Source organism: Pelomonas sp. CA6 (assembly GCF_022549225.1).
Lineage (GTDB): Bacteria > Pseudomonadota > Gammaproteobacteria > Burkholderiales > Burkholderiaceae_C > Roseateles.
Map to the genome: position 1 here is coordinate 57,348 of NZ_JAKZFD010000003.1, position 415,948 is coordinate 473,295.

A 415,948-nucleotide genomic window follows, 5' to 3' on the forward strand; every position below is an offset into this window, starting at 1 on the left:
CCACCGGACGGCCCATGGCCTGCCTGACCAACAAGCCGGCGGCCTTCGCGCGCGAGCTGCTGCGCGTGAAGGGGCTGGACGGCTATTTCGACCGCGTCTTCGGCGGCGACGATTTCGAGCGCAAGAAACCCGATCCGCTGCCCATCGTGAAGACCTGCGAGGCGCTGGGCGTGGCACCGGCGCAGGCCTGGATGATTGGCGATTCAAGCAACGACGCGCGTGCCGCGCGTGCGGCCGGCGCCGCCGTGCTGCTGGTGCGCTATGGCTACAACCACGGCCAGCCGGTGGACGCGGTTGGCGCCGACCGGCTGCTGGACAGCCTGGACGACTTGCGCGCGCTGCTGCCGGCCTGACGCCGCGCCAGGGCCCGTCGTCAGCGCTTGGACTGGCCGAGCAGCGCGTCCTTGAGCTGATGGTCGGCGGGCGACTTGCCCAGCCAGATCTTCAGCAGCACGGTGTAGAACTCGGGCTCCTTGATCGCGTCGCCCGGGACCTGCTTGCCGTTGACCAGCACCACGGTGCCGGTGCCCGGGATGTAGTCCACCGTGAAGTTCTCGCCGCTGCTCAGCTTCTTCTTCTGGGCAAAGATGTCGGCGATGCGCAGCACGCCATTGATGGCCTTGCCGAACTCGTCGCGGCTGGCGTTGTCCTCCATGCCCTTGGTGAACAGCTTGCCGAGCTCGTTGCCGTCGATCTCGCGCAGCATCTGGATGTGCAGGCGCTTGGGGCCGCTGGCGCCCAGCGCCGCATCGGCGCTGCCGGCACGGCTGCCCAGATAGAGGCCGGCGGTGTACACCTTGAAGATGGCCTTGTAGCGGATGCCGGCTCCATTGAGCTGCAGCTTCTGCCCCGCGACCTCGGCCACGGGCTCGTACTTCACACCGGCCACCTCCACGCCCTGAGGCGGCGCCGACGGGGCCACCTGTCCGGAGGTCTGAGCCTGGGCGGCGAAAGCCATGAGACCGGACATCAACAGTCCGACCAGCAACGTGCGACGCATTGTCTCGCTCCATCTGGGACCGGCTCGACATGGCCGGCTGACCCGGAGTATGCGTCAGCGCCCTGCAAGCTTGGGATAGGGGCAAGCCTGCTACACTGATCCGCATCATGTTCATCACGCGCAAGCACATCAAGGGGTCGAACGACCGGGGAGCCTGGCCCTGGCGACGCCTGCCCGACTTCGCCTGAAGCCGCTTGTTGTTGCTTGCTGCCCGTCATCGCGCGGGCACACCCTGGCGTCACCATGCCTGTTCTGGGGCAGGTCCAACAAGCGACCTGATACCGTGTGGCTGCGCGCTTGCGCGGCCGCACTCCCGACAGGGTTGACGACGTGATCACCGAACTTGAATTCCAGAGCCTGGCCGCCGAAGGCTACAACCGCATTCCGTTGATCAGCGAGGCCTTCGCCGATCTCGAAACCCCGCTGTCCCTCTACCTCAAGCTCTGTGCCGGCTCCGGCCAGGGCCGCCACAGCTTCTTGCTGGAATCGGTGGTGGGCGGCGAGCGCTTCGGCCGCTATTCCTTCATCGGGCTGCCGGCGCGCACCGTGCTCAAGAGCGAAGGCCAGACCACCCGCGTGCTGCGCGATGGCGAGCTGGTCGAAACCCACGAGGGCGATCCGCTCGCCTTCATCGAGGCCTACCAGCAACGCTTCAAGGTGGCGCTGCGCCCGGGCATGCCGCGCTTTTGCGGCGGCCTGGCCGGCTACTTTGGCTACGACGCGGTGCGCTACATCGAGCCACGCCTGGCCGACAGCACGCCGCCGGGCGGGCTGCCGACGCCGGACGTGATGCTGCTGCAGTGCGAGGAACTGGCCGTCATCGACAACCTGAGCGGCAAGCTCTACCTGATCGTCTATGCCGACCCGGGCCAGCCCGAGGCCTTTTTCCGCGCCAAGAAGCGCCTGACCGAGCTGCGCGACAAGCTCGCCTATAGCGTCAGCGCACCGCAGGTGCGGCGTGGCCAGGCCCATCCGGTGGAGCGCGAGTTCGCGAAGGCGGACTTCCTCGCCGCGGTCGACCGTGCCAAGGCCTACATCGCCGCGGGCGACTGCATGCAGATCGTCTTCGGCCAGCGGCTCAAGAAGCGCTACACCGAGTCGCCGCTGAGCCTGTACCGCGCGCTGCGTTCGCTCAACCCCAGCCCCTACATGTACTTCTACGACATGGGGGACTTTCAAATCGTCGGCGCCTCGCCGGAGATCCTGGTACGCCAGGAGTCCACGCCGGAGGGGCGCAAGGTCACGATACGGCCGCTGGCCGGCACCCGCCCGCGTGGCGGCACGCCCGAGCAGGACCAGCAGCTGGAGGTCGAGCTGAAGGCCGACCCCAAGGAGCGTGCCGAGCACCTGATGTTGATCGACCTGGCGCGCAATGACGTCGGCCGCATCGCCCGCACCGGCAGCGTCAAGGTGACCGACGCCTTCGCGGTGGAGCGCTACTCGCATGTGATGCACATCGTCAGCAACGTCGAGGGGCTGCTGAAGGAGGGCGTGGGCAACATGGACGTGTTCCGCGCCAGCTTCCCGGCCGGCACGCTGTCCGGCGCGCCCAAGATCCGCGCGATGGAGATCGTCGACGAGCTGGAGCCGGTCAAGCGTGGCATCTACGGCGGCGCCTGCGGCTATCTGAGCTTTGGCGGCGACATGGACCTGGCGATCGCCATCCGTACCGGCGTGGTGATGGACCAGATGCTCTATGTGCAGGCCGCCGCCGGCATCGTCGCCGACTCGGTGCCCGAGCTGGAATGGAAGGAGACCGAGGCCAAGGCGCGCGCACTGCTGCGTGCGGCCGAGCTGGTGGAAGAAGGCTTTTGAAGGAGTGCCCAGATGCTGCTGATGATCGACAACTACGACAGCTTCACCTTCAACCTGGTGCAGTACTTCGCCGAGCTCGGTGCCGAGGTCCAAACGGTGCGCAACGACCAGATCACGCTGGACGAGATCGCGGCGCTGAAGCCCAGCCACCTGGTGCTCTCGCCGGGGCCCTGCACGCCCAACGAGGCCGGCATCTGCGTGCCCGCGGTGCAGCGCTTCAAGGGGCAGTTGCCCATCCTGGGCGTCTGCCTGGGACACCAGAGCATGGGCGCCGCGCTGGGCGGAGCCATCGTCCGCGCCCGGACGCAGATGCATGGCAAGGCCAGCACCATCACGACCGACCGCAAGGGCGTGTTCAAGGGGCTGCCCGAGCAGTTCAGTGTGATCCGTTATCACTCGCTGGTGATCGATGAGGCCACGCTGCCGCCGGAGCTGGAGGTCAGCGCGCGCAGCGAGGACGGCGAAATCATGGGCGTGCGCCACCGGCAGCTGGCCGGCAGCGCGACGCCGCTGGAAGGCGTGCAGTTCCACCCCGAGTCCATCCTGTCCGAACACGGGCACGCGATGCTGAAGAACTTCCTCGAGCTCGCGCTCTGACCCCCGGGAGGCCCCGATGAGCATCGTGGATTTGCGCAGCGACACCGTCACCCAGCCCAGCGCCGCGATGCGCGAGGCCATGATGGCGGCGCCCCTGGGCGACGACGTGTTTGGCGATGATCCCAGCGTCAACACGCTGCAGGCCGAGCTGGCCGAGCGGCTGGGCTTCGAGGCCGCGCTGTTCATGCCCACCGGCACGCAGAGCAACCTCTGCGCGCTGATGAGCCATTGCCAGCGCGGCGACGAATACCTGGTCGGCCAGTACGCGCACACCTACCGTTGGGAGGGCGGCGGCGCGGCGGTGCTGGGTTCCATCCAGCCGCAGCCCATCGCGCATGCGCCCGATGGCAGCCTGCCGCTGGACGAGATCGAGGCACAGATCAAGCCCGACGACGCGCACTTCGCCCGCACCCGGCTGCTCGCGCTGGAGAACACCATCGGCGGCAAGGTGCTGCCCATGGGCTACCTGGCCGCCGCGTCGGCGCTGGCGCAGCGCCGCGGCCTGGCGCGCCACCTGGATGGCGCGCGGCTGTTCAACGCCGCGGTCGCCGTGGCGCAGCGCGGCGAGGCGGCCGACGCCCATGCGGCGGCGCGCGCGATCTGTGGCCATTTCGACAGCGTCTCGGTCTGTTTTTCCAAGGGCCTGGGCGCGCCGGTGGGCTCGGTGCTGTGCGGCTCGCGCGAGTTCATCACCCGCGCGCACCGCTGGCGCAAGATGACGGGCGGCGGCCTGCGCCAGGCCGGGTTGCTGGCCGCGGCGGCGCGTTACGCGCTGCACCACCATGTGGAGCGCCTGGCGCAGGACCATGCGCTGGCGCAGCGCCTGGCCGATGGCCTGGCCGCGGTGCCAGGTCTTGCCGTCGAGGCGCCGCAGACCAACATCGTGTTCGCCGACGTCAGCGCGCCCGGCAAGGCCCAGGGCCTGCTGCCCTTCCTGAAGTCGCGCGGCGTGCTGGCCACGGGGCTGTACCGGCTGCGCTTCGTCACCCATCTCGATGTCGATGCCGCGGGCGTCGACCGCGCCATCGCCGCGACGCGCGAGTACTTTGCCGCCTGAGAGAGGATCCGTCATGCCGATCACCGACCATGAAGCCCTGACCCGTGTCATCGAGCACCGGGAGATCTTCCACGACGAGATGCTGGCGCTGATGCGCCGCATCATGAGCGGCGAGGTGTCGCCGGTCACCGCGGCCGCGCTGCTGATCGGGTTGCGCGTCAAGAAGGAGACCATCGGCGAGATCACCGCCGCGGCGCAGGTGATGCGCGAGTTCTCCGTCAAGGTGCCGCTGCCGGCGCTGCCGCATCTGGTCGACGTGGTCGGCACCGGCGGCGACGGCGCGCACACCTTCAACATCTCCACCTGCTCGATGTTCGTGGCCGCCGCGGCGGGCGCGCAGGTTGCCAAGCATGGCAACCGCAGCGTCTCCAGCAAGACCGGCAGCGCCGATGTGATCGAGGCGCTGGGCGCGCGTCTGGACCTGACGCCGCCGCAGGTGGCGCACTGCGTCACGGAAAGCGGCATCGGCTTCATGTTCGCGCCCAACCACCATCCGGCGATGAAGAACATCGCGCCGGTGCGCCGCGAGCTGGGCGTGCGCACCATCTTCAACATCCTGGGCCCGCTGACCAACCCGGCGGGCGCGCCCAACATCCTGATGGGCGTCTTTCACCCCGACCTGGTGGGCATCCAGGTGCGCGTGATGCAGCGCCTGGGCGCTGAGCATGCGCTGGTGGTCTATGGCAAGGACGGCATGGACGAGATCTCGCTGGGCGCGGCCACGCTGGTCGGCGAGCTGAGGAACGGCGAGATCCGCGAGTACGAGATCCATCCCGAGGACTTTGGCCTGCCCATGGCCTCCAACCGCAGCCTCAAGGTCGAAGGCCCGGCGCAGAGCAAGGCCATGCTGCTGGGCGTGCTCGGCGGCGAGACCGGCCCGGCGCGCGACATCGTGCTGCTCAACGCCGGCGCCACGCTGTACGCGGCGAATGTCGCGGCCAGCATCGCCGAAGGCATAGACCGGGCGCGCAGCGCGCTGGACAGCGGCGCCGCGCGCGCCAAGCTGGACCAGTTCGTCGCGGCGTCCCAGGGGAGCTGACGATGTCCGACATCCTGCATCGCATCAACGCGGTCAAGCGCGAGGAGGTGGCCGCCGCGATGGCCCGGCGGCCGCTGGCCGCGCTGCGTGCCGAGGCCGAATCCCGCGGCGAGGCGCCGCGCGGCTTCGAGCGCGCGCTGCGCGCCGCGATCGCGGCCGGGCAGCCCGCGGTGATCGCCGAGATCAAAAAGGCCAGCCCCAGCAAGGGCGTGCTGCGCGAGGACTTCCGTCCCGCCGAGATCGCGCAGAGCTATGCGCGCCATGGCGCGGCCTGCCTCAGCGTGCTGACCGACCAGCCCTTCTTCCAGGGCAGCGTGGCCTATCTGCAGCAGGCGCGCGCCGCCTGCGCGCTGCCGGTGCTGCGCAAGGACTTCATGGTCGACCCCTACCAGGTCTACGAGGCGCGGGCGATGGGCGCGGACTGCATCCTGCTGATCGCCGCCAGCCTGGACGACGGCCCGATGGCCGAGCTGGAGGACTGCGCGCGTGGCCTGGGCCTGGATGTGCTGGTCGAGGTCCATGATGGCGACGAGCTGGAGCGCGCGCTGCGCTTGAAGACCCCGCTGCTGGGCATCAACAACCGCAATCTCAAGACCTTCGAGGTCACGCTGGACACGACGCTGGCGCTGCTGCCGCAGGTGCCGGCGGACCGGCTGCTGGTGACCGAGTCCGGCATCCTGGCGGCCGACGATGTGCGCCGCATGCGCGACGCGCAGGTGAACGCCTTCCTGGTCGGCGAGGCCTTCATGCGCGCGCCCGATCCCGGCGCCGCGCTGGCGCAGCTGTTCGGCACCACGGCCCGCTGATGCAGATCGATTGGACGGTGGAGGCCGGCTGGCAGCCGGTGCTCGATGCCTGGCGCGACGGGCCCGAGGGTGCGCGCATCCAGGCGCTGCTGCGCGAGCGCCTGGCGGCCGGCGCGACGATCTACCCGCCCGAGCCGCTGCGCGCGCTGCGGCTGACCCCGCGCGCCGCGGTCCATGCCGTGATCCTGGGCCAGGATCCCTACCACGGGCCCGGTCAGGCCGAGGGGCTGGCCTTCTCCGTGGCCGAGGGGCAGAAGTTCCCGCCTTCGCTGCGCAACATCTTCAAGGAACTGCAGCGCGACCTGGGCCAGCGGCCGCCGATGTCCGGCAGCCTGGTGCCCTGGGCCCAGCGCGGCGTGCTGCTGCTCAACACCAGCCTGACGGTGGAAGACGGCCAGCCGGCCAGCCATGCAAAAAAGGGCTGGGAATCGCTGACCGACGCGCTGATCGCCACCACCGCGCGCGACCCCGCGCCCAAGGCCTATCTGCTGTGGGGCGCGCATGCGCAGGCCAAGGCCGCGCTGATCGAGGCCGCCGGCCAGGGCCACCTGGTGCTGCAGGCCAACCACCCCTCGCCGCTGTCGGCCAACCGCCCGCCGCTACCCTTCCTGGGCTGTGGCCACTTCGGACAGGCGCAGCGCTGGCTGGCCGAGCGCGGCGTGGCGCTGGATTGGCAGCTCTAGGCGGGCGCGACTCAGGGCATCTCGCAGCGCAGCCAGCGTCGGCTGGCATCGACCCAGTCAATGTCCTGGAAGCCGGCCTCCCGGGCGAGTTGGCGCAGCGCGGGTTCGTCCAGCGGCTGGATGCGAAAGTAGTGCGTCCATTGCCGTCCATCGGCCCGCGCATAGCGCAGCGTCATGGCCACCTGGCCCTGGGTGCGCTCCACATGGTAGACCCACAGGACCAGGTCCTTGTCGTCGCCTTCGTCTCCGGTGACGCGGCCCGGCGTGACCCGTGCCAGCCAGTCGGCGTCATGAACCTGGACCAGCCACAGTCCTCCGGGTCGCAGATGGCGGGCGGCGCAGGCGGCAAAGGCATGTCGGGTTTCGGCGGCCGGCATGTGAATCAGCCCGGCCGCCAGCAGCACCACGTCGAAACGCTCTGCCAGGGTCAGCGTCTCAATGCCCGCATGCATGGCCTGCGCCCGCAATGGAAGATGAGTCAGCATCTCCGCCGAGTTGTCGACCGCGACCACGGAACAGCCCTGCGCCAACAGGGGGCGAGTGAGGCGGCCGGGGCCGCAGCCCAGTTCCAGGACTCGGGTGCCGGCGCCCAGCCAGGGGCTTAGCGCCTGCAGTTCTCCGCGATAGGGCAGGTCACGGTACAGCTCCACTGAGCAGCCGTCGGCGGTCTGTGGGCCGGGGCCGCTGCCGGAAAACAGCGGCTCGGTGGTCGTCGGCTTCATGCGGACTCCTGGGCGGGCCTGTGCGCGGATTGTGCGGGTCCGGAGGTGCGCGCGCCGTTTGTTGCGTGATCCGTCCTCGGGCAGACCCCGGTTGGCGCCGCGACAATGACTGGTATCGTGGTGGTCGCGCCAGCGGGTGCTTGGCTGGTGCCCAGCCTGATCGAGGCATAACCCAGACGGCAAGGGGCATGAGTCCCCGTTCTGACTCGATCGGACCTGCCCCGGAAAGTCCTTCGCACCGTGCGAAGCGAGTCCAGTGAAGTACCAATTGACGTTTTCAAATTTTTGGTACTAAACTGGTATTAACATGACTCGTTTCTCCCAGGCCTTGTTGCTGGCCGCTCCTCTCAAACCCGCGTTGGCCGGGCTGCGCTTTCTACTTGGCGTGGATGGCGGCGGCACGGGGACGCGTGTGCGTTTGACCGATCTGCAGGGGCGGGTGCTGGGTCAGGGCGAGGCCGGGCCGTCGGCGCTGGGGCAGGGCGTGGCCCAGGCCTGGCGCCATGTGCAGCAGGCCGCGCAGGCGGCCGCGCAGCAGGCCGGGCTGAGCGAGCTGCCCCTGGAGCAGACCGCGATCGGCCTGGGGCTGTCCGGTGCCGGCGTGCCGGCGCAGGCGCGCGATTTCCTCGACCGGCAGCCGGGCTATGCCCAGGTGGCGCTGGACAACGATGGCTTCACCACCGTGCTGGGCGCCCATGGCGGCGAGCCCGGCGGCGTGATCGCATCCGGCACCGGTTCGGTGGGCGAGGCCTTGCGCGGCGATGGCTCGCGGGTGCTGGTCGGCGGCTGGGGCTGGATCGGCGGCGACGAGGGCAGCGGCGCCTGGCTGGGCCTGGCGGCGATGCGCCAGGCGCAGAAGGCCCAGGATGGGCGCGCGGCCGAGGGGCCGCTGGCGCACGCCGTGTGGCAGGCCTGCGGGGCGCTGGACGCCCAGGGCCGGCCCGACCGCGACGCGCTCTCCGCCTGGGTGGCGCAGGCGCGCCAGCACGCCTATGCGCAGCTCGCGCCGCTGGTGTTCGAACATGCCGCGGCGGACCCCGCGGCCGCGGCCCTGGTGCGGGACGCGGTGGCCGAGCTGGCATCCGTGGCGCTGGCGTTGGATCCGACGCAGCAACTGCCGCTGGCACTGTGCGGCAGCATCGCGCTGCGTCTGCGTGACGGTTTCTCAGGCAACATTCGGGCCCGCTGCGTGCAGCCCCGGGGCGATTCCGCCGACGGCGCCCTGCTGCTGGTGCGCAGCGCCATCACAGAAAGCGCCTCATGAGCCACAAGCTGCCCTTCCAGTTCAAGCCCGATTCCGAAGCCGCCTCGCCGCTGTACATGCAGCTGGCGCACAAGCTGGCGCAAGCGATACGCGAAGGCCATTACCAGGCCGACGAGGCGCTGCCGTCGGAGCGCGTGCTGTCGGAATCGCTGGACCTGTCGCGCGTGACCGCGCGCAAGGCGATCGACCGGCTGGTGGAGCAGGGCCTGATCGTGCGCAAGCGTGGCTCGGGCAACTACATCGCGCCCAAGCTGGAGCAGCCGCTGTCGCGCCTGACCAGCTTCTCCGAGGAGCTGCACCAGCGCGGCTTCAAGCCCAGCAGCCGCTGGCTCACGCGCGGCTTTGCGATGGCGGCGCCGGATGAGCAGCTGGCGCTGGGCCTGACCACCGGGCAGCGCGTGGCGCGTCTGGAGCGCCTGCGCCTGGCCGACCAGGTCGTGATGGCCTATGAGCTGAGCGTGCTGCCAGAGGCGCAGCTGCCCGACCCGCAGAAGGTCGGCTCCTCGCTGTACGAATACCTGGCCCAGGCGGGCCGCGCGCCGGTGCGGGCGCTGCAACACATTCGAGCCATCAACGCGGATTCGCGCCTGGCCGGCCTGCTGGAGGTTCCGGTGGGTCAGGCGGTGCTGTTCATCACGCGGGTGGGTTATCTGGAATCGGGTCAGGCAGTGGAGCTGACCCATTCGTATTGCCGCAGCGATTACTACGACTTCGTCGCGGAGATGAGGCGCGACGGATGACGGACGCACAGCACATCGAGGGCTACATACTGACACCGGCCGGCTTTGTCCGCGGTGTGCTGGAACACAGCGAGGGGCGCATCACCGCGGTACGCGGCGAGCCCGTCGCGGAGTACGAGGTGCGCCACGGTGCCCCGTCCCTGCCGCTGGTGCTGCCGGGCTTCATCGACGTCCACGTCCATGGCGGCGGCGGCCACGACACCATGGAAGGCGGCCAGGCCGCCGAGCAGATCGCGCGGCTGCATGTGCGCCACGGCACGACCGCGCTGCTGGCCACGACCATGACCGCGCCGCTGGAGGAGATCCAGTCCGCGCTGGTCGCGCTGGCGCCGCAATGCCGCGAGCGCGCGCCGGGCAGCGCCCGCGTGCTGGGCGTGCATCTGGAGGGGCCCTACATCAACCCCGGCAAGCTGGGCGCGCAGCCCGACTTCGCGAAGAAGGCCAGCCTGGACGAGGTGCGCGCGCTGGACGCGATCGCGCCGATCCGCCTGATCACGTTGGCGCCCGAGCTGCCGGGCAATCTGGAGCTGGTCGAGCAGTTGCGCGCCGCGGGCTTCCAGGTGCAGATCGGCCACTCGCTGGGCAGCTATGAAGACGGCGTGGCCGCGCTGCAGCGCGGTGCCGGCGGCTTCACCCATCTGTTCAACGCGATGACCGGGCTGCACCACCGCGAGCCCGGCATGGTGGGCGCGGCGCTGGCCCATGCGCGCTATGCCGAGATCATCCCCGACCTGCTGCATGTGCATCCCGGCGCGATCCGCGTCGCGCTGCGCAGCATCCCCTGCCTGTTCTGCGTGACCGATTCGACCGCGGCGGCCGGTATGCCCGATGGCGAGTACAGCCTGGGCCGCCACCGCGTCACCAAGTGCATGGGCGGCGTGCGCCTGCCCGACGGCACGCTGGCCGGGTCGACGCTGACCATGGACCAGGCGCTGCGCAACCTGGTGCTGCAGCTGGGGCTGGAGATCGCCGAGGCCTCGCTGCGCGTCTCCACCCATGCCGCCGATTACCTGGGGCTGGAGGACCGCGGCCGGCTGGCCGCCGGCGCCTGGGCCGATTTCGTCGTGATGGACCGTGACTTGCAACTGCAACGCGTGGTCGTGGAAGGAGAAGAGTGTGACCTCGCGAATGCTTGAGGAGGCGCTGAGCGCGCCGCAGGTGGTGGCCCGTCAGCTGGCGGCCGACCAGGACGCCTATGCCCGGTTGGGGCAGGCCCTGCGCGACAAACCGCCCACCGGGCTGCTGACCATCGCGCGCGGCAGCTCCGACCATGCCGCCCACTACATGGCCTATCTGGTGATGGCGCGCCTGGGCCGGCTGGTGACCTCGCTGCCGATGTCGCTGATCACGCTGTACCACAGCCAGATCGAGTCGCGCGGGCTGGTGTCGCTGGCCTTCTCGCAGTCGGGCCAGAGCCCGGACCTGGTCTCGCCGACGCGCTATTTCCGCGAGGCCGGCGCGCGCACCGTGGCCTTCGTCAACGCGGCCGGGTCGCCGCTGGCGGACGCGGCCGAGCATGTGTTCGCGCTGCATGCCGGCCCCGAGCAGAGCGTGGCCGCGACCAAGAGCTACATCGCCCAGCTGCTGGCCGGTGCCCGCGTGGTCGCCGCCTGGCAGGGCGATGAGGACCTGGCCGCGGCGCTGCAGCAGCTGCCGCAGGCGATGGAGCGCGCCGCCGCGCTGCGCTGGGATGCGGCGGTGGATGCGCTGGTCGGCGCCGACAAGCTGTTCGTGATCGGCCGTGGCACCTCGCTGCCCATCGCGCTGGAGGCGGCGCTGAAGTTCAAGGAAACCTGCGGCATCCAGGCCGAGGCCTTCTCGGGCGCCGAGGTCAAGCACGGGCCGATGGCGCTGGTGGAGGAGGGCTATCCGCTGCTGGTGTTCGCGCCGCGCGGACCGGCCCAGGCCGGCCTGCTGGCACTGGCCGAGGAGATGCGCGGCCGTGGCGCGCGGGTGCTGCTGGCGGCCCCCGAAGGCACGCCCGGCGCCGAGCTGCAACTCGCCTGCACCGGCAACGAGGACCTGGATCCGATCGCCGCGGTGCAGAGCTTCTATCCCATGGTGGAGGCGCTGGCCCGTGCGCGCGGCCTGAATCCCGACCAGCCGCGCCACCTGGCCAAGGTGACGAAGACGCATTGAGCGATGTCCCCGTCCGGGGCGGTCCCTGGCCGCCTCGGGCCTCTTCCGGCCCATGCCGGGCTTGCAGGCAGAACAGAACACGATGAGCAACGAAGCAATTCATCCCGGCCGCCTGGTGATGGTGGACATCCAGGGCAAGCAGCTGGACGCGGCGACCGCGGACTTCCTGCGCGAGCACCGCATCCGCGCGGTCTGCCTGTTCCGCAAGAACCTGGGCACGGAGGAAGAGGTGCGCCGGCTCACCCGCGAGCTGCGCGAGGTGATGGGGCCGGACGCGCTGATCGGCCTGGACCAGGAGGGCGGCTCGGTGGTGCGCGCCACCTTCCTGCCGCAGCCGCCGTCGGCCATGGCCCTGGGCGCCTCGGGCGACGCGGCGCTGGCGCGCGAGGTGGGTGCGGCGGTGGCGCGCGGGCTGCGTGGCATTGGCATCAACTGGAACTTCGCGCCGGTCGCGGACATCAACAACAACCCCGCCAACCCGGTCATCGCCGAGCGCAGCTTCTCCGAGAGCGCCGACGAGGTCACGCGTCTGGCGGGGGCCTGGATGCGCGGCTCGCTGGACGAGGGCGTGGCCTGCTGCATCAAGCATTTCCCCGGCCATGGCGATACCCATGTGGATTCGCACCTGGACCTGCCGACGGTGGAGAAGTCGCGCGCCGAGCTGGATGCGCTGGAGCTGCGCCCCTTCAAGGCCCTGTGCACGCCGGACGCCACGGGCCGGGTGGCCGCACCGTCGGTGATGACGGCCCACATCGTCTACCCGCTCATCGATCCCGATCATCCGGCCACGCTGTCGGCGCGCATCCTGGGCGGCATCCTGCGCGAGGAATGGGGCTATGACGGCGTGGTGATCACCGACGCGCTGATGATGAAGGCCATCGCCGACCGCTATGGCTATGCCCGCGCGGCCGAGCTGGCGATCAACGCCGGCGCCGACCTGATCCTGGCCCAGGGCTCGCTGGCCGAGCAGGCGCAGTCGCTGCGCGCGCTGCACGATGCGCTGGCGCGCGGTGTGCTGAGCGAGGCGCGCGTGGCGCAGGCCGCGGCGCGCATCGACGCGCTGGCGCGCGCCTATCCGGTGGACCATGCCGACTACGCCGCGGCACAGCGCGCCGCCGACGACGCGCTGATGCGCCGCGCCTGGGCCGCCGGCCTGACGGCGCTGCGCGGCGCGCAGGCGCCCGCGCTGGACGCGCCGCTGCGCGTGCTGGTACAGGACGAGGTGCCCACCGATGGCGTGTCCGAAGCGGGGCCCACCGGCGCCCAGGTGCGCGCGCTCTTCGCCGCGCACCGCGACGTGGAGGTCGTCGCGCTGGCCGACATCTCCGCGCTGGACTGGATGCAGCTGCCGCGCGACGGCCGCTTCACCGTGCTCGCCTCCACCCACCGCGCTCGCTACGGCGCCGAGGCGGCGGGCTGGCGGCCGGACCTGCATCTGGTGCTGTGGAACCCCTTCCAGGCGCTGGACGTGAGCGCGCCGACGCTGGTGAGCTGGGGTTATGCCGACGGCGCTCTGGCGGCCATCGAAGCCTGGCTGCAGGGTCGTTCGGCCGCGGCCGGCCATGCGCCGGTGGCACTGGGTTGACGCAGCCCTGAACACTCCCCCTCAACCCTCGGATCGGCCGACCATGAGCTCTTCTCCGCTGCGCTGGGTCCCCAGCCTGTACTTCGTGCAAGGCATGCAGTTCTTCGTGGTCATGCTGATCGCGGGGCTGATGTACAAGAACATGGGCGTGGCCAACGACCAGATCGCGCGCTGGACCGGCGTGCTGGGCCTGGCCTGGGCCTTCAAGCCGCTGTGGAGTCCCTTCCTGGAGCTGGCGCGCAGCAAGAAGCTGATCGTCGTGGCGATGCAGTTCACCGGCGCGGCCGGTCTGGCGCTGATGGCGCTGGCGCTGCAGCTGCCGTTCTGGTTTGCCGCCAGCCTGGGCGTGCTCTTTGTGCTGGCCTATGCCTCGGCCACGCACGACATCGCCTGCGATGGCCTCTACATGGCCTCGCTGGACGCGCGCCAGCAGGCGGCCTATGCCGGCTGGCAGGGGGCTTTCTTCAACGCCTCCAAGTTCCTCACGCTGGGCGGGCTGCTGGTGCTGGCGGGGTCGCTGGAGCGCAGCATGGGCGTGATGAACGCCTGGTCGGTGATCTTCGCGCTGCTGGCCGTGCTGCTGGCGCTGCTGGCGGCCTACAACGCCTATGCGCTGCCCGGCGTGCTGAACACCGCGCATGGCGAGCTCACCGCGGCCAGCGTGTGGCGCACGCTACGCGAGGTGATCGCGGATTTCCTGCTCAAGCCCGGCATCTGGACGGCCATTCTGTTCATCGTGCTGTTCCGCTTCGCCGAAGGCCAGGTGCAGACCATCGGTCCGCTGTTCCTGATCGAGGCGCGCGCCAAGGGCGGCCTGGGGCTGAGCACCGAGCAGGTCGGCGCCGTCTACGGCACGGTGGGGACGGCGGCCTTTCTGGTCGGCAGCATCCTGGGTGGCTACTTCACGTCCTGGCTGAGTCTGAAGCGCGCGATGCCGGTGCTGATCATCGCGATGGCCGTGCCCAACGTGACCTTCTACTACCTCTCGGTCACGCTGCCGCAGGACATGCTGCACATCAGCGTCGCGGTGGCGGTGGAGATGCTGGGCTATGGCTTCGGCTTCGTCGGCATGATCCTCTACATCATGCAGGCGGTGGCGCCGGGCCGCTTCTCGACCGCCCACTACGCGCTGGGATCGGGCGTGATGCAGCTGGGCTTCATTCTCTCCAAGTCGATCAGCGGTGACATCCAGGTGGCCATGGGCTACGAGCGCTTCTTCCTCTGGACCATCGTCTGCGGCGCTCCGGCGCTGCTGATGCTGCTCTTCGTGCGCCTGCCCGCGACGCGCGCGGCGCCGCCGCAAGGCGCGGCGGATCCGGCTTGAGGCGCGCGTCATGCAAGCCTGGCACGACATGGCGGCGGTGTGGCCGCGGGGCTGGCTGCTGACGGCGCTGCTGGCGCTGGCCGCGGCGGCGCAGGCGGCGCCCGAGCGGGCGCCGGCGCGCTGGTTCTTCGACGACTTCGGCTATGCCTCGGTGGAGGCGCTGGAGCAGCAGGGCGGCTGGCAGCGGCGCAGCGCGGCGGGCCATCCCGGGGTTCCCGGCGCGCGCTGGGCGCCGGAAGGCGTCTCGCTGCTGAACGACCCGGACAGGCCTGGGCGAGGGCTGCTGCGCCTGCGCGCGCAGACCGACGGTACGCCGGCCGGCACCCAGCAGGTGCAGCTGTGCCACCAGCGCAAGCTGTTGCGCGGTACCTATGCCGCGCGCGTGCGCTTCAGCGACGAACCGGTCGGCGGCGTGGACGGCGACCCGGTGGTGCAGACCTTTTACGCCGTGGCGCCGTTGCGCCACGACTTCGACCCCGAGTTCAGCGAGCTGGACTGGGAATACCTGCCCAATGGCGGCTGGGGCAGCGAGAAGACGCGGCTGTACGGCATCAGCTGGCACACCGTGCGCCTCGATCCCTGGCTGGCCTTCAACCAGTCGCACGAGGAGTTCGGTTCGATGGGCGGCTGGCATGTGCTGGTGACCCAGGTGGAGACGGCGCGCGTGCGCTGGTGGCTGGATGGTCGGCTGCTCGCCGAGCATGGCGGGCGCAACGTTCCCGCGGTGCCCATGGCGATCAGCTTCAACCAGTGGTTCTCGCCGGCCGGGCTGCTGCCGGCAGGCGGCGCGCCGCGCGTCTATGAGCAGGACGTGGATTGGGTGGCCCATGTCCAGGACCGCATCCTGAGCCCGCAACAGATGCTGGACCAGGTGAACCGCTTCCGGCGCCAGGGCGTGGCGCGCCTGGACCAAGTGCCGCCGGCCGATCCGCCGCTGCAAAGCCGCTGCGATTTCTGATCCCCTTTCGCATGAACACCTCTGTGCGCCTCACCTCGGTCGACGTGCTGCGCGGCCTGGCCGTCGCGGCCATGCTGCTGGTCAACAACGCCGGCGACTGGAACCATGTCTATGCGCCGCTCGAGCATGCGGCCTGGGATGGCTTCACGCCGACCGACCTGATCTTTCCACTGTTCCTGTTCATCGTTGGCGCGTCCATCTCGTTGAGCCTGGGCGCGCGGCGTGAAGCCGGCACGCCGGCTGCGGTGCTGGCCGGCCCGATGTTCCGACGCGGGCTGCGCATCCTGCTGCTGGGGCTGGCGCTGCATGCGCTGCCCTGGCTGCTGCGCGACGACGCGGTGCTGCGCTGGATGGGCGTGCTGCAGCGCATTGCGCTGTGCTTCATCGGCGTCGGCGCGGTCGCGCTGTGGCTGGACTCGCTGCGTGCGCAATGGACCTTGCTGGCGGCGTTGCTGCTGGGTTATGGCCTGCTGCTGGCGCTGGGCGGGCCGCTGGACAAGGCCGGCAACATCGCGTCGCGGCTGGACGGCTGGCTGCTGGGCGCGCATGCCTATGAGTGGAACGCCGCGACCGGGCAGGGCCATGAGCCCGAAGGACTGCTGAGCACGCTGGGCGCGCTGGCCAGCTGCCTGCTGGGGCTGATCGCCGGGCGTGCGCTGCGCCATGGGCAGGCGTCGTCGCTGGCCGGATGGGGCTTGGTTGCGCTGCTGCTGGGTGGGGCGCTGGATGCGCTGCAGCCCATCAACAAGCAGCTCTGGACGCCGGCCTATGTGCTGTGGAGTGGCGGTCTGTCGCTGCTGGCGCTGTGGGCCGTCCATCAGCTGGTGGACCTGCGCGGCTGGCCTGCGCTGGGGCGCAGCTTCGGCGTCAATGCGATCGCCGCCTATGCCGGCGCCTGGGTGATGGCGGTGCTGCTGGAGCACTTCGGCTGGCAGCAGCGCCTGGTGCAGGGCCCCCTGGCGCCTATCGGCCAATGGCTGGGTCCCGAGGCGCAATCGCTGGCCTTCGCGCTGGGCTTCGTGCTCGTCTGGGCGGTGGTGGTGCGGGTGCTGGATCGGCGCCGCATCTACATCAAGGTGTGATCTTGGGCGCCAGGGCCGGGCGATCATGGGGAGATGAAATGAACGATCCGTATGCCCTGCGCATGCCCCCGGACATCCAGTCGGTGCAGGTGGGCGAGCACCAGGTGGTCTTCATCGACGACTTCCTTGAAAACCCCGAGGCCCTGGTCGAGGCCGCCTGCCGCAGCGAATTCCAGCCCTATCCGGGTGTCGCCGAGCGCAAGGGCTATCCGGGCCTGCGCGCCGCGGTGCCGGAGGACTATTCCCTCAATCTCACGGCGCTGATGGATCCGCTGATCCGGCTCAACTTCCAGGTGCCCGAGGCCCTGCCGCTGCGCAAGAGCGAGTGTGCCTTCTCGCTGACCACGACGCCGCCGCAGGCCCTGGGCCCATTGCAGCGCACGCCCCATTTCGACGCCAGCACGCCGCACCACATGGCCGTGCTGCTGTACCTGTGCGACGAGACGCATGGCGGCACGGGCTTCTACCGGCACCGGGCCACCGGGCTGCAGCAGGTGACCGCGGACAACCGCGAGCACTATCTGGACGTCTACTACGAGGAAATCAATGCACGTCCGCCACGGCCGCGCTACTTCGACGTCTCCGACGAGCAATTCGAATTCCTCGGCCGCATCCCGGCGCGCTTCAACCGACTGGTGGCCTACCGGGGCAGCCTGCTGCACAGTGCCTGCATCAACCCCCTGAACAGCCTGTCCAGCGACCCGCGCCATGGTCGGCTGACCGTCAACACCTTCTACGATTTCTAGCGAGCCGGTCCGCTGCCCGCGGCAATCGCCGCCGGGCTGGCGACGACGCCGTTGCTGGCATGAAAAAAAGCCCGGCATCTGCCGGGCTTTTGCATGCGGCCGCGAGGCCGATCAGAACTTGGCGCTCAGTCCCAGGCGATAGGTGGTCTCGCCCATGAAGGACCAGGCCGGATAGCCCACCTGCAGCGGTGCCTTCACCGTCGTCGTCGTGGCGGCGGCACCGTACTGCTTGTCGTCCTGCTTGAGCAGGTTGGCGGCCTCGAACGACAGGCGGATGTTCTTGGTGACGTTCCAGCCCAGGCTCAGGTCCAGCGTGCCGTAGGCGTCATGCATGCGGTTGCCGTACCAGCCGGTCTCGCGAATCATGTACTTCGAACGCCAGTTGTAGGCCAGGCGGGCGGAGTAGTCCGCGTTCTCCCAGAAGCCCACCAGGTTCACGTTGTGCTTGGACGCCAGCGTGAACATGTTCAGCTCGTCCTGGTAGCTGGTGGACGGCGCCTTGGCGTCGGAGTAGGTGTAGTTGGCCACCACGCCGAAACCGTTCGCGAACGAATGGTTGATCTGGGCTTCGATGCCGTTGATCTTGCCGCCACCGGCGTTGACGTACTGGTTGACCGTCCAGCTGTCCTTGCCGCTCTTGGGATCGACCACGCCGATCTTCTGGTCCACCTTGGTCAGCGCGGTGATGAAGTTGTCGATCGACTTGTGGAAGTAGGCCACCGAAACCATGTTGCCGCGGCCGTAGTAGTACTCGATGCCCAGGTCGAACTGCTTGGACTTCATCGGCTTCAGGGCTACCGTGCCGTAGGTCAGCGTTTCGTTGCCGGCGCGGTCGTCGTTGTAGCCTTCCTGTTTGGTCAGGAACATGTTCTCGAAGTTCGGGCGCGTCATGGTCTTGGCGGCCGCGAACCGGAGGATGGTGTTCTTGTCCAGGTTGTAGGCCACGTTCAAGCTGGGCAGGAAGTCGTGGTACTTCGAGGTCTGGGTGGCCTTGACCGTGCTCCAGCCGGTGTTGTGGCTCACGTCGCCATCGGCGAGCGGCGTGCCGTCGAACTTGTAGCCCGAGCCCAGCACATTGGTCTGGATGTAGCGCACGCCGAAGTTGCCGTGCAGCTCATCCTTGTCGAACTCGAACATGCCATAGGCCGACTTGTTCTTCTCCTCCAGCAGCACGTAGTTGGCGCGCTGTTCGATCCACTTGGCGATGTTCTGGTTGGTCAGCGCCACCATCGCGCCGATGTCCGGCTTGGGGAAGTTCCAGCCCGGCGTGCCCATGGCCATGCTGCCGTTGTACAGGCTGGAGGTGGGCGCGGTGATGGGGTTGGTGTCGAAGTCGGCCTTGAACACCGCCCGGTCGGCGTACTGCGAGAAGGTGTGCTTGGTCGCGCGCAGACCGGTCTTGAAGCTGGAGATCACGCCCCAGTTCAGGTCCATGGTCAGGTCGGCCTGGACGAAGGTTTCCTTGTCCGAGTTGGGCGCGCGCAGCGAGGTGGCCCAGCCGGTCGGCGCCATCTTGGCCGGCAGGTTGGCCAGCGTGACGTCCTGGTTGGACGCGGGCGTGATCTCGATCTGCTTGCCGGTGGCATCGATGCTGCCGGTCCACTTGGGCAGGGCCGCGCCGCCATCGCCGAAGTTGATGGTCTGCGAAGTACCACCCTTGGCCTTGGTCGTGCCGCCGACCACGTCCAGCTTGTAGGCGTCGGCCTTGTAGCTGCCGTTCAGCACCAGGCTGTCCGAGGTCATCTTGCCGGTGCGCGCCCAGGTCTGGACGAAGGCGGTCGTGGCGTTCGCCGCGGTCGTGTTGCTCTTGATGCACAGGCCCGCGGCATTGGTCAGCTGGCAGTTCTGCGCGTTCTGGCCCGGGAACAGGTAGTGGCTGGTGTTGGAGTTGTCGCCGGTCAGCTCCAGCTTGATGTAGTTCAGCCCGAGGTCGAAGCCGGCGGCCGGACGGGCCTGCAGGTTCACATTGATCGCGGTGCGCTTGCGGTCCTGCACGAAGGTGGTCGGCGCCACGTCACCGGACCAGCGGGCGTCCGACTCGATGCCGCGGCGCATGTACTCGCCGTTCTCGATGGCACCCGCCACCAGCACGCCGAACATCTGCCGCGAGTCCTTCCAGCTGAAGAGGCCGGAGACCTCCTTGTTCAGGTCCTTGCTGACCGTGCCCTTGCCCAGCTTCACGCCGACGAAGGCCGAGCCCGCGGGCAGGTCCAGCGGCTTGCGGGTCTTGACGATCACGGTGCCGCCGATGCCGCCTTCGGTCAGGTCGGCCTGCGAGGACTTGTAGACCTCCATGCCGCCGATCAGCTCAGGCGGCAGCAGCGAATAGTTGAAGGAGCGGTCCACCGTCTGCTGGTCATACCAGCCGGTCGACGCGACGGTTTGGCCGTTCAGCGTCGTGTAGGTCATCTGCGGGTCGGAGCCGCGCACCGACACCGACGCGCCCTGGCCGAAGGCCCGGCCCACGGACACGCCGGGAATGCGCCCCAGCGACTGACCGACGTCGGAGTCGGGCAGCTTGCCGATGTCTTCCGCCGACACCGCGTCCACCACGGCGTTGGCATTCTTCTTGATGTTCACGGCGGTCTGCAGCGAGGCACGGATGCCCGTCACGACCACTTGTTCGAGCTGACTGGGCTCGGCCTTCTTGTCGGTCTGGTTTTCAGCCTGCTGGGCGTGCGCCAGCGTGGCACTCAACAGCGTGATCGTCACGGCTGCCGCGATAGGGGTCTGTCTGACCTTCATGAACTGCTCCTCAAGGTGGCCTGTGGATTTGTAGTGGCCTGTTAAGAAGACTCGGCGCCCGCAGCACGCTCTCTGTGACGAGAGGATGAACGGTGCCCCCGATACACCTGAATACAACCAATGCGATGCCACTATAACGGTCGGTAGTGCCACTTTGCTACCAGTTTATGGGCCGTGTTTCCCCTGATGTGGCGCGTCGGATACCGCGGATTTCGGTGCAAACCGGGGGGCTTCTATCAAGGGAGGGGCATTGATTGGAATCGATGCGCACAAGTGGTACTTGATTGGTTTTCTTGGACTGGTGCCTACCAGTCATGAGTGCGGGTGATGGGTGTCCTGCGGCATCCTGCACCGGAGCTTGGTGGTTGCTATGAGGAGAAGGTGGGTGTCGTGGGTGGATTGGTGGGTACGGCGTGGGGAGCCGGGCGGCGGCTCGGGCGCACAGCGATCGGGCCAACAAAAAATGTTTGCATCGAAAAATAGTCGTGCTATAGTCTATGGCTTGCCTCGGAGGGGTGCCCGAGTGGCTAAAGGGGGCAGACTGTAAATCTGTTGGCTTACGCCTACGCTGGTTCGAATCCAGCCTCCTCCACCAAAGGCAAATGCTTGGAACTGACGCGTGCAGCCCGGCGTCCTGTCACGGACTCGTGATGGGATGGGTGTGTGGCGACGGGGAAGGGCGACGACTCCCGGGCGGGAGTAGTTCAATGGTAGAACCTTAGCCTTCCAAGCTAATGACGCGGGTTCGATTCCCGTCTCCCGCTCCACGGAAGGTTCGAGGTTGTGGTGTCGTGAATGTCGGCACTGGTTTGATGGTCGTGGTCGTCAAACCTGTGTCGATGCCCATGTGGCTCAGTGGTAGAGCACTCCCTTGGTAAGGGAGAGGTCGGCAGTTCGATCCTGCCCATGGGCACCACCTCTCATCCGTTTCTCTCTTCTGAATTCCCCAGATCTCTGATCGCCAGGAGCGCAAGATGGCAAAAGGTAAGTTTGAACGTACCAAGCCGCACGTGAACGTGGGCACGATTGGTCACGTGGACCATGGCAAGACGACGCTGACGGCTGCGATCGCGACGGTGCTGGCTGCGAAGTTCGGCGGCGAGGCGAAGAAGTACGACGAAATCGACGCGGCGCCGGAAGAGAAGGCGCGCGGCATCACGATCAACACCGCGCACGTGGAATACGAGACGGCCAACCGCCACTACGCCCACGTGGACTGCCCGGGCCACGCTGACTACGTGAAGAACATGATCACGGGTGCGGCGCAAATGGACGGCGCGATCCTGGTGTGCTCGGCCGCTGACGGCCCGATGCCCCAGACTCGCGAGCACATCCTGCTGGCGCGTCAGGTGGGCGTGAAGTACATCATCGTGTTCCTGAACAAGTGCGACATGGTGGACGACGCCGAGCTGCTGGAGCTGGTGGAAATGGAAGTCCGCGAGCTGCTGAGCAAGTACGACTTCCCGGGCGACGACACGCCGATCATCAAGGGTTCGGCCAAGCTGGCGCTGGAAGGCGACCAGGGCGAGCTGGGCGAGGCGTCGATCCTGCGTCTGGCCGAAGCGCTGGACACCTACATCCCGACGCCGGAGCGTGCCGTGGACGGCGCCTTCCTGCTGCCGGTGGAAGACGTGTTCTCGATCTCGGGCCGCGGTACCGTGGTGACGGGTCGTGTGGAGCGTGGCATCGTCAAGGTCGGTGAAGAAGTGGAAATCGTGGGTATCCGCGATCTGCAGAAGACCACCGTGACGGGCGTGGAAATGTTCCGCAAGCTGCTGGACCAGGGCCAGGCGGGCGACAACGTGGGTATCCTGCTGCGCGGCACGAAGCGCGAAGAAGTCGAGCGTGGCCAAGTGCTGGCGAAGCCGGGTTCGATCAAGCCGCACACGCACTTCACCGCTGAGGTGTACGTGCTGTCCAAGGAAGAAGGTGGCCGTCACACGCCGTTCTTCAACAACTACCGTCCGCAGTTCTACTTCCGTACCACGGACGTGACCGGCGCGGTGGAGCTGCCCAAGGACAAGGAAATGGTCATGCCCGGCGACAACGTCGGCATCACCGTGAAGCTGATCGCTCCGATCGCCATGGAGCAGGGTCTGCGCTTCGCCATCCGTGAAGGCGGTCGTACCGTCGGCTCGGGCGTCGTGGCCACCATCATCGAGTAAAGTCTGAGAAGGACCACAGGGGCATAGCTCAATTGGCAGAGCGTCGGTCTCCAAAACCGAAGGTTGGGGGTTCGAGACCCTCTGCCCCTGCCAGCAATCGACGATAATCGAACGCTGGTTTCAGTGGTCAAGCCAAGCCCGCGGGAGTTGATCCCGGCGGGCTTTGCTGCTGGTGGGTCTGCGAGCTTTGGAGGCTTTGCGGATCGTGGGTCTGGCGCAAGCCCGGCCGGGAAGTGAGTTCAATGTCCAATCCTCAAGTCGAAACGGTGACCACGGGCGCCGACAAGGCCAAGCTGGCCGGCGCCGTGCTGCTGTTGGTGGCGGCCTTGGTGGCGTTCTACCTGTTGAGCAAGCAGGGTGCCCTGGTGCAGTGGGGGGCTCTGATCGTGTTGCTGCTGGCAGCGGCCGGGTCGTTCTTCACCTCCGAGTCGGGCAAGTCGCTGATCGCCTACGGCCAGGACTCCATGCGCGAGGTGCGCAAGGTCGTCTGGCCGACTCGCAAGGAGGCGATGCAGATGACGGGCTATGTGTTCGCCTTCGTGGTCGTGATGGCGCTGTTCCTCTGGCTGACCGACAAGACGCTGGAGTGGGTGCTGTATGACCTGATCCTGGGCTGGAGGCGCTGAAGGCGCCGCCCGGACGACTAGATAGGACCGAGATGAGCGAAGAGCAAAACATCGCCGCGAACGAGCCGGCCGTGCCGGCGGGCCCGCCCAAGCGCTGGTATGTGGTGCATGCCTATTCGGGCATGGAGAAGGCCGTCGAGCGCAATCTGCGCGAGCGCATCGACCGCGCCGGCATGCAGGACAAGTTCGGCCGCATCCTGGTGCCCACCGAGGAAGTGGTGGAACTGAAGAACGGCAAGAAGTCCGTCACCGAGCGTCGTTTCTTCCCTGGCTATGTGCTGGTGGAAATGGTGATGGAAGACGACACCTGGCACCTGGTCAAGCACACCTCCAAGGTCACCGGCTTCGTCGGCGGCGCGAAGAACCGCCCGGCGCCGATCTCGGAAGCCGAGGTCATGAAGATCGTCAACCAGATGCAAGAGGGCGTGGACAAGCCGCGTCCCAAGGTCGAGTGGACGGTGGGCGAGATCGTGCGTGTCAAGGAAGGTCCGTTCACCGACTTCAACGGCAGCATCGAGGAAGTCAACTACGACAAGTCCAAGCTGCGCGTGTCGGTCACGATCTTCGGTCGTGCCACCCCGGTGGAGCTGGACTTTGCGCAGGTGGAGAAGGTCTGAGGGCGCTTGCCCTCCTGGACGCCTCCCGAGGTTTAGGGCCTGGTAGCTGCCCCAAAGCTGCCCGTAGCCAGTCTGCGACGTGATGCGGACACGAGGAGCCAGGGTGTGGGCGCAAGCCTGAGTCCCTGGCGCTAGCACTCAGGCAGTGCGGCGAGGCCGCCGTGCTGCTGTCAGGAGAAATCATGGCCAAGAAGATTGTCGGCTTCATCAAGCTGCAAATCCCGGCCGGCAAGGCGAACCCGTCGCCTCCCGTCGGTCCCGCGCTGGGTCAGCGTGGTCTGAACATCATGGAATTCTGCAAGGCGTTCAACGCCCAAACGCAGAGCTATGAGCCGGGCCTCAAGCTGCCCGTCGTGATCACCGCGTTCGCGGACAAGAGCTTCACCTTCGTGATCAAGTCGCCGCCGGCGACCGTGCTGCTGAAGAAGGCGGCCAAGATCGAGAAGGGTTCGCAGCGTCCTCACCTGGACAAGGTCGGCAAGCTGACCCGCGCCCAGCTGGAAGAGATCGCCAAGACCAAGCAAAAGGACCTGACGGCTGCCGACATGGACGCCGCGGTTCGCACCATCGCCGGCTCGGCCCGCTCGATGGGCATCATCGTGGAGGGTGTCTGACATGGCCAAGCTGACCAAGCGTCAACAAGCCCTGCAGGGCAAGGTCGAGACGACCAAGCTGTATCCCCTGACCGATGCGCTGAATCTGGTCAAGGCCTGCGCCACCGCCAAGTTTGACGAAGCCATCGACGTGGCCGTGCAGCTGGGCGTGGACGCGAAGAAGTCGGACCAGGTGGTCCGCGGCGCCGTCGTGATGCCCAACGGCATCGGCAAGACCAAGCGTGTCGCCGTGTTCGCGCAAGGCGCCAAGGCTGAAGAAGCCAAGGCTGCCGGCGCCGATGTGGTCGGCATGGAAGACCTGGCCGAGCGCGTGAAGGCGGGCGACATGCCCTTCGACGTCGTCATCGCTTCGCCCGACACGATGCGCGTCGTCGGTACCCTGGGTCAGATCCTGGGTCCGCGCGGCCTGATGCCCAACCCCAAGGTCGGCACCGTGACCCCGGACGTCGCCACGGCCGTGAAGAACGCCAAGGCGGGTCAGGTCCAGTTCCGCGTCGACAAGGCCGGCATCATCCACGCCACCATCGGCCGTCGTTCGTTCGACACCGACAAGCTGGAAGGCAACCTGCGCGCGCTGGTCGAGGCCCTGAACAAGGCCAAGCCGGCGTCGAGCAAGGGCATCTACCTGCGCAAGGTGGCCGTGTCCTCCACGATGGGCGTCGGCGCCCGCGTGGAAGTGGGCTCGATCAACGCTTCGACCGCCGTCTAAGCGTTTGCTTCAGATGAGGTGTGGCGCGAGTCTGGCGCCGCACTGATGAATTGGTGGGGCGCCGTGGGTCTCTGGATCCGCGGCGCGTCATCCAAGACCGCTGGCGCGAAGCCCCGCAGTCCCGGGGGTGACGCTTAATCGCAGGCCCCAGGCCTTCGGCCAGCGCAGATGGCGGTCCCGCTGAAAGGAAAGGTTCTCGACCTGTCGAGATGGTTTCCTGACAGAAGGTCGCTAAATCCCGGTGTGCCCGTCGTCGCAAGGCGCGGGCGCGTAATGTGAGGAGTAGACCTTGAGTCTCAATCGCAACGAGAAAGCAGCCGTTGTGTCGGAAGTGGCAGCGCAAGCCGCCAAGGCCCAGACGCTGGCGCTGGCTGAGTATCGTGGCCTCACCGTGGAAGCTCTGAACAAGCTGCGCGTCACCGCGCGTGCCCAAGGCGTGTACCTTCATGTGCTGAAGAACACCCTGGCGCGTCGTGCGGTCGCCGGCACTTCGTTCGAAGCGGCCTCGGATGCCATGGTCGGCCCGCTGATCTACGGCTTTTCGGAAGACGCTGTCGCCGCGGCCAAAGTCATCGCTGACTTTGCCAAGGGCAACGACAAGCTCGTCATCAAGGGTGGTGCGTACGGTGGCAAGGCTCTGGACGTCAACGGCGTGAAGGCGCTGGCGGCGGTTCCGAGCAAGGAAGTGCTGCTGTCGCAGATCGCCGGCCTGCTCAAGTCGCCGGTGCAGCGCACCGCGGCCGTGCTGGCTGCCCTGGCTCAGCAAAAGGGTGGCGGCGCCGAAGCCGAAGCCCCGGCTGCGGCCTGATCGACCCCCGCAATCAATCTCTGTTATTTAGGAAACTATCATGGCATTCGATAAAGACGCCTTCCTGGCTGCCCTGGACAGCATGACCGTTCTGGAACTGAACGACCTGGTCAAGGCCATTGAAGAGAAGTTCGGCGTGTCCGCCGCTTCCATGGCCGCTCCGGCCGCTGGCGGCGCTGCCGCTGGTGGCGCTGCCGCCGCCGAAGAGAAGACCGAGTTCACCGTGGTGCTGGCCGAAGCCGGTTCCAACAAGGTGGGCGTGATCAAGGCCGTGCGCGAAATCACCGGCCTGGGTCTGAAGGAAGCCAAGGACCTGGTCGACGGCGCTCCGAAGCCCGTCAAGGAAGGCGTGTCCAAGGCCGACGCCGACGCCGCCAAGAAGAAGCTGGAAGAAGCCGGCGCCAAGGTCGAGCTCAAGTAAGACCTTGGGGAGTGCGGGTGGCCTGGCTGCCCGGCTCCACCGCGAAAGGGGTGGTCCTCTGGGCCTCCCCTTTCGTCGTTTCAGGGTTTTTCCCTGTTGCCTTTGGGATCATCAAGAGCAGTTGAAAGGCTCGTGCGTTATCATGCGCGGTTCTTTCAAGTGTTCTCTGATCCGACTGCAGAGAACGGGTTTGGTCGGGCCTTGGTGCAACGCCTAGGTTGTCCGCCAGCGGTTGGTAGTGGCCAACCACCAAGCTTCGGTCCGTCCGCGAGGGATGAGGACCGAAAAGCCAGTCGCCGACGAAGTCCGTGCCACGGCCAGGCGCGGTCTCTCGACACGGAGTGTTTATGGCGCAAGCAACCCCCTACAGCTACACCGAGCGCAAGCGCATTCGCAAGAGCTTCGGCAAGCGCGTGAGCGTGCTCAACGTCCCGTACTTGCTGACGATGCAGAAGGACTCATATGTCGCCTTCCTGCAGAAGGACACCGCCCCGCTGAAGCGCAAACCCGAAGGCCTGCAGGCGGCCTTCCTGTCCACGTTCCCCATCGTGTCGCACAACGGGTTCGTGGAAATGAAGTTCCTCGAATTCAACATCGCCAAGCCGCCGTTCGACGTTCGCGAATGCCAGCAGCGTGGCCTGACCTTCGCCGCCGCCGTGCGCGCGAAGCTGCAGATGATCATCTATGACCGGGAGAGCCCGCAGCCCAAGACGGTCAAGGAGATCAAGGAGCAGGAGGTCTACATGGGCGAAGTGCCCCTGATGACCGACTACGGCTCCTTCATCATCAACGGCACCGAGCGCGTCATCGTCAGCCAGCTGCACCGCTCGCCCGGCGTGTTCTTCGAGCACGACAAGGGCAAGACCCACTCGTCCGGCAAGCTGCTGTTCTCGGCCCGCATCATTCCCTATCGCGGCTCCTGGCTGGACTTCGAGTTCGACCCGAAGGACATCCTGTACTTCCGCGTCGACCGCCGCCGCAAGATGCCGGTCACGATCCTGCTCAAGGCCATCGGCCTGAACCCCGAGCAGATCCTGGCGCACTTCTTCGTCTTCGACAATTTCCGCCTGATGGACTCGGGCGCGCAGATGGAGTTCGTCGCCGAGCGCCTGAAGGGCGAGGTCGCGCGCTTCGACATCACCGACAAGAGCGGTGCCGTCATCGTCGAGAAGGACAAGCGCATCACCGCCCGCCATGTGCGCCAACTGGAGCAATCCGGCACGCAGCACATCACCGTGCCCGAGGACTTCCTGGTCGGCCGCGTGCTGGCCAAGAACATGGTCGATCCGGACACCGGCGAGATCATTGCCAAGGCCAACGACGAGCTGACCGACTCGCTGCTGAAGAAGCTGCGCCAGGCCGGTATCAAGGACATCCAGTGCCTGTTCACGAACGAGCTGGATGAAGGCGCCTACATCAGCCAGACCCTGGCCTCGGACGAGACCGCCGACCAGCTGGCCGCGCGCGTGGCCATCTATCGCATGATGCGCCCCGGCGAGCCGCCGACGGAAGACGCGGTCGAGGCCCTGTTCAATCGCCTGTTCTACAGCGAGGACACCTACGACCTGTCGCGCGTCGGCCGCATGAAGTTCAACGCCCGCGTGGGCCGCGACATTCCCGAAGGCGCGATGACCCTGTCCAACGAGGACATCCTGGACGTGGTCAAGATCCTCGTGGAACTGCGCAACGGCCGCGGCGAGGTGGACGACATCGATCACCTGGGCAACCGTCGTGTGCGCTGCGTCGGCGAACTGGCCGAGAACCAGTACCGTTCGGGCCTGGCGCGCATCGAGAAGGCCGTGAAGGAGCGTCTGGGTCAGGCCGAGACCGAAGCCCTGATGCCGCATGACCTGATCAACTCCAAGCCGATCTCCGCGGCGCTGAAGGAGTTCTTCGGGGCCTCGCAGCTGTCGCAGTTCATGGACCAGACCAACCCGCTGTCCGAGATCACGCACAAGCGTCGCGTCTCGGCCCTGGGCCCGGGCGGTCTGACCCGCGAGCGCGCCGGCTTCGAAGTCCGTGACGTGCACCCCACCCACTATGGCCGCGTCTGCCCGATCGAAACGCCGGAAGGCCCGAACATCGGTCTGATCAACTCGCTGGCTCTGTACGCGCAGCTGAACGAATACGGCTTCCTGGAGACGCCGTATCGTCGCGTCGTGGATGGCAAGGTCACCGACCAGATCGACTACCTGTCGGCCATCGAGGAAGGCAAGTACGTGATCGCGCAGGCGAACGCGACGCTGAACGAGCAGGGCCAACTGGTGGACGAGCTGGTGTCCGCGCGTGAGAACGGCGAATCGGTGCTGACCTCGCCCGAGCGCATCCAGTACATGGACGTGGCGCCGACCCAGATCGTGTCCGTCGCGGCCTCGCTGGTGCCCTTCCTGGAGCACGACGATGCGAACCGCGCGCTGATGGGCGCGAACATGCAGCGTCAGGCCGTGCCCACGCTGCGCCCCGAGAAGGCCCTGGTCGGTACCGGCGTCGAGCGCGTCGCGGCCAAGGACTCCGGCACGGTCGTGGCGGCGCGCCGCGGCGGCGTGGTCGACTATGTGGACACGAACCGCATCGTGATCCGCGTGAACGACAACGAGACCGTGGCTGGCGAGGTGGGTGTCGACATCTACAACCTCATCAAGTACCAGCGTTCCAACCAGAACACCAACATCCACCAGCGCCCCATCGTGAAGCGTGGTGACCGCGTGGCGGCCGAGGACATCATCGCCGACGGCGCCTCGACCGACATTGGTGAACTGGCGCTGGGCCAGAACATGCTGGTCGCGTTCATGCCCTGGAACGGCTACAACTTCGAAGACTCGATCCTGATCTCCGAACGCGTGGTCGCCGAGGACCGCTACACCTCGATCCACATCGAGGAGCTGGTGGTGAACGCCCGCGACACCAAGCTGGGCTCTGAGGAAATCACCCGCGACATTCCGAACCTGTCCGAGCAGCAACTGGCGCGCCTGGACGAGTCCGGCATCGTCTACATCGGCGCGGAAGTCGGCCCCGGCGACGTGCTGGTGGGCAAGGTCACGCCCAAGGGCGAGACCACGCTGACCCCGGAAGAGAAGCTGCTGCGCGCGATCTTCGGCGAGAAGGCCTCCGACGTGAAGGACACCTCGCTGCGCGTGGATCAGGGCACCTCCGGCACCGTGATCGACGTGCAGGTCTTCACCCGTGAAGGCATCCAGCGCGACAAGCGCGCCCAGCAGATCATCGACGACGAGCTGAAGCGCTTCCGCCTGGACCTGAACGACCAGCTGCGCATCGTCGAGGCCGACGCCTTCGACCGTATCGAGAAGCTGCTGATCGGCAAGGTCGCCAACGGCGGTCCGAAGAAGATCGCCAAGGGCACGGTCATCAGCAAGGACTACCTGGCCGAGGTCGAGAAGTTCCACTGGTTCGACATCCGTCCCGCTGAGGACGACATCGCCAACCAGCTGGAGTCGATCAAGAACTCGCTGGAGCAGACCCGCCACAGCTTCGACCTCGCCTTCGAAGAGAAGCGCAAGAAGCTGACCCAGGGCGACGAGCTGCCCGCCGGCGTGCTGAAGATGGTCAAGGTCTACCTGGCCGTCAAGCGCCGCCTGCAGCCCGGCGACAAGATGGCCGGCCGTCACGGCAACAAGGGTGTGGTGTCCAAGATCGTGCCGATCGAGGACATGCCCTACATGGCCGACGGCACGCCTGCCGACATCGTGCTGAACCCGCTGGGCGTCCCGTCGCGGATGAACGTGGGTCAGGTGCTGGAAGTGCACCTGGGCTGGGCCGGCAAGGGCATCGGCCAGCGCCTTGGCGACATGCTGCAGCGCGAGGCCCGCGTGGCCGAGTTGCGCCAGTTCATGGACCAGCTCTACAACCAGAGCGGCGGCAAGAGCGAAAACCTGGACGAGCTCTCCGACGCCGAGGTGCTGGAGATGGCCAAGAACCTGTCCAGCGGCGTGACCTTCGCGACCCCGGTGTTCGACGGCGCCAAGGAAGAAGAGATCCGCGCGATGCTGCAACTCGCCTACCCGGACGACATTGCGCAGCGCAAGGGCCTTACCGCCACCCGTACGCAGGCTTACCTGTATGACGGCCGTACCGGCGAGCGCTTCGAGCGCCCGACCACGGTGGGCTACATGCACGTGCTGAAGCTGCACCACCTGGTGGACGACAAGATGCACGCCCGTTCGACCGGCCCGTACTCGCTGGTGACGCAGCAACCGCTGGGCGGCAAGGCCCAGTTCGGCGGCCAGCGCTTCGGCGAGATGGAAGTGTGGGCCCTGGAAGCCTACGGCGCGTCCTACGTGCTGCAGGAAATGCTGACCGTGAAGTCCGACGACGTGAACGGCCGCACCAAGGTCTACGAGAACATCGTCAAGGGCGAGCACTCGATCGATGCCGGCATGCCGGAGTCGTTCAACGTGCTGGTGAAGGAAATCCGTTCGCTCGGTATCGACATGGAACTCGAGCGCAACTAAGAGACGGAACAGGAGAGACACATGAAAGGTTTGCTGGACCTGTTCAAGCAATTCACGCCCGACGAGCACTTCGACGCGATCAAGATCGGGCTGGCTTCGCCCGAGAAGATCCGTTCGTGGTCCTTCGGCGAGGTGAAGAAGCCCGAGACCATCAACTACCGCACCTTCAAGCCGGAGCGGGATGGTCTGTTCTGCGCCAAGATCTTCGGCCCGATCAAGGACTACGAGTGCCTGTGCGGCAAGTACAAGCGCCTGAAGCACCGTGGCGTGATCTGCGAGAAGTGCGGCGTCGAAGTCACCCAGACCAAGGTGCGCCGCGATCGCATGGGTCACATCGACCTGGCTGCGCCCTGCGCCCACATCTGGTTCCTGAAGTCGCTGCCGTCGCGTCTGGGCCTGGTGCTGGACATGACGCTGCGCGACATCGAGCGCGTGCTGTACTTCGAAGCCTATGTGGTCGTGGACCCCGGCATGACCCCGCTGAAGAAGTTCAGCATCATGTCCGAGGACGACTACGATGCGAAGCGCACCGAGTACGGTGACGAGTTCATCGCGCTGATGGGCGCCGAGGGCATCAAGAAGCTGCTGGAGGAAATGGATCTCGACATCGAGATCGACAAGCTCCGCAACGACATGACCGGCTCCGAGCTGAAGGTCAAGAAGAACTCCAAGCGCCTCAAGGTGATGGAGGCCTTCAAGCGTTCCGGTATCAAGCCGCACTGGATGATCATGGACGTGCTGCCGGTGCTGCCGCCGGACCTGCGTCCGCTGGTGCCGCTGGACGGTGGCCGCTTCGCGACCTCGGACCTGAACGACCTCTATCGTCGCGTCATCAACCGCAACAACCGTCTGGCCCGCCTGCTGGAGCTCAAGGCCCCCGAGATCATCGTGCGCAACGAAAAGCGCATGCTGCAGGAAGCCGTGGATTCGCTGCTGGACAACGGTCGTCGCGGCAAGGCCATGACCGGCGCGAACAAGCGCGCGCTGAAGTCCCTGGCCGACATGATCAAGGGCAAGAGCGGTCGCTTCCGTCAGAACCTGCTGGGCAAGCGTGTCGACTACTCCGGCCGTTCGGTCATTACCGTGGGCCCGACGCTCAAGCTGCATCAGTGCGGTCTGCCCAAGCTGATGGCGCTGGAGCTGTTCAAGCCCTTCATCTTCAGCCGACTGGAGGCGATGGGCATCGCCACCACGATCAAGGCCGCGAAGAAGGAAGTCGAATCCGGCACGCCGGTGGTCTGGGACATCCTGGAAGAGGTCATCAAGGAGCATCCGGTTCTGCTGAACCGCGCGCCGACGCTGCACCGCCTGGGTATCCAGGCCTTCGAGCCCGTGCTGATCGAAGGCAAGGCGATCCAGCTGCACCCGCTGGTCTGCGCGGCATTCAACGCCGACTTCGACGGTGACCAGATGGCCGTCCACGTGCCGCTGTCCATCGAAGCGCAGATGGAAGCCCGCGTGCTGATGCTGGCCTCCAACAACGTGCTGTTCCCGGCGTCGGGCGAGCCCTCCATCGTGCCGTCGCAGGACGTGGTGCTGGGCCTGTACTACGCCACGCGTGAGCGCACCAACGGCAAGGGCGAAGGCATGGTCTTCTCCGACATTGCCGAGGTGCTACGCGCGCTGGACAACGGCGTGGTGGAGATCACCGCCAAGATCAGCGTCCGCCTCACCGAGTACACGAAGAACAAGGACACCGGCGAATGGGTCCCCGAGACCAAGCTGGTGGACACGACCGTGGGTCGCGCGCTGCTGTCGGAGATCCTGCCCAAGGGCCTGCCCTTCAGCAACATCAACAAGGCGCTGAAGAAGAAGGAAATCTCGCGCCTGATCAACACCTCCTTCCGCAAGTGCGGTCTGAAGGAAACCGTGGTGCTGGCCGACAAGCTGCTGCAGTCCGGTTTCCGTCTGGCCACGCGCGCCGGTATCTCGATCGCGATCGACGACATGCTGGTGCCCAAGCAGAAGTACGAGCTGATCGACCGCGCCGAGAAGGAAGTCAAGGAGATCGAGCAGCAGTACGTCTCGGGCCTGGTGACCGCTGGCGAGCGCTACAACAAGGTCGTGGACATCTGGGGCAAGACCGGCGACGAGGTCGGCAAGGTCATGATGTCGCAGCTGTCCAAGGAAAAGACCCTGGACCGCAACGGCAAGGAAGTCGACCAGGAGTCCTTCAACTCCATTTACATGATGGCCGACTCCGGTGCGCGCGGTAGCGCGGCGCAGATCCGCCAGCTGGCCGGCATGCGCGGCCTGATGGCCAAGCCCGATGGCTCGATCATCGAGACGCCCATCACCGCGAACTTCCGCGAAGGCCTGAACGTTCTGCAGTACTTCATCTCCACCCACGGTGCCCGTAAGGGTCTCGCGGACACGGCGCTGAAGACCGCGAACTCCGGCTACCTGACGCGTCGTCTGGTCGACGTGACGCAGGACTTGGTCGTGACCGAGTCCGATTGCGGCACCGACAACGGCATCAACATGCGCGCCCTGGTGGAAGGTGGTGAGGTCATCGAAAGCCTGCGCGACCGCATCCTCGGCCGCGTCGCGGCGATCGACGTCGTGCACCCCGAGACGCAGTCCGTGCTGCTGTCCGCCGGCAACATGCTGGACGAGGACACGCTGGACGTGCTGGAGCAGGCCGGCGTGGACGAGGTCAAGGTGCGTACGCCGCTGACCTGCGGCACGCGCTTCGGCCTGTGCGCCAAGTGCTATGGCCGCGACCTGGGCCGTGGCGGCATGGTCAATACCGGCGAAGCCGTCGGCGTGATCGCCGCCCAGTCCATCGGCGAGCCGGGCACCCAGCTGACCATGCGGACCTTCCACATCGGTGGCGCGGCTTCGCGTGCCGCGGTGGCCTCCAGCGTGGACGCCAAGTCCGACGGCATCATCGGCTTCAATGCCACGATGCGCTACGTGACCAACGGCAAGGGCGAACTGGTGGTGATTTCCCGTTCCGGCGAGATCGTCATCACCGACCCGCACGGCCGTGAGCGCGAGCGCCACAAGGTGCCTTACGGCGCGACGCTGAACGTCAAGGCCGACCAGACCATCAAGGCTGGCACGGTGCTGGCGAACTGGGACCCGCTGACCCGCCCGATCATCACGGAATTCGCCGGTCAGGCGAAGTTCGAGAACGTCGAGGAAGGCGTCACCGTGGCCAAGCAGGTCGACGAGGTGACCGGCCTGTCCACGCTGGTGGTGATCGACCCGAAGCGCCGCGGCGCCGCCAAGGTGGTGCGCCCGCAGGTCAAGCTGCTGGATGCCAACGGCCAGGAAGTGAAGATCCCGGGCACCGACCACTCGGTGACCATCGGCTTCCAGGTCGGCGCGCTGATCCAGGTGCGCGACGGTCAGGACCTGGCTCCTGGCGAGGTGCTGGCGCGTATCCCGGTGGAAGGTCAGAAGACCCGCGACATTACCGGCGGTCTGCCCCGCGTGGCCGAGCTGTTCGAAGCCCGTTCGCCCAAGGACAAGGGCGTGCTGGCCGAGCAGACCGGCACCGTGTCCTTCGGCAAGGAGACCAAAGGCAAGGTTCGCCTGCAGATCACCGATCCGGACGGCAAGGTCTGGGAAGAGCTCGTGCCCAAGGAAAAGAACATCCTGGTGCACGAAGGCCAGGTGGTCAACAAGGGTGAAGGCATCGTCGACGGCCCCGCGGATCCGCAGGACATCCTGCGCTTGCTGGGCATCGAGGAGCTGGCGCGCTACATCGTCGACGAAGTGCAGGACGTCTACCGTCTGCAGGGCGTGAAGATCAACGACAAGCACATCGAGGTGATCGTTCGCCAGATGCTGCGCCGCGTGCAGATCGTCAACCCGGGCGACTCGTCCTACATCGCCGGCGAACAGGTCGAGCGCTCCGAGCTGTTGGACACCAACGACCGCCTGCGCAGCGAGGGCAAGCTGATCGCCACGCACGCCGACGTGCTGCTGGGCATCACCAAGGCTTCGTTGTCCACCGATTCCTTCATCTCGGCGGCCTCCTTCCAGGAGACCACCCGCGTGCTGACCGAGGCTGCCATCATGGGCAAGCGCGACGAGCTGCGAGGCCTGAAGGAAAACGTGATCGTCGGCCGTCTGATTCCCGCCGGTACCGGCATGGCCTTCCACCAGGCCCGCCGTGCCAAGGAGGAAATGGACGACGCCGAGCGCCGCGCGATCGCGATGCAGGAAGCCGAGGAACTGGCGGCCGTGCAACTGGCCGCGGTCGACGAGCAGCCCAGCGAAGGCTCCGCCGAGTAAGGGCCTGCGATGGGGTGCCGCCCCATCGCGCCGCTCCGGTCGGCCACATAGCCGCCGCACCCGCAAGGGGCGGCGGTTTTTTCATGCCTGTGCCGGAACCTGGGGGACGCCGGTCAGTTCGCGCGGGCTTGCCAGAGCGCGCACCAGGGCTCGGGCGTCAGAATCTGCGGCCCCAGGCGTGCGACGCGCTTGCGCAGGGCCAGCACGGCCTTGTCGCGTGAAATCAGCCAGTCCACCCGCTCCGCGATGGCGAGATCGACGAACTTCTGATCGTCCGGATCCGTGCAGCGCGGCCGGCCGTGCCCCAGCGTCGGCAGTGGCCTCATTCGGCAGTGGCGCGCGAAGACCGCCTCGATGTGGGCGAGGTCGGGAGACCAGCGTGCCGCGACGCCGCGTCCGAGCACATGCTTCAGCTCATCCAGCATGCTCGGTGTGCCGATCCATTCGACCGTGCCCAGTTCCAGTGCATTGATCAAGGCGCCCATGCCCTGGTAGCCGAAGACCAGCCAGTCCATCACCACCTGGGTGTCCAGGATCAGCACAGGGGGGGGGCTGGCGGCGGGGGCGAGTGTCTCCATTGGACGGCGAGCATACCCTGCCATGGACGTGGCTTGTGCATAACTGGGGACCTGCACTACAATCACGGGCTCTTCCGGCTGGTCTTGCCGTGCTTGCGCTCGTCTTTGAGTGCCTCTGGGTTTCCTGAAGGCAGATGAAGCGAGTCAGACGGGCGCGGCGGTGAACAAGGGCGCGGCTTCGCAATGGACTGCGGGCTGCGCTGTTGTCGTTGTCTCTGGTGATGAGGCCGAGGCCGGAGGTTGTGACTTCAAACGGGAACAAGTTACTTATGCCAACCATCAATCAACTCGTGCGCCAAGGTCGTGAGACCGAGGTGACGAAATCCAAGTCGCCGGCCATGCAGGCCTGCCCCCAGCGTCGTGGCGTGTGCACCCGCGTGTACACCACGACCCCCAAGAAGCCGAACTCCGCGCTGCGTAAGGTGGCCAAGGTTCGCCTGACCAATGGGTTCGAGGTCATCTCGTACATCGGCGGTGAAGGCCACAACCTGCAAGAGCACAGCGTTGTGCTGGTGCGCGGTGGTCGTGTGAAGGATCTGCCCGGTGTGCGTTACCACATCGTGCGCGGCTCGCTGGACCTGCAGGGCGTGAAGGATCGCAAGCAGTCGCGTTCCAAGTACGGCGCGAAGCGTCCGAAGAAGGCCTAATCAAGCCAAGGTTTTGGCGGTTTGCGGGGCTAGCCCGGAGGTCGTCAAGTTGTTGCGGACCCGGTGCCAACATTGAAAGAGGCGCCAGAGGCCGAGTAAGTGGGTCCCCCCAGAAGTTGGTGGAGATCCGCGGTGCGGGGCAAGAGCCCTGGCCAACTGAAGCATTGAAGGAAGAATCCCATGCCACGTCGTCGCGAAGTTCCCAAGCGCGAGATCCTGCCCGATCCCAAGTTCGGCAATGTCGACCTGTCCAAGTTCATGAACGTCATCATGGAATCGGGCAAGAAGGCGGTCGCCGAGCGCATCATCTACGGTGCTCTCGACCAGATCGAGAAGAAGGCCGGCAAGGATCCGCTGGAAGTGTTCATCACCGCGCTGAACAACGTGAAGCCCATGGTCGAAGTGAAGTCCCGCCGCGTGGGCGGTGCGAACTACCAAGTTCCCGTGGAAGTTCGTCCCGTCCGCCGGATGGCTCTCGCCATGCGCTGGCTGAAGGAATCCGCGCGCAAGCGCGGCGAGAAGTCGATGGCTCAGCGCCTCGCCAATGAGCTGATGGAAGCCTCGGAAGGCCGTGGCGGCGCGATGAAGAAGCGCGATGAAGTTCACCGCATGGCCGAAGCGAACCGCGCGTTCTCGCACTTCCGCTTCTAAAAACTGACCTCTTCGGCCGCCTCGGGTTTTTACTAACCCGTTGGCGGCTCACTGCATCTGGAGTGACACCATGTCCCGCAAGACCCCCATCGAGCGCTACCGCAATATCGGTATCTCGGCGCATATCGATGCCGGCAAGACAACCACGACCGAGCGCATCCTGTTCTACACCGGTGTGAACCACAAGATCGGTGAAGTGCATGATGGCGCGGCCACCATGGACTGGATGGAGCAGGAACAGGAGCGCGGCATCACCATCACGTCGGCCGCGACGACCTGCTTCTGGAAGGGCATGGACCTGTCCTATCCGGAGCACCGCTTCAACATCATCGACACCCCGGGCCACGTGGACTTCACCATCGAGGTGGAGCGTTCCATGCGCGTGCTGGATGGCGCCTGCATGGTGTACTGCGCCGTGGGTGGCGTGCAGCCCCAGTCGGAAACCGTCTGGCGCCAGGCCAACAAGTACAAGGTGCCGCGTCTGGCCTTCGTGAACAAGATGGACCGTACCGGTGCCAACTTCTTCAAGGTCGTGGACCAGATGAAGACGCGCCTGAAGGCCAATCCGGTGCCCATCGTGATCCCCATCGGTGCCGAAGATAACTTCAAGGGCGTCGTGGACCTGCTCAAGATGAAGGCCATCATCTGGGACGAGGCGTCCCAGGGCATGAAGTTTGAGTACCAGGACATCCCGGCCGATCTGGCGGATACCGCCAATGAGTGGCGCGAGAAGATGGTCGAGGCCGCGGCCGAAGCCAGCGAAGAGCTGATGAACAAGTACCTCGAGTCAGGTGAACTGACCGAGGAAGAGATCAAGCTCGCCCTGCGTCAGCGCACCATCGCGACCGAAATCCAGCCCATGCTGTGCGGCACCGCGTTCAAGAACAAGGGCGTGCAGCGCATGCTGGACGCCGTGATCGATTTCCTGCCCTCTCCGGTGGACATTCCCCCGGTGGCCGGCACGGACGAGGACGACAAGGAAGTCACCCGCAAGGCCGACGACAACGAGAAGTTCGCCGCGCTGGCCTTCAAGCTGATGACCGACCCCTTCGTCGGCCAGCTGACCTTTGTGCGCGTGTACTCGGGCGTGCTGAACTCCGGCTCGACCGTGTACAACCCGATCAAGGGCAAGAAGGAGCGTATCGGCCGTATCCTGCAGATGCACGCCAACCAGCGTGAGGAAATCAAGGAAATTCTGGCTGGTGACATCGCTGCCTGCGTGGGTCTGAAGGAAGTGACCACGGGCGAAACCCTGTGCGATCCGGATGCTGTGATCACGCTGGAAAAGATGGTCTTCCCCGAGCCTGTGATCTCGCAGGCCGTGGAACCCAAGACCAAGGCCGACCAGGAGAAGATGGGTATCGCGCTGGGTCGTCTGGCTGCGGAAGATCCGTCGTTCCGCGTGCGCACCGACGAAGAATCCGGCCAGACCATCATCTCCGGCATGGGCGAGCTGCACCTGGAAATCATCGTCGACCGCATGAAGCGCGAGTTCGGCGTGGAAGCCAACGTCGGCAAGCCGCAGGTGGCCTACCGCGAAACCATCCGCAAGACCGCGACCGACGTCGAAGGCAAGTTCGTTCGCCAGTCCGGTGGTAAGGGTCAGTATGGTCACGTGGTGCTGACCGTCGAGCCGCAGGAAGCCGGCAAGGGCTTCGAGTTCGTCGACGCCATCAAGGGCGGCGTGGTGCCGCGCGAGTACATCCCGGCGGTCGAGAAGGGTGTTATCGACACCCTGCCGAACGGCGTGCTGGCGGGCTATCCGGTGGTGGACGTGAAGGTCACGCTGACCTTCGGTTCGTACCACGATGTGGACTCGAACGAAAACGCGTTCAAGATGGCTGCGTCGATGGGCTTCAAGGAAGCTTGCCGTCGTGCCAATCCGGTGATCCTGGAGCCGATGATGGCCGTGGAAGTCGAGACCCCGGAAGACTACGCCGGCACGGTGATGGGCGATCTGTCCAGCCGTCGCGGCATGGTCCAGGGCATGGACGACATGGTCGGCGGTGGCAAGATCATCAAGGCGGAGGTGCCTCTGTCCGAGATGTTCGGCTACTCGACCTCGCTGCGCTCGGCGACCCAGGGTCGCGCCACGTACACGATGGAGTTCAAGCACTACAGCGAAGCTCCGAAGAACGTGGCCGACGCCATCATCACGGCGCGCGCTAAATAAGAGGCTCCAGGCCGGCCCTCTTCGGAGGCCGGCCTTCGAATCGTCTTCATCGCGCTTCTCCCGGTTACCAGTCGCCGGGGTCAGAGAATGCGGTGGAAACGCTAAACCAACAGACTGGCGGAATGCTCTTTTTGGAGAATAGAAATGGCAAAGGGTAAGTTTGAACGTACCAAGCCGCACGTGAACGTGGGCACGATTGGTCACGTGGACCATGGCAAGACGACGCTGACGGCTGCGATCGCGACGGTGCTGGCTGCGAAGTTCGGCGGCGAGGCGAAGAAGTACGACGAAATCGACGCGGCGCCGGAAGAGAAGGCGCGCGGCATCACGATCAACACCGCGCACGTGGAATACGAGACGGCCAACCGCCACTACGCCCACGTGGACTGCCCGGGCCACGCTGACTACGTGAAGAACATGATCACGGGTGCGGCGCAAATGGACGGCGCGATCCTGGTGTGCTCGGCCGCTGACGGCCCGATGCCCCAGACTCGCGAGCACATCCTGCTGGCGCGTCAGGTGGGCGTGAAGTACATCATCGTGTTCCTGAACAAGTGCGACATGGTGGACGACGCCGAGCTGCTGGAGCTGGTGGAAATGGAAGTCCGCGAGCTGCTGAGCAAGTACGACTTCCCGGGCGACGACACGCCGATCATCAAGGGTTCGGCCAAGCTGGCGCTGGAAGGCGACCAGGGCGAGCTGGGCGAGGCGTCGATCCTGCGTCTGGCCGAAGCGCTGGACACCTACATCCCGACGCCGGAGCGTGCCGTGGACGGCGCCTTCCTGCTGCCGGTGGAAGACGTGTTCTCGATCTCGGGCCGCGGTACCGTGGTGACGGGTCGTGTGGAGCGTGGCATCGTCAAGGTCGGTGAAGAAGTGGAAATCGTGGGTATCCGCGATCTGCAGAAGACCACCGTGACGGGCGTGGAAATGTTCCGCAAGCTGCTGGACCAGGGCCAGGCGGGCGACAACGTGGGTATCCTGCTGCGCGGCACGAAGCGCGAAGAAGTCGAGCGTGGCCAAGTGCTGGCGAAGCCGGGTTCGATCAAGCCGCACACGCACTTCACCGCTGAGGTGTACGTGCTGTCCAAGGAAGAAGGTGGCCGTCACACGCCGTTCTTCAACAACTACCGTCCGCAGTTCTACTTCCGTACCACGGACGTGACCGGCGCGGTGGAGCTGCCCAAGGACAAGGAAATGGTCATGCCCGGCGACAACGTCGGCATCACCGTGAAGCTGATCGCTCCGATCGCCATGGAGCAGGGTCTGCGCTTCGCCATCCGTGAAGGCGGTCGTACCGTCGGCTCGGGCGTCGTGGCGACCATCATCGAGTAAATCTTTTGCGTGACCGGCCGGCCTGCCACCTGCGGGCCGGTCCAATCACCTCACACGCGGCGCGAGCCGCACGCTCTTTGAAGGAATAGTCATGCAAAAGCAAAAGATCCGCATCCGTCTGAAGGCCTTCGATTACAAGCTGATCGACCAATCGGCTCTGGAAATCGTCGACACGGCCAAGCGTACCGGCGCGATCGTCAAGGGCCCCGTGCCCCTGCCGACCCGTCTGGAGCGTTTCGACATCCTGCGCTCGCCGCACGTCAACAAGACCTCGCGCGACCAGTTCGAAATCCGTACGCACCAGCGTCTGATGGACATCGTCGACCCCACCGACAAGACCGTGGACGCGCTGATGAAGCTCGACCTGCCGGCTGGCGTGGACGTTGAGATCAAGCTGCAGTAATCGGCGGCAACCCGGGTGTCCCGGGATCTGAAAGAGGCGATCGCGAGATCGCCTTTTTTCTTGTGCTGCCGGGGCTTGCGCTTGCTCGCAAACCCTCACGCTGCTACACTCGCAAGCTTTTCCGCGCAGGCCTTGGTCGTGCGCGGTTTCGTCGCATCGCATCCTCTGGGGCTTTCGGGTTTCTTGGGTGGGTTCATCAGGCGTTCGGGGCCTTTACTCCTGAGGTCTGAGGTCCTGGCGGTGCATTTTGGTCAGCCCGGCCAATCGATGTCGGGTGTGTGAAACGGCTTTCGGGCCCGGCTGCTGGTGTCTCCAGTGGGCGTGTTCGGGGGTCTGGAGAAAAACATGAGTCTTAGCAATCGCCTCGGATTGCTGGGCCGCAAGGTGGGCATGATGCGCATCTTCACGGACGACGGCGACGCCGTGCCCGTGACCGTGCTGGATGTGTCCAACAACCGCGTGACCCAGGTCAAGACCGAAGAGACCGACGGCTACAGCGCCATCCAAGTGGCGTTCGGTACGCGCAAAGCTTCGCGCGTGTCCAAGCCGGAAGCTGGCCACCTCGCGAAGGCGGGCGTGGAAGCCGGTGAAATCATGAAGGAATTCCGCGTGGCCGCTGATGTGGCTGCCGAGTACAAGGCCGGTGCCCAGCTGCCCGTGACCCTGTTCGCGGCGGGCCAGAAGGTGGACGTGCAGGGCACCTCCATTGGTAAGGGCTTCGCAGGCACCATCAAGCGCCACAACTTCGGTTCGCAGCGCGCCTCTCACGGTAACAGCCGCTCGCACAATGTGCCCGGCTCGATCTCGATGGCGCAGGACCCGGGTCGTGTGTTCCCCGGCAAGAAGATGTCGGGCCACCTCGGCGATGAAACCGTGACGACGCAGAACCTGGACATCGTGCGCGTTGACGAAGCTCGTCAACTGCTGCTGGTCCGTGGTGCGGTGCCTGGCGCGAAGAACGGCCACGTGGTCGTGCGCCCGGCCGTCAAGGCCAAGAAAGGAGCCATCTGATGCAACTCGAGCTCCTGAACGAGCAGGGCCAAGCCACCTCCAAGGTGGATGCGCCTGACACGCTGTTTGCCCGCGAGTACAACGAAGCCCTGGTGCACCAGGTGGTCGTGGCCTATCAGGCCAACGCCCGTCAAGGTACCCGTGCCCAGCTGACCCGCGCCGAGGTTCATCACTCGACCAAGAAGCCTTTCCGCCAGAAGGGCACCGGCCGCGCTCGCGCCGGTATGACTTCCTCGCCGCTGTGGCGTGGGGGTGGTCGCATCTTCCCGAACAAGCCGGACGAGAACTTCTCGCACAAGCTGAACAAGAAGATGTACCGCGCCGGCATGGCTGCGATCCTGTCGCAGCTGGCTCGCGAAGGCCGTCTGGCCGTGGTGGACTCGATCGCCATCGAGGCGCCCAAGACCAAGCTGCTGGCTGCCAAGCTGAAGGCCATGGGTCTGGATCATGTGATGGTGATCTCCGACCAGGTCGACGACAACCTGCTGCTGGCCTCGCGCAACCTGGCTAACGTGCTGGTGGTCGAGCCGCGCTACGCCGATCCGCTGTCGCTGGTCTTCTACAAGAAGGTGCTGGTGACCAAGGCTGCGATCGAGCAACTGAAGGAGATGCTGGCATGACCGCTCCCAAGTTTGCCGAAGGCCGTCTGGCCAAGGTGCTGCTGGCGCCCATCGTGTCCGAAAAGGCCACCATGGTTGCCGAGAAGCACAACCAAGTGTTGTTCAAGGTCCTGCGTGACGCCACCAAGCCCGAGATCAAGGCTGCCGTTGAACTGATGTTCAAGGTTGAAGTCGAATCCGTGAGCGTGGTGAACACCAAGGGCAAGGTCAAGCGCTTTGGCGGCCGTCTGGGCCGTCGCGACCACGTCAAGAAGGCGTATGTGTCCCTGAAGGCTGGCCAAGAGCTCAACTTCTCCGGGGAGGCTGCGTAATGGCCGTCGTTAAAGTCAAACCGACCTCGCCTGGCCGTCGTGGCGTGGTGAAGGTGGTGCACAAGCACCTGCACAAGGGCGCTCCCGAGGCTTCGCTGCTGGAGCCGCAGAAGCAGAACGCTGGCCGTAACAACAACGGTCACATCACGATGCGCCACAAGGGCGGTGGTCACAAGCACCACTACCGCGTGGTGGACTTCCGTCGCAACAAGGATGGCATTCCCGCGAAGGTCGAGCGCATCGAGTACGACCCGAACCGTACGGCTCACATCGCGCTGGTGTGCTATGCCGATGGCGAGCGTCGCTACATCATCGCTCCGCGCAACCTGGAAGTGGGCTCCACGCTGCTGAGCGGCGCCGAAGCCCCCATCAAGGTGGGCAACACGCTGCCGATCCGCAACATCCCCATCGGCTCGACCATTCACTGCGTCGAAATGCTGCCTGGCAAGGGTGCCCAGATCGCACGTTCGGCCGGCACTTCGGTGGTGCTGATGGCCCGTGACGGCGTCTACGCTCAGCTGCGTCTGCGCTCCGGTGAAGTGCGTCGTGTCCACATCGACTGCCGCGCCACGATCGGCGAGGTCAGCAACGAAGAGCACAGCCTGCGCCAGTACGGCAAGGCCGGTGCGATCCGTTGGAAGGGTATCCGTCCGACCGTCCGCGGCGTGGCGATGAACCCGGTGGATCACCCGCACGGTGGTGGTGAAGGCCGTACCGGCGAGGGTCAGGCCCCTGTGTCTCCGTGGAACACCCTGACGAAGGGCTACCGCACTCGTAACAACAAGCGCACGCAGACCTTCATCGTCTCGCGTCGCAAGAAGTAAGGGGTAGGCCATGACTCGTTCGCTGAAGAAGGGCCCGTTCGTTGACCATCACCTGATGGCCAAGGTCGACAAGGCCGTCGCCAACAAGGACAAGAAGCCCATCAAGACCTGGTCGCGTCGCTCGACGATCCTGCCCGAGTTCATCGGTCTGACGATCGCCGTGCACAACGGCAAGCAGCACGTGCCGGTCTATGTGTCCGACCAGATGGTGGGCCACAAGCTGGGTGAGTTCGCGCTGACCCGGACCTTCAAGGGTCACCCCGGTGACAAGAAGGCCAAGAAATAAGGACTGAGACGATGGAAACCCGTGCAATCGTTCGCGGTGTTCGCCTGTCGGCCGACAAGGGCCGTCTGGTGGCGGACCTGATCCGCGGCAAGAAGGTGGACCAGGCGCTCAACATCCTGGAATTCACCCAGAAGAAGGCGGCTCTCATCATCAAGAAGGCGCTGGAAAGCGCCATCGCCAACGCCGAACACAATGACGGCGCTGACATTGATGAGCTGAAGGTGACCTCGATCTATGTGGAGCAGGGCACCACGCTGAAGCGTTTCTCGGCTCGCGCCAAGGGCCGTGGCAACCGCATCAGCAAGCCCACGTGCCACATCTTCGTGTCGGTCGGCAACTGAGGGCTGAAGGAAGACTATGGGACAGAAAATTCATCCGGTCGGCTTCCGCCTGCCTGTGACCCGTAACTGGGCTTCTCGTTGGTACGCGAACAACCAGAACTTCGCCAGCATGCTGGCCGAAGATCTGCAGGTTCGTGACTTCCTGAAGGCCCGCCTGAAGAATGCCGCGGTGTCGCGCATCCTGATCGAGCGTCCGGCCAAGAACGCCCGCATCACGATCTTCTCGGCTCGTCCGGGTGTCGTGATCGGCAAGAAGGGCGAGGACATCGAGAACCTGAAGGCCGAACTGACCAAGCGTCTGGGCGTGCCGGTGGCCGTGAACATCGAAGAAGTGCGCAAGCCCGAAGTCGATGCTCAGCTGATCGCCGACTCGATCACCCAGCAGCTGGAAAAGCGCATCATGTTCCGCCGCGCGATGAAGCGCGCGATGCAGAATGCGATGCGTCTGGGTGCTCAGGGCATCAAGATCATGTCCGCCGGCCGTCTGAACGGTATCGAAATTGCTCGTACCGAGTGGTATCGCGAAGGTCGTGTGCCCCTGCACACCCTGAAGGCCGACATCGACTACGGTTTCTCGGAAGCCAAGACCACCTATGGCGTCATCGGCGTCAAGGTGTGGGTGTACCGCGGTGACCGTCTGGCCAATGGCGAGGCTCCCGTGATCAACACCCCGGCTGGTGCCGAGGATGACCGTCGTCCGCGCCGTAACGCCCGTCCGGGCGCCCCGGGTGGCCGTGGTCGTGGCGACAAGCCCGCCGAAGGTGGCGACAAGCCTGCAGCCAAGCGTGTGGTGCGCAAGCCCGCCGCGGCTGGTGAGGCCAAAGGAGAATAAACATGCTGCAACCTGCTCGTCGCAAATACCGCAAAGAGCAAAAGGGTCGTAACACCGGCGTGGCGACCCGCGGCGCCACCGTGGCTTTCGGCGAATTTGGTCTGAAGGCTACCGAGCGTGGCCGCATCACGGCTCGCCAGATCGAAGCGGCTCGTCGTGCGATCTCCCGCCACATCAAGCGCGGTGGTCGCATCTTCATCCGCATCTTCCCGGACAAGCCGATCTCGCAGAAGCCTGCCGAAGTCCGTATGGGTAACGGCAAGGGCAACCCGGAGTACTACGTGGCTGAGATCCAGCCCGGCAAGGTGCTCTACGAGATCAACGGTGTGCCGGAAGCCCTGGCGCGCGAAGCGTTCACGCTGGCCGCTGCCAAGCTGCCCCTGCGCTGCACCTTCGTTGCCCGCCAGCTCGGCGCCTGATTGGAGAACACCATGAAAGCATCTGAACTGCGTGGCAAGGACGTGGCTGCCCTGGAGAAGGAAGTCACCGACCTGCTGAAGGCCCACTTCGGTCTGCGCATGCAAAAGGCGACGCAACAGCTGACCAACACCTCGGTGCTGGGCAACACGCGCCGCGACATCGCTCGCGCCAAGACCATCCTGGCCGAGAAGAAGAAGGGAGCCGCGAAATGACGCAAGCTCAAGAGAAGAACACCCGCACCCTGATCGGTCGCGTGGTCAGCGACAAGCGCGCCAAGACCGTGACCGTGCTGGTGGAGCGTCGTGCCAAGCACGAGCTGTACGGCAAGATCGTGGCTCGCTCCCGCAAGTACCACGCCCATGACGAAAAGGGCGAGTACAAGATGGGCGACGTGGTCGAGATCGCGGAGGGTCGCCCTCTGTCCAAGACCAAGAGCTGGGTTGTGACCCGTCTGATCGAGAAGGCCCAACTGGTCTGATCGATCACGCCAATCCCGGTGACGGTTGCGGTCTTTGACCGCGGCGTCATCCGATGGCCGGAACGCTGGAATACTGGCGTCCGGCCATTTTCATTTCGGGGCGTCGTTGTGCCCCACAGTCAGGAGCATCACATGCTGAAAGTCGGAGACAAGCTGCCCGCGGGCATCTTGCAGGAGTTCATCGAGGTCGAGGGCAATGGCTGCTCGCTGGGGCCTAATAGCTTCGAGGTCGAGCGCCTGGTCGCCGGCAAGACCATCGCCATCTTCGCGCTGCCTGGCGCGTTCACGCCGACCTGCTCCGCGCAGCATCTGCCGGGCTATGTGGCGCAGGCCGACGCGTTGCATGCCGCCGGCGTGGACGAGATCTGGTGTCTGTCCGTGAACGACGCGTTCGTGATGGGGGCCTGGGGGCGTGAGCAGAAGACGGCGGGCAAGGTGCGCATGATGGCCGATGGCAGCGCTGTCTTCACGCAGGCGACTGGCCTGACGCTGGATTTGACGTCCAAGGGCATGGGTCTGCGTTCGCAGCGCTATTCGATGCTGGTCGTCGATGGTGTGGTCAAGACACTGAATATCGAGGCACCTGCCAAGTTCGAGGTCAGCGATGCCGGCACGCTGCTGGCACAGGCCAAGGCCCTCTGACGGCGCGGTTCGCGGCCGCCCCGAAGGCGGCCGGCCCTGTGGATAAATCGCCCTGGGGTGCTTGACATCCGGGTTTGCCTCAGGGCACAATCCAATGCTTCGCCGAGCGTCTATGCGTGTCGTTCGATACGTGCGGTGCTCGGTTCTCGGTTTCTCGCCCTCAAGGGCCAGGCGCGCGTCGCCATAGCAAGGTTCGTTCTAGGTCAAACACTTGGGACGGGCTGCGGCTCCAGCGACAGTGCATGGCTTACGGGCCCAAGACTGACCGCTTGGTCGCTGCGATGGTCGCAGTGGTCGTTGCGGGACAAGTTGGGGACAGACATGATCCAAATGCAATCGCGACTCGACGTCGCGGACAACACTGGCGCCAAGTCCGTCATGTGCATCAAGGTGCTGGGTGGTTCCAAGCGCCGTTATGCCCATATTGGCGACATCATCAAGGTCAGCATCAAGGAAGCTGCGCCGCGTGGCCGCGTCAAGAAGGGCGAGGTCTATAACGCGGTCGTCGTGCGTACCGCCAAGGGCGTGCGCCGTCAGGACGGCTCCCTGGTGAAGTTCGACGGCAACGCCGCCGTTCTGCTGAACGCCAAGCTGGAGCCCATCGGCACCCGCATCTTCGGCCCGGTCACGCGTGAACTGCGTACCGAGCGTTTCATGAAGATCGTGTCGCTGGCGCCTGAGGTGCTCTAAGCCTCGCCTGAGAACAAAGGTATTGCCATGAACAAGATTCGCAAAGGCGACGAGGTCATCGTTCTGACCGGCCGCGACAAGGGTAAGCGCGGCACCGTGACGCTGCGCGTGGACGCCGACCATGTGGTGGTCGATGGCGTCAACATCGTCAAGAAGCACGTGAAGCCGAACCCCATGAAGGGCACCACCGGCGGCATCGTGGACAAGGCGATGCCCATCCATCAATCCAACGTGGCGATTTTCAACGCCGCTTCCGGCAAGGCCGATCGCGTGGGCATCAAGCTGCTCGCCGATGGCAAGCGGGTGCGCGTGTTCAAGTCGACCGGCGAAGAGATCAAGGCTTAAGAGGTTAGACATGGCTCGTTTGCAAGCGTTTTATCGCGAAAAGGTCGTGCCCAGCCTGACCGAGAAGTTCGGCTACAAGTCCGTGATGGAAGTGCCGCGCATCACCAAGATCACGCTGAACATGGGCGTGAGCGAGGCGGTCGCCGACAAGAAGGTCATGGAGCACGCCGTGGGCGACCTGACCAAGATCGCCGGCCAGAAGCCTGTGGTCACCAAGTCGAAAAAGGCCATCGCCGGCTTCAAGATCCGTGACGGTGTGCCCATCGGCTGCATGGTCACCCTGCGTGGCGCCCAGATGTATGAATTCCTGGACCGCTTCGTGACCGTGGCTCTGCCGCGCGTGCGCGACTTCCGTGGTATCTCGGGTCGTTCCTTCGATGGCCGTGGCAACTACAACATCGGCGTCAAGGAACAGATCATCTTCCCGGAAATCGAGTACGACAAGGTGGATGCTCTGCGTGGTCTGAACATCAGCATCACCACCACCGCCAAGACGGACGACGAAGCCAAGGCTCTGCTGGCTGCGTTCAAGTTCCCGTTCAAGAACTGAGGTGACCTGTGGCAAAACTCTCGATCAAGCAACGTGAGCTGAAGCGCGCCCAACTGGTCGCCAAGTACGCAAAGAAGTACGCGGAACTGAAGGCCATCATCGACGACGCCAAGAAGTCCGATGAAGAGCGCTATGCCGCTCGCCTGGAGCTGCAGAAGCTGCCCCGCAATGCCAACCCGACCCGCCAGCGCAACCGCTGCGAACTGACCGGCCGTCCCCGCGGCACCTTCCGTAAGTTCGGTCTGGCCCGTAACAAGATTCGTGAGCTGGCCTTCAAGGGCGACATCCCCGGTGTCGTCAAGGCCAGCTGGTAATCGGCAGGTTTAGGAGATTTCGTATGAGCATGAGTGATCCTATCGCCGATATGCTGACTCGCATTCGCAACGCCCAAAGCGTTGAGAAGGCCAGCGTCGTGATGCCTTCGTCCAAGCTGAAGGTTGCGATCGCCAAGGTCCTGAAGGATGAAGGCTATATCGACGGTTTCGTGGTGCGCGGCGACGCTGCCCGCCCCGAGCTCGAAATCGCGCTGAAGTACTACGCCGGCCGCCCGGTGATCGAGCGCATCGAGCGCGTGAGCCGTCCTGGCCTGCGCATCTACAAGGGCCGCCACGATATTCCCCAGGTCATGAACGGCCTGGGCGTGGCGATCGTCACGACCCCCAAGGGCGTGATGACGGACCGCAAGGCCCGCCAAGCCGGTGTCGGCGGCGAAGTGCTTTGCTACGTCGCCTAAGCGCAAGGAGAGACAGACAATGTCCCGCGTTGGAAAAATGCCGGTCGTCGTCCCGCAAGGCGTGGAAGTGACGATCTCCGCTGAGCAGATCAGCGTCAAGGGTGCTCAGGGCACGCTGGTTCGCGCCGCGAATCCCCTGGTCACGATCAAGAACGAAGGCGGCAAGCTGAGCTTCGCGCCGGTCAACGAGTCGGCCGAAGCTGATGCGCTGAGCGGCACCTTCCGCGCGCTGGTGGCCAATATGGTCAATGGCGTCAGCAAGGGTTTCGAAAAGAAGCTGAACCTGGTCGGCGTGGGTTTCCGCGCCCAGGCTCAAGGCCAGAAGCTGAACCTGCAAGTGGGCTTCTCTCACCCCGTGGTGAAGGACATGCCGGCTGGCATCAAGGTTGAGTGCCCGACCCAGACCGAAATCCTCATCAAGGGTGCCGACCGCCAGGTCGTGGGCCAGATCGCCGCCGAAGTGCGCGCCATCCGCCCGCCCGAGCCCTACAAGGGCAAGGGCATCCGCTACGCCGATGAGAAGGTCTCCCTCAAAGAGACCAAGAAGAAGTAAGGAGCAGCGCCATGTTGAACAAGAAGGAACAGCGCATCCGCCGTTCGCGTCAAACGCGTGCTCGCATCGCCCTGCAGCGCGTCGCCCGCCTGACGGTGTTTCGCTCCAATCTGCACATCTACGCCAGCGTGATTTCCGAAGACGGCACCCGCGTGCTGGCCAGCGCCTCCACGGCCGAGAAGGAAGTGCGCGCCCAGCTGGGCGCTGGTGGCAAGGGTGGCAATGTGGCCGCCGCGGCGCTGATCGGCAAGCGTATTGCCGAGAAGGCCAAGGCTGCCGGCGTCGAAAAGGTCGCCTTCGACCGTGCGGGCTTCGCCTACCACGGCCGTGTCAAGGCTCTGGCCGAAGCGGCTCGCGAAGCCGGCCTGCAGTTCTGACGCAATAAGGATTACGAAATGGCAAAGTTTCAACCTCGCGCTCAGACCGAAGGCAACGACGACGGCCTGAAGGAAAAGATGATTGCGGTGAACCGCGTCACCAAGGTGGTGAAGGGTGGCCGTACGCTGAGCTTCGCAGCTCTGACCGTGGTCGGTGACGGCGATGGCCGCATCGGCATGGGCAAGGGCAAGGCCAAGGAAGTGCCCGTCGCCGTGCAAAAGGCGATGGAATCGGCCCGTCGCAACATGGTCAAGATCGCTCTGAAGAACGGCACCATCCAGCACAACGTGGTGGGTGAGCACGGTGCTTCGCGCGTCATGATGGCCCCGGCCCCGGCCGGTACCGGCGTGATCGCCGGTGGCCCGATGCGCGCCGTCTTCGAAGTGATGGGTGTGACCGACATCGTGACCAAGAGCCACGGTTCGACCAACCCCTACAACATGGTCCGTGCCACGCTGGACGCGCTGAAGCGCTGCTCCACGCCCGCCGAAGTGGCGGCCAAGCGCGGCAAGACGGTTGAAGAGATCTTCAACTGATCGCCGCCTGGAGAGTCATATGTCCGACAAGAAAACTCTGACGGTCAAGCTGGTTCGCAGCCCCATCGGCTGCCGTGCCTCGCACCGTGCCACCGTGGCCGGTCTGGGCCTGCGCAAGCTCAACAGCGAGCGCACGCTGGAAGACACCCCGGCGGTCCGCGGCATGATCAACAAGATCGCCTATCTGGTGAAGGTGCTGTAAGCGCCGCGCCGAAGAGGAACACAAGATGCAACTCAATACCATCAAGCCCGCCGCTGGTGCCAAGCATGCCAAGCGTCGCGTGGGCCGTGGCATCGGCTCCGGTCTGGGCAAGACCGCTGGTCGTGGTCACAAGGGTCAGAAGTCGCGCGCCGGTGGCTTCCACAAGGTGGGCTTCGAAGGCGGCCAGATGCCGCTGCAGCGTCGCCTGCCCAAGCGTGGCTTCAAGTCGCTGGCCCGTCCCTTCGTCGCGGAAGTGACGCTGGACGAGCTGCAGAAGCTGGGCAGCGAAGAGGTCGACCTGCTGACGCTCAAGGCCGTGGGCCTGGTGTCCGAGCTGGCCAAGACCGTGAAGGTCATCAAGTCCGGCGAAATCAGCCGCAAGCTGACCGTCAAGGGTCTGGGCGTGACCGCTGGTGCGAAGGCTGCCATTGAGGCGGCCGGCGGCACCGTCGTCGCTTGATCGCTGGCAAACAGGGCTAGGCAACAGTGGCTACCAACGCAAACCAGCTGGCCAAGAGCGGCAAGTTCGGCGACCTGCGTCGCCGGCTTGTGTTCCTGCTTCTTGCGCTGGTCGTCTACCGCATCGGGGCGCATATCCCCGTGCCCGGTATCGACCCGGCGCAGTTGCAGCAGCTCTTCAAGGGCCAGCAGGGTGGCATCCTGAGCCTGTTCAACATGTTCTCGGGCGGTGCGCTGTCGCGCTTCACCGTCTTCGCGCTGGGCATCATGCCCTACATCTCGGCTTCCATCGTCATGCAACTCATGACCTATGTGGTGCCGAGCCTGGAGGCGCTGAAGAAGGAAGGCGAGTCGGGGCGTCGCAAGATCACGCAGTACACGCGCTACGGTACGCTGGGTTTGGCGATCTTCCAGTCGCTGTCCATCGCCCTGGCGTTGGAAAGCTCGCCGGGTCTGGTCATTGCGCCGGGTCTGGGTTTCCGCGTCACGACCGTGACCAGCCTGGTGGCTGGCACCATGTTCCTGATGTGGCTGGGCGAGCAGATCACCGAGCGCGGCCTGGGCAATGGCATCTCGATCCTGATCTTCGGCGGTATCGCTGCGGGTCTGCCGGGCGCCATCGGTGGCCTGCTGGAACTGGTGCGCACCGGTGCCATGGGCATTCCGACGCTGCTGCTGATCTCGCTCATCGTGGTCGGTGTGACCTATCTGGTGGTGTTCGTGGAGCGTGGCCAGCGCAAGATCCTGGTCAACTACGCCAAGCGCCAGGTCGGGAACAAGGTCTACGGTGGCCAGAGCTCGCATCTGCCGCTGAAGCTGAACATGTCGGGCGTGATCCCGCCGATCTTCGCGTCGTCGATCATCCTGCTGCCGACCACGCTGGTCAGCTGGTTCGCCACCGGCGACAGCATGCGCTGGCTGAAGGACATCGCTGGAGCGCTGAGCCCGGGGCAGCCGATCTACGTGTTGCTGTACTCGGCAGCGATCGTGTTCTTCTGCTTCTTCTACACGGCGCTGGTGTTCAACAGCCGTGAGACCGCGGACAACCTGAAAAAGAGCGGCGCCTTCATTCCCGGGATTCGTCCTGGCGAGCAGACGGCCAAGCACATCGACAAGATCCTCTCCCGGCTGACGCTGGCGGGCGCGATCTACATCACCGGTGTGTGTCTGCTGCCCGAGTTCCTGACCTTGAAGTACTCGGTGCCGTTCTACTTCGGTGGCACGTCGCTGTTGATCATCGTGGTCGTCACGATGGACTTCTGGGCCCAGGTGCAGTCCTATGTGATGAGTCAACAGTACGAGTCGCTGCTGAAGAAGGCGAGTTTTAAGGCTGGTTGAGGCCGGTCCTGTTTTTAACCATCAACTGATCCAACGAGACGACAAGAGGCATGGCGAAAGACGACGTCATTCAGATGCAGGGTGAGATTGTCGAGAACCTCCCCAACGCCACCTTTCGCGTCAAATTGGAGAACGGGCACGTCGTTCTCGGTCACATCTCCGGCAAGATGCGCATGCACTACATCCGCATTCTCCCTGGCGACAAGGTGACCGTTGAACTGACGCCTTACGATTTGAGTCGTGCTCGCATCGTGTTCCGGGCGAAGTGAGCTGCAGGGCAACCCCCGGAACCGCTGATTGAGCGATAAAGAGTAGGTCAAGGAGCAGACCATGAAAGTTTCGGCATCCGTCAAAAAGATGTGCCGCAATTGCAAGATCATCCGTCGCAATGGCGTGGTGCGTGTGATCTGTACCGATCCGCGCCACAAGCAGCGCCAGGGCTGATGGCGGCACGACTGCAAGCGAATTAGAGGACGCACATGGCACGTATTGCTGGTATCAACATTCCGCCGCACAAGCACACCGAGATCGGTCTGACTGCGATCTACGGCATTGGCCGTACCACCGCACAGAAGATCTGCACGACCTGCGGCATTCCGTTTGACAAGAAGGTCAAGGACCTGAACGACAGCGACCTGGAAAAGCTCCGGGAAGAAGTCGGCAAGCTGACCATCGAAGGCGATCTGCGCCGCGAGATGTCCATCAACATCAAGCGCCTGATGGACCTGGGTTGCTATCGCGGCTTCCGTCATCGCCGCGGCCTGCCCGTGCGTGGCCAGCGCACCCGCACGAATGCTCGCACCCGCAAGGGTCCGCGCAAGTCCGCGGCGACCGGCAAGAAGTAATTCTCCGCGGCAACCTGAAGAAAGCTCACCATGGCAAAAGCACCCAATAATTCGGCTGCCCAGCGCGTTCGCAAGAAGGTTCGCAAGAACGTTGCCGACGGCATCGCCCACGTTCACGCGTCGTTCAACAACACCATCATCACGATCACTGATCGTCAGGGTGGCGCTCTGTCCTGGGCCTCTTCCGGTGGTCAGGGCTTCAAGGGCTCGCGCAAGTCGACCCCCTTCGCGGCCCAGGTGGCTGCTGAAGTGGCCGGCCGCGCCGCTCAAGAGCAGGGCATCAAGAACCTGGACGTGAAGATCAAGGGCCCGGGCCCTGGCCGCGAGTCGTCCGTGCGCGCACTGGCCGCACTGGGCATCCGCATCACGTCGATCTCCGACGTGACCCCGGTGCCGCACAACGGCTGCCGTCCGCAGAAGCGTCGCCGCATCTAAGGCCTGTGCCTTTTTTGCAGGACGTGTGATAATTGCGGACTGATTTTCTCCGCGCCGGCGGGCACGAAAGTGCCGCGCCGGCTGTTTCGTTGAGTCGTCTCGCTTCGCGCGAGTCGGCTCGTTGTGGAGGCCGGAAGGCTTCCTCTTAAGCCCACCGTCTGGTCGCCCAACAACATTGGCCAGACTCGCGCAGGGTACCTTTCCGGGGCCTGCGTCAGATTGAAAAGGATAAGCAAGTGGCACGCTATCTCGGCCCCAAGGCCAAACTGTCCCGCCGCGAAGGCACCGACCTGTTCCTGAAGAGCGCCCGTCGCGCCATCAGCGACAAGGCCAAGTTCGACACCAAGCCGGGTCAGCACGGCCGCACCTCCGGTTCGCGCACCTCCGACTTCGGTCTGCAACTGCGTGAAAAGCAGAAGGTCAAGCGCATGTACGGCGTGCTGGAGCGCCAGTTCCGCCGCTATTTCGCCGAAGCCGAGCGCCGCAAGGGCTCGACCGGCGTGAACCTGCTGCAACTGCTGGAATCGCGTCTGGACAACGTCGTCTACCGCATGGGCTTTGGCTCCACCCGTGCCGAGGCCCGTCAGCTGGTCTCGCACAAGAGCATCACCGTGAACGGCGGCGTGGTGAACATCGCTTCCTACATGGTCAAGGCCGGTGACATCGTGGCGGTGCGCGAGAAGGCCAAGAAGCAGCTGCGCATCCAGGATTCGCTGAAGCTGGCGGAATCGATCGGCCTGCCTGCCTGGGTCCAGGTGGACGCGTCGAAGATGGAAGGCGTGTTCAAGAAGACGCCGGATCGCGATGAGTTCGGCGCCGAGATCAACGAGTCCTTGATCGTTGAACTGTACTCGCGCTAATTCTCCCGTCTGAGCCGGGCTGCCCCTTCAGGGGCCGCTCGGCTGTTCCTCGTCCGGGCTTTGCGCCAAGGGCCGGCCCGGTTGGTCCCTCAGCCTTATCGGTGTAACGAACCGAGGGTATTGAAAGAAAGACCTCATGCAAACCAATCTGCTCAAACCCAAGTCCATCACTGTGGAGCCCCTGGGCGGTCATCGCGCCAAGGTGATCCTGGAGCCTTTCGAGCGCGGTTACGGTCATACCCTGGGCAACGCCCTGCGCCGTGTGCTGCTGTCGTCGATGGTGGGTTATGCGCCGACGGAAGTGACCATTGCCGGGGTGCTGCACGAGTACTCGGCGATCGATGGCGTGCAGGAAGACGTGGTTCACATCATGCTGAACCTGAAGGGCGTGGTCTTCCGCCTGCACAACCGTGAGGAAGTGACCCTGGTGCTGCGCAAGGAAGGCGAAGGTCCTGTCACCGCCGCCGACATCCAGACGCCGCACGACGTCGAGATCATCAACCCCGGCCATGTCATCGCCCACCTGTCGCAAGGCGGCAAGCTGGACATGCAGATCAAGGTCGAGAAGGGCCGCGGCTATGTGCCCGGCAACATGCGCCGCTATGGCGACGAGCCGACCAAGTCCATCGGTCGCATTGTCCTGGACGCGTCTTTCTCCCCGGTCAAGCGCGTCAGCTATGCGGTGGAGAACGCCCGCGTCGAGCAGCGTACCGACCTGGACAAGCTGGTGATGGAGATCGAGACCAACGGCGCCATTTCGCCGGAGGAAGCGATCCGTGCCTCGGCCAAGATTCTGGTTGAGCAACTGGCCGTGTTCGCACAACTGCAGGGCACCGACCTGGTCGACGCCTTCGACCAAGCGCCGGCCGCTCGCTCCAGCAGCTTCGACCCGATCCTGCTGCGTCCTGTGGACGAGCTGGAACTGACTGTGCGCTCGGCCAACTGCCTGAAGGCCGAGAACATCTACTACATCGGCGACCTGATCCAGCGTACCGAGACCGAGCTGCTGAAGACCCCCAACCTGGGTCGCAAGTCGCTCAACGAAATCAAGGAAGTGCTGGCCTCGCGCGGCCTGACCCTGGGTTCGCGTCTCGAGAACTGGCCTCCCCAAGGTCTGGACAAGCGTTAATTTTTGAAGGTGGGTGGGCTCCTTGCCCACCCGGTGCCCCGGCAGTACCTGATACGGCTGCCGGTATTACACAGTAGGAAAGGAAAGCACCATGCGCCACCGTAACGGCCTCCGCAAGCTCAACCGCACCAGCGAACATCGCGCCGCGATGTTCCGCAACATGGCGGTCTCGCTGCTCCAGCACGAAGCCATCAAGACCACCCTGCCCAAGGCCAAGGAACTGCGCCGCATCGTCGAGCCGCTGATCACGCTGGCCAAGGAGCCCACGCTGGCGAACCGCCGCCTGGCCTTCGATCGTCTGCGCGACCGCGACATCGTGACCAAGCTGTTCAACGAACTGGGCCCGCGCTTCAAGGCGCGTCCGGGCGGCTACACCCGCATTCTGAAGATGGGCTTCCGCGTCGGCGACAACGCGCCGATGGCCTATGTCGAGCTGGTGGACCGTGCCGAAGAGGCTGCCCCGGCCGAAGCCGCTGCTGAGTAAGCTCTTCGCTTGCCCCGAAGCCGGTCCGCCCGGCTTCCATCCACCCTGCCAGCGCGAGCTGCCAGGGTGTTTTTCTTGGTGCGTTCGGCACGGACCGCGCCTCGACGTCACCGGCGCCGCATGAGCTCATGCGCCGACTGCGGGCGAGGCGCCGCGCACCGCACTGCGCCGGCCCTGACGGACGGCCGGGTTGATGGAATCGCGCTAAGCTCCCGCCCTGGCCGCGACCGGCGGCACTTGCTACCCCGACAATGACCGCACTGATGACTAGAGGGATGCGCGCCTTTGCCGCGCTCATGCTGCTGGGGCTGCTTGCCCTGATCGGCCGCCCGGCGCTCGCCGACGATTTCCTGGATCCCGAGCAGGCCTTCAAGCTGGCTGCCACCGTGCAGGACGACAAGAGCCTGCGCCTGGATTTCGAGATCGCACCGGGCTACTACATGTACAAGGACCAGTTCAAATTCGAACTGGCCCAGGGGCGGATCACCGGCCCCGCCTGGCCCGAAGCCAAGCGCAAGTTCGACGAGACCTTTCAGAAGGAGGTCGAGACTTACCGCGAACGCCTAAGCCTGGTGCTGAGCATCGACGAGGCGCCGCAGGGGAATGTGAAGCTGCGCATCACGGGGCAAGGCTGTGCCGACAAGGGCCTGTGCTACCCGCCCATGACCAGCGAACTGAGCGTGCCGCTGAAGGCCTACGGCGGTGTGGAACCCCTGAAGATCGCGGCGGCCACCGATGCGATGAGCGGCTTCGGGCGCTCGGAAGGAAGCCAGGCGGTCTCGTCGGGCGCGGCGACCCCGTCGGCTGAAGCACCCGCGCCAGCGGCAAGCAGCGGCGGCGACGGTGCCCTGGATGGCGTGTTGCGCTCCGGGCGCCTGTGGCTGGTCCTGGGAGCCTTCTTCGCGGCGGGGCTGCTGTTGTCCTTCACGCCCTGTGTGCTGCCGATGTTGCCCATCCTGTCGTCCATCATCGTGGGCCAGGGGGCGCAAGGCTCGCGCCTGCGCGGTTTCCTGCTGGCTTGCAGTTATTCGTTGGGCATGGCGCTGGTCTACACGCTGCTCGGCGTGGCCGCCGGCCTGGCGGGCGAGGGGCTCGCCGCCTATCTGCAGAAGCCCTGGGTGCTGGCGCTGTTCGCGCTGTTGCTGGTGGGCTTCTCACTGTCCATGTTCGGTGTGTACGAGCTTCAGCTGCCACATCGCTTCACCGGTGGCGTGAACCAGGCGACTCAGAAGCTGCCGGCGGGGCGGGTGTTCAGTGTGTTCGCGATGGGGGGACTGTCAGCGCTGATCGTAAGCCCCTGTGTGGCCGCGCCGCTTGCGGGGGCGCTGCTCTATTTGAGCCAGACGCGCGATGTGTGGCTGGGTGGTGCGGCCTTGTTCGCGCTGGCCGCTGGCATGAGCGTGCCGCTGCTGGTGCTGGGTCTGTCGGCGGGCACGCTGCTGCCCAAGGCCGGCCCGTGGATGGAGAGTGTCAAGTACTTCTTCGGTCTGCTGCTGCTTGCGGTTGCGTTGTGGACCGTGCAACCGGTGCTGGCGCCTGTGGTGGCGCAGGCCCTGTGGGGCGCTTTGCTGGTCGGGCTGGCGGCCTTGCTGGGTCTGTTTCATGGCGCCGAGCCGCATGCGCCGCGGACCTGGCTGCGCAAGAGCGCGGCGCTGGCGGCTGTGGTATTCGGCCTGGCCCAGTTCATCGGGGCCGCCGCAGGTGGCACGGACCCGCTGAAGCCCCTCGGCGGCTTGGTCGCCGGTCGCAATGCCGCCGCCGAAGCGCTGCCTGGCGCCGTTGGCGGGGTGCAGTTCCGCAAGGTAGCCAGTGTCGAGGAACTGGATGGCCTGCTGCGCAGTGCGGGCAAGCCCGTGATGCTGGATTTCTACGCGGACTGGTGCGTCTCCTGCAAGGAGATGGAGCGCTACACCTTCAGCGACGCGCGCGTCCAGGCGCGGCTGGCCGGTGCGCTGCTGCTGAAGGCGGACGTGACCGCCAACAGCGCCGCTGATCGCGAGCTGCTGAAGCGCTTCAAGCTCTTCGGGCCGCCTGGCACCATCTTCTTCAATGCCCAGGGCGAGGAGCAGACCGGTGTGCGCGTGATCGGTTACCAGGACGCGGCACGTTTCCTCCAGTCGCTCGATGCGGCAGGAATTTGATCGACATATCCATTTCGTGCTACACTCACAGCTTCAGTCGCGGGGTGGAGCAGTCTGGTAGCTCGTTGGGCTCATAACCCAAAGGTCGCAGGTTCAAATCCTGTCCCCGCAACCAGAACATCGTTGGGTGGTTCGAAGCAATTGTGGCGAGAACGACCTGGCGCGCCGCCGAAATCGGGCGGCTTTTTATTTCCCCCGCATCGAGGGCATCCGGCTCTCTGTGTGGCGGGCGCGAAGATCAGTCGCGGGGTGGAGCAGTCTGGTAGCTCGTTGGGCTCATAACCCAAAGGTCGTAGGTTCAAATCCTGCCCCCGCAACCACATGCATGCAGCATGCAAAAGGCCCTCGTCGAGGGCCTTTTTGCTTTGCAAGCCCGAACGTCAGTCAGGCAGGCTGACGCGCTCAGCTCAGCACCAGTCGCTTTTCGTCCGCGGGCTCGAGCCTCATCTCGCCGATGACGGCGGCCTCGGCAAACCCCTGGCTTCTGAAGATGGCGAGCACCTGCTCCACGGTGTCCGGCGCGCAGCTGACCAGCAGGCCGCCGCTGGTCTGCGGGTCACTGAGCAGTGCCTGGGCCTGGGCGTCGATGCCCGCGGGCAGGCTGATGTCCTGCCCGTAGGCGCTCCAGTTGCGCCCCGAGGCTCCCGTCACCAGTCCTTGTTCGGCGAGTTCGCGCACCCCCGCCAGCAAGGGTACCGCCGCCCAATCCACGCGAGCCTGCAAGCCAGAGCCTCGGGCGACTTCGAGCGCGTGGCCTGCCAGGCCGAAGCCGGTCACGTCGGTGATCGCATGCACGCCATCCAGCGCCGCGAGTGCCGGGCCCGGGGTGTTCAGCCGGGTGGTGCTGTCTATCATTTGGCGATAGCCGGCCTCGTTCAGCCGGCCCTTCTTCAGCGCCGCCGACATCACGCCCACGCCCAGGGGCTTGCCCAGCACCAGCTTGTCGCCGGCCCGTGCGTCGGCATTGCGGCGCACCCGCTTGGGATGGACCAGTCCCAACGCCACCAGCCCATAAATGGGTTCCACCGAGTCGATGGTGTGTCCGCCGGCGATGGGGATGCCGGCGCTGCGGCACACGGACGCGCCGCCTTCGAGCACGCGCGCGATGGTTTGTGGACTCAGCACATTGATGGGCATGCCGACCAGCGCCAGCGCCATGATGGGCGTGCCGCCCATGGCATAGACGTCGCTGATCGCGTTCGTCGCGGCGATGCGGCCGAAGTCGTAGGGATCGTCGACGATGGGCATGAAGAAGTCGGTGGTCGCGACCAGCGCCTGCTCGTCATTGAGCTGGTAGACGGCGGCATCGTCGGAGGTCTCGATGCCCACCAGCAGCTGGGGCGGCACAGGCAGGGCGCTGCAGCCCTGGAGGATCTGGGATAACAGTCCAGGTGCGATCTTGCAGCCGCAGCCGCCGCCATGGGACAGGGAACTCAGGCGCGGTTCAGTTGCGATGGGGGCGGTCATGGGTGGCATCTCCTCGAAGACCAGCGGGGGGCCGGCCATTCAATCAATCGGATGGGAGCATAGCGGGCTCCGGCCAGCCCGCCTTCTGGTGCGTGCGCATGAAGTCTTCCAGGACCTGGTGTAGGGGTGCGTAACGCTCGGGATCAGACTCCAGCTGCTCCAGCGCCAGCATGCCGGCCTCCAGCGTGCTGAGCTGGTGCGCGGCATGAGCGCGGCGGATCCGGTAACGCGCGGTGTGCCCCTTCAGATCCAGCGATAAGCGGGGTAGCGCACCCAGCCAGGGGTTGAGGTGCATCAGCTTGCGGCTATGGCGCCAGGTGCCATCAAGCACGATCAGCGCATCCACCGGCGCCCCCGGTTCCAGTCGAGCTGCACTCGGTGTGTGCGGATACAGCAGGGCCAGGCGACCGCCGGGTGGTGGAGGCGCATGCCGCTCCCCCGTCAGCAGGCTGCAGCGCGCCAGGCAGCGCCGCAGCAGCGCCGCCGTGCCCTTGGGGTGATCACGCTCGCTCGGGTGCTGCAGGATGAGCACTGGCGTGCGGTTGTCAACGTGCTTCACGCAGCCGCACCAGCAGGCCCGCAGGGGCCGCCGGCAGCCGTCGCAGCACGCACGCATGCCGGACGCGCGCGGATCAGCGACCGCGACGGGGGGGAGCCGACGCCTTGTGCTCCCGCCGCGGACCTTGCGGACGGCCCTGGGGGCGGCCAGGCTCGTGCCGAGGCGGGCGATCCGGACGCGCGGGCATGTCCTGGGCCTCCTGACGGGCCTGGGCCAGCAGCGGCTCCAGTTGCTCGGGGGCGATGCCCTTGAGCGCGCAGAAATTGGCCGGCGTCAGCGTCGTGCGCTCAAAGTCACGCAGCAGCTGGGCGCGATTGCGCCGCTCGGATTCCTCCTGGGCGCGCCGGCCCTCGGTGACCAGGCGACGACGCGCCAATTCCTGCCGAGCCGCCTCACGGTGCTCCTCGCTGAGCTCACCTGCGGGCTGGCCGTCCAGGTCGAAGCGATGCTGGGCTTTGGTGAGGGCGATCAGATAGCCGGTGCCGCCGGTATAGCGGCGCAGAAAGGCGGACAGCTGCTGCTTGCTGAACTGGCCCGGTGCGCGCTCCTGGATGTCGGCCTGGATGCGGAGCTTGATGGGCTTGGCCGGGCCGGCAAACAAGGCCGGGAACAGGCGCTTGAGTTCGGCCGCGCATTGCTGGGGATCGGCCTTCTCGGCGGGGCGGGCCGTGGGTTCCTGGCCGGGCTCGATCGGGGTCTCGGCGGCCGGAAGGCTGGCCTGCGGTTCGGTGGACGACATGAAAACGGTCGGCAAGCGACGTGAAGAAGCAAAGAGCGGCATTGTGCCCACAGCGTCCAAGCGCTGGCAAATGCCGTCTGGCTAGCCTGGCAAGGGAGTTGCCAGGCCTCAAATCTTCAGGTCTTGGGGGCGCAGGAGGGTTTGCAGACCAGTTCGCTGCGGCCCAGGACGCGCAAGGCTTGCAGGCTGCTGGTGGGGCGGTGTCGTCCGCATTTGAAGCAGGAACGGGTTTGGCCGCTGCCCTGAAAGGGGGAGCCTCCGACCTTGGAGGCATATCGGAGTCCGTCTTCACGCACGGCGGTGCAGGTGTCTTTGCTCATGATCTCCTTATCAAGGCCCGGCCGGGCCCGATGCTGGTGAATATCGGCGATCCTGTCTTCCTTCATCCTAGGCTTCTGTTGTGACGGGCGCTACAGCGCTTGCCCGGGGTGGCTCAGGCCACAGCGTCACTTGTGCGATGGACAGTGCGGCATCGGCGATGATTCGGCATGGCCAAGCTTTTCTTCCGCTACGCCGCGATGAACGCGGGCAAGTCGACCGCGCTGCTGCAGGTGGCGCACAACTACGAGGAGCGCGGTCACCGAGTGCGCATCTTCACTGCCGGTATGGACGACCGCTACGGCCGCGGCTATGTGACGTCCCGGCTGGGCCCGCAGCGGGTGGCCGAGCTGTTCGATGCGACGACGGACTTCCTGAGCCTGATTCCGGTGCAGCCGGACATCGCCTGCTTGCTGGTGGACGAGGCGCAGTTCTTGAGCGCCGACCAAGTCTGGGCGCTGCATGAGCTGGCGCACATGCGCAATCTGCCGGCGATCTGCTACGGCCTGCGCACGGATTTCCGCGGTCAGCTATTTCCGGGTTCGGCGGCCTTGCTGGGGTTGGCGGACGAGATGGACGAGATGAAGACCATTTGCGACTGTGGTCGCAAGGCCACGATGAACATGCGCGTGGACGGCAGCATGCGGCGTGTCACCGAAGGCGCACAGGTGGAAATTGGCGGCAATGCGCGCTACCGGGCCGTCTGCGGGCGCTGTTTTCGCGCTGCCTGACGGAAAGAAGCCGGCCCAGGACGGGCCGGCTAGGGTTCACTTCTTGACGGCGAGCTGCTCTTCCAGCTCCTTGCAGGACGGCGCGCAGACCGGCTGTGACTTGCCCAGCAGCTTGCGCGACTTCAGCATGGCCCGTGGGCGATGCTTGCCGCAAAGAAAGCAGGACATGGTCGCTGCGCCGAATGAAGAGGTCGCCGCGAACGGCGAACCGGGGGCTTTTGAACGGTATCGGAGACCATCGGCTTCGATAGTCGTCTTGGTCGTTTCCTTGGCCACGCTGATCCTGATAGTGATAAAAGTGTGAAGCGTCCTATGGCGCGCGCCCGAGTCCCTCGCCTGTGGGCTGCGCCGACGAAACCCGTATTTTCCTATAACCGGGCGTATTCCCGCATCGGGCCTACGCTAATGAGCGCAGGCGTCTGGCCTTTGGTCTCGGCGATGGCTTGGTAAATCTAGGGTAAACACCTAGAATCGAGGGTTCGCCCTAGGGAGGGCAAGTCAAACCAGGGAGCGGCATGTCGATCGGCCGAATGGAGGGGTTGTACGCGGAGTTGCGTGCGGCCATGCCGCTGGAGGTGGCGGCGCCGGGGCGAGAGTTGCGCTATGCGCAGGCATTGGGGCGGTTGCTCTGCGAAACGCTGGCATGCGATCACGCGAGCCTTTGGCGGCTGGTGGGGCTGCCCGGTCACTATCGACTCCAGGGCGTGGGCGGCCATGAACCGGGGCGAGAGTCATCCGTGCAGCTTGAGGCCTGCGACCAGTCCCGTTGGCCAGGTTACTTCGCATCCCTGCTGGAGGCCGGGGTCTTCGCCTGCAGCGACAGGTGGACGGACGCGCGGCTTGGCCACTTTGCAGAGGACGCCACGCGGTCGGACTGTCGCTGGCGGGCCATGTTGGACGTTGCGGTGCAGGTCAATGGTCGCATCGTCGGCGTGGTGTCCGTGGCGCAGAGGGAGGGCATCCGCCAGTGGAGCCCTGCCGAGGAACTGGCGCTGCGCCGGGTCGCCGTCCGCGCTGGCCTGGATCTCTACCCTGAGCTGGAGCTGGCGGACACGATCTCCGTCTGAATCCTTCCGCCCTCGCGCAACGGCTCAGCAGCCTTGGAAGCGCGGTGCGCGCTTCTCCATCCAGGCTTGAACGCCTTCCTGAAGATCCTGCGAAGCATTGGCGGCGGCGAGATCTTTCGCCAGCGCGTCGACATCCAGCCGGCCATTGGCAATGGCGTTCAGGTGTTTCTTCATGCCACTCATCGCCAGCGGCGCCTGGGCGCATAACTGGTCGCAGAAGTGCGAGACCGCTGCGCGCAAGGCTTCGGCGTCGGGTAGCAGTCGGTCCAGGAAGCCGCAGTCGCGCATCGCGACGGCGTCCAGCGTCTCTCCGCCCAGCAGGACCCGCTTGGCCATGCCCAGACCCAGCCGGTTGACGTAGCGCTCCATGCCACCGCGGTAGAAGTGCAGCCCCAGTCGCGCGGCCGGCACAAACATCTCGCAGGAAGCCACGCCGAGCCTGAAGTCGCAGGCCAACGCCAGGTCCGTGGCCCCGCCGAACACGCCGCCCTGGATGGCCGCCACCGTGACCGGTCGGGCCTGTTCCCAGGCATCGGTCAGCGCCTCGAACAGCGCTCCCGCATCCACGCCCGGCACCGCGCCGATGTTGAAGCCGCTACAGAAATGCCGGCCTTCGGCCTGCAGCAGCAGCACGCGCGCGTCGCGCCTGGCGTTGACCTCCTTGAGTTGGTCCTGCAGGCATTGCAGATCGGCGATTTCCAGCCGGTTGGCCACCTGCGGGCGGCGCAGCGTGATGCGGGCCAGATGGCCGTGGAATTCGAGCAAAGGGGGCGCGGAAGACATCGGCGCAGTCTAAGCCCAGGTTCGGCCTGCGCCCGTGCTGCGTGCGGCTGGCGCCGCATGTCCCCCGGCTGCAGTCGGGCAAATGCGCTGCCGACGGCGCGGAAGCCGGGCGGAGTCCTCCTGGGGGCGTGTCAGCGGCCTGTCAGTCTGTGCGCCAGGCCGCACCAGTGCTGGCTTTGCGGGGGTTGTGATATTTCGACCGACCGGTCGGCTGATTATTTGAGCTTTGTCAATGCGGCATCGCACCAAGCATGCCGCAAGGGTTTTTCGCTAGAGTGATTTGACAAAGCGGCAACAGCCGTAGCTGTACCCGAGGAGACAAGGTGGACGGGACAATCGCAAGCATCCTGATGCTGGATGGGGTTACGAACGGCGCGATCTACGCGTTGTTGGCGCTGGCCCTTGTGCTGGTTTTTGCGGTCACGCGGGTGGTGTTCATCCCGCAGGGCGAGTATGTGGCCTTCGGCGCGCTGACGCTGGCCGGGCTGCAGCTGGGCAAGACGCCGCTGACCATTCATTTTCTGATCGCGATGGCGCTGCTGGCGGCGCTGCTGGATCTGGTCGAGGCCTGGCGCGAGAAGAAGCCGCTGGCCCAGGCCCTGCCGCGCATCCTGCGCGATGCCGCCCCGGGACTGCTGATCGGCCTGTTTGCGCTGTGGGCGGCCACATTGCAACTGCCGCTGGTGCTGCAGGCGCTGCTGACGCTGGCCATCGTCACGCCCATGGGCGCGTTGTTGTACCGGTTGGCCTACCAGTCGCTGGCCGACGCGTCGGTGCTGGTGCTGCTCATCGTGTCGGTGGGCGTGCATTTCGCGCTGACCGGCCTGGGCCTGGTCTTCTTTGGTGCCGAGGGGTCGCGCAACCCGAGCTTCTGGGACGCGAGCTTCACGGCCGGGCCGCTGATGCTGTCCGGTCAGACCCTGATCATCGTGGGTGCCTCGATCGCGCTGATCCTGGCGCTGTGGCTGTTCTTTGAGAAGAGCCTTTACGGCAAGGCGCTGCGCGCCACCGCGGTGAACCGGCTGGGCGCGCGGCTGATGGGCATTTCCAGCGTGTCGGCAGGTCGGCTGTCCTTCACGCTGGCGGCCTTCATCGGCGCATTGTCGGGGCTGCTGATCAGCCCGACGACGACGATCTTCTATGACAGCGGCTTCCTGATCGGCCTCAAGGGCTTCGTCGCGGCGGTGTTCGCGGGGCTGTCCAGCTATCCCGGTGCGGCCATCGGCGCGCTGGCCGTGGGGCTGATCGAATCCTTCAGCTCTTTCTGGGCGAGCGCCTTCAAGGAGGTGATCGTGTTCACCACCATCCTGCCGGTGCTCTTGTGGCGCAGCTGGCGCGATCCTCATCACGAAGAGCATTGAACGCGGCAGGACGCTAGAACCATGAAATCCAACAAGCTGTTCCCCGCGCTGGGCCTGATGCTGCTGGCATTGCTGCCGGTGCTGCCGGTGCCGGAGTTCTGGATCACTCAGGCCAACTACATCGGGATGTTCGCGCTGGTGGCCCTGGGCCTGGTGCTGCTGACCGGGGTCGGCGGCCTGACCTCCTTCGGCCAGGCCGCGTTCGTCGGTGTCGGCGCCTATGCGAGCGCGCTGCTGTCCACCCGCTATGGCCTGTCGCCCTGGTTGGGTCTGGTGGCGGGGCTGGCGGTCACTCTGGTGGTGGCGCTGGTGCTGGCCTGGATCACGCTGCGCATGTCCGGTCACTACCTGCCGCTGGCCACCATCGCCTGGGCGCTGAGCCTGAACTACTGCATCGCCAACATGGACTTCCTGGGCAAGTACGACGGCCTGCTGGGCGTGCCGGCGCTGGAGCTGTTCGGCTTCAGCCTCGCGGACGGGCGGGCGATGTATTACCTGATCTGGATCTGCGCCATCCTTGGCGCGCTGGCGGTGCGCAACCTGCTCGACTCGCGGCCGGGGCGGGCGATCCGGGCCCTGGGTGGCGCAACGGTGATGGCCGAGGCCATGGGCGTCTCGACCTTCCGCTACAAAGTCATCGTCTTCGTGATCGCGGCGCTGCTGGCGTCGGTCTCGGGCTGGCTGTTCGCCCATGTGCAGCGGACCGTCAACCCCAGCCCCTTTGCCCTGAAGATGGGCATCGAGTACCTCTTCATGGCGGTGGTCGGCGGCGTGTCCTCGGTCTGGGGCGCTTTTGTCGGCGCGGGCGTCTTCAAGATCATCGAGGACCAGCTCAAGGAGCTGCTGCCGCAACTGCTGGGCAGCAATGGCAATTTCGAGATCATCGTGCTGGGCATCGTGCTGGTGCTGATGCTCAAGTACGCGCCCAAGGGCCTCTGGCCTTCGGTGCAGGGGTTGCTTGCGCGCTGGTTCCCGGCGCGCGCCCGGGTGCGCGACTGGGAGGGGGCGGCGGCGCTGGCGTCGCGGCCCAAGCCGCAGCCGGGTGAGCTGCTGCTGCAGGTGGACAAGCTGCGCAAGCAGTTCGGCGGCCTGGTGGCGGTCAACGACGTCAGCTTCACCATCAAGGCGGGCGAGATCATCGGCCTGATCGGTCCCAACGGTGCGGGCAAGTCCACCACCTTCAACCTGATTTCCGGCGTGCTGTCGGCGACCAGCGGCCAGGTGCGCTTCCTGGGGCAGAGCATCGCCCGTCTGCCCTCGCGTGAGATCGCGCGGCGCGGCATGTCGCGCACCTTCCAGCACGTCAAGATGATCGCGGACATGACGGTGCTGGAGAACGTCGCGCTGGGCGGCTATCTGCGCTCGTCCAATGGCACGGCGCGCGCCATGCTGCGCCTGGACCGCGAGGAGGAGCGGCGCCTCTTCGCCGAGGCCGAGGCGCAGCTCAAGCGCATCGGCATGGAGGCCCAGATGAACGAGCTCGCCGGCAACCTGGCGCTCGGCCCTCAGCGCCTGATGGAGATCGCCCGCGCGCTGTGCTCGGACCCCGCGCTGCTGCTGCTGGACGAGCCGGCCGCCGGTCTGCGCCACAAGGAGAAGCAGGCGCTGGCCGCGGTGCTGCGCCAGCTCAAGGCCGAGGGCATGAGCATCTTGCTGGTGGAACACGACATGGACTTCGTGATGGGCCTGACCGACCGCATCGTCGTGATGGAGTTCGGCACCAAGCTGATCGAGGGCACGCCGGCCGAGGTGCAGGCCAGCCCCGAGGTGCGCGCCGCCTATCTGGGAACCGAGCACTGAGGTGGTGTGATGAGCGAATTGCTGAACGTCAAGAATCTGCAGGCCGGCTATGGCCGTGCCGAAGTGCTGACCGGGCTGAACCTACGTCTGCGCCAGGGTGAGGTGGTCACCGTGATCGGGCCCAACGGCGCGGGCAAGAGCACCACGCTGAACGCGCTGATGGGCGTGCTGCCCAGCAAGGGGCAGATCTTCTTCGACGGCGAGGAGCTGTCCTCGCTGGGGCTGGAAGAGCGCGTGATGAAGGGCCTGGCCCTGGTGCCCGAGAAGCGCGAGCTGTTCACGACCATGAGCGTGGAAGACAACCTGGTCCTGGGCGGCTTCCGGCCCATGCGCCTGGGGCAAAGCGACTGGCGCGACGGCCTGGAGCGCGTCTACGAACTCTTCCCGCGCCTGCGCGAGCGGCGCGCCCAGCTCTCCGGCACGCTGTCCGGCGGCGAGCGGCAGATGCTGGCCGTGGGCCGTGCGCTGATGGCGCGCCCCAAGCTGCTGATGCTGGACGAGCCCAGCCTGGGTCTGGCACCGCTGATCGTCAAGGAGGTGTTCCGCATCGTCGAGCGGCTGCGCGAGGCGGGCGTGTCCATCTTGCTGATCGAGCAGAACGCGCGCGCCGCGCTGGAGGTGGCCGACTACGGCTATGTGCTGGAGACGGGCGAGATCGCACTGGAAGGCAAGGCCTCCGACCTGGCGCGCGATCCGCGCGTGGTCGAGACTTATCTGGGCGCAGCCAAGAAGGGCTGAGCGGCGCATCCGCGCGCATCACGGCCTGTGCCGTCGATCGCGCGGTCCGTCGCTTCGTGCAGGGCGCCTCGCGGCGTCCGGCCTACATTGGGACCGTCGTCATTCCCACGCAGGCCCCATGTCCACCACTCTGTCTCGCCTCTCTCGCGTGCTGTCTCGCGGTCTGCCGATCGGTGCCTGCGTACTGGCGCTGAGTGCCTGCGCCGCACCACCGGCCCAGCCCGCGGCCTCCACCCCCGGCCTCGGCGCCGGGGTGGTGGTCAGTCCGCAGGCGAGCAGCGCGGACCTCGGCTTGCCCCTCTATCCAGGCGCGCAGGCCTACCGCGAACACAAAGACGACCAACCGGCCGTGAACTTCGGGCTGTGGGGCGGGCAGCTTGGTTTCAAGCTGGTGATTGCCAAGTACGAGTCCGCGGATTCGCCCGAGCGCGTCGCGCGCTTCTATCGCGAGGCGCTGGACGCCTACGGGCCGGTGCTGGACTGCGGCGATCCCAAGGCGCCGCGCACCAAGCAGAAAGGCCAGCTCAGCTGCGAGCAAGACCGCCCCGCGTCCGGCGGCAGGCTCTACAAGGCCGGCCGGCCTGGCAACGTGCGCATCGTCGGGATCGAGCCGCACGGCAGCGGTACGCGCTTTCACCTGATCCGTCTCGAGGGGCCCTGAATGTCCGCCTGAGCTGCTCTGGCTCAGTATCGGCGGGGAGAGGGCTGCCGTAGGATGGGGTCAGGTCTTGCGCATCGCCGCGAGTCGCGACGCGGGAGGCCCTGGAGCGCCCCATGATCCCGCCGGTATCCCTCTTTCTCCTCGTCCTGCTTCTGGCCTGGGCCGTGAGCCTGCCCCTGATGCCGGCTGCGGTGACCAGCCTGCTGCCCTGGCCGATCTATCTGCAAGGGCTGTGGCTGAGTGGCGCGCTGGCGATCGCCTGTTTTTCCGCCGCAATGCTGCTGGCCTTGCGCTGGCCCGTGCTCTCGCGGCCGCTGGGCGGGCTGGACCGCGCCTATCGCATCCACCGCCGCCTGGCGCTGTGGGGAACCGGCCTGGCTTGGCTGCATTACGGGCTCAGGCTGGCGGTGAAGTCGGCGCGTCGCGCCGGGCTCATCGTCAAGCCCGAAGGCTTCCCCAGCCAAGCGCTGGACCTCTTCGACGCCTGGCACCACAGCGCGAAGGAATGGGCCGAGTGGGCCTTGTTCATCGCGCTGGGGTTGGTGCTGCTGGCGCTGTGGCGGCGCGTGCCCTACCGGCTCTTTGCGCGTCTGCACCGGCTGATGCCGCTGGTCTATCTGGCCTGGGTCTACCACGCGCTGGTGTTCATGCCCGCCGCCTGGTGGCGGGCGCCCATGGGCGTGCTGCTGGCGCTGCTGATGCTGGCCGGTGCCGCGGCGGCCTTGCTGTCATTGGCCGGGCTGATCGGTCGCCGCCGTCGCGTGGCCGCGACCGTCAATGGATTGCGCGACCGCGGTGACGGCGTGCTGGAGCTGAGCCTGGATGTGCCGGCGGGATGGCCTGGGCATCGCAGCGGGCAATTCGCGCTGTTATGCCTGGACGCCCGCGAAGGCGCCCATCCCTTCACCATTGCCTCGGCCTGGGCGCCGCGGCCCGATGGCGGCGGGGAGCTGCGCTTTGGCATCAAGGCGCTGGGCGATTTCACCCGCGGGCTGGCGCGTCGCATCGCGGCCGGCGACGCGGCCTGGGTCGAAGGCCCCTACGGCCTTTTCGTGTTCGACGACCGCCGGCCGCGCCAGATCTGGATCGGCGCCGGTATCGGCATGACGCCGTTCCTCGCGCGCATGCGTGCGTTGGCTCAGCAGGGCGGCACGCGCCAGCCCGTCAGCCTCTACTACTGCACGGCGACGCTGGAGCCCAACTGGCTGGAGGACTTTCTCTCGCTGGCCCATGCCGCCGGCGTCGAACTGCATGTGGTGCGCAGCGCCTGGGGTCAGCGGCTGGACGCTGTCCAGCTGATGCGCGAGCAGCCCGACTGGCGCCATGCCGGCATCTGGTTCTGCGGTCCGGCGCGCTTTGGCGAAAGCCTGAAGGCCGAGCTGGTGCATGCGGGCCTGGACCCGCAGGACTTCCACCAGGAAGCCTTCGAATTCCGCTGAGTCCGGGGCAGGGCGCTCAGAAGCCCCAGGCGAAGGGATCGGTCGGGTCCAGCACCAGCGTGGCGTCCAGATTCACATGGGCACGGCCAGTGAGCGTGACGACGACGGCGCCTTCCGGCGCGTCGGCATTGGCTGGGCGGTAGCTGGCCTCGAACACGCTGCCTATGCTGCTTTCCTGCCGCCACGGCTGGCCGGGTGCCAGCTTGCCATCGGCGGCCAGGCAGGCGAGCTTGGCGCTGGTGCCGGTGCCGCAGGGACTGCGGTCATAGGCCTTGCCGGGGCAGAGTACGAAGTTGCGGCCCTGGTTGTCCGCCGATTGCGGCGGGCCCAGCAGCTCGATGTGGTCAATCTCGGCGCCGTCGGCGCCGCACAGGCCCTGGGCCCGCAGCGCCTGGCGCAGGGCCCAGGCGGTCTCGGTGAGATGTTCCGCATGGGCCTTGTCCAGCGTCAACCCATGGTCCTCGCAGAGGAAGAACCAGTTGCCGCCCCAGGCGATGTCGCCGTGCAGCGTGCGCTCGCCCAACCGCACGGGCACCCGCCGCGCCAGCCGGTAGGCCGGCACGTTGGTGATGCTGACGCGGCCGTCGGCGTGCAGCTCGGCGCTGATGCGGCCCACCGGCGTCTCGATGCGATGCCAGCCCGGCGCGATGCGCCCCAGGTGGGCCAGGGTTGCGACCAGGCCGATGCTGCCGTGGCCGCACATGCCCAGATAGCCGACGTTGTTGAAGAAGATCACGCCAGCGCTGCTGTCCGGCTCGGCCGGCTCGCACAGCAGCGCGCCGACGACGACGTCCGAGCCGCGCGGCTCGTTGACCAGCGCGCGGCGCCAGGCGTCGTGGTCGCGCTTCAGCCGCTCCAGGCGCTCGGCCATGGAGCCTGCGCCCAGGTCGGGGCCGCCGCTGATGAGGATGCGGGTGGGTTCGCCCCCGGTGTGGGAGTCGATGATGCGGGCAGGGGTGTTCATTCGATGACCTTCAGCACGAAGCGGCGCAGTTCGTCCAGCAGCTCATGGGCTCGCTGCTGGGCCACGACTGGATCGCCGGCGACGATGGCGGCGGCCAGGGCCTGGTGCAACGCGGCGCCGCGCCCCATGTCGCCGTGATGCTGGTGCGCATACCAGAAGCGGCGGCACTGGATGACCATGGGCAGGATGGCGGCCGTGGCGAAGCGGTTGCGGCTGGCGGCATGGATCTGGCGGTCCAGCGCCTGGTCGGCGGCCATGTAGGCATCCAGGTCGTCGGCCTGTGCGGCGTCGGCCATGCGCTGGGCGCAGGCCAGCATCGCCTCGCGCTGTGGCGGCGTGGCGCGCCGGGCCGCAGCGCCGGCGATCACGCATTCCAGCGCGCGCCGCGCCTCCAGCAGATCCAGCTGCTCGTCAAGCCGGATCTCGCTGACCAGCATGCCGCGCCGCGGCAGCTGCACGATCAGCCCGGCGGCGACGAGGCGCATCAGCGCCTCGCGCGTCGGCGTGCGCCCCAGGCCCACCGACTCGATCACCTCCGCTTCGACGATGGGCGCGCCGGGGCGCAGCTTCAGCGTGGCGATCTGGGTCTCGATCGCGTCATGGGCCTGGTCCGCCAGGCGTCGGCCGTGGGACAAGGCGTCCCGGCCAACGGGCTCGGGCAAGGCTGCAGGCATGGATAAATATATTTATCGAATATTTGCCCACTCTATGGATTGAAATTCCGCCCGTCAACCCCATATACGGCGGGCTTGGTCCTCGGGGAGCGTCGCATGGCACAAGCGGCGGGCCTGGGGCCGGGCCTTACAATCAAAAGTTCGTTCGTCCGCGGTCCGGAGGCACCGGATGCGGCAAATTGCAGAGGACTCCATGTTTATTTCCAACGCTTACGCACAGGCCGCCGCGCCTGCGGCCGATTCCGGGCTGCTCGGCATGCTGCCGCTGGTGCTGATGTTCGTGGTGCTGTACTTCGTGATGATCCGGCCCCAGATGAAGCGCCAGAAGGAGCACAAGGCCATGATCGAAGCCCTGGGCAAGGGCGATGAGGTCGTGACCGCCGGCGGCCTGCTGGGCAAGGTCAGCAAGATGGGCGAGAGCTACCTGAGCCTGGAGATCGCCAATGGCGTGGAGATCCAGGTGCAGCGTTCCGCCGTGGTCCAGGTGCTGCCCAAGGGCAGCATCAAGTAAAGAACCCGACTCCGGCGCATGGCGCCGGAGTCGCCTGCACCCGGTCGTGGCGAACATGGCCGGGTGATTTTTCAGGTGACCGGCTTCCCGGGGTGGTCGACGAGGCCGCTGCCGGGGGCTCCGACGGGAGGTCGCCGCCATCGGCGCGATCGTCGTCTGGGCCGGCACCGTCCCGAGGTTTCCCGAGGATGCCTTCATGAACCGTTATCCGCTGTGGAAGTACGCGCTGCTGCTGGTCGCGCTGCTGGTCGGATTCATCTATACCCTGCCCAACCTGTTCGGCGAGGCGCCTGCGGTGCAGGTGTCCAGCGCCAAGGTCACCGTCAAGATCGACGCGGCGCTGCGCGAGCGCGTGCAGAAGACGCTCAGCGACGGCGGCATCCAGGCGGACTTCGTCCAGCTCGAGACCAATTCGGTCCGCGCACGTTTTCAGGATACCGACACCCAGATCCGCGCCAAGGACCTGATCAGCAAGACGCTGAACCCCGATCCGAGCGAGCCGACCTATATCGTCGCGCTGAACCTGGTGTCGCGTTCGCCGCAATGGCTGGCCTCGCTGCATGCCTTCCCGATGTATCTGGGTCTGGACCTGCGCGGCGGCGTGCATTTCCTGATGCAGGTGGACATGAAGGCGGCGCTGACCAAGAAGGCGGATGCGCTGGTCGGCGATGTGCGCACCATGCTGCGCGACAAGAACCTGCGCCATGCCGGCATCAGCCGTGATGGCAACAACGTGGTCGTCGCCTTCCGCGAGGCGGACACGCGCCAGAAAGCCCAGGCCGTGCTGCGCGACCAACTGCCCGATGTCGTGTGGACGCCGGTCGGCGACGGCGCGGAGCTGCGCCTGATCGGCGCGCTGAAGCCGCAATCGCTGGTCGCGGTGCAGGAAGCGGCGCTGAAGCAGAACATCACCACGCTGCACAACCGCGTCAACGAGCTGGGCGTGGCCGAGCCGGTGATCCAGCAGCAGGGCCTGGACCGCGTGGTCGTGCAGCTGCCTGGCGTGCAGGACACGGCCAAGGCCAAGGACATCATCGGCCGCACCGCGACGCTGGAACTGCGCATGGTGGACGAGAGCACCGAGGCGCAGGCCGCGCTGACCGGCCAGGGGCCGGTGCCCTTCGGCTCCGAGCGTTACAGCGAGAAGAACGGCGCCCCCATCATCGTCAAGCGCCAGGTCGTGCTGACCGGCGACAGCCTGAACGACGCCCAGCCCGGCTTCGACGACAACCACAACCCGGCCGTGCACCTGACCGTCGACGCCAAGGGCGCGCGGATCATGAAGGATGTCTCGCGCGAGAACATCGGCAAGCGCATGGCCATCATCCTGTTCGAAAAGGGCAAGGGCGAGGTGGTCACCGCGCCCAGCATCCGCGGCGAGCTGGGCAACCGCTTCCAGATCTCCGGCGCGATGAGCACGCAGGAGGCCAGTGACACCGCACTGCTGCTGCGCGCCGGCTCGCTGGCGGCGCCGATGGAGATCATCGAGGAGCGCACCATCGGCCCCAGCCTGGGCGCCGAGAACATCGACAAGGGCATCGCGTCGGTGAAGTGGGGCTTCATCGCGGTGGCCGTGTTCATGTGCCTGTACTACATGCTCTTCGGCCTGTTCTCCGCGCTCGCCCTGGGCTTCAACCTGCTGCTGCTGATCGCGGTGCTGTCCATGCTGCAAGCCACGCTGACGCTGCCGGGCATCGCGGCGATTGCGCTGGTGCTGGGCATGGCGATCGACGCCAACGTGCTGATCAACGAGCGCATCCGCGAGGAACTGCGCGCCGGGCTGTCGCCGCAGCAGGCCATCCACGCCGGCTACGAGCGTGCCTTTGCCACCATCCTGGACTCCAACGTCACCACGCTGACCGCCGGCGTGGCGTTGCTGGCCTTCGGTTCGGGCCCGGTGAAGGCGTTCGCCGTCGTGCACTGCCTGGGCATCCTGACCTCCATGCTGTCGTCGGTGATGTTCTCGCGCGCGCTGGCCAACCTCTGGTACGGCCGCCGCAAGCGCCTCAAGAGCCTGTCCATCGGCACCGTCTGGAAGCCCGCCCCCGAGGCCGGTCAGGCGCCTGAAGCCCAGTAAGACCAGAGCAGAAACACATCATGGAATTCTTCCGAATCAAACGGGACTACCCGTTCATGAAGTACGCGTTGGTCTTCAACGTGGTGTCCTTCCTCACCTTCGCTGTGGCCGTGTTCTTCCTCGTCACGCGAGGGCTGCATTTCTCGATCGAGTTCACCGGCGGCACGGTGATCGAGGTCGAGTACGCGCAGACCGCCGACATCGAGAAGACCCGCCACACCGTCGAGAAGATGGGCTTTGGCGAGGTGCTGGTGCAGAACTTCGGCACCTCGCGCGACGTGATGGTGCGGCTGCCGCTGCGTGGCGAGGTCAAGCAGGCCGAGGTGGTGGATGGCGTGTTCGCCGCGCTGTGCAAGGCCGAGAACGGCCAGGTTTCGCAGCGTCAGATGGTCAGCGACAAGGGCGAGGCCATCAGCAAGCAGGTCTGCCTCGCCGGCGAGGCCGAGCCGGTCAAGCTCTCGCGCAGCGAGTTCGTCGGCCCCTCGGTGGGCGCCGAGCTGGCGCGCGACGCGGCCTGGGCCCTGGGGTTCACCGTGATCGGCATCATGATCTACCTGGCTTTCCGCTTCGAGTGGAAGTTCGCGGTGGCCGGCATCATCGCCAACCTGCATGACGTGGTCATCATCCTGGGCTTCTTCGCCTTCTTCCAGTGGGAGTTCTCGCTGGCGGTGCTGGCGGCGGTGCTGGCGGTGCTGGGCTATTCGGTGAACGAGTCGGTGGTGATCTTTGATCGCGTGCGCGAGGCCTTCCGCAAGTACCGCAAGCTGGACACGCCGCAGGTGATCGACCATGCGATCACCTCGACGATGAGCCGCACCATCATCACCCACGGTTCGACGCAGATGATGGTGCTGTCCATGCTGCTGTTCGGCGGCCAGACCCTGCATTACTTCGCGGTGGCGCTGACCATCGGCATCCTGTTCGGCATCTACTCCTCGGTCTTCGTGGCCGCGGCGATCGCGATGTGGCTGGGCGTCAAGCGCGAAGACCTGGTCAAGCAGTCCGTCAAGCGCGAGGACCCCGACGATCCCAACGCCGGCGCGGTGGTTTAATCGGTCCATCACTTGCTCTGCCGCAGCGCTGATCGCCGACGCCGGACGCCCTGACCATGCCTGCCGACGCCCGCTCCCTCGTCCTGGCCTCGCAGGCCAGGCGCGTCTATGTCGAAGCCCTGTCCCGGGGCCTGCCCGTGATGGTGCACAACCTCGGGCTGGCGGTGCGCGCGCTGGCGGATGCGCCGGCCGAGTACGCGCTGCAGGTGGCGCGGCGCGATGCGATGAGCGCCTGGCTGCGCTGCGGCACCCTCTGGCAGGAGCAGCTGGAGCGCTCGTTGCGCCAAGCCTTGCTGCCGGGCGGCGCGCTGGAGCCCGCACGCCCTCTGCCCGACCGCGGCGCCGAAGGCCTGAGCCTGGTCGACGACGACACCATCGAGCGCGAGATCACCGCCTCCCGGCTGGTGCTGGCGATGATGGACAAGGCCAGCTGGGAGTTCAGCGACCTGCGCAGCCGCATGCAGCGCCTGGAGGACACGCAGGATGTGGCCCCTCAGGATCTGCTGCGCGCCCAGGTGCTGGCCCGCCATGTGCTGGAGGCCTGGCGCGGCGCCGGCCTCGGCGATGCCGAATGGAAGATGCTCCAGGCGCAGCTCAACCATGAGCTGGCGCTGCTGCTGGGCGAGGCCTATCACGAGACCAACCGCTGGCTGATCGCCAAGGGCGTGATGCCCGAGGTGGATCTGCGGCCCTTCATTCGCCGGGCCACCTCGGCGGCCGCGCCGGCCCCCGCGGGCACCGCCGCCGGCACGCTGAGCGGGGTCCCCATTGGCGCCACGGTGTCCGCCGCGCTGCATGGTGCGATGGGCGCTGCCAGCGCCGCCCTGCCCGCCGGCTCGGGCGCCAGCCGCGCGGCCGACCAGGTGATGGCGCAGCTCCAGCGGGTGCTGTCTCGCCAGGTGCCGGAGATGGTGCCGGCGCGCCGCGCCAGCGACGCCGGACGCGGTGGCCATGGCGGTGGCGGCACGGGATCGGGCACTGGCCAGGGCCATCCGCTCAGCGGGCATGGCGGCCACACCACCGCGTCGCCACGCCTGCAGGCGGCGATCGGTCATGTGCAAGAGGCGCTGCAGCGCCAGTCCGAACAGATCAGCCAGCGCCCGGCCCACACCGCGCCGCAGGCGCTGGACGAGATCCGCGTCCGCAACCAGGCGCTCAAGCAGGTCCTCAAGCAGGCCGCCGACAGTCCGGCGGAACGCGCCACGATCGAGATCGTCGCGCTGCTGTTCCAGAGCATCCTGACCGAGGAGCGCATCCCCCCGTCGGTGCGTGTCTGGTTCGCGCGGCTGCAGATGCCGGTGCTGCGCGTCGCGATCACCGAGCCCGATTTCTTCGCCAGCGCTGACCATCCGGCGCGGCGTCTGATCGACCGCATGGGCGCCTGCGTGATGGGCTTCAGCTCGGGCGCCAGCGAGATGGGGGACGCGCTGGAGCGCGAGATCAAGCGCGTGGTCCAAGTCGTGGAGGCCTACCCGGACACCGGCCGGCGCGTGTTCCAGACCGTGCTGACCGAATTCGAGAAGTTTCTGGACCACTACTTCCAGCAGGAGAACCAGGCCTCGCGCAAGGGCGTGTCGCTGGCGCAGCAGATCGAGCAGCGCGAGACCCTCGCCATCCAGTACACCATCGAGCTGCGCAAGATGCTGGCCGAGGTGCCGGTGCAGGACGGCGTGCGCGACTTCCTGTTCCAGGTTTGGGCCGATGTGCTGGCGGTCACGGCGGTGCGCAGTGGCGTGCAGTCCGAGTCAACCAAGACCATGCGCCGAGCCGCCGCGGACCTCATCTGGTCGGCCAGCGCCAAGGTCTCGCGCGAGGACCGCGCCGAGGTCATACGCCGGCTCCCGCCGCTGCTCAAGACCCTGCGTGACGGCATGGGGCAGGCCGGGCTCAGCGTCGAGCGCCAGGACGAACACATCCGTGCGCTCAACAACGCGCTGGCCGCCGCCTTCACCGCCAAGGCCGCGGTGATCCCGCGCGAGCGCCTGGACGAACTGATGGGCCAGCTCGAAACCCTGGAGGCCATGCTGCCCAGCACCGAGAGCGGCGAGCTCAGCGAGGCCCTGGTGCGCGACCTCTCCAGCCACGAATGTGAGGATCTTGAGGTGGTGGCCGAGGGTGGCACGCCGCCGACGCCGGCCATGCTGGCCTGGGCGCGCGAGCTGCAGGTGGGCGGCTGGTACATGTTGGACTACCGGGGCCGTGCCGAGCCCATGCAGCTGGCCTGGCGCGGCATGCGCCACCAGCTGACGTTGTTCGTGTCGCCGCAGGGGCGCGGGGTGCTGTTCCAGCTCAGCCGTCTGGCGGCCTTCCTGCAGGCGGGGCTGCTGCTGCCGGCGCAGGAAGAGGCGCTGACGGTGAAGGCCACGCGCAATGCGCTGGCCAAGCTGGAAGTCGATCCCAGCCGTCTGTTGAATTGAGACCAGGGCGGGCGCGGTGCCCGCTTCAAGCTCAGTGGATCAGCCGCTCCTCGGGTGCGACGAACAGCTCGTCCAGAATGAGCGCGTCGGGCTCCTCGCCCAGGCTCCAGAACACCATCAGCACGATGATCTTCAGGTCTTCCAGGTCCATCGGGCCGCCGGAGATGGCCATGGCCCGGTCCACCACCATCTCGCGCATCGCGGGCGGCAGCACGCCGGCCGATTCGAGGAAGCTGATGAAGCCCACCGAGGCCTCGCCCAGATGGTCCAGTTCGTTGCGCGAATAAATGCGCAGGCTCTTCTCGCCCTGCGAGCCGTGATAGGACTGCGCCGACGAGGCCAGTCCGTCCAGCCAGGAGAGGGCCTCCTGGATCTCGTCGCTCTCGAAACCCACGGCCGACAGCTTGCGGGTCAGCTGGGCATGGTCTGGGCAGGCATCGGGCCGCCAGTAGGTTTCGTACAAGTAGACGAGCACGTCGAACATGAGGGCATGATAACCCACCCCCCAAACGGAGTGCCTGCCGGGCATGGGCCGCAATGCGGGCGAATGCCGGACCTGTTCCCTGCCTCGCCTTCAGGCCCGTGTCAGCGTGGCAAAGCGCGCGCCCGGCTGGCGCTCCACCCATCCGTCCAGCTCCAGATCCAGCAGCAGCGCACTGAGCCGGTCGGTGGGCCAGCCGCTGCGTGCCTGTAACTCGTCCAGTGTCAGGGCCTCGAGGCTCAGGTGCTGCAGCAAGGCCTGCTGGTCCGCGCCCAGCGCGACCGCTGCCTTGTCGTCGCGCGCGGAGCGGTGCTCGGCGTCGGCGCGGGCCAGGGGCCTCAGCTCGGCCAGCACCTCGTCCGGGTCCTGCACCAAACAGGCGCCTTGGCGTATCAGCTCATGGCAGCCGCGGGCCAGCTCGGATTGGATGGGGCCGGGGATGGCGAAGACCTCTCGCCCGGCTTCGCTGGCCAGCCGCGCGGTGATCAGGGAGCCGGAGCGCAGGGCGGCCTCCACCACCAGACAGCCTTCGCTGAGGCCGGCGATGATGCGGTTGCGGCGCGGGAAATGGGCCGGCAGCGGCGGCGTGCCCAGCCCGTACTCACTGAGCAGCAGGCCGTGTCGGCCGATCTCGGCGCGCAGCGCTCGGTGCGTGGGCGGGTAGTCCTGGTCTGCTCCACAGCCTAGCACGGCGATGGTGCCGCCCGCGGTGTCCAGCGCGCCGCGGTGGGCCGCGCCGTCGATGCCCGGCGCCAGGCCCGAGACGATGCACAGGCCGGCGTCTCCCAGCGCGCGGGCGAAGCGCTCGGCATGGAGCCGCCCCTGGCCGCTGGGCTTGCGGCTGCCGACGATGGCCAGGCTGCGCCGAGCCAGCAGCTCCAGTCGGCCTTCCCAGTAGAGCAGCAGTGGCGGATCGGCCGTCTGCAGCAGGGCGGCGGGATAGCGGAGGTCGTCCAGGCTCAGCAGGCCGCGCGGGCGCTCAGGGCTGGCGTCGTCCAGCCAGCGCCGGGTCCGCTGCAACGCGTCTTCGCCGAGGGTGTGCGCGCGCGCCAGCGTCGCGCATTGCGTGGCATCCAGCAGCCCGGCGCCACCGGCCGCGCCCGCGTCCAGCACCGTCTGCGGCGAGCCATGGCGGGCGAGCAGGCGGCGCAGCGCCGCGCCGCCCAGGCCGGGCAGTTCGGTCAGTCGTATCCAGGCGGCGGCGTTGTCGTCCATGGCCGCCAGACTGGTGGGGTGCGCCGTGCCCGGTTCAGGGCTGGCTGAACCGGTCGCCGGGCGACACCGGCTCCTTCACCGACAGGATCAGCGCATAGGCCACGCGCTGGTAGACCTGGAACACGAACAGCGTGCCATGCTGCTCGTCAGGCAGGCGCACCGACTCGCGTTTGCCGTTGGTGTTGTCGCGCACGGTCCGGCCGGCGCGCCACAGCGCCAGGACGTGGCCGCGCTCCAGGCCGTCCTTGCGACCGCGGTTGAGCGCGACGATCTGGTTCTGGCCGCCGGTCAGCGCCTCGCCATAAATGGAGATGATCTGGCCGCTGAGGGGGGCGCTGGGTGGATGGGGGATGTAGCGGGTGAAGCCGCGCTCCTCCACTTCCGCCAGGCGATCACCGACGCCGATCTCCTGGCGCACCGCGTTGACCCGCAGCGTGGCCGGAACGACGTTCTTCTCGTTCTCGCTGCCGGCGCGCAGCAACTCGGCGGTGCCCATGTAGGCGGCCTCGTAGCCGAGGATCTCTTTGGTGGTGGGATCGCGCAGCGGCTGGGCCTTGCGGAAGATGCGGAATTCGGTGGCGCGGCCCAGGTTGCCGCGGGCATAGGCCAGGTCGCCCTGGGTCATCATCACGCGGCTTTCCGGGGCGGCGATGATGCGCGGGGCACGCTCCAGCTGGTCGGTGTCGAAGACCACGGCCTCGGTCAGGAAGGGCTGGATCAGGTGCTGCGGGATGGCCTCGATCGCGCTGCTGCCCACATCGCTGCGGCGCACGCGCGGGCTCAGCTTGATGGTGTCGCTGCCGGCCGCGCCGCCGGACGCCGCCGCGCCGCCGGCGTTGCGCGCCAACTGCAGCATCGCGCGACCGTCCTTGCGCACCAGCATCAGCACCTGTTCGGGATAAATCAAGTGGGGGTTGCGGATCTGCTCCTTGTTCATGCCCCACAGCTCGGGCCAGCGCCACGGGCTCTTCAGGAACAGCGAGGAGATGGCCCACAGCGTGTCGCCGCTCTTCACGGTGTAGGTGTCGGGTGCGTCGGGGGCCAGCTCCGACAGCGGAACGCCGGCCTGCGCAACCTGCTCGGCGGTCTGGCGCTGCTCGGCGGTGACCGGATAGCCGGTGGCCTGGGCCGCAAGGCTCAGGCCGCCGAGCACCAGGCCGAGCAGGGTCGCCAGCGCGGGGAGGCGGGGAGCAAGAGGGCGCGTCGGACGCTGCCTGTTCTTCGTCATGAGGGATTCTCCGGCGCCGTCTGCGGGCCGGATAGCCTCGGGGCGCTGCTTGTATTGTGGGGCCGTGGGCATGCGGACCAGGATCAGAGTACAGGCCGAAATCGCACCCCCGGGGATCGATCAGGGTGCCGGCAGGCGGACGGGCTAAAGGCCACAAGCCTTCGCCAGCCTGGCAAATCAGCGAAAATCCCCAGGATTGGCGGCGATTCTGCCCAGAATCCCCAGGGGCGGCAACGCGCGAGCCCCGGCCTCATTGCAAGCCCTTACAACCCGGCGTTGTGCTTCGTCCACAACCCGCTTCTTCATGTCCAAGCTCAACATCCTCCGCTATCCCGATCCTCGCCTGCACACCGTGGCCCAACCGGTGGCCCAGGTCGACGGCCGCATCCGCCAGCTCGTTGACGACATGCTGGAGACCATGTACGACGCCGAGGGCGTGGGCCTGGCCGCGACGCAGGTGGATGTGCACGAGCGGGTGGTCGTGATCGACGTCTCCGAAGGGCGCGACGAGCCCCGCGTGCTGATCAACCCCGAGCTGGTCGCCACCAGTGCCGAGATGGTGGATGGCGAGGAAGGCTGTCTGTCCGTGCCCACCATCTACGACAAGGTGCCGCGCCATGCCCGCGTGACCGTGCGCGCGCTGAACCGCGAGGGCCAGTCCTACGAGTTCGAGGCCGAGGGCCTGCTGTCCGTGTGCGTGCAACATGAGATGGACCACCTGATGGGCAAGGTCTTCGTCGAATACCTGAGCCCGCTGAAGCGCGAGCGCATCAAGACCAAGCTGGCCAAGAAGGCGCGCGAGGACGCGCGGGGGCGCTGATGCGAGTCGTGTTCGCCGGTACGCCGGAATTCGCCGCCGTCGCGCTGCAGGCGCTGATCCAGGCGGGGTTCGAGATCCCGCTGGTGCTGAGCCAGCCTGATCGGCCGGCCGGCCGCGGCATGAAGCTGCAGGCGTCGCCGGTCAAGCAGCTGGCCCTGCAACAGGGCATCGCTGTGGCCCAGCCGCAGAGTCTGCGTCTGGATGGCAAGTTTCCCGACGAGGCGGCGGCCGGCCGTGAGGCTCTGCGGGCGGCGCGCCCGGATGTGATGGTGGTCGCGGCCTATGGCCTGATCCTGCCGCGCTGGGTGCTGGACCTGCCGCGCCTGGGCTGCCTGAACATCCATGCCTCGCTGCTGCCGCGCTGGCGCGGTGCCGCGCCCATCCACCGCGCCATCGAGGCCGGCGACGCGGAAACCGGCATCACCATCATGCAAATGGACGAGGGCCTGGACACCGGGGACATGCTGCTGACGGAGCACCTGCCCATCCAGCCCGACGAGACCACCAGCCATCTGCACGACCGCCTGGCCTCTTTGGGTGGTCGCCTGATCGTCGAGGCGCTGGAGCTGGCGGCCTGTGGCGGGCTGACGGCCCGGCCTCAGCCGCAGGAGGGCGTCTGCTATGCGCACAAAATCGCCAAGGACGAGGCCCGCATCGACTGGCGTCAGGACGCGGCGCAGATCGCGCGCCGCCTGCGCGCCTTCGACCCCTTCCCGGGCGGTGCGGCACAGCTGGGCGAGGAAACGCTGAAGATCTGGCGCGCCGAGCCGCTGCCTGCGCCCGCGGCGCCCGCCGAACCGGGGCGGGTCCTGGCCGTCGATGCGCAGGGGCCTGTGGTGGCCTGCGGTGAGGGCGCGCTGCGCCTGACCGAGCTGCAGCGCGCCGGCGGCAAGCGCCTGCCGGCGGCGCAATTCCTGCAAGCCCGGCCCATTGTGGTCGGCGAGCGCCTGGCTTGAAAGCGCCGGGCCCAGCCTCATCTGCCTTGGCTGGGGCCGCAGTCCGGTCCACCTGAAGGAGGGAACGCGATGTTCAACCTGTTCAAGACGGCGGTCCTGATGGCCGCGATCACCGCGCTGTTCATGGCGATCGGCTCCGTGCTGGGCGGCCGCCAAGGCATGCTGCTTGCCCTGGTGATCGCGCTGGGCATGAATTTCTTCAGTTACTGGTTCTCGGACAAGATGGTGCTGAAGATGTACAACGCCCAGGAGGTGGACGAGCGCAGCGCGCCGCAGTTCTTCCGCATGGTGCAGGAGCTGGCGCAGCGCGCCCAGCTGCCCATGCCGCGCGTTTATCTGATCGACGAAGCCGCTCCCAACGCCTTCGCGACCGGTCGCAATCCCGAGCATGCCGCGGTGGCCGCCACCACCGGCATCCTGCGCGTGCTGTCGGAGCGCGAGCTGCGCGGCGTGATGGCTCACGAGCTGGCGCACGTGAAGCACCGCGACATCCTGATCTCCACGATCAGCGCGACCATGGCCGGCGCGATCTCCATGCTGGCCAACTTCGCGATGCTGTTCAGCCCGCGTGACAGCGAGGGGCGGCAGACCAACCCCATCGTCGCGATGCTGGTGATGTTCCTCGCGCCCATCGCGGCCGGCCTGATTCAGATGGCGATCAGCCGTGCACGCGAGTTCGAGGCCGACCGCGGCGGCGCCGAGATTTCCGGCGACCCGGCGGCGTTGGCCTCGGCGCTGGACAAGATCCAGCGCTATGCCCAGGGGCAGCCGCTGGAGGCGGCGGAGCGCCATCCCGAAACGGCGCAGATGATGATCATGAACCCGCTGTCCGGCGGGGGCATCAAGGGGCTGTTCAGCACCCATCCTTCGACCGAGGAGCGCATCGCTCGGCTGATGGCCATGGCGCGCGGCTGAGCGGCGCACTCAAGAAGCGGCGGGGGCGGCCGATATGCTTTGCATGAAGCCCGTCTCCGCTCTCGCTGCCCTCGGACTGCTCGCTCTGCTCGCGGGCTGCGAGCAGCTGGGCATCGAAGACCCGGCCAAAATCGCTGCCGCCAAGGAGGCCGAGGGCAAGGCCATCGGCAGTGCCTGCCGCCATGCGATGCGCGCCATCGAGGACTGCTACGCGCTCAATCCCAAGGCGCAGAAGGCCGCGGTGTTTGCCGGCTGGCGCGAGATGGACGAATACATGCGCGAGAACAAGCTGGAGGGCGTGCTGCCCCAGGTGGCGCACCAGGCCGAAGGGCGCTCCTCCGAGGGCCAGTCCGATGAGGGCGCCTCGGCGCCCGCGGAAGGCGGCAAGTCCAAGTCCGCGGGCAAGGGCAAGTCCTGAGCCGCGCCGCATTGGCGGCGCCTTCGTTCGATCACTATCGAGTCGGCCTGAGGGGCGCGCATCCGTGCCTTCGGGGCGGCAATTCATCGCGCCGCCCCGCACTTGGTCGCCTGGCGCTTCGTGGATAAGGGGGCGGCTGCGCATCATGCCGGCCATGCCAACAACAAGCCCGTCCCGGAGCGACGGGCTGCCAAGGAGCCTGCCATGATTCCCTCCGCCGCTCGTTCTTCTTCCTCCGGTCTGCGTCGTCGCGCTGCCCTGGCCCTGCTGGGGCTGGCCGTTGTCGCGGGCTCGGCGCAGGCCTGGTCGTTCAGCTATGGCGGTCATGAGCGCGTGGAGGGCTCGGGCGATGTGATCGCCGAAGTGCGCGAGCTGGGCAGCTTCGACGCGATCGCGCTGGCCGGCAGCTTCAATGTGCAGGTGCGCCAGGGCAGCAGCGACAAGGTGGAGGTGCGCGCCGACCGCAATCTGCTGCCCTACATCGAGACCCGCGTGTCCGAAGGCGGCCGGGGCCGCTCGCTGGAGATCGGTACCCGCAAGGGCTACCGGCTCAGCGCCAGCCAGGCGCCGCAGATCATCATCGAGATGCGCCAGCTGCGCGCGGCGGTCGTCGCCGGTTCGGGCACGATCCAGGTCGACGCCGTGAAGACCGGCTCGCTGGACCTCAGTGTCGCGGGCAGTGGCAATCTGCGCTTCAGGGATCTGGCGGCCGACAAGCTCAGCGTCGCGGTGCATGGCAGCGGCGACCTGTCGCTGACCGGCAAGGCGACCACCCTCGCGGTGGCCGTGGCCGGCAGCGGCAAGGTGAACGCGCGTGATCTGCGGTGCGACGAAGCGCGGGTGAGCGTGGCCGGCAGCGGCGACGTGGACGTGAACGCCGCCCGGCTGCTCAAGGTCAGCATTGCCGGCAGTGGTGACGTCAGCTATGTTGGCGATCCCGAATTGAGCGTTTCCACCGCGGGCAGCGGCAAGGTGCGCCGACTCAAGCCCTGACTCCCAGGGGGCCGCCGCAGGGCGCAAGGCGCCCCCGCGGCCGGCGTGGCCGGCCGGCAATGCCCCGCTGCCAGCGGACTTTAAGCCGCAGACGGGACAATCGCCGCATGGCAGAAGGTCTTGCGGCGCTGGTGCGTCATCCCGAATTCAAGCGCGGCATGCGCGACATGGCCGGCATCATGCCCGGCATCTCGGCCTGGGGCCTGGTCACCGGCGTGGCCATGGTCAAGAGCGGCCTGGGCGTGCCGCTGTCGCTGCTGATGAGCCTGGTGGTCTTCGCGGGTAGCTCGCAGCTGGCCTCGCTGCCGCTGCTGGCCAGCGGCGCGCCGCTGTGGGTGCTGTGGGCCACGGCCTTCTGCGTCAACCTGCGCTTCGTGATCTTCAGCGCGCAGTGGCGCCTCTATTTCGAGCCGCTGTCGCGCCGCCAGCGCATGCTGCTGGGCTATTTCGCGGCCGACCTCAACTACGTCGCCTTCCTGAAGCGCTTCCCCGAGCTGAAGCCCGATCCGGAGCGCCAGCTGCCCTATTTCTGGGGCGGGGTCGCGCTGAACTGGGTGGCCTGGCAGATTCCTTCGGTGGCCGGCATTCTGCTGGCGGACCGCATTCCCACCCACTGGGGCCTGGGCTTTGCCGGCGTGCTGGCGCTGCTGGGGCTCAGCTATTCGCTGCTGAAGGACCGCAACACCTGGGTGTCCGCCGCGGTGGCGGGCTGTGCCGCGGTGGCCGCCTATGCGTTGCCGCTGCGCATGAACATCCTGGTCGCGATCGCCGCGGCGGTGGCCGTGGGGCTGATGATGGAGCGGCTGCAGCCGCCGACGCAGGGAGGGCTCGCGCGATGAGCACCTGGGACATCGTGCTGGGCATTGTCGGCATGGGGCTGATCACGTTGCTGACACGCAGCTTTTTCATGATCCCGCGCAAGGAAATCCCGCTGCCCGAATGGGCGCGCGATGGCCTGCGCTATGCGCCGCTGGCGGCGCTGGCGGCGGTGATCGTGCCGGAGATCGTGATGACCCAGGGCCAGCTGATATCGACCTGGAAGGACGCGCGGCTGTTCGCGGTCGCGGTGGGCACGGCCTATTTCTTCTGGCGCCGCGGCATCCTCGGCACCATCGTCAGCGGCACGGCGGTGATGCTGGCCTTGCGTTTGGGCCTGGGGTGGTGAGCGCGGGGCGAGGTAAGCTTGCCGGATTGCGTGCGCCGCGCTGACGGCGCGCCGCCTCTTTCCTCACTTCAAGCCCTGAATCCCATGAACGTTCTGCGTTTTGCTGATCTGGTCGCCGCCGGCAAGGTGGCTGGCAAGCGGGTCTTCATCCGTGCCGACCTCAATGTGCCGCTCAACGAGGCCGGCGAGATCACCGAAGACACGCGCGTGCGCGCCTCCGTGCCGGCCATCGAGCTCGCGCTGAAGGCCGGCGCCGCGGTGATGGTCACCTCGCACCTGGGCCGCCCCACCGAGGGCGAGTTCAAGCCCGAGGATTCGCTGGCCCCGGTGGCCCGGCGCCTCTCCGAGCTGCTGGGCCGCGAGGTGCCGCTGGTGTCCCACTGGGTGGACGGCGTGGCCGTGCAGCCGGGCCAGGTCGTGCTACTGGAGAACTGCCGCGTCAACAAGGGCGAGAAGAAGAACAACGAAGAGCTGGCGAAGAAGATGGCCCAGCTCTGCGACATCTTCGTGCACGACGCCTTCGGTACCGCCCACCGCGCCGAGGCCTCCACCTACGGCATCGCGCAGTTCGCGCCCGTGGCCTGCGCCGGCCCGCTGCTGGCGGCCGAGATCGATGCGATCAGCAAGGCCCTGGCCAATCCCAAGCGTCCGCTGGTGGCCATCGTCGCGGGCTCCAAGGTCAGCACAAAGCTGACCATCCTGCAGTCGCTGGCGAAGAACGTCGATGGGCTGGTCGTCGGCGGTGGCATCGCCAACACCTTCATGCTGGCCGCCGGCCTCTCGATCGGCAAGAGCCTGGCCGAGCCCGACCTGGTCGGCGAGGCGCGCGCGGTGATCGACGCGATGAAGGCGCGCGGCGCCGAGGTGCCCATCCCCGTGGACGTGGTCACCGCCAAGACCTTTGCCGCCGACGCGCCGGCCACCGTGAAGGCCGCGACCGAGGTGGCGGACGACGACTTGATCCTGGACATCGGCCCCAAGACGGCCGCCATCCTGGCCGACAAGCTGAAGGCCGCGGGCACCATCGTCTGGAACGGCCCGGTGGGCGTGTTCGAGTTCGATGCCTTCGCCAAGGGCACCGAGACGGTGGCGCGCGCGATCGCCGAGTCGCAGGCCTTCAGCATCGCCGGCGGCGGCGACACGCTGGCCGCGATCGCCAAGTACGGCATCGACAAGCAGGTGGGCTACATCTCCACCGGCGGCGGCGCCTTCCTGGAGGTCTTGGAGGGCAAGACCCTGCCGGCCTTCGAGATCCTCGCCCGCCGCGCCAACGGCTGAACCCGGAACGGGGACAAAATCCCCGGCGGTCTTGCCATCTTTGCATGGCAGGCAAAACAGTCCGCATCGGAAGGTGCGGCCGCCGGGATTAAGCTCTGCGGCCCTCGCGAGGAAACGCAGGGCTGCCGCCCCGTTTCCTTGCCCCTCATCGCGATGGAGACCGCATGGACAGCCCCAAGAACAAGACCCTGAGCCCGGCCGAGGCCGCATTGCGCGAGGCCGCGCTGGAGTACCACCGCGCGCCCAGCCGCGGCAAGATCGCCGTCACGCCGACCAAGGCGCTGTCCAACCAGCGTGATCTGTCGCTGGCCTATTCGCCGGGCGTGGCCTATGCCTGCCTGGCGATCGAGGAGGACCCGTCACTGGCCGCCGACTACACCTCGCGCGCCAATCTGGTCGGCGTGGTCACCAACGGCACCGCGGTGCTGGGCCTGGGCGACATCGGCCCGCTGGCCGGTAAACCCGTGATGGAGGGCAAGGGCTGCCTGTTCAAGAAGTTCGCCGGCATTGATGTGTTCGACATCGAACTGGCCGAGCGCGACCCGGACAAGCTGGTCGAGATCATCGCCGCGATGGAGCCCACGCTGGGCGGCGTGAACCTGGAGGACATCAAGGCGCCCGAGTGCTTCTACATCGAGAAGCAGCTCAGCAGCCGCATGAACATCCCGGTCTTCCACGACGACCAGCACGGCACGGCCATCATCTCCAGCGCCGCGCTGCTGAACGGGCTGGAGCTGGTCGGCAAGGACATCGCCCAGGTCAAGGTGGCGGTCTCAGGCGCCGGCGCGGCCGCCATCGCCTGCCTGGACGTGATGGTGGGGCTGGGCGTGCGGCGCGAGCATGTCTTCGTCTGCGACTCCAAGGGCGTGATCCAGAGCGAGCGCGCCGATGCTGGCCGGCTCGACGAATCCAAGAAGCGTTACTGCCAGACCACCGAGGCGCGCAGCCTGGCCGACGTGGTGCGCGGCGCCGATGTCTTCCTGGGCTGCTCGGCCGCCGGCGTGCTGACGGCCGAGATGGTGGCGACCATGGCCGACAAGCCCATCATCCTGGCGCTGGCCAACCCCGAACCGGAGATCCGTCCCGAGCTGGCGCTCGAGGCGCGGCCGGACTGCATCATCGCCACCGGTCGTTCGGACTATCCCAATCAGGTCAACAACGTCCTCTGCTTCCCCTACATCTTCCGCGGCGCGCTGGACTGCGGCGCGACCAAGATCACCGAGGCGATGAAGCTGGCCTGCGTGCGCGAGATCGCGCAACTGGCCAAGAGCGAGACCCCGCCCGAGGTGGCCGCGGCCTATCCGGGCCAGGAACTGGCCTTCGGCCCCGAGTACCTGATTCCCAAGCCTTTCGATTCGCGTCTGATCCTTCGCATCGCGCCGGCGGTGGCGAAGGCGGCCGCGGAGTCCGGCGTGGCCACGCGGCCCATCGCCGACATGGCGGCCTACCAGGAGCAGCTGTCGCGCTTCGTCTACCAGACCGGCATGTTCATGCGCCCGGTGTTCGCCGCCGCCAAGGCCGAGACCGCCCAGGGCCGGCCGGCGCGCGTGATCTACGCCGAGGGCGAGGACGAGCGCGTGCTGCGTGCCGTGCAGGTGGCCTTGGACGAGGGCCTGGCCGCGCCGACGCTGATCGGCCGCCCCGAGGTGATTGCGATGCGCATCCAGCGCGCCGGGCTGCGCCTGAAGCTGGGCCAGGACGTCGCGGTCATCGACCCGGAGAACGACCCGCGCTTCCGCCGCTACTGGGAGAGCTATCACCAGATCATGGGCCGCAACGGCGTCACGCCGGAGATGGCCAAGGCCGCGGTGCGCCGCTCGGCCACCACCATTGGCGCGCTGGCCATCCTGCTGGGCGACGCGGACGCGATGATCTGCGGCATGGTGGGGCGCTTCGATTCGCACCTGGAACATGTGCGCGACCTGATCGGCCTGAAGCCTGGGGTGCAAAGCTTCGCGACCATGAACGCGCTGATGCTGGACCAGCGCACGCTGTTCATCTGTGACACCTTCGTCAACGACGATCCGGGCGCCGAGCAGCTGGCCGAGATCGCCGAGCTGGCCGCCGAGGAGCTCAAGCGCTTCGGCCTGCCGCCCAAGCTGGCCTTCCTGTCGCACTCGATGTTTGGCTCCAGCAAGAGGCCCTCGGCGCTGAAGATGCGTCGCGCCACCCAGCTGTTCGCGGCACGCCACCCGGAGATCGAATGCGACGGTGAAATGCACGGCGACGCGGCGCTGTCCGAGTCTGTGCGCGAGCAGTTCCTGCCCGACAGCCGGCTCAGCGGCGAGGCCAATCTGCTGGTGCTGCCGACGCTGGATGCCGCCAACATCCTCTTCAATGTGCTGAAGATCGTCGGCGGTCAGGGCGTCACGGTGGGGCCGGTGCTGCTGGGCGCGGCGCGGCCGGTGCACATCCTCACGCCCTCGGCCACGGTGCGCCGCATCGTCAACATGACCGCGCTGGCGGCGGCCGACGTCGCGGCGGCGCGCGGCTGACGCCTGCCGGGGTGGCGGCGGTTTCGGTAACTCGCCGAAACCGCCCCAAGCGCGTTGCGGCGCTTCATAATCGGCTGTAACTAAATTTCAGACTGAGACACGCCATGTCCCGAGCCACCAAGATCGTCGCCACCCTGGGCCCCGCGTCCTCCACGCCCGAGGTGCTGGAGCGGATGATCCGGGCCGGCGTCGACGTGGTGCGGCTGAACTTCTCGCACGGCAAGGCGCAGGACCACATCGACCGCGCGCGTCTGGTGCGCGAGATCGCGGCGTCGGTCGGCAAGTCGGTGGCCATCATGGCCGACCTGCAGGGCCCCAAGATCCGCGTCGGCAAGTTCGAGAACGGCAAGATCCAGCTGGTCAACGGCACGCGCTTCGTGCTGGACGCCGCCCGCAGCGAACTGGGCAACGAAGAGATCGTGGGCCTGGACTACAAGGAGCTGCCGCGCGACGTGAAGCCGGGCGACACCCTGCTGCTCAATGACGGCCTCTTGGTGCTGACGGTGGACGTGGTGCGCGGCTCGCAGGTGATCACCACGGTCAAGCTGGGCGGTGAGCTGTCCAACAACAAGGGCATCAACAAGCAGGGCGGCGGCCTAACCGCGCCGGCACTGACGGCCAAGGACATGGAGGACATCAAGACCGCGGTGTCCTTCCAGTGCGAGTACCTGGCGGTGAGTTTCCCGAAGAACGCCACCGACATGGAGATGGCGCGCCAGCTCGCCAACGTGGCCGGCGAGCCCTGGCGTCACAAGCCGGGCATGATCGCCAAGATCGAGCGCTACGAGGCCATTCCGCAGCTGGAAGCCATCCTGAAGGCCAGCGACGGCATCATGGTGGCGCGCGGCGACCTCGCCGTCGAGGTCGGCAACGCGGCCGTGCCGGCGCTGCAAAAGCGCATGATCCGCATGGCGCGCGAGCTGGACAAGCTGACCATCACCGCCACGCAGATGATGGAGTCCATGATCGTGAACCCGGTGCCCACGCGCGCCGAGGTGTCCGACGTGGCCAACGCGGTGCTGGACGGCACCGACGCGGTGATGCTCTCGGCCGAGACGGCGGCCGGCAAATTCCCGGTCGAGACCATCGAGCAGATGGCCGCGATCGCGCAGGAAGCCGAAGGCGCCGAGTTCGTCACGATCGATACCGACTTCGCCAACCGGCAGTTCGGCCGCATCGACCAGTCCATCGCCATGGGCGCGCTGTTCACCGCCCATCACCTGGGCTGCAAGGCCATCGTCGCGCTGACCGAGTCCGGCTCCACCGCGCTGTGGATGAGCCGCCACCGCATCCACGTGCCCATCTACGCGATGACCACGCAGGCGGTGAGCCAGCGCAAGATGAGTCTCTATCGCAATGTGCGCCCGCTGCTGATGCCGGCCTTCGACGACCGCGACACCGCGCTGCGCGCCGCCGAGCAGCTGCTGGTGGAGCAGGGGGTGCTGATGCCGGGTGATACCTATGCGATCACCTGCGGCGAGCCCATGGGCTACCCGGGCGGCACCAACATGCTCAAGGTCTGCCGCGTCGGCTGAGCGGCGGGACTTCGGGAAGCAGGGGTTCGGGCGTAGTCGCCGGCCACGGCCGCTCGGTAGAATCAGCGGCAGTTACGGCGCGGTTACGGCGGTGGCGGTCTCGGGCCGCGCGGCCCGCGCCAGAGGATTTCCCACTTCCTTGGAGCTTCCCATGGCCCTCGTTTCTATGCGCCAGCTGCTGGACCATGCCGCCGAGCACGGCTACGGCATCCCGGCCTTCAACGTCAACAACCTGGAACAGGTCCAGGCCGTGATGGCCGCCGCCGACGAGGTGGGTGCGCCGGTGATCCTGCAGGCCTCGGCCGGTGCGCGCAAGTACGCCGGCGAGCCCTTCATCAAGCACCTGATCCAGGCGGCCACCGAGGCCTTCCCGCACATTCCGCTGGTGATGCACCAGGACCATGGCACCAGCCCCAAGGTCTGCGAAGGCGCGATCAACCTGGGCTTTGGCTCGGTGATGATGGACGGCTCGCTGATGGAAGACGGCAAGACGCCCTCGTCCTTCGACTACAACGTCGAGGTCACCCGCAAGGTGGTCGAGATGGCGCACAAGGTGGGCGTCACCGTTGAAGGCGAGCTGGGCTGCCTGGGCAACCTGGAAACCGGTGATGCCGGCGAGGAAGACGGCATCGGCGCCGCCGGCAAGCTGGACCACAGCCAGATGCTGACCGACCCCGAGGAGGCCGCCACCTTCGTCAAGGCCACCCAGCTGGACGCGCTGGCCATCGCCATCGGCACCAGCCACGGCGCCTACAAGTTCTCGCGCAAGCCCACCGGCGACATCCTGGCCATCAGCCGCGTCAAGGAAATCCACGCCCGCATTCCCAACACCCACCTGGTGATGCATGGGTCGTCCAGCGTGCCGCAGGAGCTGCTGGCAATCATCAACCAGTACGGCGGCAAGATGAAGGAGACCTTCGGCGTGCCGGTCGAAGAGATCCAGGAAGCCATCAAGTACGGCGTGCGCAAGATCAACATCGACACCGACATCCGCCTGGCGATGACCGGCGCGGTGCGCAAGTTCCTGCACGAGAACCCCGAGAAGTTCGACGCCCGCGAATGGCTCAAGCCGGCGCGCGAGGCGGCCAAGGCGGTGTGCAAGCAGCGTTACCTGGAGTTCGGCTGCGAGGGCCAGGCCGGCAAGATCAAGCCGCGCACGCTGGTGGACGTGGCCGCCGCCTATGCGCGCGGCGAGCTGAACCAGATCGTCCAGTAAAGCCGCGTCCCGCGGTGGCGCACTGCTTCACCTACGGCTCGCTGATGTGGGCCGACATCATGGCGCGCGTCAGCGGCGGTCATTTCGCCAGCTGCGCCGCCGTGCTGGATGGGCACCGGCGTCATCCGGTGCTGGGGCAGGACTATCCCGGCCTGCGGCCCGCCGCCCGCGCCCGCGTGGCCGGGCGCCTCTACCTGGATCTGGACGCCACGGCGCTGGCGCGGCTGGATGCTTTCGAAGGCGAGGAGTACCAGCGCTGCGAGCTGAGCGTGCGGGCGGAAGACGGCCGATCGCTGCGCGCCTGGACCTATCTGTACCGCCCCGAGTTCGCGCACCGGCTGGCGCCGGGCGACTGGGACCCGCAGCGCTTCGCGCAAGAGGGCAAGGCCCGTTTCGAGGCCCGCTACGTGGGCTTCGACCTGGTTCCGCCGGCCGCGCCTCGTTGATGCAGAGGGCGAAAGCGCGGCCGCCCCTCGCCTAAAATCCGCGCTTTCCCGGACGAGCCCATCATGACCGCAGCCCTGCACACCTCCTCGCTGACCTCCCTCCCGCTGATCGCCCGTGGCAAGGTGCGCGAGAACTATGCGGTGGGCGGCGACCGTATCCTGATGATCGCGTCGGACCGCATTTCCGCCTTCGACGTGATCATGAGCGAGCCCATCCCGGGCAAGGGCGCGCTGCTGACGCAGATGGCGCTGTTCTGGTTCAAGAAGCTGGACGGCATCGTCCCCAACCACCTGACCGGCGACGACCCGCTGTCTGTCGTCACCGAGGCCGAGAAGGATCAGGTGCGTGACCGCGCGATGCTGGTCAAGCGCCTCAAGCCCTTGCCCATCGAGGCCGTGGTGCGCGGCTATCTGGCCGGCAGCGGCTGGGCCGAGTACAAGGCGCGCGGCGAGGTCTGCGGCGTCGCGCTGCCCGACGGGCTGCAGAACGCCAGCAAGCTGCCCGAGCCCATCTTCACGCCGGCGACCAAGGCCGAGATGGGCGACCACGACGAGAACATCAGCTTCGAGCGCTGTGCCGAGATCATCGGCCGCGAGATGGCCGAGAAGGTGCGTGACATCTCCATCCAGCTCTATCGCCGTGCCGCCGACTATGCGCTCACCAAGGGCATCATCATCGCCGACACCAAGTTCGAGTTCGGCCTGGACGAGCAGGGCACGCTCACGCTGATGGACGAGGTGCTGACGCCCGACTCCTCGCGCTACTGGCCCGCCGAAAGCTATGTGCCCGGCAGCAACCCGCCCAGCTACGACAAGCAGTACCTGCGCGACTGGCTGGAGCAGGCCCAGGTAGACGGCAAGCCCTGGGGCAAGGTGGCGCCGCCGCCCGCGCTGCCGGCCGAGGTCATTGCGCGCACCGCAGCCAAGTACCAGGAGGCGCTGCAGCGCCTCACCGTCTGAACGAGACGCGCATGCCGGCGCTGCGCATCAAGTCGCGGCTGCTCAGGCAGCTGGACAAGGACATCGCGGCGGCGCCGACGTCCGTGCGCGCCGCCTGCCTGCGTGCGAAGCGGGCGATGCTGCTGGCCCGCCATGGCGCGCTCACCGACGCGCGCGAAGCGCTCACCGAGCTGCACCAGCTGGCCTTCCAGCATCCCCATCCCGAGATCAGCGCCTGGCTGCACATGGCCGAGGGGTTGATGGGCTATTACACGGACTTCAGCGAAAGCGCTCAGGACAAGGTGCTGCGCGCCTGCGTGATCGCCCGCGCCGAGGGTGGGATGCCCGAGATCGAAGGGCTGGCGCTGGCCTGGCTGGTCCACTTCGCCTATTACCGCCACGACTATGCCGCGCTGGTCGAGTATGGCCGCGACTGTCTGGCGGTGCTTCGTCCCGAGCACCATGTCGCCCACGCGCGTTTTGCGATGGCGCTGGGGCTGGCCTGGCATCACGCCGGCGACGCGGCGCGGGCCCAACCCTGGTATGCGCGCGCGCGCCGCCATGCCGCGAGCGAGGGCGACGATGCCAGCCTGTCGGCGCTGATGTACAACATGGCCGAGATGCGCGCCGCGCAGGCCTGCCGCGAGACTCTGGACCTGGCCCATCGCAACGCCGCCGAGCTGCTGCTGGGCGCGGATTCGGTGCGTCACTACGACGAGGCCGTCGGTGCCGCGGTGATGAATGAACTCACGCCGCTGCTGAGGGCGCGCATCTTGGTGCTGCAGGGCCGCTATGCCGAGGCGCGCCTGCTTTACGAGCAGAACCTGCCTCAGGCGATGTCACGCGCGCTGACGCGCCTGGACAGCAGCCGCCTGTCCGACCTGGCCTGGTGTCAGGCCAATTGCGGCAGTCCCGAACAGGCGCTGAGCCAGGCGCGCAAGGCCGAGGCGGAGCTGGATCCCAGCTGCGATCCGGACGACCGCGCGATCACCCACGGCCGGCTCGCCCAGGTGTTCGCGCTGCTGGGCATGGCCGAAGAGGCGCAGCGCCACCGCGCGATGGCCGCGCAGGAATGGACCGGCTTTGCCGAACTGCAGCAGGACTGGCGCGGCCGGCTGGAGGCGGCGGGCTTTCAGCCCTGAGGCCGACTGTCCAAGGCGCCGGCCGGCATCTGACCGGCCCGGTTCAGGTCAGAACAGCGCCATGCTGAGCTTGCGGCGGTACTGGTCCAGCAGCGGGTCGCTGGGCGCGACGGTCGCGGGACCGGCCAGTTGCAGGCCGCCCGCGCTGGCCGCCTGCGCGCCCGGTGCCGCGGCGGGCGCGGGCTTGCTCATCAGCTCCAGGATCGCGACATAGGTCTTGCGCGCCAACTGATCGTTCCAGCCCTTGTCGCGCATGATGATTTCCAGCAACTCGTCCATCGCGCCGGTGAAGTCGCGCGCGGCCAGCAGGCCCTGAGCCAGTGCGTAGCGGGCGTCGAAGTCGCGTTTGTTGGCGGCGATCGCGGCCTCCAGGGCCTGCGCGTCCAGCCCGGCCCGCGCGCGTTCGGCGGCGGCGATCCAGACCGCCAGCGCCGCGAAGCGCGGATGCGGGGTGATGGTATCGGCGGCGCGCGCGGCCACCGGCGTGAAGGCGGCCTCGGCCTCGTCCAGGCGGTCGGCTTCCAGCAGTGCGCGGACGAGGTCGAAGCGCGCGGTCTCGTTGCCCGGGTCGGCCTCGACCGCGGCGACCAGCTTGTCCAGCGCGGCGTCGGCATCGCCATCGGCCATCAGGGCCTGGGCCTGGGCGATGTCCTCCTCGGCCTCCAGCGCCTCGGTGCTGGGCACATGGCGATCCAGGAACTCGCGGATCTGGGCCTCGGGCAGCGCGCCGACGAAGCCGTCCACCGGCTGGCCGCCGACGAAGATCACGCAGAAGGGGATGGAGCGCACGCCGAAGGCCTGGCTCAGCTGGGTGGCGATCTCGGGCTGGTCATCGCTGTTGAGCTTGGCGAGCTTGAAGCGGCCGGCGTAAGCCACCTCCAACTTCTCCAGCAGCGGCCCCAGCGTGCGGCAAGGGCCGCACCAGGGTGCCCAGATGTCCAGCAGCACCGGCTGCTGCAGCGAGGCTTGCAGCAGTTCGGTCTCGAAATTTTGCAGGGTGATGTCGATCATGGCGGACCGGCGCCGCGGCGGCGCCGTGATGGCGTTGCTAGGAAACTGCCCCAGGCCTTGGCAGAGGCGCGGGCCGCAAGGCGAGCACCTGGGGGCGCCCGCCTACAATTCAAGGTTTAGCGATTTTGGAGCGAGCCGTGAGCAGCGCCGCAGCACCCCTCGAAGCCTCCCCCGAATCTCCTCAGGACTCTTCTCCGGTCTCTCCCCTCGTCGGCGTGGTGATGGGCTCCAGCAGCGACTGGGAGACCATGAAGCACGCCGCCGACATTCTGACCGAGTTCGGCCTCCCCTTCGAGGCACGCGTGGTCTCCGCGCACCGCATGCCCGACGACATGTTCGCCTATGCCGAACAGGCGCAGGCGCGTGGGCTGCGCGCCATCATCGCCGGCGCCGGCGGCGCGGCCCACCTGCCGGGCATGCTGGCCGCCAAGACCACGGTGCCGGTGCTGGGCGTGCCGGTTGCCAGCCGCCACCTGCAGGGCGTGGACTCGCTGCATTCCATCGTGCAGATGCCCAAGGGCGTGCCGGTGGCCACCTTCGCGATCGGCACGGCCGGGGCCGGCAATGCCGCGCTCTTCGCCGTCGCGATGCTGGCGGCCGGGAACGCGGCATTGCTGACCCGGCTGGAGGCCTTCCGCGCCCGCCAGACGGCCGCCGCGCGCGCGATGAGCGAGGAGCTGCGTTGATGGCCGCCGCGCTGCCGTCTTCGTCGCCGTTGTTGCCGGGCGAGGCCGTCCTGGGCGTGATGGGCGGCGGCCAGTTGGGCCGCATGTTCGTCCATGCCGCGCAAGCGCTGGGCTACCACTGCGTGGTGCTGGACCCGGACGCCGACAGCCCCGCCGGCGCCGTCGCGCAGGAGCATCTGCGCGCCGGCTATCTGGACGAGGCCGCGCTGGACGCGCTGGCGCAGCGCTGCGACGCCATCACCACCGAGTTCGAGAACGTGCCGGCCCAGGCGTTGCAGCGCCTGGCGCAGACCCGCACGGTGGCGCCGGGCGCGGCCTGTGTCGCGATCTGCCAGGACCGTGCCGAGGAAAAGGCGCACTTCGTGCGCAGCGGCGTCCCCTGTGCGCCCTACGCGGTGTTGCGCGGCGCGGCCGATGTGGCGGCGGTGCCCGACGCGCTGCTGCCGGGCATTCTGAAGACCTCCCGCATGGGCTATGACGGCAAGGGTCAGCGTCGGGTCGCCGACCGCGCCCAACTGGCGGCCGCCTTTGCCGAGCTGGGGGTGGACTGCGTGCTGGAGCAGCTGCTGCCGCTGCGGCTGGAGCTCAGCGTGATCGTCGCGCGCGGCGCCGACGGTGCGGTGGTGAGCTATCCGGTGCAGCAGAACCTGCACCGCGACGGCATTCTCGCGGTCACCGAGGTGCCCGCGCCGCAGGCCGACGAGGCGCTGCAGCGCGAGGCGCGTGCCGCCGCGGCGGCCATCGCCGCAGGCATGGGGTATGTGGGTGTGCTGTGCGTGGAGTTCTTCGTGCTGCAGGACGGCCGTCTGGTGGTCAACGAGATGGCTCCGCGGCCGCACAACTCCGGCCACTACACGATGAATGCCTGCGATGTCTCGCAGTTCGAGATGCAGGTGCGCGCGATGGCGGGGCTGCCGCTGCGCGAGCCGCGTCTGCATTCCCCGGTGGTGATGCTCAATCTGCTGGGCGATCTGTGGTTCGACGCCGCAGGTCGCGAGCGCACGCCCGACTGGGCCGGCGTGCTGGCCCTGCCTGGCGCGGCGCTGCACCTCTACGGCAAGGCGCAGGCGCGACCCGGCCGCAAGATGGGTCATTTGAACCTGGTCGCGGCGACGCCCGAGGCCGCGCGCGACAGCGCCCGCCGCGCCTGCGCGCTGTTGGGCCTGCCCGAAACCTGGTGAGCGCGATGCTGCTGGACGGCAAGCACCCCGAAAGCGTGGAGCAGGCCGCGCGCGCGCTCGCTGGCGGGCGCCTGGTGGCCATTCCGACCGAGACCGTCTATGGCTTGGCCGCGCGCGCCGATCAGGACGCCGCGGTGGCGCAGATCTTCGCCGCCAAGGGGCGTCCGGCGGACCATCCGCTGATCGTCCATGTGCTCGACGAGACGGGCGCGCGCCGCTTCGCGCAAGACCTGCCCCCGGTGGCATTGCGCCTGATGGCCGCCTTCTGGCCCGGACCGTTGACGCTGATCGTCAAGCGCGCGCCTGGCGTGGCCGGCGCGGCCGCGGGCGGGCAGGCCACGGTGGGGTTGCGCAGTCCCTCGCATCCGCTGGCGCGCGCGCTGATGCAGCGTTGCCGCGAGCTGGGCGTGGAAGGCCTGGCCGCGCCCAGCGCCAACCGCTTCGGCCGCGTCAGCCCCACGCGCGCCGATCATGTGCAGGGTGAATTCGGTCCCGCGATGCTGGTGCTGGACGGCGGCGACTGCCCGGTGGGCATCGAGTCCAGCATCGTCGACTGCAGCCGGGGCGCGCCGGTGCTGCTGCGTCCCGGCGTGCTGACGCCGTCCGAGCTGGAGGCGGCGGCCGGCGAGCCGCTGCGCGCGCCCGATGCCCGTGCGCCCAAGGCCTCGGGCACGCTGGCCGCGCACTATGCGCCCAGCGCGGTGGTGCGGCTCCTGGCTACCGAGCCCTTGAAGCGGCAACTTTCGGAAACGCGGCCCGCGGGGCTGGCTGTATATTCGCGCACGGTCTACGAGGGCTTGCCTCTGTGGCGCGCGATGCCGGACTCGGCCCGCGCGACGGCACGTCAGCTGTTCGCCGTGTTGCGCGAGCTCGACGCGGCCGGCGCCCGCGAGATCTGGATCGAGGCCCCCCCCGAAGGGGCCGAATGGGATGGCGTGCGCGACCGCTTGTCACGCGCTGCGGCGGCATTCGCGCCGCGGCAGGATTGAATGAACGATGGAGTTTGCATGAAGAGTATGAAGCGCTGCCTGGGGCTGCTGCTGAGCGTGTCGGCCCTGCTAACGGCCTGTGGCGGCAGCGGGACCCAGATCGACCCCTTCAAGCCCACGCGCATCATGGCCTTCGGCGATGAACTCAGCGTGATCAACAACAACGGCTACAAGTACACCGTCAATGCCGTCTCCGACGACGTGACCCCGGTGCTGCAGTGCCAGAACAACCCGATCTGGACCCAGTTGCTGGCCGCCCAGTTCGGCCTGGTGTTCCCGCAGTGCAACCCCAGCAATGCCACCAATCCGCAAGGCCTGATCCTTGCCCAGCCGGGCGCCAAGGTCGACGATGTGCGCAAGCAGATCGACAACCAGCTGGCGCTCAACGGCGTGAACAGCAAGGATCTGATCACGGTGTTCGCCGGCATGAACGACGTGCTCGAACTCTATGGCCAGTTCCCGTCGCTGGGGCGCGAGTCGCTGATCGCCGAGGCGAGCACGCGAGGCAAGACCCTGGCCGAGCAGATCAACCGCCTGGCCCGCGCTGATGGCCGTGTGATCTTCGCGACCTCGCCGGACATGGGGCTGTCCCCGTTCGCGCTGAAGGAGAAGGCCACCCATGCCGACACCGACCGCGCCCGTCTGCTGACGGATCTGAGCCAGGCCTTCAATGTCGCGCTCAAGCTCAACGTCATCAATGACGGCCGCATGATCGGTTTCGTCGAGTTCGCCGAGGACATGCAGCTGCAGGCCCTGGCCCCGGCCTACTACGGCTACAGCAACATTTCGGATGCCTCGTGCAAGACCGATGTGGTGATTCCCAAGTGCACCAACAAAACCCTGGTCGCCAACGCGACCGGCGCCTCGCACATGTGGGCCACCGACCTGTTCTTTGGTCCGACGCTGCATAACACCCTGGGGGCGACGGCGCGCTCGCGCGCGGTGAACCTGCCGTTCTGACCACCTCTCCGCTGGACCGGGCCGCGCCCGGTTCGTCAAGGGCAAGACCCCGGCGCCGCAAGGCGTCGGGGTTTTTACTTTGGGCCCTCATCCGGGGGGTGCTTATAGTGATGGCTACAAAATCGAACGGTCGTTCGATTCGTCCCGCAAGACCAGAACCCGATCGAGAGGCACGCATGAAGACTCGCAAGTTCCTGCCCCTGACCCTGCTGGCGCTGAGCGCCGCGGTGCTGACCGCCTGCGGCGGCGGCGGCGACGATCCGACGCCGCCGCCCAGCCCGACGGCACGCGCGACGGTGGTCTTTGGCCAGCAGATGGGCAAGGCCAGCGCGGCCGAGATCGATGCCGGCACCCAGGCCAGCGGCCTGCAGCCCATCAGCGGCAAGGCCAAGTGCGGCGTCGATGTGCGCTATGTCCAGTACTACACCATCGATCCCAAGAACCAGCCCGTCACCGCCACCACCGCGGTGCTGGTGCCCAATGGCAGCGATGCCGCCTGCAGCGGCGAGCGTCCCGTGGTGCTGCATGCCCACGGCACGACCACGCTGAAGAGCTACAACATGGCCCAGGTCAGCAGCAACCAGGAAGCCGCGCTGATGATGGCGATGTATGCCGCGCAGGGCTTCATCGTGGTCGCGCCCAACTACGTGGGCTACGACCTCTCCAGCCTGAATTACCACCCCTATCTGAACGCCGAGCAGCAGGCCGCCGACATGGTCGATGCGCTGCGCGCCGCCAAGAAGGACCTGGCCGCCAACAGCGCGGTCAAACCTTCGTCCAAGCTGCTGCTGACCGGCTATTCGCAGGGCGGCCATGTGGCGATGGCCACGCACAAGATCATCGAGCGCGACTACGCCAGTGAGTTCACCGTGACCGCGTCGGCGCCGATGTCCGGCCCCTACAACCTGGTCAAGATGGGCGACGTGGTGACCGGCCCGGGTCCCATCAACGCCGGCGCGACGCTGTTCGTGCCGCTGCTGATGACGTCCTACCAGAACGCCTATGGTGGCCTGTACGCCTCCCCGTCCGAGGTCTACCAGGCCCCGTTCGACCAGAGCGCGCCCACGCTGTTCCCGACCGACACGCCGGTGGCCACGCTGATGGCCCAGGGCAAGCTGCCGGCTGATCCGACGCTGACCAAGCTCTTCGGCACCGGCGGTCTGCTGACCGACGGCTTCCGCAGCGGCTATCAGAACTCCAACTACCGCAAGGCCCTGCAGACCAACACGCTGCTGGGCTGGGCGCCCAAGAGGCCCATGGTGCTGTGTGCCGGCGGACAGGACCCGACCGTGTTCTTCTTCAACACGACCGACGTGCAGGCCGACTTTGCGTCGCGGGGCGCGACCGTGCCGGCCTGGAACCTGGAGAACCGCGCCAGCATGCCCGCGGGCGCCGCCTTCGACACCGCCTACGGCGGCTTCCAGCTGGCCAAGGCCGCGGCGGGCGCGAACGCCCAGGCCCAGTACCACGGCGGGCTGGTGCCGCCGTTCTGCCACGCGCTGGCGCGCGGCTACTTCCAGCAGGTCCTGGCCAGCGGCCAGTAAGCCCTGCGCTGACGCGCGGCGGCGGCCGAGATCACCCGGGGGGCTGCGGCCCCCCGGTACACTTCGGCCATGCTATTGGCGCTGGACAGTTCGACCGAGACGATGGCCCTGGCCCTGGTCGGCGAGGGCAAGGCATGGCACCTGGACGCCGAGGGCGGAGCCAAGGCCTCGCAGCAGATGGTGCCCGAGCTGATGGCCTTGCTGGCGCGCGCGGGCCTGTGCCTGGCCGAGGTGCAGGCGATCGCCTTTGGCCGCGGTCCCGGCGCCTTCACCGGCTTGCGCACCGCCTGCGCGGTGGCCCAGGGCCTGGCGCTGGGCGCGGACAAGCCCGTGCTGGCGCTGGACAGCCTGATGCTGGTCGCCGAAGACGCCCGCCAGCAGGCCGCGGACCGCGGCAACCCCCTGGCCGCGCAAGACCGCCTGTGGGTGGCGATGGACGCGCGCATGGACGAAATCTATGCCGGGCTCTACCGCTGGGACGGCCAGGGCTGGCAAACCGACCACGCGCCGGCCCTGTACGAGCCCGAAGCCTTGCGCGCGCAACTGGCCGCACGGCCCGCGGCGGGGCTGGCGGGCAGCGCGCTGCAGCCCTTCGGCCTGGCGGCGGGGGCGGCCGCCACCTATCCCTGGTGTACCTCGCGCGCGCGCGCGCTGGGTCGGCTGGCGTGTCAGGCTTGGGCGCAAGGCCAGGCCATCGCCGCCGACCAGGCGCTGCCTCACTATGTGCGCGACAAGGTGGCGCTGACCACTGCTGAACGCGAGGCCGCCGCGGCCGCGCGCGCCGCCGGAGGCCCGCTGTGAGTGCCCTGCTGCGCGACCTGGCGCCCATGGCCATCCAGGCCATGGCCGTGGCGGACCTCGACGAGGTCCTGGCCATCGAGCAGCAGGCCTACAGCCATCCGTGGACCCGCGGCAATTTCATCGACTCGCTGTCGTCCGGCTATCTGAGCCATGTCTGGCGCGACGACCAGGGCCAGTTGCAAGGCTATTTCCTTGCCATGCAGGTGCTGGACGAGATGCACCTGCTCAACATCACGGTCCACCCGCGGCTGCAGCGCCAGCGCCTGGGCTGGCGCATGCTGGAGCTGCTCGCCCAGCTGGCGCGTGAGCGCGGCTGCCGCCAGCTGTGGCTGGAGGTGCGCGAGAGCAACGCACCCGCGCGGCGGCTCTACGAGGCCTTCGGCCTGCGACAGCTGGGCCTGCGCCGTGACTATTACCCCGCCCATGGCGGCCGCGAAAACGCGCTGCTGATGGGCCTGGACCTGCCGCAGGAGAGCCCGTCATGAGCTGGAGCGAGCGCCAGCGCCGCATGCTGGAGATGATGGGCCTGCGCGTCTGGGCGCCCGAGGCGGCCGCAGTCCCGCCGGCTGACGAAGGCGCCGCCGCAGCCGTCGCGGTGGCGCCGTCCGCCGCGGCCGAAACCCGGGCCGAGCCCGCCGTCGCGCCGCGACCACCGGCCTCTGCCCGTTCGTTGGAGCCCGTCGCGCCGCCGCCCGCGGCCACCGGTCCGCGTGCCGCGCCGCCGCCTGAGGGCGTGGTCGCCACACCCGTTCCCGCGCCGTCGCGCGAGCGTGGCGCCGGCCGGGCAGCGCTGGCGCAGATGGACTGGACCCAGCTGCGCGAACAGGTGGCCCAGTGCCGCGCCTGCGCGCTGTGCGAGACGCGCAAGAACACGGTATTCGGCGTCGGCCACGAGCGCGCCCACTGGATGATCGTGGGTGAGGCCCCGGGCGAGCAGGAAGACCTGCGCGGCGAGCCCTTCGTCGGTCCGGCCGGGCAGCTGCTGGACAGCATGCTCGCCGCCCTCGGCCTGTCGCGCCAGGACGGGCCGGCCGAGCGCCAGGTCTATATCGCCAACACGCTGAAGTGCCGGCCGCCGCGCAACCGCAATCCCGAACCGTCGGAACTGGCGCAATGCGAGCCCTATCTGCAGCGCCAGATCGAGTTGATCCAGCCGCGCATCATCCTCGCGATGGGCCGCTTCGCGGTGCAGCAGCTGCTGGGCAGCAGCGAGGCGATTGGTCGCCTGCGCGGGCGCGTCCACGAGTACCAGGGCGTGCCCCTGATCGTCACCTACCACCCGGCCTATCTGCTGCGCAACCTGCCCGACAAGGCGCGCGCCTGGGACGACCTGTGCCTGGCGCTGCAGACCCTGGAGCGCGCCCCGTGACCGAGGCCACGCCGCCGGCCCGCGACAGCGACCAGGCGGCGCAGTTTCGCCTGCTGGCGGACAACGTGCCGGTGCTGATCGCGGTGTTCGAGGCGGGCGAGTCGCGCTGCGTGTTCGCCAACCGGCAGTACGCGCGCTGCTTCGGGCGCAGCGAGGACGAGGTGCTGGGCCTGCACTTCGCCGACATCATCGGCGCCGAGGCGGCACGCGAGATCGGTCCGCATGTGCAGCGCGTGCTTCACGAGCAGGTCAGCGTGCACTACGAGCGCCGGCTGGACGACGGCAGCGGCGCGCCGCCACGCTGGCTGGACGTCAACCTGATCCCGCATCTGGATGGGCAGGGGCGGGTGGTCTCGACCTTTGTGCTGATCTCCGACGTCACCCGCTTCCGCGAGGCCGAGCGGCTGGTGCGCGAATCCGAGGAGCGGCTCGCCAAGTTCATGCAGGCCTCGGTGGAGGGTATCGTCTTCCACCGCGACGGGCGGGTCACGGATGCCAACCCGCCGGTCTGCGAGCTGGTGGGCTACCGGCTCGAGGAACTGGTCGGACGCGACACGCTGAGCCTGATCGCCCCCGACCAGCGCGACCGCGTCGGCGCGGTGATGCGCGCCGGCGCCGAACTGCGCTACGAAACCGCGGTGCTGCACAAGAACGGCGAGCGCATCCCGGTGGAATTCATCGTGCGCACGCTGCGCCGCAATGGCGAGAAGCTGCGCATGACCATCGTGCGCGACATCCGCGAACAGCTGGCCGCGCATGAGCGCATCCACCACCTGGCCCACCACGACTCGCTGACCGGGCTGCTCAACCGCAACACCTTCATGGAGCGTTTGCGCGAGCGCCTGGCCTCCGGCGAGCGCAGCCTGGCGCTGCTCTTCGTGGACCTGGACAACTTCAAGCGCGTCAACGACTCGCTGGGCCACCTGGCCGGTGACCAGGTGCTGCGCGCGGTGGCCGAGCGGCTCAGCGCCTGCCTGCGCGAAGGCGACCTGGTGGCGCGCTTCGGCGGCGACGAGTTCGTCGTGCTGCTGGAGGGCGTGAGCGCGGCCGAAGACGCGCAGGTGGTCGTGAACGCGCTGCTGCGCGTCGTCGAGGTGCCGGTGCAAGCCGATGGCCGCGACCTGTCGGTCACGCCGTCGATCGGCGTCGCGCTGCACCCCGAGCACGGCCACAGTCCCGAGCAGCTGCTGCAGCATGCCGACACCGCGATGTACCTGGCCAAGGCGGCGGGCCGCGCCACCTACCGCTTCTTCGAGCACGAGATGGCCGCCACCGCCTATGCCGACCTCGTGCTGGAGAGCGAACTGGCCCAGGCCATCACCGCAGGCGAGTTCGTGCTGCACTACCAGCCGCAGGTCGACGCGCGCAGCGGCGCGCTGTGCGGCGCCGAGGCTTTGCTGCGCTGGCAGCACCCGCGCCGCGGGCTGCTCAGTCCCGAGGCCTTCATCGAGGTGGCCGAGCGCCACCGCCTCATGCTGCCGCTGGGCGAATGGGTGATGCAGGAGGCCGCGCGCCAGAGCCGGCGCTGGCACGAGAGCGGGCTGGCGCCGGTGCCGCTGGCGGTCAACCTGTCCAGCATGCAGTTCCGCCTCGCCAGTTTCGCGCGCTCCGTCGCCCAGGTGCTGCAGCGCGCCGGCGTGCCGGGCGCCTGGCTGGAGCTGGAGCTCACCGAGCGCATGCTCACCGACGACATCGAGGCCCTGCCCGAACTGCTGCAAAGCCTGCGCGCGCTGGGCGTGGGCATCTCCATCGACGACTTCGGCACCGGCTACACCGCGCTGGCCCATCTGACCCGGCTGCCGCTGGACAAGCTCAAGATCGACCAGAGCTTCGTCGCCGGCCTGCCCGACGAGCGCGGCGCGCTGGCGATCACGCGCGCCATGGTGCAGATGGGCAAGGATCTGGGCCTGCGCGTCAGCGCCGAGGGCGTGCGCAACGCCGACCAGCAGCGCCTGCTCGCCGGCTGGGGCTGCGACGAGCTGCAGGGCGAGTTCATTGCCGCGCCGATGAGCGCCGCCGACTTCGAGGACTGGGTGCGGGTGCGGGCGCCGGCCTCTGCCGGCTCCTAGAATCCGGCCATGAGCGAAGCGACCCCGCCTTCCCCGGCGCTGATGGACCGGCTGCGCGAAGCCCTGGCGCAGGCCGGCGGCTGGCTGCCCTTTGACCGCTACATGAGCCTGGCGCTGTACGAGCCCGGCCTGGGCTATTACACCAACGCGCGGCGCAAGTTCGGCCACATGCCGCAATCGGGCTCGGACTTCGTCACCGCGCCCGAACTCTCGCCGCTGTTCGGCCGTGCGCTGGCCCACCAACTGCGTCAGGCCCTGGACTGGTGCGGCGGCGACACCGTGCTGGAGTTCGGCGCCGGCAGTGGCGCGCTGGCCGAGCAGCTGCTGGACGCGCTGGGCGAGCGTGTCGCGCACTACCAGATCGTCGACCTGTCCGGCGTGCTGCGCGAACGCCAGCGCGAACGCCTGGCGCGCTTTGGCGAGCGCGTGCAATGGCTGGACCGCTGGCCCGAGTCCATCACCGGCGTGGTGGTCGCCAATGAATTGCTCGACGCGATGCCGGTGCAGCTGCTGCACTGGACCGGCCAGGCCTGGCAGGAGCGCGGCGTGGCGCTGGACGGGCAGGGCCGGCTGGTCTTCGAGGACCGTCCCAGCGCGCTGACCCCGCCGCCCGATGTGGCGGGGCCCTGGGTGCCAGGCACGGTGACCGAGATCCATCCCCAGGCCGAGGCCTTCGTGCGCACGCTGGCCGCGCATCTGAGGGGCGCCGCCTTCTTCATCGACTACGGCTTCCCCGAGGCCGAGTACTACCATCCGCAGCGCGTCGGCGGCACCCTGATGTGCCACCACCTGCACCGCGCCGATCCCGATCCGCTGCAGGCCCCGGGCGAGAAGGACATCACCGCGCATGTCAACTTCACCGGCATTGCGCTGGCGGGCCAGGACGCGGGCCTCACCGTGCTGGGCTACACCAGCCAGGCCAACTTCCTGATCAACTGCGGCCTGATCAACATGCTCTGCGAGGCCGACCTGCCGCAGCGCGCCGCCGCGCACCGGCTCATCGCCGAGCACGAGATGGGCGAGCTCTTCAAGGTGCTGGGCTTTGCCACCGGCACCGGCTTCGACGCGCTGGGCTTTGCCGCCGGCGACCGCAGCCACATGCTCTGACGCGCCGACGCAATCCCCTTCCCATGGGGAGGCTGTCGCGCGCACCCGACGCGGCGCTCCGCGCCGTGGCTCGCACAATGCGCCTGCCTTGCGCTGGCGCACACCCCAGGCCGGCGACCGCTGCACATTGGATGGGCGGTCTCCGCGCGGGCCCGCGCCCCAGACAAGCCTTGATTCAGGAGTCGTCCCATGTCCGTTCGCATCCCCTTGGGTGGCCTGGCCGCCCTGTCCACCTTGCTGCTGGCCGCCTGCGGTGGCGGCGGTGGCGGCAGCGAGAGCAGCACGCCGCCGGTGCAGACCGCCACGGCGCTGGCGGTGAGCGCCAGCAATTACACGACCGTGGCCCAGCAGTCGGTGTCTTCGTCGCTGTATCTGCTGGACAGCGCCGAGTCCGTGCTGGGCGCGCAGAGCGCCGGGCTGAATGCGCCACTGCGGTATGCGCTGGCGCAGACCGAGCGGCTGGCGGCCTGGTTCGCCAAGGCGCCGCGCAGCGTGGCCGGCGCGACCCAGAGCTACAGCGAGGCCTGCGCGGGCGGCGGACGCATCGATCTGGTGCTGACCGACGTCAATGGCAACGGCCAGCTGGACGCCAACGACGGCGTCAAGCTGACGGCGGTGAGTTGCGTCGAATCCGGCGTGACCCTCAACGGCACGCTGGACATGACGCTGACCGCCGTCACCGGCTCTTTCGGGACCGTCAGCTACAGCGGCAGCGTGCGCCTGCGCCTGAGCAATTTCTCCTCGCAAACGGCCACCGCCAGCGCTACCGGCAATGGTGAGATGACGGTGGATCTCAGCGTCAATTCGGCCACCAGCAGCAGCGCCACGCTGACCGTGCCCGCCTTCACGCTCAGCGGCCAGAGCGGCGGGGTCAGCTACAACAGCAGCCTGAGCAACTACCGGCTCAGCGTGGTCAAGGCCCCCACGACGGCGTCCTATACCGTCGCCGTGAGCGTCAGCGGCGATCTCAGCGGCTCGCTGCTGGAGAGCAAGCAGATCAGCCTGAGCACGCCGACGCCGCTGCTGCGCAACGCCACGGACACCGACCCGTCCAGCGGCCAGCTGCTGGTGCGCGGTGCCGCGGGCAGCCAGGTGCGCATCAGCGCCCAGGCCGGTGGCGTCGCGCTGATCGAGTTGGACGCGGACGGCAACGGCAGCTATGAGCTGTCCACCACGCGCAGCTGGAGCCAGCTGCGTTGAGCCCCCGCGTGCGCCTGGCCGCCATGCTGCCGCTGCTGGCGGTGGCCTGGCCGGTGCTGGCCGGCGGCGCACCAACGGGCGCGGCGGCGGACTGGCAGTTCAGCGTCGCCGCGCTGTCGGTGCACAGCCGCTGGGACGAGCATGACGACGAGGACCGTCGCCTGCTGCAGGAGCGCGGCCGGCGGCCCGGGCTGATGTTGGGCCTGGCCCGGCAGCAAGGGCCCTGGACGCTGGCGCTGGCCTGGCGTGGGCAGCGCGGTGGGCGCGACTACCAGGGGCAGAGCAATGCCGGCACGCCGCTGCGCACGCGCAGCGCGCTGCGTGACGACGCGTTGCAGCTGACGCTGTGGCGCGCGCTGCCGGTCGCCTCGCTGCCTCTGCAGGCCGGGCTGCAGCTGCGCGGGGACCGACGCGAGCGCACCTTGGCCGGCGTCGGCGCGGTGCAGGGATATCCGGAACGCCACCAGGCCTGGACCCTGTGGGCCGGCCTGCGCGGCGAACAGGCGCTGCCGGCCGGCTGGTCGCTGGGCGGTGAGCTGTGGCTGGGCGGCGGGCCGCGAGCCCATGTGGATGTGGCGCTGCCCCAGGCCGACCCCGTGCGCCTGCCCACCGGCGCGCGCAGCGGGCTGGCCGGGGCCGTCGAGCTGGCGACGCCGCGCAGCGGCGGCGGCTGGCGCGCCAGGCTGGCGCTGCAGGGACTGAACGAGCGCGTGCGCGCCGGTGAAGCGCGTCCGTTGTGGCGCGAGGGCGCGCTGGTGGGCGGCGCCCGCCAGCCGGCCCATCGCCTTCTGGAATCAGGACTGGTGCTGGGACTGGACGGGCGCTTCTGAGCGGCCTGAGGTCAGGTCTTGCCCCAGGCGCAGTCGTCCCTCAGGCTTCCTTCAGCGCCGCCAGGCGGGCGCGCTGGATCGCGCGGCCCACGTCCGGACCGGACAGGCCACGTGCCAGCGCCTGTGCGCTGACTGCGGCCTGGTCCAGCGCCTGCAGCCGGCGCAAGTCGGCCAGGCGCGCCGCGCGCTGCGGATAGTCGCGCTGCTGCAGCCCCGCGCGGCCGCGCGCATCGCATTCGCAGGCCAGCAGCAGCTGTTCGAAGCGCTCCGGCCGGCGCAGCGCATCGCAGCGCTCCAGCAGGCGCAGCCGGGCCTCGGGGCTCAGCGACAGGCTCTGGTGGATGTGGGTGTGCTCGCGCGCGGTCAGCTCGGCCAGTTCACGGCAATCGCTGGGCACCTTCCAGCGCTCGGACAGCTGCTGCGCCAGCCTGGCGCTGCGGCTCTCGTGGGCGATGTGGCGCGGCCACTCCTCGCGCGGCGTCAGCCCCTTGCCCAGGTCGTGGCATAGCGCGGCATAGCGCACCGGCAGCGGCGCGTCGGCGCGCGCGCATTCGTCCAGCACCAGCAGCACATGGGCGCCGGTGTCGATCTCCGGATGATGCGCCTCGGGTTGCGGCACGCCCCAGAGCCGGTCCAGCTCCGGCGCCAGCCGCGCCAGCGCGCCGCAGTCGCGCAGCACCTCCAGCATGCGCGAGGGCCGGGTCTCCATCAGCCCGCGAGCGAGCTCCTGCCAGACGCGTTCGGCCACCAGCGCGTCCACCTCGCCGGCCTCGGCCATGCGGCGCATCAGCGCCAGCGTCTCGGGCGCGACGCGGAAGGCGGGCAGGCGCGCCGCGAAGCGCGCCAGGCGCAGAATGCGCACCGGGTCCTCGGCGAAAGCCTCGGAGACATGGCGCAGCACGCCGTCGCGCAGGTCGCGCTCCCCGCCATAGGGGTCGATCAGGCGGCCTTCTTCGTCCTCAGCCATCGCGTTGATGCTGAGATCGCGGCGCGCCAGGTCTTGCTCCAGCGTGACATCGGGCGCGGCATGGAAGGCGAAGCCGTGGTAGCCGGGCGCGGTCTTGCGCTCGGTGCGCGCCAGCGCGTACTCCTCATGGCTGTCCGGGTGCAGGAAGACGGGAAAGTCCTTGCCCACCGGCATGAAGCCGCGCGCGCGCATCTGCGCCGGGTCGGCGCCCACCACCACCCAGTCCACGTCGCTGACCGGCCGCCCGAGCAGCCGGTCCCGCACCGCGCCGCCCACTTTGTAAATCTGCATGTCGTGCCGTGCTCTCGCCGGGGTCAGGTCTTGCTGGGTGCCGGGCGATAGGGTTCGTCGTCGGCGATGAAGTCGTGCTCGGCACGCGCGTCGTCCATCCATTCGCGCACCGCGGGCACCTCGATCATGCGCGCCGCGTAGCCGGCCACGGTGTCGGACATCGGCAGGCCGTAGCCGCGCAGCCGCATCACCACCGGCGCGAAATAGGCGTCGACCGTGCCAAAGGCGCCGAACAGGAAGGGGCCGCCGCTGGCGCGCAGCGCGTCCTCGAACAGCGCGTGCACGCGCGCCAGGTCGCGTTGCAGGCCGGGTTCGCGCTGCAGCAGCTGCGGGCCGAGCTCGCTCAGCTCCGCCTCGATGTTCATCGGGCAGAGGCTGCGCAGCTGGCCGAAGCCGGCATGCATCTCCGCGCACAGGCTGCGCGCACGGGCGCGCAGGCGGGCCTCGCGCGGCCAGAGGGCATGCTCGGGATGGCGGTCGGCCAGGTATTCGGCGATGGCCAGCGTGTCCCAGACCGCGAAGCCGTCGTCCTCCACCAGCACCGGCACCTTGCCGGCCGGCGTGACGCTGGCGAGCTCGGCGTAGAAGGTGGAGCCGGGGTTGAAGTCGAAGCGCAGCTTGCGCTCGACGAAGGGGATGCCGAAATGCTTCAGCAGCACCCAGGGCCGCATGGACCAGGACGAGTAGTTCTTGTTGCCGATCACCAATTGCATGTTGTGCTCCTTGCCGCGAAGGGGGCAGCTTAACGATTCGCGGCGCCCCGTTGATGAGGCTTGTGCAAGTGATTGATGCGCCGCCGCTCAGCGCCCGGCGCGCATGCGCCAGGGGTCCAGCCGGGCGGGCCCGGTCTGCGGCGCCAGATAGCCGGCCGCCACCGCCTCGAGTTCCGCGGCGGCGATGCCCAGCTCGGCCAGGCCCGGATGGCGGCCCGACGCCACATTGGGCAGCCGCATGGAGCGCAGGTTGTCGCGCGACATCAGCGGCTCGCCGGGCAGGCATTCCAGCGCCAGCGCCTGCAGCCAGCCCAGCGCTTCGGGCAGCGGCAGCAGGGGCCGCGGCTGGCCGCTGAGCCGGCCGGCCAGGCGCACCAGCTCGGCCAGGGTCCAGATGCGCGGGCCGGCCAGCTCATAGGTTTCGCCGATGGCGGCGGGGCGGGGCAGCAGGCGGCACAGCGCCTGGGCCACGTCCTCCACCCAGACCGGCTGGAAGCGTGCGTTGCCGCCGGCCAGCGGCATCAGCGGCCAGCTCGCCTGCAGCGCGGCGAACAGGTTCAGGAAGCGGTCGTCCTGCCCGAAGATCACCGACGGCCGCACCAGCGTCCAGTCCAGCCCACTGTTGCGCACGCTGTTCTCGCCGCGCGCCTTGCTGCGCAGGTACAGCGACGGCGCCTCGCCGCCGCCGTCGGTCACGCCCAGCGCGCTGACATGGACCAGGCGGCGCACGCCGGCGTCGTGGCAGGCGGCCGCCAGCCGGCGCGGCAGTTCGGCATGCACCTGCTCGAAGCGCGCGGCGCTGCCATGCAGCACGGCGATCAGGTTGAGCACCGCGTCCTGGCCCTGCAGCAGCCGGCGCAGCTGTGCCGGGTCGAACACATCGGCCTGCTGTACGACCAGGCCGGGCAGCGGCAGCAGCGGCTGGGCATGCGTCAGCCGGCGCGTTGCCACGGTGATCTGCGCCGCGCCGCCGTGGGCGCGCAGCCAGTGTTCGCAGAAGCTGCGGCCGACAAAGCCGCTGCCGCCGAGTACGAGGAGGTTCATGTTGGCGCTAGGGAAGGTCAGGTGCCGTCTCCGGCACAGTGCGCGGCCCGATCACCTTGCCCAGCCGTTCGCGCAGGCTGCTGCCGTCGCGGCCCAGCAGCTGGGCGTAGATGCTGGCATTGGCCAGCACCTTCTTCACGTAGTCGCGCGTTTCGTTGAAGGGAATGTTCTCGGCCCAGATCGCGGCGTCCAGCACCGGTCCGTCGCGCCAGCGCCGCGGCCGGTTGGGCCCGGCGTTGTAGGCCGCCGCGGCCATCGCCTGCGAGCCGCCGAAGTCGTCCAGCACCAGCTTCAGATAGCCGGTGCCCACGCGCAGGTTGAAGTCGCGCTGGTGCAGGAATTCGGGCCGGTACTCCAGCCCCAGCTTCTTCGCGGTCCAGCGCGCCGTGGCCGGCATCACCTGCATCAGCCCGGAAGCCCCCACCGACGAGCGCGCGTCGACGACGAAGCGCGATTCCTGGCGGATCAGCCCGTAGACATAGGCCGGGTCCAGCCCGATCTCATCGGCCTTGGCCACCACCTCGCGGCGGAAGGGCATGGGGAAGCGCTGTGCCAGGTCGACCTGTTCGCGCGTGCGCTCGCTGGTGTTGATGCAGCGGTCCCAGACCTCGCGTTCGCAGGCCAGCTGCGCGGCGGCGAGCAGCTGGCGGTCGGACAGCCCGCGCAGGCTGAAGTTCCATTCGCGCACGCCCTCGTTGCGCAGCCCCAGCGCGATCAGCGCCAGCGCGCGCTGCAGGCCGGGCTGGGCCGCGGCCTCTTCGCGCTCGGGTGTGCTCAGCGGCGCGGGCGGGGCGGGCAGCGGCAGGCGCACGCGCAGGTCGTCAGCGGCGAGCTTGCCGTAGTAGTTCAGCGGCGAGGCCAGCTGACGCAGCGTGTCCAGCGCCTGCTGGCGCTGGGTCTCGCCCGAGGGGCCGGCCGGCGCCAGCTGCAGCTGCGCGCGCGCCTGCCAGTACTGCCAGTGCGTTTCGCGCTGTTCGGCGGGCTTCATCAGCGCCAGCACCGCCAGCAGCTGCGCCGGACGGCCGCTGCCCTCGTCCGCGCGCAGCATCGCGCGCGCCGCCCAGGCCAGGGTGTCGTCGCTCCAGCCCAGGGTCTGGCCGCTGCGCGCCTGCAGCTTGAGGGCGCGTTCGAACTGGTCGGCCGCCTCGTCGCGCAGCCGGAACGCGCTGGCGCGGCCCAGCTGGGCCCAGGCCCACGCGGCCTGTTCGGGCCCCAGGCGGGCGGCCCATTGGCGCACGTCGTCCTGGGCCTGCTCGGGGTCCTGTGCGGCGAGGCGGATCAGCGCCAGCAGCGTCAGTTCGGCCGCGCTGCCCTGGGGACCGCCATGGCGCTTCAGCGCACGATCGGGCTTGTCCATCAGCTCGGTGATGGCCTGGGCTTCGCGCTTGCCCAGCAGCGCCGCGGCCTGGCGCACCGCGCGCGGGCGGTTGAACTCCACCGCCTGGCGCAGCTTCAGCCAGACGTCGGCGTCCTTCAGCACGCCGGCCTGGTGCAGGTCGGAGGCCAGCATCGCGCAGCCCTCGTCGCCGTCGCGCTGGGCCAGCCAGGCGGCCAGCGCGGTTTCGCGCAGGTGGCGCGGCGCGCGCCCCTGGGCCTGCTCGGCCAGCAGCGTGTAGCAGACCACCTCGCGGTCGTCCTGCATCTTGTAGGCGGCCAGGTCGCGGCGGAAGTTGCTCCAGTCGCGGCGCCGGCCCAGCTCCAGCAGCCAGTCGTTGCGCAGCCGGTCCTCGACATAGCTGCCCGCCCAGCGCGCGTAGAAGGCGTCCAACTCGGGCTGGCTGGCCTCGGCGAGCCGGACATTCAGCGCCCAGTAGTCCACCCACGCGGCCAGCGGATGGCGTTGTTCCAGCGCCGCCTCGCGCAGCTGGACCAGGCGTTTTTTGTCGCGCGCGGCCCAGGCGTCGCGCCCTTGCACCGCCAGGTCGGCGGAGGGGACCTGGGCTCCGGCGGGCGCCAGCGGGACGAGCAGTCCCAGGGCCAGGGCGGCGCGGGTGACAGTGGTGAGCAAGGACTTCATACTGCGCAAATGACTTCTTCCCAGACGATGGCCGGCGGCAAGACCTGGCCCCATGACCGCGCCGAACTGCGGCGCGCGCTGCTGGCGCAGCGCCGCGCGTGGTGCGACAGCCCCGAGGCCGCAACGGCCCATGCCCAGCTCGACGGCCAATTGCTGGCGCTGCTGCGCCAGCTCGAACCGCTGAGTCTGGGGCTTTACTGGCCTCTTGTCGGCGAATTTAACGCAGTCGTGTTCGCGCGGGCGCATGGTCTTGCGAAAGACATGCAGCTGGCGCTGCCCTATGCGCGCAAAGCGGGCGGCTCGGCGCCGCCCAGCATGGAGTTCCGCCGCTGGGACGGCAGCGAGCCCACGCTGAAGGACGAATGCGGCATTCCCAGCTGCGCCGGCCCGGCGCTGGTGCCGGAGGTGCTGCTGGTGCCCTGCCTGGGCTACACGCGCGAGGCCTTCCGCATGGGCTATGGCGGCGGCTATTTCGACCGCTGGCTGGCCGCCCATCCCGGGGTGACCAGCGTCGGCCTGGCCTGGTCCTGCTGCGAGGCGGGCTTCGAGGTCCAGCCGCACGACCAGGCCCTGACCCTGGTGCTCACCGAGCGCGAGCTGCTGATGCCTTGATCTCGCTTCGCGCGGGGCGGCCGACTCAGTCGGCGCGCGCGGTGTCGGCCTGCCGCACGGGTTCGCCGATTGCCTCGCGCGTTTGCATCGCCTGGTCCACGATCCAGCGCGCGAACTGCTCCACCTCCGGCCGCATGCGTCCCTGGCGCGACAGCAGCAGCCAGTAGACCGCCGGGCTGCCCATGCGGCCCTCGAGCCCGAAGGGTTCGACCAGCTCGCCGCGCTGCAGCGATTCGCTGATCAGCGGCAGCCGGGCCAGCGCCACGGCCTGGCCGGACAGGGCCGCCTGCACCTGCTGGTACGTGAAATTCAGGTACATCCAGCGCCGCGGCTGCAAATCGGGCAGACCATGCTCGCGCAGCCAGCGCCTCCAGCTCAGGTAGAGGCCGCTGGGGCGCTGGTCGTCCTCCTCGGCCAGCGTGTGGCCCGCCAGGTCGCGCGCGCTGGACAGCGGCGGCAGCTGGCCGGTACCGGCGCGCTGCACCAGCCAGGGGCTCACCACCGGTGTCAGCACCTCGCCGAACAGGCGTTGCGCATGCGGCGGCACGCGCTGCGGTTCGCAGTAGCGCAGCGCCAGGTCCAGCTCGGTGTCGTCCAGGTCCTGGATCTGGTCGTGGGCGGAGACGCGGATGTCCAGGTCGGGGTGCTCGCGCTGAAAGGCTTCCAGACGCGGGATCAGCCACAGCGACGCGAAGGACGCGAAGGTGGTCACATTGATGACTCGCCGGCCCTTGGCCTGGCGGATCTGCCGCACCGTCGCGTCCAGGCGCTCGATCAGCGCCACCGCGGCACCCTGCAGCGCCAGACCGTCGGCGCTCAGCTCCACATGGCGCGTGCCGCGCAGGAACAGCGTGGCGCCCAGTTCCTCCTCCAGCGAACGGATCTGGCGGCTGATCGCCGACTGCGTCAGGTGCAGCTCCTCGGCCGCGGCGCGGAAGCTGAGCAGCCGAGCCACCGCCTCGAAAGCCCGCAGCGGTCCGATCGAAAGTGGGCGATGGCGTACCTGATTCATGAGCAAATGGTATCAATCGGTGAATCCGAACTCATTGGACCCCGCTTCAGGCAAACCCTAGGATTCAACCCATGCTTCGCGGTACCAGGTGAAAGGCCCGCGGGGGCTCAGAGGAGGTCAGACATCATGGACAAGACGGAATTCTCATCAATCGGCGCCGCCGCCACGCCCGTCGTCGTGACCCGCCACGATCCCCAGGGAGCGTCCTGGGCGTTGGAATCCGGCGAGGTGCTGCGTCTGCCCATCGGGCCGGGCCCGCGCCGCCTGCGCGTGCTTGAAGGCCGCATCTGGGCCACGCCGCAGGGCAGCCGCAAGGCCGGCTCGGTGACGCCGGACTGGTGGCTGGATGCCGGGCAAACCCTGGACCTGCCTTCGGGCGCCGAATTGGTGATCGAAGCCTGGCCGCAGGCCCGTTTCGAACTGCTGGTGCCGCCGCAGGCCTGTGCCGTGCCGCGCCGCAGCGCGCGGCCCGCGAAGGCGGCGGGCTGGCACAGTGGGTTGGCGGTGGCGGGGTAAATGTTGTGTTGGCCCCCCCGCCCAAGGAGTACCTTGGGCGGCCCCCCGAGGGGCGGCGACAAAGGCGGGGCTTGCCCCGCCTTTGTCGCCTGAGGGGCCGGCTTGGGGCGGCCCGGCGCTCGGCCCCAAGCATCCCCCAAAGCCCAGCGGTTCCGCTGGGCTTTCCCCTTCCAGGGGACGCCGGTGCTGGCGGCGTTGAGCCGCCAGCACCGCCAGGGCGCATGCCCGATACGGCAGCGAGACCTGGCATGAGGCTCCGCGCACGGTGCGGGATGCGGACTTCCGCCCACGCCCCGCGCCGGTTCCTTACTCCATCTTTCCGGACTTGCGCTTCACTGGCTTGCGCTTCGCGTCCCGAGGCCGCTTCACCGCCTTGGCATTCGCGGCCCGCAGGGCCGCCTCGACGGCCATCCTCGCCCAGGGCAGCATCAGCGCCGCCGATTCCATCGCGTCCTCGGGGGGCTGGTAGTAGACCAGCCGCGCCATCGCGACCGAGCCATCCGGCTGGCGACGCGGGTAGCGGAACGGCGCGCAGCCGGCCTGCTCGAAGCGCGGCAGCGTGCTCGCGTCCGCCTTCAGATAGAGCTGCTCGTCGGAGACGATGGCGATGAAGAGGTCGTCGGCATAGATGCCATGGCCGCCAAACATGCGGCGGGCGCGCAGCGGGCCCGCGTGGGCAATGCCGCCCAGCAGTTCCAGGCAGTGGTCGATGAAGTCATGGGGCATGGGCGGATGGGCGCTCGGTGGTTTCGCCTATCTTCGCCGCTGGCTTGTTCGACGTCACCCGACCGACGCGGATCCGGGCATTACAGCCTCTAACATCAGCAGCTTTTGACGGGTGCCGCCCGGCTTGGCCGGGGCGCGTCGCCCAGGCCCCGGAGCGCGACCTTGACCTCTGCTTCTTCTGTCCCGACGGCGCAAGCCTGGTGGCACCGCATTCCCGAAGGGTCCGCGGTGCTGTTCTTCGTGCAGGTGTTCGCGACCCTGGCCTACGCAGTGCTGTATTCCAGCCTGGTGCTCTACGCCACCGACCACCTGAAGTTCAGCCACGAGCAGGGCGCTCGCATGATGGGCGTGTTCGGCGCCTTCAACTACGGGCTGCACCTGCTGGGCGGCTACCTGGGCGGGCGCTTCCTCAGCAACCGCAACCTGTTCGTGGGCGGCATGGCGCTGCAGGTGCTGGGCTGCGTGCTGATCGCGCAGGGCACGGCGCCGGCGCTGGACGGCGGGCTGGCCTTCTTCCTCACCGGCAGCGGGCTGAACGTGACCTGCCTGAACATGATGCTGACCCAGCGCTTCGCGCCGCAGGACCAGCGCCGCGAGACCGCCTTCATGTGGAACTACGCGGGCATGAACGTGGGCTTCTTCATCGGCTTCGCGGTAGCCGGGCACTACCAGCTGACGCAGCGCTACGACGCGCTGTTCCTGTTCGCGTCGCTGGGCGGCCTGGTGTCGGTGCTGCTGTCGCTGGCCTTCTGGCGCACGCTGGCCGACCGCGACACGCCGCTGCGCCAGGCCTCGGGCCGAGCCTTCGCGTGGCGCTTCGTCGTCGGCTGGGTTCTGGTGCTGGCGCTGGTGCCGCTGCTGTGGATGCTGCTGCAGCACCTGGAGGACACCGACCGCGGCCTCAAATGGGCCGGCGCGGCGGTCGCTCTGATGCTGGTCGGGCTGACGCTGCGCCACCGCGACCGGCTCGAGCGGCGGCGCATGTGGGCCTATCTGCTGCTGACCCTGGGCTCGCTGGTGTTCTGGTCGCTCTACCAGATGGCGCCCAGCGGGCTGCAGCTGTTCGCGGTGGGCAATGTGCGCATGGAGCTGGCCGGCACCGTGATCGCGCCGCAATGGGTGCAGAACATCAACACCGTGGTGATCGTGCTGATGGGCCCGGCCCTGGCCCATGGCTTCGTCGCGCTGCGCGCGCGCGGCTGGCCGGTGGACGTGCCGCAGCAGTTCGCGCTCGCGCTGCTGCTGATGGGCGCGGGCTTCCTGGTGCTGCCGCTGGGCATCGCGCTGGCCGACGCGCAGGGGCGGGTGGACTTCGGCTGGCTGGCACTGAGCTATGTGCTGCAGGCGCTGGGCGAGCTGCTCATCTCGCCGATCGGCTACGCGATGATCGGCCAGCTCGCGCCGCGCGCCTACCAGGGCATCATGATGGGCAGCTGGATGCTGGTGACCGGCCTGGCCTCGCTGTTCGCCGCCGACTTCTCCAGCGTGGTGCCGACGCCGGCCGAAGGCGCGACGGCGCTGGTCAGCAACCCGGCCTACCAGCAGCTCTTCCTGCGCCTGGGGCTGGGCGCGGTGCTGGTGGGCGTGCTGATGGGGCTGGCCATTCCATTCCTGCGTCGTTTGATCGATGGCATGAAGAAGCCGGCCTGAGCGGACCAAACCCCTAGCAAAATCGGGGCTTCGCACTCAACCCTGGAGACGGCATGGGAAGCGGATTGGAGGATCGCCAGCAACTGCGCGCGCAGCTGATTCAAGACCGCCTGAACCTGCCCGACCGGCTGGACCTGGCCGAGCGTCTGCAAAGCGTGCTGCGGGTGTGGTTGGTGACGCGCAAGGAGTTGCGCATCGCCGCTTACTGGCCGATCAAGGGCGAGTTCGACCCGCTGCCGGCGCTGTACCGCTGGAGCGAGGTGGAGGCCCGCCGCCGCATCGGCCTGCCGGTCGCCGACCGCGAGCATGGCCGGTTGCGCTTCCACGTCTGGTATCCGGGCTGCCCGATGGAAGAGGACGCCACCGGCATTCCCAAGCCCAAGGACACCGAGGCCTTCGAGCCGGACCTGCTGCTGCTGCCCTGCCTGGGCTATGGGCCGGGCGGCCTGCGCCTGGGCTATGGCGGCGGCTTCATGCTGCGCACCATCAGCCAGATCGAACCGCGGCCGGCCATTGTCGGCCTGGGCTATGCGCACGGCTTCCTGCCGCTGCTGCGCCATGAGCCCAATGACGTGCGCCTAGACGCGATGCTCACCGAGATGGGCGCGGTCTGGGAGAATTCGCGCGCATGACTGACGCCCGTTCCGACCTCTCGCCCGCCGCCGACCTGGCCGCGCTTTACACCGACCACATCGCGCAGCTGCAGGCGCGCAGCGCCCACGCGCTGGGCCTGAGCGGGCACGAGGCGCTGCTGATCGCCTCCGGCGTCGAGAAGTTCGCCTTCCTGGACGACCGCCCCTATGTGTTCCAGGCCAACCCGCACTTCAAGGCCTGGCTGCCGCTGACCCAGCACCCGGACAGCTGGCTGCTGGTGCGCCCGGGCCACAAGCCGCGCCTGATCTATTGCCAGCCCGAGGACTACTGGCATGTGCCGCCCCAGGCGCCGGCCGGGTTCTGGGTGGAGCACTTCGAGCTGATCGTGGTCCGCCGGCCCGAGCAGGCGCTGGAGCACCTGCCTGCGGCGCTGCTGGGTGCGGGCCGGCTGGCCATCGTCGGCGAGGCGGACGCGGCGCTGGGCGATTTCGTGCCCAACAACCCCAAGGCGCTGCTCGACGCGCTGCACTTCGCGCGCGGCGCGAAGACCGGCTATGAGCTGGAGCGCCTGCGCGAGGCTTCGCGGCTGGGCGCGCGCGCGCACCGCGCCGCGCATGCGGCCTTCCGCGCCGGCGCGTCCGAGGCGCAGATCCACCGCGCCTACCTGGAGGCCTGCGGCCACGCCGAGCGCGAGCTGCCCTACGCCAACATCGTCGGCCTGAACGAGCATGCCGCGGTGCTGCACTACCAGTATCAAGACCTGACCCCGCCGGCGCAGTCGCGCTCGCTGCTGCTGGACGCCGGCGCGCAGAGCGGCGGCTACGCCTCTGACATCACGCGCACCTGGGGCAACGGCGATCCCGCCTTCCAGACCCTGCTGGACGAGATGGAGGCGGCGCAGTTGCGCCTGGTCGACCGCGTGCGCGCGGGCACCGACTACCGCGACATCCACCTGGCGGCGCATGCCGAGGTGGCCGGCGTGCTGCGCCGGCTGGGCATCGTCGCGATGGACGAGGAGGCCCAGGTGGCCGGCGGCATCAGCGCGGTGTTCTTCCCGCATGGCATCGGCCACCTGCTGGGGCTGCAGGTGCACGACGTCGGCGGCTTCATGGCCGACGAGACCGGCACATTGCTGCCGCGTCCCGAGGGCCACCCCTATCTGCGCATGACGCGCCGGCTGCAGCCGGGCATGGTGGTCACGATAGAGCCGGGGCTGTACTTCATCCCCATGCTGCTGGAGCGGCTGCGCGCGCGTCCGGAGTCCGCGCAGGTGGACTGGGCGCTGGTGCGGCACCTCAGCGCCTTCGGCGGCGTGCGCATCGAGGACGACGTGGTCTGCCGCGCCGACGGCGCGCCGGAAAATCTCACGCGCGACGCCTTCGCCCGGCTGGGCGACTGAGCTTCCGCGCGGCGGCGCTCAGCGCGCGCCTTCGGCGCGCTCCATCATGCGTTCGCGCAGGCGCTCGTCGGCGTTGATGTCCAACGCATCGCGCAGCCGGTTCTGCGCGCCAGAGGCCGCGGCCTTGGCCGCCGCGGCGGCGCGCGCGCCCGGGTCGGTCACCACGTTGACCGTGCCGGCCCCCACCTCGCGCTCGCGGTAGCCCTTGGGGCAGGGCTGGTCGGTGTAGATCACATCGCCGGCCTTGGCGTCGTTGCGATGGCATTTGCGCATGCTGCCGGGCGGCAAGGGCGTGCCGGGCGCCGCGGGCTCGGGGGCCTTGTACTGGCGCACCGTGCCGTTGTCGAACTCGATGGGGCGGGGCTTGGCGACCTCCGCGTTGCCGCGCAGGAAGTCGGCGTCGCGGAACTTCCAGACGGTGGCGGCGCCCAGCGCGAGGGCGAGGATCCAGATCAGGCTGCGTAGGGACATGAGGCGTTGTCGTGTGGTGGTCCGCCCCGGCCGGAACACTCCCGGCCCCTCCTGGAAACGGGCGTCCGGCGCGCATTTCAGCGGTTGGGCCCGCCGCGGTCAATCGCCCCAACTTGGGGGGGCGGTTCGCGTGGCGCCCGCGGGCGGCGGAGCCCCAGGCATGAAAAAGCCGCCCGGGCTTGCGCCGGGGCGGCAATCGTACGGTCGGGTCCTTGTTCGTCGAACTCGTCCCGGGCAGCTGCCTGCTGCTTTAGGAGCCTCAGGCGAGGATCAGAAGCGGTAGCCGACGCCCACGCCGACCAGCAGGGGGTCAACCTTGAACTTGCCGATGTCGGTGCCCTTGGAGCTGACGGTGGTGCCGATCTGCACCTTCTTCACGTCAACGTTCAGCGACCAGTTCTTGTCCAGCATGAAGTCGAAACCGACTTGAGCGGCCAGACCGAAGCTGTTGCGCTTCAGGTTCAGGTCCAGCGGGCCGACATTGCTTTCCCACTTCACGCTGGAGATGTTGGTGTAGTTCACGCCCAGGCCCACATAGGGACGGAACTGGCCGTTGGGGATGAAGTGGTACTGCGCGGTCAGGGTCGGGGGCAGGTGCTTGAAGGAACCGACCTTGCCCAGGCCGCCGATGGACAGCGTCTGCTTCTGCGGATAGGTCAGGATCAGCTCAGCCGCGATGTTGGGCGTGAAGAAGTAGCTGATGTCGAACTCGGGCAGCCACTTGTTGTTGATCGAGGCTTCAGTAGCGCCCAGCGAGGCCAGGGTGCCCTTCAGCTGGGCATTGTTGGTGTTGGCCGAGTCCAGGTTGACGGCGCGCACGCGCACCAGCCAGTTGTCTTGTTGGGCGTGGGCGGCACCAGCCACCAGGCTCAGGGCGGCGGCGGCAACGGCGATCAGCTTGGCGTTCATCGAGATCACTCCTTGGTTGGGATGACCCAGATTGAACGCGCCGCCCCCCGGGCTTCGTTTGAGCTAGAGCAAGTCGCTACCCGGGTTAGCCCCGATGGGGTCGCGACTTTGCGCGAGATCAAGTCTTGCGGTTCAGACCGAGGCGTTCACACAACGCCAGCGTCAGCGCCGATTGGTTCAGGGTATAGAAGTGCAGCCCCGGCGCGCCGCCGGCGATCAGCCGTTCGCACAGCCCGGCCACCACGTCCAGGCCGAAGGCGCGCACCGACGCGGCGTCGTCCATGTAGCCTTCCATCTTCAGCGCGACCCAACGCGGGATCTCGATGCCGTCGCGCTGCGCGAACTGCGCGATGCGCGCGTAGTTGTTGATCGGCATGATGCCCGGCACGATGGGCGCGGTGACGCCCAGCCGGCGCACCGCGTCGACGAAATGGAAGTAGGCGTCGGGGTTGTAGAAGAACTGCGTGATGGCCCCGCTGGCGCCGGCGCGCATCTTGTCGGCGAAATGCTGCAGGTCGCGCGCCGCATAGCGCTGCTGCGGGTGGTATTCGGGATAGGCCGCGACCTCGATGTCCCAGTCCTGACCCTGGGTCTCGCGGATGAAGCGCACTAGCTCGGCCGCGTAGCGGAACTCGCCGGCGGTGGCGGTGCCGCTGGGCAGGTCGCCGCGCAGCGCGACGATGCGGCGGATGTTCTGCGCGCGGTAGGTGGCGAGGATCTCGGCGATCCCTTCGCGCGTGGAGCCCACGCAGGACAGGTGGGGCGCGGCGTCGAAGCCCATCGCGGCGATCTCGCTGACCGTGGCCAGCGTCTTCTCGCGCGTGGAGCCGCCGGCGCCATAGGTGACGCTGAAATACTGCGGATTCACCGCCTGCAGCTCCTGCACCACGCTGCGCAGCTTGTCCGCGCCGACGGGGGTGTTGGGCGGGAAGAACTCGATGCTGACCGGGGTGGCCGTGGAGGACGCGCTGCTCATGGTGATCCTTGAGGTGTCGGGGGCCGTGCGGGCGCTGCCGCCTCGGCCCAGAGGAAGAATTCCGTGTTGCCATCGCCGCCGGTGATGGCGCTGCCGAAGTAGTCGCGCACCCGCCAGCCCAGGGCCTGCGCCGCCTCGCGGGCCTGTTGTTCCAGCCGCGGGTAGAGCGCCGGATCCTTGACCAGCCCGCCCTTGCCGATGGCCTGCGGCCCGAGTTCGAACTGCGGCTTGATCAGCAGCAAGACCTGACCCCCGGGCGCCAGCCAGGGTGCCAGGTGGGGCAGGGCGCCGATCATGGAGATGAAGCTGAGGTCGCCGACGATCAGTGCGAAGCCGCCGTCCGGCGCCGCCTGCGCGAGCGCCGAGCCGGCCAGCGCGCGCACGTGCAGGCCCTCCAGCGGCGTCACGCGCGCGTCGCCGCGCAGCCGCTCGTGCAGCTGGCCGTGGCCCACGTCCACGCCGACCACGCGCGCCGCGCCGGCCTTGAGCAGGCAGTCGCTGAAGCCGCCGGTGCTCTGGCCCATGTCCAGCACCGTGAGCCCCGCGACCGACAGCCCGCAATGCGCCAGCGCGCCTTCCAGCTTCAGCCCACCGCGCGAGACATAGCGCAGCTCGGCGTCGTCCGTCAGGCGCAGCGGCGCCGTCTGCGGCAGGTCCTCGCCGGCCTTGCGCACGGCCGTCCAGCCCCGGGCCGCCGCCCACTCCACGACGCCGCGCTCGATCAGCCGCTGCGCGGCCGAGCGCGTCGGAGCGAGTTGTTGGGCCACGAGAAGCTGATCAGCACGCATGCACGGAACGAAAACGGTGTATCGGGGTGTCCGAACCCCTGTCAGGCAGGCTGCGGAAGGTCCCGCAACGACGCATCACAGGGGCGCGGAAGCCCTCGCTCAATAGCGGTAGGTATCGGGCTTGTAGGGGCCTTGCTTCGGCACGCCGATGTACGCCGCCTGCTCCTCCGTCAGCTCGGTCAGCTGCGCGTTCAGCGTGGTCAGCTGCAGGCGGGCCACCTTCTCGTCCAGGTGCTTGGGCAGCACATAGACCTTGCCGATGTCATAGGCCTCCTTGTGCGCGAACAGCTCGATCTGCGCGATGGTCTGGTTCGCGAAGGAGCTGGACATCACATAGCTGGGGTGGCCGGTGCCGCAGCCCAGGTTCACCAGGCGGCCCTTGGCGAGCAGGATGATGCGCTTGCCGTCCGGGAAGATCACATGGTCCACCTGCGGCTTGATCTCCTCCCACTGGTACTGCTCCAGCGAGGCGACGTCGATCTCGTTGTCGAAGTGGCCGATGTTGCAGACGATGGCGTTGTTCTTCATCGCCGCCATGTGTTCGTGGCGGATCACGCTCTTGTTGCCGGTGGTGGTGACGAAGATGTCGGCCTTGTCGGCGGCGTACTCCATCGTGACTACGCGGTAGCCCTCCATCGCCGCCTGCAGCGCGCAGATCGGGTCGATCTCGGTCACCCAGACCTGGGCCGACAGCGCGCGCAGCGCCTGTGCCGAGCCCTTGCCCACGTCGCCGTAACCGGCCACGACGGCGATCTTGCCGGCCACCATGACGTCGGTGGCGCGCTTGATGCCGTCCACCAGCGATTCGCGGCAGCCGTAGAGGTTGTCGAACTTGCTCTTGGTGACCGAATCGTTGACGTTGATCGCGCGGAACAGCAGCGTGCCCTTGGCGGACATTTCCTTCAGGCGGTGCACGCCGGTGGTCGTCTCCTCGGTCACGCCGATGATGTCGGCGCTCTTGCGGGTGTACCAGGTGGGGTCCTGCGCGATCTTGGCCTTGATCGCGGCGAACAGGATGCGCTCTTCCTCGCTGCCCGGGTGGGCCAGCACCGAGAGGTCTTTCTCCGCCTTCTGGCCCAGGTGCATCAGCAGCGTGGCATCGCCGCCGTCATCCAGGATCATGTTGGGGCCTTCGCCGGCCGCGCCCTTGGGGCCGAATTCGAAGATGCGGTGCGTGTAGTCCCAGTAGTCCTCCAGCGTCTCGCCCTTGTAGGCGAACACCGGCGTGCCGCGTGCCACCAGCGCCGCGGCGGCGTGGTCCTGGGTGGAGAAGATGTTGCACGAGGCCCAGCGCACCTCGGCGCCCAGGGCCTGCAGGGTTTCGACCAGCACGCCGGTCTGGATGGTCATGTGCAGCGAGCCGGCGATGCGGGCGCCCTTGAGCGGCTGGCTGGCGGCGTATTCCTTGCGGATGGCCATCAGCGCGGGCATCTCGTGCTCGGCGATGTTCAGTTCCTTGCGGCCCCAGTCGGCCAGCGAGAGGTCGGCGATCTTGTACTGGTCGGCGGCCAGGTCTTTTTTCAGCACGGCGGCATTCATTGCAAAGCTCCTTCGGTAAGAAGCCGCAACGACCGCTGGGGAGGGACGAACATGGAAGACGGTCACCCACGGCAGACGTTGCGGGTGAGCGCGGTTGCAGGGGCCTGTGGTTGACAGGGCTTCCGAGCCTGGCCTCCTGGTGCGGAGGTTGCAACGCTCCTCGGAATCTGGTGCGCATTCTAGCGGCCCTGTGGCGGCTGGATGCGGGAATTTCCCCGCCGCCGATGGAAAATCCGCGCCCATGCAGCCTCTTTCCCGCTGTCCGGCGGCGGCCCTGCGCGGCCTGGCCGGTGTGCTCACCGACATCGACGACACCCTCACCGCCGACGGCGCGATCGCCCCCGAAGCGCTGGCCGCTTTGCAGGCGCTGCGGGCGGCCGGCCTGCCCGTGATCGCGATCACCGGCCGCCCGGCGGGCTGGAGCGAGCCCTTCGCGCTGGCCTGGCCGGTGGCGGCCATCGTCGCCGAGAACGGCGCGGTGATGCTGCGCAACGACGGCGGCCGGCTGCGCCGCGACTTCACGCAGGACGAGGCCACGCGGCGCGCCAACTTCGCGCGCCTGCAGACCTGCGCGGCCGCGGTGTTGGCGCGCGTGCCCGGCGCCACGCTGGCGCGCGACAGTGCCGGGCGGCTGACCGACATCGCGGTGGACCATGCCGAGCATGCCCACCTGGACGCGGCGCAGATCGACGCGGTCTGCGCCGTGATGCGCGAGCACGGGCTCAGCGCCACGGTCAGCTCCATCCACGTCAATGGCTGGATCGGCGCGCACAGCAAATGGAGCGCCGCGCAATGGGCGGTGCCTGAGCTGCTGGGCCGGCCCTTCGCGCCGCAGGACTGGGTCTATGTGGGCGACTCCAGCAACGACCAGCTGATGTTCGAGCGCATGCCGCTGTCGGTGGGCGTGGCCAACATCGCGCGCTTCCTGGACCGCCTGCAGCACCGGCCGGCTTATGTCACGCCGTCCGAACGCGGGCGCGGCTTCGCCGAGCTGGCGGACGCGCTGCTGGCCGCGCGCGCCGGAGCCGCGTGATGGGCGCGCGGTTGCTGCTGGTCGAGGACGATCTCAAGCTGGCCACGCTGATCGCCGGCTATCTGGCGCAGCACGGCTTCGAGGTGCTGCAGGAGGCGCGCGGCGACCGCGCGTTGGAGCGCTTCCGGCGCGAGAGCCCGGACCTCGTCGTGCTGGACCTGATGCTGCCCGGGCTGGATGGCCTGGCCGTGTGCCGCGAGCTGCGCCGCCATAACGCGGCCGTGCCGCTGCTGATGCTGACCGCGCGCGACGCGCTGGCCGACCAGGTGCTGGGCCTGGAGGCGGGCGCGGACGACTATGTGCTCAAGCCGGTCGAGCCGCTGTTGCTGCTGGCGCGGCTGCGCGCGCTGCTGCGCCGCCCGGTGGCTGCGGCGGCCGGGGCACCCGCGCCGCTGCGCGTGCTGGGCGGGGCACTGCGCCTCTGCGCCGCGCGGCGCGAGGCCGAGCTGGACGGTCAGGCGCTGGCGCTGAGCACGCAGGAATTCGAGATGCTGTGGGCCCTGGGCCGCCGCGCCGGTCAGGTGGTGTCGCGCGACGATCTGCTGCAGGCCGTGCGCGGCCTGGACTTCGACGGCCTGGACCGCAGCGTGGACCTCTGCATCAGCCGGCTGCGGCGCAAGCTGGGCGATTGCGCACGCAGCCCGGTGCGCATCAAGACCGTCTGGGGACGCGGCTACCTGCTGCTGCCCTGAACCCCGCCGGCTCCCGCCATGCTGCGCCTCTATCTGCGACTGCTGGCCCTGCTGCTGGGCGTGGGCGCGCTGGCCGTGTGGCTGGTGAGCCTGTGGACGCAGCAGCACCACGGGCCGCGCACGCTGGACTACTTCCACGAACTGACGCGCGGCCAGATGTACGAGCTGCGTGAGCGCCTGGCGCCACTGGCGCCGGCGCGGCGCCCGGCGGCGCTGGCGGCGTTGCAGCCCCACTACGGCCTGGTCCTGAGCCTGCGCCAGGGCGCGCCGGTGGCACTGGACGCGCCGCAGCGCGACACCCTGGCGGCGCGCGGCTACCTGCAGAACCAGGAGTACGAATTCCTGCTCATGCCGCTGGATGCCGACCTGCTGCGCGGCGACTGGCTGCAGGTGCGCTGGCCCACCGAGAAGGGCGTGGGCGAGAACGCCTGGGTGCTGGCCGTCGCGATTCCGGTGGTGCTGGCGCTGGCGTTGGCGCTGTTGCTGTGGTCGGGCTTGCTGTGGCGCGACCTGCGCCGCCTGCGCCTGCTGTCGCAGCGCCTGGCCGGCGGCGAGCTGGGCGCGCAGCTGCGGCTGTCGCGCTTTTCCGAGCTGCGCGGGCTGGGCGAGCAGTTCAACACGATGAGCCGCCAGCTCGCGCAGTCGCTGGAGCAGCAGCGCGAGCTGACGCGCGCGGTCTCGCACGAGCTGCGCACGCCGGTGGCGCGCCTGCTGTTCGAGCTGCAGCTGTTGCGCGAGGCGCCCGATGCGGCGCGGCGCGACGCGCTGATCGACGCGCTGCGCGCCGATGTCGGCGAGCTGGAGCGCCTGATCACCGAGCTGCTGGGGCTGGCCCAGCTGGAGCATCGCCACGACCGGCCGGCGCCGGTCGGCGTGGCGGCGCGGCCCTGGTTGCGGGCGTTGCTGGACCAGGTCGGGCGCGAGGCCGGACGGCAAGACCTGACCCTGGCGCTGGAGGCGCCCGACGGCCAGACGCTGGTGCTGCATGAACGCCTGCTCAAGCAGGCCGTGCTGAACCTGCTGCGCAACGCGGCCCGCCATGCGCGCACGCGCGTGCTGCTGCGCCTGGAACCGCTGGCCCAGGGCTGGCGCCTCAGCGTGGAGGACGACGGCCCCGGCATCGCCCCCGTCGACCGCGAACGCGTGCTGCAGCCCTTCGTGCGCCTGGACGAAAGCCGTGACCGTGCCAGCGGTGGCATGGGCCTGGGCCTGTCCATCGCGCTGCGCGTCGCGCAGTGGCACGACGGCCGGCTCTGGGTGGACGCGTCCGCGCTGGGTGGGGCGGCCTTGCGCCTGCAATGGCCGCGGCCGGCGGCCTGACGCACCTCGCGCGCTCGCTACAAGTTTCTACAGATCCTCCACAAGGCCTGCCGGATCGCCGGACAGGCCCTGCCTAGCATGGCTGCATTGCCGAACGCCTTGCCGACCATGCATCCGCCCAGCCTGACCCTGCCCCGCGCCACGGCGCCGCCGCGCCGCTGACGCCGCCGCTCTCCTCGCCATCCCCGGATTCCGCGCACTGACCTGCGGCCCCGCTTGGGCCGCCGGATGGGTCCGCGCGCGCCTCCGAACCCCAGCCTGCCCCTTCAGGGCGCGGCCTCGCGGCCGCGTCCGGGGTCAGGTCGTGCCTTCGCCTCGCCATGACGAATCCCGCCTTCCTGCCGTCCCTGTCTTCCCCCATCCCTGGCAACCGCGCCAGATCCTGGTGCCGCCCCTGGCGCGGGCTGCGGCGGCTGCCCCTGCTGGGTCTGCTGGGCGCCGCCCTGGCGCTGCCGGCCGCGGCCCAGCCGACCCAGAACGCCTGGAGCCTGCACCTCGCCAAGGGCAAGACCTACAAGCGCGTGGGCCTGAACTGGCACAGCGAGGCGCTGTGGACACGGCGGCTGGGCGAGTCCGGCCGCGTGGAGCTGAGCGCCGAACTGGGCCTGGCCTGGTGGCGCCCGGACGCCGGCGCGCCGGCCGGCGACATGCTGCAGTTCAGCGCCGTCCCGCTGTGGCGCTTCTGGGCCTCGCCGCAATCGCGGCTGCATGTCGAGATCGGCATCGGCCCCAGCCTGCTGAGCCGGCGCCAGTTCGCCGGCCGCAACCTCAGCACCCACTTCCAGTTTGCCGACCACATCGGCCTGGGCTATGCGCTGGACGAGCGCAGTCGGCTGGGCCTGCGCTACTCGCATTTCTCCAACGCCGGCATCAAGCGGCCCAACCCGGGCCTGGACGTGCTGCAGATCACCTGGACCAAGGGGTTCTGATCCCCCCGCGGCGGCGTTCAGCGGGCCGGATCCAGGCCGAGGAAGCCGTGCATCTCGTGCAGCGCCTGTTCCAGCGCACGGCGAAAGGCCGGCGTGCGCGGACGGCTGTCGACGAAGCCCAGCTCGTGCCGCAGACGCCCGTCCTGCACGCTGAGATTGGCCCAGCCCAGCATGCGATCGCCCCACAGCATGGGCAGCGCGTAGTGGCCCATGGTGCGCTGCGCGGCGGGGGTGTAGGCCTCGAACTTGTAGGTCCAGCCCCACAGCTGCTCGAAGCGGCGCCGGTCCCAGACCAGCGGGTCAAAGGGCGCGAACCAGCGCAGCCGTTCCGGCTCCACGCGGTGGCGGGCCGAGCGCGGGTTCTCGCCTTCGGGCCAGACCCAGGTCTCGCCATCCAGGCGCAGATGGGGATGGCGCTCGCGCACCGTCTTGAAGGCCTGACGACATTCGGCCTGCAGCTGCGGCGCGCCGTAGCGCAGCAGCGAGGTCAGATAGCCCAGGCTGGCCAGCGGCAGCGGCGCATAGAGCCGCAGCACCAGGTCCAGCAAGGCCTCGGCGCGCGCCTGGCGCGCCTGGGGCGAATCGTCCTGCACGGCATGGTCCACCGGCGCATAGATGCGCGTGCCACCTTCGCGGCGCAGCACGCGCAGCTGGCCGCGGTAGTGCAGCCCGTCCAGCAGCTGGGTGCTGGCGTTCTGCTCGCCGCCCCAGTAGCCCACCGTGCGGCCGTGGTGGGCAAAGACCTGCTGCACCTCGCGCGGATGGGCGCGGCCGTGCGCCCGCACATGGGCCAGCAGCTCCGCGGCCTGGGCCTGGGTCTTGGCGTCCCAGGGCCGGCGCGCCTGGCGTGGGTGCAGCAGCGCGAGCAGCTCGCGCGGCACGAAGCCGTAGTTGACGACGCAGTCCTCCTCCAGCCGCAGGCGCGGATAGCGCTGCTCCAGCTCGCCGGCCCGGTAGTCGCGCACGCGGTGCATCAGGATCAGGTCCTGCGCGCGCGCCGGCGCCCGCATCGGGTCGGCCTGCAGAAAGCCCAGCCGGCGCACCGCCTGCGCCAGCGTGGTGGGGCGGAACAGGGTGCGCGCGATGGCGTGGCGGCGCAGGTCGTCGATCTGGATGGCGGCCATGGAGGGGCGAGGCGGGGCGGGCGGGGTCAGCGCATCAGGCCGTGGCGGTGTTCCTCGGTGTCCATCTGCATCTCGTAGCTGAAGAAGCGATTGCGACCGCTCGCCTTGGCGTGATAGAGCGCGTCGTCGGCGCGGATCAGCAAGCCTTCGGCCGTCGTGCTGGCGTCGGGCACGCAGGTGGTGATGCCGCCGGACAGCGTGACATGGGGGCTCACCGGCGAGTCGTGGTGCGGAAGCTGCGCATGGGCCACGGTGCGCATCAGCGCGCGCGCGAAGGTCATCGCGCCGGAGCGCGGCGTGTTGGGCAGGACCATCGCGAATTCCTCGCCGCCGTAGCGGCCCACGCAGTCGCTGGGACGGCGGCAGGTCTCCTGCAGCAGCCGGCCAATGCTGCGCAGGCAGGCGTCGCCCTCCACGTGGCCGTGGCTGTCGTTGTAGCGCTTGAAATGATCGACGTCGCACAGCACCAGCGTGAGCGGCAGCCCGTCGCGGCGGGCCTGCTCGATCTCCTGCTGCAGCCGGGCGTCCAGCGCGCGCCGGTTCATCAGCCCGGTCAGCGCGTCCACGCTGGAGAGCTGGTGCAGCTGGTTGTTGGCATGGCGCAGCTCTTCCGACAGCTGGACCAGGCGCTGGCGCATCTGTGCCAGGCGCAGCATCGCGCGCAGCTTGGCGTGCAGCACCATGGGCGAGACGGGCTTGATCAGGTAGTCGTCGCCGCCGGCTTCGATGCCGCGCCAGACGTCCTGGTCCTGGCCCATGCGCGACAGGAAGATGATGGGCGTCCAGCCACCCGGCTCGGCGGCGCGCATCTCGCGCGCGATCCAGTAGCCATCGTGGCCGGGCATTTCGACGTCCAGCAACACCAGGTCGGGGCGGTGGCGCGCGAACAGCTGCAGCGCCCATTCGGCGTCGCCGGCCTCCAGCACGCGGTGGCCGACCCGGTCCAGCTCGGCGGCCAGCGCGACCCGGGTGGCGTTCTGGTCGTCCACGACCAGAATGTTCAGCGAAGGAGCGGAAAAGTTCGGCGCATTCATGTTCGTCCCGGCCGCAGCCCCCGAGGCTGGACCTGCCGGTACGCCAGTCTGACACGGCTCGCCACTGTTGCCGCGCGATGTGCGCGCAGAGCGTTGCGCCCTCTTACGGACGGCGGCGGCGGGGCCGCCGACTTTGCGCTTGACGAAAATCAAGAGGCCGCCCGGAGCCCTCCGGGCGGCCCCCGGGGGGCTTACTTCAGGCCGGCGAGGTCGCGCAGCACGGCGACCTTGTCACGCGCTTCCCAGCTGAACTCCGGCTCCTCGCGGCCGAAGTGGCCGTAAGCGGCGGTCTTGGCGTAGATCGGGCGCAGCAGGTCCAGCATCTGGATGATGCCCTTGGGGCGCAGGTCGAAGACCTCGTTGACGATGGCGGCGATCTTTTCGTCGGAGACCACGCCGGTGCCCTCGGTGTAGACCGTGACGTTCATCGGGCGTGCCACGCCGATCGCGTAGGCCACCTGGATCTGGCACTGGCGCGCCAAGCCGGCCGCGACCACGTTCTTCGCGACATAGCGCGCGGCATAGGCGGCCGAGCGGTCCACCTTCGTCGGATCCTTGCCCGAGAACGCGCCACCGCCGTGCGGGCAGGCGCCGCCGTAGGTGTCGACGATGATCTTGCGCCCGGTCAAGCCGCAGTCGCCCTGCGGGCCGCCGATCACGAAGCGCCCGGTGGGGTTGACCAGGTACTTGGTGTCCTTCAGCCACTCCTTGGGCAGCACCGGCTTGATGATTTCCTCGATGACGGCCTCGTAGAACTCGGGCTTCATCTTGTCGCCCAGGCTCATCTCGGGGCTGTGCTGGGTGGACAGCACCACGGTGTCGATGCTGTGCGGCTTGCCGTCCACATAGCGCATCGTCACCTGGCTCTTGGCGTCGGGGCGCAGGAAGGGCAGGCGGCCGTCCTTGCGCAGCTGGGCCTGGCGCTCCACCAGGCGGTGCGCGTAGTAGATGGGCGCGGGCATCAGCTCCGGCGTTTCATCGCAGGCGTAGCCGAACATCAGGCCCTGGTCGCCGGCGCCGGTGTTCAGGTGGTCGTCGCTGGCGTGGTCCACGCCCTGGGCGATGTCGTTGCTTTGTTTGTCGTAGGCCACCAGCACCGCGCAGCCCTTGTAGTCGATGCCGTACTCGGTGTTGTCGTAGCCGATGCGCTTGATGGTGTCGCGCGCCACCTGGATGTAGTCCACATGGGCGTTGGTCGTGATCTCGCCGGCCAGGACCACCAGGCCGGTGTTGCACAGCGTCTCGGCCGCGACGCGCGAGCGCGGATCCTGGGTCAGGATCGCGTCCAGGATGGCGTCGGAGATCTGGTCCGCCACCTTGTCGGGATGACCTTCGGAAACCGATTCCGAGGTGAAGAGGAAGTCGCTCGCCAATTTAAACTCCTGTCGTTTTGGGTTGCCCGGCGTTGCCGTGCTGAGGAGTCAGGCGGCGAACGCTTTAGCGGAATGTTTGGAGCATTGCTGCCCGCGCCGGCCCATTGTGTGGAACCGAATCGCATCGCCCCGCAAGTTGTTCAGTAACTCGGCGATGCGGCAATTATAGAAACCAAGATGTGGCTGCTGCGTTGGATGTCGCGCTGGCCTTTATGGCTTTTGCACGCGTTGGGAAGCACCGCGGGGGTGCTGGCCTGGGCGTTTTCGCCCACCTACCGGCGACGCATGAACGAGAACGCCGCGCTGGCGGGCTACGGGCCGGGCGTCGTCCGCTCGGCCGCGCGCCATGCGGGACGGCTGCTGGGCGAGCTCCCCTGGCTGTGGGCGCGGCCGCGCCAGGTGCCGCTGGGCGAGCGCGTGAGCTGGGAGGGCGACGCGCTGCTGCAACAGCTGCGCGATGAAGGCCATGGCGTGCTGCTGATCACCCCTCATTTGGGGTGTTTCGAAGTCGCCGCACAGGCCTATGCCGAACGATTCGGGCCCATCACCGTGCTTTACCGGCCCTCGCGCCAGGAAATCCTGCGCGGCGTCGTCGAGACAGCGCGCGACCGCCCCAACATCGAAGGCGCGCCAGCCAGCCTGCTGGGCGTGCGCAAGATGCTGCGCGCGCTGCGCAAGAAGGAGGCGGTGGGCCTGCTGCCCGACCAGGTGCCGCCTGAGGGGCTGGGCGTCTGGGCGCCGTTCTTCGGCCGCGAGGCCTACACCATGACGCTGGCGACCCGGCTGCTGCAGCAGACCGATGCGCGCGCCGTCGTGCTGTGGGCCGATCGCCTGCCCAAGAGCCGCGGCTATGTGGTGCGCGTGCAGCCCGGGCCGGAGATCGGGCCGGAAACGAGCCCCGAAGAGGCGGCGGCCCGCATCAATGCCGCGATGGAGGCGCTGATCCGCCAGTCGCCGCAGCAATACCTGTGGGGCTACAACCGCTACAAGCCGCCGCGCGGCGTGAGCCTGGAACAACTGGGAGACGGCTCTTGAAGCCCTTGTTGACGCGTGGGGCGACCTACCTGGTGATTTTTCTGCTCTGGCTGCTGCACTGGCTGCCGCTGCCGCTGCTGGCCGCCGTGGGCTGGGGCCTGGGCGGGCTGCTGCACCGCGTGGCGGCCTCGCGCCGGCGCATCGCGCTGCGCAATGTCGAGCTGTGCTTTCCCGACAAGCCGCAGGCCGAGCGCGAAGCCCTGGTGCGCGAGCACTTCGGCTGGCTGGGCCGCAGCATCCTGGAGCGCGGCCTGCTGTGGTTCGCCAGCCCGGCGCGCCTGCAGCGCCTGATGCACATCGAAGGCAACATCCGGCTCTCGGAACAGGTGGACCGCCCGGTGATGTGGCTGATGCCGCACTTCGTCGGGCTGGACTGGGTGGCGCCGGCGCTGATGCTGAACCAGAGCCGCCCCGGCGCCAGCATCTACCAGCGCCAGAGCAACGCCATCTTCGACCGCCGCCTGCGCGACGCGCGCTCGCGCTTCGGCACCACCAAGCTGGTCGACCGCCACGACGGCGTGCGCAGCGTGCTGCGCCACATCCGCGACGGCTACTGCTTCCTGAACCTGCCCGACATGGACTTCGGCATCAAGGACTCCGCCTTCGTGCCCTTCTTTGGCGTGCCCGCCTGCACGCTGCTGGCGCCGGCCAAGATCGCGCAGACCATGAAGATGGTGGTGCAGCCGGTGGTCGTGACCATGCTGCCGGGCGGCAAGGGCATACGCGTGACCGCGCACGAACCGCTGCCCGACTACCCCAGCGGCGACCTGGTGGCCGACGCCAACCAGTTCCATCGCTGGCTGGAGGCGCGCATCCTGGAGAACCCGGCCCAGTACTTCTGGGTGCACAAGCGCTTCAAGACGCGGCCCGAGGGTGAGCCGTCGCTGTATGCGCGGCGATAATCCGGCCATGAAGTTGCGCTTCACCAAGATGCACGGCGCCGGCAACGACTTTGTCGTGCTGGACGCCACCCGCGAGCCGCTGCGGCTGGACGCGCGCCAGCTGCGCCATCTGGCCGACCGCCGCTTCGGCGTGGGCTGCGACCAGATCCTCGTGATCGAGCCGCCGCCCAGCGCGGCGGTGGACTTCGGTTACCGCATCTTCAATGCCGACGGCTCCGAGGTCGAGCATTGCGGCAACGGCTCGCGCTGTTTCGTCCGTTACGTGGTGGAGCATGGCCTGACCCCCAAGCGCCAGGTGCGCGTGCAGACGATGAACCGCCAGCTGGAGCTGGTGCTGCAGGACGATGGCCGGGTCACCGTGGACATGGGCGCGCCGGTGTTCGCGCCGCAGCGCGTGCCCTTCAATGTGGAGGGGCTGGTGGCGCGGCAGGAAAACGGTTTCGAACTCTGGCCGCTGGCGCTGGCCGACGGCATGGGCTGCGAGGTGGCCGTGCTGTCCATGGGCAACCCCCATGCGGTGCAGCGCGTGGCCGACGTCGATCAGGCGCCGGTCGCGCTGATCGGCCCGCAGGTGGAGGGCCATGAGCGCTTTCCTCAGCGCGTCAACGCCGGCTTCATGCAGGTGGTCTCGCGCGGCGAGGTCCGGCTGCGCGTCTACGAGCGCGGCAGCGGCGAGACCCTGGCCTGCGGCACCGGCGCCTGCGCGGCGGTGGTGGCGGGCATACGGCTGGGCTGGCTGGACGAGGCGGTCGAGGTCCACACCCATGGTGGCGACCTGCGCATCGAATGGGCGGGGCTCAGCCAGGGCCTGACCGCGCCGGTCCGCATGACCGGCCCGGCGACGACGGTTTACGAAGGAGAGATCACGCTGTGAGCGGCATCGAAGGCATCACCGAACAAGACATCGCGGACTACCTGGTCAACGATCCCGCGTTCTTCGAACGCCACGCCGAGCTGCTGGCCAACGTGCGTTTTGCCCATCCGCATGGGCAGCGCGCGGTGTCGCTGCAGGAGCGCCAGGCCGAGATGCTGCGCGACAAGATCAAGGGGCTGGAGCAGAAGATCGTCGAGATGATCCGCAACGGCCAGGAGAACGTCGCCATCGCCGACCGCCTGCACCGCTGGACGCTGGCGCTGATGCACACCCACGACGACGCCAGCGTGCCCGAGGTGCTGCTGCGCGAGCTGCGCCACCAGTTCCTGATCCCGCAGGCCGCGCTGCGCCTGTGGGAGGTGGCCCCGGCGCATGCCGAGGCGCCGTTCGCCGCGCCGGTGAGCCAGGACGTGCGCACCTTTGCGTCCAGCCTGGGCCAACCCTATTGCGGCGTGAACTCCGGCTTCGAGGCGGCGCGCTGGCTGGGTGAGGACGTCGCCTCGCTGGCGCTGATCCCGCTGACCCGCGGCACGCCGGCCAAGGCCTTCGGCCTGTTGGTGCTGGGCTCGCCGGACCCGACCCGCTACACCGCGGAGATGGGCACCGAGTTCCTCAGCCGCGTCGGCGAGCTGGCCGGTGCCGCGCTGGCGCGCCTGCTGGCGCCCGCCGCGCAAGCTCCCGGCGCCTGACAGCGTGAGCAGCGCGCCGCCGTCCGCGCCCGCCGCAGCGCCCGACGACGGCCCGCTGCCGCCGCTGCAGCAGCGCTGGCTCGAGCACCTGCGCGTGGAGCGCCGGCTCGCCGCGCGCACGCTGGCGCTGTACCACGCGGCGCTGCGCGAGCTGAGCGCGCTGGCCGCCGACGATGGCGTGGACCTGATGCGCCTGCAGCCCGCCCAGGCGCGGCGCTGGATGGCGCGGCTGCATGCGGCGCAAGACCTGTCCCCGCGCAGCCTGGCGCTGCGCCTGTCGGCCTGGCGCGGCTGGTACCGCTGGCTGGGGCGCGAAGCGCTGGTGGCGCTCAACCCGATCGACGGCCTGCGTCCGCCCCGCCAGGGCAAGCCGCTGCCCAAGGCGCTGGGCGTGGACGATGCGCAGCGGCTGGCCGACCATGCCCAGCCCGGCGCCGACCCGGTTGCCGAGGCGCTGGAGCGCTGCCTCGTCGAGCTGCTCTATGGCTGCGGACTGCGCGTTTCCGAGCTGGTGGGGCTGGACCTGCGCCACCATGCCGGCGCGGCCGGCTGGATCGCGCTCGACGCGGCCGAGGCGCAGGTGCTGGGCAAGGGCGGCAAGCGCCGCGCCGTGCCGCTGGGCCGCGCCGCGCTGCAGGCGCTGCAGCAATGGAGCGCGCTGCGCGGGCAATGGGCCGGCGCCGACGAGCCCGCGCTGCTGGTGGGGCCGCGCGGCGCGCGGCTCAGCACCGCGCAGGTGCGCAGCCGGCTCAAGAAGCGCGCGCTGCAGTCCGGGCTGCCCACCCATGTCCATCCGCACATGCTGCGCCATTCCTTTGCCTCTCATTTGCTGCAGTCCAGCGGCGACCTGCGCGGCGTGCAGGAACTGCTGGGCCACGCCAACATCAGCACGACCCAGGTCTACACGCGGTTGGACTTCCAGCATCTGGCCAAGGTCTACGATGCCGCCCACCCGCGCGCCCGAAAAAAATAAGCCCCCCCGCGGCCCCATCCCAGACTCTCCGATGCGACTCCTGACCCGCCCCCTGACTCCCCCTCTGACCCTGCTCACCTTGCTGGGCGCCGGCCTGGCCCAGGCCCAGGGCAGCAGCACGCCCGCGACCCCGACCGCGACCGCGACCGATGTGCGCCCCGCCGCGCTGGAGATGAACTGGACGCCGCTGAAACTGCCCAATGGCGCCCGCGCCGCGATGCTGGGCGGCAGCTACATGGTGGCGCTGGACGAGGACTGGGGCCTGGGCCCGGCCGTCTATGGTGTGGCCAAGGGGTCCTATGGCGGCCTGTTCACCGCCGGGGTCAACCTGCAGCGGCGCTGGCGACTGGGCGCGCAGACGCATTTGGCGGCTTCCTTCTATGCCGGCGCCGGTGGTGGGGTCAGCTCCGAGCAGGTGCGTCCGGGAGGCGGCTTCATGATCCGCCCCGAGCTGAGCCTGCGCACCGAGTTCAACCAGTGGTATGCCGGCGTGGGCGTGGCCCAGGTCCGCTTCCCCAGCGGCAACATCCGTGACACGACCTGGGCCCTGACCCTGGGCCGGACGGACCGCTTCCTGAGCTTCTCTCCAGCGGAGTCTGGCCGCCCCGCGCGCGCGGGCGACCGCACCGGCATGGGCTTCGACGAGATCGCGCTCAGCGCCGGCCTGGAGAAGCCGCGCGCTTCGCGCAGCCGCACGCGTGCTGGCGATGTGCTGAGTGGTCGCAAGGGCAAGGCCGGCGCCGATCTGCGCCAGTACTTCGGCAACGGCTCCTCCTGGTGGGGCATCGAAGCCTCCGGCGCGGCCCAGGGCGGGCACGATGGCTACATGGAGATCCTCGCCAACGCGGGCCAGGACTGGCCGCTGTTCAGCGAGCGTGTGCGCGTCGGGGGCCAGCTTTCGGTGGGCCTAGGCGGCGGCGGCGACCTGGACACCGGCAGCGGCTGGCTGCTGCGCGCCGGCCCCACGCTGCGCTGGATCACCCCCTGGGGACCGACGCTGCGTCTGGACGCCGGCTTCATGAAGGCGCCGCGCGGCCATTACGAATCCAGCCAGGTGCGCCTGTCGCTGGCGCTGCCGCTGGAGGCGGCCAGCCGCAGCCTGTCCGAACCGCCGCTGGAGTCCGGCAAGGTGAGGGTGCAGCAGTGGTATCTGAGCCTGCCGCACTTCCGCAAGATGCTGTTCAAGGACGGCAGCCAGGAGTCCGTGACCGGCCTGGCGCTGGGCATGACGCGCGAATTCGGCGGCCCGCTTTATGGCGTGGCGCAGGCCGGCAGCGCGGCCTTCGGCAAGGCCGGGGCCTACTCCTTCGGCATGTTCGGCCTGGGCCTGCAGGGCCCGCGCTGGTCGGGCTGGCGCGTGGGTGCCGAGGCGCTGGCCGGCGCGGCCGGCGGCGGTGGCGTCGCGGTGGGCAGCGGCGCGGCGGCGCAGGCCGAGGCCTGGCTGCAGTGGGAAGGCCGTTCGGCCTCGGACCGCCTGCGCGTGCGCGTGGGGGCCGGCCAGTGGCGCGCGCTGGGCGGCGAGAAGCACAGCACGCCCATGGTCAACCTCAGCCTGGGCTACGCCTTCGGCGCGCTGGGCCAGTAAGCGGTCGGCCGGAGCCGTCGCGAGCGCGGCCCGGCGCCGGCCGTGAGTGGCGGATGGGCCTCGCGGACCCGGCATCGCGGACAATGGCGGGATGAAAGTGATTCGTCTCCGCGCGGGCAAGGACCGCTCGCTGCTGCGCCGCCACCCCTGGGTGTTCCAAGGTTCGATCGAGAAGGGCAAGGCCGATCCGGGCGAAACCGTGCGCGTGGAATCGGCCGAGGGCCGATTCCTGTGCTGGGCCTCGTTCAGCCCCAGTTCCATGATCCGCGTGCGTGCCTGGAGCTTCGACGAGGCCGAGCGCGTCGACGAGGCCTTCTTCCACGGCCGCATCGCCGCCGCGCTGGCCTTGCGCCAGCGCCTGCCCATTGCTTCCAATGCCCAGCGCCTGATCCATGGCGAGGCCGACGGCCTGCCGGGTCTGATCGTGGACCGCTACGACGACACGCTGGTGGCGCAGTTCCTGTCCGCCGGCACCGAGCGCTGGAAGTCTCTGATCGCCGACCAGCTGCTGGCCGCCACCGGCCTGACGCGGCTGTACGAGCGCTCCGATTCCGGCGTGCGCCAGCTCGAAGGCCTGGAGCCCGCCACCGGCTGGCTCCGTGGCGACGGGAACACCGCCGTCACCATCGCCGAGCACGAATGGAAGCTCAGCCTGGACGTGGCCGAGGGTCACAAGACCGGCTACTACCTGGACCAGCGCGACAACCGCAAGAAATTCGCCGAGCTGGTGCGCCACTACGGCTGCCAGTCGGTGCTGAACTGCTACAGCTACACCGGTGGTTTCTCCGTCGCCGCGCTGGCCGGTGGTGCGCAGCAGGTGATCAGCGTCGACTCCTCGGCGCCCGCGCTGGCGCGTGCCACCGCACACGTGGCGCTGAACGGCTTCGACGCCGAGCGCCACCAGGCGCTGGATGCCGACGTGAACCAGACCCTGCGTGACATGCTCAAGGAAGGGCGCAGCTTCGACGCCATCGTGCTGGACCCGCCCAAGTTCGCGCCCACCGCGGCCCATGCCGAGCGCGCCGCCCGTGCCTACAAGGACATCAACCGCCTGGGCCTCAAGCTGCTCAAGCCGGGCGGCCTGCTGTTCACCTTCTCCTGCTCGGGCGGTGTCGGCCCCGAGCTCTTCCACAAGATCGTCGCCGGTGCCGGCCTGGACGCCCAGGTCGACGGCTTCATCCTCGATCGCGTCGGCGCCTCGCCCGACCACCCGCAGACCATCTGCTTCCCCGAGGGCGAGTACCTGAAGGGCTTGCTCATCCTCAAGCGGTAGATGGAGCCCCCGGCCCAGCTGGAGCCCCCGACCCAGCGGGGACGCTGGGCCGCCCCCCGCGGGGGCGGAGAGGAAGGCGGGGCGTGCCCCGCCTTCCTCTCCCGATGGGCCGGCTTGGGGCGGCCCGGCGCTCGGCCCGAAATACGGCCACGCAGCGTTGAGAGCCCCCCGGCATGAGGCCCGATGTGGCGTCGAGCCATACCCGGCGGGCTCTGAGCCCCGCACAGGGATCGGTCCGCCGCCAGCGCAGCCAGCCCACCACTCAGCCCCCCCGCCCTCAGGCACAACCCTTGCCACCTCCCCACCATTGTTGGCACATTGGCGATGCCGCCCCGCGCGCAAGCACCCGGGGCGCGAAGTCGGAGGAAACGCCATGGGTTTCGATCTGGCGAAGTGGCATCCTGGCCCGGGCTCCAGCCGCTCCGGCAGCGCGCGGGAACTGGTGAACGACTGGTTCGCGCAGGCGGATGTGCGCCTGGATGGTGAGCGACCCTGGGACCTGCAACTGCACGACGAGCGCGTGCCAGCGCGCTGGCTGGCCGGCGGCTCCATGGCCTTTGGCGAAAGCTACATGGATGGCCAGTGGTCCGCCGCGCGGCTGGACCAGTTGTTCGAACGGTTGATCCGCAGCCGCATCGCCGAACGCACGCGGCCCGTCTCGCTGCTGTGGCATGTGGCGCGCGCGCGCCTGGTGAACCTGCAGGACCCCCGTCGCGCCTGGCAGGTGGGCGAGCAGCACTACGACCTGGGCAACGACTTCTACGCCGCGATGCTGGACGCCCGCATGGTCTACACCTGTGCCTGCTGGGAGGGCATCGAGCCCGGCGTGGCGGGCCTGGACGCCGCGCAGGAACGCAAGCTGGACCTGGTGTGCCGCAAGCTGGACCTGCGCCCCGGCATGCGGCTGCTGGACATCGGCTGCGGCTGGGGCAGCCTGATGCGCTTTGCCGCCGAGCGCTACGGCGCCCACTGCGTCGGCGTGACCATCTCGGCCGAGCAGGCCCAGCTCGGGCGCGAGCTCTGCGCCGGGCTGCCGGTCGAATTCCGGCTGCAGGACTATCGCGAGCTGGACGAGCGCTTCGACCGCGTCGCCAGCCTGGGCATGTTCGAGCACGTGGGCCACAAGAACATGGACCACTACATGGCGGTGGTGCGCCGCTGTCTGGCCGACGACGGGCTGTTCCTGCTCCACACCATAGGCCGCAACGACAGCGCCCATGGCACCGACCCCTGGATCCACCGCTACATCTTCCCCAACGGCGAGCTGCCCAGCATCGCGCGCATCGGCCGGGCCTGCGAGCCGCACTTCGTCGTCGAGGATCTGCACAACTTCGGCGCCGACTACGACCCCACGCTGATGGCCTGGCATGCCCGCTTCGAGGCCGCGTGGCCCCGCTTTGCCGACCGCCTGGGCGAGCGCTTCCACCGCATGTGGCGCTACTACCTGCTCAGCTGCGCCGCGGCCTTCCGCGTGCGCGACACCCAGCTGTGGCAATGGGTGATGTCGCCGCGCGGCGTGCCGGGCGGCTACCGGCGCCCCGCGGGCTAGGGCCGGCCGGGCAGGGCGATGCGCGGGTCGAACTTGGCCCGCTTCACGCTGAAGAAGGCCTTCACGTTGCGCACGTTGGCATGCTGCGTGAACAGGCGCTGCACCAGCCCCTGGTAGGCCGGCATGTCGGGCACCTGCAGCACCAGCACGAAGTCCGGCCCCGGCGCCACGCGCCAGCACTGCTGCACCTCCGGCGCCGCCACCGCCAGCGCCTCGAAGGCGTCCAGGTGCTCGGCGCCCTGGCGGTCCAGTGTGATCTCCACCAGCGCCGTCAGCCCGGCGCCCAGCCGGTCCGCCGACAGCAGGGCCACGCGGCGCTCGATCACCCCTTCGTCCACCAGCCGCCGCACGCGGCGCAGCGCGGTGGCGGGCGAGACATGGGCGCGCTGCGCCAGCGCCTGGTTGGACAGCGAGGCGTCCTGCTGCAGCAGCTCCAGCACCCTCAAATCGATGGGGTCCAGATTGACGGTTGATTTCATGATTTGATGGATTTTGAAATATTCATGCACACGGCTCGAGGTGGGGAATGATATTTCATGGATTGATAAATTCCGAAAGCTTCTTTCTGATGCTCCTGCCTAGGATGCCGCCATTCGTGATTCACCGGGCACAGCCCCAGGAGACCTGCATATGTGTGGCATCGTCGGCGCCGTCAGCCAGAAGGACATCGTCCCCATCCTGATCGAAGGCCTGAAGCGGCTGGAGTACCGCGGCTATGACTCCTGCGGGGTGGCCGTGCACCAGGACGGCCAGCTGCGCCGGTCGCGCAGCACCTCGCGCGTGGCCGAACTGCAGGCTCTGGCCGACCAGGACGGCGTGGCCTCCGGCACCGGCATCGCCCACACCCGCTGGGCCACCCATGGCGCACCGGCGGTGCACAACGCGCATCCGCACTTCTCGCACGGCACCGGCGAGCAGGCCCATGGCCAGCCCGGCCGCGTGGCGCTGGTGCACAACGGCATCATCGAGAACCACGACGAACTGCGAGCCGAGCTGAAGGCGCGCGGCTACGTCTTCCACAGCCAGACCGACACCGAAGTCATCGCCCACCTGGTGGACCAGCTCTACCACGGCGACCTGCCGGAGGCCGTGCAGCAGGCCGTGGCGCGCCTGAAGGGCGCCTATGCCATCGCCGTGTTCCACCGCGACGAACCCCACCGCGTGATCGGCGCCCGCGAGGGCTCGCCGCTGGTGCTGGGCGTGGGCCGCGATGAACACGAGGGCGCGCACTTCCTCGCGTCCGACGCGATGGCGCTGGCCGGCGTCACCGACCAGATCGTCTACCTGGAAGAGGGCGACGTGGTGGACCTGCAGCTGGGCCGCTACTGGATCACCGCGCGCGAGGCCGGCAGCGACCGCTTCCAGACCGTGCAACGCGAGGTGCGCACCGTGCATGCCCACAGCGGCGCGGCCGAACTGGGCCCCTACCGCCACTACATGCAGAAGGAAATCTTCGAGCAGCCCGTGGCCATCGCCAACACGCTGGACGCCGTGACCGGCATCAGCCCCGAACTCTTTGGCGACGGCGCCTACCGCATCTTCAAGGACGTGGACTCGGTGCTCATCCTCGCCTGCGGCACCAGCTACTACGCCGGTTCCACCGCCAAGTACTGGCTGGAGAGCATCGCCAAGATCCCCACCAGCGTCGAGATCGCCAGCGAATACCGTTACCGCGACAGCGTGCCCAACCCGCGTACCCTGGTCGTCACCATCAGCCAGAGCGGCGAGACCGCCGACACCCTGGCCGCGCTCAAGCACGCCCGCTCGCTGGGCATGAAGCAAACGCTGACCGTGTGCAACGTCTCCACCAGCGCCATGGTGCGCGAGTGCGAACTGGCCTACATCACACGAGCGGGCGCCGAGATCGGCGTGGCCTCCACCAAGGCCTTCACCACCCAGCTGGTGGGCCTGTTCCTGCTGACCCTGGCGCTGGCGCAGACCCGTGGCCATCTGGACGACGCGCAGGAGGCCGAGCATCTGAAGGCCCTGCGCCACCTGCCCGTGGCCGTGCAGGCCGTGCTGGCGCTGGAGCCGCAGGTCATCGCCTGGAGCGAGGAGTTCGCGCGCAAGGAGAACGCGCTCTTCCTGGGCCGCGGGCTGCACTACCCCATCGCACTGGAAGGCGCGCTCAAGCTCAAGGAGATCAGCTACATCCACGCCGAGGCCTACCCCGCCGGCGAGCTGAAGCACGGCCCGCTGGCCCTGGTGACGGCGCAGATGCCCGTGGTCACCGTCGCGCCCAACGACGCGTTGCTGGAGAAGCTCAAGAGCAACATGCAGGAAGTCCGCGCCCGCGGTGGCGAGCTCTATGTCTTCGCCGACGGCGACACCCGGATCGAAAGCGAGCCTGGCCTGCACGTCATCCGCATGCCCGAGCACTACGGCGCGTTGAGCCCGCTGCTGCACGTCATCCCGCTGCAGCTGCTGGCCTATCACACCGCCTGCGCGCGTGGGACCGATGTCGACAAGCCGCGCAATTTGGCGAAGAGTGTGACGGTGGAGTGAGGGGCGGCGCCTCAACTGACTCAATGGAATTAAGTCTGTCGCTGAAAAACAAAGTCAGTCGAGACTGATCTGCTCGGTCACCAGCTTGCCCGCCTCGACTTTGAATTCCTGGCTGAACTGCCGTCTCGTCTTCATCAACCTTCTCCGGTTTGAACTTCCACCTTACCAAGGAGTCCTTCAAACCGGCAGCAGCCCACTGATCCTCCTTTGCGCCCTAACGTAGCTGAGCCGCGAGCGGCGGCTGGGCAGCCAAATGATGCTGCCGTGCAAGCCCGCTGCGGCCACCAACTCACTATGACCAATTTTCCCGCAAGCTTCACTGCAGGGCAGAGGCCATTTTCTCGAACGCTTGCCTGAGTTGGGTGACGAGCGCGTCGTAGATTGTGAACAGGTCAGCAGACTCTCCGGCGATGCCCAGCCTGTCAATCACTTTCGTGACGATCTGAGCCTGTTCATCCACTGACCCCAAGTGCGAGTAGGCGACCCGCAGATCGTAGAGAACAAAAAGGGGGGCTACTGTCGTGGCGGCCTCCACGGGCGACGCCATGGTGCTCTCAAGGAGTCTCTCCAGGCGTTTGAGGCTTCTAATGCCATCATGGGAGCGGTCCACCATATCGAGTGCCTTGGCAAGCGCCTTGTTGTCGAGCGACTCAAGGTAGACCTTGTTCAAGGCGTCTGCGATGTGTCGTCGCTCAGCGGGCGTGTCCACAACAGGACGCCGGATGGAGATGGCGAGGTCAAGGACCTCTTTCTCAAGGTGGGCGGCTTTCACGCCGAATTTGGCGAAGAAGGCTTCAAGAAAGCGAGATCGCTGTTCGAACAGCCTATCCTCAGGCGTTCGCTCCGTGAATATGCATTCGATCTGGCCATCGTAAAACTCAGACCCGATGGAGTGGTCTGAGGCTATGTTCTCAGACCTTAGATAGAACTGTTCGCTTTCCGGAAGAGTGGCGATATCTCCAAGCCACATAACCAATCGGCCATTTCGATTGATGCCAAACGCGATGTCAAAGTCATCTTTGCGGATCGTTCCGTACGTGCGTGAAGCGAAGTCAACGCGGTACGACGGGTGAGCGTCGTACTTAAGCAAAGCTTCCTTGTTGAAGAAGACAGGTGTTAGAAATCCAGGATCAAACTCTCGGCGCAACCCAGGGATGTAGTGATAGTCGTCTGAGTCGTACAAAAACGGGACCTCCGTGAACCCGAAGTTTTGGTTCGTCTTCTTGCGAACGACATTGACGGCTGAGGATCGCTTCTCCAGCGCTTGTCGATGGGTCTCGATAAGCGCAAAGCGAGAGCGATCGGGCAGGAAGGTCGACTGACATGCCGGGCAGCGGAGTTGCGGGAGTCCCTCGATGTGAATGTGAACGCCCGAAACATCGTCTTCAAAGTCAAGAAACCCTAACTCAAGGTGGGTCGAGCACTTGTCGCAGTAGATGTTGCGATGCGTGCCTTCAGCGGGGAAAAGGTCACCGACGTTCATCCTGCGAAGCCTAACAAATTCAGCGGACCAGCCAGCGAAGCTGGCGCACGTCCGCTGCAATGAAGGGGAGCCACCACCGGCTTCGAGCACGAGAGCCAGTAATCGTCAAACCGGATTTCCGCCTCAGTGGTACGGCCGGAGGGTAGGCGACCACGCCACTGGGACCTCGGCCGCCTTGGTGCAGCCAAGGCGAAGACCTCCTTCGACCGTCCGCACACCCCCGGGGCAGGGTGCCGTCTGTCAGCACTCGGTGCAGGCTGGCCGTCGGATGCTGCGGCCCGTCTCCCGCCGCGGTCTGTTTGACGCTCAGCATGTCATGCTGAGGTCGCCGCTGAACGCCCCGCCTGCGACACCATGGTCGGGCCGTCGACGGGAACAGGCGCGGCCACCGAGTCGCCGACGTGACCCCAGAACCTTTGTCCAGAGAGGACCCATGAAGCGATCAACTTCGCTCTACCTAGCCGCTTGCCTCGGGCTCTGCGCCGCATCCTCCTTGGCCGCCGGGTCGGCACCCGCTGATCGGGCTGCGTTGACCCGCGAGATCGAAGCGAACGACAGCGCCCTGTTCGAGGCTTTCAACCGCTGCGCCGACCCCGTCCAACTGCAGGCGCATGCCGAGTTCTTCAGCGAGGACACGGAGTTCTATCACGACAACTCGGGCGTCACCTGGACCCGCGCGGACATGCTGGCGAGCACGGCCAAGTACGCCTGCGGCCGATACACGCGCCGCCTGGTGCCCGGCACTCTGAAAGTAGTGCCCATCCAAGGATTCGGCGCGATCGCGGAAGGCCGACACCTGTTCTGCGATATGCGCGGCGAGGCTTGCCAAGGAGAGGCCGACTTCGTCATGGTGTGGCGCCACAGCGGCGATCGCTGGGTCGTCACGCGCACGCTGAGCTTCGGTCATCGACCGGCCGCGCGCGTGGGACCGACGACGGCGCGGCTGGATGTGCCTGCCGTCCAGGGGCTGCTCAGCACACACCGGGTGGAAAGCATCTCGCTGGCGCTGCTTCGCGATGGGCACCTCGTGGCCTCCCACGCTGTGGGGCAGGCCCGTCAGGGCGTGCCCGCCACCGTTGCGACCCTGTACAACGTGGCGTCCCTCGCCAAGCCGCTCACGGCGGAGGTGGCGCTGCAACTGGCCGGCCAGGGCGTCATCTCGCTCGACGAGAACATGTCCGCGGCCTGGCGTGACCCTGACCTCGGCCAGGATTCCAGGGCCGACCAGCTGACCCCGACGTTGGCCCTCAGCCACCGTACCGGGTTCCCGAACTGGCGACAGGGGGCGCTACGGTTTGAACGAGCCCCGGGCGCCGCGTTCGGGTACTCCGGCGAGGGCTTCGAGTACCTGGCGCGCTTCATCGAGGCCAAGACCTCCACACGACTGGATGTCTGGGCCGAGCGCCTGGTGTTCGGGCCTCTGGGCATGCGGCACACGAGCTACACCCGTCAACCCTGGTTTGCCGACCGCGTTGCGCTGCCGCATGACGATCAAGGCCGGGCAATGCCACCGGACATCCGAGATCAGCCCATCGCATCCGACGACGTGTTTTCCACCCCCACGGACTACGCGATCTTCATCGAATCCCTGATGCAGGCCGGCCCCAGCCGCTTGAGGCAATTGCAGCGCACCGTGATCACGGACCGGCGCGCAGAACTCTGCAAAGCCCTGCCACCCACCGCGTGTCCCAGCGAGGCTGGCTTTGGTCTCGGCTGGGAATCATTCCTGATCGAGGGGCGCCGGTACCTGATGCACACGGGTTCCGACAAAGGGACCTTCACCTTTGCCTACTTCTCGCCGGATACGCGGTCTGGCGCGGTGTTCTTCATGAACAGCGGCCACGGCGCTGATGTCGTGCTGCCTCTGCTACGGATGTCAGGCGCCGATCCCGCCTTCATTGACTTCCTGGACAGGTGGGTGAGTTCGTCCGCCTCGAAGTAAAGCCTGCGGCCTCGCGGCCGCCGGCATGGCCAGCGGGGTCTGTCAACGGGTCAAGCGTCGGCCCGGCGCGCGAAGCCCATCAGGCCGGCACGGGACCCTCTGCAGGCACTCAAGGTCATCCTGTACGTGGCCGAGCACGGCCGCAAATGGCGAGGCCGGCCCAAGCGATTCGGCAACGGGCACACCCGCTGCACACACATGAGTCGCGGGGCCAGGTCGGGCGTTCTTGATCGGGCTTTCGGGCCGTTGCCGCGGGCGCAAATCGTGCGGACCAGGCTCGAAGCCGTGTCGTTGGACTCATCCAGCGTCAAGGCGCATCAGCGCGCTGAACTTGGCCCACACATACGCCTGGCCCTTGCAGCGGCCCGTCGAATCCGCGGGGACGACTTCACCAGGGCAGCGGAATCTCTTCGCCGTTGGCCTTCTCCCCGTAGTAAAGCGACGGCAAGAAACGGGAGAGAAAGGTGAACTCGGTGTAGCAATGCCGCATCAGCGCCAGCCCCAGGGCTTCGCTGGGTGCGTGCTCCGCGTGTTCGTCGTCAAGGCCCAGCACGAAACGACTGCGAAGCACGCAGCCGAACGGGGTGTCCCGGGTGACATGCAGCATTTGCCCGCTCATCGGGTCGCCATTGGCGTCCAGCTTCACGTGATCTCCGAAGCCAATCCGGGCCGCAACAATGGCCGACACCTGCTGGCTGGCGAAGGCGTCTTCCACCACCTGGGCAGAAAAGACGTCGCGAGGATCATGAAATTTGAGCTTGGCGCTGACCGGCGGGATTTCCGCCAAGGATTCGACCGCGGAGATGCTGGCACCGTGGTAGCTCTTGCCTCGCTGCCAGTTGGCATCCCATCCGCGGTGTTCGACGTGATCCACGGGGTGCCACCACTTGATGTGCTGGGTGGTTTCGAAGAACGTGAACCACCAATCCAGCATCCTTCCCTTGCAGCCATGCAGGTCGGTGCGCACCGCCACCAGCAGGCTGCGGTTTTCGAGACGCTGCACGCCCATCTCCAGGGCCATGGGCGCGGGGTTGAGAAGCGGGGTGTGGTCGAGCCACGGCTTGGCGAACTGGGACATCATGTGCTCCTTTCGTGAATGGCGAGCTTGCATGATATTGGAAACGCACATCGTTTCCAATATCTTGTGCGTGCCTGTCGCACACCCCAGAAATCCCCTATGACCGAACCTGTAAAGAGACCGCGCGGACGACCGCCGCGACCTGAGGAAGAGACGAAGCAGGCGCTCTTGCAAAGCGCCATGGACGTGCTGCTGGAAGGCGGCTATGAAGCCGCCACGATGGAGGCGATCGCCAAGCGGGCGGCCGTGGCCAAGAAGACGGTCTATCGCCATGCGGCGAACCGACAGGAGCTGATCGGCCTGGCGGTTCGTCAGTGGACGGATGGCTATGCGCCGTCCATGCAGATCGAGCCGCGGGACGCCGATGATGTCCTGCAGGCGCTTCGAGCGATCCTGGAAGACGTCTGCCGGCATGTGCTGTCTGAAACCGCGGTGCGCGTGTTTCGCCTGCTGACCACGGAGTTCCCCGGGAAGCAGGAAATTCTGGAGAGCTATCAGCGCAATGGCATTGAGCGGGGGCAGATGCTGCTGGCCGCTTGGCTCGAGAAGCAGTCTCGCAAAGGGCTTCTGCAGGCCCCCGACCCCGCCGCGCTGGCCACCGCCATCTTGGCCATGGCCGTGGCTGAGCCGCTGCGCCAGATGGCGCTGGGCGTGATGCCGCCTCTGCCTGAGGGAACGGTCTCTCCTCACATCGAGGCATGCCTGCAGGTGCTTGTGCCGCTGATGACGCAACCGCGCAGACCACGGGCTTAGCCGCGGGCCGCTGCTGGTGGCTTGGGACTTGGAGCGTGCACCTGCGGTATCTGGCGAGACCGCATGAAAGCAGCAATGAGCTCATGGCCTTAGCGGCCGAGAACGTCGGGTCGCCCGAGTTCGCGGAGTCCTCTTGTCTGCGCGGGGGGGCAATGGGGCGGGGCGACCGATACGAGCGCCAGCATCGGCCGCGGCGACGCCTTTCTCCTCGCTCGAGCCGACTTACGCCCGTCTGGCACTTTCCAGCTTCCAGGATGGGTTCATCGACCGAGAGAGCGGCGCGCTCAATGCTGCTGTCACGCATGGATCCGCTGGACAGCTCTTGCGTGAGATGCGAGCTGCGGTTGGTGCAGTCCTTGAAACCCAGGGCCTGGGCCTGCGCTGACCCTCTTGCGTCAAGCCAGTTTCTCGGCGCCAGGCGCTCGGTAGCGCAGGTGTTCGACCAGCACACGCAAGGCCGGCGTGACCGTGCGTCGGCTTGGGTAGTACAGGTAATCGCCTGGATACACGACAGTCCAATCCGGCAGCACCTCGACGAGTTCCCCCGACTGCAGCAAGCCGGCCGCGCTGCCGCGCAGCAGATAGCACAGGCCGACGCCTTCACGCGCCGCGCTGCGAGCGACGTGCACATCGTCCACGACCAGCGCATGAGGGACGCCGACCTCGAACATGCGCCCCGACTGCGCGAAGCGCCAGCGATGCACCGTGCCGGCGGTATTGAAGCGATAGCCGATGCATCGGTGGTGTTTAAGGTCCTCGGGCGTTGCCAACGGGGGGGCGCCACGCAGATAGTCCGGTGAGCCCACGACCACGCTCGATTGGTCGCCGCTGATGCGGACGGCGACCATGTCCTTGTCGAGCAACTCCCCGTTGCGCACGCCGGCATCGCATCCGCTCGCGACGACGTCGCTCGTGCCGTCGTCGATGCGCAGTTCCACCCGCAGATCGGGATAGGTTCGCTGCAGCGCCGCGAGCCTGGGCAGGATCAGCGACTCCGCGGCGGAGCGGTGGACGTTCAGGCGCAAGAGACCGGCAACACGCTCGCTCTGCCCGGCCAGTTCCAGCAAGCCGCCGTCAATGGACTCGAAGGCCGGTTGCAGCCTGTCGAGCAGACGCACCCCCGCTGGCGTGGGGGCCACGCTGCGCGTGGTGCGCAGTAACAAGGCCACCCCCAATCGGTTTTCCAGCCTCCGCATGGTGTGGCTCAAGGCCGAAGGCGACATGCCCAGCCGCCGCGCCGCGCCGCGGAAGCTGTGCTCTTGGGCGATGACCCAGAAAGCCAGCAGGTCGGGCAGGTCATCTTTCTCCATTGATGAATTCTATGCACCTCTACGTACAGAAAGTTCTGTCTAGTCGAACATCCAGGACAAATCTATCGTCCTGACCACCAACCACCCCCTCACCCACAAGGAGCAAGGAACATGGAACGTTGGATCGTCAAGGCCGGGGCGAAGTCGCTGGAAAGCCTGGTCAAGGAAAAGGTCCCCACTCCGCAACCCGGGCCCGGTCAGATCCGGGTCGGGATGAAGGCGGTCTCGCTGAATGCGCGTGACCAGCTGCTGCTGAGCGGCCAGTACGGCGTCGCGGCGGCGGACTTTGTGCCCCTGGCCGACGGCGCTGGCGTGGTCGAAGCCGTCGGCCCGGGCGTCGATGCCTGGGCCATTGGCGACAAGGTCACGAGCATCTATTTCAACGGCTGGCCCGACGGCCCACCAAGGCCAGGCCTTGGCTGGGGGCTTGGCTCTCATGCGGGGGAGCCGGGCGTTCTGGCGCAATCTGTTGTCCTCGACGCGGCGCGTGTGGTCCGCATGCCCCGCACACTGTCCTTTGAGGAAGCCGCGACCTTGCCCTGTGCCGCCCTCACGGCCTGGTCGGCGTTGAACGGCGATCGTCCCTACAGGAGGGCACTCGCCAAGGGTGACAAGGTGCTGGTGACAGGAACCGGCTCCGTGGCCCTGTTCGCCTCGCTCCTCGCCGTGGCCGCCGGCGCCCAGGTCGTCGCCACCACCAGCCAGGACAGCAAGACGGATCGACTGCTGTCGCTTGGCGTTTGCGACGTCATCAACTACCGGACGCAGCCGGACTGGGGCTCGGTCGCGGCCGAGCGCTGGGGTGGGTTCGATCGCGTGGTCAACGCCGCCGGCAGCGGCGTATTGGACCAGTGCATCGCTGCGCTGGCGCCGGGCGGCGAGATCGCTCTCATGGGGCTGTATCAACACGCGCAGGCCGCGCCGGACTTCATTTCGCTGATGATGAAGGGCGCTTCGATCCGCGGAACGGCGGTCGGCAGCGCCAATGCCTATCGCGACATGCTCGAGTTCATCGACGCGCATGCGGTCAGGCCGCCGATCGGTCGCATCTTTGACTTCGACCAAGCCCAGGACGCCTACCGCGAAGCAGCGGCCGGGAAGATCCTGGGGACGGTGGTGATTCGTCTTGCAGCTTGAGTCGGGGCCAAGCCGATCAGGGGCGCATGCAACCCGGGACTTCAATGCCTTGCGCATGGGCCCAGAGGTTCGCCTCGGGACGCGGCGCGGCTCCATCTGCCCGACGTCCTCGGGCAGGTCCGGCTGGCCGAGCACCATCTTCTTCGATGACCCTTGCGTGCACCCGGAGCCTCCCTCATCGCCCATGCCCTGATCGAGGTTCTGACCCAATGGATCGTCATGCGCTTGCACATCGATCCCTTCATGACCACCGATGGTCCGCTGACGGGTTTGTCCAAGTCCCAGGCCCTGGGCCTTGTGGCGGACGCCCTACCCGGGGCGAAGCGGTGGGCGAGGCCGGCCCAGGCGCCGCTTTGGTCATGCGCCCCTTTGCTCCTTCATTCGTCTTCCACGCCGCAAGGCACGGAGCGGCTGCGTGTGCTCCGCGTTCTCCGCGGGCCGCGCGATCTGCTCTGCTGGCCCCCATGGCCTGACAACAGGCCGAGCCGGAGCCTGCGTTCCGCCCATGTTTGCTTGGCTTGATTTCCATCAAGACCTTTTCGAGCCGGGCGTCTACATATCGCTTCAACATGCCGAAGCGTCCTCTTCGTCTTTACCTGCTCGCCCTTGTCATGGGCGTTGCGGTCCCGGCTTTGCTGCTCGCGATGGTCCAGGCCATGGACAGCGCGGCCCGGCAGCGGGCCGCGGTCGAAGCGGGGCTGACCAACACGTCGCGGGTGCTCGCCACTTCGGTGGAGCATGAGCTGCTGCGCAGCGTGGCGGCACTGGATGTGCTTGCCGCATCGCCCAGGTTGGCCGCGGGCGACCTTGCCGGCTTCTACGAAGAGGCTCGAGCCGCCGCGGCCCAGCTGCCCTGGTACACAGTGTGGCTGGCGGATGCCCACGGGCGCCAGCTCATGAACTTGCTCGCGCCGCTGGGCGCGCAGCTGCCCTCTCTGGCGGACCGGCCCTATGTCGCCGAGGCCCTGCGCAGCGGACGATGGACGGTGTCCGGGCTCATCGTGGGGCGAGTCTCCGGCAGCCAAAACGTGACGGTGGCGGTGCCGCTGCTGCGGCAGCCCGGAACGCCGCTCTATGTCGTCGGCGCGGCCCTGCGGCCGGCCACCTTCAATGTCTTGCTCGAGTCGGTCAATCCTTATCTGCACACCGCCACCGCGTCCATTGTCGGGCGCGATTTCATCGTCATCGCCCGCAACCGCGATGCTGAACGGTGGCTGGGGCAGCGCGCGCATGCGAAGTACATCGAATCCCTGGCCGAGGCCCCGGAGGGGCTGGCGCGGACGACGACGTTGGAAGGTGACGCAATCTACGCGGCCTATCGCCGATTGCCGGACAGCGGTTGGACGATAGGCATGGGGGTGCTCGCCTCGGAAGTGGAGGAACCGGTGTGGCGCACGCTCCGGACCTCCGCGGCGCTGGGTCTGTGCGGGCTGTTGCTGGCCGGTACGGTGGCGGTTCTGCTGAGTCGGCGCATCGCCCGCCCCATCAAGCAGCTGGCGGACACCGCCGACGGCATCGCCCGGGGGCATTACGACCCGGCACCCGTGGGGTCAGGTATTGCCGAGATCGAAACCCTGGCGCGCGCTCTGCAGTACGCCGCCCAGGCCGCGCGCGAACGGGATCAACTGGCCGAACAGGCCCGCCACATCACGGCCGAGCTGGAGCGCGTGGAGATCCGCGAGCGCCAGCAGATCGCCCGGGATCTGCACGACGATCTGGCCCAGACGCTCGCCGCCGCGCTGATCCGGCTGACCGTTTTGCAGCAGCATGCCGACCCGGCGGTCGCGCGCCGCGCCACCGAGTTGGCCGACCTGATCCAGCGCGCCAATCATTCGACGCGCTCGCTCGCGGAGCAGCTGTCACCGCCGGCCCTGTATGAGCTGGGTCTGGTGCCGGCGCTGGAATGGCTGGCGCAGGAGCTGGAGAACGACTACGGCCTGCAGGTGCAGATCCATGACGACGGCCAGCCCAAGCCGCTGTCCATCGAGGCGTCGTCCATCGTGTTCCGCTGCGTGCGCGAACTGCTGATCAATGTCTTCAAGCATGCGCAGACCCCGTCCGCCAGCGTGCGACTGTCGGTCGAGGGCGAGCAGACCCTGGTCATCCACGTGCTGGACGCCGGACGTGGCATCGACCCCTCGGCCGTCGCGCACGAGGTCGGCGCGGGCCGCCTGGGGTTGCGGGCCGTGAAGGAACGCCTGGGGCACCTGGGCGGCAGCTTTCACATGGCCTCGCAGCCCTCCGGGGGCAGCGACGTGTCGCTGCGTCTGCCCCTGATGCCCCGTGACAGCGCGCCGACTGGCTCGCACGGGGACGAGCCCCCGTCATCCGCAGGTCCCACAGCGTAGGCGGGGGCGCCCGTGCCGGACCTACAGGCCCATGGCCACCGTCTGGCCCCGTGTCGAAATCGGTCTACATCAAACGGCCAGCGCTCCTGGAGCGCGCCCGCGCCGCAGGAGGCCTGGCGGATACTTGGGCTCAAAGGGCAGGGAGAGAGTTCTCATGAAGATGGCTTGCGCAGGGGTGTTTCTGGCCTTGATGCTGGTGTCCAAGGTTGCCGATTGCGCCGAAACGGCGCTGCAGGCGCCAGGGCCGCAGGGCCCGTTGAAGGGCACCCTCTTGACGCCCGATGCCGTCAGCGCCCGCCAGGCGCCGGCCGTGCTGATCATTCCGGGCTCCGGACCCACGGACCGTGATGGCAACAACCCGCTGGGCGTCAAGGCCGCGCCCTACCGGCTCTTGGCTGAAGCGCTGGCGCAGCGAGGGCTGAGCAGCGTGCGCATCGACAAGCGGGGGATGTTCGCGAGCAGCGGCGCCATCCCGGATGCGAACAAGGTGAGCATCGACGACTATGCGAACGACGTTCGCGCCTGGGTCCAGGTCATCCAAGGCGAAACCGGGCAGCCCTGCGTCTGGCTGCTGGGCCACAGCGAGGGAGGCTTGGTCGCACTGGCCGCGGCCCGGAATCCCGAGGGGCTGTGCGGCCTCATTCTGGTTGCGACACCAGGACGAAGCTTGGGCGACATCCTGCGCGCGCAACTCAGGGCCAATCCCGCCAATGCCCCACTGCTGGCGGAAGCGGAGGGCGCCATCTCGAAGCTGGAAGGCGGCAGCCGCGTCGAAGTGTCTTCCATGCATCCGGCCTTGCAGAGGCTGTTCGCTCCGGCCGTGCAAGATTTCCTCATCTCCAGCATGCGCCTCGATCCCGTGGCGCTCATCCAGTCCTACCGTGGGCCCGTGCTGCTCATCCAGGGAGACAAGGATCTGCAGGTGAGCGTCGAAGACGCGCAACGCCTGGGGCGAGCCAACGCCTCGGCCCGAGTCGTCGTCCTCGCGGACGTCAACCACGTGCTCAAGACCATGGACAGCAGCGCGCGCGCTGCGAACCTTGCCGGCTATGCCGATCCCGGCTTGCCCCTTGCGCCGGGCATCGTGGACGCCATCGTCGATGTCGTGCAAGGCGCACAGCAGGGGACGGCGGAGTCTGTGAAGGCGGGATCAGTTCGCCACTGAGCGCGCCCTGTGCTGTGGCGAGCTGGCGTGCCAAACACATACAGCATGTCCGGGCAGAGCTCCTCGTGGTCGCTGCCGTCGGAAGAGCGCACCGCCTGGTCGCCATGGCGTTCGTAGAAGCGGCGGGCTTGCTCGTTGGCCTGGAAGGTGAAGAGTCGGATGCTGGCTGGTTGTGACGTGGCATCTGCCGCGGTGCCAGGACGGGCCCCGTGCGCCGGCGTTCATGCCGGAAGATCTGGATGGCGGCGCGCCCTAGCGAGCCGTCTGGGCCGGCCACCGCGCGGCTGCAGATCGCCCAGCGCTGGCGCGGCGGGTTCGCGTAGCGAGCGCGGGGCAATCCAGGTCAAGGCCTTGGGGCGCGGCGCAGGCGACACTTCGGCCATGTCGTGTTTCGCGCGCTCCGTTACCGTTCCGCAAGGCCTCCGGCCTTTCGCGGCGCGGCCCGCGCACGCCGCGACATGAGGACGCTGAACCAGCGCCTGCGCGCCTCGGCGTGGCTGCGCGGCTTGGCGCTGGCGGCCGCGCTGCTGCTGGCGGTCATGCCGTCGCTCAGCCGGGTGGTGGTGGCCCACCAGGCCCAGCCCGAGGCGGGCTGGGGCGACATCTGCCATGCGGCCAGCGCGTTCGGCCTGGCATCGCCGGCCGAGGCCGCGCCGGCCCATCACGGCACCAGCGGCGACTCGGCCAGCGGGCCGGCCTGCGATTACTGTCTGCTCATTGGTGGGCCCCCGGTGCCGCATTGGGGCGGACTGGGCTTTGACCGCCCGCCCGGCCAGGACGCGCCGGTCGTCGGCCAGGCCGAGGTCTGGCTGCGCCCGGTCGTCAACGCGCGCGGCCTGGGCAGCCAGGCGCCGCCGCGCGGCTGAATCCGGCCGGCCCCAGCGCCGGCCGTTCCTTCTCCCTCCCATTCCATCTTCTACGGGCGCGCCCGCCATGTCGGCGCGCCTGCATCGACGTGCGTGCCAGGTCTTGCCTTGCCTGCCTGGCCGCCCGTGAGCGAGAGAACCATGAGCTTCCGTCCCCATCCCACGCCCGTGGCCCTGGCCATCGCCATGGCCATCGCCGCCTCGAGCGCGGTGTCGGCCCCCGCCGATCCCGTCGTCGTCCAGACCCTGGCGCCCGTCGTCCTGACGACGACGCGCATGAGCGATCCGCTGCAGGTCGACACCGACCCCAAGGCGCCGCGCCAGCCCATTCCGGCCCACGACGGCGCGGACCTGCTGAAGAGCATTCCCGGCTTCTCGGTGATCCGCAAGGGCGCCACCGATGGCGACCCGGTGTTCCGCGGCGCAGCCGGTTCCCGGCTGGGCATCCTGCTCGACGGGCAGGAGCTGTACGGCGGCTGCGGCGGGCGCATGGACCCGCCCACGGCCTATGTCTATCCGGAGTCCTATGACCGCGTGCGCATCCTCAAGGGACCGCAGTCGGTGCGTTACGGCGCGGGCCAGTCGGCCGGCGTGGTGCTGTTCGAGCGCGACTACCAGCGGCCGCAGGCCTGGCGCGTCAGCGCCGACGCGAGCCTCACGCTGGCCCGCTTCGGCCGCAACGACCAGATGCTGGATGCGGGCCTGGCGAGCCCGGACTTCTACCTGCGCGCCGGCGGCACGCGGGCCGACGCCGACAACTACCGCGACGGCAACGGCAAGGAGATCCATAGCTTCTATACGCGCTGGAGCAGCCACGCCGCGCTGGGCTGGACGCCCGACGCCGACACCCGGGCCGAGCTGTCCGTCGACCTGAGCGATGGCGAGGCGGCCTATGCCGACCGCGGAATGGACGGCGCCAAGTTCCGGCGCGAGAACAGCTCGCTGCTGTTCGAGAAGAAGCGCATCTCGTCGTTGTGGAAGGCCGTCGAGGCACGCCTCTACCGCAACCATGCCGACCATGTGATGGACAACTACAGCCTGCGGCCCAACCCGGGCACGGCCATGTCGTACGCGGCGATGAACCCCGACCGCACGACGCAGGGCGGGCGCGTCAGCGTCACGCTGACGCCGGCCGGTCCGTGGGAGCTGACCCTGGGGGTGGACGCGAAGCAGGACGACCACCGCTACCGCAGCGCCATGATGAAGGGCAGCGCGCAGGCGGCGACGCAGCTCTACCTGTCGCTGCCGCGCCAGTACGACATCAAGTCGCGGCAGTCCGGGGTGTTTGGCGAAGCCAGCGTGCAGCTGAGCGAACAGCGCAAGATCCTGGCCGGCCTGCGCGTCGACCGCCACCATGCCGAGGATCTGCGGCCCGACGGCTTCAGCGCCGCCACCTCGCCGGTCAACACCACGCGCGGGCAGGCGGACAAGCGGACGCTGAGCAGCGGCTTCGTCCGCTACGAGCAGCGGCTGCCCGACAGCGGCGGCTATGTCTACGCGGGGCTGGGGCATTCCGAGCGCTTCCCCGACTACTGGGAGCGCCTGCACAAGAGCCCGGCCGGCGGCAGCGTGTTCCTGTCGGTGAAGCCCGAGAAGCTCACGCAGTTGGATGTCGGTGCCAGCGTGGTGGTTGGCGCGCTGCAGCTGTCCGTTTCGGGCTTTTATGGCCGCAGCGCCGACTACATCCTGTTGAACTGGGACAAGGGCCAGACGCGCAACGTCGACACCACCTCCTACGGCGGCGAGCTGGATGCGCGCTACAAGCTGAGCCCGGCCTGGGACCTCACCGGCAGCCTGGCCTATGTGCACGGCCAGAACCGCACCGACCACAAGCCGCTGGCCCAGCAGCCGCCGCTGGAGCTGCGCCTGGGCAGCAACTACAGCCACGAGCGCCTGACGCTGGGCGTGCTGTGGCGCCTGGTGGCGTCGCAGGACCGCTTCGACCTGGGCTCGGGCAACATCGTTGCCAACGGCAAGGACCTCGGGCCGACGCCGGGCTTCGGCGTGCTGTCGCTGAACGCGGGTTACCGCTTCAACGAGAAGTTCCTGCTGACGGCGGGCATCGACAACCTGCTCGACAAGGCCTATGCGGAACACCTCTCGCGCGCCGGCCAGTCCGCCGGCATGAGCGGCATGGACCTGTACCCGCCCAACACGCGCATCAACGAACCCGGGCGCACCGTCTGGGCCAAGCTGCAGTTCAGCTATTGAGCGGGAGGCGGGTGCGGCGCGTGGCACACCGGTTCGATGCCGTGTCCGGCCGGGCCGATCGCGCGGGCCCGCGTGGTGGCGGGCGTGATCTTGCGGGCGCGGTGCCGCGCGGCGCGCTTCAGGCGGCTTGCGCGTCAGGGCGTACTGGGCGCTGGTTCGCCGCCCAGTACTCGAAGCTTGCATCCAGCATCGCCTCCAGCTCGCCGGCGCGGTAGCCCAGCTGAGTTTCGGCGAGCCGCGAATCGCCCAGCATGTCGCCGGTGAGGATCTCCGCGAGCGCGGGGTTCAGGGCCGGACGCCGGCCGCTGACCTGTGACCACAGCGCGGAGAGCCGGCCCACTGCCTTCAACAACGGCGCGGGCACGGTGGCGGTCACGGGGCGGGCGTTCAGCCGGGCGGCGATGCCCGCGAAGACCTCCAGGTAGCTCGCCTGCGGGCCGGCCAGCACATAGCGCGCGGCGGGGTGCGCGTGCTCGGCCGCGGCGACGTGGGCGCGCGCGACCTCCCGCACGGGGCTGAAGCAGGCCCGGCCGCCCGGTGCCGCGCGGACCTTGCCGGCCGCGACGTCATCGAACATCCGTATCCAGCCGGCCTTGTCGAAGGGGCCCAGCATGTGCGAAGGGTGCAGGCTGACGGTCAACAGGCCGTCGCGCGTCGCTTGCTGGAGCAGGTCGTCGGCCATGCGCTTGCTGCGCAGATAGGGATTGGGGTCGCGGTCGCCGCGCAGCTCCGATTGCTCGTCGACCACGCCCAGGTCGGTGCGGAACAGGCCCAGCGTGGAGGTCGCGACGACGCGGCGGGCCTCACGCTGCAGGGCGGCGCGCAGCAGGGTGCGCGTGGCGGCCACGTTGTCGCGCAGCAGCAGGTCCAGGTCGCCCATCCACATGGTGGTGGCCGCGGCGACATGGAACACCGCGTCGGCGCGGCGCGGGATGGCGGCCGTGGTGGTGGTCAGGTCCTGCAGCGAGCCCTGGCGCACGGTGATGCGTTCGCCACGCATCCAGTCCGGCACCTCGCCGCGAACCAGCGCGTGCACCTCCCAGTCCTGCCGCAGCAGCTCGCCGATCAGGTGGCGGCCGAGGAATCCGGCGCCGCCGGTGACAAATGCAGTCTTCTTCATGTCCAGTCGTCTCATCATGCAAGGCTGCAGCGTAGTGGCCGGCCTTCCTAGAATGGAAGGCCTGCAAAGCCGTTGTGCATTTATGAAAAACATCAGCTGGGACGACATCCGCCTGCTCGTCGCGTTGTCGGAACACGGGTCGCTGCTCGACGCGGGCCGCGCGCTGGGGCTGGCCACGACGACGGTGTCGCGCCGCATCGCCAGCCTGGAGCAGGGCCTGGGCGCGCACTTGGTGCACCGAACCTATGGCGGCACCTTGCTGACCGATGCCGGGCGGCGCCTGGTCGGCGCGGCGACGCCGGTGGCGCTCCAGTTCGAGGCGCTGATCCGCGCGGCGCTGGGATCGGACCAGGCGCTCGAAGGCCTGATCAAGCTGACGCTGGTGGAGGGCCTGGCACCGCTGGCCGTGCAGGCCATCCAGACCTTCAGGCTGCAGCATCCCAAGGTGAGTTTCGAACTGGACAGCGCCAACCGGCCGCTGGACATGAGCAAGGGCGAGGCCGACATCGCGCTGCGCACGGTGAGGCCGGCGTCGCAGGGGTTGGTGCTGCGGCAGGTGGGGACGATTCACTTCGGCGTGTATGGCGCGCGAGCCCAGTTCGGCACGCGCGCGGTGGCGCAGGGCAACGAACTGCTGTCGCGCTGCGACGCGGTGGTGCTGGGTGGCGAGCTGCAGGGGCTCAAGGAAAGCCGCTGGCTGGCGGCGCGGGCGCGCGCGGTGGTGCTGCAGACGCAGACGCTGTCCTCGCTGATGGCGGCGGTCGCCAGCGGCGTGGGGATCGGCGTGATCCCGGACGAGCTGGCGGCCGGCGACGCGTCGCTGTGCCGGCTGGGCACCTGCACCGCGGTGCCGCGCAAGGCGCTGTGGCTGGTGATGAACCGGCGCGCGGCGCAGACGGCGCGGGTGCGCGCCTTTGCCCAGCACATGGCGCAGACTTTGCAGGACTTCGTGCGCTGAGCGCGGCGCGCCGCCGCGCGGCCTATTGGGGGAACAGGGTGGAGCGGTGCGCGCCAAACGCCGCCATCACGCCGTCGGCCACCGCCAGCGCCACGCTGCCCGCGGCGCGCGCGGCGTCCCCACAGGCGAACACGTGGGGCACGCTGGTGGCCTGCACGGCGCCGACCCTGATGAACTCGCCCATGGGGCTTTCTTCGATCTCGCAGCCCAGCTGGCGTGCGACCGGGCTGGCCAGCCGGCAATACGGCTGGGTGAACAGCCCATTCATCGCGAACCGGCGGCCGTCCTCCAGCCACACATCGGCCAGGCCATCGATGCGCGCGATGGGCGCGGACTCGAGTCGGGTGCCGCGCGCGGACAGCGCGGCCAGGTCCTCGTCGCTGGGGATGTAGGCGCCGTTGGTGAACAGCGTGGTCGGGCCCCAGTCGGGCAGCATCAGCGCGTGGTGCAGGGCCAGCGGCGACGCGGCGACGATGCCGATGGGGCCCGCATCCAACTCGTAGCCGTGGCAGTAGGGACAGTGGAAGACGCTGCGCCCCCAGCGTTCGGCCAGGCCCGGCACCGGGGGCAGCTCGTCGCGGACGCCGGTGGCGAGGATGAGCCGGGCCGCGCTGACGGTCTGCTCGCCGACCTCGAATTGCAGCCGGCCATCGTCCGCGACCCGGGCCGCGTCGGCGCGGCCGTCCAGCCAGCGCACGCTGGGGTAGCGCAGCAGCTGCCGGCGGCCTTCGTCGGCGATGGCCGCGGGAGCCTGGCCGTCGCGGGTCAGGAAGCCATGGGCGTGGCCGCCCGCGTCGTCGACGAAGCGGTTGCGGCGCTGGCCCGCGTCGACCACCAGCACCTGGCGGCGCGCCCGTGCCAGTTGCAAGGCGGCGGACAGGCCGGCGTAGCTGCCGCCGATGACGGCGAAGTCAGTCTTCATCATGGGAATGCTCCTCGAGTCGATGCCAGCCCTGGCCCTGGGCGGCCATGCGGCGGTGGAAGTCCTGCGCCAGCGCGGCCAGGGTCACGCGGCCCAGCCGCTGCAGCAGCGCGGCCTCGGCCTCCTGGACCGCGGCGCCCAGCGCCTCGTTGACCGCCAGCGCCACCAGGCATTGCGGACGGTCTTCGCGAAAGCCCAGCGACACCAGGGCCGGCGCGCCCAGCGCCTCGTGCACGTCGCGCAGCGTGATGCGCTCCAGCGCGCACGACAGCACCCAGCCCCCGCCATGGCCCTTGGCCGAGGCCACGAAGCCGGCCTCGCGCAGCCCCGTCATCAGCCGGCGCAGCGCCACGGGATGGGTCTGCATGGCCCGGGCCAGGGATTCGGAGGTGCTCGGCTGGTCGTTCTCGGCCATGTGCAGCAGCACATGCAGGATGTCGGAGAGCTGGCTGTTTCTTTTCATGCAACATTATTAGTTGCTTGATGAATGCCTTGCCCGACCCAGGGGCTTTGCGCGCGGCAGGGGGGGGCCGCGCGCCGGCCCCGTCCGTGCAGGGCCCCGGGGTGACCGGTTGTTTGTATCAGTTTGGACCGGGTGCCCGTCAGCGTGCCGGGCCCGTGCATGGGCGCGCAATTTTTCGCACTCTCATGACCCAGAGCGAGGTCCGATCGCGGGCGGGGGCAAAACGTGAAATAGGTCAAGTCCGCCGACTATCGACTATCGTTTCTATCACTTAGGATTTGATCCATTGCAAGAAGCCGGTGGGTCGTTTAAAGCGGCCGGTCCTTGCGAGTGCCTTCCGGGCCCAGGGCTGTGTACCTGGGGCCGGCCCCAAGCCTGGCCGGAGACCGCCACGATGGAGCGTCAGCTCGCCGATCAGCCCAAGCCCCTGATGCGCCTGGCGCCACTGCTGGTGCTGGGCAATCTTGTCGTCGCCGCGATCCTGGTCATCGTGACGGTGCTGAGCCTGAAGGAGAGCCGCGAGTCCGACAAGGCCTTCGCGCGCCAGGCGGCGGACAACCTGGCGAACAGCGTGGCCATCGAGGTCGGCGCGGAACTGCGCCTGGTCGACAACGGCCTGGCCACGATCGCGGGGCTGTATGCCCGGGCCTCGGAGGCGCAGCGGCAGCAGGTGCTGGCGGAAGCCGTGGCGCAGCAGCGGGTGCTGCTGCCTCAGGTCATGGCCTTGAGGGCTGCTGACGCGCATGGGGCGGTGCAGGTCGGCCTGGGCCGCGACGAGCCGCCCACATCGGTGTGGGACCGCCCCTACTTCGAGCAGGCCCGGCATGTGGACACCATGGTCATGTCCGAGCCGGTGCGGAGCCGGGTGACCGGTCAGTGGAGCATCGTGCTGGCGCGGCGGCTGGTGGGCGCGGACGGCGGGTTCGCCGGGGTCGTGTATGCGGTGATGACCTCGGACCATTTCACCGACCGCTTCCGGACACTGGACCTCGGCGATGCGGGCGCGATGGCGCTGCGCACGGATTCGATGCGCCTGGTCTCGTGGTTTTCCACGGCCGAACCCCGCATGGCCCGAGGCTACGGCGAAGTGAATCCGTCGCCGGGCTTGGTGCGCCAGTTCTCGATCAACCGGGATCATGGAGAATTTGAGGGCCGCACCGGGCTGGATGGCCAGGAGCGCATCTCGGCCTACCGCCGCATTCCCGACTACCCGCTCATCGCGATCACCGGTCTGGGGACACAGAGCGCGCTGGCGTCCTGGCGGCGGGAGGCCCTGGTTCAGGCCGCGCTGGTGGCCGTCATCCTGCTGACGATCGCGGCGTTCTCCCTCTACATCCATCGCAAGCACGGCCAGGAGCGCCGCGCGCGCATCGCGGCGCTCAAGCTGGCGCGCGAGCAGAACCTGATGCTGGACAACGACCTGGTCGGCATGATGCGCGTGCGCGACCGCAGCATCGCCTGGAACAACCGCGCGCTGGATCAGATCCTGGGCTACCTGCCGTCGGAGCTGCAGGGCGCGCCGACCCGCCAGCTGCACCTGGACGATGCGTCGTACGACAAGGTCTGCAACGCCGGTGGGGCCGCGCTGGCCGCGGGCCGGCGCTTCCGTACGCAGATCAAGATGCGCAAGAAGAACGGCGATCCGGTCTGGATTGACGTCAGCGGCATGGCGGTTTCCGAGACCGAGAGCCTGTGGATGCTGGCCGACATCGAGGCTCTGAAGCGCAGCGAGGAGTCGGCCTACGACCTGGCGCTGCGCGACGCGCTGACGGGCCTGCCGAACCGGCGTCTGTTCGAGGAGAAGCTCAGCGACGTGCTGGCCCATGCCTCGCGCGACAGCCGCAACGCGGCGGTCTGCTTCATTGACCTGGACGGCTTCAAGCTGATCAACGACACGCATGGCCACGACGCCGGCGACGCGGTGCTGCGCGAGGTGGGCACGGTGCTGCAGGACACGGTGCGCGGCAACGACGTGGTGGCGCGCCTGGGCGGCGACGAGTTCGCGCTGGTGCTGAGCAGCGTGCCCACGCTGAACGAGGCCATCCAGGTGATGCAGCGCTGCCGGGAGCGCATCCGCCGCCAGATCTCGCTGGGCAAGGGGCTGCAGGTGTCGGTCGACGCCAGCGTCGGCATCGCGATCGGCAATGGCACGATGGCGGCACCCGATCTGATCCGGCGCGCCGACGAGGCCATGTACATCGCCAAGCGCGGCCACACCGGCATCCATGTGTGGCAGGAGGCGCGCGGCCACCTGCAGGTGGTGCAGGGCAAGCGCTGAGCGGCGGTGCCGCTCAATCGCCGGCGTCGGGGTTGCCGCCGGCCGGTGCGGCGGGGGAGGGCGCCTGCAGCGGCGATTCCGTCGCGTAGCTCTGCATCCCGAAGCTGTAGCGCAGACGCCCCTGGCCCTGGCGCCCTCGGCTCTCGGCTTCGATGACCTCGCGGTTGAGCTGGTCGGCGAAGCGCCGGCCCCAGCGCCGCACCATGGCGTGCAGCTGTGCCACATCCTCGGGCAGCAGGTCTTCGCCGCGGACCGAGAACAGGTAATGCGCGTCGGGGTCGTGGTAGAGCCGGTCCCAGGCCGCCTCCAGCCGGTGGGCGGCGATCACGGCGCTGCGCGCCAGGCTTTGCAGCTCCTCTCCCGCGGCGCGCTCGGGCGCGGCCCAGCACACGCGGCCCTGCTCGTCCAGGCTGACCGCGCCCAGCTGCAGCCAGGTGTCCAGCAAGGCCTTGGGTGGCACGCCCTTGGTGACCTCCTCGATCAGGTCCTCGAAGGTGGGCCGCAGGGCCTCACGCGCCTGGCTGCGCCGCTCCAGCGCGCGCGGCGCGCCCTCGTCGTCGACAAAGCGGGCATCCCCGCTCCAGAGCGACATCACCAGATCCAGCAGGCTGCGGCGGCGACGCTCGGACTGGTCCAGCGGCGCCTCGGTGCCGATGCGCTTGACGTCCTTGCGGTGCACGCCGGTGAGGGTGCTGAGCGCCGCGTCGGTGACGCGCCGGCCCTCCTGCGTCAGCTGCTGCGTGGCCTGCTCGATGTAGACGCGCTTGGACAACTCCACGAGGTCGTTGAGCCCCACGCCCTCGCGCACCATCAGGCGGATCAGCGGGCGCAGCAGCAGGGTCGCGATGTGCAGGGTCTGCTCTTGGGTGTTGGTGCTCATGGACGGACGGGGACGGGGGTCTGCGGGTTAGCCTGTATTTGCGATTTTTTCGCACAAATTGACAATGGCGGGCAATCGCACCTCATTCTCCGTCGTCATGAAGCCGTCTTTCTTCCTCTTGCGCACCGGCCTGGCCGGCCTGGGCCTTCTGCTGGGCGCGCTGGCGCATGCCGCCTCGCCGGAGTGGGAGTCGCCGCCCACCAGCCACAAGGCCGTGCGGCCCTATGCCGACGCCAGCGCGCTGTACCGCTCCGTGCTGCCGCCGGCACCGGAACCGGGGTCCGCGCAGGACCGCGACGATGTGGCGGCGGTCCTGGCGCGTCAGCAGGTGGCGCCCGAGCGGCGCGCGCAGGCGGAGGCTGATGGCCGCTGGCTCTATGACCGTTTCGCCCCCGTCCTGGGCCTGCAGACGCTGGGACGCGATCACCTGCCTCAGCTGGTGAACCTGCTCAACCGGGCGGTCAAGCAGGTCGGCGGGCCGGCCTTCGCCGCCAAGAACGAGTACCGCCGCCTGCGCCCGCACCAGCGCCTGCCGCTGGGCCAGGTCTGCGGCCGTGCCGAGGGGGCCCAGCCCGACCCCGATGCCACCCAGCGCACCTCCTATCCGTCGGGCCATGCGGCCTATGGCTGGACGACCGCGCTGGTGCTGGCCCGCGTCGCGCCGCAGCAGGCCGGCGCGCTGCTGCGGCGGGCCCAGGACTATGCCGAGAGCCGCGTGATTTGCGGCATGCATTTCCCCAGCGACGTCGAGGCGGGACGGCAACTGGCCACGGCGGTGGTGGCCCAGCTGGACGGGAACCCCGAGTTCCAGCAGGACCTGCGGCTGGCGCGCAGCGAGCTGGCGGTCCGGCTCGCCGCACTTACTGCGCCGCGCTCCGTCCCGCCCGAGCCGGAGTCCCCGCCCGCCAGCGCGCCGCGCTGAGCGTCCCCCCCGGGCGGCCCGCTGCCGCCCCTTCGTTCCCGTCAGCCCTTTCCGCCGGCCTCGCGGCCGACGCGGACAGGCCCTGTCTTGCCCGCATGGCTTGCCGCCATGGCCCTTCCACCCCCGGAGTCGCCCATGAACCCCTCCTTGAACCTCGTCGCGCTGGCCTGTCTGGCGGCCATGCTTCCGGCCCAGGCCCAATCCACCCACCCCGCCAGCCCGCCGTCGCCGCCCGGGACCGCGGCCAAGCTGGAAAAGGTGGAAGTCACCGGCACCATGATCAAGCGCACCGACGCGGAAACGCCCGCTCCGGTGACCGTGCTCAAGCGCGAGGACATCCTGCGCAGCGGCGCCACCTCGCTGGACGAGCTGCTGCGCATGGACCCGTCCACCGGCGCCGGCGGGCTGGACGACATGGGCACCGGCAGCGGCTTCGCGGCCGGCACGGCCAGCATCTCCCTGCGCGGGCTGGGCTCGGCGGCCACGCTGGTGCTGATCAACGGGCGGCGTCTGGCGCCGGCCGGCGTGGTGGACCCCAACAGCGGCCAGTCCACGGTGTTCAACATCAATGCCATTCCCATGTCGGCCGTCGAGCGCGTGGAGATCCTCAAATCGGGCGCCTCGTCGCTGTACGGCTCGGACGCGCTGGCCGGGGTGGTCAACCTCATCCTGCGCAACGACTACCGGGGCCGGCTGGTCGAACTCAATGCCAAGCAGCGGCTCGATGGCCTGTTCAAGAACCAGACCGCCAACGGCATGCTGGGCGTCGGCGACATCGCGCGCGACGGCTACAACCTGATGGCCGGCGTGGAGCTGTACCGGCGCGACGGCGTGGGCATTGCCGAGAACCCTTCGCTGGTGCGCCAGGACCTGCTGGGGCCGCTCTACAACCGCCTGGTGCCCAGCTCCAGCTCGTCCTACCCTGGCAACCTCTACACCTACAAAAACGGCAGCTCCGGCAGCTTCCTCGGCATGCTGTCCAGCCGCTGCGAGAACCAGGCGCCGTACTCCTCCAGCGTGGCGACGCCGCGCTGCCTGTGGGACTCCACCCGCTACGCCCAGTACACCGGCGACCAGACGCGCGGCTCGGGCTTTCTGCGCGGCAGCCTGCAGCTGGGCGCCGACACGGTGATCAGCGCCGAGCTGATGGCCTCGCGGGTCAGGAACGACTACACCGACTCGCCGACCAGCCGCAGCGAGTCGCTCACCACCTGGGGCGACGCCCAGGGCCGCACCGTGCAGTTCATGGGTCTGGCCCTGCCGCCCACCCATCCCGACAACCCAACCCGCCTCGCCACCGCCAGCAACCCGGTCAGCCTGCCCAACAGCAGCGGCAGCACGACCAAGTTCACCAAGCCCACGGCGCTGGGCCTGCGCTACCGCTTCGCCGACCTGCCTTACGACTATCACACCCAGGCCGACAACGTCCGCCTGGTGCTGAGCGGCAGCAGCACGCTGGGCGCCTGGGATGTCGATGGCGGGCTGCTGCATCACCGCCAGCGCAACACCAAGACCCTCACCGGCCGGCTGAGCCTGTCCGGCCTCAACAAGGTGCTGGCCGATGGCAGCTACCGCTTCGGCGGCGTCAACAGCCCCGAGGTGCTGGCGCTGATGTCGCCGGACCTGGACGACTGGGGCAAGGCGGCCACCAGCTCGCTGGACCTGCGCGGCTCGCGCGAGCTGGGGCGGCTGGCCGGCGGCGCGGCCATGCTGGGCCTGGGCGGCGAGCTGAGGCATGAGAGCTTCGAGGTCGGCGCCGACCCGCGCACCGCGGCCGGCGACATCATCGGCCGCGGCATTGGCGTGGCCAGCGGTTCGCGCAACGTGGTGGCGGCCTACGCGGAACTGCAGCTGCCGCTGATCCAGGGCCTGGAGACGCAGACCGCATTGCGCGCGGAGCACTATTCCGACTTCGGCCATGCGGTGACCGCCAAGCTGGGCGCCAAGTACAAGCTCGCCCGCGGGGCCGCGCTGCGTGGCACCTGGGCGAATGGCTTTCGCGCGCCGTCGCTGTCGCAGATCAGCACCTCGTCGGTGTTCTCGTTCAGCTCGGGCTACCGCGACCCCAAGCTGTGCCCGGTGGTGAGCAGCAGCAACAGCCATTGCTCGCTGAGCCTGTCCACCGTGTCGCTGGCCAATCCCGCGCTGAAGCCCGAGAAGTCGGACTCCTACACGCTGGGCCTGCTGCTGGAGCCGACCGACTCCAGCGAGATCGTGCTGGACGCCTGGTACATCGAGCGCCGCGGCGAGGTGGACCGCCTGAGCGCCCAGGAGATCCTCAACCGCGAGGACATGTTCCCCGGCATGGTGATGCGCCTGCCGCCGGCCAATGGCGAGGCGCTGGGCCAGGTCTACCAGGTCCGCAGGCCCTACCTGAACCTGGCCAAGTCGCGTACCTCGGGGGTGGACTACGAGCTGAGCCAGCGCATCTCGCTCGAGAGCTGGGGCCGGCTGCGCCTCAGCCTGAAGGGCACCCGCATGCTCAGCCAGAAGCAGCAGTACGAGCAGGGGCGGCCCGTGGTCGACGTGCTGGGCTTTTACAAGTCGCCGCGCAGCAAGCTGCAGCTGAGCGCCAATCTGAGCGTGGGCGACTGGTCCATGAGCCTCAGCGGCAACTACCAGAGCGGCTTCCAGAGCTTCAGCGCGGGCGATGCCTGCGACAGCACCCTGGTCGCGGCCGGCCGTGGGGACCTGTGCCGCATGAAGGCCTGGCGCACCGCCGATCTGTCGCTGAGCTACAAGGGCTTCCAGGGCCTGCGCCTGAGCGGCACGCTGCGCAACCTCGCCGACTCCCGGCCGCCGCTGGACCCCAACAACACCGACGTGGGCGTCAGTGGCGGCGTGGCCAACGCCTATGGGCGCTATCTGTCGCTGAACGCGTCGTACGAGTTCTGAGCGGGCAGGGAAGGTCAGCACCATGGCGGTTTCCGTCTTCGACCTGTTCAAGATCGGCATCGGGCCGTCCAGCTCGCACACCGTGGGCCCGATGCGCGCGGCGCGCCTGTTCGGGCTGCGCCTGCGCCACGAGGAGCTGCTGGAGCGCACGGTGCGTGTGGTCTGCCAGCTCTACGGTTCGCTGGGCGCCACCGGCAAGGGCCACGGCAGCGACAAGGCGGTGCTGCTGGGCCTGGCCGGGCATGAGCCGGATCTGGTCGACGTCGAACAGATCCCGGCCATCCTGGACGGCATCCGCGTGGGCAAGCGCATGCCGCTGCTGGGCGAGCGCGAGATCGCGTTCGACGAATCGCGTGACCTGGTCTTCTACCGCCGCCAGAGCCTGCCGCTGCATGCCAACGGCATGCGGCTGATCGCCTACGACGCCGACGGCAACGAGCTGCAGAACCGGGTGTACTACTCGGTCGGCGGCGGCTTCGTCGTCAGCGAGGAGGTGCTGGCCGATGGCAGCAAGCAAAAGCAGATCGCGCCGGACACCACGGTGCTGCCCTACCCCTTCAAGACCGGCGCCGAGCTGCTGGCGCTGACCGAGCAGGAGGGCTGCTCCATCGCCGAGATCATGCGCCGCAACGAGCGCCACTGGCGCAGCGACGAAGAGACGCGCGCCGGGCTGCTGAAGATCTGGCGCGTGATGCAGGACTGCGTGACGCGCGGCTGCCGCACCGAAGGCATCCTGCCCGGCGGGTTCAAGGTCAAGCGCCGCGCGCCCGAGCTCTACCGCGGGCTGACCCGCCACCCCGAGGCGGCCGGCCGCGCTTGGAGCGGCCCCGTGCTGGGGCCGCGCGACCCGCTGCAGGTGATGGACTGGGTCAACCTCTACGCGCTGGCGGTCAACGAGGAGAACGCGGCCGGCGGTCGTGTCGTCACCGCACCGACCAATGGCGCGGCCGGCATCGTGCCCGCGGTGCTGCACTACTACAGCCGCTTCGTGAATCCGCCCCCCACCTTGCCGTGCGGCGGCCCCCCCGAGGGGGGCACGGCGGGCTTGGGGCGGCCCGGCGCCCCCCACGGCGCCACCGAGGACGGCGTGGTCGACTTCCTGCTCACCGCCGCCGCGATCGGCATCCTGTACAAGGAGAACGCCTCCATCTCCGGCGCCGAGGTGGGCTGCCAGGGCGAGGTGGGCGTGGCCTGCTCGATGGCCGCCGGTGCGCTGTGCGCCGTGATGGGCGGCACCCCGGCGCAGGCCGAGAACGCGGCCGAGATCGGCATGGAACACCACCTGGGCCTGACCTGCGACCCGGTCGGCGGCCTGGTGCAGATCCCGTGCATCGAACGCAACGCGATCGCATCGGTGAAGGCGATCAACGCGGCGCGCATGGCGCTGCGCGGCGATGGCACGCACTTCGTCAGCCTGGACCAGGTGATCAAGACCATGCGCGAGACCGGCGCGGACATGATGACCAAATACAAGGAGACCGCGCGCGGCGGTCTGGCCGTCCACATCGTCGAGTGCTGAGGCCGCGTCTTTCCGCGGCCCCGTGCCTCAGTCCCAGGCAGGCGCAAGCCCTTCGGGATTGACTTCTCGTCCGTTGCGCTCCAGCGCGGCGATCGCCGCCATGTCGTCCTCGTCCAGCCGCAGGTCGCGCGCGCGCAGATTGCTCGCCAGGTGCTCGCGCCGGGTGGACGAGGGGATGACCGCATAGCCCAGTTGCAGCGCCCAGGCCAGCGCCACCTGCGCCACGGTGGCCCCGTGCTTGTCCGCGATCCGCGCCAGCACCGGATCCCGCAGCACCTTTCCGTAGGCCAGCGTCATGTACGAGGTCACGGCGATGCCCTGCTGCCGCAGGAAGGCCACCAGCCGGCGGTTCTGCAGATAGGGGCTCAGTTCGATCTGGTTGGTGGCGAGCTGGTCGCGGCCGACGGCGGCGATGGCCTGACGGGTCAGCTCGATGTTGAAGTTGGAGACGCCGATCCGCCGCGTCAGCCCCTGAGCCTGCGCCTCGGCCAGCGCCGCCATGTACTCGGTCAGCGGCACCGCATGGCCCGGCGCGGGCCAGTGGATCAGGGTCAGGTCGACATGGTCGGTCCCGAGCTTGTCCAGGCTTTCGCGCAGGCTTTGCAGCAGCCGGTCCCGGCCGAAGTTCTCGGTCCAGATCTTGGTGGTGATGAACAGTTCGGACCGCGCCACGCCGCTGGCCGCGATGGCCCGGCCGACATCGGCCTCGTTGGCGTAGATCTGCGCGGTATCGATGGCGCGATAGCCCAGTTCCAGCGCCATGCGCACCGAGTCGGTCGCGGCCTGGCCGCTCAGCCGGAAGGTGCCCACGCCGAAGTTGGGAAGAGTCATGGAGGTCTCCTGAAATGACTAAGGGGAAGGAAAGGGAAGGTCGGCGGCGGGCTCAGCAGGCCCGTGCCAGGCGGGGCTGGCTTGCGCGCCGGTCCAGATGGCCGGACCAGGCGGTCAGCCCCAGCGCGCCCAGCGTCACCAGCGCGGCCACCCAGGGCGTGTGCGCCAGACCCAGGTGCTGCACCACCTGTCCGCCGGCCCAGGCGCCGCCGGCCACGCCCACATTGAAGGCCGAGATGTTGAGGCCCGCGGCCACCTCGGTCGCGTCCGGGGCGACCCGCTCGGCCTGGCGCACCACGTAGACCTGCAGACCCGGCACGTTGCCGAAGGCGACCGCGCCCCAGGCCAGCACGGTCAGCGCGACCAGCGGCCTGCTTGCGGTGCTGAAATTCAGCGCCAGCAGCACGGCGGCGAGCAGCGCGAAGATGAGCAGCAGCGCGGGGATGGGGCCCCGGCGATCGGCCAGGCGGCCGCCCCAGACATTGCCCACCGCCACCGAGGCGCCGTAGGCCAGCAGGACCACGCCCACCAGCGCGGGCTCGAACCCGGCGACGTTCTCCAGGATGGGCGCGAGAAAGGTGAACGCGATCAGCGAGCCGCCATAGCCCACGGCGGTCATCGCGTAGACCAGCAGCAGGCGCGGCTGCAGCAACACGCGCAGCTGGCGGCGCAGCGGCGCCGGCGCGGCGTGCGCGATGCCGCGCGGCACCAGGATCTGCGCGCCGACCAGCGCCACCAGGCCGAACATGGCGACGACGAGAAAGGTGGCGCGCCAGCCGAAATGCTGGCCGATGAAGGTGCCCAGCGGGACGCCGCTGACGAAGGCCACGGTGAGGCCGCTGAACAGGGTCGCGATCGCGCGGGCGCCCTGGTCGCGCGGCACCAGGCCGGTGGCGACGACGGAACCCACGGAGAAGAACACCCCATGCGCCATGCCGGTGAGCAGGCGTGCGACGACCAGGGTGGCATAGCCGGGTGCCAGCCAGGCGACGAGGTTGCCGACCGTGAACAGCGCCATCAGCCCGACCAGCAGCGGCTTGCGCGCCACGCGGCCGGTCAGCGCGCTGAGGATGGGCGCGCCGACCGCCACGCCCAACGCATAGAGGCTGACCAGCAGGCCCGCCGAGGGCAGGGAGACCGCGAGGTCCGCGGCGATGGTCGGGATCAAGCCGACGATGACGAATTCGGTGGTGCCGATGGCAAAGGCGGCCAGGGTGAGGGCAAGCAAGGCGGGAGGCATGGCTGCAATCCGGTGGGGGTTGATCGACGGGCTGCAGTGTGCGGTTTGGATATTTGCCAATAAAGTCCTGCTGAGTCCAAAGACTTTTGAACAAATTTCAAAGATGAAAACAACCCTGGACGAGCTGCAGGCCTTTGTCGCGGTGGTGGAGGCCGGCTCCATCACGGCGGCCTCGGAGTCGCTGCGGCTGACCATCTCCGCCACCAGCCGCACGCTGGGCCGCCTGGAGGAGAAGCTGCAGACGACCTTGCTGCGCCGGACCACGCGCCGGCTCGAACTCACGGAAGAGGGCGCGGCCTTTTTGCAGCATGCGCGCGCCATCCTCGCGTCGGTCGACGCGGCCGAGGAGCAGATGGCGGCACGGCGCCAGCGCCCCGCCGGGCGTCTGCGCATCGACGCCGCGACGCCCTTCATGCTGCATGTGCTGGTGCCGCTGCTGGAGGGATTCCGCGCGCGTTATCCGGACGTGACGCTGGAGCTGAATTCAAACGAGGGCATTACCGATCTGATCGAGAAACGGACCGATCTCGCATTTCGCATCGGTATGCTGAAAGATTCCAGCCTACATGCGCGTCCGATAGGCAGCAGCCGAATTCGCGTTCTCGCCAGCCCACAGTACTTGCGCAATTTCGGCACGCCGACGCGGGTCGCGCAATTGATCGGGCCGGCAAACGGGCATGTGCTGCTGGGATTCAACCAGCCCGAGACCTTGAACGATTGGCCCTTGCGCGGCGCGGATGGACAGGTGCTGCGCATCCAGCCTCATATCGCGTCGTCCAGCGGTGAAACCCTCAGGCAGATGGCGCTGGCCGGGCTGGGCATCGTCTGCCTGTCGGACTTCATGACGCGCGAGGACCGCCGGCGCGGCAGCCTGGTGCCGCTGTTGCAGAAACAGACATTGGACGTGCGCCAACCCATCAGTGCCATTTACTATCGCAACACGGCCCTGGCTTCGCGCATTACCTGCTTTCTCGACCATGTGGTGGATGTGTTGGGAAAGAAACCATTTGACGAATGAACCGGGCCTTCCGCGTGGATACACTCGCGGGCGAATGGGGAGCATTGGGAGCATTGCGGGAAACATCGCAAACCAACGTCATCACATGGAGCTGTTTCAATGGCCAAGTCTCTCTCTCGAATCCTGGATCAGATCAACCGTCTTCAAAAGGAAGCGGATTCCATTCAACAAGAGGTGATCGCCCGAGTTCGCAAGGAGATTGCCAAATACGGGCTGACGGCCGAGCAATTGTTCGGGGCGTCGTCGGCGCGCCGTGGCGCGAAGGCCAAGGCCGAGGGCGCCAAGCCCGCGAAGTACGGCGACGGCCAGGGCAACACCTGGGGCGGCATGGGCAAGCGCCCCGATTGGCTGCGTCAGGCGCTGGCGGCCGGCAAGGCGCTGGAAGACTTCCTGCTCGACGCCGTCGGGGCGGCCAAGCCGGCCGCCGCCAAGCGCGGCCGCAAGCCCGCCGCGTCGGCGGCCGCCAAGGCCCCGGCCAAGAAGCGTGCGGCGCGCAAGAGCGTGGCGCCCGCGGCGGACCAGCCGGCCAAGGGAGTGCGCCGTGGGGGTGGCGCGCGGGCGCTGGCGTCCGGCGTCGCGAAGAAGGCCGTCGCGCGCAAGAGTCCCGCCAAGGGCCGGGCCAAGGCGCCCAAGGCCGCCGAAGCGGCAGCCGTGGCTGCGGATTGAGCGCAGGGTTGGCATGAGCCCGGTTCAGGCGCGACGAACACTGGTCCTTGGCGTTTCGCTGTCGCTGCTGCTGGGCTGCGCGCAGCCGCCCCGGGCTCCTGTCACCGCGCCGCCTTCCGCGCCGGCTGAGGCGCCGCTCGCCACCGTGTCGCTGTACCGTGGCCTGAAGCTGGACGCGAACGGCCGCATCGATTGGAGCGCCGCGAGCTTCGGCGTTTCGGGCTTTCCGGCGACGCTGTCGCTTTTCGATTCCCCGGCACGCTTTCCCAACCCGGCGCGCATCGACTGCTGGCTGAAGTTCGAGGTCGTGCTGCCGGGGCCGCTCCCGCCCCGGCCCCAGTCCACCGCGGTGCTGCGCATTCCGGCGCTGGCCGATGCGCCCGCGGGGGCCCAGCCCGGTCCCTGGACGGTGGTCTTCGACGGCGACCCGCCGGGCCATTGGTCGATTGCAGCCGCGCAGATCGGCAGCGGCATGAAGAATGCCGCGGCCAGCCGCTGGTCGGCCCAGGTCTTTGCCGCGATGCGTGAGAGCCGCAGCGCCGAACTCGTCGACGGCGCCGCCGCGGACTGCGCCGCGCGTTAGCGCCGGCTAGCCGCGGCCGCTGGCGTGGCGCGCCAGCCCGCTGACCAGCGCATCGAACACCACCTTGCAGCGCGGGCTGTGCCGCAGGTCCTCGTGCATCGCGACCCAGGTTTCCAGGGGAAGGCTCAGGGCCTTGGCCAGCACGCGGCGCAGCGCCGGGTCGCGCTTGGCGACCGGCACCTGGCACAACCCCAGCCCGGCGCCGGCGCGGATCAGCGCCAGTTGCGCAAGGTCACTGTCGGCGCGTAGTGCGAAGCGCTCGCGCGCCAGCTGGGGATGGCGGCGCAGCAGCTCGCGCACGAAGGGGCCGGGCTGGTCGAAGCCGATCAGCGCATGGCCGTCTGTTGCCAGCGCCTCGAGCGTGCGCGGCGTGCCGTGGGCGGCCAGGTAGCGCTCATGCGCATGCAGCCCCAGTTCGATGCTGCCCACGCGGCGCGCGATCAGCTGCGCCTGGCGCGGTGGCGTCATGCGGATCGCGATGTCGGCCTCGCGTCGCAGCAGGTCCTGCAGCCTGTTGCTCAGCACCAGCTCGAACTCCAGGTCCGGATGCTGCGCGCGCAGCGCCGTCAGCAGCGGCGGCAGCACCTCCACGCCCACCACCTCGCTGGCGGTGATGCGCACGATGCCGCGCACGCCATCGCCCTGGCTGCGCGCGGTGCGCTCCAGTGCCGCCGCGGTGCTGTCCATCGCCTCGGCATAGGGGCGCAGCGCCAGCGCCGCTTCGGTGGGCAGCAGCCCTGCCGGCGTGCGCAGGAACAGCGGCTGGCCCAGCTGTGCCTCCAGCGCAGACACATGCCGGCCCACCGTGGGCTGTGTCAGCCCCAGCGTCCGTGCCGCGCCCGACAGCGAGCCTTCGCGCAGCACCCCCAGGAAGGAGCGGTACCACTCCCATGCAATCGTCGAAGCCATGCATCAATGTATAGCGGCTGGTCGTTGTTCGGCAATTCCAAACAGGCCCTGTCTTGCCAAGAATCGCGCCAGTTCTTTCTTACGCAGCACAGGAGCAAGGCATGGACACGGGGACACAAGGGATGGCTGCCAGCGCGGCCGGGGCGGCGCGGGCGCCAGCGGACGGGCGCTGCGCGCTGGTCCTGGGCGCCAGCGGGGGCATCGGGGGCGCGGTGGCGCGGGCGCTGCGCGACGCGGGCTGGACGGTGCGGGCGCTCAAGCGCGGGCTGGCGGCCGAGTCCGAGCACCGCGACGGCCTGCACTGGCTGCGCGGCGACGCGCTGGATCGCGACGACGTGCGTCGCGCCGCGCAAGGGTGCGCCGTGATCGTGCATGCGGTGAATCCGCCCGGCTATCAGCGCTGGCAGGAGCTGGTGCTGCCCATGCTGGACAACACCTTGGCGGCCGCGGCGGACGTCGGCGCCACCCTCGTGCTGCCGGGCACGGTCTACAACTACGGCCCCGATGCGTGGCCGCATCCCGCGGAGGACGCGCCCCAGCGCCCGACCACCCGCAAGGGCGCGATCCGCGTCGAGATGGAGCGCCGCCTGCGCGAGGGCGCCGAGCGCGGCGCCTTCCGCGCGATCGTGCTGCGCGCGGGGGACTTCTTCGGGCCTGGCGCGGCGAACAGCTGGTTCTCGCAGGGCCTGGTGCGGCCGGGGCGGCCGGTGGCGAGCGTGCAGCAGCCGGGCCGCGACGGCGTGGGACACCAATGGGCTTATCTGCCCGATGTCGCGGCGACGATGGTGGCGCTGATCGAACGCCGCGCGCGCCTGCCGGCCTTTGCCCGCTTCCACTTCGGCGGGCATTGGGACGCGGACGGCCGCCAGATGGTCGACGCGATCCGGCGCGTCGTCCTGCAGCGTGGCGGCGCGCTGCCGCGGGTGCGGCGCTTCCCCTGGTGGGCGGTGGTGCTGGGGCAGCCCGTGCTGCGCTTCTTCCGCGAGCTCGCCGAGATGCGCTATCTGTGGCGTGAGCCGCTGCGCATGGACGACGCGCGCCTGCGCGCCGAACTGACCCACGACGGCGGCGTGCCCCACACCCCGCTGGACCTGGCGGTGGAGCGCACGCTGGAGGCGCTGGGCTGCCTGCCGGCCTAAGCGGTCGACGAGAGCTTCAGCCCGGCGATGCCCAGCACGATCAGCGCCAGGCTGGCGATGCGGACCAGGGAGGGCGCCTCGCCCAGCAGCGTCATGCCGACGATGGCGGTGCCCACCGCGCCTATGCCGACCCAGACGGCATAGGCCGTGCCCACGGGCAACTCGCGCATCGCCCAGCTCAGCAGGCCCAGGCTCAGCACAAAGGCCAGCGCGGTGCCCACGGAGGGCCACAGCCGCGTGAAGCCCTCGGTGTATTTCAGGCCCACGGCCCAGACGATCTCGAACAGTCCGGCCACGACAAGAATCAGCCAATTCATCAGGAACTCCACGGTCATGTGGGGCCGTCCCCGATGAAACCCGCGCGGCAAAGTCGTCCCTGCCCGCGCCCACGCGCGTCATGGCGTGAGGCCCGCAGTCTAGCAACGGCCGGGGCTGGCCGGTGCCGTGGGCTCAGATCCCGGCCCAGGCATGGCGCAGGAGCAGGGCGGACAGCAACAGCATGGTCAGGCCGATCAGCGTGTCCAGCCACTGCCAGGCGCGCGGGCGGGCGAACCAGGGCGCCAGCCCGCGTGCGCCGAAGCCCAGCAGCCCGAACCACAGTGCGCTGGCGCTGCTGGCCCCGGCCACGAACCAGCCGCGCAGCGCCGCGGGCTGCTGCGCGCCGATGCTGCCCATCAGCAGCACCGTGTCCAGGTAGACATGCGGATTGAGCAGCGTGAAGGCCGCGGCCTGGGTCAGGGCCGCCGCGCGGCCCAGCCCGGCGTCCGCGCCGCTGGCCTGCAGCTGGCCGGGGCGGCGTGCGCGCCGCAATGCCCGCGCGCCGTAGACGGCCAGGAACAGCGCGCCCGCCAACGCCATCGCGCGCGCCAGCGCGGGGCGTTCTCCCAGCGCGCTGGCCATGCCCATGACGCCCGCCGCGATCAGCAGCGCATCGGCGACGGCGCAGAAGAGCACGATGCTGCCCACATGCTCGCGACGCAGGCCCTGACGCAGCACGAAGGCGTTCTGTGCGCCGATCGCGACGATCAGGCCCAGGCTCAGGAGCAGGCCCTGCACGAAAGCGGCGGAGGGCGCTGCGGCGGCTGCGGTGGCGGTCGAGGTCATCATCGGGCGCAGCTTGCCAGCCGCAGCGTGTGAAGACAAACTAACTCTCCTAATCATCATTTAGAAAAACTAATGCTCGACTACGCCGCGCTGTCCGCTCTTGCCGCCGTGGTCCGGGAGGGCAGCTTTGAGCGCGCGGCCCGTGCCCTGCATGTCACGCCTTCGGCTGTTTCGCAACGCATCCGCCTGTTGGAAGAGCGCGTCGGCTGCGCCCTGGTGGTGCGCGGCCAGCCTTGCGCGGCGACCGAAGCGGGACGCCGGCTGTGCCGGCACGTGGACCAGGTGCGGCTGCTCGAACAAGACCTGCAGGTGGCGCTGCCCGCGCTCGCGCCGCAAGACCCGGCGCGCGTGCGGCTGCCCATCGCCGTCAATGCCGACAGTCTGGCGACCTGGGCGGCGCCGGTGTTGGCCGCCTTCGCCGCCGAGCATCCGGTGCTGCTGGAGGTGGTGGTCGACGACCAGGACCACACCAACGAGTGGCTGCGCAGTGGCGCGGTGATGGCCGCCGTGACCGGGACGGCCCGGCCTGCGGCCGGCAGCAACAGCCAGCCGCTGGGGGCGATGCGTTACCGGGCCGCGGCCAGCCCGGCCTTCCTGGCCCGCCACTTTCCACAGGGCGTGGGCGCGGGCACCCTGGCCCGGGCACCCAGCCTGGTCTTCAGCACCAAGGACGATTTGCAGTCGCGCTGGGCGCGCCGCCTGTGCCATCGCCATGTCGAGCTGCCGCGCCATGTGCTGCCCTCGTCCCAGGCCTTCGTCACCGCGGCGGAGGCCGGCATGGGCTGGGGCATGTGCCCGGAGGCGGACATCGCCGCGCAGCTGCGCGATGGCCGGCTGGTGGAACTGGTGCCCGACACCCCGCTGGATGTCGCGCTGCATTGGCAGCACGCCAGGGCGGCCTCCACGCTGCTGGAGCGACTGACGGCCGCCATGCTGGCGGCCGCGCGCCGGGCGCTGCGGCAGGGCTGAGCACAGGCCGGGCGGGGTAGTGGCCTGGTCCTGGTCGTGGTGCTGCTCCTGCTGGAACGCGTCTGGGGGCATCGTGGCCCCGCCGTCCATGGGCGCCCGCGCCATCTGCCACGTCAGGAAGCCGGTGAAGTCCAGCACCAGAGCTGTGGCTAGCAGGCCATGGTTGGAATTGGCGAGGTCTGAGCCCGGCCCCGCGACGCGGCCGGTCAGTATGGGGCGGGCCAAGTTCCTGCATCGCTGCAAACGCAGGGATCAGCGCTAGGTGGGCGAAGACCAAGGGTAAGGTGTGCCAATAGCTCAAGGTTCTGCACACGCTTCGCTTGGACGAGTGACGTTACAAACCCATTGCCATTCGACCCATGCTGTTTCTTTTAGCTCCACTGAGAACGTCAACATCCCGGGAACATTGACGTCTATCTTCAAGGGTGTGCCTGTCACGACGGAATCGTATGGGTTTTGCATGCCGCGAACGACATCTACAGGAGCCCCTTTGCTTAGCTTTATGGTCATCTGACTATTTCGTGTGATGTAGTCAAAATTGTTCCAGATGAAGTCCCCGATTCTGAATTCCTGACCATTGGGAAGGCGCACTACAGAAGATTGAGGGACGAGCTGCTGAAGCCCTGAGCGAAAGTTGTTCCCTTCTGCCACGACAAATAGCGATGAACGAATATTCTTGGAGAAGTTGACTACTGCTTCTTCAAGCTGCGTGTCGAGCTTGCCTGAGATTTTGTCGACGAGTAGTTCTCCGACTATGGGGAGAAGCCAAGAGAGATTGCTGTCGCACGCCGTAGAAGATGTTGGGTTTAACTCCAGTGCGACTGTGCCTGGAAGTATGGGGCCGGCAGTCCCAGCCTGACCAATGACGCGAATATTGTTAAAAGTAAGGACGTTCTGACAGTCGTAGCGAATAATGCCGCCCATTTTCCCTTGGAATGAACTCACCGCGCTGTATGATGGGCCCATCACTTCTATGCGAATTACGCCCGCCGGCGTTGGTGTTAAGGTTATATTCAGATCTCCGCTGATCCTGCTACTCAGGAACTGGGCGCCATTGAGTTCCACTTTGGGACGAAGTGCGCTGTCGATTCCGTTCTTAATAAGCAGAGGTGCCCCGATGGCCTCTCCAGCGAGCGTGTGCAACGGTCCATAGATTGAACGAGGCTCAGTGATGGCAGATGAGCCGCCGTTGACTGTGACTGTCGCGGTGTAGAAGCGGTTTTGAACCTGTGGTACCCAATCAGCTCGCGCTGAGCCCATCGTGACCATCGGAACTAGTGCGAGAACGCGAGCTAAGTGCTGTATGGTTTCCAATCGTTTCTCCCAGTGCGCATGCCAATCTGGCACCTAGGGATCCTAGAAGAGGCCGCTTCAGTTCGGCTCTGTAAGAGTTGACAGGATCAGAAATTGGTTTCAAAGAAAGATTGGACGCAGGAAGCGCAATCAGTCTCCTATGGCAACGACGGGGCGGTATCTCTGTCGCTCACGACACTGAGGGTTTGGGAGCTGTAAGTTGGTTGGCCAAACGGCCTTTGCTGGTCACTTTGAGAATCTGTCGGTGGACCTTCGGTCTGTCCAGGGAGGGCGACTGCTCGGACGCGAAGGCCGAATACTTCGGCGAAGGCTTGGCCGCCGCGCTGCCATTGCGCAGAATGGCAGCGGGTGTTTTCCCATGTCCGACCTGGAGCCGCGATGACGAGCAGCAAGCCCTTGGTGAACCTCGACGAGGTTGAGTTCACCGACATCGAGGAGAACGGCTACTACAGCTCCCGGCGCGCGCAGTTCAGCGCGTCGATCGGGGCGCGCAAGCTGGGCTACAACCTGACCGAGCTGCCGCCGGGCAAGGCGCAATGCCCCTTCCATGCCCATCGCGCCGAGGAGGAGATGTTCCTGATCCTGGACGGCGAGGGCGAGCTGCGCTTCGGCGACCGGCGCTACCCGCTGCGCCGCCACGATGTGGTCGCCTGCCCCACCGGCGGCGCCGAGGTGGCGCATCAGATCATCAACACCGGACGCACGACCCTGCGTTATCTGGCACTGTCCAACCTGGCGCCGGTGGAGGTCTGCGAATACCCCGATTCCGGCAAGCTCGGCGCCTTTGCCGACGAGCCCGGCACGCCGGCGCTGCGCGGCATGTACCGGGCCGAGACCACGGTCGACTACTACGACCGCGAGTCGACCGACGCGCCCCCGCGCGAAGCCTGACACCGCGCGGCCGCGCCGCCGCATCCCCGCCGTCACCGTCGTTCTGCTGACCCGTTCCGCCCGTTGTGCCGGGCGGAACGATCACCCCTGCGCGCCGCCGCGGTGCCCGTTTCCGCGCGGGCCGCCCCCGTCCAAGCGGCCTAACAAAGCCCCTGGGGCGTCACAACCTATGCAATCAGGTAGCTACCAGCGCGGGTTTGGAACGCCCAAAGTCGCATCGTTTCTTGCCTGAATCAATGCGCCGAAATCGAGTTGGGAACGCCGGGTCCCGGCCTGCATCGGGCCACCGGATGGGCTCTCTTCCGGGTGTTTCGAATGGAAGGAAGGGGGTGGCGGGATGCTGATTTCTGAAACGACCCAGGCCCTGCAGGAATGGGCCGAACGGCCTGTTGCGCAGCGGTTCCCCTACGCGCCGACGCTGAACGCGCTGCGCCGTCGTGGCAAGCACTTCATGGCCGCCGAGCTGCTGGCGGCACTGGCCCAGGCGCGCCGCCAGTGGCTGGCCAGCCACGAGGCCTCGCCGGAACTCTTCCTGGGCAAATTCCTCGACGTCGTGCTCGACAAGTACGACGGCCGCTACGACTACCTCAGCTACACGGCGCTGCCGCTGCTGGAGCATGGGCGCACGCAGGCCGGCGACGAGGCGGACCCCGCGCTGATCCTGCAGGTGCACGACAGCGCGCTGTGTTCGCTGATCGGCGACGCGATCCGCTTCGAGCTGCGGCGCCTGCACGGCGACACCGGCTATCTGCGCGAGATGCCGCCGGATCGCGAGCTGCTGGAGCGCCGCATCGGCTTCGCGCTGCGCAGCCTGGAGCCAGCGCTGCGGCGCCTGGGCTATCCGGGCGAGCGCGAGCCGGAGGCCCTGCCGCTCACCGCGGCGCGCGTGGTGCGCTTCTGCGCCAACCTGCCGCTGGCGCACAGCCCCTTCGTGCTCGACGTGTCGATGCAGCCGGTCTATGTGGCGCATGACGAGCATCTGTTCCTGCGCATCCTGCAGGCGCTGGACAGCAGCTTCATCAGCGTCTGCGAGCTGCTGACGCAGGCGCTGCGCCTGTTCGACGGCGCGCCGCAGCGCAGCGTGCCCTTCATCCGCGCGGCAGAGACCCTGCTGGACGAGGGGCTGCGCCACTTCCACACGCTGTCGACCATGCAGCGCGAATCCTTCCGCTGCTTCCGCGAGTTCACCTCCGGGGCCAGTGCGATCCAGTCGCTGAACTACAAGCGCATGGAGAGCCTGTGCTCGCGGCCCGCCGACGAGCGGCTGGATTCGCCCGCCTATGACGCGGTGCCGCTGCTGCAGCAGGCGCTGCGCCAGGGCGGCGCATCGCTGGACGACAAGCTCGCCGCACTGCGCCGCCAGCCCGGCGCGCATGCCGCGGCGATTCCCGTGGTGGAGGAGGCGATGCAGCGGCTGGGCGTCACGCTGACGCGCTGGCGCCATTCCCACTACGGCATCGCTAAGAAGTACCTCGGCGACAGCACGGGCACCGGCTACACCGAGGGCACGCCCTATCTGAAGAAGGTCAAGGACCTGCAGGTCTTCCGCTCGCTGCGGGCGGATGCCGGCGCGGTCGGCGAGTAACGAGAGAGCGAGGAGGAGACCACCATGGCAGCGCGCGTCTGCATCGTCGGGGCCGGTCCGGTGGGCCTGAGCCTGGCCCTGCGTCTGGCCGACTTCGGCATCCCGGCGGTGATCTACGACCAGAATCCCGGCCTGAAGCAGGAGGGCTCCAAGGCCTGCCTGATTCAGGGCGACGTCCTGGAGATCCTCGACAAATCGCGCTGCGCGTCGGCCGTGCACGCCGAGGGGGTGCCGTGGGCCTGTTCCAACCTCTACATCGGTGGCGAGCCGATGGAGCGCACCCGGCACCGGCTGGACAACCGCTACGGGCCCTTCGTCAACATTTCGCAGTACCGCATCGAGCAGATCCTGCTGGCCGAGCTGATGCGCCGCCCGCAGCTGAGCGTCGAATGGTCCAGCCGCGTGGTCGCGCTGGAGCAAAAGGAAGGCGGCGTCGCGGTCGAGATCGAGCGCGAGGGGCAGCGCGTGCGCCGCGAGTACGCCTATGTCGTCGCCTGCAACGGCCAGCGCAGCAACCTGCGCGATCTGGTCGGCGCCACCTGGCTGGGCTATCGCCACAGCGCGCAGTTCCTGATCACCGACATCAAGGCGCGGCTGCCCTGGGCCAAGGAACGCCACTTCCATTTCGACCCGCCGTTCAACCGCGGCTACCAGGTCATCATCCATCCGCAGCCGGACGATGTCTGGCGCATCGACTGGCAGCTGCCGCCCGGCGTCGACGTCGAACAGGAGCGCCGCGACGGCGGCCTGGAGCGGCGCATCCGCGCGGTGATCGGCGAGGTGGACTACACGCTGGAATGGCTGAGCGTCTATCGCTTCCAGCAGCGCCGCGTCGAACGCATGCTGCACGGGCGCGTGCTCTTCGCCGGGGATGCCGCGCATGCCCTGCCGCCCTATGGCTCGCGCGGCATGAACAGCGGCATCCAGGACGCGGACAACCTGGCCTGGAAGCTGGCGCTGGTGATGCAGGGAGTGGCCGACCCGCTGCTGCTGGACACCTACCACGTCGAGCGCAGCGCCGCGGCCAAGGAAAACATCGAGGTGACCGAGAAGACCCTGCGCTTCATGGTGCCGTCCGGCCCGGTCGCGCGACTGCGCCGCCGGCTGCTGCTGGCGCTGGCGCGCCGGCACCGCTACTTCCTGCGCCATGTCAACCACGGCACGATGGCGCGGCCGCATCGCTATGTGGAGTCGCCGCTGGTGCAGGCGCCGGTCACCGCGCCGGTCGTGGGCTGCTTCGCGGCCGACGTCGCGCTGCAGATGGAAGGGCGCCGCCTCCAGCTGCGCGAGCTGCTGGGGCGGGGCTTCTGCTTCGTCTACGTCGGGCAGCAGCCGCCGCGCGCGCTGCCGGCGCGGCTGGAGGCCTTCGGCACGCTGGCCACCGCGGCGCTGGTGCTGAGCGTGGATGGCCCCGCGCCCCTGCCGCGCTCCATGCTGCCGGGGCTGCAGTGGGCGCGCGCCGACGCGGCGGCGCTGGCGCATTACCTGCCCGATCACTGGCACCTGGTGCGTCCGGACATGCATGTGGCGGGTGTCTACGACTTCGAGCGCCCCGAGCAGTTCGACGACGCGTTGTGCGACTTCCTCGTCGCCGCCTACCAGACCTCCGAGCCCCTGTGGCTGGCCGCCTGAACATGGAGCCAAGCATTGCCATGAATCAACCCAGCGAGTTCCCGGCCCACGCCTGGATGGACGGCGAGATCCTGCCGTGGAACGACTGCCGGCTGCATGTTCGCAGCCAGGGCGCCTTCTGGGGCGCCAACGTGTTCGAAGGCGTGCGCGGCTACTGGCAGCCGGCGAGCGGCCGCATGCATTTCTTCCGCCTCGACGAGCATCTGCAGCGGCTGCGCGATTCGGCCAAATGCCTGCGCATGGCGGTGCCGTTCAGCGACGAGCAGCTGCGCCGCGGCCTCGGTGCGCTGGCCGAGGCCAATCTGTTCACCACCCATGTGCACGCGGTCATCGGTCTGGCGTATGGCCTGGGGCCGCGCTGCGAATCGCTGGGCCATATCGACGCGGTCCATGCCCACATCACCGCGCTGGAGATGCCGCGCAGCCCGCATGGCCGCAGCGGCATCGCGGCCGGCACCTCGTCGTGGCGGCGCATCGGCGACGACGCGATGCCACCGCGCGTGAAGACCGGGGCCAACTACCACAACAGCCGTCTGGCCCACCAGGAGGCGCTGGCCGCCGGCTACCAGACCGCGCTGATCCTCAACCACCGCGGCACCCTGGCCGAAAGCCCCGGGGCCTGCGTGGCCGCGGTGATCGGCGGCCGGCTGGTCTCGCCGCCGCCCACCTCGGGCGCGCTGCCGGGCATCACGCTGCGCGCGGTCGCGCAGATCGCCGCCGAGCTGGGCGTGGCCTTCGAGCAGCGCGAGATCGACCGCAGCGAGCTCTACCTGGCCAGCGAGGTGATGCTGTGCGGCACGCTGGTGGAGATCCTGCCCATCACGTCGATCGACCGCATCCCCGTCGGCGACGGCGAGCCGGGGCCGGTGGTGCGCCGGCTGCAGCAGCGCTTCGACCAGATGGTGGGCGTGAGCCATGACTGAGGCGGACGCGAGGGCGCCCGGCGGCCCGCCGGCGCCGGGCCTGCCCGATCAACTGCTCCAGGGCCTGGCCTCGGGGCGGCTGCGCATCGTCGACCTGACCGCGCCGCTGCACGAGCAGACGCCGATGATCCGGCTGCCGGCCGAGCGTGGCCAGCCCTGGCCCTTTTCGCGCGAGCCGATCAGCCGCTACGACGCCAAGGGGCCGCAGGTCTACTGGAACAACCTGCGTCTGTGCGAGCACACCGGCACGCACTTCGACGCGCCCATCCACTGGCTCAGCGGCCGCGCGTTCGACGACGTCTCGCAGGTGCCGGTGCGGCGCCTCGTGGCGCCAGCGGTGGTGATCGACCTCGAACGGGAGGCGGGCGAAGACCCGGCCTTCCTGCTCGAGCGCCGCCACGTGGAGGACTGGATCGCGCGCCATGGCGCGCTGCCCGAGGGCGGATGGCTGCTGCTGCGCAGCGGCTGGAGCCGCCATGGACAGGACCCCGAGGCCTTTCTGAACGGGGGCGTCACGCCGGGCGTGCATCCGCTGTGCGCGCAATGGCTGGCCGAGCAGACCGCGATCCAGGGGCTGGGCGTGGAGACGGTGGGCACCGATGCCGGCCAGGCCGGCGGCTTTGAGCCGGCCTATCCCTGCCACTGGTTCTTCCACGGCGCCAACAAATACGGGCTGACCCAGTTGCGCCATCTCGCCGAACTGCCGGCGCGCGGGGCGCTGCTGATCGTCGCGCCGCTGCCCATCGTCGGCGGCTCGGGCAGCCCCTGCCGCGTGATCGCGATCTTCGAGAAGGAGGCGCCATGAGCCCTGACCCACGCCCCGGCGCCGCCGCCGCGCCGGGCTCCGAGTACGCGCGCTACATGCGCACCGACGAGCTGCTGAGTCTGCAGCGCAGCGACGCCCAGCTGCTGCACCGCGACGAACGCCTGTTCCAGTGCGTGCACCAGTCCACCGAGCTGTGGCTGAAGCAGGCCCATTTCGAGATCGACCATGCGCGCGCGCTGATCGAGGACGGCCGCCTGGCCGCGGCGCAGGCGCTGCTGGCGCGCGCGCGCGGCTGCGTCGAGCAGACCACCGGCCAGCTGCGCCTGCTGGAGAGCATGTCCTCGCTGGATTTCGGCCTGCTGCGCCCGGCGCTGGGGCGGGGCTCGGGGCTGGAATCGCCCGGCTGGCGCGCGCTGCGCGAGGCTGCACAGGGGCTGCTGGCGGCCTTCATGGCGCGCTGCGAGGCCCACGGCCTCACCCTGGACGAGCTCTTTCGCCGCGGCGTTGACGCGCCGCTGTACCCGCTCGCCGAGGCTTTGCTGGACCTGGACCAGCAGGTGACGATCTGGCGCGTCAAGCATCTCTTCGTCGCCGTGCGCACGATAGGGACGGGCGGCATCGGCACCCAGGGCATGCCGGTGCAATCGCTGGCCCGGCTGCTGGAGCAGCGGCTGTTCGCGACGCTGTGGGAGGCGCGCGCGGCGCTGGCCGGCGCCTATGGAGGAGCGGCCCATGCCTGAATGGTTCCGTGCCCTGTTCCCGTCGCTGGAAACCCGCGTGCACCTGGCCTGCTGCAGCCATGCACCGCGCAGCGCGCCGATGAAGGCGGCCATGGAGCTGATGCTGGACGACCTGGAGCGCGACCAGCCCTGGCCCCTGTTCGAGACCAAGCTGGTCGAGCTGCGCGGCCTGCTCGCCGAGCTGCTGGGCTGCGTGCCGCGCCAGCTGTCGCTGCAGCCCAATGCCAGCGTCGCCGCCTTCCAGGTCGCCAGCAGCATGGACTGGCGCCAGCGGCCGCGCATCGTCACCTGCCGGGCCGAATTCCCGTCGCTGGCCCAGGTCTGGAAGGCGCAGGAGCAGCGCGGCGCCGAACTGCTCTTGCTGGACGCGCCCGTCGACGCCGACGCGCTGCTGCAGGCCTATGGCCAGGCCATCGACGAGCGCGTGGGCCTGGTCTCGGTGCCGGCGCTGGACTTCGTCGGCGGCACGCGGCTGCCGGTGCGCGAGATCGCCGCGCTGGCGCACCGCCAAGGGGCCCGCGTGTTCTGCGACGCCTACCAGCTGATCGGCACCGAGCCGGTGGATGCGGTGGGCCTGGACCTGGACTACCTGGTCGGCGGCACGATGAAGTACCTGCTGGGCCTGCCCGGCCAGGCCTTCCTCTATGCCCGCCAGCCCGTCGACGTGCAGCGCTGCTCGCTGCTGACCGGCTGGCAGGGGCGCCGCGACCCCTTCGCCTTCGACCCGCTGGCGCTGGACCATCCGACCGACTCCGCGCGCCGCTTCGAGACCGGCACGCCGGCCATCGCGCCGGCCTATGCGGCGGTGGCGGGACTGGGCGTGCTGCTGGACCTGGGCCTGCAACGCATCGCGCTGCGCATCGCCGAACTCAAGACCCTGGCCAGCGTCTGCCTGGCCGCACTGGACATGGAGCGGCTGCTGGTGGCGCCGCCGGCCGCCTGCGGCGCCCACATCGCGCTGCGCCTGGATGACGCGAGCCGAGCGCTCGCGCTGGAGCAGCACCTGCGCGAGCACCACATCCAGGTCAGCCCGCGCCGCGAGGCGCTGCGGCTGGCCTTCCACGCCTACAACGAGGTCGAGGACATCGACCGCCTCTCCGAGGCCCTCTGCGCCGCGCGTGCGCGGGGGCTTGTTCCGCCCTACCGGTCCCGAGCCGCGCAGAAAGCGCACAAAGCATGAGCACCATCGCCAAGTATGTGAAGCCCGCCGTCCTCCAGGTCGAGCGCGAGATCCTGCGCGACGAGCTGGCCGAGCGCCCCGCCTATCTGCGCCTGGACAAGAACGAGAACCTGCACGCCTTCGACGACCCGGCCTTCGAGGCGTTCAAGGCCACCTTCACGCAGGAGATGGTCTGGGGCTATCCCGATCTGCGCGCGCTCTACGAGCGGCTGGCCGCGCACAGCGGCGTTGGTGCCGACCAGCTGCTGCTGGCCAATGGCTCGGACGCTGCGATCAAGGCCTTGTTCGACGCCTGCGTCGCGCCGGGCGACCAGGTGATCCTGCATGCGCCGTCCTATTTCATGTTCGACGTCTACGCCCGCCTGGCCGGCGCGCAGGTGAGCGCGGTGCCGGTGTGCGACTGGCTGCCCAACGTGGAGCAGATGCTGGCCGTGGCCGGTCCGCGCGCCAAGCTGATGGTGATGGAGGACCCCAGTGGCTTCGTCGGCACCGCGATCAGCGTGCACGAGATGCGCGCGCTGGCCCACCACCTGTGCGAGCGCGGCATCCTGCTGCTGATCGACGAGGCCTACCTGTACGTCGGCGCCGACCGCAGCGAGCACCTGGGCCTGCTGCGGGACTATGACAACGTGGTCCTGTCGCGCACCCTGTCCAAGGCGCATGGCCTGGCGGGCGCGCGCGTGGGCTTCCTGATCTCCAACGCGGCGCTGATGGCGCAGATCGCGAAGTGCCGGCCGCTGTACGAGATTTCGGCGCTGTCCGCCCATGTCGCGTGCTGGGTGCTGGAGCATCCGGAGGTGGTCGAGGACTTCCGCCAGACCGTGGCCGAGAGCAAGGCGCGTCTGTTCGAGACGTTCGCGCGCCTGGGCCTGCGCTACCGCGACACGCGCGGCAATTTCGTGCTGGTGCACTGCCAGGGCTTCAGCGCCGACGAGATGGTGGCGCGGCTGGCCGCCGAAGGCATCCTGGTGCGCCGCCCCTTCGCCGACGCGCAGATCACCGACTGGCTGCGCGTCAGCGTCGCCGGCCCCTGGGCGACGCGCAAATTCCTCGAGGCGCTCGAGAAGTCGCTGCCCGCCGCCCTGGCCCCCACCGCCGCCTGAACCCGGGAGATCGCGATGACGCTGGCCCGTGCCGTTGGCATCAACCATGTCTCACTCGAAGTGGGGGACATCGCCGCGGCGGTGGACTTCTACACCGCGCTGCTGGAGGTCGAGGTCGACGACCTGAGCGAGGACCGCTGCTCGCTGGAGCTGGGCGACCAGTTCATCGCGCTGACGCGCGGGCGCGAGCAAGGGCGCGACGGCGAGCGCCATTTTGGCCTTGTGGTCGACGACAAGGAGCGGCTGCGCGCGCGGCTCATCGAGCTGGGCATCCCGCTGCTGCCGGGGCGCTTCCTGGGCTTCCTGGACCCCTGGGGCAACCATGTCGAGATCGTGGGCTACGCCAACATCCGCTTCGCGAAGACGCCCGCGGTGCTGGAGGACATGGGCCTGTCCGCGCTGCGCAAGAACCCGCCCGCCGCGGCGTCCTGAGCCCGGAGGCGCAGCGACATGCACAGCCAGCCTTTGTTCGAAGTCCGCGACCCCGCGCGGCTCCATGAGCTGATCCGCGCGCACGCGCTGGGGACGCTGATCATCCAGACCGTCGCCGGCCCCTATGTGGACCATTTGCCCTTCGCGCTGCAGCCGGACGGCGGCCGCCTGGGGCGCCTGGAGACCCACGCGGCGCGCGACAACCCCTTCTGGAGCCAGCTGCCGGACGGCGTGGACTGCACCGTGGTCTTCAGCGGCCCGAACGCCTACATCTCGCCGTCCTGGTATCCGTCGCGCCAGCTGCACGGGCGCGTCCAGCCGAGCTGGTACTACAGCGTGGTCCACGCGCGCGGCCGGCTGCGCCAGGTGCGCGACGCGGGCGCGCTGCATGCCGGCGTGCGCCGCATGACCGAGTACTTCGAGCGCGGCCGCCCCGAGGCCTGGCGCGTGGACGAGGCGCCGGCGCATTTCACCGAGGCGCTGCTGGCGCACATCGTGGGCATCGAGATCGAGATCGACGAGCTGGTCGGCAAGTGGCAGGTGGGTCAGCAGCGCAACCAGGCCGACCGCGAGGGCATCGCCGCCGCGCTGGCCCGGGCCGACACCCCCGCCGAGCACCAGCTCGCGCAGACCATGCTGGCCTGCGCGCCACGGCGCTGACGCGCCGCCTTCATCAAGGATCTTCCATGCCTGTTTCACGCAAGGGCCAGGACTACTGCCTGGTCCTCGGATCGGAGAAATTCCGCCATCGCGCGCTGCTGGGCGCGGCGCGCGTGACCGACCTGCCCATCGCCATCCTCGCGCCGGACGCCTGCGTCAACGGCCATGCCTTCGCCGACTTGAGCCTCAGCGGCAACCACTGCCATCCGCGCCAGGCGCTGGCGGCGATCGAGCGCTGGCAGGCGCGCAGCGGGGCCCGGCCGCGCGCCGTGGTGCCGCTGATCGAGATGTGCCTGGAGGCCGGCCAGGCCATCGCCCAGGCCTACGGGCTGCGCTATCTCAGCGCCGCCGCGATGGGCCGCGCGCGCAACAAGTACGAGATGCGCCGCGCCTTCGAGGCCGCCGGGCTGCCGGTGCCGCGCTACCGGCCCTTCGGCCACCTGGACGAATTGCGCCAGCAGGCCGCCCAGCTGCGCTTCCCGATCGTGATCAAGCCACGCAACGCCGGCGGCAGCGAGGGCGTGGTGCTGGTGCGCACGCCGCAGGAGCTGCCCGCGGCCTTCGAGCACCTGGCGGGCGCGATGGCGGGCTACCGCGAACGCCATGCCCTGGACGAGTCGCTCTTCCTTGCCGAGGAATATGTGGACGCACCCTACGAGGTGTCGGTGATCCTGGCCACCTCGCCGCGCGGCATCGCGGTGCTGGGCGTGGAAGACAAATACCTCGGCGCGCCGCCGTACTTCGTCGAGATGGGCCATTCCATGCCCAGCGTGTTCGCCGGCAGCGAGGTGGTCCGCGCCACCGCCATCGCCGCCTGCCGCGCGCTGGGCGTGGACCGCGGCGTGGTGGAGGTGGAGATGAAGCTGCACGACGCCCAGCGCGTCGTGCTGATGGAGCTCAACGCGCGCCCGCCCGGCGATTGCAGCCTGGACATGCTGGAAAGCGCGTCGGGCGTCAATCTCTTCGAGACGCATGCGCGCGCCTACCTGGGCGACGACGTGGAGCCCGAGCCGGTGCCGCTGCAGGGCCGCGCCGCGATCGCCTTCATGAACGCCGCCCCCGGCACGGTGGCGCGGGTGCGCCTGCCGGGTGCCGATCAATTGCCCGATGGCGTGGTCGCGCTGCAGGCCTGGCGCCGCCCCGGCGAGCGCATCGTGCGCAGCCACGATTCCAACAGCCGTGACGGTTCGGTGCAGTTCTACTGGCCCGAGGACCCGGCGACGCACTGGCTGACCGAGCACCTGCGCGTCGCGGCGCAACTGGCGGAACAGATCTATGAGTGCCGGTGAACGCGTGGCCGCGGCCGCGGCGCTGGCGGGCGCCGAGCCTGCCGAGTCCGCCGTGCTGGGCCGGTGGCCGCGGCTGGCGGTGCTGCTGGCCATCCTGCTGTGCTCCTACGCCATCGCACTGGAGGCCACGGTGGTCAGCGCCGCGATTCCGACCGTGATCCAGGGCTTTGGCGGGCTGTCCGATCTTTCCTGGGTGTTCAGCGCCTACCTGATCGCGCAGGCGGTCACCATGCCGCTGTTCGGCGGCGCGTCGGACCGGCTGGGCCGCAAGCGCTGCTACGCCGTCGCGGCGGCGCTGTTCTTTGCCGGCACGCTGGCCTGCGGGCTGGCCTGGGACCTGGCGTCGCTGGTGCTGTTCCGCGTGCTGCAGGGCGTGGGCGCGGGTGGGCTGATCACCGTGGGCACGGCGGCGCTGAACGACATCATCACGCAGCACCAGCGCGGCCGCTACCAGGCGCTGATCAACGCGGTCTGGGGCCTCGCGGCGGTGTCCGGGCCGGTGGTCGGCGCGCTGGTCATGCAGTGGCTGGACTGGCGCTACATCTTCTGGATCAACCTGCCCATCGTGCTCGTGTCCACCGCGCTGCTGATGCTGTACCACCGCGGCCGGCCCGCCGCGGGCGGGCAGGGCGGCGAGCCGGAGGGCGGGCTGGCGCTGATGCCCTCGCTGTACCTGTGCGCCGCGCTGCTGTCGGCGATGGTCATGCTGGTCCATGGGCAGACGCTGACACGGGCCCAGTGGATGGCCAGCGCCGCGCTGCTGGGCGTCGGCGCGCTGCTGCTGTGGCAGTCGCAGCGCACCGGGACGGCGCCGCTGTTCCCCGCGGGGCTGCTGCGCCTGCCCATCGTGCCGCTGGCGGCCGGGTCGGCCTTTCTGTGCGGCGCCGTCGCGATGGGCGCGACCGTCTACGTGCCCAGCTTCGCGGCGTTGATGCTGCGCGCCGACACGCTGGCCATCGGCTCGACGGTGGGCCTGATGACCCTGAGCTGGACCTGCAGCGGCATCGCCGTCGGTCTGCTGCTGCAGCCCGGGCAGTTGCGCCGCGCGGCGATCGTGGCCAGCGCGCTGGTGCTGGGCGGGCTGCTGCTGCTCGCGGCGGCGGCGGGGCAGGCGGGCGGCATGGCCGTCGTGCTGCTGGCCTGCGGCCTGCTGGGCCTGGGGCTGGGCGGCTGCAGCGTGGTCTTCTCGGTGGCGCTGCAGTCCCTGGTCGGCGACGCGGTGCGCGGCAGCGCGACCTCTACTTTCTACCTCGCGCGCATGCTGGGCCAGGCCATCGGCGTGGCGCTGTGCGGCGGCGTGCTCGCCGGCAGCGATGCGCAGGCGCGCCAGCTGCTGCGGCAGCAGACCGACCCCGCGGCGCTGGCCGCCGAGCTGGCACGCGGCCTGGGCGATGGCGCGGCGCTGGCGGCGTCGCTGCGCGGCGGCTTCGTGCTGTTGTTCGCGCTGCTCGCCGCGCTGGGGCTGGCCCATCTGTGGCTGGCGCTGCGCACGCCGCGAGCCGCGTTACCCGTTTCCTCCCCGACGACCTGAGCCCGAAAGGCCCCCATGAAGATCCTGATCCTGCACCGCGTCGCCTACGACAAGATCGCCTACCACCGTGGCATCGACCATGCGGCCCATGAGGTGGTGTACGTGGGGCTGGCCGACAAACTGCGCGACATCCCGGCCGAGCTGCGCTGCCGCCGCATCGTGCGCGAGGACCTTGGCGAGCAGGTCTGCGATTCGGTGCTGGCGGCGCTGAACGGCGAGCGCGGCTTCGACCGCGTGATCTCGCTGTCGGAGTACGAGCTGCTGGAAGCGGCGCGCTTGCGCGACCTGTTGCATGTGCCGGGCCCGTCCTACGAAGACGTCCGCCTGGTGCGCGACAAGGTGGCGATGAAGCGCGCGGTGTTCTCCGCTGATCTGGACGCACCGCGCTATGTGGCGCTGGGGGCGCTGCGCGACGGCGCGGCCTGGCTGCCCTGGACCGGGCGCACCGTGCTCAAGCCCACCCATGGCGCGGGCAGCGAAGACGTGGTGATCTTCGATACCGCGGCGGCCTGCCTGCACGCGCTGCTGAACCGCAGCACCGGCGTGGCCGCGCTGGACGACGAGAACCCGCGACCCGACGGCTACGAGCTGGAGGAATTCGTCAGCGGCCCCATCGTCCACTTCGACGGCCTGGTGCAGGATGGCGTGGTCCGCGCCGCGCTGGGCAGCCGCTACATCGGCAACTGCCACCAGTACAACGAGAACCGGCCGCTGGGGTCCTACCAGTTCGAGCTGGACCCCAAGCGCCTGGCCTGGGTTCAGCACGTGATCGGCGCGCTGCGGCTGCGCAGCGGCGCCTTCCACCTGGAGGCGATCGAATCCGAGCGCGGGCTGGTGTTCCTGGAGATCGGCAACCGCAGCGGCGGCGCCGGCGTGCCGGAGGCCAGCTCGCGGGCCTGGGGCGTGGACTTCCAGTCGCTGGAGCTGGCGCTGCTGCTGGACGACGGCCATGTCGACCTCGGCGGGCTGGCCCACCAGGGCCGCCATTACGGCTGGTATCTGCTGCCGGGCCATCGCTACGCGCAAGGCCGCTGGGTGGCGCCCGACGGGCTGGATCGCTTCAGGCAGGACCCGCGCGTGATCCGCTGGCACGAGCGCCCGGCGCACGAGGACTTCGACGCCAGCCCCAGCTACGACCTGCCCGCGCTGCCCTATGCCGGCATCGTCGGCGCCGAGCGCCCGGAGGCGGTGCGCGACTACCTGCAGGCGCTGTTCGCGGCGCTGCAGTGGCGCGGGCGCGAGGCGGGCTGAGCCGGCCCGCGTCAGCGCTGCGCCGACTGCCGCTGCAGCCGGCGCAGCGCGTCCAGCGCCGGCTGGGCCGAGTCGACGGGCACGAAGAGGTGGTCGTGGAAGGCGGCGGCCATCACATTGCAGCTGATCCCCGCGTCGCCCAGCGCGCGCGCGAACGCGGCCGTGAGCCCCACCGCCTGCAGGTCGGAATGGACCGTCAGCGTGATCCATGCGGCGCGGAACAGCACCGTCAGGCCGGCCCGCGCGGCATCGGCCTCGGCGGCGATCACCGTGAGCCCCTCCGCTTCGCGGAAGCTGGCGACCAGCGGCAGGCCGCCCAGATCGGTGCCCAGCGGCACGGAGGCGTAGACGTAGACGCCGGGGTTCAGCGTCGGCTCCATCGTGGCGAGCAGCGTCGCCAGGTCCGAGACGGGCGCGGTCATGGCATCTCCTGGACGGCGCAGGCGGATGGGCCGCGGCGCATCATGGGGTGGCGGCGCGCATCGCCGTGGCGATGTCGCGGTAATCGCCGGGCGCGAGCCCGCAGGACTGTCGCCAGGCGTGGCCGAAGTGGGCCGAGTCGAAGAAGCCGGCGGCCTGGGCCACCTCGGTCAGCGAGGGGGGCGCGGGCTGGCGCAGCAGTTCGCCGGCGAGTTCGATGCGCGTGGCCTGGCGCAGCAGGTTGAAGCTCAGCCCGGCCTGCGTGAAGCGGCGCTGCAGCGTGCGCGGGCGGCAGCCCAGCGCGGCGGCGCTGGCGACGAGGTCGGCCTCGGGCTGCTGGCGCAGCAGCGCCAGGGCCTCGGCCAGGGTGTCGCCGGCCGCGTCGCCCAGGCTGCGGGCGGATTCGGCCAGCGAGCTGGGCAGGGCCTGGGCCGCGGCGTCGCGCAGCGCGGCGATGCAGGCGGCGACGGTGTCGCGCCGGAAGCCGTCATCGGCGATGCCGGCGCGCGCCTGGCGCTGCAAGGCCGGGCCGGGGGCCTGCAGCTGGGTGTCCACGCCCAGCGGCGCGAGCCGGTTGTAGCGGTTCCAGCCCAGGCGGAAGGCGGCGTCGTCGCGGGCGGGGCGCACCAGGCGGGCCATGGGGTTGGCGTCCAGCCGGGCCAGTTCGCGCAGGCGCGCCTCGAGCGGCCGGTCGCCGCGTCGCAGGCGCCGCGCGCGCTGGCTGCGCCGCAGGTAGTCCGCATGCGCGACCAGGCCGCGCACCGCGCTGCGCACGCTCCAGGCGAACAGCCCGCCGGGCGGCTCGGTGGCGCCGTCCAGGGCGGCGGCCAGCAGGTGGTAGCTCTGGGGGGTGTTCATGTCGACAGGCGGGTGGCGCGTTCATACAAGCCGGCGGCGGCCTGCGCGCGCAGCATCGCGTCCAGCAGGGATTCTTGCAAGGGGCGCGCGGTGCGCTCCGGGGTCTTTGGGAGCGATCATGGAACGACGAGAGGTATTGCGGCAGGCCGCGGCGGCGCTGGGCACGCTGGGGCTGGCGGAACACGGGCTGGCGCGGGACGCTGCGCCGGATCCGCTGGCGACGCTGGACGGCAGCGCGCAGGCGGCGCTGGTGCGCGCGGGCACGGTCTCGCCGCTGGAGTTGGTGGACGCGGCCATCGCGCGCATCGAGCGGCTGAACCCACGCCTGAATGCGCTGGTGGAAACCGGCTTCGAACAGGCCCGCGCCCGCGCGAAGCGCGGCGTGGGGGCGGGCGACGGGCCGTTTCCGGGTGTGCCCTATGCGATCAAGGACCTGCTGGACGTGCAGGGCCTGCGCCGCACGTCGGGCTCGCGCCTGCTGCGCGCGCAGCGTCCGCAGGCCAGCGCCGAGCTGGTGCTGCGCTCCGAGGCCGGCGGGCTGATCGTGCTGGGCAAGACCAACACGCCGGAGTTCGCGCTCAACGCCAGCACCGAGCCGCTGCTGTTCGGCCCCTCGCGCAACCCCTGGGACCCGCAGCGTTCGGCCGGCGGTTCCTCGGGCGGCGCGGCGGTGGCGGTGGCCTCGGGCATGCTGCCGCTGGCCCATGCCAGCGATGGCGGCGGCTCCATCCGCATTCCGGCCTCCTGCTGCGGGCTGTTCGGCCTCAAGCCCAGCCGCAGCCGCATGGTGGGATCGCTGCCGACCGACAGCGGCGTGGAGCATGCCCTCTGCCGCTCGGTGCGCGACAGCGCGCGGCTGTTCGCGTGGAACCAGCGCCGCGACGCGCAGGCGCCGCTGCCGCCCATGGACGCGGTCGAGGGGCCGTCGCCGCGGCGGCTGCGCATCGGCCTGTGCGTGGAGGACGTGCTCGGCCGCCCGCCCAGCGCCGAGGTGCGCGCCGCCACCGAGGCCGCGGCGCGGCTGTGCGAGAGCCTGGGCCATGCCGTGCAGCCGGTGCGGCTGCCGGTGGACGGCGAGCGCTTCATGGACAGCTTCATGGTGGCCTGGAGCGGCGGCGCGGAGCGCATGCTGCAACTGGCCGAGTCGCAGGGCGCCGACCCGGAGCAGGTGCTGGAGCCGTGGACGCGCCACCTGGCCGCGCACGCGCGCGGCCTGCCGGCCGAGGCGCTGCCCGCGGCGCGGGCGGTCTTTGCCCAGGTCGGGCGCGACCTGGACGCGCTGCTCACGCGCGTCGATGTGCTGCTGACGCCGGTGCTGGCCGACGAGCCGCCGCCGCTGGGCGTCCTCGGTCCCCAGGTGGCGCCGGCGCAGCTGTGGGAGCGCCTGATGCGCTATGTGGGCTACACGCCGATGCACAACGTCGCCGGCACGCCGGCGATGTCGGTGCCGCTGGGGCGCAGCCGCGCGGGCCTGCCCATCGGCACACAGTTCGCGGCGCGCGTGGGCGCGGAGGGGCTGCTGTTCGCGCTGGCCTTCGAGCTGGAGGCGGCGCGGCCCTGGACCTATCCGGTGCTGTGATCCTCGGCGGCGGCGCGGGCGCGCCAGAACGCGGTGTCGATGGGCTGGCTGGCGCCGCTGCGCTCGTTGACCAGCCAGAACTGGCGCCCGTCCGCGCTGATGCGTGACACCTCGCCGACCTGGCGCCCCGCGCGCACGCGCAGGCCCAGCGCGTTGGCCGGGAAGTCGGGATGGCGGGCCAGCTCCTCCAGCGGCTGCACGCGGCGCGTGTCGCCGGCCAGGCGCAGGCGCTGCACCAGTGGCGCCAGCAGCGGGCTGGCCGCGTCGACCGGCGACAGGAACAGCAGCAGCTTGGCCTGCGCGCGGCTGAGCGCGACGTTGAGCAGCCGCGCCGCCTCCTCGGTCTGCAAAAAGGGCTGGTCGCCGGCCACTGGGTCGAACAGCAGCACCGGGGCCTCGCTGCCCTGGGCGCGGTGCACGGTGCTGACGCGCACCGCGTCGGGCAGCGCGCGGGCACGCAGGCAGTGACGGATCAGCGCGCGCTGGGCGCGGAACGGCGTCAGCACGACCAGCTCCCGCGCCGTCCAGGCGCCGTCCCGCAGCGCGGCGGCCACGGTGTCGGCGATGGCCTCGGCGGACTCGCGCCGCAGCGGGCCGCGCGCGGCGGCCGACCAGGCGCCGCCGCTGGCGATGGGTTCGATGTGCACGGCCGTGCCAGCGTCCAGCGCGCCCAGTGCGCGCTGGCGCGCGGCGCGCCAGGCGGGCGAGGCGAGGGCGTCGTCGGCCACGCGCAGCGCGCCGTCGTAGAACAGCTCGCTGACCAGTTCGCCGATGGGCTCGGCCATGCGCGACTGCTCGTCCAGCATGCACACCGACGGACCCTGGCGCGGCATGTGCGCGAAGGCAGACCGGCCCAGCCAGAGCCGCGCGCCGCGGTCGCTGCTGCGCAGCACCGGCGAAAGCTGCTGCGGGTCGCCGGCGAACAGCCGCGCCCGGCCCAGCGGCATCAGCGCCAGCACGTGCGCCAGGCTCACCTGACTGGCCTCGTCGAAGACCAGCAGGTCGAAGGGCGGCGAATCGTCCTCCGACAGCGCGCGCAGCGTGTCCAGCGTGAACAGCGCGCGCGTGGTCGTCATGCAGGCCAGGCGGCAGTGGCGCAGCACCTGCAGCGAGGCGGCGCGCAGCGCCTGGCGCAACGCGGCGACGCGGTCGGACCAGGCCTTCAGCGCGGCGGCGTCGCGCGTCGCGGGGCGGGCCGCCTCGGCATGCGCCAGGCGCGCGATCAGCGCCGGGTCCGCGGCCGGGATCAGGTGCTCGCGGCCGGCGTAGGCCGTGGCGTCGAAGCGCGTGCCCAGTCGCTGCACCGCGCCGCGGTGGGCCTCGCGGCGGCCCTTCTGCAAGGCCTTGTCGACCGCGACCGTGGCCAGGTCCACCGCCTGATTGGTGCTGGACAGCAGCAGCACGCGCGCCTGCGGGCGGCGCTCCAGGTACTCGGCCAGCAGCACGCCCAGCGTGGTGGTCTTGCCGGTGCCCGGCGGCCCCCACAGATAGGCGCTGCTGTGGCGCGGCAGCGCAAGCGCCGCGCGCTGCGCCGGACGCAGCCAGCGGAAGGGGCTGCCGTCCAGCACCGGCGCGTCCGCGCAGGGCGCGGGCCGGCCGAGGTCCGCCAGGCTGGCGAGCGCGCGCTGCGCCCAGGCCTCGTCGCGCCAGGACTCGGCCAGCGCATTCAGGAAGCGCGGCGGGTAGAGGCGGATCAGCTGCTCCGGCCCGGGCGGCGCGCTGCTGGCGTTCTGCAGCAGCAGCTGGTCGTCCTCGGCCAGCACCGCGAGCACGCGGGCCCCGCCCTTGCGCGGCGCGCCCCACCAGGCGGCGGCGCCGTCCAGGCTGTCGTCCAGCAGGGCCTGGGCGGAGGCCTGGCCCGGCCGCAGGCCGGCGGCATACACATGGTCCGGATCCAGCGTGACGCGCCACAGCGCGTCCTCGCGCTCGCAGCGCAGCACCTTGAAGTCGTAGTACTCGGGAGTGGCCGCCAGCTCGGCGTCCAGCGCGGCGCGCAGCTCGGCAAGGCGGGTGGCCATGGGCGGGGGAGGCGGACGAAACGAGGGCGCGACTATAGCCGCGCGTTCTCGGTAGAACTACCAGGATCGTTGAAAACATAATAACCGTTATGATGAATCGCAAGAAAGCCGACCTCCCACCTCCTTCGACCCAGCGAGCAGGCCTTGAATCCATTGCCCGACTTTGTCCACGCCGGCGCGCTGCGCCTGGCCTATGAAACCCAGGGGCCGCGCGATGGCGTGCCGGTGCTGCTGGTCCATGGCCTGGGTCAGCAGCTGACCGGCTGGCCCGACGCGCTGGTGGCGATGCTGGCCCAGGCCGGCTATCGCGTGATCCGCTTCGACAACCGCGACGTCGGCAAGTCCAGCCGCCTGCGCGGCCGGCCCTCGCTGGGCTGGCTCTATCTGCGCGCGCGGCTGGGGCTGCCCGGGGCCGCGCCCTATCGGCTGGACGACCTGGCGCACGACACCGTCAGCCTGATCGACCAGCTGTGCCGCGGGCCGGTTCATCTGGTCGGCGCGTCCATGGGCGGCATGGTCGCGCAGATCGTCGCGGCGCGCTTCCCGGCGGCGGTGCGCTCGCTGTGTTCCATCATGTCCAGTTCCGGCGAGCGCGGCCTGCCGCAGGCGCGCGCCGACGTGATGCAGCTGATGATGAAGGCGCCGCGTGCCGGCGCGTCGCTGGAGCAGGTGGTGGCCCATGGGGTCGCGCTGTGGGAGCGCATCGGCAGCCCGGACTACCCGACCCCGCGTTCGCGGCTGGAGCTCAAGGTGCGCCGCGACCTGGCGCGCAACGGCGCCGACGCGGGCGGCGCGGACCGGCAGTTCGCCGCCATCCTGGCCTCGGGCTCGCGCGTGCCGCTGCTGGCCCAGGTGCTCGCGCCCACGCTGGTGCTGCATGGCGAGGCGGACCCGCTGGTGCCGCCGGAGGCGGGCCGCAGCACGGCACGCCACATCCCCGGCGCGCTGTTCGAGGGCATTCCCGGCATGGGCCACGACTTTCCGGACGCGCTGCTGCCGCGGCTGGCGGAGCGGTTGATCCGCCACTTCCGTTTCGCCGACCGCGCCGCGGCGGGCGATCCCGCGCCGGCTCAGCCGGGGCAGCCACACATCACGCAGGGAGCATGGGCATGAGGGTTCTGGCATTGGGAGGCTGCGGCCTGATGGGGCGGCACTTCGTCGAAACGGCGATCCGGCTGCAGGCCTTCGACCATCTGACGATCGCCGACCGCAACCGCGACGCCGCCGAGCGCTACGCGGCCCGGCTCGCCCAGCCGGCCATCGACGCGCTGGAGGTCGACGCGCGCGATCCCGAACGGCTGACCCAGGTGCTGCGCGAGTACGACGTGGTGGTCTCGACCATCGGGCCCTACTACCTGTTTGGCTGCGGGGTGCTGGAATGCGCGATCGCCGCGGGCTGCCACTACATCGACATCTGCGACGACCCCGAACCGACGCTGGCGATGCTGGCGCTGGACGCGCGGGCGCGCGCCGCCGACATCACCGCCATCGTCGGCATGGGTGCCAGCCCCGGCGTCGCCAACCTGCTCGCCAGCCAGGCGATACGCCGCGCGGGCGAGCCGCATCGCGTCGTCACCACCTGGGGCAGCTCCTCGCGCGCCAAGGAGGACGCCAACAGCGACCAGGACCTGGGCGCGGCGCTGGACCACTGGGTGGAGCAGCTGACCGGTCAGATCCCCGTCTATGCGCAGGGCCGCATCGTCGCCAGCCGGCCGCTCGCCGCGGTGGACCTGCATGTGCCGGGCCTGGGCCGGGTTCTGGCGCACACCGTGGGCCATCCCGAGCCGGTCACGCTGCCGCGCGCCTTTCCCTTCATCCGCGACAGCGTCAACGCGATGGTGCTGTCGCGCGGCCTCTTGGGCCTGCTGCGCGTGCTGCAGGCGCGCGTGGACCGGCGCGGCCACAGCGTGCGCGACACGGCCGAGCTGCTGCGCCGCGTCGCGCTGCACAAGGACATGTCCGGACTCAGCGCGCGCGAGACCTGGTCGCTGGCGCTGGGCGCGATGTCGGAGTCCGTCTTCGGGCGGCGCTACATCCCGGCCGAGATGTCGGCCATCGCCGAGGGCCGGCGCGACGGCCGGCGCCAGATCTGCAGCGCCTGGCTGAATGGCGAGATCCCCGGCGGCATGGGCCCCAACACCTGCATTCCCACCGCCGTCGCGCTGCTGATGCTGCGCCGCCAGCAGATCAGCCGCCGCGGCGTGCATGCGCCCGAGGCGGTGGTCGACCCGGACCTCTTCTTCGCGCTGCTGAGCCCCTTCGTGCGTGCGCAGGACGCCAGCCAGCCGGTCGTGACCCTGCGAGAGGCCTGGGTCTAGCCCGTTCCCCAGTTCCCGCCCCCTGACCACCCGACCACCCGACCACCAGACCCCCGAGGAGGTTCCATGCGCGTGCTCTCCCGTCCTCTCGATGCCGGTTCCCGGCGCGGCCGCCCTCCGGCCTGGCGCGCACCGGGCGCCGCCGCCCTGCTGGCCCTGGCGCTGACGGCGGCGCTGGCCCAGCCCGCGCCCGCGCCGACGGCCTCGTCCACCGGCTTCGAAGGCCTGTGGCGCACGCCGGACAAGTCCGTCATCGAGATCGCCGCCTGCCCGACGCGCGGCCATCTGTGCGGCTACATCCGCTGGGCGCGCGAGGGCGGCGTGGACGAGGCCAACCCGCAGGAGGCGCTGCGCAAAAGGCCGATCTGCGGGCTGCCCATCCTGGAGCTGCACCGCTACGACGGCAGCAGCTGGCGCGAGGGCTGGGTCTACGACCCCGAGGAAGGCAAGACCTACCAGGCCGCGCTGCGCAAGCGCGACGGCAAGCTCTTCCTGCGCGGCTTCGTCGGCGCGGAGGTCTTCGGCGAGACCGAGACCTGGACGCCGGTCGCCAGCCTGGACTCGCCCTGCAAACCCTGAGGTGCCCGCGATGAGAACTCCCCTGATCGCCAGCCTGGCCCTGTGGCTGGCGCTGCCGGCGCATGCCCAGCCCGCCCCCGCGGACGGCGGGGACGCCGCGCCGCGGCTGCACGCCAACCTGAGCCTCTCGCTGCTCAGCGACAGCCGCGAGCGCGGCCTCAGCAACAGCGCGAACCGGCCGTCGGCGAAGGCCGCGTTGGAGCTGCTGCATGCCAGCGGGCTGTTCGCCGAGCTGGAGCTGCTGCGCGTCAGCAAGGCCCAGTATCCCGGCGGCTCCGGGCTGCGCACGCAGCTGGCCGGCGGCTACCGCTGGGGCGACCCGGACACCTGGCACTACGAGCTGGCGCTGCTGCACACGCGCTTCCCGGGCAGCGCGCAGACCGGGCTGGCGGACTACCGCGAGGTGCTGGATCCCGTGTCCGGCGAGGTCGTCGATCTGGAGCCGGTGCTCACGCGCGTGAAGCCGACGACCACCGAGCTGCAGGCCCGGCTCAGCTACGACCAGTTCTCGCTGCGCTACTACCAGACCCTGTCGCGCGACTTCTATGGCATCAACAGCGAGACGATCTGCGCCGCGCTGGAGGACCCGCTGCTGTCCTACGAGTGCCTGCAGCAGGGCCCCCAGCATTCGCGCGGCAGCGTCTACCTGGAACTGGCCTACCGCTACCGCGTCGGCAAGGCCGGCAGCCTGGAGGCGCGCGTGGGGCGGCAGCGGGTGCGCCATTTCCGCGAGTTCGACACCACCAGCTTCAGCCTCGAATACCGTCACCTGTGGCGCGGCTTCGAGTTCAGCGCGGCGCTGGTCGGCGCGCGGCCGCGCGAGCGCGAGCTCTACCGGGTCAACGTGGGCGACGGCCGTTCGCGCGATTCCGCACGGACCACGCTGGTGCTGGGCCTGACGCGCGGCTTCTGAGGAGGGACGGCATGACCCGCGAAGCCCTTCCCGCGCGCCCGGCGCGCATGCCGCGCTGCGTCCCCACGCCGCCGCCGGCCCCGGCCACGCCGGCGAGTGGACCGCCGGGCCTGCCACAGACCGCCGAGCGCCGCGAGATGCTGGCGCTGCTGGAAGCGCAGCTGGGCCGGCCGGTGGCGGGCTATGCCTGGGGCTTTCGCCTCATCCACCCGGTGGCGCTGCTGGTGATCAGCTTCGCGATCTCGCAGGCGCTGAACGAGCTGCTGATGTACGAGCTCTTCGAGGCCTACGGCACGCGCAGCCTGGCGCGCACCGTGGCCGAGGTCCTGTCGCCGCTGACGCTGTGGTTCTTCGTCGACACGCTGATCCAGGTCTTGTTGACCCTGGTGGGCCGGGGCCACCGCGTGCTGGTGCAGACCTGGGAGGGCGAGCTGCTGGTGCTGCACCGGCGGCTGCTCAGCTCGCGGCCGGACGCGCTGGAGCACCGCGTGCCGGGCTCGCTGGCCATTGCGCCGGGCTCGCTGGGCTACGCGGTCGACCGGCTGGACACCGCCGTCGGGCGCTTCTACATCTGGGCGCGCTGGCGCGACATGCGCCTGCTGCTGGGCCAGGGCCTCAGCGCGCGCCCCGCGGCTGGGCCAGAAAGGCCTGCAGATGGCGGCTGACCAGCAGGCGCTGCTCGGCCGGCGGGAAACGCTGCGGATCGATCACGCGGCCCACGCCCAGGCCATCGGCCAGCGCCACCATCGCGTCGGCCTCCAGCCGCGGATCCAGGTCCTTGCGGACCACGCCCTGCTGCTGCAGCGCGCGCAGCTCGCGGCTCAGCGCCTCGCGCATGAAGCTGTAGCGCCGCTGGTGCTCGGCCGAGAGCTGGGCATTGCCCACCGAGGCGCGCAGAAAAGCCAGCCAGATGCGCCAGCCCATCTCGCCTTCATCGTCCAGCGGCAGCGAAGCGCAGAGGATGCGCTCCAGCCGCGCCATGCCGGTGACGCCGTCGAGCTGGCGGTGCACCTCGGCGACCATGCTGGTGATCAGGTGGTCCAGCGCGTACAGCAGCACCTCGTCCTTGGTGCGGAAGTAGTGCACCACCGCGCCGGTGGTGGCGTTCATTTCCGCGGCAATCTCGCGGATGGTGACGTTGTCCAGCCCGACGCGCAGGATGGCGCGCCAGGTCGCCTCCAGCACCTCGACGCGGCGGCGTTCGTAGGCCTCGTCGCGGCCCGAGTCCGGGGCCACGGCGGGGGCGGACGCGGCCGCCGCGGCGCGGCGCTTGCGGGCGGGAGGTCGGGCGAGGGGGCTGCTCATGCGGGGCTTTCGAAGTTTAGGGCCGGGCCCGGGTGGCGCCGGCTTGATCTGGAAATAATAACCGTTATGTTTGAGAGGGAAGGGGCAGGATCATGAGCTGCATCAACGCCACGGCGGACTGCCCGCCACTGGATGCCGAGATCATCATCGTCGGCACCGGCTTTTCCGGCCAGTGCATGGCGATCCGGCTGCGCGAGGCGGGCTTCTCGTCGCTGCTGCTGCTGGAGCGCGCCCAGTCGGTGGGCGGCACCTGGCGTGACAACCACTACCCGGGCGCGGCCTGCGACATCCCGTCGCACCTCTACTCCTTCTCGTTCGAGCTGGACCCCGACTGGTCGCGCGTCTACCCGGGGCAGCGCGAGATCGAGGCCTATCTGCAGCGCAGCGCCGAGCGCCACGGCCTGCTGGACAAGATCCGCTTCGGCACCCGCGTCACCGGCGCGCGCTTCGAGCCGGACCGGCAGATCTGGCGTGTCGAGACCAGCCGCGGACCGCTGCGCGCACGCATCCTGATCCTGGGCACCGGCGGCCTCAGCGAGCCGGTCACGCCCTCGCTGCCGGGGCTGGAGCGCTTTGGCGGCCGGCATTTCCACTCGGCCCGATGGGACCATGGCTATGCACTGGAGGGCCGCCGCGTCGCGGTCGTCGGCACCGGGGCGAGCGCGATCCAGTTCGTGCCCGAGATCGTGTCGCGCGTGCAGCGCCTGCATGTGTTCCAGCGCACGCCGCCCTGGGTGGTGCCGCGCCATGACCAGGCCTTCTCGCCGCTGCGCAAGGCGCTCAACCGGCATGTGCCGGGCTTCATGCGCCTGAACCGCTGGCGGCTGCACTGGCTGCACGAGCTGTCGGCGCTGGGCACGGTGGTGGACCCGCGCTTCATGGCGCTGGGCATGCAGGTGGCGCAGCGCCACCTGCGCCAGCAGGTGCCCGACGCGGCGCTGCGCGAGCGGCTGACGCCCGACTATGTGATGGGCTGCAAGCGCATCCTGATTTCCGACGACTGGTACCCGGCGCTGCAGCGGCCGCAGGCCGAGCTGGTCAGCGAGGCCATCGATCGCGTCGAGCCCGAGGGCATCGTGACCCGCGACGGCCGGCTGCGGCCGGTGGACGCCATCATCTTCGGCACCGGCTTCCAGGCCACCGAGGCGCTGAGCAAGCTGAAGATCTTCGGCCGCCTGGGCGTGGAGCTGAACGAGGCCTGGCGCAGCGGCGCCGAGGCCTATGTGGGCGCCAGCGTCAGCGGGTTTCCCAACCTCTTCCTGATCACCGGGCCCAATACCGGGCTGGGTCACAACTCGATGGTTTTCATCATCGAGGCCAATGTGGCGCACATCGTCGGCGCGCTGCGCCGCGCGCGCGCGCAGGGCGCGACGGTGATCGAGGTGAAGCGCGAGGTGCAGGCGAGCTATAACCGCGGGCTGCAGCAGCGCCTGCGCCGCTCGGTGTGGACGACCGGCTGCAAGAGCTGGTACCAGGATGCGCGCAGCGGCGGCAAGATCACCACGCTGTGGCCCGGCTTCAGCACCCAGTACTGGGCGCGCGCGCGCCACTTCGACGCGGCCGACTACCTGCTGTTCGGCGCCCGTCCGAGCGGCGTCTGAGCGCGCCGGCGCGCCGCCTGGATCAGGCCTCCGGCGAGACCACCTCCCAGGTGCCGAACAGCGTCAGCCCGGCGGCGCGCGCGAGCGCCGAGGAGGCGACGTTGTCGAGCTGGCAGCGGTACTGCGGCTGGTAGCCGCGCGCCAGCGCATGGCGGCAGATCGCGCGCACCACGCGGCGCGCATGGCCGTGGCCGCGCCAGGCGGGCAGCGTGATCACGCCCAGGTCGACGATCTCGCGGGTCTCATCCCAGGGATACAGGCTGGCCGCGCTGACCAGCGGTCCCTGCGCGAAGGCGCCGTAGACCAGCCAGTGGTCCAGCTCCACATAGGCCTCGTCCAGCTCCTGGGCCGGCGCGGCGCCGCGGAAGGCCTGGAACAAGGCCTGGTCCTGCGCGCCCAGCGGGCGCAGCCCGTCGTCCGGCTCGGGCTCCTGAAGCAGTGCCTGCACGGCAAGCTCGCTGAAGTGGAACACCCGGTCCGCGCCATGCAGGCGCACGCCGGCCTGGGCGAGCGCCTGGCGCAGGTCGGCCTGGGCGCGCAGCGGTCGGTGCTGCAGGGCGAGCTGGCGCGCCAGCGTCGGTGTCAGCACGGCCATGCTGCGGCCGTCGCAGGTGTTCAGCAGCATGGCCCGCCGGTCATGCGCCAGGGCCGGGTCTTCGCAGAGCGTGAAGGTGTCGTCGTGATAGAGCGGCTCGCCGACCAGAAAGCGGCGGTGCCAGAAATGTGTGATGGCGGAGGGGAACATGGGTCGTGCACCAGGGTTCAGGGCCGGACCGCGGCTTCGGACAGGGCCAGGGCGCGGTTCAGGTCGATCGCGGCCAGGCATTGGTCGCGGCGGGTGGTGTGGGTGCTGAGGGCGCGCTCGCGGTACTCGCGCTCCAGCGGGCTGGCGGCCAGGCGGCTTTCCAGACCGGCGTCCACGCGGATACGGGCGCGGCGCCAGGACTGCTCGGCACTGAGGGCCGCCTCTTGCTGCTGGCGCAGGGCCTGGTCCAGCGCGGCATGGCGCTGCAGCGCGGCTTCGGTTTCCTCGGCGGCGCGCAGCACGGTCAGGCGGTAGTCGGCCGCCACGGCCTCGCTGCGGGCCTCGGCGGCACGCGCCTCGGCGCGGCGCTGCCCGCCGTCCAGCACCGACCAGGCCATCTGCAGGCCCAGGAACTGCTGCGTGCTGCGCATCAGCAGCGCGGGCAGGTCGCGGCTGCGGTCGCGCTGGCGCTCGTCGCTGGCGCTCAGGCTGAAGCTGGGCAGCAGCGCGGCGCGCGCGCTCCGCGCGCCGGCCACGGCGGACTCCAGCCGGGCCTGCGCGGCGGCGACGTCGCGCCGCCCGGTCAGCCATTGCAGGGGCACGCTGCGCGGCGCGTCCAGGCTGCAGGGCTGTTCGGCGGCCTGCGCGGCGGCGCGTATCTCGTCCAGCGGCACGTCGCTGAGGCTGCGCAGGCGCAGCGGCAGGCTGTCCTGCTCGGCGCGCTGCTGCGCCAGGCCCGCTTCGCGCGCGCGCAACTCGGCGCCCAGCCGCGACAGCTCGGTCGCGTCGACCAGGCCGGCCTGCACGCGCCGGCTTTCCATCGCATGGCTGGCGCGCAGCGTCTCCAGCAGCGCGTCGGTCAGCGCCCGCTCGCGCAGCGCCGCGCGGTAGCGCACCAGCTCGGCGCGCACGGTGTTGGCCAGGGTCACGCGCGCGGCGGCGAGGTCGGCCGCCGCGGCATCGCTTTCCAGCACCGCGGCGCGCGAGGCCTGGCGGTTGCGGCCGAACAGGTCCAGCTCCCAGGACAGGCTGGCGCTGGTGCTGGTGCGGCGCACACGCGGGCCCTTGGCGTCCGCCGCGGGGTCGGTGGGCGTGCCCAGGCCCTGGCCGGCCGAGGCGCCCAGCTCCACGCCCGGCCACAGCCGTGCCGACGCCACGCCGGCCTGGGCCTGCGCCTCGCGCAGCCGCGCCTCCACCTTGGCCAGCTCGGGGCTGCGCTGCAGCGCCAGCGCGACCAGGCGCTCGGCGGCCTCGTCCAGCTGCAGCGGTTGCGGACGCGGCGGGGCCTCGTCGTCGCGGGCCGGGGCCGCGCTCAACGACTGCGGCAGCGCGGCCGGGGTGGGCGGCGGTGTGCTGCAGCCGGCCAGGGCCGCCGCCAGACAGATCGCGCTCCAGCGCCACGAAACACTCATGTCGACTCCTTCGCGGGCCGCAGACGGGCGACCCAGGCCTTGAAGCGATGCTCCAGCGCATCGATTTCCAGATAGACGAGCGGCACGAAGACCAGGCTCAGCAGCGTGCTGGTCAGCAGCCCGCCGATTACCGCGATGGCCATGGGCGCGCGGAAGCCATCGTCGTGGCCCCAGCCCAGCGCCGCCGGCAGCATGCCGCCGACCATGGCCAGCGTGGTCATCAGGATGGGCCGCATGCGGTCGCGGCCGGCGTGCAGGATGGCCTCCATGCGCTCGGCGCCGGCCTTGCGCGCCTCGACGATGAAATCCACCAGCAGGATGGAGTTCTTGCCCACGATGCCGAACAGCATCAAGAGCCCGATCACCGTGGACAGGTTCAGCGAATGCCCGGTCATCAGCAGCGCCGCCGCCGCGCCGCACAGCGACAGCGGCAGCGCCAGCATGATGGTGAGCGGCTGCAGCCAGTCGTCGAACAGCAGCACCAGCACGGCATAGACCGCCACCAGTCCCGCCATCGCGGCGATCGCGAACTGCTCGAACATCTCGTTCATGTACTCGGTCTCGCCATAGGCGGCCTGGCGCACGCCGGCCGGCAGGCCCTTGTAGGCGGGCAGGGCCTCGATGGCTTCCATGGCCTGGCTGATCGTGACGCCGGGCGTCAGGTTGGCCTGCAGCTGCACGCTGCGCTCGCGGTTGAGCCGCGTCAGCCCGGCGCGCGCGCTGTTGCGCTGCAGCTCGGCCACCACCGCCAGCGGCACGGTGCCGCCCTTGGCGGTGGGCACCGGGATCTGGCGCAGCTGCTCCAGGTCCAGCGACTTGCCGCCGGCCAGGCGCGGCCGCACGACGATCTGGCGGCTGTCCAGCGGCAGCTGCGGCAGCAGTGCGTCCAGCTCGCTGATCGTGGCCAGGCGCAGCGCGTCGGCGACCGCCTGGGTGTCCACGCCCAGGCGCGCGGCCTCCTCGGGGCGCAGGCGCACGTCCAGCGTGCTCATCAGCGGCTGCTGGGCCAGCTCCACATCGCGCAGCTGCGGCAGCGCGCGCACCTCGTCGGCCAGCTTTTCCATCGATGCGCTGAGCTTGGCGCCATCGCGCGACACGAAGCTCAGGTTCAGCTCCTTGCTGCCGTCCAGCAGCATGAGCGTGCTGCGCAGGTCCGGCACCGAACGCATGCGTTCGCGCAGCGCGGCCTCCAGCTGGCCCTGCGACTGCTGGCGCTCGGACAGCGGCTTGAGCAGCACGCGCAGCCCGCCCAGCTCCGGGCTGCCGCGGTCGTAGGCGAACACGCCCAGCACGTCGGGCAGGCCGTGCAGCGCATGGCGCAGCGATTCGGCGGCGCGCGCCGAGTCGGCCAGGGTCGCGCCGGGCGCCAGCTCGTAGTTGAGCTCGATCGCCAGCGGCCGCGTCTTGGGCATGAAGCCCGACGGCACCGCGCCGACCAGGCCCAGCGTCAGCACCAGCAGCGCCGCGCCGGCCGCGAGGCTGCGGCGCGGATGCGCCAGCACCGCGTTCAGCAGCCGGATGTAGCCGCGCTCCATGGCGCCTTCCTCGCGCTTGGCATGGGGCTTGGGACGCAGCAGGTGGGCGCACATCAGCGGCGTGACCAGGCGCGCCACGACCAGCGAGGACAGCACGGCGAAGGTGGTGGTCAGGCCGAACTCGGAGAAGTACTTGCCGACCACGCCGCCGATGAAGCTCACCGGCAGGAAGACCGCCACGATGGTCAGCGTGATGGCCACCACCGCCAGTCCCAGCGAGTCCGCGCCGGTCGCGGCCGCCTGGCGCGGGCTTTCGCCGCGCTCGATGCGGCGCTCGATGTTCTCGATCTCGACGATCGCGTCGTCGACCAGGATGCCGATCACCAGGATCAGCGCCAGCAGGCTGACCGAATCGAGCTGGAAGTCCTTCAGCTGCATCACCAGCATGGTCGGCAGCAGCGACAGCGGAATGGCCGTCGCGGCGATCCAGGTCGCGCGACCGTCGCGCAGGAAAAGCCAGATCACCAGCACGGTCAGGATCACGCCTTCGATCAGCGTGTCGCGCGCGCCGCCGAAGCTCAGGCGCGTCGCGTCCACGCCGTCGTAGAACAGCTCCAGCCTCACCTGCGGTTCCTCGGCCTCGAACTCTTTCAGCGCGGCCTTCACCGCCTCGGCCATCGCCAGCTCGGAGGCCCCGCGCTTGCGGTAGAGGTCCAGCGTCACCACCGGCTGGCCGTCCAGCAGCGCCAGCAGCTCGCTGGCCGATTCGGTGTCCTGCACCGCGCCCAGGTCGCCCAGCGCGACGGTGCGGCCCGAGCTGAGCAGAATGGGCCGGCGCGCCAGCGCCGCGGCGCTGTCGCTGCTGCCCATCACGCGAATGGGCAGCAGCTGCCCGGACGCATTGCTGACCGTGCCGCCGGGCGCGTTGACCTCGGCGCCGCGCAGCTGGCGCACGATCTCGCCAACGGTGGCGCCGGCCGCGCTCATGCGCGCCGGGTCCAACTCGACGCGCAGCTCGCGCACCGCGCCGCCCAGGCGCTTGAACTGCTGCACGCCACGCACGCCCAGCAAACGCGGGCCCAGGCGCTCGTCCACCAGGCGGCTCAGCTCGGCCGGCCCCAGTGTGTCGGAGCGCACCGCATAGCTCAGCAGCGCGCCGCCGCTGACGTCCACGCGCGTCACCTGCGGCTCGGCGATGTTCTGCGGCAGCTGCGGCCGGGCCTGCGCGACGGCGTCGCGCACGTCGTTGGCGGCGCGGTCGATCGACGCCTCCAGCACGAACTCCAGCGTCATCTGCACATTGCCGTTGGCGATGGTGGTCGTCGTGTGCTTGATGCCGGCCACGCCGGCGACCGCGTCCTCCAGGCGCCGCGCGACGTTGGCCTCCAGTTCCTCCGGCGAAGCGCCGGGCTGAGACACGCTGACGTTGATGATGGGCAGTTCCACGCGCGGGTTGCCGGCCACCGGCAGCTTCCAGTACGCCGCCAGGCCCAGCAGCGACAGCAACAGGAACATCAGCACCACCGGGGTCGGGTGGTCGATGGCCCAGCTCGAGATCTTCAGCTTCATCGCGAGGCTCCCGAGGCTGGCGCCGAGGCGGCTGCCGAAGCGCTGCCGGCCGGCGGCGAGGCGGCGCGCAGCGGCTCGATGCGCTGGCCGTTGTTCAGCAGCGCGGCCGAGGAGCGCACCACCCAGTCGCCGGCGCGCAGCCCGGCGACGACGAGCGCGCCGTCAGGCCCCAGGTCGACGCGGCGCTTGCGCACGATGGCGTTGTCGTCCACCACATAGACCCAGGGATGGGGGTCGAACTGCACGGCCGATGCGGGGATGCGCAGGCCGTCCGCGGTGAGCGTGTCCACGCTGGCGCTGGCCGCCATGCCCAGCGACAGCGGCGGCAGCGCGCCGGCGTCGAAGGCGATGCGCACCAGACCGCGTCGGCCCTGGTCGCCCAGGCTGGCGTCCAGCGCGCGCACCCGGCCCGGCACGCTGGCGCGGCCCAGGCGGTCGGCGCGCGGCACCTCGATGCGGGCGGGCGCGCCGATGCGCAGCCGCTGGGCCTGCGCCGGATCCAGCGCGGCCTCGAACTCGCGGTCCTGGCCGGCCGCGAGGCGGAACAGCGGCTCGCCGCTGGCGCTGGTCAGCATGCCGGCGACCGCATGGCGCTCGCTGATCACGCCGGCCACCGGCGCTCGCACCAGCGTGTCCTGCGCGCGCTGGCGCGCCAGCGTCGCGGCGGCCAGGGTGGAGGTCTGCTCGGCCTGCGCGGACTGCAGCGCGTGCAGCGCGGACTGGCGCTCCTGGCGCAGCTGTTCCGCGAGCGCCTTGCGCGCGCCCAGGTCCAGCGGGCTGACCGCGCCGCTGTCCGCCACCTGCTCGAAGCGGCGCGTCTCGTCCAATTGCTGGGTCAGGCGCGATTCGACCAACGCCAACTGCGCGCGCGCGCTGGCCAGCGCGGCGCTGGCGCGCTGGTGGGACTGCTCGGCCTGCTGCTGTTCGGCGCGCAGCGCGCGGCCGTCCAGCTCCACCAGGGGCTGGCCGGCGCGCACGCTTTCGCCCATCTCGACCAGCACGCGCTGCACGCGCAGGCCCTCGTGCTGGGCATAGATCAGCTGCGCGTCGCGCGCGACGATGCGGCCGTTGAGCTGCAGCGGCGCGGTGGCGGTCTGCGGCTGGGCCTGGATGACCTGGACGCGCATCGCGGCGGGGCCCTGTGGCGTGGCGGCAGGGTCGCCACCGCAGGCGCTCAGCAGCAGCAGGGGAAGCAGGGCGGCCGGCCAGCGCGGCGGCGGTGTTCGGGGCGTGGAGTGGCGGGCGGTCATGGCGGGCCGTCTTGGCGTTGTGGTTGAAGGGCGTCGAAGCCTGAAATCTAGGCAGGGCAAGGCGGATGCGCATGAGACTGGCGCCGGGCGGGGGAGCCCCGGGTCTCGGGCGGACCGGGACTTTGGTCCCAGACGCGGGGCGCAGTGCGCCACGGCGAGGGCTAGACTGCGGCAGCCTGCTCACCGTGGGCGTTTGCCCATGAAGCCAATCGTCAAATCACTGTGGTGGAAGCTCGCGCTGGCCGGCGTGGGCATCATCCTCGTCGGCTCCGTCGTCGCCACGCTGGCCATCGGCCCCTTCTTCGACCTGATGGCCTTCCGCGACATGGTGCGGCCGGAGCGGCTGAAGGACGAGGTGCGGCGCGAGCGCGCGCTGCTGGGCGGCCGCCTGGGCGACGCGCAGCTGGCCCGCAGCCTGCTGGAAGCGATGCAGGACCGGCTGCACGACATTGAGGGCTCGGCGACCAGCTATGGCCTGGCCTATTCGGCCACGCCGCGCATCAGCCTGGCGGCCTACGATGCCGACGGCAGCGCGATCGCGCGCATCGACGCCCCGGGCCTGCCCACGCCCCAAACCTGGCTGCCCAGCGCTGAGCGGTTGCAGACGGTCTCCGCCAGCGAACGCCTGCTGGTGCTGCCGCTGCAGCCCGAGGGCACACTGCTGGTGCGCCACTACGCCGAGTTCAGCTTCCGCAAGAATCTCAGCAGCGCCCTGCGCGACACCGGCGAGGCCTTCTGGCTGCTGGTCGCCATCATCTCCATCCCCGGACTGCTGCTGGGCGTGACGCTGACCTACTGGCTGTCGCGCCGCCTGGGCGCGATGACGCGCGCCTCGCAGGCCTGGTCGCGCGGCGACTTCTCCACCCGCATCGGCGACCGTGCGACCGACGAACTGGGCAGCCATGCCGCCGCGCTGGACGCGATGGCCGGGCGCATCGAGGACATGCTGCGCGCCGAGCAGGAACTGGCCGCGCTGAAGGAGCGCCAGCGCCTGGCGCGCGAGCTGCACGACAGCGTCAAGCAGCAGGTCTTCGCGACCGGGCTGCAACTGCATGCGGCCGCGCAATGGCTGCGCAAGGAGCCGGACAAGGCGGCCGCGCTGCTGGAGCGCGCCACCACCATCAACCAGACCGTCTACCGCGACCTGACCGAGATGCTGCTGCGCCTGCGCCCGGTGGCCAGCGAGCGGCCGCTGGCGGCGCTGGTGGACGAGACGCTGGCGGCCTGGACCGGGCAGATCGGCTGGCGCCTGGAACTGGACGCGGTGCCCGCGTTGTCGGCGCCCCAGCAGCACCAGCTGCTGCGCATCGTCGCCGAGGCCGCGGCCAATGCGGTGCGCCATGCCGGCGCGCGCGAGCTGCGCGTCGCGGCGCAGGCGGCCGACGGCATGCTGGAGGTCCGCATCGAGGACGATGGCCGCGGTTTCGACCCCGGTAACACCCGCCCAGGCCAGGGCCTGCAGTCCATGAGCGAGCGCGCCCAGGCGCTGCCGCGGGGCTCGCTGGCCGTGCACTCGGGCCCGCAGGGCACCGTGGTGTGCCTGCGTTTCCGCCCCGACACGGGCAAGGAGGATGAATGATCAAGGTGTTGATCTGCGACGACCATGCCGTGGTGCGCTACGGCATCATGGCGGTGCTGGAGGCGCATGGCGGCTTCCAGCTGGTCGCCTCGGTGCCCGACGCACAGCAGGCGATCGACGCGGTGCAGCGCGAGGCGCCCGACGTGGTACTGATGGACCTGCTGCTGCCGGGCCGCAACGGCGTCGAGGCGACGCGCGAGATCAAGCGCCTGAGCCCGCGCAGCCAGGTCATGCTGCTGACCAGTCATGAAGGCGAGGAGTACCTGGCCGAGGCGATGCAGGCCGGCGCCATCTCCTACCTGCTGAAGGACACGCCGGCACCCGAGCTGGTGCAGGCCATCGAGCGCACCGCGCGCGGCGAGCCGGCGCTGCATCCGCGTCTGGCCGCAGCGACCATCCGCGCGCTGACCGCGGCGCGCGACGGCACGGCGGCGCCCGACGATGCGCTCACCCCGCGCGAGGCCGAGATCCTGGACCTGATCGCCACCGGCATGAAGAACGCCGGCATCGCGGCGCGTCTGGGCCTCAGCGAGAAGACCGTGAAGAACCACGTGACCAGCATCCTGGACAAGCTGCAGCTGGAGGACCGCACGCAGGCGGCGGTCTATGCGCTGCGCCGTAAGCAGGGCGGCGCGCTGCGCTGAGGTCGATCCGCCCGGCCCCGCCGCGGGACCCCGCGCCGCTGTATCTTTCGCAACCCGCGCGAAACAGTCGTGGCCAGGGCGAGCACCCACCTGGCCGACGGCCCGTGGGGATGCCATGATGCGCCCCGCATCCTCCTGGATCCGGCCGCGGAGCCCGCGGCGCGCCTCATCGCCGCGCTGCCCGGGACCGTCGTGACGCCAAGGCGTTGACCACTCGAGACCTTCGATGACACGCGGGCGGCCGGCTGTTGGATCCGGGGGCATCGGTCAAGGGGGGAAATGGATGCTGAGACAGGTCTTGTTGCTGGTGCACCTGCTGTCCACGATGGCGTGGATGGGGGGCATGTTTTTCGCGTACTTCTGCCTGCGTCCGGCGGCGGCCCAGGTGTTGCAGCCACCGCAGCGCCTGTCGCTGTGGACCGCGTCGCTGGGGCGCTTCCTGCGCTACATGGCCGTGGCGGTGCTGCTGGTGCTGGGCAGCGGCGCGGGTCTGCTCGCGCCGGTGGGGTTCGCCGGCGCGCCAGTGGGCTGGCATGCGATGGCGGCGCTGGGGGGCGTGATGGCGGTGGTCTACGCCGTCATCGCGCTGCGGCTTTTTCCGCAGCTGCGAGGCTGCAGCGAGGCGCAGGACTGGCCGGCGGCGGCGGCGGCACTGAATCGCATCCGGCGGTTGGTGGCGGTGAACCTGGCGCTGGGCGTGGGGGTGGTGGGGATGGCGGTGTTTGCGAGGGGGTGACGGGGGTCTGTGTTGTGCTTTGCGCGCATCTCGTGCTCCTCGCGTATCTCGCGCTTCTCGCCTATTTCGCCTATTTCGTGCTTCCCGTGCGTGGCACAGAGCCCGCCGGGTCTCGCCCCGGCAGGCGAGTCACTTTCTTCTGAAGGCCCAGAAGAAAGTAACCCAAGAAGAGGGCCTTGAATGCGATTTGACCGGGGCATGCGCTGAACGCCCAGTGCTGGCCCGACAACCACCCGGGCAAGGCCACCACACAGGCTTTAAGTCGCTCGCCGGGTACGGCTCGACTCCACGCTGGTCCTCTTGCCAGGGCTCGCTGATGCGGCGGGCGGCTCTGGGTCATGAGCGCCGGCGCTTCCGGGGGGCCGCGTGTTTGCTGGCCGAGGGGGAATCAATCCAGCTCGAACGGCGCGATCCAGCGCCCGTCGATGTCGCGGAAGCCGTAGTGGCGGGCCAGGTCGCCGACGCGCAGGACCTGGCCGCTGCGGGCCAGGATCTGTGCATCGCCCGCCAGCGCGACGACGGCGCGGCCCAGGTAGCGCGGCGATTCGGTGCGCGCGAGCGCGGGATGTTCCCGCCAATGGGCTTCGTCGGTGTGATGGCCGGCAAGCACGAATTCGGTGCGCATCCAGCCCGGTGACACGGCCACGGAGGCGACCCCCTGCGGACGCAGCTCCTGCGCCATCGCGAAGGCCAGTCGCGTCATCGAGGCCTTGGCGAGGTCGTAGAAGAGGTTGCCGTCCAGGTAGCGGTCCCGGTCCCAGAAGGTGGTGGTGACGATCAGCCCGGCACGCCGGCGGATCATCAGCGGCGCGGCCAGGCGGCTGCTCAGCACGTGGTTGCGCACGCCATGCTCGAACATGGGCGCCCATTGCGCCATCGAACGCTCCCAGAAGGGCTGCTGGAAGACGCCGTCGAAGACCTCGTGGCCGCCCCAGGCGTTGTTGACCAGCAGGTCCAGCCGCCCCTGCTCGCGCTCCACGCGCTCGAAGAGTTCCGCCACCTGCGCCTCGTCGCTGTGGTCGCAGCGCAGCGGGATGCCCCGTCCACCGGCCGCGGTGACGGCCTCGGCGGTCTCGTCGATGGAACCGGGCAGGCGGGTCAGTCCGGACAGCGCCAGGATCTGGCCGTAGCGGTCGGCCGGTTCGGCGCGCGTGCTGCGCCCGGTCACATAGACCGTGGCGCCGGCCGCGCCCAGCTCCTCGGCGATGCCGCGCCCGGCGCCACGGCTGGCGCCAGTGACGACGGCGATGCGGCCTTCCAATGTCTTCATCGTGCGCCTCCTCGGTTAGGGGATGAAGCCACTGTAGGCGGCGGCTCAGGCCCGCGTCTTGGACAAATCCGAAACGGCCGGCGCGCGCGCCTCGTCCAGGTACTGCTGCGGCGTCAGGCCGCACAGGGCGCGGAACTCGCGGATCAGATGCGACTGGTCGTAGAAGCCGGCCTCCAGCGCAAGCTCAGGCCAGCGAGGCGACCGCGCGGCGGGCCGGCGCAGCAAGCGCAGGCAGGCATGCAGGCGCGCCAGGCGGCCGAAGGCGGCGGGGGTCAGCCCCATCTGCGCACGGAAGACCTGCTGCAGTCGCCGCTCGCCCAGCCCCAGCTGGCGCGCCACCTCGGCGACGGAGCGCCGGCCCTGCCCCTGCTCGAACAGCCGGCCGGCGGCCAGCACGGGGCGGGGGTCCGGTGCCGCGCCATCGCGCCGCATGGCCTCCAGGGTCTGGAGCAGGCACCGCGCCCGCGCGGCATCGCCGCGCCGGGCCTGCAGGCGCTCGGCGAGATCGCGCCAGCGCGGCGCCACCACGGCGTCCCAGGGCAGCACGCGCTCGGCCAGCTCGTGGGCGGGCAGGCCCAGCAAGGCCTGGGCGGCGCCCGGCCGCAGCGTCAGCGACAGCCCGTGCTGGCGACCGCTGAGCTGCAGCAGCACGGGCTGCGTGCTCGGGCCCGCCAGCATCAGCCTCGGTCCGGCATCCAGGTCTTCGACGATCAGCCGCAGCGCGCCGTCGGGCAGCACGCGCTCGCGCAGCGTCAGGCCCGCCGGCAGCTCTTCGCGGTAGGCCAGCAGATGCGCCACATGGGGGCGCAGCGCGGCGGGCAGCGCCAGCTCGCGCAGCGCGCCCGCGGGCACCGAGGTCTCGGGCGCATAGAGCGGGTCGCCGTCCAGGCGAAGAAACAGGCGGTCCGTCATCGCCGCCGATTGTGGCGCCGCCGGCCGCTGTGCGCACGCGGCGGCGGCGGGCGGCGGCGCGCCTGTCGTGCGCTGGCGGGCCATGTCGTTCTATAGAAGGGGCAGTGCGCCCCGAGCCGGCCGCGCCACAGCGCGGCCACGACGCCCGCCGGTTCCGCCGTCGGCCGGCGCCGGGCATCGCCGACGGGTCGCCCCTCGGTCGGCGCGCGACGGCTTTCTTGGGAGTCAGCCATGGGTTCCAATCTGAACGTGCGCATCCTGCCGCTGGACGCCGGCGATGACGAGTTGCAGCCGCGCGCCGGCCCGCGCTCCGTGGGGCTGTGCTTTTCGGGCGGCGGCAGTCGCGCGCTGAGCTGCGCGATGGGCCAGCTGCGCGGGCTGCGCTACCTGGGCCTGCTGGACCAGGTCTTCGCCAGCTCCTCGGTGTCGGGGGGCACCTGGGCCAACGCGCTGTACACCTACCTGCCCGAACGCATCTCCGACGACGACTTCCTCGGCGAGGTGGAGCTGGACCCGTCCAAGCTCAGCTGGGACCGGCTCTCGCGGCAGACGCCCAACAACCTGGGCCGCGTGCCAACGCGGCTGAGCCTGGGCGGCATCCTCGACGAGCTCTACCGGCTCAAGCAGCATTACCACTATGCGAACCCGCAGCTGTGGCAAGGGCTGATCGGCCAGTTCGTGCTGCGCGACTACGGACTGTGGGCGCCGGATGCGCGCGGTTTCGACACGCGCTTCTTCAGCTGGACCGACGCCTATCTGCACGCCGCCAACGGCCCGCTGGCACGCAACCCGGGGCTGAAGGCCGAGCAGTTCATCACCGTGCAGCGGCACCGGCCCTTCCCCATCTTCAACACCGCGCTGTTCACCAACGATGGCACGGACGCCGAGCTGGTGCCCTTCGAGGCCAACTTCATGCTGGGCGTGCGCGCCGCCTTCCCCAAGGACGCGCAGCAGCAGGGCGCGCTGGGCGGCGGGCTGATCGAGTCCTTCGCGATGGGCGGCAGCTACCTGGGCGAATCCAAGCCGGGCCAGGTGCTGAGCAGCCGGCCGGCGCGCGCCTTCAGCCTGAGCGACATCGTGGGCAGCAGCAGCGCCGCCTTCGCGCAGATGTTCGAAGAACAGTACCCCGACCTCAACGGTCTGGTGCCGCGCTACCCCTACTGGCCGGTGCAGGGCCGGCAAAGCCAGCAGGTGCTGGCCTACCGCTTCGCCGACGGGGGCAGCCTGGAGAACCTGGGCGTCAACGCCATGCTGGCGCGCGGCGTGCCCCGCCTCATCGTGTTCGTCAACACCGACCAGGCCATTGCCCGCGATCCGGAGCGCGGCGAGGTCATCGTTTCGGACGACATCCCGCCGCTGTTCGGCCTGCAGCCCTATTCGTCGGCGCAGGGTTATGTGCCCTACGGACCGGACCAGCCGGGGCAGGGCGCGAACCGGTTGTTCCGCCACAACCAGGTGTTCGAGACCAGTGCCTTCACCGCGCTGCAGCAGCAGCTGCTGGCGGCCCGCGTGGCGGGCGGGTCCATGCTGGTGCGCCAGACGCTGAAGGTGCTGCCCAACCCCTGGTTCGACGTGCCGGCGCAGGACAGCGTGGAGCTGCTGTGGGTGTACAACGACCACGTCGCCAGCTGGTGGGCCCAGCTGCCCCCCTACACGCAGGGCTGGCTGGACGTCGAAAGCCTGGGCGACTTCCCGCGCTACGACACCTTCCTGCAGCTGCGCCTGACCGCGCCGCTGGTCAATGCGCTGGCCCACCTGGCCTGCTGGAACCTGGCCTCCGACTCCACGCTGGGCAACCCCGGTGGCCTGAGCAACGCCCAGGTGCTGCGGCAGATGTTCCAGTGACGCGAAGGGGGGCTCAGTCGGCCAGCTCGGGCGGGGGCGGGTCGTCCGCGGCGTCGTCGTCCGCCGCGTCCCAGGCGGCGCGCCCGGCCGCCAGGCGTTCCTGCCAGGCGGCCTCCGCCGCACGGGCGCGTTCCAGCCGGTCGCGCAGGCGCGGCGAGCCTTCGATCAGCTGCCCCGCCGCATTGATCGCATGACGGTACTGCGGCCGCAGCGCGGCCAGATCCTTCAGCAAAGGCCCATGGCGTTCCGGATAGACCTCCCACCAGCGGACGATGCTGTTCGGGTCGTTCAGGTCCAGCAGCATGGCGATCTCCTTGTACGGGCAAAGCCTTGTGATGCGCCATGATACTGTATAAAAATACAGTTATCCATCGAACCGACAGACATCGAACAAGCCGGCCCGAGCCGGCCCCAGACAGGAGGATTGCCGTGCGCCGCTATCGCATCGTTCTGGACCAGGTGATGGTCCCCTACCACCAGCGCCCGCTGGCCGAGGGCGTGGCCGCCCGGGTGCTGGAGGCGGCCCTGGGCGGGCCGCGTGGCGTGGTGCAGACCTGGCTGGACGGCCGCCTGGCGGCCGGCGAGGGCGCGGACCGCTGGCATTGCGCCGCGCGCGCTGCGCTGGATGCCATCGAGGCGGCCTTCGCCCATTTCTTCGTCGGCATGAGCCGCGCGCAGATCGACGAGGCGCGCGCCGGCGAATCGCTGACGCTGGTGCTGCTGGACGAGAACGGCGAGGACCTGCTGGATCCGCTCGCGCAGGAGGAGGGCGGGCGCATCGCGGCCTGAACGAGCGCTTGCGCCCTGTCTGGGGCGCCGCGTTCCGGCCTGCGAGGACTTGCAAGATCCGGTCCCGGCGCGCGTGCCGGCGCTGCGCTTTTGCGCTGGCGCAAGACTTGGCTGGGTCGACGGTGGATCGAGTGAATGCACTACCTATAGTGTGCCGCTGTCTCGAACGCCACTAGATCTAGTCATGTTCACGCGCCAGACCGCCTCAGCCTCTTCCCTCCACGCCCACCCTCTGCCCGCTCTGGTGCGCAAGCGCGACGGCCGCCTGCTGCCCTTTGATGCCGCCAAGATCGCCCATGCGCTGGCCCGCGCCGGCGCGGCCACCGGCGAGCTGGACCCGGCCGGCGCGCGCCGCATCACCGAGCAGGGCGTGCTGCCCCGCCTGGCCGAGGCCGCGGCCGACGGCGCGCCGCCCGATGTCGAGCAGGTGCAGGACGCGGTGGAGGCCGCGCTGTTCGACGCCGGCCTGCGCGCCACGCTGCGGGCCTACGCGGTCTACCGCGAGCAGCACCGCGCGCTGCGCGACGCACGCCAGACCCTGGTCGACGTGCAGGCGACCATGGACGAGTACCTGCAGCAGCGCGACTGGCGCATCAAGGCCAATGCCAACCAGGGCTGGAGCCTGGGCGGGCTGATCCTCAACGTGTCCGGCAAGGTGGTCGCCAACTACTGGCTGGACCAGGTCTATCCGCCCGAGATCGGGCGCGCGCATCGCGAGGCCGACCTGCACATCCACGACCTGGACATGCTCAGCGGCTACTGCGCCGGCTGGTCGCTGCGCACCCTGCTCAACGAGGGGCTCAACGGCGTGCCGGGCAAGGTGGAGGCCGGGCCGGCGCAGCACCTCAGCAGCGCGGTCGGCCAGATCGTCAACTTCCTGGGCACACTGCAGAACGAATGGGCCGGCGCGCAGGCCTTCTCCAGCTTCGACACCTACCTGGCGCCCTATGTGCGCAAGGACGGCCTGGACTATGCGCAGGTGCGCCAGGCCATGCAGGAGCTGATCTACAACCTCAACGTGCCCTCGCGCTGGGGCACGCAGACGCCCTTCACCAACCTGACCTTCGACTGGACCTGCCCCGAGGACCTGCGCGAGCAGGTGCCCATGATCGGCGGGCGCGAGATGCCCTTCCGCTATGGCGAGCTGCAGGCCGAGATGGACCTGATCAACCGCGCCTATATCGACGTGATGATGGCCGGCGACGCCAAGGGCCGCGCCTTCACCTTCCCCATCCCCACCTACAACATCACGCCCGACTTCGACTGGGACAGCCCCAATGCCCAGGCCCTGTTCGACATGACGGCGCGCTACGGCCTGCCGTACTTCCAGAACTTTCTCAACTCCGAGCTGCAGCCCAACATGGTGCGCTCCATGTGCTGCCGGCTGCAGCTGGACCTGCGCGAGCTGCTCAAGCGCGGCAATGGTCTGTTCGGTTCGGCCGAGCAGACCGGCTCGCTGGGCGTCGTGACCATCAACTGCGCGCGCCTGGGCCATCTGCACGCGGGTGACGAGGCCGGGCTGCTGGCGCGCCTGGACCGCCTGCTGGCGCTGGGCCGCGACAGCCTGGAGATCAAGCGCAAGCTGATCCAGCGCCTGATCGACGAAGGCCTGTTCCCCTACACCCGGCGTTATCTGGGCACGCTGCGCAACCATTTCTCCACGCTGGGCGTGAACGGGATCAACGAGATGATCCGCAACTTCAGCGCCGACCGCGAGGACATCACCACGCCGGCCGGCCATGCGCTGGCGCTGCGCCTGCTGGACCACGTGCGTGCGCGCATGGTGGAGTTCCAGGAGCAAACCGGCCACCTCTACAACCTGGAGGCCACGCCGGCCGAGGGCACGACCTACCGCTTCGCGAAGGAAGACCGCAAGCGTTTCCCGTCCATCCTGCAGGCGGGCACGCCGGAGCAGCCCTACTACACCAACAGCTCGCAGCTGCCGGTGGGCCATACCGATGATCCCTTCGAGGCGCTGGAGCGCCAGGACGAACTGCAGCGCAAGTACACCGGCGGCACCGTGCTGCATCTGTACATGAACGAGGCGGTCTCCAGCAGCACGGCCTGCCGCGAGCTGGTGCGGCGCGCGCTGTCCAACTTCCGCCTGCCCTACATCACCGTCACGCCGACCTTCTCGATCTGCCCCAAGCACGGCTATCTGAGCGGGCACCACGAGTTCTGCCCCACCTGCGACGCCGAGCTGCTCGCGCGGCGCCAGCCCTGCGGCAGCGAGGCCGGCTGCGCCTGCGCCTGACGCCCCGCCCGACGATTTCTTCACCACGCCCAAGGAGGCCACCGATGATGCAAGACCCGACCCCCGCCACCCGCGCCCCGTCCGTGCCGCCGCTGCGCGACGAGGAGCGCCAGCGCTGCGAGGTCTGGACCCGCGTGATGGGCTACCACCGCCCGGTCAGCTCCTTCAACACCGGCAAGCAGGGCGAGTTCGCCGAGCGCCAGCACTTCGTCGAAGCGCGCGCCCAGCTGCGGGACTGAGCGATGCACGCCACCCGGCCCGTTCCGCCCGACGCGCTGGCCCTGCAGGTCGGCGGGCTGACCCGTTTCAGCTCGGTGGACTGGCCGGGACGCATGGTGGCCGTGGTCTTCGTGCAGGGCTGTCCCTGGCGCTGCCTGTATTGCCACAACGCCGGTCTGCAGCCGCGCGAGCCCGGGGCGCTGGACTGGGCGCAGATCGAGGCCTGGCTGCAGCGCCGCCGCGGGCTGCTGGACGGCGTGGTCTTCAGCGGCGGCGAGCCGCTGCTGGATGCCGCGCTGCCGGCCGCGCTGGCGCGCGTGCGCAACCTGGGCTTTGCCACCGGGCTGCACACCGCCGGCATCTACCCGCAGCGCCTGGCCCAGGTGCTGCCGCTGCTGGATTGGGTGGGCCTGGACTTGAAGGCGGCGCTGGACGAGGCCGGCAGCTATGCGCGCGTGACCGGCGTGCGCGCAGCGCATGAGCCGGTGCTGGCCTGCCTGGCGCTGCTGCGGGAGGCCCGTCGCAGCGCCGGCCTGGACTACGAATGCCGCACCACGGCCGACGCCGACTGGCTGGACGAGGTCGAACTGCTGCGCCTGGCCGCACAGGTGGCCGCCGCCGGCGTGCCGCGCTGGGCATTGCAGCAGGCGCGCGCCGGCGGTCAGTGGTCGCCCTCGGCGGGTCGGCCCTGGGGGGCGGCGCGTGAAGAATTGCTGCTGGCGCTGCGCCGGCTGGTGCCTGAATTGATCCTGCGCAGAGCCTGAGTCGCCCCGCCGCGACAGCGTCTCAGGGGGGCTTCTGCCCGCGTGCCGATGCGGATAGAGTGGGTCGCACAGCGCCGCTGCGGCGCAGGCCCACTTCCAGCCGTCCAGCCGCCCCTCGCATGCCCGAGCGCCTACTCCTCGACCGCGACCGCATCCTGTTGCGCTATCTGCTGGCGCTGGCCATCTTCACCGTGGCCACGGCGCTGCGCATGGTGCTCATCCCGGTCGAGGTCCGCCTCACCTACGCCACCTACTATCCCGCGGTGGTGCTGGCGCTGTATTTCTGCGGGGTCGGCCCGGGCCTGCTGGTCATGGTGTTCAGCAGCGCGGTCGGGGTGTATTTCCTGTCGCCGCCCTATCACTCCTGGCACAGCGACCGGCCTGGCAATTTCGCGCTGATCGCCTTCGTGTTCACCTCGCTGGCCTGCGCCTATGTCGTGCAGCGGCTGCGCAGCCTGTCGCGCGACCTGTTCGCCGCCAACCAGCGGGCGCGGCAAAGCCAGCGCGAACTGCAGACCGTGATCGACGACCAGACGGACATGCTGTTCCGCTTCGACCGCGAGGGCCATTTCCTGCTGGCCAACCCGGCCGGCCGCGCCGCCTTCGGGCTGGAGGGTCAGGACCTGTCCAACAAGACCTGGCACCTGCTGGTGGGACCGGAGGACCGGCCGGCGGTCGACGCGCGGCTGGCGCGCCTGAAGCCGGACAACCCGGTGGTCGTGACCGAGAGCCGCTTTCGCAATCCCAAGGGCCGGCTGCGCTGGGGCGAATTCGTCCACCGCGCGTCCTACGACGAGGACGGCCGGCTGCTGCAGGTACAGACCGTCGGGCGGGACATCACCGAAAGGCGCGAGCTCAAGGCGCAGCTGCTGGAGATCACCGCGCGCATGCACGATCTCTACGACAGCGCGCCCTGCGCCTACTATTCGCTGGACGCGCAGGGCAAGTTCTGCCAGGCCAATGCGGTGATGCTGAACTGGCTGGGCTGTTCGGAGGAGGAATTGATGGGGCGGCTGGGGCCGCGCGATTTCTTCACGCCGGAGGATCAGCGCCGCTTCGACGAGCACTTTCCCAAGTTCCTGCGCGACGGCGTGATCGGCCCGCTGGAGTTCGACCTGCAGGGGCGGCAGGGTCCGCCACGGCGGGTCAGCGTGTCGGCCACCGCGGTGTGGGACGCCCAGGGGCGCTTCGAGCGCAGCCGTTCGGTGATGTACGACATCACCGAGCTGGATGCCACGCGCAAGGCGCTGCGCCAGCTCAATCGCCAGCAGGAGGCGATGCTGGACAACGACCTGATCGGCATCCTGAAGCTGCGCGAGCGCCGCATCGTGTGGAGCAACCGTGCCAGCGAGCGCATGTTCGCCTGCGGGCCCGGCGAGCTGCTGGGGCTGGAGTCGCGCGCGCTCTACCGCACGCAGGAGGAGTACGAGGAATTCGGCCGCGTCGCCTACCCGGTGCTCCAGGCGGGTGCCCCTTACCGGGGGCAACTGCAACTGCTGCGCCGCGACGGGCGCCCGGTCTGGGTCGACGTCAGCGGTGCGCTGCTGTCGCCCGAAACCGGCGAATACCTGTGGATGTCGCTGGACATCACGGCGCTGAAGGCGCAGCAGGAGCGGGTGGAGCATGTGGCCTTCCATGACGGCCTGACCGGCCTGCCCAACCGCCTGCTGCTGATGGACCGGCTGCGCCAGGCCGTGCAGCTGAGCCGGCGCACGCAGGAATGCCTGGCGGTGTGCTTCCTGGATCTGAACGGCTTCAAGCCGGTCAACGACCGCCATGGCCATGCCGCCGGCGACGAGTTGCTGCGCGAACTGGGCCGGCGTCTGTTGGCCGGCGTGCGCGCGCACGACACGGTGGCGCGCGTCGGCGGCGACGAGTTCGTGCTGCTGCTGCCCGCGCTGCACGACCGCCAGGAATGCGAGCTCATCCTGGCCCGGCTGCGCGCCGAGATCGCACGTCCGGTGGCGCTGCCCAGCGGGGTCTGGGTGCGCGTCACGACCAGCGTCGGCTATGCACTGTGTCCCGACGATGGCTTGAGCGAAGACGAGCTGCTCGCCCATGCCGACCGTGCGATGTATGCCGACAAGGCCGGCCACAAGACGGCGGCGCCCCACGATCCGGGCGGGCCGCAGGGCTGATCCGGTGCGCCGCGCGGCGGGGCTTCAGCCGGCGCTGCCGCCGAAGCGGGCGCGGTAGTCCTGCGGCGACACGCCCAGCCGGCGCGCGAACAGCTTGCGCAGCGCCTGCTCCGACGCGAAACCCACGCGCGCGGCCACGGTCTTTTGCGGCAGCTCGCTGTCCTCCAGCAGGCGGCGCGCCGCCTCCAGCCGGGCGTCCTCGATGAAGCGCGCCGGGCTCTGGCCCACCGCGCGGCCGAACTGGCGGCGGAAATTGCGCTCGCTCATCAGCGCTCTGGCGGCCAGCTCGGCCAGCGGCAGCGGCTGGTCCAGGTGAGCGAGCACCCAGTCCTGCGCCGCGCGTATGCCGGGATGGTCGGTGCCCTGGCTTTGCAGGTGGACGCTGAACTGCGACTGGCCGCCGGGCCGCTTCAGGTACATCACCAGGTCGCGCGCCACCTCCAGCGCCAGCGCGCGGCCATGGTGCTCCTCGACCAGCGCCAGCGCGAGGTCCATGCCCGCGGTGACGCCGGCCGAGGTCCAGATGCGGCCGGCGCGCACATGGATGCGGTCGGGCTCCACGCGCACCGCGGGGAAGCGGGCGCGCAGCAGCGGGACGGCGCTCCAGTGCGTGGTGGCCGGCTGGCCGTCCAGCAGACCGGCGGCGGCGAGGAAGAAGCAGCCGGTGCACAGCGCCACCAGCGTCGGCAGCCGCGGCGCGGCGGCGCGCACCCAGTCCACCAGCGCCGGCTGGCGCTGCAGCGCGCTGTCGATGTCGCGCACGCCGACGATCACGGCCAGGTCGGGCAGGTCCTGCAGCGACAGTGGTGCCGCGGCCTCCAGCGCCATGGGCATGTCCGAGGCCACGCGCCCGGCCTGCGGCGCGACGATGCGCAGCGCATAGCCGCGCGGGCGTCCGTGCTGCAGCAGGTGGTGGTTGGCGTACTCGAACACGCTGAGCGTCTCGATCGCCTCCAGGGCCTTGAAGCCGGGGTAGACGATGAGATCGACGCGCAGGGGCTGGGACATGGGCGCGGGCGGGGGGGCGTTCCGGGGCGGCCGATTATCTGTCCGCGCCGGCCAAGCGGCGTGCCGCGGCCGCCATCGCCGATGCGCTGCGGCCCGGACTCTCCTACAGTCGGACCCTATCGACCATTCTGCCGACGGAGACACCCCATGAAGACTCGCGCCGCCGTGGCCTGGGCAGCCGGCCAGCCGCTCACCATCGAAACCCTGGACCTGGACGGGCCGCGCGCCGGCGAGGTGCTGATCGAGGTGAAGGCCACCGGCATCTGCCACACCGACCACTACACCCTGTCCGGAGCCGACCCCGAGGGCATTTTCCCTGCCGTGCTGGGCCATGAGGGCGCGGGCGTGGTGGTCGACGTCGGGCCGGGCGTGACCACGCTGCGCCGCGACGACCATGTGATCCCGCTCTACACGCCGGAATGCCGGCAGTGCAAGTTCTGCCTGTCGCGCAAGACCAATCTGTGCCAGCTGATCCGCGGCACCCAGGGCCGCGGCCTGATGCCCGACGCCAGCTCGCGCTTTTCGCTGAACGGCAAGCCGGTCTTCCACTACATGGGCACCAGCACCTTCAGCAACTACATCGTCGTGCCCGAGATCGCGGTGGCCAAGGTGCGGCCGGACGCGCCTTTCGACAAGATCTGCTACATCGGCTGTGGCGTCACCACCGGCGTGGGCGCGGTGATCTTCAGCGCCAAGGTGGAGGCCGGCGCCCATGTCGCGGTCTTCGGCCTGGGCGGCATTGGCCTCAACGTGATCCAGGCAGCACGCATGGTGGGCGCCGACAAGATCATCGGCGTGGACATCAACCCGGCCCGCGAGGCCATGGCGCGGCGCTTTGGCATGACGCATTTCATCAACCCGCGCGAGGTCGAGAACGTGGTCGACACCATCGTGCAGCTGACCGATGGCGGCGCCGACTACAGCTTCGAGTGCGTGGGCAACACCACGCTGATGCGCCAGGCGCTGGAGTGCACGCACAAGGGCTGGGGGCGCAGCCTCATCATTGGTGTCGCCGCGGCCGGCGCCGAGATCAGCACCCGGCCCTTCCAGCTGGTGACCGGGCGCAAGTGGGAGGGCTCGGCCTTTGGCGGCGCGCGTGGCCGCACCGACGTGCCCAAGATCGTCGACTGGTACATGGAGGGCAAGCTGCGGATCGACGAGCTGATCACGCACCGGCTCACGCTGGACCAGATCAACGAGGGCTTCGCGCTGATGGAGCGCGGCGAGTCGATTCGCTCCGTGGTCCTGTACTGAGCCGGCCCATGGACCAGCCTCTTCGCATGCTCGGCGAACATGCCTGCTTCGGCGGCGTGCAGCGCTTCTACGAACACGACTCGACCAGCACCGGCACGCCGATGCGCTTTGGCCTCTACCTGCCGCCGCAGGCCGGTGACGGACCGCGGGGCCGGGTGCCGGTGCTGTTCTTCCTGGCCGGACTGACCTGCACCGAGGAGACCTTCGCAATCAAGGCCGGCGCGCAGCGCGAGGCGGCGCGGCTGGGGCTGGCGCTGGTCACGCCGGACACCAGCCCGCGCGGCACCGGCATCGCCGGCGCCAGTTCGGACTGGGACTTCGGCCATGGCGCCGGCTTCTACCTGGACGCCACGCGCGCGCCCTGGTCCGCGCATTTCCGCATGGCCCGCTATGTGACGCAGGAACTGCGGGCGCTGGTGCTGGAGCAGTTCCCGCTGCGCGCCGACCGCGTGGGGCTGATGGGGCACTCCATGGGCGGCCATGGCGCGCTGACGCTGGCGCTGAAGAACCCGGGGCTCTACCAGTCGGTCTCGGCGCTCGCGCCCATCGCCGCGCCCATGCACTGCTCCTGGGGCCGCAAGGCCTTCGCCGGCTACCTGGGCGAGGACCGCGAGGCCTGGGCCGCGCACGACGCCTGCGCGCTGATCCGCGCCGGCGCGCGGCTGCCGCCGCTGCTGGTGGACCAAGGGCTGGCGGACAAGTTCCTGGCCGAGCAACTGCATCCGCAGCTGCTGGAGGCGGCCTGCGCGGACAGCGGCCAGCCGCTGCGGCTGCGCCGTCACGAGGGCTACGACCACGGGTACTACTTCGTCGCCAGCTTCATCGCCGACCACCTGTGCCACCACGCCGAGCTGCTGCTGGACACCCCCGCAGGCAAGAACTGACCCCCTGCGGCGCGGGGCCGCGCCGGGTCTGGGCCGTGCGCCAGCCGCCCCGACATCGTCCTCGTGTAATCTCCCGTTCCAACAGGGGGCGGCCGGTGCGCCGTCCCCTCCTATAAGTTGGGGAGTGTCTTGTCTCTGTTTGCGGTGGTCTCAGCCTGCCGGCGCCTGGAAGCCAGGCCCGTCGGGCCGCAGGGCTGGCGGGGTCCATGGGCCGGCGTGCTGCTGGCATGGTGCCTGCTGTTCGTGGGCGGCCGGCTGTGCGCGGCGCCGGCCGAGCCCGACGTCGCCCGGCTGCTGGCTTCGCCCACCGGGGCGCTGACGCAGTACAAGGTGGACGGCTGGCAGACCGAGCAGGGGCTGCCGCTGAACACGGTGCAGGCGCTGCTGCAGAGCGCCGATGGCGCGCTGTGGGTGGGCACCGCGGGCGGGCTGGCGCGCTTCGACGGCGTGCGCTTCACCACCTTCGACGAGAGCGTCGCGCCGGGCATGGGCTCGCAGCCGGTGTTCGGTTTCATGGAGGATGCCCAGCACCGGCTGTGGATCGGCCACAGCCAGGGCGCCGCCGTCTACGAGAACGGGCGCTTCCGCGAGGTCCTGCCCCCCGAGGTCAGCGGCGGTCGGCGCGTCTGGGCCTTCGCGCAGGCGCCGGACGGGGTGGTCTGGATCGCCACCGAGAACGGCCTGGTGCGTTGGCAGGACGGCCGCACGCGGCTCTACCAGCGCGCCCAGGGCCTGCCCACGGAACGCCTGCGGGCGCTGACGCTGGACCGGCGCGGCGTGCTGTGGATCGCCACCTCGGGCGGCGGGCTGGTCGAGATGACGAAGGAGGGCGTGTTCACGGTCCACGACCCGTCCAACGGCTTCCCGCATCTGCAGGTCCGCCATGTGCTGGCCGATCCGCGCCAGGGCGTCTGGGCCGCCACCGCGGGCGGTGGCCTGGTCCATCTGGATGGCGGCGCGACGCGCATCTATACCCGCGCCGACGGTCTGCCCACCGACCACCTGACCACGCTGGCCTTCGACGCGCAAGGCTCGCTGTGGATCGGCAGCTGGGGCGAGGGTGTGGTGCGCTTCAGCGAGGGGCGCTTCAGCACGCTGGGTGCGGCCGGCGGGCTGGCGGGCAACCAGATTTGGTCGCTGGCCACCGACCGCGAGGGCAGCGTCTGGGTGGGCACCTGGGTGGGCGGCCTGAACCGGCTGCGCAACCGCGCTTATGTGGTCTTTGGCGTGCCCGAGGGGCTGTCGCACGACAACGTGCGCGCCGTGCTGCACGGGCGCACCGGCGTGCACTGGGTGGCCACCGCCGGCGGCGGGCTCAATCGCATCGAGGGCGGCCGCATCCGCGTGATCGGGCGCGCGCAGGGGCTTCCCACCGAAGAGATCTCGGCGCTGCACGAAGACACCGACGGCAGCCTGTGGGTGGGCACCTACACGGCCGGCGTCGTGCACCTGACCGACCAGGGGCCGCGCATCTACGGGCCCGAACAGGGACTGCCCGGCGTCGAGGTGCGCGCCATCCTGCGCGACCGCCAGGGCCGGCTGTGGGTCGGCACGCGCGCCGGGCTGGCGCGGCTGGACGGGCCGGGCTTCGTGCCGGTGCTCGATCCCGGGCTGCCCCGCGAGGGCGTCGTCGCCATGCTGGAGGCGCGCGATGGCACGCTGTGGTTCGGCACCGCCGGCCAGGGCCTGGCCAGCCTGCGCGAGGGGCGCTTCCGCACACTGACCAAGGCCGACGGGCTGGTGTCGAACTGGATCCTGTCGCTGTACGAAGACGGCGCCGGCAGCCTCTGGATCGGCAGCAATGGCGAGGGCCTGAACCGGCTGCGCCAGGGCCGGCTGACGGGCATACGACCGGCCGATGGCCTGTGGGACGGGTTGGCCCAGACCATCCTGGAGGACAGCCAGGGCCAGCTGTGGATGAGCTGCAACCGCGGCTTCTACCGCGTCGCGCGCGCCGACCTGGATGCCTTCGCCGAAGGCCGGCTGCGGCGCGTGGCCTCGGTGGGCTTCGGCCCCGGCGATGCGCTGCGCGGCACGACCTTCGCCGGGGGGCTGCAGCCGGCCGGCGCGCGGGACGCGCAGGGGCGGCTGTGGCTGCCGTCGGCCAACGGGCTGGTCATCGTCGATCCGCGCCACCCGCCGGGGCCGGCGCGTCCTCCCGGCGTGCGCCTGGACGGTGTGCTGGTCGACGGCCAGCCCCAGGCGCCCGGCGCCGAGGTGGAGCTGCCGCCCGGCGCGGTGCCGCTGCTGCTGCGCTACAGCGCCGACACGCTGCTGCATGCCGACCGCGTGCGTTTCCGCTACCGCATGGAGGGGCTGACGCGCGACTGGGTGGAGGCCGGCGCGGCGCGCGAGGCCGCCTTCGCGGCGCTGCCGCACGGGCGCTACCGCTTCCGCCTCGCGGCCTCGGCGGACGGCCAGCGCTGGACCGAGGCCGAGCCGCTGGCGGTCACCGTGCGTCCGCGGCCCTATGAGACGCCCTGGTTCATCGCGCTGGCGCTGCTCGCGCTGGCCGGCGCGGTGCTGGGCCTGGTGCGCTTGCGCACACGCAGCCTGCAGGCGCGCCAGCGCGAGATGGAGCACCTGGTGGCCCTGCGCACCGAGGAGCTGCGCCAGGCCAACGAGCATCTGTCGCGCCTGTCCTTCGTCGACCCGCTGACCGGGCTGGCCAACCGGCGCCGCTTCAACGAGGCGCTGGACGACGAATGGCGCCGTGCCCGGCGCACCGGCAGCCCGCTGGCGCTGATCATGGCCGACATCGACGGCTTCAAGGCCTACAACGACCTGCTGGGTCACCTGCAGGGCGATCACTGCCTGGGCGCGGTGGCCGGCGTGTTCGCGCAGGCCGTGGGGCGCGCCGGGGATTTGGCGGCGCGCTATGGCGGCGAGGAGTTTGTCGTGCTGCTGCCCGGCGCCGACCCGGCGGCCGCGGCCGCGGTGGCGCAAGAAATCCGCGTCCGCTGCGAGCGGCTGGCCATCCCCCATCCGGCCTCGCCGACGGGGCCGGTGGTCACGCTGAGCCTGGGCGTCGCGGCCTGCGTGCCGACCGAGGGCGGCAAGCCCGAGTCGCTGATCTCCGAGGCCGACGCGGCGCTCTACCGCGCCAAGCAGGAGGGGCGAAACAGGGTGTGTTGAGACGCGCTCGCCGGCTGTCGCTCGGGCAGGCTTCGTCGTAGGATGGCTCCATGCCGTGCCAGCGAGCGCGGTGGGAGGCACACATGCACTACAAGGGAAGCTGCCATTGCGGCCGCATCGCGTTCAGCGTGGACGGCGAACTGGACGGCGCGCTGGCCTGCAACTGCTCCATCTGCCAGCGCAAGGGCTCGCTGCTGTGGTTCGTGCCGCGCGAGGCGATGCAGCTGCAGACGCCCGACGAGGACGCCGCCACCTACACCTTCAACAAGCATGTGATCCGCCACCGCTTCTGCCCGGTGTGCGGCATCCACCCCTTCGGCGAGGGCGCCGACCCGCAGGGCCGGCAGATCGCCGCGATCAACATCCGCTGCCTGGACGACGTGGACCTGGCCGCCGTGCCGGTGAACACCTTCGACGGGCGGTCGGTCTAGCCACAGGAGTCCGTCACCATGGCTCTACCCCATGCCGCTCCCGGTCAGGTCATCGACCTCCAGCCGCTGGGCGCCGCGCTGGCCGAGGCGCGCACCACGGCGCTGTTCAAGTCGGACGACCTCGAACTGATGCGCCTGGTCCTGCCCGCCGGCAAGTCGCTGCCCATGCACGCGGTCGCCGGCGAAATCACCGTGCAATGCATCGAAGGCGAGATCGACGTCAGCACCGAGGCCGCCAGCCATGTGCTGCGCGCCGGCCAGCTGCTCTACCTGCGCCGCGGCGTGCCGCATGGCGTGCGCGCGCTGCGGGACGCGTCCGCGCTGGTCACCGTGGTGCTGCGGCGCGGCTGAACCCGGCGCCCGCTCAGCGCCTGGCGCGCCGGGCGGTCCGCGCCGCGGAGCCCGCGGGCCCGGTAAAGGCGGCGGCCTGCTCGGCCTGGCGTTCAAACTTGCGCGCGATGTTGCCGCAGACCATGTCGCACAGCGCGTAAATGGCCGGATCGGCGATGCGGTAGTAGGCCGCATTGCCGCGCGTCTCCCGGCTCACGAAGCCCTGCTGCGTCAGCAGACTCAGGTGGCGCGAGATGTTCGCCGAGCTGTAGCCGCACAGCTCGGCCAGCTCGCCGACGTTGCGCTCCTGCGCGCGCAGCAGGTTGAGGATCTGCAGCCGGGTCGGCTCGGCCAGGGTCTGGAAATAGGCGGCGACCTGGGCCAGCGCCTCCGGAGTGAGCCCGTCCATCTCTATGCACAGCGGTGATCTTGGGGTGCCCATCATGCCTCAGCTTTCACGAGCCCGTGCCTGCGTGCGGAAATTGGCACTGAATAACGTACGCACTTGACTATTTAACTACATGCGCAAATACTAACGCAACTGCTGATGAATCTCCGCAGGTCGGGCGCCGCGACGCACCCGTTCCGCGGGGCCGCGTTGGAGACCGCGCCGTGATGCCTTGCCTTGTTCGATCCCCGATGTTTCTGTTCCCGCGCAAGCGCCATGCCGCCTCTGGCGCCCCCGGCGTCGCCGCGGGGCTGGTGAGCCTGGTGCTGCTGCTCGCGCCGCCGGCGGGCGAGGCCGCGCCGGCGCAGGCCGCGGCGACGGACTGGCCCACCGTGCCGGTGCAGGTGGGCGGCGCGGCGGCCGCGCAGGCCTATGACGGCGTCGTCGAAGCGCTGCGCCAGACCCAGGTGGCGGCCCAGGTGGCCGGCGCCATCGTGCGCCTGGATGTGAAGGCCGGCGACGCGGTGCGCGCCGGCCAGGTGCTGATGCGCATCGACCCGCGCAGCGCCGACCAGAGCGCCGCGGCCAGCGCCGCCCAGGTGCGCGCGGCGCAGGCGGGGCTGGCGCTGGCGCGGCGCGAGTACGAGCGGCAGCAGCAGTTGCATCAGCAGCGCTTCATCAGCCAGGCGGCGCTGGACCAGGCAGAGGCGCAGTTCAAGGCCGCGCAGGCCCAGGCCCAGGCACAGCTGGCGCAGGCCGACGCGGCGCAGACGCAGAGCAGCTTCTACACCGTGCGCGCGCCCTATGACGGCGTGGTGTCCGAGCTGCCGGTGATGCTGGGCGACATGGCGCTGCCGGGCAAGCCGCTGCTGACCCTGTACGACCCGCGCGAGCTGCGCGTCGCCGCCGCCGTGCCACAGAGCCTGGACACGCGCGGCGGCGTGCGTGTGGAGCTGCCTGGCCTGGCCGGCGGCGATGCGATCGTGCCGCGCGCGCTGGAGCGCCTGCCCACCGTGGACGCGGCCAGCCACACGGCGCTGTTGCGCGCGCTGCTGCCCACGCCGCTGGCCGGCGCGGCGCCGGGCCAGTTCGCCCGCGTGTGGCTGGCGGATGCCGCGCCCGCGGCGGGCGCGGCGCGGCTGAGCGTTCCGGCCGCCAGCGTGCTGCGGCGTGGCGAGTTTTCCGCCGTCTATGTGCTGGGCGCGCAGGGCCGTCCGCTGCTGCGCCAGGTGCGCGTCGGCGCGCGCCAGGGCGACCGGGTGGAGGTGCTCAGCGGCCTGGCGGCCGGCGAGCGCGTGTTGGCCCAGCCGCAGATGGCGGCGCGCGCCGCGCAATGAGGGCCCGGCCATGACGCAAGCCTCCAAGGGCCCTGGCCTGGGCATGTCCGGCCGCATCGCGGCATTCTTCCAGTCCGCGCAGATCACGCCGCTACTGGCCTTGGTGGCGCTGCTGCTGGGCGTCTTCGCGGTGCTGGTGACGCCGCGCGAGGAAGAGCCGCAGATCAACGTGACCATGGCCAATGTGCTGATCCCCTTCCCGGGGGCCGGCGTGGCCGACGTCGAACAGATGGTGGCGACGCCGGCCGAGCAGGTGCTGTCGCAGATCGCCGGCATCGAGCATGTGATGTCGGTCTCGCGTCCCGGGCTGGCGGTGATCACCGTGCAGTTCAAGGTCGGCGTGCCGCGCACCGAGGCGCTGGTGCGCCTGCACGACACGGTGCAGGCCAACGCCGACTGGCTGCCCGCCGGGCTGGGCGTGATGCCGCCGCTGATCAAGCCCAAGGGCATCGACGACGTGCCCATCCTCACGCTGACGCTGTACAGCCCCCAGGCCGCCGACGAGGGGGCCGACGCGCTGCAGCGTGTGGCCCACACGCTGGAGGCCGAGCTCAAGCGCGTGCCCGGCACGCGCGAGGTGGTGACGCTGGGTGGTCCCGGCCGCGCGATCCAGGTCGCGCTGGACCCGGCGCGCCTGAACAGCATGAAGCTCACGGTGGACGAGCTGCGCCAGGCGCTGCAGTCGGCCAACCTGGGCGCGCCGCTGGGCGAGCTGCTGCAGGGCAATCGCGCGATCCTGCTGGAGGCCGGCCCCTGGCTGCGCGACGCGCGCGAGCTGGGCGAGCTGGTGGTCGCGGTGCGCCAGGGCCGTCCGGTCTTCCTGCGCGAGCTGGCCACGATCAGCGATGGCCCGCCGCCGCCCAGCCGCTATGTCTGGCACGGCACGGCCGCCAAGGACGGTGTGCCGGCGGCCGAGTATCCGGCCGTCAGCATCGCGATCACGAAGAAGCCGGGCGAGAACGCGATCGACGTCGCCGAGGCGGTCACGCGCCGGGTCGACGCGCTGCGCAACACGCTGATCCCGGACGAGGTGAAGGTCGCCGTCACGCGCAACTACGGGGCGACCGCGAACGACAAGGCGCAGAAGCTGATCCAGAAGCTGCTCTTCGCCACCGCGTCCGTCGTCGCGCTGGTGTGGCTGGCCCTGGGCCGGCGCGAGGCGGCCATCGTCGGCAGCGCCGTGCTGCTCACGCTCACCGTCACGCTGTTCGCCTCCTGGGCCTGGGGCTTCACGCTGAACCGGGTATCGCTGTTCGCGCTGATCTTCTCGATCGGCATCCTGGTGGACGACGCCATCGTGGTGGTGGAAAACATCCACCGCCACATGGCGCTGCACCCGGACCGGACGCTCGCGCAGCTCATCCCAGGCGCGGTCGACGAGGTCGGCGGCCCCACCATCCTGGCGACGCTGACCGTGATCGCGGCGCTGCTGCCCATGGCCTTTGTCAGCGGCCTGATGGGGCCCTACATGAGCCCCATCCCCATCAACGCCAGCATGGGCATGCTGCTGTCGCTGGCGATCGCCTTCGTCGTCACGCCCTGGCTGGCGCGGCTGTGGATGAAGGCCGCGCCGGGCACCGACCACGGGCCGGGGCGGGTCCAACGCGCGCTGGCGCCGCTGTTCCAGCGCGTCTTCCGCCCGCTGCTGGATGCGCGGCGCGGCGCGCGCAACCGCGGCCTGCTGGGCCTGGGCGTGGCGGCGCTGGTGGCCGTGTCGCTGGCGCTGCCGGCGCTGGGCCTGGTGATGCTGAAGATGCTGCCCTTCGACAACAAGTCGGAGTTCCAGGTGGTCGTCGACATGCCGGCGGGTACGCCGCTGGAGCAGACCGCCGCGGTGCTGCACGAGCTGGGTGCGCACCTGGCCGGCGTGGCGGAGGTGACCGACTACCAGGCCTATGCCGGCACGGCCGGTCCGATCAACTTCAACGGCCTGGTGCGTCAGTACTACCTGCGCAGCGGCGGCGAGGTGGGCGAGCTGCAGGTCAACCTGGTCGACAAGCACCACCGCGCGCTGCAAAGCCATGCGATCGCGATGCGCGAACGCCCGGCGTTGCAGGCCATCGGCAAGCGCTTCGGCGCCAACGTCAAGGTGGTCGAGGTGCCGCCGGGGCCGCCGGTGCTGTCGCCCATCGTCGCCGAGGTCTATGGGCCGGACGCCGCCGGCCGGCGCGCGGTGGCGAGCGAGCTGCGCCGCGTGTTCGAGAGCGAGCCGGGGCTGGTGGACGTGGACGACAGCGGCATCGCCGACGCGCCGCGCCGGCTGCTGCTGGTGGACCGCGCCAAGGCCGCGCAGCTGGGCGTGGCGCAGCAGGCGGTGGTCGCCGCGCTGCGCACCGGCCTGGGCGGCGAGGCGGTCAGCTATCTGCATGACCAGAGCAAGTACCCGGCGCCGGTCTGGCTGCAGCTGCCGCCCGAGATGCATGGCCAGCTGGACGCGCTGCTGAGCCTGCCGGTGCGCGGCGCGCAGGGCCAACTGGTGCCGGTGCGCGAACTGGTGCGCGTCAGCGACACGCTGCGCGAGCAGCCCATCCACCACAAGGACCTGATGCCGGTGCACTACGTCGTGGCCGACATGGCCGGCCGCATCGACAGCCCGCTGTACGGCATGTTCGCGATGCGCGGCCGCGTCCAGCGGATCGCGACGCCGGACGGCGGCACGCTGCAGGAGGCCTTCATCCGCCAGCCCGACGACGGTTGGCGCGCCTACACGTTGAAGTGGGACGGCGAATGGCAGATCACCTACGAGACCTTCCGCGACATGGGCCTGGCCTATGCGGTGGGCCTGGTGCTGATCTACCTGCTGGTGGTGGCGCAGTTCGGCTCCTACCTGGCGCCGCTGATCATCATGGCGCCCATTCCGCTGACCCTGGTGGGCGTGATGCCGGGCCATGCGCTGCTGGCCGCGCCCTTCACCGCCACCAGCATGATCGGCATGATCGCGCTGGCGGGCATCATCGTGCGCAACTCCATCCTGCTGGTGGACTTCATCCGCCTGCAGCAGGCCCAGGGCATGGCGCTGGGCGAGGCCATCGTGCAGTCGGCCATCACCCGCGCGCAGCCCATCCTGCTGACCGGGCTGGCGGCGATGATGGGCGCCTTCTTCATCCTCGACGACCCCATCTTCAACGGGCTGGCGATCTCGCTGATCTTCGGCATCTTCGTCTCCACGCTGCTCACGCTGGTCGTGATCCCGCTGCTGTACTACGTGGCCTACCGCCCCCGCAACCCGGAGGGCGCGCCCGCGGCCTCCGTCCACTCCTGAAAGGCATCGTCATGAGTTCCTGGCAAATCGTGCGCGTCGTCGCCGGCACCTTCATCCTGCTGTCGCTGCTGCTGGGCGTGCCCGGCAGTCCGCTGTACGCCAGCACCTGGTGGCTGGCCTTCACCGCCTTCGTCGGTCTGAACCTGCTGCAGAGCGGCTTCACGCGCTGGTGTCTGATGGAAACGCTGCTGCGCAAGCTGGGCGCGCGGGCCGGCGACTGAGGGGCGGAGGCGACGCGGCGGCCGCCTGGCGGACAGTCGCTCGCGGAATGTGTCCAGCGCCGCGTGGAATGCTGAAAAAATCGCGGCTGCGATGCCGGCCGAGGCCCCACGAGGGCCGGGACCCTGACCGGCGGCCCACCATGAATGCGCATGCAACGATTCTTGCCTGCGCACAGGAGACGTTCTCATGAGCCTGCGCTCACGGCTGGAGGTCGAAGCCTTCTTCGATCCCGACACCTGGACCCTCAGCTATCTGGTGCTGGACGGCGCCACGCGCGAATGCGCCATCGTCGACAGCGTGCTGGACTACGACCCCAAGTCGGGCCGCACCAGCACTGGCAACGCCGACCGGCTGATCGCGCGGGTGCGCGAGCTGGGCGCGCGGCTGTGCTGGATCCTGGAGACCCATGTCCATGCCGACCATCTGTCCGCCGCCACCCATCTGAAGCAGCAGCTGGGCGGTCAGACCGCGATCGGCCGCCACATCACGGCGGTGCAGAAGGTCTTTGGCACCCTGTTCAACGCCGGTGACGAATTTCACCGCGACGGCCGCCAGTTCGACCGCCTGCTGGACGACGGCGAACGGCTGGACATCGGCGGGCTGTCGCTGCACGCGATGCACACGCCCGGACACACGCCGGCCTGCATGAGCTATGTGGTCAGCGACGGCGAACAGTCGGCCGCCTTCGTCGGCGACACCCTGTTCATGCCCGACTACGGCACCGCGCGCTGCGACTTCCCTGGCGGCGATGCGCGCACGCTGTACCGCTCCATCCGCCGGGTGCTGGCGCTGCCGCCGCAGACACGGCTGTACATGTGCCACGACTACCTGCCCGGCGGGCGCGAGTTGCGCTACGTCAGCACGGTGGCCGAGGAGCGCCAGTACAACATCCATGTGCGCGACGGCATCGGCGAGGACGAGTTCGTGGCGATGCGCGTGGCGCGCGACGCGACGCTGTCCATGCCCACGCTGATCCTGCCTTCGGTGCAGATCAACATGCGCGCCGGCGAGTTCCCGCCGCCCGAAGACAACGGCACGCGCTACATCAAGATCCCGCTGAACGCGCTCTGAGCGCCGCGGGCCTGCCCAACATTCCCACAGCCTTCACACCACCATGAGCGACAGCCCCATCCAGGTCGAACTGCGCCAGCAGCAGGACTATGCCTTCACGGTCGAATTCGGCGCCGGCGTGCCGGCCCTGCGCGCGGACGAGCCGCCGCCGCTGGGCCAGGGCAGTGGCCCGTCGCCGGTGCAACTGCTCGCCGCCGCGGTGGGCAACTGCCTGAGCGATTCGCTGCTCTTCGCGCTGCGCAAGTTCAAACAATCGCCCGAGCCGCTGCGCTGCGTCGTCGAGGCCGAGGTGGGCCGCAACGAGCAGGGCCGGCTGCGCGTGCTGCGCCTGCGCGCCGCGCTGCACCTGGGCGTGCCGGCCGCGTCGCTGGAGCACCTGGACCGCGTGCTGTCCAGCTTCGAGGCTTATTGCACCGTCACGCAGAGCGTGGGGCAGGGCATCGCGATCGAGACCGAGGTCTGGGACCGCGACGGTCTTCGTTTGAAGTAAGCCGATGAGGCATCCGACACCGCTGAAGTTCCTCGGCCCGGTCTGGTTCACCGCGGTGATGGGCCTGGCCGGACTGGCGCAGGCCTGGTGGCGCGCCGGCGGGCTGATGGGCGAATGGGCGCAGGGGGCGACGCTGGTGCTGTCCGCCGCCGCGCTGCTGGCCTTCGTGCTGCTGCTGGCGGCCAGCGCGCTGCGCGCGCGGCGCCATGCGCAGGCCTGGGCCGACGATTTCTCTCATCCCCTGCGTCATCCGCTGCTGGCGGCGATCCCGGTGTCGCTGATTCTGCTGGGCACGCTGGCCACCGCGCTGCTGGGTCCCACGCGCTGGAGCGGGCTGGCGTGGGGCTTGGGCTGCGCGCTTCAGCTGGCGTGCACGCTGTGGGTGCTGTCGCGCTGGTGGCGCGGCCAGGGGCCTGGCGGGCCGCAGTGGATGGGCGTGACGCCGCTGCTGATCATCCCGGTGGTGGGCAATGTGCTGGCGCCGCTGGCCGGTGTCGCGCTGGGCGCGGGCGACTGGGCGGCCGCGCAGTTCGGGCTGGGCGTGTTCCTGTGGCTGCTGGTGATGGCGCTGCTGCTGGCGCGGCTGGCCGTGCAGGGCTTGTGGCCCGAGCGCCTGCTCGCCAGCAGCTTCATCCTGGTGGCCCCGCCGGCGGTGATCGGCCTGGCGCTGCTGGCCCTGGGCGCGCCCGCGGTCTGGGCGCAGGCGATGTGGGGCGTGGCCCTGCTGTGCCTGCTGTGGGCGGCGCAGCTGCTGCGGCGGGTGCTGGCCCAGCCCTTCACGCCGGCCTTCTGGGCGCTGGGCTTCCCCACCTCCGCCTTTGCCGGCCTGACGCTGGCGCTGGCCGATCACTCGGCGTTGATGCGGCTGCTGGCCGTGCCGGTGCTGGCGCTGGCCTCGCTGCTGGTGCTGGCGCTCGCCATGGCCACCTGGCGCGGGCTGCGCGACGGCAGCCTGCTGGCGCCGGAGCCGGTGGCCGTGCTGCAGAGCGGGGCGCCGCCGGCCGCATCGCGCTGAATCGCCCTTGAGTTGGCGCAACGCGGCCGGCTTGACCGCGGCGTCCAATGACCTTACCAATAAGGAGGTCTTATGCAATTGCTCAAGGAGTTGTTCACCACCGACGTCGGTCTGCTGAGTGCGGCGGTGCTGCTGTTCATCCTCGTGATGGGCGGCTACTACATCCGCTACTTCGTCGGCCACATGCACGCCGACGAAGCCAAGAACAAGCAGTAGGTCCGAGGCCCCCGCGGCGGGGCCAGGTCTTGCGGGGGCGGTAGCCAGGGGCGGCGAGAATGCGGGGCTGGAACCCGCCCATGAAGAACGCGCTGCACCTGCTCACCCTCAGCCATGTCCACCTCGCGGTGGAAATCGTCGCCACGCTGGCCTTTGCCCTGTCGGGCCTGCTGGAGGCGGCGCGCAAGCGCCTGGACGCGGTGGGGGTCTGCGTGGTCGCGGGCCTGGCCGCCTTTGGCGGCGGCACGCTGCGCGATGTGCTGCTGGACCGGCGCCCTTTCTTCTGGGTCGAGCACGCCAACTGGCTGTGGGCGCTGCTGGCGCTGTGCCTGGGCGCCATGCTGTTCATGCGCAGCAAGCATGTGGCGCCCACCCAGCGCGCGATGCAGTGGCCCGACGCGCTGGGTCTGGGCCTCTTTACCGCCAGCGGCGCGCAGATCGCGCTGGATGCCGGCATGCCGGCCATCGTCGCGGTGCTGATGGGCATGGTCACCTCGGTGTTCGGCGGCGTGCTGCGCGACATCGTCTGCAACGAGATTCCCAGCGCCTTCCGCGACCACCAGCCCTATGCGGTGTGCAGCTTTCTCGGCGGCTGGGCGCTGATCCTCGCCCAGTCGCTGGACGCGCCGCAATGGGCCGCGCTGCTGGCCGGCGCCGGCACGGCCACGCTGCTGCGCGTCGCGGCCATGCTCAGTGGCTACCGGCTGCCGGGCTGGGGCATGCGCGGCGGCGCCTGAGCGCCGCCGCTGCGCTCAACCGCCGATCATGCCCAGCCACCTGGGCAGCGCGGTGGACAGCCCCGGCCAGTAGCTGACGATGATCAGGAAGACCAGCATGGTCTTCAGCCAGGGCCAGACGGCCACGGTCAGCTCGGTGATGCCCATCTTGGTGATGCCCGAGGCCACGTAGAGGTTCAGCCCCACCGGCGGGTGGCACATGCCGATCTCCATGTTCACCGTGATCAGGATGCCGAAGTGCACCGGATCAATGCCCAGCTTCATCGCCACCGGGAACAGGATGGGCGCCATGATCAGGATGATGGAACTGGGCTCCATCACGTTGCCGGCCAGCAGCAGCAGGATGTTGACCACCAGCAGGAAGGCCACCGGTCCGAAGCCCTGCGCGATCATCCAGTCGGCCATGTGCTGGGGCACGTTCTCGCTGGTCATCAGGAAGCTGAACAGCACCGCGTTGGTGATGATGTACAGCAGCATCGCGCTCATGCTGGCCGAATCCAGCAGCACGCGCGGCAGGTCCTTCAGCTTCAGGTCCTTGTAGACGAAGACGGCGATGAAGAAGGCGTACACCGCCGCCATCGCCGCGGCCTCGGTGGGCGTGAAGACACCGGTGTAGATGCCGCCGATCACCACCACCACCAGCATCAGGCCCCAGGCGCTTTCGCGGAAAGCGGCCCAGCGCTCGGCCAGCGTGGCCTTGGGCAGGCGCGGGTAGTTGTTCTTGCGCGCGATCCACCAGGTCGTCAGGCCCAGCGCGAAGGCCAGCGCCAGCCCGGGGATGATGCCGGCGATGAACAGGGTGCCGACCGAGGTGTTGGTCGAGACCGAGTACATCACCATCGCGATCGACGGCGGAATCAGGATGCCCAGCGCGCCCGAGGTGGTGATCACGCCGGCGCCGAAGCGCGGCGGGAAGCCCTGCTTGACCATGGCCGGCAGGATCACCGAGCCGATCGCGACCACGGTGGCCGGCGAGGAGCCGGACACCGCCGCGAACAGCGCGCAGGCGAGCACGCCGGCCAGGCCCAGGCCGCCGTGCCAGTGGCCGATCATCGAGGTCGCGAAGCGCACCATGCGGCGCGCCACGCCGCCGTGGGTGAGGAAGTTGCCGGCCAGGATGAAGAACGGGATCGCCATGATCTCGAACTTCTCGATGCCGGTGAACAGCTTCAGCGCCACGCTCTGCACCGGGACCTCGGTCATGGTGAAGAGATAGACCAGCACCGTCAGGCCCAGCGCGATGGAGATCGGCATGCCGGTCAGCATCAGCAGCAGCAGCAGCGCGAAGATCAGCCCCGTGTTGCCCAGCAGGGCGATGCCCAGCAGCGCCAGCGCGCCCAGCACCAGGCCGATCTTGCCGCGGGTGCTGAAGCCGGTGGCGTCGGCGGTTTGAATGTTGCTCATGCCTTGGCTCCCAGGGCTTCGTCGTCCAGGCCGTCCACATGGGCCACGTTGTGATGAGGCAGTTCACCGCTGCGCAGATAGCGCCACGCGACCTGCAGGAAGCGGAAGCACATCAGGCCCGATCCCAGCGGCACGCACAGGTAGACGATCCACATCGGCGCCTCCAGGTCGGGCGAGGTCTGGTCGGTCTGCGACATATGCCAGACGAAGTTGCCGCCCAGCACCGCGATCACGCCGGTGAACAGCGCGCCGGCGAGCAGCGCGAACATCACGAAGGGCACGCGCTGGCGCCCGGGCAGCTTGCGCACCAGCACGTCCACGCCGACGTGGATGCCTTGGCGCACCCCGAAGGCGGCACCGAACTTGGCCATCCACACGAACATGAAGATGCACAGCTCCTGGGCCCAGGAGAGGTCCAGGCGCAGCACCCAGTCTTGGACCAGAGGCATGGTGGCCAGGAAGCGGTGAGTGACGGCCGCGAAGATCACCAGGGTCGCGGCCGCCATCAGCGTCGCGATCAGGATCTCCTCGGCCTTGTCGAGGATACGCATCAGCATGTCGGCCTCACTTCGGAGCAACGAAGCCGGCGGCCTTGTAGGCCGCGTCCACCGTGGCCTTGCCCACGCGCGAGGTCATGTCGCGGTGCACCGGCATCAGCGCCTGCTTCCACTCGTTGGCCTCGGCGGCGCTGGGCGTGTAGACGGTGCTCTTGCCGCTGGCCTTGATCTTCTCCAGCGCGGTCGCGTTCTCGGTCTGCGCGATCGCGTTGGCGTAGGTGGTGGCGTCCTTCACCGCGCTGTCCAGCACCGCGCGCAGGTCGGCCGGCAGGCCGTCGTAGAACTTCTTGTTGATGATCAGCGCATAGGCCAGGTGGCCGTGGTTGGACAGCGTGATGTGCTTCTGCACCTCGTAGATCTTCTGCGTGTAGAAGTTCGACGCCACGCCCTCGGTGCCGTCGACGACGCCGGACTGCAGCGCCTGGTACAGCTCGGAGAAGGCCATCACCTGCGGAATCGCACCCAGCGCGCGCATCTGCGCGTCCAGCACCTTGGAGCTCTGGATGCGCATCTTCAGGCCCTTGAAGTCGGCCACCTTGTGCAGCGGCTTGTTGGCCGACATGATGTGGAAGCCGTTGTCCCAATACGCCAGGCCCTTGATGCCCTTGCTCTCCAGCTTGGTGAACAGGTCCTTGCCCAGCGTGTCGGTGGTGTTGCGGAAGGAGGCCTCGTCCTTGAACAGGAAGGGCAGGTCGAAGACCTCGTACTCCTTCACGCCCAGCGGGCCGAACTTGGCCAGCGAGGGTGCCAGCATCTGCACCGAGCCCAGCTGCAGCGCCTCCAGCTCTTCCTTGTCCTTGTAGAGCTGGCTGTTCGGGTAGACCTCGACCTTGATGCGGCCCTTGCTGCGCTCCTCGACCAGTTCCTTCAGGCGCTGCGCGCCCTTGCCCTTGGGCGTGTCGGGCGCGACGACGTGGCTGAACTTGATGACCACGGGCGTCTGGGCCAGCGCGGGCAGGGCAGCGAGTCCGCCCAGGGCCAGGGCGGCCGAGAGCAGGAGGCGGCGGGGCGTGACGAGCTTCATGCGTTGTCTCCGTTGTGCTTGGAATAAGGGCAGGATGAATGCGGCGGATTCTGTGAATTCGCGCGGACAGCGCCCAGTTGTGGACTTCCACACCGCGGAGAAACCCTGGCCGGTTGAGCCCCTAGACTGCGCAGCATGGCCGCGCTGATCCGATTCCTGCGCCAGACCAGTTGGGCCTGGCCACTGCTGCTTTCCATGGGCTTCACCGCCTCGGTGGCGGCCTGGATGCATGCCAGCGAGCGCCATGAGCTTGAAGACGAGCGCCTGACCCTGATCGCCGACGCGCTGACGCTGGAGGCGCGCATCTCCGACTGGCTCAATGCCGAGCAGGCCACCGTGGCGCAGCTGGCGCGCCACCTGCCCGAGCGGCTGGACGAGCCCGCGCTGCTGAGCCAGCCGCAGGTGGCCGAAGGGCTGCGCCGCATGTGGGTCAGCGTCACCGTGCTGGACGAGGCCACCCGCGTGCGCGTCCACGTGCCGCAGCAGATACCGCAGAACGAGATGCCGGGCCGCGAGCGCAGCGGCGTGAGCCTGGACGAGGGCGGGTTGAGCGCGCACTGGAGCACCCAGCTGCCGTCCGGCGGCCGGCTGGTGATCCGCTTCGCACCGACCAGCCTGCTGCGCCAGACCCTGCCCTGGTGGCTGGCGCAGAAGTACGACGTGCGCCTGGTCGACGCCTGGGGCCAGCGCATCGCCCAGGCCGGCGACGCCTTGGCACAGCCCGGCAGCCAGAGCTACCGCGTCAGCCTGGACCCGGCGATGCGCGAGACCTGGCTGGAGCTGAACACGCGCGCCCGCCATGTGCCGTGGTGGCGCACGCTGCCGGCGGTGCTGATGGCGGTCTTCGTGCTGCTGTCGGCGGTGGCCAGCGCGATGCTGCGCCGGCAGATGCGGCGCACCCGCCGCGCGGTGGAAGAGGCGCGCACCGAGGCCGCGTGGCGCCGCGCGATCGAGGACTCGCTGACCGTGGGGCTGCGCGCGCGCGACCTGCAGGGCCGCATCACCCACCTGAACCGCGCCTTCTGCGACCTGGTGGGCTTCAGCGCCGAGGAGCTGATGGGCCGCATGCCGCCCATGCCCTACTGGCCGCCCGACGAGATGGAGGACAGCCTGCGCCGCCACCAGCGCAACATGGCCGGCGGCGCCCCGCGCGAAGGCTACGAGGCGCGCTGGCGCCACAAGGACGGGCGCGTGCTGGACGTGATGATCTTCGAGGCGCCGCTGGTGGACGGGCGCGGCGAGCAGGTCGGCTGGATGGGCTCCATCGTCGACATCGGCGCGCGCAAGCAGGCCGAGGAGCGCGAGCGGCGCCAGACCGAGACCCTGGCCCACCAGGCGCGCCTGAGCATGCTGGGCGAGGTAGCCTCGGCGCTGGCCCACCAGCTCAACCAGCCGCTGGCCGCCATCACCGGCTACAACGGCGGCGCGCTGCGCCTGCTCGAGCAGCACCCCGGCCAGGACCCCATGGTGCTGCAGGCGCTGCGCCGACTGGGCGAGCAGGCCAACGAGGCCGGGCGCATCGTGCAGCGCATCCGCGCCTTCCTGACCCGGCGCGCGCCGCAGCCCGAGCGCTGCGAGGTGACCGAGCTGGTGATCCGCGTGCTGCGCCTGCTCAAGCGCGACCTGCAGGGCGTGCGCCTGGATCTGCAGCTGGCGCCCGAGCTGCCGCCCGTGCAGGCCGACGTGGTGCTGGTGGAGCAGGTGCTGATCAACCTGGTCCGCAATGCGCTGGACGAGCTGCGCGTGCACGCGGCGCCGCAGCTGCGCATCGCCGCCGCGCTGGCCGGGCCGCGCTTCGTGCGCCTGGACGTGGAGGACAACGGGCCCGGGCTGGGCGGGCGCAGCATCGAGCAGCTCTGCACCCCTTTCCACTCCACCAAGCGCGACGGCATGGGCATGGGGCTGACCATTTGCCGCTCCATCGTCGAGGCGCATCATGGCGGCATGGAGGCGGGCGAGAGCACGCTGGGCGGCGCACGCATCAGCTTCACGCTGCCCGTTCATCCCGAGGCAGGGCAGCGCCAGGACGCCGAGGCAGGATCCGCGGCGCAACGATAGGAGGGCAGGGCGGTGAACACGGAAACGGACGGGGCCGTGGTGGTCCATCTGGTCGACGACGAGGCCGCGGTGCGCGACGCGCTGGGCTTTCTGCTGCAATCGCATGGCTTCGCGGTGCAGGCGCACGACGGCGGGCCCGCGCTGCTGGACTGGCTGCAGCGGCATCCGCAGCCGCGCGGCTGCATCGTGCTGGATGTGCGCATGGAGCCGATGTCGGGGCTGCAGGTGCACGACGAACTGCTTGCCCGCGGCGTGCCGCTGCCGGTGATCTTCCTCAGCGGCCATGGCGACATCCCGATGGCCGTCGACGCGCTGCAGAAGGGCGCGCTGGACTTCATCGAGAAACCCTTCAATGACCGCAGCCTGGTCGACAAGGTGCAGCGCGCGCTTCAGCGCGACGGGGAGCGCCAGGCCGAGTCCGGCGAGCTGGCGCTGATCGAGCAGCGCCTGGCTCTGCTGACCGAGCGCGAGCGGGAGGTGGCGACGCGCGTCGCCGCCGGCCGGCTCAACAAGCAGGTGGCCGACGAGCTGGGCATCGCGATGCGAACCGTGGAGGTGCACCGCGCGCGCGCCTTCCACAAGCTGGGCCTGCGCTCCGCGGCCGAGCTGGCGACTTGGCTGGAGCGGCTCGCGCGGCGCGGCTGATCCGGCGGGGCCCGCGCGGGCCGAGGTTGCGTTGGCGCAACGTGAGGCGACATGGGATCTCCGGCGTCTGGATTGGTAAATACAATTGCGAACAATTCGCATTAAAACAATCCAAGCATCATGCTGATCGACGTCGTGGGTGGTCCGCTTCGGGCCGGGTCTTTCTTTGCCTCTTCCTCTCCTGCGGGGCGTGGGTCCCCCCGCGCTGCCGGGGCGCTCAGGCCGCATGCGCGCGCGCTGGCGGTCGGGCTGGTGCTGGGCTTGCCGCTGCTGGTGGCGGCGCAGCCGGCGGACGGCTCCGACGCAGACGCCTCGTCTGCGGCGCCGGCGCAGTCGCTGGAGCGCGTGGTCGTGACCGCGACGCGCGGCAGCAAGGCGATCGAGAAGATCCCCGGCGCGGTGACAGTGATCGCCTCCGAGGAGATCCGCACCCAGACCCTGGTGGCCGAGGACCTTAGCCAGGTGTTGGCGGTGCTGGCGCCCTCGTATGCGCCGTCGCGCCAGAAGCTGACCAGCTTCGGCGAATCCATGCGCGGCCGCAGCGCGCTGCTGCTGTTCGACGGCGTGCCGCAGAGCAACCCGCTGCGCAACGGCGCGCGCGAAGGCTATTTCGCCGACCCCTCGCTGGTCGAGCGCATCGAGGTGATCAGCGGCGCCTCGGCGGTGCAAGGCCTGGGCGCCACCGGGGGCATCATCAACTTCATCTCGCGCACCCCGCGCGAGCCGGGCACGCGCCACAGCGTGGAGCTCAAGTACGGCACCCAGGGCCGCAGCCAGGACGCGCTGTGGAAGGCCGGCTACACGCTGGAACACAAGGCCGATTTCGATCTGCTGCTGCACGTGGGCGGCACGCGGCGCGGGGTCGGCGTCGACGGCAACGGGCAGCGCCTGGGCCTGGAGGCCGTGCAGGGCGACACCCAGGACTCGCGCGCCGGCGACGTCTTCCTGAAGCTGGGGCGCGACTTCGGCGAGCAGCGCCTGCAGTTCTCCTACAACCGCTTCCGCCTGGAGGGCGAGGGCGACTGGAAGCCCGTGCCCGGCGACCGCAAGACCGGCCTGCTGACCGGCGCAGCGCCGGGCACGCCGCCCGGCCAGCCGCCGCGCAACGATGTGCGCACCGCGTCGCTGGAATGGACGCACCAGAACCTGGGCGGCGGCCAGCTGCGCGCGCAGGCCTACAAGCAGGACTTCAGCGCGCTCTATGGCGCGACCGCGGCCACCACCTTCCAGGACGCGGCGATCGCGCCGCCGGGCACGCTGATGGACCAGTCCGAGGTCGTCGCCGACAAGGCCGGGCTCAAGCTCAGCTGGGTGCGGCCCGACCTCTTCGTCAACGGGCTGGAACTGACCACCGGGCTGGACTGGCTGCGCGACACCTCGCAGCAGCGCCTGGCCACCACCGACCGCATCTGGGTGCCGCCGCTGAAGTTCCAGAGCACCGCGCCCTTCGCGCAGCTGGAGTACGAACAGGGGCCGCTGACCCTGCGCGGCGGTCTGCGCTACGAGAGCGCGCGCCTGCGCGTGGACAGCTACAAGACCCTGGCCTACTACAAGAACACCGCGGTGCAGGGCGGCGAGCGCAGCTTCGACCAGTGGGTCAAGAGCCTGGGCGCGGTGTGGCGCCTGGGCGGTGGCTGGTCGACCTTCCTGTCCTACAACGAGGGCTTCGGCCTGCCCGACGTGGGCCTGGTGCTGCGCGCGGTCGCGACGCCCAACCAGTCGGTGGACCGGCTGATTTCGCTGGAGCCGGTGGTCACCGACAACCGCGAGCTGGGCCTGGCCTGGCGCGGCCGGCTGGGCAGCTTCTCGGCCTCGGTCTACGACTCGCGCTCCGACCTGGGCTCGCAGATCCGTGTCGACGCCAACACCGGCGTGGGCGCGGTGCAGCGCGTGCCGGTGCATGTGAAGGGCCTGGAGTTCAGCGGCGAACTCAAGCCCTGGCAGGACTGGAGCTTCTCGGCCAGCTATGCGCGCACGCGCGGCAAGACCGCCGCGCAGGCCGGCGCGCCGATGGACGTGGACCTGGGCGCGCGCTCGCAGGGACCGGACAAACTGGTGCTGGCCGCCGCCTGGCAGTTCGCGCCGCGCGGCCAGGCCCGGCTGCAGGCCACGCGCCTGGCCTCGCGCGAGATCAACCTGGGCCGCGTGGTCGGCACGGCGCGGCTGGAAGAGCGGTTCCAGGGCTACACGCTGGTGGACTTTGCCGCCACCTATGGCACGCGCTGGGGCGACTTCGGTGTCGGCATCGAAAACCTCTTCGACCGCCAGTACGTGGGCTATTACGCGCAGTCCAACCCGGCCGGCACCAACGACGATTACTTCGCCGGCCGCGGACGCACGCTGACGCTGAGCTGGCGGCGCGGCTTTTGAGCGCGCCCAAGCCCGATGCGGCGCGGCGCCGCCTGTGGCTGCGTCTGCACCGCTGGATCTCGCTGGCGCTCGCGCTGCCGCTGATGCTGGTGGCCCTGCTGGGCAGCCTGCTGGTGCTGCTCAAGCCGCTGGATCAGCAGTGGCTGAACCGCGCGCTGTTCCAGGTGCCGGCGGGCGCACAGGCGCCGGACCTGCTGGAACGCAGCCGGGAGCGGCTGCAGGCCGAGTTCGGCGCCGGCAGCGCGCTGACCTTCCGGCCGCCGCGCGAGCCCGGCGAGAGCCTGCGCGTGATCGTGCGTGGCGCCTGGCGCGGCAGCGTCTACCTGGACCCGCGCGACGCGCGGGAGCTGGGCCGGCGCGGCGAGCGCGAAGGCCTCTACAACCTGGTCTTCGCGCTGCACAGCCATCTGCTGCTGGATAAGGCCGGCAAGCCGCTGCTGGCGCTGATCGCGCTGGCCTACGGGCTGCTGCTGGTCGCCGGGCTGGCGCTGTGGTGGCCGCGGCGCTGGCCGCGCCCGTGGACGCGTGCGTTTGCCTGTGCGCTGGACCGCGGCGCCCTGCGCGCCTGCTTCGACCTGCACCGCAGCGGCGGCGTGCTGCTGGGGCTGTTGATCGCCGTGCCGGTGGCCACCGGGGCCTACATGGCCTGGAAGCCACTGGGCGCGGCGGTGAACGCCGTCGCCGGCCGCCAGCCGGCCGCGCCGCCGCGGCTGGGCGACGCGGATGCGGACGCGCCACGGGTGTCGCTGGATGCCATGGTGGCGCGGGCGCAGCAGTCGGTTCCCGGCGCGGCGGTGGGCTTTGTGCAATGGCCGGGCCAGGCCGGCCGGCCGCTGCGCGTGCGCCTGATCCTGCCCGACGATCCGCATCCCAACGGCCTCAGCTCGGTCTGGCTGCACCCGCGCAGCGGCGCCGTGCTGGCACTGCAGCGCTGGGACGCGCTGGATCCCGGCGCGCGCGCCAACAGCGTGGTCTACCCGCTGCACACGGGCGAGCTGGGCGGCTGGGCCTACGAGAGCGTCAATGCCCTGCTGGGCCTCGCGCTGGTGCTGCTGGGCGGCACCGGGCTGTGGCTGTGGTGGCGGCGGCGCTGAGCGGCGCCATCAGCCGCCCAGCAGCGACCACAGCATCGCGCCCACGGTCAGCGCCATCAGCACCGTGGTCAGCCAGCCCAGCACGCTGAGGCGGCGGCCGATCACGTGGTGGCCCATGGCTTCGCGTCGCGTCGCCAGGTGCATCATCACGGCCATGATGGGCACCGAAATCACGCCGTTGAGCACCGCGGACCAGAACAACTCGCGCACCGGATCGACGGGCGTGAAGCACAGCAGCACCCCGCCCAGCGTCGCGGCAGCGACCACGCCGTAGAAGCCCTGGCCTTCGCCCTTGTCCAGGCGCAGGCTCAGGCTGCCTTCCCAGCCCGCGGCCTCGGCCACCGCATAGGCCGCCGAGCCGGCCAACACCGGCACCGCGAGCAGCCCCGTACCGATGATCCCGAGCGCGAACAGCGCGAAGGCCAGCTCGCCGGCCAGCGGGCGCAGCGCCTCGGCGGCCTGGGCCGAGGTCTGGATGTCGGTCACGCCGGCCTGGTGCAGCGTCACCGCGGTGGCGAGCATGATGCACAGCGCGATGCCATTGGAGAAGCCCATGCCCACCAGCGTGTCCCAGCGGATGCGGCGCAGGTGCATCTTCACCTCCTGCGGCGTGTGCGGCTGGCCCGGGCCGGCCTGGCGGTCCTCCATCTCCTGCGCGGCCTGCCAGAAGAACAGATAGGGGCTGATGGTCGTGCCCAGCACCGCGACGATGGTCAGCAGCATCTCGCGGTTCCAGCTCAGGCGCGGCAGCAGCGCCTCGTACGCCACCCGGGCCCAGTCCACGTGCAGCGAGAAGATCACCGCGACATAGGCTAGCAGCCCCAGCGTCAGCCACTTGAGCCAGCGCACATAGTGTCCATAGGGCAGGAAGACCTGCATCACCAGGCACAGCAGGCCGAAGGTCACCGCGTACACATGGGCCGAGCCGCCGACGACCAGGCGCAGCGCCTCGGCCATCGCGGCGATGTCGGCGGCGATGTTCAGCGTGTTGGCCGCCAGCAGCATGCCCACCACGGCCAGCAGCACCGGTCGCGGGAAGTTCTTCTTGATGTTGGCGGCCAGGCCGTGGCCGCTGACATGGCCGATGCGGGCGCTGATCATCTGGATCGCCGTCATTAGCGGCCAGGTCAGCACCAGGGTCCAGAGCAGACCGTAGCCGAACTGCGCGCCCGCCTGCGAGTAGGTGGCGATGCCGCTGGGGTCATCGTCGGCGGCGCCGGTGATGAGGCCCGGGCCCAGCCGATGCAGCGCCTGGCGCAGGCGGGCGAGGGGCCGCATGGCTCAGACGGGCCGCAGCAGCAGCGACACGTTGCTGCCGCCGAAGGCAAAGGAGTTGGACATCAGCGCGCGCGGCGCGATCTCGCGCGGGCCGCCCTGCACCAGGTCGATCAGCTCGCCCAGCTGGCTCTTGCGCACATGGGCGCTGGCGGGCACGCGTCCGCGCCGCAGCGCCTGCACCGTGGCCACCAGCTCCAGCGCGCCGCCGGCGCCGATCAGGTGGCCGTGCAGCGCCTTGGTGGCGCTGACCGCGACGCCGCGCACGCCGAACAGCTCGGCCAGCCCCTGGGCCTCGACGGCATCGCCGACTTCGGTGGCCGTGCCATGGGCATTCACATAGCCGACGTCGGCGGGGTTCAGCTGCGCGTCCGCCAGCGCGGCGCGCATCGCGCGCAGCTGCCCGGCGAGTTCGGGCCGCGACAGGTGAACCGCGTCGACGCTGTGTCCATAGCCCGCCAGCTCCGCGAGCGGCCGGGCGCCGCGGCGGCGGGCATGGCTGGCGGTCTCCAGCACCAGCGCCGCCGCGCCCTCGCCCAGCACCAGGCCGCTGCGGCCGTCGTCGAACGGACGGCAGCTCTGCGCCACGTCCTGGGCATCGGGCGGCGCCATCACGCCCATGGCCCGCCAGGCCAGCACCGAACCATGGTTCAGCATGGATTCCGACCCTCCCACCAGCGCGATCTCGGCGCGACCGCTGCGCAGCAGCAGCAGGGCCTCGCCGATGGCCTGGGCCGACGAGGCGCAGGCATTGGAGAAGGCCAGCATGGCTGCCTGGAGCTGGTAGCGTATCGCGAGATGGGCGGCGGCGGAGTTGCTCATCACCCGGATCACGGTGTAGGGATGGATGCGCGGCGTTTCGCGCGTGAGCATCTCGGTGTAGGACTGCTGCAGCGAGTTGGAACCGCCCAGGCCGGTGCCCCAGGCGCAGGCCGCGCGCTCCGGGTGTTCCACCTGCGCGGGCAGCCCGGCCTGGGTCCAGGCCTCGTCGGCCGCCTGTAGCGCCATCAGGCCGTGGCGGTCATACAGGTTGCGCTGCGCCGGCGGCATGGCCGCGCCCAGCGCCGTTTCCACCGCGGCGGCGGGAAACGGGGCCACGCCATGGGCGGCGTCGCCCGGCTGCAGGCGCACGCCCGAGCGGCCCTGCTCCAGCGCGTCGGCAACGGTTTCGGCGTCCTGGCCCAGCGCGCAGCAGGCGCCCAGGCCGGTGATCCAGACAGCGTCCCGCATGGGCTCAGTGCGCCGGCGTCGAGGCCGTGGCGGCGACGGGCGCCGCGACCAGGCGGTCCACCAGGCCGGCCAGGCCCACCAGCGTGGGGTTGAGCATGGCCTGGTCGTGGTCGATGTTGATGCGGTAGTGGTCTTCGATGGCGAACATGAAGTCCACCAGCATCAGCGAGTCCAGCCCCAGCTCGGTGAAGCTGGTCTCGGCCTGGATTTGTTCGGGCGGCACGCCCAGCTGGGTGCTGGCGATCTGGCGCAGTTGCTCTAGGGTGGTGCTCATGACGGAGTCCTTTCAGGAAAACGCGGGGCCGCGCCAGGCGGGCTGAGCCTCGCCGGAGGGCGCGGTGGACGGGGTCCGACCCTGGCGCAGCGGCGCGGCGGGGGCGGCGAGAGAGACCGGAGACAAGGCTGGCTGCCGTCCGGCCGTGGCGACGGGTACGGTGCGGAGCAGGAAATCGCGCGCTGCGCCGGCCACCGCGACGCGCTCGTTGTCCAGCGTCAGCATGTGATAGCTGTCGTGGAACCAGTGCACCTCGGGCTCGTTGCCCAGGTGCTGCTGCAGGTCGCGCACGGAGCGCGGACCGGCGACATCGTCCTCGCTGGCATGCAGCACGACGGCCGGTGCGTCGATGGCCGGCAGCGCCGCCCGCACATGGCGCAGCAGCCGGCTCGCCTGGTACAGCGACGCGGCCGGCAGCCGGGCGGCGCCCGCCGCCGAAACGCCCAGCTCGGACTGCATGGCCTGCGCCACCCAGGCGCGCAGACGCTCGTTCTTGATGCCATAAGGCGAGGTCTCGCGGAAGCTGAGCCACTGGCGCAGCGGCGGCACATAGGCCAGCGGCAGCAGGCGGCGCCAGGGCGAGACGTTCCAGCCGTCGAAGTGCAGGGTGGTGGACACCAGCAGCAGCGCCGCCGCGCGGCGCCGACGCGCCAGCGCCAGCGCCAGCGTCGCGCCCATGCTCAGCCCGCCCAGCACCACCTGGGAATGCTGCGCGGCCAGCCGGTCGTAATGGGCCTGGGCCATTTCCAGCCAGGCCTCGTAGCGTGGCACGGGCGCACGGCGTCCGTCCTCGGCGCTGACGCCGTAACCGGGCAGCGCGGGGATGTCGACCACATAGCCGGCCTCGCGCAGCACGCGGCCCAGCGGCATCAGTTCCAGCGGGTTGGCGCACAGCCCATGCAGCAACAGCACGGCGGGGCGGGCGGGGTTGGGAGCGGCTTGCATGGCCGGGAGTCTCGCGGGCCTGGGTGTCTGTCACTTGTCGGCAAGCTTTCAGAAACCTGTCGGAAACAATCCGTCCGCCAGGCGCAAGCCCGCCGACAGCTGGCAGCAAGCTTGGCGCGTGACCGCGGCCAGCCGCGGACGATATGCTGTGCGATATGAGAATTTTGCTGGTCGAAGACGATGAATTGCTGGCGGAGTCCACCGCGCGGGCGCTGCGCTCGCAGTCCTGGGTGGTGGACTGCAGCGCGCGTGGCGAACCCGTGCCGCTGTCGCTGCGTCAGGACCGTTACGACCTGCTGATCCTGGACATCGGCCTGGCCGGCATCGACGGCTTCGAAACCCTGCGCCGGGTGCGGCAGCAGGGCAGCAACCTGCCGGTGCTGCTGCTGACGGCGCGCGACGCGGTCGAGGACCGCGTGCGCGGTCTCGAAGGCGGGGCGGACGACTACCTGGTCAAGCCCTTCGCGCTCAGCGAACTGGTGGCGCGTGCGCGTGCGCTGGTGCGCCGCAGCCAGGCGCGCACCGGCAACGAGCTGTGCCTGGGCCTGCTGCGCCTGGACCTGGAGGCGCGGCGCGGCTATGTCGGCGAGGAGCCGCTGGCGCTGTCCGCGCGCGAATGGGAGGTGCTGGGCTTTCTGCTCGCGCGCGCCGGCAAGGTGGTCGCCAAGGAGCAGATCGCCTCGGCCAGCAGCGGCTGGGAGCAGGGCGTCAGTGACAACGCGATCGAAGTCTGCGTTTCGCGCCTGCGCGCCAAGATCGAGCCGGCGGGTCTGCGCCTGCGCACCGTGCGCGGGCTGGGCTATCTGCTGGAGGAAGGCGGAGCCCGGGAAGGCGGGGGGTGAGCAGCACGGAGCGCTCCCCGGGGCGGCCGGCGCCCAGCCTGCGCTGGCGGCTGCTGGCCTGGCTGATCGCGCCGGTGCTGCTCACCGCGCCGCTGCTGGGCTACGGGCTGTACCGCGCGATGCTGGAGGCCGGTGTCGGCTGGCTGGACCAGTCGCTGGGCGATACCGCGCTGGCGCTGGCCAGCCTGGTGCGCGAGCGCGATGGCCAGCTGCTGGTTGAACTGTCCAGCGAGACGGACCGCGCGCTGCGCTTCGACCGCCAGGACCGGGTCTATTTCCTGGTGCTGGATCCACGGGGGCATGTGCTGTATGGCGACCCGCAGCTGCTGGCGCTGCGCGGCAAGCTGCAGCGGCCGCTGACGCGTGGACGCCTGCGCTTCGCGGACGCGCACCAGGAGGGCCAGGCCCTGCGCGTGGCTGCGCTGGAGGCGGCCTGTGGCGCCCAGCAAAGCTGCGCGGTCATGGTGGCCGAGACCCTGCACAAGCGCGACGCGCTGAAGGACCAGCTGTTGCTGGCGATGGGGCTGGTCGGCGCCTCGCTGATCGGGCTGCTGGTCCTGGGCGGCGCGCTGGCCATCGGCCAGGGGCTGCAGCCGCTGGCGCGGCTGGGGGCCGAGATCGAACGCCGCGACCTGGACCGCCTGGACCCGCTGCAGGGCCCGGTCGCCACCGAGCTCAGGCCGCTGATCGCGGCCTTCAACCGCCTGTTCGAGCGCCTTCGCCATGCGGCCGCGGCGCAGCAGGAATTCCTCGCCAATGCGGCCCACCAGCTGCGCACCCCGCTGACCTCGCTGCGCACCGAGATCGACCTCGCGCTGCTGGAGCCGCACGACGCCCAGGTGGAGCCGTTGCTGCGCCGTCTGCAGACCTCGGTGGACCGCAGCGCGCGGCTGGCGCAGCAAATGCTGTCGATCGCGCGTGCCGAGTCCGAGCCGCTGGAGCAGCCGCGCCCCGTGGACCTGCGCGAGATCGCCGCCCAGGTGGCCGAGGACTGGGTGCCGCGCGCGCTGGACGGCGACCTGGACCTGGGTTTCGAGCTGGCACCCGCACCGGCGGTGGGCCAGGCCTTCCTGCTGCGCGAGCTGCTGGAGAACCTGCTGCACAACAGCCTGAGCTATGCCGGCGCCGGGGCCCGCGTCACGGTGCGCAGCCGCTGCGAAGGCGGCGAGGCGCTGCTGGAGGTGGAGGACAACGGCCCCGGCATCGCGCCGGCCGAGCGCGAGCGCGTGCTGCAGCGTTTCCAGCGCGGCGCGCAGACGCAAGGGTCGGGCAGCGGCCTGGGGCTGGCGATCGCGCGCGACATCGCGCAGCGCCACGGCGGTGTGCTGGAGCTGCTGGATCCGCTGCAGGGGCAGGGCCTGCGCGTGCGGTTGCGCATGCCGCGCGCCCCGGGTTGAACCCTCTCCCCCTTCGCGCGTGCGCTGCGCGCGCCCGTGGGCGATGCGCGCTGGTTACAGTGCGGCGATGCGATCCATCTCAAACCCCTGGGCCGCGCTGCTCGCCAGCCTGGCTGTCCTGTGCGGCGCGTCGGTGGCGCGGGCGTCCGAACGTGTGGTGCAGGACAGCATGGCCGAGCGCGTGCAGGCCTGCGTGCTGTGCCATGGCCGCGAGGGCCGGGCGACGCCGCAGGGCTACTTTCCGCGCATCGCCGGCAAGCCAGCCGGGTACCTGTACAACCAGCTGCTGAACTTCCGCGACGGGCGCCGCCCCAATGCGACCATGGCGGGTCTGCTGCGCAACCTGTCCGACGATTACCTGCTGGAGATCGCACAGCATTTCGCCGCGCTGGATCTGCCCTATGCGGCGCCGGCCCCAACCCCCGCGCTGTCCGCGACCGAGCAGGCGCGCGCCCGCGCGCTCGTGCTGCAGGGCGACCGCGCCCGCGAGCTGCCCGCCTGCGCGCAATGCCATGGCGAACGGCTGGGCGGCCGCCAGCCCTTCGTGCCCGGATTGCTGGGGCTGCCGCGCGACTACCTGGTGGCCCAGCTCGGGGCCTGGCAGACCGGCCAGCGCCGCGCGCAGGCGCCGGACTGCATGGCGCGCGTCGCACGCGCGCTCAAGCCCGACGAGGTGGAACTGATGGCGCGCTGGCTGGCCCAGCAGCCGGTGGCCGGTGCGCCGGAACCGGCGCGCGAGTCGCCGCTGCCCATGGACTGCGGCGGCATGGCGACGGCGCCGCAGTCCGCGAAGGAGGGCGCCCGATGAGTCGCCGTCGCCTGCTCACCGGCTTCGCCGTCCTGTTGGCGCTGCTGGCCTTGCTGCCCACGCTGGGCTGGCTGCACGAACTGTGGCTGACGCGCAGCCTGGCTTCCGCGGCGCCGCTGGCGCTGCCGGCCGAGCGCGGCGCGCAGCTGCAGCGCGGCGCCTACCTGGCGCGCATCGGCAACTGCGCCGGCTGCCACACGGCCCGTGGCGGGCCAGCCTATGCCGGCGGCATGGGGCTGCAGACGCCTTTCGGCACCGTGTTCGCCAGCAACCTGACCCCGCATCCGCGCGACGGCCTGGGGGGCTGGAGCGCCGACGATTTCTGGCGCGCGCTGCACCACGGCCGCTCGCGCGACGGCCGCCTGCTCTACCCGGCCTTCCCTTATCCCAGCATGACGCAGATGACGCGCGCCGACGCCGATGCGCTGTTCGCCTGGCTGCAGACCCTGGCGCCAGTGGAGAAGCCCAACCGGCCGCACGAGCTGGACTGGCCCTACCGCAGCCAGACCGCGCTGGCCGTCTGGCGCTTGCTCTATTTCCGCCCCGGCCAGACGCAGCCGGCCGAGATCGAGGCACCGCTGGCGCGCGGCCGCTACCTGGTGCAGGCCGTCGCCCATTGCGCCGAGTGCCACGCGCCGCGCAACCGCTGGGGCGCGCTGCAGGACCTGCCGCGCATGGACGGCGGACTGCTGACCAACGAGATGTGGACCGCGCCGTCGCTGCACGACGCGCGCGAGGCCGGGCTCAAGGTCTGGAGCGAGGCGCAGCTGGCGCAATGGCTGCGCAGCGGCTGGTCGACGCAGGGCGTGGCGCTGGGGCCCATGGCCGGCGTGATCGGCGACAGCCTGCGCCATCTCACGGAGTCCGACGCGCGCGCCATGGCGCAATACCTGCTGAGCCTGCCGGCGGAGAACCCGCCGCGCGCCGTGCCCAAGCCGGCGCCGACGGCGCAGATGCAGCTGGGCGCGCGTGTCTACCGCGACCATTGCGCGAGCTGCCATGGCAGCCAGGGCCAGGGGCTGGGCGCGCATGGAACGCCGGCCTACCCGGCGCTGGCGGGGAACCGGACGGCGTTGCAGGACTCACCGCTGAACCTGCTGCAGGTGCTGGCCAATGGCGCCTATGCGGCGAGCACGCCGGCGCATCCGCGGCCCTATGGCATGCCGCCATTCCGGCATGCGCTCAGCGATGCCGAGCTGGCCGCGGTGGCCAGCTTCGTGCGCCAGTCCTGGGGCAATGCGGCCGCGGCGGTCAGCGAGCTGGAGCTGCGCCGCGTCAAGTGACGGGTGCGGCGAGCCAAGGGCCCCCAAATAGGGCCGTCGCCCCGCCCTTCAAGAGGGGGCGGGGCATTTGTTTGCAGGGTCTTGAAGGCGGCCAGGGCCGCCCCTAGCTGTCGGCTCATGCGGACGATGCGTCCGCGCCGACAGCCAGGAGGCCCCATGTACCGTAGCTTGTTCCCCCGTGATTTGTTTGCCGAGCTCGACCGTCTGCAGCGCGATGCCGGCAGCCTGTTCGACCTGTCGCCCAGCATCCGCGGCAGCAGCCGCGGCGCCTATCCGGCGCTGAATGTGGGCAGTTCCGCCGAGGCGGTGGAGGTCTATGCCTTCGCCCCGGGTCTGGACCCGGCCAGCATCTCGGTGGACCTGGAGCGCGGTGTGCTGAGCCTGTCCGGCGAACGCGCCGCGGCGCTGCCCGCGGGCGAGGATGCCGGCACCAGCTTGCACCAGAACGAGCGCTTCTCCGGTCGCTTCCGCCGCGTCGTCAGCCTGCCCGACGACATCGACGCCGACAGCGTCAACGCCAGCTACCGTGACGGCGTTCTGCGCGTCAGCATCCGCCGCCGCGCGCCGCAGCAGGCCCGCCGCATCAACGTCCAGTGAACGCGCAGGAGATCCCGACCATGAACACCCTGACCCCGACCCCACACCAACACCCGGCTCAGCCGCAGTCGTCTTCGCCCGCGCAGACCGAGCGCGGCGCGCGTGCCGAGCCCGCGCTGCTGCCGCCGGTGGACGTCATCGAGGACGCCCAGGGCATCACCCTCTATGCCGACCTGCCCGGCGTGCCGCGCGAGCTGCTCAGCCTGCAGGTGGACGGCGACCAGTTGCTGGTCGAGGCGCAGATGCGCCTGGATCTGCCGCAGGGCCTGAGCCCCAGCCATGCCGAAGTGTCGCTGCAGCGCTACCGGCGCGCCTTCACGCTGAGCAAGGAGCTGGATGCGCAGCAGATCTCCGCCGAACTCAGCCAGGGCGTGCTGCGCGTGCGCATCCCCAAGGCGGCGCATGCCCAGCCGCGCCGCATCCAGGTGCAGCTCGGCTGAGCGAGCCGGAGCGGCCTCAGTCGCGCAGCTGCTGCAGCGCGGCCTCGGCCGCCTGGCCGGCGCGCGCGGCGTCGTCCAGGCTGACCTTGAGCCGGCGCAGCAGCCAGGGCCTGAGGTCGGTGCCCGGATCGGACATGGGCAGCAGGCTCCAGTCCTGCAGCGCCTGGATGGGGTGGGGGACCGGCTCCTGCCCCGCCAGCGCGCGCTGCAGCGCGGCCGAATGCGTGGGCAGGCGCTGCGCGATGTCGCCCAGCGCGTCGCTGCGGCGCAGCAGGCTCTGGCGCACCATGGACAGGTGGGCCATCAGCCGGTAGCCGTGGTCCAGCAGCGTGTTCAAGGCCTGTTGCGGCGGCTGCACGCGGCGCGGTTCGGCGCCGCTGCGCTTGAGCGCTGCCGACAGCGCGTCCAGCGCGTCGTAGGCCTGGCGCCGCGCCAGGCGCTGGGCCATGCCCTCGGCCGGAATCAGGGCCAGTTCGGCATAGCGCTGCAGCGCGGCGCGGGTGCGCAGCACCGCGCGCGGCAGGTTGCGCCGCTCCCAGGCCGGCAGCACATAGCTGAAGCCCCAGGCCAGCGCAGCGCCCAGCACCGTGTCCGCCAGGCGCTCGCCGATGGCCAGGCCCAGCGTGGGGTTGGCCAGATGGGCCTGCAGCAGCGCCATGATGGTGGCGGCGGTGGCCGTGATCAGGTAGCGGCGCGACACATAGGCATGGGCCAGGCCCACACAGGCCTGCAGCACCAACGCCCACAGCCAGGGCGACGGGATCTGCGCCAGCGCCAGCACCAGCGCGCAGCCCAGCACCGTGCCGGCGACGCGCAGGTTGCGCCGCGCCAGGGTCTGGTCCAGGCTGCCGCGCAGCACCACGGCCACCGACAGCACCAGCCAGTGCGGATGCGAGGCCCAGGGCAGCACCAGCGCGATCGCATAGGCGCAGGACAGCGCCAGCGCGCTGCGCAGCGCATGGCGCAGCACCGGTGAGTCCAGGTGCAGCTGGGCGCTCAGCGCAGCCAGCGGCCAGCCTTCCGGCGCGGTGAACTGGCGCAGCTGCGCGGCCTCCAGCGGCAGCGGCGGCGGCGGGCGCGACGGGTCCAGCAGCGCCACCATCGCGTTCAGCTCCACATCCAGATGCCGCAGCCGGTCCTGCAGCGCCAGCTGCAGGCGCTGGCGGGTGTCCTGCGGCGGCAGGGCCTGCCAGTCAGGCGCGCGCGGCACCGGCGCCGGCGCGGCGCGGCCGTCCAGCAGCGCGTCGCGGCAGTGCTGCAGCGTCAGCGCCATGTCGCGCAGGCGCTGCACCAGCGTGTCGCGCAGGCGCTGGCCCACCGGGTCTTCGCCCAGCAGCTCCAGGTCCAGCCGGCTCGCCAGTAGCAGGTCGCGCAGCTCGATCGCATGCAGCAGCAGCGCCGCCTCGCGCGGGCATTGCTGGGCGTCGGGGAAGAGCAGGTCGCGCGCGGCCTGCAACTGCTCGGCCAGCTGCGATTCATTGCCCAGCCAGTCGTTCATCGCCGCGGCGCCGCCGCCGCTGGACAGCAGGGCGGCGCGGCCGGTCAGCAGCTGGGCCAGCCCGTCCAGCGCCTGGGCCAGCGCGAGCACGCGGTAGCGCCGCTGCAGCAGCCGGCTGCTCAGGCCCGCCCAACCCAGGTAGAGCAGCACACCGGTGCCGCAGGCGCCCAACACCAGCGGCCAGGGCAGCGCGGGCCAGGACAGCGCGAACACCAGCGCCAGGATGGGCGCGAAGGAGACGGCCGCGGCGCGCAGCCCCCAGCTCAGGCACAGCGCGCCGACCAAGCCCACGCCGCCGACCAGCAGCGCCACCGCGGCGGCCCAGGGGTCCAGCAGCGTGGCCAGCACGCTGCTGCCCAGCGCCAGCAGCCCGCCGGTGGCGACGCGCTTGAGGTTGCGACGCGGATGGCCGGGCGTGTCGGCCAGGCTGGCGACGATGGCCGCGGCCATCGCCAGCTGGGCCGCCATCGCGGCCTGGGCGCCGGGCCACAGCGCGGCGACCAGGGCATGGACCAGCGCCACGCCCAGCGCGACGCTGAGTCCGTTCCAGACGTGCGCGGGCCAGCGCCGCGTGCGGGCCCTCAGCCCCGCCGGCGTTCCGGGGGGCGTGCCCACGGGAGTCAAGCTTCCTGGATGCGCCGGGCCAGGTGGGCCAGCGCCTCTTCCACCTGGTCGACCAGCACCAGGCACAGGTCGCCCGGCTGCAGCCGCTCCAGCGCCCGGTCAATGGCGACGAATTCGCCGCGGATCTCCTCGATGTGCTTGGTGCGCGCGGCGTTCTGCAGGCCTTCGCGCAGCAGTGCCAGCACCTCGCCGTCCTCGCGGCCGCGCTGGCAGGCGTCCTGGAACAGGATGGCCTCGTCGAAGGCGTCGCCGAGGATCTGGGTCTGGACGCGGATGTCCTCGTCGCGGCGGTCGCCGGCACCGGAGATCACCACCGAGCGCTTGTGCGCCGGCATCGCCTGCACGGCGGCCACCAGCGCGCGCATCGCGTCGCCGTTGTGGCCGTAGTCGGCGATCACGGTGGCGCCGCGGTAGTCCATCACGTTGAAGCGGCCGGGCACGTTGTCGGAGTCGCTGTTGAAGCTGGCCAGGCCGCGCTTGATCGTGTCCCAGTCCAGCCCCACGCCCCAGGCGGCGGCGACGGCGGCCATCGCGTTCTCGACCTGGAAGGGGATGCTGCCGGCGCGCGTAAACGGGATGTCGCGCAGCGGGATGGACTCGCGCCAGGCGCCCTGCGCGGCCACCAGGTGGTCGCCGTCGACGTAGACACAGCGCTTGCCCTGGGCGCGGTGGGTGGCCATCAGCGGATGGTGGCGGTCGCTGGCGAAGAAGATCACCTGGCCGGGGCAGACCGCAGCCATGTTGGCGACCACCGGGTCGGCCGCGTTGAGCACCGCATAGCCGTTCGCGGCCACGTTCTGCACGATCACGCGCTTGACCAGGGCCAGTTCCTCGACGGTGTTGAGGAAGTTCATGCCCAGGTGATCGCCCTCGCCGAGGTTGGTGACCACCGCGACCTGGCAGCGGTCGAAGCCCAGGCCCTCGCGCAGGATGCCGCCACGGGCGGTCTCGAACACCGCGGCCTCGACGTCCGGGTGCATCAGCACGTTGCGCGCGCTCTTCGGGCCGGAGCAGTCGCCGCTGTCGGTCTGGCGGCCGTCGACATAGACGCCGTCGGTGTTGGTCATGCCCACGCGCAGGCCCAGCGTCGCGAACATGTGCGCGATCAGCCGGCTGGTGGTGGTCTTGCCATTGGTGCCGGTCACCGCGACGACGGGGATGCGGCCGTCCTCGGCCTTGTGGCCGGTGCCGAACAGGCTGGCGATGATGGCTTCGCCGACGTTGCGGCCCTTGCCGTAGGACGGCGACAGGTGCATGCGCAGCCCCGGCGCGGCGTTGACCTCGACGATGCCGCCGCTTTGTTCCTCCAGCGGGCGCAGCACGCTCTCGGCGACCACGTCGACGCCGCAGACATGCAGACCGACGATCTGCGCCGCCGCGATGGCGCGCGCGGCGACCTCGGGGTGGACGTCGTCGGTCACGTCGGTGGCGGTGCCGCCGGTGGACAGGTTGGCGTTGTTGCGCAGGATCACGCGCCGGCCCTTTTCAGGCACCGAGTCGGGGGTCAGGTCTTGCAGCGCCAGGCGCGCGATGGCGATGTCGTCGAGGCGGATCTTGGTCAGCGAGGTCGCGTGGCCGTCGCCGCGCCGCGGGTCCTCGTTGACCTTGGCGACGAGCTGGCGCACGGTCTGCTGGCCGTCGCCGATCACGTTGGGCGGGTCGCGCCGCGCCGCCGCGACCAGCTTGTCGCCGACCACCAGCAGCCGGTAGTCGCTGCCGGGCAGGAACTTCTCGACCATGACCTGGCCGATCTCGTCGGCCGACTTGTAGGCCACCGCCATGTGCTCGCGCGTGGCGACGTTGACGGTCACGCCCTTGCCCTGGTTGCCGTCCTGCGGCTTCACCACCACGGGCAGGCCGATTTCCAGCGCCGCGGCCCAGGCGTCATCGACCGAATCCACCGGCCGGCCGGTGGGCACGGGCACGCCGGCCGATTCGAGCAGGCGCTTGCACAGGTCCTTGTCCTGCGCGATGGACTCGGAAACGGCGCTGGTGGCGTCGACCTCGGCGGCCCAGATGCGGCGCTGCTTCACGCCCCAGCCCAGCTGCACCAGGCTGCCCTGGGTCAGGCGGCGGAAGGGGATGCCGCGCTTGACCGCGGCGTCGACGATGGAGCCGGTGGACGGGCCCAGGCGGATGTCCTCGTCGGTCTCGCGCAGCTGCGCGATCACCGCGTCGGCATCGAAGCTGCCGCCGGACAGCGCGGCGTTGACGAGTTCGCTGGCGCGCTCGAACGCCATGCGGCCGACGTCTTCCTCGCTGTACTCGACGACAACCTGGTAGGTGCCCGCCTCGGCGGTCACCTGGGTGTGGCTGTAGGTCACCGGGCAGCCGGCCTGGGCCTGCAGCGCCAGCGCGGCCTGTTCCAGCACATGGGCCAGCGACAACGGCGTCTGCTGGCTGTTGCTGGGCTGCAGCGGTCCGATCGCGGGGAACAGCGCGCGCAGTCGCGCCTCGAAACCGGGCAGCCCGGACATGGCGCGTTCGGCCGGCTCGCACAGGACCACCGCTTCGATGGCGGTGTGGCGGCTCCACATGTTGGGGCCGCGCAGGGCGCGGATGCGTGAGACTTGCATGGTGTGGCGAAGTGGGTGTTCTCGAAAGGATGGCGCGCGCTTGTTACGGCAGTGCGGGCACGAAGGTGTCCAGGCCGGCGGAGATCAGCTCCGGCGAGACGCCCAGCGCCCAGGCCGTGGCCACCGCGGCCAGCACCACCTCGGCCTCGACCGGCTGACCGGCGGCGGCGAAGCGGGCCTGCAGCTGTTCGACATTGGCGCCCGACGTCTCGGCGCCGCCCTGGGCCAGCACCGCGGCGCCGCCCTGCAGGAAGACCGCGCGGCCGTCCCTGTCGCGGTGCTGGGTGATCGCGTCCAGGCCGCCGTCCAGCGCGTAGAACACGACCTCGCCATCGGACAGCTCGGCCATCTGGACCAGCTGCGGGTGGGCGGCGTTGAGCACGGCGGCGCCGTCGGGCAGCACCACGTCGACCTGGGTGCGCAGCACCTTGTACAGCTGCTCGTCGCTGCGGATGTCATGGGCTTCGAGCTGCGCGAGGCCGCCCATGTCCATCACCACGCCGACATGGCAGCGGTCGTAGGCCAGGCCGTGTTCCAGAATGCTGGCGGCGCCGTTCTCGGTGACGATGGCGTCCACCGAGCGGTTCATCAGCAACCGGTGCGCGGCGGCCCAGTGGGCGCAGTCGCGGCGCTCGACGCGGCGGGTGCCCAGGAACAGCCCGTCGCCGCAGGCCAGGCCCACGTGGCGGCCGTTCAGGTGCAGCAGCCAGGCCACCAGGCGCGCCACCTGGGCGCCACCGCTGGAGCCGGCCACGCCGACGATGGGCACGCGGCCATTCTCGTCAGCGGCGAACAGGTGGTCGATGATGGCTTGGCCGACCGGCTGGGGCATGCCCTCGGCCGGCTTCAGGTGCATCAGCAGGCCGGGCCCGGCATTGACCTCGACGATGGCGCCGCCGGTCTCGCTCAGCGGCTTGCTGATGTCGGTCGTGACCAGGTCCACGCCGGCGATGTCCAGCCCCACGGTGCGCACGGCCAGCGACACCGCATGCGCCACCTCCGGGTGGACCAGCGGCGTGCAGTCGTTCGCGACATTGCCGTTGCGCTGCACCAGCACGCGCCGGCCGGCCTCGAGTACCGAGTCGCCGGTCAGGCCCTGGCGCTGCAGGTCCAGCAGCACGACGGCGTCTTCGCGGATGTTGATGCGGTTGAGCGGGAAGTCCTCGGTCAATCCGCGGCGCGGATCGCTGTTGATCTGCAGGTCGATCAGCTCGATGACCGTATGCTGGCCGTCGCCGGCGATCCAGGCTTCCTCGCCGCGTGCCGCAGCGACCACCTGGCCACCGACCACCAGCAGGCGGTGCTCCATGCCGGGGATGTAGCGCTCCACCAGCACCTCGGAGCCTTCCTTCTCGGCGAGCTCGAAGGCCTGCATCACGTCTTCGCGCCGGCGCAGGTCCAGCGTGACGCCACGGCCGTGGTTGCCGTCCGAGGGCTTGACCACCACCGGCAGCCCCAGGTCCTCGGCGACCTCCCAGGCCTGTTCGGCGCTCTTCACCGGCTGGCCTTCCGGCACCGGCACGCCGACCGCCTTCAGCAGGCTCTTGGTCAGGTCCTTGTCGCCGGCGATGCTCTCGGCGATCGCGCTGGTCATGTCGGTTTCGGCGGTCCAGATGCGGCGCTGGCGGGCGCCATAGCCCAGCTGCACCAGGTTGCCGTCATTGAGGCGGATGTGCGGAATGCGCCGGTCGGTGGCCGCGGCGACGATGGCGGCGGTGGACGGGCCCAGGTAGCAGTCGTCCAGCTTGTCGCGGATCGCGTTGACCGCGGCGGCGACGTCGAACGGTTCGTCGTTGATGGTGGACATCAGCAAACGGTGGCCATGCTCCAGCGCGCAGCGCGCCACCTGCTCGTCACGGGCACGGAAGACCATGCGGTAGACGCCGGTCTGCGAGGTGGAGCGGGTCTGGCCGAAGCCGGTGGGCATGCCCGACAGGTTCAGCAGCTCAATGACGATGTGCTCCAGCACATGGCCCATCCAGGTGCCGCCGGTGAGGCGCTGCAGGAAACCGCCGCGCTCGCCGACGCCGCAGTGGTGCTCGATCAGCGCCGGCAGCCGTTCGGTGAGCCGCTCGTTGAAGCCGGCAATGGTGTTGGAGGGGAATTCCTCCAGCTCTCCCAGGTCCAGCCAGGTTTCCAGCACCGGCCGGTAGGTCCACATGTTGGGTCCGCGCAAGTAGTTGATGCGCAACAGCTTGATGTCTTGGAATCGTCTGCTCATGAGGAAGAGGGCGAGATGAAGGGCGTGGCCGTCAGGGAAACGCAAAACGTCATTGTGCGCTTAAGCGAAAATCCCGCCAAAGATTCGCCGCCCTCGCGGGCAACTCGCACAATTCGACAACACAGACACGATGCAGCATCCACATTCGGCGGCGGCGCCCGGTCAGCACCCGGCATGGGCAGAGATCCAGAAGCGCCTGAGTCCAGGCGAGAACGTTTGTGGCGGCCTCGAGGTTGACCTCGATGCCCGCATGCACTTCTCGCCCTGCCTGCTGGCCTTCACCGAACGACGCCTGATCGCCTGGGACTGCGCCAGTGGCGTCCTGCAGGACTGGCCGCTGCGGGCGGGCATGCGGCTGCGCATCTCGGACCAGTCCGGGCTGGGACAGCTGGACCTGATGGACGAACGCGGCCGCCAGGCCCTGTGGCGCTTCACGCTCAAGGTCAACCTGCAGGCGCAGCGCTTCGAGGAGGCCTTCAACCACCGCGACCAGGGGCAGGATGTGCAGGCCGACGAGGCCCAGCTGTGCCCCAGCTGCCAGGCGGTGCTGCCCGAGGGCAGCGAGGAATGCCCCAGCTGCCAGCGCGAGCTGCACACGCCGCCGTCCACCTGGGTGCTGCTGCGCCTGTGGCGCTTCGCCAGGCCCTACCAGGGTCAGTTGTTGCTGGGCTTCCTGCTGATGATGGGCGCCACCGGCGCGACCCTGGTCTCGCCCTACCTGACCATGCCCTTGATGGACAAGGTGCTGATCCCGTTCCAGAACGGCCAGCAGATCGACCCCGGCCTGGTGGCGATGTACCTGAGCGGCCTGCTGGGCGCGGCGCTGGTGTCCTGGGTGCTGGGCTGGGCCAAGACCTACATCCTGGCCCTGGTGTCCGAGCGCATCGCGGCCGACCTGCGCACGGCGACCTTCGAACACCTGCTCGGGCTGTCGCTGGAGTACTTCGGCTCCAAGCGAACCGGCGACCTGATGAGCCGCATCGGCTCCGAAACCGATCGCATCAGCGTCTTTCTGTCCTTGCATGCGCTGGACTTCATCACCGACGTGCTGATGCTGGTGATGACGGCCCTCATCCTGTTCTCCATCAACCCCTGGCTGGCGCTGGCGACGCTGCTTCCGCTGCCCTTCATCGCCTGGATGATCCATCTGGTGCGCGACCGGCTGCGCACTGGCTTCGAGAAGATCGACCGCGTCTGGGGCGAGGTGACCAGCGTGCTGGCCGACACCATTCCCGGCATCCGCGTCGTGAAGGCCTTCGCGCAGGAGCGCCGCGAGGCGCAGCGCTTCAAGGACGCGAACGCGCACAACCTGGCCGTCAACGACAAGCTGAACAAGACCTGGAGCCTGTTCTCGCCCACGGTGGCACTGCTGACCGAGATCGGCTTGCTGGTGGTCTGGGCCTTCGGCATCAGCCTGATCGCCGGCGGCCAGATCACCGTCGGCACGCTGACCGCCTTCATCGCCTACATCGGCCGCTTCTACGGCCGGCTGGACTCGATGAGCCGCATCGTCTCGGTGACGCAGAAGGCCGCGGCCGGCGCCAAGCGCATCTTCGACATCCTGGACCACCAGTCCAACGTGCCCGAACCCAGCAACCCGGTGCAGCTGGCGTCGGTGCAGGGCGGCATCATGCTGCAGGACATCGGCTTTCGCTACGGCAATCGCAGCGTGATCCGGGGCCTGAACCTGGAAATCAAGCCCGGCGAGATGATCGGCCTGGTGGGTCACAGCGGCTCGGGCAAGAGCACGCTGGTGAACCTGATCTGCCGCTTCTACGACGTGACCGAAGGCGCGATCAAGGTGGACGGCGTGGACCTGCGCCGCTTCCGCCTGGCGGACTTCCGCCGCCACATCGGTCTGGTGCTGCAGGAGCCCTTCCTGTTCTTCGGCACCATCGCCGAGAACATCGCCTACGGCAAGCCGGGCGCGACGCGCGAGGAGATCGTCGCCGCGGCGCGCGCCGCGCATGCGCACGAGTTCATCCTGCGCCTGCCGCAGGGCTATGACTCGCTGGTCGGTGAGCGCGGCCAGGGCCTGTCCGGTGGCGAGCGCCAGCGCATCTCCATCGCGCGCGCACTGCTGATCGACCCGCGCATCCTGATCATGGACGAGGCCACCTCGGCGGTGGACACCGAGACCGAGAAAGAGATCCAGAAGGCGCTGGACAACCTGGTGCGGGGCCGCACCACGATCGCGATCGCCCACCGCCTCTCCACGCTGCGCAAGGCCGATCGCCTGGTGGTGATGGACCGCGGCGAGATCGTCGAGGTGGGCCCGCACGACGAGCTGATCGAAAAACAGGGCGCCTACTGGCGCCTGTGGGAGGCGCAGGCCCGGCGCGTCGAGGCCGAGGGCGAAGGCGGTTTGATCGTCGTCGCACCGAATGCCAACGCCCACACCGCCAATGCCTGACGAGGACGCAGCGATGACGACGATTCAAAGCCTCAGCCGCAATGCCTTCGGCCTGCTGGAACTGGTGGATGCGCAGGGCCAGCGCCACGAGGGCGTGACGCCGGTGCGCGCGCACCCGCTGTCGGCGCCGGAGGAGGGCATCGCCCTGGTCGGCAGCGACGGCCACGAGCTCGCCTGGATCGACCGGCTGGACCAACTGCCCGCGGCGCCGCAGGCCCTGCTGCGCGAGGAGCTCGCGGGCCGCGAGCTGACCCCGGTGGTGCAGCGCCTGCTGGCCGTGTCGACCTTCTCCACGCCCAGCCAATGGACGGTGGAGACCGACCGCGGCACGACCGATTTCATTCTGAAGAGCGAAGAGGACATTCGCCGCCTGGGCGATGGCCGGCTGCTGATCGCCGGCAGCCATGGCCTGCACTATCTGGTGGCGGACCGCTTCGCGCTGGACCGCCACTCGCGCAAGCTGCTCGAGCGCTTCCTCTGACCCCCGCCGGGGCTGGAGGCGGCGCCGCGGGGCGCCGCGCTGCCAGCCCGGCGGCGGGCCGGATCAGCTCAGCTTGAAGGTCGCGACCGCCTCGCTGAGGCGATGCGCCTGTTCGCGCATGGACTGCGCGGCGGCGGCCGACTCCTCCACCAGCGCCGCGTTCTGCTGGGTCATTTGATCCAGCTGGGTGACGGCCTGGTTGACCTGCTGGATGCCGTCGCGCTGCTCGCTGGCCGCGGCGGCGATCTCGCCGATCATGTCCGAGACGCGGCGCACCGCGGCGACGATGTCCTGCATGGCCTGCCCGGTCTGCTCCACCAGCGTCGCGCCTTGTTCGACATTGCCCACCGAGGTGCCGATCAGGCTCTTGATCTCCTTGGCCGCCTCGGCCGAACGCTGCGCCAGGCTGCGCACCTCGCCGGCCACGACCGCGAAGCCGCGGCCCTGCTCGCCAGCGCGGGCGGCTTCCACCGCGGCGTTCAGTGCCAGGATGTTGGTCTGGAAGGCGATGCCGTCGATCACGCCGATGATGTCGCCGATCTTGCGCGAGCTGTCGGTGATGGCCTGCATGCTGTCGGTGACCTGCTGCACCACCTCGCCGCCGCGCTGCGCGGCCTCGGCGGCGGAAACGGCCAGCTGGTTGGCCTGACGCGCGGTGTCGGCCGACTGCGCGACGGCGCCGCTCATCTGCTCCATCGAGCTGGCGGTCTGCTGCAGGTTGGACGCGGTCTGTTCGGTACGCGCGGACAGGTCATGGTTGCCCTGCGCGATCTCGCCGGCCGCGGTGCTGATTGAGTCGGTCGCGGCGCGCACCTGGCCCACGGTGTCGCGCAGCGAGTCCACCATCTGCTGCAGCCGGCCCAGCAGGCTGGTGTGGTCGCCGGTGCGCAGGCTCAGCGCCAGGTTGCCCTGGGCGACGTCGGTCATCGCCGCCATGGCGACCGAGGGTTCGCCGCCCAGCTGCTTCAGCACGCTGCGCACCACCGCCATGCCGACGGCCGCGACCCCCAGCAGCACCAGCAGGCCCAACCCGATGCGCGACAGCGCCTCGCTCATCACCAGGGTCTTGATGTCGTCCATGTACAGGCCCGAGCCCACCATCCAGTCCCAGTTGGGCACGCGCTTGACGTACTGCAGCTTGTCCACGGCCTCCTTCTGGCCGGGGCGGGGGAACTGGGTCTCCACATAGACCTGGCCGTCCGGGCTGCTGCGCATGCCGGCGACCAGCTTGGCGATGATGTCCTGGCCGCTGCCGTCCTTGACCTGGCCCACCATGTTCTTGCCGGCCCATTCGGGCTTGAACGGGTGCATCACGCTGACACCGTCCAGCGTCCAGGCGTAGAAGTACTCGGTCTTGCCGTCCTTGCCGCCATAGCGGCCCAGACGTATGGCTTCCTTGGCCGCGGCCTGCGCGGCGTCCTGGCTCAACTTGCCGCTGGCGGCCTGCTCCTGGTAGGCCATCACCAGGCTGTGCATGGACTCGACCGAGAGCTTCAGGGCCACTTTGCGGCCCTCCAGAATCTCTTGGTAGGACTGGTAGGCACTCATGCCGACCAGGATCAGCATGCCCGCCATGGCGGCCAGGACCAGCAGTGCGATGCGCTGCTTGAAACTCACGGGGCTGTTCATCGCGACGTCTCCTTGAACTTACTCTTGTGTGCGGCCGGTGGACCGGGCGCTACGCGCATTCTTGTGGCGTTGAACGTATGTTGATCGCAGAAAAAGACGAGTTGAGTGAACCTGATCACTGCAGTTGGTGCAATGCACAACTTTTCCTCATCCGGTCCTACAATTGACGTTTACGTAAACGTCACTCAAGCGACAGATCCGGTCCGCGGACGCGTCGCCATAAAACCAGGAGACACGCGATGAACCTGCCCGGACTGAACCATCAACTCGGCGAAGACATCGACGCGCTGCGTGACGCGGTGCGCGATTTCGCGCAGGCGGAGATCGCGCCGCGGGCCGCCGAGATTGATCGCAGCGACCAGTTCCCGATGGACCTGTGGCGCAAGATGGGCGACCTGGGCGTGCTGGGCATCACCGTGGCCGAGGAATACGGTGGCGCCAACATGGGCTACCTGGCCCACATGGTCGCGATGGAGGAGATCAGCCGCGCCAGCGCCTCGGTCGGTCTGTCCTATGGCGCGCACAGCAATCTGTGCGTGAACCAGATCAAGCGCAACGGCAGCGAGGCCCAGAAGCAGAAGTACCTGCCCAAGCTGATCAGTGGCGAGCATGTGGGCGCGCTGGCGATGAGCGAGCCGGGCGCCGGCTCCGACGTGGTGAGCATGAAGCTGCGCGCCGAGGACAAGGGCGGCCACTACCTGCTCAACGGCAGCAAGATGTGGATCACCAACGGCCCGGACGCCGACACGCTGGTCGTCTATGCCAAGACCGAGCCCGAGCTGGGTGCGCGTGGCATGACCGCCTTCCTGATCGAGAAGGGCATGAAGGGCTTCTCCATTGCGCAGAAGCTGGACAAGCTGGGCATGCGCGGCAGCCACACCGGCGAGCTGGTGTTCCAGAACGTCGAGGTGCCGGCCGAGAACGTGCTGGGCCAGGTGGGCGGCGGCGTCAAGGTGCTGATGTCGGGCCTGGACTACGAGCGCGCCGTGCTGGCCGCCGGCCCGATCGGCATCATGCAGGCGGTGATGGACAACGTCGTGCCCTATATCCACGACCGCAAGCAGTTCGGCCAGAGCATCGGCGAGTTCCAGCTCATCCAGGGCAAGGTGGCCGACATGTACACCGTGCTGCAGGCGGCGCGCGCCTTCTGCTACACGGTGGGCAAGAACCTGGACATGCTGGGCAGCGACCATGTGCGCCAGGTGCGCAAGGACTGCGCGTCGGTGATCCTGTGGTGCGCCGAGAAGGCCACCTGGATGGCCGGCGAGGGCATCCAGATCTTCGGCGGCAACGGCTACATCAACGAGTACCCGCTGGGCCGGCTGTGGCGCGATGCCAAGCTCTACGAGATCGGCGCCGGCACCTCCGAGATCCGCCGCATGCTGATCGGCCGCGAGCTGTTCGCCGAGACGATGTGATGTCCTCGGCCGTGGCCCAGCCGCAGGAAGCGCGACCCGAGGTGCCCGGGCGCGAGGCCTTGATGCGGGTCACGCACTGGGGCCGGCGGGACGAGCCCGGGATCGGCCCGCTGTACGCTCCGATGCTTGCGTGGAATGCCGCGTCCCACGGCCTGGCCCTGGGACGCGGAGCACGCCAGCGCACCGCAAGACGGCAATAGGACAATGACGGCATGAGCACCTCCCAACTCCAAGACCTGCTGGACAACAACAAACGCTGGGCCGACAAGACCGAGGCCCGCGAGCCCGGTTTCTTCTCCCGGCTGCTGAACCAGCAGACCCCGCAGTACCTCTGGATTGGCTGCGCTGACAGCCGCGTCCCCGCCAACGAGCTGGTGGACCTGCTGCCCGGCGACCTGTTCGTGCACCGCAACGTGGCCAACGTGGTCGTGCATTCGGACCTGAACTGCCTGTCGGTGATGCAGTTCGCGGTGGATCAGCTGAAGGTCAAGCACATCATCATCGTCGGCCACAGCAGTTGCGGCGGCGTGCGCGCGGCGCTGCAGGACATGCGCGTGGGGCTGGTGGACAACTGGCTGCGTCACGTGCAGGACGTGCGCAACCACCACCAGGAATGGCTGGACAGCCTGCCGCAGGACCAGCGCGTCAACGCGCTGTGCGAGCTCAATGTGCTGGAACAGTCGCGCAACGCCTGCCAGACCACGGTGGTCCAGGACGCCTGGGCGCGCGGCCAGTCGGTGGCCATCCATGGCTGGGTTTACGGCCTGCACAACGGGCTGCTGGAGGACCTGAGCATGACGGTGGCGCGGCCCGAGGACGTGCAGCCGGCCTTCCAGCGCTCGCTGGCGCTGATCAAGCGCCGCTTCGGGCAGCCGCAGAGCCAGCCCGCGCACGACGCGGTCCCGACACGCTGACGCCCACGCCCCGCCGCCAGGAGCCGCCATGTTCCCGCAGAAGCTCACCGACGCCCGCGCCTTCCTGATCGCCAGCGCGCTGCTGGAGGGCTTCAACAAGCATTACCGGCTCTTTCGCGCCACATCGGCGCAGGCCAAGAAGCGCTTCGAGCAGGCCGACTGGCATGGGCAGCAGCGCGCGCAGCGCGAGCGCATCGAGTTCTACGACATGCGCGTGGACGAGGCGGTGGCGCTGCTGGAAGAGCGCTTCCAGACCAGTCGTTTGCCGATGGAGGTCTGGCAGCAGGTCAAGCTGCACTACATCGGGCTGCTGACCAACCACCACCAGCCCGAGCTGGCCGAGACCTTCTTCAACTCGGTCTGCACGCGCATCCTGCACCACAGCTACTTCCACAACGACTTCATCTTCGTGCGTCCGGCGGTGTCCACCGAGTACATCGAGAACGACGAGCCGGCGGCGCTGCCCACCTACCGCGCCTACTACCCCAGCCGCGAGACGCTGCGCGACACCATGATGCGCGTCATCTGGAACTTCCAGCTGGAGCGCGAATTCGAGGATCTGGGACGCGACATCGACTGCGTGCTCGGCGCGGTGCAGCGCGAGCTGGGGCTGTTCCGCTGGCGCACCAACTTCCAGATTCAGGTGCTGTCCAGCCTGTTCTACCGGAACAAGGGCGCCTACGTGGTGGGCAAGATCATCAACGGCTTCACCGAGACGCCGTTCGCGCTGCCCATCCTGCACAACGAGCAGGGCCTGCTGTACATCGACGCGGCGCTGTTCGGCGAGGACGACCTGCTGATGCTGTTCAGCTTCGCGCGCGCCTACTTCATGGTCGACATGGAGGTGCCCAGCGCCTATGTGCAGTTCCTGCGCTCGATGATGCCGCGCAAACCGCGCTCGGAGATCTATTCGGCGCTGGGGCTGCAGAAGCAGGGCAAGAACCTGTTCTACCGCGACTTCCTCTATCACCTGCGCCACAGCAGCGACAAGTTCCGCATCGCCCCCGGCATCAAGGGCATGGTGATGCTGGTCTTCGACCTGCCGTCCTATCCCTTCGTGTTCAAGGTGATCAAGGACTTCTACCCGCCGCAGAAGGAAACCACGCGCGAGCTGATCCAGGGCAAGTACCTGCTGGTCAAGACCCACGACCGGGTCGGGCGCATGGCCGACACGCTGGAGTACACGCGCGTGGCCTTTCCGCGCCACCGCTTCGAGGACGAGCTGATCGCCGAGCTGAAGCATTTCTGCCCCAGCCTGATCGAGGAAAACGGCGACGACCTGGTCATCAAGCACCTCTACATCGAGCGCCGCATGGTGCCGCTGAACATCTACCTGCAGGAGGCCACGCCGGCCCAGCTGGAGCATGCGGTGGTCGAGTACGGCAACGCGATCAAGGACATGCTGGCGGCCAATATCTTCCCCGGCGACATGCTGTGGAAGAACTTCGGCGTCACCCGCCACGGCAAGGTCGTGTTCTACGACTACGACGAGATCGAGTACATGACGGACTGCAACTTCCGTCGCGTGCCGCCGCCGCGCAACGAGGAGGACGAGATGTCTGGCGAGATCTGGTACCAGGTCGGCCCGCGCGACGTCTTCCCCGAGACCTTCGGCCCCTTCCTGCTGGGCCATCCCGGGGTGCGCGAGGTCTTCATGAAGCACCATGCCGAGCTGCTGGACGCCGCCTTCTGGCAGGCGCACAAGGAGCGCATCCAGTCCGGCCATGTGCACGACGTGTTCCCCTACGACCCGCACAAGCGGTTCTATGTCAAGTCCGCCGCCCCGGTGGCCCAGGCGCCCGAGCCCGAGCACCGCGAGTTGCCCATCCAGTAACCCCCGACACCACCCAAGGAGCTGTCCATGTCCGATTCCATCGTCATCGTCTCCGCTGCCCGCACGCCCATAGGCGGCCTGCTGGGCGACTTCGCCAACCTCGCGGCCTGGGAGCTGGGTGCGGTGGCCATCAAGGCCGCGGTGGAGCGCGCCGGCGTGCCCGGCGACGCCATCCAGGAAGCCTTCATGGGCAACTGCCTGATGGCCGGCCAGGGCCAGGCCCCGGCGCGCCAGGCGGTGCTCAAGGCCGGCCTGCCGCAGTCGGTCGGCGCCGTCACCCTGTCCAAGATGTGCGGAGCCGGTATGCGCGCCGTGATGTTCGCCCACGACACGCTGAAGGCCGAGAGCGCCGACATCCTGATCGCCGGCGGCATGGAGTCCATGACCAATGCCCCGCACCTGATGTTCGCGCGCAAGGGCGTGAAGTACGGCGCCACGCAGATGTACGACCACATGGCGCTGGACGGCCTGGAAGACGCCTATGAGCGCGGCAAGGCCATGGGCGTGTTCGCCGAGCAGTGCGTGGCCAAGTACAGCTTCAGCCGCGAGGCCCAGGACCAGTTCGCGATCGCCTCCACCGAGCGCGCCAAGCGCGCCAACGAGGACGGCAGCTTCGCCTGGGAGATCGCCCCGGTGACGCTGGCCGGCAAGGGCGGCGAGCTGCAGGTCGGCAAGGATGAGCAACCCTTCAAGGCCAAGCTGGACAAGATCCCCGGCCTCAAGCCCGCGTTCAAGAAGGACGGCAGCATCACCGCCGCGACCTCGTCCAGCATCTCCGATGGCGCCGCCGCGCTGGTGCTGATGCGCGAGAGCACCGCCGCCAAGCTGGGCGTCACGCCGGTGGCGCGCATCGTCGGCACCGCGGTGCATGCGAACGCGCCGGAGTGGTTCACCACCGCGCCGGTGGGCGCGATCCAGAAGCTGCTGGCCAAGAACGGCTGGGACGCCAAGAGCGTGGACCTGTGGGAGGTCAACGAGGCCTTCGCGGCCGTGACCATGGCGGCGATGGCCGAGTTCAAGCTGCCGCACGAGATCGTCAACGTCAACGGCGGCGCCGTCGCGCTGGGCCACCCGATCGGCGCCTCCGGCGCGCGCATCCTCGTCACGCTGCTGGGCGCGCTGAAGCACCGCGGCCTCAAGCGCGGCGTCGCGTCGCTGTGCATCGGCGGCGGCGAGGCGACCGCGGTGGGCGTGGAGCTGATCTGATGAGCCAGCCGCAGCGACGCCCGGGAGTGCGCTAGGCATGGCCCAGGTCCTCATCATCGGTGCGTCGCGCGGCATCGGCGCGGAGTTCGTGCGCCAGCACCTCGCCGCGGGCGACCGCGTCGTGGCGACGGCGCGCGACGAGGGCGCTCTGGCGCGGCTGCGCGCCAGCGGCGCGGGCGCGATCCGGCTGGACGTGGCGGACATGGTCAGCATCGCCGGGCTCGCCTGGCAGCTGGACGGCCACCAGTTCGATCGCGTGGTCCATGTCGCGGGCCTCTACGGTCCGCGCACCCAGGGCCTGCAGCCGCCCAGCGAGACGGACTTCGACGCCGTGATGCATGCCAACGTGCTGGGTCCCATGCGCGTGATCCCGCAGATCCTCGATGCGCTGGCGCCCGGCGCGCGCATCGGTCTGCTGTCCTCGCGCATGGGTTCGCTGGCGCTGCGCGCCAACGCCGCCGGCTGGCTCTACCGTGCCTCCAAGGCCGCGCTGAACTCGGTCATGAAGGACATCGCGCTGAGCCTGGACGGACGGGCGCTGTGCGTCAGCCTCCACCCGGGCTGGGTGCGCACCGACATGGGCGGCGATGCGGCCGAGATCGACGTGCAGACCAGCGTGGCCGGCATGCGCCGCACGCTGGACGAGCTGACGCCGGCACACAGCGGCGGCTTCTTCAATCACGACGGCAGCCCGCTGCCCTGGTAACCACGGCGCGCCGCGCACGCCCTGGCGGCCGCCCATCCTTCTGATTCCCTGGACTCCACCATGCTTCTTTCCGACGACCACCGCGCCGTGCAGGATGCCGTGCGCGCCTATGTGCAAGACCAGATCGCGCCCAAGGCGGCCGAATGGGACAAGACCCACCACTTCCCGGCCGCCGAGCTGAAGGGCCTGGCGGCTCTGGGCTGCTACGGGGTCGCCGTGCCCACCGAATACGACGGCGCGGGCCTGGACTACCTGGCGCTGGCCATCATCCTGGAGGAGGTCGCGGCCGGCGACGGCGCCACCTCCACCGTGGTCAGCGTCAACAACTGCCCCGTGTGCTCCATCCTGATGGCCTTCGGCAACGAGGCGCAGAAGGAACAGTTCCTGAAGCCACTGGCGCGCGGCGACATGCTGGGCGCCTTCTGCCTGACCGAGCCGCACGTGGGCTCGGAGGCTGGCGGGCTGAAGACCACCGCGGTGCGTGACGGCGACGACTACGTGCTCAACGGCGTCAAGCAGTTCATCACCAGCGGCAAGAACGGCGACGTGGCCATCGTGATGGCGGTCACCGACAAGGCCGCCGGCAAGAAGGGCATCAGCGCCTTCCTGGTCCCCACGCGCACGCCCGGCTACACCGTGGCGCGTATCGAAGACAAGATGGGCCAGCATGCCAGCGACACCGCGCAGATCCTGTTCGAGAACTGCCGCGTGCCCGCCGCCAACCGGCTGGGCGACGAAGGGCAGGGGCTGAAGATCGCGCTGTCGGGCCTGGAGGGCGGCCGCATCGGCATCGCCAGCCAGAGCGTGGGCATGGCGCGCGCCGCCTTCGAGGCCGCGCTCAAGTACAGCAAGGAGCGCGTCGCCTTCGGCGTGCCCATCTTCGAGCACCAGGCCATGCAGCACAAGCTGGCCGAGATGGCGACCCAGATCGAGGCCGCGCGCCAGCTGATCTGGCATGCCGCCAGCCTGAAGGACGCCGGACTGCCCTGCCTGAAGGAAGCGGCGATGGCCAAGCTCTTCGCCAGCGAAATGGCCGAGAAGGTCTGCTCCGCGGCGATCCAGATCCACGGCGGCTACGGCTATGTCTCGGACTTCCCGGTGGAGCGCATCTACCGCGACGTGCGCGTGACGCAGATCTACGAAGGCACCTCCGAGGTGCAGAAGATCCTGATCGGCCGCGCGCTGGTCTGATCCAGGCCGCGGCGCCGGGTGCCTTCAGCCCAGCGCCGTGTCCAGCACCATCATCAGCGCAAAGCCCAGCATCAGGCCCTGGGTGGCCCAGCGCTCGTGGCCCTGGCGGTGCGACTCGGGGATGATCTCGTGGCTGATCACGAACAGCATCGCCCCCGCCGCGAAGCCCAGGCCCCAGGGCAGCAGCGCGGGCCATTGCGACACCACGCCGACACCCAGCAGCGCGCCCAGCGGTTCGACCAGACCCGAGGCCATGCCCAGTGCCATCGCGGGCGCGCGCGCATAGCCCACCGCCATCAGCGCCGCGGCGATCACGAAGCCCTCCGGCAGATCCTGGATCGCGATGGCCAGGCTCAGGCGGCTGGCGCTTGGCGTGTCGCCGCCGGCGAAGGCCACGCCCATCGCCAGCCCCTCGGGCAGGTTGTGCAGCGTGACCGCCATCGCGAACAGCAGCGCGCGCCGCGAGCGCCGTGCCTGGCCCGCGCAGGCGCGGCCTTCGCGGCCCTTGATGAAATGCTCGTGCGGCAGCCAGCGGTCCAGCGCCATCAAGGCCCAGGCGCCCAGCAGCAGCGCGAGCGCCAGCTGCAGCGCCGCGGAACCGGCGCCGCTGGCGGTCCGCGCCGCGGCCAGTCCGGGAAGAATCAGCGAGAAGGAGCAGGCGGCCAGCATCACGCCGGCGCCGAAGCCGGTCAGCGCGTCCTGCACGCGCGCCGGGAGCTGGCGCGTGCCCAGCGCGGGCAGGGTGCCCAGCGCCGTCGCGGCCGCGGCGATCAGACCGGCCAGCAAGGCCTGCCCCAGGCGCGCGTCGTGGGTCGAGGCCAGCGCCTGCCAGGCCTCGCCGGCCAGCAGGCCCAGGCCGGCCGCCAGGATCAGCCCGCCCAGCAGCAGGCGGAGATGGCGGAGTGCGGGCGCGGTGGCGGAAAGCATGGGCGAGGATGGGCCGTGAAGTCCTTGGGCAAAAAGAGGGGGCGGACCGTCAGCTTGTGTTGCGCCAACCCGATCACGGACCGCCCCCGGCAGAGCATGGGCTGCTTCTCCCTCCCCAGGGGGCCGGACCGGCCACACCTCTCCAGCTCGCAGCGTTCTTGTCGTTTGTTGGGAATATAAATGAGAATCAATCTCAAATGAAATGACCGACAAACCCGAGGGGCAAGGCGTGCGCCTCGTCTGGGTTCAGCGTGGAGGGGGCTCGGGCGTCGCCAGCCGGGCCGGATCCAGCAGGGTCTGCAGTTCCTCGCGCGACAGCGGCGTCATCTCGGCGGCCACGTCCAGGATGGGGCGGCCCTGCGCATAGGCGGCCTTGGCGATCTCGGCGGCGCGCAGATAACCGATGCGCGCATTCAGCGCCGTCACCAGGATGGGGTTGCGCGCCAGTGCGCGCTGCAGCGCCTCGTCGTTGACGCGAAAGCCGCGCAGCGCCTGCTCGTCCAGCGAGCGGCAGGCGCGCGCGAGCCAGGCGGTGGCATCGAGCAGATTGGTGGCCACCAGCGGCAGCATCACGTTGAGCTGGAAATTACCGGACTGGCCGGCCACAGTGATCGCCGTGTCCCAACCGATGACCTGGGCGCAGGCCATGGCCACCGCCTCGGGCACCACCGGGTTCACCTTGCCCGGCATGATGCTGGAGCCGGGTTGCAGCGCAGGCAGCGTGATCTCGGCCAGGCCGGCCAGCGGGCCGGAGTTCATCCAGCGCAGGTCGTTGGCGATCTTCATCAGCGTCACGGCCAGCGCCTTCAGCGCGCCGGACAACGCCACCGCGGTGTCCACGCTGGACAGCGCGGCGAAGAAGTCCGGCGCCGGGCGCAGCGACAGCCCGCTGAGCTGGGACAGCTCGACGGCAAAGCGCTCGGCAAAGCCCGCCGGCGCGTTGACGCCGGTGCCCACCGCGGTGCCGCCCTGGGCCAGTGCGCTCAGCGGGCCGTTCAGCAGGTCCTGCAATTGCTCGCGCCGGGCGCGCAGCTGGGCCGCCCAGCCGCCCAGCTCCTGGCCCAGGCGCAGCGGCATGGCATCCATCAGATGGGTGCGGCCCGTCTTCAGGTGATGGCCAGCGTCGGCCATGCGCGTGGCCAGCGTGGCCTGCAGCGCATCCAGCGCCGGCAGCAGCTCCTCGTGCAGCGCCAGCGCCGCGCTCAGGTGCAGCACGGTGGGGATGCTGTCGTTGCTGCTCTGGCTGGCGTTGACATGGTCGTTGGGGCTGATTTCGCGCCCGCCAAGCTGCTGCGAGGCCAGCCGGGCGAGCACCTCGTTGGCGTTCATGTTGCTGCTGGTGCCCGAGCCGGTCTGGCAGACGTCGATCGGAAAATGCGCCATCAGCCCCGGCGATTCGCTCAGGCCGATCGCGCATTGGGCGATGGCCTCGGCCACCTCGCCCGGTAGCTGTCCCAGCGCCGCGTTGGCGCGCGCGGCGGCGGCCTTCTGCAGCAGCAGCGCCTCGACGAAGGCGCGCGGCAGGGGGCGCTGCGCAATACCGAAGTTCTGCACCGCGCGCTGGGTCTGCGCGCCGTACAGCGCGTCGCCGGGCACGGCGACCTCGCCCATGCTGTCGCGCTCGACGCGGGTGGCGGAAGAAGGGTGGGGGGTGTTCATCGCGGCTCCCTGTGGGTCTGGACCGGGCAGCACCGGGCCGCCCTGGGCCATCTTGGAGCAAGCCGCTTGCCGCAGACAAGCCCAGGGCCATGTGCGCTGTGCGCCATGGCCCTGGGCGCCCCGCCCGGGTCGTCAGAGCTCGGCGACGCCCTTCACGCGCGCCGGCGCGGCCACGACCTGCACCGGCGCCTCGGCCACGCGGCCATGGAAACGGTCCAGCAGGTCCTTCCACTGCGCGCGCGCGCTGAGCACGTTGGCCAGCTTCACATGGCCATAGCCGCGCATGCCCTCGGGCAGGCGCGCCAGCTTGAGCGCCAGTTCCAGCTTCTGCGCTGCGTTGTCCGCGTTCAGGTGGGCCAGCATCTCGTCGACCAGAGCTTCGTAGTCGGCGATCAGCTGGCGCTCCATGCGCCGCTCCTCGGTCTTGCCGAACACATCCAGCGGCCCGCCGCGCAGGCCCTTGAGTCGCGCCAGGCCCTTGAGCGCCTTGAAGGTCCAGCTGCCCAGCTCGATCTTCTTGGCGCGGCCGTCGGGGCCGGGCTTGGACAGCAGTGGCGGCGCCATGTGGAAGGACAGGCGCTCCCAGTCCTGGAACTGCGCCTTCAGCGCGGCCTCGAAGGCGCCGTTGGTGTAGAGCCGCGCCACCTCGTACTCGTCTTTGATCGCCAGCAGCTTGGCGTAGTAGCGCGCCACTGCCTTGGTCAGGCGCAGGCCGCGGCCGGCCTCGCCCCAGCCCTGCTCGGCCGTGCGCACGCGCTGCACCAGGCGCTCGTAGCGCTGCGCATAGGCGGCGTCCTGGTAGTCGGTCAGGAAGGCCTTGCGGCGCGCGATCAGGCCGTTCTCGCCGTCGAGCTGGTCGAAGTTCATCCACTGCACGGTGGCGGGCGCCTCGCCGGCCAGGCGTTGCAGCGCGTCGGGCGCGGCGATGGCCAGCCGGCCCAGCGCGAAGGCGGTCTTGTTGGCCTCCACCGCCACGCCGTTGAGCTCGATCGCGCGCATCAGCGCCGCATGGCTGACCGGCACCAGGCCGCGCTGCCAGCACGCGCCCAGCATGATGATGTTGCTGGGCATGGTGTCGCCCAGCAGGCGCTGCGCGATGCCCTGCGCGTCGATGCTGGCCAGCAGGCCCGGCTCGCCGCCGGTGGCGTGCTGCATCTTGGCCAGCAGCGAGGGCGCGCGCAGGTTGGCATCGGGGTTGCGCACGAAGGCCGCGGTGGGCAGCTCGTGGGTGTTGGCCAGGATCACGGTGCGGCCGGCCTTGACCGTGGCCAGCGCGTCGGCGCTGGCGCCAACCACCATGTCGCAGGCCAGCAGCACGTCGGCCTGCTGCGTGTCGATGCGCACCTGGTTGAGCAGGTCCTGCGTCGGCGCCACGCGCACGAAGGACAGCACCGCGCCGCCCTTTTGCGCGAAGCCCATGAAGTCCAGCACCGAGCTCTGCTTGCCTTCCAAGTGGGCGGCCATGGTGACCAGCGCGCCCACCGTGACGACACCGGTGCCGCCTACGCCGGTGACCAGCATGTCGAAGGGGCCGGTCCAGGCCCAGGGCGACGGCGCGCCGATCGCGTCCAGCTCGCGGGTCAGGTCTTGCGCGCTGAAGCCCGCGCCGGCGCGCTTGCGCAGCTTGGCGCCGTGCACCGAGACGAAGCTGGGGCAGAAGCCGTTGACGCAGCTGAAGTCCTTGTTGCAGCTGGTCTGCTCGATCGTGCGCTTGCGTCCCCAGTCGGTCTCGACGGGCACGACCGACAGGCAGTTGCTCGCCTGGCCGCAGTCACCGCAGCCCTCGCAGACCGCCTCGTTGATGAAGAGGCGCTTGGGCGGGTCGGGGAACTCGCCCTTCTTGCGCCGGCGGCGCTTCTCGGCGGCGCAGGTCTGGTCGTAGATCAGCACCGTGACGCCCTCGATCTCGCGCAGCTCGCGCTGCACCGCGTCCAGTTCGCTGCGGTCGTGGAAACGGGTGCCGGGCGGGAACAGGTTCTCGTGGCCGCGATATTTGCCGATCTCGTCGGAGACCACGCACAGGCGCTTCACGCCCTCGGCCTCCACCTGGCGCGCGATCTGCGGCACGCTGGTGCTGCCGTCCACCGGCTGACCGCCGGTCATCGCGACGGCGTCGTTGTAGAGGATCTTGTAGGTGATGTTGGCGCGCGCCGCGATGGCCTGGCGGATCGCCAGATAGCCCGAGTGGTAGTAGGTGCCGTCGCCCAGGTTCTGGAACACATGCTTCTCGGTCGTGAAGCGGCTGTGCGCGGCCCAGTCCACGCCCTCGGCGCCCATCTGGATCAGCCCCGAGGTGCCGCGCTCCATCCAGCTGGCCATGAAGTGGCAGCCGATGCCGGCCAGCGCGCGCGAGCCCTCGGGCAGCTTGGTGCTGGTGTTGTGCGGGCAGCCCGAACAGAAGTAGGGCTGGCGGCGCACGCCGTCGGCCTCGTTGGACAGCAGGCAGGGGGTGAGGAAGTCCACCACCAGGTGGCGGCGGTCCAGCGCCGGGTTCAGGCGTGCCAGCCAGTCGGCCACCGTGGGCATGATGCGCGAGGGGCGAAGCTCGCCGAGCGCGCTCAAGACCTGCCCCCCCTGCGCGTCGGTCTTGCCGACCACGCGCGGGCGCTGCGCGTCGGGCAGGTGGTAGAGCAGCTCCTTGATCTGGCGTTCGACGACCGGGGCCTTCTCTTCGATCACCAGCATGTCCGTCAGCCCCTGCGCGAACTCGCGGATGCGCGTCGGCTCCAGCGGGAAGACCAGGCCCACCTTGTAGACGCGCACGCCGGCCGCGGCCAGCGCGTTCGGGTCCAGGTCCAGCCGGCGCAGCACCTCCATGAAGTCGTAATGCGCCTTGCCCACGGTGACGATGCCCAGCTGGGCGCGCGGGCTCGTGACGATGTGCTTGTCGATGGAGTTGAGTTTGGCGAAGGCCAGCACCGCGTCCAGCTTGTGGGCCAGGCGCGATTCCAGTTCCAGCGAGGGCAGGTCGACCTGGCGGATGTGCAGGTTGGTGGGGGGCTTGAAATCCACCGGCTGCTCGAAGTCCAGTGGCACATGGTCCAGGTCCACCGTCATGCCGGACTCGACCACCTCGGAGATGGCCTTGAAGCCCACCCAGGTTCCGGAGAAGCGCGACAGCGCCCAGCCATAGAGCCCGAACTCCAGGTACTCGGCGACATTGGCCGGGTGCACGATGGGCATGGACCAGGCCTGCAGCGCCAGGTCGCTCTGATGCGGCGTGCTCGAGGAGACGCAGCCATGGTCGTCGCCGCAGACCACCAGCACGCCGCCCTGCGGCGCGCTGCCATAGACGTTGCCATGCTTGAGCGCGTCGCCCGAGCGATCCACGCCGGGGCCCTTGCCGTACCACATCGCGAACACGCCATCGACCGTGCGTTTGGGGTCCAGCGCCACGCGCTGCACGCCCAGGCAGGCGGTGGCGGCCAGGTCCTCGTTGATCGCCGGCAGGAAGTTGATCTGTGCCGCGTCGAGGAATTTCTTCGCCTTCCACAACTGCTGGTCCACCATGCCCAGCGGGCTGCCGCGGTAGCCGGACACGAAGCCGGCCGTCTTCAGCCCCTGCCGTTCGTCCAGGGCCTTCTGCGCGAGCAGCAGCCGCACCAGGGCCTGGGTGCCGGTCAGGAAGACCTGGCCGCCCTGGGCCGCCAGATTGTCGGAGAGCTGGTAGGGCCGCAGCGCGGGCTCGGTCGTGGGCGCGCGGGCGGGCAGGGCGGGGTCGGACACGGCAGTCTCCTGGCGCCTGCGGGCGGGCGGCGCCTTGATCTAGGTTGGGCTGGAGCGTGATTCTTCGCCAGTCCCGGCGGAGATTCTTGTCTTGTTGACTCCAATCAACGGTTGGAAAGAGATAATTTCTCTCAGAACAATGGAGACAAACGATGGAAGCTTTCGATCGGGCGACGCGCCTGATCCTCGAGGCGCTGCAACAGGACGCGCGTCAGAGCACGCAGCAACTGGCCGAGCGCGTGGGCCTGTCGCCCACGCCCGTGTGGCGGCGCATCAAGGAGCTGGAGGAGCGCGGCGTGATCCGCCGCGAGGTCGTGCTGGTGGACCGCGAGAAGCTGGGGCTGTCGATCTGCGTGCTGGCCAATGTCAGCCTGGTGCGGCACAGCGAGGGCGCGGTGGAAGCTTTCGAGGCCATGGTGCGCGCCAGCCCCGAGATCATCGAATGCCAGGCCATCACCGGCGAGGCCGACTATGTGATCAAGGTCGTGGCGCCGGACATGAAGGCCTATGACCAGTTCCTGCAGGCCAAGGTGTTCAAGGTCGCCGGCGTGGCCAGCGTGCGCAGCAACGTGGTGCTGCGCGAGGTCAAGTACGAGACGGCGCTGCCAGTGCCTTGAGTTTCGGGGCGCGGTCCGGCGCGCCTCAGGGGGCGGTGGGCGCCGAGGCCGCGGCCGACGGTGGTGCTTCGTCGCCGGAGACCGCATCCACGGTCTTCTCGACCACCTTGCCGCCGACCTTGACCGTGGTCGTCACGACCGCGCTGGTGACGCTGATCGCCGCGCCCGCGGCGGCGCCGGCGACGCTGACCACGGCGCAGGCGGACAGTCCCAGCGCGGCCAGGACCAGCAGCAGCGAGGTCGCTGGCGAGAGGGGGCGGAGCGGGTGTTTCATCGTGCGGACAGCGTACGGCGGCGGCAGAAGCCCCGCATTGTGCCCAAGCCGGCGCCATGCGATCCTCGCGCCCATGTTTGCGGTCTATGGCATGCAGGGACGCGTCTACAGCGGCGCGATGGAGCAGGTGCGCGATCTGGGCGCGGTGCAGGCCGTGGCGCGCACCCGCGCCGTCGCGCCGGTGGCCGGGCAGGACACGCCCAATCCGGCCTCGGTGGTGATCGCGCTGGCCGAGCGCGAGGCCGGCGGTGGTGCTGGCGCGCGCCAGGGGCCGCCGATGGCGGGGCCGGGCGCCGCGCTGGCCGCCTATGCGCAGGCGCCGGACCGCCACCCGCTGCGCGAGGTGCAGCAGCTGATGAACCCGCGCGTCGTCAGCGTCGCGCAGACGGCGACGCTGCGCCAGGCCTGGGGCCGCCTGGCCGAGGCCGGCGTGGGCCAGGCGCCGGTGCTGTCCCCGCAGCGGCGACTGGTGGGGCTGGTGTTGCGCGCCGACTTGCTGCGCGACCTGCCGCAGGATCCGGCGCTGATGGCTGACTGGCTGGCGCGCCTGGACCAGCCGGTCAGCCGCTTCATGTGGACCCCGGTGCCGGTGGCCCATCCCGAGACCCCGCTGCGCGAGGCGGCGCAGCTGATGCTGGACCTGGGCCTGCCGGGCCTGCCGGTCGCCGATGCCGACGGCGCGGTGCAGGGCTTTCTGTCGCGCAGCGACCTGCTGCGCGCGCTGACGCGCGAACCGCCGCTGGACCTCTGGAGCTGATCCCACCGGCCCCGCCCGGAGCGCAGGAAATCCGCCCGGCTGCCAACAATTCGACACCGCGGCGCGGTGCGGCGGCCGCGTGATCGCCTGTCGCACGTAGCATGGGGCCCATTGCCATCCTCGTCCCCCCGGGCCGCCGCCCAGGCCGCCCCTCGACCCGGAGGCGGGCCTCGCCCGATCAGCGTCATGTCCCAAGCCGTTCCGCATGAGCCCCCCAGCATCGATGCCACCCTGCACCATTTGTTGCAGGAGCTGCCCGACGCCTGCGAGCGTCTGGCCTATGTCGAACAGATGACGGAGCAGGCGGCCAACAAGGTGCTGGGGCTGGTCGAGGCGGCGCAGGAGGAGGCCGGCCATGTGTTCCGCCAGGGCGCGGACCTGTCCGAATCGCTGATGCGCCTGTCGCAGGCGCAGGACCTGTCCGTCGAGCGCGCACGGGCGATGATGCGCCTGTGCGCGGCCTACGCGGCCAAGGCCTCGGACTTCGCCCGGCGCACCGGCGGCCTGCATACCGAGCTGGTGTTGGCGCAGGAGTTCCAGGACCTCTCGGGTCAGGTGATCAACAAGGTCATCGCGATGCTGACCCGTTCCGAACAGCCGCTGCGCGAGCTGCTGGGCAACGAGCCGGCACCTGCTGCGGCGGCGCCCTCGGCCCAGGGCCTGGAAGGTGTGCAGACGCCGGACAAGGCGCTCAAGCAGGACGACGTGGACGCGCTGCTCGCCGAGATGGGATTCTGAGCGGTCCGACCTGTCCTCAGGCCTGCCAGAGCCGGGGATCGACGCCGTAGTAGCGGCGCAACTCGGCGTGCAGCGCCGGGTACTGGCGTGCCAACTCGGTGCTGGCGCCGAAGAAGCGCTCCGACGCCACCGCGAAGAATTCCGCCGGCGCGCTGAGTGCATAGTCGCCCATCAGCTCGCCCTCGTCTCCCTGTGCGCGGCGCGCGGATGCCTGCGCATAGGCCTGGTTCCAGACCTGTGACCAGCGTCGCCGCCACCAGGCACCGGGCAGCCAGGGCGCGCCATTGGCCGCGCCGCCGGCCTGGTCCAGCTGGTGGGCGAACTCGTGCACCACCACATTGCTGCCGCCATCGGGCTGGCCGGCCTCCTCCCGCACATGGTCCCAGGACAGCACCACCTGCCCCCCGCTCCAGGACTCGCCCGTCAGCACGCGGCGGTCGTGGCGCTGCAACAGGCCGTCCTGCTGCAGGCGGTCGACCACGAAGGCGCCGGGGTAGACCAGCACACTGCTCAGCTCCGGGTAAAAACCGCGCGGCCGGCCCAGCAGCGGCAGGCAGGCCTGGGCGGCGATGGTCACGCGCACCTCGTCGGTAACGGTCAGACCGGCGCAGCCGACGATGGACTTTTCGGCCAGGAAGACCTGGATCAGGCCCTTGAGCCGCAGCTGCAGGTCCACCGGCAGGCGCTGCACCAGCGGCACGCGGCGGCGCAGGATGGCTCGCCATGCGGCCGGAAAGGGCCGGCGGGCGATCCGGGCACGGCGCCATGCCAGCCGCCAGGGTTGGCTGATCCACCAGCCGCATAACAACAGCGCCACCAGCGCCAGCACCAGCATGCCCATGGGCCGCCGTCCTTTTGCGCGGGCGAGGGCCCCCGCCCAGCCATGTTAGATGGGCATGCGGGCGGCGGATTCAATGCCCGGCCGCCCGCACCGGGTATGGCGTTCGGCCGCAGGCCCCCGGATCCGGGGCGCCCGCTGCGGCGCCAGGGGCTGGCTGCACTACCATGCCGGCGAAATCACATGAACGCCGCGCGCGCAGTCCGCCCGCGGTGGGGAGAACGCAATGCCTGTCCTGTCCCGGCCCCTGGCCACCCTGGTTGCCGTCGCGCTGGTGCTGCCGCCGCTGGCGGCGCGCGCCGACGAGCAGACCGTGGAGCTGCGCTCGCGCGGTGAGTACCAGTCCTATCCGCTGCCCGAGGGCACGACCGAGGTGGACCTGGACGAACAGTTGTCCGGTGCCTGCCGCTTCAACAGGACCTGGGGCTATGACCTCAGCAACAAGGAGCTGTGGGTCAACGGCGGCTGCGCCGCGCGTTTCCGCATCACCACCGAAGCGACGCGCGAAGACAAATCCTCCAACGTGGGGCTGGCGATCGCCGCCGCCGCGGCCATCGCCGGCATCGCGATCCTGGCCAGCAAGCACAAGGACGACGACCGCCCGGACGGTGGCAATCCCGGCTCTGGCTGGGGCTCACAGATCCGCGGCATGGGCGACATGTGCCTGGACATCGAGGGCAGCGCGCGACCCGGCAACGGACTGATCGTCTTCAACTGCCACGGCGGCACCAACCAGCGCTTCGAGTGGACGCGGCGCGGCGAGTTGCGCGTGGCTGGCCTGTGCCTGGACGTGGCCAACGGCGACGACCGCGACGGCGCCCGCGTGATCGCCTGGAACTGCAACGGCCAGAGCAACCAGCGCTGGCGCGCCTATGGCGGCCAGATCCGCAGCGAGGCGACGGGCAAATGCCTGGACCTGAAGGAAGGCCAGTCGCGGCCCAAGCAGCCAGTCATCATGTGGCGCTGCAATGGCGGACAGAACCAGCGCTGGAGCTGGTGATCAGGGGCTAGGCCCCGAAGGGAGCGGCGATGAAGGGAGCGGCGATGAAACGAGGATGGCAACGCTGGATCGGCCTGTGCATCGCCTGTGCCGGCGCGCAGGTGCATGCGGCCCCCCCGGTGGCCCCGGGGGCCGCCCTGTGGCCCGGCGTGAGCCCCAGCGAGGCGCGCGCGGCCTTCGACGCCGCGGACCTGAACCACGACGGGCGCATCACGCTGGCCGAGTTCCACAAGGACGTGCTGCGCGCCTGGCAGGCGCTGGACCGCAACCGCGACGGCGTGATCGACGCGCACGAGCTGCAGGCGCTGCCGCAGCAGGTGCGCCGCGCGATGCTGGAAAGCCTGGGGCGCAGCCCTGATGCACTGGAGCCGCCGATCCGCTTTGCCGAGGTGGTGGCCGCGCGCATGGCGGCCTTCGAGGCGGCCGACGCGAACGACGACGAGCAGCTCAGCCTGTCGGAGGTGCTGGGCTACCCCGACCGGATGCGCAGGACGCCCCGCGAACCGGGCCGCGGCCTGTCGCGCTGACAGGCGGTCCCGCGGGCTCAGTCCGTGGCGAGGTCCTGGCCGTCGTCCGCGGCCGCGTCGTCATGCCCGGCATCCTGTTCGCGCTGGGCGTCGCGGGTGCCGCGCCGCGACTCGGCGCGGGCTTGCTCACGCTCGGCGGCCTTGGCTTCTTCCAGCGCCCTGGCGGTGGCCTGCCAGGCGGCGAACTGGCGCGGCGTTTCCAGCGTGATGCGACCCAGCACGCCGGCGCGCAGGTCGTTGAGCAGGATCTCCGCCGCCTTCTGGGTGTTGATGCGCCCGCCCGCGAGCACCGCGCCGCGGCGCCGGCCCAGGGCCTCCAGCAGCTCGCCCTCGGCGAGCGCCTCGTTGAGCTCCAGCTGGTAGCGGCCCTTCAGCGCGAGCGGATAGTTCTGGCGCAGATAGGCCAGCAGATCCAGCGCCACCACCTCTTCCTCGAAGGCGTTGCGCCCCACGGCGCCGCAGGCGGCCAGATTGATGCCGGCCTCGGGCACGGTGATCTTGGGCCACAGCATGCCGGGCGTGTCGAACAGGTAGACGTCCTTGTCCAGCACGATCTTCTGCTCGTTCTTGGTGATGCCGGGCTCGTCGCCGGTCTTCGCGGCGCGCTTGCCGACCAGGGTGTTGATCAGCGTGGATTTGCCCACGTTGGGGATGCCGCAGACCAGCACGCGCAGCGGCTTGTCCAGCCCGCCGCGGTTGGGGGCCAGCGCCCGGCATTCCTGGGCCAGCGTGCGCGCCAGCCCCTTCATGCCCTGGTCGATCGCCACCGCCCGGGTGTCGGGGCGGGCGTTGTAGTGGTCCAGCCAGAGCCGCGTGCGCTCGGGGTCGGCCAGGTCCTGCTTGTTCAGCAGCTTGAGCGCCGCCCGTCCGCGGGTGAGCTGGGCCAGCAGTGGATTCGCGCTGCTGGCCGGCACGCGCGCGTCCAGCAGCTCGATGACCACGTCGATCCCGCTCTTGATGCGCTCGCGGATCGCGCCCCGGGTCTTGTGCATGTGCCCGGGAAACCATTGAATCGCCATGCGGCGATTGTCGGTGATAGGCACGGCGCCGTGGCGCCGTGCGCGAGGCCAGGCCTCAGTCTTCGTTCTTGAAGACCAGCTTGACCTCGTGGGTCTGCTTTTCGCCGCTGGCCTCGAAGCGCCATTCCATCAGCGCGCGGGTCACCGCCTTGTCGAAGACGCGGCGCGGTTCGGCCTCGAGGATTTCCACCGCGGAGACCTTGCCGTCGGGGTCGATGCTCATCTTGGCGCGCACCGAGCCGGCCGAGATGGACTGGCGCGCGGCCTCGGGCGGGAACTCCGGCGGCACCTTCTTCACCACCTTGGGCGCGGCGTGGGCACCCAGCGCGAGGGTCAGGGCGGCGCCCAGCGCCAGCAGGGAACGGATCAGAGACTTGTTGTTCATGGGCAGATTCTGTTGTCGTGAGGGTGAGAAGGGGGGCGCTGCGTTCAGGTGGCGCGGAAGAAGCCGACCGCCTGCTGCAGGCGCGTGGAGCTGTCGCGCAGCGCGTCGGTGGAGCGGCTCAGGGCCTGGACCAGCGAGGTGTTCTGCTGCGTGGTGCGGTCCAGCTCGTTCATCGCGCTGTTGACCACGCCGACGCCGGCCGCCTGCTCCTGGGCCGAGTGCGAGATCTCCTCGATCAGCTGGCCCATGTTGTTGACCTCGTCCACCACCGAGCGGATGGTGGCGCCGGCGTTGTTGACCAGCGCGGTGCCGTTGTCCACCTTCTCGGTGGATTCCTGGATCAGCTGCTTGATCTCCTTGGCGGCCTGCGCGCTGCGCGAGGCCAGCGCGCGCACCTCGGAGGCGACCACCGCGAAGCCCTTGCCATGCTCGCCGGCGCGGGCGGCTTCCACCGCCGCGTTCAGCGCCAGGATGTTGGTCTGGAAGGCGATGCCGTCGATCACGCCGATGATGTCGCCGATCTTGCGCGAGCTGGCGCTGATCTCTTCCATCGTGGAGACGACCTGGCTGACCACATTGCCGCCTGCCGAGGCCGACTGGCGCGCCTTGCTGGCGATGCCGGCGGCCTTGCGCGTGAGTTCGCTGGCGCCGTTCAGGTTGGAGGCGATCTGCTCCACCGACGCGGCGGTGTTCTGCAGGCTGGCCGCAGAGCGCGCGGTGCGGTCCGACAGATCCACGTTGTTGCCGGCGATCTCGTTGGAGTTGTGCGCCACCTCGCCGGCCGCCGCGCTGACGCTGGAGACCACGCCGGAGAGCGCCTGCTGCATGTCGCGCATCGCGGCCAGCATCTGGGCCAGTTCGTCCTGGCCGCGCACTTCGATATGGCGCGACAGGTCGCCCGAGCTGATCGCCTGTGCGGCGTCCTTGGCTTTCTGGGCCGGCAGGATGATGGAGCGCGCGATCATCAGGCCGCCGCCACCGCCGACCAGCACGGCCATGAGCACCAGCACGCCGGTCACGATGACCGAGCGGCCGGCCAGCGCCGCGCCCGATTCGGCGAGCGCATGGGCGTTCTGGAACTGCAGGTCCGCCAGCGCCTTCAGCCCCTGCTGGTAGGCCTGCTGGGCCGGGCGCACGTCGGTGATCAGGCTTTCGCGCGCCTCGTCCGGGCTGCCGTCCTGCTGGATCTTCAGGAACTTGGCGACCGCGGCGAAGAACTTGCCCTGGCGCTCGCGCACCTGGCCGGCGATTTCCTTGTCCTTGCCGTCGGTGAGCGAGGACTCCAGCGAGCCGAGCTGTTTCTCGCTGTCCTGCAGCGCGCCATCGATGGCGGCCTTCTGCTTTTTGATCTGCCGTGCCTCGTCCAGCAGCAGCAGGTCGCGCGCCGCGGCGGCGATCACGTTGACATTGCCCTCGAGGCTGTTGGCCGCGGAGATCTTGACCAGGCTGGAATTGGCCGTTTTGTCCAGATCGCCGGCCAGTCGGCTGGCATTCTGGGCGCCGTAGGCGCCGATGACAATCAGCAGCAGGATGAGCAGCGCATAGCTCAGCGCCAGGCGCTGTCCGATGCGCAGACCGGATAGAAACGTCATGGGTTTCCCTCGCGAAGATCTGTTTTTTGACGGGTTGGACGCTGGCCGCGTGGTGCGCGGCTCCGTCGCTGGGCTTCGACGGCTTCTTCAGGCGTCTTGATCAGGGTTAACGAGAATCCCGCCACGGCCCGTGAACTGCAGCACGGGCGGTCTGTCCCAGGGCGGCCAGTATGCGAGCGCCGTAAGCGCGCGGTCAGGAGAAAAGGAAACGTGACCGGCTGTAACCGCAACTATTGACGCAATCGGCCACTGTCGTTGGACGACGTACGAATCGGCCACTAGCCTGGCGCTCGGCCCCTGCACAGCCGTGGTGCGCCGGCCAGAAGATCTGGGCGGAATGCGCGCGGCGCGGCCCGCCCGCGCCCGGGGCATGGTTCAGTCGGTGGCGAGTTCGATGCGGTCGCGGCCGTTCTGCTTGGCGCGGTACATCGCGGCGTCGGCGCGGCGCAGCCAGGTCTCGATGTCCTGGTCCGCAGGCCGCAATTCAGCGATGCCCATGCTGACCGTATAGGCGATGCGCTCCTGCCCCCAGGGCACCGGCTGCGCGGCGATGCGTTCGCGCAGGCGCTCGGCAAAGGCCCGCGCGCCGGCGAGGTCGCTGTGCGAGAGCCCGATCACGAACTCCTCGCCGCCGAAGCGGCCGGCCACGTCGACCTGGCGCACCGCGTCGCGCATCAGCTGGGCCAGGGCCTTGATCACCGCGTCGCCGGCCGCGTGGCCATGGGTGTCGTTGACGCGCTTGAAATGATCGATGTCCAACATCAGCACGGTGGCCGGGTCTTTGTAGCGGCGCGCGCTGCGCCACAGCGTGCGCAGCAACTCCTCGCTGGCAAGCCGGTTGTGCAGGCCGGTCAGCCCGTCGGTGCGCGAGCGGCGCTCCAGCTCGGCATTCGCATGCGCCAGCTGCTGTACCAGGGCGCGCGTGCCGCGCATCCAGCGCGACAGCGCCTGGTAACCGAAGAAGGCCACGAACAGCACGATGAGGCAGAACACCCAGAAGAAGACCCAGGCCGTGCCCATCATCGCGCGCGCCGCGGCCTGCAGCGGCTGCCACTGGCCGCCTTGGAGCGCCGTGGCGAGCTGCGCTGTGCCCAGCCCCAGGCTCACCGCGCCATAGGCCAGCACGCCCAGCACCAGGGTCAGCAGCAAGCCCAATCCCAGCGCTCGCGTGCCCTGAGGCAGCGGTTGCAGCAGCTCGGGCCGGCGCGTCAGCCAGGCCTGCATGGCGGGCCAGCTCAGCGCCATCCAGGGGCCGGTGATGAACACGCTCTCGAGGAAGGCGCCCATCCACCAGCCCTGCCAGATGGGCAGCAGCCGCGCCGCGTCCAGCCCCAGGCTGTAGGTCCACAGCAGGGCGCCGGAGGCGCTGAACACCGAGGCGATGAAGGCCAGCGGCACATAAAACAGCAATGTCCGCGGCTCGCGCAGCGCGCGCGAGGCGCCGATGGCGCGGTAGCCCAGCGTCATCGCGCCCAGACCCAGCGGATTGGCGCAGGCGAACAGCAGGGCCAGCGGCAGGGCCATGCCCGAATGCAGCGCCAGGGTGAGGGTGGCGAGATAGGCAGGTACCGCCCCCCAGCCCCAGCCCAGGCTCAATGCCCACCACAGGCAGATGGGCAGCGGCGGGTAGAAGCTGACGTAGACGCGCAACCCGCCGACCTCGATCGGCAGGCCGGACCAGCCCTGCAGCACGCTGCCCAGCCCGAGCGCCACGCTGGCGAGGAGGCTGAGCAGCCAGCCGGCCAGCACCAGGGTGCGCTCGCGTGCGCTGCCCAGCGCCAGCAGCCGGCGCAGCGACAGCCGGCCCGCCGGCTCACCGATGCTGGTGGCCGCCGGCGTCATCGGGTCAGCCTTCCTGCCGCGGCTGCGGCGGGCGCGCGCCGAAGATCGCGCTGCCCACGCGCACCAGGGTCGCGCCTTCCAGGATGGCGGCCTCCATGTCGGCGCTCATGCCCATGCTCAAGGTGTCCAGCGCCAGCCCGCGCTGATTCAGCCGTGCCAGCAGCTGCGCCAGCGCGCGATGCGGCTCGCGCTGTGCCTCCAGAGTCGAGGCTGGCTCGGGGATGGCCATCAGGCCGCGCAGGCGCAGCCGCGGCAGGGCGGCGACCTGCGGTGCCAGGTCTTGCGCTTCATCGGGGCTGAGGCCGCTCTTGCTCGCCTCGCCGCTGATGTTGACCTGCAGGCAGACCTGCAGCGGCGGCAGGTGCGCGGGGCGTTGCTCGGAAAGCCGCTGCGCGATCTTGAGCCGGTCCACGCTGTGCACCCAGTCGAAGGACTCGGCAACCACGCGCGTCTTGTTGCTCTGCAAGGGGCCGATCAGGTGCCACTCGATGCGCGCGCGCAGCTCGTCCAGCGCCTGGATCTTGGCCACGCCTTCCTGTACATAGTTCTCGCCGAAGCGGTGCTCTCCGGCGGCAAAGGCCTCGCGCACCGCGTCGGCAGGAAAGGTCTTGCTGACCACCAACAGCGTGACGCTCTGCACGGGGCGGCCGGCCTGCTCGCAGGCCGTCGCGATGCGGCCCCGCAGCTGTTGTATGTTCTCGGAGATCGTCGCCATAATCGCCCAGGCTCTTTCAGGTACTCATGGACATCACCCAACTGCTGGCATTCTCGGTCAAGAACAAGGCCTCCGACCTTCACCTCTCCGCCGGCTTGCCGCCCATGATCCGTGTGCACGGCGACGTGCGGCGCATCAATGTCGAGGCCCTGGAGCACCGCCAGGTGCATGACATGGTGTACGACATCATGAACGACGCCCAGCGCAAGGCCTACGAGGAAACCCTGGAGTGCGATTTCTCGTTCGAGATCCAGGGCCTGGCGCGCTTCCGCGTCAATGCCTTCAACCAGAACCGCGGCGCCGGCGCGGTGTTCCGCACCATTCCGTCCAAGATCCTGACGCTGGAGCAGCTGAACGCGCCCAAGGTGTTCGCCGAGCTGGCGCTGAAGCCGCGCGGCATGGTGCTGGTGACCGGCCCCACCGGCTCGGGCAAGAGCACGACGCTGGCGGGCATGATCAACCACCTGAACGAAAACGAGTACGGGCACATCCTGACCATCGAGGACCCGATCGAATTCGTGCACGAGTCCAAGAAGAGCCTGATCAACCAGCGCGAGGTGGGGCCGCACACGATGAGCTTCTCCAACGCGCTGCGCTCGGCGCTGCGCGAGGACCCGGACGCCATCCTGATCGGCGAAATGCGCGACCTCGAAACCATCCGCCTGGCGCTGACCGCGGCGGAGACGGGCCACCTGGTGTTCGGCACGCTGCACACCTCGTCGGCCGCCAAGACGGTGGACCGCATCGTCGACGTCTTCCCCGCCGCCGAAAAGGAGATGGTGCGCGCGATGTTGTCGGAGTCGCTGGTGGCGGTGATTTCGCAGAGCCTGTGCAAGCTCAAGGACGGCAGCGGCCGTGTCGCGGCGCACGAGATCATGCTGGGCACCTCCGCGATCCGCAACCTGATTCGCGAGAACAAGGTGGCGCAGATGTACTCGTCCATCCAGACCGGCAACAACCTGGGCATGCAGACGCTGGACCAGAACCTCACCGATCTGGTCCGCCGCAACATCATTTCCCCCGCCGAGGCGCGCGCCAAGGCGAAGTTCCCCGAGAACTTCCCCGGCTGACCGGACCGGAGCCACCATGGAACGCGACCAGGCCTCGAAATTCATCAACGACCTGCTGCGCCTGATGGTGTCGCGCAAGGGGTCGGACTTATTCCTGACCTCGGAGTTCCCGCCCGCGATCAAGGTGGACGGCAAGGTCACCAAGGTGTCGCCGCAGCCGCTCACCGGTCAGCATACGCTGCAGCTGGCGCGCTCCATCATGAACGACAAGCAGGCGGCGGAGTTCGAGCGCACCAAGGAGTGCAACTTCGCGATCTCGCCGCAAGGCATCGGCCGCTTCCGCGTCAACGCCTACATCCAGCAGGGCCAGGTGGCGTTGGTGTTGCGCACGATTCCGCAGACCCTGCCGACGATCGCGTCGCTGGACCTGCCGCCCATCCTGAACGACGTGGTGCAGACCAAGCGCGGCCTGGTCATCGTGGTGGGCGCCACCGGCTCGGGCAAGAGCACGACGCTGGCGGCGATGATCGACCATCGCAACGAGACCACCTACGGCCACATCATCACCATCGAAGACCCGGTGGAGTTCGTGCATCCGCACAAGAACTGCATCATCAGCCAGCGCGAAGTGGGCCTGGACACCGAGGGCTGGGAGGCGGCGCTGAAGAACACGCTGCGCCAGGCGCCGGACGTGATCCTGATGGGCGAGATCCGCGACCGCGAGACCATGGAGCACGCGGTGGCCTTCGCCGAGACGGGCCACTTGTGCATGGCCACGCTGCACGCCAACAGCGCCAACCAGGCGCTGGATCGCATCATCAACTTCTTCCCCGAGGAGCGGCGGCCGCAGCTGCTGATGGACCTGTCGCTGAACCTGAAGTCCATCGTGTCGCAGCGCCTGCTGCCGCGCCAGGAGGGCAAGGGGCGCATCGCCGCGGTGGAGATCCTGCTGAACTCGCCCTTGATTTCGGACCTCATCTTCAAGGGCGAAGTGGGCGAGATCAAGGAGATCATGAAGCGCTCGCGCGAGCTGGGCATGCAGACCTTTGACCAGGCGCTGTTCGACCTCTACGAGAGCGGCAAGGTGAGCTACGAGGATGCGTTGCGCAACGCCGATTCGGTCAACGACCTGCGCCTGCAGATCAAGCTCAACAGCGAGCGCGCGCGCAGCGGCGACCTGTCGTCCGGCACCGAGCATTTCTCCATCGTCTAGTCTTCACCCTTCCTCGCCCATGAGCAGTATCCAACCCAGGCCCTACGAGGCCCTTCCGTCGCGCCGAGTCGCCTTTCTGGGCCTGGGCGTGATGGGCTTGCCGATGGCCGGCCACCTGGCCCGCGCCGGCCATCAGGTCACGGTCTACAACCGCACGGCCGCCAAGGCGCAGGCCTGGGCCGGCGAGTTCGGCGGCCGCGTGGCGGCGACGCCTGCCGATGCGGCGCGCGATGCCGACTTCGTGTTCGCCTGCGTCGGCAACGACGAGGACCTGCGCCAGGTTGTGCTCGGTGACCAGGGCGCCTTTGCCGGCATGAAGCCGGGCGCGGTGTTCGTGGACCACACGACCGCGTCGGCCGAGGTGGCGCGAGAGCTCCATGCCGTGGCGCGCGAGCGTGGCCTGCATTTTGTCGATGCGCCGGTCTCGGGCGGCCAGGCGGGGGCGGTCAATGGCGCGCTGACGGTGATGTGCGGGGGCGACGAGGCGCCCTTCGACGCGGCCCGGCCGGTGGTGCTGGCGTTCGCCCGCGCCGTGACGCGGGTCGGGGATGCGGGGGCCGGCCAGCTCGCGAAGATGGTCAACCAGATCTGCATCGCCGGCCTGGTGCAGGGGCTTGCCGAGGCGATCGCCTTCGGCGAGAAATCCGGCCTGCCGATGGAGCTGGTGCTGCAGGTCATCGGCAAGGGGGCGGCGCAGAGTTGGCAGCTGGACAACCGCGGCAAGACCATGGTCGAGGACCGTTTCGACTTCGGCTTCGCGGTGGACTGGATGCGCAAGGACCTGGGCCTGGTGCTGGAGGAGGCGCGGCGCAACGGCGCGCGTGTGCCGGTGACCGCGCTGGTGGACCAGTTCTATGCCGACGTCCAGGCCATGGGCGGCGGGCGCTGGGATACGTCCAGCCTCATCAAGCGGCTGAAATAAGGCCCCCGGCCCAGCGGGTACGCTGGGCTACCCCCGGGGGAGCGATGCCTGCGGCGTCTTGGCAGCGAGACAGAGCATGGGGCCCGAGGTGGAGTCGAGCCGTACCCGGCGGGCTCTGCGCCGCGCAGCCCTTGGAGCAAAAGGCCACACACCCTCAGGAGCGCAAGAAGCCCCCCGGCGCCGCGGTCGATCCCGCGGCCCGCTGCTCTCAGCGGCTGGCCGCCGGCTCCGGCGCCTTGGGCGTGATCCGCGCCAGCTCTTCCTCGCTGATGATCTCGAAGGCGCGAACCACCTTCTTGACGCCGCTGACGCCGCGCGCGATGGAGACCGCGCGGGCGGCCTCGCGCTCGGTCACGCGGCCCATGATGTACACGTTGCCGGCCTCGACGACCACGTAGAAGGCGTTGGAGATCAGGTCGCGGGCGTCGATCAGGCTGGCCTTGACCTTGGTGGCGATCGCGACATCGTTGGCGCGGCTGGAGACCGAGCTGAGCATGCCCACCTCCAGTTCGTTGAGCACCAGGGTCACGTTTTCCACGCCGCGCGCGATGCGTTCGGCGGCTTCCTTGTCGGCCTCGTTGCGGGTCTGGCCGGTCAGCAGTACCACGCGGTTGTAGCTGTTGACGCTGATGTTGACGCGGTCGCCCAGCTGCTCGCGCAGGCGGTTGGAGGTCTTCAGTTCGATGCCCTGGTCCTCCACCTGGGTGCCCGAGGTGCGCCGGTCGGTGGCCATCAGCGCGCTGCCCACGGCCATGCCGCCGATCACCAGCGGCGCGCAGGCGGTCTGCAGCAGGCTCGCCGCAGCGGCCAGCGCCAGCGTGGCGCTCAGGATCAGGGGACGGGGGAGGTGGCGTTTGCGATTCATGACAGGCACAAGTCCTCGGTTGTCGGGTCCGGTGTGGGGTCCAGAAGGGGCGGGTGCGGCCTCAGTCGCCAGCGCCCAGCAGCTGCAGGTCGACCGCGTCGCCCAGGCAATGGCTCAGCAGCCGGTGGGCCTCGGCCACGCGCGGACTGCGGCTGTGCGGCACGCGCAGCTGCACGTCCGTTTCGGTCAGCGCCGCGCGCAGGTCTTCGTCCTGGCTGCCGGTGAGGGCGATCACGCTCATTTCCTGGGCATGGGCCACCTGCAGGAGCGCCGGCGCCGCGCCGCTGGGGAGGGCTTCAAACAGCACCAGCAGGTCGCCCGGATGGCCCAGGGTCTGGATCTGTCGCATCAGCCCGGAGGCGGTGTCGCCATAGGCCATGGCCTGTCCGTCCAGCGCGATGGCGGCCAGGCCCGGCCGTTCCTGTTCGAAGCGGCCCGCGAGCAGGGCGGCCAGATAGCCCGCGTCGCCGGCCGAGGTGCCCAGCCCGGCGCAGAAGACGCGCCCGCCGGCGGTGATGGATTCCACCATCATCTGCGCCGCGGTCGCGACCGGCCGCGAGAGGTTCTCGGCGACCTGGTAGAGCAGGTCGGCGCTCTCGAAAAACTGTTGTTGTATGCGTTGCTCAAGCATCGGTGCGGATGATAAGGCCTGGCCCGGGTCAACCCTGATCGGCATCGAAGGCGCCGCGCAGCCATTGCAGCCGTTGCTGGCCGGCCTCCCCTTCGAGAGTCACGACGTCGAAGCGGCAGGGTGGGGGCGAAGGAAATTGCAACAGATAGTGCCGCGCGGCATAGACGATGCGACGCTGCTTGGCCCGCGTGACGCTGGCCGCGGCGCCGCCATGGCTGCCCGAACGCCGCGCCCGCACTTCGACGAAGACCAGGGTGCCCCCGCCATCGTGCAGGATCAGGTCGACCTCGCCCGCGCGACGGCCGGGCCCGGCCGCCACCCGATAATTGCGGGCCACCAGGCGCAGCCCCTGGCGCAGCAGATGAGCCAGCGCCAGGGCTTCGGCGTCGTCGCCCTGTGCCTTGGTGTCTGTTGTGGAGAACTTCTTGAACATCGCCTCGTCCCCGGCCCAGGCCTTCAGCGCGGCCGCCGCGGCGGCGGCCGGCCAGCAGCAGTATCCGGCCGCCACGCTGTACCTGGTGGCCACGCCCATCGGCAATCTGGCGGACATCAGCCTGCGTGCCATCCACGTGCTGAGTCTGGTTGACGCCGTCGCCTGCGAGGACACCCGCGTGACCGCGCAGCTGCTGAACTGGCTGGGGCTGCACAAGCCGCTCGTCGCGCTGCATCAGCACAATGAGCAGCAGGCCGCGCAGGGCCTGGTGCAGCGCTTGCGCGACGGGCAGCGGGTGGCCTACGTTAGCGATGCGGGTACGCCGGCGATCTCCGATCCCGGGGCCGTGCTGGTGCAGGCGGTGCAGGCGCAGGGGCTGCGGGTGCTGCCCTTGCCTGGAGCCAGCAGCGCGGCCACGGCGCTCAGCGTGGCCGGAGACACGCGGGCCCAGGGGTTCCGGTTCGTCGGCTTCCTGCCCACCAAAGCCGCGGAGCGGCGCACGGTACTGCAATCGCTGGTCGGCGCCCCTTACAGCCAGATCCTGTTCGAGGCGCCGCACCGCATCGCCGAGCTGCTGGCGTTGCTGGCCGACCTGGCGCCGCAGCAAGACCTGACCCTGTGCCGCGAGCTGACCAAGCAGTTCGAAACCGTGCACACGGCGCCGGCTTCGACCTTTCCCGAATGGCTGGCCGCCGATGCGCAACGCTCGCGCGGCGAGTTCGTGCTGGTGTTGCACGCTGTGGAGCCGGCTGCTCGCGACGAAGGCCTCCCGGAGGAGGCCTTGCGTGTGCTGCGTGTCCTGCTGGCGGACTTGCCCTTGAAGCAGGCCGCGGCCCTCGCCGCGGAGATCACCGGCGTCGCTCGCAAGCTGCTGTACCAGCAGGCACTGGCCTGGAAGGGCGATCAGGACTGAGGCCGCCTTGCGGCCAGGGGCCTCACCGGTCTTCACTCAGGGCTGGGAGGCCTTGCGCTCGTTGTGCTTCAGGCGCTTGATGTCCGCGCTGGCATGGTTTTGCATGTGCTGCAGGTGGCGGCGCTCCTTGCGCGTCACCGTGCCATCGGACTTGGCCTGGGCTTCGGTCTTGTTGATCGCGGCCTGCTCGCGCTCCAGGCGCTGGGTTTCGTGAGCCGTCAGGCTGCCGGAGGCGGCCCCCTGGGCGATGCGGGCCTGCTGCTGGGCCTCACGCTGGTCCACGCGTGGGGTCGCGGTCTGGGCAAAGCTGGTGGCGGTGATCAGGCTGGCGGCCAGAGCCAGGCCCAGGGAGAACGTGCGCTTCATCGTGGTCTTCCTATCAAAGCACGGCGAGATGCCGTTGCTGACCTTAACGACCGCTTTGAGAGGGCTGAGGACAGGCCGTTGGTGAAGCCCAGGTAAAGAAACTTGAATGGCCCTGGCGGCATCCGGCCGTCGTGTGCACCGAGTCGCAAACCCTCTTGCCTGCCTACAATCACTCGCATGATTTCGCGCGAACCCACCCTGGCCCGCCTGGCCACCGCCCGTGCCCAGCTGCTGGAGCCTTTCGGCCTGACCGAGGCCACGCTGGCCAAGGCCCTGCGGCTGATCACCGAGCACCGTGTCGACGATGCCGACCTCTACTTTCAGACCACGCGCGCCGAGGGCTGGAGCCTGGAGGAGGGCATCGTCAAGAGCGGCAGCTTCGCGATCGACCAGGGCGTGGGCGTGCGTGCGGTGGCGGGCGAGAAGACGGCCTTTGCCTACTCGGATGACATCTCCGAGGTCGCCCTGCTGGACGCGGCGCGCACCGTGCGTGCCATCGCCGCGGCGGGGCAAAGCCGGCGCGTCAAGGTGCCGGGCGAACCCAGCGTCGCGCCCAGCCGTTCGTTGTATGGCGATGCCGATCCCATCCAGAGCCTGGACAGCGCCGAGAAGGTGGCGCTGCTGGAGCGCACCGAGCGCCTGGCGCGCTCGCGCGACCCGCGCATCGTGCAGGTGATGGCCGGGCTCGCCGCCGAACACGAGGTGGTGCTGATCGCGCGCGCCGACGGCACGCTGGCCGCCGATGTGCGCCCGCTGGTGCGGCTGTCGGTCACCGTGATTGCCGAGAGCAACGGTCGCCGCGAGATCGGCTCGGGCGGCGGCGGCGGCCGCTTCGGCCTGGCGTATTTCAACGACGAGATGCTGGCTCTTTACGTGGACCAGGCCGTTGGTGCCGCGCTGACCAACCTGGAATCCCGCCCGGCGCCGGCCGGCGAGATGACCGTGGTGCTGGGGCCGGGCTGGCCCGGCGTGCTGCTGCACGAGGCGGTGGGCCATGGTCTGGAAGGCGACTTCAACCGCAAGGGCTCGTCGACCTTCAGCGGCCGTCTGGGCCAGCGCGTGGCGGCCAAGGGCGTCACGGTGCTGGACGACGGCACGCTGCCGGATCGGCGTGGCTCGCTCAACGTGGACGACGAGGGCTGTGCCTCGCAGCGCAATGTGCTGATCGAGGACGGCATCCTGAAGGGCTATATGCAGGACGCGATGAACGCGCGCCTGATGAGGGTGGCTCCCACCGGCAACGGCCGGCGCGAGAGCTACGCCCACCTGCCCATGCCGCGCATGACCAATACCTACATGCTGGGCGGCGACAAGGACCCGCAGGAGATCATCGCCAGCATCAAAAAGGGCCTCTACGCCACCAACTTCGGAGGCGGCCAGGTGGATATCACGTCGGGCAAGTTCGTCTTCTCGGCCAGCGAAGCCTTCTGGGTCGAGGACGGCAAGATCCAGTACCCGGTCAAGGGCGCGACCCTGATCGGCAACGGCCCGGACGCGCTGACCCGCGTCTCGATGATTGGCAACGACATGCGCCTGGATACGGGCGTGGGCGTCTGCGGCAAGGAGGGGCAGAGCGTGCCGGTGGGCGTGGGCCAGCCCACGCTGCGCATCGACGGGCTGACCGTCGGCGGCACCGCGTGAGTCCTGCCGCCGATGGCATCCGTGCCACAGACGCTTGCGCGCCGCGGTTGACGCGGTGCAGCATGCCGGTCTACATTCAGTCCATGCGTTCTGTCGGCAAGTTTTATTTTGCTTTCTTCTGGTTCTCGCACCGCACCGGCGGCAGGAGAGGCGAACGCGTAGCTTGAACAGCGCCAACGAACTCCTAAAGACCGCCGGGACCTCCCGGCGGTTTTTTTTCGCCCGCGCTGCCCCCATTCGAACCCCATCCAGGACATGCCCACGATGAATGCCAAGACCACCCAGCCTCATCCGTCCAGTTCGGCCGAGCGCTGGTATTCGCCCCAGGACAAGACCAGCCAAACCGACGATGAACGCATCCTGGATATCACGCCCTTGCCTCCGCCCGAACACCTGATCCGCTTTTTCCCCATCCGTGGCACGCCCATGGAGCAGCTGGTGGTCGGCACGCGCCAGCGCATCCGAGACATCATGCGTCGCAAGGACGACCGGCTGCTGGTCATCATCGGGCCCTGCTCCATCCACGATCCGGGTGCGGCGCTGGAGTACGCGCGCCGCTTGATGGCGGAGCGCGAGAAGCATGCCGACGCGCTGGAGATCGTGATGCGCGTCTACTTCGAGAAGCCGCGCACCACGGTGGGCTGGAAGGGCCTGATCAACGACCCCTACCTGGACGAGAGCTACCGCATCGACGAAGGCCTGCGCATCGCGCGCCAGCTGCTGCTGGAGATCAACCGGCTGGGCATGCCGGCGGGCTCGGAATTCCTCGACGTGATCTCGCCGCAATACATCGGCGACCTGATCTCCTGGGGTGCAATCGGCGCGCGCACCACCGAAAGCCAGGTGCACCGCGAGCTGTCCTCGGGCTTGTCCGCGCCCATCGGCTTCAAGAACGGCACGGACGGCAACATCAAGATCGCCACTGATGCGATCCAGGCCGCCGCGCGTCCGCACCATTTCCTGTCGGTGCACAAGAACGGCCAGGTCGCGATCGTCGAGACCCGCGGCAACAAGGACTGCCATGTGATCCTGCGCGGCGGCAAGGCGCCCAACTATGACGCGCAGAGCGTCGCGGCGGCCTGCGCCGAACTGGAGGCGGCCAAGCTGGATGCGCGCCTGATGGTCGATTGCTCACATGCCAACAGCAGCAAGAAGCACGAGCGCCAGCTCGAGGTGGCGCGCGACATTGCCGAGCAGATCCGCGGCGGCAGCTCGCGCATCTTCGGCGTGATGGTCGAGAGCCATCTGCATGACGGGGCGCAGAAGTTCAGCCCCGGCAAGGACGATCCGGCCAAGCTTGAATACGGCAAGAGCATCACCGATGCCTGCCTGGGCTGGGATGACTCGCAGGAAGTGCTGGCGGTGCTCAGCGAAGCGGTGCGCGCGGCGCGTCGCTGATGCACGGGCTGGCTGGGTCACAATCAGCCATCCCCACAGCAGGAGTCCTTCATGCGCAGCGAGGTGAAGATCGTCTTCGGACCGGACCAGGAACTGGACCTGGCGGTGGATGGCAGCGAGGTGTTGAGCTTCGACGCCGCCCGCCGCTGGCTGGACGAGCAGTTCGTGCGCATGGAGTGCGAGCCGATGCGCGGCTCCGGCAAGGTGCTGGTCGCCGACAAGATCCTGGCCGTGGCCGTCGCGTCGGGCCGGCCGGCATTCGACGACGCCGCCTTTGCGCTGGACTACGCCCGCGCCGTGACCGGCGCGCTGAGCAAGGCGCTGGTGCGGGTGGACATCCCGCGGCTGAGCGTGTCCTACTGACGGCGGCTTTCAGCCCCAGGCCTTGAAAAGGCCGCTGCCGCCCCCAGTTCCGGAGGCGCCAGCGGCCTTGCCGCTTTTGAAACCCTTTGTCTTTCGAACCGCACACCAAACACGCCATGGACAAGAAAACCCATGCCTTCCAGGCCGAGGTCAAGCAGATCCTGCATCTGGTGACCCATTCGCTGTACTCCAACAAGGAAATCTTCCTGCGCGAGCTGGTCTCCAACGCCTCCGATGCCTGCGACAAGCTGCGCTTCGAGGCGCTGGACGACAACGCGCTGTACGAGGATCAGCCCAATCTGGAGATCCGCGTCAGCTTCGATGAGCAGGCGCGCACGCTGACCATCTCGGACAACGGCATCGGATTGTCGGCCGAAGAAGCCATCGCCCACCTGGGCACCATCGCGAAGAGCGGCACGCGCGAGTTCATGGCCAAGCTGGAGGGCGACCAGAAGAAGGACGCCAACCTGATCGGCCAGTTCGGTGTGGGCTTCTACTCCGGCTTCATCGTGGCCGACCGCATCACGGTCGAGTCGCGTCGCGCCGGGCTGCCGGCGGAGCAGGGCGTGCGCTGGAGTTCCGAAGGCACCGGCGACTTCGAGGTCGAGACCATCAGCAAGCCCGGCCGTGGCACCGACGTGATCCTGCATCTGCGCGAGGGTGAGGACGAGTTCCTCAAGACCTGGCGCATCAAGTCCGTGATCGGCAAGTACTCCGACCACATCTCGCTGCCCATCCTGATGCGCAAGGAGGAATGGGATGCCGAGAAGTCCCAGCAGGTGCTGAAGGACGAGTGGGAACCGGTTAACAAGGCCTCCGCGCTGTGGACGCGCAGCAAGAGCGAGATCACGCAGGAGGAGTACGACAACTTCTACAAGCAGATCAGCTACGACACCGAGGCGCCGCTGGCGCACACGCACAACCGCGTGGAGGGCCGCAGCGAATACACCCAGCTGCTCTACATCCCGGCCAAGGCGCCCTTTGATCTGTGGAACCGCGACAAACGCGGTGGCGTGAAGCTCTATGTGAAGCGCGTCTTCATCATGGACGACGCCGAGGCGCTGATGCCGGTCTATCTGCGCTTCGTCAAGGGCGTGATCGACTCGGCCGACCTGCCGCTGAACGTCAGCCGCGAGCTGCTGCAGGAAAGCCGCGACGTGCGCGCGATCCGCGAAGGGTCGACCAAGCGTGTGCTGTCCATGCTGGAGGCCTTGGCCGACAGCAGCGAGCAGGCCGACAAGGACAAGTACGCGAAGTTCTGGGCCGACTTTGGCCAGGTGCTGAAGGAGGGCGTGGGCGAGGACCACCAGAACCAGGAGCGCCTGCTCAAGCTGTTCCGCTTCGCGTCCACCCATGCGGATTCCGGTGTGTCCTTCGCCGACTATGTTTCGCGCATGAAGGAAGGCCAGGAGGCAATCTACGTCATCACCGCGGACAGCCTGGCCGCCGCCAAGAACAGCCCGCAGCTGGAGATCTTCCGCAAGAAGGGTATCGAGGTGCTGCTGCTGGTGGACCGCGTGGACGAGTGGATGCTGTCCCACGTCTACGAGTTCGAGGGCAAGCCTCTGCAGTCCGTGGCCAAGGGCTCGGTCGACCTGGGCAAGCTGCAGGACGAGGAAGAGAAGAAGAAGGTGGAAGCCGCAGCCGAGGCCTTCAAGCCGGTGCTGGAGCGCCTGAAGGTGGCGCTGCAGGACCGCGCCAAGGACGTGCGCGTGACCAGCCGCCTGGTCGATTCACCGGCCTGCGTGGTGGTCGAGGAGGGCGACATGAGCGCGCACCTCGCCCGCATGCTGAAGCAGGCCGGCCAGCAGGCGCCCGCGACCAAACCCACGCTGGAGGTGAACCCCGAACATGCGCTGGTGAAGAAGCTGGAAAGCCTGGTGACGGTCAGCGAGGCCGAAGGGCGCTTCTCCGACCTGGCCCAGGTGCTGTTCGACCAGGCCTTGCTCGCCGAGGGCGGCCAGTTGGAAGACCCGGCGGCCTATGTCCGCCGCGTCAACGCGTTGCTGCTGGGTTGAGGCGGCGTCCCGGGCAGCCCGGGCGGGTTGCCCGGGCTCAGCGGAAGCCCTTGTCGAACTCGAAGTCCTCGTCGTCCTCGGGCCGGCTGCCGTAGCCCAGATGTTCGCCGTGGCCCGGGACGGCCGCGTGCATCGCCTCCAACTGCTCGCGCAGCTTGACGGTCTGGTCGCTCCAGTAATTGGGCGTTCCGAACCAGGGGAAGGCAAGCGGGAAGGCCGGGTCGTCCCAGCGCCGCGCCAGCCAGGCGCTGTGATGGATCATGCGCTGGGTGCGCAGCGCCTCGATCAGGCGCAGCTCGCGGTGGTCGAACTCGCGCACGCTCTCGTAGCCGTCCAGCAGTGCATCCAGCTGCCGCCGCGCGACCTCGGGATCGCCGGGCAGCAGCATCCACAGGTCCTGCACCGCCGGTCCGTTGACGGCGTCGTCCAAGTCGACGAAGTGCGGACCGTGGTCCGGGGTCCAGAGGATGTTGCCCGGGTGGCAGTCGCCGTGCAGGCGCAGGGTCGCCAGTGCTGGCTGGGCCTCGAAGGCCGCGGCGATCGCCGCGATGCATTGCCTGGCGGTCTCATGCCAGGCCGTGGCTTGCTGGCTGCCAACGCTGTCGTGGCGGGCCAGCCAGTCCTGCGCCTCTCGCGCCGGCGCGGCGCTGTCCCAGCGCACGCGATGTTGGAAGGGCTGCCGCTGGCCGACCAGATGCAAACGGGCCAGAAAGCGGCCGATCCAGCGCAGCACCTCCGGGTCTTCCAGTTCGGGTGCGCGGCCGCCCTGGCGCGGGCTGACCGCGAAACGCAGGCCGTCCATGTGGGCCAGCGTGCTGTCGCCCAGCATCAGCGGCGCGACCACTGGCACCTCGGCCTGCTGCAGCTCCTGGGCGAAGGCGTGCTCCTCCAGGATCTGCGCATCGCTCCAGCGGCCCGGGCGGTAGAACTTGGCGACCACGGCGCGGCCATCCTCCAGGTGCAGCTGGATGACCCGGTTCTCATAGGAGTTGAGCTGCAGCATGCGGCCATCGCCATGCAGGCCCACGCGGGCCAGCGCGTCCAGCATCCGATCCGGGGTCAGTTGGGCAAAGCCAGGGTCCAGGTTCATCGCAACACGCTGCTCCAAGAGAAACGGCGCCCAGGCTGGGCGCCGCTCTCGGGATTGGAGCATAGCTTCAGCGCTGCCGGTAACGCGGCGTGTCGACCACCACGCCGACGATGTCATGCGGCGCGTCGCTGTCCGGGTAGCGCTCTGGCACAGGCCTGTCGGCTGCGCTTCGCTCAGCGCCGAATTCGGAGCGCATGGGCTCCATGCCGGTGTAGGAGTCGTACCGACTGTCCGGCGAAAAGAAGGAATCCTGGAACATCGCCGAGTCCTGCCAGAGCGCGGGCCGGCCATAGCGGCGCGAGGCGGCCATGGGCGCCGGAGCCGGGCGCTGCGCCGCGGACTGCGGTGCGCGCGCGCTGCTGTTGCTGAACGGAACCAGCAACTGCAGCTCGGCGGTGCTGGGCAGGCTGTCTATGGTGCAGCGCAGGTAGCGCACCCGGCAGGCGGTGAGTACCGACTGCTTGATCTGCAGGCTGCGGGTTGCGCTGTCGCGTCCGTGGTCCAGATCCACCGCCGCCAGCACTCGCCCATTGGGACTGCAGATCGCGAAATTGACGCTGATGCCGCCCAGCAGGTCGTACCAGAAGCGGACTTCCCTGGCCTCCGTGGGCTGGCAGAAGCGCACCAGCGGCAGCTTGCAGAGGACCACATGGTGGGGCAATGCCTCGCGTAACAGCCGGAAGAGGCGCCGCTCGTCCGCGCTGAAAACCGGGCGCGCCGCCAGTGCCCAGGCCGTGGGCAGTGGCCTGGCCTTGGGGGCGGGGCGACGCCAGAGCCAGCCGCCCAGCATGGCCAGCAGCGCCAGGCCGGAAACGGCGGCAATGATCCACGGCAGACTGTTGTACATATGCCTGGGGGAGGGCAGGTGGAGCGACACGCCGCGGCCCGGACGCCACCGAAGCTCGGCGCAGCTGCCGGCAATGTAAACGACAGATGTTACGAAGTGCAGCCGTGAGCCCCCCAATCGGTGGGGGCTGGGCGCTAGTGGTTTGCGCTAATCCGCGCAGCGCACGGGCTGGCTGGAACAGCCGCTTACTGCTTCGCGGCCTTGCCGGCGTCCCCGTATTGCTGCTTGACCTCGGCGACACCGTCGATGAAGTCGCTCAGGTTGCGCAGATGGCGTTTGAACTGGAAGTCCAGCTCGGCCATGTGGCGCTCGATCGCCTCGCCCACATGGGAACTCACCGAATCCGGCGGCAGGCGCAGCCAGCCCTCGGATTCGCTGCCGTCTCGCTCAACCGTGGCGCCAGCATTGCGTGCGATACGCAGCATGGGGGCGTTCTCGCTGAGTGCGTGGATGAACAATGTGTCGATGCCGCGGTTGCGCGCATGCAGTGCGGCATGCTCGAACAGCCGGGCGCCGAAGCGGCGGCCACGCGCCGAGGGCAGCACCGACACGCCGAACTCCGCCATCGCCGGGCGGCCCTGGATCTGGGGCGCCGGCTCATAGGCCAGGTGGGCCATCGCGATCAGCTCCAGCTTGCGGTTGAAGATGCCCAGCACCTCGTCGCGTTCGAAATCCAGGCCATTCGCATATTTCTGGATCTGCTCGTCCGAGGCCGGATAGCCAAAACGCAGGTAGCGATCACGCTCGCCCAGCGATAGCAGGTGCTGCGCGATGCGGCGACGGTGGCGGCGTGCCAGTGAGCGCACCGGCACCCAGTCGGCCCAGCGCTGCAAGGCCGCGGGCGCGCGCCAGCCGCTGCGGTCGGGGGAGGGCTTGGGGGAGGGGGTGTCGCTCATGATGGCTAAGTGTTAACCCTGATTTTAACGGGAGCGGGCGCCGCCGTGTCGGGGCTTGGCTCCAGGCAGACCCTGGCGTGCTGCGGTCAGCTCTGCTATAGTCGCGGACTTTCCCGTAATTGGCTGCGGGGGAAGACCGTCTGCGAGAGGCTGCAAACCGGGTCGAATGCACGAACTCTAGTGCTTTTTCCTGGGTTGGAACCATGTTCCGGCGACATAAGCAGCACCGAGCGCGGTGTATTTGACAGCCATCAGATTGCTCGAGGTTGGACGTCAAGACCGACCCCGGGCCTACGAAAGAAACTCATGAAGACCTTCAGCGCCAAGCCGGCCGAAGTGAAGCACGAGTGGTATGTGATTGACGCCACCGACAAGGTGCTCGGACGTGTTGCCAGCGAAGTGGCACTCCGTTTGCGCGGCAAGCACAAGGCCATCTACACGCCTCACGTCGATACCGGTGACTTCATCGTCATCGTCAACGCCGACAAGATCCGCGTCACCGGCAACAAGGCCACCGACAAGGTGTACTACCGTCACTCGGGCTTCCCCGGCGGCATCTACGCCACGAAGTTCAAGGACATGCAAGCCAAGCATCCGGGCCGTGCCCTGGAGAAGGCCGTGAAGGGCATGCTGCCCAAGGGTCCGCTGGGCTACGCGATGATCAAGAAGCTGAAGGTGTATGCCGGTGCCACGCACCCGCACACCGCCCAGCAGCCCAAGGCGCTGGAAATCTAAGGAGCGGTGATGATCGGAAACTGGAACTACGGTACCGGCCGCCGCAAGTCGTCGGTCGCGCGTGTCTTCATCAAGAAGGGCACGGGCCAAATCGTCGTCAACGGCCGCCCCATCGAGCAGTACTTCGGCCGTCAGACCTCGATCATGATCGCGCGTCAGCCGCTGGTGCTGACGAGCAATGGCGAGGCCTTTGATGTCAAGATCAATGTGCACGGCGGTGGCGAATCCGGCCAGGCCGGTGCCGTGCGCCTGGGCATCACCCGCGCGCTGATCGACTATGACGCGGCCCTGAAGCCCGAACTGAGCCGCGCCGGCTATGTCACGCGTGACGCGCGTGAAGTCGAGCGTAAGAAGGTCGGTCTGCACGGCGCTCGTCGCCGGAAGCAGTTCAGCAAGCGCTGATGCTTGCCGGGCCCGGTGCTGCCGGGCCTGCGCTCCGGGTGTTGGCATCCGGATCGACTCTCAAGGCCGCTGCTTGCAGCGGCTTTTTCATTGTTTCTTCCGCTCTGCCCCGCGCCCTGCGCGGTCATTGCGCCTGGGCCATAATCAACTTATTTCCTAGTAATTTCATCAGGATCCAGCATGAGCGCAGTTCTTGACACCTCCACCGCCGGCACGGGCGACATGCCGGCTCCCCTGGTCTTCACCGACAGTGCCGCCTCCAAGGTGGCTGAGTTGGTGGCAGAAGAGGGCAATCCGGACCTGAAGCTGCGCGTCTTCGTGCAGGGCGGCGGTTGCTCGGGCTTCCAGTATGGCTTTACCTTCGACGAGGCCGTCAACGAAGACGACACCCAGATGAACAAGAACGGCGTCACGCTGCTGATCGATGCGATGAGTCTGCAGTACCTGATGGGCGCTGAGATCGACTACAAGGAAGACCTGCAGGGCGCGCAGTTCGTGATCAAGAATCCGAACGCCACCACCACCTGCGGTTGCGGCTCCAGCTTCACCGTGTGAGTTTCCCGGCCCGGTCATCCCGGGCCGCGCTGTTTCGGAGCCGGCTTTTCTTGAGTCGGCTTCTTGAGTGGGTGTCAGGCCGGGCTGAAGCTGCCCAGCACGCGGTGCCCGCGGGCGCCGGTCACCGCGGGCAGGTTGCCCGGCAGCTGGTGCAGCCAACGCATGGCCAGCCAAGCGAAGGCGGCCGCCTCCATCTGCATCGCGGGGATGCCCCGCGAGTCGGTGCTCATCACGCGGCTCACGGGCAGTTGGGCTTGCAGCTCTTGCATCAATCGGCCGTTGAGGCTGCCGCCGCCGCAGACCAGCAGTTCCTCATAGTTTCCCTGTCCCCAGCGCCGCAGGCTGTCGGCCACGCAATGGGCACTCAGGGCCAGCAGCGTGGCTTGCACGTCGACGGGGTGGGCGTCTGCGGCGTGGTCGGCTTGATGCCGGTCCAGCCAGGCGGCATTGAAGAGGTCGCGTCCCGTGCTGCGCGGCGGAGCCTGCTGGAAGTAGGGCTCGCTGAGGAACGACTGCAACAGTTTGGGCAAGACCTGCCCCTGTGCCGCCCAGCGGCCATCGGCGTCATAGGGCTGTCCTAGATGCCGAGAGGCCCAGAGGTCCATCAGGCAATTGCCGGGGCCGCAGTCGAAGCCGCGGGTGTCGCCATCGGCTCGGAGCAGGCTCAGGTTGCTGATGCCGCCCACGTTCAGCACGGCGATGTTGGCGTCCGGCCGCCCTAGCATGGCGCGGTGGAAGGCGGGCACCAACGGGGCACCCTGGCCGCCGGCGGCCAGGTCGCGGCTGCGCAGGTCGTGCACGACGCCGATGCCCGTCAGTTCCGCCAGCAGTGGAGCGTTGAGCAGCTGGAGGCTGAAGCCGGTGCCGTCAAAGGCGCCCGGGCGGTGACGCACCGTCTGGCCGTGGGCGCCGATGGCGCGGACCTGTGCGGGGCGGATGGCCAGTTGCTCGAGCAGTGTCAGGCTCAGCGTTGCATAGCAGCGCGCCACGCCGTTGGCGGCCAGCGCCGCGCGTTGCAGCTCGTCGTGACCACCGCTGTCGTTGAGCGCCATCAGTTCGGCGCGCAAGGCTTCGGGAAAGGGCAGGAAACGATGGCCCAGCGGATGCGGGGTCGTGCCGTCGGACAGTTCCATCAGCACCGCATCGACGCCGTCCAACGAGGTGCCGGACATCAGTCCAAGGTAGAGCTCGCGCATCATCGCGCGCCGCCTTTCCCGGGCTTACTCGGCGCTCAGGCCGCCGCCCAGCCCGGAGGCGAGCTCCAGTTGGGTGCGCGCGCTGGCCATCTGCTGCTGGAAGGCCGTCTTCGCGTGGGTCGGCAGGACCAGGGCTTCGGATGCACGTGCCACGGCGCGCGGATCCATCTGCTTGCCGCCGACGCGGAACTCGAAATGCAAGTGCGGGCCGGTGGCCCAGCCGGTGGCGCCGACCGCGCCTATGCGCTGTCCCTGCTCGAGTTTCTGGCCTTTCTTGACGTCGATGCGGCTGAGGTGGGCATAGACGGTACTCCGATTGCCACTGTGGCGCACATGGACCACATTGCCGAAGCCGTTCTGCCAGCCCGCGAAGTCGACCGAGCCTTCGCCGACCACGCGCACCGCGGTGCCGGTGGGGGCGCCGTAGTCCACGCCCAGGTGCTGTCGCCAGGTCTGCAGGATGGGATGGAAGCGCATCGCGAAGCCCGAGGTCACGCGCGAGAACTCCAGCGGGCTGGCCAGGAAGGCGCGGCGCTTGCTCTGTCCGGCGAAGTCGTAATAGCTGCCCTTGCCGGAACCGCTGTCGCGGAACCACAAGGCCTGGTAACTTTTGCCGTTGTTGACGAACTCGGCGGCCAGCACGCGACCCGAGCCGCCGTCCCAGTTCACCGGCTCGCCATCGGCGGTGAGGGACTCGTAGACCAGCGAGAAACGATCGCCCTTGCGCAGTTCGCGGTGGAAATCGATGTCGCCGGCGAACATGTCGGCCAGCTGCGAGGCCACGCTGTCGGGAATGCCGGCATCGTCGGTGGCGGCGAACAGCGAGCTGTTGATGGTGCCGCTACCCAGGCGGATCTGCGATTGCAGGGGCACGGTTTCGGTCTTGGCGACGAAGCCCCCCTGTGCCAAGCGCTCGATGCTCAGACGCGTGAAATGGGTGGCTTGCAGTTCGGGCTTGTCGGCCGGGAAGCGGGCGACCAGCTTGTGCACCGTGCCGCCGCTGCTGGCGACCAGCTGAATGCGCTTGCCGGCGCGGCCTTGCAGCACCAGCCGGGCGGTGGCGTCTTCGCGCAGGAAGCGGGAGGCCTGCGGGTCGAAGGCGCCCATGCGTTTGAGCAGGCTGTCGGCGGTGTCGGCGGCGCGCGTGATGTCGTTGCGCGACAGGCCCAGGTCATGGCGAGCCAGTTCGGCCAGCTGCTGGTCGAGGTCGTCGATGCGGATCTGCTCGGAAACCTGCTGTCGAGGCAGATCGCTGGCGTCGGGGGCCAGCGGGGCAATACCGAAGGCGGTCACTGCAAAGCCGCTCAGCAGACCGACCACGGTGCCGGTCAGTGCGCGCGGATGCCGGGCCGCGAAGGCTTCGGCGCGCGCCTGCGCCTGCGTCAGCGCGCGCTTGCATTCCTCAGTCCAGTGCTTCACTCGTTCGGGTCCCAGGGCACTTGTTGTAGGCCGTGCGCTTGCCGCTGCGGCCCGGGCGTCCGCCGTAGGCGGCGTCCACTAGAATTCGGGGGCTCAGGCACGGGTCCAGCGGGCCCGGCAAAAGCAGCCGCGAGTATACCCAGCGGCCTGCCGGCGCAATGCCGAGGAAACACCATCCAACTCCATCCCGGTCCGCCGCGTGCGGACTGCGTAGCGCAATGTCCGAATCGCGAACCCAGAACGAGGCCCCCGTCCCCAGCCATCCCGTCACCGAGCGCGTGCAGGAGGCCATGGCGCAGTCGCTGCGCGGCTGCGACGAGCTGCTGCCGCAGGACGAGTGGCTGAAGAAGCTGGCGCGCGCGGAGGCCACCGGCGTGCCGCTGCGCATCAAGCTGGGCCTGGACCCGACGGCGCCGGACATCCACCTGGGCCACACCGTGGTGCTCAACAAGATGCGCCAGCTGCAGGATCTCGGGCATCAGGTCATCTTCCTGATCGGCGACTTCACCTCGACGATCGGCGATCCGTCCGGGCGCAACACCACGCGCCCGCCACTGACCGCCGAGCAGATCAAGGCCAATGCCGAGACCTACTACAAGCAGGCCAGCCTGGTGCTGGATCCGGCCCGCACGGAGATCCGCTACAACAGCGAATGGTGCGACCAGCTGGGCGCGCGCGGCATGATCCAGCTGGCGGCCAAGTACACCGTGGCGCGCATGATGGAGCGCGAGGACTTCAGCAAGCGCTTCGCGGCGCAGACCCCGATCTCGGTGCACGAGTTCCTCTACCCGCTGATGCAGGGCTATGACTCGGTGGCGCTGAAGGCGGACCTGGAGCTGGGCGGCACCGACCAGCGCTTCAACCTGCTGATGGGGCGCCACCTTCAGGGCGAGTACGGTCAGGAGCCGCAATGCATCCTGACCATGCCGCTGCTGGAGGGGCTGGACGGCGTCGAGAAGATGTCCAAGTCCAAGAACAACTATGTGGGCATCACCGAGCCGGCCAACACCATGTTTGCCAAGATTCTGTCGATCAGCGACGAGCAGATGTGGAAGTGGTTCGAACTGCTGAGCTTCCGCTCCATCGCCGAGATCGCCGCGCTCAAGGCCGAGGTCCAGGCGGGCCGCAATCCCAAGGATGCCAAGGTCATGCTGGCCAAGGAGATCACGGCGCGCTTCCACAGCGCGGCCGCGGCCGATGCGGCGGAGCAGGACTTCAACAACCGCGCCAAGGGCGGCATCCCGGACGACATCCCCGAACTGAGCCTGACCGGTGCGCCGCTGGGCATTGCCGCGCTGCTCAAGCAGGCCGGCCTGGTGCCGTCCAGCAGCGAGGCCATGCGCATGATCGAGCAGGGCGGCGTGAAGATCGACGGCGCCGCGGTCAGCGACAAGGCGCTGAAACTGGACGCCGGCTGCTATGTCCTGCAGGTGGGCAAGCGCAAGTTCGCGCGCGTGACCCTGGCCTGAATCGGCACCCGTCGGCCCGGCCGCCACGTCGGGCGGCCGGGCCCTGTGTCGCCCCCGCAGGGGCGTCGGCTCACTGCTTGATGGGTCGCAGGTAGGCGCCCGGCGTCGGCAGCTTCACCGGCTTTTCGTCGATCGCTTTTTTCAGGACCTGGATCGCAGCGTCCAGTTGCGCGTCCTGGCCCATCGCGGTGGCGCGCGGCGGGTTGTCCACCTCGATGTCGGGCGTCACGCCCTGACCTTCGATGATGAAGCGGCCTTCGGGCGTCATCTGGCCGAACTCGGCGGCGCGCATGATGCCGTTGTCGATGAGCCGGTTCTGATCGGACAGCCACACGCCGGCGCCCGAGGTCGTTTTGCCGATCACAGGCCCCAGGCCCAGGCGCTTGAAGCCCTCGGAGAAGGTCTCGCCGTCGGAGTAAGTCTCCTCGTTGGCGAGCACGACGATGGGGCCGCGGAAGGCCTGCTGCATGTTGGGATAGGGCGCGGCACCCGAGGGCGAGCGGGCCTGCCAGTACATCCAGGCGCGGCGCATCAGCTTCTCCAGGATCCAGCTGTCGATGTTGCCGCCGTTGTTGTAGCGCACGTCGATGATCAGTCCCTCGCGGTCCACCTGGGCATAGAACTCGCGGGCGAAGTCGGCGATGTCGGCCGGCCCCATCGCGCGCAGGTGGAGGTAGCCGATGCGGCCCTGGCCGGCGGACTGAACCAGGGCGGCGCGCCCGTAGCGCCAGTCGTTGAGGCGCAGCTGGGCCTCGCGGGCCGCGTCAACCGGCGTGACCACGACCTGGCGGCTGCGGCCGTCGGGCTCCTTCAGCTGCAGCAGCACCTGCTTGCCGGCCTGACCGCGCAGCAGCTCAGACGGATGGGCGACGCCAGCGGCGGCGCGGCCGTTCACCGCGGTGATCACGCTGCCGACGGCGATCTGCAGGCCGGGCGCGGACAGCGGACCGGCCTCGGACGGCAGCTCGGGGTCGCCGCTGTAGAGCTTGGCGACGCGCCAGCCGGCCGGGTCGGCGACCAACTGCGCGCCCAGGCCCGCGAGCCCGGGCTCTTCCGGCCCCTTGCGCACATCGCTGGCGGCCACCTGGCTGTGCAGCAGGCTCAGTTCGCCCACCAACTGCTGCATCAGGTCGGCCAGTTCGCCGCGCTCGGTGACGCGCTCCACCAGCGGCTCGTACTTGGCGCGCATCGCGGCCCAGTCGACGCCGTGCATGTTCTTGTCGTAGAAGAAGTCGCGCTGCATGCGCCAGGCGTCGGCGAACATCTGGCGCCATTCGGCGCGCGGGTCGGTGGCGATCTGCCAGTCGCTCCAGCCCACCTGATGCTTGGCGAGCTCGGCGGGCAGCTTGGCGGCGGCGTCGACGATCAGGATTTCCGGCGTCGCGCCCGGGGCGCCGCGGCGCAGCATCAGCTTCTTGCCGTCACGGCTCAGGCCGAACTGCTGCACCTGCTCGGACACGGTCTCGGTCTTGCTCTCTTGCGGGCCGATGTTGAGCAGCTTGAGCTGCGCGTTGCGGCGCGCGCCGTCCAGCAGCCACAGCCGCTTGGCGTCCACCTGCAGCTCGCTGTAGTTGCTGGCGGCCACGGGCACCTCGTAGAGGCGCTGGGCCAGGCCGGCGGTGACGATGGCGGGCAGGTTCTTGGGCGCGGGCTTGGCGTCGGACTTCGCGTCACTCTTGGCGCCGGAGGCCGCGTCCGCCTTGGCCTCGGGCTTCGCGTCGGCCTTGTCGGCAGCCAGCTCGTCCGTGGCGGCGAAGGGGAAGCGCAGTCCGGGTTGCAGCGCCAGCGCATAGACCTTCCAGGCGCGGTCGAACTGCGGGCCCATGTTGCGGTCGCCCCAGGGGCCGCTGGTGTTGGTGGCGCCGAACTGGCGGCGCGACAGGAAGTACAGCCATTGGCCGTCGGGGCTGAAGGCCGGCGAGGCGCTGGCGTAGCGGTCGCTGGTCAGCGGCAGCGGCTGGGGCTTGCCGTCGGCGACCATCACCAGCATCAGCTGCTCGCGCCAGGGATTGCGCAGGTTGCGCGTGTAGGCCAGCGCGCGGCCGTCCGGCGACCAGCGCAGATCGGCGATGCCGCCGCTGACGGTGTCGCGGTCGAGCACGCGGGTGGACTGGGCGATGTCCTTGGCCTGCAGGTCGGTCAGGTGCAGCCGGCCTTGCTTGTCGGTGTGCGCGATCCAGCGGCCGTCCGGCGACGGCAGCAGGCTTTGGCGCATCGCGTCGGCGCCCTGGGTGATCTGCTGCGGGGCGGCCAAGCCATTGGCGGCGAAGCGCCAGATTTCCAGCTCGCCGCTGTAGTCGCACAGCGCGAACACGCTGCGGCTGTCGGCGCTGAACTCGGCGTCGCGGCAACGGCCGGCATCCGCCAGCCCGGCGGGCGCGGCCAGCTCGGCACGGCGCAGCGGGGTCACGCCCTGGGTGGCCAGGCGGCCGCGGCTGGTCAGCACCACGCGTTCGCCGTTGGGTGCGAAGGCCGTGTGGGTGAGGAAGTCCTGCGGCTTGGCGACCCAGCGCTGGCGCTGCTGATCGAAATCGCCGGACAGCTGGATCGCCAGCTTTTGCGCGGCCGCGGCCTGGTTCAGGTCCAGGCGGTACAGGTCGGCGCCCAGCGCATAGACGAGCTGGCTGCCCCCGGCGCGCGCGTCCAGGCTGGCGTGACGCACATCCCAGCCCTTGTGTTGGGTGTGCTGGCGCAGGTCGCGGCCCTGGGCGTCCACCGACCAGACGTTGAAGCTGCCGTCACGGTCGGACAGGAAGGCGATGCGCTGCGCGCCCGCGGCGTCGCGGTAGGGCATGGGGCGGCGGTCGTTGTGGCCCTCGGCCAGCAGCGGCCTGGCCTCGGCTTGGCTGGAGAGGTCCAGCACCCACAGCCGCGCGATCGCGCCGCCGCGGTACTGGCGCGCGTTGTCGCCGCGCAGGCCGTTGCGGGTGAAGTACAGGGTCTTGCCGTCGGCCGACAGCGCCCCGTCGCTGGCCTGGCCCACCGGCAGGCTGCGGCGCTTGGCGCTGGACAGGTCCACCGCATGCAGCTGCGTGCCGGGCTGGCCGCTGTCGGTCGGGCCGGTGTAGAGCACCTCGCCCTGCGCGGTGATGCCCCAGACCTTGAGCTGGTTGCTGGCATGCCAGCTCAGGCGCTTGGGCACCCCGCCGGCCACCGGCATCACATAGACATCGCCCGCGCCGCCGTCATACTGGCCGACGAAGGCCAGCCAGCGGCCGTCCGGCGACAGCGCCGGCATGGTCTCGGCGCCCGCATGCGTGGTCAGCCGTTGCGCGGGCCCGCCCTGGACGGCGCTGCGCCACAGGTCGCCCTCGGCGACGAAAACCAGTTGCTCGCCCTGCAGCGCGGGCTGGCGGTAGTAGCCGGGGTTCTGCGCCTGCACGGGCGTCAGCAGCAGGGCCATCACGGTGCCCAGCGCGGCGGCCAGGGGCGAGAGGCTTGGGGTGGCGTGTTTCACGGTCGTCCTCTTTGTTGTCAGCGCCATGGGGGTGGCGTCGTGGTTGCCGCAGCGGATGGCGGCGGGATCGCGCGGCCGCATTGTGGCGGCCGGGGCACGGCTCAGGCGTTGGTCACGCCCGCCGCCACATGGCCGGAGGGCACATGGGGCGCGGCGCCCATGACATGGCCGGCCTGGTCGTCGAAGAAGAAGTCGGGCTCGAACTCGCGCAGGAATTCGCCCTTGGCCAGTCCGCCCAGGAACATGGCCTCGTCGACCTCGATGTGCCAGTCCATCAGCGTGCGGATCGCGCGCTCATGCGCCGGCGCGCTGCGCGCGGTGACCAGCGCGGTGCGCAGCTTCATCTGGCCCTGGGTCTGCTGCTGCAGCCGCTGCAGCGCCTCCAGCACGGGCTTGAAGGGGCCGGGCGGCAGCGGCGTGCGGGCGCGCGCGCTCTCGTGGTCGCGGAATGCGTCCAGGCCGTCGCGCTGGTAGACCTGCTCGGCCTCATCGGAGAAGAGCACCGCGTCGCCGTCGAAGGCGATGCGCAGCTCGAAGGGATGGGCGCTGGACGCGCGCGCCGACTCCGGGAAGACGCGCGCCGCCGCCACGCCGGCGGCCAGCGCCGAGCGCACGTCGGCCTCGTTGGCCGACAGGAAGAGCTGCGCTTTCAGTGGCCGCAGATAGCGCCAGGGATTGGTGCCGCGCGTGAACACGCCGCGCTCAATCGGCAGACCGTAGTGCTGTGCCGAGCGGAACACCCGCAGCCCGGAGATCGGGTCGTTGCGCGACAGCACGACCACCTCCACCTGCGGTTCCGGGGCGCTGAAGCCCAACAGCTTGTTGACCAGCGAGAAGGCCACGCCGGGCTTGGCCGGATGGTCCAGGCGCTGCTGCTGCAACTGCATGTAGGCACGGTCGTCGCTGGCTTCGAAGACCTGGTTTTCCTCTTCGAAGTCGAACAGCGCACGCGATGAGATGGCGACCACCAGTCGCCCGTCCAGGGTGGCAGGCATGGCGCGCATGATAGTGGCGCCATGGCGCGCCGCGTCCGCGGGGCGACCCGGAGGGTCGCTATCCGCGCAGCGCCGATGCCGGCCCGGGTCAATGCACGAAGCCGATGGGCTTGCGGCGCGGCGCGTCGGGCGGCAGGTCCTCGGGCAGCACCTGCTCGCGGCCAGCCAGCTTGGCATTGCCGAAGGCGCTCATCCAGGCCCGCCGCATGTCGCGCGGCGCCAGACCGGCCATGCGCTCCAGCACCGCGTCGCCGGGCTGCTCGTCGAAGCGGCTGCCCCAGTCATGCTGGTCGCGGATGGACTGGTACAGCCGCCGCGCGATGCGGCAGGCGGCGTCGTGGTCGGGTGGCTCGACCTCGTACACGTTGACGCGGTTCAGAATGGGCTCGGGGATGGCGCGCGCGTCATTGGCCGTGGCCACCCAGATCAGCTGGCTGGCGTCCACCGAGACCTCGGCGAACTCGTCGACGAAGCCCTGCGCGGTGTCATGCTCCAGCAGGCTGTAGAGCGCGCCCAGCGGGTCGTAGCAGGCTTCGGCGCCCGCCTTGTCGATCTCGTCGACCACCATCACCGGGTTGGCGTAGTCGCCGTCCACCAGCGCCTCGAAGACCTTGCCGGGGCGCGCGCCCTTCCACTGGCTGGAGGCGCCGGACAGGATCCAGCCCGCGGTCAGCGAGCTCATCGCGACAAAGCCCATGCCGGTGCCGAGCAGCTGGGCCAGCTGGCGCGCGAAGTGGGTCTTGCCCACGCCGGGTGGACCGAGCAGCAGCAGCGGGGTGATTTCCAGCGCGTCGCTGCTGTCGGCGCACAGCGCGAGCTGGCGCTTTACGTCGTCCAGCACCAGGTGGAAGTTGGGCAGCTCCTCGTACAGCGCGTCCATCGCCGGCAGCCCCGAGGGCTTGACCTGAAAGCGCTGCGGGCCTTTGTCCAGCATGCGCTGGTAGGTGGCGCGCAGCGGCGCGTGTTCCTGGCCTTCGAGCTTGGCGAGCTTCTTCTCGACCTCGACGACGCTGAACACGCTGCGCATCTGCGCGATGGGGATGCGCGCGGGCGAAACGCAGGCCAGGGCGTGGCTGGGGCGGGTGCTGGAATTCATGAGCGACTCCGTGCAGCGATGCGCAGACCTTCATTCAAGCGCATGCCGCCGGTCTCGTGTATTCCGAGAAAGCCCCGGCTTGTGAACTTTTGCGCCCGCTGGCAGATTGAGCGGGTTCTACTTCACCCAGGTGTTGAGCTGGATGATGGGCAGCAGCACGGCCAGCACGATGAGCATCACCACGGCGCCCATGCCGACGATCAGCAGCGGCTCCAGCAGCGTGGCGGCCGCCATCGCGCGGCGCTTGACCTCGGTGCCCAGCTGGCGCGCGGCGCGCGTCAGCATCTCCGGCAGCTGTCCGGTCTGCTCGCCCAGGCGGGCGAACATCGCCAGGATGCCGGGGAAGCGCTTCTTCGCGGCCAGCACCGGGCCCAGCGGCGCGCCTTCGCGCACCTGCACCAGCGCGTCCAACGCATCGGCGCGCATGGCGCGGTTGGACAGGGTCTCGGCGGCCGCCTGCAGGGCCTTGAGGATGGGCACGCCGGCCGCCGCCAGCATGGCCAGCGTGGCGGCGAAACGCGCCGCGTTGTAGCCGCGCGAGAGCCGGCCCAGCAGCGGCAGGCGCAGCCAGCCGGCGTCGAAGCGCTCGCGGAAAGCCTCGCGCTTGAGCGCCGCGCGCAGCGCGAGCGCGGCACCCACCAGTCCCGCGGCCATCGCCCAGCCCCAGCTGCGCACGAAGGCGGACAACGCCAACATCGCGGTGGTCAGGAAGGGCAGGCTGCGCTTGGCGCCGGTGAAGACGCTGGCCACCTGCGGCACCACGTAGGTGACGAGGAAGATCACGATCACCACCGCGATCAGAGACACGATGGCGGGATAGGCCATCGCCCCCACCAGTTCGGCGCGCAGCGCCTGGCGCTCCTCCAGGTCGTCGGCCAGGCGCTCCAGCACCTGGCCCAGCGCGCCGCTCTGCTCGCCGGCGGCGACCACGGCGCGGTAGACCTCGTCGAACTCGCGTGGCGCGCTGGCGAGCGCGCGCGCGAAAGGCGCGCCGGCGTTGACCTCGGCCTTCAGCTGCGCGATCAACTCGCGCTGGCGCGCGTCCTCGGCTTCGTCGGCCAGCGCCGACAGCGCCCGCTCCAGCGGCAGGCCCGCGCCGACCAGTCCGGCGAGCTGGCGCGTCCAGACCGCGAGACCGGTGGCACCGAAGGCGCGACGCGCAAATGGGCGGGCCGGGCGCTGGGCCTCGGCCTGCACGGCTTGCACCTCCAGCGGCACCAGCGACTGCGCGCGCAGCTGGGCGCGCGCGGCGCGCGGGTTGTCGGCCTCCAGCAGGCCCTTGCGGGTCTTGCCGTCGGCGTCCAGGGCTTCGTACTTGAAGGCGGGCATGAGGTGGGGGCTCGTGGCCTCAGTCGCGGGTCACGCGCAGCACTTCCTCGGCGGAAGTGATGCCCTGTCGCACCAGGCGCTCGCCGTCCTCGCGCATCGCGCGCAGGCCGCCGGCACGGGCGGCGCCGAGCAGTTCGCTCTCCGGCGCGCGGCCGTGGATCAGGCCGCGGATCGTGTCGTCGCAGACCATCAACTCGTAGACGCCGGTGCGCCCCTTGTAGCCGCTGTGGCCGCAGTCGGGGCAGCCCACCGCATGCCACAGGCCCTGCTCGTCCTGGCGCTTGCAGACGGGGCAAAGCTTGCGCACCAGGCGCTGCGCGAGCACGCCCAGCAGGCTGGAGCTGAGCAGGAAGGGCTCGACGCCCATGTCGGTGAGCCGCGTCACCGCGCTGACCGAGTCGTTGGTATGCAGCGTGGCCAGCACCAGGTGGCCGGTCAGCGAGGCCTGGATGGCGATCTGCGCCGTCTCGTAATCGCGGATCTCACCGATCATGATCACATCCGGATCCTGGCGCAGGATGGCGCGCAGGGCCTTGGCGAAGCTGAGCTCGATCTTGCTGTTGACCTGGGTCTGGCCGATGCCGGGCAGCTCGTACTCGATCGGGTCTTCGACGGTCAGCACGTTGGTCGTGCTGGTGTCCAGGGTCTGCAGCGAGGCGTAGAGCGTGGTGGTCTTGCCCGAGCCGGTTGGCCCGGTCACCAGCACGATGCCGTGCGGCTGCTGCACCAGGCGCTCGAAGCGCGCGAGCAGCTCGCCATCCATGCCCAGCGCGCCCAGCGTGAAGCGCGACTCGGACTTGTCCAGCAGGCGCAGCACCGCGCGCTCACCATGGGCGGAGGGCAGGGTGGAGACGCGCACGTCGATCGCGCGGCCGCCGATGCGCAGCGAGATGCGGCCGTCCTGCGGCAGGCGCTTCTCGGCGATGTCCAGCTCGGCCATGATCTTCAGTCGCGAGATCAGCGCCGCATGCAGCGCGCGGTTGGGCCGCACCACCTCGCGCAGCGTGCCGTCGACGCGGAAGCGCACGCTGGACGCGCGCTCGAAGGGTTCGATGTGGATGTCGCTCGCGCCGTCTTTGGCCGCCTGGGTCAGCAGCGCGTTGAGCATGCGGATGATGGGCGCGTCGTTGGCCGCCTCCAGGAGGTCTTCTACCGCGGGCAGGTCCTGCATCATGCGGGACAGGTCCACGGCGCTCTCGACCTCGCCGACCACCAGCGCCGCACTGGACTCGCTGCCGGAGTAGGCCGCCTGCAGCCGCTCGGCCAGCAAGCCCGGCTCGAGGATCTCCAGATGGTCGATCGCGTACACGCGCTGCAGCTCGGACAGCGCCGGCAGGTCGGCGCGCGGCGTGGCCCACAGGGTCAGCCGGGCGCCGTCGTCCTCCAGCAGCAGCTGGTGGGCCTTGGCGAAGGCGTAGGGCAGGGGGTGGCGGCTGGCCATGCGGTCCTCAGTGCTTGGGGGCGGCGGCGGGCTGTTCGGCCGCGCGCTCGCCTTCTTGGGCGGCCTGGGGCTTGGCCGCCGGCTTGTTCAGCAGCGAAGGGGCCGGCTGCGTCGGCAGCAGCGGGGCGCCGGTGTCGGGCAGCAGCGGCACGGACTGCGGCTGGGCCTGGGTCTGGAAGGCTCGGATCGCGTCGTAGCGGTCCAGCGTCACCTGGTTGGCGCTGTCCTTGTCGCGGATCACCACCGGGCGCAGGAAGACCATCAGGTTGGTCTTGATGCGCTTGCGCTCCTGGCTCTTGAACAGATTGCCCAGCAGCGGGATGGAGGCAAGACCTGGCACGCGGTCCTCGCCATCGGTGTACTCGTCCTTCAGCAGGCCGCCCAGCACGAGAATGTCGCCGTCGTCCACCGCGACCGTGGTTTCGATCGAGCTCTTGTCGGTGGTGGGGCCGGCGGTGGTCGTCGCGCCGGGGACGACCGAGGAGTTCTCCTGGTAGACCGTCATGCGCACGGTGCCGCCCTCGCCGACCTGGCTGCGCACGCGCAGCGTCAGGCCCACGTCCTTGCGCTCGAAGGTCTGGAAGGGGTTGACCGAGCCGGTGCTGGTGCTGCCGGTGTTGGTGTAGGCACCGGTCACGAAGGGCACGTTCTGGCCGATCACGATCTTGGCTTCCTCGTTGTCCAGCGCCACGAGGTTGGGCGTGGAGAGGATGTTGGCGCCGGTCTGCTGCTGCAGGAAATTGGCGATCGCGCCCAGCGTGTAGAAGTCGCCGATCTTCTTCAGGAAGCCGATGTTCAGGCCCGCGGGCACGTTGCCCGAGGCCAGCGCTGTAGCGGCACCCGTGCGTCCGGTGGCGGTGGCCGCGCTGAGGTTGAGGATATTGTTGTAGCTGGTGCCGAAGTTGGTGCCGGCGCCGATCAGCGTGTTGTCGCCCTTCTTGCCCCAGAGGTTCTGCCACTGCACGCCGAACTCGGCGCTGCGGCTGGCGTCCACCTTGACGATCATGGACTCCACATAGACCTGGGCGCGGCGCGAGTCCAACTGGTCGATGACGCTGCGGATCTGGCGGTAGAGCGGCTCGGCGGCGGTGATGATCAGCGAGTTGGTGGACGGATCGGCCTGGATGAAGCCGCCGGTCGACGGGCTGGGCGAACCGGAAACCGGCGTGCTGGCCGCGGCCGAGTTCATCGAGGTGCTGGAACTGCCGCCGCTGCTGCTGCTCATGCTGTTGGCTTGGCCGAGGCCGGAGCCGGTCAGCGCATTGCTGCCCACGCCGGAGAGGCCGGAGCTGCTACTCGTGCCCGAACTGCCCGAGCTGTTGGAGCCGCTGTTGCCGAAGGCCGCGCGCAGCACGGCGGCCAGCTTCACCGCGTCGGCGTTTTTCAAATAGACGACGCGGATGTTGCCGTTGGCGTCGGAGCCGGGCTGGTCCAGCTTGGCGATCATGGAGCGCAAGCTGGCGAGGCGGGCCGGGTTGCTGGCGCGCAGGATCAGCGCGTTGCCACGCGGATCGGCCAGCACACTGGTGCCCGAGGGCGGTACCGACCCGGGGGCCGCGGCGGCGCCGCCATCGGCCAGGCGCTGCACCAGCGCGGCGAGGTCGGAGGCGACCGCATGCTGCAGCGGCACCACCTCGATCTCGGTACCGCTGGAGACGTCCATGGCCGCGATGATGCGGGCGATGCGCTGCAGGTTCTCGGCGTAGTCGGTGATCACCAGGCTGTTGTTGCCCGGGTTGGCATTGATCGTGTTGTTGGGGCTGATCAGCGGACGCAGCACCGCGACCAGGTTGTTGGCGTTCTCGTGGTTGAGCTTGAAGACCTGGGTCATGACCTGGTCGCCGCGCGCGCCGGCGTTGCCGACGAGCACGCTGCCGGTCTGCAGCTTGGCATCGGCCTCAGGCACCACCTTCAGCAGGCCGCCGGCTTCCACCACCGCATAGCCCAGCCCGCGCAATCCGGCCAGGTAGCTCATGTAGGCCTCTTGCACGCTCAGCGTCTGCTCGCTCTGCAGCGTCAACGTGCCCTTGACGCGCGGGTCGACGAGGATGGGGCGGTCCAGCATGGCCGCCATCGCGCGAGAAACAGCCTCGATGTCGGCATTGACGAAATTCAGCGTGACCGGGGTGCGCGCCTTCAGTGCCGGACCCTGCTTGCTCTGTGCCCAGGCCGGCGTGCCCGCCTGCACCAGTGCCACGGCCAGCGCCGCCGCCAGCGGGGTCGTGCTCCGCTTGATGACCTTGTTCATGCTCATCCCACTGAAATGATGGAGCGCGCCCCCTGGCGGCGTCCGATGATGTTCAACAAATTGGCCAGCGCCGCTTCGGCGCCCGGGGCGGCCGAGGCTTCGCCGCGGAAGCTGGCGCGCGGCGCCAGGCTGCCCTGGCCCTGCAACTGCAGCGCGCCACGCAGGGTGATCAGCTCCAGTTGCGGCGCGCCGTCCGCGCCGGCGACAAGGCTGAACCGGTAGCTGCCCAGCGGCGCCAGCGTGGACACGCGCGAGGAGATGTCCTGCAGCCCCAGGTCCAGCCGGCCGCGCAGTGACCAGCGCCCCTGGGCCCAGTCCATGTCCAGCCCCGGCGAAGCCAACGTCAGCACGCCCTGCGGCTCCAGCGAATTCATCGGCGTGCCCAGACCGGCGAGCAGCTCGGCCGGCCAGCGCAGCAGCCATTCGCCTTGCGGCGGCAGGCTGAGTCCGAAGCGGCCCAGCCCGGGGCGCAGCAGCAGCTTCAGCTCGCCGTTGGTGCAGCAGTCCTGGCGCAGCGCCAGCGCGAGGCTGCTGCCTTGCAGACCCAGGCGCCATTGCAGCCGGCCCGGCAGCTGGCGCGCGTCGCGGCTGCCCTCGCCGGCGCTGAGCACCAATTGCGCGCTGCCGCTCCAGATGCTGCCGCGGGCCTCGGCCAGCAGCAGGCGCTGCTGCGTCGCCTGGGCGAGCCCGGCCGCCAGCCAGCGCGCGGGCGCGAACGCGACCAGCGCGCCCAGCAGGCCCAGCGCAGCTCCGGCCAGTGCCCAGCGCCGCGTTCCGCCGGCGCTCATTCCTCCAGCCCCAGCGTGATGCGGCCGCTGTAGCCCTTGGGGCCCAGTTGCAGCTGGGCTTCCTGCGGGCGTATGCGTGCGGCCTGGCGGACCTCGGCCAGCCAGTCCATCAATACGGGGCCGGGGAGGTCGCGGATCTTGAGGACCGCGCGCGGACCCTGGATGCTCAACTCGGCACCGTCGCCCAGCCGCCCCGCCGCGGCGCTGAGCACCTGCTGGGCCTGGGCGGCAGAGACCGCGGGCTGCGCGCGCAGCGTACTGGCCTCCTGGGCCTGGGCGCGCATCAGCTGCAGTTGCTGGTCGGCCTGGTCCAGCAGCGCGGGCGTGCTGCGCAGTGTGCGCCAGGCCGGCGCCACGCCCAGTTGCCAGAACAGCAGCAGGCCGAGGGCCGCGGCGGCTATCCCGAGCAGCAGGCGTTCGCGCTCGGCCAGCTCGCGCCAGCGCTGGTGCAGCCGGGCGCGGGCCTGGGTCAGCGCAGTCTTGGAAAAGGGCGTGCTCATGGCGTGTTGGCCTTGGTCTGGCGGCTGAGACTGATGCGCCCCTGGCCGGCTTCGAGCAGCCAGCCCTCACCGGCGAGTCGTTGTTTCATCGGGGCGATCTGGGCCTGGCTCAGGCCCGGCGTGGCCAGCGTGAGCCGTCCGCCACTGAACTCCAGCCCGGGCGGCGCACCGCCGCCATCGGGCCAGGCCCGCGCCAGCACGGCCAGCTGGCGCTCCAGGTCGCCGTCGCCCAACTGGCCCGCCGTCGCGCGCAGCAGGTCCAGCTCGCGGCCCATTTGCAGCGGCGCGTCGTAGACCGCCTGGACCTTGGGGAAGGCCTGCGTGAGCAACTGCGACATGGCCGCGTGGCGCTGGGCCAGTTGATGGCGTTGCTGCCAGGCCCACAGATTGAGCCCCAGCAGCTGGACCAGAAGCAGCCCGGCCAGTCCCCAGCGCACCGGACGCCAGCCGGGCTCCATGAAGCTGCGCCAGGCCTGCTTGAGCTGGCGCAGGCCGCGCGTGCGCGGCGCGAGCTCGAACTGGCGCAGGTCCCAGTCAAAGCCCAGCGCGGCGAGCGCGCGCTCGCCGCGTGTCTGGGCCGCCACCGCAGCGCCCAGCCAGGCCTCGGCCGGCTGCGCCGCAGCCGGCGCCGCCAACCAGCGTGTGCCTTCGGGTTCACCCAGCCATTGGCGGGCGCCGCCGCCTTGCAGTGGCAGCGTGGCCGCGCCGTCTGGCCCGCTGTAACGCAGCCACAGGCGGTCGGTGCCCGGTTCGTCGAGGAAGAACCCCTGGGCCTGGGCGCCGGGCCAGGACAGTGGCAGCACGCGGTCCACATCGCGGCGCGCCTGTTCCATGGCGGCCAGGTGGGCCTGCAGCGTGGCCTTGCGGCAGACCGCGACCCAGGTCGGCTCGTTGGCCTCGCCCTGGGGGGCGAGTGCGAAATGCAGGTCGTTGGTGTCTTCCAGCAGTCGGTCTTCGAGCAGCCCCGCCAGCGCCGCGCGCAGGCGCGGGCCTGTGGCCTTGGGGCGGTCGACGCGTTGCCAGCTCAGCGCTTCGTCGGGCAGCAGCAGCACGCAGCGGTCGGCGGTCGGAAGCTCGGCCAGCGGTTTGCGGCCATGGGCCTGGACATGGCGGCCGTCCCCGCTGAGCAGGAACTCGTAGTCCTGGCCGGGAATGGCCGGGGCCGCGGCGGATGCCGAGGCGTGGAGCCGCGCGGGGGCGGGCAGAAGAATGAGCAGGGTACTCATGGGTCGGCGCATTCTAGGAGCGGTTCATGTCCATCCGACTCAGGGCCGGGCCGGGGGCGGGATTCAGGGGCGTGGAGGCGTGCTGCCAGGCGTGAGGCGCTGCCGGTCCAGCACGCGGACATCGCGCCCCTGGCGCTCGACCAGCGCACGCTCCTCGACGAGGCGATCGTCCAGCCGCAGCCTCGCGGTGACGAGGAAGTAGTTGCTGTTCACCGAAACCCGGTCGGCCTGCGGCATGGCCTGCGCGGGGAAGTAGGCGGCGGCATCGTTGACGTTGGACAGCTCCTTGCTCTTGCGTGCCTGGACCAGGCGCTCCGCGGCCCCCAGGTCCATGCCCTCGGCCAGGGCCGCGATCACCTCGCGCGGGGCGGTGTTGAGGTTGACCGGTGTCTTCTTGGGCAGCAGCGTGATCCACGGCGACAGCCGGGCCAGCGCGAGCTCGTCCAGCCCGAGCCAGCGCAGCTGCTCGATGCGCTGCGGCGGCAGCACGGCATTGGCGGTATCGCTCGCGTCGCGCTTGCCGCTGTCCGATGCGGGCGCCGAGGCCGGCTTGGCGGCCGTCAGGCTGGTGCGCAGCTGCAGTGCGAACTGCTGGGCCTGGCTGGCGGAAATGCCGGCCATGTCGCACAGGCGTTGAAACACGCGCTGCTCCAGCGCGGTATCGCTACCGTCGACCAGGTTGCGCAGGTTGTAGCGCCCCTGGGCGTCTTCGATGCTGCCGGACAGAAAGGCCTCGGGGCCGTCGTCCGCGGCGGCCTTGTCGCGGTCCGCCGCCAGAAAGGTGGACAGGCGCGATTCGGCCAGCGGCACGGCCCAGACCTCGTTGAGGTGGTCGACCGGCGCATTGCGGTTGGCGAACGCATCCTCGCGCAGGATCAGCCGCGCCCAGTCCAGCGCGCCGACCAGGATCCAGCCGGCCTGGCTGCGCGCGCGCTCGGCGGCTTCCACCTGGACGGCACGGGCCTGGCGCCAGACCATGGCCGCGGCCAGGCTGGCGACCAGGGTCACGATCAGCATCGCGGTGAGCAGCGCGGCGCCGCGCTCGCCCCGGGTGGTCCGCCTCATGGCGCGCCCTCCAGCACCACCTGGCGCGTCAGCGTGCCTTGCAGCCCACCCCCTGGCGCGAACTCCAGGCGCATGCGCACGCCATTGACGCTCTGGCCGGAGGACATGGCATTGCTCCAGGCGTTGTCTCGGTAGAAGTACATCTGCCAGCCCAGCAGGCCGTCCAGCGCGGGCAGGGCCTGGGCCGTTCGCAGCGCGGGGACCTGGCGGCTGCGCTCCAGGCTTTGTTCCAGTTCGCCACGGCTGCGCACCGGGCGGTCTTCCCACCGATAGAGCCGGCCGTCGACCAGGGTCCAGGTGACGACTTGCAGCCCCTCCTCGCGCTGACGGGTCAGACGCAGGTTGATGCCGTCGAAGGCCAGGCGTGGGGTGAGACCGCTGTCCTGCAACTGGCGCAGATCCAGCTCCCATTGGGCGAGCACGGCCTGCAGCCGCTCGGCCTGCTGCAGCTGGGTCTGGCTGATCTCGCGCGAGCGCAGCAGGGTGTCCAGCCCCTTCCAGGCGATGGCCGCCATGCTCGCCATCACGAACAGGGCCACCAGCACCTCCACCAGCGTGAAGCCGTGGGCGCTGCAGCGGCGCGCGGAGAGCGGAGCCTGCCGGTTCATAGCCGCCCCATGATGGTGGAGAGCGTGATCAACGCGTGGCCGGAGTCGTCCAGCACAGCGGCATCGACGCGGCGGAAGTTCGGGTTGGGCGTCGGGCGGACGATCATCTGGCCGCGGTAGCTGCGCCCCAGCTGGTCGCAGCTGAACTCGCTGTCTCCGGTGCCGGGAAAGGCGCGCGCCAGGCGCAGCTCGACCAGCTGGTTCTCGGCGCACCACTGCGCGGCGCTGACGTCCATCAGCCGCTGCGCGTTGTCGGTGAGCGCGCTGGCGGCCTTGATGCCGGCGGCCAGCGCGACTGCGACGATCACCAGCGCGACCAGCACCTCGATCAAGGTGAAGCCGGCGCTGGCATGCGCCGGGTGCCGCGTCGGTCGCGGGAGGATGGTCATGGGGCTTCGCTCGCGGACTGCAGTTCGAAGGGGCCCAGTCCGTCGGTGCGCAGCACGATCTGCTGGCGCCCCAGCGTCAGGCGCAGGCTTTGCGCGCCGATCACCGGCTCGGGGCCCAGCTGCAGCATGGGTGCGCCGGAGAGGATCTCGACGCCGGGCACGGCATCGCCCAGCCAGCGCCGCGGCAGCGCCTGGCGCGGCGGCAGACCGACAAAGCGGAAATGCTCGTCCGCGTTGGGCAGCATCGAACCGCGTGACGCGGGCTGCCAATAGACGGCCGCGCCCGAGGCACGAGCCTCGGCGCGCGCAGCCTCCAGCAGCGCGGCGAGGCGCTCGGCCTCTCGCTCCAGCTGGGTGGCCTGTGGATCGCGCATCGCCATCACCACGGTGGCGCTGGCAATGGCCAGCAGAGCGACGACCACCAGCAGCTCGATCAGCGTGAAGCCGCGGGCGATCGTGGCGGGTTTCACTGCCAGGAGCCGATGTCGGCGTCGTTGCCTTCGCCGCCCGGCTTGCCGTCGGCGCCCAGGCTGAAGACGTCGATCTCACCCTTGATGCCCGGATTGGCGTACTGGTAGGGCTGGCCCCAGGGGTCCTTGGGCAGCTTGTCGATGTAGGACTTCCAGTTGGGCGGAACGGGCGTGGCCGTGGGCTTGCGCACCAGCGCATCCAGGCCTTGCTCGGCCGTGGGGTAGCGCTGGTTGTCCAGCTTGTACAGCTTGAGCGCCTGCATCAGGTTGTTCACGTCGGTGCGCGCCGCGGTGACGCGAGCGTCGTCGGCGCGGTTGAGCACATTGGGCACGACCAGTGCGGCCAGCACGCCGATGATGACCAGCACGACCAGCAGTTCGATCAGCGTGAAGCCGCGCGCGCGGCGAAATGAACGGGCGCGGTAATGGAGCTTGGGCATAGGAAAGAAGATCCCTGGTGCGCCGCCGGGGCGGCTGTTGGGCTGCATCATAATCAACGCATGTTTGCGAAGACCTCGGCATTCCTGGTGTGGGGCCTGCTGGCCGGCTCGGTGGCTTTCTGGGGCCTGACCCTGGGCGGTCGGCCTCTGTCGGCTCCGCCGCATGCCCAGACCGTGGCCTCGTCCGCGCCCGCTGCGACGGACTGGACGCGGCTGTTCGGCGCTGTCGCCGCCAGCCCCGTGGCGGCGACCTCGGACACGCGGTTCGTGTTGCTGGGCGTGGTCGCGCCCAAGGCTTCGCAGGGGCGCTCTGCGCCCACCGAAGGGGTGGCGGTGATCGCGGCGCATGGCAACCCGGCCAAGGCCATCCGCATCGGGCAGGCCGTGGACGGTGATCTGGTGTTGCTGGCGGTCGGCCCCCGTAGCGCGGAACTGGGACGCGGCGGCGTTCGCTCGCTGCGGCTGGAACTCAGCACGCCCGCTCCGGGCACGGCGCCCGCTCCGGGGCTGCCGACAGCCGCGCCCAACCGCTTGCCAGCACCCGAGCCCGTGGCACCGGAACCCAATTCCCCTCCCATCCGCGTTCAGGGCTGAATCCGCGAAACCGACGGCCCTAGGGTTTCGAGGCCGGAGGGGCGGGCGTCCATGGGGCCGGTGCGCTGGTGTCGACCAACTGGCCAGGGCGGCTGCTGATCGCGCCTTCGGGCAGATCGCGCAAGTCGGCGAGCAGGGCGGAGGCGCCGCGCACCAACGGCCAGGCCATCGCCGCGCCGCAGCCATCGCCGCTCTCCAGACCCAGGTCCAGCAGTGCCGTGGCATGGAACAGCGTGAAGGCCTCGTCCAGGCCGCGGTGGCGGGTGCTGCGGCAGAACACGGCGTAGTCGGTCACCGGCGGAGCAATCATCGCCGCCACCTTCAGCGCGGCGCAGGCGGCCAGACCGTCGACCAGGATCAGGTGCCGCTTGGACGCGGCGACCAGCATGGCCCCCACCATCACGGCAATCTCGAAGCCGCCGAACGCGGCCAGCACGTCCATGGGCTCGATGGCCTCGCGATGGCGTGCCTGAGCACCGTGCAGCACGACCAGCAGATGGTCCAGCTCGGCCTGGTGCATGTCCGGGCCGGACACGACGAAATCGCGGACCGGCAGGCCGGCCAAACGCGACAGCATCAGCGCCGCAGCCTCCCAGCTGCCCTGGCCGAGGCCGGCGCAAGCCAGCACATTGCCGGGCAGATTGTCGGCCACCTCCATGCCGACGCGCACGCCGGCATGGGCCTGCTCCGGGCTCATCGCCGGGCCGACGCGTGCATTGCGGGTGCCATGGGCGATCTTGCGTGCGAACAGCCGCGGCAGCGGCGAGACCGGTTCGGCGATGCCGCAGTCGACGATGCACAACTCCATGCCTTGACCGCGTGCCAGGGCGCTGCAGGGCAGGCGTTGCTGCAGCGCCAGCAGGGCGTGTTCTCGGGTCGTGCGGCCATGCAGCAGCGGCAAGCCATCAACGGCCAGCCCATGGTCGGCAGCGAAGACGACCAGCGTCGGCTCACGGAAGCGGGGGCTGAGGCTGGCCTGGATCAGACCCAGACGCACGGCCAGCGGCTCCAGCTGGCCCATGGGGCCGGCCACCTGGCCCCGCTGTTCCAGACGCGCACGCAGCTCACGCTCCAGCTCCGGATGCGTGGTGGGCGAGATCAGCGACTGGTGGATGGACATGGCGGGTGCGTGCGACGATGGCGATCATTTTCGCCGGCTCCCGCCCGGGTGGCCCAAGGTCAGGCAAGAAAGAGCTTGTACACCGGGTTCTGGCTCTCGTCGACGAAGGGATAGTTCAGTGTCGCCAGGAAGGCCTTGAACGCGGCGTTGTCGCGCCGCGGCACCTGGATGCCGACGAGGATGCGGCCGTAATCCGCGCCCTGGTTGCGGTAGTGGAAGAGGCTGATGTTCCAGTCCGGGTGCATGCTAGACAGGAAGCGCATCAGCGCCCCCGGGCGCTCCGGGAATACGAAGCGGAACAGGCGCTCGTCGCGGGCCAGCTCGCTGCGTCCACCGATCATGTGGCGCAGATGCTGCTTGGCCAGTTCGTCGTCGCTGAGGTCCAGGGCTGCGAAGCCGTGGCGTTCGAACTGGCGCGCCAGCTTGTCGGCCTCTTCGCGCTTCTGGATCGCGATGCCCACGAAGACATGGGCCTGCTGAGCGTCGGAAATGCGGTAGTTGAACTCGGTCACGCTGCGCGGTCCGATCAGCTCGCAAAAGCGCCGGAAACTGCCGCGCTCTTCGGGAATGGTCACCGCGAACAAGGCCTCGCGCTGTTCGCCGACCTCGGCCCGCTCGGCGACGAAGCGCAGCCGGTCGAAGTTCATGTTGGCGCCGCTGGTGATGGCGATGAAGTTCTTGCCCTTGACGCCGTGCTCGGCCACGTACTGCTTGATCGCGGCCACGCCCAGCGCGCCGGAGGGCTCGAGGATGCTGCGCGTGTCGACGAACACATCCTTGATCGCCGCGCAGACGGCGTCGGTGTCCACCAGCACATAGTCGTCGACCAGCGCCCGGCAGACGCGGAAGGTCTCCTCGCCCACCTGCTTGACCGCGGTGCCGTCGGCAAAAAGGCCGACGTCATTCAGCATCAGGCGCTTGCCGGCCTTGACGGAGCGGACCATGGCGTCGGAGTCGCGCGTCTGCACGCCGATCACCTGGATGTCCGGGCGTACCGCCTTGATGTAAGCGGCCACGCCGGAGATCAGCCCGCCGCCGCCGATGGCGACGAAGATCGCGTCGATCGGACCGGGGTGCTGGCGCAGCAGCTCCATCGCGATCGTGCCTTGGCCCGCGATCACGTCGGGGTCGTCGAAGGGGTGGACAAAGCAGAGCTGCTGCGCGCGCTCCAGCTCCACCGCGTGCTGATAGGCGTCGCTGAAGGAGTCGCCGTGCAGCACCACTTCGCCACCCAGGGCCTGGACCGCGTCGATCTTCACGCGCGGCGTGGTGACCGGCATCACGATCACGGCACGGCAGCCCAGCTTCTTGGCCGATAGCGCCACGCCCTGGGCGTGGTTGCCGGCCGAGGCGCAGATCACGCCGCTGGCCAACTGTTCCGGGCTCAAGTGCGCCATCTTGTTGTAAGCGCCGCGCAGCTTGAAGCTGAACACCGGCTGCTGGTCTTCCCGCTTGAGCCAGACCTTGTTGCCCAGGCGCTTGGAGAGATTCTTGGCCGCGTCCAGTGGCGTTTCCTCCGCGACCTCGTACACCCTGGCGTTCAGAATTCGCTGCAGGTAGCTGCTCCCGGCGGGAATCAGTTCCGGGTGGGCGGCAGCCGCGTGCGGCGCGGAATTCTTGCGGGGGCGGGGCGCAGGGCGTGGGCCGGCCATGGGGCTCTCCGGAAAGATGTTGCGGCGCAACATCATATGCGAGGGGTGCGACGCCACCTTTCGCGTACGGGGCGGCCTAGCTTGGCGCAAAAAAAAAGCCCGAGACGTGAATCTCGGGCTGAATCCACCATGGAGGCGGTGGAGGAGACAAACTGCGCAGTGCCCCTGGAAAACCCCTGGGCGACCGCATGCCTAGAATTCTATGCCGCTCCATGTTGCGCTGCAATAAATTTGCGCGTTTCGCCATGGAGCGCAAGCTCTAAACGTGAACAGTGCCCGCTCGTGCGGCAGCAAGGTAATCAGCAATGGAATGCACGATCAACTGGATGGGGGCCGACGGCATGGCCTTTGCGGCCGAAACCGGTAGCGGTCACTTGGTCACCATGGACGGCGCGCCCGACGGTGGCGGCCGCAATCTCGCGCCGCGCCCCATGGAAATGGTGCTGGTGGGAACCGGCGGGTGTACCGCCTACGACGTGGTGCTGATCCTGAAGCGCGGCCGTCATGATGTGCGTGCTTGTCAGGTGAAGCTGCAGGCGGAGCGGGCCGATACGGATCCCAAGGTGTTCACCAAGATCCACATGCATTTCGTGGTCCAGGGGCGAGGTCTGCCGCTGGCGGCTGTCGAGCGCGCGGTGGCCCTGTCCCATGAAAAATACTGCTCCGCCAGCATCATGCTGGCCCAGTCCGCGCAGATCAGCACCTCGGTGGAGCTCATCGAAGTCTGAGCCAGGCTCTTTTTCTGCGCTGGGCTTTGGCGGTGATTCGACTGAGCGCCTAGATGTGGTGGGCGGTGCGCGTCATCACGCCGGCGGCGAGGCGCATCAGCTGCTTGACCGGGCCCGGCAATTCCAACGCGCCGCGGGCTCGTGCTGCCTCTGCATGCTGGGCTTCCTCATCCTTCATCTGGGCGACGATGGCACGTGAGGCATGGTCGGCCGCCGGCAGCCGGTCCAGGTGCGAGTCGAGATGGGCTTCCACCTGCTTCTCGGTTTCGACCACAAAGCCCAGGTTGACGCGATCCCCGGCCAAGCCTGCCAGGCTGCCGATCGCAAAGGCGCCGCCATACCAAAGCGGCGTCAGACGACTGCGATGGGTGCCCAGCTGCTGCAGGCGCTCGGCCGTCCAGGCGAGATGGTCCTGCTCCTCGGAGGCGGCGTGTTCGAGGTGGGCGCGCAAGTCCTCATCCTGGGTGCACAGGGCCTGGGCTCGGTAGAGCGCCTGGGCACACACCTCGCCGACATGGTTGACCCGCATCAGAGCCCCACTCAGGTGCCGCTCCTCTTCATCCAACGCGGGCTCCTCGTTCGTCGCCGGTGACGGTCGACGCGAAAAAGCAACGCCCGAGATGGTCTTGAGACTCTGATCCAGTGCGATCAGGTACTGATCCAGGCGCGACAGATGGATAAACGCGGGCATAGTTAATAGATATGAAGCGTGGCGGACGTCGGAATTGAGCGTAGTGTAGGAAGTCCATGGACCTCGTTTTGCCCCCCGCACAACGATGGCTTTGTCTCTGTGTCCATGAAGTTTGGTGCGCATACCGATCGATCGTGGGCGATATGCAAATGACAAAAAAATGTAAACACCTACGCGTTGTCTGTCTGCAACGAAATCGGGATTTTTACGGGGGGACTTCTGGATTGATGCGGCGGGCTCTGATGCAATACGGCCAACTTCCGTAGCGGAGGTTGGATTGCTAGGGGCAACCCCGCGTCCTTACTGAAGATCTAGGAGTCTCGAATGAAGAAATCTCTCGTCGTGCTGGCTGCTCTGGCCTCGTTCGCCGGCGCCGCGGCCGCGCAATCGTCGGTCACCCTGTTCGGTACGGTTGACCTGGCTGCCCGCTATGTCAAGGCCAACGGCCAGAACGTCAAGAAGCTGTCGCGTGACGGTCTGAGCTCCAGCCGCCTGGGCGTGCGTGGTGTGGAAGATCTGGGCGGTGGTCTGAAGGCCGGTTTCTGGCTGGAAGGCGAACTGTCCGCCGACACCGGTACCGCCGGCAGCGCCTTCTGGGGCCGTCGTGCCACCCTGAGCCTGATGGGCGACTTCGGTGAAGTCCGCCTGGGCCGCGCCAAGACCTCGGCTCGCCTGGTGGTGGACGATTTCGACGTGTACGGCACCGTCGGCCAAGGTTCCGTGGCCAACCTGTACTCCGGCTTCAATGTGCTGGGTACCGCTCTGGCCTCGAACTCGTACAAAGTGAGCCCGATCAACCGTTCGGACAACCAAGTGCAGTACCTGCTGCCGGGTGACCTGGGTGGCATCTACGGTTCGTTCGACGTCGCCGCTGGCGAAGGTACCGACGGCAAGAAGGCCATCGGCGGCCGCCTGGGCTACCAAGCCGGCCCGCTGCACGTGGCTGCTGGCTACCAGACCGTGGATGTGGCTTCTTCCAAGTACAAGATGTTTGTGCTGGGTGGCAGCTATGACTTCGGTGTCGTGAAGGCCAACGTGATGTGGACCCAGAACAAGTTCCTGGGCAACCGTCAAAACGTGATCACCGTCGGCGCCGTGGTGCCGGTGACGTCGGCTGGCTCGGTGACCGCTCAGTTCACGAACGCCGCAGGCAATGCCACGGCCGATCTGAACAAGGGTGGCGATGCCAAGCTGTACACCGTGGGTTACCAGCACAACCTGTCCAAGCGCACTGCGCTGTACACCACCGTGTCGCTGATCGACAACGGCAAGACCGGTATGTACGCCCTGACGGACTCGCCCGCCGTGGCCGCCAATGGCCGTTCGGGCAGCGTGGACGTCGGTATCCGCCACAGCTTCTAATCGCCTCGATCCGCTCCGTGAGGAGCGGAATTTGGCAAAGCCCGCCCTTGTGGCGGGCTTTTTCTTTCAGGGACTTGACGCTTTGTCTCCGGGGTGACCTTTCGGCAGGGTTTGCTCTTGTGGGTCTGTCGCAACAAGACGTGCGGTCTGAGGGTGTCATCACTCAGAATTAGTGCGGATTCAGACCAATCACTAAGGAGACATCGATGAAAAAAGCCGCACTGGCTCTGGGTATTCTGGCCGCGAGCACCAGCGCCGCATGGGCTCAATCCAGCGTGCAGCTCTATGGCATCTTGGATGCCGGCGTGCGCTTCACCACCAATTCCGGCCCTGCTGGCAATCCCAACCAATCGCTGAAGCAGGTCATCCCCGGTGGCATGTCGCAAAGCCGCCTGGGCATCAACGTGACCGAGGACATGGGCGGTGGTCTGAAGGCGATCGTCAACCTGGAGCATCGTCTCAACTCCGACACCGGTACCCAGGCCGCCACCGAGTTCTGGCGCCAGTCCTGGGTGGGGCTGCAGTCCGATGACTTCGGCCGCATCATGGTGGGTCGTCAGTACAACGTGCTGTTCGACATCTACACCTCGACCTATGCGTCCTTCAAGTATTCCCCGTACATCGAGGCGTACAAGCCGGAAATCGGCCTGTCCATGGGCGCTCGCCAGGACAACATGGTGAAGTACGTGGGTGAAATGGGGCCGGTGCGCGGCGAGATCCAGGTCAGCGCCGGCGAGGGCAACTCCAACAACAAGTCCATGGGCGGCCTGCTGCGCTACGCCGATGGCCCCTTCGCGTTTGGCGGCGCCTACCTGCAGGTGACCGACGTCGGAGGCAAGAAGGTCAAGGGCGCCACGATTGGCGCGGCTTACACCGCGGGCCCGCTGTATGTGAACATCTCCTGGGCGCAGAACAAGTTCGATGCCGGCAGCGCTCTCGGCGCTGCCTACACGGCCGGTCTGCTGGGCAATGTGCTCAATGCCGCGGCCAACGATGTGAAGAAGCGCGACATGATCTCGTTCGGCGCGACATACCAGCTGACCACCCAGCTGAACCTCGGTGGCCACTACTGGCGCGCCACGCAGTCGCACTACGCGCCGACGCTGACCGACAAGAGCAAAGGCGACTACCTGGCTTTCGTCGCGGACTACGCCTTCTCGAAGCGTACCGATGTCTATGCCGAGGTGGACTACACCAAGCACAGCGGTTACGTTGCTTTCTCGAACGGCGCCACCAAGCGCACCGGCGCCACGGTGGGTCTGCGTCACCGCTTCTGAGCTTCCATCCTCAGGTCGTGACAGGAGCCGCCGCAAGGCGGCTCTTTTCTTTCCATGTATGCGGCGCCGAGCGGAGATGGGATGGGCGGGTAGCAGCTAGGGCTTTCCCTTTTGTCTGATCAGGTGGGCTCCCGGATGATGGCGCCTCTCGCACGATGCGCCTTCCTGTGGAGGGCCTGGCCTGCTCTTGGCTTGCCCGCCGCGCTCAACAGATGCTGGTTTTCATTCTCCGCCGCCTGGCGCAGGCTCTGGTCGTGATGCTGACCGTGGCCTTCATTGCCTTCATGCTGTTCCAGTATGTGGGTGATCCGCTGACCAATCTGCTCGGTCAGGACGCAACACCGGAACAGCGGGAACAACTGCGCCAAGACCTGGGGCTGGACCAGCCCTTCTTCGTTCAGTTCGCCCATTTCGTCGGCAACGCGGCCCAGGGTGAATTCGGCATCAGCTTGCGACAGGGCCGCAAGGTGTCGGCGCTGATTGCGGAGCGTTTTCCCGCCACGCTGGAACTGGCCGCTGTGGCTGCGTTGATCGCGCTGGTGGTGGGCATTCCTGCGGGTGTCTACGCAGCCTTGCGGCGGGGCAAGCTGATGTCTCAGGCGCTGATGGCCTTGTCCTTGCTGGGGGTGTCTCTGCCGACCTTCCTGATCGGCATTCTGCTGATCCTGGTCTTCGCCGTGCAGCTGAAATGGTTCCCCAGCTTTGGCCGCGGCGACGTGTTGGCCTGGGGGCCATGGACCACGGGGCTGCTGACCGTGGATGGACTGAGGCATCTGCTGTTGCCGGCCGTCACGCTGTCGGTGTTCCAGCTCACGCTGATCATGCGTCTGGTGCGTGCCGAAATGTTGGAGGTGCTGCGCGCCGACTACATCAAGTTCGCGCGTGCGCGCGGGCTGTCCGACCGTGCGGTGTATTTCGGCCACGCCCTGAAGAACACGCTGGTGCCGGTGATCACGATCACCGGGCTGCAGCTGGGTTCGCTGATCGCATTTGCCATCATCACCGAAACCGTCTTCCAGTGGCCCGGCATGGGGCTGTTGTTCATCCAGGCCGTGCAGTTCGCCGACATTCCGGTGATGGCGGCCTATCTCTGCCTGATCTCGCTGATCTTTGTCGTGATCAACTTGCTCGTCGATCTGCTGTATTTTGCGGTGGACCCGCGTTTGCGCGTGCGGGGTGGAGCGCACTGATGACGATGCAAAGCTTGAGCAGCGCCGCGGCCGGTCGCTACCTGCGGCTGTCCGAGGCCAAAGGCGAACTGGTGGCGTTGCGACGCGAACTGCACGCGATGCCTGAGCTGGGCTTCGAGGAGCGCCGTACCGCCGCGCGCCTGGTCGAGGCCTTGAAAGCCTGCGGTGTCGATGAGATCCATACCGGCATCGCGCGCACCGGGCTGGTGGCCTTGATCCATGGGCAAGCCGGCGCGGGCGAACGCCTGCTCGGGTTGCGCGCTGACATGGATGCGCTGCCCCTGCAGGAGCAGAACGATTTTGCTTGGCGCTCGGCGACCTCCGGGCTGATGCATGCCTGTGGACATGATGGGCACTGCGCCATGCTGGTCGGCGCCGCGCGCTATCTGGCGCAGACACGCCGCTTCGCCGGCACCGCGGTGCTGGTGTTCCAGCCCGGCGAAGAAGGCTATGGCGGCGCGAAGGAAATGATTGCTGAAGGCCTGTTCGACCGCTTCCCGGTGCGGGCGATTTATGCGATGCACAACTGGCCGCATCTGCCCCCGGGCAAGATCGGGCTCAACCGCGGCGCCATGATGGCGGCGGCGGACCGTGTGCAGATCACCGTTCAGGGGCGCGGCGGCCATGGCGCGCACCCGCATCTGTCCATCGATCCGGTGCTGGTCGCCGGCCATCTCATCACCGCGGTGCAGAGTCTGGTGTCGCGCAATGTTGCGCCCGTGGACCAGGCTGTCGTGAGTCTGTGCGCGATGGCGGCTGGCGACGGCGCGGCGTTCAGTGTGATTCCCGAGTTGGCCCGTCTCACCGGTACCGTGCGCAGTTTCAAGCCTGAGGTCCAGCAGTTGCTGGAAGACCGTCTGACGCGGTTGGTCGAATCGGTCGCGCTGGGCTTTGGTGCCAGCGCGACCGTGGACTACAAGCGCTTGTATCCGGCCACGATCAACAGCGAAGCCGAGGCAGATTTCGCGGTCGGGGTTGCGCGCTGGCTGGTCGGGGCGGAGAACGTCGACGACCAGTTGCCGCCCAGCATGGGCTCGGAGGACTTCGCCTTCATGCTGCAGGCGCGCCCCGGCGCCTATCTGCGGCTGGGGCAAGGTGGGGTCTGCGGTCTGCATCAACCGCGCTACGACTTCAACGACGAGGTACTGCCGCTGGGGTCGGCACTGTTGGCGGCCCTGGTGGAACAGGGCCTGCCTCTGGGTAGCGAGTGAGGGAGTTTGGCTGATGAGTTCCACTGTGCCGCCATCGGCGGCTCCCGGCGTGCTGAAGCGCTTTTTCGATGGCGACGTCTGGTATTCGTTCACCCGCTCGCCGATGGCCATGGTAGCTGCTGCGGTCGCGTTGCTGTGCGCCATCTGCGCCGTGTTCGCGCCCTGGCTTGCCCCCTACAACCCTTTCGATCTGGCGGCGCTGGAACTGATGGATGCGCGGCTACCGCCGGCCTGGGTGGAGGGCGGCAGTGGCAAGTACCTGCTCGGCACTGATGATCAGGGGCGAGACATCCTGTCGGCGCTGATGTACGGGGCGCGCATCTCGTTGCTCGTCGGCCTGGCCTCGGTGCTGCTGTCCATGGTGATTGGCGTGGGCCTGGGGCTGCTGGCTGGTTTTGTGGGTGGCAAGGTGGACGCCTTCATCATGCGCATCTGTGACGTGATGCTGTCCTTTCCCTCCATCCTGATCGCGCTGCTGATCGATGGTGTGGGGCGGGCCATGTTTCCCGACGCCCACGAGACCCTGGCCTTCGCCGTGCTGATCCTGGCCATCGCGCTGACCGGTTGGGTGCAGTACGCGCGCACCGTGCGCGGCTCCACGCTGGTGGAGCGCAACAAGGAATATGTGCAAGCGGCGCGCGTGATTGGCGTGAAGCCGTTGCGCATCATGGGCCGTCACGTGCTGCCCAATGTGCTGGGGCCGGTGCTGGTGCTGGCCACCATCCAGGTGGCCTCTGCCATCCTGACCGAGGCCACGCTGTCCTTCCTGGGGGTGGGGGTGCCGCCCACCAGTCCCTCGCTGGGCACGCTGATCCGCGTGGGCAACGATTTCCTGTTTTCCGGCGAATGGTGGATCACGATCTGGCCGGGCGCGATGCTGGTGATGATCGCGTTGTCGGTGAACCTGCTGGGCGACTGGCTGCGCGACGCGCTCAACCCGCGTCTGCGATGAACACGAAGAGCTTGCGATGACGGCATTGTTGGAAGTCCGCAATCTGCGGGTCGAGTTCCCGACCCGGCGCGGCACGCTGGTGGCGCTGGACGATGTGTCCTTCGCGATCGCGCCCGGCGAGGTGCTGGGCGTGGTCGGGGAGTCCGGGGCGGGCAAGTCACTGACCGGGGCGGCCATCATTGGTCTGCTGGAACCGCCGGGGCGCATCGCCGCCGGAGAAATCCGGCTGGAGGGGCGCCGCATCGACAACCTGCCCGCGGAGGAGATGCGCCGGGTGCGTGGCCGCCAGATCGGGGCGATCTTCCAGGATCCGCTGACCTCGCTGAATCCGCTGTACACGGTGGGACGCCAGCTGACCGAGACCATCGTTCACCATCTGGGGTTGAGCGATCGGCAGGCGCGCGCGCGCGCGATCGAGCTGCTGGCCGCGACGGGCATCCCGGCGCCCGAGGCGCGCGTGGACCAGTATCCGCATCAGTTCTCTGGTGGCATGCGCCAGCGTGTCGTGATCGCGCTGGCGCTGGCCGCGGATCCCAAGCTGATCGTCGCCGACGAGCCGACGACGGCGCTGGACGTGTCCATCCAGGCGCAGATCATCGCGCTGCTGAAGAAGGTCTGCCGCGAGCAGGGGGCGGCGGTGATGCTGGTCACGCACGACATGGGCGTGATCGCCGAAACCTGCGACCGCGTCGCCGTGATGTATGCTGGTCGCGTGGCCGAGATCGGTCCTGTGCAGTCGGTGATCCATCAGCCCGGCCACCCTTACACCGTCGGCCTGATGGGTTCCATTCCGGCGATGGACGAGGACCGCGAGCGCCTGCTGCAGATCGACGGTGCCATGCCGCGCCTGAATGCCATTCCGCCCGGCTGTGCCTTCCATCCCCGCTGCCCGCGCGTCTTCGAGCGCTGCCACGGGCAACGGCCGGAGTTGCTGGACGCCGGGGCCACGCGAGCGGCCTGCTGGCTGCATGGAGCGCAGGCATGAGCGCCACGGTGGGCATGGACAGCAAGCCCTTAGTCGAAGTCCAAGACCTGGCCAAGACCTTCGATGTCTCCGCTCCCTGGCTGAACCGGGTGGTGGAGCGAAAGCCGCGGCAGTTCGTGCATGCGGTGGACGGCGTCAGCTTCGCGATCCCGCGTGGCCGCACGCTGGCGTTGGTGGGAGAGTCCGGTTGTGGCAAAAGCACCGTGGCGCGCCTGTTGGTGGGGCTGTACGAGCCCAGCCGCGGGCAGGTCCGCTTCGACGATGCGGACATCGCGGCCACCTTGAAGTCCCGTGATGCGTTGGCTCTGCGGCGGCGCATGCAAATGATCTTCCAGGACCCCTATGCCAGCCTGAACCCGCGCTGGACGGTGCAGGACATCATTGCCGAGCCGCTGCGCGAGCATGGTTTGCTGAAGGCCGGCGAGTCGGTGGCGGACCGCGTGGGCGCCCTGCTGCAATCCGTGGGGCTGTCGGCGGCGGACCGCGAGAAGTTTCCGCATCAGTTCTCAGGGGGGCAGCGCCAGCGCATTTCCATCGCGCGCGCGCTGGCCACCGAGCCGGAGTTCCTCGTCTGCGACGAGCCCACGTCGGCGCTGGACGTTTCGGTGCAGGCCCAGGTGCTCAACATCATGAAGGATCTGCAGCAGCGCCGCGGCCTGACTTACCTCTTCATCTCGCACAACCTGGCGGTGGTGCGCCATGTGTCGGACCAGGTGGGTGTGATGTATCTGGGGCGGCTGGTGGAGATGGCGGACAAGAGGGAGTTGTTCGCCCGTCCCCGTCATCCCTATACGCGCATGCTGCTGGACGCGATCCCGGACATCCACATGAGCGGCCGAGCGCGCACACCGGTCCAGGGCGAGGTGCCCAATCCGCTCAACCCGCCGGCAGGCTGCTCCTTCCATCCGCGCTGCCCGCATGCCCAGCCCCGCTGCAGCGCCGAGCGCCCGGTAATGCGGGAGTTCCAGGGCATACGTGTCGCCTGCCACGCGGTGGAGGAGGGGCGCTTGTAGCCGTACCTCGCTCCGACCCCTTGCCGGTATTCAGCGGCTGGGCAGCGGGGCGGGCGCGGAGGCCGGAGTCGACGCCGTGGGCGCGGGCACGGGTGCCGCCTGCGCCGGACGCGGTTGCGGCAACTGCAGCGGGCGTTTCTGCCCGCAGCCGGTCAACAGGCCGACAGACAGCATCAGGCCCAGCAGGGCCATCGCGGGGCCGCGGGCGGCGGCACGCGGCCGCAGACATACACTTCGGGGCTTGGACTCACTCATAAGCTCGAAGTCTATCGAGTTCCCGCCCATGACCGCCGCTGCCACCCCGCTGACCGACGCCGAGTACGACACCCAGACCGCGCAGATCCTGTCGCGCATCGAGGCGCAGGTGGATGCATGGCTGGAGCAGGATCTGATCGACATCGATCAACATCGGACCGGCGGGCTGCTGGAGTTGGAGTGCCCGGATCGCAGCAAGCTGGTGATCAACACGCAGCCGCCGTTGCATGAGCTCTGGCTGGCCTCGCGCCGGGGCGGCTTCCATTTCCGCTATGTGCAGGGGCGCTGGCTGGACACCAAGGACGGCGGCGAGTTCTTTGACAAGCTGTCCGCCGAGGCCAGCTTCCAATGCGGCAAGCCGCTGCGCTTCAGCGCTTGAACAGGTCGAGGATGCTCTTGCGCTCGTCGTCCGTGACCTTGTGCGGGACGCGCTGATCGTCATTGCTCAGTTCGCGCACGCCCTGGCTGCCGCTGTATTCGTCGTAGTACCACTCGCCGTTGATCTGCACCACGCCTTCGGGCGGTTGGATCTCGGCGACCTGCACATTGCGCAGCACATAGCCCATGTATTCGATCCAGACCGGTAGCGCCAGCCCACCGCCGGTCTCGCGCGAGCCCAGCTTGCGCGGCTGGTCATAGCCGATCCAGACCACGGCCACCGCCTCGGGCTGGTAACCGGCGAACCAGGCGTCCATCGAGTCGTTGGTGGTGCCGGTCTTGCCATACAGGTCGGGGCGCTTGAGTGTGCCCTGGGCGCGGGCCGCCGTGCCGCTGCGTGTGACCTCCTGCAGCAGACTGCTCATCAAGTAGGCGTTGCGCGGCTCGATCACCTGTGGCGTGCCTGCCAAATTCACCGGCTTAGCTTCGTAGAGCAAGCGCCCCTGGTGATCGGTCAGGCGCATGACCAACTGGCTGGGGACCAGGTGCCCGCCGTTGGCAAACACGCCATAGGCCTGGGCCATTTGCATGGGCGTGACCGAGCCCGCGCCCAAGGCCATGGTGAGATAGGGGGGGTGCTTCTCGGCCTCGAAGCCGAAGCGTGCGATCCACTGCTGCCCCTCCTTGGCGCCGACGGCCTGCAGCACGCGGATGGAGACCATGTTCTTGGAGCGCGCCAGCGCGCGGCGCAACGGCATCGGGCCTTCGAAGGTGCCGTCGTAGTTCTTCGGCTCCCAGGGCTGGCTGCCGGTGGTGCCGGCGTCGAAGAACAGCGGACCGTCATTGACCACCGTGCTGGGCGTGAAGCCCTTCTCCAGGGCGGCGGAATAGATGAAAGGCTTGAAGGCCGAACCCGGCTGTCGCCATGCTTGGGTCACATGGTTGAACTTGTTCTTGGCGTAGTCGAAGCCGCCAACCAGTGCACGGATGCGGCCATCGCGCGGATCCAGCGATACCAGCGCGCCCTCCACCTCGGGCAACTGGGTGATGCTCCAGTCTCCCTTCGGGCCACTCGTCTTGACCACGCGGACCACCGAGCCGCGCCGGATGCGCGTCTTGGGATTGCCCTTGTCCGACAGTCCCGAGGTGACCGGCTTGAGACCCTCGCCGGTGATGCTGAGGTTCTCGCCGGTCTGCAAGGCCACCACCACCTTCTTGGGGTCGGCCTCCAGCACGACGGCCGCGAGCAGCTCGTCATTGGCCGGATGGTCGGCCAGGGCCTCGGCGATGCGTACATCCAGATCCTTGGGATCGGCCGGCAGGTCCACGAAGGCCTCGGGGCCGCGGTAGACCTGGCGCCGCTCATAGTCCAGGATGCCACGCCGCAGTGCGCGGTAGGCGCGCTCCTGCTCCTGCGAATCCAGGCTCAGGTAGACGTTCAGGCCGCGCGTGTAGGCCTCGTCGCCATACTGCGTGTAGATCAGCTGGCGCGCCGTCTCGGCGACGAATTCCGCATGGCTGGCCGTGGGCTGGGCGGGGCGTATGCGCAGTTTCTGTGCCTTGGCCTCGACATGCTGCTCGGGCGTGATGAACCCCATCTCCAGCATGCGGTCGACGATGTACTGCTGGCGCACCGTGGCGCGGCGCGGATTGTTGATCGGGTTGTAGGCCGATGGCGCCTTGGGCAGGCCGGCCAGCATCGCCGCCTCGGCGATCGTGATGTCCTTCAGCGGCTTGCCGAAGTAGACCTCGCAGGCCGCGGCAAAGCCATAAGCGCGGTGACCCAGGAAGATCTGGTTCATGTAGATCTCGAGGATCTTCTCCTTGCTCAGCGCGGTCTCGATCTTCAGCGCCAACAGGATCTCGTAGATCTTGCGTGTGAAGGTCTTCTCCGTGGAGAGATAGAAATTGCGCGCCACCTGCATGGTGATGGTGGAGGCGCCCTGGCTGCGCGATTCGCTGACGTTGGCCAGGCCGGCTCGGATCACGCCCAGATAGTCCACGCCGCTGTGCTGGTAGAAGCGGGCGTCCTCGATGGCCAGCACCGCGTCCTGCATCACCTTGGGGATTTGCTGAATGGGCAGGTAGCTGCGCCGCTCCTCACCGTATTCGCCCAGCAGAACGTTGTCTGAGGACAACACTCGCATCGGCAGCTTGGGTTGGTAATCCGTGAGACCGCCAACGTCCGGCACATTGCGGTACGCGACGACCAGCGCCATGCCAACCACCAGCGCCAAGGCCAGCGTGCCGGCGGCGACCAGACCCAGAAGCCAGGCCAGCACGCGCATGGCGGCCCTGCTCATGGGATGGTCGGCAGGGGCGGGGGATTCCGGCGCTTGCGCGCGAGGTGAGGATTTCTTTGAACTGGGGCTCATGGCCTGCAAGTCGCGCCGCAAATATGGCGCCGTGGCGGCGGATTATAGGAAGGGGGTCGCCCGGTGCTGGGCGGCACGGTTGGGACGACAGAAGCCTTTGGCGGCGGGGAATGGCCCGTTTTTTCCCTGTTTTAGCGCAACATCCGGCCGTGTATGTTACGCAACGTGGTGTTACTTGCTGTGACCGCTTTCCCTTGGGCTGTCATAGGCTTTGCTGCTAGCATTCAAGTAACTTATTAACAAACCCGCGCAGGTGCGGCGCGTTGGGGGACTTTTTCATGGGGCTACTTGACGTACTCCTGGGTCGCAAGCATCCGCCCATGATTGGCTTGGATATCAGTTCTTCCAGTGTCAAGCTGGTGGAATTGGGGCAAAACGCCGATGGCGAGTTTGTTCTGGAGCGCTTCGCCACGGAGCCCTTCGAAAAAGGCTGGATCACCGACGGTCAGATCGAGAAATTCGACGAAGTGGCCGATGCCGTGCGGCGCGTGGTGACGCGCAGCGGCACCAAGACCCGTGATGCGGCGCTGGCCATGCCGCAGTCGGCGGTGATCACCAAGAAGATCATGCTGCCAGCCGGCCTGCGGGAAGAGGAGCTGGAGCTGCAGGTCGAGGCCGAGGCCAACCAGTACATTCCTTTCTCGCTCGATGAGGTCAGCCTGGATTTCTGCGTGATCGGCCCCAGCCCCACCTCGGTGGGAGACGTCGAGGTGCTGATCGCGGCCTCCCGCAAGGACCGTGTGCAGGATCGCCAGGGGCTGGCGGAGGCGGCCGGGCTGCGCCCGATGATCCTGGACATCGAGTCTCACGCCTCGCGCATGGCGATGGGGCGCTTGATTGCCGACCTGCCGGGCGAAGGCAAGGACGCACTCGTGGCATTGTTCGAGATCGGTGCCGACACCACCAGCCTCAAGGTGCTGCGTGACGAGGAAATGCTCTACGACCGCGACCAGGCCTTCGGCGGCGCGCAGCTGACGCAGCTGATCGCGCGTCAGTATGGCTTCTCCTTCGAGGAGGCCGAGCAAAAAAAGCTCAATGGCGACCTGCCCGAGGACTATGAGAGCTCGGTGCTCAATCCGTTCGTCGACAGCCTTTCGCAAGAGATCGGCCGGGCGCTGCAGTACTTCTTCACCAGCACGCCGCACCACAAGGTCCACTACGTGATGCTGGCCGGCGGCACGGCCACGCTGCCGGGCCTGAAGGAGCGGGTCACCGAACTCACGGGTTTCGCCTGCATGGTGGTCAACCCGTTCGAGAACATGGCGCTGGGCTCTGCGGTCCGTGAGGCCAAGCTCAGGCGCGAGGCGCCTGCTTATCTGACGGCCTGCGGCCTGGCGATGCGGAGGTTCTTTCAGTGATTCTGATCAACCTTCTTCCGCATCGCGAAGAAAAGCGCAAGCGTCGCAAGGCCCAGTTCTTCACCGCCGTCGGCGCCTCCTTCGTGCTGGGGCTGCTGATCACGGCGGTGGGCTATCTGCTCTTGCAGCAGCTCACCGCGGCGCAGGCCTCGCGCAACCAGTTTCTGCAGAACGAGATCAACCAGCTCGATGCGCAGATCAAGGACATCGCCAATCTGCGCGAAGAGATCGAATCGTTGCGCGCGCGCCAGCGCGCCGTCGAGGACCTGCAGACCGACCGCAACACGCCGGTCCATCTGCTCAGCGAGCTGGCGCGCTTCACGCCCGACGGTGTCTACCTCAGTTCCATCAAGCAGTCCGGTCGCTCGGTCACGGTGGCCGGCGTGGCGGCCACGAACGAGCGGGTGTCGGAATTTCTGCGCAATGTCTCGCGTTCGGACTGGCTGGAGAAACCCGATCTGGTCGAGATCCGGCTTGCCAACGTGGCCACGAACTCCCGAGATCTGCGTCGGCTGTTCGACTTCTCGCTGCGCCTGACCATCAAGACGCCGAGCTCCGAGGCCGGTGAGGCGGCCGACGCGCCGGCCCGGCCGGCCTCGGGCATTCGCAAGAGCTGAGGAATCGCGATGCTGGACAAGTTGAAATCGCTGGACCTCAACGCCTGGTTCGCCGACGTCACGGAGCAGTTCCGCGGCCTCAATCCCAACGAGCCGGGCCAATGGCCGCCCGCGCCCAAGATCGCGACCTATGTGGCGGTGACGCTGGCTGCCGTGGTACTGGGCTGGCTGCTGTTGCTGTCCGACGAACAGTCGGCGCTGCAGGCCGAGCATGACAAGGAACCGCAGCTCAAGGAAAGCTACCGCAACAAGCTGACCCAGGCCGTCAACCTGCCCGAGCTGCGCAAGCAGAAGCGCCAGGTCGAGGAGTACGTGCTGCAGCTGGAAAAGCAGTTGCCGGGCAAGGCCGAGATGGACGCGTTGCTGTCCGACATCAACCAGGCTGGTTTGGGTCGCGGGCTGCAGTTCGAGCTGTTCCGCCCCGGGCAGGTCGCGGTCAAGGACTACTACGCGGAACTGCCGATCTCGGTGCGTGTCTCCGGCCGCTATCACGATATTGGCGCCTTCACGGCCGATGTGTCGAACTTGTCGCGCATCGTCACCTTGCACGACCTCAATGTGGCCGTGGCGCAAGGCAAGGATGTGCCGGCCGGGCAATTGAGCATGGAGGCCACCGCGCGCACCTACCGCTATCTGGACCAGACCGAGATCGAGGACCAGAAGAAGGCCGCCGCCGCGGCGAAGAAGGGCAACAAGTCATGAGCACGCGTCTGGCATCGGTGGCGGCGTTCGCGGCTTTGTCGCTGGTGCTGCCCGGTTGCAGCTCGGATGCCGACGAGCTGCAGCAATGGATGGAGCAGCAGCGGCGCGAAACGCGGACCACGGTCAAACCGCTGTCGCCGCCGAAGAAGTTTCTGCCCGAGGCTTATGGCGGGGCTCAAGTCGTCGACCCCTTCAGTCCGCAGAAGCTCACGGTGGCGTTGAAGCAGGAAGCGGCCCAGCCCAGTTCGCTGCTGGCCGCCGAGATGAGCCGGCGCCGCGAACCCTTGGAGTCCTATCCGCTCGATAGCATGTCCATGGTGGGCAGCGTGTATCGCGGCAAGGCGCGCTACGCGCTGCTCAAGGTGGACAGCCTGCTTTATCAAGTGAAGGTCGGCGACTACATGGGGCAGAACTTCGGGCGGATCACCAAGATCACCGAAACCGATATTTCGTTGAGGGAAGTCGTCCAGGACGCTGCGGGCGAATGGATCGAGCGCACCAGTACCCTCCAGCTGCAGGAGACGGGACGATGAATGCAATACAGGAGAATGCCCGAATGACCCGTACACGTGCTGCCAGGGCTGTGCGCGGCCCCGACTGGCGGGCGCTGGCCTGCGTCGCGATGCTTGCGGTGTGGGCGCCGGTGCAGGCGATGGCGCAGAACCTGATCCGCTCCATCAGCAGCACGCAGCAGGCCGGTACCGAGGTCGTGCGCGTCGAGCTGACCCAGTCACTGACCGAATTGCCCCGGGGCTTCACGGTGCAGACGCCGCCGCGCATCGCGATCGATCTTCCCAATGTCGGCAACGGCATGGGGCGCAACTCGGTCGAGATCAATCAGGGCAATCTGCGCACGGCCAATGTGGCGCAGGCCGGCGATCGCACGCGCCTGGTGCTGAGTCTGCGCCAGGCCTCCAGCTACCGAGCCACCCTGGAAGACAAGGCGCTGGTGCTGGTGCTGGATCCGGCACCTATGCCCTCGACCGCCACGGCAAGCAGCGGCGGCCAGGCCGTGCAATTCGCGCCCAGCCAGAACGCGGCGACCGCGATGCTGCAGGACATCGACTTCCGCCGTGGCGCCGACGGGGCCGGACGTGTCGTCGTCAACCTGCCCAGCAGCCAGGTCGGCGTGGACATCCAGCAGCAGGGCCAGTACCTCGTCGTTGAATTCCTGCGCAGCACGCTGCCGCCAGCGCTGCGCAAGCGCATGGACGTGACCGACTTCGGCAGTCCCGTTCATACCGTGACGGCCAGCCAGCAGGGCGACCGCGTTCGCCTGGTCGTCGAGCCCAAGGGGGCCTGGGAGCACAGCGCCTATCAGAGCGACAACCAGTTCGTGCTGGAAGTCCGTCCGCAGAAGCTGGATCCCAACAAGCTCACGCAGGGGCCGGGCTATGCCGGCGACAAACTGAGCCTGAACTTCCAGAACATCGAAGTGCGGGCGCTGCTGCAGGTGATCGCCGATTTCACCAACTTCAACGTGGTGACCAGCGATACCGTGACCGGTACCGTGACCCTGCGCTTGAAGGACGTGCCCTGGGACCAGGCGCTGGACATCATCCTGCAAGCCAAGGGCCTGGGACTGCGCAAGTCTGGCAATGTGCTGTGGATCGCGCCCAAGGACGAACTGAACACCAAGGAGAAGCTGGACCTGGAGGCCAAGGCCCAGATCGCCCAGCTCGAGCCGCTCCGCACCCAGTCCATCCAGCTCAACTACACCAAGGCCGAGGAAGTGGCCAAGGGGCTCACGGGACAGAGCTCGTCCGGGGGGACCTCGGGCGCGAACTCGACTCGCATCCTGTCTCCGCGTGGCAGCGTGATCTTCGAGCCGCGCACCAACCAGCTTTTCGTGACCGACATCCCGTCCAAGCTGGAAGAGATCCAGGCCATGGTGGCCAAATTCGACATTGCCGTACGGCAGGTGTTGATCGAAGCCCGCATCGTCGAAGCCGACGACAAGTTCGGCCGCAACCTAGGGGTGAAGCTGGGCGCCTCGGACTTCCGCGGCCTGCAGGGCGGTGTGCCCGGCTGGGGCGTGGGGGGCGGCAACTACGTCACCGTGGGCGGCAACTACAACGCCGTGGGCGGCCAGACGCTGCAGCTCAAGAAGGACGACTTCAAGTACAACGACACGCAGTTCGTCAACCTGCCGGCCAACAGCATCAATGGCGTGAATCCGGCGAGCTTTGCGCTGTCGCTGTTCAGCGCGGCCGCGAACCGGTTCCTTAACCTGGAGTTGTCGGCCCTGGAGGCCGATGGGCGCGGCAAGATCGTGTCGAGTCCGCGTGTCGTGACGGCTGACCAGACCAAGGCCGAGATCGAGCAGGGCGAGGAAATTCCCTATCTGCAAGCCTCCTCGTCGGGGGCGACGTCGATCTCTTTCAAGAAGGCCAGCATGCGCCTGGAGGTCACGCCGCAGATCACGCCCGAAGGCAATGTGATCCTGGACGTGCTGGTGACCAAGGACAGCCGCGGTGATGCCACGCCTTTCGGTCCGGCGATCAACACCAAGCGGGTGCGTACCCAGGTGCTGGTCGAGAACGGTGGCACGGTGGTGATCGGGGGCATCTTCACGCTGACCGACCAGGACAGTGTCAACAAGGTGCCCTTGCTGGGCGATGTGCCGGTTGTGGGACATTTGTTCCGCAACACCGCGCGCATCTCGAACAAGACCGAACTGTTGGTGTTCATCACGCCCAAGGTGGTGAGCGACCGGGTCAGCGCGCGTTGATCGCGAAACGGGAGAGCGCGTCACTCGCGCATTGGAGTATCAAGATGACGGTTTTGAAGTGGTTGCTGGCGGCTGCCCGACGGGCGGGCCTGGCCATGCTGATGCCGCTGGCGCTGGTCGCCTGCGGCGGCGGCGGCGGTGATGCAGGGGCCCCGGTGCTTGGGGGCGGCGATGGGACGCCCACGCCGCAGGCAGCAGACCTCGTGGTGGTGCTGAGTACCTCGGCGCTGCCGGTGGATGGCTCGAAAACGGCCTTGATCACGGTGACGGCGGTCGACGGCCAGCGCAACGCGGTCAAGGCGGTGCCGGTGTCCATGAGCGTGGACAGCGGTGGCGTGCTGACGCCCAGCGGCAAGGTCACCAATGACACGGGCAACGTTTCGGCGTCATTGACCATCGGCTCTGACCAGAGCAAGCGCACCATGACCGTCACGGTGACCAGCGGCTCCATCACCAAGACCGTCAAGGTCGATGTGGTCGACTCCGCGGTGTCCGGCAATGGCCCGACGCTGACCGTCAGCCTGAGCTCCAACCAGATCACGCCGGCTATCCCGGCGACGGCCTTCATCACTGCGCGCTCGACCTCGGGCGCGCCGCTGGCCAATGTGGTGGTCACGGTGGGCACGGTGCGCGGCGGCCTGGTGAACCTGTCGGCGACGACGGCCATGACCGATGCCAGCGGCGTGGCCCGCGTGCAGATCGACGCAGGCAGCAGCGGCCTGACCGGTGCGGACGAACTCAGTGCGTCGGCGACGGTGGGCGGAGTTCAGATCAGCTCGACCATCGCCTTCTCGGTGACCGGTGCCAGCCCGACGCTGTCTCTGGTGGCCGACAGCACCACGCTGAAGCTCTCCACCGGCAATGTCATGCTGCGAGCGCGGGTGCTGGACGAGAAGGGTGTCGCGGTCCCGGGCGTGACCGTCAAGTTCAGTTCGACGACCGGCAATGTGGCCCTCAGCGCCACGACCGCGCTGAGCAGCGCTTCGGGGGATGCCGTCACGACGATGTCGCCGAGCAAGGGCGGTGTGTCCGGCGCCGACACCTTGCAGGCGACCGCGACCGTCAAGGGGCGTGACCTGGTGGCCCAGGTCGGCGTGCAGATCGTTGGCGAGCAGCCCACGCTGACGATGACGCTGTCCAACTCGTCGATCAGCGTCGCCCAGCCCGCGCAGGTGCGCGTGCTGGTGCGCGACGTGGCCGGAGCCGTCGTGTCCGGCGCGCTGGTGTCCTTCAAGGCCGACAACGGCCTGCTGGCCTTCGACGCGGCCACCGCGCGGACGGATGCGACCGGTGTGGCCACCATCACCGCGGCTCCGCTGTCGGCAAGCACCAATGGCGCCGACCAACTGACAGCCTCGGCCACCGTGAATGGCATTGCCGTCACCACCCAGCAGGTGGTGCAGGTGGTCGCAGCCAATGCGCCCGGCGTGCCCTCGTTGCAGCTGGCGCTGAGCGTCAACTCCATCACCTCTGGTTCGCCCGCCACCGTCACGGCGACGCTGCTGGATGCGCGCGGCAATCCCGTGCCGGGTAGCGTTGTGAGCTTCACCGCCGTGCGCGGCCTCGGCAAGCTCAACGTCGGTACCGCGCTGACCGATGTCAGCGGCCGTGCCGTGGTGCAGCTGAGCCCGACGACGACGCAGTCGGCCGGTGCCGACGAGGTGGTGGCCTCGGTGCGCTATGCGGGCGTGGACCTGCAGGCCTCCAAGGGCTTCCAGATCCAGGCGACCAATGTCTCCATCGTCAGCTTTGTCCGCAATCCGGATCCGGGTCCGACGGTGCCGCTGAGCGCCTATGCGCAAACGCCGCTGCAGGTCACGCTGACCGGTGCCGGCGTGGATTCGCCGGTGAAGCTGTCGGTGTCCTCGTCCTGCGTGGCGCAGGGCAAGGCGACGGTGTCGCCAGCCAGCTTCACGACCACCAGCAACAGCTACACCCTGCAGTACCGCGACAACGGCTGCGGCGCGCTGCAGTCGGCCGACCAACTGCAGCTGGTCATTGATGGCACCGCGTCCTCGCAAAACCTGACGCTGCCCATCGCGACGCCGGCCACTGCCAGCCTCGCCTTCGTGCAGGCCACGCCGGAGGTGATCTACCTGAAGGGCTCGGGCCTGACCGAGACCTCGGTGGTGACCTTCGAGGTGCGCGACGTCGCCGGCAATCCGCTGCCAGGGCGCGTCGTCGAGCTGCGCCTGCTGACCGGTGCGGGCGGCGTGACCATGGAAGGCCGTGGCGTGGAGTCGGTCAATCCGCCCTCCGCCTCGCCGTTCACGCAGAACTCCGATGCCGCCGGTCGCGTGTCGGTGCGCGTCAATTCCGGCACCCAGCCCACGCCGATCCGTGTCCATGCGAAGCTGCAAGGCACCAACATCGCGACCGTGTCCAGCAACCTGACGGTGGCCGTTGGCCTGCCCTCACAGCTGAACTTCTCGCTGTCGCAGACCACGGTCAACATCGAGGGCGCCAATATCGACGGAACGACCAACAACTACGTGGTGATCGCTTCCGACCGAAATGGCAACCCGGTACCGGCCGGCACGACGATCAACTTCGTCACCGAGGGTGGCCAGGTCGAAGCCAGCAAGCAGATCCAGTTGGTCAGCGGGCTGGCGCGAGCCTCGTCCAACTTCCTGTCGGCCGAGCCGCGTCCGCTGGACGGCCGCATCACCATCGTGGCTTATGCACTCGGCGAAGAGTCCTTCATCGACCGGAACGGCAACAACATCTGGGATGCCGGCGAGCCTTTCCAGGACTTGGGCAACATCTTCAAGGATCGCAACTTCGACGGCGTCTTCGACAGCGCGGTGGACGAGTACGTGCCAGTCGGGGCGAACAACAGCGGGCTTTGCTCTGCGCCGGGCGACACCTTGCTGGTTCGTGACGTCAGCATTCCGTCGATGGACGGCACCTGCGACAACACCTGGACCGGCATGGGTCAGGTCTACGTGCGCCGCGCGGTGGAAACCGTGCTGTCGACCTCGATGGGTCGCCCGCTGTGGTTGTCCACGGGGAGCCACATCACGAAGACGGGAACGCCCATCCAACTGCGCACCACGGGTAACCCGGCTCCGACGCCCAGCTTCACGCCGGTTTCCTCGGGCGACACGGTCTGTCTCGCGTCGCCGGCGGTGGCCGGGTCGTTCAGCCTGATCGTGGCCGATGCCAACCCAATTCGCCTGAATCCGATGGCCGCGGGCACGGTGGTGACCGCATCCACGCCGACGACTGGCCTGTCGGTGACCGCGTCGACGGGCACCTACACCGTGGCCAACACCTCCGAGGCGCCAGGCGTGCCGGTGTTCTTCTCGTTCGATCCGACCAAGGCCACCAGCGGTGTGGTTTCGGTGAGCTTCAAGTCGCCCAGCGGCGCGACCACCACGGTGTCGATCAACGTGCGGATGGCTGCGACTTGCCCCTGAGGCTGGCGCTCGTCGGCATGCCCGGCGGTGGCAAGTCCACCGTCGGGCGTAACTTGGCGCGCCTGCTCGATGCGCCCTTCGTCGACAGCGACGCGGAGATCGAGCAGCAGCTGGGAGGCGAAACCATCAAGGCCTTCTTCGCCCGCAAGGGCGAGGAGGCCTTTCGCGATTTGGAGAGCCAGACGCTCGCGGCGCTGTTGCAGCGTCCTGGCGAACTGGTGCTGGCCACTGGCGGCGGCGCGGTGCTGCGCGAGCCCAACCGCGATTTGCTGCGCAAGCATGCCACGGTGGTCTATCTGCGCTCGTCGCCCGACGAGCTGTTCCGCCGCCTCAAGCACGACACCCAGCGTCCGTTGCTGCAGGTGGCCAACCCTTTGGCCAAGTTGCGCGAGCTGTATGCGCAGCGCGATCCGCTGTACCGGCGCTGCGCCCACTTTGTGCTCGAGACCGGCCGGCCGTCGGTCCAGGGACTGACCAACATGATCCTGATGCAGCTGGAGTTGGGCGGACAGCTCGATCCCGCCCGCGTCGCCGCCACCGTTGGCGCGCGTGAAGACGCGCCGGCACGCCCTCCGCAGCACTGATCGTGTAGTGCCGGCCATGCGGGCGCGGCCTGCCTGCCGCAGCCCCGTACACTCAAGGCATGAGCATTCCCAGTTCCGACACCACGGCCTGCGTGTACATCGCGCTGGACGACCGCAGCTACGACATCCGCATCGCACCCGGTGTGCTGGACGCGCCAGCCAGCTGGCAAGGCTTGCCGCGTGGCGCATCGGCGGTGGTGGTCACGAACGAAACCGTAGCGCCGCTGTACCTGGAGCGCTGCCGCCAGCAACTTCGGGCCCATTACGCACGTGTCGACGCCGTGGTGTTGCCCGACGGCGAGCAGCACAAAGACTGGGACTCGCTGAACCGCATCGTCGACCATCTGCTGGCCACTGCTGCCGACCGCAAGACCGTGCTGGTGGCGCTGGGCGGCGGCGTGATCGGCGATCTGACCGGCTTCGCCGCCGCCATCTACATGCGTGGCGTCCCCTTCGTGCAGGTGCCCACCACCTTGCTGGCCCAGGTGGATTCCTCAGTGGGTGGCAAGACCGCGATCAACCACCCGCGCGGCAAGAACATGATCGGGGCCTTCTACCAGCCCGCGCGCGTGATCGCCGATCTGGACACACTGGACAGTCTGCCGGCGCGCGAACTGTCAGCCGGTCTGGCCGAGGTGATCAAGTACGGCCCGATCGCCGATCCGGACTTCCTGCTCTGGATCGAGGCCAACCTGGATGCCCTGCTGGCGCGCGACAAGGCGGCGCTGGCCCATGCCGTGAAGCGCAGCTGCGAGATCAAGGCCTGGGTCGTGGGGCAGGACGAGCGTGAGTCCGGGCTGCGCGCCATCCTCAACTTCGGCCACACCTTCGGCCACGCGATCGAGACCGGCCTGGGCTACGGCGAATGGCTGCACGGCGAGGCGGTGGGTTGCGGCATGGTGCTCGCTTCCGAACTGTCGGTGCGGCTCGGGCTGATGCCGCCGGACTTCGTGACCCGCATGCAGCGCCTGGTCGCGCGCGCCGGGCTACCCGTGCTCGCGCCTCGTCTGGGGCTGGACCGTTATCTGGCGCTGATGCGGGTGGACAAGAAGTCCGAGAGCGGCGAGATCCGCTTCGTCTTGATCGACGGGCTGGGCCGGGCCACGATGCGCGGCGCTCCCGACGAGCTGGTCGCGCAGGTCCTGGCGGCGCACAGCGAATCCAAGGCCTGAACCGATGATGCGCGCGCCCTATGCCTCCCATCCGGCGCGCAGCCGCGGTCGCCGCCACCCGGAGGCTCCGGCGCCGACGCGCTCCGAGTACCAGCGCGACCGCGATCGCATCGTCCACAGCACCGCCTTCCGGCGCCTGGTCTACAAGACCCAGGTCTTTCTCAACCACGAAGGCGACCTGTTCCGCACCCGCCTCACCCATTCGCTGGAAGTGGCCCAGCTGGGGCGCTCCATCGGGCGCAGCCTGGGCCTGGACGAGGATCTGATCGAGACCATCGCGCTGGCTCACGACCTGGGCCACACACCCTTCGGTCATGCCGGCCAGGATGTGCTGGACGACTGCATGAAGGCGCATGGCGGCTTCGAGCACAACCTGCAGTCGCTGCGCGTGGTGGACAAGCTGGAGCAGCGCTACCCCCCCTTCGACGGGCTCAACCTGAGCTTCGAGAGCCGTGAGGGCATCCTGAAGCACTGCCGACGCCACGACGCCGAGCGCATCGAGGCGCGTGAGCCCGGCGGCATCGCGGCGCGTTTCCTTCACGGCGGACAGCCCAGCCTGGAAGCCCAGTTGTGCAATCTCGCCGACGAGGTGGCCTACAACGCGCATGACGTCGACGACGGCGTTCGCTCCGGGCTCGTGACGCTGGAGCAATTGGAGCAGGTGCCGCTGGTTCAGCGTTTTCTGCGCGAGAGCCTGCAGGAGTACCCCGCCTTGCAGGGCAAGCGGCTGCTGGCCGAGACCATACGGCGCATGCTGTCGCAGCAGGTCTACGACATCATCGATGCGACGCGTCGCCTGCTGGACGACAGACAGCCGGGAACGCCCGACGAGGTCCGCCAGGCCGGGCCCTTGGTGGCCTTCAGTCCCGAAATGCGCCGCGCCAGCACCGAGCTCAAGCGCTTCCTGTTCGCCAACCTCTACCGCCATCCGCTGGTGCAGGAAAAGCGCCTGCGGGCGGAGCGGGTGCTGCGCGAACTGTTCCAGATCTATCTGAATGATCCCGGGCGTCTGCCGCCCGATTTTGCCGATGGCGAAGACCATGCGCGCGCCTGCGCCGACTACATTGCTGGCATGACCGACCGTTTCGCACTGCGCGAGCATGAGCGGTTGACCGGGCAGAAGCTGCTCTAGCGCGGCCTGCTTCGGCGCTGGGGAATAATGGGGTCAGATCAAACCTGACCCCGGGGCGCAATGCCATGGCAAGACTCACGCGGCTGGCGCTAGCTGGCCATGTCCACCATCTGATTCATCGCGGCCACAGCGCCCAGCCCATTGCCCGCGACGAACAGGACTTCCGTCAAATGCTGGCGGCGCTCCAGGACAGCGCGGCCACGCACAAGGTCACCATCCACGCCTATGTGCTGATGCCGGACCACCTGCATCTGCTCGCCACCCCGAGCAGCGACCAGGGGCTGAGCCGGATGATGCAGGCCTTTGGCCGCCGCTATGTGGCGGCCTTCAATGCCCGCCATGGGCGGTCCGGCACGCTGTGGGAGGGGCGCTTTCGCGCCGCGCCACTGGACGCCTCCACCCATCTGCTGGCCGCCATGCGGGCCATCGAACTGAATCCTCAGCGTGCCGGCCTGGTGGCCGCTGCGGTCGACTATCCCTGGTCTTCCTGTGCCCATCACTTGGGGCGGCGGCGTGACCCCCTGGTGGTCGATGCGCCGGCCTATTGGGCCCTGGGCAACACACCGTTCGAGCGCGAACTGGCCTGGCAACGCTGTTTGGACGACGGCGAGCCCGACGCGGAGCGTCGTCTGCTGATGGCGTCGGCGCTGAAGGGGTGGCCGCTCGGTGGGGCTGCCTTTCTGGCTGCGCTGGGGGAGCAGACCGAGCGTCCGCTGACACCGCGGCGGCGAGGACGTCCCCGCCGTCTCCCGCAGTAAATCTGACTCTGTCCCTAATAAATGATCGGCTTGGCGTGGCTGGATTGTTAAATAGAGTCTGACCCCATTTAGTTCTTGTTGTCCTTCATGCTGCACCGCATTAATCTGCGCACATCTGGTTTTGGAACCCTGGAGGCCACCGATGTCGGCAGCACAACAATCGCAGGGGCAGGCGCAAGGCGCCGCGTCCGCTCCTCTCCGCGCAACGTCCGCGCCGCAGCTCGTGGCCACGTCCGAGGAAATCGCCGCGCTGACGCGCGACGGCCTGTACCGCCCGCAAAACGAGAAGGACGCCTGCGGTCTGGGCTTCGTCGCCCACATCAAGGGCCAGAAGGCGCACAGCATCGTGCAGCAAGGCCTGAAGATCCTGGAGAACCTGGACCACCGCGGCGCGGTGGGCGCGGACAAGCTGATGGGCGACGGCGCCGGCATCCTGATCCAGATCCCTGACGAGTTCTACCGTGAGGAGATGGCCAGGCAGGGCGTCGAGCTGCCGCCGCCGGGCGAGTACGGCGTGGGCATGATCTTCCTGCCCAAGGAGCACGCCTCGCGCCTGGCCTGCGAGCAGGAGCTGGCGCGCGCGATCAAGGCCGAGGGTCAGGTCTTGCTGGGCTGGCGCGATGTGCCGGTGAACGCCGAACTGCCGATGTCGCCCACCGTGCGCGAGAAGGAACCCATCATCCGCCAGATCTTCATCGGCCGCGGCCCGGACATCATCGTGCCGGATGCGCTCGAACGTAAGCTCTACGTGATCCGCAAAACCGCGTCCAGCGCGATCCAGGCGCTGAAGCTGACCCACAGCCGCGAGTACTACGTGCCCAGCATGAGCTGCCGCACGGTGATCTACAAGGGGCTGCTGCTGGCCGACCAGGTCGGCGCCTACTACAAGGACCTGGCGGATCCGCGCGTGGTCTCGGCCATCGCGCTGGTGCACCAGCGTTTCTCCACCAATACCTTCCCGGAATGGCCGCTGGCCCACCCGTATCGCATGGTGGCGCACAACGGCGAGATCAACACCGTCAAGGGCAACTTCAACTGGATGCGCGCCCGCGAAGGCGTGATGAAGTCGCCGGTGCTGGGCGAGGATCTGAAGAAGCTCTACCCGATCAGCTTCGAGCACCAGTCCGACACCGCCACCTTCGACAACGCCATCGAGCTGCTGACCATGGCCGGCTATCCGCTGGCGCATGCGGCCATGATGATGATCCCGGAAGCCTGGGAGCAGCATGAGCTGATGGACGAGCGCCGGCGTGCCTTCTATGAATATCACGCCGCGATGATGGAGCCCTGGGACGGCCCCGCCGCGATGGTGTTCACCGACGGCCGCCAGGTCTGTGCCGCGCTGGACCGCAACGGCCTGCGTCCCGCACGCTACTGCGTGACCGACGACGACCTGGTCGTGCTGGCCTCCGAGTCCGGCGTGCTGCCCATCCCCGAAAGCAAGATCGTCAAGAAGTGGCGCCTGCAGCCGGGCAAGATGTTCCTGATCGACCTGGAGCAGGGCCGCATCGTCGACGACGAGGAGCTCAAGACCCAGTACGCCAACGCGCGCCCCTACCGCCAGTGGATCGAGAACGTCCGCGTGAAGCTGGACGACATCCCCGCCGAAACCGCAGGCCCGGCCGCCTTCGAAACGCCGCTGCTGGAGCGCCAGCAGGCCTTCGGCTTCACCCAGGAAGACCTCAAGTTCCTGATGGCGCCGATGGCGACCAACGGCGAGGAGGGCATTGGCTCCATGGGCAACGACTCGCCCCTGGCTGTGCTGTCCAGCAAGAACAAGCCGCTGTACAACTACTTCAAGCAGCTCTTCGCCCAGGTCACGAACCCGCCGATCGATCCGATCCGCGAGAACATCGTGATGTCGCTGAACAGCTTCATCGGGCCCAAGCCCAACCTGCTGGACATCAATGCGGTCAACCCGCCGATGCGCCTGGAGGTCACCCAGCCCATCCTGGACTTCCAGGACATGGCGCGGCTGCGCGGCATCGAGGCCCATACCCACGGCAAGTTCAAGCCTTACGAGCTGGACATCACCTACCCGCGCGAGTGGGGCCGTGAAGGCGTGGAGGCGCAACTGGCCTCGCTGTGCGCCGAAACGGTGGACGCGATCAAGAGCGGCCACAACATCCTCATCATTACCGACCGTCGCCTGAGCGCCGGCCGCGTCGCCATCCCGGCGCTGCTGGCCCTGTCTGCCGTGCACCATCACCTGGTGCGCGAAGGGCTGCGCACCACGGCCGGCCTGGTGGTCGAGACCGGCTCGGCGCGCGAGGTGCATCACTTCGCGGTGCTGGCCGGCTTTGGCGCGGAGGCCGTTCATCCCTATCTGGCGCTGGAAACGCTGGCCGGGATGCATGCCGAGCTGCCGGGCAATCTCTCGGCCGAGAAGGCGATCTACAACTACATCAAGGCCGTGGGCAAGGGCCTGTCGAAGATCATGTCCAAGATGGGCATTTCGACCTACATGTCCTACTGCGGCGCGCAAATCTTCGAGGCGATCGGCCTGAAGGCCGACTTCGTCGAGAAGTACTTCCGCGGCACCCCCACGCAGGTGGGCGGTATCGGTGTGTTCGAGGTGGCCGAGGAGGCCATCCGCCTGCACCGGGCGGCTTTCGGTGACGACCCGGTGCTGGAGAACGCGCTGGACGCCGGTGGCGAATACGCCTGGCGCACGCGCGGCGAAGAGCACATGTGGACGCCGGACGCGATCGCGAAGCTGCAGCACAGCACGCGCTCGGGCAAGTTCGAAACCTACAAGGAATACGCCCAGCTGATCAACGACCAGAGCAAGCGCCACATGACGCTGCGCGGCCTGTTCGAGTTCAAGTTCGATCCCAGCAAGGCCATCCCGGTCGAGGAGGTGGAACCGGCGGCGGAGATCGTCAAGCGCTTTGCCACCGGCGCGATGTCGCTGGGCTCCATCTCCACCGAGGCGCATGCGACGCTGGCGGTGGCGATGAACCGCATCGGCGGCAAGAGCAACACCGGCGAAGGCGGCGAGGATCCGGCGCGCTACCGCAATGAGCTCAAGGGCATCAAGATCGTCAAGGGCACCCTGCTGTCCGATGTCGTCGGCAAAAAGGTGGTCGAAGCCGACTACGCGCTGAACGACGGCGATTCGCTGCGCTCCAAGATCAAACAGGTGGCCTCGGGCCGCTTTGGCGTGACGACGGAGTACCTGGTCTCGGCCGATCAGATCCAGATCAAGATGGCCCAGGGCGCCAAGCCCGGCGAGGGCGGCCAGCTGCCGGGCGGCAAGGTGTCCGAATACATCGGCTTCCTGCGCTACTCGGTGCCGGGCGTGGGCCTGATCTCACCGCCGCCGCACCACGACATCTATTCCATTGAGGATCTGGCGCAGCTGATCCACGACCTGAAGAACGTGAACCCGCGCGCCGACGTGTCGGTCAAGCTGGTCTCCGAGGTGGGCGTGGGCACGATCGCTGCCGGCGTGGCCAAGGCCAAGGCCGATCACATCGTGATCGCCGGCCACGACGGCGGCACCGGCGCGTCGCCGTGGAGCTCGATCAAGCATGCGGGCACGCCCTGGGAGCTGGGCCTGGCCGAGGCGCAGCAGACCTTGGTGCTCAACCGCCTGCGCGGCCGCGTGCGCGTGCAGGCCGACGGCCAGATGAAGACCGGGCGCGACGTCGTGATCGGCGCGCTGCTGGGCGCCGACGAATTCGGCTTCGCGACCGCGCCGCTGGTCGTCGAGGGCTGCATCATGATGCGCAAGTGCCACCTGAACACCTGCCCGGTGGGCGTGGCCACGCAGGACCCGGTGCTGCGCGCCAAGTTCTCGGGCAAGCCCGAGCATGTGGTGAATTACTTCTTCTTCGTCGCCGAGGAAGCGCGCCAGATCATGGCCCAGCTGGGCATCCGCAAGTTCGACGAACTGATCGGTCGCGCCGACCTGCTGGACACCCGCAAGGGCATCAGCCACTGGAAGGCCAAGGGCCTGGACTTTGGCCGCGTGTTCCACCGGCCTCAGGCGCCGGCCGAGGTGGCGCGCCTGCACAACGACCAGCAGGACCATGGCCTGTCGCGAGCGCTGGACGTCAAGCTGATCGAGAAGTGCCTGCCCGCCTTCGACAAGGGCGAGAAGGTGCAGTTCATGCAGGAGGTCACCAACGTGCGCCGCACGGTGGGCGCCATGCTGTCGGGCGAGCTGATCCGCCGCCATCCCGAGGGGCTGCCGGACCACACCATCTTCATCCAGATGGAAGGCACCGGCGGCCAGAGCTTCGGCGCCTTCCTGGCGCCGGGGATCACGCTGTACCTGATCGGCGATGCCAACGACTACACCGGCAAGGGGCTGTCCGGCGGCCGCGTGGTGGTGCGTCCCAGCATCGACTTCCGCGGCGATGCGACCAAGAACATCATCGTCGGCAATACCGTGCTCTACGGTGCCACGCGTGGCGAGGCCTTCTTCCGCGGCGTCGCGGGCGAGCGCTTCGCGGTGCGCCTGTCTGGCGCGAAGGCGGTGGTGGAAGGCACGGGCGACCATGGCTGCGAATACATGACCGGCGGGACCGTGGTGGTGCTGGGCAAGACCGGCCGCAACTTCGCGGCCGGCATGAGCGGCGGCCTGGCCTACGTCTTTGACGAGGACGGCCAGTTTGCCAAGCGCTGCAACACCAGCATGGTGGCGCTGGACAAGGTGATGACCAGCGAGGAGCAGGAGGCGACGCTGGACCGCGCGATCTGGCACCGTCTCAATGCGGGTGACGACGCGCAGACCGACGAGGTGATCCTGAAGAAGATGATCGAGGACCACCACCGCTGGACCGGCAGCCAGCGCGCGCGTGACATCCTGGACCACTGGGCCGAATCGCGGGCCAAGTTCGTCAAGGTCTTCCCGCACGAGTACCGCCGCGCACTGGGCGAGCTCAACGCGGCCAAGGAAGCCGCCGCCACCATCGCGCATGCCAAGGCCCCCGCGGCCAAGGCCAAGGTCTGATCAGGAGTCATCATGGGAAAAGTCACCGGCTTCATGGAGTACGAGCGCCTGGACGAGGGCTATGAGCCCGTTGCCCAGCGCCTGAAGAACTACAAGGAATTCGTCATTGGCCTGAACACCGAGCAGGCCAAGGTGCAGGGCGCGCGCTGCATGGACTGCGGCACGCCGTTCTGCAACAACGGCTGCCCGGTCAACAACATCATTCCGGACTTCAACGACCTCGTGTACCGCGGCCGTCCCGAGGACTGGAAGCAGGCCATCGCCGTGCTGCACAGCACCAACAACTTCCCCGAGTTCACCGGCCGCATCTGCCCCGCGCCCTGCGAGGCCGCGTGCACGCTGAACGTGAACGACGATGCGGTGGGCATCAAGTCCATCGAGCACGCCATCATCGACCGTGCCTGGGCCGAGGGCTGGGTCGCGCCACGGCCGGCTAAGCACAAGAGCGGCAAGACGGTCGCCGTCGTCGGCTCCGGCCCGGCCGGGCTCGCGGCCGCGCAGCAGCTCGCGCGCGCCGGACATGCGGTGACCGTGTTCGAGAAGAACGACCGTGTCGGCGGCCTGCTGCGTTACGGTATTCCTGACTTCAAGATGGAGAAGTCTCACATCGACCGGCGCGTCCAGCAGATGGAGGCGGAAGGGGTGGTCTTTCGCACTGGCGTGCTGATCGCCGCGCTGCCCGAGGACAGCAAGGTCACCAACTGGGCCAAGGAGGCGATCAGCCCCGAAGACCTGAAGGCCCAGTTCGACGCCGTGCTGCTGGCCTGTGGCGCCGAGCAATCGCGTGACCTGCCGGTGCCGGGCCGCGACCTGGCCGGCGTCCATTTCGCGATGGAGTTTCTGCCGCAGCAGAACAAGGTCAATGCGGGTGACAAGCTCAAGGGCCAGATCCGCGCCGATGGCAAGCATGTGATCGTGATCGGGGGCGGCGATACGGGCAGCGACTGCGTGGGCACCAGCAACCGCCATGGCGCCAAGAGCGTGACCCAGTTCGAACTGCTGGCCCGTCCGCCCGAAGAAGAGGACCGGCCGCTGACCTGGCCTTACTGGCCCTACAAGCTGCGCACCTCGTCCAGTCACGAGGAAGGCTGCGAGCGCGAGTTCGCGATCGCCACCAAGGAGTTCATCGGCGAGAAGGGCAAGCTCACCGGCGTGAAGACCGTCCGCGTCGAATGGGCCGGGGGCAAGATGGCCGAGGTGCCGGGGTCGGAGCAGGTGTTGAAGGCCGATCTGGTGTTGCTGGCCATGGGCTTTGTCTCGCCGGTGGCGGCCATCCTGGAGGCCTTTGGCGTCAACAAGGACGCGCGCGGCAATGCCAAGGCCTCGACCGACTTCAGCGGAGGCTATGCCACCAACGTGGACAAGGTATTCGCGGCGGGCGATGTGCGCCGCGGGCAGTCCCTGGTGGTCTGGGCCATTCGCGAGGGCCGCCAGGCGGCGCGCGCGGTGGACGAGTTCCTGATGGGCGACAGCGAACTGCCGCGCTGATTCGGCGCCGCGCGCTTGCGCCGGTGCCCACCCCTCCCTCGGGCCGCCTTCGGGCGGCCCTTGTTTTTGTGCGTCACCCGGTGTGCCGCTTGTCGGTGCCGCCCGTCCGTCCGTCGAACCGAGGGGTCGATTCGTGCAGGAATTCACGGGCCGATGCCTCCGCCTTGCCGAGAATTGCTCCAACTGCAGCCCCGACCCGAATTCCGACCATGAAACTGAGCACCTTCCGCGCCTCCCGGGGCTTCACGCTGATCGAAGTGATGATCGTGGTGGCCATCGTCGGCATCCTCGCCGCGGTCGCGCTGCCGGCGTACAGCGACTACGTGCGCCGGGGCCAGGTGCCGCAAGGTCTGGCCACGCTGGCCGACTATCGCATCAAGATGGAGCAGTACTACCAGGACAACCGCGCCTATGGCACGGCGGCCTGTGCGGATGGGGCCAACGCGCCGGGCTGGTCGGGCTTCGCCAGAGACAACTACTTCAGCTACGCCTGCAACCTGACCGGCAACGGCCAGGGCTATCTGATCACGGCCACCGGGCGCGATGGCACGCGCGTCAAGGGCAACGACTTCACGGTCGATCAGGCCAACCAGCGCACGACGGTGAACTATCGTGGCAACGCCAGTGGCAAGCCCTGCTGGTTGGTGCGCGGGGACGAGTGCTGATGAACCCGATCGCCCGCTCCAGGTCTTGCGCCGGCGGCTTCTCGCTGATCGAGTTGCTGATCGTCATCGCCATCCTCGGCTTCTCTGCCGCGATGGCGGTGCCGGGCGCGGTGAGCTGGGTGCGCGGGTTGAGCGTGCGCAACACCGCCGAAGGCATGCGCGCGGGCATCGAGAAGACGCGCCTGGAGGCCTTGCGCGCCAATACCAGCATGACCTTCTGGCTGATGAGCAGCGGCGCGGACCAGCCGCTGGACAACCATTGCGGCCGCAGTTCGACGGGCACGTCCTGGGTGATCAGCGTGCTCAACCCCGCGGGTTCATGCCTGGCCGCGCCGTCCGCGACGGTCGACCCGATGCTGGTGGAACGTTGGTCTGGCCGCGAGGGCGGCACCTCGATCAATTTGGTCGGAACCTCCGCTGCGGGCGCGGCGGCCGACAGTGTCACCTTCAACAGCTTGGGGCAGGTCGAACCCACCGGCGTCCAGTTGGCGCAGATCGACATCACCCATCAAAGCGGCGACGGCCGGCGTCTTCGCGTGCAGATCGATCCGGGCGGTTCCGTCCGTACCTGCGATCGCGATGTCGCGGCGGGCGATCCGCGCGCCTGCCAGTGAGGAGGACCCCGGTGAAGCACATGCATTCTTCTGGCGGACAGCGCGGCATCGCGCTGATCGAGGCCCTGGTGGGGATTGCGATCTTTTCCTTCGGCGTGCTGGGGCTCATCGGGCTGCAGGCGTCGATGACCAAGTCGCAGAGCGCCGCCAAGTACCGGGCCGATGCCGGCAACCTCGCCGGCGAGCTGATGGGCGTGATGTGGGGCGATGTCGGCGGCAACCTGGTCAATTACGGCGGCGACAGTTGCAAGGCCTATCCCCGTTGCGCCGAGTGGGCCAGCAAGGTCGCGCGCACGCTGCCGCTGGGCACGAGCAGGGTGGCCGTCAACATCGTGCAGCCGGGACCCAGCTGGATTGCCGACGTCACCGTGGAACTGCGCTGGAGCCAGCCGGGTGAAAGCGCGAACGTCTATCGAACCCAGACCCGGGTGCAGCCGCAATGAAGTCCGTCATACGTCATTCGACCGGGCAGCAGGGTTTCACGCTGGTCGAGCTCATGGTGGGCATGGGCATCGGCCTGCTGTGCACGCTGGTGATCGCGACCGCGATGAGCGTGGCCGAAGGGCAGCGGCGCGGAACCTCCGCGGGCTCGGACGCCCAGGTGGGCGGCACGCTGTCCATGTATGCCATTCAGCGCGAGGTGGCGATGGCGGGCTACGGCTTTGCCAGCGAGGCGATGGCGCTCGGCTGCCCCTTGAGTGCCCGCTTTGCAGGCTCGGCATTTGGCATGTTTCCGCCCGTGCTGGGACCGGTGTTCGTGACTACCGTCGGCAATGACAGCCAACTGCGCATCCTGGCCAGCTCCAAGGCCGTGACCGGCGATGGCGCGATCAACCAGGTGGGCTATTCCGTGCCGCTGCGGGTGGTGCCTCCGCATTACGACCCGAACAGCGGCAATGCTCAGCAGCGCACGCAGTTCAGCGTCAATGGCATGGTCGGTGTGCTGCAGAACGATTTGATGGTGCTGGTGCCCAACGCGCCCAACCCGGGCGTGGTTTGCGAGGTGTTCCAGGTGAACCAGGCGCCGGCCGCGTTCTCGATTCCTCGTGCGGACGACGCCGGCTGGAACGCGCCGGGCTTCCCCACCATGGCGACCTCCAGCAAATGCCTGCCGGCCAGTTGCGCCGTGCCCAATCCCAGCGGCAGCATTCTGCTCAACATGGGCAGCTTTGTGGACGTGATCTACAGCGTCAATGGCCAGCAGCAGCTGGTGGAGAGCCGCCTGGACACCCGTACTCGCACGCGAACCAACCGCGTGCTGCAGAGCAATGTGGTGCGCTTGCGCGCCTTCTACGGCATGGACTCCGACGGCGATGGCGTCGTGGACAGCTATACCAACGTGCAGCCGGCGAACCCGGCTCAATGGGCACAGCTGCTGTCCGTGCGCGTGGTGCTGGTGACGCGCAGCGCCCAGTTCGAGCGTGATCCCGTGACCACGGGGCCGATCAAAGTGGTGGTGGGCAGCGTGGCCCCGGTCACTGGGTCGGTCGATTGCACCGAAGGCAAGTGCCTGAACCTGGCGGTGAACGATCTGGCGAACTGGCAGAACTATCGATACAAGGCGTTTGACACCGTGATTCCGCTGCGCAATCAACGGTGGAAGTCGCCCAGCTGATGTGGACGAGACGGCGGGCAAGGTGGATACGGCCAAGCGCCAAGCCCCGCCCGGCAAGGATGCGGCAATGAAAGTCATGAGCATGCGCACGATGAGCTCTTCCGGTCCGGCTCGCAGCCGCGGACTCGCGATGATCTTTGCGCTGATCGCGCTGGCGGTGTTGACCACGGGCGCCGTGGCGCTGATCCGTTCGATCGACACCGGGGCCATGGCCATGGGCAACCTGGCCTTCAAGCAGTCGGCGCTGAACAGCAGTTCGGTCGGCACTGACGCGGCCATCGGCTGGCTGGACGGACAGACCCAGCTGATGGCGGCCAACCCCGGGCAACTGGACCAGGACAACCCGGCGGCGGGGTACTACGCCACGGCCATGGATGCGCTGGACCCGACCGGCAACTCGGTGGGTACGGCCCGTGTGCAGGCGCTGGTGGACTGGGACCGTACCAACTGCCTGGTGAACGGCAAGAATGTGGCACCGGCCGCTTGCATTCAGCCTTCGAATCCGGTGCAGGTGGGCAGTGACACCGTGAGGTATGTCATCACGAGGATGTGCTCGTCGCTGGGCTCATCGTTCAATGCGGTGCCGCCCAATTCCTGCGCCACCGGCCCGATGCCCGACGCCAAGGACTCCACTTCGAAGAACACCGGGCAAGGCTACAGCGACTACTCGCAGAGCAGCGCGCCGGCCAATCCCTACTACCGCATCATCGCGCGGACCGTCGGCGCGCGCGGGACGGTGAGCTACACCGAAACGCTGGTGAGCTACCCGCCCGACCCGAACAAGTCATAGGTGAACCCCATGCGAAATTTCTTCGAGCCGCGAGCTTGGCATGCCCTGGCGCAATCGGCCCTGGCCGGCGCGGCCTGCGTGGCGGCCACCTGGTCCCATGCCGCGCTGACCGACGTCTCGCAGACGCCGCTGCTGACGGCCTCCAGCACCCCGGTCAAGCCCAACCTGATGTTCGTCCTCGACGATTCGGGCAGCATGGCTTTTACCTATTTGCCCGAGGTTGCCGGCGATTTCCAGTACGACAACTACTACTATCCGGACACCTGGATGGCGATCAAGCATGGCTTGAAATCCATCCAATGCAACGGCCTGGCCTATGACCCGGATCCCAAGGTGAGCTACTCGCCGCCGCTGAACTATCTCGGCGCGGCAGCAGCGAACGCGAGCATCGACTCGGCCATGTACGCCGACCAGACGCTGGCCGCCAAGGATGTCAGCACCTCGTCGAACCTAGCCATCGTCAGCACGGGCAGCATCACGCTCAATGGCATCGGCAGCAGCTACAACAGCAGTCTCAACCAGCCGGTCACCATCTATGACAACAGCGATTCCAGGCGCTGGATGCTGGGCATCCTGACGGCACGCGACAGCAACAACAATCGCGTCACCGTCAGCATCAAATACGGCTCTGGCAGCGGCACGATCTCGCAGCCCGTGCTGGGCAAGGGCTGGCCCCAGTTCGTCTATTTCACCTACTCCGGCACCCAGCCCAGGCGCAGCTACACCTACGCGGCCGACGGCACACCCATCACCACCTCGACCTTCTACAGCGAGTGCAACACGGTGATTGGCAGCAGCAGCGTGTTCACGCCGGTTGTTGTGCGCTCCAACAGCGCGGAGGCGCAGCGCCTGGCCAACTGGTGGGCCTACTACAGCACCCGCATGAAGATGATGAAGGCGGTGGTGAGCCAGGCCTTCCGGAACATCGACGACAACTTCCGTGTCGGCTACATGACCATCCATGCCAAGCAGGCCACGGATGACGGCAGCAAGAAGTTCCTGCATATCAACGATTTCACCTCGACGCAGAAGTCCAAGTTCTACGACTACGTCAACGCGGCGCCCACATCCAACTCGACGCCGCTGCGTGGCTCGCTGGCGCTGGCCGGGCGCTACTACGCACGCAAGGCCAGTGGGCAGGGCACGGTCGATCCGGTGCAGTACTCCTGCCAGCGCAACTATGTGATCGTGGCGACCGATGGCGCCTGGAACACGGGTGACGAGGACTCGACGCTCAAGTTCGGCCCCTACGATTTGTACGGCAACAACGTGGGCCAGCGCGACTCCCAGGTTGACCGGCCCTATCAGGACGCAAGCAGGGGGGGCACATCGGGCGGTTCGTCCGACTCGCTGGCCGACGTCGCGATGTACTACTACGCGACCGATCTGCGCACCACGGCGCTGGGGAACTGCACCGGGGCCATGGGCGCGGATGTCTGCAACAACAACGTCAAGCCCACCGGCACCGACGCCGCGCAGTGGCAACACATGACGACCTTCGCGATGAGCCTGGGGCAGGATGGCACGCTGAAGTACGACCCCAACTACCTGACCCAGACCTCGGGCGACTACAAGAACATCCTGCAGGGCACCAAGGTCTGGCCCAACCCGACGAACGACGCCCCTAAGGTGGACGATCTGTGGCATGCCGCGGTCAACGGGCGCGGCGTCTACTTCAATGCCGCCGATCCAACGACCGTGACCCAGGGCCTGCAGGCCGCGCTGGCCACGATCAAGGGCGATACGGCCTTCGGCTCCGCGGCGGCGACGTCCAGCCAGCGGCCGGTGCCGGGCAATGACAAGGCCTTTGTCGGCAGCTACACCTCGGCCGACTGGATCGGTGACCTGCGCGCCTACCAGATCAACCTGGACACGGGCGCGATCACGATGACCGACGCGGCGGGCAAGGACACCCGCCTGTGGAGCGCATCCGATCAGCTCAAGAGCGCCGACAAGACGGCACGCAAGATCTACTATGCCAAGGGTCAGGTCTTGCGCGACTTCCAGTACAGCAACCTGGTGGCGGATGGCTTCAACGGCGACTTCGACAATGTCTGTAGCAAGCTGTCGCACTGTGCCTCGCTGAGCACGGCCGACCAGACCACGGCCAACTCCGGCGCCAATCTGGTGAGCTATCTGCGCGGTACCGATCTGTCGGTCTATCGCTCGCGTCTTGCGGTGCTGGGCGACATCGTCAACTCGGCGCCCGTGTACCTGGGCGCATCGCCCAAGTCCTTCGGCGGTGCCGACTTCCTCAGCTATGCCCAGGGCACGGCGCAGCGTCGACCCATGGTCTATGTCGGCGCGAATGATGGCATGCTGCACGCCTTCGACGCCGCCACCGGCAACGAGGTCTGGGCCTTCGTCCCCAGCGCCGTGCGCGCCAATCTGTACAAGCTGGCCGATCGCAACTACGCGACCAACCACCAGTTCTATGTCGACGGTCAGATCACGCTGGCCGACGCGGTGATCAACGGCGCCTGGCGCACCGTGCTGATCGCAGGCCTGGGCGCGGGCGGCAAGTCCTATGTGGCGCTGGACGTGACCGACACCTCCGGACCACCCACCTTGCTGTGGGAGTTCTCCGACAGCAACCTCGGCTACACCTTCGCTCAGGCGCTGGTGGTGCAGCGTGCGTCCGGCAGCGGCGAATGGGTGGCGGTGCTGAGTTCGGGCGTCAACAACGTGGGCGACGGGCAGGGACGGCTGTACATGGTGAGCCTGCAGCCGGGCGGCGCCGTCCGCGCGCAGATCAGCACTGGCCAGGGCTCCAGCGGCTCTCCCGCCGGCCTGGGGCCGCTGGCGGCCTGGGCGGACAGCGGCGGCGACGCGGTGGCCAAGCGCTATTACGCCGGGGATTTGCTGGGCAACGTCTGGCGCTTCGATCCCGATGGCACCCTGGGCGCGCCAGGGGCGGTGCGCATCGCGCAGCTGCTCAGCGCCTCGGGCGTGGCCCAACCGGTGACCACGGCTCCGGTGCTGGCCGAGATCAACGACCATGGGTTCAAGACGGCCGCCGTCTTCGTGGGCACTGGGCGGCTCTGGGGGCTGTCGGATGTGTCCAATGTCGACGGGCAGTCCATCTACGGGATACGGGATCGGCTCACCAGTTCCGACTGGGGCAATTTCCGCAATTCCGGCGCCGTTGCGCAGACACTGCAGACCAGTGGCAACGTGCGCACCGCGACCAAGAACCCGGTGGACTGGAGCACCAAGTCCGGCTGGTATGTGGACCTGCCCGATGCCGGCGAACGGATCAACGTGCCCATGCTGCTGCAGTCGACAACGTTGGTGGCGCTGGGCAATGTGCCGCAGTCGGTGGCGGCCTGCGTGGACGGCGAGGCAGGATATTCCTGGCTCTACATGCTGGATATCGCGACCGGTTCCGCGATCACCGACATCACCCGACTGTCTGACCTGGCCACGGGTCTGAGCCGCTACGTGCTGCCCAGTGGCAAGCCGGTGGTGTCGATCACGCAGAAGAAGACCATCGACACCCGGCAGGTGCCGCCCAAGGTCAACTTCCAGACCAACGCCAAGAAGGTGTCCTGGCGAGAGCTAATCGATCGCCAGTAAGCCGGGCAGGACGCGCCTTTGCCGGGCCGGCCGCCGGAATCGGTGGCCGGCAAGCTCCTGGTGTTTCCCCTATGATGTGAGCTTTGCGTGTCCGGGGCCCGTCCCCGCCTGCACAGGCTCATGGCCCCATACTCCAGAGCAGAACAAGCCACACAGCCGCTGATTGAACTCAAGGCCCTGAACTGCGGATATGCCGACCGGCTGGTGCTGGAAGGCGTCAATCTGCGGATCGGGCGCGGCAAGGTGTTGGCGCTGATCGGCTCTTCCGGGGGCGGCAAGACCACGCTGCTGCGCCTGATCACGCGGCAGATCCGCCCGCAGAGCGGTCAGGTGCTCTTTGACGGGCAGGACCTGGATGCACTGGATCAGGCCGGACTGTATGCCGTGCGCCGACGCATGGGCATGCTGTTCCAGTTTGGCGCCTTGTTCACCGATCTCTCGGTGTTTGACAACGTCGCCTTCCCGCTGCGCGAGCACACCCGCTTGTCCGAGCCCATGATCCGCGACCTGGTGCTGATGAAGCTCAACGCGGTGGGCCTGCGCGGCGCGCGCGACCTGATGCCCAGTGAAATCTCCGGAGGCATGGCACGCCGCGTGGCGCTGGCGCGGGCGATCGCGCTGGACCCGGACCTGGTGTTGTACGACGAGCCCTTCGCGGGGCTGGACCCGATTTCGCTGGGCGTCGCGGCCCGGCTGATCCGTGATCTGAATGACGCCCTGGGTCTGACCAGCATCATCGTTTCGCACGACCTGCATGAAACCTTTGGGATTGCCGACGAGGTCGTGATGGTGGCCAATGGTCGCATCGTCGCCCACGGTACGCCCGACGAGTTGCGCCACAGTGACGATCCGCTGGTGCGCCAGTTCGTCGGCGCCCATGCCGACGGTCCGGTGCGCTTTCACCAGCCGGCGCCCCCGGTGGGGCAGGACTTCGGGCTGGAAGCCGCGGGCGACGCGACAGGAAGGATGTCCCCGTGATGGGCCTGAACCATGCAAGCCGAGCCCTGGGCCGCAGCCTGCGCCTGAAGCTGGCGGACTGGGGCGCGTCGGCGAGGCTGCTGCTGCGCCTGATCCTGCTGCTGCCGGCGGCGCTGGGTCGCTTCGTGCTGGTGCGCGAGCAGCTGTTCTTCGTCGGCAACCGTTCGTTGTCCATCATCGGCGTCTCCGGTCTGTTCGTCGGCTTCGTGCTGGCGCTGCAGGGCTACTACACCTTGCAGCGCTATGGCTCGGCCGAGGCCGTCGGTCTGCTGGTGGCGCTGAGCCTGGTGCGCGAGCTGGGGCCGGTGGTTTCGGCGCTGCTGTTCGCCGGCCGGGCCGGCACCTCGCTGACAGCGGAGATCGGCTTGATGAAGGCGGGCGAGCAGCTGTCGGCGATGGAGATCATGGCGGTCGACCCGGTGCGCCGTGTGCTGGCGCCGCGCTTCTGGGCCGGCGTGATCGCGATGCCCCTGCTGGCGGCGGTGTTCTCGGCGGTCGGCATTCTGGGCGGCTGGCTGGTCGCGGTGCCGCTGATCGGCATCGACGGCGGGGCCTTCTGGTCGCAGATGCAGGGTGGGGTGGAAGCCTTTGCGGACGTGGGCAACGGTGTGGTCAAAAGCCTCGTGTTCGGCGTGACGGTCAGCTTCGTGGCCTTGCTGCAGGGCTATGCCTGCAGGCCCACGCCCGAGGGCGTGGCCCAGGCCACGACCCGTACCGTGGTGATGTCGTCTCTGGCGGTGCTGGCACTGGACTTCGTGCTCACCGCCATGATGTTCTCGATCTGAATTTGGAGTTGCGCGATGCAATCCTCTCGTTATGACGCCTGGGTCGGTGCCTTCGTGCTGGTCGGCGCGGCGGCCCTGCTGTTCCTGGCGTTGAAGGCCGGCAATCTGTTGAGCCTCAACTGGGGCGAGGACAGCTACACCGTGTCCGCCAAGTTCGACAACATCGGCGGACTGAAGGCACGTGCCGCGGTCAAGAGCGCCGGTGTGGTGGTGGGCCGCGTCGAGTCCATCAGCTTTGACGACAAGAGCTTCCAGGCACTGGTGATGCTCAAGCTCAACAAGTCGGTGAACTTCCCCAAGGACAGCTCGGCGAAGATCCTCACCTCCGGCCTGCTGGGCGAGCAATACATCGGGCTGGAGCCAGGCGCGGACGAGAAAAACCTCGTGGCCGGCGACCGCATCCAGCGTACCCAGTCCGCGGTGGTGCTGGAGAACTTGATCGGTCAGTTCTTGTACAACAAGGCGGCGGATGCCGGCGGCGGGGAGGGCAAGTGATGGCCGCCCGCATCGTCAATCGCAGCGCGAGCCTGCTGCTCGCGGCACTGATCGCGACTCTGGCGCCCTTGGCTGTCCAGGCCCAGGACGCCGCCGCGAATGCGCCGAGCCAGGTCCGGCACAAGCAGGACCCTTGGGAGCGCTGGAACCGCAAGGTCTTCAACTTCAACGAGGGGCTGGACGAGAAGCTGCTGCGCCCGGTGGCCACGGCCTACAGCGAGCTCGTGCCCTCGCCGGCTCGTGTGGCGGTGGACAACTTCTTCGGCAACTTCAAGGACGCCTGGTCGGCCGTCAACCTGGTGCTGCAGGGGCGCTTCAAACTGGCGGCGCAGCAGACCATGCGCGTCTCCGTCAACAGCGTGCTGGGCCTGGGGGGGCTGATCGACATCGCGGCGCCCGCGGGTCTGGAGAAGCACAGCGAGGATCTGGGCCTGACCTTCGCGCATTGGGGCTTTTCGTCGGGACCCTACATCGTCTGGCCCTTGTTCGGTCCCTCGTCGTTGCGCGATGCCATCGCCGAGCCCGCCAACGTGCTGACCTCGCCGTCTTTCCTCTTCGACCGGGGGGAGTACAAGGTGGCGGTGTTCTCGCTGCAGACCATCAACAAGCGCTCCAATCTGCTGCGTGTCACCGACATGCTGGATGAAATCGCATTGGACAAATACACCTTCGTCCGCGACGCCTACCTGCAGCGCCGCAACCTCAAGGACCGCAAGGTCCCGGCCGAGGACGACGAATACGAGGTCATCACCGAAGAGCCGCCGGCCAGCGCACCGGCCTCGCGGTGAACCTCCAACCGTGCCGTAGCGTTATAGATTGGCCGCGACAGGCGGCCTCTGACAAGGACATTGCAATGCGTTTGATCCCCTCGAGCTGTTCCAAGCGTTGGTTTCTGCAACTGATGGCCGGTGCCGCCATCTCCATGTCGGTGGGTCTGGCCCAGGCGGCCGATGCCACGGCGCCGGACCAGCTGATCCGCCAGCTGTCGGTGGAGGTGCTGGATGCGGTCAAGAGTGACAAAGCCATCCAGGGTGGTGATGTGCAGAAGGTGATCGCGCTGGTCGACGCGAAGATCATGCCGCACGTGAACTTCCAGCGCATGACGGCCTCGGCCGTCGGGCGCTTCTGGCGCCAGGCCACGCCCGAGCAGCGCCAGCGCCTGCAGGACGAATTCAAGAGCCTGCTGGTGCGCACCTATGCCGGGGCGCTGACCCAGGTGAAGGACCAGACCATCGCGATGAAGCCGCTGCGCGCCGCCGCGGAGGATACCGATGTGGTGGTGCGCACCGAGGTGCGCGGCAAGGGCGAGCCCATCCAGCTGGACTACCGGCTGGAGAAGACCGACCAGGGCTGGCGCATCTATGACGTCAACGTGCTGGGCATCTGGCTGGCCGATCAGTACCGCAACAGCTTTGCCCAGGAGATCAATGCCAAGGGCATAGACGGCTTGATCAAGGCCCTGGCGGAGCGCAATCAGAAGGCCGCCGCCGCCGGCAGCGCACCGTCCGCCAAGCCCTGACCGGCGCGGTCTCCTTTCTTTCCCAGCCCGGACACGTGCGATGCTGAAGCTGCCCCAGGAGATTCTGCTGTCCAACCTGCCGCAGGTCTGGGCCACGCTGGAGGCGGCGATGCGCGCCGAGTTGGCCCACCTGACCAGCGCGGCGGGTCAGGTCTTGCGGCTGAATGCCGCGACGCTGGAGACCTTCGACTCCAGCGCCTTGAGCCTGCTGCTCAGCGCAAGGCGTTTGTGCGTCCAGCATGCGCTGGAGTTGCGCATCGAGGGCGTGCCGCCTAAGCTGCGTGAGTTGGCGAGGGTGTATGAGCTGGGGGAGTTGCTCTGGCCTTGACGGCCAGGTGCTCCCTGGATGACGAGCGCTGAGGCCCAACGAAGGCCTTCCCAGCTCACGTCGCGTAACGCTTGCTGCGCAGGTTGCGCTTGATCTCCTGCAGCAGCGGGCGCAGCTTCTGGCCCAGGCGCAGCGCGACGCCGGTGGTCAGGATGTCCACCACCATCAGGTGCAGCAGCCGCGAGACCATGGGGCTGTAGCGGTCGTAGTCCTCGGGATGGTCCACCGCCAGCAGCACCTGGCCGGGCTGCTGGCCCATCTGCGCCAGCGGCGAGCCGCTGGCGGTGATGATGATGGTGGTCGCGCCCTTCTTGCGCGCGATCTCGGCGGCGTCGATCAGGTCACGGCTGCGTCCCGAGTTGGAGATGATCACCGCGCAGTCACCCGGCCCCAGCATGGTGGCGCTCATCAACTGCACATGGCCGTCGCTGCAGGCGATGGTGTTGACGCCCAGCCGGAAGAACTTGTGCTGCGCGTCCTGCGCCACGATGCCGGAGTTGCCCACGCCGTAAAACTCGATGCGCTTGCCTTGGCGGCCCGATTCGGCCAGCGCCGCGATCGCGCGCTCGAACGCATGGCTGGCGGCGTCGTTGCGGTAGTGCAGCAGCGCGGCGACCGCGTTGTCGACCACCTTCACGATCAGGTCCGCCGGCTTGTCGTCCTCGTCCACCGAGCGGTGCACGAAGGGCACGCCTTCGTTGACGCTGCCGGCCAGCTTGAGCTTGAAGTCCGCCAAGCCGTCGTAGCCCACACTGCGGCAGAAGCGCACCACGGTGGGCTTGCTGACATGGGCGCGCTCGGACAGCTCGCTGACCGGCAGATTGGCGAAGGCGCGCGGGTCGGCCAGCAGCAGCTTGGCCACGCGTTGCTCGGCCGGCGGCAGCGCGGGCAGCGCCGCCTTGATGCGCTCCAGCATGCTCATGACGGGGACCTCCTGACGGCTTGCGACATCAGCATTCCTCGGCCCAGCTGAAGCCCTCGCGGGCCACCAGCGCGCTGGCGGCCGGTGGCCCCCAGCTACCGGCGACATAGGTGCGGGGACCGGTCGGGTCGTTCTTCCAGGCCTCCAGCACCGGCTCCACCCAGCGCCAGGCCTGTTCCTGCTCGTCGCTGCGCACGAAGAGATTCAGCCGCCCGGCGATCGCGTCCAGCAGCAGGCGCTCGTAGGCGCCGACGCGGTTGGATGCGAAGGCCTTGTCGAAGTCCAGGTCCAGCGAGACCGAACTCAGCGCCTCGCCATGCGCACCGCCCTTGGCGGCCTGCAGGCGCAGCTCCAGCCCGTCCTCGGGCTGCAGCTTGATGATCAGCTGGTTGGGCCGGTTGGCGCCCGGGAAGATGGGGTGGGGCACGGGGCGGAAGTTGACGACGATCTGCGCGTCGCGGGCCTGCAGCCGCTTGCCGGTGCGCAGGTAGAAGGGCACGCCGGCCCAGCGCCAGTTCTGCACCTCGGTGCGCAGCGCAACAAAGGTCTCGGTGTGGCTGCCCGCGGGCACCTTGGCTTCGTCCAGGTAGCCGACCACGGCCTTGCCATCCACCGTGCCGGCGCGGTACTGGCCGCGCACCACGTCGCGCTCCACGCTTTCGGGCGTGAAGGGCTTGAGCGCGCGCAGCACCTTGAGCTTTTCGTCGCGTATCGCGTCGGCGTCGTTGCTGGACGGCGCCTCCATCGCGATCATCGTGAGCAACTGCAGCGCATGGTTCTGGATCATGTCGCGCAGCGCGCCGGTACCGTCGTAAAAGGCGCCCCGCGTGCCCACGCCCAGTGACTCGGCCAGCGTGATCTGGATGTTGGCGATGCTCTCGCGGCGCCACAGCGGTTCGAACAGGGCGTTGCCGAAGCGCAGCGCCATCAGGTTCTGCACCGAGGGCTTGCCCAGGTAGTGGTCGATGCGGAAGGCCTGCGACTCGGCGAACACCGAACGGACCACGCGGTTGATCTGCTGCGCCGACGCGAGGTCGTGGCCCAGCGGTTTTTCCAGCACCACGCGCACGCGCGGCTCGTTCAGCCCGGCCGCGCCCAACTGCTCGCAGATCTGCGTGAACAGATGCGGGCTGGTGGCCAGATACAGCACCACGGTGTCGGCCTGGCGCTGGCCCAGCCATTCCTTCAGCCGCTGGTAGTGCTCGGGCTGCGACAGGTCCATGCGCCGGTAATGCACCAGCGCGGCAAAGCGCTCGAACTCCTCGTCGCTGGGGCGCTTGCCTTCCTCGACTTCGCGGAAGCGCTCCTTGAGCCATTCGCGGTAGCGCTCGTCCGGCATTTCGTCGCGCGCGACGGCGAGGATGCGGCCACCTTCGGGCAGCTTGCCGTGGCGAAAGGCCTGGAACAGGGCGGGCATCAGCTTGCGCCAGGTGAGGTCGCCGGTACCGCCAAAGAACACGAGATCAAAGGACATGCGCACAGGCCTCCAGCGATGGAGGCAGAAGTTGTTAGCGGAATGCCGCTGTACTGTTGATGTAACGAAGTTACCGGATTTATGATGCATGAGTTTCTTTTTCCGGTCAATCCGAGCGGCCCCAGCGGTTCTAATACGGGCCTGCTTTCCACCCTCGGGTCGCCCTCATGAACCAGCTCGAACAACTCAAGGCTTTCACCACCGTCGTCGCCGATACCGGCAACTTCCTGCAACTGGCGCAGTTCACGCCGCGTGACGCGACGACCAATCCCTCGCTGATCCTGAAGGCGGTGCAGTCGGCCGACTATGCGCCGCTGCTGAAGGACTGCGTGGCCGCGCACAAGGGCCAGCCGCTGGACCAGGTCGTCGATCAGGTGCTGGTGCGCTTCGGCCTGGAGATCCTGAAAGTGGTGCCGGGCCGCGTGTCCACCGAGGTCGACGCGCGCCTGAGCTTTGACAAGGCGGCCACGCTGGCGCGGGCGCGCCGCCTGATCGCGATGTACGAGGCCGCGGGCATTCCGCGCGAACGCGTGCTGATCAAGATCGCCTCCACCTGGGAAGGCATTCAGGCCGCGCGCGAGTTGGAGCAGGAGGGCATCCACTGCAACCTCACGCTGCTGTTCTCCTTCTGCCAGGCGGTGGCCTGCGGCGAAGCCGGTATCCAGCTGATCTCGCCCTTTGTCGGTCGCATCTATGACTGGTTCAAGAAAGCGGCCGGCACGGCCTGGGACGAAGCCGCGAACGCGGGCGTCAACGACCCGGGCGTGAAGTCCGTGACCGCGATCTACCAGTACTTCAAGAAGCATGGCATCCGCACCGAGGTGATGGGGGCGAGCTTCCGCAACATCGGTCAGATCCAGGCGCTGGCGGGTTGCGATCTGCTGACCATCAGCCCCGACCTGCTGGCCCAGCTGCAGGCGGAGAACGCCCCGCTGCAACGCCGCCTCGATGCCGATGCGGCGCGGGCGCTGGACTTGCCCAAGGTTTCGCTCAACGAGGCGGACTTCCGCTTCGCCCTCAACCAGGACGCCATGGCCACCGAAAAATTGGCCGAAGGCATCCGCCTGTTTGCCGTCGACGCCGGCAAGCTGGACCAGATGATCACCAGCCTCTGATGAACCTGTTCCCGCGCTGCGACCGCAGCCCCGCCTGGGCCGCGCTGCAAGACCACTTCCGTTTGGAGGGCCGCCAGTTCGATCTGCGCGAGGCCTTTGCGCGCGAGCCGCGGCGCTTTGAGGACTGGTCGTTGCAGGCGCCCGAGGTGTTGGCCGACCTGTCCAAGAACCGCATCTCCACGGCCACCCTGCAGCTGCTGCTGCAGCTGGCCCGGGACTGCGGCCTGGAGGCGCAGCGCGAGGCCATGTTCCAGGGCGAGGCGATCAACCACACCGAGGGTCGCGCGGTGCTGCACACCGCGCTGCGCGCGCCGCAGGGCCAGGCGCCGCATGGTGACGAGGTGCAGGCGTCGCTGCAGCGCATGCTCGCGTTCGCCGAGTCGGTGCGCGCGGACGATCGCGGGTTCAGCGATGTGGTGCACATCGGCATTGGCGGCTCCGACCTTGGGCCGGCCATGGTGGTGCAAGCGCTGCAGTCCTGCGTGAAGCCGGGGCTGAGGCTGCACTTTGTCTCGAATGTCGATGGCCACGACCTGGCCGGCGTGCTGCGGGACCTCAAGCCCGCCAGCACGCTGTTCATCGTCGCGTCCAAGACCTTCACGACGCAGGAGACGCTGGCCAATGCCCGGGCCGCCAAGGCCTGGTTTCTGCAGCAGGGCGGGAGCGACATCGCGCGTCACTTTGCCGCGACGACCAGCAACGCCCAGGCCGCGGCGGAGTTCGGCATCACCACCACCTTCGGCTTCTGGGATTGGGTGGGCGGGCGCTATTCGCTGTGGTCGGTGATCGGCCTGCCGATCGCGATCGCGATCGGCGCCGCGGGCTTCCGCGAGCTGCTCGCCGGTGCGCATGCGATGGACGGGCATTTCCGCGGCGCGCCGCTGGCGCGCAACCTGCCGGTGCTGCTGGGGCTGCTGGATCTCTGGTACCGCAATTTCCATGGCTTTGGCAGCCGCTCGATCGCCCCTTACCATCAGGGCCTGCGCCGCCTGCCAGCCTATCTGCAGCAGCTGGAAATGGAAAGCAATGGCAAGCGCGTGGACCGCGAGGGTCAGGTCTTGCCTTATGCGACCAGCCCGGTGGTCTGGGGCGAGGCGGGCACCAACGGTCAGCATGCCTACTTCCAGATGCTGCATCAGGGCACGGACGTCATTCCGGTCGAGTTCATCGCGGTGCGCCAACCCGATTTCGGCGCCCATGTGCAGGGCGCGCTGCGCGAGTGCCTGCAGGATCAGCACACCAAGCTGCTGGCGAACTGCCTGGCCCAGTCGCAGGCGCTGATGCAGGGCAAGACCGAGGCCGAGGCGCTGGGAGAAACCGCGCCGACCGCCTCCAGGACGCTGGCGACGCAGGCGCTGGCCCGCCATCGCAGCTTCCCCGGCAACCGGCCCAGCACCACCTTGTTGCTGGAGCGGCTCTCGCCGCGCAGCCTGGGGGCGCTGGTGGCGCTGTACGAGCACCGTGTGTTCGTCAGCGGCGCGCTGTGGGGCATCAACAGCTTCGACCAATGGGGTGTGGAGCTGGGCAAGGCCTTGTGCAACCGCCTGCTGCCGCGCTTCGCCAGCGGCGACGGCGGGGGGCTGGACGGCTCGACAGCGGGGCTTCTGGCGCATCTGCGCGGCCCGGGGCCGGAGGTCTCGGCATGAACATCGTCTTCGACTTCGGCGGCGTGCTGTTCCGCTGGCATCCGCCCAGCTTCCTTGCGCGTGTCTGGCCGCACCGCGTTGCCGACGAGGCGGCGGGGCAGCAGGCCGCGGCGCAGTTCTTCCAGGCCTACAGCGGTGACTGGGGCGCCTTCGACCAGGGCCTGGCGGATGCACCCACCACCGCGCGCCGCATCGCCGAACGCACCGGCTGGCCCTTGGCCGAGGTGGAGCAGGTGATGGCCGAGGTGCCGGACGAGCTGGCGCCCATCGCCGGCACGGTGGCGCTGATTGAGGCGCTGAAGGCGGCCGGCCACCGGCTCTTCTACCTGTCCAACATGCCCGAGCCCTATGCCGACCACCTGGAGCGCAGCCATCCGCTGCAGCACTGGTTCGAGAGCGGCGTGTTCTCCGGCCGGGTGAAGCTCTCCAAGCCTTCGGCCGCGGTCTTCGAGCTGGCGCTGGCGCGTTTCGGCGTGCCGGCCGGCGAATGCCTGTTCCTGGACGACCATCCCGCCAACGTCGACGCTGCGCGCCGACAGGGCTGGCAGGCCCTGCTGTTCACCACGCCGGAGCAGGCCTGGGCGCAGCTGCGCGAGCGTGGGTTGCTGGCGGCGCCGGCTTAATCCGCCGGGGCGTCGTCCTCGTCCGCGCTGCTGGGTGCGGCGGGCACCCGGAACGACTCATTGGCCCAGGCGCCCAGGTCGATCTGTCGGCAGCGTTCGCTGCAGAACGGGCGCCAGGGATTGCTGGGGGCGAACACGCTGTCGCCGCCGCAGGTGGGGCAGGGCACGACGCGCTGCTGGGCGGGAGCTGTCATCAGGCGCAGAGGGTGAGTTCGAAGCTGGCGTCCTGGGCGGCCGGCTTGAGCCGGCCTTCCTCGTCCTGGCGCATCAGCCGTATCGAGACCATCAGCCGGTGCCCCGAGATCTCGGGAATCAGGCCCAGGCTGGGATCGATGCGCATGCGCAGCAGCTGAAAGCTGCGCCCCTGTGGCAGGCTCTGCTGGTACTGGCCCGCCTGGGCCGCCACCTTGTGCGGCGAGCCGCTGTCGCGCAGCAGGCTCAGCAGCACGCTGAGCCCTTCGGCCAGCGGCATCAGGGTCTGGGTCCATTGGACCAGGTCGTTGCGGCGCTTGGCGGGCAGCAGCTGCTGCCAGTTGTAGTAGGCGGGCAGGTCGAACTCGCAGGTGCCGCCGGGGATGGAGATGCGGCTGCGTATGCTCATCAGCCAGTCGTTGGCGGTCAGCGCCTGGCCGGCCTTGCCGGGCAGGGCATTGAGCTGCTGGAAGGCGTGGTCGATGCGCGTCACCACCTCGTCCAGCGCGGCCTCGGAGATCGCCGGATTACCGCGGTAGCTGTTGAGCTGGCTGCGATGGCGGTCCAGGTCCTTGAGCAGGTCAGACTTGAGGTCGGCCCGCGAGGCCACGTCCATGATTTCGAAGATGGTGGCCAGCGCGAAGTGGTGGTCCAGCGCCGACTCGCGCGCCATCAGCTGGCCCAGGCGGTCGAACAGATGCTCCAGCCTGAGCATCGTGCGTATGCTCTCGTTGAACGGGTATTCGTACAGGACCAATTCGGCCATCCCTGCGATCAGGTTCGTGGCGCGGGATTGCGCACCTGCCCATTGTTCCACAGCGGGCGGGTCATGCAGCCCTCGCGTCGGCTTGCCAGGCGCTCACCAGCTGGCGGACCTGGGCCTGCAAGGCGTCGAGGCTCAGGGCCTCGTTGTGGATCACCGCGTCGGCGATGGCGCGGCGCGCGCGCCGGCTGGCTTGCTGTGCGATCACGGCCTGCACCGCGGCTTCGGTCCAGCCGGAGCGCTGCATCACGCGGCGCACCTGGGTCGCCTCGTCGCAATCCACCACCAGCACGCGGTCGACGCGGCGGCGCCAACGCTCGCCAGCCTCGGTCAGCAGGGGCACGTCGAAGACCACCAGCCGTCCGGGCGCGGCTTCTTCGGCCTGTGCCGCCTGAGTCCAGGCCTGCGCCAGGATCATGGGGTGGAGGATGTCCTCCAGCTGCTTCTTGGCCGCGGAGTTGCGGAAGACCTCGGCGCGCATGCGATTGCGATCCATGGCGCCATCGGCGTCCATCATCGCATCGCCGAATTGGGCGCGGATCTGCGGGAGGGCCGCGCCGCCCGGTTCGGTCAGCGCGCGCGCCAGCGCATCGGTGTCGATCAGCGCGGCGCCGGCTTGCGCCAGCGCGCGCGCGACCGTGCTCTTGCCGCTGCCAATGCCGCCGGTGAGTCCGATGCGCATGGGGCGTCGGTGCGGCGGCTCAGGCCCAGCCCAGCCAACCGAGCACGCGCGGCGCCCCGGCGAACAGCACGACCAGCCCGCCGCCGACCAGGAAGGGGCCGAAGGGCACGTAGCGGCCCTCGCGCAGGCTGGCGCGCAACTTCATCGCGATGCCGACGATGGCGCCCAGCACCGACGCGATCAGCACGATGGGCAGGATCATGGGCCAGCCCAGCCAGGCGCCCAGCGCGGCGAGCAGCTTGAAGTCGCCCTGGCCCATGCCCTCCTTGCCGGTGAGCAGCTTGAAGCCCCAGTACACCGACCACAGCGACAGATAGCCCAGCAGCGCGCCGGCCAGCGCGCTGCCCAGCGGCACGGTCCAGCCGATCCAGGCGGCGGCCAGGCCAGCCCACAGCAGCGGCTGTGTGATGGCGTCGGGCAGCAGCGTGGTGTCCCAATCGATGCCGGCCAGTGCGACCAGCGCGGCGGCGAAGCCACACCACAGCAACACGACCGGTTGCGGGCCGAAATGCCAGGCCAACGCGGCGAACAGGGCGCCGGTCAGCAGCTCGATCAGCGGGTAGCGCTTGGCGATGGGCGCGCTGCAGGCCGAGCAGCGGCCGCGCAGGCGCAGCCAGCCCAGCAGCGGCAGGTTTTCATGCCAGCGCAGCGCATGGCCGCAGTGCGGGCAGCGCGACGGCGGCATGGCCAGCCCTAGCCTGGGCCGGGCACCCAGCGCGGCCTCCAGCATCTGGCCGGTCGCCTGCGCCTGCTGAGCCTGCGCGTCGGACAGCCCGGCGTGGGCGCGCAGGTCCTCCGCTTGCGTGAGCTGGGCGGCGCAATCGGCGATCCACTGGCGCTGCATCATGGCGGGCAGGCGATAGATCACCACGTTCAGAAAGCTGCCGATGCACAGGCCAAACACACCCAGCACGGCCGGCGACAGCAGCCAATCAAGATCCTGACCCATGTTGTCTCAAACCACCTGACCGAGCTTGAAGATGGGCAGGTACATCGCGACCACGATGCCGCCGATGACCACGCCCAGGAACACGATGATGAACGGCTCCATCAGGCTGGACAGGGCCTTGACGGCTTCGTCGACCTCGTCCTCGTAGAACTCCGCGGCCTTGCCCAGCATGTGGTCCAGCGAACCGGATTCCTCGCCGATGCTGGACATCTGCAGCACCATGGTGGGGAAGATGCCCGTGGTCTGCATCGAGGTGGTCAGCGCCGCGCCGGTGGAGACGTCGCGCTGGATCTTCTCGGTGGCCTCGACGAAGACCGCGTTGCCCGACGCTCCGCCCACCGAGTCCAGCGCCTCGACCAGCGGCACGCCGGCCGCGAACATCGTCGACAGCGTGCGCGTCCAGCGCGCGACCGCGGCCTTGTAGATCAGGTCGCCGAACACGGGGATCTTCAGCAGCATCCGATCCATGGACTTCTGCATCTTCTCCGAGCGCTTCCAGCTCTGAAAGAAGAAGTACAGCCCGCCGCCCAGCCCGCCGAAGATCAGCCACCAGTATTGGACGAAGAACTCCGAGATCGCGATCACCACCAGCGTGGGTGCCGGCAGATCGGCGCCGAAGGACTTGAACACGTCCTTGAAGGCCGGCACCACGAAGATCATGATGATCGCGGTGACGACGAAGGCCACCACCATCACGGCGATGGGGTAGGTCAGGGCCGACTTGATCTTGTTCTTCAGCGCGACGGTCTTTTCCTGGTAGATCGCCAGGCGGTCCAGCAGGGCTTCCAGGATGCCGCCCGCCTCACCCGCCTCGACCAGGTTGCAGTACAGCGCGTCGAAGTACATCGGGTGCTTGCGGAAGGCGGCGGACAGGCTGGTGCCGGTTTCCACGTCCTGGCGGATGTCGGTCAGCAGCTTGGTCAGGCGCGGGTTGGGACTGCCCCGCGCCACGATGTCGAAGGCCTGCAGCAGGGGCACGCCGGCACGCATCATCGTCGCCAGCTGGCGCGTGAACACGGCGATGTCCTTCTGTTTGATGGACTTGCCGCCGCTGGTGCGACGCTTCTTGACCTTGGTGACCAGAATGCCCTGGCGCCGCAGCGTGGCGCTGACCATGGCTTCGCCGCCGGCTCGGATCTCGCCTTTGGCGATCTTGCCGTTGCGGTCCTTGCCTTCCCACTCGTAGACGTACTCCTTGACGCCCTTGTTGGCGTTTCTGCTGCTGCTCGCACTCGCCGTCGCCATACTTGCTCCTCGCTGCGCGGGACCGCGCAACTGCCTGTTATTCGTTGGTTGCCGCCAGCACTTCCTCCAGGGTGGTCACCCCGGCGCGGACCTTGACCAGTCCGGACTGGCGCAGATCTCGCACGCCTTCGGCGCGGGCCTGCTCGGCGATGTCCATCGCCGTGCCTTCGGAAAGGATGATGCGCTGAATTGCCTCGGAGATCGGCATCACTTGGTAAAGACCGACACGTCCCCGATAACCATTGTTGCAATTTGAGCAACCTACGGCACGGTAGGGGCGCCAGCTGCCATCCAGCTCGGTCTCGGCAAAGCCAGCGCGCAACAGCGCGTCGCGCGGATAGTCGGCGGGGGCCTTGCAGTTTTCGCACAGGCGCCGAGCCAGACGCTGCGCTGTGATCAGCAGCACGCTGGACGCGATGTTGAACGGCGCCACGCCCATGTTCAGCAGCCGGGTCAGTGTGGTCGGCGCGTCGTTGGTGTGCAGCGTGGACATCACCATGTGGCCAGTCTGCGCGGCCTTGATCGCGATGTCCGCGGTTTCGAGGTCGCGGATTTCGCCCACCATGATCACGTCGGGATCCTGGCGCAGAAAGGCCTTCAGCGCGGCGGCGAAGGTCAGCCCGGCCTTGTCGTTGACGTTGACCTGGTTGATGCCCGGCAGGTTGATTTCCGCCGGATCTTCGACGGTGGAGATGTTGGTGCCAGGCTGATTGAGGATGTTCAGGCAGGTGTACAGCGAGACCGTCTTGCCCGAGCCGGTGGGGCCGGTGACCAGGATCATGCCGTAGGGCCGATGGATCGCGTGCAGCAGGCGTTCTTTCTCGATCTTCTCGTAGCCCAGCGCCTCGATGCCCAGCTGGGCCGACGAGGGGTCGAGGATACGGATGACGATCTTTTCGCCGAACAGCGTGGGCAGCGTGGAGACGCGGAAGTCGATGGCCTTGCTGCCGAACTTCAGCTTCATGCGGCCGTCTTGCGGCACGCGCCGCTCGGCGATGTCCAGCCGCGAAATCACCTTGATGCGCGAAGACAGCTTGTCCTTGATCGCGATGGGCGGCTGGGTGATCTCGCGCAGCTCGCCGTCGACGCGGAAGCGCACCCGGTAATGGAACTCGTAGGGCTCGAAGTGCAGGTCGGAGGCGCGCATGTTGATCGCGTCCACCAGCATCTTCTGCAGGAAGCGCACCACCGGGGCGTCCTCGACCTCGGCGATGTCGGCCGTTTCCTGCGGGGTGGCCGGCTCATCGTCGGCGATGTCGAAATCGAAGTCGCCGCCGGCCAGCGAGTCCAGCGCCTCGGCCGCGCTGGCGCCGGTCGCATTGAGCAGCTTGGCGAGCTTGTCGTGTTCGACGATGACCCATTCCGGCGTGAGCTGGGTCGTGAACTTCACGCGCTCGATCACGTCCGGCTCGGTGGGGTCGGCGCCGCCGATGAAGAGCCGGTTGCCACGCCGCGCCAGCGCCACCACGCCGTACTGCTGCGCCAGCTTGGGGTCGATGATGTTCTGCGGCAGCTTGTGCGGATCGATGGCGTTGAGGTCCAGCAGCGGCAGGGCCAGCGCCACCGACAGGGTGTGGGCCAGATCGCTGGGTGTCACGGCACCGGCGGCCATCACCGCATTGACGAAGCTGACGCGCTTCTCGCGCGCCTGCTTCACCAGATCCTCGGCGGCCTTGGCCGGCAGCTTGCCGGCATGAACCAGGACGCGGGCCACGCCGGAGAGGGCGGACTGGGGCGGATCGATCAGGGTGCTATCCACGGGCGGGCAGGATCCTCGGTACAAGTCGGCCCGCGGCCATCCATGCCGCAGGCGCGCCTGGCGCACGAGGGGAGGATGCGTCCCAACCTCGCGTTCCAATGACGCTCATTGGCATGGACTGTATACGAGCCGGACGGACGGGCGGCGACCGAAGTCGCCGGAAGAAACCCCGCATTTCGCCCCTTGGGCGGAGCCCGCGCCCATGGCAGGGCTCCGGTCCGCGCCTCTTTACTGAACCGGCAGGATGATCACCATGCCGGACCCGCCGTTGGTGGGCTGGGTCTTGGTCGCCAGCACCAGCCCGTTTCCGCCGCTCCCTGGCGCTCCAGCGCCGGCGCCTTGGGCGCCGACGCCGCCGGCCCCGGCCGAACTGCCCAGGCCCAGGGCCGGCGCGGCGAACGAGGCGGTGCCGCCGCTGCCCGGCGTGGCGAATATGAGATCGCCGTTGTCGCTGCTGTAGATGTGGGGTGAGCCGGCCTTGCCCCCTCTTGCCGTGAGGACGGTGAGGCCCTGGTAAACGACCAGGGAGTCCCCCCCGTCGCCAGACGCGGGCGGGGGGTAGCTGACCGGTACCCTCACGCCAGGGATGCTGGCGACCCCGGGACTGCCTGCCGCGACGGTCAGTACGCTGCCAGGGGTCACGCTGAGGTAGACCCGCTGGTAGGCGCCGGCCCCTCCGCCTCCGCCATTGTTGGCCCCGTAGTAGGCCTCATCGACTTGCGCACATAGGGATACCGAGGGGCGGCAATTGAAGGCATTGCTTCCTCCGCCGCCACCGCCCCAGGCCTCGATCAGCACGGCATGGATGCCCGCGGGCACGGTGTAGCTTCCGGAGGAGGTGAAGAGCGCGGCGCCCGGCCCGGCAGGGCCTGTCGGTCCTGTCGGTCCTGTCGGTCCGGCCGATCCGTTTGTCCCATTGCAGACAAAGCTGGAGGACTGTATTTCGGCTGCATCGAGAATGCCGTTGGCGTTGCTGTCCAGGCCCACGCTGATGCGCTGGCCGCCGTTGCTGCAGTTGGCGCCGGCAAGCTCGGGCGTCACCAGCATGCGTGCGGTCAACCCGGAGGGACCGGTGGGCCCCGCAGGCCCTGTCGGGCCGGACGCGCCGTTGCAGATGTAGCTGGAGGACTGGATCTCGGCTGCATCGAGAACGCCATTGGCGTTGGCATCCAGCCCCACGCTGACCCGCTGGCCGCCGTTGACGCAGTTGGCGCCTGGGAGCTCGGGTGTCATCAGCATGCGGGCCGTGAGGCCCGAAGGCCCGGCCGCTCCGTTGCAGAGATAACTGGAGGACTGGATCTCCGCGGAGTCCAACACGCCGTTGGCATTGCTGTCCAGCCCCACGCTGACACGCTGCCCGCCCGTGGCGCAATTGGCGCCGGGCGGCTCGGCCATCATCAGCATGCGGGTGTTGAGGCCGGAGGGGCCCGTCGGTCCTGTGGGGCCTGTGGGGCCTGCCGTGCCGTTGCAGGCGTACTGGACATTGGCGACCTCGCTGGCGCTCAGCACGCCATCGCGATTGGCGTCGACACCTGCCGAGATCTTGCTTCCGCCGGCGCTGCAATGCGGGCCGGCCGGCTCCGCCTGCACATCGACCAGGCTGGCCAGGCCGTTGCCTCCGGGCGCACCGTTGCACAGATAGCGGGTGGCGCTGACCTCGTCGGCATCCAACACCTGGTTGCGGTTGCGATCCAGCCCCAGCGTGACCTTGTTGCCGCCGACCGCGCAGTTCGTCCCGGCCGGCTCGACCACGAGGGCGAACAGGCTGTTCAGACCCGATTCGCCGGGGCTGCCATTCGAACCATTCGAACCGTTCGTGCCGTTGCAGACATAGCCGGTCGATTCGATCTCGTCGCCATCCAGCATGCCGTTGCCATTGCGGTCCGGTCCTGCGCTGATGCGTTGTCCGCCAGCGGGGCAATGGCTGCCCGGTGGCTCGGTCGTCTGCAAGATGCGCGTGCTCAGGCCCGGAGCCCCGGTGGGGCCGGTCGGGCCGGCGGTGCCGGAGCACACGTACTGGACCGCGGCGATCTCGTCGCTGTCCAGCACCTGGTTGCGATTGCGGTCCTCGCCCGCGGTGATCTTGCTGCCACCGGCGACGCAGCGCTCTCCGGCTGGCTCTGCCACGACATGGACCAGGCTGGCCGCGCCGGCCGGTCCCGTCACGCTGCACAGGTAATGGGTGGCCGCGATTTCCGACGCGTCGAGCCGGCCGTCGCCATTGCGATCTTCTCCTGTGCTGACCTTGCTGCCGCCTTGAGCGCAATAGGTGCTGGCCGGTTCGGCCTGCAGCGCCATGAGGCGCGCGGGGCGGGCGGCGGCGGGCTTGGCCTCGCACACATGGGAGACCGCGCTGATCTCGGCACCGTCCAGCACGCCGTTGCCGTTGGCATCCAGCCCCGCCTGCACCCGGGTGCCGCCCTGCGCGCAGCGCGCGCCGGCTGGCTCGATGGCCAAGGCCACCAGTGTGGGCCGGGCCGCCGTGTCACTGCGGCAGACATACTGGGTGTTGCGGATCTCCGCGCTGTCCAGCACGCCGTTCTGGTTGAGGTCGGCGCCGGATTCGATCCGCGTGCCTCCCAGCGCGCAGCGGGCGCCGGCCGCTTCGGGCTGCAGATTCACCAGTGGTGACAGCGCCAAGGGTGTGCCGGGCGCGTTCTGCGGCTCCGGGGTCCCGCCGCCATCGCCGCATGCTGCCAGCAGCGCGCCCAGCGCCATTGCCAGCGCGCCTTGTCCGAGACGCCGCTCCATCGTCGACGGCTTCTTCACGCCCGTCGTCCGCTTGTACTCCTTCATCCGTCGCCTTCCTCTGCCGGTCTTGGGCGCAGGACTCTAAGAAAGCAACGTAAGCAGGTCGTGAGAGTGGGATCGGCGGAGGACGAAGGGGCGCCGCCGAATCGGGGACGCCGCTCAGCCGCCCTGCGTCAGTCCGTGGATCTGCGCCAGTCGGTCCAGACGTCGCAGCAGTCCGGCCGCGTGCTGGTCATGCGCCAGCGCGCGAGCCTCGGCGCTCAGCGCCGCGGCTTGCTGCGCCTGCCCTTGGCGGGCCAGGCCGATGGCCTGCAGCAGCAGGACCTCGGCCTGGCAGTAAAGGTCTTGGGACTGTTCCAGATGGCGCCGCGTGTGGGCCACCGTGTCGGCCAGCTCCTCGTGGAGGTCCAGTTGCAGCAGGATGGATGTGACCACCCAGTTGGCCGTGGTGCTGCCGGCCTGGTAGGCCTGGCGGAAAGTCTGGGCCGCCTGCTGCACGGCGCCCACATCGCTCAGCCGATCCTCCCGGGCGTCGCACCACAGCACGAACAGCCCATGGATGCCTTGCCACAGCGGGAAACCGAAGCGGCGCGCCAGGCCCAACCCCTCCTCGGCGTGTCGACGCGCGGCCCGCGCGTCGTCGTCGGACCAGTGCATTGCCGCGACGAAGGCGAGCACGAAGCACAGCGCGTGGGGCTGGCCGCCCTGGCGTGCCAGGGCAAGACCCTGCCGTGCCGCGACCTGGGCTTGGGCCATGTCGCCGAGGAACCAGCAGGTCCAGACCTGGAAGGCGCGGATCAGCACACCCAAGTCGTCGCTCCAGTAGCGGGTGCGTTCCTCGGCCGGCAAGGCCTCGGCCAGCGCCGCACCTTCCTGCTGGTAGGCCAGCGCCTCCTTGAACTCGCCATGCCAGAACAATGAGTTGCCCAGCGCGAAGCAGACCATCAGCCGCTTGGTGGGCGAGTCGGCGAGCCGCTCCAGGCGTCGGCCTATCGCCAACCCCTCCGTGCTTTTCTGCGAACTGCCACCCATGTACAGGCCGCTCAGGGCCCGGAACAGATCTTCGTCGTCCTCGGGGCGCCCGTTGGCCTTGATCTCCTTGGCGATGGACTCGAACAGCGCATAGCCGAGTGCGGATCCGTAGCCCTGGCTGAGCAGCGAGGCGTGGGCGACCGCGAACTGCAACGCGCGGATCAGCGCCGGCTCGTCGGCTGCATGCCATTCGGCCAGCGCCAGCGCGCGTTGCAGGCTGCGCAGCGCATCGCTGGCGAACTGTCGACCCATGGCCGCCATGCCGGCGCGCTGCCACCAGGCGATCGCCGGGCGCCACTGCTGGGAGGCCTCCAGGTGGGCCGCGACCTCGCCGGGCATGGCCTCGGGCTGCACGGCCAGCCAGCCGGCAAAGCGGGCGTGCACCTGGCGGGCCTGGCCGGACGGCAGGCTGCGGTAGGCTGCATCGCGGATCAGGGCGTGACGGAAGGCGTAGCTCTGTCGGCCCAGCGGCACGATCAGACGGCAATGGCAGGCCAGTTCCAGCACGGGCTGCAGCTCCTGGTGTGGCCACAGCAACGTCAGATGGCTGGCATGGAACTCATTGCCCAGCACGGCGGCCGACTGCAGCACCGGCTTGAACGCACCCATCCGGTCCAGCTCCAGCGTCAGCAGCTCGTCCACCTGGTGGGCGGGCGAGGACTCGCCCGCCAGGCGCCGGCGAACCAGATGCTCGATGAACAGCGGCACGCCGGCGCTGTCTGCCGCGATTTGGCGGTGCGCAGCCTCGTCCAGCTGTCCGTGAGGGTCGCACAGGGTAACCAACTGGCCTGCGGCCCCCTGTGCCAGTGCGCCGAGTTCCAGCAGATGCGGCGGCGTTGCCGCCGCGCCCGCGCCGGCATCCGGCCTTGTGGTGCTCAACAGCAGTAAGCGCTGCTCGGCCAGCAGGCCGGCATAGTGCGACAGCCATTCGCGGGTGGCCAGGTCGGACCAGTGCAGATCGTCCCCCCACAGCAGCACCGGCTGCCGCTGAGCGAGCGCATCGAGGAGGGCGAAGCAGGCCCAGAAGCGCTGGTCGCGGCCTTCCAGCGGGGCGCTGGCGGCCGTGTCTTCGTCGAAAAGAAAGTGCAGCAGGGTGGCGAGCAGTTCCTCGCGGTCGGGCAGGCCGGTGAGCAAGGCGGCGAGGCGCGCCTGGGCGGCGCTCCGGCCCAGCGCTTGTGCATCTGGCGACAAGGCACTCAGCAGCGCCGCGCGCAGCGGCGCCAGCGGGGACGACTGCCGCTCCAGTGCCCCATGCATGCGCAGCACCAGGCCTCCTTGCGCTTCCACCTGCGCAGCGAAGGCTTGCGCCAGCCGGGTCTTGCCCACGCCGGCCTCGCCCTGAACCACCACCCAAGCCGGCCGACCTTCGGTGGCGAACCGCCAGTGGCGTATCAGGATGGCCAGTTCCTTCTCGCGGCCCACCAGCGCGTAGCGGCGTTGCGCGGGCGGATCTTCCTCGCGGGATTCGGGTTGGAGGACAAGGGCGCCCTGCGCGGTGGTGGCGAACATCGCCACCCGGTCGGCCAAGGCCTTGTTGCCCAGCGCCATGCCGGGGCCGGCCTGCTGTGACAGTGCCCGGGCCTCGTCGGGGAGGTCGCCAAACCAGTCCACGCCCTCGGGGCCGGAATGGCAGCCCATCTGCCCCCAGACGAGGCCGACGCGCAGGCGCCCAGGCAGGGCCTTGAGCAGTTCTCGCACGGCCAATGCACAGCGGCGTGCCGCCTGCTCGGGGTGGCCGGCGTCGCCGAAGCCCGCGTGGAATCCTCGTCCGGTGACGGGCCGCACATCGGCGTGCCAGGGTCGCAGCAAGGTGCGCGCGGCCTGCAAGGTGGTCGCGTCCAGCTCGCTCGACGAGGCTGCCGGTGCCGCCACGGTCACGAAACACCAGGCCATGGCGCGCGTTTCGCGCATCAGCGGGGCCTCGGGCCCGCAAGGCTCGGATTCCAGCGGCACCGTGCTGCGCGGTTCGACCAAGGTGCGTAAACGCGGCGAGACCCGCAGGCCTAGCTCGCCAAGCAGCTTGCGGTCCAGCTCGACCAGCACCTGCTGGGCACCGCGGCGGTCGCCCACCCGAAGCAGCAGCCGCATCAGTCGCTCGGCGGCGGGTTCGGACAAGGGGTCCTGTTCCCAGAGCAAGCGGGCCGACAGCACGGCCGCGGCCAGTCGGTTGCTGCGTTGCTGGGCTTCGCAGACCTGCAGGCGTAGCGACTGTTGCCAGGACCTGACCTGCAGGCGGCTCGTCTGCAGCCAGCGGAGATAGGCGTCGCCGCTTGCCTGCTCCAGGCCTTCGAGCAGGTCGGCCGACAACGACTGCAGCTGGGGTTCGACCACCTGCGCCAACTCGTCGGCCTGCAGCAGGGCGGGGCTGTCGGCGCTGTCTCGGCTCAGGCGTTCCAGCGCCAGCGTGTCCACCCACAGCAGCGGGTCGGGGTCCAGCCGCACCCGTTCACGCTCGACCTGCAGGCAGGTCCGGCCCAGGTGCTTGCCCAGCACCTGCTGGAGATTGCTCAGGATCTGGCGCAGATTCGTCAGAGCGGCCGTGCTGGCGAGATCGGGCCAAAGCAAGGTGGCCAACTGGCTGCGTGCCTGCCAGGTGGCGGGCGGGAAGCACAGCAGGCCCAGCAGGGCCCAGGCCTTGCGGTAGCGGATCTCTCGCCCCAGGTCCATCTCTCCGCGCATCAGGCGCGGCGCACCCAGCAGATGCAGCCTCAGGGAATCCGGATTCATCGAGCCAGCGCTCATCGATATGCTTTTCCAGCGGTGCGCAAGGGGCGCAGCTTAGCGGCCCGGCCCGCCGTTCCGCACCCGGTGAGACAGGGAGCCGTTCGCAGCGCGAGCAAAACAAAAGGGCTCCTGGATGGAGCCCTTGTTGCTTCCCCGGTGACCCGGGGGTTCTACGAGTCGATGACGCACACCGTTGACTCGCTGACCAATCTGGTCGGGGTGAGAGGATTCGAACCTCCGGCCTCTACGTCCCGAACGTAGCGCTCTACCAGGCTAAGCTACACCCCGATTTCAGTGTTGTCGAACTGCTCTTGGTTCAGAAAGAGCGCTCAACCGACTGAGCCGCAAATTCTAGCAGAAGTTCTCGCCACTTGTTAAGAGGTAGCGACGAAAGATTTTTCTTGGCGGCTTCGATCTCGGTGCGTGCTGCCTCGCGCGTGGCCTCCAGTGCGCCGGTGCGACGCACGATGGCGACGATGTCCGGCAGTCGCTCGACCTCGCCGTGCTCGATGGCGTGGCGGATCAGTTGGCGTTCGTCCTCGCTGCCGCGCTCCATGGCGATCAGCAGGGGAAGGGTGGGCTTGCCTTCGCGCAGGTCGTCGCCGACGTTCTTGCCCAGGGCCTGGCTGTCGCCTTCGTAATCCAGCACGTCGTCGATCAGTTGGAAGGCCGTGCCCAGCGCGCGGCCATAGCCGGCGCAGGCTTCCTCAACCTCGGCCGGAGCGTCCGCCAGCACGGCGCCCAGGCGTGCGCTGGCCTCGAACAGCTTGGCGGTCTTGTAGCGGATCACGCGCAGGTAGCTCTCCACCGTGGCGTCCGGGTCGTGCATGTTCATCAGCTGCAGGACCTCGCCTTCGGCGATCACGTTCGTTGCGTCGGCCAGCACTTCCAGCACGCGCATGCGCTCTACCGAGACCATCATCTGGAAGGCGCGCGAATAGAGAAAGTCGCCCACCAGCACGCTGGCTGCGTTGCCGAACAGTGCATTGGCGGTCTTCTTGCCACGGCGCATCGCGGACTCATCGACCACGTCATCGTGCAGCAGCGTCGCCGTGTGAATGAACTCCACCACGGCCGCCAGCTCGCGGCTTGCGGGGCTGTCGCAGCCCAGAACGTTGGCGAACATCAGCACCAGCTTGGGTCGCATCCGCTTGCCGCCGGCATGGATGATGTAGGCCGAGATCTGGTTGATCAGCGCGACATCAGAACTCAGGCGGCGGGCGATGACGGCGTCGACCTCCTGCATCTGTGTGTTCAGGGCCGCTAGGGCCTCTGCGACCGGATTCGAGGCAGTGGGGGCTTGCACTCTGGGCTCACAAAGAGGGGAAACAGCGATTATAGGAAGCTGCGTCTAGGCTCTCGCCGCTTGGCGGGGCGATTTCTGAGCGGCGCAGCGCAACGGGGGCAGTTCTTGCGCCAGGAGGGAGCGGAGCGGTGGATGGCTTGCGCAAGGGCTAACCCTATGCTAGTATCGCGGGCTCCGCATCTTGGCGGAGTTGTGGTTTGCGTTTTCTTCTTGCTTTGTCGCCGTCTTCGGGTATGTCTTTGTGTCCAGGAGTGCGGTGTATTCGTTGCGGGGCCATGAGCATGGCTCTGCGTGAAGGCTCGGCAGGGATAGTCGCGGACTTGTGTATTTGAAAGGGCTGATATGTACGCGGTCATAAAAACCGGTGGCAAGCAATACAAGGTTGCTGCTGGCGAAAAGATCAAGGTAGAACAGATTGCTGCGGAAGTTGGCCAAGAGATCGTGATCGACCAAGTTCTCGCCGTGGGTAACGGCGCCGAACTGAAGGTTGGCACTCCCTTGGTTGCTGGCGCGAGCGTCAAGGCCACCGTGGTGGCTCATGGCAAGCACGACAAGGTGCGCATCTTCAAGCTGCGTCGTCGCAAGCACTACAAGAAGAGCCAGGGCCATCGCCAGACCTACACCGAGCTGGCGATCAGCGCGGTCAACGGCTGATCGGGTTCCCGCTGAAGCCAACCATCAAGGAGTAATCCATGGCACAGAAAAAAGGCGGCGGCTCGACTCGAAACGGCCGCGATTCCAAGCCCAAGATGCTGGGCGTGAAGGTGTTTGGTGGCCAGGTCGTGTCGGCCGGCTCCATCATCGTGCGCCAGCGTGGCACCAAGTTCCACGCCGGCACCAACGTGGGCATGGGCAAGGACCACACGCTGTTCGCTCTGATCGACGGCCAAGTGTCCTTCACCACCAAGGGCGAGAACAACCGCTCCACCGTCGTCGTCACGCCGGTCTGAGTGTTGTTGCCCTGATCGAGTCCGGCGTGCGGGGTTGCCCCGTGAGTCCGGACCCGTATCCCAAGCCCCGGCATGTCCGGGGCTTTTGTTTTTCTCCGCAGCCGGGGCCCGCCAGGGGCTTGGCTTACGATAGTCCCGGTTCCGGGAGCCAAGGTTCACCATGAAATTCGTAGACGAAGCCACCATCGACGTCGCGGCCGGTAACGGCGGCGCGGGCTGCGCCAGTTTTCGCCGCGAAAAGTTCATTCCCTTCGGCGGCCCGGATGGCGGCGATGGGGGGCGCGGCGGCAGTGTCTATGCGGTGGGTGACCGCAACCTGAACACGCTGATCGACTACCGCTATGCGCGCCGCCATGAGGCGCGCAACGGCGAGGCGGGGCGAGGCTCCGACCAGTTTGGCGCCGCGGCGGACGACATCGTGCTGCGCATGCCGGTCGGCACCATCATCCGCGACCTGGAAACCGACGAGGTCATCGCCGAACTGCTGGAACCGGACGAGAAAGTGCTGATCGCCAAGGGTGGCGATGGCGGCTTCGGCAATCTCCACTTCAAGAGCAGCACCAACCGTGCTCCGCGCCAGAAGACGCCGGGCTGGCCCGGCGAGGTCAAGAAGCTGAAGCTGGAGCTGCGCGTGCTGGCCGACGTCGGCCTGCTGGGTCAGCCCAACGCGGGCAAGTCCACGCTGATTGCCGCAGTCTCCAATGCGCGGCCCAAGATCGCGGACTATCCGTTCACCACGCTGCACCCCAACCTCGGTGTCGTGCGCGTGGCTCCCGAGAAGAGCTTCGTGATCGCGGACATTCCGGGTTTGATCGAAGGCGCGGCGGAAGGTGCCGGCCTGGGCCATCAGTTCCTGCGCCACCTGCAGCGCACCCGCTTGCTGTTGCATGTCGTGGACCTGGCGCCCTTCAATCCCGAGGTCGATCCGGTGGCCGAGGCCAAGGCCATCGTCGCCGAGCTGAAGAAGTACGACCAGGCGCTGCACGACAAGCCGCGCTGGCTGGTGCTGAACAAGCTGGACATGGTGCCCGGGGAGGAGCGCGCGGCGCGTGTCAAGGACTTCGTCAAGCGCTACAAGTGGAAGGGTCCGGTTTTCGAGATCTCGGCGCTGACGCGCGAGGGCTGCGAGCCGTTGATTCGCGCCATCTACGACCATGTGGCCGCCGAGCGCCAGCCGATGCCCGAGGAGCCGGATCCGCGTTTTACGCCGGTGCAGGAAGAGGCGGAGGTCGATCCCCGCTTCGCGCCCATCACCGAGGCGCCGGTCCGCAAGCGCCGCAGCACCAAGAAGCAGGACGACGTGTGATGGCCAGCGCGGCGTTGAAGGAGGCGCGGCGCATCGTCGTCAAGGTGGGCTCCAGCCTGGTCACCAACGAAGGCCGGGGCGTCGACGCCGAAGCCATCGGCAACTGGTGCCGACAGCTTGCCGAGCTGGCCGGGCAGGGGCGCGAGGTCGTGATGGTCTCCAGTGGCGCGATCGCCGAAGGCATGAAGCGCCTGGGCTGGGCCACGCGGCCCAAGGAATTGCATGAGCTGCAGGCCGCCGCCGCGGTGGGCCAGATGGGCCTGGCCCAGATGTACGAGACCAAGCTGCGCGAGCACGGTCTCACCAGCGCCCAGGTGCTGCTGACCCATGCGGACCTGGCCGACCGAGAGCGTTATCTCAATGCGCGCTCCACATTGCTGGCGCTGCTGCAGCACCGCGTGCTGCCGGTGATCAACGAGAACGACACCGTCGTCAACGACGAGATCAAGTTCGGCGACAACGACACCCTGGGCGCCCTGGTGGCCAACCTGGTCGAGGCGGACGCGCTGGTGATCCTGACCGACCAGAAGGGGCTGTATTCGGCCGATCCGCGCAAGGACCCGGAGGCTCGCTTCATCAGCGAGGCGATGGCCGGCACGCCGGAGCTGGAGGCCATGGCCGGCGGGGCCGGCTCCAGCCTGGGGCGAGGCGGCATGATCACCAAGATCCTGGCGGCCAAGCGTGCCGCGGGCAGCGGTGCCTCCACCGTGATCGCCTGGGGGCGCGAGCCCGACGTGCTGCTGCGGCTGGTGCAGGGCGAGGCGATCGGCACCGCGCTGCTGGCGCCCACGGCCAAGCTGGCGGCGCGCAAGCAGTGGATGGTGGACCATCTGCAGCTGCGCGGCTCGGTGCGCGTGGACGCGGGCGCGGCGATCAAGCTGCGCGAGGAAGGCAAGAGCCTGCTGCCCATCGGCGTGCAGGAGGTGCAAGGCGAGTTCCACCGCGGCGACGTCATCGCGGTGCTGGATGCGCAGGGGCAGGAGCTGGCTCGCGGCCTGACCAACTACGCCAGCGGCGAGGCGCGCCTGATCGTCCGCAAGCCTTCGTTCGAGATCGAACGCATTCTTGGCTACGCGGCCGAGCCCGAACTGATCCACCGCGACAACCTCGTGCTGCGCTGAGCGCCCAGGGCGGCGCCCTTCACCCAGCGGGTGCTGCAGGCCGCTCCTGCTGCGCGGTCAGTGGCCGTCGGTCTCGCTGCCGGTATCCGGCCCCGGGGGCAAGACCTGGATCTCTGCGGTGTCGTGGCGCGGGCCCCGTTCGCCGCGCGGCGCCGGACGCATGCCGGCGCGCAGGTAGCGGTTGTGGTGGTTCAGTCGCGGCAGGAAGCGCGCGAGTTCGGTCAGCGCCATCTGGTAGACGCCGCGCTTGAACTCGATCACGGCCTCGAGCGGCACCCAGTACTCGTTCCAGCGCCAGGCGTCGAACTCGGGGTGATCGGTGGCGCGCAGATTCATGTCGCTGTCGCGGCCCGTCAGCTGCAGCAGGAACCAGATCTGTTTCTGTCCGCGGTAATGGCCGCGCGCATCGCGCCGGATGAAGTGCTCGGGCACCTCGTAGCGCAGCCAGTCGCGGGTGCGCGCAATGATGCGCACATGATCCGCCTTCAGCCCCACCTCTTCGTGGAGCTCCCTGTACATCGCCTGCTCGGGCGTTTCTCCATGCTTGATGCCCCCCTGGGGAAACTGCCAAGAATGGGTGCGTATGCGCTTACCCCAGAACACCTCGTTCTTGTGGTTGAGCAGGATGATGCCGACGTTGGGCCGGAAGCCTTCACGGTCGAGCATAATCAACCTCAAATCTTTCGTTGGATTGATTATTGCACCGGGGCCACGGCCTCGCGTGATCCTCGCTAACCCTCGGGTCGTCCCCGTGCTCTTCTCATCCCGCCCGACCGCCGTCCGGCCGGGCTTTTCGCTCTTGTCCTGCTGCCCATGAAAGCCACCCAGTTCTTTGTCTCCACGCTCAAGGAAGCCCCCGCCGACGCCGAGGTCGTCAGTCATCAGCTGATGATGCGTGCGGGCATGATCAAGCGCCTGGGCGCCGGCATCTACAACTACATGCCGATGGGCCTGCGCGTGATCCGCAAGGTGGAGGCCATCATCCGCGAGGAGATGAACCGCGCCGGCGCCGTGGAGCTGCTGATGCCGGTGGTGCAGCCCGCCGAGCTGTGGCAGGAGACCGGGCGCTTCCAGGCATACGGGCCGGAGCTGATGCGCGTGAAGGACCGCCATGGCCGCGACTTCATCATCCAGCCGACCTCCGAAGAGGTGATCACGGATATCGCCCGTCAGGAGTTGCGTTCCTACAAGCAGCTGCCGCGAAATTTCTATCACATCCAGACCAAGTTCCGCGACGAGCGTCGGCCGCGCTTCGGCGTGATGCGCGGCCGCGAGTTCACGATGAAGGATGCCTATTCCTTTGATCGCGACAAGGCTGGCGCCCTGGCGAGCTACGAGGTCATGTTTGGCGCCTACAAGCGCATCTTTGACCGGTTCGGTCTGCAGTACCGGGCCGTGGCGGCCGATACCGGCTCGATCGGCGGCGATGCCTCGCACGAGTTCCAGGTCATCGCCAAGACCGGCGAAGACGCCATCATCTACTGCCCCGACAGCGACTACGCCGCCAACATCGAGCTGGCCGAGGCGCTGTCGCTGCTGCCGCAGCGCGCCGCCGCGACGCAGCCGCTGACCAAGACGCCCACGCCGGGCAAGGCCACCTGCGCCGATGTGGCCGAGTTGCTGGGCCTGCCGCTGGCGCAGACGGTGAAGTCCCTGGTGCTGGCCACCGACGAGACCAACGAGGCGGGTGAGGTCGTCAAGACGCAGGTCTGGCTGCTGATGGTGCGCGGCGATCACGAGCTCAATGAGATCAAGGCGGGCAAGCTGGAGGGGCTCAAGGGCGGCTTCCGCTTCGCCACGCTGGCCGAGATCGACGAGCACTTCGGCTGCAAGCCCGGCTACCTGGGCCCGATCGGCCTGAAGAAGCCGGTGAAGATCGTCGCCGACCGCACGGTGGCCCACATGGCCGACTTCGTCTGCGGCGCCAACGACGCCGACTACCACTACACCGGCGCCAACTGGGGCCGCGACCTGCCCGAGCCCGATCTGGTGGCTGACATCCGCAACGTGGTCGCCGGCGATCCGTCGCCGGATGGCAAGGGCGTGCTGGCGATCGAGCGCGGCATCGAGGTGGGCCACGTGTTCTACCTGGGCACCAAGTACTCGGCCGCGATGAACGCGACCTATCTGGACGAGAACGGCAAGCCCCAGCTGATGGAGATGGGCTGCTATGGCATCGGCGTGACGCGCATCCTGGGCGCTGCGATCGAGCAGAACCACGACGAGCGCGGCATCATCTGGCCGGCGGCGATCGCCCCGTTCGCCGTGGTGATCTGCCCGATTGGCATGGACCGCAGCGACGAGGTCAAGACGGCCGCCACGCGCCTGTACGAGGACCTGCTGGCCCAGGGCATGGATGTGTTGCTGGATGACCGCGGCGAGCGCCCCGGCGCCATGTTCGCCGACTGGGAGCTGGTGGGCGTGCCGCAGCGCGTGGTGATCTCGGACCGCGGCCTCAAGGAAGGCTTGGTGGAGGTCCAGGGCCGCCGCGACAAGGAAGCCACCAAACTGGCACTGGCCGAGGTGGCGGGCCACCTGAGGCAGCGCCTGGCGTGACCCTGCCGGCCCCGCCGCGCGGGCGCGATACGGCGGTCGACGCACTGCGCGCCCTGGCCCTGCTGCCGGTCGTCGCGATCAACTGGGTCGGCTATGCCAGCCTGCCCGACGGCGGGCCGCTGGGTGCCGCCCAGCCCTCCGGATCCTGGCTGGCGGAGGCCGTCAACTGGCTGCTGGCCGTGCTGGTGATGGGCAAGGGGGTCAGTCTGCTGGCCTTTCTGTTCGGCTACAGCCAGTCGCTGTCGCGGCGTGGGCGTGAGGGCTCGCAGGCGCTGCGGCATCGGCGCCGGCGCATGGGGCGTCTGTTGCTGCTGGGGCTGCTGCACGGGTTGCTGCTCTACATGGGTGACATCCTCACCACCTATGCGCTGTGCGGGCTGCTGATGCTGCGCTGGTCCGGCCTGCGGCTGGCTCAGTTGCGCCGCCGCCTGGTCCTGCTGCTGGGCCTGGACCTGCTGCTGTCCGGGGTTCTCGCCGTGGCGCTGTGGAATTCGCCGGCGATGACGCCGGCCGTGTCGCTGAGCACGCCGATGGACTGGAGCGGCTGGCTGGGCAGCAATGCCTACAACTTCCTGTTCACGCAGTTCTGGTCGGTGCTGTTGGGGTTGCCGCTGCCGTTGAGCCTGATGACCGCGGGGCTGATGGCCGGCCGGCTGCGGCTGTTCAGTCATCGTCGCTGGCGCGCCGGCATGCGGCGCTGGTCGCGGCGCTGTCTGCTGCCGGCGCTGGCGCTCAACCTTGCCGGAGGCAGCGCCTACTGGTGGGCGCTGAGCGGGCGTGGTGACAGCAACAGCAGCTACCTGGCCTTCTACCTCTATCCGGCGGTGCTGCTGCTGAGTGCTGTCGTGCCCATGCTGCTGCTGGGCTGGCAGGCCGGGTCGGCTTGGCTGGGGCGGCTGGCGCCGGCGGGGCGCCATACGCTGAGCCTCTATCTCTGCAGCTCCGTGCTGAGCCTGCTGTTGTTCAGCGGTGCCGGGCTCGCCTGGCAGCCGGGGACCGTGCTGCTGGCCTTGCTGGCTTTGTTGTACTGGGGCGGCTGGCTGTGGCTGGCGCCCCGGCTGGGCGGGCGGCGCCTGCCGCCGGAAGCGTGGCTGGCGCGTTGAACGCTGCGGTCGGACGATGAGGTGCGAAGCCCAGCTCCCGCCAGATCCGTGGGTCCACCGCGGGCGGCGCGTCTTTCTGTGCGCCGCGCTGGCCGCCGCGCTGCCGCAGCGCGCGCGCGCCGGGGCGCAGGTGGAAGAGCCGCTCGCCGACGCGGTGCGCTCGGCGCTCAGCGCGGCGATCGCGCACGGCGCGCCGCCCAAGCCTCGCTTCGGCGCCATCGACCAGCGACTGGCCTATCTGCGCTGGCTGGGCGAGATGAGCGATCGCCTGAAGCGCCACAAGACCGAGGCGCAGACGCGCATCGAGTTTCTCGAGACGGTCTGGTACGAATCGGTGCGCGCGGGGCTGGAGCCCAGCCTGGTGCTGGGCCTGATCCAGGTGGAGAGCGGCTTTCGCAAGTACGCGATCAGCGTGGCGGGCGCGCGCGGCTACATGCAGGTGATGCCCTTCTGGGCGCGCCTGATCGGCGATGGACAGGCCTCGCGCCTCTTCCACATGCAGACCAATCTGCGCTTCGGCTGCGTGATCCTGCGCCACTACCTCGACCGCGAGAACGGCGATCTCTACATGGCACTGGGCCGCTACAACGGCAGCCGGGGCCAACCGCAATATCCCAACGCGGTCTTCGCGGCACGCCGCAAATGGCTGCTGCCGGGCGAACGCTAGCTCAGCGTTGCCGCATCCGTCGCCACAGCCGCGCGCCCAGCAGCAGCGCCAGCAGCGCGCCATAGACCGCGGGTTCGGCGAAGTTGTTCTTGCCGGCGCGCATCCAGATGAAGTGCATCAGCGCGACCAGCGCCACGGCGTAGACGGCACGATGCAGCGCCTGCCAGCGTGGGCCGCCCAAGGCTTTGATCGCGCGGTTGAACGAGGTGGCCGCCAGCGGCAGAATCAGCAGCCAGGCCGTGAAGCCCATCAGGATGAAGGGCCTCTTGGCGATGTCGCGCGCGATCTCGGCGGGCTCCAGGCCCATGTCCAGCCAGCCGTAGGCCAGCAGGTGCAGGCAGGCATAGGCGAAGCTGAACACGCCCAGCATGCGCCGGAAGCGCAGCAGCGCGGGCTGGCCGCTCCAATGGCGCAGCGGCGTGATGGCCAGCGTGAGCCAGAGCAGGCGCAGCGTCCAGTCGCCCAGCCCGCGGATCAGCGCCTCGGCCGGATTCGGGCCCAGGCTTTCGCTGGCCGCGGCCCACACCAGGTGCGCCAGCGGCGCCAGGCAGAGCAGGAACAGCAGCGGCTTGGCCGCGGGATGCAGCCAGATCGGGCGCTTCGCCATGGCCTGCGTCAGAAGAAGCGCTTCAGGTCCATGCCGGCATAGAGCTGGCCCACCTGGGCCTCATAGCCGTTGAACATCAGCGTGGGCCTCTTGCGCGCGAACAGCCCGTCCTCGCCGATGCGGCGCTCGCTGGCCTGGCTCCAGCGCGGATGGTCCACCCGCGGGTTCACGTTGGAATAGAAGCCGTACTCCTGCGCCGCCGCCTGCGTCCAGCTGCTGACCGGCTGCTTCTCGACGAAGCGGATGCGCACCAGCGACTTGGCCGACTTGAAACCGTACTTCCAGGGCACGACCAGGCGCAGCGGCGCGCCGTTCTGCTTGGGCAGCAGCTCGCCATACATGCCGAAGGCCAGCAGCGTCAGCGGGTGCATGGCTTCGTCGATGCGCAGGCCCTCGACATAGGGCCAGTCCAGCACACCGGAGCGCAGCCCCGGCATCTGCGCCTTGTCGGCCAGCGTCGTGAACTCGACGAACTTGGCGCGGCTATTGGGCTCCACGCGCTTGATCAGCTCGGCCAGCGAATAGCCCACCCAGGGGATCACCATGGACCAGCCCTCGACGCAGCGCAGCCGGTAGATGCGCTCCTCCATGGGGGCAAGCTTGAGCAGATCGTCCAGGCCCCAGCGGCCGGGCTTGGCCACCTCGCCGTCCACCATCACGCTCCAGGGGCGGGTCTTGAGCGTGTGCGCGTGCTGGGCCGGGTCGGCCTTGTCGGTGCCGAACTCGTAGAAGTTGTTGTAGCGGGTCGCGTCCTCGACCTTGGTCGGCTTGTCCATCGCGATCGCGCCGGGCACGGCGCTGCGCGCGCCGATGAGCCGGTTCGTCGCCGGCGCAGCGCCTTGCGCCTGGGCCTGCAAGCCGAGGCTGGAGAGGGTCGTGAGGGCGGTGCCGGCGCCCGCCAGCTTCAGGAGCTGGCGCCGCTGCGCATAGACCTGCGGCGGCGTGATCTCGGACGCGGGGAGGGTGAAGCCTTGACGGGCGAGGGAGGGCTTGGGCATGGCGGGACCTTTGCGGCGGGCTGACGATGGTCGTCAGTCGTACGACAGTTCCCGCACCTTACGCCAGAGCGCGGGCCCGCGCCTGAAGTCGGGCTTAAGGGCTGGATTAAGGGCTGGATTAAGGGCTGGAGGGCTTCGGCCCGCCCTGGGGCCGCCTTCTCCCGCATGGGCACCCGGTCCCGCCGAGCGGCCCGGCGTGGGGCCGGGCCTGCCCATCAACGCTTACAGCGTGCCGTAGGAATGCAGCCCCGACAGGAACATGTTGACGCCCAGGAAGGCGAAGGTGGTCACCAGCAGGCCGATCAGCGCCCACCAGGCCGACACCGCGCCGCGCAGCCCCTTGATCAGGCGCATGTGCAGCCAGGCGGCGTAGTTCAGCCAGACGATCAGCGCCCAGGTCTCCTTGGGGTCCCAGCTCCAGTAGCCGCCCCAGGCCTCGGCGGCCCAGAACGCGCCCAGGATGGTGGCGATCGTGAAGAAGGCAAAGCCCAGCGCGATGGCCTTGTACATCAGGTCGTCGAGCTGCTGCAGGGCCGGCAGGCGCGCGGTGAGCGGCTTGCGCAGCACCACGGCCGCGGCCAGGAAGACGGCCAGCGCGCCCATCTTGCGCGCCCAGCCGTCCAGCCCGGCGCGGGTGTCGGCCTCCAGCGTCAGCCCGAAGCGGAAGCCCAGCAGCACCAGCACCAGGGCCACCGGCACCGCGATCAGGCCGATCTGCAGCGCGCGCGGCGTCGCGGTCTTGAGCAGGTAGGCCAGCGCCACCATCGCGGCCAGCGCGAAGCCGCCGTAGCCGACGAAATTGGCCGGCACGTGGATCTTCATCCACCAGCTCTGCAGCGCCGGCACCAGCGGCTGGATCTCGTGGGCATCGCGCGCCACCGTGTACCAGAGCAGGAAGCCCACCGCGGCGCTCACCACCAGCATCACATAGGCGCCCAGCGCGCGCGTCGCGAAGCGCTGCTCGTAGTAGAGGTACATCAGCGTGGTCAGCCAGGCGAACAGCACGAAGACTTCGTAGAGGTTGCTGACCGGGATGTGGCCGATGTCCGGCGCGATCTGGTGGCTCTCGAACCAGCGCACCATGGTGCCGATCAGCGCCATGCCCACCGCGCCCCAGGCCAGCTTGCTGCCGATGACCTCGGCCGTGCTGTGGCCCTCGCGCTTGAACAGCCCCAGGGCGTAGAACAGCGTGCTCATGAAGGTCAGCACGCTCATCCACAGGATCGCGCTCTGGCTGGAGAGTACGTACTTGAGCCAGAACTGTTGTTCGCCGGCGGCCAGGTCGGCGCCGAAGGCATCGGTCTGGCGCAGGTAGAGCTGGATCGCGAGCAGACTGGCGGCGCCCACCACCAGACAGAGCACGCGCAGCGGCTTCCAGCCCCAGCCCAGCAGAATCAGCGCCGGCACGCTGCACACCAGGATGCCTTTCTCGTAGACGTCCATGGAGCGTCCATAGAGCGAGAACGCGAAGGCGGCGCCGCCGACGATCAGGGCGGCGAACAGCCAGTCGAACCAGTCACGCGAGGAGACGAGGCCTCGCTTGCCGATGACCAGGGTGGTGGTGGCGGTGTTCATGCGTCTTCCTTTGGTGCAGGAGGCTCTTCGGGCAGCAGCTCGCGTCTGAGGGCCTCGAATTCGGTCTGCAGGTCCGGCGATTCTCGCGTGCTCGACAGGGCCATGCGCAGGCGCGTCTGCTCCGGCTGGGCCGGCGTCGGCTCCAGCCAGATCCACAGGCGGCGGTCCTTCACGTACAGCATCGCCAAGACGCCGACGATCAGCAAGACCGCGCCGAGATAGACCATGAGCTGGCCCGGGGCGCGCGTGACCTGGAACACGCTGGCCTGGATTTGTTTGAAGTCGGCCAGCTGCAGCAGCACGGGGGCCGGGTAGAACATGCTGTCGGACAGCGACAGCACGGCCTGGGTCATGAAGGCCTGGGTCTTGGCGTCGGTGGCCGGTGCGCCCTGGCCGCTGCGCTCGCGCTCCAGCTTGTAGAGCTCGAACAGGCTGCCGTTGAGGATGCGCAGCAGCACCTCCGAGACACGGCTGCGCTCGGCCTCGGGCACGTCGCGCTCAATGAACTGCTGCAGCGCCGGCAGCCCGCCCGGGGGCAGCGGGGCGCCGCTCTCGGACTTGAGCCCTTCGGCGCCGGCGAACAGGGTCAGCGTGCGCAGGGCGGTGGCCTGCAACTGCGGCAGCATCTGAGGCTTGTCGGTGGGGGTCGCGGCCTGCGCATAGCGCAACGCGGCCTTGGCGCGCTGCTCGGGATCCAGCAGCGCGCTGCGCAGCGAAAGCCAGCCATCCATGCCGTCCTTCTCGTCCACCGGGATGCGCAGGTAGCGGAAGGCCTCGGCCGGCGTCTCGCGCATGCCCGCCAGCATCACGCGCTGGCCGTCCAGGTCCACCGGCAACATGTAGTTGTTGAACTCGCGCGCCTGACCGGCGGCGTCGCGCAGCTTGTAGCTGAACGACGGCCCGATGTTGTGCAGCTGCTTGCTCTTGCTGTCGGAGGCGCTGCTGCCCAGGTGCTGCTGCACGCGGTCCACCAGGTCCACCTTGCGCACGTCGGTGGCGCTGCCGCCGTCCTGGCCCAGGTTCTCCACGTTGATCACGCGCAGACCGCTGAATTCCAGCGTCAGCTTCTGGTCGCCGCTGACCAGCTCCGTGCTGCCGCCGACCTGGCCGGCGATCTCGAAGGGCGTGCCGCCGGCCAGCGGGCGCGCGCGCAGGCTCAGCTGCGAGCCGCCGTCGTCGAAGCTGCTCTGGTACAGGGTCACGCCGCGGTGCGTGACCGGCTGGTTGACCTTCACCGTGGCGGCTCGCGTCTGGCCGGTGTCGTGGTCGCGGATCACGATCTCGCTGGCGAAGAGCTTGGGCATGCCGGTCGAGTAGTACTCGACGATGAATTTCTTCAGCTCCACGTCGAAGGGCAGGTCCTGCAGCACCACGCCGTTGGGCATGGACAGGATGGCGGTGCCGGCGCGCGCGCCCTCGGGCACCATCAGGTTGCCGCGGAAGCTGGGGTTGGACGCGGAGAGGCGATGCTCCGGCCGCACCTCGGACACCAGGCCGCCGCCCTGGTAGACCGCCTTGCCCTGCGCCCACATCAGCGCGCGCACGATCAGATCGCCGTCGAACAAGCCGCCCAGGCAGATCAGCACGATGGCCGAGTGCGCGGCCAGATAGCCAATCTTGTGCCCGGCCCCCTTGCGCGCGCCGATCATCACGCCATTGCTGCGCACCTGCGCGCGCGCCTTCCAGCCACGCGCGGCCAGCCAGGCCGAGATCTGTTGCAGGCTGGCCTCCGGGTTCATCGCCAGATGACCCAGCGCCTTGTGCTTGAAGGCCTGCAGCGATTGCTCGCGCACGGTCTCCTTGTAGGTCTTGAGGTCGCGCAGGATCTTGGGCGTGTGACGCGCCACGCACAGGCTGGTCGATACGACCAGGAAGGCCAGGATCAGCAGGAACCACCAGGCGCTGTACACCGTGTACAGGTCAAAGCGGCCGAAGAGCTCGGACCAGAAGGGGCCGAACTGGTTGACGTAGTTGTTCAGCGGCTCGCGCTGCTTGACCACCGTACCGATCACCGAGGCGATGCAGATCACGGTCAGCAGCGCGATCGCGAAGCGCATCGACGCCAGCAACTCCATCGCGTCGGCAAGAAGGGGCCGGCGGCCTGGGGCAGGGGGGCGGGCGGAATCGGTGGCGACAGTCATGGCGGGATTGTCGCGGCCCCGGGGCCGGGGCGGGGCGACAAATGACAAAGGCCGGTGTCAGGCACCGGCCTTGGTTGAACTCTCAGGGCGCTCAGCGCGCAGCGCGCGCGCCGGGCGGGTCAGCGCAGGCCGGCGATGTAGTCGGCGACGGCCTTGATTTCGCGGTCGTTCATCTTCGCGGCGACGCCCAGCATCTGGACGTTGTTGCCGCGCGTGCCGGCGCGGAAGGCGTTCAGCTGGGCTTCGGTGTAATCCGAATGCTGGCCAGCCAGGCGCGGATACTGGGCCGGGATGCCGGCGCCATTGGGGCTGTGGCAGCCCGCGCAGGCCGGGATCGAGCGGTCGGCGATGCCACCGCGATAGATCTTCTCACCCAGCAGCACGGTGTCCTTGCTCTTCGCGGCACCGGCCTTGGCCTGCTTGCTGGCGTAGAACGCGGCCACGTTGCGCATGTCTTCGTCGCTCAGCGGCGCGGCCATGCCGGCCATGATGGGGTTGGCGCGCTTGCCGCTCTTGAACTCCTGCAGCTGCTTGACCAGGTAGTCGGCATGCTGGCCGGCGAGGATGGGGTTGGCCGGACTGCCACGGGTGCCGTCGGCGGCATGGCAGGCCGCACAGATCTGCGTGGCGGTGGCCTGGCCTTTGGCCAGGTCGGGCTTGGGCGGCGCCGAAGTTCCGGAGGCCAGCGCGGTGCCGGCAAGCATCAGACCCAACAACAGGGAAGCGGCAGTCTTCATGAGCATGAGGGTTTCGGTAAGCGCAACCGAGCGATTTTACAATGCACAGCTGCACAGCCCGGAAGCGACATGACCCCAGTACACAACAGTTCCGATCAAACCATGACGCCTCCGGGGGCGGATCCGGCCAAACAGGCCCTTGCATGGACGCACACCGCCCGCTTTCTGACCACGGCCAGCCAGCTGCACCAGCTGCCCCAGCCGCCTGAGCACAGGCTGCCGGAGATCGCCTTCGTCGGCCGCTCGAATGCGGGCAAGTCCACCGCGATCAACACGCTGGCACAGCAGAAGCGGCTGGCGTTTGCCTCGAAGACGCCGGGCCGGACGCAGCACATTAACCTGTTCTCGCTGGGGCCCAAGGACGCGCCGGACGCGCTGTTCGCCGACCTGCCAGGCTATGGCTATGCCGCCGTCGCGCGCGACGCCAAGCTGCGCTGGCAGCGCGTCATGGCCGACTACCTCGCCCAGCGCGAGGCGCTGCGGGGCGTGGTCCTGATGGTCGACTCGAGGTTGGGTTTGACTGATCTGGATCAGCAGTTGCTTGAATTTGTCGCCGAGCGTGTGGCCGACGGCGAGGTCCGCCTGCTGGTGCTGTTGACCAAGGCCGACAAGCTCAACCGCAAGGAAGCCCAGGCCATGCTGGTCAAGGTGCAGGACCAGCTGGCGCCGATGGCGACCGAGGCGGCCGATATCGGCGTCACGCTGTTCTCCGCGCTCAGCAAGCAGGGGTTGTCCGACGTCGCCGAGCTGCTGCATGAATGGGCGCACGCCGAGGCCGGCGAGTCCGACGAGCCGGCCTCGGAGCCCGCGCAGGACTGAGAACGCGGCGCGCCAGGCCGCGCAATTGTTGCCGTTTGTGTGTCTGTCGCCAGAATGACAAGGGCGGCGCGCGCCGGCGCCGGATACTCGAAGCCCCCGGGTTCGCGAGAAGGCTGGTGCGATGGAGACCCTGACGCTGGAACTGCCGCACGGCGTTTCGCTGGCCTGCCGCGTCAGCGGGCCGCCGGACGCGCCGCGTGTGGTGCTGCTGCACGGCTTTCCCGAGGGCGCCTTCATCTGGGACGGCGTGATGCAGCGGCTGGGCCAGCGCTGGCGCTGCATCGCGCCGGATCTGCGTGGATACGGCGAATCCAGCCACCCGGAGGCGGTTGAGGCCTATCGTGCCAAGCACCTGGTCCAGGACATCGTCGCGCTGATCGCGGCGACCGGACCAGGGCCGCTGGCGGCCCTGGTGGCGCATGACTGGGGCGGGGCGGTGGCCTGGAACCTGGCGGCGCAACGGCCGGGCCTGCTGCAGCGCCTGGTCATCCTGAACTCGCCCCATCCCGGGACCTTTCTGCGCGAGCTGCAGCTCAACCCGGCGCAACGCGCGGCCAGCGCCTACATGAACGAGTTGTGCCGCCCGGACGCCGAACAGCGTTTGATGGCGGACGACTTTGCGCGGATGTGGCGCTTCTTCACCCTGATGGGCGAGGCACCCTGGCTGGACGAGCCGCTGCGCGAGCGCTACCGCGCCCACTGGCGGCGCGGCCTGAACGGTGCGCTGAACTACTACCGCGCGTCGCCGATGCGCCCACCGCAGGCCGGCGATCCCGGCGCGATGGCCCTGGAGTTCGCGCCTGGCTTCGTCACCGTGTGCGTGCCCACCACGGTGCTGTGGGGCATGAAGGACGTGGCGCTGCCGCCGGCGCTGCTGGATGGGCTGGAGCGTTTCGTGCCCCGGCTCACCGTGCACCGTGTGGCGCAGGCCACGCATTGGATCGTGCACGAGCAGGAGGCCCTGGTCGCCGAGATGATCGGCCGCGCGCTCGCGGAGGCCTGAGCGACCGCCGCTTGCGAGAGCGCTCAGGGGCGGCCGATGAACACGTACAGCGCGGTGCTGCCGCGCGGCGCATAGCCCAGGCCCACATACAGCGGGCCGATGCCGGTGTCCGTGCCCAGGAAGAGGCTGGCACCGTAGCGCATGTCGCTGAGGCGCACGTCGCGCCGGCTGGCCCAGGTGTTGCCGGCCTCCAGCGTGCCGCCGACGAAGAAGCCGCGCGTCAGCAGCGAATCGGTGATGCGCCTGTAATAGGTCAGGCGGCCCAGCAGCAGCGCATTGCCGCTGAGCTGGCCGGGCTGGTAGCCCGAGAGCTGGTGGAAGCCACCCAGCGAATAGCCGCCCAGGCCGCTGTCGTCGGGCTGGTCGACCAGCACGCCGCGCAGATGCATGTTCAGCGTGTTGGGGCCCCAGCTGCGCACCAGGCTGCCCTGACCTTCCAGGCGGAAGAAGCGGCCGCTGGCCAGGTTGCGGTTGCTCTGGTGGCCCACGGTGGCCTCGGCGGCGACGCGGTAGCCATGCAGCGGGAAGTTGGCGAAGTCCAGCTGATCGACGATGGTCTTCAGTCGCAGCCCGCGTTCCTGGCTGTTCCAGCGCAGCCCCGCGCCACCCTGCAAGGTGATCAGGTCCGGGCGGGCGCTGCGCGTGCTGGCCAGCAAGCCCAGCCGGATCTCGCCAAACTGGCCCCAGGGCTGGCCCAGGTCCAGTCCGATGCGGGCCTCGCGGCGCACCAGGCGGGCCAGGCCCTGCCCGCTCTGCGCGTCGTAGACGATGGGCTTGTTCTGCGAGACCTCGGCCCAGCCGGACGCGAACCAGTCGTCCGAGACGCCCAGCCGGATGCCCAGCGGGTGGTAGAGCTCGGAGTAGAGGCGCGGTGTCTGGCCGATCGCCAACTGATTGCGCCACTCGGTGCCGGTGGGCGTGAGCCAATGCCGGTTGTGGCTGATGCGCAGGTTGAAGCTGCTTTCGCCGCTGGAGTCGGTGGACAGGTCCAGGCCGACGCGGAAGTAGTTGGGCCCCCAGGGCTTGTCCTCGGTCGAGAAGACCAGGGTCTCGCCGCCCTCGCGGTCCTCGACGTGGTAGTCCACGCGCAGGTAGTCGCCGCTGGAAGACAGGAAGCGCGCGTCGCGCTCGGCCTTGTCGGCATCGAAGGCCTGGCCGGCCTTGGAGACCAGCTGGGCCTTGAAGCGTTCCGGATTGGTCTGGCTGCTGCCCTCGATGCGCACCGCGGCCAGCAGCGGCGTGGGCGTCTTGAGACCCGAGCGAGCCAGCCGCCATTCGGCATAGCGCTGCTCGTCCACCGCGAAGGCGCGCAGGCGCGGCAACATGGCCTCGGCGGCGCGCTCGCCGGACTCGATCAGCTCGCGCGCCTTGTCGAAATCGCCCGACGTGAGCTTGCCCAGCCGCGGCGTGATCAGCACGTCGTCCTCGTCCAGCGTGGCGAGCGAGCGCTGCACGTTCTGTTCGGTCAGGATGTTGATCATCTGCGCGGTCAGCCCGATCAGCGAGCCCAGGCTCTCGCGCCCGCCGACCGGCGTGCCCACGTTGACCGCGATCAGCCGCCGCGCGCCCATGCGGCGCGCCACGTCCAGCGGCAGGTTGTTGACCAGGCCGCCATCGCCGAGGATGCGGTCGCTCCATTCCACCGGCGCGAAGACGCCGGGCACGCTCATGCTCGAGCGCATCGCCAGCGCGAGATCGCCGTGATCCAGCACCAGCTGCGCGCCGTTCTCCATGTCGGTGGCCACGGCCCGGAAGGGCGTGGGCAGGCGGTCGAAGGCGCGCACGTCGCGCACCGGCAGCGTCAGCCGGCGGATCAGTGCCTCCAGTCCGCGGCTGGACAGTGTGCCCTGCGGCACGCGGACCTCGCCGTCGCGCAGGCCGAACTCCAGCGTGGTGGAGAACTCGAAGTCCTCCTCCTTGCGCCGTTGCGACAGATCCTGTCGGTCCACCCGGCTGGCGAAGATGCGGTCCCAGGAAATCTTCAGCAGCTCGGTCTGCAGCTCCTCGGCCGTCATGCCGCTGGCGTAGAGGCCGCCGATGATGGCGCCCATCGAGGTGCCGGCGATCACGTCGACCGGGATGCGCTCGCGTTCCAGGACCTTGAGCACGCCCACATGGGCCAGGCCGCGCGCACCGCCGCCGGACAGCACCAGGCCCACGGCCTGCGGTGGGGGCGGCGCCTCCGGGGCCGCACTGGCGGGAAGGAAGATCGCGAACAAGCACGGCAGCAGGACACCCCGCAGCCGCCGCGAGGGGGTCGTCTTCAGGCGGTGTGGGTGCTGGCGGGGCGGGACGGCGCCGGAGGCGATCCTGGACATCGGCTCAGGCCTGGTCGTCCAGGTCCTGCAGCAGGCTGCCCATGGCGCGCTGCACCAGGTCTTCCTCCTCCAGGTGAGCGATCAGTCCATTGACCAGCAGCTGCTCCAGCGCGCCGCGCGTCAGCGAATGGCGCTCCTGGGCATCCTGGCCGACGAAGAGGAAGAGCTGGCGGCTCTCGCTGATCCAGGCGATCTGCGCCGTCCGCCATTCGCCTTGCACGAAGAGATGGAACCAGGCGCCGATCTGCAGCTGGTTCAGCCAGTCGGCCATGGCCTTGCGCGCCTCCGCGCTGTCGTGCTGCTGGTACAGGCCCAGCGGCACGGTGGGCAGCACGCCGCGGTCCACCCGCTCGTGGGCCCAGCGCGAGGGCAGCTGCGACTCGCGCTCGCTGAGCAGCTGCTGCAGCAGATCCTCCGGCGACGGGGCGGCGGCATGCACCGCTTCGTGTCGCCCGTCCGGCTGCGCGGGCAGGCCGCGCAGCACGCGGCCATGCATGGCCATCAGCTCGGCCATGAAGGCCTGGCGCTTGTCGGCCGGCAGCTGGATGTCGGCCATGCCCTGCTCCAGCGCCTGGACGAGTCCCGGCAGCTGCACGCGCAGGGCCTTCAGCGCGGCCGCGTCGCGCGGCGGCTGCACGCTGGCCAGCAGGCGGTCCACCAGGTCGACCGCGCGTTGCGCCTGCGCGGAGTCGCGGCCTTCCTTGACCATGGTCTGTGTGATCACCTCGGTCCACGGGCCGAGCAGAAAGTCGCGCAGCAGCTGGCCCGCACCGGCTTCGTCCAGCTGCGCCTGCAGCTGCTCGCGCAGCAGGCGGCGCCAGCTGTCGCGATGTTGTTCGCGCTCCAGGCTGGCCAGCGAGCTGGCACTGGATCGGCTGCGCCGCAGCGCCTGCTCGCGGATGAAGTGCTCCACCTCGGCCGACGCGGTCTGGAACATGGCCGCGCTGGGCTGCGCGGTCTCCAGCAGTGGCTGGATCTGGCGCTCCAGCGCCTGCAGGAACTCGCGCAGGTCGGGGTCGTCGGCGCGCGCGAAGCCGGCGCCATGGGCGGCGACGCGGTTCAGCAGCTGCCAGGTGGGATGGTCCTGGCGGCGCAGCAGTGAGACGTCCTGGCGCGACAGGCGGACGATGGCGACCTGCAGGCGCGCCAGAACAGCCTTCAGCGGCGGCAGCAGCGTGGGGTCGGCGAGGATCTGGTCGTACAGCCGCGAGAGCAGGTCGGCGCCCGGGGCGCCCAGCGCCGAGGCAGGCCCCATGCGCGGCGGCGGCTCGGCCTGGCCCAGGCGCTGCGGGCGCGAATTGACGTCCTCAACGCGCTGCGCCAGATGGTCCAGCGTGGCGCGGCCGTCCTGCAGGCTCAGGGCCTTGAACTGGCGCTGACGCAGGTCGCTGGCCCGTTCGCCGGCGCCATGGCTGGCCACCATCTCGGACAGCTTGGCTTCGCGCAGGCGGCGGCACAGCAGGCTGTAGAACTCGTGCAGATGGCGCGCCAGCGGATCCGCCGCGGCGCGCATCAGCGCATAGCGGCCGTCGGCGTCCAGCGGCTGCTGCTGGACGGCCTGGTTCAGCGCATGGGCGTAGAGCGCGGCGCGCAGCGGGTTGTCGCTCTTCAGCGGCCGGGCGATGCCGCGCAGCGCGGCGAAGAAGTTGCCCAGCTGGTGCAGCTCCGCGCGGCTTTGGTCCTCGATGGTAGCGATCACGTGGGCGATGCCCACGTCTTGCAGGGCCTGGCGTTCGTCGACCAGACTCAGGCTGTCGGCGTCGCGCGGGCGGTCCTTGCCCAGCGGGTCGCGCCCTTCGCGGGCGGCGGCGAGCGCCTGGCCCAGCGCCGACTCCAGGCTGGCGGAAAAATCTACCCGGCGGCGGTTCCACGCCTCCAGCAGCATGTGGTACTGAGGCCGGCTCTTGAGCTCATCGCTGAGGCCGTTGAACAGGGCCAGCGACAGCGCCGGTGCATCGGCAATCGCTTCGTCGATCAGGGACTGGAACGTGAGGGCTTGTGCTTGCATTGTCGCGCGACAGGATGTGGCGCGATTATCTGCGCAGGTCCAGTCCACAAGGCCGCGGCCGGCGCCACAAAGCGCCGTTTGCGCCACAAATGCAAGCCTGCTCCGAGAATGCGCATGGGCCCGGGAGTGGGGCCCATG

The 415,948-nt window shown here is 68.9% G+C and carries 378 protein-coding genes, 7 tRNA genes, 2 pseudogenes and 1 riboswitch (1 of these 388 running past the window's edge); of the genes and pseudogenes, 262 read left to right on the top strand and 125 right to left on the bottom strand.

The genetic code is table 11. From position 1 onward, the window contains the following. On the top strand, nt 1-353 hold the 3' portion of the coding sequence (gene gph / locus LZ017_RS06160) for a phosphoglycolate phosphatase (RefSeq protein ID WP_241299378.1). The gene continues 319 nt to the left of window position 1, outside the view; only the last 353 of its 672 coding nucleotides appear in the window; its start codon lies beyond the left edge, outside the window; it ends in the stop codon at nt 351-353. A gap of 20 nt (nt 354-373) precedes the next feature. Here the strand turns inward: gph and LZ017_RS06165 are convergent, their stop codons facing one another. Continuing rightward, nucleotides 374-1,000 (bottom strand): chalcone isomerase family protein, encoded by a 627-nt coding sequence (locus LZ017_RS06165; protein ID WP_241299380.1) that lies wholly within the window; start codon nt 998-1,000, stop codon nt 374-376. Nucleotides 1,001-1,330: 330 nt separating this feature from the next. Here LZ017_RS06165 and trpE point away from each other — a divergent pair, with 330 nt between their 5' ends. The 6 genes from trpE to LZ017_RS06195 are packed head-to-tail and all read left to right on the top strand — an operon-like array spanning nt 1,331 to nt 6,997. Further along, nucleotides 1,331-2,815, top strand: a complete 1,485-nt coding sequence (gene trpE, locus LZ017_RS06170; RefSeq protein WP_241299382.1) for an anthranilate synthase component I — start codon at nt 1,331-1,333, stop codon at nt 2,813-2,815. A gap of 12 nt (nt 2,816-2,827) precedes the next feature. Continuing rightward, nucleotides 2,828-3,412 carry an aminodeoxychorismate/anthranilate synthase component II gene (locus LZ017_RS06175; RefSeq protein ID WP_241299384.1) on the top strand — a complete coding sequence of 195 codons (585 nt, stop codon included), beginning with the start codon at nt 2,828-2,830 and terminating at the stop codon, nt 3,410-3,412. A gap of 16 nt (nt 3,413-3,428) precedes the next feature. Next, nucleotides 3,429-4,469 carry a low-specificity L-threonine aldolase gene (gene ltaE / locus LZ017_RS06180; protein WP_241299386.1) on the top strand — a complete coding sequence of 347 codons (1,041 nt, stop codon included), beginning with the start codon at nt 3,429-3,431 and terminating at the stop codon, nt 4,467-4,469. A 13-nt stretch (nt 4,470-4,482) separates the two neighbouring features. Beyond that, nucleotides 4,483-5,508 (top strand): anthranilate phosphoribosyltransferase, encoded by a 1,026-nt coding sequence (gene trpD, locus LZ017_RS06185; protein ID WP_241299388.1) that lies wholly within the window; start codon nt 4,483-4,485, stop codon nt 5,506-5,508. 2 nt (nt 5,509-5,510) lie between these two features. Continuing rightward, the gene (gene trpC, locus LZ017_RS06190; protein WP_241299397.1) at nt 5,511-6,314 is read left to right on the top strand and encodes an indole-3-glycerol phosphate synthase TrpC; all 804 of its coding nucleotides are present in this window, start codon (nt 5,511-5,513) and stop codon (nt 6,312-6,314) included. Continuing rightward, entirely contained in the window at nt 6,314-6,997 is a 684-nt protein-coding gene (locus LZ017_RS06195) for a uracil-DNA glycosylase (protein WP_241299399.1), read from the top strand. The genes trpC and LZ017_RS06195 overlap by 1 nt, the downstream gene beginning before the upstream one ends. Nucleotides 6,998-7,008: 11 nt before the next feature. On the opposite strand, the gene LZ017_RS06200 is transcribed toward LZ017_RS06195, so the two are convergent. After that, nucleotides 7,009-7,719 carry a trans-aconitate 2-methyltransferase gene (locus LZ017_RS06200; protein ID WP_241299409.1) on the bottom strand — a complete coding sequence of 237 codons (711 nt, stop codon included), beginning with the start codon at nt 7,717-7,719 and terminating at the stop codon, nt 7,009-7,011. 307 nt (nt 7,720-8,026) lie between these two features. Here LZ017_RS06200 and LZ017_RS06205 point away from each other — a divergent pair, with 307 nt between their 5' ends. The 9 genes from LZ017_RS06205 (at nt 8,027) to LZ017_RS06245 (ending at nt 17,557) form a co-directional block, all read left to right on the top strand. Next, nucleotides 8,027-8,983, top strand: coding sequence for a BadF/BadG/BcrA/BcrD ATPase family protein (locus tag LZ017_RS06205; RefSeq protein ID WP_241299411.1), 957 nt, complete (start codon nt 8,027-8,029; stop codon nt 8,981-8,983). Then, entirely contained in the window at nt 8,980-9,723 is a 744-nt protein-coding gene (locus tag LZ017_RS06210; protein ID WP_241299413.1) for a GntR family transcriptional regulator, read from the top strand. Before LZ017_RS06205 ends, LZ017_RS06210 begins: the two co-directional genes overlap by 4 nt. Continuing rightward, nucleotides 9,720-10,859, top strand: a complete 1,140-nt coding sequence (nagA, locus tag LZ017_RS06215; protein ID WP_241299414.1) for an N-acetylglucosamine-6-phosphate deacetylase — start codon at nt 9,720-9,722, stop codon at nt 10,857-10,859. The genes LZ017_RS06210 and nagA overlap by 4 nt, the downstream gene beginning before the upstream one ends. Next, a complete protein-coding gene (locus LZ017_RS06220) occupies nt 10,852-11,862 on the top strand; it encodes an SIS domain-containing protein (RefSeq protein ID WP_241396091.1) in 1,011 nt (336 codons plus the stop codon). Before nagA ends, LZ017_RS06220 begins: the two co-directional genes overlap by 8 nt. 82 nt (nt 11,863-11,944) lie before the next feature. Further along, nucleotides 11,945-13,447, top strand: coding sequence for a beta-N-acetylhexosaminidase (gene nagZ / locus LZ017_RS06225; RefSeq protein WP_241299416.1), 1,503 nt, complete (start codon nt 11,945-11,947; stop codon nt 13,445-13,447). A gap of 43 nt (nt 13,448-13,490) precedes the next feature. Next, a complete protein-coding gene (locus tag LZ017_RS06230; protein WP_241299418.1) occupies nt 13,491-14,771 on the top strand; it encodes an MFS transporter in 1,281 nt (426 codons plus the stop codon). Between the two features lie 10 nt (nt 14,772-14,781). Then, on the top strand, nt 14,782-15,729 hold the full coding sequence (locus tag LZ017_RS06235) for a glycoside hydrolase family 16 protein (RefSeq protein WP_241299420.1): 948 nt from the start codon (nt 14,782-14,784) through the stop codon (nt 15,727-15,729). A gap of 11 nt (nt 15,730-15,740) precedes the next feature. Further along, nucleotides 15,741-16,811 (top strand): acyltransferase family protein, encoded by a 1,071-nt coding sequence (locus LZ017_RS06240; RefSeq protein WP_241299422.1) that lies wholly within the window; start codon nt 15,741-15,743, stop codon nt 16,809-16,811. Nucleotides 16,812-16,849: 38 nt separating this feature from the next. Continuing rightward, nucleotides 16,850-17,557, top strand: a complete 708-nt coding sequence (locus LZ017_RS06245) for a DUF6445 family protein (protein WP_241299424.1) — start codon at nt 16,850-16,852, stop codon at nt 17,555-17,557. A gap of 111 nt (nt 17,558-17,668) precedes the next feature. Here LZ017_RS06245 and LZ017_RS06250 read toward each other — a convergent pair whose 3' ends face one another. Continuing rightward, a complete protein-coding gene (locus tag LZ017_RS06250) occupies nt 17,669-20,302 on the bottom strand; it encodes a TonB-dependent receptor (RefSeq protein WP_241299426.1) in 2,634 nt (877 codons plus the stop codon). A gap of 509 nt (nt 20,303-20,811) precedes the next feature. Between LZ017_RS06250 and LZ017_RS06255 the strand changes: the two genes are divergently transcribed. From LZ017_RS06255 to rpoC, 13 genes are all read left to right on the top strand, one after another. After that, nucleotides 20,812-20,897, top strand: a tRNA-Tyr gene (locus LZ017_RS06255). 98 nt (nt 20,898-20,995) lie between these two features. After that, nucleotides 20,996-21,069: transfer RNA gene (locus LZ017_RS06260), tRNA-Gly, on the top strand. A gap of 74 nt (nt 21,070-21,143) precedes the next feature. Beyond that, nucleotides 21,144-21,218, top strand: a tRNA-Thr gene (locus LZ017_RS06265). A gap of 58 nt (nt 21,219-21,276) precedes the next feature. Then, nucleotides 21,277-22,467: an elongation factor Tu gene (gene tuf / locus LZ017_RS06270; protein WP_241299427.1), complete on the top strand. Its 1,191-nt coding sequence runs from the start codon at nt 21,277-21,279 to the stop codon at nt 22,465-22,467. A gap of 17 nt (nt 22,468-22,484) precedes the next feature. After that, nucleotides 22,485-22,560: transfer RNA gene (locus LZ017_RS06275), tRNA-Trp, on the top strand. 149 nt (nt 22,561-22,709) lie between these two features. Next, complete coding sequence (secE, locus tag LZ017_RS06280; protein WP_241299429.1) at nt 22,710-23,093, top strand: preprotein translocase subunit SecE; 384 nt, start codon at nt 22,710-22,712, stop codon at nt 23,091-23,093. Between the two features lie 32 nt (nt 23,094-23,125). Then, on the top strand, nt 23,126-23,710 hold the full coding sequence (gene nusG, locus LZ017_RS06285; RefSeq protein WP_241299434.1) for a transcription termination/antitermination protein NusG: 585 nt from the start codon (nt 23,126-23,128) through the stop codon (nt 23,708-23,710). 182 nt (nt 23,711-23,892) lie between these two features. Further along, complete coding sequence (rplK, locus tag LZ017_RS06290; protein WP_241299436.1) at nt 23,893-24,324, top strand: 50S ribosomal protein L11; 432 nt, start codon at nt 23,893-23,895, stop codon at nt 24,322-24,324. 1 nt (nt 24,325) lies between these two features. Next, the gene (gene rplA, locus LZ017_RS06295) at nt 24,326-25,033 is read left to right on the top strand and encodes a 50S ribosomal protein L1 (RefSeq protein WP_241299438.1); all 708 of its coding nucleotides are present in this window, start codon (nt 24,326-24,328) and stop codon (nt 25,031-25,033) included. Between the two features lie 289 nt (nt 25,034-25,322). Then, entirely contained in the window at nt 25,323-25,841 is a 519-nt protein-coding gene (rplJ, locus tag LZ017_RS06300) for a 50S ribosomal protein L10 (RefSeq protein WP_241299440.1), read from the top strand. Between the two features lie 40 nt (nt 25,842-25,881). After that, a complete protein-coding gene (gene rplL / locus LZ017_RS06305) occupies nt 25,882-26,262 on the top strand; it encodes a 50S ribosomal protein L7/L12 (protein WP_241299442.1) in 381 nt (126 codons plus the stop codon). Nucleotides 26,263-26,609: 347 nt separating this feature from the next. Continuing rightward, a complete protein-coding gene (rpoB, locus tag LZ017_RS06310) occupies nt 26,610-30,731 on the top strand; it encodes a DNA-directed RNA polymerase subunit beta (RefSeq protein ID WP_241299444.1) in 4,122 nt (1,373 codons plus the stop codon). A 21-nt stretch (nt 30,732-30,752) separates the two neighbouring features. Next, nucleotides 30,753-34,976 (top strand): DNA-directed RNA polymerase subunit beta', encoded by a 4,224-nt coding sequence (rpoC, locus tag LZ017_RS06315; RefSeq protein ID WP_241299451.1) that lies wholly within the window; start codon nt 30,753-30,755, stop codon nt 34,974-34,976. A 113-nt stretch (nt 34,977-35,089) separates the two neighbouring features. Here rpoC and LZ017_RS06320 read toward each other — a convergent pair whose 3' ends face one another. Next, on the bottom strand, nt 35,090-35,554 hold the full coding sequence (locus LZ017_RS06320; RefSeq protein WP_241299453.1) for a putative toxin-antitoxin system toxin component, PIN family: 465 nt from the start codon (nt 35,552-35,554) through the stop codon (nt 35,090-35,092). A gap of 269 nt (nt 35,555-35,823) precedes the next feature. Here LZ017_RS06320 and rpsL point away from each other — a divergent pair, with 269 nt between their 5' ends. The 37 genes from rpsL (at nt 35,824) to LZ017_RS06505 (ending at nt 58,526) form a co-directional block, all read left to right on the top strand. Continuing rightward, nucleotides 35,824-36,201 (top strand): 30S ribosomal protein S12, encoded by a 378-nt coding sequence (gene rpsL, locus LZ017_RS06325; protein ID WP_183103984.1) that lies wholly within the window; start codon nt 35,824-35,826, stop codon nt 36,199-36,201. Nucleotides 36,202-36,381: 180 nt separating this feature from the next. Continuing rightward, complete coding sequence (gene rpsG / locus LZ017_RS06330; protein WP_241299455.1) at nt 36,382-36,852, top strand: 30S ribosomal protein S7; 471 nt, start codon at nt 36,382-36,384, stop codon at nt 36,850-36,852. A gap of 70 nt (nt 36,853-36,922) precedes the next feature. Further along, nucleotides 36,923-39,025 carry an elongation factor G gene (gene fusA, locus LZ017_RS06335; RefSeq protein WP_241299457.1) on the top strand — a complete coding sequence of 701 codons (2,103 nt, stop codon included), beginning with the start codon at nt 36,923-36,925 and terminating at the stop codon, nt 39,023-39,025. A 144-nt stretch (nt 39,026-39,169) separates the two neighbouring features. Next, entirely contained in the window at nt 39,170-40,360 is a 1,191-nt protein-coding gene (tuf, locus tag LZ017_RS06340; protein ID WP_241299427.1) for an elongation factor Tu, read from the top strand. Nucleotides 40,361-40,451: 91 nt separating this feature from the next. Then, nucleotides 40,452-40,763, top strand: a complete 312-nt coding sequence (gene rpsJ, locus LZ017_RS06345) for a 30S ribosomal protein S10 (RefSeq protein WP_130434746.1) — start codon at nt 40,452-40,454, stop codon at nt 40,761-40,763. 345 nt (nt 40,764-41,108) lie between these two features. Beyond that, nucleotides 41,109-41,774 (top strand): 50S ribosomal protein L3, encoded by a 666-nt coding sequence (rplC, locus tag LZ017_RS06350; RefSeq protein ID WP_241299459.1) that lies wholly within the window; start codon nt 41,109-41,111, stop codon nt 41,772-41,774. Then, the gene (gene rplD / locus LZ017_RS06355; RefSeq protein ID WP_241299461.1) at nt 41,774-42,394 is read left to right on the top strand and encodes a 50S ribosomal protein L4; all 621 of its coding nucleotides are present in this window, start codon (nt 41,774-41,776) and stop codon (nt 42,392-42,394) included. The genes rplC and rplD overlap by 1 nt, the downstream gene beginning before the upstream one ends. Continuing rightward, nucleotides 42,391-42,705, top strand: coding sequence for a 50S ribosomal protein L23 (rplW, locus tag LZ017_RS06360; protein ID WP_241299463.1), 315 nt, complete (start codon nt 42,391-42,393; stop codon nt 42,703-42,705). Before rplD ends, rplW begins: the two co-directional genes overlap by 4 nt. Then, nucleotides 42,705-43,529, top strand: a complete 825-nt coding sequence (gene rplB / locus LZ017_RS06365; RefSeq protein ID WP_241299465.1) for a 50S ribosomal protein L2 — start codon at nt 42,705-42,707, stop codon at nt 43,527-43,529. Before rplW ends, rplB begins: the two co-directional genes overlap by 1 nt. Before the next feature lie 10 nt (nt 43,530-43,539). Continuing rightward, nucleotides 43,540-43,815, top strand: a complete 276-nt coding sequence (rpsS, locus tag LZ017_RS06370) for a 30S ribosomal protein S19 (protein ID WP_241299467.1) — start codon at nt 43,540-43,542, stop codon at nt 43,813-43,815. 11 nt (nt 43,816-43,826) lie between these two features. Beyond that, entirely contained in the window at nt 43,827-44,156 is a 330-nt protein-coding gene (gene rplV / locus LZ017_RS06375) for a 50S ribosomal protein L22 (protein ID WP_183103992.1), read from the top strand. Between the two features lie 16 nt (nt 44,157-44,172). Next, the gene (gene rpsC, locus LZ017_RS06380) at nt 44,173-44,988 is read left to right on the top strand and encodes a 30S ribosomal protein S3 (protein WP_241299469.1); all 816 of its coding nucleotides are present in this window, start codon (nt 44,173-44,175) and stop codon (nt 44,986-44,988) included. 2 nt (nt 44,989-44,990) lie between these two features. Then, nucleotides 44,991-45,407: a 50S ribosomal protein L16 gene (gene rplP, locus LZ017_RS06385; RefSeq protein ID WP_241299471.1), complete on the top strand. Its 417-nt coding sequence runs from the start codon at nt 44,991-44,993 to the stop codon at nt 45,405-45,407. A 12-nt stretch (nt 45,408-45,419) separates the two neighbouring features. Beyond that, nucleotides 45,420-45,620: a 50S ribosomal protein L29 gene (gene rpmC / locus LZ017_RS06390; RefSeq protein WP_241299473.1), complete on the top strand. Its 201-nt coding sequence runs from the start codon at nt 45,420-45,422 to the stop codon at nt 45,618-45,620. Beyond that, complete coding sequence (gene rpsQ, locus LZ017_RS06395) at nt 45,617-45,886, top strand: 30S ribosomal protein S17 (RefSeq protein ID WP_241299475.1); 270 nt, start codon at nt 45,617-45,619, stop codon at nt 45,884-45,886. The genes rpmC and rpsQ overlap by 4 nt, the downstream gene beginning before the upstream one ends. Before the next feature lie 132 nt (nt 45,887-46,018). Then, nucleotides 46,019-46,528 carry a peroxiredoxin gene (locus LZ017_RS06400; RefSeq protein ID WP_241299478.1) on the top strand — a complete coding sequence of 170 codons (510 nt, stop codon included), beginning with the start codon at nt 46,019-46,021 and terminating at the stop codon, nt 46,526-46,528. A gap of 321 nt (nt 46,529-46,849) precedes the next feature. After that, on the top strand, nt 46,850-47,218 hold the full coding sequence (gene rplN, locus LZ017_RS06405) for a 50S ribosomal protein L14 (RefSeq protein ID WP_058933605.1): 369 nt from the start codon (nt 46,850-46,852) through the stop codon (nt 47,216-47,218). A gap of 27 nt (nt 47,219-47,245) precedes the next feature. After that, a complete protein-coding gene (gene rplX / locus LZ017_RS06410) occupies nt 47,246-47,563 on the top strand; it encodes a 50S ribosomal protein L24 (protein WP_241299480.1) in 318 nt (105 codons plus the stop codon). A gap of 10 nt (nt 47,564-47,573) precedes the next feature. Then, nucleotides 47,574-48,113, top strand: coding sequence for a 50S ribosomal protein L5 (gene rplE / locus LZ017_RS06415; protein WP_241299482.1), 540 nt, complete (start codon nt 47,574-47,576; stop codon nt 48,111-48,113). Between the two features lie 8 nt (nt 48,114-48,121). Beyond that, nucleotides 48,122-48,427, top strand: a complete 306-nt coding sequence (gene rpsN, locus LZ017_RS06420; RefSeq protein ID WP_241299484.1) for a 30S ribosomal protein S14 — start codon at nt 48,122-48,124, stop codon at nt 48,425-48,427. 23 nt (nt 48,428-48,450) lie between these two features. Next, nucleotides 48,451-48,846, top strand: coding sequence for a 30S ribosomal protein S8 (rpsH, locus tag LZ017_RS06425; protein ID WP_241299486.1), 396 nt, complete (start codon nt 48,451-48,453; stop codon nt 48,844-48,846). 19 nt (nt 48,847-48,865) lie between these two features. After that, the gene (gene rplF / locus LZ017_RS06430; RefSeq protein WP_241299488.1) at nt 48,866-49,399 is read left to right on the top strand and encodes a 50S ribosomal protein L6; all 534 of its coding nucleotides are present in this window, start codon (nt 48,866-48,868) and stop codon (nt 49,397-49,399) included. A gap of 11 nt (nt 49,400-49,410) precedes the next feature. Further along, complete coding sequence (gene rplR / locus LZ017_RS06435) at nt 49,411-49,776, top strand: 50S ribosomal protein L18 (RefSeq protein WP_241299490.1); 366 nt, start codon at nt 49,411-49,413, stop codon at nt 49,774-49,776. A gap of 18 nt (nt 49,777-49,794) precedes the next feature. Further along, nucleotides 49,795-50,313 carry a 30S ribosomal protein S5 gene (gene rpsE / locus LZ017_RS06440; RefSeq protein WP_241299492.1) on the top strand — a complete coding sequence of 173 codons (519 nt, stop codon included), beginning with the start codon at nt 49,795-49,797 and terminating at the stop codon, nt 50,311-50,313. Between the two features lie 19 nt (nt 50,314-50,332). Next, a complete protein-coding gene (rpmD, locus tag LZ017_RS06445) occupies nt 50,333-50,515 on the top strand; it encodes a 50S ribosomal protein L30 (protein WP_241299494.1) in 183 nt (60 codons plus the stop codon). Between the two features lie 25 nt (nt 50,516-50,540). After that, on the top strand, nt 50,541-50,975 hold the full coding sequence (gene rplO / locus LZ017_RS06450; RefSeq protein ID WP_241299498.1) for a 50S ribosomal protein L15: 435 nt from the start codon (nt 50,541-50,543) through the stop codon (nt 50,973-50,975). 26 nt (nt 50,976-51,001) lie between these two features. Further along, on the top strand, nt 51,002-52,312 hold the full coding sequence (gene secY, locus LZ017_RS06455; protein ID WP_241299500.1) for a preprotein translocase subunit SecY: 1,311 nt from the start codon (nt 51,002-51,004) through the stop codon (nt 52,310-52,312). Nucleotides 52,313-52,362: 50 nt separating this feature from the next. Continuing rightward, a complete protein-coding gene (gene infA / locus LZ017_RS06460) occupies nt 52,363-52,581 on the top strand; it encodes a translation initiation factor IF-1 (RefSeq protein ID WP_114403589.1) in 219 nt (72 codons plus the stop codon). Nucleotides 52,582-52,642: 61 nt separating this feature from the next. Beyond that, entirely contained in the window at nt 52,643-52,756 is a 114-nt protein-coding gene (rpmJ, locus tag LZ017_RS06465) for a 50S ribosomal protein L36 (protein ID WP_058933616.1), read from the top strand. A 35-nt stretch (nt 52,757-52,791) separates the two neighbouring features. Further along, nucleotides 52,792-53,157 carry a 30S ribosomal protein S13 gene (rpsM, locus tag LZ017_RS06470; protein ID WP_241299502.1) on the top strand — a complete coding sequence of 122 codons (366 nt, stop codon included), beginning with the start codon at nt 52,792-52,794 and terminating at the stop codon, nt 53,155-53,157. 30 nt (nt 53,158-53,187) lie between these two features. Continuing rightward, on the top strand, nt 53,188-53,592 hold the full coding sequence (gene rpsK / locus LZ017_RS06475; RefSeq protein WP_241299504.1) for a 30S ribosomal protein S11: 405 nt from the start codon (nt 53,188-53,190) through the stop codon (nt 53,590-53,592). A 236-nt stretch (nt 53,593-53,828) separates the two neighbouring features. Further along, complete coding sequence (gene rpsD / locus LZ017_RS06480; RefSeq protein WP_241299506.1) at nt 53,829-54,452, top strand: 30S ribosomal protein S4; 624 nt, start codon at nt 53,829-53,831, stop codon at nt 54,450-54,452. 136 nt (nt 54,453-54,588) lie between these two features. Then, nucleotides 54,589-55,581, top strand: a complete 993-nt coding sequence (locus LZ017_RS06485) for a DNA-directed RNA polymerase subunit alpha (protein ID WP_241299508.1) — start codon at nt 54,589-54,591, stop codon at nt 55,579-55,581. A 91-nt stretch (nt 55,582-55,672) separates the two neighbouring features. Continuing rightward, a complete protein-coding gene (gene rplQ, locus LZ017_RS06490) occupies nt 55,673-56,065 on the top strand; it encodes a 50S ribosomal protein L17 (protein ID WP_241299510.1) in 393 nt (130 codons plus the stop codon). A 275-nt stretch (nt 56,066-56,340) separates the two neighbouring features. Continuing rightward, on the top strand, nt 56,341-58,206 hold the full coding sequence (dsbD, locus tag LZ017_RS06495) for a protein-disulfide reductase DsbD (RefSeq protein ID WP_241299516.1): 1,866 nt from the start codon (nt 56,341-56,343) through the stop codon (nt 58,204-58,206). A gap of 38 nt (nt 58,207-58,244) precedes the next feature. Further along, a tRNA-Met gene (locus tag LZ017_RS06500) sits at nt 58,245-58,321 on the top strand. 128 nt (nt 58,322-58,449) lie between these two features. Next, nucleotides 58,450-58,526: transfer RNA gene (locus tag LZ017_RS06505), tRNA-Met, on the top strand. Between the two features lie 82 nt (nt 58,527-58,608). On the opposite strand, the gene selD is transcribed toward LZ017_RS06505, so the two are convergent. From selD to LZ017_RS06525, 4 genes are all read right to left on the bottom strand, one after another. Beyond that, nucleotides 58,609-59,673 carry a selenide, water dikinase SelD gene (gene selD / locus LZ017_RS06510; protein WP_241299518.1) on the bottom strand — a complete coding sequence of 355 codons (1,065 nt, stop codon included), beginning with the start codon at nt 59,671-59,673 and terminating at the stop codon, nt 58,609-58,611. Nucleotides 59,674-59,716: 43 nt separating this feature from the next. Next, the gene (locus tag LZ017_RS06515; RefSeq protein WP_277604569.1) at nt 59,717-60,289 is read right to left on the bottom strand and encodes a tRNA-uridine aminocarboxypropyltransferase; all 573 of its coding nucleotides are present in this window, start codon (nt 60,287-60,289) and stop codon (nt 59,717-59,719) included. 16 nt (nt 60,290-60,305) lie between these two features. Continuing rightward, nucleotides 60,306-60,971, bottom strand: coding sequence for a ProQ/FINO family protein (locus LZ017_RS06520; protein ID WP_241395797.1), 666 nt, complete (start codon nt 60,969-60,971; stop codon nt 60,306-60,308). Nucleotides 60,972-61,087: 116 nt separating this feature from the next. Beyond that, on the bottom strand, nt 61,088-61,357 hold the full coding sequence (locus LZ017_RS06525) for a hypothetical protein (RefSeq protein WP_308194062.1): 270 nt from the start codon (nt 61,355-61,357) through the stop codon (nt 61,088-61,090). A gap of 102 nt (nt 61,358-61,459) precedes the next feature. On the opposite strand from LZ017_RS06525, the gene LZ017_RS06530 reads away from it, so the two are divergent. Continuing rightward, nucleotides 61,460-62,020, top strand: a complete 561-nt coding sequence (locus LZ017_RS06530) for a thymidine kinase (protein WP_241395798.1) — start codon at nt 61,460-61,462, stop codon at nt 62,018-62,020. Nucleotides 62,021-62,056: 36 nt separating this feature from the next. Here LZ017_RS06530 and LZ017_RS06535 read toward each other — a convergent pair whose 3' ends face one another. Next, nucleotides 62,057-62,296, bottom strand: coding sequence for a hypothetical protein (locus tag LZ017_RS06535; RefSeq protein ID WP_241395799.1), 240 nt, complete (start codon nt 62,294-62,296; stop codon nt 62,057-62,059). 239 nt (nt 62,297-62,535) lie between these two features. Between LZ017_RS06535 and LZ017_RS06540 the strand changes: the two genes are divergently transcribed. Further along, complete coding sequence (locus tag LZ017_RS06540; RefSeq protein ID WP_241395800.1) at nt 62,536-63,087, top strand: GAF domain-containing protein; 552 nt, start codon at nt 62,536-62,538, stop codon at nt 63,085-63,087. A 24-nt stretch (nt 63,088-63,111) separates the two neighbouring features. Here the strand turns inward: LZ017_RS06540 and LZ017_RS06545 are convergent, their stop codons facing one another. Next, the gene (locus LZ017_RS06545) at nt 63,112-63,870 is read right to left on the bottom strand and encodes an enoyl-CoA hydratase/isomerase family protein (RefSeq protein WP_241395801.1); all 759 of its coding nucleotides are present in this window, start codon (nt 63,868-63,870) and stop codon (nt 63,112-63,114) included. 323 nt (nt 63,871-64,193) lie between these two features. On the opposite strand from LZ017_RS06545, the gene LZ017_RS06550 reads away from it, so the two are divergent. The 5 genes from LZ017_RS06550 (at nt 64,194) to LZ017_RS06570 (ending at nt 69,869) form a co-directional block, all read left to right on the top strand. After that, nucleotides 64,194-65,231 carry a branched-chain amino acid ABC transporter permease gene (locus LZ017_RS06550; RefSeq protein WP_241395802.1) on the top strand — a complete coding sequence of 346 codons (1,038 nt, stop codon included), beginning with the start codon at nt 64,194-64,196 and terminating at the stop codon, nt 65,229-65,231. Between the two features lie 21 nt (nt 65,232-65,252). Next, complete coding sequence (locus LZ017_RS06555; RefSeq protein ID WP_241395803.1) at nt 65,253-67,031, top strand: ATP-binding cassette domain-containing protein; 1,779 nt, start codon at nt 65,253-65,255, stop codon at nt 67,029-67,031. A gap of 9 nt (nt 67,032-67,040) precedes the next feature. Beyond that, complete coding sequence (locus LZ017_RS06560; RefSeq protein WP_241395804.1) at nt 67,041-67,769, top strand: ABC transporter ATP-binding protein; 729 nt, start codon at nt 67,041-67,043, stop codon at nt 67,767-67,769. Between the two features lie 118 nt (nt 67,770-67,887). Continuing rightward, a complete protein-coding gene (locus LZ017_RS06565; protein ID WP_241395805.1) occupies nt 67,888-68,430 on the top strand; it encodes a hypothetical protein in 543 nt (180 codons plus the stop codon). Nucleotides 68,431-68,594: 164 nt separating this feature from the next. After that, entirely contained in the window at nt 68,595-69,869 is a 1,275-nt protein-coding gene (locus LZ017_RS06570; protein WP_241395806.1) for a ferric reductase-like transmembrane domain-containing protein, read from the top strand. A 16-nt stretch (nt 69,870-69,885) separates the two neighbouring features. On the opposite strand, the gene LZ017_RS06575 is transcribed toward LZ017_RS06570, so the two are convergent. Then, the gene (locus LZ017_RS06575) at nt 69,886-70,833 is read right to left on the bottom strand and encodes a proline racemase family protein (protein ID WP_241395807.1); all 948 of its coding nucleotides are present in this window, start codon (nt 70,831-70,833) and stop codon (nt 69,886-69,888) included. Beyond that, nucleotides 70,830-71,507, bottom strand: a complete 678-nt coding sequence (locus LZ017_RS06580; RefSeq protein WP_241395808.1) for a GntR family transcriptional regulator — start codon at nt 71,505-71,507, stop codon at nt 70,830-70,832. The genes LZ017_RS06575 and LZ017_RS06580 overlap by 4 nt, the downstream gene beginning before the upstream one ends. 193 nt (nt 71,508-71,700) lie before the next feature. Here LZ017_RS06580 and yajC point away from each other — a divergent pair, with 193 nt between their 5' ends. The 4 genes from yajC to LZ017_RS06600 all read left to right on the top strand — a co-directional run bounded on the left by yajC (nt 71,701) and on the right by LZ017_RS06600 (nt 77,564). Further along, nucleotides 71,701-72,018, top strand: a complete 318-nt coding sequence (gene yajC / locus LZ017_RS06585) for a preprotein translocase subunit YajC (RefSeq protein WP_241395809.1) — start codon at nt 71,701-71,703, stop codon at nt 72,016-72,018. 196 nt (nt 72,019-72,214) lie between these two features. Next, the gene (gene secD, locus LZ017_RS06590; RefSeq protein ID WP_241395810.1) at nt 72,215-74,095 is read left to right on the top strand and encodes a protein translocase subunit SecD; all 1,881 of its coding nucleotides are present in this window, start codon (nt 72,215-72,217) and stop codon (nt 74,093-74,095) included. Between the two features lie 20 nt (nt 74,096-74,115). After that, the gene (gene secF, locus LZ017_RS06595) at nt 74,116-75,147 is read left to right on the top strand and encodes a protein translocase subunit SecF (RefSeq protein WP_241395811.1); all 1,032 of its coding nucleotides are present in this window, start codon (nt 74,116-74,118) and stop codon (nt 75,145-75,147) included. A 56-nt stretch (nt 75,148-75,203) separates the two neighbouring features. Beyond that, entirely contained in the window at nt 75,204-77,564 is a 2,361-nt protein-coding gene (locus LZ017_RS06600; RefSeq protein ID WP_241395812.1) for a DUF1631 family protein, read from the top strand. 31 nt (nt 77,565-77,595) lie between these two features. Here the strand turns inward: LZ017_RS06600 and LZ017_RS06605 are convergent, their stop codons facing one another. The 3 genes from LZ017_RS06605 to LZ017_RS06615 all read right to left on the bottom strand — a co-directional run bounded on the left by LZ017_RS06605 (nt 77,596) and on the right by LZ017_RS06615 (nt 80,488). Continuing rightward, nucleotides 77,596-78,048, bottom strand: coding sequence for a DUF494 family protein (locus LZ017_RS06605; protein ID WP_241395813.1), 453 nt, complete (start codon nt 78,046-78,048; stop codon nt 77,596-77,598). A 90-nt stretch (nt 78,049-78,138) separates the two neighbouring features. Next, nucleotides 78,139-79,260, bottom strand: a complete 1,122-nt coding sequence (gene dprA / locus LZ017_RS06610; protein ID WP_241395814.1) for a DNA-processing protein DprA — start codon at nt 79,258-79,260, stop codon at nt 78,139-78,141. 34 nt (nt 79,261-79,294) lie between these two features. Further along, on the bottom strand, nt 79,295-80,488 hold the full coding sequence (locus LZ017_RS06615; protein ID WP_241395815.1) for a LysM peptidoglycan-binding domain-containing protein: 1,194 nt from the start codon (nt 80,486-80,488) through the stop codon (nt 79,295-79,297). A 304-nt stretch (nt 80,489-80,792) separates the two neighbouring features. Between LZ017_RS06615 and def the strand changes: the two genes are divergently transcribed. The 14 genes from def to LZ017_RS06685 all read left to right on the top strand — a co-directional run bounded on the left by def (nt 80,793) and on the right by LZ017_RS06685 (nt 94,806). Next, nucleotides 80,793-81,308, top strand: a complete 516-nt coding sequence (gene def / locus LZ017_RS06620) for a peptide deformylase (RefSeq protein WP_241395816.1) — start codon at nt 80,793-80,795, stop codon at nt 81,306-81,308. Beyond that, nucleotides 81,308-82,264: a methionyl-tRNA formyltransferase gene (fmt, locus tag LZ017_RS06625; protein ID WP_241395817.1), complete on the top strand. Its 957-nt coding sequence runs from the start codon at nt 81,308-81,310 to the stop codon at nt 82,262-82,264. The genes def and fmt overlap by 1 nt, the downstream gene beginning before the upstream one ends. Nucleotides 82,265-82,333: 69 nt before the next feature. Continuing rightward, on the top strand, nt 82,334-83,179 hold the full coding sequence (htpX, locus tag LZ017_RS06630; protein WP_241395818.1) for a zinc metalloprotease HtpX: 846 nt from the start codon (nt 82,334-82,336) through the stop codon (nt 83,177-83,179). Between the two features lie 43 nt (nt 83,180-83,222). Continuing rightward, nucleotides 83,223-83,597 carry a hypothetical protein gene (locus LZ017_RS06635; RefSeq protein WP_241395819.1) on the top strand — a complete coding sequence of 125 codons (375 nt, stop codon included), beginning with the start codon at nt 83,223-83,225 and terminating at the stop codon, nt 83,595-83,597. Between the two features lie 204 nt (nt 83,598-83,801). Continuing rightward, the gene (locus LZ017_RS06640) at nt 83,802-84,590 is read left to right on the top strand and encodes a head GIN domain-containing protein (RefSeq protein ID WP_241395820.1); all 789 of its coding nucleotides are present in this window, start codon (nt 83,802-83,804) and stop codon (nt 84,588-84,590) included. 107 nt (nt 84,591-84,697) lie between these two features. Beyond that, nucleotides 84,698-85,429, top strand: coding sequence for an AzlC family ABC transporter permease (locus LZ017_RS06645; RefSeq protein WP_241395821.1), 732 nt, complete (start codon nt 84,698-84,700; stop codon nt 85,427-85,429). After that, on the top strand, nt 85,426-85,755 hold the full coding sequence (locus LZ017_RS06650; protein WP_241395822.1) for an AzlD domain-containing protein: 330 nt from the start codon (nt 85,426-85,428) through the stop codon (nt 85,753-85,755). The genes LZ017_RS06645 and LZ017_RS06650 overlap by 4 nt, the downstream gene beginning before the upstream one ends. Before the next feature lie 84 nt (nt 85,756-85,839). Then, on the top strand, nt 85,840-87,033 hold the full coding sequence (locus tag LZ017_RS06655; RefSeq protein ID WP_241395823.1) for a phosphoglycerate kinase: 1,194 nt from the start codon (nt 85,840-85,842) through the stop codon (nt 87,031-87,033). A 164-nt stretch (nt 87,034-87,197) separates the two neighbouring features. Then, nucleotides 87,198-89,528, top strand: a complete 2,331-nt coding sequence (locus tag LZ017_RS06660; protein WP_241395824.1) for an NADP-dependent malic enzyme — start codon at nt 87,198-87,200, stop codon at nt 89,526-89,528. Nucleotides 89,529-89,632: 104 nt separating this feature from the next. Further along, nucleotides 89,633-91,063, top strand: a complete 1,431-nt coding sequence (pyk, locus tag LZ017_RS06665) for a pyruvate kinase (protein ID WP_241395825.1) — start codon at nt 89,633-89,635, stop codon at nt 91,061-91,063. Nucleotides 91,064-91,214: 151 nt separating this feature from the next. Further along, complete coding sequence (gene fba, locus LZ017_RS06670; RefSeq protein ID WP_241395826.1) at nt 91,215-92,279, top strand: class II fructose-bisphosphate aldolase; 1,065 nt, start codon at nt 91,215-91,217, stop codon at nt 92,277-92,279. A 14-nt stretch (nt 92,280-92,293) separates the two neighbouring features. After that, nucleotides 92,294-92,725, top strand: coding sequence for a gamma-glutamylcyclotransferase family protein (locus LZ017_RS06675; RefSeq protein ID WP_241395827.1), 432 nt, complete (start codon nt 92,294-92,296; stop codon nt 92,723-92,725). A 63-nt stretch (nt 92,726-92,788) separates the two neighbouring features. Continuing rightward, nucleotides 92,789-93,685, top strand: coding sequence for a phosphoribosylaminoimidazolesuccinocarboxamide synthase (locus tag LZ017_RS06680; protein WP_241395828.1), 897 nt, complete (start codon nt 92,789-92,791; stop codon nt 93,683-93,685). 11 nt (nt 93,686-93,696) lie between these two features. Further along, entirely contained in the window at nt 93,697-94,806 is a 1,110-nt protein-coding gene (locus LZ017_RS06685; RefSeq protein WP_241395829.1) for a hypothetical protein, read from the top strand. Between the two features lie 48 nt (nt 94,807-94,854). On the opposite strand, the gene LZ017_RS06690 is transcribed toward LZ017_RS06685, so the two are convergent. Beyond that, nucleotides 94,855-95,817, bottom strand: coding sequence for a tetratricopeptide repeat protein (locus tag LZ017_RS06690; protein WP_241395830.1), 963 nt, complete (start codon nt 95,815-95,817; stop codon nt 94,855-94,857). Nucleotides 95,818-96,038: 221 nt separating this feature from the next. Here LZ017_RS06690 and purE point away from each other — a divergent pair, with 221 nt between their 5' ends. The 12 genes from purE to LZ017_RS06750 all read left to right on the top strand — a co-directional run bounded on the left by purE (nt 96,039) and on the right by LZ017_RS06750 (nt 108,553). Further along, nucleotides 96,039-96,503, top strand: coding sequence for a 5-(carboxyamino)imidazole ribonucleotide mutase (purE, locus tag LZ017_RS06695; protein ID WP_241396093.1), 465 nt, complete (start codon nt 96,039-96,041; stop codon nt 96,501-96,503). Continuing rightward, nucleotides 96,503-97,684 carry a 5-(carboxyamino)imidazole ribonucleotide synthase gene (locus LZ017_RS06700; protein WP_241395831.1) on the top strand — a complete coding sequence of 394 codons (1,182 nt, stop codon included), beginning with the start codon at nt 96,503-96,505 and terminating at the stop codon, nt 97,682-97,684. The genes purE and LZ017_RS06700 overlap by 1 nt, the downstream gene beginning before the upstream one ends. Nucleotides 97,685-97,689: 5 nt before the next feature. Further along, nucleotides 97,690-98,673 carry an L-threonylcarbamoyladenylate synthase gene (locus tag LZ017_RS06705; RefSeq protein ID WP_241396094.1) on the top strand — a complete coding sequence of 328 codons (984 nt, stop codon included), beginning with the start codon at nt 97,690-97,692 and terminating at the stop codon, nt 98,671-98,673. 18 nt (nt 98,674-98,691) lie between these two features. Beyond that, a complete protein-coding gene (locus LZ017_RS06710; RefSeq protein WP_241395832.1) occupies nt 98,692-99,633 on the top strand; it encodes an SGNH/GDSL hydrolase family protein in 942 nt (313 codons plus the stop codon). Between the two features lie 176 nt (nt 99,634-99,809). Next, entirely contained in the window at nt 99,810-101,177 is a 1,368-nt protein-coding gene (locus LZ017_RS06715; protein WP_241395833.1) for a S9 family peptidase, read from the top strand. 69 nt (nt 101,178-101,246) lie between these two features. Further along, the gene (gene tsaB, locus LZ017_RS06720; protein WP_241395834.1) at nt 101,247-101,978 is read left to right on the top strand and encodes a tRNA (adenosine(37)-N6)-threonylcarbamoyltransferase complex dimerization subunit type 1 TsaB; all 732 of its coding nucleotides are present in this window, start codon (nt 101,247-101,249) and stop codon (nt 101,976-101,978) included. Beyond that, on the top strand, nt 101,975-102,463 hold the full coding sequence (rimI, locus tag LZ017_RS06725; RefSeq protein WP_241395835.1) for a ribosomal protein S18-alanine N-acetyltransferase: 489 nt from the start codon (nt 101,975-101,977) through the stop codon (nt 102,461-102,463). The genes tsaB and rimI overlap by 4 nt, the downstream gene beginning before the upstream one ends. Continuing rightward, nucleotides 102,460-103,347 (top strand): uracil-DNA glycosylase family protein, encoded by an 888-nt coding sequence (locus LZ017_RS06730; protein WP_241395836.1) that lies wholly within the window; start codon nt 102,460-102,462, stop codon nt 103,345-103,347. Before rimI ends, LZ017_RS06730 begins: the two co-directional genes overlap by 4 nt. Next, nucleotides 103,344-105,416 (top strand): EAL domain-containing protein, encoded by a 2,073-nt coding sequence (locus LZ017_RS06735; RefSeq protein WP_241395837.1) that lies wholly within the window; start codon nt 103,344-103,346, stop codon nt 105,414-105,416. Before LZ017_RS06730 ends, LZ017_RS06735 begins: the two co-directional genes overlap by 4 nt. Before the next feature lie 9 nt (nt 105,417-105,425). Next, nucleotides 105,426-106,523: a class I SAM-dependent methyltransferase gene (locus tag LZ017_RS06740; RefSeq protein ID WP_241395838.1), complete on the top strand. Its 1,098-nt coding sequence runs from the start codon at nt 105,426-105,428 to the stop codon at nt 106,521-106,523. A gap of 189 nt (nt 106,524-106,712) precedes the next feature. Beyond that, entirely contained in the window at nt 106,713-107,723 is a 1,011-nt protein-coding gene (locus tag LZ017_RS06745; protein WP_241395839.1) for a hypothetical protein, read from the top strand. Continuing rightward, complete coding sequence (locus LZ017_RS06750; RefSeq protein ID WP_241395840.1) at nt 107,720-108,553, top strand: hypothetical protein; 834 nt, start codon at nt 107,720-107,722, stop codon at nt 108,551-108,553. Before LZ017_RS06745 ends, LZ017_RS06750 begins: the two co-directional genes overlap by 4 nt. A 40-nt stretch (nt 108,554-108,593) precedes the next feature. Here the strand turns inward: LZ017_RS06750 and LZ017_RS06755 are convergent, their stop codons facing one another. The 4 genes from LZ017_RS06755 to LZ017_RS06770 all read right to left on the bottom strand — a co-directional run bounded on the left by LZ017_RS06755 (nt 108,594) and on the right by LZ017_RS06770 (nt 113,585). Continuing rightward, nucleotides 108,594-109,811: a multifunctional CCA addition/repair protein gene (locus LZ017_RS06755; protein ID WP_241395841.1), complete on the bottom strand. Its 1,218-nt coding sequence runs from the start codon at nt 109,809-109,811 to the stop codon at nt 108,594-108,596. A 23-nt stretch (nt 109,812-109,834) separates the two neighbouring features. Continuing rightward, nucleotides 109,835-110,524, bottom strand: a complete 690-nt coding sequence (locus tag LZ017_RS06760) for a glutathione S-transferase family protein (protein ID WP_241395842.1) — start codon at nt 110,522-110,524, stop codon at nt 109,835-109,837. Nucleotides 110,525-110,611: 87 nt separating this feature from the next. Next, entirely contained in the window at nt 110,612-111,568 is a 957-nt protein-coding gene (locus tag LZ017_RS06765) for a complex I NDUFA9 subunit family protein (protein ID WP_241395843.1), read from the bottom strand. 7 nt (nt 111,569-111,575) lie between these two features. Further along, nucleotides 111,576-113,585, bottom strand: a complete 2,010-nt coding sequence (locus LZ017_RS06770; RefSeq protein WP_241395844.1) for a lytic transglycosylase domain-containing protein — start codon at nt 113,583-113,585, stop codon at nt 111,576-111,578. A gap of 9 nt (nt 113,586-113,594) precedes the next feature. Here LZ017_RS06770 and LZ017_RS06775 point away from each other — a divergent pair, with 9 nt between their 5' ends. Then, a complete protein-coding gene (locus tag LZ017_RS06775; protein ID WP_241395845.1) occupies nt 113,595-114,197 on the top strand; it encodes a 5-formyltetrahydrofolate cyclo-ligase in 603 nt (200 codons plus the stop codon). A 25-nt stretch (nt 114,198-114,222) separates the two neighbouring features. Here LZ017_RS06775 and LZ017_RS06780 read toward each other — a convergent pair whose 3' ends face one another. Continuing rightward, nucleotides 114,223-115,209 carry a LysR substrate-binding domain-containing protein gene (locus LZ017_RS06780; protein ID WP_241395846.1) on the bottom strand — a complete coding sequence of 329 codons (987 nt, stop codon included), beginning with the start codon at nt 115,207-115,209 and terminating at the stop codon, nt 114,223-114,225. Between the two features lie 126 nt (nt 115,210-115,335). Here LZ017_RS06780 and LZ017_RS06785 point away from each other — a divergent pair, with 126 nt between their 5' ends. Next, the gene (locus tag LZ017_RS06785; protein WP_241395847.1) at nt 115,336-115,725 is read left to right on the top strand and encodes a DUF2917 domain-containing protein; all 390 of its coding nucleotides are present in this window, start codon (nt 115,336-115,338) and stop codon (nt 115,723-115,725) included. Nucleotides 115,726-116,031: 306 nt separating this feature from the next. On the opposite strand, the gene LZ017_RS06790 is transcribed toward LZ017_RS06785, so the two are convergent. Then, entirely contained in the window at nt 116,032-116,451 is a 420-nt protein-coding gene (locus LZ017_RS06790) for a TfoX/Sxy family protein (RefSeq protein WP_241395848.1), read from the bottom strand. A 162-nt stretch (nt 116,452-116,613) separates the two neighbouring features. Here LZ017_RS06790 and LZ017_RS06795 point away from each other — a divergent pair, with 162 nt between their 5' ends. Genes LZ017_RS06795 through pepQ form a run of 3 tightly spaced genes read left to right on the top strand, consistent with a single transcriptional unit; the run spans nt 116,614 to nt 120,094 of the window. Beyond that, nucleotides 116,614-118,101, top strand: a complete 1,488-nt coding sequence (locus tag LZ017_RS06795) for an oligopeptide:H+ symporter (protein ID WP_241395849.1) — start codon at nt 116,614-116,616, stop codon at nt 118,099-118,101. Between the two features lie 53 nt (nt 118,102-118,154). Then, entirely contained in the window at nt 118,155-118,733 is a 579-nt protein-coding gene (locus LZ017_RS06800; RefSeq protein ID WP_241395850.1) for a 5-formyltetrahydrofolate cyclo-ligase, read from the top strand. Beyond that, the gene (gene pepQ, locus LZ017_RS06805; protein ID WP_241395851.1) at nt 118,730-120,094 is read left to right on the top strand and encodes a Xaa-Pro dipeptidase; all 1,365 of its coding nucleotides are present in this window, start codon (nt 118,730-118,732) and stop codon (nt 120,092-120,094) included. Before LZ017_RS06800 ends, pepQ begins: the two co-directional genes overlap by 4 nt. An 18-nt stretch (nt 120,095-120,112) precedes the next feature. On the opposite strand, the gene LZ017_RS06810 is transcribed toward pepQ, so the two are convergent. The 5 genes from LZ017_RS06810 to ahcY all read right to left on the bottom strand — a co-directional run bounded on the left by LZ017_RS06810 (nt 120,113) and on the right by ahcY (nt 124,777). After that, nucleotides 120,113-120,565, bottom strand: coding sequence for a hypothetical protein (locus LZ017_RS06810; RefSeq protein WP_241395852.1), 453 nt, complete (start codon nt 120,563-120,565; stop codon nt 120,113-120,115). Between the two features lie 270 nt (nt 120,566-120,835). Then, on the bottom strand, nt 120,836-121,474 hold the full coding sequence (locus LZ017_RS06815; RefSeq protein WP_241395853.1) for an OmpW family protein: 639 nt from the start codon (nt 121,472-121,474) through the stop codon (nt 120,836-120,838). Between the two features lie 118 nt (nt 121,475-121,592). Then, nucleotides 121,593-122,450, bottom strand: coding sequence for a methylenetetrahydrofolate reductase [NAD(P)H] (gene metF, locus LZ017_RS06820; protein WP_241395854.1), 858 nt, complete (start codon nt 122,448-122,450; stop codon nt 121,593-121,595). Continuing rightward, entirely contained in the window at nt 122,447-123,217 is a 771-nt protein-coding gene (locus LZ017_RS06825; protein ID WP_308194063.1) for a TlyA family RNA methyltransferase, read from the bottom strand. Before LZ017_RS06825 ends, metF begins: the two co-directional genes overlap by 4 nt. Nucleotides 123,218-123,337: 120 nt before the next feature. Then, nucleotides 123,338-124,777: an adenosylhomocysteinase gene (gene ahcY / locus LZ017_RS06830; protein ID WP_241395856.1), complete on the bottom strand. Its 1,440-nt coding sequence runs from the start codon at nt 124,775-124,777 to the stop codon at nt 123,338-123,340. A 79-nt stretch (nt 124,778-124,856) separates the two neighbouring features. Next, nucleotides 124,857-124,945, bottom strand: a riboswitch (S-adenosyl-L-homocysteine riboswitch). A 73-nt stretch (nt 124,946-125,018) separates the two neighbouring features. On the opposite strand from ahcY, the gene LZ017_RS06835 reads away from it, so the two are divergent. The 4 genes from LZ017_RS06835 to LZ017_RS06850 all read left to right on the top strand — a co-directional run bounded on the left by LZ017_RS06835 (nt 125,019) and on the right by LZ017_RS06850 (nt 128,751). Beyond that, complete coding sequence (locus LZ017_RS06835) at nt 125,019-125,810, top strand: HAD-IIB family hydrolase (protein ID WP_241395857.1); 792 nt, start codon at nt 125,019-125,021, stop codon at nt 125,808-125,810. After that, entirely contained in the window at nt 125,810-126,502 is a 693-nt protein-coding gene (locus LZ017_RS06840; RefSeq protein ID WP_241395858.1) for a response regulator, read from the top strand. Before LZ017_RS06835 ends, LZ017_RS06840 begins: the two co-directional genes overlap by 1 nt. An 18-nt stretch (nt 126,503-126,520) precedes the next feature. After that, nucleotides 126,521-127,822, top strand: coding sequence for an ATP-binding protein (locus tag LZ017_RS06845; RefSeq protein ID WP_241395859.1), 1,302 nt, complete (start codon nt 126,521-126,523; stop codon nt 127,820-127,822). Between the two features lie 320 nt (nt 127,823-128,142). Then, nucleotides 128,143-128,751 carry an acyloxyacyl hydrolase gene (locus LZ017_RS06850; RefSeq protein WP_241395860.1) on the top strand — a complete coding sequence of 203 codons (609 nt, stop codon included), beginning with the start codon at nt 128,143-128,145 and terminating at the stop codon, nt 128,749-128,751. A 17-nt stretch (nt 128,752-128,768) separates the two neighbouring features. Here the strand turns inward: LZ017_RS06850 and LZ017_RS06855 are convergent, their stop codons facing one another. The 3 genes from LZ017_RS06855 to metK form a co-directional block, all read right to left on the bottom strand. Then, nucleotides 128,769-129,875 (bottom strand): DNA glycosylase AlkZ-like family protein, encoded by a 1,107-nt coding sequence (locus LZ017_RS06855; protein ID WP_241395861.1) that lies wholly within the window; start codon nt 129,873-129,875, stop codon nt 128,769-128,771. A gap of 26 nt (nt 129,876-129,901) precedes the next feature. Further along, nucleotides 129,902-130,909, bottom strand: coding sequence for a diguanylate cyclase domain-containing protein (locus LZ017_RS06860; RefSeq protein ID WP_241395862.1), 1,008 nt, complete (start codon nt 130,907-130,909; stop codon nt 129,902-129,904). 191 nt (nt 130,910-131,100) lie between these two features. Further along, entirely contained in the window at nt 131,101-132,282 is a 1,182-nt protein-coding gene (metK, locus tag LZ017_RS06865; RefSeq protein WP_241395863.1) for a methionine adenosyltransferase, read from the bottom strand. Nucleotides 132,283-132,459: 177 nt separating this feature from the next. On the opposite strand from metK, the gene LZ017_RS06870 reads away from it, so the two are divergent. From LZ017_RS06870 to cfa, 8 genes are all read left to right on the top strand, one after another. Beyond that, entirely contained in the window at nt 132,460-133,317 is an 858-nt protein-coding gene (locus LZ017_RS06870; RefSeq protein ID WP_241395864.1) for a lysophospholipid acyltransferase family protein, read from the top strand. After that, entirely contained in the window at nt 133,314-134,219 is a 906-nt protein-coding gene (locus tag LZ017_RS06875; protein ID WP_241395865.1) for a lipid A biosynthesis acyltransferase, read from the top strand. Before LZ017_RS06870 ends, LZ017_RS06875 begins: the two co-directional genes overlap by 4 nt. Nucleotides 134,220-134,226: 7 nt before the next feature. After that, nucleotides 134,227-135,093, top strand: coding sequence for a diaminopimelate epimerase (dapF, locus tag LZ017_RS06880; RefSeq protein WP_241395866.1), 867 nt, complete (start codon nt 134,227-134,229; stop codon nt 135,091-135,093). Continuing rightward, nucleotides 135,090-135,782, top strand: coding sequence for a DUF484 family protein (locus LZ017_RS06885; protein ID WP_241395867.1), 693 nt, complete (start codon nt 135,090-135,092; stop codon nt 135,780-135,782). Before dapF ends, LZ017_RS06885 begins: the two co-directional genes overlap by 4 nt. A gap of 4 nt (nt 135,783-135,786) precedes the next feature. Beyond that, nucleotides 135,787-136,755, top strand: coding sequence for a tyrosine recombinase XerC (locus LZ017_RS06890; protein ID WP_374109890.1), 969 nt, complete (start codon nt 135,787-135,789; stop codon nt 136,753-136,755). Nucleotides 136,756-136,786: 31 nt separating this feature from the next. Further along, nucleotides 136,787-138,340, top strand: a complete 1,554-nt coding sequence (locus LZ017_RS06895) for a hypothetical protein (RefSeq protein WP_241395868.1) — start codon at nt 136,787-136,789, stop codon at nt 138,338-138,340. 91 nt (nt 138,341-138,431) lie between these two features. Then, complete coding sequence (locus tag LZ017_RS06900) at nt 138,432-139,613, top strand: class I SAM-dependent rRNA methyltransferase (RefSeq protein WP_241395869.1); 1,182 nt, start codon at nt 138,432-138,434, stop codon at nt 139,611-139,613. 373 nt (nt 139,614-139,986) lie between these two features. After that, nucleotides 139,987-141,162 (top strand): cyclopropane fatty acyl phospholipid synthase, encoded by a 1,176-nt coding sequence (gene cfa / locus LZ017_RS06905; RefSeq protein ID WP_241395870.1) that lies wholly within the window; start codon nt 139,987-139,989, stop codon nt 141,160-141,162. On the opposite strand, the gene LZ017_RS06910 is transcribed toward cfa, so the two are convergent. Beyond that, nucleotides 141,159-141,641, bottom strand: coding sequence for an Lrp/AsnC family transcriptional regulator (locus tag LZ017_RS06910; protein WP_241395871.1), 483 nt, complete (start codon nt 141,639-141,641; stop codon nt 141,159-141,161). The genes cfa and LZ017_RS06910 overlap by 4 nt on opposite strands. A gap of 151 nt (nt 141,642-141,792) precedes the next feature. Here LZ017_RS06910 and glmS point away from each other — a divergent pair, with 151 nt between their 5' ends. Further along, the gene (gene glmS, locus LZ017_RS06915) at nt 141,793-143,667 is read left to right on the top strand and encodes a glutamine--fructose-6-phosphate transaminase (isomerizing) (RefSeq protein WP_241395872.1); all 1,875 of its coding nucleotides are present in this window, start codon (nt 141,793-141,795) and stop codon (nt 143,665-143,667) included. A 316-nt stretch (nt 143,668-143,983) separates the two neighbouring features. Here the strand turns inward: glmS and LZ017_RS06920 are convergent, their stop codons facing one another. Next, nucleotides 143,984-145,150, bottom strand: coding sequence for a hypothetical protein (locus LZ017_RS06920; protein ID WP_241395873.1), 1,167 nt, complete (start codon nt 145,148-145,150; stop codon nt 143,984-143,986). Between the two features lie 529 nt (nt 145,151-145,679). Between LZ017_RS06920 and LZ017_RS06925 the strand changes: the two genes are divergently transcribed. Together LZ017_RS06925 and LZ017_RS06930 are read left to right on the top strand one after the other, a co-directional pair. Beyond that, nucleotides 145,680-147,092, top strand: coding sequence for a class A beta-lactamase-related serine hydrolase (locus tag LZ017_RS06925; RefSeq protein WP_241395874.1), 1,413 nt, complete (start codon nt 145,680-145,682; stop codon nt 147,090-147,092). 117 nt (nt 147,093-147,209) lie between these two features. Next, nucleotides 147,210-147,410, top strand: a pseudogene (locus tag LZ017_RS06930) (transposase); the annotation flags it as partial. A 70-nt stretch (nt 147,411-147,480) separates the two neighbouring features. On the opposite strand, the gene LZ017_RS06935 reads toward LZ017_RS06930, so the two are convergent. Then, nucleotides 147,481-148,173, bottom strand: a complete 693-nt coding sequence (locus LZ017_RS06935) for a DAPG hydrolase family protein (RefSeq protein WP_374109891.1) — start codon at nt 148,171-148,173, stop codon at nt 147,481-147,483. Between the two features lie 96 nt (nt 148,174-148,269). On the opposite strand from LZ017_RS06935, the gene LZ017_RS06940 reads away from it, so the two are divergent. Continuing rightward, nucleotides 148,270-148,923 (top strand): TetR/AcrR family transcriptional regulator, encoded by a 654-nt coding sequence (locus LZ017_RS06940; protein ID WP_277604573.1) that lies wholly within the window; start codon nt 148,270-148,272, stop codon nt 148,921-148,923. A 395-nt stretch (nt 148,924-149,318) separates the two neighbouring features. Here the strand turns inward: LZ017_RS06940 and LZ017_RS06945 are convergent, their stop codons facing one another. Continuing rightward, nucleotides 149,319-150,233 carry a LysR family transcriptional regulator gene (locus LZ017_RS06945; protein WP_241395877.1) on the bottom strand — a complete coding sequence of 305 codons (915 nt, stop codon included), beginning with the start codon at nt 150,231-150,233 and terminating at the stop codon, nt 149,319-149,321. A 111-nt stretch (nt 150,234-150,344) separates the two neighbouring features. Between LZ017_RS06945 and LZ017_RS06950 the strand changes: the two genes are divergently transcribed. The 5 genes from LZ017_RS06950 (at nt 150,345) to LZ017_RS06970 (ending at nt 157,960) form a co-directional block, all read left to right on the top strand. Further along, nucleotides 150,345-151,370, top strand: a complete 1,026-nt coding sequence (locus LZ017_RS06950; protein WP_241395878.1) for an NAD(P)-dependent alcohol dehydrogenase — start codon at nt 150,345-150,347, stop codon at nt 151,368-151,370. Nucleotides 151,371-151,888: 518 nt separating this feature from the next. Then, nucleotides 151,889-153,718 (top strand): ATP-binding protein, encoded by a 1,830-nt coding sequence (locus tag LZ017_RS06955; RefSeq protein ID WP_241395879.1) that lies wholly within the window; start codon nt 151,889-151,891, stop codon nt 153,716-153,718. 154 nt (nt 153,719-153,872) lie between these two features. Further along, entirely contained in the window at nt 153,873-154,883 is a 1,011-nt protein-coding gene (locus LZ017_RS06960; protein WP_241395880.1) for an alpha/beta hydrolase, read from the top strand. 458 nt (nt 154,884-155,341) lie between these two features. Further along, nucleotides 155,342-155,749, top strand: a complete 408-nt coding sequence (locus LZ017_RS06965) for a DUF2946 family protein (protein WP_241395881.1) — start codon at nt 155,342-155,344, stop codon at nt 155,747-155,749. A gap of 141 nt (nt 155,750-155,890) precedes the next feature. Further along, nucleotides 155,891-157,960, top strand: coding sequence for a TonB-dependent copper receptor (locus tag LZ017_RS06970; protein WP_241395882.1), 2,070 nt, complete (start codon nt 155,891-155,893; stop codon nt 157,958-157,960). A gap of 118 nt (nt 157,961-158,078) precedes the next feature. Here the strand turns inward: LZ017_RS06970 and LZ017_RS06975 are convergent, their stop codons facing one another. Then, nucleotides 158,079-159,080, bottom strand: coding sequence for an NAD-dependent epimerase/dehydratase family protein (locus LZ017_RS06975; protein ID WP_241395883.1), 1,002 nt, complete (start codon nt 159,078-159,080; stop codon nt 158,079-158,081). Nucleotides 159,081-159,162: 82 nt separating this feature from the next. On the opposite strand from LZ017_RS06975, the gene LZ017_RS06980 reads away from it, so the two are divergent. Then, entirely contained in the window at nt 159,163-160,038 is an 876-nt protein-coding gene (locus tag LZ017_RS06980) for a LysR family transcriptional regulator (RefSeq protein ID WP_241395884.1), read from the top strand. A gap of 22 nt (nt 160,039-160,060) precedes the next feature. On the opposite strand, the gene LZ017_RS06985 is transcribed toward LZ017_RS06980, so the two are convergent. Continuing rightward, complete coding sequence (locus LZ017_RS06985) at nt 160,061-160,963, bottom strand: NAD(P)/FAD-dependent oxidoreductase (protein WP_241395885.1); 903 nt, start codon at nt 160,961-160,963, stop codon at nt 160,061-160,063. Next, nucleotides 160,950-161,423: an Rrf2 family transcriptional regulator gene (locus tag LZ017_RS06990; protein WP_241395886.1), complete on the bottom strand. Its 474-nt coding sequence runs from the start codon at nt 161,421-161,423 to the stop codon at nt 160,950-160,952. Before LZ017_RS06990 ends, LZ017_RS06985 begins: the two co-directional genes overlap by 14 nt. 394 nt (nt 161,424-161,817) lie before the next feature. On the opposite strand from LZ017_RS06990, the gene LZ017_RS06995 reads away from it, so the two are divergent. After that, nucleotides 161,818-163,701: a diguanylate cyclase gene (locus LZ017_RS06995; RefSeq protein WP_241395887.1), complete on the top strand. Its 1,884-nt coding sequence runs from the start codon at nt 161,818-161,820 to the stop codon at nt 163,699-163,701. Between the two features lie 13 nt (nt 163,702-163,714). Here the strand turns inward: LZ017_RS06995 and LZ017_RS07000 are convergent, their stop codons facing one another. Continuing rightward, entirely contained in the window at nt 163,715-164,581 is an 867-nt protein-coding gene (locus LZ017_RS07000; RefSeq protein ID WP_241395888.1) for a DUF6502 family protein, read from the bottom strand. A gap of 97 nt (nt 164,582-164,678) precedes the next feature. Between LZ017_RS07000 and LZ017_RS07005 the strand changes: the two genes are divergently transcribed. The 3 genes from LZ017_RS07005 to LZ017_RS07015 all read left to right on the top strand — a co-directional run bounded on the left by LZ017_RS07005 (nt 164,679) and on the right by LZ017_RS07015 (nt 169,917). Then, the gene (locus LZ017_RS07005; protein ID WP_241395889.1) at nt 164,679-165,503 is read left to right on the top strand and encodes a phosphatase PAP2 family protein; all 825 of its coding nucleotides are present in this window, start codon (nt 164,679-164,681) and stop codon (nt 165,501-165,503) included. A gap of 135 nt (nt 165,504-165,638) precedes the next feature. Beyond that, nucleotides 165,639-168,398, top strand: a complete 2,760-nt coding sequence (locus LZ017_RS07010; RefSeq protein ID WP_241395890.1) for a TonB-dependent siderophore receptor — start codon at nt 165,639-165,641, stop codon at nt 168,396-168,398. Nucleotides 168,399-168,420: 22 nt separating this feature from the next. Next, the gene (locus tag LZ017_RS07015; protein ID WP_241395891.1) at nt 168,421-169,917 is read left to right on the top strand and encodes an L-serine ammonia-lyase; all 1,497 of its coding nucleotides are present in this window, start codon (nt 168,421-168,423) and stop codon (nt 169,915-169,917) included. Nucleotides 169,918-169,944: 27 nt separating this feature from the next. On the opposite strand, the gene dkgB is transcribed toward LZ017_RS07015, so the two are convergent. Together dkgB and LZ017_RS07025 are read right to left on the bottom strand one after the other, a co-directional pair. After that, nucleotides 169,945-170,748, bottom strand: coding sequence for a 2,5-didehydrogluconate reductase DkgB (dkgB, locus tag LZ017_RS07020; RefSeq protein ID WP_241395892.1), 804 nt, complete (start codon nt 170,746-170,748; stop codon nt 169,945-169,947). 52 nt (nt 170,749-170,800) lie between these two features. Beyond that, the gene (locus LZ017_RS07025) at nt 170,801-171,988 is read right to left on the bottom strand and encodes an MFS transporter (protein ID WP_241395893.1); all 1,188 of its coding nucleotides are present in this window, start codon (nt 171,986-171,988) and stop codon (nt 170,801-170,803) included. A 103-nt stretch (nt 171,989-172,091) separates the two neighbouring features. Here LZ017_RS07025 and LZ017_RS07030 point away from each other — a divergent pair, with 103 nt between their 5' ends. The 3 genes from LZ017_RS07030 (at nt 172,092) to LZ017_RS07040 (ending at nt 174,255) form a co-directional block, all read left to right on the top strand. After that, entirely contained in the window at nt 172,092-173,006 is a 915-nt protein-coding gene (locus tag LZ017_RS07030; RefSeq protein ID WP_241395894.1) for a LysR family transcriptional regulator, read from the top strand. A gap of 174 nt (nt 173,007-173,180) precedes the next feature. Next, nucleotides 173,181-173,672: an H-NS family nucleoid-associated regulatory protein gene (locus LZ017_RS22245; RefSeq protein WP_374109892.1), complete on the top strand. Its 492-nt coding sequence runs from the start codon at nt 173,181-173,183 to the stop codon at nt 173,670-173,672. A 13-nt stretch (nt 173,673-173,685) separates the two neighbouring features. Beyond that, on the top strand, nt 173,686-174,255 hold the full coding sequence (locus LZ017_RS07040; protein ID WP_241395895.1) for a hypothetical protein: 570 nt from the start codon (nt 173,686-173,688) through the stop codon (nt 174,253-174,255). A 6-nt stretch (nt 174,256-174,261) separates the two neighbouring features. On the opposite strand, the gene LZ017_RS07045 is transcribed toward LZ017_RS07040, so the two are convergent. Next, nucleotides 174,262-175,164 (bottom strand): LysR family transcriptional regulator, encoded by a 903-nt coding sequence (locus LZ017_RS07045; RefSeq protein WP_241395896.1) that lies wholly within the window; start codon nt 175,162-175,164, stop codon nt 174,262-174,264. Between the two features lie 122 nt (nt 175,165-175,286). Here LZ017_RS07045 and LZ017_RS07050 point away from each other — a divergent pair, with 122 nt between their 5' ends. After that, a complete protein-coding gene (locus LZ017_RS07050; protein WP_241395897.1) occupies nt 175,287-176,303 on the top strand; it encodes an NAD-dependent epimerase/dehydratase family protein in 1,017 nt (338 codons plus the stop codon). Here LZ017_RS07050 and sugE read toward each other — a convergent pair. Next, nucleotides 176,300-176,620 carry a quaternary ammonium compound efflux SMR transporter SugE gene (sugE, locus tag LZ017_RS07055; RefSeq protein WP_241395898.1) on the bottom strand — a complete coding sequence of 107 codons (321 nt, stop codon included), beginning with the start codon at nt 176,618-176,620 and terminating at the stop codon, nt 176,300-176,302. The genes LZ017_RS07050 and sugE overlap by 4 nt on opposite strands. A 133-nt stretch (nt 176,621-176,753) precedes the next feature. Beyond that, on the bottom strand, nt 176,754-177,410 hold the full coding sequence (locus LZ017_RS07060; RefSeq protein ID WP_241395899.1) for a LysE/ArgO family amino acid transporter: 657 nt from the start codon (nt 177,408-177,410) through the stop codon (nt 176,754-176,756). A 69-nt stretch (nt 177,411-177,479) separates the two neighbouring features. Here LZ017_RS07060 and LZ017_RS07065 point away from each other — a divergent pair, with 69 nt between their 5' ends. Next, nucleotides 177,480-178,376 carry a LysR family transcriptional regulator ArgP gene (locus tag LZ017_RS07065; RefSeq protein ID WP_241395900.1) on the top strand — a complete coding sequence of 299 codons (897 nt, stop codon included), beginning with the start codon at nt 177,480-177,482 and terminating at the stop codon, nt 178,374-178,376. A gap of 297 nt (nt 178,377-178,673) precedes the next feature. Here the strand turns inward: LZ017_RS07065 and LZ017_RS07070 are convergent, their stop codons facing one another. Further along, the gene (locus LZ017_RS07070) at nt 178,674-179,690 is read right to left on the bottom strand and encodes a hypothetical protein (protein WP_241395901.1); all 1,017 of its coding nucleotides are present in this window, start codon (nt 179,688-179,690) and stop codon (nt 178,674-178,676) included. A 378-nt stretch (nt 179,691-180,068) separates the two neighbouring features. Between LZ017_RS07070 and LZ017_RS07075 the strand changes: the two genes are divergently transcribed. From LZ017_RS07075 to LZ017_RS07135, 13 genes and pseudogenes are all read left to right on the top strand, one after another. After that, nucleotides 180,069-180,581 (top strand): cupin domain-containing protein, encoded by a 513-nt coding sequence (locus tag LZ017_RS07075; RefSeq protein ID WP_241395902.1) that lies wholly within the window; start codon nt 180,069-180,071, stop codon nt 180,579-180,581. Between the two features lie 337 nt (nt 180,582-180,918). Continuing rightward, on the top strand, nt 180,919-182,166 hold the full coding sequence (locus LZ017_RS07080; protein ID WP_241395903.1) for a hypothetical protein: 1,248 nt from the start codon (nt 180,919-180,921) through the stop codon (nt 182,164-182,166). 18 nt (nt 182,167-182,184) lie between these two features. Beyond that, nucleotides 182,185-183,798: pseudogene (locus tag LZ017_RS07085) on the top strand (FAD-dependent monooxygenase); the annotation flags it as partial. A 20-nt stretch (nt 183,799-183,818) separates the two neighbouring features. Beyond that, nucleotides 183,819-184,721: an aminotransferase class IV gene (locus LZ017_RS07090; RefSeq protein WP_241395905.1), complete on the top strand. Its 903-nt coding sequence runs from the start codon at nt 183,819-183,821 to the stop codon at nt 184,719-184,721. Beyond that, the gene (locus LZ017_RS07095; RefSeq protein ID WP_241395906.1) at nt 184,714-185,526 is read left to right on the top strand and encodes a cyclase family protein; all 813 of its coding nucleotides are present in this window, start codon (nt 184,714-184,716) and stop codon (nt 185,524-185,526) included. The genes LZ017_RS07090 and LZ017_RS07095 overlap by 8 nt, the downstream gene beginning before the upstream one ends. Continuing rightward, the gene (locus LZ017_RS07100) at nt 185,523-186,227 is read left to right on the top strand and encodes a tryptophan 2,3-dioxygenase family protein (protein ID WP_241395907.1); all 705 of its coding nucleotides are present in this window, start codon (nt 185,523-185,525) and stop codon (nt 186,225-186,227) included. The genes LZ017_RS07095 and LZ017_RS07100 overlap by 4 nt, the downstream gene beginning before the upstream one ends. Continuing rightward, nucleotides 186,220-187,407 (top strand): aminotransferase class V-fold PLP-dependent enzyme, encoded by a 1,188-nt coding sequence (locus LZ017_RS07105; RefSeq protein WP_241395908.1) that lies wholly within the window; start codon nt 186,220-186,222, stop codon nt 187,405-187,407. Before LZ017_RS07100 ends, LZ017_RS07105 begins: the two co-directional genes overlap by 8 nt. Further along, nucleotides 187,404-188,510, top strand: a complete 1,107-nt coding sequence (locus tag LZ017_RS07110; protein ID WP_241395909.1) for a histidinol-phosphate transaminase — start codon at nt 187,404-187,406, stop codon at nt 188,508-188,510. Before LZ017_RS07105 ends, LZ017_RS07110 begins: the two co-directional genes overlap by 4 nt. Before the next feature lie 15 nt (nt 188,511-188,525). Next, entirely contained in the window at nt 188,526-188,942 is a 417-nt protein-coding gene (locus LZ017_RS07115) for a VOC family protein (protein ID WP_241395910.1), read from the top strand. Nucleotides 188,943-188,960: 18 nt separating this feature from the next. Beyond that, on the top strand, nt 188,961-189,602 hold the full coding sequence (locus LZ017_RS07120; RefSeq protein WP_241395911.1) for an FMN-binding negative transcriptional regulator: 642 nt from the start codon (nt 188,961-188,963) through the stop codon (nt 189,600-189,602). Between the two features lie 26 nt (nt 189,603-189,628). Then, nucleotides 189,629-190,891 (top strand): acetyl-CoA carboxylase biotin carboxylase subunit family protein, encoded by a 1,263-nt coding sequence (locus LZ017_RS07125; RefSeq protein WP_241395912.1) that lies wholly within the window; start codon nt 189,629-189,631, stop codon nt 190,889-190,891. Then, nucleotides 190,878-192,422, top strand: coding sequence for an MFS transporter (locus LZ017_RS07130; protein WP_241395913.1), 1,545 nt, complete (start codon nt 190,878-190,880; stop codon nt 192,420-192,422). Before LZ017_RS07125 ends, LZ017_RS07130 begins: the two co-directional genes overlap by 14 nt. Nucleotides 192,423-192,437: 15 nt before the next feature. Beyond that, nucleotides 192,438-193,673, top strand: a complete 1,236-nt coding sequence (locus LZ017_RS07135; protein WP_241395914.1) for an ATP-grasp domain-containing protein — start codon at nt 192,438-192,440, stop codon at nt 193,671-193,673. A gap of 11 nt (nt 193,674-193,684) precedes the next feature. Here the strand turns inward: LZ017_RS07135 and LZ017_RS07140 are convergent, their stop codons facing one another. Both LZ017_RS07140 and LZ017_RS07145 read right to left on the bottom strand, forming a co-directional pair. Then, nucleotides 193,685-194,095 (bottom strand): ACT domain-containing protein, encoded by a 411-nt coding sequence (locus LZ017_RS07140; protein ID WP_241395915.1) that lies wholly within the window; start codon nt 194,093-194,095, stop codon nt 193,685-193,687. 40 nt (nt 194,096-194,135) lie between these two features. Further along, nucleotides 194,136-194,951 carry a helix-turn-helix domain-containing protein gene (locus LZ017_RS07145; RefSeq protein ID WP_241395916.1) on the bottom strand — a complete coding sequence of 272 codons (816 nt, stop codon included), beginning with the start codon at nt 194,949-194,951 and terminating at the stop codon, nt 194,136-194,138. 118 nt (nt 194,952-195,069) lie between these two features. Between LZ017_RS07145 and LZ017_RS07150 the strand changes: the two genes are divergently transcribed. Then, complete coding sequence (locus LZ017_RS07150) at nt 195,070-196,530, top strand: amidase (protein WP_241395917.1); 1,461 nt, start codon at nt 195,070-195,072, stop codon at nt 196,528-196,530. Here LZ017_RS07150 and LZ017_RS07155 read toward each other — a convergent pair. Beyond that, nucleotides 196,515-198,548, bottom strand: a complete 2,034-nt coding sequence (locus tag LZ017_RS07155) for a DEAD/DEAH box helicase (protein WP_241395918.1) — start codon at nt 198,546-198,548, stop codon at nt 196,515-196,517. The two genes, LZ017_RS07150 and LZ017_RS07155, sit on opposite strands and share 16 nt — an antisense overlap. 144 nt (nt 198,549-198,692) lie before the next feature. On the opposite strand from LZ017_RS07155, the gene LZ017_RS07160 reads away from it, so the two are divergent. The 5 genes from LZ017_RS07160 (at nt 198,693) to LZ017_RS07180 (ending at nt 203,023) form a co-directional block, all read left to right on the top strand. Beyond that, nucleotides 198,693-199,661, top strand: coding sequence for an alpha/beta fold hydrolase (locus LZ017_RS07160; RefSeq protein WP_241395919.1), 969 nt, complete (start codon nt 198,693-198,695; stop codon nt 199,659-199,661). After that, nucleotides 199,658-200,866 (top strand): saccharopine dehydrogenase family protein, encoded by a 1,209-nt coding sequence (locus tag LZ017_RS07165; RefSeq protein WP_241395920.1) that lies wholly within the window; start codon nt 199,658-199,660, stop codon nt 200,864-200,866. Before LZ017_RS07160 ends, LZ017_RS07165 begins: the two co-directional genes overlap by 4 nt. Nucleotides 200,867-200,932: 66 nt before the next feature. Next, nucleotides 200,933-201,445: a DUF2147 domain-containing protein gene (locus tag LZ017_RS07170; protein ID WP_241395921.1), complete on the top strand. Its 513-nt coding sequence runs from the start codon at nt 200,933-200,935 to the stop codon at nt 201,443-201,445. 10 nt (nt 201,446-201,455) lie between these two features. Next, nucleotides 201,456-202,358 (top strand): TorF family putative porin, encoded by a 903-nt coding sequence (locus tag LZ017_RS07175; RefSeq protein WP_241395922.1) that lies wholly within the window; start codon nt 201,456-201,458, stop codon nt 202,356-202,358. An 11-nt stretch (nt 202,359-202,369) separates the two neighbouring features. Continuing rightward, nucleotides 202,370-203,023: a hypothetical protein gene (locus LZ017_RS07180; protein ID WP_241395923.1), complete on the top strand. Its 654-nt coding sequence runs from the start codon at nt 202,370-202,372 to the stop codon at nt 203,021-203,023. Here LZ017_RS07180 and LZ017_RS07185 read toward each other — a convergent pair. After that, nucleotides 202,974-203,663, bottom strand: coding sequence for a TetR/AcrR family transcriptional regulator (locus tag LZ017_RS07185; RefSeq protein ID WP_241395924.1), 690 nt, complete (start codon nt 203,661-203,663; stop codon nt 202,974-202,976). The genes LZ017_RS07180 and LZ017_RS07185 overlap by 50 nt on opposite strands. Before the next feature lie 92 nt (nt 203,664-203,755). On the opposite strand from LZ017_RS07185, the gene LZ017_RS07190 reads away from it, so the two are divergent. Beyond that, complete coding sequence (locus LZ017_RS07190; protein ID WP_241395925.1) at nt 203,756-205,264, top strand: NAD(P)/FAD-dependent oxidoreductase; 1,509 nt, start codon at nt 203,756-203,758, stop codon at nt 205,262-205,264. Between the two features lie 22 nt (nt 205,265-205,286). Here LZ017_RS07190 and LZ017_RS07195 read toward each other — a convergent pair whose 3' ends face one another. Genes LZ017_RS07195 through LZ017_RS07210 form a run of 4 tightly spaced genes read right to left on the bottom strand, consistent with a single transcriptional unit; the run spans nt 205,287 to nt 211,715 of the window. Then, a complete protein-coding gene (locus tag LZ017_RS07195) occupies nt 205,287-206,009 on the bottom strand; it encodes a GNAT family N-acetyltransferase (RefSeq protein WP_241395926.1) in 723 nt (240 codons plus the stop codon). A 17-nt stretch (nt 206,010-206,026) separates the two neighbouring features. Then, nucleotides 206,027-207,421, bottom strand: a complete 1,395-nt coding sequence (locus tag LZ017_RS07200; RefSeq protein WP_241395927.1) for a TolC family protein — start codon at nt 207,419-207,421, stop codon at nt 206,027-206,029. Beyond that, nucleotides 207,418-210,465 (bottom strand): efflux RND transporter permease subunit, encoded by a 3,048-nt coding sequence (locus tag LZ017_RS07205; RefSeq protein ID WP_241395928.1) that lies wholly within the window; start codon nt 210,463-210,465, stop codon nt 207,418-207,420. The genes LZ017_RS07200 and LZ017_RS07205 overlap by 4 nt, the downstream gene beginning before the upstream one ends. Further along, the gene (locus LZ017_RS07210) at nt 210,462-211,715 is read right to left on the bottom strand and encodes an efflux RND transporter periplasmic adaptor subunit (RefSeq protein ID WP_241395929.1); all 1,254 of its coding nucleotides are present in this window, start codon (nt 211,713-211,715) and stop codon (nt 210,462-210,464) included. The genes LZ017_RS07205 and LZ017_RS07210 overlap by 4 nt, the downstream gene beginning before the upstream one ends. A gap of 199 nt (nt 211,716-211,914) precedes the next feature. On the opposite strand from LZ017_RS07210, the gene LZ017_RS07215 reads away from it, so the two are divergent. From LZ017_RS07215 to LZ017_RS07225, 3 genes are all read left to right on the top strand, one after another. Then, complete coding sequence (locus tag LZ017_RS07215) at nt 211,915-213,294, top strand: sensor histidine kinase (RefSeq protein WP_241395930.1); 1,380 nt, start codon at nt 211,915-211,917, stop codon at nt 213,292-213,294. Next, complete coding sequence (locus LZ017_RS07220; protein WP_241395931.1) at nt 213,291-213,938, top strand: response regulator transcription factor; 648 nt, start codon at nt 213,291-213,293, stop codon at nt 213,936-213,938. Before LZ017_RS07215 ends, LZ017_RS07220 begins: the two co-directional genes overlap by 4 nt. Nucleotides 213,939-214,221: 283 nt before the next feature. Further along, nucleotides 214,222-214,674: a CopD family protein gene (locus tag LZ017_RS07225; RefSeq protein ID WP_241395932.1), complete on the top strand. Its 453-nt coding sequence runs from the start codon at nt 214,222-214,224 to the stop codon at nt 214,672-214,674. 388 nt (nt 214,675-215,062) lie between these two features. Here the strand turns inward: LZ017_RS07225 and LZ017_RS07230 are convergent, their stop codons facing one another. Together LZ017_RS07230 and LZ017_RS07235 are read right to left on the bottom strand one after the other, a co-directional pair. Continuing rightward, entirely contained in the window at nt 215,063-215,944 is an 882-nt protein-coding gene (locus LZ017_RS07230) for an SDR family oxidoreductase (protein ID WP_241395933.1), read from the bottom strand. 45 nt (nt 215,945-215,989) lie between these two features. Then, a complete protein-coding gene (locus LZ017_RS07235) occupies nt 215,990-216,856 on the bottom strand; it encodes a helix-turn-helix transcriptional regulator (RefSeq protein ID WP_241395934.1) in 867 nt (288 codons plus the stop codon). Between the two features lie 231 nt (nt 216,857-217,087). On the opposite strand from LZ017_RS07235, the gene LZ017_RS07240 reads away from it, so the two are divergent. Next, nucleotides 217,088-218,701, top strand: coding sequence for a hypothetical protein (locus LZ017_RS07240; protein WP_241395935.1), 1,614 nt, complete (start codon nt 217,088-217,090; stop codon nt 218,699-218,701). 13 nt (nt 218,702-218,714) lie between these two features. Here LZ017_RS07240 and LZ017_RS07245 read toward each other — a convergent pair whose 3' ends face one another. Continuing rightward, nucleotides 218,715-219,005, bottom strand: coding sequence for a hypothetical protein (locus LZ017_RS07245; protein ID WP_241395936.1), 291 nt, complete (start codon nt 219,003-219,005; stop codon nt 218,715-218,717). A 125-nt stretch (nt 219,006-219,130) separates the two neighbouring features. Between LZ017_RS07245 and LZ017_RS07250 the strand changes: the two genes are divergently transcribed. The 5 genes from LZ017_RS07250 to LZ017_RS07270 all read left to right on the top strand — a co-directional run bounded on the left by LZ017_RS07250 (nt 219,131) and on the right by LZ017_RS07270 (nt 224,865). Beyond that, entirely contained in the window at nt 219,131-219,490 is a 360-nt protein-coding gene (locus tag LZ017_RS07250) for a hypothetical protein (RefSeq protein ID WP_241395937.1), read from the top strand. A 184-nt stretch (nt 219,491-219,674) separates the two neighbouring features. Beyond that, nucleotides 219,675-221,744, top strand: coding sequence for a ribonucleoside triphosphate reductase (locus LZ017_RS07255; RefSeq protein ID WP_241395938.1), 2,070 nt, complete (start codon nt 219,675-219,677; stop codon nt 221,742-221,744). A 47-nt stretch (nt 221,745-221,791) separates the two neighbouring features. After that, nucleotides 221,792-221,983, top strand: coding sequence for an anaerobic ribonucleoside-triphosphate reductase (nrdD, locus tag LZ017_RS07260; protein ID WP_241396096.1), 192 nt, complete (start codon nt 221,792-221,794; stop codon nt 221,981-221,983). A gap of 3 nt (nt 221,984-221,986) precedes the next feature. After that, the gene (locus tag LZ017_RS07265; RefSeq protein ID WP_241395939.1) at nt 221,987-222,727 is read left to right on the top strand and encodes an anaerobic ribonucleoside-triphosphate reductase activating protein; all 741 of its coding nucleotides are present in this window, start codon (nt 221,987-221,989) and stop codon (nt 222,725-222,727) included. A gap of 119 nt (nt 222,728-222,846) precedes the next feature. Then, nucleotides 222,847-224,865, top strand: a complete 2,019-nt coding sequence (locus tag LZ017_RS07270; RefSeq protein ID WP_241395940.1) for a diguanylate cyclase domain-containing protein — start codon at nt 222,847-222,849, stop codon at nt 224,863-224,865. A 24-nt stretch (nt 224,866-224,889) separates the two neighbouring features. Here LZ017_RS07270 and LZ017_RS07275 read toward each other — a convergent pair whose 3' ends face one another. Further along, the gene (locus LZ017_RS07275) at nt 224,890-225,873 is read right to left on the bottom strand and encodes a GlxA family transcriptional regulator (RefSeq protein WP_241395941.1); all 984 of its coding nucleotides are present in this window, start codon (nt 225,871-225,873) and stop codon (nt 224,890-224,892) included. 147 nt (nt 225,874-226,020) lie between these two features. Here LZ017_RS07275 and LZ017_RS07280 point away from each other — a divergent pair, with 147 nt between their 5' ends. From LZ017_RS07280 to LZ017_RS07300, 5 genes are all read left to right on the top strand, one after another. Then, complete coding sequence (locus tag LZ017_RS07280) at nt 226,021-227,127, top strand: S-(hydroxymethyl)glutathione dehydrogenase/class III alcohol dehydrogenase (protein ID WP_241395942.1); 1,107 nt, start codon at nt 226,021-226,023, stop codon at nt 227,125-227,127. An 8-nt stretch (nt 227,128-227,135) separates the two neighbouring features. Beyond that, nucleotides 227,136-228,011 (top strand): S-formylglutathione hydrolase, encoded by an 876-nt coding sequence (fghA, locus tag LZ017_RS07285; protein WP_241395943.1) that lies wholly within the window; start codon nt 227,136-227,138, stop codon nt 228,009-228,011. 216 nt (nt 228,012-228,227) lie between these two features. Continuing rightward, nucleotides 228,228-231,146 carry a two-component regulator propeller domain-containing protein gene (locus tag LZ017_RS07290; protein WP_241395944.1) on the top strand — a complete coding sequence of 973 codons (2,919 nt, stop codon included), beginning with the start codon at nt 228,228-228,230 and terminating at the stop codon, nt 231,144-231,146. Between the two features lie 83 nt (nt 231,147-231,229). After that, nucleotides 231,230-231,577 carry a GFA family protein gene (locus LZ017_RS07295; RefSeq protein WP_241395945.1) on the top strand — a complete coding sequence of 116 codons (348 nt, stop codon included), beginning with the start codon at nt 231,230-231,232 and terminating at the stop codon, nt 231,575-231,577. An 18-nt stretch (nt 231,578-231,595) separates the two neighbouring features. Continuing rightward, nucleotides 231,596-231,928, top strand: a complete 333-nt coding sequence (locus LZ017_RS07300; protein WP_241395946.1) for a cupin domain-containing protein — start codon at nt 231,596-231,598, stop codon at nt 231,926-231,928. 13 nt (nt 231,929-231,941) lie between these two features. Here the strand turns inward: LZ017_RS07300 and LZ017_RS07305 are convergent, their stop codons facing one another. Beyond that, complete coding sequence (locus LZ017_RS07305; protein WP_241396097.1) at nt 231,942-232,316, bottom strand: metalloregulator ArsR/SmtB family transcription factor; 375 nt, start codon at nt 232,314-232,316, stop codon at nt 231,942-231,944. A gap of 230 nt (nt 232,317-232,546) precedes the next feature. Here LZ017_RS07305 and LZ017_RS07310 point away from each other — a divergent pair, with 230 nt between their 5' ends. The 8 genes from LZ017_RS07310 (at nt 232,547) to LZ017_RS07345 (ending at nt 240,645) form a co-directional block, all read left to right on the top strand. Continuing rightward, nucleotides 232,547-233,632 carry an efflux RND transporter periplasmic adaptor subunit gene (locus tag LZ017_RS07310; protein WP_241395947.1) on the top strand — a complete coding sequence of 362 codons (1,086 nt, stop codon included), beginning with the start codon at nt 232,547-232,549 and terminating at the stop codon, nt 233,630-233,632. Nucleotides 233,633-233,642: 10 nt separating this feature from the next. Next, nucleotides 233,643-236,894: an efflux RND transporter permease subunit gene (locus LZ017_RS07315; RefSeq protein ID WP_241395948.1), complete on the top strand. Its 3,252-nt coding sequence runs from the start codon at nt 233,643-233,645 to the stop codon at nt 236,892-236,894. Nucleotides 236,895-236,905: 11 nt separating this feature from the next. Then, the gene (locus LZ017_RS07320; protein ID WP_241395949.1) at nt 236,906-237,115 is read left to right on the top strand and encodes a DUF2892 domain-containing protein; all 210 of its coding nucleotides are present in this window, start codon (nt 236,906-236,908) and stop codon (nt 237,113-237,115) included. Between the two features lie 187 nt (nt 237,116-237,302). Continuing rightward, nucleotides 237,303-238,187 carry an MBL fold metallo-hydrolase gene (locus LZ017_RS07325; RefSeq protein ID WP_241395950.1) on the top strand — a complete coding sequence of 295 codons (885 nt, stop codon included), beginning with the start codon at nt 237,303-237,305 and terminating at the stop codon, nt 238,185-238,187. Nucleotides 238,188-238,230: 43 nt separating this feature from the next. Further along, nucleotides 238,231-238,677, top strand: coding sequence for an OsmC family protein (locus LZ017_RS07330; protein ID WP_241395951.1), 447 nt, complete (start codon nt 238,231-238,233; stop codon nt 238,675-238,677). A 4-nt stretch (nt 238,678-238,681) separates the two neighbouring features. Then, entirely contained in the window at nt 238,682-239,692 is a 1,011-nt protein-coding gene (locus LZ017_RS07335; RefSeq protein ID WP_241395952.1) for a C4-dicarboxylate ABC transporter, read from the top strand. 72 nt (nt 239,693-239,764) lie between these two features. Further along, nucleotides 239,765-239,908 (top strand): DUF3149 domain-containing protein, encoded by a 144-nt coding sequence (locus LZ017_RS07340; RefSeq protein WP_241395953.1) that lies wholly within the window; start codon nt 239,765-239,767, stop codon nt 239,906-239,908. Between the two features lie 80 nt (nt 239,909-239,988). Continuing rightward, complete coding sequence (locus LZ017_RS07345) at nt 239,989-240,645, top strand: trimeric intracellular cation channel family protein (RefSeq protein ID WP_241395954.1); 657 nt, start codon at nt 239,989-239,991, stop codon at nt 240,643-240,645. Nucleotides 240,646-240,660: 15 nt separating this feature from the next. Here the strand turns inward: LZ017_RS07345 and LZ017_RS07350 are convergent, their stop codons facing one another. Genes LZ017_RS07350 through LZ017_RS07360 form a run of 3 tightly spaced genes read right to left on the bottom strand, consistent with a single transcriptional unit; the run spans nt 240,661 to nt 243,630 of the window. After that, nucleotides 240,661-242,049 (bottom strand): TRAP transporter large permease, encoded by a 1,389-nt coding sequence (locus LZ017_RS07350; protein WP_277604575.1) that lies wholly within the window; start codon nt 242,047-242,049, stop codon nt 240,661-240,663. After that, entirely contained in the window at nt 242,046-242,600 is a 555-nt protein-coding gene (locus LZ017_RS07355; protein ID WP_241396099.1) for a TRAP transporter small permease, read from the bottom strand. Before LZ017_RS07355 ends, LZ017_RS07350 begins: the two co-directional genes overlap by 4 nt. A gap of 13 nt (nt 242,601-242,613) precedes the next feature. Next, nucleotides 242,614-243,630, bottom strand: a complete 1,017-nt coding sequence (locus LZ017_RS07360; RefSeq protein ID WP_241395955.1) for a TRAP transporter substrate-binding protein — start codon at nt 243,628-243,630, stop codon at nt 242,614-242,616. Nucleotides 243,631-243,765: 135 nt separating this feature from the next. Here LZ017_RS07360 and LZ017_RS07365 point away from each other — a divergent pair, with 135 nt between their 5' ends. From LZ017_RS07365 to LZ017_RS07380, 4 genes are all read left to right on the top strand, one after another. Further along, entirely contained in the window at nt 243,766-245,688 is a 1,923-nt protein-coding gene (locus LZ017_RS07365; protein ID WP_241395956.1) for a PAS domain S-box protein, read from the top strand. 12 nt (nt 245,689-245,700) lie between these two features. Beyond that, nucleotides 245,701-246,333, top strand: a complete 633-nt coding sequence (locus tag LZ017_RS07370; RefSeq protein ID WP_308194065.1) for a response regulator — start codon at nt 245,701-245,703, stop codon at nt 246,331-246,333. A gap of 252 nt (nt 246,334-246,585) precedes the next feature. Next, nucleotides 246,586-248,703 carry a TonB-dependent receptor gene (locus LZ017_RS07375; protein WP_241395957.1) on the top strand — a complete coding sequence of 706 codons (2,118 nt, stop codon included), beginning with the start codon at nt 246,586-246,588 and terminating at the stop codon, nt 248,701-248,703. Continuing rightward, nucleotides 248,700-249,797, top strand: a complete 1,098-nt coding sequence (locus LZ017_RS07380) for a PepSY domain-containing protein (RefSeq protein ID WP_241395958.1) — start codon at nt 248,700-248,702, stop codon at nt 249,795-249,797. Before LZ017_RS07375 ends, LZ017_RS07380 begins: the two co-directional genes overlap by 4 nt. 9 nt (nt 249,798-249,806) lie before the next feature. On the opposite strand, the gene LZ017_RS07385 is transcribed toward LZ017_RS07380, so the two are convergent. Genes LZ017_RS07385 through LZ017_RS07400 form a run of 4 tightly spaced genes read right to left on the bottom strand, consistent with a single transcriptional unit; the run spans nt 249,807 to nt 253,521 of the window. Then, nucleotides 249,807-251,075, bottom strand: a complete 1,269-nt coding sequence (locus LZ017_RS07385; protein WP_241395959.1) for an NRAMP family divalent metal transporter — start codon at nt 251,073-251,075, stop codon at nt 249,807-249,809. Between the two features lie 3 nt (nt 251,076-251,078). Further along, entirely contained in the window at nt 251,079-252,302 is a 1,224-nt protein-coding gene (locus LZ017_RS07390) for a beta-ketoacyl-[acyl-carrier-protein] synthase family protein (protein ID WP_241395960.1), read from the bottom strand. A gap of 4 nt (nt 252,303-252,306) precedes the next feature. After that, nucleotides 252,307-252,576, bottom strand: a complete 270-nt coding sequence (locus LZ017_RS07395; protein ID WP_241395961.1) for an acyl carrier protein — start codon at nt 252,574-252,576, stop codon at nt 252,307-252,309. Nucleotides 252,577-252,588: 12 nt separating this feature from the next. Then, the gene (locus LZ017_RS07400; protein WP_241395962.1) at nt 252,589-253,521 is read right to left on the bottom strand and encodes a carboxylesterase; all 933 of its coding nucleotides are present in this window, start codon (nt 253,519-253,521) and stop codon (nt 252,589-252,591) included. Nucleotides 253,522-253,676: 155 nt separating this feature from the next. Here LZ017_RS07400 and LZ017_RS07405 point away from each other — a divergent pair, with 155 nt between their 5' ends. The 6 genes from LZ017_RS07405 (at nt 253,677) to LZ017_RS07430 (ending at nt 258,888) form a co-directional block, all read left to right on the top strand. Continuing rightward, a complete protein-coding gene (locus LZ017_RS07405) occupies nt 253,677-254,363 on the top strand; it encodes a response regulator transcription factor (protein WP_241395963.1) in 687 nt (228 codons plus the stop codon). Then, nucleotides 254,360-255,760 carry a sensor histidine kinase gene (locus tag LZ017_RS07410; RefSeq protein WP_241395964.1) on the top strand — a complete coding sequence of 467 codons (1,401 nt, stop codon included), beginning with the start codon at nt 254,360-254,362 and terminating at the stop codon, nt 255,758-255,760. Before LZ017_RS07405 ends, LZ017_RS07410 begins: the two co-directional genes overlap by 4 nt. Before the next feature lie 67 nt (nt 255,761-255,827). Next, nucleotides 255,828-256,568, top strand: a complete 741-nt coding sequence (locus LZ017_RS07415) for a c-type cytochrome (protein ID WP_241395965.1) — start codon at nt 255,828-255,830, stop codon at nt 256,566-256,568. Further along, the gene (locus LZ017_RS07420; RefSeq protein WP_241395966.1) at nt 256,565-257,851 is read left to right on the top strand and encodes a c-type cytochrome; all 1,287 of its coding nucleotides are present in this window, start codon (nt 256,565-256,567) and stop codon (nt 257,849-257,851) included. Before LZ017_RS07415 ends, LZ017_RS07420 begins: the two co-directional genes overlap by 4 nt. Nucleotides 257,852-258,007: 156 nt before the next feature. Next, on the top strand, nt 258,008-258,448 hold the full coding sequence (locus tag LZ017_RS07425; RefSeq protein ID WP_241395967.1) for an Hsp20/alpha crystallin family protein: 441 nt from the start codon (nt 258,008-258,010) through the stop codon (nt 258,446-258,448). 20 nt (nt 258,449-258,468) lie between these two features. Continuing rightward, complete coding sequence (locus LZ017_RS07430) at nt 258,469-258,888, top strand: Hsp20/alpha crystallin family protein (RefSeq protein WP_241395968.1); 420 nt, start codon at nt 258,469-258,471, stop codon at nt 258,886-258,888. 16 nt (nt 258,889-258,904) lie between these two features. Here LZ017_RS07430 and LZ017_RS07435 read toward each other — a convergent pair whose 3' ends face one another. The 3 genes from LZ017_RS07435 to cphA (LZ017_RS07445) are packed head-to-tail and all read right to left on the bottom strand — an operon-like array spanning nt 258,905 to nt 265,807. Beyond that, nucleotides 258,905-261,001 carry an FUSC family protein gene (locus LZ017_RS07435; protein WP_241395969.1) on the bottom strand — a complete coding sequence of 699 codons (2,097 nt, stop codon included), beginning with the start codon at nt 260,999-261,001 and terminating at the stop codon, nt 258,905-258,907. 5 nt (nt 261,002-261,006) lie between these two features. Beyond that, the gene (gene cphA, locus LZ017_RS07440) at nt 261,007-263,586 is read right to left on the bottom strand and encodes a cyanophycin synthetase (protein WP_241395970.1); all 2,580 of its coding nucleotides are present in this window, start codon (nt 263,584-263,586) and stop codon (nt 261,007-261,009) included. Between the two features lie 43 nt (nt 263,587-263,629). Beyond that, nucleotides 263,630-265,807, bottom strand: a complete 2,178-nt coding sequence (gene cphA, locus LZ017_RS07445) for a cyanophycin synthetase (RefSeq protein WP_241395971.1) — start codon at nt 265,805-265,807, stop codon at nt 263,630-263,632. Nucleotides 265,808-265,937: 130 nt separating this feature from the next. Between cphA (LZ017_RS07445) and LZ017_RS07450 the strand changes: the two genes are divergently transcribed. After that, complete coding sequence (locus LZ017_RS07450; protein ID WP_241395972.1) at nt 265,938-268,220, top strand: ABC transporter ATP-binding protein; 2,283 nt, start codon at nt 265,938-265,940, stop codon at nt 268,218-268,220. Between the two features lie 13 nt (nt 268,221-268,233). Then, nucleotides 268,234-268,701 (top strand): DUF1854 domain-containing protein, encoded by a 468-nt coding sequence (locus LZ017_RS07455; protein ID WP_241395973.1) that lies wholly within the window; start codon nt 268,234-268,236, stop codon nt 268,699-268,701. A 63-nt stretch (nt 268,702-268,764) separates the two neighbouring features. Here LZ017_RS07455 and LZ017_RS07460 read toward each other — a convergent pair whose 3' ends face one another. Beyond that, nucleotides 268,765-270,330: a methyl-accepting chemotaxis protein gene (locus LZ017_RS07460; protein ID WP_241395974.1), complete on the bottom strand. Its 1,566-nt coding sequence runs from the start codon at nt 270,328-270,330 to the stop codon at nt 268,765-268,767. 239 nt (nt 270,331-270,569) lie between these two features. On the opposite strand from LZ017_RS07460, the gene LZ017_RS07465 reads away from it, so the two are divergent. The 6 genes from LZ017_RS07465 (at nt 270,570) to LZ017_RS07490 (ending at nt 277,599) form a co-directional block, all read left to right on the top strand. Continuing rightward, on the top strand, nt 270,570-271,748 hold the full coding sequence (locus LZ017_RS07465; RefSeq protein WP_241395975.1) for an isovaleryl-CoA dehydrogenase: 1,179 nt from the start codon (nt 270,570-270,572) through the stop codon (nt 271,746-271,748). A 212-nt stretch (nt 271,749-271,960) separates the two neighbouring features. Then, nucleotides 271,961-272,662: a carbonate dehydratase gene (gene can / locus LZ017_RS07470; protein ID WP_241395976.1), complete on the top strand. Its 702-nt coding sequence runs from the start codon at nt 271,961-271,963 to the stop codon at nt 272,660-272,662. Nucleotides 272,663-272,690: 28 nt separating this feature from the next. Further along, complete coding sequence (gene aceK, locus LZ017_RS07475; RefSeq protein ID WP_241395977.1) at nt 272,691-274,496, top strand: bifunctional isocitrate dehydrogenase kinase/phosphatase; 1,806 nt, start codon at nt 272,691-272,693, stop codon at nt 274,494-274,496. A 27-nt stretch (nt 274,497-274,523) separates the two neighbouring features. Beyond that, the gene (locus tag LZ017_RS07480) at nt 274,524-275,702 is read left to right on the top strand and encodes an acetyl-CoA C-acyltransferase (RefSeq protein ID WP_241395978.1); all 1,179 of its coding nucleotides are present in this window, start codon (nt 274,524-274,526) and stop codon (nt 275,700-275,702) included. A 37-nt stretch (nt 275,703-275,739) separates the two neighbouring features. Beyond that, nucleotides 275,740-276,408, top strand: a complete 669-nt coding sequence (locus tag LZ017_RS07485; RefSeq protein ID WP_241395979.1) for an SDR family oxidoreductase — start codon at nt 275,740-275,742, stop codon at nt 276,406-276,408. Between the two features lie 60 nt (nt 276,409-276,468). Continuing rightward, nucleotides 276,469-277,599 carry an acyl-CoA dehydrogenase family protein gene (locus LZ017_RS07490; protein WP_241395980.1) on the top strand — a complete coding sequence of 377 codons (1,131 nt, stop codon included), beginning with the start codon at nt 276,469-276,471 and terminating at the stop codon, nt 277,597-277,599. 24 nt (nt 277,600-277,623) lie between these two features. On the opposite strand, the gene LZ017_RS07495 is transcribed toward LZ017_RS07490, so the two are convergent. The 3 genes from LZ017_RS07495 to LZ017_RS07505 all read right to left on the bottom strand — a co-directional run bounded on the left by LZ017_RS07495 (nt 277,624) and on the right by LZ017_RS07505 (nt 283,896). After that, nucleotides 277,624-278,526 carry a ZIP family metal transporter gene (locus tag LZ017_RS07495; protein WP_241395981.1) on the bottom strand — a complete coding sequence of 301 codons (903 nt, stop codon included), beginning with the start codon at nt 278,524-278,526 and terminating at the stop codon, nt 277,624-277,626. A 246-nt stretch (nt 278,527-278,772) separates the two neighbouring features. Beyond that, the gene (locus LZ017_RS07500) at nt 278,773-280,185 is read right to left on the bottom strand and encodes a lyase family protein (protein ID WP_241395982.1); all 1,413 of its coding nucleotides are present in this window, start codon (nt 280,183-280,185) and stop codon (nt 278,773-278,775) included. A 132-nt stretch (nt 280,186-280,317) separates the two neighbouring features. Next, a complete protein-coding gene (locus LZ017_RS07505; RefSeq protein WP_277604594.1) occupies nt 280,318-283,896 on the bottom strand; it encodes an indolepyruvate ferredoxin oxidoreductase family protein in 3,579 nt (1,192 codons plus the stop codon). 167 nt (nt 283,897-284,063) lie between these two features. Between LZ017_RS07505 and LZ017_RS07510 the strand changes: the two genes are divergently transcribed. Next, nucleotides 284,064-284,528 carry an Lrp/AsnC family transcriptional regulator gene (locus tag LZ017_RS07510; RefSeq protein WP_241395984.1) on the top strand — a complete coding sequence of 155 codons (465 nt, stop codon included), beginning with the start codon at nt 284,064-284,066 and terminating at the stop codon, nt 284,526-284,528. Between the two features lie 25 nt (nt 284,529-284,553). On the opposite strand, the gene LZ017_RS07515 is transcribed toward LZ017_RS07510, so the two are convergent. Further along, nucleotides 284,554-284,802, bottom strand: a complete 249-nt coding sequence (locus LZ017_RS07515; protein ID WP_241395985.1) for a hypothetical protein — start codon at nt 284,800-284,802, stop codon at nt 284,554-284,556. A gap of 73 nt (nt 284,803-284,875) precedes the next feature. Between LZ017_RS07515 and LZ017_RS22055 the strand changes: the two genes are divergently transcribed. Both LZ017_RS22055 and LZ017_RS07530 read left to right on the top strand, forming a co-directional pair. Beyond that, on the top strand, nt 284,876-285,559 hold the full coding sequence (locus tag LZ017_RS22055; RefSeq protein WP_277604576.1) for an HPP family protein: 684 nt from the start codon (nt 284,876-284,878) through the stop codon (nt 285,557-285,559). A gap of 186 nt (nt 285,560-285,745) precedes the next feature. Next, the gene (locus LZ017_RS07530; RefSeq protein ID WP_241395986.1) at nt 285,746-286,297 is read left to right on the top strand and encodes a protein phosphatase CheZ; all 552 of its coding nucleotides are present in this window, start codon (nt 285,746-285,748) and stop codon (nt 286,295-286,297) included. A 16-nt stretch (nt 286,298-286,313) separates the two neighbouring features. On the opposite strand, the gene LZ017_RS07535 is transcribed toward LZ017_RS07530, so the two are convergent. Beyond that, complete coding sequence (locus tag LZ017_RS07535) at nt 286,314-287,138, bottom strand: zinc-dependent peptidase (RefSeq protein WP_241395987.1); 825 nt, start codon at nt 287,136-287,138, stop codon at nt 286,314-286,316. A 223-nt stretch (nt 287,139-287,361) separates the two neighbouring features. On the opposite strand from LZ017_RS07535, the gene LZ017_RS07540 reads away from it, so the two are divergent. Both LZ017_RS07540 and LZ017_RS07545 read left to right on the top strand, forming a co-directional pair. Further along, the gene (locus tag LZ017_RS07540; RefSeq protein WP_241395988.1) at nt 287,362-288,135 is read left to right on the top strand and encodes a lectin; all 774 of its coding nucleotides are present in this window, start codon (nt 287,362-287,364) and stop codon (nt 288,133-288,135) included. 44 nt (nt 288,136-288,179) lie between these two features. Then, nucleotides 288,180-288,662 carry an EF-hand domain-containing protein gene (locus LZ017_RS07545; RefSeq protein ID WP_241395989.1) on the top strand — a complete coding sequence of 161 codons (483 nt, stop codon included), beginning with the start codon at nt 288,180-288,182 and terminating at the stop codon, nt 288,660-288,662. 17 nt (nt 288,663-288,679) lie between these two features. On the opposite strand, the gene ylqF is transcribed toward LZ017_RS07545, so the two are convergent. The 5 genes from ylqF to LZ017_RS07570 form a co-directional block, all read right to left on the bottom strand. After that, nucleotides 288,680-289,681 (bottom strand): ribosome biogenesis GTPase YlqF, encoded by a 1,002-nt coding sequence (ylqF, locus tag LZ017_RS07550; protein WP_241395990.1) that lies wholly within the window; start codon nt 289,679-289,681, stop codon nt 288,680-288,682. Between the two features lie 55 nt (nt 289,682-289,736). After that, nucleotides 289,737-290,066 (bottom strand): energy transducer TonB, encoded by a 330-nt coding sequence (locus tag LZ017_RS07555; RefSeq protein ID WP_241395991.1) that lies wholly within the window; start codon nt 290,064-290,066, stop codon nt 289,737-289,739. A gap of 44 nt (nt 290,067-290,110) precedes the next feature. Beyond that, on the bottom strand, nt 290,111-291,658 hold the full coding sequence (locus LZ017_RS07560; protein ID WP_241395992.1) for a methyl-accepting chemotaxis protein: 1,548 nt from the start codon (nt 291,656-291,658) through the stop codon (nt 290,111-290,113). Between the two features lie 375 nt (nt 291,659-292,033). Then, nucleotides 292,034-293,500, bottom strand: coding sequence for a GGDEF domain-containing protein (locus LZ017_RS07565; protein WP_241395993.1), 1,467 nt, complete (start codon nt 293,498-293,500; stop codon nt 292,034-292,036). 4 nt (nt 293,501-293,504) lie between these two features. Next, the gene (locus LZ017_RS07570) at nt 293,505-294,215 is read right to left on the bottom strand and encodes a YggS family pyridoxal phosphate-dependent enzyme (protein WP_241395994.1); all 711 of its coding nucleotides are present in this window, start codon (nt 294,213-294,215) and stop codon (nt 293,505-293,507) included. A gap of 26 nt (nt 294,216-294,241) precedes the next feature. On the opposite strand from LZ017_RS07570, the gene LZ017_RS07575 reads away from it, so the two are divergent. Genes LZ017_RS07575 through LZ017_RS07585 form a run of 3 tightly spaced genes read left to right on the top strand, consistent with a single transcriptional unit; the run spans nt 294,242 to nt 297,360 of the window. After that, nucleotides 294,242-295,285, top strand: coding sequence for a type IV pilus twitching motility protein PilT (locus LZ017_RS07575; RefSeq protein WP_241395995.1), 1,044 nt, complete (start codon nt 294,242-294,244; stop codon nt 295,283-295,285). Between the two features lie 16 nt (nt 295,286-295,301). Next, nucleotides 295,302-296,438: a PilT/PilU family type 4a pilus ATPase gene (locus LZ017_RS07580; RefSeq protein WP_241395996.1), complete on the top strand. Its 1,137-nt coding sequence runs from the start codon at nt 295,302-295,304 to the stop codon at nt 296,436-296,438. A 19-nt stretch (nt 296,439-296,457) separates the two neighbouring features. After that, complete coding sequence (locus tag LZ017_RS07585) at nt 296,458-297,360, top strand: NAD(P)-dependent oxidoreductase (protein WP_241395997.1); 903 nt, start codon at nt 296,458-296,460, stop codon at nt 297,358-297,360. Nucleotides 297,361-297,568: 208 nt separating this feature from the next. On the opposite strand, the gene LZ017_RS07590 is transcribed toward LZ017_RS07585, so the two are convergent. From LZ017_RS07590 to LZ017_RS07600, 3 genes are all read right to left on the bottom strand, one after another. After that, nucleotides 297,569-298,225, bottom strand: coding sequence for a BON domain-containing protein (locus LZ017_RS07590; RefSeq protein WP_241395998.1), 657 nt, complete (start codon nt 298,223-298,225; stop codon nt 297,569-297,571). A gap of 61 nt (nt 298,226-298,286) precedes the next feature. After that, the gene (locus LZ017_RS07595) at nt 298,287-298,856 is read right to left on the bottom strand and encodes an SIS domain-containing protein (RefSeq protein WP_241395999.1); all 570 of its coding nucleotides are present in this window, start codon (nt 298,854-298,856) and stop codon (nt 298,287-298,289) included. Nucleotides 298,857-298,884: 28 nt separating this feature from the next. Then, nucleotides 298,885-299,289 carry a YraN family protein gene (locus tag LZ017_RS07600; RefSeq protein WP_241396000.1) on the bottom strand — a complete coding sequence of 135 codons (405 nt, stop codon included), beginning with the start codon at nt 299,287-299,289 and terminating at the stop codon, nt 298,885-298,887. Between LZ017_RS07600 and rsmI the strand changes: the two genes are divergently transcribed. Beyond that, nucleotides 299,288-300,202 (top strand): 16S rRNA (cytidine(1402)-2'-O)-methyltransferase, encoded by a 915-nt coding sequence (gene rsmI / locus LZ017_RS07605; RefSeq protein WP_241396101.1) that lies wholly within the window; start codon nt 299,288-299,290, stop codon nt 300,200-300,202. The two genes, LZ017_RS07600 and rsmI, sit on opposite strands and share 2 nt — an antisense overlap. A 36-nt stretch (nt 300,203-300,238) precedes the next feature. On the opposite strand, the gene LZ017_RS07610 is transcribed toward rsmI, so the two are convergent. After that, nucleotides 300,239-300,568: a hypothetical protein gene (locus LZ017_RS07610; RefSeq protein WP_241396001.1), complete on the bottom strand. Its 330-nt coding sequence runs from the start codon at nt 300,566-300,568 to the stop codon at nt 300,239-300,241. A gap of 177 nt (nt 300,569-300,745) precedes the next feature. On the opposite strand from LZ017_RS07610, the gene tldD reads away from it, so the two are divergent. The 4 genes from tldD (at nt 300,746) to htpG (ending at nt 305,988) form a co-directional block, all read left to right on the top strand. Further along, the gene (gene tldD / locus LZ017_RS07615) at nt 300,746-302,209 is read left to right on the top strand and encodes a metalloprotease TldD (RefSeq protein ID WP_241396002.1); all 1,464 of its coding nucleotides are present in this window, start codon (nt 300,746-300,748) and stop codon (nt 302,207-302,209) included. A gap of 264 nt (nt 302,210-302,473) precedes the next feature. Continuing rightward, nucleotides 302,474-303,607: a 3-deoxy-7-phosphoheptulonate synthase gene (locus LZ017_RS07620; protein WP_241396003.1), complete on the top strand. Its 1,134-nt coding sequence runs from the start codon at nt 302,474-302,476 to the stop codon at nt 303,605-303,607. 51 nt (nt 303,608-303,658) lie between these two features. Further along, on the top strand, nt 303,659-303,970 hold the full coding sequence (locus LZ017_RS07625) for a hypothetical protein (RefSeq protein WP_241396004.1): 312 nt from the start codon (nt 303,659-303,661) through the stop codon (nt 303,968-303,970). Nucleotides 303,971-304,086: 116 nt separating this feature from the next. After that, nucleotides 304,087-305,988, top strand: coding sequence for a molecular chaperone HtpG (gene htpG / locus LZ017_RS07630; RefSeq protein ID WP_241396005.1), 1,902 nt, complete (start codon nt 304,087-304,089; stop codon nt 305,986-305,988). A gap of 37 nt (nt 305,989-306,025) precedes the next feature. Here htpG and LZ017_RS07635 read toward each other — a convergent pair whose 3' ends face one another. The 3 genes from LZ017_RS07635 to LZ017_RS07645 all read right to left on the bottom strand — a co-directional run bounded on the left by LZ017_RS07635 (nt 306,026) and on the right by LZ017_RS07645 (nt 308,821). After that, nucleotides 306,026-307,078 carry a serine/threonine protein kinase gene (locus LZ017_RS07635; protein ID WP_241396006.1) on the bottom strand — a complete coding sequence of 351 codons (1,053 nt, stop codon included), beginning with the start codon at nt 307,076-307,078 and terminating at the stop codon, nt 306,026-306,028. Nucleotides 307,079-307,145: 67 nt separating this feature from the next. Continuing rightward, the gene (locus LZ017_RS07640) at nt 307,146-307,925 is read right to left on the bottom strand and encodes a DUF2726 domain-containing protein (protein ID WP_241396007.1); all 780 of its coding nucleotides are present in this window, start codon (nt 307,923-307,925) and stop codon (nt 307,146-307,148) included. A gap of 185 nt (nt 307,926-308,110) precedes the next feature. Beyond that, nucleotides 308,111-308,821: a GNAT family N-acetyltransferase gene (locus LZ017_RS07645; RefSeq protein ID WP_241396008.1), complete on the bottom strand. Its 711-nt coding sequence runs from the start codon at nt 308,819-308,821 to the stop codon at nt 308,111-308,113. Nucleotides 308,822-309,127: 306 nt separating this feature from the next. Between LZ017_RS07645 and rplM the strand changes: the two genes are divergently transcribed. From rplM to erpA, 3 genes are all read left to right on the top strand, one after another. Further along, on the top strand, nt 309,128-309,556 hold the full coding sequence (gene rplM / locus LZ017_RS07650) for a 50S ribosomal protein L13 (protein WP_241396009.1): 429 nt from the start codon (nt 309,128-309,130) through the stop codon (nt 309,554-309,556). 9 nt (nt 309,557-309,565) lie between these two features. Further along, nucleotides 309,566-309,958, top strand: coding sequence for a 30S ribosomal protein S9 (gene rpsI, locus LZ017_RS07655; protein WP_241396010.1), 393 nt, complete (start codon nt 309,566-309,568; stop codon nt 309,956-309,958). Nucleotides 309,959-310,138: 180 nt separating this feature from the next. Continuing rightward, on the top strand, nt 310,139-310,513 hold the full coding sequence (gene erpA, locus LZ017_RS07660) for an iron-sulfur cluster insertion protein ErpA (RefSeq protein WP_241396011.1): 375 nt from the start codon (nt 310,139-310,141) through the stop codon (nt 310,511-310,513). 74 nt (nt 310,514-310,587) lie between these two features. Here the strand turns inward: erpA and LZ017_RS07665 are convergent, their stop codons facing one another. Together LZ017_RS07665 and LZ017_RS07670 are read right to left on the bottom strand one after the other, a co-directional pair. Beyond that, entirely contained in the window at nt 310,588-311,709 is a 1,122-nt protein-coding gene (locus LZ017_RS07665; protein WP_241396102.1) for an anhydro-N-acetylmuramic acid kinase, read from the bottom strand. A gap of 24 nt (nt 311,710-311,733) precedes the next feature. Next, nucleotides 311,734-313,128 (bottom strand): M23 family metallopeptidase, encoded by a 1,395-nt coding sequence (locus LZ017_RS07670; RefSeq protein WP_241396012.1) that lies wholly within the window; start codon nt 313,126-313,128, stop codon nt 311,734-311,736. A 218-nt stretch (nt 313,129-313,346) separates the two neighbouring features. On the opposite strand from LZ017_RS07670, the gene tyrS reads away from it, so the two are divergent. Then, nucleotides 313,347-314,597: a tyrosine--tRNA ligase gene (tyrS, locus tag LZ017_RS07675; RefSeq protein WP_241396013.1), complete on the top strand. Its 1,251-nt coding sequence runs from the start codon at nt 313,347-313,349 to the stop codon at nt 314,595-314,597. Between the two features lie 70 nt (nt 314,598-314,667). Here tyrS and LZ017_RS07680 read toward each other — a convergent pair whose 3' ends face one another. From LZ017_RS07680 to gspG, 14 genes are all read right to left on the bottom strand, one after another. Beyond that, a complete protein-coding gene (locus LZ017_RS07680) occupies nt 314,668-318,054 on the bottom strand; it encodes a S41 family peptidase (RefSeq protein ID WP_241396014.1) in 3,387 nt (1,128 codons plus the stop codon). 101 nt (nt 318,055-318,155) lie between these two features. Continuing rightward, nucleotides 318,156-319,049, bottom strand: a complete 894-nt coding sequence (locus tag LZ017_RS07685) for a 5'-nucleotidase (RefSeq protein WP_241396015.1) — start codon at nt 319,047-319,049, stop codon at nt 318,156-318,158. A gap of 88 nt (nt 319,050-319,137) precedes the next feature. Then, entirely contained in the window at nt 319,138-320,145 is a 1,008-nt protein-coding gene (locus LZ017_RS07690) for an AAA family ATPase (RefSeq protein WP_241396016.1), read from the bottom strand. 117 nt (nt 320,146-320,262) lie between these two features. After that, nucleotides 320,263-321,474: a type II secretion system inner membrane protein GspF gene (gene gspF / locus LZ017_RS07695; RefSeq protein WP_241396017.1), complete on the bottom strand. Its 1,212-nt coding sequence runs from the start codon at nt 321,472-321,474 to the stop codon at nt 320,263-320,265. 19 nt (nt 321,475-321,493) lie between these two features. After that, nucleotides 321,494-322,915: a type II secretion system ATPase GspE gene (gene gspE, locus LZ017_RS07700; RefSeq protein WP_241396018.1), complete on the bottom strand. Its 1,422-nt coding sequence runs from the start codon at nt 322,913-322,915 to the stop codon at nt 321,494-321,496. Between the two features lie 7 nt (nt 322,916-322,922). After that, nucleotides 322,923-325,169, bottom strand: a complete 2,247-nt coding sequence (gene gspD, locus LZ017_RS07705) for a type II secretion system secretin GspD (RefSeq protein WP_241396019.1) — start codon at nt 325,167-325,169, stop codon at nt 322,923-322,925. Further along, on the bottom strand, nt 325,166-325,951 hold the full coding sequence (gspN, locus tag LZ017_RS07710) for a type II secretion system protein N (RefSeq protein ID WP_241396020.1): 786 nt from the start codon (nt 325,949-325,951) through the stop codon (nt 325,166-325,168). Before gspN ends, gspD begins: the two co-directional genes overlap by 4 nt. After that, nucleotides 325,948-326,451, bottom strand: coding sequence for a type II secretion system protein GspM (gene gspM, locus LZ017_RS07715; protein WP_241396021.1), 504 nt, complete (start codon nt 326,449-326,451; stop codon nt 325,948-325,950). The genes gspN and gspM overlap by 4 nt, the downstream gene beginning before the upstream one ends. After that, the gene (gene gspL / locus LZ017_RS07720; RefSeq protein ID WP_241396022.1) at nt 326,448-327,677 is read right to left on the bottom strand and encodes a type II secretion system protein GspL; all 1,230 of its coding nucleotides are present in this window, start codon (nt 327,675-327,677) and stop codon (nt 326,448-326,450) included. The genes gspM and gspL overlap by 4 nt, the downstream gene beginning before the upstream one ends. Before the next feature lie 63 nt (nt 327,678-327,740). Then, nucleotides 327,741-328,742 (bottom strand): type II secretion system minor pseudopilin GspK, encoded by a 1,002-nt coding sequence (gene gspK, locus LZ017_RS07725; protein ID WP_241396023.1) that lies wholly within the window; start codon nt 328,740-328,742, stop codon nt 327,741-327,743. After that, the gene (locus LZ017_RS07730) at nt 328,739-329,350 is read right to left on the bottom strand and encodes a type II secretion system protein J (protein WP_241396024.1); all 612 of its coding nucleotides are present in this window, start codon (nt 329,348-329,350) and stop codon (nt 328,739-328,741) included. The genes gspK and LZ017_RS07730 overlap by 4 nt, the downstream gene beginning before the upstream one ends. Continuing rightward, nucleotides 329,347-329,739 (bottom strand): type II secretion system minor pseudopilin GspI, encoded by a 393-nt coding sequence (gene gspI / locus LZ017_RS07735; RefSeq protein WP_241396025.1) that lies wholly within the window; start codon nt 329,737-329,739, stop codon nt 329,347-329,349. Before gspI ends, LZ017_RS07730 begins: the two co-directional genes overlap by 4 nt. Continuing rightward, nucleotides 329,736-330,209 carry a type II secretion system protein gene (locus tag LZ017_RS07740; protein WP_241396026.1) on the bottom strand — a complete coding sequence of 158 codons (474 nt, stop codon included), beginning with the start codon at nt 330,207-330,209 and terminating at the stop codon, nt 329,736-329,738. The genes gspI and LZ017_RS07740 overlap by 4 nt, the downstream gene beginning before the upstream one ends. Next, complete coding sequence (gene gspG / locus LZ017_RS07745; protein ID WP_241396027.1) at nt 330,206-330,649, bottom strand: type II secretion system major pseudopilin GspG; 444 nt, start codon at nt 330,647-330,649, stop codon at nt 330,206-330,208. Before gspG ends, LZ017_RS07740 begins: the two co-directional genes overlap by 4 nt. Before the next feature lie 60 nt (nt 330,650-330,709). Here gspG and LZ017_RS07750 point away from each other — a divergent pair, with 60 nt between their 5' ends. Further along, nucleotides 330,710-331,243 carry a general secretion pathway protein C gene (locus LZ017_RS07750; RefSeq protein WP_241396028.1) on the top strand — a complete coding sequence of 178 codons (534 nt, stop codon included), beginning with the start codon at nt 330,710-330,712 and terminating at the stop codon, nt 331,241-331,243. 19 nt (nt 331,244-331,262) lie between these two features. Here LZ017_RS07750 and LZ017_RS07755 read toward each other — a convergent pair whose 3' ends face one another. Further along, nucleotides 331,263-332,363: a nicotinate-nucleotide--dimethylbenzimidazole phosphoribosyltransferase gene (locus tag LZ017_RS07755; protein ID WP_241396029.1), complete on the bottom strand. Its 1,101-nt coding sequence runs from the start codon at nt 332,361-332,363 to the stop codon at nt 331,263-331,265. A 59-nt stretch (nt 332,364-332,422) separates the two neighbouring features. Next, on the bottom strand, nt 332,423-334,015 hold the full coding sequence (gene ilvA, locus LZ017_RS07760) for a threonine ammonia-lyase, biosynthetic (RefSeq protein WP_241396030.1): 1,593 nt from the start codon (nt 334,013-334,015) through the stop codon (nt 332,423-332,425). A gap of 305 nt (nt 334,016-334,320) precedes the next feature. Between ilvA and LZ017_RS07765 the strand changes: the two genes are divergently transcribed. Then, nucleotides 334,321-334,743 carry an OsmC family protein gene (locus tag LZ017_RS07765; protein WP_241396031.1) on the top strand — a complete coding sequence of 141 codons (423 nt, stop codon included), beginning with the start codon at nt 334,321-334,323 and terminating at the stop codon, nt 334,741-334,743. 49 nt (nt 334,744-334,792) lie between these two features. Here the strand turns inward: LZ017_RS07765 and coq7 are convergent, their stop codons facing one another. Then, on the bottom strand, nt 334,793-335,434 hold the full coding sequence (coq7, locus tag LZ017_RS07770) for a 2-polyprenyl-3-methyl-6-methoxy-1,4-benzoquinone monooxygenase (protein WP_241396103.1): 642 nt from the start codon (nt 335,432-335,434) through the stop codon (nt 334,793-334,795). Between the two features lie 324 nt (nt 335,435-335,758). Between coq7 and LZ017_RS07775 the strand changes: the two genes are divergently transcribed. The 8 genes from LZ017_RS07775 to cyaY all read left to right on the top strand — a co-directional run bounded on the left by LZ017_RS07775 (nt 335,759) and on the right by cyaY (nt 344,058). Then, on the top strand, nt 335,759-336,796 hold the full coding sequence (locus tag LZ017_RS07775) for a porin (protein WP_241396032.1): 1,038 nt from the start codon (nt 335,759-335,761) through the stop codon (nt 336,794-336,796). Nucleotides 336,797-337,002: 206 nt separating this feature from the next. After that, entirely contained in the window at nt 337,003-338,073 is a 1,071-nt protein-coding gene (locus tag LZ017_RS07780; RefSeq protein WP_241396033.1) for a porin, read from the top strand. A gap of 212 nt (nt 338,074-338,285) precedes the next feature. Further along, nucleotides 338,286-339,263 carry an ABC transporter permease gene (locus tag LZ017_RS07785; RefSeq protein ID WP_241396104.1) on the top strand — a complete coding sequence of 326 codons (978 nt, stop codon included), beginning with the start codon at nt 338,286-338,288 and terminating at the stop codon, nt 339,261-339,263. A gap of 5 nt (nt 339,264-339,268) precedes the next feature. Next, entirely contained in the window at nt 339,269-340,474 is a 1,206-nt protein-coding gene (locus tag LZ017_RS07790; protein ID WP_241396105.1) for a M20 aminoacylase family protein, read from the top strand. Between the two features lie 13 nt (nt 340,475-340,487). Further along, nucleotides 340,488-341,426 (top strand): ABC transporter permease, encoded by a 939-nt coding sequence (locus LZ017_RS07795; protein WP_241396034.1) that lies wholly within the window; start codon nt 340,488-340,490, stop codon nt 341,424-341,426. Between the two features lie 16 nt (nt 341,427-341,442). Then, entirely contained in the window at nt 341,443-342,411 is a 969-nt protein-coding gene (locus tag LZ017_RS07800) for an ABC transporter ATP-binding protein (protein ID WP_241396035.1), read from the top strand. Further along, nucleotides 342,408-343,424 carry an ABC transporter ATP-binding protein gene (locus LZ017_RS07805; RefSeq protein ID WP_241396036.1) on the top strand — a complete coding sequence of 339 codons (1,017 nt, stop codon included), beginning with the start codon at nt 342,408-342,410 and terminating at the stop codon, nt 343,422-343,424. The genes LZ017_RS07800 and LZ017_RS07805 overlap by 4 nt, the downstream gene beginning before the upstream one ends. Nucleotides 343,425-343,707: 283 nt before the next feature. Then, complete coding sequence (gene cyaY, locus LZ017_RS07810) at nt 343,708-344,058, top strand: iron donor protein CyaY (RefSeq protein ID WP_241396037.1); 351 nt, start codon at nt 343,708-343,710, stop codon at nt 344,056-344,058. On the opposite strand, the gene LZ017_RS07815 is transcribed toward cyaY, so the two are convergent. Next, complete coding sequence (locus tag LZ017_RS07815; protein WP_374109893.1) at nt 344,048-346,432, bottom strand: penicillin-binding protein 1A; 2,385 nt, start codon at nt 346,430-346,432, stop codon at nt 344,048-344,050. The genes cyaY and LZ017_RS07815 overlap by 11 nt on opposite strands. 278 nt (nt 346,433-346,710) lie before the next feature. Here LZ017_RS07815 and LZ017_RS07820 point away from each other — a divergent pair, with 278 nt between their 5' ends. From LZ017_RS07820 to LZ017_RS07940, 24 genes are all read left to right on the top strand, one after another. Next, the gene (locus LZ017_RS07820; RefSeq protein WP_241396106.1) at nt 346,711-347,790 is read left to right on the top strand and encodes a pilus assembly protein PilM; all 1,080 of its coding nucleotides are present in this window, start codon (nt 346,711-346,713) and stop codon (nt 347,788-347,790) included. Further along, complete coding sequence (locus LZ017_RS07825) at nt 347,787-348,407, top strand: PilN domain-containing protein (protein WP_241396039.1); 621 nt, start codon at nt 347,787-347,789, stop codon at nt 348,405-348,407. Before LZ017_RS07820 ends, LZ017_RS07825 begins: the two co-directional genes overlap by 4 nt. Before the next feature lie 9 nt (nt 348,408-348,416). Then, nucleotides 348,417-349,109 (top strand): type 4a pilus biogenesis protein PilO, encoded by a 693-nt coding sequence (locus LZ017_RS07830; protein ID WP_241396040.1) that lies wholly within the window; start codon nt 348,417-348,419, stop codon nt 349,107-349,109. Beyond that, nucleotides 349,106-349,642, top strand: coding sequence for a pilus assembly protein PilP (locus tag LZ017_RS07835; protein ID WP_241396041.1), 537 nt, complete (start codon nt 349,106-349,108; stop codon nt 349,640-349,642). The genes LZ017_RS07830 and LZ017_RS07835 overlap by 4 nt, the downstream gene beginning before the upstream one ends. Before the next feature lie 23 nt (nt 349,643-349,665). Beyond that, the gene (gene pilQ, locus LZ017_RS07840) at nt 349,666-351,840 is read left to right on the top strand and encodes a type IV pilus secretin PilQ (protein WP_241396042.1); all 2,175 of its coding nucleotides are present in this window, start codon (nt 349,666-349,668) and stop codon (nt 351,838-351,840) included. 44 nt (nt 351,841-351,884) lie between these two features. After that, nucleotides 351,885-355,259 carry an Ig-like domain-containing protein gene (locus tag LZ017_RS07845; protein ID WP_241396043.1) on the top strand — a complete coding sequence of 1,125 codons (3,375 nt, stop codon included), beginning with the start codon at nt 351,885-351,887 and terminating at the stop codon, nt 355,257-355,259. After that, nucleotides 355,250-355,843: a shikimate kinase gene (locus tag LZ017_RS07850; protein WP_241396044.1), complete on the top strand. Its 594-nt coding sequence runs from the start codon at nt 355,250-355,252 to the stop codon at nt 355,841-355,843. Before LZ017_RS07845 ends, LZ017_RS07850 begins: the two co-directional genes overlap by 10 nt. Before the next feature lie 59 nt (nt 355,844-355,902). Further along, nucleotides 355,903-357,015 carry a 3-dehydroquinate synthase gene (aroB, locus tag LZ017_RS07855; RefSeq protein ID WP_241396045.1) on the top strand — a complete coding sequence of 371 codons (1,113 nt, stop codon included), beginning with the start codon at nt 355,903-355,905 and terminating at the stop codon, nt 357,013-357,015. A gap of 4 nt (nt 357,016-357,019) precedes the next feature. Next, nucleotides 357,020-358,147: a deoxyguanosinetriphosphate triphosphohydrolase gene (locus LZ017_RS07860; RefSeq protein WP_241396046.1), complete on the top strand. Its 1,128-nt coding sequence runs from the start codon at nt 357,020-357,022 to the stop codon at nt 358,145-358,147. Between the two features lie 65 nt (nt 358,148-358,212). Next, the gene (locus tag LZ017_RS07865) at nt 358,213-358,905 is read left to right on the top strand and encodes a transposase (RefSeq protein ID WP_241396047.1); all 693 of its coding nucleotides are present in this window, start codon (nt 358,213-358,215) and stop codon (nt 358,903-358,905) included. A gap of 223 nt (nt 358,906-359,128) precedes the next feature. Next, the gene (locus LZ017_RS07870; RefSeq protein WP_374109895.1) at nt 359,129-363,865 is read left to right on the top strand and encodes a glutamate synthase-related protein; all 4,737 of its coding nucleotides are present in this window, start codon (nt 359,129-359,131) and stop codon (nt 363,863-363,865) included. Nucleotides 363,866-363,877: 12 nt separating this feature from the next. After that, a complete protein-coding gene (locus tag LZ017_RS07875) occupies nt 363,878-365,353 on the top strand; it encodes a glutamate synthase subunit beta (RefSeq protein WP_241396049.1) in 1,476 nt (491 codons plus the stop codon). 209 nt (nt 365,354-365,562) lie between these two features. Continuing rightward, nucleotides 365,563-366,018: a type IV pilin protein gene (locus LZ017_RS07885; protein WP_277604578.1), complete on the top strand. Its 456-nt coding sequence runs from the start codon at nt 365,563-365,565 to the stop codon at nt 366,016-366,018. Continuing rightward, a complete protein-coding gene (locus LZ017_RS07890) occupies nt 366,018-366,632 on the top strand; it encodes a GspH/FimT family pseudopilin (RefSeq protein ID WP_241396050.1) in 615 nt (204 codons plus the stop codon). The genes LZ017_RS07885 and LZ017_RS07890 overlap by 1 nt, the downstream gene beginning before the upstream one ends. A 20-nt stretch (nt 366,633-366,652) precedes the next feature. Beyond that, entirely contained in the window at nt 366,653-367,075 is a 423-nt protein-coding gene (locus LZ017_RS07895; protein ID WP_374109896.1) for a pilus assembly protein PilV, read from the top strand. Next, a complete protein-coding gene (locus LZ017_RS07900) occupies nt 367,072-368,247 on the top strand; it encodes a PilW family protein (protein WP_241396052.1) in 1,176 nt (391 codons plus the stop codon). The genes LZ017_RS07895 and LZ017_RS07900 overlap by 4 nt, the downstream gene beginning before the upstream one ends. 67 nt (nt 368,248-368,314) lie before the next feature. Further along, nucleotides 368,315-369,037 (top strand): hypothetical protein, encoded by a 723-nt coding sequence (locus tag LZ017_RS07905; RefSeq protein WP_241396053.1) that lies wholly within the window; start codon nt 368,315-368,317, stop codon nt 369,035-369,037. A gap of 9 nt (nt 369,038-369,046) precedes the next feature. Then, entirely contained in the window at nt 369,047-372,613 is a 3,567-nt protein-coding gene (locus LZ017_RS07910; RefSeq protein ID WP_241396054.1) for a pilus assembly protein, read from the top strand. A 120-nt stretch (nt 372,614-372,733) separates the two neighbouring features. Beyond that, nucleotides 372,734-373,591, top strand: a complete 858-nt coding sequence (locus LZ017_RS07915; protein ID WP_241396055.1) for an ABC transporter ATP-binding protein — start codon at nt 372,734-372,736, stop codon at nt 373,589-373,591. Then, complete coding sequence (gene mlaE, locus LZ017_RS07920) at nt 373,591-374,376, top strand: lipid asymmetry maintenance ABC transporter permease subunit MlaE (RefSeq protein ID WP_241396056.1); 786 nt, start codon at nt 373,591-373,593, stop codon at nt 374,374-374,376. Before LZ017_RS07915 ends, mlaE begins: the two co-directional genes overlap by 1 nt. A 15-nt stretch (nt 374,377-374,391) precedes the next feature. Beyond that, nucleotides 374,392-374,871, top strand: a complete 480-nt coding sequence (gene mlaD, locus LZ017_RS07925; protein ID WP_241396057.1) for an outer membrane lipid asymmetry maintenance protein MlaD — start codon at nt 374,392-374,394, stop codon at nt 374,869-374,871. Further along, a complete protein-coding gene (locus tag LZ017_RS07930) occupies nt 374,871-375,659 on the top strand; it encodes a VacJ family lipoprotein (RefSeq protein ID WP_241396058.1) in 789 nt (262 codons plus the stop codon). Before mlaD ends, LZ017_RS07930 begins: the two co-directional genes overlap by 1 nt. 113 nt (nt 375,660-375,772) lie before the next feature. After that, the gene (locus tag LZ017_RS07935; protein ID WP_374109897.1) at nt 375,773-376,390 is read left to right on the top strand and encodes a phospholipid-binding protein MlaC; all 618 of its coding nucleotides are present in this window, start codon (nt 375,773-375,775) and stop codon (nt 376,388-376,390) included. Between the two features lie 40 nt (nt 376,391-376,430). After that, on the top strand, nt 376,431-376,718 hold the full coding sequence (locus LZ017_RS07940) for an STAS domain-containing protein (protein ID WP_241396060.1): 288 nt from the start codon (nt 376,431-376,433) through the stop codon (nt 376,716-376,718). A gap of 55 nt (nt 376,719-376,773) precedes the next feature. Here LZ017_RS07940 and LZ017_RS07945 read toward each other — a convergent pair whose 3' ends face one another. Together LZ017_RS07945 and zwf are read right to left on the bottom strand one after the other, a co-directional pair. Next, on the bottom strand, nt 376,774-377,634 hold the full coding sequence (locus LZ017_RS07945; RefSeq protein ID WP_241396108.1) for a MurR/RpiR family transcriptional regulator: 861 nt from the start codon (nt 377,632-377,634) through the stop codon (nt 376,774-376,776). 34 nt (nt 377,635-377,668) lie between these two features. Continuing rightward, nucleotides 377,669-379,114, bottom strand: a complete 1,446-nt coding sequence (gene zwf / locus LZ017_RS07950; RefSeq protein ID WP_241396061.1) for a glucose-6-phosphate dehydrogenase — start codon at nt 379,112-379,114, stop codon at nt 377,669-377,671. A gap of 167 nt (nt 379,115-379,281) precedes the next feature. Between zwf and tal the strand changes: the two genes are divergently transcribed. From tal to LZ017_RS07965, 3 genes are read left to right on the top strand one after another with little or no spacing between them, the layout of a single operon-like run. After that, nucleotides 379,282-380,229, top strand: coding sequence for a transaldolase (gene tal / locus LZ017_RS07955; protein ID WP_241396062.1), 948 nt, complete (start codon nt 379,282-379,284; stop codon nt 380,227-380,229). After that, entirely contained in the window at nt 380,229-381,875 is a 1,647-nt protein-coding gene (pgi, locus tag LZ017_RS07960) for a glucose-6-phosphate isomerase (protein ID WP_241396063.1), read from the top strand. Before tal ends, pgi begins: the two co-directional genes overlap by 1 nt. Further along, nucleotides 381,872-382,498 (top strand): HAD family hydrolase, encoded by a 627-nt coding sequence (locus LZ017_RS07965; RefSeq protein WP_241396064.1) that lies wholly within the window; start codon nt 381,872-381,874, stop codon nt 382,496-382,498. The genes pgi and LZ017_RS07965 overlap by 4 nt, the downstream gene beginning before the upstream one ends. Here LZ017_RS07965 and LZ017_RS07970 read toward each other — a convergent pair. From LZ017_RS07970 to LZ017_RS08015, 10 genes are all read right to left on the bottom strand, one after another. Further along, entirely contained in the window at nt 382,495-382,692 is a 198-nt protein-coding gene (locus tag LZ017_RS07970; protein WP_241396065.1) for a DNA gyrase inhibitor YacG, read from the bottom strand. The two genes, LZ017_RS07965 and LZ017_RS07970, sit on opposite strands and share 4 nt — an antisense overlap. Continuing rightward, nucleotides 382,692-383,447, bottom strand: coding sequence for a cell division protein ZapD (zapD, locus tag LZ017_RS07975; RefSeq protein ID WP_241396109.1), 756 nt, complete (start codon nt 383,445-383,447; stop codon nt 382,692-382,694). Before zapD ends, LZ017_RS07970 begins: the two co-directional genes overlap by 1 nt. 70 nt (nt 383,448-383,517) lie before the next feature. Next, on the bottom strand, nt 383,518-384,135 hold the full coding sequence (gene coaE, locus LZ017_RS07980) for a dephospho-CoA kinase (protein ID WP_241396066.1): 618 nt from the start codon (nt 384,133-384,135) through the stop codon (nt 383,518-383,520). A 19-nt stretch (nt 384,136-384,154) separates the two neighbouring features. Further along, the gene (locus LZ017_RS07985) at nt 384,155-385,084 is read right to left on the bottom strand and encodes an A24 family peptidase (RefSeq protein ID WP_241396067.1); all 930 of its coding nucleotides are present in this window, start codon (nt 385,082-385,084) and stop codon (nt 384,155-384,157) included. Between the two features lie 6 nt (nt 385,085-385,090). Beyond that, nucleotides 385,091-386,329, bottom strand: a complete 1,239-nt coding sequence (locus LZ017_RS07990) for a type II secretion system F family protein (protein WP_241396068.1) — start codon at nt 386,327-386,329, stop codon at nt 385,091-385,093. Between the two features lie 37 nt (nt 386,330-386,366). After that, nucleotides 386,367-388,088 carry a type IV-A pilus assembly ATPase PilB gene (gene pilB, locus LZ017_RS07995; protein WP_241396069.1) on the bottom strand — a complete coding sequence of 574 codons (1,722 nt, stop codon included), beginning with the start codon at nt 388,086-388,088 and terminating at the stop codon, nt 386,367-386,369. Between the two features lie 228 nt (nt 388,089-388,316). After that, the gene (locus LZ017_RS08000) at nt 388,317-390,884 is read right to left on the bottom strand and encodes a hypothetical protein (protein ID WP_241396070.1); all 2,568 of its coding nucleotides are present in this window, start codon (nt 390,882-390,884) and stop codon (nt 388,317-388,319) included. Nucleotides 390,885-390,998: 114 nt separating this feature from the next. Beyond that, on the bottom strand, nt 390,999-394,598 hold the full coding sequence (locus LZ017_RS08005; RefSeq protein WP_241396071.1) for an AAA family ATPase: 3,600 nt from the start codon (nt 394,596-394,598) through the stop codon (nt 390,999-391,001). A gap of 208 nt (nt 394,599-394,806) precedes the next feature. Continuing rightward, nucleotides 394,807-394,883: transfer RNA gene (locus tag LZ017_RS08010), tRNA-Pro, on the bottom strand. Between the two features lie 28 nt (nt 394,884-394,911). Next, nucleotides 394,912-395,841, bottom strand: a complete 930-nt coding sequence (locus LZ017_RS08015; protein ID WP_241396072.1) for a polyprenyl synthetase family protein — start codon at nt 395,839-395,841, stop codon at nt 394,912-394,914. Nucleotides 395,842-396,243: 402 nt separating this feature from the next. On the opposite strand from LZ017_RS08015, the gene rplU reads away from it, so the two are divergent. The 4 genes from rplU to proB all read left to right on the top strand — a co-directional run bounded on the left by rplU (nt 396,244) and on the right by proB (nt 399,278). Beyond that, nucleotides 396,244-396,555, top strand: coding sequence for a 50S ribosomal protein L21 (rplU, locus tag LZ017_RS08020; protein WP_241396073.1), 312 nt, complete (start codon nt 396,244-396,246; stop codon nt 396,553-396,555). 38 nt (nt 396,556-396,593) lie between these two features. Then, the gene (gene rpmA, locus LZ017_RS08025; RefSeq protein WP_241396074.1) at nt 396,594-396,851 is read left to right on the top strand and encodes a 50S ribosomal protein L27; all 258 of its coding nucleotides are present in this window, start codon (nt 396,594-396,596) and stop codon (nt 396,849-396,851) included. A 160-nt stretch (nt 396,852-397,011) separates the two neighbouring features. Then, nucleotides 397,012-398,157, top strand: a complete 1,146-nt coding sequence (cgtA, locus tag LZ017_RS08030; protein WP_241396075.1) for an Obg family GTPase CgtA — start codon at nt 397,012-397,014, stop codon at nt 398,155-398,157. Beyond that, nucleotides 398,157-399,278, top strand: a complete 1,122-nt coding sequence (gene proB / locus LZ017_RS08035; RefSeq protein ID WP_241396076.1) for a glutamate 5-kinase — start codon at nt 398,157-398,159, stop codon at nt 399,276-399,278. The genes cgtA and proB overlap by 1 nt, the downstream gene beginning before the upstream one ends. A 57-nt stretch (nt 399,279-399,335) precedes the next feature. On the opposite strand, the gene LZ017_RS08040 is transcribed toward proB, so the two are convergent. After that, on the bottom strand, nt 399,336-399,944 hold the full coding sequence (locus LZ017_RS08040) for an RNA pyrophosphohydrolase (protein ID WP_241396077.1): 609 nt from the start codon (nt 399,942-399,944) through the stop codon (nt 399,336-399,338). A 147-nt stretch (nt 399,945-400,091) separates the two neighbouring features. Here LZ017_RS08040 and LZ017_RS08045 point away from each other — a divergent pair, with 147 nt between their 5' ends. The 3 genes from LZ017_RS08045 to LZ017_RS08055 are packed head-to-tail and all read left to right on the top strand — an operon-like array spanning nt 400,092 to nt 403,604. Next, nucleotides 400,092-401,834 (top strand): proline--tRNA ligase, encoded by a 1,743-nt coding sequence (locus LZ017_RS08045; RefSeq protein ID WP_241396078.1) that lies wholly within the window; start codon nt 400,092-400,094, stop codon nt 401,832-401,834. Continuing rightward, nucleotides 401,831-402,937 (top strand): DUF418 domain-containing protein, encoded by a 1,107-nt coding sequence (locus LZ017_RS08050; RefSeq protein WP_241396079.1) that lies wholly within the window; start codon nt 401,831-401,833, stop codon nt 402,935-402,937. Before LZ017_RS08045 ends, LZ017_RS08050 begins: the two co-directional genes overlap by 4 nt. 16 nt (nt 402,938-402,953) lie before the next feature. After that, a complete protein-coding gene (locus LZ017_RS08055) occupies nt 402,954-403,604 on the top strand; it encodes a lytic transglycosylase domain-containing protein (RefSeq protein WP_241396080.1) in 651 nt (216 codons plus the stop codon). A 1-nt stretch (nt 403,605) separates the two neighbouring features. Here the strand turns inward: LZ017_RS08055 and LZ017_RS08060 are convergent, their stop codons facing one another. The 5 genes from LZ017_RS08060 to LZ017_RS08080 form a co-directional block, all read right to left on the bottom strand. After that, on the bottom strand, nt 403,606-404,211 hold the full coding sequence (locus LZ017_RS08060) for a sulfite oxidase heme-binding subunit YedZ (RefSeq protein ID WP_241396081.1): 606 nt from the start codon (nt 404,209-404,211) through the stop codon (nt 403,606-403,608). Between the two features lie 8 nt (nt 404,212-404,219). Beyond that, nucleotides 404,220-405,209 (bottom strand): protein-methionine-sulfoxide reductase catalytic subunit MsrP, encoded by a 990-nt coding sequence (msrP, locus tag LZ017_RS08065; protein ID WP_241396082.1) that lies wholly within the window; start codon nt 405,207-405,209, stop codon nt 404,220-404,222. A gap of 222 nt (nt 405,210-405,431) precedes the next feature. Then, nucleotides 405,432-406,784, bottom strand: coding sequence for a c-type cytochrome biogenesis protein CcsB (gene ccsB / locus LZ017_RS08070; RefSeq protein ID WP_241396083.1), 1,353 nt, complete (start codon nt 406,782-406,784; stop codon nt 405,432-405,434). Next, a complete protein-coding gene (locus LZ017_RS08075; protein ID WP_374109894.1) occupies nt 406,781-408,925 on the bottom strand; it encodes a cytochrome c biogenesis protein ResB in 2,145 nt (714 codons plus the stop codon). The genes ccsB and LZ017_RS08075 overlap by 4 nt, the downstream gene beginning before the upstream one ends. Nucleotides 408,926-409,044: 119 nt before the next feature. Then, a complete protein-coding gene (locus LZ017_RS08080) occupies nt 409,045-409,662 on the bottom strand; it encodes a cytochrome c (protein ID WP_241396111.1) in 618 nt (205 codons plus the stop codon). Nucleotides 409,663-409,764: 102 nt separating this feature from the next. Here LZ017_RS08080 and yihA point away from each other — a divergent pair, with 102 nt between their 5' ends. Both yihA and LZ017_RS08090 read left to right on the top strand, forming a co-directional pair. Next, the gene (gene yihA, locus LZ017_RS08085) at nt 409,765-410,481 is read left to right on the top strand and encodes a ribosome biogenesis GTP-binding protein YihA/YsxC (protein WP_241396084.1); all 717 of its coding nucleotides are present in this window, start codon (nt 409,765-409,767) and stop codon (nt 410,479-410,481) included. A 121-nt stretch (nt 410,482-410,602) separates the two neighbouring features. Further along, nucleotides 410,603-411,484, top strand: a complete 882-nt coding sequence (locus LZ017_RS08090; protein WP_241396085.1) for an alpha/beta fold hydrolase — start codon at nt 410,603-410,605, stop codon at nt 411,482-411,484. 23 nt (nt 411,485-411,507) lie between these two features. On the opposite strand, the gene LZ017_RS08095 is transcribed toward LZ017_RS08090, so the two are convergent. Both LZ017_RS08095 and LZ017_RS08100 read right to left on the bottom strand, forming a co-directional pair. Continuing rightward, nucleotides 411,508-413,703 (bottom strand): patatin-like phospholipase family protein, encoded by a 2,196-nt coding sequence (locus LZ017_RS08095; protein WP_241396086.1) that lies wholly within the window; start codon nt 413,701-413,703, stop codon nt 411,508-411,510. Between the two features lie 103 nt (nt 413,704-413,806). Continuing rightward, complete coding sequence (locus LZ017_RS08100; protein ID WP_241396087.1) at nt 413,807-415,810, bottom strand: DUF1631 family protein; 2,004 nt, start codon at nt 415,808-415,810, stop codon at nt 413,807-413,809. Nucleotides 415,811-415,948 lie beyond the last annotated feature (138 nt).

Excerpts from the sequence above, each read along its gene's own strand:
- LZ017_RS07350 (WP_277604575.1), bottom strand. The coding sequence starts at position 242,049 with ATGAGCAACATTCAAACCGCCGACGCCACCGGCTTCAGCACCCGCGGC.
- sugE (WP_241395898.1), bottom strand. The coding sequence starts at position 176,620 with ATGAATTGGCTGATTCTTGTCGTGGCCGGACTGTTCGAGATCGTCTGG.
- rplE (WP_241299482.1), top strand. The coding sequence starts at position 47,574 with ATGGCTCGTTTGCAAGCGTTTTATCGCGAAAAGGTCGTGCCCAGCCTG.
- LZ017_RS07485 (WP_241395979.1), top strand. The coding sequence starts at position 275,740 with ATGGCCCAGGTCCTCATCATCGGTGCGTCGCGCGGCATCGGCGCGGAG.
- ltaE (WP_241299386.1), top strand. The coding sequence starts at position 3,429 with ATGAGCATCGTGGATTTGCGCAGCGACACCGTCACCCAGCCCAGCGCC.
- LZ017_RS06895 (WP_241395868.1), top strand. The coding sequence starts at position 136,787 with ATGCGACTCCTGACCCGCCCCCTGACTCCCCCTCTGACCCTGCTCACC.
- LZ017_RS06785 (WP_241395847.1), top strand. The coding sequence starts at position 115,336 with ATGGACAAGACGGAATTCTCATCAATCGGCGCCGCCGCCACGCCCGTC.
- LZ017_RS07450 (WP_241395972.1), top strand. The coding sequence starts at position 265,938 with ATGCAGCATCCACATTCGGCGGCGGCGCCCGGTCAGCACCCGGCATGG.
- gspE (WP_241396018.1), bottom strand. The coding sequence starts at position 322,915 with ATGGCCAGCCGCCACCCCCTGCCCTACGCCTTCGCCAAGGCCCACCAG.
- htpX (WP_241395818.1), top strand. The coding sequence starts at position 82,334 with ATGTTCAACCTGTTCAAGACGGCGGTCCTGATGGCCGCGATCACCGCG.
- LZ017_RS07225 (WP_241395932.1), top strand. The coding sequence starts at position 214,222 with ATGCTGAGACAGGTCTTGTTGCTGGTGCACCTGCTGTCCACGATGGCG.
- LZ017_RS07165 (WP_241395920.1), top strand. The coding sequence starts at position 199,658 with ATGAGGGTTCTGGCATTGGGAGGCTGCGGCCTGATGGGGCGGCACTTC.
- LZ017_RS07320 (WP_241395949.1), top strand. The coding sequence starts at position 236,906 with ATGAGTTCCTGGCAAATCGTGCGCGTCGTCGCCGGCACCTTCATCCTG.
- LZ017_RS06690 (WP_241395830.1), bottom strand. The coding sequence starts at position 95,817 with ATGATCGACATCACCCTGCAAAATTTCGAGACCGAACTGCTGCAAGCC.
- LZ017_RS07395 (WP_241395961.1), bottom strand. The coding sequence starts at position 252,576 with ATGAGCACCACCCTAGAGCAACTGCGCCAGATCGCCAGCACCCAGCTG.
- fghA (WP_241395943.1), top strand. The coding sequence starts at position 227,136 with ATGGACCAGCCTCTTCGCATGCTCGGCGAACATGCCTGCTTCGGCGGC.
- LZ017_RS06660 (WP_241395824.1), top strand. The coding sequence starts at position 87,198 with ATGGACAGCCCCAAGAACAAGACCCTGAGCCCGGCCGAGGCCGCATTG.
- LZ017_RS07750 (WP_241396028.1), top strand. The coding sequence starts at position 330,710 with ATGTTTGCGAAGACCTCGGCATTCCTGGTGTGGGGCCTGCTGGCCGGC.
- pilQ (WP_241396042.1), top strand. The coding sequence starts at position 349,666 with ATGACCCGTACACGTGCTGCCAGGGCTGTGCGCGGCCCCGACTGGCGG.
- LZ017_RS07130 (WP_241395913.1), top strand. The coding sequence starts at position 190,878 with ATGAGTGCCGGTGAACGCGTGGCCGCGGCCGCGGCGCTGGCGGGCGCC.
- LZ017_RS07000 (WP_241395888.1), bottom strand. The coding sequence starts at position 164,581 with ATGAGCACCAACACCCAAGAGCAGACCCTGCACATCGCGACCCTGCTG.
- LZ017_RS07635 (WP_241396006.1), bottom strand. The coding sequence starts at position 307,078 with ATGAACCTGGACCCTGGCTTTGCCCAACTGACCCCGGATCGGATGCTG.
- LZ017_RS06715 (WP_241395833.1), top strand. The coding sequence starts at position 99,810 with ATGAAGACTCGCAAGTTCCTGCCCCTGACCCTGCTGGCGCTGAGCGCC.
- LZ017_RS06165 (WP_241299380.1), bottom strand. The coding sequence starts at position 1,000 with ATGCGTCGCACGTTGCTGGTCGGACTGTTGATGTCCGGTCTCATGGCT.
- LZ017_RS07545 (WP_241395989.1), top strand. The coding sequence starts at position 288,180 with ATGAAACGAGGATGGCAACGCTGGATCGGCCTGTGCATCGCCTGTGCC.
- LZ017_RS07930 (WP_241396058.1), top strand. The coding sequence starts at position 374,871 with ATGGCCGCCCGCATCGTCAATCGCAGCGCGAGCCTGCTGCTCGCGGCA.
- tyrS (WP_241396013.1), top strand. The coding sequence starts at position 313,347 with ATGTCCGAATCGCGAACCCAGAACGAGGCCCCCGTCCCCAGCCATCCC.
- LZ017_RS07330 (WP_241395951.1), top strand. The coding sequence starts at position 238,231 with ATGAGCGACAGCCCCATCCAGGTCGAACTGCGCCAGCAGCAGGACTAT.
- yihA (WP_241396084.1), top strand. The coding sequence starts at position 409,765 with ATGACGCCTCCGGGGGCGGATCCGGCCAAACAGGCCCTTGCATGGACG.
- LZ017_RS07985 (WP_241396067.1), bottom strand. The coding sequence starts at position 385,084 with ATGGGTCAGGATCTTGATTGGCTGCTGTCGCCGGCCGTGCTGGGTGTG.
- LZ017_RS06235 (WP_241299420.1), top strand. The coding sequence starts at position 14,782 with ATGCAAGCCTGGCACGACATGGCGGCGGTGTGGCCGCGGGGCTGGCTG.
- LZ017_RS07885 (WP_277604578.1), top strand. The coding sequence starts at position 365,563 with ATGAAACTGAGCACCTTCCGCGCCTCCCGGGGCTTCACGCTGATCGAA.
- LZ017_RS06800 (WP_241395850.1), top strand. The coding sequence starts at position 118,155 with ATGGGAAGCGGATTGGAGGATCGCCAGCAACTGCGCGCGCAGCTGATT.
- LZ017_RS06230 (WP_241299418.1), top strand. The coding sequence starts at position 13,491 with ATGAGCTCTTCTCCGCTGCGCTGGGTCCCCAGCCTGTACTTCGTGCAA.
- LZ017_RS06520 (WP_241395797.1), bottom strand. The coding sequence starts at position 60,971 with ATGTCGTCCACCGAACCGCAGGCCAGCCTTCCGGCCGCCGAGACCCCG.
- LZ017_RS07835 (WP_241396041.1), top strand. The coding sequence starts at position 349,106 with ATGAGCACGCGTCTGGCATCGGTGGCGGCGTTCGCGGCTTTGTCGCTG.
- zwf (WP_241396061.1), bottom strand. The coding sequence starts at position 379,114 with ATGTCCTTTGATCTCGTGTTCTTTGGCGGTACCGGCGACCTCACCTGG.
- LZ017_RS07045 (WP_241395896.1), bottom strand. The coding sequence starts at position 175,164 with ATGGCTTCGACGATTGCATGGGAGTGGTACCGCTCCTTCCTGGGGGTG.
- LZ017_RS06730 (WP_241395836.1), top strand. The coding sequence starts at position 102,460 with ATGAGCTGGAGCGAGCGCCAGCGCCGCATGCTGGAGATGATGGGCCTG.
- LZ017_RS08100 (WP_241396087.1), bottom strand. The coding sequence starts at position 415,810 with ATGCAAGCACAAGCCCTCACGTTCCAGTCCCTGATCGACGAAGCGATT.
- rplU (WP_241396073.1), top strand. The coding sequence starts at position 396,244 with ATGTACGCGGTCATAAAAACCGGTGGCAAGCAATACAAGGTTGCTGCT.
- LZ017_RS07585 (WP_241395997.1), top strand. The coding sequence starts at position 296,458 with ATGAGCAGTATCCAACCCAGGCCCTACGAGGCCCTTCCGTCGCGCCGA.
- LZ017_RS06845 (WP_241395859.1), top strand. The coding sequence starts at position 126,521 with ATGCTGCGCCTCTATCTGCGACTGCTGGCCCTGCTGCTGGGCGTGGGC.
- LZ017_RS07595 (WP_241395999.1), bottom strand. The coding sequence starts at position 298,856 with ATGCTTGAGCAACGCATACAACAACAGTTTTTCGAGAGCGCCGACCTG.
- LZ017_RS07465 (WP_241395975.1), top strand. The coding sequence starts at position 270,570 with ATGAACCTGCCCGGACTGAACCATCAACTCGGCGAAGACATCGACGCG.
- LZ017_RS07480 (WP_241395978.1), top strand. The coding sequence starts at position 274,524 with ATGTCCGATTCCATCGTCATCGTCTCCGCTGCCCGCACGCCCATAGGC.
- LZ017_RS08090 (WP_241396085.1), top strand. The coding sequence starts at position 410,603 with ATGGAGACCCTGACGCTGGAACTGCCGCACGGCGTTTCGCTGGCCTGC.
- LZ017_RS06655 (WP_241395823.1), top strand. The coding sequence starts at position 85,840 with ATGAACGTTCTGCGTTTTGCTGATCTGGTCGCCGCCGGCAAGGTGGCT.
- LZ017_RS06515 (WP_277604569.1), bottom strand. The coding sequence starts at position 60,289 with ATGCGTGCGTGCTGCGACGGCTGCCGGCGGCCCCTGCGGGCCTGCTGG.
- cyaY (WP_241396037.1), top strand. The coding sequence starts at position 343,708 with ATGACCGCCGCTGCCACCCCGCTGACCGACGCCGAGTACGACACCCAG.
- LZ017_RS06935 (WP_374109891.1), bottom strand. The coding sequence starts at position 148,173 with ATGATGTCCCAGTTCGCCAAGCCGTGGCTCGACCACACCCCGCTTCTC.
- dkgB (WP_241395892.1), bottom strand. The coding sequence starts at position 170,748 with ATGACTCTTCCCAACTTCGGCGTGGGCACCTTCCGGCTGAGCGGCCAG.
- LZ017_RS06195 (WP_241299399.1), top strand. The coding sequence starts at position 6,314 with ATGCAGATCGATTGGACGGTGGAGGCCGGCTGGCAGCCGGTGCTCGAT.
- LZ017_RS06530 (WP_241395798.1), top strand. The coding sequence starts at position 61,460 with ATGGCCAAGCTTTTCTTCCGCTACGCCGCGATGAACGCGGGCAAGTCG.
- LZ017_RS07500 (WP_241395982.1), bottom strand. The coding sequence starts at position 280,185 with ATGAACACCCCCCACCCTTCTTCCGCCACCCGCGTCGAGCGCGACAGC.
- LZ017_RS08040 (WP_241396077.1), bottom strand. The coding sequence starts at position 399,944 with ATGCTCGACCGTGAAGGCTTCCGGCCCAACGTCGGCATCATCCTGCTC.
- LZ017_RS07110 (WP_241395909.1), top strand. The coding sequence starts at position 187,404 with ATGAGCACCATCGCCAAGTATGTGAAGCCCGCCGTCCTCCAGGTCGAG.
- LZ017_RS07790 (WP_241396105.1), top strand. The coding sequence starts at position 339,269 with ATGCAAAGCTTGAGCAGCGCCGCGGCCGGTCGCTACCTGCGGCTGTCC.
- aroB (WP_241396045.1), top strand. The coding sequence starts at position 355,903 with ATGAGCATTCCCAGTTCCGACACCACGGCCTGCGTGTACATCGCGCTG.
- LZ017_RS07315 (WP_241395948.1), top strand. The coding sequence starts at position 233,643 with ATGACGCAAGCCTCCAAGGGCCCTGGCCTGGGCATGTCCGGCCGCATC.
- LZ017_RS07645 (WP_241396008.1), bottom strand. The coding sequence starts at position 308,821 with ATGAGCGACACCCCCTCCCCCAAGCCCTCCCCCGACCGCAGCGGCTGG.
- LZ017_RS06840 (WP_241395858.1), top strand. The coding sequence starts at position 125,810 with ATGGGCGCGCGGTTGCTGCTGGTCGAGGACGATCTCAAGCTGGCCACG.
- LZ017_RS06790 (WP_241395848.1), bottom strand. The coding sequence starts at position 116,451 with ATGCCCCATGACTTCATCGACCACTGCCTGGAACTGCTGGGCGGCATT.
- LZ017_RS07030 (WP_241395894.1), top strand. The coding sequence starts at position 172,092 with ATGAAAACAACCCTGGACGAGCTGCAGGCCTTTGTCGCGGTGGTGGAG.
- LZ017_RS07135 (WP_241395914.1), top strand. The coding sequence starts at position 192,438 with ATGAAGATCCTGATCCTGCACCGCGTCGCCTACGACAAGATCGCCTAC.
- LZ017_RS07565 (WP_241395993.1), bottom strand. The coding sequence starts at position 293,500 with ATGACGCCGGCGGCCACCAGCATCGGTGAGCCGGCGGGCCGGCTGTCG.
- LZ017_RS07235 (WP_241395934.1), bottom strand. The coding sequence starts at position 216,856 with ATGACGGACCGCCTGTTTCTTCGCCTGGACGGCGACCCGCTCTATGCG.
- rpsH (WP_241299486.1), top strand. The coding sequence starts at position 48,451 with ATGAGCATGAGTGATCCTATCGCCGATATGCTGACTCGCATTCGCAAC.
- LZ017_RS07120 (WP_241395911.1), top strand. The coding sequence starts at position 188,961 with ATGCACAGCCAGCCTTTGTTCGAAGTCCGCGACCCCGCGCGGCTCCAT.
- LZ017_RS07425 (WP_241395967.1), top strand. The coding sequence starts at position 258,008 with ATGTACCGTAGCTTGTTCCCCCGTGATTTGTTTGCCGAGCTCGACCGT.
- LZ017_RS07860 (WP_241396046.1), top strand. The coding sequence starts at position 357,020 with ATGATGCGCGCGCCCTATGCCTCCCATCCGGCGCGCAGCCGCGGTCGC.
- LZ017_RS07490 (WP_241395980.1), top strand. The coding sequence starts at position 276,469 with ATGCTTCTTTCCGACGACCACCGCGCCGTGCAGGATGCCGTGCGCGCC.
- LZ017_RS07295 (WP_241395945.1), top strand. The coding sequence starts at position 231,230 with ATGCACTACAAGGGAAGCTGCCATTGCGGCCGCATCGCGTTCAGCGTG.
- rpsE (WP_241299492.1), top strand. The coding sequence starts at position 49,795 with ATGGCAAAGTTTCAACCTCGCGCTCAGACCGAAGGCAACGACGACGGC.
- dsbD (WP_241299516.1), top strand. The coding sequence starts at position 56,341 with ATGCGCGCCTTTGCCGCGCTCATGCTGCTGGGGCTGCTTGCCCTGATC.
- LZ017_RS06970 (WP_241395882.1), top strand. The coding sequence starts at position 155,891 with ATGAGCTTCCGTCCCCATCCCACGCCCGTGGCCCTGGCCATCGCCATG.
- LZ017_RS06240 (WP_241299422.1), top strand. The coding sequence starts at position 15,741 with ATGAACACCTCTGTGCGCCTCACCTCGGTCGACGTGCTGCGCGGCCTG.
- LZ017_RS06980 (WP_241395884.1), top strand. The coding sequence starts at position 159,163 with ATGAAAAACATCAGCTGGGACGACATCCGCCTGCTCGTCGCGTTGTCG.
- LZ017_RS06945 (WP_241395877.1), bottom strand. The coding sequence starts at position 150,233 with ATGGAGAAAGATGACCTGCCCGACCTGCTGGCTTTCTGGGTCATCGCC.
- LZ017_RS07300 (WP_241395946.1), top strand. The coding sequence starts at position 231,596 with ATGGCTCTACCCCATGCCGCTCCCGGTCAGGTCATCGACCTCCAGCCG.
- rplP (WP_241299471.1), top strand. The coding sequence starts at position 44,991 with ATGCTGCAACCTGCTCGTCGCAAATACCGCAAAGAGCAAAAGGGTCGT.
- nrdD (WP_241396096.1), top strand. The coding sequence starts at position 221,792 with ATGCAAGACCCGACCCCCGCCACCCGCGCCCCGTCCGTGCCGCCGCTG.
- rplK (WP_241299436.1), top strand. The coding sequence starts at position 23,893 with ATGGCCAAGAAGATTGTCGGCTTCATCAAGCTGCAAATCCCGGCCGGC.
- LZ017_RS07390 (WP_241395960.1), bottom strand. The coding sequence starts at position 252,302 with ATGCGGGACGCTGTCTGGATCACCGGCCTGGGCGCCTGCTGCGCGCTG.
- LZ017_RS07575 (WP_241395995.1), top strand. The coding sequence starts at position 294,242 with ATGGACATCACCCAACTGCTGGCATTCTCGGTCAAGAACAAGGCCTCC.
- LZ017_RS07265 (WP_241395939.1), top strand. The coding sequence starts at position 221,987 with ATGCACGCCACCCGGCCCGTTCCGCCCGACGCGCTGGCCCTGCAGGTC.
- LZ017_RS07210 (WP_241395929.1), bottom strand. The coding sequence starts at position 211,715 with ATGACCGCCCGCCACTCCACGCCCCGAACACCGCCGCCGCGCTGGCCG.
- LZ017_RS06320 (WP_241299453.1), bottom strand. The coding sequence starts at position 35,554 with ATGGAGACACTCGCCCCCGCCGCCAGCCCCCCCCCTGTGCTGATCCTG.
- LZ017_RS06685 (WP_241395829.1), top strand. The coding sequence starts at position 93,697 with ATGCCGGCGCTGCGCATCAAGTCGCGGCTGCTCAGGCAGCTGGACAAG.
- LZ017_RS07095 (WP_241395906.1), top strand. The coding sequence starts at position 184,714 with ATGACTGAGGCGGACGCGAGGGCGCCCGGCGGCCCGCCGGCGCCGGGC.
- LZ017_RS07945 (WP_241396108.1), bottom strand. The coding sequence starts at position 377,634 with ATGCTGGAGCGCATCAAGGCGGCGCTGCCCGCGCTGCCGCCGGCCGAG.
- LZ017_RS07590 (WP_241395998.1), bottom strand. The coding sequence starts at position 298,225 with ATGAATCGCAAACGCCACCTCCCCCGTCCCCTGATCCTGAGCGCCACG.
- LZ017_RS07555 (WP_241395991.1), bottom strand. The coding sequence starts at position 290,066 with ATGAACAACAAGTCTCTGATCCGTTCCCTGCTGGCGCTGGGCGCCGCC.
- LZ017_RS07830 (WP_241396040.1), top strand. The coding sequence starts at position 348,417 with ATGCTGGACAAGTTGAAATCGCTGGACCTCAACGCCTGGTTCGCCGAC.
- LZ017_RS06615 (WP_241395815.1), bottom strand. The coding sequence starts at position 80,488 with ATGACGAAGAACAGGCAGCGTCCGACGCGCCCTCTTGCTCCCCGCCTC.
- tsaB (WP_241395834.1), top strand. The coding sequence starts at position 101,247 with ATGCTATTGGCGCTGGACAGTTCGACCGAGACGATGGCCCTGGCCCTG.
- dprA (WP_241395814.1), bottom strand. The coding sequence starts at position 79,260 with ATGGACGACAACGCCGCCGCCTGGATACGACTGACCGAACTGCCCGGC.
- def (WP_241395816.1), top strand. The coding sequence starts at position 80,793 with ATGTCCAAGCTCAACATCCTCCGCTATCCCGATCCTCGCCTGCACACC.
- LZ017_RS07200 (WP_241395927.1), bottom strand. The coding sequence starts at position 207,421 with ATGAGTGTTTCGTGGCGCTGGAGCGCGATCTGTCTGGCGGCGGCCCTG.
- LZ017_RS07495 (WP_241395981.1), bottom strand. The coding sequence starts at position 278,526 with ATGCTTTCCGCCACCGCGCCCGCACTCCGCCATCTCCGCCTGCTGCTG.
- LZ017_RS07190 (WP_241395925.1), top strand. The coding sequence starts at position 203,756 with ATGAGCTGCATCAACGCCACGGCGGACTGCCCGCCACTGGATGCCGAG.
- LZ017_RS07990 (WP_241396068.1), bottom strand. The coding sequence starts at position 386,329 with ATGGCGACGGCGAGTGCGAGCAGCAGCAGAAACGCCAACAAGGGCGTC.
- LZ017_RS07280 (WP_241395942.1), top strand. The coding sequence starts at position 226,021 with ATGAAGACTCGCGCCGCCGTGGCCTGGGCAGCCGGCCAGCCGCTCACC.
- fmt (WP_241395817.1), top strand. The coding sequence starts at position 81,308 with ATGCGAGTCGTGTTCGCCGGTACGCCGGAATTCGCCGCCGTCGCGCTG.
- LZ017_RS06605 (WP_241395813.1), bottom strand. The coding sequence starts at position 78,048 with ATGTTCGACGTGCTCGTCTACTTGTACGAAACCTACTGGCGGCCCGAT.
- rplQ (WP_241299510.1), top strand. The coding sequence starts at position 55,673 with ATGCGCCACCGTAACGGCCTCCGCAAGCTCAACCGCACCAGCGAACAT.
- LZ017_RS06985 (WP_241395885.1), bottom strand. The coding sequence starts at position 160,963 with ATGATGAAGACTGACTTCGCCGTCATCGGCGGCAGCTACGCCGGCCTG.
- rplW (WP_241299463.1), top strand. The coding sequence starts at position 42,391 with ATGACCGCTCCCAAGTTTGCCGAAGGCCGTCTGGCCAAGGTGCTGCTG.
- LZ017_RS06600 (WP_241395812.1), top strand. The coding sequence starts at position 75,204 with ATGCCTGCCGACGCCCGCTCCCTCGTCCTGGCCTCGCAGGCCAGGCGC.
- LZ017_RS07510 (WP_241395984.1), top strand. The coding sequence starts at position 284,064 with ATGGAAGCTTTCGATCGGGCGACGCGCCTGATCCTCGAGGCGCTGCAA.
- LZ017_RS07345 (WP_241395954.1), top strand. The coding sequence starts at position 239,989 with ATGAAGAACGCGCTGCACCTGCTCACCCTCAGCCATGTCCACCTCGCG.
- LZ017_RS07025 (WP_241395893.1), bottom strand. The coding sequence starts at position 171,988 with ATGCCTCCCGCCTTGCTTGCCCTCACCCTGGCCGCCTTTGCCATCGGC.
- ahcY (WP_241395856.1), bottom strand. The coding sequence starts at position 124,777 with ATGAATGCCGCCGTGCTGAAAAAAGACCTGGCCGCCGACCAGTACAAG.
- LZ017_RS06745 (WP_241395839.1), top strand. The coding sequence starts at position 106,713 with ATGTCCGTTCGCATCCCCTTGGGTGGCCTGGCCGCCCTGTCCACCTTG.
- LZ017_RS08075 (WP_374109894.1), bottom strand. The coding sequence starts at position 408,925 with ATGACTGTCGCCACCGATTCCGCCCGCCCCCCTGCCCCAGGCCGCCGG.
- ilvA (WP_241396030.1), bottom strand. The coding sequence starts at position 334,015 with ATGGCCGGCCCACGCCCTGCGCCCCGCCCCCGCAAGAATTCCGCGCCG.
- LZ017_RS06995 (WP_241395887.1), top strand. The coding sequence starts at position 161,818 with ATGGAGCGTCAGCTCGCCGATCAGCCCAAGCCCCTGATGCGCCTGGCG.
- LZ017_RS07115 (WP_241395910.1), top strand. The coding sequence starts at position 188,526 with ATGACGCTGGCCCGTGCCGTTGGCATCAACCATGTCTCACTCGAAGTG.
- LZ017_RS07100 (WP_241395907.1), top strand. The coding sequence starts at position 185,523 with ATGAGCCCTGACCCACGCCCCGGCGCCGCCGCCGCGCCGGGCTCCGAG.
- LZ017_RS07405 (WP_241395963.1), top strand. The coding sequence starts at position 253,677 with ATGAGAATTTTGCTGGTCGAAGACGATGAATTGCTGGCGGAGTCCACC.
- LZ017_RS06835 (WP_241395857.1), top strand. The coding sequence starts at position 125,019 with ATGCAGCCTCTTTCCCGCTGTCCGGCGGCGGCCCTGCGCGGCCTGGCC.
- LZ017_RS07125 (WP_241395912.1), top strand. The coding sequence starts at position 189,629 with ATGCCTGTTTCACGCAAGGGCCAGGACTACTGCCTGGTCCTCGGATCG.
- LZ017_RS06900 (WP_241395869.1), top strand. The coding sequence starts at position 138,432 with ATGAAAGTGATTCGTCTCCGCGCGGGCAAGGACCGCTCGCTGCTGCGC.
- dapF (WP_241395866.1), top strand. The coding sequence starts at position 134,227 with ATGAAGTTGCGCTTCACCAAGATGCACGGCGCCGGCAACGACTTTGTC.
- LZ017_RS06210 (WP_241299413.1), top strand. The coding sequence starts at position 8,980 with ATGAGCCACAAGCTGCCCTTCCAGTTCAAGCCCGATTCCGAAGCCGCC.
- LZ017_RS22055 (WP_277604576.1), top strand. The coding sequence starts at position 284,876 with ATGTTTGCGGTCTATGGCATGCAGGGACGCGTCTACAGCGGCGCGATG.
- LZ017_RS07535 (WP_241395987.1), bottom strand. The coding sequence starts at position 287,138 with ATGGGCATGCTGGTGCTGGCGCTGGTGGCGCTGTTGTTATGCGGCTGG.
- LZ017_RS06990 (WP_241395886.1), bottom strand. The coding sequence starts at position 161,423 with ATGAAAAGAAACAGCCAGCTCTCCGACATCCTGCATGTGCTGCTGCAC.
- LZ017_RS07325 (WP_241395950.1), top strand. The coding sequence starts at position 237,303 with ATGAGCCTGCGCTCACGGCTGGAGGTCGAAGCCTTCTTCGATCCCGAC.
- rplM (WP_241396009.1), top strand. The coding sequence starts at position 309,128 with ATGAAGACCTTCAGCGCCAAGCCGGCCGAAGTGAAGCACGAGTGGTAT.
- rplV (WP_183103992.1), top strand. The coding sequence starts at position 43,827 with ATGGAAACCCGTGCAATCGTTCGCGGTGTTCGCCTGTCGGCCGACAAG.
- metF (WP_241395854.1), bottom strand. The coding sequence starts at position 122,450 with ATGAGCAGCGCGTCCTCCACGGCCACCCCGGTCAGCATCGAGTTCTTC.
- LZ017_RS07875 (WP_241396049.1), top strand. The coding sequence starts at position 363,878 with ATGGGAAAAGTCACCGGCTTCATGGAGTACGAGCGCCTGGACGAGGGC.
- LZ017_RS07385 (WP_241395959.1), bottom strand. The coding sequence starts at position 251,075 with ATGCGGCCCCTCGCCCGCCTGCGCCAGGCGCTGCATCGGCTGGGCCCG.
- secD (WP_241395810.1), top strand. The coding sequence starts at position 72,215 with ATGAACCGTTATCCGCTGTGGAAGTACGCGCTGCTGCTGGTCGCGCTG.
- LZ017_RS07935 (WP_374109897.1), top strand. The coding sequence starts at position 375,773 with ATGGCCGGTGCCGCCATCTCCATGTCGGTGGGTCTGGCCCAGGCGGCC.
- LZ017_RS07400 (WP_241395962.1), bottom strand. The coding sequence starts at position 253,521 with ATGCAAGCCGCTCCCAACCCCGCCCGCCCCGCCGTGCTGTTGCTGCAT.
- erpA (WP_241396011.1), top strand. The coding sequence starts at position 310,139 with ATGAGCGCAGTTCTTGACACCTCCACCGCCGGCACGGGCGACATGCCG.
- rpsG (WP_241299455.1), top strand. The coding sequence starts at position 36,382 with ATGCCACGTCGTCGCGAAGTTCCCAAGCGCGAGATCCTGCCCGATCCC.
- LZ017_RS08005 (WP_241396071.1), bottom strand. The coding sequence starts at position 394,598 with ATGAATCCGGATTCCCTGAGGCTGCATCTGCTGGGTGCGCCGCGCCTG.
- mlaD (WP_241396057.1), top strand. The coding sequence starts at position 374,392 with ATGCAATCCTCTCGTTATGACGCCTGGGTCGGTGCCTTCGTGCTGGTC.
- LZ017_RS06680 (WP_241395828.1), top strand. The coding sequence starts at position 92,789 with ATGACCGCAGCCCTGCACACCTCCTCGCTGACCTCCCTCCCGCTGATC.
- LZ017_RS07180 (WP_241395923.1), top strand. The coding sequence starts at position 202,370 with ATGACCCGCGAAGCCCTTCCCGCGCGCCCGGCGCGCATGCCGCGCTGC.
- LZ017_RS06765 (WP_241395843.1), bottom strand. The coding sequence starts at position 111,568 with ATGAACCTCCTCGTACTCGGCGGCAGCGGCTTTGTCGGCCGCAGCTTC.
- LZ017_RS06965 (WP_241395881.1), top strand. The coding sequence starts at position 155,342 with ATGAGGACGCTGAACCAGCGCCTGCGCGCCTCGGCGTGGCTGCGCGGC.
- rpsL (WP_183103984.1), top strand. The coding sequence starts at position 35,824 with ATGCCAACCATCAATCAACTCGTGCGCCAAGGTCGTGAGACCGAGGTG.
- purE (WP_241396093.1), top strand. The coding sequence starts at position 96,039 with ATGGGCTCCAGCAGCGACTGGGAGACCATGAAGCACGCCGCCGACATT.
- LZ017_RS07275 (WP_241395941.1), bottom strand. The coding sequence starts at position 225,873 with ATGTCCCAGCCCCTGCGCGTCGATCTCATCGTCTACCCCGGCTTCAAG.
- ccsB (WP_241396083.1), bottom strand. The coding sequence starts at position 406,784 with ATGAACACCGCCACCACCACCCTGGTCATCGGCAAGCGAGGCCTCGTC.
- LZ017_RS07090 (WP_241395905.1), top strand. The coding sequence starts at position 183,819 with ATGAATCAACCCAGCGAGTTCCCGGCCCACGCCTGGATGGACGGCGAG.
- cphA (WP_241395970.1), bottom strand. The coding sequence starts at position 263,586 with ATGCAAGTCTCACGCATCCGCGCCCTGCGCGGCCCCAACATGTGGAGC.
- LZ017_RS08000 (WP_241396070.1), bottom strand. The coding sequence starts at position 390,884 with ATGAAGGAGTACAAGCGGACGACGGGCGTGAAGAAGCCGTCGACGATG.
- rplD (WP_241299461.1), top strand. The coding sequence starts at position 41,774 with ATGCAACTCGAGCTCCTGAACGAGCAGGGCCAAGCCACCTCCAAGGTG.
- LZ017_RS07560 (WP_241395992.1), bottom strand. The coding sequence starts at position 291,658 with ATGACGTTTCTATCCGGTCTGCGCATCGGACAGCGCCTGGCGCTGAGC.
- nagA (WP_241299414.1), top strand. The coding sequence starts at position 9,720 with ATGACGGACGCACAGCACATCGAGGGCTACATACTGACACCGGCCGGC.
- LZ017_RS07755 (WP_241396029.1), bottom strand. The coding sequence starts at position 332,363 with ATGTCCATCCACCAGTCGCTGATCTCGCCCACCACGCATCCGGAGCTG.
- tal (WP_241396062.1), top strand. The coding sequence starts at position 379,282 with ATGAACCAGCTCGAACAACTCAAGGCTTTCACCACCGTCGTCGCCGAT.
- rpmJ (WP_058933616.1), top strand. The coding sequence starts at position 52,643 with ATGAAAGTTTCGGCATCCGTCAAAAAGATGTGCCGCAATTGCAAGATC.
- LZ017_RS07075 (WP_241395902.1), top strand. The coding sequence starts at position 180,069 with ATGACGAGCAGCAAGCCCTTGGTGAACCTCGACGAGGTTGAGTTCACC.
- ylqF (WP_241395990.1), bottom strand. The coding sequence starts at position 289,681 with ATGGCGATTCAATGGTTTCCCGGGCACATGCACAAGACCCGGGGCGCG.
- LZ017_RS06575 (WP_241395807.1), bottom strand. The coding sequence starts at position 70,833 with ATGAACACCCCTGCCCGCATCATCGACTCCCACACCGGGGGCGAACCC.
- LZ017_RS07775 (WP_241396032.1), top strand. The coding sequence starts at position 335,759 with ATGAAGAAATCTCTCGTCGTGCTGGCTGCTCTGGCCTCGTTCGCCGGC.
- LZ017_RS07815 (WP_374109893.1), bottom strand. The coding sequence starts at position 346,432 with ATGAGCCCCAGTTCAAAGAAATCCTCACCTCGCGCGCAAGCGCCGGAA.
- LZ017_RS07080 (WP_241395903.1), top strand. The coding sequence starts at position 180,919 with ATGCTGATTTCTGAAACGACCCAGGCCCTGCAGGAATGGGCCGAACGG.
- LZ017_RS07145 (WP_241395916.1), bottom strand. The coding sequence starts at position 194,951 with ATGAACACCCCCCAGAGCTACCACCTGCTGGCCGCCGCCCTGGACGGC.
- secE (WP_241299429.1), top strand. The coding sequence starts at position 22,710 with ATGTCCAATCCTCAAGTCGAAACGGTGACCACGGGCGCCGACAAGGCC.
- LZ017_RS06645 (WP_241395821.1), top strand. The coding sequence starts at position 84,698 with ATGGCAGAAGGTCTTGCGGCGCTGGTGCGTCATCCCGAATTCAAGCGC.
- LZ017_RS06220 (WP_241396091.1), top strand. The coding sequence starts at position 10,852 with ATGCTTGAGGAGGCGCTGAGCGCGCCGCAGGTGGTGGCCCGTCAGCTG.
- rpsJ (WP_130434746.1), top strand. The coding sequence starts at position 40,452 with ATGCAAAAGCAAAAGATCCGCATCCGTCTGAAGGCCTTCGATTACAAG.
- LZ017_RS06960 (WP_241395880.1), top strand. The coding sequence starts at position 153,873 with ATGAAGATGGCTTGCGCAGGGGTGTTTCTGGCCTTGATGCTGGTGTCC.
- tldD (WP_241396002.1), top strand. The coding sequence starts at position 300,746 with ATGATTTCGCGCGAACCCACCCTGGCCCGCCTGGCCACCGCCCGTGCC.
- LZ017_RS07530 (WP_241395986.1), top strand. The coding sequence starts at position 285,746 with ATGTCCCAAGCCGTTCCGCATGAGCCCCCCAGCATCGATGCCACCCTG.
- nusG (WP_241299434.1), top strand. The coding sequence starts at position 23,126 with ATGAGCGAAGAGCAAAACATCGCCGCGAACGAGCCGGCCGTGCCGGCG.
- LZ017_RS06205 (WP_241299411.1), top strand. The coding sequence starts at position 8,027 with ATGACTCGTTTCTCCCAGGCCTTGTTGCTGGCCGCTCCTCTCAAACCC.
- rplC (WP_241299459.1), top strand. The coding sequence starts at position 41,109 with ATGAGTCTTAGCAATCGCCTCGGATTGCTGGGCCGCAAGGTGGGCATG.
- LZ017_RS07205 (WP_241395928.1), bottom strand. The coding sequence starts at position 210,465 with ATGAAGCTGAAGATCTCGAGCTGGGCCATCGACCACCCGACCCCGGTG.
- fba (WP_241395826.1), top strand. The coding sequence starts at position 91,215 with ATGGCCCTCGTTTCTATGCGCCAGCTGCTGGACCATGCCGCCGAGCAC.
- LZ017_RS07890 (WP_241396050.1), top strand. The coding sequence starts at position 366,018 with ATGAACCCGATCGCCCGCTCCAGGTCTTGCGCCGGCGGCTTCTCGCTG.
- LZ017_RS08055 (WP_241396080.1), top strand. The coding sequence starts at position 402,954 with ATGAGGTGCGAAGCCCAGCTCCCGCCAGATCCGTGGGTCCACCGCGGG.
- LZ017_RS06815 (WP_241395853.1), bottom strand. The coding sequence starts at position 121,474 with ATGAACGCCAAGCTGATCGCCGTTGCCGCCGCCGCCCTGAGCCTGGTG.
- pyk (WP_241395825.1), top strand. The coding sequence starts at position 89,633 with ATGTCCCGAGCCACCAAGATCGTCGCCACCCTGGGCCCCGCGTCCTCC.
- pepQ (WP_241395851.1), top strand. The coding sequence starts at position 118,730 with ATGACTGACGCCCGTTCCGACCTCTCGCCCGCCGCCGACCTGGCCGCG.
- LZ017_RS07065 (WP_241395900.1), top strand. The coding sequence starts at position 177,480 with ATGCTCGACTACGCCGCGCTGTCCGCTCTTGCCGCCGTGGTCCGGGAG.
- rplB (WP_241299465.1), top strand. The coding sequence starts at position 42,705 with ATGGCCGTCGTTAAAGTCAAACCGACCTCGCCTGGCCGTCGTGGCGTG.
- LZ017_RS07215 (WP_241395930.1), top strand. The coding sequence starts at position 211,915 with ATGAAGCCAATCGTCAAATCACTGTGGTGGAAGCTCGCGCTGGCCGGC.
- mlaE (WP_241396056.1), top strand. The coding sequence starts at position 373,591 with ATGGGCCTGAACCATGCAAGCCGAGCCCTGGGCCGCAGCCTGCGCCTG.
- LZ017_RS07940 (WP_241396060.1), top strand. The coding sequence starts at position 376,431 with ATGCTGAAGCTGCCCCAGGAGATTCTGCTGTCCAACCTGCCGCAGGTC.
- LZ017_RS07895 (WP_374109896.1), top strand. The coding sequence starts at position 366,653 with ATGCATTCTTCTGGCGGACAGCGCGGCATCGCGCTGATCGAGGCCCTG.
- LZ017_RS07175 (WP_241395922.1), top strand. The coding sequence starts at position 201,456 with ATGAGAACTCCCCTGATCGCCAGCCTGGCCCTGTGGCTGGCGCTGCCG.
- rpsK (WP_241299504.1), top strand. The coding sequence starts at position 53,188 with ATGGCAAAAGCACCCAATAATTCGGCTGCCCAGCGCGTTCGCAAGAAG.
- LZ017_RS07420 (WP_241395966.1), top strand. The coding sequence starts at position 256,565 with ATGAGTCGCCGTCGCCTGCTCACCGGCTTCGCCGTCCTGTTGGCGCTG.
- rpsI (WP_241396010.1), top strand. The coding sequence starts at position 309,566 with ATGATCGGAAACTGGAACTACGGTACCGGCCGCCGCAAGTCGTCGGTC.
- LZ017_RS06245 (WP_241299424.1), top strand. The coding sequence starts at position 16,850 with ATGAACGATCCGTATGCCCTGCGCATGCCCCCGGACATCCAGTCGGTG.
- LZ017_RS06560 (WP_241395804.1), top strand. The coding sequence starts at position 67,041 with ATGAGCGAATTGCTGAACGTCAAGAATCTGCAGGCCGGCTATGGCCGT.
- secF (WP_241395811.1), top strand. The coding sequence starts at position 74,116 with ATGGAATTCTTCCGAATCAAACGGGACTACCCGTTCATGAAGTACGCG.
- LZ017_RS07240 (WP_241395935.1), top strand. The coding sequence starts at position 217,088 with ATGGGTTCCAATCTGAACGTGCGCATCCTGCCGCTGGACGCCGGCGAT.
- coq7 (WP_241396103.1), bottom strand. The coding sequence starts at position 335,434 with ATGCCCGCGTTTATCCATCTGTCGCGCCTGGATCAGTACCTGATCGCA.
- LZ017_RS07685 (WP_241396015.1), bottom strand. The coding sequence starts at position 319,049 with ATGCCTGCCACCCTGGACGGGCGACTGGTGGTCGCCATCTCATCGCGT.
- LZ017_RS07845 (WP_241396043.1), top strand. The coding sequence starts at position 351,885 with ATGACGGTTTTGAAGTGGTTGCTGGCGGCTGCCCGACGGGCGGGCCTG.
- LZ017_RS06975 (WP_241395883.1), bottom strand. The coding sequence starts at position 159,080 with ATGAAGAAGACTGCATTTGTCACCGGCGGCGCCGGATTCCTCGGCCGC.
- LZ017_RS07665 (WP_241396102.1), bottom strand. The coding sequence starts at position 311,709 with ATGCGCGAGCTCTACCTTGGACTGATGTCCGGCACCTCGTTGGACGGC.
- LZ017_RS07820 (WP_241396106.1), top strand. The coding sequence starts at position 346,711 with ATGGGGCTACTTGACGTACTCCTGGGTCGCAAGCATCCGCCCATGATT.
- LZ017_RS08045 (WP_241396078.1), top strand. The coding sequence starts at position 400,092 with ATGAAAGCCACCCAGTTCTTTGTCTCCACGCTCAAGGAAGCCCCCGCC.
- LZ017_RS07310 (WP_241395947.1), top strand. The coding sequence starts at position 232,547 with ATGTTTCTGTTCCCGCGCAAGCGCCATGCCGCCTCTGGCGCCCCCGGC.
- LZ017_RS07340 (WP_241395953.1), top strand. The coding sequence starts at position 239,765 with ATGCAATTGCTCAAGGAGTTGTTCACCACCGACGTCGGTCTGCTGAGT.
- LZ017_RS06545 (WP_241395801.1), bottom strand. The coding sequence starts at position 63,870 with ATGTCTTCCGCGCCCCCTTTGCTCGAATTCCACGGCCATCTGGCCCGC.
- LZ017_RS07610 (WP_241396001.1), bottom strand. The coding sequence starts at position 300,568 with ATGAAGCGCACGTTCTCCCTGGGCCTGGCTCTGGCCGCCAGCCTGATC.
- LZ017_RS07800 (WP_241396035.1), top strand. The coding sequence starts at position 341,443 with ATGACGGCATTGTTGGAAGTCCGCAATCTGCGGGTCGAGTTCCCGACC.
- rpsM (WP_241299502.1), top strand. The coding sequence starts at position 52,792 with ATGGCACGTATTGCTGGTATCAACATTCCGCCGCACAAGCACACCGAG.
- LZ017_RS07230 (WP_241395933.1), bottom strand. The coding sequence starts at position 215,944 with ATGAAGACATTGGAAGGCCGCATCGCCGTCGTCACTGGCGCCAGCCGT.
- LZ017_RS06485 (WP_241299508.1), top strand. The coding sequence starts at position 54,589 with ATGCAAACCAATCTGCTCAAACCCAAGTCCATCACTGTGGAGCCCCTG.
- LZ017_RS06200 (WP_241299409.1), bottom strand. The coding sequence starts at position 7,719 with ATGAAGCCGACGACCACCGAGCCGCTGTTTTCCGGCAGCGGCCCCGGC.
- rpoC (WP_241299451.1), top strand. The coding sequence starts at position 30,753 with ATGAAAGGTTTGCTGGACCTGTTCAAGCAATTCACGCCCGACGAGCAC.
- aceK (WP_241395977.1), top strand. The coding sequence starts at position 272,691 with ATGTTCCCGCAGAAGCTCACCGACGCCCGCGCCTTCCTGATCGCCAGC.
- LZ017_RS06740 (WP_241395838.1), top strand. The coding sequence starts at position 105,426 with ATGAGCGAAGCGACCCCGCCTTCCCCGGCGCTGATGGACCGGCTGCGC.
- LZ017_RS07245 (WP_241395936.1), bottom strand. The coding sequence starts at position 219,005 with ATGCTGCTGGACCTGAACGACCCGAACAGCATCGTCCGCTGGTGGGAG.
- LZ017_RS06175 (WP_241299384.1), top strand. The coding sequence starts at position 2,828 with ATGCTGCTGATGATCGACAACTACGACAGCTTCACCTTCAACCTGGTG.
- trpC (WP_241299397.1), top strand. The coding sequence starts at position 5,511 with ATGTCCGACATCCTGCATCGCATCAACGCGGTCAAGCGCGAGGAGGTG.
- rpmA (WP_241396074.1), top strand. The coding sequence starts at position 396,594 with ATGGCACAGAAAAAAGGCGGCGGCTCGACTCGAAACGGCCGCGATTCC.
- rpoB (WP_241299444.1), top strand. The coding sequence starts at position 26,610 with ATGGCGCAAGCAACCCCCTACAGCTACACCGAGCGCAAGCGCATTCGC.
- LZ017_RS07220 (WP_241395931.1), top strand. The coding sequence starts at position 213,291 with ATGATCAAGGTGTTGATCTGCGACGACCATGCCGTGGTGCGCTACGGC.
- gspL (WP_241396022.1), bottom strand. The coding sequence starts at position 327,677 with ATGAGTACCCTGCTCATTCTTCTGCCCGCCCCCGCGCGGCTCCACGCC.
- LZ017_RS06950 (WP_241395878.1), top strand. The coding sequence starts at position 150,345 with ATGGAACGTTGGATCGTCAAGGCCGGGGCGAAGTCGCTGGAAAGCCTG.
- LZ017_RS06400 (WP_241299478.1), top strand. The coding sequence starts at position 46,019 with ATGCTGAAAGTCGGAGACAAGCTGCCCGCGGGCATCTTGCAGGAGTTC.
- gspG (WP_241396027.1), bottom strand. The coding sequence starts at position 330,649 with ATGCCCAAGCTCCATTACCGCGCCCGTTCATTTCGCCGCGCGCGCGGC.
- LZ017_RS07795 (WP_241396034.1), top strand. The coding sequence starts at position 340,488 with ATGAGTTCCACTGTGCCGCCATCGGCGGCTCCCGGCGTGCTGAAGCGC.
- LZ017_RS07270 (WP_241395940.1), top strand. The coding sequence starts at position 222,847 with ATGCCCGAGCGCCTACTCCTCGACCGCGACCGCATCCTGTTGCGCTAT.
- LZ017_RS06920 (WP_241395873.1), bottom strand. The coding sequence starts at position 145,150 with ATGAACGTCGGTGACCTTTTCCCCGCTGAAGGCACGCATCGCAACATC.
- tuf (WP_241299427.1), top strand. The coding sequence starts at position 21,277 with ATGGCAAAAGGTAAGTTTGAACGTACCAAGCCGCACGTGAACGTGGGC.
- LZ017_RS06855 (WP_241395861.1), bottom strand. The coding sequence starts at position 129,875 with ATGGCCGCCATCCAGATCGACGACCTGCGCCGCCACGCCATCGCGCGC.
- LZ017_RS07905 (WP_241396053.1), top strand. The coding sequence starts at position 368,315 with ATGAAAGTCATGAGCATGCGCACGATGAGCTCTTCCGGTCCGGCTCGC.
- LZ017_RS07305 (WP_241396097.1), bottom strand. The coding sequence starts at position 232,316 with ATGGACGGGCTCACTCCGGAGGCGCTGGCCCAGGTCGCCGCCTATTTC.
- infA (WP_114403589.1), top strand. The coding sequence starts at position 52,363 with ATGGCGAAAGACGACGTCATTCAGATGCAGGGTGAGATTGTCGAGAAC.
- fusA (WP_241299457.1), top strand. The coding sequence starts at position 36,923 with ATGTCCCGCAAGACCCCCATCGAGCGCTACCGCAATATCGGTATCTCG.
- LZ017_RS07150 (WP_241395917.1), top strand. The coding sequence starts at position 195,070 with ATGGAACGACGAGAGGTATTGCGGCAGGCCGCGGCGGCGCTGGGCACG.
- rpsQ (WP_241299475.1), top strand. The coding sequence starts at position 45,617 with ATGACGCAAGCTCAAGAGAAGAACACCCGCACCCTGATCGGTCGCGTG.
- LZ017_RS07430 (WP_241395968.1), top strand. The coding sequence starts at position 258,469 with ATGAACACCCTGACCCCGACCCCACACCAACACCCGGCTCAGCCGCAG.
- LZ017_RS07690 (WP_241396016.1), bottom strand. The coding sequence starts at position 320,145 with ATGAATTCCAGCACCCGCCCCAGCCACGCCCTGGCCTGCGTTTCGCCC.
- LZ017_RS06910 (WP_241395871.1), bottom strand. The coding sequence starts at position 141,641 with ATGAAATCAACCGTCAATCTGGACCCCATCGATTTGAGGGTGCTGGAG.
- LZ017_RS07625 (WP_241396004.1), top strand. The coding sequence starts at position 303,659 with ATGCGCAGCGAGGTGAAGATCGTCTTCGGACCGGACCAGGAACTGGAC.
- LZ017_RS07515 (WP_241395985.1), bottom strand. The coding sequence starts at position 284,802 with ATGAAACACCCGCTCCGCCCCCTCTCGCCAGCGACCTCGCTGCTGCTG.
- LZ017_RS06580 (WP_241395808.1), bottom strand. The coding sequence starts at position 71,507 with ATGCCTGCAGCCTTGCCCGAGCCCGTTGGCCGGGACGCCTTGTCCCAC.
- LZ017_RS07915 (WP_241396055.1), top strand. The coding sequence starts at position 372,734 with ATGGCCCCATACTCCAGAGCAGAACAAGCCACACAGCCGCTGATTGAA.
- cfa (WP_241395870.1), top strand. The coding sequence starts at position 139,987 with ATGGGTTTCGATCTGGCGAAGTGGCATCCTGGCCCGGGCTCCAGCCGC.
- LZ017_RS06850 (WP_241395860.1), top strand. The coding sequence starts at position 128,143 with ATGACGAATCCCGCCTTCCTGCCGTCCCTGTCTTCCCCCATCCCTGGC.
- LZ017_RS06760 (WP_241395842.1), bottom strand. The coding sequence starts at position 110,524 with ATGCAATTGGTGATCGGCAACAAGAACTACTCGTCCTGGTCCATGCGG.
- LZ017_RS06640 (WP_241395820.1), top strand. The coding sequence starts at position 83,802 with ATGATTCCCTCCGCCGCTCGTTCTTCTTCCTCCGGTCTGCGTCGTCGC.
- LZ017_RS07910 (WP_241396054.1), top strand. The coding sequence starts at position 369,047 with ATGCGAAATTTCTTCGAGCCGCGAGCTTGGCATGCCCTGGCGCAATCG.
- cphA (WP_241395971.1), bottom strand. The coding sequence starts at position 265,807 with ATGAGCAGACGATTCCAAGACATCAAGCTGTTGCGCATCAACTACTTG.
- LZ017_RS07360 (WP_241395955.1), bottom strand. The coding sequence starts at position 243,630 with ATGAAGCTCGTCACGCCCCGCCGCCTCCTGCTCTCGGCCGCCCTGGCC.
- LZ017_RS06555 (WP_241395803.1), top strand. The coding sequence starts at position 65,253 with ATGAAATCCAACAAGCTGTTCCCCGCGCTGGGCCTGATGCTGCTGGCA.
- tuf (WP_241299427.1), top strand. The coding sequence starts at position 39,170 with ATGGCAAAGGGTAAGTTTGAACGTACCAAGCCGCACGTGAACGTGGGC.
- LZ017_RS07620 (WP_241396003.1), top strand. The coding sequence starts at position 302,474 with ATGAATGCCAAGACCACCCAGCCTCATCCGTCCAGTTCGGCCGAGCGC.
- can (WP_241395976.1), top strand. The coding sequence starts at position 271,961 with ATGAGCACCTCCCAACTCCAAGACCTGCTGGACAACAACAAACGCTGG.
- LZ017_RS06770 (WP_241395844.1), bottom strand. The coding sequence starts at position 113,585 with ATGAAGTCCTTGCTCACCACTGTCACCCGCGCCGCCCTGGCCCTGGGA.
- LZ017_RS07460 (WP_241395974.1), bottom strand. The coding sequence starts at position 270,330 with ATGAACAGCCCCGTGAGTTTCAAGCAGCGCATCGCACTGCTGGTCCTG.
- rplF (WP_241299488.1), top strand. The coding sequence starts at position 48,866 with ATGTCCCGCGTTGGAAAAATGCCGGTCGTCGTCCCGCAAGGCGTGGAA.
- LZ017_RS06810 (WP_241395852.1), bottom strand. The coding sequence starts at position 120,565 with ATGTCCCTACGCAGCCTGATCTGGATCCTCGCCCTCGCGCTGGGCGCC.
- LZ017_RS07050 (WP_241395897.1), top strand. The coding sequence starts at position 175,287 with ATGGCTGCCAGCGCGGCCGGGGCGGCGCGGGCGCCAGCGGACGGGCGC.
- LZ017_RS07785 (WP_241396104.1), top strand. The coding sequence starts at position 338,286 with ATGCTGGTTTTCATTCTCCGCCGCCTGGCGCAGGCTCTGGTCGTGATG.
- gspM (WP_241396021.1), bottom strand. The coding sequence starts at position 326,451 with ATGAGCACGCCCTTTTCCAAGACTGCGCTGACCCAGGCCCGCGCCCGG.
- rplN (WP_058933605.1), top strand. The coding sequence starts at position 46,850 with ATGATCCAAATGCAATCGCGACTCGACGTCGCGGACAACACTGGCGCC.
- rplR (WP_241299490.1), top strand. The coding sequence starts at position 49,411 with ATGTTGAACAAGAAGGAACAGCGCATCCGCCGTTCGCGTCAAACGCGT.
- LZ017_RS07580 (WP_241395996.1), top strand. The coding sequence starts at position 295,302 with ATGGAACGCGACCAGGCCTCGAAATTCATCAACGACCTGCTGCGCCTG.
- gspD (WP_241396019.1), bottom strand. The coding sequence starts at position 325,169 with ATGAGCATGAACAAGGTCATCAAGCGGAGCACGACCCCGCTGGCGGCG.
- LZ017_RS06860 (WP_241395862.1), bottom strand. The coding sequence starts at position 130,909 with ATGAATGCGCCGAACTTTTCCGCTCCTTCGCTGAACATTCTGGTCGTG.
- LZ017_RS06250 (WP_241299426.1), bottom strand. The coding sequence starts at position 20,302 with ATGAAGGTCAGACAGACCCCTATCGCGGCAGCCGTGACGATCACGCTG.
- LZ017_RS06565 (WP_241395805.1), top strand. The coding sequence starts at position 67,888 with ATGTCCACCACTCTGTCTCGCCTCTCTCGCGTGCTGTCTCGCGGTCTG.
- LZ017_RS07010 (WP_241395890.1), top strand. The coding sequence starts at position 165,639 with ATGAACCCCTCCTTGAACCTCGTCGCGCTGGCCTGTCTGGCGGCCATG.
- LZ017_RS07365 (WP_241395956.1), top strand. The coding sequence starts at position 243,766 with ATGGCCGCGCTGATCCGATTCCTGCGCCAGACCAGTTGGGCCTGGCCA.
- htpG (WP_241396005.1), top strand. The coding sequence starts at position 304,087 with ATGGACAAGAAAACCCATGCCTTCCAGGCCGAGGTCAAGCAGATCCTG.
- LZ017_RS07965 (WP_241396064.1), top strand. The coding sequence starts at position 381,872 with ATGAACATCGTCTTCGACTTCGGCGGCGTGCTGTTCCGCTGGCATCCG.
- LZ017_RS06525 (WP_308194062.1), bottom strand. The coding sequence starts at position 61,357 with ATGAAGGAAGACAGGATCGCCGATATTCACCAGCATCGGGCCCGGCCG.
- LZ017_RS07185 (WP_241395924.1), bottom strand. The coding sequence starts at position 203,663 with ATGAGCAGCCCCCTCGCCCGACCTCCCGCCCGCAAGCGCCGCGCCGCG.
- gspN (WP_241396020.1), bottom strand. The coding sequence starts at position 325,951 with ATGAGCGCCGGCGGAACGCGGCGCTGGGCACTGGCCGGAGCTGCGCTG.
- LZ017_RS07970 (WP_241396065.1), bottom strand. The coding sequence starts at position 382,692 with ATGACAGCTCCCGCCCAGCAGCGCGTCGTGCCCTGCCCCACCTGCGGC.
- LZ017_RS07255 (WP_241395938.1), top strand. The coding sequence starts at position 219,675 with ATGTTCACGCGCCAGACCGCCTCAGCCTCTTCCCTCCACGCCCACCCT.
- LZ017_RS07765 (WP_241396031.1), top strand. The coding sequence starts at position 334,321 with ATGGAATGCACGATCAACTGGATGGGGGCCGACGGCATGGCCTTTGCG.
- LZ017_RS07335 (WP_241395952.1), top strand. The coding sequence starts at position 238,682 with ATGAGGCATCCGACACCGCTGAAGTTCCTCGGCCCGGTCTGGTTCACC.
- LZ017_RS06870 (WP_241395864.1), top strand. The coding sequence starts at position 132,460 with ATGTGGCTGCTGCGTTGGATGTCGCGCTGGCCTTTATGGCTTTTGCAC.
- LZ017_RS07540 (WP_241395988.1), top strand. The coding sequence starts at position 287,362 with ATGCCTGTCCTGTCCCGGCCCCTGGCCACCCTGGTTGCCGTCGCGCTG.
- LZ017_RS08015 (WP_241396072.1), bottom strand. The coding sequence starts at position 395,841 with ATGCAGGAGGTCGACGCCGTCATCGCCCGCCGCCTGAGTTCTGATGTC.
- LZ017_RS06710 (WP_241395832.1), top strand. The coding sequence starts at position 98,692 with ATGAAGAGTATGAAGCGCTGCCTGGGGCTGCTGCTGAGCGTGTCGGCC.
- nagZ (WP_241299416.1), top strand. The coding sequence starts at position 11,945 with ATGAGCAACGAAGCAATTCATCCCGGCCGCCTGGTGATGGTGGACATC.
- LZ017_RS06940 (WP_277604573.1), top strand. The coding sequence starts at position 148,270 with ATGACCGAACCTGTAAAGAGACCGCGCGGACGACCGCCGCGACCTGAG.
- LZ017_RS07900 (WP_241396052.1), top strand. The coding sequence starts at position 367,072 with ATGAAGTCCGTCATACGTCATTCGACCGGGCAGCAGGGTTTCACGCTG.
- rplX (WP_241299480.1), top strand. The coding sequence starts at position 47,246 with ATGAACAAGATTCGCAAAGGCGACGAGGTCATCGTTCTGACCGGCCGC.
- selD (WP_241299518.1), bottom strand. The coding sequence starts at position 59,673 with ATGACCGCCCCCATCGCAACTGAACCGCGCCTGAGTTCCCTGTCCCAT.
- proB (WP_241396076.1), top strand. The coding sequence starts at position 398,157 with ATGGCCAGCGCGGCGTTGAAGGAGGCGCGGCGCATCGTCGTCAAGGTG.
- LZ017_RS07640 (WP_241396007.1), bottom strand. The coding sequence starts at position 307,925 with ATGTACAACAGTCTGCCGTGGATCATTGCCGCCGTTTCCGGCCTGGCG.
- LZ017_RS07865 (WP_241396047.1), top strand. The coding sequence starts at position 358,213 with ATGGCAAGACTCACGCGGCTGGCGCTAGCTGGCCATGTCCACCATCTG.
- rplA (WP_241299438.1), top strand. The coding sequence starts at position 24,326 with ATGGCCAAGCTGACCAAGCGTCAACAAGCCCTGCAGGGCAAGGTCGAG.
- LZ017_RS07040 (WP_241395895.1), top strand. The coding sequence starts at position 173,686 with ATGAGCCCGGTTCAGGCGCGACGAACACTGGTCCTTGGCGTTTCGCTG.
- LZ017_RS06775 (WP_241395845.1), top strand. The coding sequence starts at position 113,595 with ATGACTTCTTCCCAGACGATGGCCGGCGGCAAGACCTGGCCCCATGAC.
- LZ017_RS07805 (WP_241396036.1), top strand. The coding sequence starts at position 342,408 with ATGAGCGCCACGGTGGGCATGGACAGCAAGCCCTTAGTCGAAGTCCAA.
- LZ017_RS06755 (WP_241395841.1), bottom strand. The coding sequence starts at position 109,811 with ATGCAGATTTACAAAGTGGGCGGCGCGGTGCGGGACCGGCTGCTCGGG.
- LZ017_RS07015 (WP_241395891.1), top strand. The coding sequence starts at position 168,421 with ATGGCGGTTTCCGTCTTCGACCTGTTCAAGATCGGCATCGGGCCGTCC.
- gspK (WP_241396023.1), bottom strand. The coding sequence starts at position 328,742 with ATGAGGCGGACCACCCGGGGCGAGCGCGGCGCCGCGCTGCTCACCGCG.
- LZ017_RS07105 (WP_241395908.1), top strand. The coding sequence starts at position 186,220 with ATGCCTGAATGGTTCCGTGCCCTGTTCCCGTCGCTGGAAACCCGCGTG.
- LZ017_RS07170 (WP_241395921.1), top strand. The coding sequence starts at position 200,933 with ATGCGCGTGCTCTCCCGTCCTCTCGATGCCGGTTCCCGGCGCGGCCGC.
- trpD (WP_241299388.1), top strand. The coding sequence starts at position 4,483 with ATGCCGATCACCGACCATGAAGCCCTGACCCGTGTCATCGAGCACCGG.
- rpsS (WP_241299467.1), top strand. The coding sequence starts at position 43,540 with ATGACTCGTTCGCTGAAGAAGGGCCCGTTCGTTGACCATCACCTGATG.
- LZ017_RS06635 (WP_241395819.1), top strand. The coding sequence starts at position 83,223 with ATGAAGCCCGTCTCCGCTCTCGCTGCCCTCGGACTGCTCGCTCTGCTC.
- rpsC (WP_241299469.1), top strand. The coding sequence starts at position 44,173 with ATGGGACAGAAAATTCATCCGGTCGGCTTCCGCCTGCCTGTGACCCGT.
- LZ017_RS08060 (WP_241396081.1), bottom strand. The coding sequence starts at position 404,211 with ATGGCGAAGCGCCCGATCTGGCTGCATCCCGCGGCCAAGCCGCTGCTG.
- yajC (WP_241395809.1), top strand. The coding sequence starts at position 71,701 with ATGTTTATTTCCAACGCTTACGCACAGGCCGCCGCGCCTGCGGCCGAT.
- rpmD (WP_241299494.1), top strand. The coding sequence starts at position 50,333 with ATGTCCGACAAGAAAACTCTGACGGTCAAGCTGGTTCGCAGCCCCATC.
- gspI (WP_241396025.1), bottom strand. The coding sequence starts at position 329,739 with ATGACCATCCTCCCGCGACCGACGCGGCACCCGGCGCATGCCAGCGCC.
- cgtA (WP_241396075.1), top strand. The coding sequence starts at position 397,012 with ATGAAATTCGTAGACGAAGCCACCATCGACGTCGCGGCCGGTAACGGC.
- LZ017_RS07005 (WP_241395889.1), top strand. The coding sequence starts at position 164,679 with ATGAAGCCGTCTTTCTTCCTCTTGCGCACCGGCCTGGCCGGCCTGGGC.
- LZ017_RS06705 (WP_241396094.1), top strand. The coding sequence starts at position 97,690 with ATGCTGCTGGACGGCAAGCACCCCGAAAGCGTGGAGCAGGCCGCGCGC.
- rplL (WP_241299442.1), top strand. The coding sequence starts at position 25,882 with ATGGCATTCGATAAAGACGCCTTCCTGGCTGCCCTGGACAGCATGACC.
- rpmC (WP_241299473.1), top strand. The coding sequence starts at position 45,420 with ATGAAAGCATCTGAACTGCGTGGCAAGGACGTGGCTGCCCTGGAGAAG.
- LZ017_RS07570 (WP_241395994.1), bottom strand. The coding sequence starts at position 294,215 with ATGGCGACGATCTCCGAGAACATACAACAGCTGCGGGGCCGCATCGCG.
- pgi (WP_241396063.1), top strand. The coding sequence starts at position 380,229 with ATGAACCTGTTCCCGCGCTGCGACCGCAGCCCCGCCTGGGCCGCGCTG.
- rplO (WP_241299498.1), top strand. The coding sequence starts at position 50,541 with ATGCAACTCAATACCATCAAGCCCGCCGCTGGTGCCAAGCATGCCAAG.
- msrP (WP_241396082.1), bottom strand. The coding sequence starts at position 405,209 with ATGCCCAAGCCCTCCCTCGCCCGTCAAGGCTTCACCCTCCCCGCGTCC.
- LZ017_RS06700 (WP_241395831.1), top strand. The coding sequence starts at position 96,503 with ATGGCCGCCGCGCTGCCGTCTTCGTCGCCGTTGTTGCCGGGCGAGGCC.
- LZ017_RS07455 (WP_241395973.1), top strand. The coding sequence starts at position 268,234 with ATGACGACGATTCAAAGCCTCAGCCGCAATGCCTTCGGCCTGCTGGAA.
- LZ017_RS07780 (WP_241396033.1), top strand. The coding sequence starts at position 337,003 with ATGAAAAAAGCCGCACTGGCTCTGGGTATTCTGGCCGCGAGCACCAGC.
- LZ017_RS07140 (WP_241395915.1), bottom strand. The coding sequence starts at position 194,095 with ATGACCGCGCCCGTCTCGGACCTGGCGACGCTGCTCGCCACGATGGAG.
- LZ017_RS06650 (WP_241395822.1), top strand. The coding sequence starts at position 85,426 with ATGAGCACCTGGGACATCGTGCTGGGCATTGTCGGCATGGGGCTGATC.
- LZ017_RS06780 (WP_241395846.1), bottom strand. The coding sequence starts at position 115,209 with ATGAATCAGGTACGCCATCGCCCACTTTCGATCGGACCGCTGCGGGCT.
- LZ017_RS08080 (WP_241396111.1), bottom strand. The coding sequence starts at position 409,662 with ATGAAGACTGCCGCTTCCCTGTTGTTGGGTCTGATGCTTGCCGGCACC.
- LZ017_RS07195 (WP_241395926.1), bottom strand. The coding sequence starts at position 206,009 with ATGTTCCCCTCCGCCATCACACATTTCTGGCACCGCCGCTTTCTGGTC.
- LZ017_RS07730 (WP_241396024.1), bottom strand. The coding sequence starts at position 329,350 with ATGAACCGGCAGGCTCCGCTCTCCGCGCGCCGCTGCAGCGCCCACGGC.
- LZ017_RS07355 (WP_241396099.1), bottom strand. The coding sequence starts at position 242,600 with ATGCGTATCCTCGACAAGGCCGAGGAGATCCTGATCGCGACGCTGATG.
- LZ017_RS07155 (WP_241395918.1), bottom strand. The coding sequence starts at position 198,548 with ATGGCCACCCGCCTTGCCGAGCTGCGCGCCGCGCTGGACGCCGAGCTG.
- coaE (WP_241396066.1), bottom strand. The coding sequence starts at position 384,135 with ATGCGCATCGGACTCACCGGCGGCATTGGCAGCGGCAAGAGCACGGTC.
- LZ017_RS07415 (WP_241395965.1), top strand. The coding sequence starts at position 255,828 with ATGCGATCCATCTCAAACCCCTGGGCCGCGCTGCTCGCCAGCCTGGCT.
- gspF (WP_241396017.1), bottom strand. The coding sequence starts at position 321,474 with ATGCCCGCCTTCAAGTACGAAGCCCTGGACGCCGACGGCAAGACCCGC.
- LZ017_RS06540 (WP_241395800.1), top strand. The coding sequence starts at position 62,536 with ATGTCGATCGGCCGAATGGAGGGGTTGTACGCGGAGTTGCGTGCGGCC.
- LZ017_RS07060 (WP_241395899.1), bottom strand. The coding sequence starts at position 177,410 with ATGATGACCTCGACCGCCACCGCAGCCGCCGCAGCGCCCTCCGCCGCT.
- LZ017_RS07600 (WP_241396000.1), bottom strand. The coding sequence starts at position 299,289 with ATGTTCAAGAAGTTCTCCACAACAGACACCAAGGCACAGGGCGACGAC.
- glmS (WP_241395872.1), top strand. The coding sequence starts at position 141,793 with ATGTGTGGCATCGTCGGCGCCGTCAGCCAGAAGGACATCGTCCCCATC.